Below are 454040 nucleotides of genomic sequence, written 5' to 3'. Positions count from 1 at the left end.
TGGCCAGCTTCTTTTTGTTCCCCCAACGCCAAGCCTGCCTGGTAATTCAAATCGCTTCTCTTCGATCCGGTAAGCCCGAGACCCTTGAAACGTAGTTGCCCCATCGGACTTCGCCTGAATGCTAAAAGCTGATAGCCAGCGTTCCGTCAACTAACTGTGGTCCCCAAAGCATTGACGGCGAGGTGGAAACCTACATGAGAGGGCCTAGGTCAGTGGACTTCAGAACATGTTCTGAGTAATGTTGAACCATGAGCACATTAGCCAGTTCCCGAACGACGTTCCAGTCTTCAGAGCTGAGTCGAGCCTCCGCTGATGTTTTTGCTGCTGCTGCAGATCACCCTGTCCTGGTCACCCGGCGGGACGGCGAATCTTTGGTACTGATGTCAGAGAGCGCGGATCGGGCCCGGGCGTCATTGCTTGAACTCGCCGCACAGCTTGTTGCTGTCACCACCAGTACCGATGGAACCCTTGCAGGGCGCATGAGCGATCGCTTTCCGTGGATGCTCGCCTTGAGCCTAGCTGATCGCGAAGTGTGTGCCAACGAAATCGTGGCAGCTGCACGGGCATCATTCGCCACTAACCAGCCCCATCTGGCCATCGCAGAACTCAACGCCTGGCGTGAGACTGCAACTGCCATCGCCGCTGGCCTCGGCAAGGAAGCCGTGGAGTGGCTTGATGATGCTGAGACCGTCGAGCGCCCCTAGGGTATGGCGAAAAGCGAAAAGGTCGAGCGGCCAACAAAAAAGAGCGAATACGAACTCCGTTTTGCATCTGTCCAGGCGAAGCGCGGTTGGACTGATCTGAAAGCTACGATCAGGAATTCGTTGGCAGATTCGTGGGATTTTCTGACTAGGACTCCTCAGCTCACGACACCAACCAACTACCGGCTGCGTGGGGATCTAGGTCTTGTGTCACGTGATGGTGCTACCCACGACAGATGGCAGCACAAGCCAACCCTCAAAGGTGATGCACGAATCTGGTTCTACGTCGTGGAGCAAGTCGTCTACCTGGAGCAGGTTCACACAAGCCATCCAAATGAGACGAAGTCGTAGCCCCCACGCAAATTGGTACTCCACATGGATGACTCCGGAGGGGTTTTGCTTGCGCCTGGCCTGCACCCGGGAAGGAGCACTTCGTCGAAGCATCTCGGATGAGGACCTGCCCGGACGCCGATAATTTGACCTTCCATCAGCTGTGGCCGCGTAAACATGGCCAACGACGGCCTCGGCAGGGGAGCGATTCATTCCAGCTTTGCGTGGCGCAGGTACTGGTATACCGTTTCGCGGCTGATTCCGTAGTCACGGGCAAGGAGGGCTTTCGGGACACCGTTGCCGACGCGTTGGACCAGTTCGGCGGCCCGTTCGGGTGTGAGGGTCTTTTTGCGTCCTTTGTAGGCGCCGCGCTGTTTGGCCAGGGCGATGCCTTCCTTTTGGCGTTCTCTGATGAGGGAGCGTTCGAATTCGGCGAAGGCGCCCATGACGGAGAGCATGAGGTTGGCCATGGGGGAGTCCTCGCCGGTGAAGACCAGGCTCTCTTTGACGAACTCCACGCGTACACCCTTGCGCGTCAGGCCTTGGACGAGGGCGCGTAGATCGTCGAGATTGCGGGCGAGCCGGTCCATGCTGTGCACCACGACGGTGTCGCCATCGCGGGCGAACCGCAGCAGTTCCGTGAGCTGTGGCCTGGCGGTGTCCCTGCCGGATGCCTTATCCGTGAAGACCCGGTCCAAGATCTGGCCTTCGAGCTGGCGTTTCTCGTTCTGGTCCAACGTGCTGAAGCGTACGTACCCGATCCTCTGTCCGGCCACCGGTGCCTCCAACCCTCGTGCTGTCAGGTTGAGTTCGAAGCATGTCCCCGAAGAAAGTCAAGATTTACCGCTCAGTTTCGTCAGGTTGGGGTGTAGCCAATCTGAATGGGGAGGCTTGTCCAGGGTGAGCCGGCACGGCACCACGAATGAATCGTGCAAGCTATCGGACGGCAACAAAGCCGGGGCCATCGGCCAACAATCATCTCTGTCAAGCCAAAGAACAGGTGACAGCTGCGGTTGACCACCGGGAGGGACACTAGCTCCTAGCGGCGTTTCCTGCCTGGGCTTCGAACTGGCCCGGTGTCTCAGGGATGTCTCGTCGACTGCATCCGTTCCCTCGCCCTGCGGTTGCCAACGGTGTTTTAGGTGAAGCTCATTTCGGTTTCTTCGAGGAGCTTGAGCAGTCGTGCGCGACTACGGAGAACCTCGGGGAACGGGTTGTAGTGCTCGGGCTCGTGCTCAATGCTGATCGGCCTGTCGTAGCCGATCTCATTTAGTGCCCGGACGCAATCCTCGATCGGGACGATGCCATCGCCGTAGGCGCATGTGTCATGGGCGCCTACGGCGCGCACGTCCTTGAGGTGTACGTAGAAGACGTTGCTGCCGAGTTCGCGGAGCGCCTGAGCGGCATCGAAGCCTTGGGTTCCGAACCAGCCCGTATCCACAGTCGCGCCGATCACGCCGTCGTGGTCGTTGCCGATCTCGTCGAGGAGCTCCGCTGCGGTCTTCTGGGGGTGGTTCTCGAGGCCGAGCACGTTGCCAAACTCCTTCAGGATTCCGATGACAGAAGTGCGGTCTGAGAAAAGAAGCGGCGTCTGGCCGCCGAGAATGTTCGTGCCGAGGGCTTTCGCGATCTCGTTTGCGCGCCGGAACTTCTTGACGGTGTCACCGTAGCTGCTGCCGTAGCTCGCGACGGTTACGCCGTGCTTCTGGAGCACGCGCTGGGCCCCGGTGATGTGCTCGTCCGTTGCCCACTCGTAGTTGAGCTGAGGGTGCCAGACGTCCACGGTGTCGAAGCCGGCGTGGACCGCGCTTTGCACGAACGCGTCAAAGCGTTCCTCGAAGGTCGAGATCGGGCGGTACCAGTCGTTGGCAGCGCTGTCGCCCTGGTTCCAGCCCTCGGTCATGTTCCAGTCGAGTTGCTGTGCTACGAGGTTGGCTCCCATGAACGAGATGTTGTTGTTCACTGTTCTCTCCATTGATTTTTTCGGTCGGTGCGGGAATGGAATGGAACCCCTTGCCGGCAGCTCGCCCGCAAAGAGCAGCCCACATGGGACTGCCTTTTGCTGATGGGGCGCGCCAGGTCAATTAGCAGCCGTGGCGTGTTGGCGCACTTCGTCTCCCTCGCCTCATTGCTCAAGGTGGCGCATCTGGCTGTTTGATAGCCCAGTCAAGTGCTGGCCATCAGGATTCCCTCGGTAAAAGTATATGCTCGATTACCTTTCGTTTGGCAAGAGATGTGGGGCGGCCAAATTTATTCTTATCCGCCCACGCTCAAATCGCCGATTGGGGGCAGCCTCCCGGCAGGCGAAAGGGATAAGAATTTTCGCAACGAAACCATTGCGCGAAAAGTGCACGTCTATATACTTTTAGTGCCGAGGAGATCTCGGCCGGGATCGCGGCAAGGAGGCAGCGGTTCCCGGAGCGGCTCCCGACTCGGAGCTCCCGGCAGTCCTGCAGTACATAGGCAAATTCCAGATAGGTGACAACGTGGTTACAACAACATCAGCCGGGCGCAGGCGGCTCCTTGCGGCTTTGGCGGTTCTGGCGGGATCGACAATGACCCTCGCCGGCTGCGGTCTGAACAACGGCAGCGGAGGCGCTGCCAGCAGCAGCAAGGCGCTCACGGTGTGGCACCAGTTCTCCGGCGAGGGAGGCACGGCGATGGACACCATTCTTAAGGGGTACAACAAGGCGAACCCGGATGGGCAGTTCGAGGGCCGCGCCATCGCGAATGACGAGGCCAACACGGTCATCCGCACAGGCCTTTCCGGTAACAACCCACCAACTGTGCTCCAGTATGAGGGGTACCAGCAGACGGCTGACTACGCGAAAGCCGGCCAGCTGATGGATATCACCGACTGGTATAACGAGCACAAGGACAACTTCACATACGGTGAAAGCCAGGCAGTGATGGACGCCTGCGGGTACGAAGGGAAGGTCTACTGCATCCCATGGAACGTGGACACCAGCGAGCAGATCTTCGTCAACCCGGACATCATGGACCAGCACGGCCTCAAGGCGCCGTCGACGATCGAGGAATTGAAAGCAGCTGCCGGTAAGCTCAACGGCGCCGGCGTCAGCCCGGTCTCGCTCTATGCGGGTGACGGCTGGCCGGCGGCGCACTGGTGGTATCTGCTCACCATTCAGCGCTGCTCGGTGGACACGATCCTGAAGGCGGCAAAGCAGGACGGAGCAAAGTGGGACGATCCTTGCTTCGAGCAGTCCGCGCAGGATTTGTACGACCTCGGTAAGGCGGGCGTGTTTCCGCAGGGTGTCGAGGGCCAGGACTACAACGCCATGCTCCAGCTCTTTCTCTCGGGCAAGGCCGCAATGATGAACACGGGAACCTGGTTCAACTCGACCCTTGCGGACACCCCGCCGGAATTCGAAACCGAAGCTGTCGCGTTCCCGCAGGTTGATCCATCCAAGCCCTCACACCAGATCCTCGGCGGCTTTACAAATGTCTTTGGCGTCACCGCCAACAGTGGTAACACCGATGCCGGTTTGAAGTTCCTGGACTACATTTCCGATCCCGGCAGCGGTGCGGGTGCAGAGTTTGCCAAGAGCGGTCTCGTTAACGTCGTCGTAGGCGCTGATAAAGAGATGAGCCCCCGGGTGAAGGCGTCCTACGACGCCATTTCCGAGGCGCTGTCCTTGCCGGGCAACAATGTGATCGCCTACTTCGAAAACCTTGTGCCGCCTAGCGTGGGCGAGGACTCGATGTATAACGGAGCTGCTGCTCTGACCTCCGGTGCCATGCAGCCCAAGGATTTCGTGTCCAAGCTGCAGCAGGCTGCGCAGGCCGCCGCCGCCGAATAGGGCCCTCCGGTCCGATTCACAGGTTGGGCGCGGCGCTTGTATGGCCCGCGCCCAACCCCATCTCAATGAGGAGAAGGCAATGTCTGCAGTTTCTGTTCCACCCATCGAGCATCAGCGGGAGATGCTGACCGACGCGATTGAACCCAAGGAAAGCCGGAAACGGCGCGGGACCCACATTTCCGGGCGGTCGAAGCTTGGGGCAACCGGCTTCATCCTTCCGGCTTATTTCTTCTACGCTGGCTTCCTGCTGATCCCGCTCCTGCTCACGATCCTGCTGAGCTTCACGAGCTGGAACGGTGTCGGCTACAACTCAATCCAGCCCAACGGGGTCAAGAACTATATCAAGCTCGCGAACGATCCGGTGTTCCTGCAGGCGCTCCTGCACAACGGGATCTTCCTCGCCACGACCGTCATACTGAAGGTCATCCTGGCTTTCATGCTGGCACTCGCCCTGCGGCGGGTCTTCCCCGGGGCCGCGTTCTTCCGGGCGGTATTCGTGATCCCGAGCATCCTGTCGCTCATCGTGGTCAGCCTGCTGCTCAAGTTCCTAGTCGATCCCAACAACGGGCTCATCAACCCGCTCCTGCGGTCCATCGGCTTGGGAAATCTGGCAGGCTCCTGGCTGGGCGACCCGAACCGGGCCCTGCCGCTGCTGATCGGCCTGGACGTCTGGCTCGGTTTCGGGCTCTTTCTCTTTGTCTTCCTCGCAGGGATGTCGGCCTTGCCGGGGGAAGTGACGGAGGCCGCGAAGGTAGACGGCGCGAACTCCTGGCAAGAGACCTGGTACGTGACCACCCCACTGCTCGCACCCACCTTCCGGCTGGTGGTCCTGCTCGGCGCCATCGAGAGCCTGAAGGTGTTCGCCACCGTCTACGTCGCCACCTCTGGCGGTCCGAATCATGGCACGGAGGTGCTCGCGTCCTGGGCATTCTTCCAGGCCTTCACCGGCAACCAGGTGGGCTACGGCAGCGCGATCATGAGTGTCCTGCTCGTGGCCACGCTGATCCTCGCCGTTTTTTACGTCCGTGCCAATCAGAAAGGAAACGTCCAGTGACCGTCCTCGAGAACCCCGACATCAGGCTGGTACTCAAGGAGGACCAACAGACCAGAGTGCCTCGCTTCTGGCGAATCATCCGGCGCACCACGCCTCTATGCGGTGCTCAGCCTGCTCGCCGTCACGATTCTCTACCCAGTACTGTGGATGTTCTCCACATCGCTCCGGGACAACGGCAGCGTCCTCATGCACCCCTTCGACTTCAGTGGCACCTGGGGCTTCGACAACTACACCAAACTTTTCTGGGAGGGCGATATCCTCACGTGGCTGGGCAGCAGCATATTCGTGAACATCACGAGCGTCGCGCTCATCGCGGTGCTGTCAGTTCTCGCAGGATACGGTTTTTCGGCCTACACCTTCCCCGGTAAGAACATCCTGTTCGTGCTCCTTATCATCGGGCTTACCATCCCGCCCCAGGCGCTCGTCGTGGCGGGTTTCAGGTGGATCACTCTGTGGGGCGTCGAGAACACCTACTGGAGCCTCATCTTCACCTACGGTGGCTGGACCTCCTTCGGCATCCTCATGATGCGCAACTTCTTCGACTCCGTTCCGAAGGAACTTCGGGAGGCAGCCATCATGGACGGCGCTTCGCAGTTCCGGATCTTCCGCCAGGTCTACCTCCCGCTTGCGGCCTCGCCGATGACCACGGTACTCATCTTCACTGCGGTCTGGGTATGGAATGACTTCATCTACCCGATTGTGTACCTGCAGTCAGAAGAGATGTACACCATCCCTATCGGCGTGCTGCAGTTCACCGGCCGCACCACCGTGCAGCTCGCCACGCAGATGGCAGTGCTGACCTTTGCGACCGCGCTGCCGCTGGCCATGTATCTGATCTTCCGGAAGCAGTTCATGCGCGGCCTTCTCGAAGGCGCCGTCAAGGGCTAGCGAACCGGTCCAATATGCCGCCGCCAGCCGGAGCCGGCGGGAATGAACCATCACAAGAAGAGAAAAGAGTCGAAAGTGAGATCAGCGGAGATCACGGGCAAGGGAAAAGTCGAGGTCTCCGACAGGAGTACCCCGAAGGCCAGCGGAGACCTCGTCGTCGTCAAGATCCTGGTCGCGCCGATGTGTACCGAGTTCAAGAAGCGCCAAAACGGGATCGAGGACCACTCCCTGGGACACGAAGCGGTGGGAGTGATCACCGATGCCGGGAACTCGCGGCGTTTCCAGGTGGGGGACCGGGTCGCGGTCATGCCGCATTACGGCTGTGGCCTGTGCTACCTCTGCAGCTCCGGCGACTATATGCACTGCCCCGATCAGCGTGACGTGCTGGCAGAGACAGGTCAGGACTACGGGACGGCAACGTACTCCCAGTACCTGCTCAAGCCGGACTGGCTCGTCGTCAGGATTCCGGACGACATCCCACTGGTGCACGCCGCCATGGCGTGCTGCGGCTTCGGGCCGACGTTCGGGGCCCTCGAAAGGATGCGCGTCGACGCCCTCGACGTCCTCCTCGTCTCGGGCTGCGGCCCCGTGGGCCTGGGCGCCGTGGTGCAGGGCGTGACCCGCGGAGCGCGTGTGTTCGCCGTCGAGACCCATCCCTACCGGGCGGAGCTGGCCCTTAAGCTGGGCGCAGAGCGCGTCTTCAACCCCATGGAAGAAGACGTACCCTCGATCGTCAAAGCGAATACGGGGCGCGGCGCCGACGCTGGCATCGAGACCAGCGGCGCCCCGGTGGCAGCGAAGAACCTCGCACTGTCCATCCGGCCGCGCGGACGACTCAGCGTCGTGGCCTGGACTGGTGACGTCACCTTCCCGCCCCTCGTCCCGCAGGGCATCGACATCTTCGGTGTGTGGCACTGGAACAGCCTCAAACTGGCTGAGGAAATGTGGCGGACGGTCCGCAAGGCGGGCCACCTCATCGACCTCATGATCACCCATAGGATGCCGCTCGAGGATGTCTCCGGTGCCATGGATATCCAAGACACTGGCGCATGCGGCAAAATCTTGCTGTTCCCGCACGGCGAGTTCGATGAGGAGGAGTTGGGAAGAATGTGAGCCGCCCCGGGTGGAAGGAACTGTAGCAGGCCCGTCCTCCACCCGGCAGCCGATGGCGAGGAAAAAACCATTCACAAGCATTGGGCGGATGCGTCTCAATATCAGGCACCCCTTGCGCCCGGATTAGCCCACCGCACGTACGTATATTGGAGGCATAAATTCGGCTCCTTTCCGTCCAGGAAACGAGCCGAATATGGGCATTCACCTTTCGTGCAATAGTCTCTTTCTAGAACGGCACAGGAGGCGTGAAAGATGACAGTGCAGACTCCAAGGGCTCGTCGGGGACCTTACCGGAAGGGGATCGAGCAGCGGCAGAAGATGGTTGAAGTCGCAGTCGAGGTCTTCGGCCAGAACGGTTTCAAGGGAGGTACTTTGCAGCAAGTGGCGGACCGGGTGGGCCTGACACCCGGGGCTATCATGAAGCTGTTCGGAAGCAAGGAAGGCCTGCTCATAGCCGTACTCGAGCACTGGGGGAAGGCCACCGCCGACGTTGTTGGACCAGATCTCCGCGGGTACGCGCTGCTGGAGGGGTTCCGGCGCCTGATGTCCTACCACGTCCGCCACCCAGGCCTCCTGGCGCTCTACACGACCATGGCAGCTGAAGCCACATCCCCGGAGCACCCCGCACACGATTTCATGACAGCCCGCTACCGCACAAGCCTGGGGGACATGCGTGAACTTTTCGCCGAGGCAGCCGCAAGCGGGCACTTTCGACCGCTCGGCGTACAGGAGATCGCGCACGAGGCAGAATTCCTCCTGGCCACCATGGACGGGCTGGAGATACAGTTTCTGCTAAACCGCTCGTTCGACCTCGAGTCTTCCTTCGGTGCCTATATCGATTGCCTGAACGAGCGCCTCGCGCCGGCTTGAAAATCTTCCTCTGTTCCGGTCCCCGGTTTCATCACGAGGCCTCGGTGAGGTCAAGGAGTGTTTTGATGGAATTGTGGCCGCCCTCTCCGGCGAAGAGGGCGGGCAGGTCTTCGAGCCGGACAAGGGAATCGACCAGGTCGGATGGTGAGAGGATCTTGTGGGCGCTGAGACGTTGTGCCCGGTCCATCCACCGCATCACGTCCTCGGGGTTGCGGTGATGGAGGCTGAGTACGCGTAGGGCCCGGTAGTTCCAGCTCTCCATGTCCACGGTGCGTTTGCCGCCGTTGGACTGGTGGTAGCCCATGATTCCTAATGTGCCGCCGATCTGCACCAGGCTCGCTGCAAGATCAAGCCCGGCGGCCGCGCCGGTGGCCTCAATGACGAATGAATTGTTCTGCATCATGGCGTCGGTGACCTCGTCCGGGCTGAAGGTCCGGTCCGCCCCCCATTTGTTAGCCAGCTCCCTGGCGGTGTCGCGGGGTTCGATGACGGTGACCCGGTGCCCTTGGGCGACGAGCAGGCGAAGGGCCATCAAACCCATGAAACCGGCACCGACCAGGATCACTTCGGAGGCCTGCGCCAGTTCGAGCATTTCGAGGCCGCCGATGACGCAGGCGAGCGGTTCGGCCAACGCGGCGTCCCGAAGGCTGCAGCCGGGGTGGAGCGGGATGATCCTATCGTTGGGGACGATGATCTCCGTTGCATATCCGTCGGTGACATAGGCAGCGACCGGCATGCCCGCGTGGAGAGCCGGATCAGTACTCTCAGTAATCGTGCCCGAGACTTCGTGGCCAAGCCGCGAGGGAAAGGGGCCTTGGCCTTCCCGGACCATGGCAGTATCTGAATGGCATACTCCGACGTAGGCCACCCGAACCCTCACGTGGCCGCCGGGCAGCATCTCCGGCTGCCCTTGGTCGATGGTCACTTTTCCCGGCCCGGTGGCAGTAAGCCAGCTGGCCAGTTTCGTCTCGGCTTTCTGATCCAAGGTGCTGATCAGCGGCTTGCCCATAGCAGGCCCCTTTCGATGATGGTGCGGATGTTGGTGTTTTGGAGGATTTCGATGCGGTGGCCGGGGGTGGTGACGAAGATGCGGCCTTTGCCCCATTGGCGGGTCCAGATGGCGGGGGAGGTGACTTCGCGGTTCCAGGGGTCCCATTCCCGGGCTTTTTGGGTGGTGGTGGCCAGGACGTCGATGTAGTCGTCGGAGAGGACCCAGTATTGTTCGGTGACCAGGTCGAAGTCCTTGAGGCCTTTGGTGATGGGGTGTTCGGCGGCTGCGGGGAGCATGTTGATGGTGTAGGGCATGTAGTTGTCTGACTGTTCGCCGGTGCATTGGTCGGGGTGCTTGCCGGGGTGGCAGGCGAACTGGCCGCCGATCAGGTGGAGGTAGTCGGAGTTGTTGCGGTAGGAATCGGCGATCCCGCCGTGCCAGCCGGCCAGGCCGGTGCCGTTTTCGACGGCGGTGCGGAGCCCGGCGAATTCGTCTTTTTCGATGGTGGTCATGGTCATGCATTGCATGATCAGGTCCACGCCTGCCATGTAGTGGGCGTCGGCGTAGACCTTGGGTGATTCTTCGACGCGGACGTCGTAGCCGTTGTCTTTGAGGTAGGGGATGAAGAGTTCGGTGGCTTCGTAGGGCTGGTGGCCGTCCCAGCCTCCGCGGACCACCAGGGCGGTCTTATTCTCGGTCATGAAGTGGTTCCTTAATTGTGGGATGGTGGCGTTTTAGTGGCTGGTGAAGGCGGCGTCGAAGGCGGCTGTGGGCGGGGTTATTCGGGCGAGTTCCTGGACCATGGCCAGTGCTTGCGGGGCGCCGGTGAGGCGGTCCATGCCGGCGTCTTCCCATTCGATGCTGGTGGGGCCGTTGTAGCCGATGGCGTTCAGGGTTCGGAAGATCCGGTTCCATTGCACGTCCCCGTGGCCTGCGGTGACGAAGTCCCAGCCGCGGCGGGGATCTGCCCAGGCCAGGTGGGAGCCGAGGCGTCCGTTGCGGCCGTCGAGCTGGCGGATGGATTCTTTTACGTGGACGTGGAGGATGTGTTCGGCGAAGTCCTGCAGGAACATTACCGGGTCCAGGTCCTGCCAGATGAAGTGGGACGGGTCGAAGTTCAGCCCGAAGCTCTTGCGGTGCCCGATGGCTTCGAGGGTGCGTTTGGCGGTCCAGTAGTCGTAGGCGATTTCGGAGGGGTGGACTTCCAAGGCGAACCGGACGCCTTGTTCTTCGAAGACGTCCAGGATGGGGTTCCAGCGGTCCGCGAAGTCCTGGTAGCCGGCGTCGATCATGGCTTCGGAGGCGGGCGGGAACATGGCGACGGCTTTCCAGATGGAGGAGCCGGTGAACCCGGTGACGGTCTTGACGCCCAGGCGCGCGGCTGCCCGGGCGGTGTCTTTCATGGATTCGGCGGCCCGGCGGCGTACTCCTTCGGGTTCGCCGTTGCCCCAGATTTCGGTGGAGAGGATGCCTTGGTGGCGTTCGTCGATGGGGTCATCGCAGACGGCCTGGCCGGTGAGGTGGTTGGCGATGGCGAAGACCTGCAGGTTGTTTTTTTCCAGGATGTCCAGCCGGCCCTGGAGGTAGTTGTCGTCCTCCGCCGCGCGGCGGGGGTCCAGGTGGTCGCCCCAGCAGGCAATTTCGAGCCCGTCGAAGCCCCACTCGCCGGCGAGCCGGGCCACCTCCTCAAAGGGCAGGTCGGCCCACTGGCCGGTAAAAAGCGTGATTGGCCGTGTCATCGCTGTTACCGGCTTCCGGCCGAAACTGTGGCAGTGGATCCTACGTCGGTCCACCGGCAGTTGTCGTTGGCGCTGGCTTCAACAGTTGCCAGCACTTTTTGCACCTGCAGGGCATCCGTGAATGAGGGTTCCGGTTGACGGCCTTCACCGATCGCGGTGACAAGGTCCACCACCTGGTGGGTGAAGCCGTGCTCGTACCCCAGTCCGTGGCCGGTGGGCCACCAGTTCCCGACGTACGGATGCTCCGGCTCGGTAACCATGATGCGCCGGAATCCGGCGTCGGGCTCTTCGGCACGGTCATAGACGGAGAGGTAGTTCATGTCTTCGAAGTCGAAGGCCAGGGATCCTTCTGATCCGTTGACTTCGATGCGCATGGCGTTGCGGCGCCCAAGGGCTGCCCGGGATGCTTCAAAGACGCCGATCGGGCCGCCGTCGAACTTTGCACTGAAGACGACTGCGTCATCGACCGTTACCGGGCCTTTTTGCGCGGCTTGGCCTGTGGTGCCGTGGCCGCCCAGGCCGACGAAGTCTCCGCCTATCGGGCGTTCTTTGACGAACGTTTCCATCAGTGCTGAGACGCCGGTGATTTTTTGGCCGGTGATCCATTGGGTGGCGTCGATGATGTGGGCACCGATGTCTCCCAGGGACCCCGAACCGGACTTGCTCTTGTCCATCCGCCAGGTCAGCGGTGCGTTTTCGTCACTGAGCCAGTCCTGCAGGTACTGGGCCCTGACCTGGCGAATGTGGCCGAGCCTGCCCTGTTCGACGAAGCGTTTGGCCAGTGCCAGCGCTGGGGTGCGCCTGTAGGAGTACCCGCACATGGCGTAAACGCCGTTTCGGGCGGCGTCGTCGGCCGCCGCGCTCATCCGCTCTGCCTCCTCGACGGAGTTGGCCAGGGGTTTCTCGCACAGCACATGCTTGCCGGCCTCAAGGGCCGCGATCGCTATCTCGGCGTGGGTGTCGCCGGGGGTGCAGATGTCGATCAGGTCGATGTCGTCGCGCTCGATGAGGCGGCGCCAGTCCGTCTCAACCGACTCCCAACCAAGCTTGTCCGCCGCGGCCCGCACGCCGTCGGCGTTCCTTCCGGCCACGGCAGTGAGCTGAGGCTGCAGCGGCAGGTCAAAGAACCGGGGCGCGGTACGCCAGGCATGGGAGTGGGCTGCACCCATGAAGGCGTAGCCCACCATGCCGATGCGGAGCGGTTGCGGGAGGTCGGTGGTGGGGAACATTGGAAAACCTTTCGGGAGAGGAAGTGCAGGTGTTGCCTTTTATTGGCCGGCGAGGGAGCCGCCGATGCCCCCGACGCTGAAGTAACGGTTGAGGCAGCCGAAGACGATGATCGGAGGCAGGACCATGATGACGGCGACAGCCATGACGGGGCCCCAGTCCGTGGCGTTCTGCTGAAAGAAAGTCTGCAGGCCCACCGGCAGGGTGAAGTGGTTGTTGGAGCGCAGGAAGATCACGGCGATGAGGTAATCATTCCAGCAGACGAGGAAGCTGAAGATAGCGGTGGAAAGGACTCCTGGAAGGGAGTTACGAAGCACGACACGAAGGAAGCTGCCGAAGACTGAGCAGCCGTCCATCCAGGCAGCTTCTTCGAGACTGATCGGGATCGAGTCGAAGTAGGCGGCCATCATCCAGGTGGCTACGGAGAGGGTGCCACCGACGTAGATGATGGTGACCCCGGTGAGGGAGTCCGCGAGTCCCAGGTTGGCGAAAAGGATGAACAAGGGAATGACGGAAACGATGACGGGCAGGCTCTGGACAACGAACAGCAAGAGGGAGTAGCCCGCGACGAGCCTATTGCGCCCTCGGGATACCACGTATCCTGCTGGCGCCGCGACGACGACGGCGGCGATGACGGTGATGAGGGTAACCCAAAGGCTGTTGCCCAGCCATTGCAGGGCGGCGGTCTGGGTGAGCACGTAGGTGAAGGAGTCAAAGCCGATGCTGCCGCCGGTGGCGACGGGAGGCTGCAGGGCAAGGATGAACACTGCTGCCACGGGGACCAGGACGATCGCGGTGATGACGGAGAGGAGGGCGAATCGGAGCCATTGGCCGTGCCTGGCGTTCGTGTCGCTGGTAAGTTCCCGCGGGCGGCCGGCGGCCGGGGCCGGCACTGGCCGGGTGGTTGCTGGTGCGGACATGGTGGGCCTTTCTTTGGGTGCCGGTCCGGGTCAGTGGATGACTGATTTGCGGATCTGGCGGTACAGCACCACGGAGACGAAGACGAGGACGAAGGTCATCAGGAAGGCGATGGCTACCCCGTAGCCGGTCTGGAAGTTCTGGAAAACGACCCGGTAGGCGAGTACGACCAGTGAGGTGGTCGCATCAACGGGGCCGCCGCCGGTGAGCAAGTAGATGGTGGGGAAGTCGTTGACGCAGAAGATGGTCATCAGGATCCAGCTGATGTAGGTGGATCGGGCGATCAGCGGCAAGGTGATTCCTGTGAACATCTGGGTCTTTGTTGCCCCGTCGACACGGGCCGCCTCGTAGACGGTCGGTTCGACACTGGATAGGGCGGCGCTGGTCATGAGCATCATGAACGGGAAGCTGATCCAGACCTTGAACACGCAGACCGTCAGAGCGGCCAGAGTGGGGTTCGCCAGGAACAGCACGTCCCCGAAGCCCAGGGCCTTGGCCAGGATAGGGATAGGGCTGGTCGACGTGGCGACCAGCCAGTTCCATGAGGTGGCGGAAACAACGACGGGCACCACCCAGGGCAGCAGCAGGAGGACCTTGAACACTCCTGTCCCGGGAATCCTGGTCCGGATCAGCAGCGCCAGGGCCAGGCCGATGGCCCAGCTGCCGAAAACACCGGCGAGGGTGAAGACGAGTGTGAACTGGGCCGCTTTCCAAAAGGCCGCGTCCCCGAAGGCCTTGGTGAAGTTATCCAATCCCACGAAGGGGCCGTCGCCGATGAGGGATCCGTTGTGCAGAGCCTGGACGGCGGCGTTGAACAACGGGTAGGCGTTGAGCAGTACCAGCAGGATGATGGACGGGGCGACCAGAGCGGCCATGGTCAGGCCGCCGCGGGTGACGCGCCGGGGCCGCCGCCCGGCGGGGCCTTGCCCCGCCGGGCCGGTTCCGCGAAGCGTGCGCGTTACGGAACGGACTGTCGTTGATGTCATGACGTTTCTTTCCTCGGAGCCGGATTTCTCACATCACCGATTCGATGCCCTTTTGCAGCGTGGCCAGCGCTGTCTTGGGGTCGGTCTCACCTTGCACAACCTGCTGGGCGAAGGCAGTGAAGGCTTGCCCGCCGTCAACGGCATTCAGGGATGAGACGATCTTGGTGGACTTCGCCGCGAAGGTCTTCGCGACCGGCTGCCATTCCTTCACGGCCTTGACCATGTTGGCGTCCTTCTGGAACTCGGGCAGATCCACGATGCTCTTGCGCACGGGAAGCGCCTGCAGGAGGCCCTTCTGCCAGTAGGACTTCATCTGATCCAGATACCAGGTCATGAACGCCTCAGATGCCTGCTGGGAGGGGGGTGTTCGAGTACATCATGAGGTTGTTGACGTAGTACAGGGTGCCCTTATCGCCGTGAGGACCCGTCAGCGGGCTGGCGACCTGGATGTCATCGTCTGTCTCGCCCAGGGAGGCCCGCAGGGAGGGGACGCTGAAACCCATGCCCACTTTTTTCGCCTTCCAGTCACTGTTCAGGTTGGCGCTGGTGTAGCTGACTGCGGCAGGGTCAATGATCCCTTCGCGGGAGAGCTGCTGATAGAACTGCAGGGTCTCGATGTTGCGGTCGGTGACACAGTCGGGTTTACCGTCTTCAGCGAAGAGTCCTCCGCCGTTGTTGATCATCATGGCCAGGATGGACTGTTCACCGAGCAGGGCGCCGGCACCTGTGGCGGTGCCGTAACCGATGACGCCGATCTTCTTCAGTGCCTTGCCGGCAGTGATGAAGCTGTCCCAGTCGGTGGGAGCCTCGACCCCGGCCTTTTCCAAGAGCGACCTGCGGTAGGAGAGCACCCGCATGTCCAGCTGCCACGGGACGGCCACGTAGCCCTTGTCGGTCTTGAGGGAGTCGAAAGTCCCGGGCAGGAAGTCGTCATAGGCGCCGCTCTTTTTCAGCGAGCCGACCAGGTCATCGGCATAGGCAATCGCGCCCTGGTCGGCGAACTGGAATGCCTGGAAGCCTCCGCCGGAGCTGACCGCCGGTCCGGTCTTCGAGGCCACCGCCGAGGCGAAGGTCTGGTAGTAGTTGGCCCACTGGGTGCTCTGGTAGGTTGCTTTGGTGCCGTCCGGCCCCGAGTATCCGTCGACGAGGGTCTGGGCAGCTTTGGTGTATTCAGGCGGACCCCAAGGCATATCCCAGACCTTGAGTGTGGTGCCTCCGCCACCGGAGGCGCTGCCGCCGGAACCGCCACAGGCGGCGAGAAGAGGCAGGGAAGCCGCTGCGGCAGCGAACCCCAGGAAGCCACGGCGGGAAACGGCGGAACCGCTGCCGGTGGAAGCATTCATCATTGAACTCCTTGAAACTGTGTAGCCGGGGGATCCGGTCTACCGGTCGTAATGGAGGTTCCTTTCATCTCTGAACGGAACCGGGGGGAGCTGCGACGCCGACTGTCAGCCCGCAGCGTCCTGGCCTCGAAGTGAGGCCTAGTGTCATTCAGCTGTGCGTAGGGTGAAGACGTCGCGTGCGAAGCCTGCCAGGTCGGTGCCGCTGGCGCCGTCCTGGACCAGGCGGTGCAGGTGGCGCCAGGCAGAACGGTGCGCCGTCTCCCACTGGGTCTCCAGCAGGGTCGCCCCTTCGGGTCCGGAGACAGTGACCTTGCCCGGCACGGCAGCGGACGGTCCCGGAAGGACGGTTTCCACGGCGGTCTCCGGCTTGATGATCCGCAGATAGGCCGACGTCGGGACGGAGTCGGAAGCGATGGCGGACAAAGAAGCCCGGGCTCCGCTGGAAAGGAGTGCCTGTGCTTCATACCCGTGCATGTCTTTGAAGACAAAGCGCAGGTCGGTCACTTCATCGACCGCACTCCTGATGAGTGAAAGGTGGCCCAGCAGCACCCGTTCAAGGTCCGACCCCACCGGGACATTGATTCTGGTTTCGAGGAGGCTGTCTGCATCATTCCGTGCGGTGAATGCATCCTTGCCGGCAGTGACCGCAGGGTTATAGGCCCAGGTGGAGTCGACGAGGACCGGGACGTCCGCCCCTTCTGCGGTGTCCCTCAGAGAGGTGACATCTTCAGGGCAGGGATTGATGACGAGGAGGCCCTTGGCGCCATTTCGGATGGCCTCTTCCGCTGCCTGCGTCCAGCCCTTACTTCCGTCGATGGCCACAAGGTCTGACTTGGCGGCACCGGCGGGGTGAAGTGACACGGGCAGGGATGCGATAACTTCCGGCACAGCGCCGGAGGCCTCTGCAGCCGGGGCGGCAGTGACGGTGAGTTGGGTTGTCATACTGTTACCTCTTCCTTGTTTGCTCCGAGTTCGCCCCGGGTCGCTTCCCGCACGGCGGCGGACGCTTTGTCAGCTACTTCCAGGGCGAACGTCAGGTCATGGATCAGGCCGTTGACATCGAGTGGGTGTGCCTTGCCCCGTGCCAGCTCTGCCAGGAACCGCCATTCTCCTTCGTATCCGTTGTAGGGGTACGGGCCGTACACCCGGGTTTCGGTACCCCGGCGTATGTGCGCGGTCGCCGAGCCTGCCTGCACGTAGGAGGGCGTGAAATCTATCCGTAGGGACGCGTCGTCCCCGATGGCCTCGAAATACCACTCCGGTTCCCAGCTCTGGGTGTTTACGCCGTACAACTGCACGCGGCGGTCTCCCACCCGAAGGTTGACCAGGTAACCCGAGGGGTGGGGGACGACGCAGGAGAGAACTTCGACGTCCGTGAAATCGGGACAGAAGGCCCTGACAAGGGGAAGATCATGGATGGCCAAACCCATGATGCCGCCCCGGACCATTCCTGCAGCCACTTCCGGGTCGGTGCGGTCCTGTTTGGGCCAGGTCGGCCGGGTGATAACCTCGGTGGCGAAATCTTCAAAACGCGCGTTCGGAGGCAGAACGATCGAGTAACGGATCGTGTGAGCGGCCTGGACCAGGTCACCCCAGTTCGCCTGCGCGGCCAGCCAGCCCGGATCGAAGGTATGCATGGCGCCGACGATGATCGGCACCCCGGTCTCCTTCGATACAGCAGCGATTTCCTCGGCCTCCTGCTGACTCATCGCAAAGGGCTTCTCGCACAGCACTGCCTGCTTGCCGGCGCGGCACGCTGCTATTACCTGCTCGGCGTGGAACTGGTGCGGGCTGCAGATCACCACTATCTGAACGTTCTCGTCGGCCAGGAGCTCGTCCATGCTCGTGGTCCAGTCGGCGCCGACGCGCCCCGCAACGGACTCAGCAACGGCAGGGTCAACGTCCATGATGCGCGCAACGTGAAACACGTCCCGAAGCCTCGCCAGGGTCGGGAGGTGGATGGCTTGGGTGACCGGTCCGGCCCCCAGGATTCCAACTCCCAAAGTTGAAGTACTCAAAATAGTTTCTCCATTCACGGGTCCCCGAATCGGCGCACGACAGACGGTGACCGGTTCATGCCGGTACGCGTCAAAGTGGCGGCTCAATGCCGTTGACATGGAGGAGCCCATCTGCGGGCTGTCCTGCTCAACTGACTCGGGGGCGGGATTCATGTGTGGCTTGTGATGCTCACCGGCAGGGGCCGTGTCCGACTCCGTTGGTTTCGCGGTGTCGCAGAATCTGTGATCCAGGCGACATCTAAAAGGTATACCAGCATTTACCTTTGGTGCAATACTTGGATTCAAAGCATCCCCGACCAAAGGCAGGCCCCGACCCCATGACAGTGCAGCGCACCCCGCGGGGCCCGTACAAAAAGGGAATCGAACGCCGTCAGGAAATAGTGAAAGTCGCGGTGGAAATCTTCGGCCAGTACGGATTCAAAGGGGGAACACTCCAACAGGTAGGTGACAAGGTCGGACTCACGCCCGCAGCCATCATCAAACTGTTCGGAAGCAAAGAGAAACTCCTCATAGCCGTCCTTGAACACTGGGGTGTAGTCACAGGCGGCATCGTCGGGCCGGAAGCAAAGGGATGCCAGCGTCTGGACGGCTTCAAACGTCTCATGGCCTATCACGTCGAGCACCCCGGATTACTTGAGCTGTACACCACCATGGCCGCCGAGGCGACATCCGTGGAACATCCAGCACATGGGTTCATGACTGCCCGGTATCACGCCTCGCGGGAAGATATGAGGCGCCTTTTCAGCGATGCTGTGAACGAAGGGCGGTTCCGGCGAATGAACCAGGAGGAGATCACGCACGAGGCGGAATTCCTGCTCGCCATCATGGACGGACTCGAAATCCAGTTCCTGCTCAATCCAGCATTCGACCTGCAGAAATCCTTCAGCGCCTTCCTGAACCGTCTCGATCAGAGGCTCAAACCTGACATGCCGCAGGGGGATCTGAAAGCCCAAATAGTCCAGAGCGAGAGGAAGTAGAGCCCGAGAAACTGCATACGGCCCCCAAGCAGCACCTGCTGTCACCGTCCTGCAAATTCAGAACCGCAAGGTGCAGAGCGAACAGGTATTGCCTGGAAAATCTTCAGCCCTGACGGGCCTTCACCCCCTATCATTTCTTATCCCGAGGAGACCTACTGTGCTTGCTCCCTATCCCGCAACCCATTTCCCCGAAAAAGCAACCGCGATCGTCACCGGGGCGGCCTCCCCGCGCGGCATTGGCCGCGCCACTGCACATAGACTCGCCCGAGACGGATGGGCCGTGGCCGTTTTTGATCTTGATCCCGGCGCCGCTGGCTCCGTCGCCCGGGAAATCCGTGAGGCTCACGGCGTCCAGGCGATTGGGCTGGGCTTGGACATAGCCGACGAAGAGCGGGTGCGGGCGGCGGTCCAGACCGTTCATGAACAGCTTCCGCAGCTTGTTGGGCTCGTCAATAACGCCGGAATCAGCTCCCCCGTACCGTTCCTGGAGGTCAGCAAGGCGGAGTGGAGCCGTGTGGTGGACGTCAACCTTAACGGGACCTTCCATGTGACGCGGGCGGCGGCGGAAATCATGGCCGCGAACAAGCTCGGGAGGATCGTGAATGTTGCCTCAGCCTCCGCCCAGCGCGGTGGCGGTGTTTACGGCCGGGCCGCCTACTCTGCCTCCAAAGCAGCTCTTCTCGGCATGGCCCGCACCCTGGCCCGGGAACTGGGTCCGCTGGGAATCACTGCCAATTCGGTTTCACCCGGTTCCATCGACACGGACATCATGGGTGGCAGGCTTACCGATGAGCGCAAATCGGTCCTACTCAAGGAACTCCCGGTCGGCAGGGTGGGAACGGTGGAGGACGTTGCCGGCGTAATCAATTTCCTCTTGGGCAGGGAGGCCGGCTACATCACGGGGGCCACCTATGACATCAACGGCGGCTCCCATATCGCCTGAACCCATGTCCCCTAACACCCGCGACTTGCGGGCGGCAGTAATCGGTCTTGGGCCGATGGGCGCACCCATCGCCAGGAACCTGCTCAAGGCCGGCTACCAGACCACCGTCTGGAACCGGTCAGAGGAGCCGCTGGAGGAATTCCGCGGAACCAAGGCCGTGATAGCCGGTGACCCCGCTGACATCCACGCGGAAGTCCTGCTTTCGGTCCTTCCCGATGTCGACCAGCTTCGTCAGGTCTTGTCACAAGGACCGAGACCGCTGGGACGTGCTCTGAACCCGGGAACCTATCTGCTGGTGATGAGCACGTCCTCGCCCTCTAAAGTCCGCCTACTCGCGGAGGACCTTTGTACCCAAGGAGTCGTGGTCATGGACGCCCCCATGAGCGGCGGCGACTCCGGTGCACGCGAAGGGAGCCTCAGCATCATGGTCGGAGGCTCTGAAGCCGACTTTGAATACGTCCGGCCTCTGTTGCTCGCCATCGGTTCAACAGTGCTGCACATGGGGCCGCTGGGATCAGGGAGCACAGCCAAATTGTGCAACCAGATCGTAGTGGCAGGGACCTTGGCCGCTCTTGCTGAAAGCTACGGTCTGGCCGCAAGGGCCGGGCTGGACCCTGCAGACTTAACAAAAGTGCTGCAAGGCGGGCTGGCGGACAGCGCCGTCCTCCGTCTGAAAAAGTCCAATATCCTGGGACGCGCTTATGTACCAGGAGGCAACGCCACCAACCAGCTGAAGGACCTTCGCTATGCTGCCGAATCGGCCGAGCAAGTAGGGACCACGCTACCGATAGCATCCGCAGCAACTGCCCTTTTCGCAGAAGTCGTCCAGCGGGGTGGCGGCCGTCTTGACCACTCAGTTATCTGCGAGCTGTTTCGCTCGCATGGTGTTCTCGATGAACAGGCGAGCTGAGGAACGGGACAGGCTCGACCAGCCGACGGGCTGACACAGGGCAGCGGTGGCTGTGTCAGGCCTCCGGCGGCGGAGCGCAACTGCCGCCAAGGACAAGGTTGCTGCGGAAAACCGCCGTTTGCGGTGGGCGTGAAGGGTCAGCGACCATCTCCAGGAGCACGCGCGCAGCTGTTGCTCCCATCTCAGGGATCGGTTGGCGCATCGCGGTAAGGGGCGGCCTCGTGAAACGTGCGGATTGTGTTCCGTCAAAGCTGACGATTGAGAGGTCTTGTGGGACGCGCAGGCCGAGCTCATCGCAGGCGTGCAGTACCCCGTGCGCCTGCGCGTCGGAGGTGACGAAGACGGCGGTAGGGCGGCCCCCTGGCTCGGTGGCTGCCCTCCCGCCACGCGCCAGCAGGGTATGCGCCGCTTCGGCTCCGCCCCGCGTAGAGAATTCGGCATGAGCCACCAAATGCGCGCCATTAGGAAACCCCATGCGGGCCTGCTGCTCGCTCCAACCGCGCATTCGCTCAGCACTTACGGGTATCGGCCGGGGGCCTGTGATGCATGCAATGACGCTGTGGCCCCAGCTCTGAAGATGCTCGACAGCATATGCCGAATCGAGGACGTTCTCGGAATGGACGCTCGAGACGCGCCTGCTCGTCTCAAGGCGGTCAATAACGACAACAGGCGGAACGTCGTCCTGCGCTTCACTTAGGCTGCGGAGCGCCCTGGACGAAGTGAGAATGATGCCGTCCACCCGGCGGTCGATGAGGGACCGCAGGTGGATGCGCTCGCGCGCCGCGTCGTCGTCAATGATGCCGATCGACAGGAGGTTGCCGGCCTCGAACAGTTTCCGCTCGATCGCGTCTGCCAGCTCCGCGAAGTAAGGATTTACCGGGCTGGGCATGAGCAGGCCGATAGATTTTGTGGATCCTCCACGGAGCGCGGAAGCGATCGCGTTAGGACGATAATCAAGGGCCTCAATGGCCGCCGCTACCCGCGCTCCTGCTTCCCGGGAAACCGGACGGGGACCCTTGTTGATCACGTAGCTGACCACCGAAGGGGAAACTCCCGCCATTCGGGCCACATCTGCCCTTGTAGCCATTTATCCTCCTGCTACCCGTCGCGTTCCTGTCCGGGGGTTCCGCATCAGCTCCGCTGGCTGTACTTAGCGCTCACGGTATCATCACCGCACTCTCTGCCCCGTCTCCGTGGACGCCAAAATGCCCAGTTCTGAACGTGTCGGGTACGAAGATTGGGCACCAAATCTGCCGACGGCAAAACTGCCGGCACGCACCCCGGTCTCAGTCGCCTGCCGAAGAGACAGTCCAGCTGAGAGCTCCGCCGCCAGTGCTCCGACGAAAGCATCTCCGGCGCCAGTTGTATCCATGACCGCTTCCACCTCCGGGGCCGGAACGTGACCGCTGCCAGACGTATCCGCCCAGCAGGCACCGGCCCCTCCCAAGGTGATAACAGCGGAACGAACAGTAGCCAGAAGGATGGTCAACGCCTGTTGTGCTGCGGCAGCTTCCGGAATCTGGAAACCCACCATCGCCTCCGCTTCGGATTGGTTTACGACAAGCGGGTCGCACAGGGACAAACTCTCTTTCGCCACCGCACGGTAGGGGGCGAGGTTAAGGACAACTCTTGCCCCCACAGCTTCCGCTGCCTGCGCGGCCGCGTCGATAATTTCGCTCTTGACCTCACCTTGGAGTACCACTGCACCGGTGCCATTGGCGCCTCCACCCGCAATGGCACGCTTTACCCGGCCCGGATGGAGTGAAAAGTTCGCCCCGGGAACCACTGTGATGGAATTTTCTCCACTGTCGAACACCGAGACCAGGGCCAAGCCCGTCCGTGCGTGCGAAACGATTTCCACCGCGGTGGTGTCGACTCCTTCGGCGCGGAGCTCTCTTAAGAGGAGGGCGCCGTCATTGTCATCCCCGACGCATCCTACGAATCGGACTTCAGCCCCCATCTTCGCGGCAGCAACTGCCTGGTTGGCACCCTTGCCTCCGGGGTGCTTGATCATGTTTTTGGCCAGTACGGTCTCACCCGGTGCCGGCGGCGCCGCAACCTGAACAATGTAGTCCAGGTTGGCTGAACCGATAACAAGCACCTCTGCGCCTTCTTGCATGACTTACTTCTCCCCGCTGGTCGTTGAGAGACCCCCAAAGAACCGCTGTAGCGTGAACATCAATAAAGCAGGAACCAACGACAGCAGTACGGCACCGGCAAAGTTCTGGCCGAAGTCGGAGGTGTGCTCAGAGAACGTCTTTGCCAGTGCCACTGGCGCGACCTGGAGCCGGGAATCACTGACCACCAAGAGCGGCCAAAGATAGGCGGTCCACTGTCCCAAGAAGATCAACAGCGCGCTATTAGTCAGGGCCGCACCGCTGTTGGGCAAAAAGACCGACCAGAGAATGCGCGGTTCCGATGCCCCGTCCAGCTTCGCGGCCTCGCGCAAGGACTCCGGGATGCCAAGGAAGAACTGCCGAAGATTAAAGATTGCCAGCCCGTTGCCGATACCGGGCAGGATCAGTCCGGCCATGGTGTTGGCAAGGTTCCATTCCGTGAACTGTTGTGAAAGCGGAATCGCGATCGCTTCGAACGGGACCATGAAACTGATCACGACGAATGCGAAGGTGAACGATCTCCCGGGAAAACGCAGGACGGCCAGAGCGTAGGAGGCAAGAACGCTTACTCCGACACCAAGCACAACCGTTCCGAGGCAGACAGCAGCGGAATTGAGCAGGGCCTGGCCGAATTCACCTCTCAGGAGCTCCACGTAATTGTTAAGCGAGACTTGGCTCGGCACCAGGATCCGCCAGGAAAGCGGGTAGAGCGAGCCGAAGATTTCCTCACTCGGACGCAGGGAACCGATCAGGATCCAAACGGCAGGCAGGATGAAAATCATGCCGAGTATGACGGCGACGGCAGTCATCCAGGGGTTCTTCCGCTCACTCCGGGTTTTTCGGAGGCCGACAAAGGGACGCCTAGGGGACTGCGCCGTCAGAACCGGAGCCGCTTCCACAGCGTTTGAGTTCATTTCGAGCTCCTAGAGGATGCCTCTTCGCGCAGGAGCCGGAACTGGAGGGCCACGAAGAACAGCATGATGAGTGTAAGGACAATGATTTCGGCGGCCCCGAGGTTGCGGCTGCCGTAGCCATAGCTAGTGCGGTACGCGTCGAACATGAGCAGCGTAGTGCTGCTCTGGGGACCGCCGCTGGTGAGCAGCTGAACGGGAACAAAGAGTACGAAGTTCGCCGCAGTGTTGGCGACAAGCACGAACAGCAGCGGCCGTTTGAGCAAGGGAAGGGTAATCGAGAAGAACGTGCGTATTGGTCCTGCCCTGTCGATGCGCGCCGCTTCATAGTATTGACCCGGCACGGCTTCAAGGCCAGCAATGAGGAAGATCATCCAGTAGCCGATACCGATCCAGGAGGCGACCAGAATGATTGATGCCAGCGCCTGGTCGGGAGAGGTGAAAAAGGGCTGCGGGTTGCCTCCCAAGGCCGAAATAATGGCGTTGATGGGTCCTTCAGGTCTCAGCGCGACGCCCCAGGCGATGCTTGAACCCACGATGGGAATGGTGGCCGGGATAAAGATAAGCGTGCGCCAGAGTCCGCGGAAGGCAATCCGCTGGGTCATCACCACGGCGATGAGCAGTGCGAGTCCCAGTTGCAGCGGATTGATGATGACGTTGAACACCATTGTCCGCACGAAAGTGTCGATAAAAGCCGGATTCGTGAAGAGATCCTGGTAGTTGTCCAAACCGCTGAAGCGCGGCTTTTGCACGCCTCCCGGCAACCCCTTGTAGAGGCTGGAAACAAACGCCCCCACACTGGGGGCCACCCGCATAGCAAAGATGGCGATAAGAGCGGGGGCGAGGAAGATCAGTGCCCACATGACCTCTGCGCGCTGCCCGTGAAGCCAGCGTCCCCTCGTCCGCATTCCGGGACGGGCGCGGTCCAGCGGCTTCGCGGCGGGACCGCGCCCTGGCTGAGGGCCTATGCTCTGTCCAGTGACCGCGGAGCGGTCCGACATTTTGACCCGGTTCATGGTCGACTTCTCCTATTTGTAGGGTGCCCAGACTTTGTTGAGCTGGCCCGCCGCCGTTTCCAGCGCCGCCTTCGGATCGGAGCCATTCCGGATGTCAGAGAACGCCCGCCCCATGACTTCTTCGAATTCCACGTAGCCGACTGTGGAGAGGCGAGTAATACCGGTGTTCGCGGTTTCGTAGTCAATGATCTTCGCGGCCTTCTTGCCCTCTTCTGAAGCGAAAACGCTACGGGCAAAGTACTCGTCCTTGCCTTCCACGTTGGCCGGCAATTCCGGAGTGGGAGCGTTGATGGCGTACCCGCCGCCATTGTCCACAGACATCCACTTCATGAAGATCGCCGCGGCTTCCTTTTTCTGGCTGAAAGGGTTCATCGAAAGCGCCCAGGAGCCCGAAGCCGTTACCGGCTTGCCGTCCTCAAAATATGGGTGCAGGGCTACACCCCAGTTGACCTTGGATTTCTGCAAAGCAGGCAGCAGCCAAGGGCCCTGGACCTGGAATGCCGTTTTACCCGCCAAAAAGTCAGGATCACTTTGCTCGGCGCCAACACCCCTGGGGGAGAGCCCGTCCTTGAAGATCGAGCCGTACCATCCCATGGACTTAACCCAGGCTTCAGAGGTGATGTCGGGTGGAGTGAGGTTGCCGCCGCCCGTTGCGCCAGGGGATCCGCCCAAGGACACAGGGAGGGCTTCGAGCTGGTAATACCGGTCCACCTGTCCCAGGACCAGACCGTTCGGAGCACCTGCGTCCACAGCCTTCTTGGCATCGCTGCTCAGCTTCTCCCAAGTAACCCGCTTCTCGGCATCATCCGAGGGGTATGCCACCCCGGCCTTGTCCAGAAGATCCTTGTTGTAAAAGAGCAACTGTGTTGAGTTGGCAATGGGTACTCCCTCCAGCTTGCCTTCGACGGAGCTTCCTTCGATGGAAGCCTTGTCCCAAGAGTCCGTGTATGGCTCAAATTGCTTCGTCAGATCAGTGGTGTAACCACGCGCTGTCAAAGCTGCAAGGCGGGGCATGTCAGCCCAGTAGACATCAGGGTTACCGTCTTTGGCGGAAACCCTGGCTTCGAGAACTGAGTTGAGCTGGTCAAAGGGAACACTTTCGAATTCGACCTTGATGCTGGGGTGTTCCTTGTTGAAAGCGTCCAGCACACCCTGCATCCCATTTTTTTCGAGCTGGAGGTGGCTCAGGACTTTGATCGTGGCCGTGGGGTCCTTTTCCGGGATGCTCCACTCCTGGTCAGCCTGGTTCTCGCCTTGGGTGGTGCCGGCAGGTGAACTGCATCCGGCGGTGGCGAGGAGGATGCCCACGCCAAGCAGGGAGCTGGCGAGGCGAATGCGTCGTTGCATGAATAACTCCGTTCGTGACTTCATGTTGTGGATCCGGTATTCGTGCCGGATCAACACTGGAAATTGGGATTAGACAGAGGACAAACGGTCAAGGAAGTGGGAGATGAACGCATCCGCGTCCACATCCACTGCGATCTTGACGTTGGGCTGAGGAGGGTTATCAGTGGTGAGAAAATCTGCCACGGCCACTCCCCGGGCAATGCTCGGCCCGGTGACGACTTCCACGTGGGCGTCCTTCCACGTGAGGAGTTCCGGCCTCGACACCGCGGCCACAGCCAACGGATCATGCATAGCGCAGGACTTTCCGGCGTTTGGATCCCCCGGGTTCTTGACGGCCAGATAGTCAATCCATCCCATGGTGTAGTCGCCGGCGAAAGAACCAAAACGGCTCGCACCCGCCCGCATTTTCTCGGCGTGCTCCCGCGTGAGCTGGACCTTCAGGGTCACATCCAGTCCCACGAGACGGATGGCAGCCCCGGAACGCAACACAGCTTCCGCCGCCTCAGGGTCCATCCAGAAGTTGAACTCGCCCGGCATCCCGGAGACATTGGTGTGCTCGAGGAACACGCCGCCCATGATGACGATCTCTTTGACATTGCGGGCGAAGGCAGGATCAAGATTGATCGCCGCCGCCACGTTCGTCAAAGGACCGATCGCCACCACCGTCAGCTCCCCGGGCGCTTCCGCTGCCTGCTTGGCGAGCTCGGAGGCTGCATACCCCCGGCGCGGCCTGCGGTGGCCAAACTCGGCCCGGACCTTCTCAGGAGCACACCGAAACTTGTCAGGGTACTGAATAGGGGCTGCAGCCCCCTGCACGACCGGAACATGCGGTGCACCCAAACGGTCCAACAGCTCGCCGGTCAGGTACGAGGCGCTCTCCACATCGGCATTTCCATTCACCGTGGTCACCATTTCGACGGTGATATCCGGCTCAGTAAGGGCAAGGGCGAGGGCGAATCCATCGTCGATGTCCGAACCGGGCACCCCCATTGCCATGTCCGTATCAAGAATTATGCGCGTTGACGCTGTTGGGGAAGCGATCACAGTAAAGAACTCCTTCGTTCAACTCGTGTTGACTTGTCATATTCAACACGAGTTGAACGGCTAATACAAGGGGGTTGCAGGCTGGCAGGGCGTGCTTCATCCCGGACTCAGCGTGGCGCAGGTACTGCTAGGCAGTCTCCCCACTGATTCCGCAGTCGCGGGCAAACTTCGAAGTTTAAAAAGGGGCGCCGTCCAGATCTCCCTTGGACCCAGACGGCGCCTGCCTTACTTACGGGTGTATCAGTTGGCGGTGACCCGGTCTTGCGGGATGCCCGCGTTTTTCTCGTCCAGTTCCTGGGCGGCGGTGATGCGCCGGTCCAGTTTTGCCAGCGTTTCCGGTGCGAGGATGGTCGCGACAACGGTGATGACCCCGATGATGCTGAAGTACAGGATCACCCAGCCCGGCTTGCCGCCGCCGGCAGTGAGCAGGGCCACGGCGACCAGCGGTGCGATGCCGCCTGCCAGGACCGAGCCGAATTGGTAGCCCATGGATGCGCCGCTGTAGCGCAGCTTGGTGGAGAACAGCTCCGCGAAGAAGGCGGCCTGGGGGCCGTACATCGAGTTGTGGAAGACGGCCAGCCCGATAATGATGGCGAGCGTTGCCAGCAGCGCGCTGCCGGTATCCGTCATGACGAAGTAGAGCGGGAAGAACAGGAGTCCGCCGATGGACCCGAACAGGTACAGCGGCTTGCGCCCGATCTTGTCCGAGAGGATGGCCCACAGCGGCACGGCAAAGACGCCGATGGCTGAGGCAATCAGAACGGACATGGTGCCCTGGTTGGCCCGTTCAGCACCGAACGTCTTCATGATGTAGACCACGGAGAAGGTCGTGTACAGGTAGAACGCGGAGTTTTCTGCCAGGCGCATGCCCACCACAAGCCAGATGCCCTTGGTTTCCTTCTTCATGGCCTCGCCGAGGGGCTTCTTCGCGGTCTGGTTCGCCGCCACAAGTTCCTTGAAGTCCTTGGAGTCTTCAAGCTTGTTCCGGACCACCATGCCGGTGACGATCAGGATAACGCTGAGCAGGAACGGAAGGCGCCAGGCCCAGGCGTCGAACTCTGCTGCCGGTACGGCTGCTTTGACGGCAAGGACGCTGGAGTTGGCCAGCAGCATGCCCGCGGGCACGCCCATCTGGGTGAAGCTTCCAAAGAATCCGCTGCGTCCGGCAGGGGCGTGTTCGATGGAAATGACTGCAGCACCAGCCCACTCGGCTCCGGCGCCGAAGCCCTGCAGCAGGCGCAGAACCGTCAGCAGGATCGGAGCCCAGACTCCGATCTGGGCGTAGGTGGGAAGCATTCCCATGGCAAGGGTGGCGAAGCCCATGATGAGCAGGGAGAGCACCAGCATCGGCTTGCGGCCGATCTTGTCGCCGAAGTGGCCTGCGAACATGCCGCCGAACGGGCGGGCAACGAAGCCCACCGCGTAGGTAACAAACGCCATCAACAGGCCGGTGGCCGGATCCTGTTCCGGGAAGTACAGGCGGCTGAAGACTCCGGTCGCGGCGAGCAGACCGAAGATGTAGTAGTCGTACCACTCGATGGTGGTGCCGATGAAGCTGGCAGCCGGAACACGCCAGGGCGCCTTCTTCTTGGCTTGGGTGTTGGAGATCGTCATTAATCTTCTCTTTCGGATGGAAGGCAAGGGGAGCGGCAGGGGCTACCAGTCGAGGGCGATGTATTTCGTTTCGGTGAAGTCCAGCAGGCCCTGGTGCGCGCCTTCGCGGCCGAGGCCGCTCTGCTTGACGCCGCCGAAAGGTGCTGCGGGGTCAGACACGAGTCCCCGGTTGAGGGCTACCATGCCGCTTTCGATGCGTTCGGAAACCCGGAGGCCGCGGCGAAGGTCCTCGGTGAAGACGTACGCTGCGAGGCCGTACTCGGAGTCGTTGGCGGCGGCGATGACTTCGTCTTCGGTGTCGAAGGGGATGACCGAGGCCACCGGTCCGAAGATTTCCTCGCTGATCATGCGGGCCTGCAGCGGGACGTTGGTGACGACAGTGGGCGGGTAGTAGTACCCGGCGCCGTCGATGGCCTTGCCGCCGGCGAGGAGCCGGGCGCCCTGGCTGACCGCGTCGCGGACCAGGGAGTCGACCTTGCGGACGCTGGGCTCATCCACGAGCGGACCGACCTCAGTGCTGGGATCGGTGCCCGGGCCTACGCGCATGGCGCCCATCCGTTCAGCGAGCCGGCGGGCGAACTCGTCGTGAATGCCGCGCTGGACGTAGATCCGGTTCGCCGCGGTGCAGGCCTGGCCGCCATTGCGCATCTTGGCGACCATGGCGCCGTCGAGCGCCAGCTCGAGGTCCGCGTCGTCGAAGACCAGGAACGGGGCGTTGCCGCCGAGTTCCATGGAGCACTTGAGCACGTTGTCCGCTGCCTGCCGGAGGAGGTGGCGTCCAACGCTGGTGGAGCCGGTGAAGGACAGTTTGCGCACCCGGGGGTCAGCGAGGATGGGCGTCATGACCTCGCTGGTTTTGCTCGTGGTGATGATGTTGACCACACCGGCCGGGACACCGGCGTCGATCATCAGCTGGGCGATCGCCAGGGTGGTCAGCGGCGTGAGCGTGGCGGGTTTGAGGACGGCTGTGCAGCCGGCGGCCAGTGCCGGCGCGAGCTTCCGGGTGGCCATGGCTGCCGGGAAGTTCCAGGGGGTGATCAGCACGCAGACGCCGATCGGCATGTGCTGCACCAGGATCCGGTTGGCGCCCGACGGCGAGACGGACACATCGCCGATGATCCGGACCGCTTCCTCGGCGTACCAGCGGAAGAATTCGGCGGCGTAGGCCACCTCTCCGCGGGCGTCGGCCAGGGCTTTGCCGTTTTCGAGTGAGATGAGGTGGGCGAGTTCCTCGCTGCGCTCGGTCATCAGGTCGAAGCAGCGGCGGAGGATTTCGGCGCGGCGCCGGGGCGGGGTCGCGGCCCACTCCGGGAGGGCTACCGCCGCGGCGTCGACGGCGGCGAGGCCGTCCTCGACGTCGGCGTCTGCGATGTCGGTGATGACGGAAGCGTCGGAGGGATTGATCACTTCGACGGTGCCAGCGTTGCTGGCGTCCTGCCAGTTCCCGGCAACCAGCAGCTGGCGGGGCACCGTCAGGCCGTCGATGTCGAGCGGTTCAGAGGTTGAAAGAAGGGTCATCATTGGTCCTTGTTGCTGATCAGCGGATGGTGCGGTCGCCGGCGTAGGCGGCGTTGACGATGGAGGCTACGGCGTCCAGATCCAGCGGCACCGGGTTGTTGTCGATGAGCCGCTTGGAGTTGAGCGACAGCTTGGCGATCTGGGCGAGGTCGCTTTCCTGCACGCCAAGGTCCTTCAGCGTCGAGGGCAGCTCGATGGCGGCGATGACCTCGTCGATTGCCTCGACGCCTGCGACGGCGGCGGCGCGCTCGTCCAGCCCGCGGATGTCGCGCCCCAGGGCTTCAGCGATCTGTGCCAGCTGCGGCTGGATTGCCTGGAAGTTGTGGCGGACGACGTAGGGGAGCAGGAGGCCGACGCCCACACCGTGCGGGGTGTGCGTGAGGGCGCCTACCGGGTACTGAATGGCGTGCGCTGCCGCGGTTCCCGCATTGCTGAGGACCATCCCGCCGTACAGCGCCGCGAGCATCATCCCGCCACGGGCCTCGGTGTTCTCCGGGTCCTTGTAGGCGGTAACCAGGCTGCTGCCCACCAGCCCGATGCCGTTCAAGGCAATCGAGTCCGTCAGGATGTTCTTGCCCACGAAGACCCGTTCCGAGGCCAGGGTGGACGTGGGCTCCCGGGTGATGGCAGTGAAGGACTCCACCAGGTGCACGAACGTATCCGCACCGGTTGCGGCCGTCAAGGATGGTGGGCAGGAATAGGTGAGTTCGGGATCACACACCGCAGCGAACGGGATGATGTGCGGGCTCGAGATGCCCATCTTCATGCCTAGATCAGGATCTGAGACGACGGCGATTGCGGTCGCTTCGGAGCCTGTGCCCGCCGTGGTGGGCAACGCGATGACCGGCTTGGTGGGGCCTGGAACGGCGAATTCGCCGTAGTAGTCGCTGGGCTTGCCGCCGTGCGTGAGCAGCACCGAGACGACCTTCGCCATGTCCATGCAGCTGCCGCCGCCGAACCCGATGATGACGTCGACCTCCTGGCCCTTGAGCTCCTCGACGCAGGCCAGGATGCCCGGCGTCGGAAGCTCGGCCTGGGTGTCCCCGTAAACCCGTACGGTCAGATTCCGGTCCTCAAGGCTGCGGACAAGGGCGGAAAGTTCCTCTGAGACGGCCAGCCGCGGATCGGTGCAGACGAGGACGTTGGTCCCGAATTCTGCTGCGATATTCGCGACGGCGAAGCGCTGCTGGGCGCCGACGACGACGCTCCGGGGCAGGCGGAGGACGCCGAAAGTTGCGGGACGGATGCCCGCTGCGTGCGCACACGACATTGTGAATAACTCCTAGGGATGGGATGGGCGGCTGCTCGAAAGGTGCCGCAGATCTCAGCATTCCAGAGTCGAGTGATACTCACCATGTGGTTTCAAGCCATAGAAAATCCCTTTGAATGTGGGCCGGTGCCACGTGCTTTGGCGGCTGTGCGCCTGGCAGGTCTGTTGGTCAGGAACCGGCGGAGCCAACGCCGGCTGCTTTCATCCGCCATAAGCGCAGCGCCACTTGCACGTCGAGGGACCGGCTACCCCGGCGCCAGGAGGCGCCGACCAGGGCGTCGATACGGTCCAGCCGTTGCCGCAGGGTGTTGGTGTGGATATGGAGAGCGTCAGCCGTTTCCTGGGTGGCGCCGCCATTTTCGTGGAACATCCATGCGGTGAGGACCAGCTGTGTTCCGCGCCGCTCGTCGTAGTTCAGGAGTGGTCCCAGCTGCGCAGTGAGCAGTTGTCCGGCGAAGGGGCTCTCCATCGCTCCGAGCAACATTCCCGCTGTACCGAGGGCGGCGCGGTCCGCTGCCTCGCCGTTGCGCGAGAGAGCCTGCAGTGCGCGGAGGACGGCGTGGGCTTCGGTGTGGGCCGTTGAGAGCCGGGTAAAACCTGTCACCGGTTCTGATGACCCGACGGTGGCAGTGATGCGGCGTCGTTTCAGCTCATCAACGATCGACTGGCCGGCGCGGCCCGTGTCTCCGGCGTCATCGCGGCCACTGTCGTGTCGTTCCACGGGTTCAATAATGCACAGGTGTGATTCATGCAGGGCGATGATCCCCGGGACCGTCTCGCGTTGATGCCTGAGGACGGAGAGTGCCCGTTGGCGCTGGTCGTCAGTGACTCCCACGACACGCACCACGAGCTGAAGGTGATTTGCCAAGCCGAACTGCGCTGCCCTGCGGGTCATCGCCGCAGCGTGTTCAGAATGGGGACTGAGCAGGTCATCAATGAGTTCGAGCTGGAGCCGGTATTGGGCGTCCTGGTAAGTGCGTTCAAACAGCAGCGACACACTGAGCACCAGCGCGCTGCGTTCCAAGACCGCAAGCCGGGCCGCGCTGAGCTTCTCGGCGACGATGAGGGACGCGAGGTGCTGCTCGCCGGCTACGGCGGACATCACGGTGTACTTCTTGTTCTTGACCTCGAACTGTATGGCCGAGCTCTTCACGGCAGACTCTTCGGCCGCGCTCAGGGCCGCAAGGCTTCCGAAGTCGGGGTTGGCTGCCATGCCTGCCATTGGCTCACCCATGGGTGAAACCAAAAAAACAGGGGCGCTCAGGGACTCGGTCAACAGGGCGAGCAGGTGTGGCAGGCTGCCGGCTGAGGCCAGGGTCTCCATGAGCCGCCGGTCCAGGGTTGAGAGCTCTTCCAGGGCCCGTACATGGGACAGGTTCTGCCGCTGGGCCTGGTCCAGCCGCGTCAGCGCATCGGCCATCTCTGTGAAGTAGCGGGCGTTTTCCAGCGCGACGGCCGCGTGTGTACCAATGGATTCCATGAGCGCCACGTCGTCGCTGCTGAAATCGTGCGCATGCCTGTCGGCGACCAGCAGCGCGCCAATGACTTTTCCTTCTGCGCGAAGGGGGACGCCCATGATTGCCCGGACGCCCTCGGCTGCCACAGCAGTGTCGCTCGATTCCAGATGGGACTTGGACTCGTCCAAAAGGTAGTCGGCGCTCTGGGCAGGTGCTTCACCGGTCGCCACGGCGCCGAGCACGCCCTCGCCCAGGGGCATGCGGATGTTGCGGAACAAAGCGGTGGTTGCACCGTCGGTCACCCTGACATAGGACTCGCCCGTGTCATAGTCGTTCAGGCTCAAGTAGGCGACGTCGCTGCCGATCAAAGACCGGGTGCGTCGGACGATGGCCTTAAGCACCGCCTCGACATCACGTATGCCCGTCAAGTCGGTGGCCGTATCGTAGAGGACGCGAAGCAGGCCCTCCCGGCGGCTCGCCTCCCATAACCGGGCGTTGAGGCGGCGTGCGGCCGCCGCGCTGGTCTGGTCGATGACTCCGGCGTCCAGCCAGTCGGAGAGCCTTGTCTCCAATTCAGCCGCGGAAATACCGCTATCGAGCATGGCCATAAGCTGGCCGGCAGCCTTCGTATTGCCTGACGGGCCCACCCCGGTGTGCAGGGCAGAACTTTCATTGGCGGCCATGAACCTAATGCTAATCCGGGCGAGGCTGCGTGTGCCCTCGCTTAACGCGGTCCCGGCACTGGCCCCCCGCGAGGGAACGTGCCCCGCCGGTTACCCCTCCGAGTGCGTCCGCACGTCAGGGCTGACCTCGGCAAGGTGGCCCAGGTTCCTGGACACCGCACGCGCCGTCGCCCGGACCGCCGGGGCCAGCACGTTGGGCGGGGTGGAGCCGTCCGGCACAACGATGGACAACGCAGCCACCACCGAACCTTGCGCGTCAAAGATGGGCGACGCGACGGAGACCGTGCGCGAGGGGGCGGAGCGGCGGATCATCGCGATTCCCGTGCGCCGGACGTCGGACAGGGTCCGCCGCAACTGGCCCTCCGGCATGTTCTCCACCCCGGGCTCGTTTTCCGGCGGCTTGCGGAGCGTGGCCTCCTGGAACTGCTGGTCCGCCCCCGCCAGCAGCACCAGCCCGACGGCGGTGGACCGCAGCGGCGCGCGGCCGCCCACCCGGTATGCCACTTCCGTCGCCTCCTTGGAGGACAGCCGCTCGATCAGCACCGCCTCCTCGTTGTCCCGGACGGCCAGCAGGACGTGGTGCCGGGTCACCTCAAACAGGTCTTCAAGATAGGGCAGCGCAATCTCCCTCACCCCGTGGCCGCGCGGCGAAAGGGACGCGACCTCCCACAGGCGGACCCCCACAACGTACCTGCCGTCGTCGAGCCGCTCCAAGGCACCCCACGCGACCAGCCGGGCGATCAGGCGCAGCGCGGTAGGGGCAGGCATGCCGGCATGGCGGGCCAGCTCCGAGAGGGTCAGGGCCCGACGGCGGTCGGAAAAGACCGCGAGCAGGCTCAGCGCCCGATCGATCACCGGTTCGCCCTGCTTGGGCCGCTTCCCGCGGGTGGGGTTCGTGTCAGTGTCCGGGGGGACAGTCATGGCCGGAGGTTCCTTGCGCCGATGGAAAGTTCAGACCGCAGTCCGTGAGCTACCCCACAATACTATTCCAACCAATGAAAGAAGGCTGTGGGTGGTTGCCTGCGGGAAACGAAGCTGGAACCCCAGCTGTCCCACGTTCAGGAGCCTCCTGCATGACCTCCACCAGTCTCGACGCCGGCGTCGGGGAAGCCCTCCTTGCCCCGGGCGCGCCCACTTGGCTTCGCGTGGAGCACCTCCGCGAGGCGATGGGCATCACCAACACGAGACCGCGCTTCAGCTGGGCGTTGCCGACGGGAACCGGACCCGCCGCGACAACAGCCCAGACCGCCTACCAGATCACGGCGAGCAATGGCTGGGACACCGGCCGGCTAGCCTCCAGCCAGCACAACCTGGTCCTGTACTCAGGCCCCGCCCTTGAATCGCGCAGCCGGTTTGAGTGGCGAGTGCGGACGTGGACCACGGACCGCACCGGCGCTGAAGCGGAAAGCCCCTGGTCCGAGCCGATGCCAGTCGAGCTCGGACTGCTGCACGCATGGGACTGGATGGCGCAATGGATCGGCCCGGAGGAACCCGTTGTCGCTGCTCCCGGAGGGCGCCCTGGCTTTGCCCTCCGCAAGACTTTCGCGCTGGACACCACGCCCGGATTCGCCCGCGCGTACGCCACCGCCCACGGCATCTACGAGCTGTTCCTCAACGGCGAGCGGGTCGGCGACCAGCAACTCACGCCCGGCTCCACCAGCTACAACACCACCCTGCAGGTGCAGGCCTACGACGTCACCGCGCTGCTGCACCCCGGCACCAACACCATCCGCGCCATCCTTACGGACGGCTGGTACCGCGGAACCTTCGGATTCACGCGGGACGCCGACATGTACGGTACGCACACCGCTTTCCTTGCGCAGCTGGAGATGCTGTCCGGGGGCCGCACGAGGATGATCGGCACGGACGGCTCGTGGCTGGCGTCAGAAACGGAGATCCTCAGCGCCGACCTGATGGCCGGACAGCGGGTGGACTTCAGGATTCCGGAGGATTCAGTCAGGGGAGAGGTGGCAACCGCGGCGCGGGCCGCCGTCACGCAGGGCTACGAAACCCTCACCGGCCCGGTGGCACCGCCCACCAGGATCGTGGAGGAACTTGCACCAGTAGCCGTAACCCGCCTCGCGAGTGGTCACCAGGTGGTGGACTTCGGCCAGAACATCCACGGCTGGGTCCGCCTCACCAGGCTTGGGGCGCCGGGGGAGACTGTCACGCTCGTGCATGGCGAGGCGCTGGACGGCAACGGCGACGTGACCCAGGATCACCTGCGCCCGCTCGACTTCCGCAACCCCGGGCAGTTCCTGGCCGCCGGGCAAGTCGATGAGGTGACGGGATCGGGCGCCCCGGGAGAAGTATTCGAACCGCGGCATACCACCCACGGCTTCCAGTACCTGTCCGTTCGGGGCCTTACCGCGGACCTGGCCCCGGAGGACATTACCGCCTGCCTGGTTCAGACGGATCTTGAGCCCCTCGGCAGCTTCACCTGCAGCGATGAGCGCCTGAACAAGCTCCACGAGATAGTGGAGTGGAGCTTCCGGGACAACGCCTGCGAGGTACCCACGGACTGCCCGCAGCGGGAAAAAGCCGGCTGGACGGGGGATTGGCAGCTGTTTATTCCTACGGCGGCATATCTTTACGACGTCGCCGGCTTCTCGCGGAAGTGGCTGAACGACGTCCGCGCCGACCAGTGGGAGAACGGCGTCATTGCCAACATCTCGCCCTCGCCCGGTCCTGACACCACTTCTGCCGACTTTATGGCCTTCGTCAACGGCTCGGCCGGCTGGGGCGACGCCATCGTGATGGTGCCGTGGGAGCTGTACCTGGCCACGGGCGACGCCGGAATCCTCGCGGAGAACTGGGAGGCGATGAAGCGGTGGGCGGGCTTTGTCCGGACCGCCGCCGAATCCAACCGGCACGCGGACCGCGCGGCGGCCAGCCCAACACCGGCACCCCACGAACAGTACCTCTGGGACACCGGCTTCCACTGGGGCGAATGGATGGAACCTGACGGCCCGGAACCGGACTTGTTCGCCGCCCGCTCCGCCGATCACGGCATCGTGGCCACCGCCTACTACCGGAACTCCACCGCCCTGCTGGCTAAGGTCGCGCAGGTCATTGGCCGCGCGGAGGAAGCCGTCGCGCTCGCCGAACTTTCCGAAAACATCCGCCGGGCCTGGGAGAAGGAATACCTGGACTCCTCCGGGCACGTCACCCAACCCAGCCAGGCCAATTGCCTCCCGCGCGCTCGCCTTTGATCTTGTCAGCCCGGAGCGGCGCGGCACTGTCACGGCCCAGCTGGTCTCGCTGATCAGGGCCGCCGGCACGCACGTGGGGACCGGCTTCCTGGCCACGCCCTACCTGCTGCCGGTCCTTGCCGACAACGGTGAACTGGGCCTCGCCTACGAGCTGCTGATGCAGGACTCGGAGCCCTCCTGGCTGGCGATGGTGGACCGCGGCGCCACCACCATGTGGGAGCTGTGGAACGGCATCGACGCTGACGGCAACCCGCACCAGTCCCTGAACCACTACAGCAAGGGCGCCGTGGTGTCCTTCCTCCACCGCTACACCGCAGGCCTGCGGCAGGCTCCCGGCAGCGCCGGCTACGAACGGATCATCATCGAGCCGCGCCCCGGCGCCGGCCTGACCTCAGCGGCCACCTCACATCAAGGCCCGCAGGGCCTGATTGAGGTCGAATGGATGACGGCCGACGGCGGGCTGCAGCTGCGTGCCGCCGTCCCCGCCGGGACCACAGCCGAAGTCCACCTGCCCGGCCAGCCGGCCGCCGTCGTCGGACCCGGACAGCATCACTTCACCGCCCCCGCCGCCGGCGGGACAACCAAAAACCCCAGCTTGTAAGGAGCGCGCCATGAGTGTCAACGAAGCCACCGAGGTCTACGAAACCGGACCCTTTGATACGGCCCGGCCCGGCGGTGTGGACGTTCCCCCGTTCCCCGTCTTTGACGCCCCGGGCATCCCCGAAAACATCTCGGACGTTTCTGCAGTGCACCGCGAAGTCACCTACGCGCGCGCCATCGGGTTCCGGCCGCTCAAGATGGACATCTGGCTGCCGCGCCAGGCCACTGCACCCGTGCCACTGGTGGTGTGGGTCCACGGCGGAGCTTTCCAGCTGGGCGACCGCCGCGAGCTGCCGCCCACCTTCGCGCCGGATTCGGTGTTCCGCCTGCTCAACGAGGCCGGGATTGCCTGCGCCACTGTTGATTACCGGCATTGCCTGGAGGCGCCGTTCCCGGCGCAGCTGCACGACCTGAAGGCGGCAGTCCGCTACCTGCGGGAATTCGCGGAAGACCTTGGCGTCGACCCGGAGCGGTTCGGGGCGTGGGGTGAATCCGCGGGTGGCCACCTGGTGGCACTGCTGGGATTGACCGGCGGCCGGGAGGACCTGCACGGCGGGCTGGGTGCGCAGGGGCACTCCAGCGGCATCAGCGCCGTCGTTGACTTCTACGGGGTCTCCTCACTGGTGGACATCCCGCCCATGAATACTCCGGACGGGCTTCTCCCGCCAGCATTGACCGCCGCCGTTCCGGCCGGGATGCCGTTGCAGCCCGAGTACATGCTGGTGGGCGGCTCCGACGACCCCGCGCTACTGGCCGCCGCCAGCCCGGTCAGCTACGTCACCGCCGACGCAGCGCCCTTCCTGCTGATCCATGGCGACAGTGACGGCCTGGTGCCGCACTCCCAGACCGACCTGCTGGCCGCGTCGCTCGCCACAGCAGGCGTGGAACATGAAGTGGTCACCATCAAAGGCGGGGACCACTGCTTCTTTGGTGCGGAGGACCAGCTGGATGCCATCCTTGCCGCCGCCGTCGGCTTCTTCTCCGAGAAGCTGGGCCGGCCGTGACAGCGCCGCAGCAGGAGGCCTCTGCTCCTGCCGACGACGGGTCGCTCGCTCCCGACGCCGGTTTCGCCCAGTACCTGGCGGCGCCGGAAGGCCCGGAAACCCTGCCGGGCCAGGCCGGCCCCGATGTTCCCATCCGCACCGTCACCGCGGATGGCCGGCGCGGCCCGGTGACGATCCGTATCTACGGGGAAACACCGCGGACAGCCGGAGCCGGGCTGGTGTGGCTGCACGGCGGAGGCTTCGTCAGCGGCGGGCTGGACATGCCTGAATCCGACTACCTGGGCCGGGTGCTGGCCTCGTCCGGAGCGCCGGTACTGTCCGTGGATTACCGTCTGGCGCGCGACGGCGTGCACTTCCCCGTGCCCCACGAGGACGCTTTGGCCGCCTGGTTCTGGATCCGCAGGAACGCAGCCGGGCTTGGGCTGGATCCGGAACTGCTGTGCCTGGGCGGAGCGGGCGCCGGCGGAAACCTCGCGGTGGGCGCCGCGCTGTACCTGACGGACGCCGGAAAGCCGCTCCCCGCGAAGCTCCTCCTGGCCTATCCTTTCCTTCACGCCGAGTTGCCGCCACCTGCGGGTGGGCTGGACGAGGACGTGATGGCGACTCTCCCGAGGCACCTTCGCTTCACCCTTGAGGACTGTGTGCGGAATGCGGAGAACTACGTGGGCGGGCCGGTGAGCATGGCGTCCTCGTATGCGATGCCCGGCTACGCCGATCCTTCCGGACTGCCGCCGACGGCAATCGTCGCGTGCGAGTACGACGACGTCCGCGGCTCCTCCGAGCTCTTCGCCGCCAACCTTCAACGTGCCGGTGTTCCGGTCTCCTTCTTCCTGGCGCGCGGCGCCGTCCACGGCCACCTCAACCATGCGGCGGGCAGCCCCGAGGCGCAGCCCGTCCTGGACTTCCTGGCGCAGGAACTGGCGTCGGCAAAGGCGGTGTGAGCACCAGGTCTTTCGCGCTTAAACATGTGCCTGGCAGGCCTGGTTTGATTCAGTGGTTTGCCTGCCCAGTGGCCTGCGGAGCGCTGTCCGAGTGATGGTGGATGGACCAAATCTGGCCCATCTCCTCCGTGGACTGTTCCACGATTCTGCTCATCGCGGCATGCGCAGCGCCGGACTCCCCGCGCTGGATGGCGCTCGCCACGTCCACATGCAGCTGCAGGGCCTCATGATGCGGCAGATGCGGCATCAGGCCGTGCTCTGTCCTTCCGGTGAGGACCTCGGCCACCAGGTTCTGGAGTTGGGAAAACATGGCATTGCCGGAGGCTTTGAGCACAGCTGCATGGAACTCCACGTCGAGCTGGAGGAACTCATCCTGATCGCCCCGCTGGCCGGCTGCCCATAACCGTGCTGCGAGGGAGACGAGTTCGCTGCCGGCATCCCAGGATGCCCGTTCGGCGGCAAGGCGGGCAGCTTGCGGTTCTATCGCGCCCCGCAGTTCATTGAGCGACTGCAGTTGCTCCAGCCGGCGCGAAGACGCCAGCCGCCAGCGGATCACCTCCGGGTCGTAGAGGTTCCAGAATTCTTCAGGTTGCACCACTGTGCCGAAGCGCCGGCGGGATGCGAGCATTCCTTTGGACGAGAGCACGCGCGCGGCCTCCCGGACCACCGAACGGGATACGCCGTGCTGCTCCTCCAGCTCATCCAGCCTCAAAAGTGAGTGCGCGGCCAGCTGCCCGTCGGCGATCGCGAGCCCGAGACGCTGCACCAGTGCCGCATGCAGGTCAATCGGAGACTCCGCCTTTGGGGTTTTCATGGCTAAATCATACGGGTAGGCGCTGGGGGGTTGTCTAAATCTGCCTTATTTATCTATGCTGGCTCTCAAAGCAGATGTAACGATGCATCTGTAGGAGGCTGGACAGTGACGTCAGCCCTCACAAGCAAGGGAGTCGTAATGAAGCGACGTGCAGTAATGAAGTACGCGGCAGTTGCCGCCGCACTTTCGCTCGGGCTGACCGCCTGCAGCGGCGGTGGTGGCAGCAATGACGCCAAGGAATCCGGAACCGTCCGGGTTACCTTGGCCAACCACGTCTGGACTGAAGGCATCAAGGCAGCCATTCCGGAATTCGAGAAGTCCAGCGGGCTCAAGGTTGAACTGACCCAGCTGGGCGAAGACCAGCTCTCAGACCAGTACAACGTCAAGCTCAACGCCGGCAGCGACGAGATCGACGTCATGATGTACCGCCCGCTGCAGGAAGGCAAGGCGTTCGCCAAGAACGGCTACCTCGCCGACCTCACGTCCAAGGTTTCGGCGGACTCCGCCTGGGACTGGAAGGACTACCAGGAGGGCCCCGTTAAGGCCACCACCGCTGACGGCAAGGTGGTCGGTGTCCCGATCATCACCGAACGCGAAGTCCTCTACTACCGCAAGGACCTGCTGCAGGCAGCCGGTCTTCAGGTCCCCAAGACCATGGAAGAGCTTGAAGCTGCCGCGAAGGCCATCAAAGCCTCCAACCCGGACATCGCCGGCTTCGTGGCCCGCACCGGCAAGTCCACGGCCGTCACCCAGTTCTCCAGCTTCCTGTACAGCTTCGGCGGGGACTTCACCGATTCCAGCGGCAAGTCGGCCGTCAACACTGCCGAAGCCAAGAAGGCCTATGCCTACTACGGCGGCCTGATTAAAAACTACGGCCCCGCCAATGTCAGCACAGACATGAGCTGGCCCGAGGCCATGGCCATCTTCACCCAGGGCAAGGCCGCCTTCTACACGGAGGCAGACTCGCTGTACAAAAACGCCACCGATCCCGCCAAGTCCAAGGTGGCGGACACCGTTGGATTTGCACCCCTGCCCGCCGGCCCCGCAGGTTCCAAGCCCTACAACATCCCCTCCTGGGGCCTGGCCGTGAACGAGGCCTCCAGCAACCAGGACAACGCCTGGAAGTTCATCCAGTGGGCCACGAGCAAGGAACGTACGCTGGCTGCACAGAAGGCCGGTGTCCCCGGACCCCGCTCATCTGTCTGGTCCAACGCCGAGGGAACTTCCACGTACCCCAAGGACCTCGCAGATGCCATCGCCGTCAGTGCAAAGAACGGCATCGGCCATGACCGTCCCCAGGTTGTCACCGTAGGCAAGGCCCGGGAAATTGTAGGCGAGCCGATCGTTGCAAGCATCACCGGCGCCGACGCCTCCGCGGCGGCCGACTCGGCCCACGATGCATTCCAGAAATTCCTGGACAGCGAAAAGAAGTAACGCCCCCGGCGCTTGCGCGCCATGTGCACCACAGCCCGGCGGGACGGCAGCCCCTTTTGCCGTCCCGCCGCGGACCGCTCCCCCAACTCCTTAGGTGAACCATGTCCGTAACGAACGCTCCCCGCAGCGCTCCCGCCCGCAGTGCCGGCCGCCCTCCCAGCCTTGCGGGAAACGTCTCCGCCTGGTCCAACCGGCACCGTAAATGGCTTTTTGCGGCGCCCGCGATGATCTTCGTCGGCGTCCTGATTGTTTTCCCGCTGGTGTGGACCCTGTACTTGAGCCTCACCGATTCGCAGGGTTCCGTCCGGGCCGCCACAGAGTTCATCGGCTTCCAGAACTACATGACTGTTCTGGCTGACACCCAGCGCTTCTGGCCGGCGGTGGGACGTACGCTGACGTTCACCGGTGTTGCGCTGGCCTGCGAGGTGGTGCTCGGCATGGGCATCGCACTGCTCCTTTGGCGTCCTTTCCGCGGTGAAAAGTGGGTCCGTGTGGCGATCCTGCTTCCGCTGGTGGCCACTCCGGTTGCCGTGGGCATGATGTGGCGCCTGATCTTCGATCCGAACATCGGCTTCGCCAACCAGTTGCTGGGCATGGTGGGCATCCCGCCGCAGCCTTGGCTTTCAGGCCAGGACACTGCGCTCGGAACCACCATCTTTATGGACGTCTGGCAGTGGACCCCCATGGTGGTACTGATCCTTCTGGCCGGCCTGACATCCCTCTCCGATGAGCCTGACGAAGCTGCCCGGGTGGACGGCGCCAACGCCTTCCAGCGCTTCTTCTACATCACGCTGCCCCTGATGATGCCCACCGTGATTGTCGCCATCCTGCTCCGCGGCATCGACGCCCTGAAGACCTTCGACATCCTGTACGCCACCAAGGGCAAAGGCGGCGGATCCTTCAACGAAGTGGAAACCCTGAACGTCTATGCCTACGGCCTGAGTTTCGATTACAACCAGTACGGGCTGTCGTCCGCCGTTTTGATCCTGTTCTTCATGATCATCATCGGCTCAATGTGGCTTCTGACCATGCGCAAGAAAGCGGTAAGCAAATGACCGTCCTGACCCCAAGCAACACGTCCGACGGAAAGCTCCAGGTGCTGCGCCGCCGTCGGAAGCCGTTGTCCACAAGGCTCTACAAGGCTTTCCGCGTGGTGGCCCTCATTGCCGTGGTGCTGTTCCTCATCGCCCCGTTGTTCTGGATGTTCCTTGCCTCCCTCAAGACCAACGTGGATATCTACGACACCGGCAAGGCACTGTTCTTCACGCCCACCGGTGAGAACTACGCCAACGTGCTCCAGCGGAACAACTACTTTGTCTTCATCTTCAACAGCTTCTGGGTGGCCTTCGTCTCCACTGCGCTGTCGATCGTGCTTGGAGTTCCCGCCGCCTACGCGATGAGCCGCTTCACCATGCACCGCTCCGCCCTCGTGGTCCTGATGGCCCGCGTGATCCCTGGCGTGTCCTTGCTGGTGCCGTGGTACTACGTGTTCTCCAACCTGCGGATGGTGGGACGTTTCGAGGTGCTGATCCTCAGCCACATGTTCGTTGCGCTGCCGCTGATCGTCTACATCATGATGAGCTACTTCGATTCCCTGCCGCTGGAACTGGAGGAATCAGCCCAGGTGGACGGGCTCACCCCGATCGGCGCTTTCCGCCTCATCACGCTGCCGCTCGCCGTGTCCGGAATCGCCACCGCCGGCATCCTGTCCTTCATCTTTTCGTGGAACAACTTCATGTTTGCCCTGGTGCTTTCCGGCTCCAGCACCAAGACCCTGCCTGTTGCCATCTTCGACTTTGTCTCCTACGCCAGCATCGACTGGGGCGGCTTGATGGCGGCGGCCACTGTGGTCACCATCCCGATCATGATCATCGCGCTCTTCACGCAGAAGTACATCGTGTCCGGCCTCACCGCCGGCGCCACCAAGGGCTAGGCAACCAGATGACACTCATCAGCAGGATTGAAACCTTCCTGGTCGCCCCGCGCTGGCTGTTCGTCCGGGTCGAGACGGACAGCGGGATTGTCGGCTGGGGTGAAGCAACGTGCGAGGGCCGCAGCGAAACCGTCCGCACCGCCGTCGAGCAACTGTCCGAGCTGCTGATCGGCAACGACGCGCTCCGGATCGAAGACCACTGGCAGGTGATGACCAAGGGCTCGTTCTACCGGGGCGGCCCCATCCTGGCCAGTGCGGTATCGGGCCTCGACCAGGCCCTCTGGGACATCGCCGGCAAGCACTTCAATGCGCCCGTGCACCAACTGCTGGGCGGCCACGTCCGGGACCGGATCCGGATGTACGGCTGGGTGGGCGGGGATGAACCCAACGAGGTGGCTGACCAGATCAGCGCACAGTTGGAGGTTGGCCTCACCGCGGTGAAGATGAATGCCAGCGGCAGGATGAGCCCGATCGCCTCGGTGGCCGAAATCGACGGCGTCGTCCGCCGCGTCGCTGCCGCCCGCGAAGTCCTCGGCGAACACCGCGACGTGGCGGTGGACTTCCACGGCCGCTTCAGCCTTGCCAACGCCCGCCGCGTTGCGCCGTTGCTGGAACCTTACCGGCCTTTCTTCCTCGAAGAACCGGTGGTCCCGGAAAACACGCACCTCCTGCGCGAGTTCACCTCGTCCACGACGACGCCGGTCTCCACCGGTGAGCGGCTTTACAACCGGCAGGAATTCCTGCCCGCGCTGCAGGCCGGCATTGCCGTGGCACAGCCCGATCTCTCCCACGCGGGCGGCATCACAGAGGTCCGCAAGATCGCCTCACTGGCGGAGGTTTACGAGGTGCAGCTGGCACCGCACTGCCCGCTGGGTCCGCTGGCACTCGCCGCGTGCCTTCAGGTGGGCTTCGCGACGCCCAACTTCCTGATCCAGGAACAAAGCATCGGTATCCACTACAACCGGGGTGCCGAGGTCCTGGACTATGTGGTGGACAAAACCCCGCTGAAGTTTGTGGAGGGGCACATCGAACGGCTCACCGGCCCGGGCCTGGGCATCGAGATCGACGAGGCCGTAGTCCGTGCCGCAGACAAACGCGGGCATGCGTGGCGCGGCCCCGTCTGGCGCCAGCCCGACGGCGCCTTCGCCGAGTGGTGACAGCCAGGACCGTGGGCGCCGGGATGGAGGCCCCTCTAAAGGAGAAACCCAGTATGGAGAACACCCTGACCCCCGAGGCCCTGCTCGACGGGGTACGCCGGACCAAGCTGGTGGCAATCGTGCGCGGCACTGACGGCCCGGCTGCCGGGAGGGCGGCCCTCGCCGCCATGGAGGAGGGCTTCCAATACGTTGAAATCGCCCTCACGACACCGGGAGCGCTGGAAGCCATCAGCGAGGTGCGCGCAGCGGCTCCCGCAGGATGTTTCGTCGGCGCCGGGACAGTGCTGACGAAGCAGGACGTGGACAACGTTGAGGCGGCCGGCGGCCAGTTTGTGGTGACGCCGTCACTCGCGCCCTCCATCGAGGAAGCCGCCAGCCGTGGCATCCCCGTCCTGGCCGGGGCCCTGACCCCGAGCGAGGCGTTAGAGGCCATGAACCGGGGAGCCGCTGCGGTCAAGCTCTTCCCCGCCTCCATCGGCGGACCCGGTTACCTCAAGGCGCTGCGGGATCCGTTCCCGGACATCCCGTTCATTGCGGTGGGCGGCGTCGGACTCGAGGAAGCGGCGGGGTACTGGGGAGCCGGTGCCATCGCGGTTGGGCTCGGCGGCCCGCTGTTCGGGAAGGTCGGATCCGGCGGCGACCTGGCTCCCATGCGTGAGCGTGCGCGCCGCTTCGTTGCCCTTGCCGCCGACTACCACCAGTCCGCGGCCGGCGGCCTCCGGTGACTGCCGCCGTCGGGCGCCCATCCGTGGACCTCCTGACCTTTGGCGAGTCCATGGTCTCGCTGCGCGCTGCCGGCCCGTTGTCGGCCGGCGGCGCCCTGACGATGCACGTTGCCGGCGCCGAGTCGAATGTGGCCGTCGGGGTTGCACGGCTGGGACACCGCGTCAGCTGGGCCGGCGTGACGGGTGCCGATCCGCATGGCGAGTTCATCCTCCGCCAACTCCGCGCTGAGGGAGTGCAGCTGCAGCACCGGGAGGACGCTACCCGCCGGACCGGAGTGATGTTCCTAGAACAGCGCACGGCCGATGTCACCCGCGCCTTCTACTACCGCTCCGGATCAGCAGGGTCAACGCTGTGCCCGGAGGACGTGGACCGTTCGCTCCAGGCAGGGGCCAGGATTCTCCACCTGACCGGCATCACCGCCGCCCTCAGCCCCGAGTCCCGGAAGGCGGTGGAATACGCCGCCGAGCAAGCCGCCCTTGCCGGGGCAGTGGTGTCCCTCGACGTCAACTACCGCAGCAAGCTCTGGTCCCGCGAAGAGGCGCGGAGAGTCCTGACACCACTCGTGCGGCATGCCGGCATAGTGGTCGCTTCCGACGACGAACTCGACCTGGTGGCCACGGCGCCGGCGGACGCGCAGGACCAGGAAACGAGGGAATCAGCGATGGTTGCCGAGCTCCTGGGTCTGGGAGTCAGCGAAGTTGTGATCAAGCGCGGCGCCTCCGGCGCCAGTGTCCACACCCTTGACGGCCGTTGGGACGCCCCCGCCGTGCCGGTCACCAGTATCGATACGGTGGGAGCAGGCGACGCCTTCACCGCCGGCTACCTGTCCGCCCTGCTCGACGGCGAGGACGTGCCCGGCCGCCTGCAGCGCGGCGCCCTCACCGGAGCCTTCGCTGTCAGCACTGCAGGGGACTGGGAAGGCCTGCCCGTCCGTGCGGAGCTGGACCTGCTCGGGACTACGCCCGGCGGAACGACGCAACGCTGATTTTTCCCAGGCCGATCACCGGCCTGTCCCTATCCCATCACTAAGAAAGCCGAACCTGCTGTGAAAATTATTGCCGCCGACGTTTTTGTCACCAGTCCCTCCCGGAATTTTGTGACGCTCCGGATCACTACCGAGGACGGTGTGACCGGTATTGGTGATGCCACCTTGAACGGGCGGGAGCTGGCTGTGGCCGCGTATTTGAAGGAGCACGTGGCGCAGTTGCTGATCGGCAAGGACCCGCACCGGATTGAGGACACGTGGCAGTTCCTGTACCGGTCCTCGTATTGGCGGCGTGGCCCGGTGACGATGGCGGCGATCGCCGCGGTGGACATGGCGTTGTGGGATATCAAGGGCAAGATGGCGGGCATGCCGGTGTACCAGCTGTTGGGCGGGGCGTCCCGGAACGGGTTGCGCGCGTACGGGCATGCTTCGGGTGCGGACCTGCCGTCGTTGTTTGATTCGGTCCGGGAGCACCTGGAGCTCGGGTACAAGTCCATCCGGATTCAGACCGCCGTCCCCGGGATCAAGGCCGTGTACGGGGTGGCCGCGCAGGCCCAGGCGTCGGGGGAGCGGTATGACTACGAGCCCGCCGGGCGGGGCGCGTTCCCGGTGGAGGAGGACTGGGACACCCGCGCGTACCTGCGTCACTTGCCGACGGTGTTTGAGGCGGTCCGGAACGAGTTCGGCCCGGAGATCCCGCTGCTGCACGACGGGCACCACCGGATGACGCCCATCCAGGCTGCGAAGCTGGGCAAGGCGCTGGAACCGTATGACCTGTTCTGGCTGGAGGATTGCACCCCGGCGGAAAACCAGGAGGGCCTGCGCCTGGTCCGCCAGCACACCACCACCCCGCTGGCCATCGGGGAGATCTTCAACACCGTGTACGACTACCAGACCCTGATCAAGGAACAGCTGATCGACTACGTCCGGGCAGCGTCCACGCACTTCGGCGGAATCAGTCCGTTGAAGAAGGTCATGGACTTCGCGGCGCAGTACCAGATCAAGTCCGGCTTCCACGGCCCCACCGACATCTCGCCCGTGGGCTTCGCCGCGCAGCTGCATGTGGGCCTGGCGATCCACAACTACGGCATCCAGGAATACATGCAGCACTCGGACAAGACCAACGAGGTCTTCCACCAGTCCATGACCTTCGTGGACGGCTACCTGCACCCGGGCAACGAACCGGGCATCGGCGTCGAGTTCAACGAAGAAGCCGCAGCGGCCTACCCGTACCAGCAGGCCTACCTGCCCTACAACCGCCTCATCGACGGAACGGTCCACGACTGGTGAGCTCCCGCTTCCGCGGCCGCTTATTACCGTCAGCAGTCACGAACTGGCACCAAGCTACCGGGTAGTGCCAGCATGATTGGATGCTTGAGGCAACCAAACCCCAGAACACCCAGGGCGAAGCGCCCGTCAATCCCGCACTGGCCGCGGAAAGCAGGATCGCGCGCGTCGCCGTAACAGTGTTTCCGCTCCTGGTGGTGGCCGCCGGCATCGTGGGCTACCTGGCACCCGGCGCTTTCAAGCCCATGGCACCCGGCGTGCCGTACCTGCTCGGGATCATCATGTTCTGCATGGGCCTCACGCTGACCCCGCCGGACTTCGCCGCCGTGGCCAAGCGCCCGTGGGCCGTCGCCCTGGGAATCGTGGCGCACTACGTGATCATGCCCGGGGCGGGCTGGCTGATCGCCGTCGCCCTGAACCTGGAACCGGAGCTGGCTGTGGGCCTGATCCTGGTGGGTTGCGCGCCGTCCGGGACCGCGTCCAACGTGATGGCCTTCCTGGCCAAGGGTGACGTGGCGCTTTCCGTGGCCGTCGCTTCCGTCTCGACGCTCATCGCCCCCATTGTCACCCCCTTGCTGGTCCTGTTCCTGGCCGGGTCCTACCTCCAGATCGACGCCGCCGGCATGGTCCTGGACATCGCCAAGACAGTCCTCCTTCCGGTGGTCGCCGGACTGCTGGCCCGGCTGTTCCTCAAGAAGCTCGTCGCGAAGGTCCTGCCGGCACTTCCCTGGGCCTCCGCCGTCGTGATTTCCCTGATTGTGGCCATTGTGGTGGCCGGCAGTGCCAGCAAGATCGTGGCGGCCGGCGGCATTGTGTTCCTGGCCGTGGTGCTGCACAACGGATTCGGGCTGGGGCTGGGCTACCTTGCCGGAAAGATCGGGCGGCTGGACAGCAAGGCACGCCGTGCCCTGGCCTTCGAGGTGGGGATGCAGAATTCGGGCCTGGCAGCGACGCTGGCCACCACCCACTTCAGTCCCCTGGCCGCCCTGCCGTCGGCCGTGTTCTCGCTGTGGCACAACATCTCCGGCGCCATCGTCGCCGCATGGCTGGCCCGCCGCCCGCTGGGTGACGCCAAGGGCTGACCAGCCTCAGGGCGGTGCGAGAGCGGAATCATAGTGCCCCGATTCCCAAAATGAAAACCGGCATGGGATGATGGGAAGGATGACTTCCCCCACTTCTTCTTCCGAGACTCCCGTTCGCGCCCGTGCAGAGGGCGGCGGGGCCGCCGAGAGTACCCGCCCGCAGGTCCGCCCCGCTGCCGAGGGCTGGGAGCAGGCGCGCACGGTCGAGGGCCGTCCGCTGCTCCAGTTCGCCTCCCCGCGGGTGAAGCAGCCGCCGACGCACCTGGCTGACCTGGCCCTGGCCGAGCGCGCCGCGAAGCTGAAGGAGCTTGGGCTCCCCGCCTTCCGGGCGAAGCAGCTCTCCACCCACTACTTCCAGCACTGGACCACGGACCCGGAAGCCATGAGCGACCTGCCCAAAGCCGGCCGTGAAGAGCTCGTCGCCCAGATGTTCCCGCCGCTGCTCACCGAGGTCCGCCGCCTCCGCACCGACAACGGTGACACCATCAAGTTCCTCTGGCGGCTGTTCGACGGGGCGCTGGTGGAGTCCGTGCTGATGCGCTACCCCGGCCGCATCACCCTGTGCGTCTCCTCGCAGGCCGGCTGCGGGATGAACTGCCCCTTCTGCGCCACCGGCCAGGCCGGGCTGACCCGCAACATGTCCACCGCGGAAATCGTCGACCAGGTGGTTGCTGCCAACCGCGCGATCGCTGCCGGCGAGCTGGGCCCCCAGGAGCACGACGGCGAACGCGTCACCAACATCGTGTTCATGGGCATGGGCGAGCCGCTGGCCAACTACAAGCGCGTGATGGGTGCCCTCCACCGCTTCGTGGATCCCTCACCCGAGGGCCTGGGCATGTCTGCCCGGAACATCACCGTCTCCACGGTGGGCCTCGTCCCGGCCATCCGCAAGCTTGCGGATGAGGACCTCCCGGTCACCTTCGCGCTGTCCCTCCACGCTCCCGACGACGAGCTCCGCGACGAGCTGATCCCGGTCAACAACCGCTGGAAAGTGGACGAGGCGCTCGACGCTGCCTACGACTACTACCGGAAGACCGGGCGCCGGGTCAGCATTGAGTACGCGCTGATCAAGGACATGAACGACCACCCGTGGCGTGCAGACCTGCTGGCGAAGAAGCTCAACCAGCGCGGCCGTGGCTGGGTGCACGTGAACCCCATCCCGCTTAACCCCACCCCGGGCTCCATCTGGACTGCCTCGGACAAGCCGGTGGCGCAGGAGTTCATCGCGCGGTTGCGCGCCGCCGGTGTGCCCTGCACCCTGCGCGACACCCGCGGCAAGGAGATCGACGGCGCCTGCGGCCAGCTCGCCGCCGCCGACTAGGAACTGGCTGGAGCTGCTGCGCGGATGAGGCGACGGCGGCCGGCGCCTTTCCGGGCGGGCTGGTTTCCGACCGTCAGGCAGCGAAGAAACTGCGAAGTTCGGTTGCCATTGCTGCGGCTGATACTTCATGCGTTTGGCCGTCGATTGTGCGGTGTACCGCCTGGGGGATCGCTTGGGCAGTGTGTGTCTGGGCCGCTGTGATGGCGGGGACAGCTTTTCCTCCCGCCATGACCAGCGTCGGAACACTGATTTCAGCGAGCCGTTCTATGGGCGCGGTGAAGCTATTGAGGACAGCGATCTCGTAGGGGAGCGTATTGGCGGCCGCTTTCTGGTTCTTCCACACCTTCGGCATCAGGCGGAGCATGATCGGGACGAACGCCGGCACGCCGATGACCTTGACGAGGAAGTAGGAGACCATGGCCCCGCGTTTGTTGCCGGCGAGGAGCGCGTTCAGGTGGCCTGCATGGTCAACGGGCACACCCACGGTGTCAGCGGCCTCCGTGTAGGGGACTTCGTAGGTGGCAAGTTTTCGCATGGGAACACATGCGGCGGCCGCTTCGAGAGCCAGCGCGCCTCCCGAGGAAATGCCGTACACAAACGCATTGCCGCCCACGTGGTTTATGACGGCGTCGAGATCTTCTATTTCGCGTTGCACCGAGTGGGGCCGCGTATCACCGCTGTCTCCCCGGCCCCGACGGTCGTAGAAAGACACGCTGTAGGAGTCAGCGAGCTCCTTTGCCAGGGCACGGGCCGGGCCGAAGGAGCGGCCGCAGAAGGCTCCGTCTACCAGGACAATGGCAGGCCCGGAACCGATGCTCTCGACGAAGATGGTTGTTCCGTCAGCGGACGAGACCTGGTCGATGACGGGTTCCTGCAGTGTGCTCTTCATGCGGTGCGCCTTTCAAGGATCATCTACCGGTGCCAAGCCGCCGGGGTCAGCTGCCGACCTCCTCACCCTAGACCTACAGCTCTTCTCCGCAGCAGGTGCGGGCCGAAAAGTTCCACTGCAAAAAAGCACGCGCATGCCGCGGGGACCGGTGGACGGCGGCCCCTCCCGAACCCTTTTCCATTCAGTGAAACCCACCGCGCATCCCCCCTTCCCGATGCACCAAAGTTGAGTCAAGACGTGGTCCGGAACACAGGGCCGGGCATGACAGGAACGGTGCGGTACACACATGGAGTCGACGACGACGGCAGGGCAGATCCTCAAGGGGATCGAGTTCGCCCGACCTGAGGGTGCCACCCCGCTGCTGCTGGACCTTTATCTCCCCGCGGAGGCGCCCGCAGGCGCCGGCTTCCCCGCAGTGGTCCACTTCCACGGCGGCGGCTGGCGCACTGGCAAACGGTCCTCGCTGGGGCCCGCCGTGGACGGACTCGGCCTCAGCCCCATCGAACAACTGGTCAACGCTGGCTTCATCGTCGCCTCTGCCGACTACCGCCTCAGCACCGCGGCCACATTCCCGGTCCAGCTGCTGGATGCAAAGGCAGCGGTCCGCTGGCTCAGGGCGCACGCGGCCGAATACAACGTGGACCCGGAGCGGATCTACGCCTGGGGCGATTCGGCGGGCGGCCATCTCGCCAGCCTGGTGGGACTTACCGCCGGAGCGGAGGAGTTCCAGGCTGAGGCCGCCGGCCATGGTCCTGACGACGCCGTCGCCGCCGTGGCTGCCTGGTACCCGCCAACCGACCTGAACCGGATGGGCGGACAGGCCCGGCCTGACGCCGTCGCCCGCGCTGACGATCCCGGCTCACGCGAGGCTCTGCTTATCGGTGCCCAACCGGCGGACGCACCCGACGAGGCGGCGGCAGCCAGCCCCATCACTTACGCGCACGCGGCGGCGCCGCCCTTCTTCCTGGTGCACGGAACGGCCGACCGTTTCGTCCCCGCGGCCCAGTCGGTCACCTTTGCCGCGGCGCTGGAAGGTGCGGGCGCCGCCGTCGAACTCCTCCTGATTGAGGACGCGGACCACATGTGGGCGCTTGAAGGCAAAAGCCCGGCCGCCGCTGAGCAGGCCACCACCGCCACCATCGATTTCTTCCGCCGCCAGGCGCAAGCACACTGACCCAGAACCGTCCCGGCGCCCTTGTGCCCGGGCAGATTTGAAAGGCCTCCACATGCAGTTCATCGGCATCAACCACCACGGCGAACCCTGGGCAGCGGCCCTGCTGGAAACACGGGTGTTCCCGCTGGCCCCCGTCACCGACTTCTGGGCGGACCCGGAGGGCTGGCAAGACAAGTCTGTCTCGCTGGTAGAGGGCGCATCAGCGTCCGGCGCCGGCGCCCCGCTGGAGCGCGGCAGCGTCACCGAAGTGCCGATCGTCCCCGCCTCGGCCCGGGTCATCTGCGTGGGCCTGAATTACAAGGCCCACGCAGCCGAGGGCAGCTACAAGGACCAGAAACTCCCGCCGTACCCCACCCTCTTCGGCCGCTGGACGGCTTCCCTCTCGGTGGGCAACGTCCCCGTTCCCGTCCCTGCCGGCGAAGCAGGGCTGGACTGGGAAGGCGAAGTGGCGGCCTACATTGGCCAGCGGGTGGAATCCGCGGATGAGGCAGAAGCTGAAGGCTCAGTCTTCGGCTACTCCACCTTCAACGACATCACCTCCCGCACGGCCCAAAAGCTCACCTCCCAGTGGACGCTGGGCAAGAACGGCGACTTCAGCGGCCCTCTCGGCCCCCTGGTGAGCCGGGATGAAGTGGGCGATCTCCGCGACGGCCTGCAGGTCCGCACCCGCGTGAACGGCATCGAGGCCCAGAACGGCAACACCCGGGACATGATCTTCTCCGTTCCGGCCATCATTTCGCTGATCAGCCAGACGTTCACCCTGCACCCGGGCGACGTGATCGCCACCGGCACTCCGGAGGGCGTCGGCTATGCCCGTACCCCGCAGTGGTTGCTCCAGCCCGGCGACACCGTCGAGGTGGAGATCGACAAGCTCGGCACCCTGACCACCCCCGTGGGCGACGTGTCCCTCCGGAGCCGTGCCTGATGGTCACCCTCCATTTGCCACCGGCGCACGGCATCCCCGGGGAGGTGCAGGTGCTGATCGCCGGTGGCGGCCCCAGCGGGTTGTTCCTGGCGCTGGACCTGGCCGCCCGCGGCATCCCCAGCACTGTCATCGAGCCCCGTGACGCCGTGGACCACACCCGTCCGCGGGCCAAGACCACCAACGCACGCACCATGGCGCACCTGCGCCGGCTGGGACTGGCCGATGCACTGCGTGCCGCCTCCCCGCTCCCGGTGGACTACGCGCAGGATGTCATTTTCTGCACCGGCCTCACCGGACCCGCCGCGCATGAGCTGCGCCGGTTCCGGAACGCCTTCCAGCTGGTCCCGGGCCGCTACGGACTCCAGCCTGAATGCGGCCAGCAGGTCCCGCAGCCGGTACTGGAGGAAGTCCTCCGTGCCGCCGCGGCAGACAGTCCGCTGGTCAATTTCATCACCGGCTGGAGTGTGCAGACGGTCCAACCGGGAAGCGAAACCTCCGGAACGCCGCACGTCGTCGTACTGTCCGGCCCTGCGGGGGACCACCTCACCATCACCGCTGACTACGTGATCGGCGCCGACGGCGGGTCCTCCGCCGTGCGCCGCAGCCTGGATATCCGCCTGGAAGGCGGTTCCGCAGCGCTGTCCAACATCAGCATCCTCTTCCGTTCCAAGGCTGTTGCCTCAGCGGTGGCCCTTGACCCTGCCGTCCAGTACTGGGTTGTGGGCTCGGAGGCGGCGGGCATGGTGGGGCCGATGGACCTGGAAGACACCTGGTGGGCCATCGTCCAGGGCGTGGACCCGGACATCACGGTCAGTGCTGAGGACGCAGGTGCCATGGTCCGCTCGCTGGTGGGATCGGCTGTGGACGTTGACGTGCTGGCCACGGACCCGTGGACCGCGCGCATGCTGCTCGCTCCCTCTTACAGCCGCGGCAGCATCTTCCTGGTGGGCGACGCCGCCCACCTCAACCCGCCATGGGGCGGCCACGGCTTCAACACCTGCATCGGCGACGCCGCCAATCTCGCCTGGAAGCTTGCCGCCGCGATCACGGGGTGGGCCGGCCCGGCGCTTCTGGCCAGCTATGAGGAGGAGCGCCGCCCGATAGCTGCCAGGACCATCCGCGACGCAGCGGCCAACGGCAAGGCCCTGGCCTACCACTTCGCAGACCCTGACCTTGCCGCCGCCGGCCCCGCCGGGGAAGCAGCGCGGCAGGCGGCACACGAGGCCCTGGCCGTGAAGCGGAGCGAGTTCGATTCCGTGGGACTGGTGCTCGGATATGCCTACGGGGATTCGCCGGTGGTGGTGCCGGACGGCGCACCCGTCCCGGCAGAGGACCCCATCCACTATGTTCCTTCCGCCAGCCCCGGTTCCCTGTTGCCGCATGCGTGGCTGGAGGATGCCACCTCCCTGTACAGCCGGCTGGGCCAGGGCTTCACCCTGCTGGCCGACGCCGGTGCGCTGGCGGGGGTGCCGGCCGACGCAGCTTTCGCGCCGGTGCTGGCAGCAGGAGCCCGGCAGGGCATCGCGGTGACCCTTGCCGCCGTCGGGCCTTCCGACGACGGGACGCCGCTTTCCGAACTGGTGGGAGCGGACGCCGTGCTGGTCCGCCCGGACCAGCACGTGGCGTGGCGGGGCAGTTCCGCCGATGCTGCTGCCGCCGCATTGTCCGTCGCCGCCGGCTGGGTGCCATCGTCCCCTGCCGAAGCCGAACCAAGGAGTTCCTGTGTCAACGCCTTCATTCCGTGAATTTCTTTTTGCCCCGGACCACCCGCGCGTAGCGGAAATCCGCGGCCTGGACGCGCGCGAGTATGCGGAGGCGGCCACCAGGGATTCCTTCGCCGGGCCCATGATCGAGGGCTGGAAGACGCTGTATCCGCAACCGTTCAAGGGCATCACGAACGACGGCGTCCTCCGGCCCGGGCTGTATCCGCTGGCCCCCGCGCGGGCGGGGGAGGAGGCGCCCACCCCGGAGATGGTGGCCGCCGCCCGCAAGCTGCTGGACGCCCTGACCCTCGACCAGGCGTCCCGGCTCAGTTACGCCGTGGATGCACCCGAGTGGCAAAGCTGGGCGAACCCTGAGTTTATGCAGCACGACACCGGGCTCCGCCTCGACGAGCTGGACGAGACGGCGCGCGATGCAGTGTTCGCCGTCGTTGAAGCCTCGCTGAGCCCGGCGGGCTTTGAGCTGGTCCGCAACCTCATGCGGATCAACGGCTTCCTGGGTGACCTGGTGGAGCTGCCGCTGCTGATGAACGAGTTCAGCTACAACTTCGCCTTGTACGGGGAACCGTCCGAGACCGCGCCGTGGGGGTGGCAGATTTTTGGCCACCATGCCGCGCTGAACTGCCTGGTGGCCGGAACCCAGCTGGTGATCTCGCCGGTGTTTATGGGTGCCGAGCCGGATGTCATCGACGTCGGGCCGTATCAAGGCGTGGTGGTGTTCAAGGAGCGCATCGCCCTGGCCCGTGAACTGATGGCTGCGCTGCCTGCCGGGCTGCGGGCCGAAGCCACGGTGTATGAATCCATGGTGGACCCGGCAATGCCGGAAGGCCGCCTTCACGCCGGGGATGAGCGGCACCTTGGCGGGTGCTTCCGGGACAACCGGGTGATCCCTTACGAGGGCATTTCTGTTGCCGCCATGCCGGCGGAAGCCCGCACCATCCTTGACGCTTTAGTGGAGGACTTTATCGCCTACCTCCCGGACGGGCCTCGTTCCGCCCGGCGCCGCGAGATCCAGGAGCACTATGGCGAGACCTTCTTCAGCTGGATCGGCGGCTGGGAGGGGCAGGAGGCCTTCTACTTCCGCCTGCAAAGCCCGGTGGTGGTCCTGGAACTGGACCACCACACAGGGGTTTTCCTCAGCAACGACGAGCCGGCACCGTTCCACATGCACACCGTGGTCCGCACCCCCAACGGCAACGACTACGGCCGCGAACTCGTGAAGCAGCACCCATCGATTGCTCCGTGACCGCAAAAGGGCATCTACGGAGTAGCCGATGATCCAGGGAACCAAGAATGGCCCGGACTTCCTTTCAGAAGTCCGGGCCATTTGGTTTGTGAACGCTAGGAGATTTCCAGCGCGGTCCGGCGCTGCGGCGGTGGGCCCACCACGGTCAGGTCCAACTCGGCCTGCGCGCGGCCGAAGCCTTCCATGTCCATGTAGGGCTCGCCGCCTTCGGTGTACATGTAGTCCTCGGTGGGCTTGTTGAAGTACTCGAAGAAACCGTTGAACACTGACGGCGTGAGGAAGCCCAGCATCTGGGTGTTGTGGGAGTCCAGGGCGAAGGAGTGGACGGTGCCGGCGGGGGCGTGGACGAAGTCACCCTTGGTCAGCAGCATTTCCCGGCCGTTGGCATACAGCCACATGCGGCCTTCGGTCACGAGGAAGTTCTCGGTGTGCTCCGAGTGGAAGTGCAGCGGGATGTAGGGCGTCCTGGCACCCTTGGTGTGCACCGCGAAGTAGTTCGAGCCGGTGTTGGCCGGCCGGGACAGGTAGGTGAACATGGTCTGGTAGCTCACCAGGCGCTCGCCCTCGTGTGCGCTCAGGAAGTAGGGGCTCAGCGTGGGCGGCAGGCCGGCGTCGTGCTTGAACGTAGGCTCCACGCGCTCAACGTCCGGGAAAGTGATGCCGAACTCGGCGCCAACTTCTGCCTGTTCCTGGAGGCTGGCACTGTGGCTGGCGCGGACGGGCGGGACGTGGGAGTCGATGGGGGTACCGACGCGCTCATAGTAGGCCTCGGCTCCGCCGGGCGTCATCCAGTTGAGGAAGCGCGTGTAGTGGCTGGCCATGCGGTAGGCGTGGGGAGTGTTCGGCGGGATGACCACGGAGTCGCCGGGGGTGAGGATCCGGCTTTCGCCGGGGAGCCAGACGTGAAGGATGCCGTCGAAAACGTAAAGGGTTTTGTGCTCCACTTTGTGGCTGATGAACGGCGATTCCGCGCCCATGCCGCCGGAGATGTAGGCGGCGCTGAAGATTCCGCCCGTGTCCGCCGCGCGGGCGATGACGGTGACCAGCTGGCCGTTGATCTCGTAGCGGGCGCCTTCGCCTGACGCCATGTAGTAGGGGACAGCTTCGCCGGGCAGGGTGTTGGCCACCGGCAGCTGCTGGTTCATTTCCTCCACGCTGAGGGACATGGTTCCTTCTTTCCAGTCGTCCGGCTGCGCCGGGATGTGGCCTCCATCATCGCCTGTGCTGATTCTGCGCTGGGAGTGGAATTCCAATGGGTGAAAGCCGAGTGCGCTGCGCCAGCCATTGCTGGGATGCTGGCAGTCATACCTACGCCACCAGGAGCACGATCCGGAATGATCCTCGCCACCAGCGCTGCCACCGCCACCACCGCCGAAGGAATCGTCCGTGGCACCACCTCCCAGGCTGACGGCGGCAATGTGAGTTGCTTCCTGGGGATCCCTTACGCAGGGTCTCCGGCCGGGAAGCGCCGCTTCCTTCCGCCGGTCCCCGCTGCCGGGTGGGCCGGCATGCGCGACTGTACGGTGGGTGGTCCGGCTGCGCCGCAGAACCCTGAGGTTCCCGCTCCTCCCGCATGCAAGCCGCGGACGTGGAGCGAAAGTGAGTGCCTCAACCTGAACGTCTGGACGCCGGACGTGGCCGGTTCGGGGCTGCCCGTGATGGTGTGGGTCCACGGAGGCGCGTATCTCTCGGGCTCGGGCAGTGACGGAATGTACGACGGCGGCAATTTAGCGGGTGCCAGCGGCACCATAGTGGTGACCATCAACTACCGGCTGGGTGCCCTGGGCTTTCTGCACCTGGCGGAGCTGCTGGGTGACGAGTACGTGGACTCTTCCAACGTGGCGCTGCTGGATGTGCTCGAGGCGCTGCGCTGGGTTCAGCGGAATATTGCGTCCTTCGGCGGGGACCCCGCCAACGTGACAGTCTTTGGCGAGTCTGCCGGGGCTGCCGCCGTGGGCACGCTTCTGGGAATGCCTGCCTCCCGTGGGCTTTTCCAGCGGGCGATCATGCAGAGCGGAACGGCTGAAAGGTACCGGCATTCGGAGGATTCTGCTCGAATCACCCTTGAGCTCCTGTCGCTGTGCGGGCTGGACTCCAGGCGCGCCCGCGACTTGTTGACACTTCCCGTGGAGCGGCTGCTTGAGGCCCAGGAGAAGCTGGTGCAGCGTTTCGGGGCGCGCACTTACGCGGTGCCGTTGCCTTTCCAGCCCACGGTGGGAACGCCGTCGCTTCCGGTACCTCCGCTCGACTCGGTACGGACTGGCCTTAATTCCGAGGTTGACCTGCTCATCGGGACGAACCTGAACGAAGGGTCATTCGCGGTGGAAATGCGGCCGAAGAACCCTTCAGACCCGCCCTTTGAGCAGCGCACTGCCGCCGTGCTGGCGGATGGCAGGGCTGGCCCGGGACGGGCGGGGGAGTACGCGTCGGCTCTCGGTTCCATTTTGGGAGCCAAGCCTGATGGCAAACAGTTGCTGGAAGCGGCCATTTCGGACGCCGTGTACCGGCAGCCCAGCAACCGCCTGCTGGATGCCCGGCACGGGTCCTTGGGAAAGACCTTTTCCTACCTCTTCACCTGGCGCAGCCCTGCCATGGGCGGGAAGCTGGGAGCGTGCCATGCCCTGGACATCCCGTTCGTGTTCCGGCAGCTGCGCTCGCCGGAGGCGGAGTTCCTTACACGGGGAACAGCGCCGCAGGGCCTGAGCGAGATGATGAGCACCGCCTGGGCCGCGTTCGCGCACAGCGGCCAGCCGGCCGCCGTCGGGTTGCCTGACTGGCCGCTTTACGGTCCGGGCCGCAGGACGATGGTCCTCGACGAACCGCCACGGGTGGAGGACGATCCGCGCCGGGAACTCCGCGAGTTCTGGGCGGCGGCGCCGGAAGGCTAAGGGTGCCGGGGCGGTTCGCCTTGATTAGGCTTCTCGATATCCTCCGGCCTGCCGTAGCGCAGGGCCAGGTTATGGACCTAGATCCTTGCGGCGTCGTCAAGTTCCAGGGCGTACGGTGCATCCAGGTCTGTTGACATGGGCTTCCCAGAATCTGGAAGTCTGCCCCGCCGGGCAGCACCCTGTCTTGCAGGCCTGGCCCGTGATGGTTCCGCGCAGGAAGGGCACGACCCTCCTGTGCCCTTCGGCGTGCGGCTGATATCCACCGGCTCGCCGACGTCCACCAGGATCTTTGCAGGAATGACAGCGTCGGCAAATGCTGGTGATGTCGCGTTCTCGGCAACCTTGCAGAGCCGGACCACGAAGTCCGTGTCCACGGCGCTGGAGGAGGCGAAGAACGTTGCCCTGACCTCGCCGAAGAGTGTGAGCTTCTCTTCGACGGGTGCGGAGGTGAACACCAGGACGTCGTCGCGGGCCTCCACCGCCGCCTGGGTTGCCGGTCCGGCGGGGAAAGCGCCGTGGATCATGGTGGCGCCGCCGACGGTGGGGACCGGGTTGAGCGGGTCGTAGAGGTAGTCAGCTGCTCCGGTGGTTCCCGGCTCATCATCCAGGGAGCCGCCGGCGCCGAGGTACCAGCTGCGCTGTGCCGAGGGCTCGGGCAGTGCGTCGAAGCCGTGCCAGGTGTTTTCGCCCATGAAGTAGAGCAGTACGGGTGGTATCGCGTCGAGCCGTTGGGGATCATCCTTGAGGGCAGCGTCGAACCACGCCGTGTGGATCGAGGACAAGTCCCCGATCCCGTTGACCACTCCGGCCGACGCGCCAATGCCGAAAGTACCTCGGATTCGGAACTATATTCGGGACTTCACAGGGTTTGTAGGGGCTTGAATGCAGTTCGAGTCCCACCTTGGGCACACTGTTTCTTCAGGTTGAAGAGGTTTTTAGGTCCTTTGGGTAGCGGCAAACCGGGCTTCGAGCCGGCCTGCTTTAATGGCTCGCTTGTAGCGCCCGAGCCTGGAAGATCAGTGACGACGCGTAGCCGGTGAACAGGACAATCTCGGGTAACGTGGGAGTACACCTTGCCGGTGGACATCATTCCGTAATGCCGCGCGAACACACCCCATTTCAAGGAGCGCTGTGGAGCCAGCCCAGAAGCCGGCAGACGACCTGCATCCTGCCGCGCGGCCGGCTACCAAAGACCTTACCTACGTTGTTTTCCGCTTCCACCGAGCCCTCTCTCGTGCGGTGGAAACGATCGCACTCCGCAACGGCCTCACCATGCCCGAAATGGTCACCTGTCTGGTCCTGGCCGAGGGGCGTTCACTCTCCAACGCCCAACTGGCCCGGCGCACCTTCGTCACGTCACAGGCATGCCACGAGGTTGTCGGGTCCCTCTTGGCACGCGGGCTCGTCGACCGCGAGAACCACCAGACGAACAAACGGATCCGTCTGGTGTTCCTCTCGGAGTCGGGCTGGTCCGTGATGCAGGCCTGCCGCGCTGAACTGGACGACATCGAGCAGCGGGTCCTCGCAAGGCACTCCCCGGAAGAGCGCGAAGCGCTGTTACCCTCATTGCTGCTCGCCGCCGAGACGCTGGCCGGCGGCTATTTCGGTGACGATGCCGCCGAATCGGAGGCGCTTGAACTGCGCGGCCAGTTCAAGGGCACGTCCTAGCCTTCCGCGGTCCCGCTACATCCGAGCCGCCGCACGATGATCAGCACGGCAGCCGAACTGACCAGGCAAGCCAGCGACCCCACCAGGAACGGCAGGCGAGCGCTGGCGACGTCGATCAGGGCGCCTGAGACGAGGGCACCGAGGGGGATCGACCCGAACGTACCCATCGTCACCAGTGACATCATCCTCCCGATTGCAGCCGGTGGAACCAGACTCTGCGCTGAAGCGGTCAGGGTGCCTTGGAACAGTCCGATCCCCAGTCCCAAAACGGGTGCCAGGGTCATGAACCAAACCAAGTCGGGCGCCAAGGCATTGGCGGCCAGCGCCACCGCGAAAATGAGACAGACCGGAGTCAGGGTCGCGAAAGAGAGTGATCGCAGCCTCGCCAAAAAGAGGCCACCCGCCACGGCCCCGACGGCGTTCAGCGCGTGGGCCAGCCCCAAGTGTTCTGCCCCGCCGCCGTGGGTCTCCGTCACCAGCGCGGTGATCACCACGTTCATATTCATGCCAGAAACCATGACCACGACGTTGACCAGCAGCAGGGACGCCAGCAGCGGGAAAACGGGCAACCGCCGCAGCCGGATCTTCTCCCCTCCACCGCGCGAGACCTGCCGCTGATGGAGATCGGCCGGGCGGATGAGCAGCACCGCGATCACCACGGCAGCGTAGGACACTGCGTTTATACCCAGGCAGGGCACCGGCCCGAAGGCTGCAAATGCGAGTCCGGCGAGCCCCGGACCGATTGAACGGGCGGCTGAGACGTACATGCTTGTCATCACGGCGCCGGCCTTGAGCAAGTCCGGCCCAACCATCTCGTAGACGAACGCCTGGGCGGCGATGCGCTCGACACCTTGGAAGGACCCGGCAAGCACAAGCCATCCCAGCAACCACGGCACGCTTATCTCCGGACGGCCCAGCACCTCGATCAACCCAACCGCCACCGCCACGCTCCCTCCGGAAGTGACCATCAGGATCCGCCGAATCGGAACGGTGTCCGCCAGCCAGCCGGCCAGTGGGGCAAAGAGGAATACTGGGGCGAACTGGGCTATCGTGACCAGGGCCAGTGCGGTTGCGCTTCCTGTTTCCTGCAACACCACAAGGGAGATCGCGAGGTTCTGGAACCAGGAGCCGGTGTTTGAGACGAGCTGGCCCGTGAAGTACAAGCGAAACGAACGGCTCGAGAAGGGCCCGGCTGCCGCCCCCTGCGCCGGACGTCTCACCCGCGGGTGGTAGTGCCGAAGGCCGCCCAACGCCCAGTGATCCCACCACGCAAGGCCTCGGCTTCGGCCTCCAGCAGGAAGCCGTCCGCGACGCTGGCCTCTACCGCTGCGGTGAACCTGAGGGCATACTCTTCGTCGCTTGCATACAGGCCTGCAACGGTGGCCGCTGGCAGCGGAACCATGTGCCCCACAAGCGCGGCCACCCGGGCCGGATCGCCGAGCGGCGTCCACGCGGGTGCAAGGCAGTATCCCGGCGCCGGGGTGCTGTGGGGCACGTAGCTTTGAAGGGGTGCATCAGTCCACGGCGTGCGCACCCCGCCAACCACGTTACCGAAGGCATCGCGTTCCAGTTCCACTGTGCGACCCGCCACGGCTCCAGCCGGCGTGAAGTGGCGCCCGGCCGGCGGCGCGACGCCGTCGCCCGCCCAGCGGTCCAGATGCTCATACAGGGCCCGAATGTAGGAGTCCATGCAGGCATCCGAGGGTGCCTCGAGAATGCGGCGTTCCGGCACGTCGAGCCCCACGGCCTGGAATTGCGGAAAATTAGTGAGGACGCCGGTGGCATCGAGGTTGGCATGGGAAGTGCCGGCGATGGCGTACAAACGGTAGCGGTCGGCCGTTGCATCCGAATCCCGCCGCAAGACGGGAAAATGCGTTTCCGACTCGAATTCGCTGAGGACCTCGAACACCGGAACCGGTGCTCCGGAGACCGTACGCCGAGGATGCTCCAGCGGAAGCGGGTCCGATCCGGCCGACAGTAGCGGGTAGCCGGCGGTGCCTGCGGCTCCTGAGGAGATCCCGATCAGGACGCTGGAGATGCTCGGGGTGCCGTCGGTGAGTGTGTAGTCGTTGATGAACCCTTCCTGGACATAGAGGCGGCTGATGCTTCCCGTCGCGGACCAACCCGAAAGCGTGATGCGGTCCGCGATGACGTCGAACGCGCCTTCGCGCAGCGCCACCGACACCTGCCCCAGCAGGTCGTAGACGAGACCGGCCACCGGAACCGAAAGACGGTTGTAGCGCTCGGGAAAATGCCGGGAAATCAATTCCGCGCAGGTGGTGTCCTGGGTGACACCGACCCAGGCGTGGCCGTTGCGCAGGATCCAGCCATGGATCGAACGCCACGTGTTGGCGCGGTCCAGGTTCGGATGCAGGGGTTCGAGCTGCACCAGGCCGCTGGCAGCCTTCGGATCGGCGGGGCGGCGGACCAGGACCCGGGTCATGTAGGGGTGGGAGGCCAGCGGCACACGATTGAATTCCACGTCATAGACCCACTCGCTGGCAGTGCCGCTGACCAGGAACTCCTCCTCGACGTAACCAGCGGCGGCCAAGTCCACTCCGACGCCCGCGTGGCCGGAGAACGCCGTTCCCAAGGGCTCACCGGCGCCGGTAAGCCGCTCCACTGCCAACTGGATGTCGATCACGATTGTCTCCTTCAATTATTGAAAAAACCTTGCATTAGTATCAAGCTACTTGATAACTTGATCTGTGTCACCCGTCACACGGATGTCCGTTCCGGTGACCGACACTGACCCCCATCGCTACCCACGGCAGTCCCAGGAGCATCAATGAAGAAGTCCCGGACCGGTTTGAAAGCCTCCCTTTTGGCCCTCTCGTGCAGTCTTGCCCTCTCCCTTTCCGCATGCGGCGGTGGGGGCAGTGCGGGCGGCGGAACGGCAGAATTGGCAGAATCGGGCCGCGGCGCCGAACTGCGCATGCAGTTCACCGGCCCTCCGGTCAGCCTGGATCCCGCGCTGGCCGGTACCGGAGGCTCGACCGCGTTCGTTTCATTGGCATACGACCCGCTGATTTTCATGGACTCGAAGGGCGGATTCGTACCGGCCCTTGCTACCTCCTGGCGCTATGCCGATGACACAAACACCACTTTCGAGCTGACTATCCGTGAGGGCGTGAAATTCGCCGACGGCGAAGCACTCACGCCGGAAGCAGTCAAGGCCTCGATGGAGTACTTCCTCAAGAATGCCGGGCCCAAGGCCCTCAAGGTGGGCCCCATCGCGAGCATTGAGGCGGCGAAAAACACCGTAACCGTGAAGTATTCCAGCCCCTTCCCGGAGGCGGAGTCGACGTTCACGCAGGAATGGATGTTCGGAAACATCATCAGTCCCGCAGGGCTGGCGAACCCCAAGTCGCTGCTCGTCGAGACCCAGGGGACGGGCCAGTACCAGCTCTCCGGCGGCGAGACCGTGGCCGACTCGAAGTACGTCTACGACCGCAACGAAAACTACTGGCTGCCCGAAGCCCAGCAGTTTGAGCAGGTTTCCATCTCCGTCATCGGGGACCCCAATGCCGTGATCTCCGCTGTGACCACCGGCCAGGTGGACTACGCTTCAGGATCTGCCTCCACCCTTGACGCGGCGAAGGCCGCGAACCTGGAGGTCGGCACCACGCCCTTCTTCAACTGGTCCCTCTACCTGGCCGACAAGAAGGGAACCCTCAACCCCGCCCTGGCAGACGCGCGCGTCCGGAAGGCGATAGGACTGGCGATCAACCGTGAGGCCATCGCCAATGCGGTCGGTTCCGAGGTCTCGGAGGCCAACGGCCAGATCATGAACAAGGGCGCTCGAGGATACGTGGAAGGCCTGGGCTTCGGCTACGACCCGGAGGAGGCCAAGCGCCTGCTCGCCGCGGCCGGCTACCCGAACGGATTCCCGCTGACGATCCTCACCCAGAATACGATCGACAACCAGACCATCCGGTCTCAGGCGATCGCCGACAACCTCAAGCAGATCGGCATCAACGTCCACCTTGAGGTCATCACCACGGGTATCGCGAACTTCACCACCGAGGCGTTGTCGAAGAAGTACGAGGCGGTCATCTTCCCGCTCACGGGCACCTCCACTGGGGCGGCACACAAGGACATGCTGCAGTCCGGCAGCCGTAACCCCTTCGGGATCGTTGAGCCCGAGATCGACGCACTCTACAAGAAGTCGCTGCTCGCCGGGTCCGCCGACGAGCGCACCAGGATTTACGAGGAGATGAGCCGCGAGTACTACAAGCAGGCGTACGTCATCCCGGTATTCACGGCCAAGAACCTGAAGTACGTCGGTCCCACCCTGACGAACGTGAATTCCTCTGCGCTGAACCCCACGGACGTTCCCACCGGTCCCGGCGCGGAATACTCCTGGCAGCCGAAGAAGTAGCGGGACCAGCACATGTTCGGCTTTGTCCTGAAGAGATTCGCCATCTCGCTTCCGATGATTGTCATCGTCTCGATGGTCATGTTCGTACTGTCATCGATCGTGCCCGGCGACCAGGCGGCCACGATTCTGGGTGAGGATGCCACCCCGGAGGCCGCGGCGAAGCTCCGCGAGCAATTGGGCCTGAACCTGCCGCTATACCAGCAGTACGCAAACTGGGCCGGCAAGGCGCTGCAGGGGGACTTGGGCCACTCGATCTACAGCGGCCAGCCGGTGGTGGAGATACTCGGGGACCGCCTGCCCGTCACCGTGTCGCTAATGGTGCTCTCCACTGTTGTCATCGCGATCGTCGGTGCTGGCCTCGGCCTGCTCTCCGCGATCAAGGGCGGCTGGCTCGGGCGTTCTCTGGATGCGCTGAGCCTCGTGGGGCTCGCCGTTCCAAGCTTCGCCGTCGCGGTGCTATTCGTTTCCGTCTTCGCGGTAGGACTGCGCATCTTCCCGGCCACCGGGTACGCCCCGTTGGAACGCGGGGCGGGCCTATGGCTGATGGCTATGGTGCTTCCGGTGGCCGCGATGAGCCTTTCGGGCACCACCCTGGTGGCCAAACAGATGCGGGATTCTGCCCTGGATGTCCTGGCCCGTGACTCGATCAGGGTCCTGCGCGCCAACGGCGTCAGCGAGACTTCGATCCTCTACCGCCATGTGCTCAAAAATGCCGCAATTCCGGCCACCACCATCGTGGGGATCGGTGCCATCGGTGCACTGACCGGGGCCGTGTTCGTCGAGAACGTCTTTGTCCTGCCGGGCATGGGCTCCCTGGCCACCGCCTCCACGCTGAACCATGACCTGCCCGTGCTGCTCGGCCTCTCGGTCTACTTCACGCTGGTGGTCCTTTGCATCAACCTGCTCGTGGACGTCGTCTACGGCTTCCTTAACCCGAAGGTTCGAGTCTCATGAGTGAAACCACCACAAGGCGAGCCGACGCCGCGGAGGCTGTCGTGGTCGTCGACCTCCCGGCTCCTCCGCCGTCCACGCGGGCCCGCGTCCTCCGGGACTTTATGCGCAAGCCACTGGGCGTTGCCTCGGCACTCTTTGTCGTGGCGATGGTCCTGGCCTCGATTCTGGCCCCGTGGATCGCCCCAGCCGATCCGTTCCAGCAGAATCTGATGTCGGTCAAGCAGGGGCCCTCGGCCGCATTCCCGCTGGGTACCGACTCGCTGGGACGCGATGTGCTCAGCCGGCTGCTGTATGGCGGCGCTGAATCAATTTTCGGAGTCCTCCAGGCTGTCTTGACCGCGCTCGTCGTCGGCATCCCGCTCGGCGTGGCCACTGGCTTCCTCGGCGGGCGGTTCGACAAGATCGTCATGCGCGCCATCGACATCAAGATGGCGATTCCCGGCATCATCGTGACGCTTTCGGTGCTTGCGATCTTCAACAACTCGATGGCCGCGGCCATGGTCACCTTCGGGGTGCTGGCCTCCGGCAACATCATCCGCGTCATCCGCTCCACTGTGCTGGGGGTGCGGGAGGAACTGTACGTTGACGCGGCGCGTGTGATCGGCCTGGGCTCAGCGGCGATCATCTTCCGCCACATCCTGCCGCGGACCATCGGCGTGATCATCGTGCAGACGGCCATGCTCGCCTCGATCGCCCTTGGCGTGCAGACTGGCCTGGCCTTCCTCGGCTTCGGGCCGCCGCCGCCCGCCCCCACGTGGGGCGGCATGGTGTCCGAGGCCTCCGGGCTGCTTCGCCAGCAGCCGTGGATGATGGTTCCCACCGCGGGCCTGATCACGGCCGCCACACTGGCGCTGGGGCTGCTTGGGGACGCCGCCCGGGACGTCAACTCAGAGCGGCTGGGCCGCGCGAAGGGTGCCCGACGCCGTCGGCCGGCCGTGGTCACGGCACCGGCGGGCAAGCCGGAACCCTCAGCGCTCCTCTCCGTGCGGGGACTGACTGTGGCCTTCGACGACGGTGAGAAGGAGATCGTGGTGGTGCAGGGTGCCAGCTTCGATATCCATCCAGGCGAAACCGTAGGGCTGGTGGGTGAATCCGGTTCGGGAAAGAGCGTCACCGCCCTGGCCCTGCTCGGCCTGCTCGGAGAGAACGGCCGCATCACCGCAGGATCCATCCACTACCGGGGCACGGACATTACCTCCCATACACAGGCCCAATACCGTGCGCTGCGTGGCCGCGAAATGGCCATGATCTCCCAGGAGCCGATGGTGGCCTTGGACCCGGCGTTCCGGGTGGGCTGGCAGATCGCCGAGGTCGTGATGACCCACCGCCGCTGCACACGCAAGGAAGCACGGGACCATGTGCTGGCGCTCCTGACCGCCGTCAAGCTCCCTGACCCCGAGAAGGTCGCCCGCCTCTATCCCCACCAGATCTCCGGCGGCATGGCCCAGCGCATTGTCATCGCCATGGCGCTCGCCGGGGAACCGAAGCTGCTCATCGCAGACGAACCCACAACAGCGCTGGACGTGACGGTACAGGCCGAGATCCTGGACCTGTTGCACGGCCTGCAACGCGAGCGTGACCTGGCAGTCCTGTTTGTGACTCACGACTGGGCTGTGGTGGCGGACATCTGCTCCCGCGCGGTGGTGATGTACGCCGGGGAGGTTGTGGAGAAGGCGACCGTTCAGCAAATGTTTGACCGTCCGATGCATCCCTATACACAGGGACTGCTGGATTCCAGCCCGCACCTGGCCGTCAAGGGCCAACCCTTGCCCACTATTGGCGGCATCGTCCCGCCTCCACTCCGGTGGCCAACCGGATGCCACTTCAGCACCCGGTGCCCGCTGGCCACGGATGCCTGCCGGGCGGGTGCGATTGTCGAAATTGAACTCGACGAGGGACGCACCAGCCGCTGCCTGCGCGTCGACGAACTACTGGAGGCACGCTCATGAGCACCAACCCAAGCACGAACGTGTCCCCGCTGCTGGAAGTCACCGATCTGGCGGTCGATTACCGCAACGGCCGGCGGAGCTTCCGGGCCGTGAAAGGAGTGTCCTTCACCCTGGAGTGCGGCCGCACGCTGGGACTGGTCGGGGAATCGGGCTCCGGCAAATCGACGATCGGGCGGGCCATCCTCGGCCTTGCGCCAGTCTCATCAGGCTCGGTGCGTTTCCGCGGAGAGGAACTGGCGACTATGAAACGTGCCCGGCGCCGCGAACTGAGCAACCAGATCCAGGTAATCTTCCAGGATCCCTACAGTTCCCTGGACATCACCAAAACGATCGGATACACCCTCGCCGAACCGCTAAACCACCATGAGCGGTTAACCAGGGAGCAGACCCTCAAGCGCATCCGCGAGATGGTGCGCCGCGTCGGGCTCCCCGAGGAGAGCATCCACCGGTATCCGGCCCAGTTCTCCGGGGGACAGCGCCAGCGCATCGCGATCGCTCGGGCACTCATCGGCAACCCGAAGTTCGTCGTGTGCGACGAACCGGTATCGGCGCTGGACCTTTCAATCCAAGCCGAAGTCATGAACTTGCTCGCCGAACTTCAGAAGAGCATGGGCCTGGCCCTGCTGTTCATCTCCCACGATCTGTCCGTGGTGCGCCATATCTCCGATGACCTGGTGGTGCTTAAAAACGGCCTGGCCGTCGAGCACGGGCGCGCCGACGACATCTACGCAAACGCCGAACACCCCTACACCCGGTCCCTGTTGGCCGCGTCACCGGTACCTGATCCGCAGGCACAGGCCGAACGCCGCAGAGCCCGGCAGGCAGCCGCAATCGGCAGCCACGCCCGGACCCCCTCCCTTGAAAGGATCTAGCCATGCCCCTGATCACCTTGAACGGCGCTGAAGTCTACTACGAGGAGTACGGTGAGGGCGACGAGATTATCATCTCCTCGGCCAACGGCTTCCATCCCACCTACCCGGCGTCGCTGGCGCAGGCTCCCACGAACTACAAGGTCTACACGTTGCAGACGCTCGGTTTTGGCCGGTCCGCCCGGCTGGATGCCGCGCCCCCGCAGGGGTACCTGAACCGCTGGGCGGAGGACGTCATTGCCCTAGCCGACCACCTTGGAGTGGAGAAGTTCACTTACACCGGCATCTCGCACGGTGGCGGCATTGGTTGGGTCATCGCTCACCGCTTCCCGGAACGGCTCAAGGCCCTGCTCTCCGTGGTGGGCACCCCCCACCTTCGCCAGGGCGTGACGGACTCCTCCGAAGGCCGGCGCAAGATTGTGGACAACCCGGGCAACCCCGACGTCATCCGTGAGGCCATGCTGGAGATCGCCGGCCCCACCCCAGAGGGGCGCGAGGAACTTCGCGAAGCCGTCCTGCGGTCGGGTGTGGCCTCGAAGCTGGACCAGGATCCCAGGGAGGCCCGCATCAACCAGGGCATGCCGTTTCCTGAGGCCAAAGACAACGACGCCCTGCGGGCAGTGCTCTCCACTATTGATCTCCCCGTGCTGATCCTCGGCGGCATGCGCGACGGCGTCATCCCGCCCGGATCCTCAGTGCTCGCCGGATCCGCGGTGCGCCGGTCCAAGACTGTGCTCTTCGAGGACGAGGGACACTGGATCGCCAAGGAGAGCCCGGAGCGGCTGGTCCGCGAGATCAAGCTCTTCATGGATGAGCTGGACGGAAGGGCGCTGCCCGCCCGGGACGAGACCCTCAGCCTCGTCGGCGGCGAGGTAGGAACGGTGTGAGCACCGCAACCCACACCATCCTTGCTGTCGGCGACCTGGTACTTGATGAGGAGGAAGTTGGCCACTACTTCGACTTCACCCGCGAGATTATCCAGGCCGCGGACCTTGCGATCGCACAGATCGAGGTTCCGCACACCACCTCAACAGAGTGCGCCAGCGTTGACGTGCCCGCCCCACCGGCCCCGGTACAGGGCGTCGCGGAGATCGCGCGTGCCGGTTTCACCGTTGCCACCCTGGCGGGCAACCATATCTACGACTGCGGCCCGCAGGGTATCGCCGACACCATTGGCCTCGCCGCCGCGGCGGGAATCCGTACCACCGGTGCAGGCGAGCACCTGGAAGCGGCCAAACGCCCGGTCATCAGCCAGCTCGGCGCCTTCCGGGTTGGGCTGCTGAACTACAACTGCGTTGGGCCGCGGGAGTCGTGGGCCACCTCGAAGAAGGCCGGCTCGGCGTTCGTCAAGGTCCTGACCCACTATGAGCTGGACAGCGCGAACCCGGGTGGCCCTCCCTCGGTCTACTCGTTCCCCGAGCCTGCCAGCCTTGAGGCGTTCACCGCCGATATCCGGGCGCTGGCCGCCGAGGTCGACGTCGTCATTGTCGCCCTGCACAAAGGCATCGTCCACTTGCCGGCGGACATCGCGGCCTACGAGACGCAACTGGCCCATGCCGCCATCGACAACGGCGCGCATGCGGTGATCGGCCACCACGCCCACATCATGCGGGGGATCGAGTTCTACCGGGGTGCCCCGGTCTTCCACGGTTTGGGCAACTTCGTCACGGTGACCAAGGCCCTCAACGTCTCCAGTGACAACTCCCCGGAGCGCCTCGCCTGGGCTAAGCGCCGCAAGAAGCTTTTCGGCTTCGAATCAGACCCGAGCATGCCGAACTATGCCTTCCACCCTGAAAGCCGCAACACGGCCATGGCGTTGCTGGAGCTGGATGAAAACGGTGCGATATCGGCGTCGTTCATTCCGTGCTGGATTGACCATTCGGCTGCGCCGCGGCCGCTGACCGACGAGGCTGCTGCCGCCCCTGTTCTGGCCTACGTCGAGTCGATCAGCCGGGAGGCCGGCTTCGACACGCAATTCGTCTGGGACAAGGACCGGGTCAGGGCTTCCCCGCCCGCCCGGCCCGCCCAGTGACCCCGCATCCTCACGAAAAACGAACGGAACCAGATGAACGCCAAGCCACTGGACGGAACCATCGTCCTGGACCTGACCACAGCCCTCTCCGGCCCCTACGCCACGATGCTTCTGGCATCCCTCGGAGCCCGGGTCATCAAGATCGAGAACCCGCAGACTGGCGGGGATTCATCGCGCAACAACGCGCCCTACGTGACACCGGACGGCATTTCGCTACAGCGCTCGAGTTCTGCGGACATGTCACTTTCCATGATGCTGAGGGGCCGCAACAAGGAGAGCGTGCTGCTGGACCTCAAGTCTGAGACCGGCCGCGAGGTGTTCCTTGAGCTGGCTGCCCAGGCAGATGTCGTCGTCGAGAATTTCAGCCCCGGGGTGACCAGGCGGCTGGGGATTGACTACGCCGCCGTGAGCCGGGCCAATCCGCGCATCATCTACACGTCGATCACCGGATTCGGAACCTCAGGCGGCGCCGACGGGCTGAAGGCGATGGATGCGATCATCCAGGCGATGAGCGGGGTGATGTTCACCGCTGGCGAGGAGGGGCAGGACCCCGTCCGGTTCGGACTGCCCATGGGGGACCTGATCGCGCCGCTCTACGCGGTCATCGGAACCCTGGTTGCACAGCGGCACCGCGACCTGACCGGCGAAGGCCAGTTCGTGGATGTGTCAATGCTCGGCTCATTGACCTCCCTGGTGGCCATCGAACCCTTCGAGACCCTCGAGTCCCTGGGGATTCCCCAGCGCACCGGTGCCCACGTTCCACGGCTGGCGCCGTTCGGCACTTTCGCGACCCGCAACGGCTTCTTCGCGCTCAGCGCCCCGACTGATCCGATGGCCCGCTGCGTGTTCGCCGGGATGGGAATGCCGGAACTGGGGGAGGATCCCCGGTTCTCCACCCGCGATGGACGCGTATCCCATTCCTCCCAGCTGCATGGAATTATCCAGGACTGGGCGGCCGGGCTGGACAATAACGACGCCGTGGCACGCCTGGCCGCCGCCGGCGCCCCGGTGGCGCCCGTCAGGCAACCGGCCGAGGCGATCCGCGATGCCCAGGTTCTGGCCCGCGGTGAGGTGGTGCCACTGATCGGCGAATCCGGCGCCGAGGGGACCATCTACGGTTCGGGCGTGCCGATCAGAATGTCCCGCGTCACTGCGTCCCTCGACGGTCCGGCGCCCGCACTGGGGGCCGACACGGAGTCGGTCCTCGGCGGCCTGCTTGGCTACACACCCGAGCGGATTGCCGCCCTCACGGGCAGGGTGCTGGCGCTCTAGGAGCGCGAGCCCAAAACGGAAGCGGGCGACGGTGGGACCTCCCGCCGTCGCCCCGCTTTTGCGTGCGTCGAAATCAGCGATGGCCCGCTGATGCCCGTGGCGGGTGCTGCTGTTAGGTCGTCCTCCGGCTGGAGGTGCCGGAGGCGGGGTCGTCGACCATGTCCTGGCCGATCTCGTAGATTCGCGTGCTCAGCTTCTTGACCGTGTCATGATCGAGGACCTGGATCCCGTCCGCATACGTTCCGCTGGCCTTTTTGATCTCGCTGCCCAGCTCTACCGACAGGTTGAAGAAGTCGGCGAAGACGTGGGCGGGCAACCTCTGTGCGACTCGAGGGCGACACCGAATTTCCCTTGCCGGATCAACGGCCCCAGTTATTCCCTGGAAGCTCGGCGCACCTTGGGCTCCATGGCCCGGACCTAGGGCGGGGTGAAGAATTTGTTGATTACCCGGCGGTAAGCCATCTGCTCAGGCGGGTCCAGGGTAACCGCGCCAATCGGACCGTGTCATGTCCGGGCTCCGCTGTAGGACTGTCAGTGCCGCGCATTGGAGCGCTGTGACTCCACTTGGGCGGAGCACTTCAGTTGGGCGTGCACTTCGTCCAAAGCGGGTGCCGGGGCGCCTCCCGTCAGGCGCGAATCCTCGTGGTCAGGAACTCTTCAATTGCACCGCTAAGGGCTGCCGCATTGGTTGAGCGTGGATCCGCATTGCTGGCACGAATTTCCAGGACGGGAATGCCGGCTTCTTCGAGGGCTTCGGTGGTGAAGTGGGCGCCGGGAACGTCATCAGCGACGAGGTGCACCACGCCGTCTACCCCATGGGTGAGTGCTTCCTTGACGTACCATTCGTCGGCCCAGCCGGGCATGTAGAGCTGATCTGTAAAGCCGGCAAACCGTGCGGCAAGGGCCCTCATAGGGTCATCGCCGTAACGCGGGTATCCGTCCGCAGCGATAGCGAGGTACATGGACCAGACGAAGACAGCACCGTATTCTTCCTCGAACCGGGAGTACAGGTCCATGTCGAACCACAGGCCGCGGCCGATCCACATCAGCCGCGTCTTTTCGCCGGGGCAGACGGCCTCACCCCTGTCCACGGCCACCTGCACCTCCTCGTAGAGGCTCTTGGCCGCGTCCCGTGCCCAGACCGTTCCGCGGTGCCACTGCGGAATCATAACGCTGTTGATGATGTCATGGACGCCGATGGGTGCCGGCCGGGTTGCCGCCAGAAGGTCCCGGGTCCGCCGGTTCCACTCGGCCTGTTCGTTAACGAGGTCCATCACTTCCGACAGCCTGGCCAAGTCAAACGTGCGCCCGGTGCCCTGCTCCAGGAACTCCACGAGCTGCCAGTTTTCATCGGTCATCAGGTCCAGGCGGTCAGCGCCGAACGCTTCTTCCCACTTCCGCGGCACTAGCTCCCACCACTGCCCGGGGGCCCGCACCCCTGAAGAACGTTCGAACGGGAAGAACGTGGTCTTTCCGGACTCAGCCCACAGGTCAAAGACCTTCCGGGCGGAGTCACTGCTGTTCTCCGCGATCACGAAGTCCGGAATGGGCAGCCCGCCCCAGGGTGCCTCCTCGGGACGAAGGTGTGACGCGCCGAACGACACAGCGTCGTACTGCCGGGAGTAATCCGGAAAGCCCCTGCCCCGGAGTGCATCAAGGCTGCGGTCGGCCAGCCGTTTGGCGGAAACCACCGAGGCCCACCACTGGTTGACCACATACGGAATGTCCATGGCCCGAAGGATCTCTTGGGGCGCATCGGCGTTCACTAGCGCCAGAGGCGCCCCCAAGGCTACCGTTTCCTGCAGGCTGGCGAACCAGGCCTTCTGGTAGGCGGATGCTCGGCTGGCGGAGTCCAGTCTTTTGATGCTCATCAGCGCCTCCCCGGCGATACGGTGTTCAATAGCGGCCGCAGCGACTCCCGCAGGACGTCGGAGGCAGGTAGCCCCGGCTGGCGGCTCAGCAGGACCGAGGGCACGCCCTCGTCCTGGAGGTACTCGGCCAACTTCGGGTAATCCCAGGCCGGAGCGTCGTCGAAATTGCGTGTCAGGCAAAACACGGCTTGGGCGCCGCTGGCACGCGCCTGGCCGGCGGTCCAGCGGGCATGGACAGCCAGCGCTGCAGTAGCTGCCGAGGGGCTGCGGTAATGGTACGACCGGGCCAGATGGCCAAGCAGTGCCTCATGACTTGCTGTAGCCGGGGCGGTAACCGGGGAAGGGGAGGCAAGCAGTCCCCAATCGTGGTCCTCGCCGACAATCCGGACTCCCAGACTTTCGATTGCGCGGTAAACCGCGTCCTGGTCCTGTGCACTGCCACAGAAAAACAGGCGCAGGCCGGGATCGGGCACCGGTCCAGGGTCCGCCGCGCTCAGAACCAGGCGCCCCAGCCAATCGGCGGCTTCGGCAGGTGGCAGGGACTCTGCCGCCGCTGCCACATGGAGACCGGCCGTTCCGGAGAGCTGCCCACCTTGGCGGAGTGCCTGGACAGCTTTCAGCTGCGCGCGGAGCTCCTGGTAGGCGGCAATCGAGGCTGCCAGGGCTGCCTGATCGGGCCCCTTGCCGGTCCACAGGGACAGCGTTTGCGCGCACACGGCAACTTGGCGCCTGTTGTAGAGGGCGGTTGATTCTCGCGGGAGGTGAAGGACATCGACAAGGTGGACGGGCGGCATTCCTGGTCGGCGCCTGGCGAGCTGGCGCAGCACGTAGAACAGCTGCAACGAGGCCTCGCAATCCCTGGAGACCACGATCCCGGTAAGGAAGTCCAGCTCATGCGCCAGTATCTGGCTGAGGATCGAATGTGCCGTCTGGTCGGTTGCCTCACCGAGGAGCTGCACCGCTTCCTCCGAAGGCGGACCGCTCCGGCTGTGGAGCCGGAGCGGCAACGCCCCGGTCGAGGCGATTAGCTCGCGCGGGACATCGGCTCCTACAAATCCGATGACAGCGGTTCCTTGCGCTGCCCGCTCGCGTGCGCGGATGACCCGGTTGGGGTAATGCTCCGCCAAGCCGTCCAGGATGTCTTGTTGCCGGCTGCCGTTCACAGGATGCCGCTGCGCTTGAGCTCGTCGATTTTGCTGTCCGGATACCCGAGGAACTGGCTCAGGATGTCCTGGGTGTGTTGGCCAAGGCGCGGGGCAGGCTTGTCCAATGTGGTTTCCGAACCGGACATCAGGAAGGGCATTCCTGGCCCGACAAGCTCGCTTTCCGAATCCGATTCGGGGTGGCGCAGGCGTACTACCTCGCCCCGGTCAAGGACCCGCTGGTCCTTCACTGCTGCGGCCGGCGACCGCACTTCGGCGGCAGGGGCCCCCTCGGCTTCCAGCCGTGACAGAACCTCGTCCAGCGGGAGATGCCTGGACCATTCGCCAATCATCATGTGGAGTTCAGCGGCATTTTGGACGCGGCCATCGCGTTTGGCAAACTTTGGATCCGCTGCCAACTCGGGGCGCCCGATAGCTGCCAGCACACCGTGGGCAAACTTGTCTGTGGGTGCGCAGAGTGCGAACCAGCCGTCCTGGGAAGGAAAGGTGCCGAAGGGGGCGAGGCGGGGGACCATTTCACCGGTCCGGGTGGGCAGGCCGAGCTTTTCGAAAGCATCGAAGGGCTCTGCCGCCAGCAAGGACGTGAGGGAACCCAGCATTGAGACGTCGATGTACTGTCCCTGGCCGGTGGACTGCCGCTGCACTACCGCGCCAAGGGTGCCGATGACGGCGAAGAGGGGGGCCACCAGGTCACCGACCGGAAGCCCGAAGCGGACGGGATTGCCGCCGGGCTCGCCGGCCGTCATCATCACACCGCTGAGTGCCTGGATGATGGTGTCCATCGCCTTACCGGTGCCGCCGCTCTGGTCGGACCCAAAACCGCTGATGGAGGTGTAGATCAAAGCGGGGTTGATTTTGCGCAGGTCCTCATAGGCGATGCCCAGCCGCTTCGTTACGCCTGCGCTGAAATTTTCGACCACGATGTCCGCCGATGCTGCCAGATCGAGCAGGATCTCGCGGCCCCGCGGATCCTTCAGGTCGATGGTGATGCTCTCTTTGTTCCGTGCCCGGGACAGGATGGAAATAGACATGTCGTCTTCCGAGTGACGCTGGACATTCAGGCCGTCACGTCCCAGATAGGGGGAGTTGTTGCGCGCGGCGTCCCCGCCCGTGCCGGGATTTTCCACCTTCAGGACGCGGGCGCCCAGGCCCGCCAGGAGCAGAGTGGCATAGGGGCCGGCAAGGGCGGTGGTGAGGTCAATGACGGTCAGGCCGTCAAGGGGCCGGCTAGACATGGTGGTTCTCCTGATCGGGATGGGCTTGCACAAGCACTTGCTCGCCGTCCCAGGTAAAAGTGGTTGAGAAGCCCGCGTGCCGGCTGATCTCGGTGATGTACTCCAGGACGCGCTCTCCGGTTTCTGTCCGGCCGTGGGGGACCGGGCGGGCGTCGTCGTCAATCCAGCACGGCACAAACCCCGCTGAGACAAGGCGGCGTCCTTCGAAGGTGCAGGTGGCTATCGCCGTATTGCGGCTTTCCGGGTGGAATGGGTAGGTGGGCATGGCCGGGTCCGGCGCAAAGCCAAACATCTTCACCCTGCGGGCTGCCCATTCGGCACGTTCGGCGGATTCTCCACCAGCGTTCAAGGCCTGCGTGACCGTGGCAAAGTTGCCCAGTCCGTGGAAGATCGGCACGCCCCGGTACATTTCGATGCCCCGCATGATGTGGGCGTGGTGGCCGATCACAACATCCGCACCAGCGTCCACCGCAGCATGGGACAGCGGAATTTCGTAGTCTGCCAGGACCGCCGGCGTGTGGCCGATGCCCTTGTGGAGGGAAACCACCACGAGGTCGGTTTCCCCCTTCAACTTCCGGATATCGTCCTGCATCGCGCGGAGGCTGTCGGGCGCTGTGAACGTGTAGATGGTGGGCGGTCCGCCTGGGGTCGCGGAATCAAGTTCGTAGTGGGTCAGCACTTTTACGTAGGCTGCACCCGCTTTCTGCGAAGCGGCCCACGAATCGCGTGGACCAACGCAGTTGAAGCTCAGGATCCCCACCCTGGTGCCATCCCTGTCAATGATGGCGGGCTTCCGGGCTTCCGCCAGGTTGGCGCCTGCCCCCGCAGTGAGGAGCCCGGCGTCGTGGCTGAACGCGATGGTGTCCAGGAGCCCTTCGGGCCCGGCGTCGTAAATGTGGTTGCCCGCGAGGGTGACGACGTCGAAACCGGCGGCGGCGACATCCTTCAGGGCCGCTGGATCAGCGGCCGGCGCCGGCACGTCAGTGCTGGCCTGGACAGTTGTATGGGAGTGAGGCACTTCGATGTGCCCGATCGCGATGTCCGCTTTGCTGATGACGGGCATGGAGGGCGTGAGGAAGAACGCCGGATCCGGCTCGTCCAGGACCAGGTCCCCGACGGCTGCGATTGAGATAGTCATGACGTGATTCCTTCTGCAGGAGCTTCCGGGGAGTTGGGGCTGGCCTTGGATGTCCGGGCGTTGAAGCGTGACAGGAAGGCGCGCAGCCGGTCCGTCTTGGGACGGCCGAACAGTTCCTCCGGGGTACCCTGCTCAACGATCTTGCCGTTGTCCATGAAAACCACGCGGTCCGCCATCTGCCGGGCGAACTCCATTTCATGGGTCACCACCACCATCGTCATGCCCAGCGAGGTGAGATCCCGGAGAACAGACAGGACTTCGTCGACCAGCTCAGGGTCCAGCGCGCTCGTCGGCTCGTCAAAGAGCATTACGCGGGGACGCGGCGCCAGCGCCCGGCAGATCGCGACCCTTTGCTGCTGCCCGCCGGACAGCTCCCTCGGGTGGGCGTCGGCTTTCGCGGCCAGGCCCACCTTGTCCAGCAGATAGCGGGCGCGCTCCTCGGCCTCCGCGGAGGACTTGCCGTGAACGATCCTGCTGGCGCCGGTGATGTTTTCCAGCACAGTCCAGTGCGGAAATAGGTTGAACTGCTGGAAAACCATGCCGATCCGTCGCCGTTGGCCGGCAATGCTCTTTTCGCTGAGGGGACGCGGACGTCCGCTGTGGAGCTCGTACCCCAGGAGCTCTCCGTCCAGGTACATGGCACCGCCGTCGATGCTCTGAAGCTGGTGGATGCAGCGCACCAGGGTGGATTTGCCCGACCCCGAAGGCCCGATAATCACGACGACTTCGCCGTCCTGGACTTCGAAATCGATCCCGTCCAGTGCCTTGTGATGGCCGAAGGACTTGCGCAGGTTCTGTACGCGCAGGACCGGGCTCTGGTCAGTGGTTGTGTCAGTCATCAGATTCCGCCTCCGAGGCCCAGAAATTTCAGTTTGCCCGCCGGTGTCTTCAGGGCGTCGTAGCCGCGGCCATACCGGCGCTCCAGCTTCTTCTGGAAGAACGTCAGGACGGAAACCGCCACGAGGTACCAGATGCAGGCAACCAGCAGCATGGGGATGACCTGGTAGGTGCGGTCGGCGATGGTTTGGACTGAGAACAGGAGATCGGTCATGGCAATGACACTCACCAGCGACGTGCCTTTCAGTGTGGCGATGAACTGGTTGCCAAAGGGCGGAAGGATAACCCGCATGGCCTGCGGCATGATGATGCGTGAAAACGTCTGCCAGGGAGTGAAGCCTGCTGCTTTCGCAGCATCCCGTTGGCCCTGGTCCACGGAGGCGATGCCGGAACGGATGATTTCGGACATGTAGGCGCCTTCATGCAGGCTCAGCCCGATGATGGCAGCCGACAGCGGGGTGATCACGGAATTGGTGGGCCAGGAGACGAGCTCGGGTCCAAACGGGATCCCGATGCCGATATTGGGAAGCAGGAACCCAAGGTTGAACCAGAAAATCAGCTGGACCAGTGGGGGGACGGCGCGGAAGATCCCGATGTAGAGGCGGCTGGCCCAGCGGGCAGGTCCAAAGTCGCTGAGCTGGGCGGTGGCCAGGACGACGCCCAGCAGCGTGCCCGCCACCATGGCGATCACCGCCAGGAGAACGGACATGCCCAGGCCGTTCAGGACTGTGGGGAAGAAGAGGTATTCCCAAACGACATCCCAGCCGAAGTTGGGATTGGTTACCAGGAAGAGGGCCACCTGGATCACGACGACCAGCAGGACGGCTGAAAGCACCCAGCGCCACGGCCGGAACCTTGGGATGCTGTCCGCTACGTCGATGGATGGCTTTCCTGTGGGCTGGATGACCGGACTCGTTGATCGGCTCATGGTCATGTCTGACTTCCTAGGACGCGCCGGGGTTCAGCACTGGAGCTTCGACGGCGACATCATCAAGGCCCCAGCGGTCCACGATTTCCTTGTACTTGCCGTTGTCAAATATCTCGACGAAGGCCTTCTGGAGGACCGGTCCAAGGCCGCTTGACTTCGGGGCCAGGAGGACGAGCTGGTCCACACCGGCACCCTGCTCGTCAGTCTGGCTGACGTAGCGCCATTTGTCCTTTTCCTGCGCCATCAGATCGATGGCGCCGGTCTGGGTGGTGGCTGCACTCTGCGCCCGCTGCGACTTCACAGCGAGGATGGTGGCGTTCGTGTCGGCAAGGCCGAGGAAAGTCACCGGCTGCTTGCCCTGCTCGCCGCACCATGTGCTCAGCTTCGCCGTCTGTTCCTCCGTGATGGATCCCTTCACGCCTGCGGTGGTTGTGCCACACAGCCCGTCCGTGCCCTTGGCATCAATACCGTTGGTGGTCGGAATTACGTAGGAGGTCCGGCTGCTTAGCCAGCTGACGCCGTCGAACTCCTTAAGCCGGTCCGGTGTCGCCTTGACCGGGCCGTTGAAGGCGTCATACCGGCCGCTCTTCATGCCCGTCAGCATCTGGGGGAGACCCTCGGTGATTTCGATCCTGGCGGGAACGCCGAGTGACTCGGTCAGGGCCTTCTGGAGGTCCGGATCAATACCGGTGACGGTCTTGCCGTCGGCACCGACGGAACGGTATGGCGGGTGGGAATCACCGGCGAAGACGATTTCCCCTTTGTCCTTGATGGACTGCGGAAGGGAATCGTAGAACTTGGCGGACTTATTGACCCCTCCCGCGGCTGCCGGGCTTGGGGTGCTTTGCTGTGAGGGCCCGGCGCATGCGGTGAGTGCAAGAACGGCGCCGGCTGCAACGGCGGCGACCCTGTAAGGAGCGGAAATTTTCATGGGAGACCTTACTGGAATGAGTTCGGCCGGTGCCTGCCCTCTTTGGCAAGCGGCCGCTTGAATACCTTCAACGGTATTCTCATCCGTGACGTCCGTCAACGATTATGAATCATAATCTGAGATTTTTGTGTGCTGGATCATGAGAGCCTGGGGCTGCAGAACCGGCAGGGCATGCTGAAGCGCATGGAGCTTGTGCCCTGTTGCCTTAGCGGCCGCGCATGCTCCGGGTTACTAGACGCCGGCCGCGATCTTAGGGACCGGGCCAGCCGGATCGCCAGTGAGGTGGTACTGCACCTGGTCCACGTATTCGGGCGCATGCGCAGCCACAACGGTTTTTACTCGGGCAAGCGCCGGTTGGGCGAGGCCGCCGTAGAGCAGCTGGAAAACTTCCCGTGCCCTTGTTCGAGGCCAGTCCGGGGGCAGCAGGTCCAGGGGGAGGTCGGGGTCCACGTTGGGAAAGGCGCGCCACACGTTGATCAGTTCGGTCCTGAAGATCAAGGCCTCGACGGGGGAGACTGAGCCGAGACTGGGGGCGCTGGCGAGGGGTTCGGTTTCATTGAGGAAATTTCGGTATAGGCCGGCCATTTGCTCAAGGTTCCAGGCGTCGGTTGGCTCGCCGTAGTCCCGGCCCTCGCCGGTCAGTGAGCCTTGGAACACGGTGGCAGCCAGGACCCCCAGTTTGGCGAGCAACTTCCGGGCCTCTTCAACCATGGGGCGCGGCGTGATCCAGAAACCGTCGTAGAGAGGTGCGAAACCAAGCCATGCGAGGCCGGCCCTGAGTTTGTGCCGATCGCCCCGGTTCTCCTCCGGGACGGAGAAGGCGACGCAGGTCCATTGCCCAGCGAAGGGAACGTCCGCCCGGCCGAATTGATTCATCGTCTCCAGCCGGAATACCAGCCGCTGCCTCAGCCAGGGGGACAGGCTGTAAAAAGTCCGTCGTCCGATCTTTGTCAGCTGGATACGCTCGTCCCTGCACAGACGCCCGAGCAGGGTCCGGGCTCCGGACGCGGGGATGTCAAAGTCTGCAAGCAGTTCGACAAGGGCGCCCGATGGCGCCTGGGCGTCAGGAGACAGCCAATAGTCAGCGAGGAGCGTCAGCAGGACCTGACGCGGACGCGGCCCTTCTGTTACTGCCGCGCGCACGTCCTCGAGGAAACGTTGCGCAGCCTCCGGGCCGGGCTGAAGGGCCGCTCCTAATTCTCTTCTCATCAAAGACGATCGTACTCGCATTGAATATGGTTTGGAATGGCGCAATCGGTCTTTCCGGCTTCAAGCGGCGTATGCGGTCCTCAGCCGTTTAATGACCTTGTCATGGCTCCTTACTGGTTTCGTCTCCAAGCCACTGGAGTTCAATTATCGTCGTTCCGTAGCGGTGCGCGGTGGAGGCTCGTTGGTAAGGACCGGACGTATCTGGCTTTGCTGGTGTTTTGGGATTGGATTCCCAGCGGTTGTACGCTGCCGGTACCGATGACGTTTGTCCAACGCCCGGGGCTGGCCGGGGTCACGTACCGGGTTGCTTCCTTCGTCGCTTTACGCCGAACTATCGGCCCTGCATGGTGGTCTCTAGTGGACCTGGAAGATGGTGATGCCCACTTGGTTGGGTAGGCGTTCACCCGTGCCGAGGAAGACTGTGTGGTTCATCCAGGACCACGTGCTTGATTCCGTGGTGAGACGGGGCGTGCAGCGGAAGTAGATTCTTGACGCGTCCACGGGCTGGCCCTGGTTGAGCTTGTCGATATCTTCCGCACGGCCGTGCCGCACGGCGACGTTGTGCACGTAGATCCGCGAGCCGTCCTCGATTTCCAGGGCGTACCGGGCGTCGAGGTCGGTGGACTCTGGGCTCCGCAGTATCTGGAAGTCCGCCCCGCCAGGCAGCACCGTGCCTTGCAACCCGGGCCCGGTAATGGTTCCGCCGAGGATGGGCACGATCCTCCTGTGCCCCTCGGGCGTGCGGCCGATATCCACGGGCTCGGCGACGTCCACCAGGATCCTGGCGAGGAATGACAGCGACGGCGGCACAGGCTGGCCGTTCGCGGGAGGGGTCGTCACAGGATGCCCGCGGTCAATCTGCTCGGATAACCGGTTCCAAAGCGGATCGACTGGCTGGCAACCACCGTCTCGGCGGATTCGTAGGCGAGCTTGCCGGTGTTGAGGTTGCGGTCCCAGCGCGGGTGGCAGCTGGAGGTGATCTGCACGCGGAGCCTCTCTCCTGGAGCGAAGGTGAATGCCGTGTCCCACAGACTGACAGTGTATTCATAGACTTCCCCCGGCTGGATGGGCGAGGGGGCTGTGCCGGGGGAGTACGAACCGGTCTCCGCGTAGCTTTCCCGCCAGGAGGCCCGGACGATGCCGTCGGCAATGCTGGTGGATGTTCCGTTTTCGGCAACCCTGCAGAGCCGGACCACGAAGTCCGTGTCCACGGCGCTGGAGGAGGCGAAGAACGTTGCGGTGACGTCCCCGAAGAGGGTGAGTTTTTCTTCGACGGGTGCGGAGGTGAACACCAGGACGTCGTCGCGGGCTTCGACGGCGGCCTGGGTTGCCGGTCCGGCGGGGAAAGCGCCGTGGATCATGGTGGCGCCGCCGACGGTGGGGACCGGGTTGAGCGGGTCGTAGAGGTAGTCAGCTGCTCCGGTTGTTCCCGGCTCATCATCCAGCGAACCGTCGGCGCCGAGGTACCAGCTGGCCTGCGCCGAGGGCTCGGGCAGCGCGTCAAAACCATGCCAGGTGTTTTCGCCCATGAAGTAGAGCAGCACGGGTGGTATCGCGTCGAGCCGCTGGGGATCATCCTTGAGGGCTGCATCGAACCATGCCGTATGGATCGAGGACAAGTCCCCGATCCCGTTGACCAGTCCCGCGGACGCGGCCATGCCGAAACTCACCTCCGGGAACGCGCCGCTGAGGTTGGTGTGCGTCCACGGGCCCACGATCAGCCGCGGAGTGGTTCCGGGCACGGCATGGCTTTGTTCAAGCTGCCGCCGGTACTGGGCCAGCGTGTTGGGTGCGAAGATATCGAACCAGCCGCCGATGTGGAGCGTGGGCAGCGGCGCCGGTTGCTCGGACGCAGCATCCCAAAGCAGGGTGAACGGGCTCCCAGGGCCTTCACCCGCTGAGGGAAGAACGTGGGAGTTCATGAAGGTGCCCAACCGGGGTTCCAGCTGGCGCAGGGGGAGGGTACCGAAAATACTCGAATCGGCGAATGTTTCATCCAGTTCCAGCCAGGCCTGCAGCTCTTTTCCCTTGCGTTCCGGATCGTCCGCGAACTCCCGGAACAGTTGGTTCAGTGAAGCGGATGCATGCCCCCAGCTCAGGCGGCTTCCGTACTCGTGGGCACCGCCGCGATACAGGGCACCGTTGTTGGCGCTGCCGCCGGCCGAGACGCCGAGCGCCAGGGCCCGCAGCGGCGCCGGCGCTTCCTGGGCGGCCCGCCACTGTGTTTCAGCAAAATAGGAGCGGCCCCACATCCCCACCTTGCCATTGGAGTACGGAAGCCGGGCCGCCCACTCAACTGTTTCGGCGCCGTCGGACGCTTCATTCACAGAGGGGTTGAATTCTCCGTCTGACCCGAACCGGCCCCGGCAGTCCTGCATGATGACCACGTACCCGGCAGCAGCAACGGTGGTCGGGTTGAAGTAGGCGGAGTTCACGGCCAGGTCCCGCCCGTACGGTGTGCGGGTCAGGAGCACCGGGAAGGATTCGGTGTCATCTGCCGGCCGGTACACGGTGGAACGGAGGACGGTTCCATCTCCCATGGCTGTTTCAGCATTTTCGACGAGGACGGGGTACGGCACTGGATCTGCTTTCTGCTAAGACGGGTTCAAGGGGCGAAACTGCGGCGGGTCCGGCCCGGGGGCCGGCCCCGCCGCAGCCGCCTAGACCGTGCCCTGGGATTTCAGGCCGAGGTCCTCGGTGCGCACCTGGTACGTTTCCTTGACCCAGAGGGCCGTCACGCCGGCGGAAACAAGGCAGCATGCCGCGGTGAACGAGGCGACGGGGATCCAGCCGAACTGGCCGGGCTGCACGATGGCTGCGGCGATTGCGGGGGCAAAGCCGGTCACCACCAGGCCCAACTGGGATGCCGTGGCCGCGCCGGTGTAGCGGATCCGGGTTTCGAACATTTCCGCGGTCATCGCCGGACCCAGGGGGTTGACCATGCCGTAGCCGACTGTCATGAAGAGGATGGCGGTGGCGAAGATGAGCGGAATCGACCCCGCACTGACGGCCCAGAAGAAGGCGAAGGCCGCGATGGCGCAGATGATGTTTCCGGTGATGAAGACCGGCTTGCGGCCGATCCTGTCGGCGAGGATGCCGGCGTAGGGCTGCGCTGCGACGCCCAGCGCCGCCGTCACGATAGTGACCGTCAGCATGACGGGGGCGGGGATGCCGAACTTTCCGGTTGCGTAGGCCAGGCCAAAGGCGGCAAAGATGGACGAAACCACACTCCAGAGCCCGAAGACGATGACCTTCAGAACCGTGGCCCAGTGGTCACGCAGGACCACCTTGATGGGCAGCTCCTGTTCGGTTTCAGATTCCTTGGCTGCTTCGAAGACCTCGGACTCCGGCAGGCGCAGCCGGATCCACAGCCCGACGCCTACCACCAGGATGCTGGCCAGGAACGGCAGGCGCCAACCCCACGCAAGCAGGTCTTCCTGGGGCAGCATGGACACGGCCAGGAAGGCCAGCGAAGCGAGCATGATGCCGGCCACCGCGCCGGTGTTGACCCAGCTGGCGTAGAAGGCACGCTTGTGGCTCGGAGCGTGCTCGAGCGTCATGGTGACCGCTCCCACGGACTCGCCTGCGGCGGACGCGCCCTGGATCGCCCGGAGCAGCACCAACAGGATCGGGGCCGCAGCTCCGATGACGGCGGTGGGCGGGATGCAACCGATCAGGAAGGTCGCCACACCCATCAGGACCAGGGTGAAGACCAGCATTTGGCGCCGCCCGATGCGGTCACCGAAATGCCCGATGACCCCCGCAGCGAGCGGACGGACCACGTATCCGATGCCGATGGTGGCCATGGACAGGACGAGACCGAGGGAAGGGTCGATGCCCGGGAAGAAGATCTTGTTAAAGATCAGGGCAGAGGCGGAGCCGTAGATGAAGAAGTCGTAGTACTCAAGGGTGCTGCCAATGAAGCTTGCGGCGGCAGCGCGCCGGGCATTTTTGTGGCGGCCGGCAGAGATGGTGTCAATGTCCGCGGACGGCGTCGTCGGCGGATCAATGGGACCAGCGGTCATTGCGGATCTCCTGGGTGGGCGGGACTGAGAAAAGGGGAGTCTGGCATCAGCCGATGGGCTGGAAACGAGGCGGCCTGCGTGTGGTCCGCATCACGTGAGAAGATAGTATGCGTAATATCCAACGTCCGTCAAGAAAGCTGCAACGCTAAGCAGCGGCGACGGCGGCGACTGGGATGATGGACAAGTGAACTCCTATGACCTACCTGCCGCCGGGAGCGTGCCGCCAGGCTCCATGATCAGCTTTCCCCGGCCCTCCAAGGGCGGCGCCACCCAGCACCTCGTGCTGACGATGCTCGGCGACTACTGGCAGCAGGAGGCCTCCTGGCTTCCGTCCCGGCTGATCATTGCCCTGGGGGCGCACCTGGGAATTACCGCATCCGCCGCCTCCACTGCCTTGAGCCGGCTGGCGGGCCGGGGCGTGTTGGAGCAGTCCAGCGCCGGAAGGTCTTCGCGGTATCGGCTGACGGAGGCTGCGCGCGTCCGCCTTCAGATTGGATTCCGGCAGGTCAGCGAGTTTGGCTCGGAGTCCCGGCAATGGGACGGAATGTGGACGGTGGTGGGCTTCTCCATTCCGGAATCGGCCCGGGAAACCAGGGAACTGTTGCGTTCCCGGCTGAAATGGCTGGGTTTTTCACCGCTGTATGGCGCGCTCTGGGTCTGCCCTTGGGACCGGACTGAAGCGGTGGACGAAGCCTGCGCGGCGTACGGCGTAGCAAACTACGTGGTTTTTCGCTCACGCACCTCAAGCCTGCAGGGCAGGGAACCCATCGAAGCGTGGGCCCTGGACGAGATGCGGGAGCAGTATCACCCGTTCATCGAAACCTACAGCCGCTCCATCCCCGGGAGCCCGGACCGGGCCCTGAGCCCGGCAGAGGCCTTCCGGCTGCGCACGGAAATCATGGACAGCTGGCGGGCGTTTCCCTGGAATGACCCTGGCCTGCCGAGGGAGCTGTTGCCGGCGGATTTCCCGCTCCTGACGGCACGGAAGCTGTTCGTGTCCGCGTACAATTCCCTTGCGGATCCGGCTCTGGAGCACGTCCGGGAGGTCATCCGGTCCGAGGCGCCGGAGGCGGCCGGGTCACCATCAGCCCTGCGGGTCAGCGAAGGCGCGTAAAGAGGCGTAAGGGGCCCGGGGTGGACGCCTATCCCCAGAGTGCCTTGCTGAGCAGCGCCCGGAGTTGGGCATTCTCGTCCTGGCTCAATGACGCCAATTGCTCCTGCTCGCACACCGCCAGGGCCGCACGGGCCTTCGTGTGGATGCGCCGGCCTTCAGCCGTGGACACGATGATCTTGGCGCGCCTGTCCTGCTTCCCCTGAGCCCGTTCAACAAGGCCGCGGCGCTCCAGGTCGTCCACCAGGCTGACCACCTGGCTGGGATCGAGGCTGAGGAAATCGGCGAGTTCGCGCTGGGTGGGTTCGAGCCCGCTGCAGGCCAGCGTCAGCACGGAGAAGGACCGTTCCCGGAGGCCAAAATCACCCAGGGCCCGGTTGTTCAGGACCGAGCCCGCGGCATGCAGTTTGGCCAGCAGCAGGCCCACATCGCGGCCGATTTGGGCGGCCGCGAGGCGCGGGGTCTGGACGTCGGTGCTCTGCGGGGTCATGAGTTACTCCAATGACAAAAACAATCGTTGACTTTTTCAATGATCCGTATTTTCATTGATCATGACAAGGATCTCACGGCCACGTGGGATCAGCCCTACCGGTTCCGGCCGGGGACTGCATGCGAAGGAGCACGCGATGAGCTTGAACGGCAAAGTAGCAATCGTCACTGGGAGCGGCCAGGGCCTTGGCCTGGCCTATGCGAGGGAACTCGCCCGCCAGGGTGCCGCGGTCGTCATCAATGACGTCAACGCCGGGACTGCCGCCGAGGCCGTTGCGCAGATTGAGGCCGACGGCGGCCGGGCCACCGCCGTTGTGGTTCCAGTGGGCACCACCGACGCCGCCAAGGCCCTCGTTGCAGGTGCCGTAGAGACGTTCGGCCGACTGGACATCCTGGTCACCAACGCCGGCATCCTGCGGGACAAGAGCCTCCTGAAGATGACCGATGAGGACTTCGACCTGGTCATCAACGTGCACCTGAAGGGCACCTTCACCTGTGTCCGCGAGGCCTTCGCGTACTTCAAGGAAAACAATGTTCCGGGCCGCATCATCACCATCGGCTCACCCACCGGCCAGCGCGGCAACTTCGGCCAGACCAACTACGCCGCCGCCAAGGCTGGCATCGTCGGCATGGTCCGCACCTGGGCCCTGGAAATGAAGAAGGCCGGAGTCACCGTCAACACCGTCATCCCTGTGGCTGCCACCGCCATGACCAAGACGGTCCCCTACTTCCAGAAGGCCGTCGAAGCCGATGAGCGCGGCGAGGCCATGCCCGCCTTCTTCCGCCACGACCTCGGCTTCGGAACGGCCGACGACGTTGCCGGACTCATTGCCTACCTCGCCTCGGATGAGGCTGCCGGCATCACCGGCCAGGCCATCGGCGCCGGCGGGGACCGCCTGCAGGTCTGGACCCACCCGACGGCTGCCACCACCGAATACCGCGACGGCGGCTGGACCTTCGAGGCCCTGCAGGAAAATGCCGCCACCCTCTTCAGCGAAGAGACGCTGCAGACCTACGGCGAGGAATTCCTCCCGCTGCCCGCCGAACTGCAGCCCGAACCAGCCCCGGCCCGCTAGAGCTCCGCGAAGGAATCCGAAACATGCGCTATGAACCGGGCATTGACGCCGCGAAGCTCGACGCGATCGACATGCACGTCCACCTCGAAGTGGACAGCTGCGGGCACGGCTCCCTCCCGGACGCCCTCACCGAGGCCTCGGCAAAGTACTTCAAGGCCGAGGACCGCACCCCGTCCCTGGACCGGATCGCCGAGGTGTACCGCGAACTGAACATGGCCGCCGTCGTCTTCACGGTGGATGCACGCACCCAGCTCAAGCACGAACCCAACAGCATTCCCGAGCTGATCGCCGGGGCCGCCAGGAACAATGATGTGCTCATCCCGTTCGGCAGCGTGGACCCCCGCACGGGCGAGGACGCGATTGCCGGAGCCAAGCACCAGGCCGTTGAACTGGGAGCCCGCGGCTTCAAGTTCCACCCGTCCCTGCAGGGCTTCGACCCGTCCAGCGAACGGTTCTACCCGCTGTGGGAAACCCTGCAGGAACTCGGGCTGCCCGCCATCTTCCACACCGGCCAGAACGGCATGGGCGCAGGACTGCCCGGCGGGTTCGGCATCAAGCTGGCGTACTCCAACCCGCTGCTGCTGGACGCCGTCGCGGCTGACTTCCCGGGCCTGCAGATCATCATGGCCCACCCATCGGTGCCGTGGCAGGACGAGGCCAACTCCATCGCCACCCACAAGGCGAACGTGTTCATCGACCTCTCCGGCTGGTCACCCAAATACTTCCCGGAGTCCCTCGTGAAGGCCTCCAACTCCTACCTGCAGGACAAGGTTCTGTTCGGCACGGACTTCCCGCTGATCACACCGCAAAAGTGGCTGGGCGCGTTCGCGGACCTCCCGCTGAAGGACGAGGTGCGTCCGAAAATCCTCAAGGCCAACGCGGTCCGGCTGCTTGGTTTGGGTGCCTGAAATGAAGACGACGACGGCGGAGCCCGCCGCGGGTGCCTTCCCTTCCGCTGAGGGGCAGGAACGCCTTTATTCAGCAGCAGACTGGTACGACGCCGAATCCCTCCTTACCGCCGGCGAACGGCGGGTCCTGGCCCGGCTCCGGGAATTCCTCGACCAGCAGGCGAAGCCGTTGCTGGCTGAGTACTGGGAACGGGGCGAGTTTCCGGAACAGCTGGCGCAGCCCCTGATCGACCTTGACCTCATGGAACCCGCTGACCTGGCCGGACACGGCATGGAAAATGGTCCGGCCCGGGAGATCTACCAGGGCTTTCGGATTTTCGAGCTCGCCCGCACCGACGCCTCGCTGGCCACCTGGTATACAGCCCAGGCCGGGTTGTTCCGCACGGCCATCCGCGTTGGTGCTTCCGAGGAGCAGCAGCTCGAGTGGATGCCGAAGGTCATCGATTTCTCCCTCAAGGGCGTCTTCTCGCTGACGGAGCCGGAATCCGGTTCGGACATCGCCGGCGGGCTGTCCACTACCGCGCGCTTTGAGGCAGATGCCGGCGGCGGTGCCTGGGTCCTGGACGGTGCCAAGCGCTGGATCGGTGGTGCCTCCACCGCGGATGTACTGGCAGTGTTCGCGAGGGATGTTGCCGACGGGCAGGTCAAGGCCTTCCTCGTGGACCGGCTGGCGGAGGGTGTCAGCCTGGAGAAGATCCACGGCAAAACCTCCCTGCGGATGATGCAGAATGCCCACATCACGCTCGAGGGGGTCCGGGTTCCGGAGGCAATGCGCCTGCACAATGTGAACTCCTTCCGGGACGTCGCGGCGATGCTCCGGGCCATGCGCTCGGACGTCGCGTGGATCGCCACCGGCATCCAGGCAGGTGCGTTCGAGGCGGCCCTCAGGTACGTCAACGAACGCCGGCAGTTCGGCCGCAGCCTGGGCTCCTTCCAGCTGGTCCAGGAGAAACTCGCCCGCATGCTCGGGAACATCACGGCCAGCCTGTCCCTGGTGGTCCGGCTGACCGAACAGCAGGCCAGGGGCATCTACCGGGACCAGGACTCGGCCCTCGCCAAGATGCAGACGTCCCTGTTCATGCGCGAAACTGTCGCCCTGGCCCGGGAAGTGGTGGGCGGCAACGGCATCACGCTCGCCGCCGACGTTGCCCGCTTCCACGCAGACGCCGAAGCCGTCTACTCCTACGAGGGCACCCACGAGATCAACGCCCTCATCATCGGCCGCGCCCTCACGGGCGAAAGCGCCTTTGCCCGCTGAGCTGTACCAACCCAGACCCGGCGCCCGCCGTCGGGACTTTTACCCAATATCCATCACCAACAGGAGGCAACGATGCCCAATCTCGTCGTCGATTTCGACAAACTGCTCACCATGACCGGTACCGACCTTGGCACCACCGACTACCGCCAGATCACCCAGGAACAGATCAACCTGTTCGCCGACGCCACTGATGACCAGCAGTGGATCCATGTGGATCCGGAACGTGCCAAGGACGGCCCGTTCGGCGCCCCGATCGCCCACGGCTTCCTCACCCTCTCGCTGATCATCCCGTTCTGGGGCGAGCTGTTCGACGTGGACGGTGTCACCACCAAGGTGAATTACGGCCTCGACAAGGTCCGCTTCACCTCCCCGGTCAAGGTCGGTTCCAAGGTGCGCATGCAGGCCACCATCGCCGAGGTCACCGAGGTTAAGGGCGGCGCCCAGATCAAGGTCAACGCCACCATCGAGATCGAAGGCCAGGAACGCCCCGCCGTCGTCGCCGAATTCCTCGCCCGCTTTTACAAGTAAGCCGCTTCTATAAGTAAGCCGCACAAGTAAGCGCCGCTCCTGCAAGCAGGCCCGGCGCCCCGCAGTAACCGCGATTGGCGGCGGAGGCGGTCCCACCCGGGGACCGCTCTGCCGCCGACCCCAAAAACACTTTTTCCTCCTTCCAAAGGAACAGCCATGTCAGGACACACCACACTCGCATCAGCGGGTACGGCCGCGAAGCGCAAGGAAGCGCGCACGGTCATCCTGTCCAGCTATCTGGGCAGCACCATCGAGTTCTACGACTTCCTGCTGTATGCCACCGCCGCTGCCGTGGCCTTTCCCAAAGTCTTCTTCGCCGGCACCGACGAGTGGGTGGGCGTGGTCGCCGCCTACGCCACGTTCGCGGCAGGGTATGTGGCAAGGCCGCTTGGCGGAGTGATCTTCGGCCATTTCGGTGACCGGATCGGCCGCAAAGGAATGCTCATCGTCTCCATGGCGATGATGGGCATTGCCTCCACCCTTATTGGCCTGATCCCCGGCGCAAGCGTGATCGGCCCCTGGGGCGCGGTCCTCCTGGTGGTTTTGCGGGTCTGCCAGGGAATCGCCGTCGGCGGTGAATGGGGCGGGGCCGCACTGATGGCCCTGGAACACTCCGATCCCAAGCGCCGCGGCTTCGCTGCCTCCTTCGTCAACGCCGGCGCTCCGACAGGTGCTGTGCTCGGCACCGTGGTGATGGGCATCTTCTCGGCCCTGCCTCAGGACGCCTTCCTCGCCTGGGGATGGCGCGTGCCGTTCCTGCTGTCCTTCGTCCTGTTGATTGTGGGCATGTTCGTCCGGCTGCGCGTTTCGGAAAGCCCGATCTTTGCGGAGGCCGTGGCCAAGGAGGGCGCCCAGGGCGCCAAGCGCAAGATCCCGCTGGTGGAGGTACTCCGCCGTCCCAAGGCATTGATCATGATCATGTTCGCGGGTGCCGCCGGATTCGGCCTCCAGGTAGTACTGCCCACGTTCTCGGTGACCTATGCCGTCTCCAAGGGCGCACCGCAGCAGGGCGTGCTTTACGCTTTCGCCGGAGCCTCAGCCATCTCCATCCTGTTCGTCCTCCTCGGCGGCAGGCTCTCCGACCGCTTCGGGCGCCGGCCGGTCATGGTGGCCGGCCTGGCATTGTTCATCGCCTACCTGTTCCCGATGTTCGGGATGCTCGGCTCCGGCAACGTGGGCCTGGTCTTCCTGGCCTTCACCGTGGCGCTTATCCTGCATTCCTCCCTCTACGGCCCCCTGGCGGCGTTTGTCTCGGAGCAGTTCGGCACCACGAACCGCTACACCGGTGCGGCCGTCGGATACCAGCTGGCCACCCTGATCGGTGCCGGCTTCACACCCGGCATTCTTGCCGGCCTGTACAAGGATTCCGGCCAGAGCATCGTGCCCGTGGTGGTGTTCCTGTCCGTCATGGCCCTTGTCTCCATTGTCTTCATCCTGCTGACGCGGGAGTCTAAGAACAACGACCTCACCATGGTCAGTTAGGAGTACCGCAAACATGGACAACAACGGAGTTGGCTCCTGGCTGCAGCGGCGCCGCGCCAAGTCGGGAACGAAGGCGGCACTCGTCACCGGGATGGGCAGCATGACCTACAAGGAGCTCGCCGACCGGACGGACCGGCTGGCCAACGCCCTTCGGGACAGGGGAGTGGCCAAGGGGGACCGGGTGGCCTACCTCGGCGAGAACCACCCTTCCTTCGTGGAGACCTTCTTCGCCTGCGGCCTGCTCGGCGCCATCTTCGTCCCGCTGAACACCCGGCTGGCCGCCCCCGAGCTGCAGTTCCAGCTGCAGGACTCCGGGGCCGAGCTCCTCATCAACGCCGCCCCCCTGGAAACCGTGGCCGCCGCGTCCTCGGAAGAAACCGTGGTGTCCCATCGCCTGTTGGTGGCGCCCGACGGCGGCACGGAAGGTTCCGCTGTCAGCCCGCCATCCGGCGTCGAACACTATGACGAGGTGCTTCAGGCGGCGGCCGCAACGCCGCTCGACCAGGCGGTGACGCTGGACGACGGCGCCATGATCCTCTACACCTCGGGCACCACGGGCAGGCCCAAAGGCGCGCTCCTGACGCACGGCAACATCACGTGGAACTGCTTCAACACGGTGGTGGACATGGACCTGAACCGGAACGACGTGGCGCTGATGATTTCGCCGCTGTTCCATGTGGCGTCCCTGGACATGGGCCTGCTGCCCATGCTGCTCAAGGGCGCCACCGTGGTGCTGGAATCCAAGTTCGATGCCGGGCGGGTGCTGGAGCTGATCCGGCAGCACAAGGTCACCACCCTCAACGGTGTCCCCACAACCTTTCAGATGCTCTGCGACCACCCGGACTGGCAGACGGCGGACCTGACCTCCCTGGATAAGCTCACCTGCGGCGGTTCGGCCATTCCGCGCCGCGTCCTGGACGCGTACGAGGCACGCGACATCGGTTTCACCAGCTGCTACGGCATGACCGAAACCGCGCCCGGCGTCACCATGCTGCCGGTGGCCCGGTCCAGGGACAAGGCCGGGTCAGCCGGGCTGCCGCACTTCTTCACCGACGTCCGTATCGCCGATCCCATGGGCGGCCTCTCGCCTGGTGGACAGGTGGGCGAGATCCAGATTTCCGGCCCCAACGTCATCAAGAAGTACTGGAACCGGCCGGACGCCACCGCGGAAAGCTACGCGGATGGCAGCTGGTTCCGTTCCGGCGATATGGGCTACCGGGACGAAGAAGGGTTCCTGTTCGTCTCGGACCGCATCAAGGACATGATCATCTCCGGCGGCGAGAACATCTATCCCGCTGAGGTCGAGGCTGCGATCGCCGAGCTTTCCGCCGTGGCAAGCGTCGCGGTGATCGGCGTTGAGGATTCCAAGTGGGGTGAGGTTCCCCGCGCGATCGTCACGCTCCGCGAGGGTGCCTCGCTCACTGAGGAGCAGCTGCGCTCGCACCTCGACGGACGGCTGGCCCGGTACAAGATCCCCAAGTCCGTGGTGTTCGTGGATGAGATGCCTCGCACGGCCAGCGGGAAAATCCGCAAGGTGGAGCTGCGGAACCAGTTCGCGCACTGACGTCCCCGACGTGAAGGCGCTCTACTGCCAAAAGCGGTAGACCGCCTAACCCTTCGCCAGCCGGTACCGCTCGATCTGTTTGAGGCGCCGCAGGAGGCTGTCGCGCCGGGGGTGCGGGACGGCGTCGGCCGCTTCGGCGGTGAGGTCGATGTGTTTGGTGCCGTACTGCCACAGCAGCAGGTCATCGAGCAGCCGGTCCGGGCCGGGGGAGTAGCGGTGGTCCAGGGCCTTGCGGACCTCGGTGATGCGGTTGGCGCTGAGCAGCCCGGCCAGCTGCATGGTCTGGTTGAGGCCGTGGGCGGCGAGGAGTTCGGCGGCCCAGCCCCAGTCGTCGTCCACCTTCCGGTCCACGTGCGGGAGCAGGGTGCGCCAAACATCGCGGATTCGGTTGGGTGTCAGCGGCGCTGCGCCCTCGCCCTCGGTATCCCAGAAGCTGCGCACTTCCTCATAGCGTTCGTGCAGGTCTGCGAAGGCTGTTTCCACCGTTTCCAGCATCGCAGCGGTAGCCGTGAACTGCCGGTCGAAATGCGGGGTCCAGGCGCGCGGGTCCTCGGCCTTGAACCGGATATCGTGCTCAATCTCGCTCCACGCGTGCGCGAAAATGGTGCGGATCTGGCACTCGAAAAAGTAGCTCCCGTTGGGCTGCGCCTCCGGGTTGAAAACCTGCTGGTACTCCTTGACGGCCTCGTTCTGGATGGTCCGGAGGATCAGGTGCCGGCTGGAATAGCCGTAGGTGCCGGATTCGATGGAGCCAATGTCCTTCTCCCGGTCCCCGCGGCAGTCAAGCAGCTGCCGCTGCCGCTTGATGATGTTGGCCACCGCGGCGTTCTCGGCTGGCAGCTTGGTGATGACGCGGATGCCCACCATGTCGTTCAAGGTCCGGAACGGGTCCGGGAACTTCAGCACCGGCGGCGCGCCGGGCTCCAGCGGCTCCTCGATCCGGGAGATCTTCTCCTTGAACGACTCCACCGTTTTGGTGCGCCCGGTGACGAACAGCGGCGTGACCTCGCTGTTCTTCAGCATGTCCCGCATCAGCAGCAGGACATCCCGCGTGACCAGCTTCAGGGCAGGCCGGACGCGCTCGTAGATCTCCACGTTCCGCTGCACGGACTCCCGCAGGTCCGCGTCCAGGCTCTCCCAGTTACTTGGCATAATCCCAGCTTACGGCCGGGCACTGACAGAACGGCGGCGGCCGGAACCTTCAGCGTTCCGCGGCAGCAGTGGAGCCGCGCACCACCAGTGAGCTCTCCAGTGTGACCTCGTTCTGCTCCAATGGCTTCCCCTCCATCAGGCGGCGCAGCTGCTCCCCGGCCTTCAGGCCAAGGGGCGTGGCGGGCAGATGGACGCTGGTGAGGCCGGGATTGCTCGTGGCCGAATACGGCAGGTCATCAAACCCGGCCACCGCCAGCTCCTCCGGAATCCGCACCCCCGCCACGCGCGCCTCCTGCAGCACCCCGTAGGCGTGCGTATCAGTACCGCAGACGACGGCGGTCACCCCCTCGCGCTGCCATCCCACCCAGGCGGAGGCGAAGGCGGAAGCCGCCGTGCCGACGTCGATTGTGGTGCTGATGATGCGGTCCTCACCCACGTTGATGCCGCGGGCAGCCGCCTCGTCCAGGAAGGCCTGACGGCGGAGGGCGAACGTTTCCGTACCGGTGACGCTGTCAACATAAGCGACCTCGCGGTGCCCGGCTTCGGCCAGGTGGGCTGCCAGCTCCCGGGCACCGCTGGCCACATCCAGGTTCACCGACGGCGCGTACGCGGCCAGGCCCGGGGCGTCCAGCAGCACAAGGGGCGACGGCGACGCGAGGTCCTCGAGGAAGCCGGCGTTGGGTGCGTCCACCAGGAGCCCGGCCGGACGCAGCGACATCAGCCGCCGGACGTCGTCGGCCTGGGGGAACTCGCCCGCCTCCGTGACGGAGAGCAGCAGCTGGTACGCCGGGCCGAGGGACTCGCGCACTCCCGCGATCACCTTGGCAAAGAACGGGTTGGAAATGTCCGGCGCCACCAGGATCACGATGGAGCTCACGCCCTTGGCCAGCGAACTGCCGATGCCGTCCACCACGTAGCCAAGCTCGGCGATGGCTTCGCGGACCCGGGAAATGTTGTCCTCGGACACGCGTCCCGCCGTCTTGCCGTTGGCCACCAGCGAGACGGTGGCGGTGGAGACACCGGCCCGCGCGGCAACCATCGCCGCCGTGACCCGCCGCGAACGCGCGGGCTGCTGCAGCTGTTCCGCGGAGTCCATACCTCGATCGTAATAGTGGAAGTGCGCGGCTCAGCCCACGAAGTCGAGGTCGGCGGGGCTGGCCGGATGCTCCTTGGCCGGCTGGCGCCTGCCACCGCGCTGGGCGGCGGCACCGGCGAGGACCACCAGCAGGATCCCAACCACCTGGATGGCAGAGGGCTGCTGGTGGAGGATGAGCAGCCCGAGGAGGACGCCGACGGCGGGTTCGAGGGCCATCAGCGTTCCAAACGCGGTGGGCGTCATCCTCCGCAGGGCCAGCATTTCCAGCGCGAACGGCAGCACAGGCAGCAGGATGGCCAGCCCCGCTGCGGCGGCCAGGACGTCAAGGCTGAGGTGGCCGGCGGCCTGGGGAATTCCGACGACGGCGGCCGCCACCGCGGCGATGGGCACCGTGAGCGTGAGCCCGCCGATGCCGCTGAACCTGTCGCCGATCCGCTGGGTAAGCAGGATATAGACACCCCAGCCGAGGGCCGCCAGCGCCGCCCAGGCCACGCCGGCAAGGTTGAAGTCGCCTTGCCAGGGCTGGGTCAGCAGGACCACGCCACCAAGTGCCAAAGCGGGCCAGGCGAGTGCCTTGCGGTTGTGGCTGCGAAGGGCAGCCACCGTCAACGGACCGAGGAATTCGATCGCCACGGCGGTGCCGAGATGGATGTGCTCCACTGCCGCGAGGAACCCGACGGTCATCACACCGGTGGTGACCCCAAGGCCGAGCAGCGGCAGCACATCCGGACGGCGGATGGAGCGCAGTGGCGGGCGGCCAATGGCCAGGAGGATGACGGCTCCCATGCTGAGCCGCAGCCATGCGGTTCCGGCCGGACCCACGGTTTCGATCATGTTCACGGACAGGGCCGAGCCCAGTTGGACAGACAGGATCGCCGTGACGGCCAGCCCCCATGGCGGGACAGGGACGTTTCGCTTGAGCATCTCAGTTTCCTTCGCTGTCTTTGGGGGCTTCGGAGTTTGTTTCCGGCCGGTGTCCCGAGCCCACTCCCGGCTCGAAGACCGCCAGGGAGAACCGCGCCGGGTCACTGCAAGGATTGGCGTACGAGTGCTGGGTGTCGCCCGGGAAGGAGACAGCGTCGCCGGCGTTGAGGACAAAGGATTCGTCGCCAACCACAACCGTGATGGACCCTTCGCGGACCTGAAGCAGTTCCTTCGTGCCGGGCGCGTGGGCCTCGCTTTCGTGCTGGTCTCCGGGCTCCAGCGTCCAATCCCAGAGTTCAACCACATCCGGGGTCCCGGTCCCGGCCACCAGTACGCCGCGGCCCCCGGCGGGGGAGCTCCACAGTGCCGCGCCGTCGCCACTCCGGGTGACCGTCACCGGCTTGGGCCGTGGCGAATCGACCAGCGCCGGCAGGCCGATGCCCAGCGCGTCGCTGATCCTCAACAAGGTCCCCACGCTGGGATTCGCGGCGCCCTGCTCAACGTTGACCACCATGCGGCGGCTCACCCCAGTGGCTTCCGCGAGCTGATCCAGGGTCCAGCCCCGCGCCTGCCGTTCCTGCCGAATACGGCCGCCGATCGCCGCTGCCAATGCAGACGTGCTTTTATCCATTAGTGCATCATACTGCACTTGAAGTGCATTGCTCGACGCTGAAAGTATGGCCGCTGAAAAGGAATGGTGCAGGCCTTCCCGATCGGCGCTCCCGGTGGGACGATGCCCTTATGAGCGATTTAAGCGGAGGAAGTCCGCACGACCTTGGTCCTCACCAGCACGCCCACGCTGCACCCACCACCCAGCAGATGCGGACCGTCGGCCAGCGCCGGCGGGACGCCGAGGAGAAACTGGAGCACCACCTCCAGGAGGCCCGCCACAAAGGCGAACACCACGAAAGTGGGAGCGGGACGGAGGTTGGGCAGGCCCTCGACATCTAGCCCTGAGTCGCCCGTCGACTTATTCAACGGCGTTGCGACTGTGCACACGTCCATGCGAAGGCGCGAGCGTCAAGCGCTTGACCTGCGCTAACGTCAAGCGTTTGACGTGACCTTGCTAACGGTGCCATGATCACTCCTGAACCCTTCAGCTCCCCGCGCTCGCGCGGGCCCCAAAGACGTGGAGAACATCGTGGAACCCGGCCCCCGTGCGCCAAAAAGGCAATCCCCCGAGCGCAAGAAAATCATTCTTGACTGCGACCCCGGGCATGACGACGCTGTGGCGCTGCTGCTTGCGCACGGCAACCCGGACATCGAACTGCTGGCCGTCACCACCGTGGTGGGAAATCAGACGCTCGAAAAAGTCACCCGCAACGCCCTGGCCGTCGGCACCATCGCCGGCATCACCGGCGTCCCCTTCGCCGCCGGCTGCGGCCGCCCCCTGGTCCGCAGCATCGAAACCGCCCCGGACATCCATGGCGACAGCGGGATGGACGGCCCGGAACTTCCGCCGTCGGCCATTGACCTGGACCCGCGGCACGCGGTGGACCTCATTATCGACACTGTCATGGCCCAAGAGCCCGGCACCGTAACGCTGGTGCCCACCGCCGGCCTGACCAATATCGCCATGGCCGCCCGCAAGGAACCGCGCATCGTGGAACGCGTGAAGGAAGTCGTCCTCATGGGCGGCGGCTACCACGTGGGCAACTGGAGCGCCGTGGCGGAGTTCAACATCATCATCGATCCCGAGGCCGCGCACATCGTCTTCAACGAAAAGTGGCCCGTGGTGATGGTGGGCCTGGACCTGACGCACCAGGCGCTCGCCACCCCGGACGTGGTGGAGAGGATCGCCGCGATCGGCACCAGGCCGGCGAAGTTCGTCACCGAGTTGATGGACTTCTTCGCCCACACCTACAAGGACGCGCAAGGCTTCGACTCCCCGCCCGTCCACGATCCCTGCGCCGTTGCCTATGTCATCGACCCCAGTATCGTCAGTACCCGCAAGGTGCCGGTGAACGTCGAACTGCAGGGCACCTTGACCCTCGGCATGACGGTGGCCGATTTCCGCGCCCCGGCGCCGGCAGACTGCCACACCAGCGTCGCCGTCGACCTCGATCACGGGAAATTCTGGAACCTCGTCACGGACGCGCTTATTAACATCGGCGAACCGTACGACGCCGAACGCCGGGAACATGCCCACCTCACCACGGGAGGGGCCAAGTAAATGACTGCCACCCTCACTGAAACCAGGACCAGCCGGGGCAACGTCACCGCCCTGATGGTCGCCCTGCTGGCCGCCTGCGTGGCCTTCCAGCTGAACGCCTCGATGCTCAGCCCTGCCCTGGTGACCATGGGCGAGGAGCTCAACACGGACCAGGCCGTGATCGGCCTGTCTCAGACGTGGTTCTTCACCGCGGCGGCGCTGTTCTCCCTGTTCCTGCCCCGCCTCAGCGACATCGTGGGCCGCAAGAAGGTCCTGGTGGGCATGATGCTGCTGATGGCTTTGGGTTCGATCATTGCAGCCCTTGCCCCGGATATCACCTGGCTCTTTGTGGGCCGCATCATCCAGGGCATCAGCGGACCCACCGTGCCGCTGTGCCTGATCATGCTGCGCTCCGCCGTCACCAACCCGCGCAAGTACGGCATGCTCATGGGCCTCATCACGGCCGTCAACGGCGGCGTGGCCGGCGTCGACTCTTTCGTGGGCGGCTACTTCGCTGAGCACTTCGGGTTCCGCAGCATCTTCTGGTTCATGGTGGTGCTGGCTCTCGTTGCCACCGCACTGATCGCCTTCCTGGCGGGCGAAAGCAAGCCGGCCGCCGGCACCCGGATGGACTGGCTGGGTGTGTTCTTCATCGTGGTGGCCGTGGGCGCGCTGCTCACCGCCCTGAACGAAGGAGCCAAGCTGGTGGGCGCCTTCTCGTCCGGCACCCTGATGCTGAGCCTCGCGCTGGTACTGGTATCCGCCGCCGCGTTCTATGCCTTCTGGACCGTGGAGAAGCGCGCCAACCAGCCAATGGTGGAGACGGTCCACCTGCGCCAGCGCTCCACCTGGGCGCCGCTGCTCACCACCACCCTGACGATGACCGGCATCTTCGCTGTCATCAACGGAATCGTGCCCGCCTTTGTCCAGGCCGCCGGGCCCGGCTTCGGCCTTGGGCCCACCGAGATGTCGCTCCTCATCCTGACCCCGTACGCGCTTTTGGGCTGGATCGTGGGACCGCTCAGCGGGAAGCTCGCTCCCGTGCTGGGCTACACGAAGGTGCTGCGCATCGGCCTCCTGGGCAGCATCGCCGCGCTGGCCATCATCGCGTTCTTCGGCCTGAGCAGCCTGCCCCTGATGATCGCTGGCACGGTCATTGCTGGGCATCATGTACGCCGGTACGGTCAACATCATGCTCAACGGACTCGGCGTGGTCCTCTCGCCCGCAGGTAACCCCGGCTTCCTGCCCGGCATGAACGCAGGCGCCTTCAACCTCGGCGCAGGCCTCAGCTTCCTGGTGCTGCCCGCCGTCCTGGTGGCGACGTCGGCCCTGGGGGATGTGAAGGCGTCCTACCTGACCGTGGTGGTCGTCGGACTGGCCCTCACCGTGGCGGCGTTCGCCGCCTCGCTGCTGATCCCCAAGCCGGTCGAAGCTGAGGTGGCCGAATGAGCGCGGCTGCTTCCCCGAGCGTTGGTCGGGGCGACGTGCGGCACTCAGGCCGGATCGTCGTCGTCGGTTCCCTGAATGCCGATCTCACTATCTACTGTGACCGCCTCCCGCTCCCCGGCGAGACGGTGCATGGCAATGGATTCGCTGTGAACCCGGGCGGCAAGAGTGCCAACCAGGCCGTGGCCGCCAGCCTGCTCGGCGGGAACGTCAGCCTGGTGGGCGCGGTGGGGGAGGACCCCAACGGCGACATGCTGCTCTCCTCGGCGGCGGGTGCCGGGGTGGACGTGGGGCATGTGCGGAGCTCGTACGAGCCCACGGGCGTCGCCGTGATCGCCGTGGATGCCAACGGCGAGAACAACATCATCATCTCCGCCGGTGCCAACGGCACCCTGTCCCCGGCGGACGTGGCGGAAGCGTCGGACGTGCTGGCGGAAGCCGCCGTCGTGTGCCTTTGCCTGGAGGTTGGCATGGAAACGGTGCTGGCCGCCGCCAAGGCAGGGCGCGACGCCGGCGCAACAGTCATGCTGAACCTCTCGCCTCACGCGCACATCCCGGCAGCCCTGGCCGAGTTGACGGATGTCCTGCTGGTGAACGCCCATGAAGCCGCGCTGTTCCTCGGCCCAGGGGCATCTGTCCCGGGCGCTGAGGCCCGTGCCGCGCAGTGGGACGCCGTGCGGGAAAGGTTTGCCGGGCGCGGGATCCAGCAGGTCCTGGTAACGCTGGGTTCCCACGGCTCCGTGGTGCTGGACTCGCTGGCCTCACCGGACCGCCTTGTCACTTTTGTGGCGCCCACCAATGTCGCCGCCGTGGACACCACCGGCGCCGGCGACGCCTTTACCGGTGCCGTGGCAGTCCGGCTCGCCGCAGGTGATGCGCTCGCCGGCGCTGCGGCTTTTGCTTCCGTGGCCGCTGCTTTGGCCACTACCCGGAAGGGGACGCAGGCTGCGTACCCGGAGGCGGCCGATGTGCAGCGGTTGCTGGGGCCTTAGCCTTCCCCGAAGATCCGCTTCCGGGTGGGGCTTCTGAAGATGCCCCACCCGTGCGAATCAACTTCCGGCCAGATCCCTAACCAACCGGGGCTTCGGTGCGGGCAGTCGTAACGGCATGGGGGACCGCCAGCAGGGCCGCCACGGCTAAGGCACCGGCTGCGGCGAAGAGGTAGAAACCCCAGGGGTAAGCGATGCCGGCGGCCACCAGTCCGCCTGTCACGGCCGGTCCTGCAATGGCACCGACTCGGCCGACGCCGGCAGCGAACCCCAGCGCGGTGGCGCGCAGCCGGGCCGGGAACAACTGGCTGACCCAGGCGTAAACGAGGACCTGGGAGCTGAAGACAAACACTCCCGTGACGAAGACGAGCGCGTTCAGCAGAAGCGCGTTATCGACCTTGACGCTCAAGAGGGCGAGGCACGCGGCCGAAAGTCCAAACCACAGCAAGACGATGGGCTTGGTCCCGTGCCTGTCCGCCAGGATGCCGGCGATAATCAGTCCGGCAACGGCACCGAGATTCAAGACCAGGAGCAGGGAAAGCCCCGCGCTGACAGGATATCCAGCGGAAGCCATCAGCTGCGGAAGCCAGGTATTCAGTCCATAGACAAGCAGCAGCCCCATGAATGACGCTGCGCCGATTGCCGCGGCAATCAGGGGATAGGGCTTCTTGGCCAGGCTCCGGAACCCGGTCTTTTCCTCTGTCCCGGCAGCCCGGGCTGCCGGCAAGGTCTCCGGGAGCTTGAACCAGAGGAACGGGGCGAGGATCAAGCCGGAAATGCCTCCCACCACGAACATGATGCGCCAGTCCGGGATGACGATCATTGCCAGGAAGGCCGTGGCCACCGCCCCAACGTGGTAGCCGGTCATTGTGCGGGTGGTTGACTTGCCGGCGGAACTTGCCGGGGCGTAATCGTTCATGTAGGCGAGGGCGGCCGGCAGGCAGGCCCCGAGCCCGGCTCCGGCCAGAAGCCGAAGAGCACCAAATACAGCAACATTCGGGGCCCACACCACCGCGAGCGTTAGAAGCGAGAACCAGAGCACGCACGCGACCAGCAGGTTCCGGCGGCCGAAGCGGTCCGAGAGAGGAGCGATAAAGAGCGCGCCCAAACCCACGCCAACGAGGGATATTGTGGCGACGAAAGTAGCCCCGACAGCATCAAAGCCAAGCTCGCCGGTTTTGATCAAAGTGGGAATGACGGTGCCGAGCACCACCAGGTCGAAGCCGTCCAGGGCCATGGCCAGCCAGCAGAGCCACACCGGCCAGCGCGACGGGAGGGCGGAGGGGGAAGTTGTCATGGAATCCTCATTGATTTGGAAAAGGGAGGGAAGTGCTGCCAATCGAGAGCGCGGCCACAACCACACGTGACCCACGGCATGCTTTCTTCCGTCAACAAGGGTACAGGGAGGGTTCACTTAGTGCACAAAAGTTCGCTGCTCGAACGAAACGCGACTGACCCAGCCTAGACATTCCGGTAATCCCGGCACGTACCTGGTTGTCGTCGTCGTACGCTGAGGAGCGGACGTGCCCCGGCGCGCCCGCCCGGCTGCCCGAGCACGGGCAAAACGAAGCAGCCACCCACTGAACGAAGCCATGGAGGGCTCCATCAATAAAGCAAAGGTAAAACGGCACCGTTACTACTACGGTGATGACGCCAGCCAGTGGGGTGAACTGTTCCTTCCGGAACTGACCGACGGCGGAATTCACGGCGGCGTTGTGGTGGTGATTCACGGCGGCTACTGGCGCTCGCAGTACGGGGCGGAACTGGGGGAACCGCTCGCAGCCGACCTTGCCGGGCACGGGATGGCGGCGTGGAACCTGGAGTACCGCCGCGCGGGAAACGGCGGCGGCTGGCCCCATACGTTCCAGGACGTTCTGGCGGGCATCGACAAACTGCTTGAGCTCGCCGCACCGCATTCCCTGGACGTGGCCAAAGTGGTGGCGCTCGGCCACTCGGCTGGCGGGCACCTGGCGGTGTGGGCGGCAGGCCGGGACCGGCTGGGGCAGTTGGGGCTGGAGCTAGAGCACCGCGAGGTCGGATCTAAAGACGATGGCGTCCGTCTCACGGGAGTGGTCAGCCAGTCAGGTGTTTTGAACCTTACCGAGGCTGAGAGGCTCAATCTCAGCAACGGTGCGGTGGTAAACCTGCTGGGCGGGCCGTCGTCGGAATTTCCCGGGCGGCACCGGTACGCGGACCCGATGGCTGCGCTCCCGCTCGACGTTCCTGTCTACGCCGTGCACACGGCTGAGGACGATGACGTGCCAGTAGCGATGTCCACCAGCTATGTGGAGGCGAGCCTGCCCGGGCCGGTACCGGCGGAACTGGTCATGGTGCCCGGCGACCACTTCGCACTGATCAACCCCGGGGCGCCTGCGTATGCAAAGTGCCGGAAGCTGGTCCAGGAGCTGCTGGGCTGAAATGAACTGCTGCCCCTGCCACTTCTCTGGCAGAGTATGAGCATGCTCACAGTTATTGGCGAAGGCCTCGTCGACGTTGTCCAGCGCGCTTCCGGAATCGAAGCCCACGTAGGCGGAAGCCCGCTCAATGTGGCGGTGGGACTGGCCCGACTGGACCACCCGGTGCAGTTCATCGGCCGCTACGGCCGGGACGCGTACGGCGATTCCGTCGCGGCGCACCTCCGCTCCAGTTCCGTGATGCTTCCGCTGGGCCCGGATGAGCTGCCGACAAGCGTGGCCACCGCCCTGATTGACGACGACGGCGCGGCCACCTACACGTTCGACCTCACCTGGGAGCTTCCCGGCATCGCCGACCGGCTTGCTTTCATGCTGCAGGGCACCACCCTGCTGCACACCGGCTCGATCGCGACCATGCTGGCGCCGGGTGCAACGGACGTGCTCGCCGCCGTCGAATACGCCCACCCGCGCGCCACCATCAGCTTTGACCCCAACTGCCGGCCGAGCATCATCACCGATGTGGACTATGCCCGCCGCCATGTGGAGAAGTTTGTGTCCCTGGCGGACGTGGTCAAGGCCTCGGACGAGGACCTTGCCTGGCTGTATCCGGGCGAGGATGTGCTGGAATCGGCGCGGCGGTGGATGACGCTGGGCCGGACTGAAAGGCCGGCCATGGTGGTGGTCACGCGCGGGGCAGCCGGACCGTGGGGCATCACGGCGTCAGGTGAAGCAGAGTGCCCGGCGCCGAAGGTGAACGTTGCTGACACAGTGGGTGCCGGTGATTCCTTCATGGCCGCCCTGCTCTCCGGCCTGGTGGACCGCGGCCTGGACGGCGCCCAGAACCGCAAGGACCTCCGTGAACTTCCCGCGGAGGGGCTCGCTGAACTCCTGGCCCACGCGGCCAAGGCGGCAGCGGTGACTGTGTCGCGGCCCGGTGCCAACCCGCCCACCCGCGCTGAGCTGAATGGAAGCTCGGGGGAGTAGGGCCGGATTTCCCTTCGTTATCCCTCGTGGTTGTAGTAGGGCCATGGCAGGAAGCGACGCTCACCGCGCCGGTCGGGTCCTTCCAGAGTGACTTTGCCCTTCGCAGCCCATTCCACGCCGCGGGGGAACATCCGGATGAACTCGATCCGCCGGAACGTGTCGAGGTCGTGCCCGATCGTAATCGTGAAGCTGCGGCCTTCGCCGTAGTTGTTGATCCAGGCAAGGGGCTGCAACGTGTTGATGCCGGGAAGACCCTCGATTCCCTCCGCAGGGATGGCCACCGGATAGTGGGACAAGGGCCACATGGGCGCTTTCTTGTACGAGTCCAAGTCGTCAAACGTTGAGAGAAGCACCTCTGCGCCGTCGTACAGCTGCACGCCCGTCAGGATGTCGTCACCCGTCACTGTCCAGGTGTCGCTGATGCCCTCCGTGATGGGGTGGCGTGGCTGGGCGGTCTGCAGCAGAGCCTCACCCCATGGACGCGGGCGCAGCCCCGTTGGAACGCTGAGCTTCGCGCCCCGCATGATGTTGTACTCCTCGGGGTAGCCCCAGTCGTCCTCCTGCACGGCCGAGCCATGGAACCAGACGATGCCTTTCCCGTCGTCGTGGACAAACTTCAGCAGGGCCGCGTCGGTTTCGGCGCCGAACCCGACCGCCTTTTCGTGGTATCCGTCGCGGCCCTCGAACACGATGATGACGACGTCGTATTTGTCGATAACGTTTGCCCCGAGCCCCCGCGGGTCCTCAATGACGCGGACGCGGAACCGGCCTGTGTCCTCAAGAACGGTAGTGAGCCAGTGGTTGTGGGACCGGAAGCTGCGGAACTCGTTGTCGTGCTCGCGGGTCATATGCCCGGAGAGGATGAGTGCGTTTATCACGTCGGCCATGTGGTCTGGGCTCCTTGGTGTTCCGGCAGGTTGGGTTATGGAGAAAGTTTACATACTTTAGTATGAAACAGACATAACAATGCTACGATCGGTTTGCACCTAGAGAGAGTGAGCAATGATGCTTCTCGAAAGAGACCTCATCCAGTCCGTCGGCTTCCGCAACGTCACTGAAGGCGGGCGTGTGACCGGCTTCCAGTTCCGGGTCCGGATGCCTTCCTACCGCGGCATGGCCGCGTCTCTCATCAACGGCATTGCAGTCCGCGTGGGCAACATCGTTGACGTTCCCGCCGATGTCGCGCTGTGGACCTTCGGCGGAACCACCTACAGCCTCCAGGAACTGTGGAACAGCGACGGCGTCCGCTGGCCCCTGGAGGACGCAGCCATCGTCACGGTGCCGTTCGACGGCGGGCTGCCGCAGGGTGTGCATGAAATTGCCATCGAGCTGCGCCTGCGCATGTCCTACATTCCGCTCGAGCACCAGCCGTCCGTGTACCGAGTCAGTCGGGCGGTTGCCCTGGCTTCGGAGGGGCAGGGTGGGCCCTTCCAGTACGGTGTGTCCCTCTATAGCTACATGGGCGACTACGGCACGGTCCTGGACCTGGAAACCGCGCTCGCCGCCGTGGCCGAAACCGGTGCCACCGGGGTCGAGATTCTCGGCGAGGGCCACGTGCACAACTATCCTGCTCCGTCCGCGGCCTGGGTCGACCAGTGGTTTGCGCTCCTGGACAAGTACTCGTTGGAACCCACCAACTACGGTTCATGGATCGACACCCGCCTGCACCCCGGCCGCGCTATGACCGCTGTCGAAGGCGCCGCCGCCCTCCAGCGCGACCTGAAGCTCGCCGGCACGTTGGGCTTCAAGTACGTCCGCCCCAAGATCGGAGTAACGTCCAGCGACCTTATCCCGGACCCCATCTGGACCGAGTCCGTGGAGCGCTCACTGGACCTCGCCCATGAACTGGGCATCGTCATCTGCCCCGAAATCCACTCGCCGACACCCATCAAGCACCCCGTGGTGGACGACTACATCGGCCTGATCGAACGGACCGGGACCAAGAACTTCGGACTCCTCATCGATACCGGCATCTTCCAGGACCGGCCCATCCCGCTGCGCGAGGGGGAGACCCGCGAGACCCGGCCCGCCTTCTTGGACGGCATCGGCGTGGACCCGGCCGACCTGGCTGGCATCGCCGAGTATGTGGTGTTCGTCCAGGCCAAGTTCCATGACATCAACGACCAGCTCGAAGACCAGCAGATCCCCTGGCGGCCCGTCCTCCAATCGCTGAAGGACGCCGGCTACACCGGTTATCTGTCCAGCGAATACGAAGGGGAACGGACCCCCTGGCGTTCCATCGAGCAGGTCCGCCGCCAGCACGCACTGATCCGCGGCATCGCCGCCCAGCTCGACTAGCACCCACCCCACACGATTGAAGAGTGACATCATGCCTAACGGACTTATCGACGACTCAAGCCTGCGCGCCCACCCTGACGGCCTTGCCCTGGCCCTGACCCTGCCGTGGTACCGGAGCCTCTGGCTCTCCTCGGTCTCCAGCCTGAAGCTCACGGTGGACGGCCAGGACGTGCCCGAGCAGGACCTGAGCCTGGAACTCGGCGGCACGCGGTACGCGCTGGCCGACCTGCCTGCCAAGAGCGAAACCCTCTGGTACCTCCAGGAGCACCCCCTGCTGATCGCCAAGCGGGATACCCCGGTGGTCCTGGGCGGGCAGCACACGGTCCAGCTCATCGGAGAACTGCGCCTGCCTTACATGCAGATCGCCCCGGGCCAGGACGGCGGCCCCGGGATGTATGTCCCCAACTTCGTGAACCAGACACTCGAGCTGAGCGTCACGGACAGGGCCGCTACGGCTCCTGTATTGACGATGGCGCTCACCCCGCCTCCGCCGAAGGCTGAGGACGATCCGTTCTCGCTCGGGCTCACCCTGTATTCGGCCAGCGCCGAGTTCCGGGCAGGCTGGTACGACTTCGACGGTCTGCTGAACCGCGTGGCCGAGCTGGGCATCGGCCCGGGCATCGAGATCGTGGCCTCCCAAGTCCTGCCAACGTATCCGCACGTCTCGGATGACTTCGCCTGTTCCTGGCAGGAGGCCTTCGACAAGCACGGCTTCACCGCCAGCTCCTTCGGCGCCAACCTGGACATGGGCCGGCGCCGCGACCGCGACATGACACCCGACGAGGAATACCAGTTCACCGAGACGCTCTTCCACGGCGCAAAGAGACTCGGCTTCCCGCTGGTCCGCATCCAGAGCGCCAAGCCGGACCTGCTGCGGCGGCTCCTGCCGCTCGCCGAGGACCTGGAGCTCAAGCTTGCCTACGAGATCCATGCACCGCTGGGACCCAACTCCCCGGAGATCATGAAGGTCCGCGACGTGTACGCGGAACTCGATTCACCGCTGCTGGGCTTCGTGGCCGATTTCTCCTCCACCATGCACAGCATGTCCCCCACGCTCCTGCGTGCGGTCCGCCGTGCCGGGCTCGACGACGAAGCCGTCCAAAAGCTGCAGGCCATCTGGGCCACCGATGCGCCCATGCGCGCGCGGCAGGAGGAGTTCATCGGCTACCTTCGGGCACGGGACTTCGATCCTGCCCGACTTGGTTCCTTCGCGCATCTGGCCTTCAACATGCACGGTCATGTCAGCCCGACGGAGTGGGCGGACATCATGCCGCAGATCATGCACGTCCATGCCAAGTTCTACGACATTGATGAACAGGGCAACGAGCCTGCCATCGACTACCCGGAACTCGTCCGCGTGTTCGTGGAGGGCGGCTACCGCGGCTACTGGTCCAGCGAATGGGAGGGCCACGCCTTCGCCGAGCTTGGCGAGGTGGATCCGCTGCTGCTGGTCCGTAAGCAGCATGACCTCATCCGCAAGAGCATGCGGTCGTCGCTCGCATCAGCCTGACCCCTTAGCGTTGTGCATCCTTGGTGCCCGTCCGCTCCAGCGGCCGGGCACTCAGGCGCTTAAGGGCACAGAGCCATCTAAGCGCACCAGGCGTTTACGGGGTTTCCTTTGCCGCGGCCGCGGCGACGATCTCGCCAGCCTCCTGGAAAAGGCCCCGCATCCACTCGTGCTCCGAATCGCGGTTGTGCACCGGATGCCACCAGAGGGCGTTGACCAGCGGCGTGGCATCGAACGGCAGCGGCAGGACCCGTACCCCGCCCACACGGAGCGCGAACGGTATCAGCGCCGCCTGGATGAGCGCGATCCGGTTGGTTCCCACCACAAAATGCGGCAAGGACTGGAAGCTCTCCACCACCACGTCCACTCGCGGCTCCACACCGAGCTGCATGATCTGGCGTTCCGCCGAGGTTGACGCCGACCGGGTCTGGTACGTCATCGCCCACGGAAGTTCGGCGATGTTCTCCATGGTGATTTTCTCGCCGACGGCCTTGTTGGAGGCTGAGACCACCGCCACCCAGCCGTCCCGCCACAGGTCCAGGTAGGGGAGCCCGGAGAGGAATCCGTGCGGAATCACCATGCCATCCACGGAGCGGAGCCGGTTGGCTGCGTCTTCCACCACCATCGGGTTGTGCAGCATGAACCGGAACCGGACGCCCGGCGCGCGCTCGGCCGCAAGCTCGGAAACAACCCGGCCAACAGTGGTAAATCCGTAATCGGAGCCGTAGATGGAGAACTCGCGCTCCGATTCGGCGGGCTCCCACGTGGCCTGGCTCTCGAAGACGCGCCGGGCCGCCTCCAGCGCTGTGGTGGTGTGCTCAGCCAAACGCAGGGCGAAGGGCGTGAGTTCATAGGCATTGCCGCGGCGGGCCAGGATGGGATCCCCAAAGTGGGACCGGAGCCGCGCCAGCGAAGCGCTCAGCGCCGGCTGGCTGAGATGGAGCCGCTCGGCCGCCCTCGTCACGCTCCGCTCCGTGATGAGGGCATCCAGCGAGATCAGCAGGTTGAGGTCGAGCCGGGAAAGCAGGACATTATTCGTCACGGCACGGCGATCTTTCAACGGTGAACTTTCGTCCCGCCAGTGTATCAGTCCCATCAATAGGGGCGGCATGGTGCATCAGATTGTCCGATGCAGGGAGGGCTTCCGCAGACCCCCGTGAAACTTATGTCTGGCATCTGCAATACTTATGTGCTTTTTCTGCACATCTCCTGCATACTGGTGAGTGACCGGGGTCACGGCTCCCGGATTTTTTCGACAACGAAGTCAGAAAGGCTGGACATGACACAGCACCGTCGCTATTCAGGCCTAAAGGCCGGCGCCCTCGCCGTCCCCACCATCGCGGCCCTCCTCCTTACCGGCTGCTCGGCCTCCACCGGCAGCAACGCCTCCTCCGGAAGCTCGAAGGAATTTTCGCTGTCCTTCGCCACCTCCAACACGATCGAAAGCCCCTTCCAGGTGCTCGCCGAGAAGTACATCGAGGCGAACCCGGACGTGAAGATCACGTTCAACCCGCAGCCCAATGACTCCTACGACCAGACCCTGCGCACCCAGCTCCAGGCAGGCAACGCCTCAGACGTCGTGGTGACCTCGCCCGGCGCCGGCACCGGACGCAGCATCCTGCCGCTCGCCGAAGCCGGCTTCCTTGAGCCGCTCGACGATGCCGCCAAGGAACTGCTCCCCGAGGGAAGCGCCAGCACCTTCGGAACCGACGGCAAAGTGTACGGCCAGGCCACGGAAATCACCGTCGCCGCCTTGGTGTCGAACGAGACGGCCGCACAGGCAGCCGGTGGCTTCCCTGCCGACTTTTCCTCCCTCCAGGAGCAGTGCAAGACTCTGGAGTCGTCCGGCAAATCCCTCTTTGCCCTCGCCGGGTCTGCCCCTCCCAACACCGGGCTGATGGCAATGTCGCTGGCGGCCTCGCGCGTTTACGCGGAAGACCCGAAGTGGAACGATAAGCGCGCCGCCAAGGAGACCACGTTCGCAGGCTCGGACGGCTGGAAGTCAGCCCTCGAAGCAGTCAATACCCTGAAGGACGCCGGGTGCTTCCAGAAGGGTGCTGCCGGCGGCGGGTTCGACGCGATCACCAAGGGCCTGGCCGGCGGAACGTCCGTGAGCGGCTTCATTCCGGCCCCCAGCTGGAAGCAGCTGGAGTCTGCCGCCGGCGGCGCCAAATTCGCCGTCCGGGCATTCCCGGCGGAAAGCTCAAGCAAGAGCTACGTCTTCGCCAGCGCCAACTACGCCTTCTCCATCAATGCGGCCTCCAAGAACAAGGACGCCGCCAAGGCTTTCCTTGACTGGGCTGCAGAGCCGGAGCAGACCAAAGCGTTCGCCGAGATCGACGGCGCACTGCCGGTTACGGGACTCGACAAGTACGACTTCGAGGGCGGCGCCTACAAGAACGTCGGCGATCTGATCAAGGACGGCAAGTACGGCCCGCTCCCGAACATCCAGTGGCCGAATTCCGCCGTCTATGACGCCCTGGCCACCGGGGTCCAGGGCATCATCACCGGTCAGAAGAGCCCTGACCAGGTCCTGCAGGCCATGGATGCCGCCTGGGGACAGTAGCCTTTTTCACCATCAACGTTCCGACCACTCAAAGGGACAAGCAAGGAATACCATGACTGCGACGATGCAACCGAAAAGCGAAGCAGCAGAAGCACCCCGGCGAGGCAGGCGCACTCCGGGGGCGGGCCGGAACGCCCGCTCCCGGGGCCGCGGCCTGGAGTTCGGACACTGGTGGTGGGCCCTGCCCGGGATCGCCCTGGTGTTTGCCATCCACTATGTGGCAACCGGAATTGGCGGATTCTTCGCCTTTACCAACTGGACGGGCATCGGCTCGTTCAAGATCACGGGCTGGGCCAACTTTGAGGCCATCTTCAAGGACCCCACGAAAGTCGGAGCCCTCTCCAACACCCTCTTCCTGGCCTTTGGCTCGGTTCTCCTGGGCAACATCGCCGGACTGGTCATTGCGCTGGGCCTGAACCGCGTCCTCAAGACGCGCTACATCCTCCGGACCCTGTTCTTTATGCCGGTGGTGCTCAGCCCGCTTGCCACGGCCTACATCTGGAAATACATCTTCGACTTCGACGGTCCGCTCAATGCCTTCCTCACGGCAATAGGCGCAGGCGACCAGGCCAAGCCGTGGCTGGCCGACCCCCAGTGGGCCATCTGGACCGTCCTGGTGGTGCTGGTCTGGTCTTCCACCGGTTTTGCCATGGTGATTTTTATGGCCGGCCTGGCCGGCGTCCCCGCGGAAGTAGAGGAAGCAGCGGCCATTGACGGCGCCAACCTGTGGCAGCGGTTCCGGAACGTGACCCTGCCCGCCATCCGTCCCGCCGTTGCCATCGCCACCACACTGGGAATCGTCCAGGGACTGCGCGTCTTCGATCCCATCATGGCGCTCACCGGCGGCGGACCCGCTGGGGCAACCGAAACGCTGGCCACCCAGGTCTACAAGCAGGCGTTTGCACTCGGAAACTTCGGGGGCGGTGCCGCCCTGGCCCTGGTGCTCGCCGCCATCATCCTGATCTTCGCCGTAATCCAGCAGCGGCTGACGCGTTCGAACCCTGAGGACTAAGCAATGTTCCGCTACACCAAACTCACCCTGCTCCGCGAAATCGGCCTGTGGGCCCTCGCCCTGCTTTTCCTCACGCCGTTCTACTTCCTGGTAACAACTGCCCTGAAGCCGGACACCGAGTTGTTCACCACCTCAGCCCTGGCTCCGCCAAAAAGTCCGGACTTCAGCAACTTCATCGACGTCCTCACCGCCACCGGCAACTCCAACGTGGTGCTGGGCCTGATCAACAGCGTCATCATCACCGCGGGAAGCATCGTGGGGCTCATCGCACTGGGTTCCATCACTGGGTACGTCATCTCCCGCAGCACCCGCCGCTGGAGCAAGGGCGCGTATTACCTCTTCCTGGTGGCCATCATCCTTCCAGGCCAACTCGGTGCCGTCCCGCTGTACATGGGGGCACGGGCTCTGGGACTCACCGGATCAGCGTGGGGCCTGATTGTCCTGTACACCGGCATGCTCCTGCCGCTCTCGATCTTCCTCTACGAAAACTTTTTCCGCGGCCTTGGCACGGACTATGAAGAGGCGGCCACCATCGACGGCGCCAGCAAGTCCCAGATCTTCTCCAAGGTGGTGTTCCCCATGATGGCTCCCGCCACGGGAACGGTCACCATCTTCGCCGGCCTCATCGTGTGGAACGACTTCTTCACGTCGCTGATCTTCCTGGGCGGCTCCGCCAACCAGACACTGCCGGTGGCCATGTACTACTACATCGGCTCCCTGGTTTCCCAGTGGAACTCGATCTTCGCCATTGTCATTGTGTCCATGGTCCCCATCCTTGCCCTGTTCCTGTTCGCACAGAAGCGCTTCATCCAGGGCTTCTCCGGCGGCCTGAAAGGCTGATCCGATATGACTGACAACCGCGCGGCGTTCGAACGCTTCGTGGAGATCTTCTACACCCAAAAACGGGTGCGGGAAGCCTTCGAATTCCTCGTCGCGGACGATTACCGCCAACACAATCCCACGATCGGCGACGGCCCCGAAGAGGCTATCCGGATGCTGACGCCCAAGTTCGAGGGTTCCCCCGACTCGCTCTTCGAGGTCCAGCGGATCCTGGTTGACGGGGACCTGGCCATGGTCCATGTACGTGCTTCGGGCCCGGGCCGCCCGGATGCGGCCGTCGCCGACATCTACCGCTTCGAAGGCGGCCGGATCGTGGAGCACTGGGACGTGCTCCAGCCGGTCCCGGACCGGCCTGTCCACGACCACCCCATGTTTTAGAACATTGCAACTTTCCAAGGAGTAAACCATGTACCAGCTCGCACCCAATATCGACCTGCTCTTCACCGAGGCCGGGGACGCCCCCGACCGCGTCCGGGCCGCAGCCGCCGCCGGCTTCAATGCCGTAGAGATGTGGGGGCCCACAGGGAAGGACATTCCCGCCCTCAAGGAAGCACTGGAGGAAACCGGCGTCCAGCTCACCGCCCAGCTGGCAGAGCCGCGGATGCAGTTCATGATCCCGCCCAAGGACCATGCGCCGTTCTACACCGGACTGGATGCCGGCGTCGAGGTCGCCCAGCAGCTCGGCTGCTCCCGCATCGTGGTAGGCAGCGGCACCGGCTTCGGTGGCCGCAAGCGGCAGGACCAGCTGGACGAGCTGATCGAGATCTTCACCAGGGGCGTGGCCCACATTGAGGGTTCCGGCATCACCCTGGTCCTCGAACCGGTAAACATCAGGGTAGATCACCCCGGGGCGCTCCTGGACCGCACTTCGGAAGCTGTCTACGTTGCCAAGGGCGTCAACTCGCCCAACTTCGGCATCCTCTACGACCTCTACCACTCCACCGTTGAAGGCGAGGATGTGGCCGCCGAGCTCGCCAACGCAGGGGACCTCGTCAAGTACGTGCAGGTGGCCGATGCACCGGGCCGCGGCGAACCCGGCTCCGGCTCCATCGACTGGCCCGCCCGGTTCGCGGACCTGCGGAACAGCGGCTACACAGGCCCCATCGGGCTCGAGTATTACCCCACCATTGACTCGGCAAAGTCGGTGCGCCGCATCCAGGAACTGGTGGCGGGACGATGAGCAGCAGCCGGTATCCCGCTGCGGTCGACGTCGCCATCGTCGGCAGCGGCCCAACGGCATCGGCCTACGCACGGATCCTCAGCGAAGAAGCCCCCGGCGCCAATATTGCCATGTTCGAAGTGGGCCCCACCGTCAGCAATCCGGCCGGGGCGCACGTCAAGAATATCGAGGATCCTGATCGCCGCAGCCTGGCCCAGCGGGCCTCGGAAGGCCCCGGTGCAGGTGCCGCCACGGTGAACTCACCCGGTGCCGTCAAGAGCGGTGAGCGCCGTGCCCGGCCGGGAACCTACCTGCTGCAGGACGGGTACGCCTTCCCGGGCGAGGACGGCATGCCAGTCGCGGCCATGTCCAGCAACGTGGGCGGCATGGCTGCCCACTGGACCGCCGCCTGCCCCCGCCCGGGCGGCAAGGAGCGCATCCCGTTCCTGCCCGACCTTGAAGAGCTCCTGGACGAGGCTGACCGCCTCCTGGGCGTCACCACCCATGCGTTCGATGGCGCCCCTTTCTCGGACCTCGTCCGCGAACGACTCTCCACAGTGGTGGATCAGGGCCGAAAGCCTGCCTGCCGCGTCCAGCCCATGCCGCTTGCTGTCCACCGGCGGCAGGATGGCGCCCTTGTTTGGTCAGGCTCCGACGTCGTGATGGATAACGTAACCCGGGAAAACCCGCAGTTTGAACTCTTTGATGAATCGCTGGTGACGCGTGTCCTGGTGGAGGACGGGATTGCTTCCGGGATCGAGGTCCAGGACCGCCGCAGCGGCGAAACCCACCGGGTGGCCGCCCGGTACGTGGTGGTGGGCGGGGATGCCCTGCGCACGCCGCAGCTGCTGTGGGCATCCGGGATCCGGCCCGACGCACTGGGCCGCTACCTCAACGACCAGGCGCAGGTGGTGTTCGCGAGCAGGTTGCGCGACGTCGCGGCTCCACAGGGCCCGGCAGCAGCCAGCGGAGCACTCAGTGAGCAGAGTGGAGTTGCCTGGGTTCCCTACACTGACGAGGCGCCGTTCCATGGCCAGATCATGCAGCTGGATGCGTCCCCGGTCCCCTTGGCTGCCGATGATCCCGTTGTCCCCGGCTCAATAGTGGGGCTGGGCCTGTTCTGCGCAAAGGACCTGCAGCGCGAGGACCGGGTGGCGTTCGACGACGATACCCGTGACTCCTACGGGATGCCCGCCATGCGCATCCACTACCGCCTCACCGAGCGGGACCATGAAGTCCTGGACCGCGCCAGGCAGCAGATTATCCGGCTGGGCAAGGCTGTGGGCGAACCTCTTGACGAACAGCCCTTCGTTTTGCCCCCCGGAGCGTCGCTGCACTACCAGGGCACCACGCGTATGGGCGAGACGGACGACGGCGAGAGCGTCTGTTCGCCGGACAGCCAGGTGTGGCAGGTCCCCGGCCTTTACGTGGCCGGCAATGGCGTTATCCCCACCGCCACAGCATGCAACCCCACGCTGACGTCGGTAGCGCTCGCCATACGTGGAGCACGGAACATCGCTCAAGAAATCGACAGCTCTTTACTTATGTCTGATTCAGACAATAAACTGACTAAATAAAGAATAAGTGCCGCTGGACGGTCACTTCATTCCCATCCAGGCATTTTCAATCACAGGCAAGGCATGCCGCAGACAAGGAGGTCTCGATGATCGCCGACCGCATAATCGAGCAGGGGACACTTACCACCCAGGACGGCCGTACCGCCGTCGAAGTACGGATCCCCTGGTACCGCGCCCTTCCGGGCTCGTGCATCGCCGGCGCAGCACTCACGGTTGACGGCGTTGCCGCTCCGCAGGACACGCTTCGGTGGACCATGAACAACCGCACGTTCAGCTTTGAAGAGCTCGTGGATGAGACCGGCGAGTGGTGGTTTCCACTCGACTCGGCCGTCCTTTCCGGCGATCTTCCCGTCCGGGATGGCCAGACGGAGCACGAGGTCCGGGTGGACCTGAAGCTCTACATTCCCTACATCATCACCGACCACGGCGTGCTGCACATCGAAGAGCACGACACCAAGACCATGAAGGTGGCACAGCGATGACCAGCCTTGGCACGCCGATCCAGGGCGTCACACTTTACAGCTTCACCCGCGCCTCCCATGCGCGGCAGTACGACCTCGACGGCCTCCTCCGCAAGGTTGCGGCCGAGGGCTTCGGCCCGGGCCTGGAGCTTATCGGATTCTCGAGCCTCCGCGGCTTCCCGGACCGCATCGATGACGCTTTCGTGGGGCAGTTCCGCGACCTGGTGGCCGAGGTGGACCTGGTTCCCACCTCCCTGGCCGTCAACGTTGACACCGGCATCCGACGCGACCGGCTGATGAACCACGACGAGCTGGTCGAATACATGCGCAAGCAGATCGAGGTAGCAGCCAGGCTCGGGTTCCCCATCGCCCGCGTGCAGATCTCGCTGACGCCCGACGCCATGGAAAGCCTCCTGCCCGTCGCCGAGAAGTATGGCGTCACCCTGGCGCTCGAAGTCCACGCCGACCAGCACGGCGCCCACGAACGCGTCCTCGCACTGCGCGACCGCTACGAAAAGCTCGATTCCCCGCTGCTCGGCTTCACCGCCGACTGGGGTGCCACCGTCACAGGTTTTGCGCCCTCCCTGCTGGAGGCCTACCGCCGCCGTGGTGCATCGGAGGACCTGCTCCGGCAGGTGGTGGAACTGTGGAACGGCTTCTACGCCGAAGGCCCGCCCAACACCCAGAAGGTCCACGGCGAACGCTTCGGTGCCTTCATCGGCCTCGCCGCCCGGAACGGACGGCCGGACCTTGGCATCGACTTCGCCATCAACGGAACGGGACTGTTCGGTCCTGCACCGCTGGACACCTGGCTGGAAATCATGCCCTGGGTCCGCCACGTGCACGGCAAGTTCTTCGGCATTGACGAAAACGGCGAAGAGCCCTCAGTGCCGGTGCGCGGCCTGGTCCGGCAACTCGTGGAAAACGGCTACTCCGGTGCCATCTCCAGTGAATATGAAGGCTGGCACTGGAACAACTGGCAGGACCCGTTCGAGATCATCCGCGGCGAGCAGGCAGTTCAGCGCTCAGCAGCGGCCAACGCCGGTTCCGCCATGATCACCGACGCTTCCGAAGCCCGCCGTATCCTCAGCAACCACCTCGCCCAGCCCGTCCGCGGCTGAATCAAAAGGAATCAAAGACATGTCAGAAGGCATCGCAGGCTCGGGCATCGAGCTCGGCATTACCCTCTATTCACTGACCTCCGAATTCGCCGCCGGGCTCTACACCCCGGAGACACTGATCAAAGCCGTCGCCGATGAAGGCCTCGGTCCGGGCGTCGAGTTCAACATCGCCCAGATGCTGCGCACCTACCCCGACGTGGACGACGACTTCGTCAAACTTTGGCGCGACAGCATGGACCGCTACGGCCTGACCCCGAGTGCCGTTGGCACGAACCTGGACATGGGCCGCCGTAAAGACCGGGACATGACGCCCGACGAGGAGTTCGACTTCTTCGCCAGGCAGCTCCAGACCGCCAACACGCTTGGCTTCAACAAGATCGTCATCCGATCCGCAGGCAAGGAACTGCTCCGCCGGCTGCTTCCGCTGGCCGAGAAGTACGACCAGAAGCTCGGCTACGAGATCCACGCGCCCCAGGGCCCGAACGATCCCAAGATCCTGCAGATCCGCGAGATGTACGAGGAGCTCGGCAGCGACCGGCTGGGCTTCACTGCGGACTTCAGCTCCACCATGCACAGCCTGTCCCCGACGCTGTTCCGCACGCTCCGGCAGATGGGCCTGCCCGAGGAGCACTTCGCTGTCATGCAGGACATCTGGCGCAAGCCCCTGCCCATGCAGGAGCGGAACCAGGAGTTCGAGGACTACCTCCGCGAAAACAACTTCGATCCCGCCCGGCTGGGTCCGTTCACCCGGCTGGCGTTCAACATGCACGGGCTGGTCCCGGCCGGAGGAATGGCTGGACATCATGCCCCAGATCTTCCACGTGCACGCCAAGTTCTACGACATCGACGAAAACGGCAACGAGCCGGCCATGGACATCCCGCGGATCGTCCGGCAGTTCGTCAAGGGCGGCTACACTGGCTTCCTCTCCAGCGAGTGGGAAGGCCACGCCTTCGCCGACCTGGGCGAATCCGACCCCATCGATCTGGTCAAGAAGCAGCACTCGCTCATGCGCCGTGCCATCGAAGAAGCTGTTGTTCCGGCTTAGGGGAGGTGCAATGTCTGTCATCGATACCGACCTCGCAACCGAGGTGGAGCGCCTGCGCGGCGAACTCGCTGAAGTCCTGAAACTGGCCCGCCGGGCCAACGACCGGGGTGACATTGAGAACCTGTTCAACCGCTATATGTACCTGCACAATGCCTTTGAGGATGAACAGATCATCCCGTTGTGGGTGAAGCCGGGTACTCCCGGCATCCGGGCGAGGTACACCAACGCGGGCCAGTACACGGATTACGACAGCGTCATCCGCTACCACCAGGGCCGCCCGCGGCCCGAGGGCAAGCTCATCCTGCATTACACCACCACGCCGGTCATCGAAGTGGCGGCCGACGGCAACACGGCCAAGGGCGTCTGGATCATGACCGGCAACGAGTCCGGCCTGACCGACCCGGAAGTGGCCAAGGACAGCCCGGACTACATGTACTCGCCCGGTGAGGTGCAGGGCAAGAGGGTCTGGGCCCACTGGGTCTGGTGCAAGTACGCTGTGGACTTCCTGCGCCAGGACGGGGAATGGAAGATCTGGAAGTTCCGCTGCTACGAGCTCCTGAGGGCCCCGTTCGAGGAGAACTGGATCAGCTTCGCCGAGAAGAACCAGCATGCCTTCGCCCTGGACCTGATGTACTTCGGCGACGACGGCAAGCCGGTGTTTATGCCGCCGGCGGACGAACCGGTGCCCCAGGAATCCCACCCGTACAGCCCGTCCACCCGGCAGACGCTGGATCCCCTCCCGCCTGCACCCCACGACACCTTCGTCGACACGTTCAAGTAAGGAAAAGCCATGGCAACTCACAACTCCCTGTTCCAGGACGCCGACGTCCGCAGGCACCCCGAGGGCATTTCGGTGTCCGTGCAACTGCCCTGGTACCGCAGCCTCTGGCTGTCCGCCGTGGACGATGTTGCGGCCACAGTCAATGGCGTGGCGATCCCCAAGGAGTCCCTCCGCTTCGAACTGCAGGGCAAGTCATACTCCATCGCGGAGCTGCCGGAGCAATGGGAAACCCTGTGGTTTGTGGCAGATAAGCCGGATGTCATCATCCCGCTGGACCGCATCCCCGACGCGGGCGAGGAGATCGACGTCGAAGTCATCCTTACCCTCCGCCTGCTCTACATGCAGATCGCTCCCATGCGCTACGTCGGAAACCGGGTGGCGGTTGAGCGCAAGGTAGTGCTGGCATGACAACCCTGCGGGTGGCGATGATCGGTTATGGGTTCATGGGCGCTGCCCACTCCCAGGGCTGGCGGACCGCGCCGCGAGTGTTTGACCTGCCGGCCAAACCGGAAATGGCCGTCGTGGTGGGCCGCAACTCCCAAGCGGTGGCGGACGCGGCCCTAAAGTGGGGCTGGGCTGAGTCTGCCACCGACTGGCGCGAAGTGATCGCCCGGGACGATATCGACGTCGTCGACATCGTGACCCCTGGCGACTCCCACGCCGAGATCGCGATCGCAGCCCTTGAAGCGGGGAAGCACGTCCTGTGCGAGAAGCCGCTGGCCAATACGGTGGCCGAGGCAGAAGCGATGGCTGAGGCTGCAGGGCGGGCCGCAGCCCGGGGAGTCCGTGCGATGGTGGGGTTCACCTACCGCCGGGTTCCCGCGGTCACGTTCCTGCGGAACCTGATCGCCGAGGGCGCCGTAGGGACCATCAACCAGGTGCGTGCCTCATACCGGCAGGACTGGCTGGTGGATCCGGAGATGCCGCTGGCCTGGCGCCTGCAGAAGGAACATGCCGGCTCCGGGGCGCTGGGTGACATCGGCGCCCACGCCATCGACCTTGCCCAGTTCGTAACCGGGCTCAACCTCGAAAAGGTCTCAGGCACCATCGACACGATCGTGAAAGAGCGGCCGCTGCTGGATTCAGGTTCCGGCCTATCCGGGACCGCCGGTACCGGCTACGGCCAGGTGACGGTGGACGACATCGCCATCTTCACCGGCCGGTTCGAATCCGGTGCGCTGGGATCATTCGAGGCCTCACGCTTTGCCACCGGCCGGAAGAACGCGCTGCAGATCGAAGTCTCGGGGGACAAGGGCGCACTGGCCTTCGACCTCGAGGACCTGAACAGCGTGCAGTTCTACGACCGGACGGCACCCGCGGACCGCCAGGGCTTCCGGGAAATCCTGGTCACGGAAGCGGAGCATCCCTATGTTTCGGCGTGGTGGCCGGCAGGGCACATGCTCGGCTACGAGCACGGGTTCTCCCACCAGGTCAAGGACCTCGTGGAAGGTATCGTGGGCGGCACCGACCCGCATCCCACGTTCGCTGACGGGCTGCGGGTACAGCGGGTGCTCGACGCCGTCGAGCGCAGTTCCGAGAATGATTCGGCCTGGACGCGCGTTGCCGCTGACGTCCCGGCCCAGGTTTCGTAGGAGGGGAAGTACATGGCACGACCGATTACCTTGTTCACTGGCCAGTGGGCCGACCTGCCGTTTGAGGAGGTGGCCCGCCTCGCCGGCGAGTGGGGCTACGACGGGCTGGAAATCGCGTGCTGGGGTGACCACCTGGACCCCTGGCGCTGGGACGACGACGCCTATGTCCAGGGAAAGCTCGACATCCTGGAACGGCACGGCCTTAAGGTGTGGACCATTTCCAACCACCTTAAGGGCCAGGCCGTGTGCGATGACCCCATCGACGAACGGCACCGCGGCATCCTGCCCGACGTGGTGTGGGGCGACGGCGATCCCGAGGGGGTGCGCCGCCGCGCCGCCGAGGAAATGAAGAACACCGCCCGGCTCGCTGCCAAGCTCGGCGTGAAGACGGTGACGGGGTTTACGGGCTCGTCCATCTGGAAGTACGTGGCAATGTTCCCGCCCGCCTCCGAGAAGATGGTGGACGCCGGCTACCAGGACTTCGCCGACCGGTGGAACCCCATTCTCGACGTCTTTGACGAGGTGGGCGTCCGGTTTGCCCACGAGGTGCATCCCTCCGAGATCGCCTACGACTACTGGACCACCCAGCGCGCGCTGGAGGCGATTGGACACCGCGAAGCCTTTGGGTTGAATTGGGATCCGAGCCACATGGTGTGGCAGGACATCGACCCCGTGGGGTTCCTGTGGGACTTCCAGGACCGCATCTACCACGTGCACTGCAAGGACACGAAGAAGCGGCTGGCCAACGGGCGCAACGGCCGGCTCTCATCCCACCTGCCCTGGGCTGACCCGCGGCGCGGCTGGGACTTCATCTCCACCGGCCACGGCGATGTCCCCTGGGAAGATGCGTTCCGGATGCTGAATTCCATCAACTACCGCGGCCCCCTGTCCGTGGAGTGGGAGGACGCCGGTATGGACAGGCTGGACGGCGCCCCCGAGGCACTGGCGTTCGTGCGCCGGCTCTCCAGCTACGAGCCTTCCGCGGCGGCTTTCGACGCCGCTTTCAGCACCAAGTAATTCCACACAAGAAGGCCGGCCCCGCGGGGCCGGCCTTCTTGTGTTTCTTCAGCCGGTGATTGAGCCTGTCGAAATCAGGGGTTGCCAGGACAAAACAGGTGTAAATCCCGGGTAATGAGCGTTCCGGCCATTGCGTGCGGATCCACACCGGGGACGCTCCATCACCTCCTGCAGCAAATCAGGCAACCCTCCATCACCTTCAAGATCTCAGGCCTTGCCGTCACGCTGCCGCTGCAGCACGGCCGTCGGACTTCAACAGGAACTGATGGAGTGATGCGCCAAAAGCCGCAGGAGCTGATGGAGGCTTGCAAGGGAAGCTGCAAAACCTGATGGCGCCTTCGGGTGCAGGGCCCGCAAGGATTCCAAAGCTACGGCTCCGCAAGCACCCCTGTCACCCTCGGCTTGGAAGGCTTATCGAAATCGCGGGGGTGGGACAGGCTCAACCACCAACAGGGGTTTCGGCGGGCTCAATCAACGCTGCCTCCGCCATGGCCAGGTGCCTTCGCGTCATCTCCGTGGGGTCGTCCTGGAGCCACTCGTGGCCGCCCCACTCGCTGGTGAGCGTGCCGCTGAAGCCGTTCCGGCCCAGGAGGCCGCCCAGGTCACGCAGCGGCTCCGTGACCCGCCCGCCGTCGTCGTCCAGGTCCCAGAACTTCAGGTGGAAGGCCCCCACCATGGGGAGGATGCCCTGCAGGTCCGCCGCATCGCTGCGGCCAAAGCGGATGAGCAGGTTCATATAGAGGGTGCGGATCGGCGGGGGCACGTTTCCTGAGCGGAGCAGGGCGGTGACGGCGTCGATGGTGGCGGGATCGCGCCAGTCATTTTCGAGCCGCCTCATGAAGTCCTGGGGCATGCCGCCCTGGCGAAGTTTCTCCAGGTAGGTGACGGGAAGGGCGGGCATCAGCATGCTGATGTCCACGAGCACCCGCACCTGGTCATCTCCGAGCGCGTCTATCGCTTCGAGGGCAGGTTCGACGGCGGGGCTGCCGGGGGCCTGCTGCCCCTGGATTTCCTCAAACAGCACCAGGTCGAGCTCATGCAGCAGCGGCTGGACCAGCGTGAGCAATTCGGTGCCGGCCTGGCCGATCGGGAGCCGGATCCCATGCGCTCCTACCCGGTGCGCGGCATGGATCTGGGGTACCAGGAAATCCAGGCGCTGCTGCAGGGGGCGGCGTTCCGTCGGCGTGAAGTCGTCCAGGCTGGCACCCACGATACTGACAGATCCGCCCTTCGCTGCCAGGGCATCCCGCAGCTCATCGACTTCGGCGTCGTGGGGAGCGGGAAAAGACCGCCACACCAGCCCAGGTTCGAGTTCAACGGTCTTCACCGTCGAGTCCGCGATACCGGTGACGATGTCATGGGCTGACTGGCGTGCGGTGATGATGTCCGGGGTCCAGTTGAAGGAGCTGGCGCAGAGGGTCCAGCTGCCAGGAATTTCGGGAGCCATAGGCGTCTTCCCCTTTATGCTTGTTAATGACAAACTTATGTCAGTTTCAGGATAAAGGATGGAAGCCATGTTGGAAACCGCTTTGCGCGAAGATGCGCTGACTGCCACTCCGGGAGGCTTTGAGCTCCGGCTGGGCCTGCCGTGGATCCGCTCCATGCCACTCTCCAGCATTGCCGGCCTGGGAGTGGAGGTGGACGGCGTTCCGGTGGCGCCGCGGGAGCTGGCGGTGGTGCTGGGACCACGGCATGTGCGGCTTGATGCGCTGGAGGCGGAGTCCGGCTGGTGGTTCGTGCAGGACAGGCTTGTCCTGGCGGGCCGATGGGCGCTGTCCCGCGGCAAGCACGCCGTCGCCGTCGACTTCCAGCTGATGGTGCCGTACCTGCAGGCGCGGCCCGGCTCGCCCCTGGTCCTGCCGTTCCATCTGGAGGCCCGGCTGGAACTGGACGGAAAGCCGGTACCCAGTGTCTCCCGCGACGTCGCCTGACCGGGCGCGCCCGGAGCTGTGGAATCTTAGGCGGGAACTGCGACGCGTTCCGGCGTCGGCCGGCCATCCGCGAACCAGCGGGGGAAAGTGGCATCAAAAAGCTGCTCGCGGGCCAGTTCGGCTCCACCACGCAGCGGCTCCCGCTCATCATTCACCGAGAGGGTGATGGTGAGGTCGCGGGTGGCAAGGGGAAGCGATAATTCGTAGACCCGCTGCCGCACCTCCGCCAGGAAAACTTCACCGGCCGAACCCATGGCCCCGCCGATGACAATCACTCCGGGGTTGAACATGTTCACGAGGGCTGAAATGGTTTCACCTGCTACGCGGGCCGACTTTTGCACCAGGGAGATGGCCAGGGAGTCGCCGGCCTGGGCTGCGAGGGTGATCTCCTCAAGCGATAGGTGACCCTTCCTGGCCGCCGCGGCAAGGGAGGTGTTGGCGCCGTCCTTGATGGCCTCTTCTGCGTCCCGGACCAGCGCCCAGCCGCCGGCAACCGCTTCCAGGCAGCCAGTCTTGCCGCAACGGCATTGGACGTCGGAGTCGGAGACGCGGACGTGGCCGATGTCGCCAGCCGCGCCGTTGGCTCCGCGGTGGATCCTGCCCTTCGACAGCAGGCCGGCTCCGATGCCCGAGCCGATTTTGCAGTAGATGAGGTCCGCGAGCGAGTCGCGCCGGCGGGCGCGTTCGCCAAGGGCCAGCAGGTTGGAATCGTTGTCCACCCACACCGGCGCGTTGAAGCGCTCCTCAAACGGCGTCCGCACATCGAAGCCGTTCCACCCTGGCATGATTGGCGGCGCCACCGGTTGTCCCGTGGTGAAGTCGACCGGGCCGGGAAGCCCCACCACGACGCCCCACGCGGGCACTTTGGGATGTTTCTTGAGCACGTCGTCGACGAGGGCCATCACGGCGTCGATAGTCTTCCCGGGCCCCTGGCCAATGTCCCAGGTGCGGTGCGCATGATCCACGATGTCGCCGTCGAGCGCGGCTATGCCCACACGGATATGGGCCGCTCCAAGGGCGCAGATGATGATACGCCCCTGTTCAGCGCGGAAACGGAGCGTCCGTGGCGCGCGGCCGCCGGAGGATGCCCCGAATTCTCCCTCGCCGAGGAAACCGATCGAGATCGCCTGGTCCACGCGCTGGCTGACGACACCCCTGCCCAGTCCGGTGACCTTGCCGATTTCGGGGCGGGTGGTTGCCTCGCCGGTTCGCACCAGGTTGACGATCCGCAGCAGGCTCGTCACTTCATCCGTCTGTGCTCCAAAGCGGAGGGTCGAGTCTGTCGTCATGGCAACAATTCTCACATACGGGAACCAACTAAGGCGCGGTTTTGGGCGACTATAGCTAAAACCTTCCTGACTTATGAATAATAAGGACATAAGAAAGGGCGGCGACGATGCCTTTGGGTGTAGGAATTATTGGGGCCGGGCCCGGGGTGGCGGCCCTTCACGTGCCAGTGCTGGGGCGGGTTCCGGACCTGTTCAACGTGGTTCACATTGCTGATGCGGGAAGCGGGCGGGCGCGGGGCCTGGCCGAAAGGTGCGGTGCCCGCTGGTCGGAGGGGGAAGCGGGTTTGCTCGCGGACCCGGCCGTGGAGGTGGTGGCCATCTGCAGCCCGCCCGCTGAGCACGGGGGGCAGATCCTGGCGGCGCTCACCGCGGGCAAGCGTGCCATCTTCTGTGAGAAGCCGCTGGCTGCCAGCAGGCAGGAAGCGGAGGACGTCGTCTCGGCCTGCCGGGCGGCCGGAGCCGTTCTTCTAGTGGGCACGAACCACCTGTTTGATGCCGCCTGGGGGCGGGCAAAGCACCATCTTGTTGCCCTCGAGGGCAAGGTGCAGGCCGTTTCCGTGACCCTGGCGCTTCCGCCGAATGACCGATACCACCGGCTGGTGGCCGAGGGCGGTCCCTTCCAGGCTGCCCGGCGGGGACGTCCTGACCTCAAGGATCCTGCTGTGGCAGCGGGCGTCCTGAGGCAGTTGCTGACCGGTCTTGCGATTCATGATCTTCCCGCTGTGAGGGACATCGCGCCGGGGATCGATGAAGTTGTTTATGCACGGATCGTTTCGCCAATCGGCTACCTGGTGGGGTATCGGGCCGGCGGAGTCCTTATCCAGCTGGCACTCACCATGCTCCCGGAGGGGCCGGATGCCCTGTGGCGGATGAGTATCGCCACCTCCCATGACCGCATCGAGGTGAACTTCCCGCCTGCCTTTGTCCATGCCGGAAGCGCTGCCACCCGGGTGCGAAGCGTCGACGGACAGTGGACCGAGTACCCGCGCGATGAAGAAGGCGGCTACGTGTCCGAGTGGCGCCTGCTTGCTTCGCTCCTTGAGGGGGAGGCCCCTGTCGAGTATGACGAACTGCTTGCTGACGCCCATTACGCAACCGACCTGGCCGATGCTGTCGCAGCGAAAGTCCTTGCAGGGGTGCCGCAATGAGTCGGGATCGCACGGTTCCTGTCTTCACGGAACTGCCGGCTTATTCAGCCGCTGTTGCCGAGCTTCCCCTGAGCACGGCAATCACGGACGACAGGCGGGGTGCTGTGGTTGTGGTAGCCGGATCCGGCGATTGGCGGATCGCCATCCAGGATGCCATGGCCGCCGGAGCCGCGGCAGTGGTGCTTGCCGATCCTGCAGTGCTTCGGCGGGAAGCTGTTGAAGCGGTTCCGTGGCCCGGGGACATTCCGGTGATTGTCGATCGTCCCCGCCTGCGTCCGGATGTTGTTGCTGACGCTCAGCGGGCACGGCGCGGCAGCCCGCCACGCCTGATCACTGTCGAATGTGCTGCCCCCGCAGCAGCCCTGGACGGCGTCATTCTCGATGGCTTTGGCTGGGCGAGGTCCCTGGCAGGAGAGCCACTCGCACTGCACGCATCCATTGCCACCGTACAGGGCAGGATCGCGCTCCTGGAGTCGAGGGACTCCGGCGACGGTTCGGTCCCGGCCACTGTGATGGCAACTCCCGTGGGGGGCGTTCACCCGGGAGGACTGCTCCAGGTGCTGGCCCTTGGCGAGGTGCGGACTGAAGTCACCCTGGACCAGCCGGCCCGGTTGGCGCGGGTGGAGACCTTCAGGGACGAGGGGGCGTTACGCGCTCCCGAACGCTTTGAATCATCAGCGAGGCTGGCACTCCGCCGGGCTATCGACGCCTGCTTGTCGGATGGACCGACAGCTGACCTGGAGGAGCTGCTGCAGGACATGGCCCTGGCCCGGTCTCTGCTCGGCGCGCAGGCAGGCGGTTATTCCCATGTCTAATCGGAGCATTCTTATGTTGTTTTTAGACCAAAGTAAGGTAATATGGGTACCGGCGCCGGGGTTCCCTGCGGACCCGTTCTCCGTCGTGATGGTGCGTCGGGGGCACAACACGTCGCGTCGACGGCCCGATCGTTCGGGTAGATCACTATGCCACTTTCTCCTTTGAGACTCCGTTTCCTTGTTATCTCCCTGCTCTCGGTCTCCTTCCTCGGGGCCCTGGACCACACCGTGGTGTCCACTTCCCTGGCCACCATTGCCGGTGAACTGGGCGCACTGCAGCTGATGAGCTGGGTTGTGGTGGGTTACACGCTCGCCAGTACCGTGCTGCTGCCGGTGCTCGGCAAACTGGGCGATGTGCTGGGCGCGCGCCGCATCTTCCTCAGCTCTCTCGTGATGTTCCTCGCCGCCTCCTTGGCCTGCGGCTTCGCTACGGACATGTCCTGGCTTATTACCGCCCGGGTCCTGCAGGGGATGAGCTCCGCGGGGCTGCAGCTGATGTCCCAGACGATTATTTCCCGCGTCACCACCCAGCGTGAACGGCCCAGCTACATGGCCATCATTGGAGCAGCTTTCCCCATCGCCATCCTGGTGGGCCCGGTCCTCGGCGGCGCCATCACCGATTACTGGGGCTGGCAGTGGGTCTTTTGGATCAACATCCCGGTGGGTGCAGCGGCCCTGGGCCTCGCGCTTGTCGCCGTTCCGCACCTGGAGCCGGGCCCGATGCCCCGCCGCTTCGACGTTGCCGGGGCCGCTGTCTTCACCACAGCCCTGGTGGCGCTGGTACTTGCCGTCACATGGGCCGCCGAACGCAGCGCAGGTCTTGCCACCGCAGCCGCGCTCACGGTGAGCATCGCCGGTTTCGTTGCCTTCTTTTTTATCGAGCGGCGTGCCGCCGAGCCGATCGTTCCGCTCCGCTTCTTTACCAACAGGACCATTGCGGCGGGCACGGCACTTTCGGCGATTATCGGCGTCGGACTCTTCTCCATCACCGCCTACCTGCCCACCTACTTCCAGATGGCGTACCAGACCAGCGCCACGGTGTCCGGGCTGGTGCCGATCGCCACCGTGTTCGGCATGCTGATCAGCAACCTGCTCACCGGCTGGCTGGCCAGCCGGACAGGGCAGTACCGGATTTTCCCGATCGCGGGAACCATGATGGGGGCCGCCGGGCTTCTGGTGATGGCGGTGCTGCCGGCCGGTCTTCCGCTGTGGGTTCCCATGATCGTGATGGCTGTGGTGGGAATGGGCACCGGGGCATTTATGAGCCTGATTGTCGCCGTGGTCCAGGGAGCTGTGCCGGCCAGCCAGACCGGCACCATCACTGCCACCATCAACCTGGTGCGGCAGGTGGGGTCAACGGTGGCGACGGCGGTCATCGGGGGAGTGATCGGCTTCGGGGTCGCGGCTCTTCTGCCGGCAGGCCTTGACGCTTCCACGCTGACGCCGCAATTGGTCCACGGGGCGGCGCCGGACATCCAGGCCAGCATCGCGCAGATCTACAGCTCAGTGTTCACGCCCATCTTCGTCGCCCTGGCGGCCACCTACGCCGTGGGAATTGTCGCAGCGGTCCTGCTTCCGCACGGCCGCCTCTCCGACGAACATGTTCCCGCTCCCAACACCACTTCCGAATCCCTCTCGGCCTGATCTCAAAGGAGACATCATGTCCAACCCCACTATCGCCATCGTCGGCAGCGGACCCATTGGTTCCACGTACGCGCGGGTGCTCCTGGAGCAGGTCCCGAATGCGCGGGTGGTGATGTTCGAAGCCGGACCGCAGCTAACCGATGTTCCCGGCGAGAGCGTCCGGAACATCCTCGATCCCGCGGAGAAGGCGCGCGCCCGGGAAATGTCCCAGGGTCCGCAGGCCGGCGCCTTCCGAGAGTCACTCGGCATCCCGGCAGCCACCGTCACCGAGGGCATGTTCACCGCCCGCCAAGGCACCCACCTCCTGGACTTCGGCGGCGCAGGCTCCGCCCACGCCTCCTCCTTCCCGGCCGCGGCTGCGGCCACCAACGTGGGAGGCCAGGGTGCGCACTGGACCTGCGCGACGCCGTCGCCCGCCTTCAGCGAGAAGATCCCCTTCATCGCGGATGATGAATGGGATGCGCTGATTGAGGACGCCAAGCGGTTGCTGCACGTCCACAGTGCCGCGTTCGCCGACTCGAAAGTGGGGGAAGCCATTCGCACCCTCCTCGACGAAGAGTTCGGCGCGGAACTGCCGGATGGCTACGGGGTGGGCACCCTTCCGGTGGCCGGGGACCCGCAGCCGGACGGGTCCGTGCGCTGGGCTGGTGCCGACGTCGTCCTCGGCCCCCTGACCGACAAGGACAGCCCGCTCTCGCAGCAGTTCGAACTGCGTGACCTCACCCTGGTCCGCCGGGTGGAGCTCGACGGAAACCGCGTCAGCGGGGTCACGGTGCAGGACCTGCGCACAGGAGAGACCTCCTTTGTGGCAGCTGACATCGTTGTGGTGGCCGCCGATGCCTTCCGCTCCCCGCAACTCCTTTGGGCCTCGGGCATCCGGCCGGCCGCGCTTGGCCACTACCTGACCGAACATCCCGTGGTGATCTCCACAGTGGCACTCGACGCCGAAAAGATGCAGCGGTACGCCAGTGAAGAGGACCTCAAAGCCGAGCTGGCGCGGCGCGCACTGAACCCCGCGGACCCTGTGGCGGCGGTGAACCGCATTCCGTTCTCGGAGCCGGAGCACCCCTTCTCCGTCCAGGTGATGTACACCGAGACCACGCCGTTCCCCATGGAGCCGGGCACTCCCTACTCCGAAAACCGCTGGGGCTACGTCAACATGGGCTACGGGATGCGCAAACACCCGCGCTACGAGGACGCCGTCACCTTTGACGACAACGAGGCGGACTACCGCGGCTTCCCGAACATGACCATCGACTACGCGCTCACCGAGCGGGAGGAAACGGAGATAGCCCAGGCTACGGAACGGCTGCGCCGTGCCGGCAAGGCCCTGGGTGTCTTCGTCGCCGAGCCCCGGCTCATGCCGAACGGCTCCAGCCTGCACTACCAGGGCACCATGCGCCTTGGCGCTGCCGACGACGGCACCTCCGTAGCCGATCCGTGGTCCCGCGTGTGGGGCTACGAGAACCTGGTAGTGGGCGGTAACGCACTGATTCCGACGGCGACGGCGATGAACCCCACGCTGATGAGTGTTGCCCTCGCGGTGCGCGGGGCCCGGAAGGCTGCCGGGGAGCTGGGGTCAAAGGGCGCCTGACCTGGGCGGGTTGTAGAAGGTGGCCGGTGGCAGGGCAGGACCGGGGGCATGGATAACCTGTGGGTATGAAGAACCTGGACCTGAACCTGCTGCCCCACCTGCAGGTCCTGCTGGAACTGCGGAACATCTCCCGGGCGGCGGAGCATCTCCAGCTCAGCCAGCCGGCCACCAGCGCGGCGATGGCGCGGCTCCGGCGCCATTTCGACGACGAACTCCTGGTCCGGAACGGCCGCACCTATGACCTCACGCCCTTTGCGCAGTCCCTGGTCCCGCTGGTAGATGAAGCGATGCTGCACATCCAGCGGGCCACGCGCATTAGGTCCGGATTCGACCCGGCCACCAGCGAGCGGGAGTTCATCATCGCCGCGTCGGACTACGTTGCGGCGCTGATCGTGGGCCCGCTGCGCGGAATCCTGCGGGAAGAAGCACCGGGTGTGTCCGTGGACTTCGTGCCCACCGCCGGCTCCGGGATCCAGGGCCAGATGGCGGATTACTCCAAGATCGACCTGCTGGTGGGCCCCACGGGATATCAGATGCAGGGAGCCAGCAAGCAGCTCTTCCGCGACAGCTTCGTGGCCGTGGCCGACGCCGGGAACCCCCTGCTCCAGCAGCCCCGCCTGACCCTCGAAGACCTGACCGCCGTGCCCCACGCCGTCGGCTATTTCGGCGAGGGCATCAGCACCCCGGCGGACAAGCTGTTCGAGTCCCGGGGCATCCAGCGCCGGGTGGCGGCCGTGGTGGCCGGCTTCCTGTCCCTGCCGCTCCTGGTCGAAGGTACCGACCTTGTGGCACTCGTCCCGCGGATGCTGGCCGGCAGGGCACAGCGCGGCGCGGACATCGTGGTGCTGGAGTTCTCCGGCGGGATCGAGGCATCCCTGGTGGAGGCCATGTACTGGCACCCGTCCCAGGCGGAAGACCCGGCAAGCGTGTGGCTGCGGTCAGTGGTCCAGCGCTCCTGCTCCCGGCTCCACGAGCTCTTCCCCGTCAACGCCCATCCGGTGGCTATCCATGCGGCGGATACCCCGTAGGCCCACGGCTGGTACCGGCTGCCGGAGGGGGTATCCTGCCTAATTCTTCCCGGTGACGGGGCGGTTGCTCAGTCGTAGACTCGGTGCTGAAACGAGCCGTGCATCGACTCAAAAAACCCCAGGAGGACTGTTATGACCAATGTAACCACCAGCCCTGAGGCGGCGGCCGCCGCGCAGACCCTGTTTCGGGTGGCTCTGGGAGGAGTGCTCGTCGCCCACGGATCCCAAAAACTCTTCGGCTGGTTCGGCGGGGGCGGCGTCGAAGGCACCAGCCAGGGCATGCACGCCATGGGGTTCCGCCCCGCTAAAACAAGCGCGGTCCTTGCGGGCGTAGGTGAAGCAGGAGCCGGCCTGGCCTTGGCCCTGGGGCTCGCCACCCCTGCCGCCGGCGCCGCTGCCGCAACCACCATGGGCGTCGCAGCCAGCGTCCACGCCCCGAACGGCTTCTTCGCCCAAGAGGGCGGCCTCGAATACCCGGCCGTGCTCGGCCTGGCAGCCGCCGCGTTCACGATCGGGGGCTCCGGCCTCTACTCGCTGGATGCGCTCACCGGCCATGTCCTGGACCGGCCCTGGATGCGGATCACCGCTTTGGCCGCGATCCCCACCGCCATCGCAATCCAGGTTTCCCGCCGGCGCAAGGCCCTGGCCGCAGACGCTGCGGCGCCGGCCGCCGGGACTGCTGCGGAAGACGGCTGAGCCCGTCCCCGCAACTATCCGCGCGGCGGATACCACCTAGACCCAAGACGCCGTTCCCCTTCCGGCCCGTCCCTGCGAAAGTCGAGGAAACACGCTCTCGGAAGGATCTCCCATGCCCGCTTCCAGCCCGCGACTGGCCGGCAAAACGGCCGTTATCACCGGAACGGCCAGCGGCCAGGGCAGGGCGGCGGCGCTCGCCTTCGCTTCGGAAGGGGCCTTCGTGGTGGGCTGCGACATGGACGACGACGGCGCCGCGGCCACGGTTGCGGCGGTCACCGACGCCGGGGGCCGGATGAACAGCAGCCGGGTCGATCTCACGGACGAGGCAGCCGTGGCGGCCTGGGCTGCGGATGTGGCCGCGGAGCATGGCCAGGTCCACATCCTGTACGCCAACGCCGCAGTCACCCGCTTCGCCCCGTTGGGGGAGCTCACCTTCGATGACTGGAAATGGAACATTGAACACGAGATGGACGTGGTGTTCCTGCCGGTCAGGTATTTCTGGCCCCAACTGATCCAGGCTGCCAACAGTGCGATTGTCCTGGTGGGCTCCACAGCGGGGGTCACCGGCTCTATGACCAACGGCCGGCTGGCCCACACCGCCACGAAGGGGGCCGTGGTGGCGATGACCAAACAGCTCGCGGCCGAAGGGGCTCCCCATGGGCTGCGCGTTAACGCCGTCAGTCCCGGGATGATCCGTACCGCGGCAACTGAGGGCAACCTCCTTGCGCCGGACCACCCTATGCGGACCATCGCCGGCAGCATCCCGCTGGGCCGCATCGGCGCGCCCGAAGAAGTGGCAAAGTGCGCCCTGTTCCTCGCCTCCGACGAGGCCTCGTACGTCACCGGCGCCAATTTGATGGTCGACGGCGGCTGGTCCGCGGTGCTCCCGGGCTGATCCCCGTCGCTCCCCCAACTAGGTAGCGCTAAGTGTCGTTTTGAAGCTCCAAAACGACACTTAGCGCTACTCAGTTGGGATGTATCGGGCGGTTAGCGCAGGGCGTCGGAGACTGACTTGGCGCCGCCGTGGGATGTCTGACCGCCGTCGACCGGAATTTCCGCGCCGGTCACGAAAGAGGACACCGGACTGAGGAGGAAGAGTACGACGGCGGCCACCTCCTCCGCACTTCCGGTGCGGCCCAGCGGAGTTTCGGCCAGGGTGGCGTGCCGGAATTCCGGCTTGGCGCCCGCCGTCATGGGTGTTTTCGATGAAGCCCGGGTGGATCGTGTTGACCCTTATCCCGCGCGGTCCAAGCTCCATGGCAGCCACTTGGGACAGCCCCCGCAGCGCCCACTTGCTGGCCGTATATGCCACGGGATAATGCGCGGTCAGGCCGGCAACAGAGCCGACATTAACAATCGAGGCCCCGCTGACCATCAACGGCGCGAGTGCCTGGATCCCCAGCAGGCTTCCGGCCACGTTGACCTCATAGACCTTCTGCAGGTCCGCCACCGAGGCATCGAGCAGCCGGCTTCGCTGGGTGATGCCGGCATTGTTGACCAACCCGTCCACCTGCCATCCCTCGGATTGAATCCATTGAGCGAGTTCGGACCAGCCGGAGGCATCGCTCACGTCCAGTTGCCGGTACAACAAGGACCCGGCAGAAGACGACGGCAAACCCGCCAACCCCGCAGGCATATCCGCCGCAAGGTCGGTGGCAATGACACTCGCCCCGGCCTCCACCAGCAGGCGCGCCTCGGCAGCGCCCTGGCCCTGGCCTGCGCCGGTGACCACCACCGTCCGGCCCTTGAGCTGAAGCGAAACCACCCTAGATTCCGGAAGGAGCCGCAGTGGCAACCCGGTTGCGCGGACGCGTCCGGGCAGGTACGCGGGTCACGGCTTCGCGCCGGGCGCCAACGGTGTTCTCGATGGTGCCGATGCCTTCCACCGTCATGCGCACCACGTCGCCGGTTTTCAGCGGCGGGGGAGTCTTCGCGCCGTTCCGGCCCCAGAGTTCTGCGAGGCAGCCGCTGCCACACGTGCCGGAGCCCAGCACGTCACCCGGCCGCACTACGGAATCCTGTGAGGCGTAGGCCACGAGCTCCGCGAAGGGCCAGCCCATGTTGGACAGCAGGTCCTGGCCGATGGCCTCCCCGTTGACCTCAACGGCCATCGAGATCGGCAGGAACCCCTCGGCGTCGTGCAGGTCCTCGAACTCGTCCGCAGTGACAATCCAGGGTCCCAGCGTGTTGGCAAAGTCCTTGCCCTTGCACGGCCCAAGGCTGACCTTCATCTCCCGGCGCTGCAGGTCCCGCGCCGACCAGTCGTTGAGCACCGTGTACCCGAAGATATGCCGGTGGGCCTCCTCGGCGCTCAGGTTGCGTCCGTCGCTGCCCGGAACGCGGCCGACGACTGCGGCCACTTCCGTCTCAAAGTCCAGGTCCGTACAGCCCGCCGGTATACCGATGACCTCGCCGGTGCCGGTCACCGTATGCGGGTTGGTGAAGTAGAAGGTGGGTGCCTCGTACCACTCCGGCACCACGCCCGCCACACCGTCGATGCTCTTGCGTACGCCTTCGACGTGTTCCTCGAACGCCACGAAGTCCCGGATGGTGGCGGGCGCGAGCGGGGCGAGCAGGTGCACATCCGCCAGCGGAACCGCACCGGCGGAACCAATGACCTCACGTGCGAGTGCCAGCGTCTCCCCGAGCCCGGCGTCCAGGAGCGCCTGGACGGACTGGCCTGCTGGCAGGGCAAAGCAGTTTCCGCCGTCCACAAAGCCGGACTGCGTCCCGCCGTCGTGATTCCAACGGGCAATCTTGACCATGTGCGTGTTCCTTAAGCGTTGCGTCGGGCGGTCAGGGCGGCCGCCGCGGTGATGCCCAGTGTGCGTGCGTTGCCGCCCAAAACCTGGGTTTCGTCGTCGGCAGGGAGTCCGGCGGCCTGTACCTCGTCCATAGGGAGGTCCGATCCCATGTCGAACGGGTAGTCCGAGCCGAGCAGCACCTGCTCCGGACCGGCGGCGGCCACGAGAGCCCGCAGTTCCGCGGGGCTGTGGACGAGCGAGTCGAAGTACAGCTTCTTCAGGTAGGACGACGGCGGCTGGGCGCAGCCGTGTGCTTCCGGCCGGACCTTCCACGCGTGGTCGGAGCGGCCCAGGGTGGTGGGAAGGTAGCCGCCGCCGTGCGCTGCCACAACCTTGAGCTCCGGGTGCCGGTCCAGGACGCCGCTGAAGATCAGGTGGGAGAGGGCGACCGCATTCTCGGCGGGCTGGGAGACGGTGTTGGCGAGGTAGAAGCGGTCCAGCCGTTCATCCAGCGAGCAGCCGAAGGGGTGCAGGAACACCAGGGCGCCCAGCTCCTCCGCCCGGCTCCAGAACGGCTCCAGCCGGGGATCGGACAGCTCTACGGTGCTGTGTTCCGGGTCGTTCGGAGTGGCCGCGAAGGAGCCAACTTCCACCCCGAGCAGCCCGCACTCAAGCACAGCGTGCTCCAGGGCCTCCACCATCAGGGCAGGGTGCTGGAGCGGGACCAGGCCCAGGCCGTTGAGCCGCTCCGGGGCACGGTCCACAAATTCCCGCACCGCCTGGTTGGCGGCCTTCGCCAGTTTGAGGGCCAGCTCCTCACCTGCGAAGTAGTAGAAGTGCGACGGCGACGGCGAGACCAGCTGCACGTCCACGCCTTGGGCATCCATGTCAGCGAGCCGGCGGTCCAGGTCCGTCAGCCGTGGCCAGCGCTCCTTGATCATCCTGCCGGATGCAGCCATGGATTCCGGGCCGTTGCGCCGCACCTCCAGGGCCTGCTGGGCACCGAAGCCTTCGGGATCCGCCTCGGCCACGAGCTGCTGCAGGGCCGGAAGCAGGATGTGGGCGTGGACGTCCACAGTGGGCGCTTGAACAGAATCGGTGCTCATGCGGGTTCCTTCAGCATGGTGGACAGCGAGTTCATCAGCCCGGGCACGTTGGCATCGCGGACGCCGTCGAGCATCCACTGGCCCAGCTGGACGGAAGCGTTGACTACCGCCTTGGCCCGGTCCAGCCGGCGGTCGGTGAATTCCTTCCACAGGGTTTCGGTGAGGTCGTCAGCCTGGATGAGCAGCTCAACCAGCACAGCCGCATCCTCCAGTGCCATGGCTGCACCCTGCGCCACCGTGGGCGGGCAGCTGTGGGCGGCGTCGCCGATGATCACGGTGCGGCCGCGGTTCCACGGACCGTCCACCAGGTGGGTGGTGAACCACGTGTAATTGATGCGCGCGCTCTGGTCCAGGTTGGCGCGGATTTCCTTCCACGGCCCGCCGTAGGCGGCGGCGAGTTCGGCCATGATGCGGGGCCCGTCCTCGTGCTTGCGCTCCTGGGCCTTCTCCACCAAATAGGCGTAGATGGTATCCGGGCCGGTGGGGCAGTAGCCGGCGATAAAGCACGGCCCGCCGTAGGTCAGGTCGGTGCGCACCACCTCGTCGGGCCGCTCCACGAAGGCACGCCAGATGCCCATGCCGGTGGGCTGGGGTTCCACGTCGATGCCGATGGCCTTGCGCACAGCTGAGTGCAGGCCGTCGGCGCCGATTAGGAGGTCGTAGGTGGCGCTGCCGCCGTCGGCCGTGCTCACGGTGACGGAGCCGCCGTCGTCAATTATTCCGGTGACGGTCCTGCCGTAGCTGATCAGCGCACCGGCCTGCTCGGCCCGTTCGCGAAGGATGGCGGTGAGGTCCGGGCGGTACATGCCCATGGTGGCAGGGAGGTCGTCACCGCCGGTGCGGATGTCCTCAAGGACCGCGATGACGGTGCCGGCGGGGTCCGGGGCGCGCAGGCCCAGGGTGCTGAACCCGTAACCCTTCGCCTCCACCTGGTCCCAGACGCCCAGCTGGCGGAGCACCCGCAGGGCGTTGCCCTGCAGGGTGATGCCGGACCCGAGGGTCTGCGGGGCGTCTGCCTTTTCGAGGATTTCCACCTGGATTCCGGCGTCGGCCAGGAGGATGGCTGCGGCCAGCCCAGCGGCTCCCGCCCCAACGATTCCGACGTTCTGTACTGCTGCCATCGCTGACTCCTTTGTATTGACGGCGATACTGCTGGTGGTTGTTGCTGTTTTAACTGAAGCTACCGGACGGCGATCGGGTTGACCGGTGATCCCACTGCCCCGGTAATGGGGAGCGGGGCTGCGGTGAGCAGGAAGTCGTACCTGCCGTCCGCGGCGCAGGCTTCCGCCAGCGCGTCCGGGTCCCACATTTCGCCCAGGAACAGCCCGAGGTTGGGGATCGCGATCTGGTGCAGGGGCTGGAAGGCGGCGTCGAACTCGTTCGGACGGACCTCGAAACCCCAGGTGTCCGTGGCGATTCCGGCGATTTCGCTGCGGTGCAGCCAGGGCGCGGTGGTGAAGGACAGTCCCGGGGCCGACCCGCCGGCGTACTCGCCCCAGCCGTCGCGGCGGACCCGCGTGTACTGCCCGGTGCGGATCACCACGATGTCGCCCCGGCCCACGGTTGAGCTGGGGCCTTGGAGTTCGATGGTCCGCTGCAGGTGTTCGGGGGTGATGGCGAATCCGTCCGGCAGCTCGCCGTCGTTCCTTCCCAGCTCCGGTCCGAGCGCGCGGCCGACATCCAGCAGCACGCCGCGGGTGACGATCTTCGCCGCGGCGGTTTCGATCCCGGTGACGAGGTCGCCCTCGGAGGTGACCACGTCCCCTGCGGCGCGGCCGTTCCAGGCCTTGCCCTGGTCGAAGATGTGGCCCAGTCCGTCCCACTGTGTGGAGCATTGCAGTGGCATGGCGATCACGTCGTCGGCCCCGCCGAAGCCGTGCGGGAAGCCCTGGTTGCCGCGTTCTGCGTCCACCCCGGTGTCCGTCATGGTGTGCACCGGGTTGGTGCGGCGGCGCCAGCCCTTTTGCGGGCCGTTGGTGTCGAACGGCTGGGACAGCGAGAACGCCTCGCCGGTCTTGACCAATGCTGCGGCTTGTACGCGCTTGCCGGAGTGGATGAAGTTCAGGGTCCCCAGGACATCGTCCTGGCCCCAGCGACCCCAGTTGTTGTGGGCCGCGGCCATGGCGCGGATACTGCCCAGCGGGTCCTCACGCCGGATCACATGGGAATCAGTTGATTCCCCGGTGCCGGTTGGTGCTGTGTCCTGGGTAGTCACTGGACACCTTTGCTTGTGGGTTCGTCCTTGCAGTGGATGAGCTGGGTGCCCAGCCCGGTGATGGTGCCCTCCATGACGTCCCCGTCCTGGAGCAGCCGGCCCCAGTGCTGGCCGTTGCCCGCGGGGCTGCCGGTGAGGACAAGATCGCCCGGGCGAAGCGGCATGATCTGCGATGCTTCGCTGACCAGCTTGGCCACACCGAAGATCATGTCCTGCGTGGACTCGTCCTGCATGGCTTTGCCGTTGAGCTTCAGGGTGACCTGGACGTCCTGCGGGTCGCCGAAGAACTTGGCCGGGACCAGCAGCGGCCCGGTGGGCAGGAAGCCCGGGGCGTTTTTGGCGCGGTACCAGTCCGAACCGATGGCGGGCATGTCCTTGCGGAAGACGTACTCGCGGGTGGTGATGTCGTTGACCATGGTGTAGCCGAAGACGTAGTCCAAGGCCTCCTCGGGGGTGACCCGGAACGCCGTCTTCCCGATCACGGCCGCCAGTTCCAGTTCCCAGTCGTGGGACTTGGAGTAGGACGGGAGGGTGAGGTCGTCCGTTGCGGACGCGATCGCCGTCGGGAGCCCGATGAAGAAGTACGGCGTGCCCTGGCCTGCCCGCTTGTCCATCATGGCGGCAGTCTTGGCGCGCACTTCGTTCTCGTCCTGGCCGGGTTCGCGGTGGGCGGCGGCGAGGTCGATGACGTGCTTGCGGTAGTTTGCGCCGGTCTGCAGGACTTGGGCGGGCTCCACCGGGGCGAGGATTTCGACGTCGGCCAGCGCCAGTCCGGTGTCCTCGCCTGCGGAGGCGGCCAGGGCGTCCAACTGGGGTTCGGTGGTGTCCCAGTGCTCGATCAGGGAGTTGATGTCCCCGTCCAGCGGCAGGACCCTGCTGCCGACCAGGAGGCCGGCTCGGGCCTTGCTGTCACCGGTTTCCTGGAACCGGATGATGGAATAGGTTGCTTCAGCCATGGTGTCTTAGCCCCGGCCCTGCTTGGCGTACGGGTTCAGGAGCGCTTCCTTCATCTCGGGGGAAGCGCCTTCCTCCGTGGCGGTGAAGCCTTCCGCGGGCGGGAAGGATTCCGTCATGGAGTGCGGCATGGCGCCGTTCTTGTAGAAGTTGTTGGAACCGAGCGAAGGCTTCCAGGTGTTGGCTTCCCAGTCCGGGACGTAGTTCCGGTAGCCGCCTGAGTTGAGCTCCACGCGCAGGCCTGAGGGGTCGCGGAAGTAGAGAAAGTTCTGCTCGCCCACACCGTGGATGGAGGGGCCGTATTCCATCGGGGTCCCGTTTTCCATCATGACGTCGGCTGTGCGGAGCAGGTCCTCGGTAGCGTCCACCCAGAAGGCGATGTGGTTGACGCGGCCGGCGCGGCTGGAGGTGTCCAGGACGACGCCGAGGTCGTGAGACTTTTCGTTGGTGGTCAGCACGGAGAACACGGTGATGGGTGCTTCATCCAGGTCCACGAACGCCATGACGCGGAAACCCAGGGCCTCGTTGTACCACTTGGCGAAACCGCGGACATCGGAGGAAGCCACCGTGACGTGGTCCAGGAAGCGGGGCGCGGCGGCGTGGCTGCTGCGGCGCTCCGGACGGTCCGGGTAGGTGGACTCGAAGCCGGGCTCGGCCACGAACTTTTCCACCTCGTAGAAGAGGCGCATGTGGTGGCCGTAGGGGCCGGTGAATTCGTAGGCCTTGCCGTAGCCGTGTCCGCCGGGAGTCCAGGTGCCCTGCACGCCGGTCGCTTCGATGCGCTGGGCTGCTGCTTCAAGGGCTGCTTGCGAGTTGGTGCGCCAGGCCATCCGGCCCAATGCTGCTTCCGGGCCTTCGGTGATGACCAGGCTGTAGCGGTAGTAGTCGCCCCAGCAGCGCAGGTAGACGTTGCCGTCCACGCGGTCGATGATGCGCATACCGAACTTTTCCTCATAGAACCGGGCCGAGGCTTCGACGTCCGGGGCGGTGATCTCGAGGTGGGCAAGATGGGAGAGCGGAGTTTCCACGTTGAAGTCCTTCTGGTTACTGGCTGCTGTCGGTTTGGTGCAGGTCCTGTAACTACTGTGAGGCACTTCATATATTCGGGGAAGGCGAGTTTTTCGATATCAAGTATCCGTCTTGCTGATACTTGGCGGGGGTGGTCAAAGCTGCGGGACGCATGGCCCGTTTCCAAGGATGGCAAGTCGGCGCGGTCGCCATCCGAGAAGTCCAGGAGGCCCATGTTCTCAGCATGCATCAGCTGTGTCGGATCGCTGACGTGATCCAGCCCCAGGACGTGCCCAAGCTCGTGCATGATGATGGCGCGGACGTAGTCAACCCCGTTGGGTCGACCAGCCTGGATGTCAGCAAGGTCCGGGGCGTCCAGGCGCACTTGTCCGGCGACGAGGACCAGAGGTTGTCCTGTGACGTGGGCGTAGTTGCTGCCGCCGTCACCGGCGATGTTTCCTGACAGCCCGGGCGTTTCTTCGGGTGTTGACCAGGCAATGAGCACTGGTGCCCACCTCTTGCCGTACCGGTCGGGCTGGAAGGCTTCGCGCTCCTCCGAGGGGGCCTCTTCGGTGGTGCCGTCGTAGATGAACTGCAAACCGGAAGCCTTGGACACTGCAGATACTGCCTGCTGGATCAAGATGTCTCCGCCCTGCACTTCGTTCTCCGGACGGATCACGAAATGGATGGGCCGGCATGGGTCGTAAGCCACGAACGCTTGACCCGGTTCCGGCGACTCCTGCAGAACAAACGCTGTGGAACCCGTAGTCACCGGCGGTGCTCCCAACGGGGCCTCCGCTGCTTCATAACCGGGCGGCGGGACCGGCGAACCGGGCAGGTACGGCAGGACGGTTGGAAGGATGAAGCGGTCAAACAGCGAGGGCGAAAAGTACAGGCCCACCACCAGGGCCAGGCCGAGCCCCGTCTTCAACCGCACTGACCGTCCAGGGGAGCGCGGCGGCCTGATGGACCGAACTCCGAATGTCTTTCGTCGAAGAGGCGTGGGTTCGGGGCCCCGCCACGAAGTGGGCGCTTGCGGCTTGCCGAAGGCCTCGTCGATGGCCCATTGCGGGATCCGTCCACTGGGGGAACGACGAATATTCGGGTACGGAATGTCCCCGTCGCTGCCCGGCAGCGAACCGCCGTTCTTGTCGGAACCGCGCACCGACATCCCCCTTTAGCCGTGCCCCTGCCGCTGATGAACTCCCTTAGCCTAGGGGAGGGCTGAACCGCCGCGACGCTGGGAATCCGCAGGATTTCCACAAGAAAGAACCCGCCTGGCAAGGGACTTTAGTCCCCGCCAAGCGGGTGCCTTCGCAAGTGTGGGCGGTGGCTACTCTTTGCCGAGCCCCGCAGCTGAGGTCTTCTCGCCGGAGACGCTGTTGAGCGCGCGCAGATCGAAGATGCCGTTGATGTCGGCCTGCTTGGTGGTGCCGGCAGTCACGCCGTCGGCCAGGAGCTTCTGGTAGGTTCCGGCGAGCGGGTCAACGGTGAACACGATGTTCTTCAGCGACCGGTCGATCACGTCGGCCTTCAGCTCGGCGCCGGCAGCTTCCTTGAGGGCGGCGTTGATGACGCTGGCCTTTTCGCCGGCGGCAGCCTTGTTCAGCCACTCAACGGACTTCACATGGCCCTTCAGCAGTGCCTTGACGGTGTCCGGGTGGTCCGCCGCGAACTTCTGGTTGACGATCAGGATGGTGGTGGGGAACTCGCCCGGCTTGCCGGACAGCGAGCCGTCCCACAGGTCCTTTTCGTCCACGAGGACCTTGGCGCCGGCGGTTAGCACCAGGCGGGAGGCCCAGGGCTCGGGCAGCCACGCGCCGTCGAGCTTTCCGTCCTGGAACAGCTTGAGGGTCTGGGCGTTCTCGGTGGGGTTGATGGCGACGTCGCCGCTGCCGTCCACGTTGGTTTTGTAGCCCTGCGCGGTGAGCCAGGCGCGAAGGGCGACGTCCTGCGTGCCGCCGAGCTGCGGGGAGGCGAGGGTCTTGCCCTTGAGGTCGGCCGCGGAGTTGATCTCCGGCTTGACCACCAGTTGGGCGCCGCCGGCCGCAGCACCGGCGATGATGTTGATCGACTCACCGCCGCTCTTGACGAACGAGTTGATGGCGGGGTTCGGGCCGATGTAGGTGGCGTCGATCGCGCCGGCATTCAGCGCCTCGATCGCGGCGGGCCCGGCGTTGAACACCTGGGTGGTCAGCTTGGTGTCGCCGAGTTCGTCCGCGATGTAGCCCTGGCTGACGCCCACCAGGGCGGGGGCGTGGGTGACGTTTCCGAAGTAGCCCAGCTTGAGCTCGGCTGCCGGGTTTCCGGCGGGTGCGGTTTCCTCGGCGGCAGCGGGAGTGCTGCCGCCGCTGTTCACGGTGGCGGCGATGGCGGTGCCGCCTCCCACCAGGGCGAGGAGGACGGCGGCGATGCCGATCTTCTGGCCCAGGGGACGCTTGGGGCGGGCGGACTGGCCGGCCACGATGCGGGTGGAGCCTTCCTGGTTCTCGGAGCTCTTGTTCGAGGGGTCTGACATGGGGGATTCCTTTGCTGGGGCGGGGTGCTGAGTTGAGATTACGGAGCACCCGGCACCGCCACAATCGTTCCCGTCGCGGGCGTTCACGGGACGTCTCGAACGCTCAACAGGACGTAGCGCAGCGTCAAGGAACGTCGTGGAAAGACACAAAACGGCAGGGCGTACGACGGCGGATCCTGGCTTGGCTGGGCTGCGGAAGGTCCCCGCACCAAGGGTTCTTAAACGCCAGTGGAGTGGTACTGCCCCCGCCAAGGGTGCAGTACCACTCCACTGTTGCTGATCGCCGGGGCTGTTCTTTGTAGCGTCGCCCCGGCGGCTCAGGTGGCGGCGGCGGGCCTGGATTCAAGTACCCCCGCCGGCGTGAACTTTGCTCCCGTGTCCGGGAAGGCCGGCACCTCGATCCGCGCGTGGGTATGAACTTCCTGGACCGTGTCCCGGGTGTGTTGGGCGATCTCTTCCATCGTGGCCACCCACATGCCGTCCATCCCCTTGACCCGTTCGATGAGCCGTTCCAGCGCCACGGCTTTGGAGGGCCGGCCGGAGATGAAGGGGTGGTTCGTGAGGACGAAGCAACTACCCTGGGCGTGGTGTGCCTCCGCCTCGAGCGTCCACATTTCGAGGACCTTGGCCGGGCTCTCGATGACGCCGCTTCCGGTCACCCCGGGGTAGAAGGCATACTGTTCCCAGTCGTCCAGCGCCCAGTCGACCGGGATCTCCACGATGTCACGGGAGTCACCGGGGGCGACGCTGAAGCGGTAGGGGGCATCGCCGTCGAGCAGGCTCGAATCGTAGAGGAAGCCACGGTCCGCCAGGAGCCCGGTGGAGTGCCAGTTCAGCTCCCACCAGGGTGCCCGGTAGCCCACGGGCTCCACGCCGGCTGCTTTGGCGAGCGCCTCCAGCCCGCGGTCAATGTACCGGGCCTCGGTTTCCGCGTCGATGCCCTGCATGGGCTCGTGGAGGTAGCCGTGGTGCGCCACCTCGTGCCCCGCGTCGACGATCCGGCGGACGGTGTCCGGGTAGCACTCGGCCGTGAAGCCGGGAACAAAGAACGTGGCGCGGATGTCCTGCCTCTGAAGGATCTGCAGCAACCGGGGAACAGCGACCCTGGGCCCGTAGGACTGGTGGGTCATCAGCGACATCCGGCGGGTGCTCTTGGGATCGTGGGCGATGGTGCAGGATTCGGCGTCGACGTCGAACGTGAAGGATGCTGCCGCGCGCTTGCCCTCGGGCCAGGTGATGGGATGGGCGGAATCGGGAAATGCATCGGGAGTCATGGTTGTCCTAGCGTTGCGGCTCGGGGAGCGCGGGAATCGGGAGGCGGCGTCAGAGTGCTGCCGGCGTGCCGGGAGCGGAAGCTCCGGTCAGCTCGGTGGGCAGCTGGTCTGCAGGGGCAGGGGTGGACTCAATGAATTTGCGGTGCATCTTCGGGCCCAGGATCGCGTAGCTGGCGGCACTGGCGAGGCCGCCGGCGAGCCAGGACAGATCCCAGCCTCCCAGGGCCACGGCGATGGGGCCCTGCATGGCGGGGACGAGCCCGTACATAAACAGCCAGGTGGCGAAGATGCCCACCAGGAGGGAGGTGATGCCCGCCCAGTTGACGCCGGGGAGCCGCCTGGTGCCGACGTCGTCGAACAGCCTTTCGGGATTGCCGGGCCAGCGCTTGTCGACCCAGAAGTAGTGGACGAGCATTACGCCGCCCCAGGCAGCCACCCAGGCGACGAGGCCGATGAGCCAGGCGTCGAGGACTGCTGCGAAGTCCTCCTGGAAGATGAAGAAGACGACGGCGGCGAGAGAGAAGACGCCGACGAACAGGTTGAGTTTGCGGCGGCTGATGGTGATGTCCAGTGCCTGCGTGGCCACTGAGAAGGTGTAGATGTTCAGGATGTTGGTGGCGATGGGGCCGTGGAGCACCATCAGCAGCACTGGCAGCGCCATCACGCCGAAGTTCTGGACGATGAGTTTTCCGGGGTCGATTTCACCGCTGTTGGTGGCCAGGCTGGCGCCGAGGACACCGAGCCAGACCACCGGGATGAACTGGCCCAGTACGGACGCCAGGTAGACCTTTTTCTTGGGGACTTCGGTGCTGACGAACCGGGAGTAGTCGGCGGCGTAGGTGAACCAGGTGATACCCCAGCCGATGCCGATGGCCGTCATCACGGCGCTCATGGCGGCAATCCGCTCGGATCCTTCAAGGATGTTGCCTGCCGGTCCGGCATAGCCCCAGTCGATCTTCATGCCGAACCACGCCACTGCCGACATGACCGCGAGAATGATGATGGTGGGCGGGACGGTCCACTTTTCGAAGGCGGCAATTGCCTTGTAGCCGAACCAGGCAATGGCTACCTGGGCGGCCATGATGGTGGTGGCCACCCCGATCTTCCAGCCGTAGTTGTGGGCGGTGGGATCCACCCAGCCGAGTGTGCCGAACAGCGCCATGACCAGGTCCAGGATGATCCATGTGTTGACGGCACACCAGCCGATCACCAGGAGCGCCTGGATGGCTGCCGGGAGGTAGTTGCCGCGGCGGCCGAAGGCGGCCCGGGCGAGCACCATGCCGGTGGCACCGGTCTTCTGGCCCAGCAGGACGAAGCAGCCGAAGAGCAGCATGCCGATCAGGTTGCCCAGTACGAGCACTGTAACGGTGTCCGCGAAACCCAACCCCAGGTGGATTCCGAGGGCGCCCAGCACCCAGTTGATCGGTGCGAGGTTGGCGCCGGCCCAGATCCAGAACTGGCCTGAAACCTTGTGGGTGCGCTGGGACTCGGGAATGGGCTGGAGCCAGGCTTCGACGTCTTCCGCATGGGCGGACTGCTCGATTCCTGGGCTTGTGGGTTGTTGTTGCATCGAGGCCTCTTCGTTGAGGGGGATGGGGATTCCTCAAGATTATGTGTCAGGGGCCACATCCACCATCTACAATGTGTCTTGAACTTTCCCCTTCTACACGACGGAGTGTCATGCCGGTTCGATTGGAAGATGTTCTTCGGCATTCGACGGTGGCGGCCGCCGATCCGGTGGTGCGTGCGGCCGCTGGTGTTGTTCCGCAGACCCAGCTCCGGTGGATCCATTCGAGCGAGGTCCTGGATATCGCGTCGCTGCTGGGTGGCGGTGAACTCCTGCTGACCGGCGGGCAGGCTCTTGCGTCCGCGTCCGATGAGCGCCGGACGGACTATATCCGGGACCTGGCCGAGCGCGGAGTGGCGGCGCTCGCGATAGAGACCGGCACAATGCTGCCTTCGATTCCCTCCTCGATGGTGGCCGCGGCTGAAGCTGCCGGGCTTCCCCTGATCGAGCTCCGCAAGGTGGTCCCGTTCGTTGGGGTCATGGAGGCCATCAACTCACAGCTCGTCAGCGAGTCGGCGGCGCATCTGCAGCAGGCGGACCAGGCCAGCCACGCCATGGCCGTGGAGCTTGCCCACGGAAGCGGCCTGGACCGGATCCTTGCGGTCCTGGCAGTGGCGACGGGCGCGGAGGTGGTGCTTACTTCCACCGCCGGGGTGACCCTCGCCAGTGCTGAGCCGAACGGGCAGGATGGAAAGGCTGAACTTGTCCCGCCTGCCGGTAAGCCCGCCGATCCTGCGCAAATCATTCAGGCCGAGGTTTCGGTACGCGGGATTCCGTCCGCACGGCTGATGCTCAATGTCCGCGGCGAAGCTGATGTGAACCTGGCGAGGATTGCGGCGAACCGGTCGGTGGACATTCTGGCCTTGGCCCTGTTGCAACGCATGCCTCCCGGGTTAAAGGAAATGGCGGGTGCTGCCCTGATCCGGGCCATTGATTCCGGCAAGCAGAATTGGCGGCTCCAGGAACTGGCTCCCGCCGCTGGAATTCCGGTGACCGCACAGGTGGTGGCGGTGGTGGTCCGTTCCCCTGCCTCGAAGCAGCTCCGGAAGGATGTGCAGCATCTGCTCGATCCGGGCGGGCAGCACGGCGCCAGTTATGCGGACAACGCGGAGCTCCTGGCGCTGGGCGTCCTACGTTCCGGCAACGTCCAGGACGAACGGCAGAAGATTGTGGACGGCCTGCAGCCGCTGGAAGTGCCGGAGGGAACGGTGAGCGCGGTCGGGCCTGTGGCCTCCGGCATATCATCCGCCCCTTGGTCCCTCGCGGAGGCGAGGCTCACGCTGGAGCTGGCTGCCGACGTCGGCCGTTCCAGCTCAGCGGCAACCGCACCCGGGCAGGTGCTTGATGCCCAGGCGTACGCCGTGGAACGGCTCGCCGTTCAGGCGATGGAAGAGGCTCCGCGGCGCGACTTCGTCAACCAGCAGCTGGCGGCCGTCCTTGAGCACGACGCCCTGCGGCATTCCCAGCTGCTGGAGACGCTCCGGGTCTGGCTGGACTCCGGGTGCAATACAGCTCAGGCCGCGCGGGAGCTGCACGTGGAGCGGCAATCCATGCATCAACGGCTGCAGCGGATCTTCTCCCTGTGCGGCGGAGATCCCCGCGGCACCGGCAGGCTGGCGGCCCTGCACCTGGCCACCCGCCTGGCCGCGCTGCAGCCCAAATAACCCCGGACGCTCTCTCACTTAACGCGGCCTTTCTGGGCAACCCTCTCTCACTTAAGGTGGGATTTCCGGCAACCCTCTCTCACTAAATGTGGGCTTTTGAGGTGATGCCCTCTCACCCACCGCCGCCCAACGGCAGGCCTGTGGAAAACTTCTGCAGCGTCCTGCCAGGCCAAGGCACAATGCCAGCATGCGAAAGCAGAATTTCCTGCCCCCGCCGTTGGCAGAGGCTCCTTTCACCTTCCGCTCGGCCAGGGCTTCCGGCGTCACCCTGGACAGACTTCGGCGCAAGGATGTAGTCAACGTGGGCCGCGGTCTTTACCGCCCGGCGGATTGGGACTTCGATCTGGAAGGTGCCGCCAGGGCGTTGTCCGCTGCCTCGCCCGGTGCCTGGATCTCCCATGTGACCGCGGCCCGGCTCCGGTGCCAACTGCTGCCGCCGTGGCTGGCTGATTCCACCGAACTGCATCTCAGCAAACCGCGTGCGCTGCCGTCGGTCCGCCGGAAGGGCATATTCGGGCATACCGTCCTGGCCCTTGAAGATGAGATTGAACTGGTCGACGGTATCCGGCTGAGTACTCGCTCTCGAACCTGGCTGGATATGGCGCGCGTCCTGCCGCTCCATGACCTGGTGTGCCTGGGTGATGAACTGATCCGTAACCCCCGCGTGGCTTTCGAGGGACGGACGGAGCCCTATGACACCTTGGCCGGGCTGCGTACCCTGGTGGGCCGCCACTCAAATCTCCAGGGCATCGTCAGGGCCCGCGAAGCGCTGGATCTGATGCGGGTGGGTGCGGACTCCGCGCCGGAATCGCTGCTCCGCCTGGCTATCGTCAGCTCGGGCCTACCCGAACCTGAACTTCAGGTGCCACTGCGCGCCGGAGATGCGCGGTCGCCGTCGGCCGATCTCGGCTATCGTCATCGCCGCCTTGCCATCCAGTACGACGGCGGCCATCACCTTGGCGGGACGCAGATCCTCAGTGACAGGAGACGGGACAAGGCCTTCGAGTCAGCCGGTTGGACGGTTCTGGTTCTTGACAAAGACGACTTTGCTGACGGTTTCGAAGGTGCAGTGCAACGCGTCAAACGGGAACTTCGGCGAGGCTGGCTTGACCATCCACAGGCGTCGGGGTTTGCTAGCGGCGACTGAGCGGCGGCCGGTATGTGCCTTTATGCCCAAGATGACTCTTAACGCCGTGACACTCCCTCACCAAAGGTGAGAGAGCGTCACGTGAAAGCCCACATCAAGTGAGAGAGCGTCCGGATAAGACCCACATCAAGTGAGAGAGCGTCCGGATAAGACCCACATCAAGTGAGAGAGCGTCCGGATAAGACCCACATCAAGTGAGAGAGGATCGTTTGGGAAGCCGCGTTAAGTGAGAGAGCGTCCCAGGGGAGGGGGTTAGCGGAGCACCACTGTCCGGTTGCCCTGCAGGATCACCCGGCCCTCGCAGTGCCAGCGGACGGCGTTGGACAGGGCCTTGCATTCGGTGTCGCGGCCGGCGGCCACCAGGTCCTCGGGCCCGTAGGTGTGGTCCACTTCAACGGTCTGCTGCGAGATGATCGGTCCCTCATCCAGCTCGCTGTTGACGTAGTGCGCGGTGGCGCCCACGGTCTTCACGCCGCGCGCGTAGGCCTGGTGGTACGGCTTGGCGCCCTTGAAGCTGGGCAGGAACGAGTGGTGGATGTTGATCGCCTTCCCGTCCAGCTTCCGTGTCAGGTTGTCGCTGAGGACCTGCATGTACCGGGCCAGCACCACAAGCTCCACATCGAACTCGTCCACCAGCTCCAGCAGCCGCGCCTCTGCGGAAGGCTTCGTGGCAGCGGTGACCGGCACGTGGAAGAAGGGAATTCCGTGCCATTCCACCAGTGCCTGGTGGTCCGTGTGGTTCGAGACTACGGCCACCACGTCCACCGGCAGCTCGCCGATGCGTGCGCGGAACAGCAGGTCGTTGAGGCAATGCCCGAACTTGGACACCATGATCAACACCCGCCGCTTCGAACCCTGCCGCTCCAGCCGCCAGCGCATCCCGAACTTCTCGGCAACGGGACCAAAAGCGGCCCGCAGCGTGTCCGCGGTGGAGGCATCGCCGTCGGACGCAAAATGCACCCGCATAAAGAAGTGCCCTTCGGAGCGCTCGCCGAACTGCTGGTTGTCGATGATGTCGCAGCCGTGCTCGAGCAGGAAGCCGGACACGGCGTGGACGATGCCCGGCGACTCGCTGCAGTCCAGCGTCAGGACGTGCTCCACGGTGGTGGGCGGCTGGGAAACGGGGGTTTCAGTCTGGATGGCAGTCATGGCTCAGCACTCGATTACGTTGACGGCAAGGCCTCCGCGGGAGGTTTCCTTGTACTTGGTTTTCATGTCGGCTCCTGTTTCGCGCATCGTTTTGATGGCTTTGTCGAGGGATACCTTGTGGCTGCCGTCGCCGTGCAGGGCAAGGCGCGCAGCGTTGATGGCCTTGACGCTGGCGATGGCGTTGCGTTCGATGCAGGGGATCTGCACCAGCCCGCCTACCGGATCACACGTCAGGCCCAGGTTGTGTTCAATCCCCACCTCGGCGGCGTTTTCCACCTGGGCGGGCGTTCCGCCCAGCACCTCGCAGAGCCCGGCGGCTGCCATGGAGCAGGCGGAGCCCACTTCACCCTGGCAGCCCACCTCGGCACCGGAGATGGAGGCGTTGATCTTGAACAGGATTCCGACGGCGGCCGCAGCCAGCAGGAAGCGGACCACCCCGTCGTCGTTGGCGCCGGGCACGAACTTCACGTAGTAATGCAGCACCGCCGGGACGATGCCCGCTGCGCCGTTGGTGGGCGCGGTGACGATCCGCCCGCCGGCGGCGTTCTCCTCGTTCACGGCCAGCGCGAACAGGTTCACCCATTCCATGGCCCGCAGCGGGTCGGTCACCCCGGTGTCCGCGGTCAGGGTCTGGAATAACGACGGCGCGCGGCGGCGGACGTTGAGCCCGCCCGGAAGGATTCCTTCCGCGGCACAGCCGTTGTCCACGCATTCGCGCATCACGGCCCACAGCTTCAGCAGTTCTTCCCGCAGCTCCGCTTCGGTCCGCCACACCAGCTCGTTGGCGAGCATGACGTCCGAGATGGACATGCCCTCACGGTGGCAGATGTCCAACAGTTCGTCGGCGGTGCTGAAGGGGTAGGGGAGGACGGTGGAGTCTTCCACAATCCGGTCGCCGGCGTCTGCATCGCCGTCCACCACGAAGCCGCCCCCAATGGAATAGAAGCTCCGTTCGCTGAGCACGGCGCCGGAGTGGTCCAGGGCCCGGAAGGTCATGCCGTTCGGGTGGGCCGGAAGGGATTTGCGGCGGTGCAGCACCACGTCCTCGTCCCAGTTGAAGTCCACCCGGTGGTCGCCGCCGATCCACAGTTCGGCGTCGAGCGCGGCGGCCGCCACCTGGTCATCGGCGGTGGTGGTGTCCACGGTTTCGGGATCGAGGCCCTTGAAACCCAGGACCACTGCTTTGTCCGAGCCGTGGCCCCGCCCGGTGGCACCCAGCGAGCCGAACAGTTCGGCCTGCACACGCTTTGTGGAACTCAGGTGTCCGTCCCCCTTGAGTCCGTCCGCGAACAGTTTCGCTGCCCGCATCGGGCCCACCGTGTGTGACGACGACGGCCCGATGCCAACGGAGAACAGGTCCAGGACGCTGAGCGCCAATTTAGGGGACCTCGGGGGAGGCATACTCCCGCATGGCGTCGAGGAGCCAGCGGCCCAGGAAATCGGCGAACGAAGCCCGCGGGAAGAGCCGGAAGCTTTCCTCGCCGGTCTTCCACAGGACCACAGGGATGTTGCCGATCTCGGTGGACAGCGCCGTGCCAGCCAACAGGGCGCGGGGGTGCAGGTCCAGTGAGCAGCCCTTTTCGAGGACTGCCCGGGACCGGGGCCCGGTGAGTTCGAAGGTAGTGCGGTTGGCGGAGAGATCCACCACCTGGCCTTCGCCGTCCGCCAAAGCTTCGCGCAGTGCCTGGATCAGGTCGCCACCGAGGGACTCGTGGGCTTCCGTCGGTGCCACCACCAGGAACTCTTCGGGTCCGAGCCACAGTACGGACGTGTCCCCGGTGCCGGTGACGCCGCCGGAGGCTGCGGGCAGGCCGCCGGTGACGGAGGCTACCCGCTGACCGGCGTCGCTGTTCCGGTCAACCCGGAGGCCCACCATGGTGAGGAACGCGATTTCGCCCAGTTCCACGGCTCCGCGGACGGAGCCGGTTTCAAACGCTGCCCTGAGCTGGGCAGCGGGGCTGACGCGGTGCGAGAGGTTGTTCTCGAACGAGGTTGCGGGTGCTGCTGTTTCAGCCATCTTTGCGGGTCCCTTCGGGGTCAAAAAGTACGGTTTCTGCGACAACAACGTCCACCAGCTGGTCACCGGCGGCTGCAATGAGGGTCTCGCCGATCCGGTTGCGGCCGTTCTTGATCAGGGCCAGGCCGAACGACCGGCCCAGCGCTGCGCTGTGGTAGCTGGAGGTGACAAAGCCTTCCATCGGAACCGGCCCGTAGGCGGGGTTGGTGGAGCGGCCCTTTTCCACGAGCTGGGTGCCTTCGGGGAGCCTGATTCCGCCGTCCACCGGCAGGACGCTCACCAGGTGCTTGCGGTCCTCGCGCTGTCCGTCCACCCGGGCGTAGGAGCGCTTGCCGATGAAGTCCTTGGCCTTGGAGACGATCCATTCCATTCCCGCGTCCTGCGGGGTGACGGTGCCGTCGGTGTCCTGGCCAACGATCGGGTAGCCCTTTTCGGCGCGGAGCACGTGCATGGTCTCGGTGCCATAGGGGGTGATGTTGAATTCGGCCCCGGCGGCTGCCACGGCTTCCCAGGTGTTGAGGCCGTACCAGGACGGCACGTTGATCTCGTAGGCCAGTTCACCGGAGAAGGAGATCCGGCAGACCCGGGCGCGGACGCCGGAGGCGAGGGTGGTCTCGCGGAAGGTCATGAAGGGGAAGGCTTCGGCCTCCAGCCCGCCGTTGGCGGCCAGTTCCGGAGCCACCTTGGCCAGGACCTCACGGGACTTGGGCCCGACGACGGCGATGGTGCTCCACTGTTCGGTCACCGAGGTGCAGTGCACGTCCAGTTCCGGCCATTCGGTCTGCAGCCATTCCTCCAGCCAGTCCAGCACCTTGGCGGCGCCGCCGGTGGTGGTGGTCATGAAGTAGGTCTCCTCGTCCAGGCGCAGGGTCACGCCGTCGTCGAAGATCATGCCGTCAGGGGTGCACATCACGCCGTAGCGGGCGGAGCCGGGGGCGAGCTTCTTGAATGCGTTGGTGTAGATCCGGTTCAGGAACTCGCCGGCGTCCTTGCCCCGGATTTCGATCTTGCCCAGGGTGGTGGCGTCCATAAAGCCCACCGAGTCGCGGACGGCGGCGCACTCGCGCAGCACGGCCGTGTCCATGTCCTCGCCGGCCTGCGGGTAGTACCAGGGCCGCTTCCACTGCCCCACGTCCTCGAACAGGGCGCCCTTGGCGACGTGCCACGGGTGGATGGAGGTGACGCGGGCGGGGTCGAACAGCTCGCCGCGCTGGCGTCCGGCCAGTGCCGCGAACGCCACCGGGGTGAAGGGTGCGCGGTAGGTGGTGGTGCCGATGTCGCCGATGCCGCGGGAGGCTTCGCCGGCGGTCCTGAGCGCGGCGGCGATCACGCCGATCGCGTTGACGCCGGAGGTCTTGCCCTGGTCGTTGGCGGTGCTGATGGAGGTGTACCGCTTGATGTGCTCCACGGACCGCATGCCGGCCCCGGTGGAGCGCAGCACGTCAGCCACGGACTGGTCACGCTGGAAGTCCACGAAGTGGTTGTGCCAGTCGTCCGGGGTGCCCTGTTCCCCGGGAACCAGCCACAGCTGGCGGGTGGGGGCGGAGGCCTTCGGCGCGGCGAGCGGTGCGGGCTTGGTGCCAGTGCTGAAGCCGGCGGCGATGGCTGCCGAGGCTCCCGCGGAAACACCCTCTTCGAGGCAGTCCTGAAGTTCGAAGCTGCCGCGGCCCGAGCCGATGGTCTGCTGGTTCGGTACTACGGTGCTTGGCACGAAGGCGGCCAGGTCCTCGTCCCAGCGCAGCTTGCCCTGCCGCTGGGAGTGCAGGTGGACCAGCGGGCTCCAGCCGCCGGACACTGCCAGGAGGTCGCAGGCGATCTTCTCGATGCCCGAGGTGAGTTCGCCGTCGTCGTTAATGCTGCGGACGGTCACGCCAGCCAGGCGGCCGTCACTGCCGGCGGCGGTATTAGCGACGGCACTGCCGATCAGCACCCGGGTGCCGGCTTCGACGGCGGCAGCAGCCACAGCCGTGAGCTGCGGACGGGCGTCCACGACAGCGGCCACCTTGACGCCGGCGGCGCGCAGGTCAGCAACCAGGGCGTAGGCGCTGTCGTTGGTGGTGCTGACCACCACGCGCTGCCCAGCTGCCACTGCGAACCGATTCAGGTAGCTGCGGACTGCCGAGGCGAGCATGATGCCCGGCCGGTCGTTGTTCTCGAACACCAGCGGGCGTTCGTGGGCGCCGGGAGCCAGCACCACCTGGTGGGCACGGATGTGCCAAATACGCTGGCGGGAAACACCTGAGGCGGCGGGGGAGGACAGGTGGTCGGTCCGGTTCTGGACAGCAATCACGTAGTTGGCGTCGTAGGCGCCGAAGGCCGTGGTGCGGTTCAGGACGGTGGATTCGGCGCCCGAAACCAGCTCGGCTTCGACATCCGCCACCCATTCCAGGGCCGGCTTGCCTTCGATCGTCTCCGCCAGGCCCGGTGCCGTGGATCCGGAGAGCAGTGATCCGCCCAGCTCGGGCTGGTCATCCAGCAACATCACGCGGGCGCCGCTGCGGACGGCTTCGCGGGCTGCGGCCAGGCCGGCGGGGCCGCCGCCGATCACCAGGACATCCGTGTGGACGTATTTCTTGTCGTACTCGGCACGGTCATCCGCCGGGTCCAGCTTGCCCAGGCCGTTCAGGTACTCCGCCTTCAGGCCGTCCACCAGGGTGACGGTGGTGGCGGGGAGCATGGACTCGGCCACGTGGCCCGGGAACCGGGGAGCCACCTTGACCAGGGCGTTGGACTCCTCCACCCCGGCGGACATGATGCCGCGGCGGCGGTCCTCGTAGAGGGAGTTGCCGGCGGCGACGCGGCCGTTGGCCAGCAGGGCGGACGCGAGGGTATCGCCCGGATGGCCGGTGAACTCTTCGCCATCCACGGTGAAGCGCCAGGAGATGGTGCGGTCGATGCGTCCGCCGGCGGCGAGGCGGGCGTTCTGGGAAGTCGCGGGATTCTGGGAAGTCACTTGGTTGCTCCTTCCGGGGCGGTGGTGCTGGAGATGCTGGTGGTGGACGTGCCGGGAGCCGCGCTTCCGGTGGTGGTGCTGTCCGGGGCGAGGCTGGCGGTGCCGGTTTCGGCGGTCACCTTGCCTGCTGCATCCGGCCGGGGCGAACCCATGGGGTAGACGGCCTGGATCTCGTAGGTAACGGTGTCGCGGAGCATGTTGAACCACTGGCGGCAGCCGGTGCTGTGCAGCCAGCGCTCGGCGAAGGCGCCCTTGGTGTTGTCCCGGTAGAACAGGTACTCGGCCCATTCGCGGTCGTTCAGCCCGCTCGGGTTCTCCGGGTAGGGCACGTGGGCCTGGCCGCCGTAGTGGAATTCGGTCTCGTCGCGCGAGCCGCAGTTGGGGCAGGAGATGAGCAGCATGTGCGTCTTCTTTCTAAGTGCAGTGTTCGCTGGCGGCTAGTGGGCGACGGCGGCTGCGCCGTGCTCGTCGATCAGAGCGCCGGTCTCGAAGCGCTCCAGGGCGAAGGGCTTGTTCAGCCGGTGCGGGGAGCCAGTGGCGATGTTGTGGGCGAAGGTCATGCCCGCGGCGGGGGTGGCCTTGAAGCCGCCGGTGCCCCAGCCGCAGTTCACGAACATGTTCTCCACCGGGGTGTTGCCCACGATCGGCGAGGCGTCCAGCGTGGTGTCCACGATGCCGCCCCAGGTCCGGAGGACGTGCGCCCGGGCGAAGATGGGGAAGAGCTCGACGGCGGCGGCCATCTGGTGCTCGATCACGTGGAAGGACCCGCGCTGGCCATAGCCGTTGTAGGAGTCCACGCCGGCGCCCATCACCAGTTCGCCCTTGTGGGCCTGGGAGACGTACACGTGCACGTGGTTGGACATCACCACCGTGGGGTGGACGGGTTCGTGGAGTTCGGAGACCAGCGCCTGCAGCGGGTGGGACTGGATGGGGAGCCGGAAGCCGGCCATTTCGGCCAGGACGGAGCTGTGGCCGGCGGCGGCGAGGCCCACCTTTTCGGTGTTGATGGTGCCGCGGTTGGTCTTGACGCCCACCACGCGGTTGCCGTCCTTGACGAAGCCGGTGACTTCGCAGTTCTGGATGATGTCCACGCCCAGCTCGTCGCACTTGCGGGCGAAGGCCCAGGCCACGTGGTCGTGCTTGGCGATGCCGGCGCGGGGCTGGTACGTGGCGCCCATGACGGGGTAGCGGATATTGTCGCTGATGTTCAGGATGGGGCAGAGTTCCTTGACCTGCTTGGGGTCAAGCCATTCAGCGTCTACGCCGTTGAGCTTGTTGGCTCCCACGCGGCGCATGCTCTCGCGGACGTCCCCCAGCGTGTGGGCGAGGTTCATCACGCCGCGCTGGCTGAAGAGGAAGTCGTACTCGAGCTCCTCCGGCAGGATCTCCCAGAGCTTGAGGGCGTGCTCGTAGATGGCCGCGCTCTCGTCCCAGAGGTAGTTGGAACGGATGATGGTGGTGTTCCGGGCCATGTTGCCGCCGGCCAGCCAGCCCTTTTCCAGCACGGCGATGTTGGTCATGCCGTGGTTCTTCGCCAGGAAGTAGGCCGTGGCCAGGCCGTGCCCGCCACCGCCCACGATCACGGCGTCGTAGGAGGACTTGGGCTCCGGGTTGCGCCAGAGGAAGTCCGGGTGCTCGGGGAGGAGGTCTGCACTCACTGGGCTGCTCCGATCAGGTCTGCTTCGAGGGCGGCAGCTTCGGTGCCGTCGTTCAGGTGGGGGTAAAGGGGAAACTGCCCGGCCAGGGCAGTGACGCGGCCGCGGAGTTCGACGGCGGTGCTGTCATCCAAGGTGCCGGTGCCGTTGGTGCCGGTGCCGGCAGCGGCGATGAGCGCCGTCGCGATGATGTCCGCAACCTCAGCGAATTCCGTGGCGCCGAAGCCGCGGGTGGCGAGGGCGGGGGTGCCGATCCGGAGGCCGGAGGAGACCATCGGCGGGCGGGGGTCGAAGGGGACGGCGTTGCGGTTCACGGTGATGCCGATCCGGTGCAGGGCGTCTTCGGCCTGCTGCCCGTCCAGCTCAGAGTTGCGGAGGTCCACGAGGACCAGGTGGACGTCGGTACCGCCGTTGACCACGGAGATTCCTGCCGCGGCTACGTCGTCGCGGAGGAGCCGTTCGGCGAGGAGCTTGGATCCCTGCAGGACGCGTTCCTGGCGTTCCTTGAATTCGGGGCTGCCGGCGAGCTTGAAGGCTACGGCCTTGGCGGCGATGACGTGCTCCAGCGGGCCGCCCTGCTGGCCGGGGAAGACTGCGCTGTTGATCTTCTTGCCGTACTGCTCCTTGGCAAGGATGACGCCGCCGCGCGGTCCGCCAAGGGTTTTGTGCGTGGTGGTGGTGACAACGTCCGCGTAGGGAACCGGGTTGGGGTGCAGCCCTGCGGCCACGAGTCCGGCAAAGTGCGCCATGTCCACCATCAGGTAGGCGCCCACCAGGTCCGCGATGCGGCGGAACTCGGCGAAGTCCAGCTGGCGGGAGTACGCGGACCAGCCGGCCACGATCAACTTCGGACGGTGTTCGAGGGCCAGTGCTTCCACCTCGGCCATATCGATCCGCAGGTCCGATTCGCTCACGTGGTAGGGGACCACGTTGTAGAGCTTGCCGGAAAAGTTGATCTTCATGCCGTGCGTCAGGTGTCCGCCGTGGGCCAGGCTCAGGCCCATGATGGTGTCGCCCGGGTTCAGCAGGGCGAACATGGCGGCGGCGTTGGCCTGGGCGCCGGAGTGCGGCTGGACGTTGGCGAACTCCGCGCCGAACAATGCCTTCACGCGGTCGATGGCCAGTTGCTCCACCACGTCAACGTGCTCGCAGCCGCCGTAGTAGCGCTTGCCCGGGTAGCCCTCGGCGTACTTGTTGGTGAGGACCGAACCCTGCGCCTCCATAACGGCGGACGGAGCGAAATTCTCAGAGGCGATCATTTCCAGGGTGGACTGCTGGCGCACCAGTTCATGGGCGATTGCCTGCTGGACCTCGGGATCGACTACGGAAAGTCGCTCGTTCAACTGCTCAACCACGGGTGCTCCTTTGAAATACCACTTGTTCGTTGACTGATATATCAGTGTGAGGTCAATGGTATGATTGCGATCACAGCAGAGTCAATAGCTGGACCGAAAGCGGCGTAAAGCTACCGTTTCGAATCCAGCGGGTATCGAAGAACGGAGCGTTGCCTTGAATGCACTTCTTGCCCTGACCCCTGCGGAGGAGGAAGCGCCGTCGCAGGCAGAGGCCGCCTACCGGCAGTTGCGCGACAAGCTGATCATGCTGGAAATCCGCCCGGGGGAGCCTATCAACGACGGCCAGCTGGCGGCCGAGCTCGGATTTGGCCGTACTCCCGTACGTGAAGCGATCAAGCGGCTTGAGGTGGACCACCTGGTGGTTTCGTATCCCCGCCGCGGGACTTTTGCCACGACGGTGGACTTTACGGAGCTGGCCGATGTTTCCGAGATCCGGGAGCTATTGGAGCCCCTCGCAGCACGGCGCGCGGCGGACAGGGCAAGCGAAAGCATGCGCCGGGAACTGCTGCAGGTGGCTGATGCCATCGCCGGGATTGATCCCGGGGCAGGGGATTCGCGGGACCTGATGCGCTATGACCTGATGGTGCACCGGCTCATTTACAAGGCGGCAGCCAATCCGCACCTGGAAGACACTCTGATCCGCTACGACAACCTTGCCACCCGGATCTGGTGCGTGGTGCTGGACAAGGTCCCCTCGGTGACAGGCCACATCACCGAGCATGTGGACCTGCTCAAAGCGGTGGCCGCCGGCGACGCGGACAAGGCAGGGGAACTGGCCTTGCACCACGTCACAAGCTTCGAGGACACCATCCGGAAGATTCTGTAGCTTCCCCGGGACGCTCTCGCACTCTCAAAGGATGGAATAACGCACGATGCCCGCTGCCACCCGGAGCTCACAAGACCGCACTGTCAGATTTGGCTTGGCCTTTATCGGCCTTCTGCTCATAGCGGTCAACCTTCGGGTGTCCTTTGTCAGCGTTGGACCGGTACTCACGAACATCAGCGCCGACCTTGGCCTGTCCAGTGCTGCGGCAGGATTCCTGACAGGCCTTCCACTCATTGCTTTCGCAGTATTCTCACCCCTGGCGCCCGGCTTCGCCTCCCGTCTGGGCCTCGACCGCGCGCTGTGGATGTCCCTGCTGATCCTGGCCTCGGGCATCGTGATCCGCTCCTTGCCTGCGCCCGGGCTCATCTGGGCGGGCACGGCCCTGATCGGCTTGGCTATCGCGTTCCTCAATGTCCTGGTCCCGTCCCTCGTCAAGAGGGACTTTCCGATGAGGGTCAGTCAGGTCACCGGAACCTACACCGCCACGCAGGCCGCTTTCGCCGCCATGGGGGCCGCCGTCGTCGTACCTGTCGCGCAAACATCGCCCGCTGGATGGCGGCTTGCGCTCGGTATCTGGGTGGGACTGGCCCTCATCGCCATGGCGGTGCTCCTGCCGTGGCTGCGCCGGCACGCCTCAGGTGCGGTGCACGCCGCCAAGCCGGAGGTCTCCTACCGGTCGCCTTGGGCTTCAGCCTTGGGCTGGCAGGTGACCATCTTCATGGGACTGCAGTCGATCGCCTTCTATGTCCTGATGGCCTGGCTGCCCACCATCGAACAAAGCCGGGGTGTCCCGGCCACCACTGCCGGCATCCATTTGTCCGTTTTCCTGCTGATCAGCGTCTTCGCCAGCCTTGCCGCGGGGGGAATCCTTCACAGGGGTTCGGACCAGCGGCTCGTGTCCTTCGCGAGCGGCGCCGTCATGGTGGTGACCTTTCTCGGGCTTGCACTTGCGCCGGACCTCATATTGGTGTGGGTCCTTCTTGGGGCAACCGGGTGCGGCGGCCTGATTGTGATCGCGCTGTCGCTGTTCAGCCTACGGACCGTGAACTACCCGCAAGCGGCGTCACTGTCCGGTATGGCGCAGTCAGTCGGCTACGGCCTGGCTGCTGTGGGACCGGTGGCGTTTGGTGGGCTTCGCGATCTAAGCGGAGGCTGGACAGTTCCGCTCCTGGCGACCGCGGGCGTCATGGCGGGTCTCGCCGTGACGGGCTTGCTGGCAGGGAGGGACCGGGTGATTGCTGACTCAGCCTGACATAGCGCCGTCCATCCCGCTGCGCTTCATTCCATCATGAGCACGCCAAAACGGTGGTGCAGAGGCAGCAATCCGGTCAGGCCCGTGCCTTCGTCCTGATCCGGACGGTGGAAGGCCACCCGCGTGGTCAGCCCGGTCTTGCTCAGCAGCAGTTCGCCCATGGCCCGACGGCGGTCCGGCAACTTTCTCAGGCATTACCATCCGTTCGTTCGAGTAGGGGCCAACACGCAAACGGCGGCCCCCACCGGAAGGTGGGGACCGTCGTCATGATGCCGACAGGCTTAGATTTCGACAGGCTCAATCACCGGAAGGGACAGGTTCAACCACCGGGCGGCTCCGCTACTAGATGATCGCGGCCTTCAGTTCCTTGGCAGCGACGGCGGGGTCGTCGGCGCTGTAGATGGAACCGCCGACGACGGCCACGTCAGCACCTGCCCGCTGCACGGCTTCGATGGTGGAAAGGTTCACGCCGCCGGCCACGGAGAACGGCACCCGGGCCTCTTCGCCGGCGGCCAGCAGCACGTCCAGGTTGTAGCCGGGCTTGGCCTGCTCGTCCAGGCCCGCGTGGAACTCGATGAACTTGGCCCCCAGCGCGCGGGCTTCTTTGGCGCGGGTCACCTTGTCCGCCACGCCAATCAGGTCCACCACGATGCCCTTGTTGTGGGCCTTGGCCGCCTTCACGGCCCCGGCGATGGTGGAGTCGTCGGCGCTGCCCAGGACGGAGACCAGGTCCGCGCCGGCGGCGAAGGCGATCTCGGCTTCCAGCTCACCGGCGTCCATGGTCTTCATGTCGGCAAACACGATCTTGTCCGGGTGGGCGGTTTTGACGGCCGTGACGGCGGACAGCCCGGCGTTCTTCACCAGGGGCGTGCCGAGTTCGATGATGTCCACATACTCGGCGACTTTGCCGGCCAGCTCAAGTGCAGCTTCGACGGTGAGGACATCCATGGCGACTTGCAGTTTCATGTTCTATCTCTTTCGGGTTGACGAGTTGTTGAGGAGGCTTGTTGGGGGAGGGGGAAACCTATTCGAGGTTCGCGTGGCGCTGCCAGAGGTCCTCGGCCGCGGCCGCGTCCTCGTCCCACAGGCTTTGGAATACGGCCTCGGTGGTGGCGAAGAGCACCTGTTCGAAGAGGCTCCCCGAGTACTGTCGGGTCACCGCCGAACCGTGGTCCGTCTTCTGGGCAGCAGGGATCAGCACGACGGCGGCAGCCGCCTCCGCGAGCGGGGATCCTTTGGCGGTGGTGTAGGCGGCAACGCGGGCGCCTCGGGCGACGGCGGTTTCCGCCGCCTTGACCACGCCCGCCGTGGTGCCGGAGCCGGACGCTGCGAGCAGCAGGTCGCCGGCCCGGATGGCAGGTGATGTGGTCTCGCCGACCACATGCACGGTCAGTCCAAGGTGCATCAGCCGCATCGCCGCCATCTTCAGGACCAGGCCGCTGCGACCGGCGCCGGTAACAAAGATCCTGCCGGCGAGCCTCAGCTCGGTCACCAGGGCAGCCACCTCTGCCGGGTCGACGCGCTGGAAGACCTCCCCGATTTCGTCCAGGACCAGGACCCGGTTGCGGTCGAAGGCCCGGGATGTGCCGGTCAACGGTGAACCGGTCAGGGCGGCCGGGTTTGTTGTTGCTATGGTGCTCATGCGTACCTCCTCGGACGTGGTGACCCTTCAATACTCGGCTGCCCATCCGGCGGGTCCAACGCTATGATCGGGCGGTCTTTGCTACCCAAAGGGGTAGGTGTTCCCTGCCGGGCCCCTACACTGGGCAGGTGGAACACATCAATACAGCCTTGCTTGAAGCCGTCGCCGCCCTGGCCACTGCTCCCTTGATGGACATCGCCCACCGGCTGCGGGAGGCCATAAGTCCATACTGGGAGTCGACTGCCCTGGTAATTTTCACCGAGGACTGCACCGGCCGCCCGCAGAAGAAGGCGGGTGCTGAGGCCATCATCAGCCGGGTGTCCATCGCGGAACTGGATGCCATCCGGGCCTCGCTTATCGCCGAGGGGGACGGCGGGACCCGGCGCGGCCAAGCGGCGTTTGGAGGCGGCATGCGCCCCGTCCTCGCTGTGACTTCGGCCAGCAATGCGCTGCTGGTCCTCTCAGACCCGGCACCCGCTCCAGGCTCCGCCGCCGGCGCGGATGCCCGGGAAGATCCGCAGTGGCTCCTCCACTACCTCTGGGCGCTGGCAGCCGAGCGGATCCGCGAAAAGGTGGCTGATGCGCCGCCGTCGTACCTGATTGAATCCCGCGCCGCCTCGGCGGAACGCCTGCGCGTCACCGCCGAACTCGTGGACCAGCACTCCACCACCCTCGAAACCCTGCTCGCGGCGCTCAGGTCGCCGGCACTGGCCGATTCTGCCGCCCGCACAGCCGCAACCGACGTCGCTGCCAAAGCCCTGGTGGGCCTTCGAACCCTCAGCGACCGCACCACCGACCTCGTCGAGGAGCCTGTTGCCTCCGCCTTCCAGCGCCTCCGCGAGGACCTGCGCCCACTGATGAACTTCAGCGGGATTGATGTTCAGTTCATCGAGCCGCCGGTCAACGGCCGCGCGCTTCCCGGCGAGGTGGCGCACGCCGCAAGGGCCATCGTGCGCGGGCTGGTGCTGGCGATGGTGGACCAGCAGGGCGTCCGCCGGGTCCGGACGCAGTGGGATTGCGACGGCGTCAACCTCCTCATCAACGTGCGCGACGACGGGCCGGGTGAACTTTCCGCGCAGGCGCCGGCGGTGGAACGTCTCGTGCAGCGAGTCGAAGCCCTCAACGGAAGCATGGGTGTGGACGTGATGCCCGGCTGGGGTGCCGATGTCGCCGTCGTTATTCCGCTCGATCCCCCGGCCCGGCCGCTTGCCGGTGCGGCGGACTGGAACCTGGGGGAGCGGGAACTGGAAGTGTTGCAACTGCTGGCCGCGGGGCAACGGAACCGGGGCATCGCCGCGAAACTCCACATCAGCGAGAACACCGTGAAGTTCCACCTCCGCAACCTCTACCGGAAGATCGGCGCCTCCTCCCGCACGGAAGCCATGGCGCTGGCGCACAGCAACGGCCTGCGTTAACGCGCTTAACGCGCAATGTCAGCTCGGTCACACTTCCCGGTCTAGGATCGACACTGTGGAAGTAACCGGGAGGGCGCTGTAGGCGCCCTCGTTGCGGGAGCGTGAGCCGCAACCTACTGAGAGTATGGATCATGGCTTCGAACACTGACCGCGAACCCGACGCAGACGCGGAGGCGGGCCAGCACGGCGGCGTGCAGTCCGTGGACCGGGCCCTTGCGGTCCTGGAGATCCTGGCGCGGGACGGTCACGCAGGTGTCAGTGATATCGCCGAGGAGATGGGCATCCACAAATCCACGGTCTCCCGGCTGCTCGGTTCATTGGTGGGCAGGGAGATGGTGCACCAGAACAGCGAGCGCGGAAAGTACCAGCTGGGCTTTGGCATCCTGCGGCTGGCCAGCTCCATCCCCGGCCGGCTCAGCCTGGTCCGGGAGGCCCGGCCCGTGCTCGAGACACTCTCGGAGGAATTCAAGGAAACGGTGAACCTTGCCGTCCTCCGCTCCAACTACGCCGTCAACGTGGACCAGGCGATGGGGCCCTCCACCCTGGCCACCTATGACTGGGTGGGCAATCTGACGCCACTGCACGCCACCTCAAGCGGGAAGGTCCTGCTTGCAGCGCTGTCCGTCGAGGAGCGTGAGCGCATCCTGAAGGAGACCGGCCTGCCGCCGCGGACTCCGCGGACCATCACCGACCGGAAGGAACTCGAAAACCAGCTGCTCGACGTCGCCCGCGACGGTTACGGCGTGGTGCGGGAGGAGTTCGAGATCGGGCTGACTGCCGTCGCTGTTCCGGTCTACAACCACCTGGGCGCAGTGATCGGGTCAATCAGTATTTCCGGCCCTGCCTTCCGCTTTGATCCTGAGACCGCGCCGGGACTCATCGAAGGCCTCAAGCAGGCGGGACTGCAGGTCAGCGCAAAGATGGGCTACACCCGGCGCTAGTTACCGGTTGAGGCTGACGATGCGCCGGCCGGATACCCGGCCATCAATGCGGCCGAAACCACCCAGATGACGCCTATCCCTGCCACGGCCAGGCCTCCGCCGAAGCCGGTTGCGGAGGCGGCGAGCCCTGCTCCGGCAGCGGACGCCGTTGCCCGGAATCCCGCACCCACCGTGAAGATCTGGGACCGGAGGTGCGGCGGGCTCAGGTGGCTGCGGAGGAAGAGCATGGCCGCAGACGTGGGGGCGGTGAACAACCCGGAGAGCCCGATGGCTGCCATTGTCCATGCTGTACCGAAATTGAACGCGGCGCCGATAGTCAGCAGCCCGGTGGCCATGAATCCCAGCATCATGACCGCGTGCGGGCGGGCGCGGGTGGGCCGGATGGTCTCATACAGGGCGCCAATGAGGCTGCCGACGGCGAAGGCGGTCACCAGGAGTGCCCCTTCGCCGGGCGTCCCGATCCGTTCGATGGAGAGCGCGACGGCGGCGACCGCGAGCCCGCCCTGGCCGAGCTGGCTCAGGGTGGATGCTCCCGTCACCACGGCGAGGGGCCTGTGGCTGAGGATGCGGTGCAGGCCGGACTTGACGGTTTGCCAGACCGAGCCGCTGATGCGGCCGCGGGCTTTCAGGCCCGTGGCGGCCGCGCTGATGGCGCCGGCGAGCGCGGCGGCGGACAGCACCCACAGTGCGGCGCCGCCGGGCAGGAAGGTGGCCATAACAGCGACGAGCGCCGGCCCCGCAACGGCGGAGATGTTGTAGGAGAGTGCGTCGTACGCGAAGGCGCGCCGCTGGTCCGGGATCTCGTCCGCCACGAAGCTGGAGAGCCCGCCCATGTAAAAGGGCGAGAGTGCTCCGGCAACCGCCAGGAACGCAAAAACCAGGGGGAGCGGGACCTGGCCGAGGAAGGACGCCGTTGCGAGGGCGGCCGCGGTCAGGAAGCCCGCCACCGCCACGAGGACCCCGGGCCGGCGGGAGCGGTCCAGGGCCGCACCCACGATGGGCGCGGCAACAACGCTGGGTCCAAGTGAGACGGCCACCAGGGCACCGCCGATGCCGACGTCGTTCAGTTCCTGGACGGCGAGGATGGGGATGGCAACCGAAGAACCGGCCATCGCCAGCCGCGGCGGCACGGAAGCCGCAAGGTATCCAAGGACGCTCATCCCTCCATACCTTGCCGTTGATGAAAGGTCATGGGCTCACCCTGCATCGGCACCGTGCACATCACTGAGGTTGTCCTCCGAGCGGTCCAGATACGCCAGCAGCAGGGTGGCAGCCTGGTCCAGTTCCCCGGACTCCAGGGCCGCGCAGATCGCCTCGTTATCCGGCAGGTAGTGGCGGTAAAAATCCGCATCCATAGTCGCCTTATGAAAGAACAGGCGCATTTCCGCCAGCACCTGGCTCATGATGCTGTTCAGCCGCGGACTCCTGGCCATCGCGACGATGGCGCCGTGGAAATGTTGGTTTGCGGTGCCCAGTGCCTCGTCGTCACCGGCCGCAGCGGCGCGCTTGCCTTCCTCCACGGCTTCCCGGACCGCAGCTATGTCCCCGGTGCTCCCTCCGCCGCGGATAGCGCTGACCTCGATGGCGCGGCGGACCGTATAGACGTCGTGGATGTCCCCTGCGTCGAGGTTGGCCACAAAGACGCCGCGGTTGGGGAGGCGGACCACCAGCCGCTCGCTGGCAAGTTCGGCGAAGGCTTCACGGACGGTGTTGCGGGAAACCCCCAGGTCCTCAGCGATGGTGGACTCGGTAAGCCGTGTCCCCGGCAGCAGTGACCCCTCCGCGAGCTGCCGCCGCAATTCATCTGCCACCCGCTCGGCCACGGAAGGTACTGCCACCCGGAGGCGGCCTGGAGCGGGCCGGACAGCGGGGCTCGAAGAGGTCATACTTCAAAATTTACCTGATCGCCACATCGTTGAATCGAAGGATCGTTGAACAATTCGCACTTTTAGTGCATCCTAGTAGGAAGCCATCAATGAGACGGGAATCACAAATGACAACCATCGACCTCAACAGCGACGTGGGCGAATCCTTCGGGCGCTGGACCCTTGGCGATGACGAGGCGATGTTCGGTTCGGTTTCGAGCGCGAACGTGGCGTGTGGATTCCACGCCGGGGATCCCACCGTCATCCGCAGGACCTGCCGGAACGCGGCGGCCGCCGGCGTCGTCATCGGCGCCCATGTGGGCTACCGGGACCTGGCAGGTTTTGGCCGCCGCTTCCTGGATGTCAGCCCTTTGGAACTGGCCGACGACGTCGTCTACCAGATCGGTGCACTGCAGGCCCTCGCATCCGCGGAGGGAGCCCGGGTCCAGTACGTCAAGCCGCACGGGGGCCTCTACAACGCGATCGTCACCCACACTGCCCAGGCGCAGGCCGTGGTCGACGCTGTGAAATCGGTTGATCCGGGGTTGCCCATCCTGGGCCTGCCCGGGTCCGAGGTCCTGCGGCTTACGGAGGAAGCGGGCCTGCGCGCGGTCAGCGAAGCTTTTGCGGACCGGGCGTACAACCCTGATGGAACACTCGTCTCCCGTTCACAGCCCACAGCGGTCCTTCACGACCCCGCCGAAGTGGCGGAACATGTATTAAGGATGGCCACGGAAGGCTCCGTTCGGGCCATTGACGGATCCATCCTGAAGATCCGCGCAGAAAGCATCTGCGTGCATGGTGACTCACCGGGGGCCGTAGCCATGGCCACCGCAGTGAAGTCCGCTCTCGAGGGCGCCGGTGTCAGCATCGGTTCGTTCCTCTGAACCCAGTCCCGGCCGCATCCAGGCCCCCGCACCACTCCCATCCCGGCCGCACGCAGGCCCCCCGCACCACCCCTCATCCCCCCGGAGGAAACATGACCGGCACCAACAAGGCAGCCAGGACCACGGCAAGGAAGCCGCCGGCCGGCGCGCTGAAGGCCTACATCGCCAGCCTCACCGGCACATCGCTCGAATACTACGACTTCGCCATCTACTCCGTGGCCTCGGCGCTGGTGTTCCCCAAGATCTTCTTCCCCTCGAATGACGAATTCGTGGGGCTGCTGCTCTCCTTCTCCGCCTTCGCGGTGGGATACCTTGCCCGCCCCATCGGCGGCGTGGTCTTCGGCCGCCTCGGCGACAAAGTGGGCCGCAAGTACGTCCTCGTGTTCACCCTGGTGCTGATTGGACTCGCCACCGTCCTCATCGGTGCGCTGCCCGACTACTCGGTGATCGGCGTCGCGGCCCCGGTCATCCTGGTGCTGCTGCGCCTGGCCCAAGGCATCGGCGTCGGCGGCGAATGGGGCGGTGCGGTGCTGCTGTCCAGCGAATTCGGCGACCCCAACAAGCGCGGCTTCTGGTCCTCCGCGGCGCAGATCGGCCCGCCGGCCGGCAACCTGATGGCCAACGGCGTCCTGGCCATCCTGGCCGCCTCACTCAGCTCCGAGGCGTTCCTTTCCTGGGGCTGGCGGGTGGCCTTCCTCGCCTCCGCCCTGCTGGTGGTCTTCGGCCTGATTATCCGCCTCAAGCTCGAGGAAACCCCGGTCTTCAAAGCCATCCAGGCCCACGGCGACCGTCCCAAGGCACCCATCAAGGAAGTCTTCACCACCGAGCCCAGGGCCCTGGTTTCCGCTGCCCTCTCCCGCCTCTGCCCCGACGTCCTGTACGCGCTGTTCACCGTGTTCGTCGCCGTCTATGCCACCAAGGAATTGGGAATGACCACGGGTAATGTGCTGGCGGCAATCCTGATCGGATCCGCCTTCCAGCTCTTCCTGATCCCGGCCGCCGGCGCCCTTACCGACCGCTTCAACCGCCGCTGGGTGTACGGCATTACTGCCGCCGCCACCGCCCTCTACATTCCGCTGTTCTTCCTGATGATCGCGGGCAAGTCCGTAGTGATGCTGACCGTCGGCGTGGTGATCGGACTGGCCCTGCACGCCTTTATGTACGGCCCGCAGGCAGCCTTCATCACCGAACAGTTCCCGGCGCGGCTACGCTACGCCGGCAGTTCCCTGGCCTACACCCTTGCCGGGGTGGTGGGCGGCGCTGTGGCTCCGCTGATCTTCACCGCCCTCTACGGCGCGGCATCCGGCGGCTGGTACCTGATCGCCGGCTACATCGCGCTGACCGCTGTGGTGACCATTGTGGGCATGCGCCTGGGCCGCGACCCGCAGCCGGAAGAAGACGTCCGACTGCTCCAGGACGGCAGCGCCCGGGAGAGCCACGCCTGAGCGGCGCGGCCAGATCCCCATGGAAACAGTCAGCAACCCCACAGCCGCCCGCGTGCTCGCCGTCCGCCCCGTAGGCACCATGGCGGTGCTCGCGGAACTCGCGGGGCTCCACGACGTGCTGGCCCTGCAGGCCCTCCTCCTGGAGCACCCGTTCCCCGGCCAGGTGGATGTCCTGGCAGCCGCGGAAACAGTGCTGGTCAAGGCTGATTCGCCCCAGTCCGCGCGGCGCATCGCAGCCCGGTTGCCTGAACTCGATTTGGCTGTCCAGGCGCAGGCGGAAGGCAAACTGGTGCAGATCGACACGGTGTACGACGGCGAGGACCTCGCTGAAGTGGGCCGGCTGACGGGGCTGGGGGTTGAGGGTGTTGTGGCAGCTCACACCGGGCAGGTCTGGACCGTAGCCTTCGGCGGCTTCGCGCCTGGCTTTGGCTACATGGTGGGGGAGAACGAGTCGTTGGAAGTCCCGCGCCGGAGTTCACCGCGGACCGCCGTCCCCGCAGGATCGGTGGCGCTTGCCGGCAACTACTCAGCCGTGTATCCGCGGCAGTCGCCGGGCGGCTGGCAGCTGATTGGGCGCACCGCCGCACGGATGTGGGACCTCGGGCGCGAACAGCCGGCCTTGGCAGCCCCGGGGGACAGGGTGCAGTTCCGGGCAGTGCGGGAGCTGGTGGAGGTTACGGACCCCGCTTCCCCGGCTGAAAACGTTACAAATGCCGGCGTTCAGTCGGGCCTGCGGATACTGTCGCCCGGACTCCAGAGCCTGATCCAGGACCTGGGCCGTCACGGCCACGGCGGGCTGGGAGTGTCTGTGGCGGGGGCGCTGGACCGTTCCTCCCTGCGCCGCGCGAACCGGATTGTGGGCAACCAGCCATCGGCCGCCGTCGTGGAAACCGTGGCCGGCGGGCTGCGCGTGCAGGCGGTGGGGGACCAGGTGCTGACCGTGACAGGCGCCCCGGTGGCACTGACCATTGCTCCGCCGTCGGAGGTTCACGGCACCGCCACTGCCCAGGACAACACTGCCGAGGGCAACACGGCCGGGGACCGCGGCGACTGGTCCTGGCAAGAGCGCCACGCGCAGATGGCCACGGCGTTTGCCCTGCTCGACGGCGAGGTCCTGATGCTCGGGGCGCCCGAACGTGGATTCCGCACCTACCTTGCCGTCCGCGGCGGAGTGGACACGGAACCCGTCCTGGGAAGCCGTTCCACCGACACCATGTCCGGTATCGGCCCCGCACCCCTGGCGGCGGGCGGGTTCATCCGCGCAGGCAAGGCCACCTCCTCGAATGTGGTCGGCAACCCTGAGGTGCAGCCGGACTTTCCGGACAACGGTGTGACCGTCCTGGACATTGTGCCGGGACCGCGGGACGACTGGTTCGACGCTGCCGCGTTGGAATCGCTCTGCAGCCAGGACTGGACGGTGACTCCACGATCCAACCGGGTGGGGATGCGGCTTGACGGGAAGGGCCTGAAAAGGAGCCGCAACGGAGAGCTGGCCAGCGAGGGGACCGTGGCCGGAGCCCTTCAGATCCCGCCCGAGGGGCAGCCGGTCCTGTTCCTTGCGGACCACCCCATTACCGGCGGCTACCCTGTTGCGGCCGTGGTGGTTGACCACCAGCTGGACCTCGCCGCGCAGGTCCCCATCGGCGGACGTATCAGGTTCCGCTGGGCTCCCGGTTACACACTGCCCGCCAATTCCTCCCAGACTTCCCCCGACGCTACCCAGACAAAGTGAGCAGCATATGCGCAAGGTCCTGATTGCCAACCGCGGAGAAATTGCCGTCCGCATCGCCCGTGCCTGCGAGGACGCGGGCCTGGAGTCCGTGGCGGTGTACGCGGACGTGGACGCCGATGCCCTGCACGTCGGCGCGGCTTCCGAGGCCTACAGCCTGGATGGCAACGCCCCGTCAGAAACCTATCTGGACATCCCCAGGCTGCTGCGCGTTGCCGCGGAGTCCGGAGCGGACGCGGTGCACCCGGGATACGGGTTCCTGTCCGAGAACGCCGACTTTGCCCAGGCTGTCCTGGATGCCGGCCTGACGTGGATCGGGCCTTCACCCGAAGCCATCCGGCTGCTGGGCAACAAGATCACGGCGCGGGAGATAGCTGTCCGGGCGGGCGCCCCGCTGGTTGCGGGCAGCGACGGGCCGGTGGCCTCGGCCGCCGAAGCACGGCTCTTCGCCGAAGAGCACGGCCTGCCGGTTGCCATCAAGGCGGCCTTCGGCGGCGGCGGGCGCGGGCTGAAAGTGGTCCGTGAAATGGACCAGATTGAGGAAGCCTTCGACTCGGCGGTCCGGGAGGCGGTGGTGGCCTTCGGCCGCGGCGAATGCTTCGTGGAACGGTACCTGGACCGGCCCCGGCACGTGGAGGCACAAGTCCTGGCGGACCTTCACGGCAACGTGGTGGTGGTGGGAACGCGCGATTGCTCCCTGCAGCGCCGGCACCAGAAACTGGTGGAAGAGGCACCCGCACCCTTCCTGACCGACGAGCAGACGCGGCAAATCTACGATGCAGCCAAGGCCGTGTGCCGGGAAGCGGCCTACTCCGGTGCCGGGACGGTGGAGTTCCTGGTGGCCGCGGACGGGACGGTCGCGTTCCTTGAGGTGAACACACGCCTGCAGGTGGAGCACCCCATCACGGAGGAGACTACCGGCGTGGACCTGGTCCAGGAACAGCTCCGGATTGCCGCCGGCGAGCCCCTGCGCTTCGCCTCTGATCCTGAGCCTCGCGGACACTCCTTTGAGTTCCGGCTCAATGCCGAGGACGTGGGCCGGGGTTTCCTGCCCTCGCCCGGAACCATCGCCACCTTCAGCGGCCCCACCGGTCCGGGAGTGAGGCTGGATTCGGGGGTGCGCGCCGGTTCCATTGTGGCGCCGCAGTTCGATTCCCTGCTGGCCAAACTGATCGTCACCGGCGCCGACCGGCAGCAGGCGCTGCGGAGGGCCCGCCGCGCCCTGGCGGAAATGGAGATCACCGGCGTGGCCACTGTCCTGCCGTTCCACCGAGCCGTGGTCCAAGCCCCGGACTTCACGTCAGAGACAGCGCTCGCCATCCACACCCGGTGGATCGAGACAGACTTCGCCGATGCCATCGCGGCGGATCCCGGTTTTGCCACCTCCGCGCCGGACGGTGCGCGGCGCACCATCACCGTTGACGTTGATGGCCGGCGCCTCGCCGTCGGCCTTCCTGCCGCCCTGCTGGATGGCTGGGCGCGCTCAGGCGGAAGCTTTCCTCAAGGCGCTTCTGTGGAGGAAGGGCCCGACGACGGCGCTGCCGCCCGCGCTGTTGACCCCGCCGAGCTGCGCGCCGACATGGCGGGGACCGTGGTGAAGTGGCTGGTGGAACCGGGCGCCAAAGTGGCGGCGGGGGACCCCGTCGTCGTCCTTGAAGCCATGAAGATGGAAACCCAGGTAGCAGCCCATCGGGACGGGACCGTCACGGATATCCGGGCGGAAGCCGGCGGCGTGGTGAATGCCGGCGCCGTACTGGCGACCATCAGGACTTAGATACCAGCGCTCAGAGATCCTCTTCGAGCCGGCTGGTGAGGATCCGGTTGGCGTTGGCCTGAAGGATCCCGAGCGACTCCTGGATCAGCGGTGAGGCGATGCTGCCCCTGCGGACCGCGGCGACAATGCGGCGCGTGGGTTTCGCCTTACCGGTGATGCGTAGCCGAACCACGTTTTCGGCACCATGCAAAGGCGCCAGCCGGGGCAGCAGCCCGACGCCCAGCCCCGCACCCACGAACGCGATGTGGGTTTCCCACTCAACGGCTTCATGGGCAATCCGCGGTGTCACCCCGACTGCCGTGAACGCCGCAGTGAAGAGGGAATGGTAGGTGGAACCTGCGGACTCCGTGATCCAGGGTTCCGATGCCAGTTCTTCAAGCGTCGCTGTTTCCCGTGATGCCAGCGGATGGTCACCGGGAATGATGACGTCCAGCGGATCGTCGAGCAGGACTCTCTGCTCGAAGCGCGGATCGTCCTCACCATAACTGTCGGACTGCATGGCGACAATGACTGCAAGGTCGATTCGTTCCGCAATCAACAAGTCGAAGCAGCGGGCCGGATCAGCCTCAAGAACCTGCACCTCCAGCAGGGGGCGTGTTGAGCGCAGGGTGGCCGCCAGCGGCGCAAGCAAGTGGGCGGCTGCAGAGGAGAATCCGCCGAGGCCAAAGTGGGGCTGCACCTGGTCGCCGGCCTCCATGGCCGCGGCGCGAAGGCTCTCCCACTGGGCAATGAGGGGATCCGAGCCCGCCACGAGAAAGCGGCCCGTGGCGGTCAGCCGCACACCCCGGCCGTCCTTCGTCAGCAGCTGCATTCCAAGCACACGCTGGAGCTCCCGCAATTGCGCGGAGACGGCGGAGGGAGAATAACCGGTGAGCTCCGCGGTTGCGCCAATAGTGCCGCACCGGGCAAACACCCGAAGTGTTATGAGCCGTGGATCGATCATGCATCTATTGTGCATGGTTATCTTCAAAATCTTGCGCTTTTGTTGCAGCTCCTGTGACCCTAATCTCATCATTACAAGTACTTCGACCATGCCGTTAGCACCCGCGCGCAGCCATGGCCACCGCAACACCCACTACCCATGCCTCCCGGGAGGAAACCCATGACTGCTTCAGTGAACGTGCCCCTCAATTCACGCGGAAAACTCGCTGCATCCTTGCCTGCCGAGCAGCTGGCAGAAATTGCCGCGTTGTTTGAGTTCCGTCGCGCCGGCTACTCCCTCGATGCCCCCTTCTACACGGATCGCTCCATCTTCAACATCGACATGGAGGCCATTTTCGGCCAGCACTGGATCTTTGCCGCCAGCACGGCCGAACTGCCGGAGCCGGGCGACTACGTCACCGTCGACTACGGGCCCTACTCCCTGATTGTGCTGCGCAACGACGACGGTGCCGTGAACGTCCTGCACAACGTATGCCGCCACCGCGGCGCCCGCGTTCTCACCGAAGCTGCCGGCTCAACCGGAAACCTGGTCTGCGGCTACCACTCCTGGACCTACTCCCCGGAGGGCAATTTGATCCATGCCTCCGCGCCGGGGGAAACGAAGTTCGACAAGAGCTGCTTCGGCCTCAAGCGCGCCCATGGCCGCGAGGTCGCCGGACTCATCTTCGTCTGCATTGCCGATGATGCGCCGACGGACTTCGACGAAACGGCAAAGATCTTTGAGCCCTACCTGGCGCCCCACGAGCTCTCGAAGACAAAAATTGCCTACCAGCAGAACATCATCGAAGAGGGCAACTGGAAGCTCGTCATGGAGAACAACCGTGAGTGCTACCACTGCGACGGCCACCCCGAGCTCGCCTGCTCCCTCTTCCCCACTTGGGGCCTGACGGAGGGCCTGATCCCGCCCCATCTTCAGGAAGTGTGGGACCGGAACAAGGAGGCCCAGTCCTCCCTCGAGGAGCGTTGCCGCCGCTACGGCCTTCCCTACGAGGTGGTCGAGCAGCTTGACACGCGCATCGCGGGAATCCGTATCTCACGGGAATCACTCGATGGAGACGGAGAATCGTTCTCCGCGGACGGCCGGAGGCTTTCCAAGAAGCTGCTGGGTGATTTGCCCGACTTCCGCCTTGGCCGCTGCTCGATGCACCTGCAGCCCAACAGCTGGTTCCATTTCCTCGGCGACCACGTCATCACGTTCGGTGTCTTCCCCATCAACGAACACCAGAGCCTCGTACGCACCACTTGGCTGGTGGCTGACGACGCCGTGGAAGGCGTCGACTACGACCTGGAGAAGCTCACCTACACCTGGAAGCAAACGAACCTGCAGGACAAGGCGTTCGTGGAGCTGTGCCAGCAGGGTGCCGGCAGCCCGGCCTACGAGCCCGGTCCCTACATGAAGAGCGAATACCAGGTCGAAGCATTCATCAACTGGTACGTGCAGCGCGTGCAGGAGCACTTGGCATGATTGAACTCCTCACTGAAACGGCAATCCAGGAACCACAGCGTATTCGCGGTCTTGAGATGCCGTGGAACAGGGTGATGGGAAGCCCCGAGACACCCGCCCGGGCAGCGCGTGCATTGGGCCCCTGGCATCCGCAGGAGTTCATGGCCGAATGCGTCGAGACCGTTCCCGAGGCCGGCGCCATGATGACCTTCGTGTTCCGCCGGTGCGACGGTGCGCCCCTGGCATTCCGAGCCGGCCAGTACGTGAACGTCGCATTTCCCGTGAATGGCGAGGACCAGGAACCCGTGGACCGAAGCTACTCGCTGTCCAGTTCGCCCACCGAGCCGTGGACCTTCAGCATTACCGTCAAGTGCGATCCCACGGGACTGGTCTCGCCCTGGGTGCACGAGAACGTCAAACCCGGCACGGTTCTTGAGATGCTGGGACCGGTGGGAGCATTCCACCTGCCCGATGCCGACCGGCGGGCACGGTATCTCCTGCTTGCTGCCGGCGCAGGCATCACTCCCATCATGTCCATGGTGCGGACCATCCACTCCCTGCCCGGACACGCCGATGTTGTGGTGCTCTACCACGGCTCGGATGCCGGGGGCTTTGCCTTCCACCGGGAACTGGCCTACATCGCCTCCGTGGACTCGCGCGTCAAGGTCTACTACTCCCTGGGCGACCGCAGCGTACCGGAGGGGTGGGAAGGGCTCAGCGGAAGGCTGACGGCGGCCATGCTCGAGGAGGTGGCCCCCGATGCCAACGGCCGCCAGGTGTACGCGTGTGGTCCCGAGGGTTACCTGAATACCGCCACCGAGCTCCTCCAAAAGGTCGGCGTTGATGACACTTCCATATACATGGAGTTCTTCTCGGGAGACCGCCAGACGCTCCTTGAATACCAGGCGGAGGTGGCGTTTGCAGCCGACGTCGCGGAGGAGATCGCCGAGGAGATCGCCGACTCTGCCGAGGACTATTTTGAAAGCCAGCCCGCCGCGTTCGGGCTCTACGAGCCTGGCTACGACGCCGACGGGACTCTGCAGGCCTCGGGGCTGCCGCTGGAAATCAGCGACCCGGAGGCACCCCGCTCCGACCCCGCCGTCGACAGCCCGGGCATGGAGCCGGAAGCCGGTTCCCCTGACGCCTCGAGCTTCGGCACGGTGGGGACAGGCAGCCTCACCATGTCCTTCATGCGTACCGGCATCAATGTGCGGATCGACCCCACGGAGCGCATCCTCGAGGTGGCCCAGCGTGCGGGCGTCAGGATTGGCGCGAACTGCAAGGAAGGCATGTGCGGCTCCTGCAAGGTCGTCAAGCTTTCAGGGGAGATCGAGATGAACCACCAGGGCGGGATCCGGGCGCGGGAAATCTCTGCGGGCAAGTTCCTGCCCTGCTGCTCCACGGCGCAGACGGACCTGGTTATCGATGCCTAGCCCCTGTTCCCGCCCAATGTCAAGGCGCAGCCGGAATCCCTGAAATAGGGCTGAAGACTTCAGAAAACCTTGACACGGAAGTGTGGTCCGGGCCACTCTGTTGCTTATTGCGAGATGTGTTGATCGTTACGGAACAAACGCCACGATGGAAGCAAAGCTGATTTTGATTATTGAATGCCAGGAAGCCCCGATCTTCCGCCCGGCTTGGGGACGCCGGAGTACAGCGTCAGCGCATGAATTCAAACCAAAGGACACTTGACATGGCTTTGAACAGCGACATCCGCACGGATGCCCAAACCCCCCTTGAGCTGGAGGAACTCCTTCCTGCACCGGAGAACTCTCCTTCCTCCCACGACTCACACGACGCGGAGGACACCGAACAAATCATGCAGGAACTCCGCCAGACCAAGGCCGAACAGGCTGTGGCACAACGGCGGAACCGCAAGCTCACCCTCGACAAGGCCACCTTCGGCATCACCGGTGTCCTCGCCCTGGCCTTTGTGGCCTGGGGCTTCCTTGGCCGGGACAGCCTGGCCGCCAGCTCAACAGCCGCCCTCGACTGGGTGATGGAATACACCGGCTGGCTCTTTATGGTCCTGGCCTCCTTGTTCGTTGTCTTTGTCCTCTGGCTGGCCCTGGGCAAATGGGGCAACATTCCCCTCGGCAAGGACGGTGAAAAGCCCGAGTTCCGGACCATTTCATGGATCGCCATGATGTTTGCGGCCGGCATGGGCATCGGCCTGATGTTCTACGGTGTGGCCGAGCCGCTCTACCACTACATCTCTCCGCCACCCGGAACGGTGGACGGGCGGACACCCGCGGCCATCCAGACCGCCATGGCAACCTCCATCTTCCACTGGACCCTGCACCCCTGGGCGATGTACGCCGTCGTCGGAATTGCCATGGCCTACGGCACCTACCGGCTGGGCCGCCGCCAGTTGATCTCCGCAGCGTTCACGTCGCTGTTCGGCATCAGGACGGTGGAAGGGCCGGTAGGCAAGTTCATCAACATCCTGGCGATCTTCGCCACCCTTTTCGGTACCGCCGCTTCATTGGGCCTGGGCGCACTTCAGATCGGCAGCGGCCTGACGTCCAACGGGTGGATCGGTGAAGTCGGCACCCCCATCCTGGTGGCCATCGTTGCCGTCCTGACGGCCTGCTTCGTGGCCTCGGCCGTCTCCGGCATCAGCCGCGGCATCCAGTGGCTGTCCAACATCAACATGGTCCTGGCCGTGGTCCTGGCGCTCATCGTCTTCATCGCCGGGCCCACCCTGTTCATCCTCAACCTCATTCCCGCCGCAGTAGGCGACTACGTCAGGGACCTGGCCGAGATGTCCTCGCGGACCGAAGCGGTGGGGGACGAGGCGCTGCGCACTTGGATGTCCGGTTGGACCATCTTCTACTGGGCCTGGTGGGTTTCCTGGACGCCGTTCGTGGGCATGTTCATCGCCCGCATCAGCCGCGGCCGCACCATCCGCCAGTTCGTGACCGGCGTCCTGCTGGTCCCCAGCATCGTCAGCGTCATCTGGTTCGGCATCTTCGGCGGCACGGCGTTCCACGTCCAGCAGGAAGCGGACAAGGCGGGTACTCCCGGCCTCGTGTCCATGGCCAGCGGGTCGCCGTCCATCGACTTCGACGGCGCACTGTTTGACCTGGTCCGCAACATGTCCATGCCTGCCTGGCTCACCGCAGCCGTTGTGGTCCTGGCCATGGTGCTGGTGGCCATCTTCTTCATCACCGGAGCCGACTCCGCCTCGATCATCATGGCGTCCCTGAGCTCCAACGGGTCCTCCGACCCGAAGCGCGGCCTGGTCATCTTCTGGGGCCTGCTCACCGGCGCAGTAGCCGCCGTGATGATGCTGGCCGGTGGCGATGAACCGTCGGAGGCGCTTTCCGGCCTGCAGCGGATCACCATCGTGGCGGCCCTGCCGTTCGTGCTGGTCATGCTGCTGCTGTGCTTCGCCCTGGTCAAGGACCTGCGCCGTGACCCGCTGTCCCTCCGGCGCCGGCTCGCGGACTCCGTAGTGGAGCGCGCTATTCGAAGCGGCGTGGACCAGCACGGCGGCGTCCAGTTCGATCTCGTTACCAAGCATCAATGTGATCAGCGCTGTCCGGACGACGGCCGCTGCCCGGCTTCCCCCGCTGACACCCAAGCCCTCGTAAAGAACCAGGAGTAGACCATGACCGCAGTCCTCGAAGGCCGCCCCACCGGTAACGTGACGGTGGAGGCCGGCGACGTTGCCGGCGTCCGCGGTACCGACACCGCACAGTACGTCCTTACGCTTGCGTGCCCGGAGCGCCCCGGAATCGTCCGGGCCATCACCGCATTCCTCGCTGACCGCGGCTTCGACATTGTTGAACACCAGCAGTTCGATGACCACATCAGCGGCAAGCTCTACCTGCGCACGGCCTTCACTCCGGGAGACAAGGAAGTTTCCGCGGAAGGCCTCAGCGCGGAGTTCGCCGCCGTCGCCGATGAGTTCGGCATGGAATTCGCCATCCACGACGGCCGCCCCCAGCGCCTGCTGGTGATGGTTTCAAAGTTCGGCCACTGCCTCAACGACCTCATTTTCCGCTGGCGCGCCGGCAGCCTGGGTGCGGAGATCGCCGTCGTGGTGTCCAACCACGAGGACCTTCGCCCCATGGCGGAGGCCGCGGGGCTGCCCTTCATCCACGTCCCGGTAACGGCCGCTACCAAGCCCGAAGCTGAAGCGCGCCTGCTGGAACTGGTGGAGGAGTACAACGCCGACCTCGTGGTCCTGGCCCGCTACATGCAGGTCCTGTCCAATGACCTATGCGCCAGCCTCCGCGGCCGGGCCATCAACATCCACCATTCGTTCCTGCCAGGCTTCAAGGGTGCCAAGCCGTACCACCAGGCCTATGACCGCGGCGTGAAGCTCATCGGAGCCACGGCGCACTACGTCACCGCAGACCTGGACGAAGGCCCGATCATCGAGCAGGAAGTGTTCCGGGTGGACCACAGCCTGGACCCGAACGCACTGGTCACGGTAGGCAGGGACGCCGAATCCCAGGCGCTGTCCCGGGCAGTCAAGTGGCACTCCCAGCACCGGGTGCTGCTCAACAACACCCGCACCGTCGTCTTCCGCTAACGCCAACGCCCGCCACGCAAAACAGGAGAAACAACACCCATGAGTGCATCACCACGCGTTGTCATTATCGGCGCCGGCATTGTCGGAACGAACCTTGCCGACGAACTCGCCACCCGCGGCTGGACCAACATCACGGTGGTGGAACAGGGCCCGCTGGAACTTGCCGGCGGCTCCACGTCGCACGCGCCGGGCCTGGTGTTCCAGAACAACCCGTCACGGACCATGACCGAATTCGCCACCTACACGATTAACAAGCTGCTGGCACTGAGCAAGGACGGCCAGTCCTGCTTCAACCAGGTGGGCGGCCTGGAACTGGCAACCACCCCCGAGCGCCTGGCCGACCTCACGCGCAAGATGGGCGTGATGACCTCCTGGGGCGTCGAAAGCCGGATCGTCGATGCCGACGAATGCGAAAAGATCTACCCCCTCCTGAACACCGGCAAGCTCACCGGCGGCCGCGAAGTCCTGGGCGGCCTGCTCATCCCCACCGACGGCCTGGCCCTGGCCGCCCGCGCCGTGCAGCTGCTGATCGAGCGCTCCAGCGAGCGTGGCGTAACCTTCCTCGGCTCTACTACGGTGACCGGCATCGCCCAGGAGGACGGCAAGGTGACCGGTGTCGAAACCGATAACGGGCTGATCCCGGCGGACATCGTGGTGTCATGCGCAGGTTTCTGGGGCCGTGAACTCGGCAAGATGGTGGGCCTGGAAGTCCCGCTGCTGCCGCTGGGCCACCAGTACGCCGTCAGCACCCCGCTGCCCGAACTTGAGGGCGTCAACGAGCTTCCCAAGGGTGCGAGCAAGCCCATCCTGCGCTACCAGGACAAGGACCTGTACTACCGCGAATGGGGAGACCGCATCGGTATCGGAAGCTACGCCCACCGTCCCATGCCGGTGGATATGTCCGCCCTGCCAAAGGTTTCCGCAGAGGAAATGTCGGACCACCGCATGCCCTCCCGCCTGGATTTCACCCTGGAAGACTTCCTGCCCGCTTGGGAGGACAGCCAGGACCTGCTGCCGGCGCTGCGCAACTCCGCGATCGAGGACGGGTTCAACGGCATTTTCTCCTTCACCCCCGACGGCGGCCCGCTCATGGGCGAGGCGCCCGACCTCGAAGGCCTGTTCGTGGCCGAAGCCGTCTGGGTCACGCACTCAGCCGGCGTGGCCAAGGCAATGGCGGAGCTGCTGGTGGAAGGCCGGTCCCGCACGGACCTGCACGGCTGCGAGCTGACCCGCTTCGAGAAGGTACAGACGTCCGACGCGTACGTCAGCGAGACGTCCCAGCAGAACTTCGTGGAAATTTACGACGTCATGCACCCGCTGCAGCCCAGGGAATCCCCGCGGGACCTGCGCGTCAGCCCGTTCAACGTCCGGCAGAAGGAGCTGGGGGCGTTCTTCCTGGAGTCAGCCGGCTGGGAGCGGCCGCACTGGTTCGAGGCCAACCGCGGCCTGCTCGAGCAGCTGCCGGAGGAATGGCAAACGCCGGAGCGTGACGAGTGGTCAGCCATGTTCTCGTCCCCCATCTCGGCGGCCGAGGCGTGGAAGACGCGTACCGCCGTCGGACTTTTCGACATGACGCCACTGAAGAGGCTCTCCGTGGTGGGCCCGGGCGCGCAGGCGCTACTGCACCGGCTCAGCACGGGCAACATTGCCAAGAAGCCGGGTGCCGTGACGTACTGCCTGCTGCTGGAGCACGACGGCGGCATTCGCAGTGATGTGACTGTCGCACGGCTGGCGGAGGAAGACTTCCAGCTGGGCGTCAACAGCAACGTGGACTTCGATTACCTGCGGGTGGAGGCGCGGAAGCAGTCCGCCGCCGATCCCTCTCAGTGGGTGCATGTTTCGGACATCACCGGCAGCACTTGCTGCATCGGGCTGTGGGGGCCGCTGGCCCGCGAGGTGATCGGCAAGGTCAGCTCCGACGACCTGACCAACGACGGCCTGAAGTACTTCCGGACCAAGGAAATCTCCGTGGGCGGCATCCCGGTCACGGCCATGCGGCTCTCCTACGTGGGCGAGCTCGGCTGGGAGCTCTACACCACCGCCGAGTACGGCCTGAAGCTGTGGGACCTATTGTTCGAGGCCGGCCGGGAGCACGGCATCATCGCCGCCGGCCGTGGCGCGTTCAACAGCATGCGCCTTGAGAAGGGCTACCGGCTGTGGGGCACAGACATGACGTCGGAGCACCACCCGTACGAGTCCGGCCTGGGCTTCTCCGTGGCCAAGGACAAGACGGGCTTCGTGGGTGCTGAGGCCCTGGCGGCCCGCAAGGAGCAGCCGGCCACGCGTGCGCTGCGGTGCCTGACGGTCGACGACGGCACGTCCCTCGTGCTGGGCAAGGAACCGGTGTACGTGAACGGCTCAGCCGCCGGGTACGTTACGAGCGCTGCCTACGGCTACTCGGTGCGCAAGCCGATCGCCTACGCCTGGCTGCCGGCTTCGGTGACCGAGGGCGACTCGGTTGAGGTGGAGTACTTCGGGAAGCGCATCGCCGCCACCGTCACGCCTGAACCCCTCTTCGACCCGGGCATGGAGCGCCTCCGCGGCTAACCTAACCCGGTGGCTGAGCCCGCCCCGAACCGGTGGTCGAGCTTCTCGAAACCCCGGTGGTTGAGCCTGTCGAAACCCCGGTGGTTGAGCCCGTCCCGAACCGGTGGTTGAGCTTGTCGAAACCCGGTGGTTGAGGCTGGGGAGCGAAACCTCTTGTCGAAAACCGGGGTCCCCGAACAGGGGACCTCGGTTTTCACATGTGCCCCCGGAATGTCGTACCCCCTTGTCATGATGGGTTCATGGGGAAAGCGGCGGTGGCTAAGGCGTTTGAGGACATCAAGGCCGCTCTTGCTGTGCTCAATGCCGAGGTGGATGAGTGTGGTTCGGAGCCGTTCTCGGATGCTGATCCGCTGGCCGGACTGGCTGATGGGTCCCTGGACATTCTTGCCGGGGCGCGGGTGGTGGAGGCGGGGTTCGCGGGCCTGAAGGCCCGGGCTGCGGTGACGTATGCGGACACTGCCCAAGCTGTTGCGGGGCCGGATGTCCCGGTGCAGGCGCAGGAAATGGCCGTCGCCGCGGAGATCGGCGCCCTCCTGGCCCTCGGTTCTCGGGCAGCGGGTGCGTTCCTGGCCGCATCGCACGCCCTGTGCAAGGAGTTGCCGCCCACCCTTTCGGCGTTGCAGTCCGGGACGATTACCTGGCAGCACGCCCTGGCCATGGTTGATGAAACGGCCACCCTTGACCCCGCCGGCGCGGCGGCCCTGGAAGCGTATTTCCTGGATCCGGATGTGAACAGGCCGCCCGCGGCTGCGCCGATCGGGGAGATGCCGGCGTACCGGTTCAAAGCCAAGGCCAGGAACTGGCGGGAACGGCACCATGCCGAGTCCATCGAAAAGCGCCATGCCAAGGGCATCGCCGACCGGCGGGTCGAGTACCGGCCGGACCAGGACGGCATGGCCTGGCTCTCGGCCTACCTGCCTGCCCACCATGCCTTGGCGGGCTGGAACCGGCTCACGGCCATCGCCCGGGGGATGCAGGGACCGGACGAGCCCCGTACCCTCACTCACTTGAAGGCCGACAACTTCGCCGAGGCGATTCTTGGCACCGGCAACCACTCCGGGTGTGCCGGTGCAGGTGGCAGCGACGGAACCCTAACTCTGCCCGGCAACGGCATCGATGCGGAAACCGGCCCCGATGCGGCGGCTGGCCCATTATCGGGGATCCGGGCGCAGGTGCTGGTCACCGTGCCGGTATTCTCCCTCCTGGGATTAACGGACGAGCCAGCAATGCTGGACGGGTATGGTCCGATCCCGCCGTCGATGGCGCGCAAACTCGTAGAAGGCGGCGCCTCCTCGTTCTACCGGGTGCTCGTTGATCCGAGGGACGGGGCGCCACTGGAGATCGGCCGGACAAAGTACCGGATCAGTCAAGCCATGCGGAACTGGCTTAGGTTGCGGGATGGCAAATGCCCCTTTCCGGGATGCAGCAACAATTCGCTCGACAACGAAGCCGACCACATCCTCGCCTGGCATCAAGGTGGCACCACCGGGATATCGAATCTGGGACAGCCCTGCCCCAGACATCACCGGCTACGGCATACCAGCGGCTGGAAACCCACCCCGGCCACCAAAACCGCACCACCCGGCTGGACCTCACCCACCGGCAGGCACTACAAAAGCGAACACCAAGACTGGGAACCACCACACTGGCCAGGGCGACGACAGTCAGCGATCGGTGATCCGCCGGACTTTGTCTACATCGGGATCTCCCCAGGCGAAGAAAGCCTGGAGCGGTTCCTGCACGCCCCACCCGCCTGACTCACGGGGTTTCGACAGGCTCAACCACCGGGTGCTGCTCTACTATCCAGCCGCGGCCGGCTCCAGCTCCTCCGCAGCCACCGCATCAGCGGTTTCCGCCACGTGTGGCGTGAACCTGACGAACATGGCCTTGAAGCCCGGGGTGTTGGACTCCCGCGCCACGTTTTCCTTGTGGACCAGGGCGTTGGCTTCGGGGAAGTATGCGGCGGCGCAGCCCTTCGCGGTGGGGTAGGCCACCAGGCGGAACTTGTCCGCTCTCCGGTCGTGCCCACGGAAGGTACTGACCACGTCCACGAGATCGCGGTCTTCGAATCCGAGCTCGGCCAGGTCTTCAGGGTGGATGAGGATCACCCGGCGGCCGCCGGAGATGCCCCGGTACCGGTCGTCCAGGCCGTAGTAGGTGGTGTTGTACTGGTCGTGGCTGCGGATGGTCTGGAGCACCAGGTGCCCGTCCGGCGGCGTCAGATACTCAAGGGGGCTGACTGTGAAGCGGCCGCGGCCAATATCCGTTTTGAATGACCGGGTGTCGCGCGGCGGGTTGGGCAGCACGAACCCGTTTTTGGTACGGACGCGGGTGTTGAAGTCTTCGAAGCCGGGCAGGACACGGGCGATGTGGTCGCGGATCACGTCGTAGTCCTCGGCCATGCCCTTCCAGTCCACTGAGTGGTCCGGTCCGAACGTCGCCTCAGCCATCCGCGCCACGATCACGGGCTCCGCGAGCAGGTGCTCGGAGACCGGCGTGAGCCTGCCCTGCGTGGAGTGCACCACGGACATGGAGTCCTCTACGGACAGGAACTGGGCGCCCTTGGGGTGCTTGTCGTCTTTGTCCGTCCGGCCCAGGGTGGGCAGGATCAGCGAGGTGCGGCCGTGGACGATGTGGGAGCGGTTGGGCTTGGTGGAGATGTGCACGGTCAGGCCGATCCGCTGCATCCCGGCTTCCAGGGTTTCGGTGTCCGAGCACGCGAGGGAGAAGTTGCCGCCCATGGACACAAAAACGTCCACTTCGTCGCGTTCGAACGCTTCCATGGCTTCGACGGCGTCGTGGCCGTGGTGCCGCGGGGACTGGATCCCAAACTCCCTGTCCAGCGCTTCGAGCAGCCATTCCTTGGGTTTCTCCCAGATGCCCATGGTCCGGTCGCCCTGGACGTTCGAGTGCCCGCGGACCGGGCACGCGCCGGCGCCGGGCTTGCCGAAGTTGCCCTGCAGCAGCAGGACGTTGACCATTTCCTTGATGGTGTCCACCGAGTGCGGCTGCTGCGTCACGCCCAAGGCCCAACAGAAGATGGACGCCTTTGACTTGATCAGCATCCCGGCAACAGTCTCGATCTGGGCCCGGGTGAGGCCGGTAGCCTTTTCCGTCTCGGCCCAGTCCAGCCTGGCGCGCGCCGCGCGGTAGGCCTCGAACCCGTCCGTCTGCGCCTCCACAAAGGAACGGTCGACGACGGTCCCCGGGTTCTGTTCCTCGGCTTCCAGAAGCAGGTGGCCCAGCGCCTGGAACAGGGCCAGGTCCCCGCCCACCTTGATCTGCAGGTATTCGTCAGCCAGCGGGGTGCCGCCGCCTACGACACCCGAAACGGTCTGCGGGTCTTTGAAGTTGAACAGCCCGGCCTCGGGCAGCGGATTCACCGCCACCACCTTGCCGCCCTTGTCCTTGCATTCCTTCAGGGCGGACAGCATGCGGGGATGGTTGGTGCCGGGGTTCTGCCCCACCACAAAGATCAGTTCGGCGTCGTGGATGTCATCCAGCGAGACGGTGCCCTTGCCGATGCCGATGGTGGGGTTCAGTGCTGAACCTGAGGACTCGTGGCACATGTTCGAGCAGTCCGGCAAATTGTTGGTGCCCAGGGCCCGGGCGAACAGCTGGTACATAAACGCTGTCTCGTTCGCGGTCCGGCCTGAAGTGTAGAAAACGCACCGGTCAGCCGTTGTTGCCCGCACATGTTCGCCGATCAGTTCGAAAGCCTCGGCCCAGGAGATCGGCGAATAGTGGGTTTCACCCGCCCGGATCACCACCGGTTCGCTGAGCCGGCCCTGGTTGCCCAGCCAGTACTCGGTCTTGGTGGAGAGCTCGGCGATGGAGTGCTGCGCCCAGAACTCAGCGCCAACGGTGCGGAGGGTGTTCTCCTCCGCCACAGCCTTGGCACCGTTCTCGCAGAACTCGGCCGCCTTCCGCTTCTTGTCCGACTCCGGCCAGGCGCAGCCCGGGCAGTCGAACCCGCCCCGCTGGTTCAGCCGCAGCAGCGACTGGGCCGTCCGGGTCACCCCGGCCTGCGCCACCGCGCGTTCCAGCGCCACCATCACAGCCTTAACACCGGCCGCCTCGGTTTTGGGCTTGTGGACGGAGAGCTCGTCCTCGTTGATGTCCGCGACAGGTGCGGGCTGCTTACCGAACTTCATCGTTCCAACTTCCTTACCGGCAACTACGTGTTGCTTTTTGAATCCAACGCCAGCGAAGGCGCGCCAGGCTTTCCTGTCGCGCCCCGCCGGCACTGTTGTTTGAATTCGTGACTACTGCGGAACCTTCGCCAGGGTTTCCTGCTCTGCGGCGATGGTGGTGTCGTCGCCGTGGCCGGTGCGGACCACCGTTTCGGCCGGGAGCGCGAGCAGCCGTCCGCGGATAGAGGTGAGGATGGTGGGGTAGTCGCTGTAGGAACGCCCCGTCGCACCCGGCCCGCCGTTGAAGAGCGTGTCCCCGGTGAACACCGTTCCTTCGCTCTCGAGGTAGAAGCACGTGGAGCCGGGGGAGTGGCCCGGTGTATGGATGGCCTTGAGTGTCGCCCCGGCCACCTCAAAGACGTCGCCGTCGTGCAGTTCATGGTCCGGCTTTGCATCCGGGTAGACCTGCTCCCAGAGGACAAGGTCTTCCGGGTTCAGGTAGATCGGTGCGCCGACGGCGTTCGAGACCTCGCGTGCGGCGCCGATGTGGTCGTTGTGCGCGTGGGTCAGCAGGATGGCGAGGACCTTCCGGCTACCGACCTGCCGGATGATCGCGGTGGCGTCATGCGGGGAGTCGATGATCACGCACTCCTCGTCATTGCCCACGATCCAGACGTTGTTGTCCACGTCCCAGGTGCCGCCGTCGAGCGAAAACGTCCCCGAGGTGACCAGGTTTTCGATCCGGACACTCATGCGGTAGCTCCCGCTGCGTGCAGTTCAACAACCGAGCGGAGGACCTTGCCCTCGTGCATCTTCTCGAAAGCTTCCTCCACCTGCTCGATGCTGATGCGCTCCGAGACAAAGGCGTCCAGGTCCAGGTTGCCCTGCTTGTAGTGCTGGACAAGCATGGGGAAGTCGCGGGACGGCAGGCAGTCGCCGTACCAGGAGGACTTCAGCGACCCGCCGCGGCCGAAGACGTCCAGCAGGGGCAGTTCCAGCGTCATGTCCGGCGTCGGGACGCCTACCAGGACCACGCGGCCGGCGAGGTCGCGGGCGTAGAAGGCCTGCTTGTAGGTTTCGGGACGTCCGACGGCGTCAATCACCACATCCGCCCCGTTGCCTCCGGTGAGGGCGCGGATTGCCTCGACAGCGTCTTCCTGCCGGGAGTTCACGCCATGGGTGGCGCCCAGCGACTTTGCCATCTCGATCTTGTTCTCGTCGATGTCCACGGCGATGATCGTCGTCGCGCCGGCAAGCTTCGCACCGGCGATCGCGGCGATGCCCACACCGCCGCAGCCGATCACGGCCACCGACTCGCCACGCTTGACCTCACCGGTGTTGATGGCGGCACCGATGCCGGCCATTATGCCGCAACCCAGCAGCCCGACGGCGGCTGCGTCCACTTCGGGGTCGACCTTGGTGCACTGTCCTGCGGCCACCAGGGTCTTTTCGGCGAAGGCGCCGATGCCCAGGGCAGGCGAGAGCTCAGTGCCGTCCTCCAGGGTCATCTTCTGGGTGGCGTTGGCGGTGTTGAAACAGTATTGCGGCTGGCCCTTCGCGCACGCCCGGCACTGCCCGCACACGGCACGCCAGTTCAGGATCACCCGGTCACCCGGGGCTACTTCCGTGACGCCGGGGCCCACGGCGCTGACCACTCCGGTGGCCTCGTGGCCAAGCAGGTACGGGAAGTCATCGCCGATGCCGCCCTGCTTGTAGTGCAGATCGGTGTGGCAAACGCCGCAGGTCAGGATATCCACCAGCGCCTCACCGGGGCCGGGATCCGGCACCAGGATGGTCTCCAACGACACCGGGGCATTCTTCTCCCTGGCAATGACTGCTTGAACTTTATGCACCATTCGCTGGTGTTCCTTTCATCGGTCCCGGGACTTTGGGCGGCGCTCCTTAGCGGTCCACAGCCAACCCGTGTTCTACGTTCTCATACCGCAGATCCAAGCACAGGCAGCGGATACTTCGTTCGCCCTCTATTGCGTATTACACAACGGAACTCACATGACGCGTACTCGAAATATGTCAGCCGTCACACGGGGTGTCAATAGAAATGCCAAGTGCTACGTCCGGCCAGTGGAGCCTCCTGCACCGGTTGAGTTTGCTGAATGCAACCTGAGTTCTTCTACTGCAACGCCAGCCGCAATTCCCGAGCAATCCAAGGCGCACGCCTCGGGCTGACCCGCATGGTCAGATTCGGACCGATCCTCATCAGCAGTAACCATTGACTGTGGTCCCCATCACGCTTAGTCTATTGCAACAGCGTTGCGCTGAATGCAACCACAACAACTTTGGTGGATACATGAGTAACGAAACTTCCTCCGCGGCCCGCGCCCAAGGCCATCGTTCGGAGCTGCAAGGCCTGAATTCCGCTGACACTGCCGTCAGCAAGGAAACGCGCCGCCGGGTTATCGCGGCCAGCTTCATTGGAAACTTTGTCGAATGGTTCGACTACGCCGTTTACGGCTACCTGGCCGTCACCATCGCGGCAGTCTTTTTCCCTGAGTCAGATCCGCAGGCCGGGCTCCTACTGACCTTTGCCCTGTTTGCAGTCTCGTTCCTGGTGCGCCCGCTCGGTGGCTTTGTGTGGGGGCACATCGGAGACCGGGTAGGCAGGCGGACCGCCCTCTCACTGTCCATCCTGATCATGTCCGGGGCCACGTTCTGCATTGCCCTCATCCCCGGATATGCCACGATCGGACTCTGGGCTCCCGTCCTGCTCCTGATCGTCAGGGTGGTCCAGGGCTTCTCCGCCTCCGGTGAATATGCGGGTGCGTCTGCCTTCCTGGTGGAGTACGCACCGGCCAACCGGCGCGGCCTGTATGCCGCCGTCGTTCCCGCCAGCACGGCGGCCGGACTGCTCCTCGGTTCGCTGCTCGCCGGCCTTCTGACTACCCTGCTCAGTTCCGAAGCGATGCACGGCTGGGGCTGGCGGCTGCCTTTCCTGCTGGCCGCCCCGATGGGCCTGATCGGCCGGTATATCCGGACGAAGCTCGAAGACACGCCGGTGTTCCGGGAATTGGAGGCCGACGACCACGCTGTCAAGGCGCCTGTCTCCAACCTCTTCCGGAACCACTGGCGGCAGCTGCTCCAGGCCGTCGGGGCCGTGCTGCTCAACGCCGTCGGCTTCTACGTGATCCTCAGCTACATGCCCACCTACTTGTCCTCCGAGCTTGGCCTGGGTGCCACCGAATCATTCCTTGCCACCACTGTGGCCCTGGTCACTTACATCGGCTTCATCTTCCTGACCGGCATGCTCTCGGACCGGTACGGCCGCAAGAAGGTACTGCTCGCCGCTTCCATCAGCTTCATTCTGCTGACCGTGCCGGCGTTCGCCCTGCTCGGAACGGGCAACTTCCTGGTGATCGTCCTGGTCCAGATCCTGCTCGGAGCCATGCTCACCCTCAATGACGGCACCCTGCCCAGTTTCCTGGCGGAGATGTTCCCCACCAGGGTCCGCTACAGCGGCTTCGCGGTCAGCTTCAACCTCTCCAACGCCCTGTTCGGGGGAACTGCCCCGTTTATGGCAACCCTCCTGATAGCAGCCACAGCCAGCGACCTGGCGCCGGCCTGGTACCTCGTCGCTGCCGCCGTGGTTTCCCTGGTTGCCGTCGCTCTGTCCAGGGAAACCTGCAAAGAGCCCCTGCGCCACGAATAGCTTCCCTCCCAAACCACCCGTACAAAAAGAAAGGCATCACCACGATGACCATCACCACCGAGAACGCAACGTCCGTCGCCGAACTGGAGCGCCTGAAGGTCCTCAAGAACGGTGAAAAGGTCAGCCTCACCTTCTCTGATGCCGAGTTCGAGCGCCGCCTCGCCGGTCTCCGCCGCATCATGGTTGAGAAGGACCTGGACGCCGTTGTCCTCACCAGCTACCACTCGATCAAGTACTACTCCGACTTCCTCTTCACCTACTTCGGCCGGTCCTACGCCATGGTGGTCACCAAGGATGACACCGTGACCGTCACCGCCAACATCGACGCCGGAATGCCATGGCGCCGAAGCTTCGGCGACAACATCGTCTACACCGACTGGCGCCGGGATAACTACATCTTCGCGATTCAGGAAGTCCTGCGCACCCGGGGCGTCAACGTTCGCCGGCTCGGCGTCGAAGACGACTCCCTGCCGCTGGACAACCGCAACAAGATCCAGGCAGCATTCCCGTCCGCAGCCCTCGTGGACGTCGCGCAGGCCGCGATGCGCCAGCGCATGATCAAGTCCGCCGAGGAAATCGAAGTGATCAAGCACGGTGCACGCATTGGCGACCTGGGTGGCGAGGCCATCCGCAGCGCCATCACCGCGGGCATCACCGAATACGAGGTGGCCCTGATCGGCACCGAGGCCATGGTTCATGAGATTGCCCGGACCTTCCCCAACTCCGAGATCCGCGACACCTGGGTTTGGTTCCAGTCCGGCCTCAACACCGACGGGGCGCACAACTGGGCCACCACCCGCAGGATCCAGGAGCACGACATCCTGTCCCTGAACTGCTTCCCCATGACCTCCGGCTACTACACCGCCCTCGAACGCACCCTGTTCTACGGCGAACCCGACGCCCGCTCCCTGCAGTTGTGGAACATCAACGTCGAGGTGCACAAGCGCGGCCTGGAACTGATCAAGCCCGGCGCCGTCTGCAAGGACATCGCCGCCGAACTGAACGAGATCTACGTCAGCCACGGTCTGCTGGCCAACCGCACCTTCGGTTACGGGCACTCCTTCGGCGTCCTGAGCCACTACTACGGCCGCGAGGCCGGGCTTGAACTCCGAGAGGATATCGACACCGTGCTGGAACCCGGCATGGTGGTCTCCATGGAGCCGATGATCACCGTCCTCGATGGCCAGCCGGGCGCCGGTGGCTACCGCGAGCACGACATCCTGGTGGTCGGTGAAGACGGCGCCGAGAACATCACCAAGTTCCCGTTCGGCCCCGAGTACAACATCATCGGCGCCTGACCGCGGCAGTACCCATAGCCGAAGCGGCGCCGGCGCCGCGCCGGCGCCGCTTTCGGCCTCACTAGGGAATGATGGTCTACATCATGAGCACAACAGAATCCGAGACCACAGGCACCGGCGACACCAAAGGCGCTTCCGTCATCGTCAACGCGGTGGCCGTCCTGCGGACCTTCACGGCCAATGAACCCCTCCTCGGGGTCACCGAGATCGCCAACCGCGTAGGGCTGCACAAAAGCACCGTCTCCAGGATCCTGGCCACCTTCGAACAGGAACACCTGGTGGAACGCGACGCCGAAACCCGCCGGTTCCGGCTGGGACTCGGGCTGATTGCCGTGGCAGGACCCCTGCTGGCAGAGCTGGAGGAGCGCCGTGTTGCCTACCCTGTTCTCCGCGAGCTGTCCGAACAGACCGGCGAAACCAGTGCCCTGATGGTGTGGAGCGGCGACGAATCAATTTGCGTGGAGCAGATCGCCAGCCACCACCAGATCAAGCACACCACACCGCTGGGCGCCCGTTACAGCGACGCCTTCAGTGCTTCAGTCCAGGTCTTCCTCGCCCAGGAACCCGAACTCCGCGCCCGTTCCCTCCTCAGCAGCGGCGCCATCACGTACCCCGGCCTGGATGAACCTAGCATGGACGCCTACCTTGTCAGGCTGAAGGACGACGCCCGGCGCGGCTGGGCCATCAACTACGGCGAAACCTCCATCGACGAAGTGGGGCTGGCGGCACCTGTCTATGACCATCGCGGGGAGGTGGTGGCCGCCGTGCTGATCCCGGCACCGCGGTTCCGGGTGTCGCAGGACCGCCTGCAGGCGCTCGGCGAATCCTGCGCCGCCGCGGCAGCGAAGGTAACCGCCCGCCTGGGCGGTACCGGCAAGAAATAGAAAGCGCCTGCCCAGGTTTTACACACACGCGGAGTTCTGCAGTCAATTTCACCCAAAGGCTTGAAGCTTCAAGTGATCAGGCGTAAGCTTGGTTGAAGATTCAATCAACCTTGAGGGAATCAACATGACCGCTACTCTTGACCACCATGTCTCCAGCCTTGCCGACGCCGACCGCCATTGGAACCAGGTAACGGCACAGAGCAAGGTAACAGCGCAGAACAAGGTAATGGCACAGAGCAGCGTGACAGTCCGGAGCCAGGTCACGGTGCCGCTTCGCTTCGACGACGGCTTCACTGTCGCTGCCGACGTCCTTACCTTCCAGGGACTGGCGGATGGCAAAGAACACCTGCTGCTCGCGCTGGGTGAATGGGAACAGGCGCTGCTGCAGCAGGGTTCCGGGAGCCCGGCACCCCTGGTCCGCCTTCACAGCGAATGCCTGACGGGCGATGTCTTTGGCAGTGAACGCTGTGACTGCGGTCCCCAGCTGCGGGAAGGTGTCGAAGCGGTTGCAGCCACCGGCGGGTTCCTTCTCTACCTCCGCCAGGAGGGCCGGGGAATCGGCCTGTACGCCAAACTGGATGCCTACGCGCTCCAGGACACCGGCATGGATACCTACTAAGCCAACGTTGCCTTGGGGCATGGCGGAGGATGAACGGGACTACACAGCTGCTGCCCAGATGCTCTCCGCCCTGGGCGCGAACTCCATCCGCCTGCTGAGCAACAACCCGGACAAGGCCGCGCAACTCACCGCCCACGGCATCAGCGTCAGCGAGCAGGTCCCCACCGGAGTGCACCTCTCGGCCGCAAACCACCGGTACCTGGCGGCCAAGCGGGACCATACCTCCCACACGTTGAACCTGCCAGCCTGAACCGCTGCCTCAAAGTCCCGGACAGGACACGAAATGACAATCTTTCTTGACGACGTCGCAGTGGATGCAGCGCCCGCCATTGACGCCGGCCTCCGCGCCCTTAGCGAGGCATACGCCACCTCAACCCAGGTGCTCGTGGAGGCAGTGCCGCCGTCGCACATCCCAACTCACGACGAAATGCTCGCCCGCGTGGATGCCCTCATTCCCCGGCTGCGGGAGCGGGCGGATGAGACGGAACGCCTTCGGCGCATCCCCGGCAGCACCATGGCTGAGCTGAAGGAAGCGGGCATGTTCAAGATCCTTGCGCCCAAGGGTGTGGGCGGATACAGCATGGGCCTGGAAACCTACGTCGAGGTGGTGCGCCGGCTCGCGCTGGGCTGCCCCTCCACTGCCTGGAACGTGGGCCACCTGATCGAGCATGTCTGGATGCTCGCACGCTGGCCCCAGGCGGCCCAGGATGAAGTCTTCGCCGCGGGCCCCGCCCCTCTGGCCGCTGCCACCGGCGCGCCGCCCGGTGCCGCCGAAAAGGTGCCCGGCGGCTTCCGCATCACCGGCCGTTGGAGCTTCGCCTCAGGCGTACTGCACTCACAATGGGCACTGCTGGCGGTAGAACATAACGGGCCCGGCCACAACAAAGTACGCCTGCAGTGCCTTGTTCCCATCGGGGACGTCGAGGTGCTGGACACCTGGCACACGGCCGGCCTCAGGGGGACCGGGAGCAATGACATCCACGCCGACGGCCTGTTTGTGCCCGCCTACAGAGCCCTGGAATGGCCGCTGCTGGCAGCCCCGGACAATCCCGGAAGCCGAATCCACCCGGACCCGCTTATCCATACGCCCATGGCCACCCTTCTGAACATCGTTGCGCCATCCACCGCCCTGGGGGCCGCCGAACATGCCCTGGAACTTTTCCGTGAACAGATGCTGAAGCGCAAGGTCAAAAACACGGCGGAGAACCGGCAGGCTGATTCGCCCCTGGCCCAGGCGCGGTTTGCGCAGGCCTACGGCCTGGTCACTACCGCGCGGCTGCATTGGGCAGAAGCGGTGCGGCTCGTGGCGGAGTCCCACCGGCGCCGGCATGGGGCCGCGTCAGTCAAAGGAATGGCAGAGGAGGAAAGGGCCCAATACCGGTTGTCCTTTGCCCTGAGCGGCGAGGCATCCGCGCAGGCCGTCTCCATGATCATGGCGGGCTCCGGCGGCAGCGCACACCGGCTTTCGCATCCCCTTCAACGGATCCAGCGCGATGTGGGCGTCCTGCTCAACCATCCAACGCTGGCCACCGACCCCATCCTTGAGCAGGCGGGCCGCGGCCTCCTCGGCCTGGGCCTGACCGTCCCCAGCTTCTAGCCGGGGGCAGCCCACGTAGACTTGCATGATGCGGTTGGTAGCGAGCGATATTGACGGAACGATCCTTGGACACGATGGAAAAATCAGTGACCGCACCGTCCGCGCCTTCCACGCCTGCCGGGACGCCGGCGTCGAACTCGTTTTTGTCACCGGCCGGCCGCCGCGCTGGCTGCACCCCCTGCAGGACCAGCTGGGCCACACCGGCACGGTCATCTGCTCCAACGGCGCCGTGGTCTGGAACCTCGAAACCGAACAGCTGGTGTCCGCCCGTACCCTGGCCATCAAATCCGTGCTGGAAATCCGCCGGATCATCAAGGAGCTCCGCCCGGCTGCCCTGTTCGCCGCAGAAACACTGACCGGCTTCCACCTTGAACCCGGCTTCATCGAGAACGAATCCAGCGAACTGCTCAGCGAGTTCACCCCGGCGCCGCTCGCCGAAACCCTGGCCATGGATGATTCGGTGGTGAAGTTCCTGGCCATCATCCGGGAGGGCACTCCTGACGACTTCCTCGCGGAGGTGCGGCCCGCCGTCGGGCATCTTGCGGCCGTCACACACTCGTCACCGGGAGTGGCCATGCTGGAGCTGTGCCTCCCGGGCGTCAACAAGGCGGTCACCCTGGCCGAATACGCGTCCTCGCTCGGTATCGACGCCGAGGATGTTGTGGCCTTCGGCGACATGCCGAACGATATCGAGATGCTCCGCTGGGCCGGCCACGGCTACGCGATGGCCAGCGGTCACCCGGAAGCCATCCTCGCGGCAGGCCAGCAGGCGCCGCACTTTGACGACGACGGCGTGGCCCAGGTCCTTGAGGCCAGGCTGGCGTCGCTGGGTGTCCAGCTTCCCTGAGCCATGTTCACAGCCTGCGCTCACCTGGCGTTCATCTTTGCTCCCTAGCGTGGAGGCAGGGGGCAACACCCCCTTCATGGCTCAAGGGGTAACGATGACACGGAACGTAAAACGCGGCGCTGTTGATCTGCCGCTGCGCAGGGCGACGCCTGCTCCACACTGGAAGCAGCTGAGGCAGGGCGACCGCGTCCGAGTGGTCCTCACGCCTGGTTTTGAGACCGGCGGACTGGTGGACGCGATCACCAGAGACCATGCTGCCGTATGGGTGAACCTCGACGGCGGCCGCGGGCGTACCCTGCTGCACTGCAGCGACGCTGTGGAGATCTTTCCGGAAGAGGACTAGCCGCTGCTTCATGGCATCGCGCCGCGGCCCGGCCGCTCGGGTACGCTCGCAGGGTGAGCCTGCCGTTCTTCACCCACCCCGACGTTCCTGGGTCCCTACCGCCGGTGGCCATGGCCCACCGCGGATTTTCACGGGACGGGCTGGAGAACTCCATGGCCGCGTTCCGCGCCGCCGTCGAACTCGGCTACCAGTACCTGGAAACTGATGTCCACACCACGGCGGACGGTGTGGTGCTCGTTTTCCACGACAGCACACTGGACAGGGTGACGGACGGGGCCGGCCTGATCGCGGACATGACAGCCGCCGAGGTGGCGCGGGCGCAGATCGGCGGGCGCGAGCCCGTTCCCACCTTTGATGACCTGGTCACCGGGCTGCCCGGCGTCCGCCTCAACGTGGACGTCAAGGACTGGAACTCCGTCCAAAGCCTCGCCGCCGCGATCGAACGGAACCAGGCACACCACCGGGTGCTGGTAACCAGCTTTTCCGACCGGCGGCGGCGGGCGGTGCTGAAGCTGCTGAGCCAGCAGGTCGCGTCGTCGGCCGGGGTGGTGCCCGTGGCCTTGTTTGTTGTGCTGGGGCGGGTGTTGCCGGGGCCGATTTTCCGCTGGGCCATGCGCAGGATCCTGCATGACGTCCAGGCCCTTCAGGTACCTGCGCGCCGGAGCGGCGTCCAAGTGGTCACGCCAGGATTTGTCCGGCGGGCCCACACGCTGGGGCTGGTGGTCCACGTCTGGACGATCAACGAGCCCGCGGAAATGCGCCGCCTGCTCGACCTTGGCGTGGACGGTATCGTCACCGACCGCGCGGACCTGCTCCGGGACGTGCTGCTTGAACGCGGTGAGTGGCCAGGGGGCCACCCGCCTGATTACTAGCTTGCTTCTTCCTCAGCCCCGGCCCGTGCTGGTGGACGGGTCCTGGTCGCCTTCGGTTGGATCGGCCCGGAGTTCGTCGGGGTTGCTGTCAGGCAATCCTCCTGAAACGCCCGAAACATCCCCTGTTGGGCCGGACCCTTCTGACCCTCCTGCGCTGTCCGGAGCGGAAGCGCTGCCCGCCAACCTGCCGTCGTCGTTCGCTTGGTCATTGCCAGTCTCGTCAACGTCCCCGCCAAGGGGAGATTGCGATACCGGTCCCGGAGCCGGCCCCGGCTTCAGGCCCGGAGCTTTTTGCTTCTCCGCTTCCAGGGCGTTCGATCCCTCGCTGAGGGAGGAGTGGACCTCCACGTCGCTGTTGGGATCCGAGGGCTCAGGAACATCCCGTTTCTCGACGGGATCGCTGGTCCCCGCGAGATCCTCCATGGCGTTTTCTGCTGCCTTGCCGATGCTGTCGCCGATACCCATGTGACTGCTCCTTCTGACATCGCATCCCGGCGCCCCCAGTGGACTACCGAAAGATTACCCTTCCAGAATTATCAGCATGCTTACAATTAGTCCAGAGCTGAGGTAACGGCCCCGGCCAGGCAGGAGAGGACAATTACTGTGAGCAGCTACCATCCGGAAAACGACCCCGCGAATCCTGACCAGCCGGGCAAAAGCCACTCAGACCCAGGCCAATCAGGCGTGGGCCGGCAGGGCGCTGATCAACAGGTGTTCGGACAGCAGGGAAGCGAGGACTCTGCGGACTCACCGAACCCGGACCCGGCGGACGGCAACATCACCGGGCTGGAGCCCGGAGGGGGAGTGCCTCCCGGCGAGACGCCGCCGGCGGAGGACCAGATGAGCGCCGATCAGGGCCACGAAGAATAACCCGTCCCCGGCCCGGCAGCTATCCGATCCAGCAGACTGTCCGCTCCAGTTGGCTGTCCCTGCCATGACGACGGCGGGGCTCGCGTCAGTGGCCCGATGGCTGATGCCGGTACGTGTTTCGTACCAGTGCCGTCAGCGGGCGTCGGTGGCCGCTAGTGGTCGTCCTTGGGCGGTGTAACGTGGCTGCCCTGTTCCGGGCTAACGAGCTGGCGTTTCAGGCCGTCCGTATCCAGGGCGGTGTTCCAGCTGGCCCAGTCCTGGGGACGGACGGAGGGCCGGCCCAGAAGGTAGCCCTGGCCGGCGCTGATGCCCAGCTCGGTCAGGACCTTGAGTTCGCCCACCGTCTCGATGCCTTCGGCAATCAGGGTGGTGCCGATCTGCTCGGCGAAGTCCACCAGGCAGCCGGCAAGGGCGCGCTGGATGCCGTCGTTGTCGACGTCTCCAATGACGTTCCGGCCCACCTTGAGGAAGTCCGGCCGCAGGTGCACCATCCGGCTCAGCGCGCCCGCGCCGGGGTGGGTGTCGTCGACGGCGATGCGCAGGCCACGGTCGCGCAAGGGATTGATGGCGGCAATGAACTGCGGGTACTCCTCGTCGTTCACGGATTCCGTCAGTTCGAGCACCACCCGGTTGATCGGAAGGTCGATGTGTTCGAACAGTTCCGGCAGTCGCGGGTCCAGGCATGACGTGGGCGAGATGTTCAGGGATACATACAGGTTTCCGGGAAGATCCCTGGCTGCCGCGGCGGCGGACCCGAGCGCTGAGAATTCCAGGTTCGCACCCAGGCCTACGGCTGCTGCTTCCGCGAACCACAGTTCGGCGGCGGCGCCGTCGTCGCTGACAAAGCGCGACAATGCCTCCACGCCCACCACAGTTTCTTTGGCCAGGCCGTAAATGGGCTGGAAGGCCGTCATCAGCATGTTGCTTTCAAGCAGTGCACTGATGCGGGACGTGCTGCGGATCGCGTCGATTTGTTCTGCGAACTGCGGCGGAATGGCGCTGGGTTCCAGGCGCATTTTCCTGGCGCTGTCCAGCGTTTCAACGGTGTTTGCATCGCTGCGGCGGGTTTCCAGGAGATACTCCAGCAAGGCCCTTTCGGGCACGCCGGGATTTTCATCGAGGCTCTTGCTGAGGCGTTGCCGGACTGCGGCGCCGGACGGATCCGGATCCGCCAAAACAGCGGCGATGATTCCCCACGCCTGTACACGAACCGACATTAGCAACGCCCCCAGTTGACGAAGTAATGACCCAGTGGCCCTTTGTTGTTCAATTTATAACCGCTTCTAAAGTCCAATGTTGCTGGCAAGTCCGCAAATCACTGCGATGAAAATACAGACCCAGCACGATGATCGTATATCGGGGTGGACAAAAGCGCAGTAGTTTTCGCCTTACGGGTTGGCGCTTTCCGGCTGGGCCGCCAACAGATCGGGAACCTGCTCCGGCGGAACGGGCCTGCTGAAGTAATAGCCTTGCGCGCTGAGGCAGCCCAGGCTGCGGAGGATCTCTGCCTGCTCCGCCGTTTCAACGCCTTCCCAGACGGCCTCCAGGCCGCATGCCCGGACGAGTTGCAGGACCGCCGCCACGAGGGCCGGCTGGCTGGGGTCGGTGCCCAGCCCATGGATCAGTGAACGGTCCACCTTGACCCGGTCCACCGGCAGCCGGCGGAGGTAGCTGATAGACGAATAGCCGGTGCCGAAATCGTCAATTTCGATGCCGACGCCCAGCCCGCGGAGCCCGCCCAGCGAATAGCGGTCCAGTTCGTTGCCCTTGACGATGGCTACTTCGGTCAGTTCCAGGACCACTTGTTCGGGCGCCACACCGGTTTCCTTCAGGACACTCCGGACATCCTCGATGAACTGAAGGCTTTGCAGGTCCGTGGCGGAGATGTTGATCCGGACGGAGAAACGCCCGTCCACCAACTGCCCGTCAATCCATTTCCGCAGCTGGTGCACCGCCGTGCGCAGCACCCACAGCCCCAGTTCGGAGATCAGCCCGGCTTCCTCGGCCAGCGGAATGAATTCGTCCGGCATGATCAGCCCGCGGGTGGGGTGGTTCCAGCGGACCAGGGCCTCCACGCCTTCGATCCGCCCGGAGCCGAGTTCCACCACGGGCTGATAGTGCAACGTCAGTCCGTCGGTCTTGATGGCATTCCGGAGGTCCTCCACCAGCTGGCTGCGGAGCCTCCGGACCAGCAGGAGGCCAGGTTCGAACCGGTGCAGCCTGTTCTGCCCCTCGGCCTTTGAGGCGTACATGGCGACGTCGGCCTCCATCAGCATGTCCTCCGGGGTCTGGCCTGCTCCGCCGACGCTTAGCCCGATGCTGGCTCCGCAGCGCACGCTCCGGCCCGGCAGTTCTATGGGTTCATTCAGCGACGCCAGGATGCGGTGCCCCACGATGGCCGCCTGGTCCGCGGAGACCGCCGGCATCACGATCGCAAACTCGTCCCCGCCCAGCCGGGCGACGACATCCGTGCCGCGCACGGCGCCCTGGATCCGTTCACCCACCGTGATCAGCACCTTGTCACCGGCGGTGTGGCCCAGGCTGTCGTTAATGGATTTGAAGGCGTCAAGGTCCATCAGCAGGATCACGGGCCCCTCATCCGCGCTGTCGTCCTCGATGGTGGCCCTCAGGGCGTCGATGAGTGCAGAGCGGTTGGCCAGGCCCGTCAGGGGGTCCTGCATGGCCATTTTCTGCATTTCCAGGTGCGCTTCGTGCAGGAGCTGGGTGCGGACCTGCACCCGCTGTTCGAGCTCCTCGTAGATGATCTGCAGGTCCTCCGCCAGGAGGTTGGTGCCCATGATGATCGCATCAAGCTCGTCGCGGGCTTCCGATACGTCTATCCGCGAGTTGAGGTCTCCCGATGCCAGCCGGACAATGCCTTCCAGCAGTTGCGAAAGCCGGGGGTCGTCGTCGGCAAACATCGGTTCCTCCTCCCGTGCTCAGTTGGCCCGGCTGCGGTCAGCATCCAGGGGAAGGCTCACAGTGACGGTTGTGCCGGCGCCCAACGTGGATGCCACGTCAATATGGCCGCCGTGGCGCGCCACGATGTCCTGGGTGATCGCCAGGCCGAGCCCGGTTCCCGGGATGGCTCCGGACATGGCATTGGACGCGCGGTAGAACCGGGTAAAGACGTGGTCGATTTCCTCGCTGGAGATGCCGATGCCGTTGTCAGCCACGCTGATGGTTGCCCACCGGGTGCCGTCCGGCGCCGCGTGCGACTCGCTGCCCACCTCGATCCGGCCGCCGCTTGGCGTGAACTTGATGGCGTTGGACACCAGGTTGGTGAACACCTGCTGCAGCTGCACCTCATCGGCCAGGATCTCCGGGTCCTCTGGGGCAGGATCTACCTCAATGGTGACGTTCTGCAGCTGGGCCAGGGGCCGCAGTGCCCCGGCCACCAGGTCCAGCGTCTGCCCGAGGTGCACCGGGGTGAGGTGCATCAGGTTGTCCTCAAGTCCGTTGCGGGACACGCTCAGCATGTCCTCGATCAACATCCGGAGCCGTTCGGTGTTGCGGACCACGATGTCCAGCATCTGGTGGACCTCGGGTGAGACGGGCTGCTCGGTGCTTTCCTGGATCATGTCCAGGTACGCCATGATGGACGTCAGCGGGGTCCTCAGCTCGTGGTTGACGGTGGCGAGGAAATCCGTTTTCGCCTTGTCGAGCTGCTGAAGCTGCTTGACCACCTGCTGCTGGCTGCTGATCAGGTGGCTCTGGATCAGCCCGTGCGCGGCGTTGCCGGCCACGTGTTGGATCAGGCCGAGCTCGGCGCGGGACCATTGTCGCGGCTGGTCCAACATCACCACCCAGATGATGCCCAGCGAGGAACTGCCCTCACCCATCGGCACCGCCAGCAGCGATGCCGCAGGCCCAAGTCGCCTGGTGCCGGCGGGGTCGCCCGTGCGGGCGTCCTCCTCGGACCCCTCGGAGGAGAGCGTTTCAGCCACGGCCCACAACATGTCTGCCGTCTGCCGCGCGGATTCTTCATCCGGGAGCGCTTGGTCTCCCAGCGGTTCAAGGCCCGGCCTGGTCCACGTCGCGGTAATGGGGGGAACCCGCTCGTCCTCAAACGTGGTGAGGCGGACATGGTCAGCTTTGAACGTCCGCCCAAAACCAGCCACCACATGGTTGGCGATCTCCTGCGGATCGTTGGTTCCGCGCACGGCGGCGGATACCAGCCGGAGCTGTTCACGGAGTGCCTCCGCCTCCTGCCGGAGGGTATTGCGCCGGGATACCTGGTTGATGAGGGAGGTTGCCCGGTGAACCAGTTCTTTGGGCGGCGGGGGTTTCGCAATGCAGTCATGGACGCCGGGAGGCTGCATGGCGGCCAGCTCCGCGGGGCTGTCCAGGTCCACCATCACCAGGACAGGGGCTTCTGCTTCAACGGCAGACAGGGACGTGTCAACCACGATGACTGACGGTTCGCCTGCACGCAGCAAGCGGGCCAGGCCTTCCTTATCGCCTGCAGTGTGCACCTCGTAGCCGGCACCGCGCAAGGCCTGCGCATTGAGTGCCAGCCGCCCGTCGTCGGGGTCCGCCACAAAAGCGGTGCGCGGCACAGACGGGTCCCACGGCAAATCAGCCGTCACAATGCCCCCTTCGCTCCCAGTTGAGTACATTGTAGGGCGGCGCGTCCCGGATGATCCCCTGCAGGCCGTACATCACGCCAGCGTGACGGATCAGGGCGGCCCCGTTGAGTGCGGGCGGCGCACCGCCTGGGGCCCGCCAACTGCTGGCCCCCGGCTTCGCGACATATATTTGACCTGTGTCCTCCCCAACAAAATCGGTGCGCTCCTCCTGGCAGAAGTACCTGATGATCCCCAAGCTCGCCCGGCTGTCCCGTTCTGCCCCCAAGGACAGGCCCCTGGCCTGGGATAAGTATTGGGCGGGCATCAAAGCGACCGGTCCGGGCGGTGAGGTTTTGTGGGATTCCGGCCGGGACCACGAGTTCCTCGGCTACCGGGACGTGCTGCTGCGCCACCTGGATCCCGAGCTGCCGGTAGTTGATGTGGGCTGCGGTCACGGCAGTTTCACCCGCGCCTTGGCCCGTACGTTCCGTGAAGTCGTTGGTGTTGATGTATCCGCCCATGCGGTGGCGCGGGCGGGTGCCGAGTCGGAAGGTCAGGAAGACCTGGCTGGCCGCGTCCGCTACGAGGCCCGGGACATGACAGCGCCCGGGGCCGGCCGGGGGCTGGCCGACGAACGCGGGGCCAACGTCTTCATCCGCGGCGTGCTTCACGTGCTCAGTCCTGGTGATCAGGAAGCGCTGGTGGAGAACCTTCGGGTGCTGGCCGGCAGCCGCGGCACGGTCTTCCTTGCCGAGACCAACTTCCAGGGCAATCCGCTGGACTATGTCTCACATCTGGGCGCCACCACCAGGGGCATCCCGGCCCCTCTTGAACGGGCCATCCGCGAATTGCCGATGCCCGGCCATTTCGGTCCTGCCGAACGCGCCCGGGTCCTGCCTGCGGAGAGCTGGGAACTGCTTGAGGACGGCGCGGTGGCTATCGAAACCAACCCGATGACGGACGTGGCGGCCCAGAGCCTGATCCCCGGCTACTACGCCGTGCTGCGGCCCGGGCCCTAGCTGTTCCTCTCCCTGGTTGTCCCGCGGCCTCAGAGGGTCTGCACCCTGGCTGTTTTGGGCAGTCAGCGGGCGCTGCGGCGACCGACTGGCCCCTTGACATGGAGGCTGGTCGGGAGGCTCCATAGTAAGTAGACTTACTAGTTACCTCCAGGGGAAAGGACGGCCACCATGGCACAGGATAAAGGCAATAAGACGCGCGACGCTGATGCGGACCGGGACGAAGAAGATCTGGGCGCGGGACCTGACGGCGGGAAAGTGCGTACCGGCCCGGAGTCATCGAAATCCTTGAAGTATTCGCAGGAGGTCACCTCGCCGGAGGACGAACCGGAACGCGAGGGACGCAGCCTGGTCACCACGCACCACGAAGTCATCAGGCAGTGGGCGGAGGAGCGCGACGGCGTTCCGGCCACTGTTGAAGGCACCGAGCACGGTGACCATCTTGGTGTGCTGCGGATCGACTTCGGCGGCGAAAACGACAAGCTTCGCCACATCAGCTGGGAGGAATGGTTTGAAACCTTCGACTCCCGCGGGCTGAATTTCATTTACCAGGAACAGCGCAGCGACGGCCAGCAATCGAATTTCTTCCGGCTGGAAAATCCCGGCCGGGAAGACGCCTAAGCCGCACCCGTCCTGCCGTACCGCCGCAAGACAGCACCGGACCACCTCCGGCGCCGTCCCGTCGTCGGCAGGCGCATAATCTACAGGAACTACTATGCGCGAACTTATCCCTTCCGGTTCCCTCCGCGGGATGCTGCTGCCTCCCACCTACGGCCGGCACGTCACGGATTCCACAGCCTTCACTGTGCTGAGCGTGGAAATCTGGACCACCGGTTTGGTGGTCAATATCCAGTTGGCGTCCGATCGCGAGCCGGAACCCGCCATCATCCTCCAGGACCATTTCGGCACCGAATATACGCTGCGCAGGTCCGCTAATCTGGGGTCCCGGAACCTGCAGGTTTTCACCCCGTCCGTGCCGCCGGGAACCAGGAGCCTGACCGTCAGGTCGGCGGACGAATCCCACCCCCGGCCGGTGGTGACCTTCGCCGTGCCGCTGAGGGCAGTGCGGGACAACTTTCCCGAAGCGGGTGAGGGCGATTATCCCCCGTCGTCCGAACTCCGCCGCCCCGCCTGAGTACCAAGCCCCGCCTGATTGCCAAGCCCGCCTTATTAGCGAAGAGGAGCCACCATGCAGGACACCACAGGTTTCAGCCCCACCACCGCCATCGTCACCGCATCAGACTCCGGCATCGGCAAAGCCACAGCCGTTGCGCTGGCCAGGGCGGGCATGGATGTGGGCGTCACCTGGCATTCGGACAAGGAGGGCGCAGAGGCGACCGCGGAAGAAATCCGCGGCCTGGGGCGCAAGGCGGTGGTGCGCCAGCTGGACACTACCGACCTCCAGGGCGCCGGCGCCGTCATTGACGAACTGGCGGAAGAGCTCGGCGGTGTGGACGTTTTTGTCAACAATGCGGGGACCGGTGACGGGACCAAGTTCCTGGACCTGGATGTCGAGACCTGGATGCAGACACTCGACACGAATCTCAATGGCGCCTTCGTCTGCCTGCAGGCCGCCGCCCGTCGCATGGTCCAGGCCGGCAGGGGAGGACGGCTGGTGGCAGTTACCAGCGTCCACGAATTCCAGCCGCGGGTGGGATCCTCCGCCTACGATGCCTCCAAGCACGGGCTGGGCGGGCTCATGAAAACCCTCGCCCTGGAGCTCGCCGAGCATGGCATCACTGCCAACAGCGTGGCCCCCGGCGAAATTGCCACGCCCATGACGGGGCAGGAGGATGAAGATCCCACCACGAAGGACAGGCCAGGTGTTCCACTGGGCCGGCCGGGCGACGCCAGGGAAATCGCCGCAGTGATCGCCTTCCTTGCTTCCCCGGCCTCAAGCTACGTCACTGGAGCCTCATGGGCCGTGGACGGCGGCATGCTGCAGATGGGGCCGCAGGCAGGCTCGCACATCACCAGCCACGAATGGCGGCAGGGGTAGCGGCAGCCGGCGAGGGCTTCATGGGCTGAACCTGGGCGGCGGAACCTCCCAAGGGAAGGCCAGTGTCCGCATTACGGATTTGGCAAGGGCTTTCCCGTTTTGGGCTGGCATGATGGAGCCCATGCGCATTCTTATTGCTCCGGACAAGTTCAAGGGTTCCCTTACGGCCGCTGAAGCAGCCGCCGCCATCGCCGAGGGCGCCCTGCGCGTCTACCCGGACGCCGTCGCCACGCAGTTTCCCATTGCCGACGGCGGCGAAGGCACCCTTGAAGCTGCCGTGGCAGCGGGTTACGAAGAGCGCATCAACGCCGTAGTGGGTCCCATCCTTGCCCCGGTTGGCGCGGCGTGGGCCATCCGGAAGGCCGACGGTGCCAAGGTCACTGCCGTGATTGAAACTGCCCAAGCCTCCGGACTTGCCGATATGGAGCCCACCCCCGCCAACGCGCTGCGCGCCCACAGCTACGGCTGCGGCCAGCTGATCGCTGCCGCCTTGGACGCGGGTGCCACGGAAATCGTCCTGGGACTCGGCGGATCGGCAATGACCGACGGCGGCAGCGGCGCCCTGCGCGCGCTGGGCCTGAAGCCGCTGGACGCCGCTGGCAATGTGGTGCCGCTCGGGGGCGGTTCCCTCGCGGACATCGTGGTCCTGGACGCCTCCGCGCTCGATCCCCGGCTTGCCGCCGCCACGTTCCGCATCGCCGTCGACGTCCGGAACCCGCTGTACGGCCCGCTGGGAGCGGCCCACGTCTTTTCCCCGCAGAAGGGCGCCGACCCGGAGTCCGTGGAACTGCTCGACGCCGGCCTGCGCAACTGGGCATCCCTCCTGCGGGAGGCGACGGGCCGGGACGTCAACGTCGAGGGAGCGGGCGCCGCCGGCGGCTTCCCGGCGTCGTTCCTTGCCTTCACTGATGCCGCGCTTGAAGGTGGCTTTGCGCTGGTGGCGGGACTGACCGGCCTTGCCGATCAGCTCTCCGCGGCCGACCTCGTGATCACCGGAGAAGGGTCCATGGACGGCCAGTCGCTGACCGGGAAAGCCCCGATCGCGCTCGCGGATGCGGCACGCGAACGGGGTATCCCGGTGATCGTGGTGGCCGGGCGGATCCTCGTGACTCCCGAAGACCTTGCCGGGCACGGCGTGGTGGCCGCAGCCCAGTTGCTTGACGTGGCAACGGGTCCGGAAGATGCGGTGGCCAACGCCGCCAAGTACCTGGCCTGGGCAACAAGCCAGGTACTTGAGGGCGCCTGACTAGACGATGGTGGTGTTGCGGCGGCGGCGCCAGATCAGGATCACGATCAGGGTCAGCAGGACCACACCGCCGATAACCCATGGGGTGTAATCAAGCCGCGTGGACTCGTTTTCCGCTGATTCGCCGGTTCCGGGATTAGCCGGGCCGGTGGAGGCGGTATCCCCGGGAGACGGTGTGGGAGACGCGGCTGACTGCGCCCATGCCCCTTCGGAGGATGCTGTGATTCCGTGTACATACGTTGCTGGCGCGGCCTGCGCGGCTCCGGCCGACAGCGCCGGTGCGACCAGCAGCAGCAGGGCCACGAAGGCAATCCTGAGGAATTTCCGCATGAAGTTCTCCTGTCATTGGTTGAGGATCAATGGCCTTGTAAATCCGGGGATCGCAGCGCGGTTAGGCTCGCAGCCACGGCTAGCGTCCGGCCGTGGCCCGCCTGTTCAAGTGCAGCGGGACGTAGACCAGCAGGACCACCAGCACGGCCAGGAGCACACCCCCGGCTGTCAGCCCGGCTGACCGGCCGGCGGTCACATCAAAGACCAGCGCGGCAGTTCCTGCACTCAACAGCCCTATGCCGCCCAGGGCGATTTTGGTGATGACGTCAGCGCTGGAAACCAGCGTTTCCTTGAGCCGCTTTCGGAAGAGCCTCCGGTGCACGCTGACCGGAAGAAGGATGAAGGCGGTGGTCAGGGCGGCGACCACCACGTTGACCAGGTAAAGGCCAACCTGGAAGTCATCGAGCTTCTCGAAGCGCGACTGGAAGGGGAGGGTCAGGAGGAAGCCGGCAAGAATCTGCACGCCAGTCTGCAATACGCGCAGTTCTTGGAGCAGTTCCGCCCAGTTGCGGTCCATCTGTTCCTCGCGGGTTTCGTTCCTGCCCGTCCTGCCCGTGTAGTCCTCTACATCAGACACCGCTTCTCCCTCCTGCAACAACCACTCCCTGCACCAACCACTTCCGGGTAGCTTTCTACTCCTTAGCTACCCAAAACAAGGGCAACGTTGCGCAGCGGCCACCATTTGATAAGTTTACTGATTATTCGGACCGGGCGGTGGACTTTGCTTCTCCGGCCGGGATAGCGTCGAAGGGCCGGTGCACGCGCCTTTCGAAACCGACACAGTGAAACCGACACAGTGAAACCGACACAGTGAGCAGGCGGACTATGAGCGAGACGGACAAGCAGACAGACCAGCCAAAGGATCCCCGGGGCGGCTACCACTCAGGCCCCTTTCCGGAGCAGGAACAGAAGCAGCCCGGCCTGACGGCACCCATGGAGCCCAAGCCGGACCACGGGGAACTCAGCTATGAGGGGCACGGAAAACTGCAGGGCAAGGCCGCCCTCATCACCGGTGGGGATTCGGGGATCGGCAAGGCGGCGGCCATCGCGTTCGCCCGTGAAGGGGCCGACGTCGCCATCTCCTACCTCCCGGAAGAAGAGGAGGATGCGCAGGACACCGCGGACTGGATCCGAAAGGCGGGCCAGCGGGTCCTCCTGTTTGCCGGTGATGGCCGGGAGGAAGAATTCAGTACCCGGATTGCCGACGAAACGGCGGCGGAGTTCGGCCGGCTCGACGTTGTGGTTCTGAACGCGGCGTACCAGAAGAACCGCGAAAGCTTCGAGTCGCTGCCCACGGAGGAATTCGACCGGGTCTTCAAGACCAACCTCTACTCGCTGCTGTGGACGGCCCGGGCAGCCGTGCCGCATCTGAAGCCGGGCGCCTCGATCATCACCACGGCATCAGTCCAGGCCTTCAACCCGTCACCGGGCCTGATCGATTACGCCATGACCAAGGCCGCGCAGGTGGCTTTCACCAAGGCCTTGGCGCAGGAACTTGGCCCCAAGGGAATCAGGGTAAACGCTGTGGCACCGGGACCCATCTGGACTCCCTTAATACCGGCCACCGAGTGGCCGGAGAAGCTTCCGAAGTTCGGGCAGGACACGCCGCTGGAACGGGCGGGCCAGCCCGCCGAGCTTGCCGCGGCCTATGTCCTGCTGGCCTCGGAGGACGGGTCCTACATTTCCGGGGCTGTACTGCCGGTGACCGGTGGAAAGGGGCTCTGAGCAGCCGAGTTTTCATCCGAGGTCCAACCTCATCCCAGATCCAATGCACTATCCATCCAACGCACAGCAGGAGGAACCATGACAGAGGAAAGCCAGCACGCGCAGCCGGAGACCGATCCGGGCGGATACGGCACTCCCACTGCAGAGCAGGAACTGGGTGGAAGCCAGGGCTCGGCAAACGGCTCGGCGACTACCGGTGACGGTGGGGCGGGCGGCGCGGACACCAATGAGCCCCAGTCCGGCACTGGCAGTGATCCAGTGCCCCGCGACGTGGACCTTCCCTCAGGCGAAGCCGAACTCGACGCGAACAACGACGACTCCAAGGGGTCCGCTCCCGTCTCCTCGGAGCCAGGGCAGGAAGCAACAGGAATTCCGGACGGCAGCGGCAATGACCTGCCCCGGGAGGAATCGCCGAACGACGACGGCGGCGAAAGCTTCGACGCCGGCTGACCGGTCCGCCGCGGCTGCTTGAGCCCGCCGCGCCTACGGTTGCAGGCCTTCGCCTGCTGTCACATGTGGCAGCGGGCGGGGGCCTTCGCCGTGTCCGGCATACATCCCGGTGATGTGGGTACAGGACACGAGGATACCCATTCACTATCGATGCCGATGCAGGCGCCTGGAGGTGGGCTGTGAGCAGGAGATCATCAGAACAGTGGGCACGCAGTGGCGGGGTGCCGGAACCGGTGGCGGTGGACGTGCTGGTCCCCACGTGCAACCGGCCTGCGGAGCTGGCAGTGACATTGGCTGGTCTGGCCGGGCAGGCGGATCCTTCCTTCCATGTGGTGGTCAGCGATCAGTCCACCGATGCGCCCGGCTGGGAGCATCCTGCGGCCGCTGCAATGGTGCGGGTCCTCGAGGCCCAGGGCCGCCCGGTGACGCTGCTGCGCCATCTGCCGCGGCGCGGGCTGGCTGAGCACCGCCAGTTCCTGCTCGACCAGGCAAGCGCGGAGAAGTGCCTCTTCCTTGACGACGATGTGTGGCTGGAGCCCGGTGCTCTGGAGCGGCTCAACGCGGCACTTGAGGCGCTGGGTTGCGGCTTTGTGGGCATGGCTCCGCAGGGACTGTCCTACCTCGATGACAGGCGGCCGGAGCAAACGGCGGGTTTTGAAGCGTGGGACGGGCCGGTAACGCCGGAACGCATCCGTCCGGGCACGCCCGGATTTGAGCGCTGGCCGCTTCACAACGCCGCCAACCTCAGCCACGTCAGCGCGGATCTTTCCCTGGAGCCGGGGGAGTGGCTGCCCTACCGCGTGGCCTGGCTCGGCGGGTGCGTCCTGTACCGGCGCGAAGCCCTGACCGATGCCGGCGGCTTCACCTTCTGGCCGAGCCTTCCAGTGGAGCACGCCGGGGAGGACGTCGTGGCCCAGTGGCAGGTCATGGAGAGGTACGGCGCCGCCGGCATCCTGCCGTCGGGGGCAGTGCACCTGGAGTCACCCACCACGGTGACGGACCGGCGGGTGGAGGCCTATGACGTCGTCCTCAGTGAAAGCGCCACTGCGTTCGCAGGCAACAGCCCCGCCGTCGACTGAACAGGGAACAGCGCCGCCCCCTCCCGCCAACCGGGGCATTCGACGTATTCTGTAGAAACAAGGTTTTGCAGTGGGCCGGAGCGCTTCAAACAAGGCGTGGATAATGGCCGCTGAACCCACGGGGCAGGTTGGCTGGGGACCGCTTCCGATTCCGCCAGAGCCAGTCTTCGACAGCAAGGACGTTGAAGACTACCTCTGGGATGTCACCCATGAGTTCATGAAGGACATCGAAGGTGAAATCCGCGGCATCGGCTGGGCTGCAACCCTCTTCCGCCTGGGGAAGGCACGCACCCTCGCGGCCAGCAGCGAACAGGCCCGCGACGCGGACCGGGAACAATGCTCCTTTGCTGACGGGCCAGTCCTCGAAGCCCTGCGCAGCGGCGAATTCGTGCTCCTGTCCGATGTCCGCCGGGACCGCCGCTGGCCCGGGTATGCCAGCGCCGCCGCCAGCCACGGGGTGCAGTCCCTCCTGTCCATGCCCATTGTTTCCGAGGGCATGACGAGCGCGGCCATGAACCTCTACGCTCCCTCGCCGCATGTTTTCGGCAGCGACGATCTTCTCCGCAGCCAGAGCTACGTCAGGCAGGTGGCCCGCGCACTGCGGGTGGTGGTTCGCGTGGCGGAGCGCGCGGAGGCCGCCGCGGGCATTGCCGTAGCCCAAAGCTCCCTGGTCCTGGTGGACCTTGCGGTCCGCAGCCTCATGGATGAGTACGGCCTCAGCAGGGAGGGTGCCCTGCGCTTCCTGCAGCGGGAGGCGTCGCACCATGAGTTCGGCCTGCGGGACGCTGCCTTGAACGTGGTTGCCCCGGTCACGCAGGTCCCCGGTCGGGACCCTTCCAGGGACCGGCGGGAAATGGCCGACGACGTTGAGGACTTCCGCCTGCTGGCTCCGGCAGAGCTGGGCCAGCCGCCCGAGGCTGGGGCGCCGGATGCGCATCCTTCTACCGCGAAAGGACGGCCGGCATGACCATCGGACAGCAGGAAGCCTGGCAGGAACGTCCCCCGGCCGAGCGGCACCCCTGGCACCGCTTCGTAGCCCTTGGCGATTCGTACACTGAAGGAATCGGCGATCCCGAACGGCACAGCATCGGCGGTTTCCGCGGCTGGGCTGACCGGGCGGCAGAGGAACTCGCCAGGGGGCAGCACGACTTCGCCTACGCCAACCTCGCCCTGCGGGGGATGCTGCTGCAGGAGATTATCGACGGGCAGCTCGCGCCGGCTCTCGCACTTAAGCCGGACCTGGTGGCAATGTCCGGGGGCGGCAATGACGTTGTGTTCCGCCGCGGCGACCCGGACAAACTCGCCGAGAAGATGGACCAGGCTGTCGGCGTGCTGGCTGAAACCGGGGCCACCATCATGTTGTTCGCCGGGCCCGACTGGGGCGGTACGCCGGTGCTGGGGCAAATCCGCGGGAGGCTTGCTATCTACAATGAGCACCTCCACACGATCGGCATGCGCCACCACGCGGTGATGATTGACCTGTGGTGCCTCCCGGCGCTCCATGACGCCCGGATGTGGGACAAGGACCGCCTGCACCTGTCGCCCCTGGGGCATCACGTGGTTGCCGTTGCCGCCCTCGACGCGCTCGCGGTGCCGCATTCGCTCAAGGCCCTGCAGCCGCGGCCGGTCCCGTCACATGGCTGGACCCAGGCCAGGGCCGAAGACCTGATCTGGGCAAGGCAGTACTTGTTCCCCTGGGTCCTGCGGAGGCTGCGGCCCCCGGCCGGGGCGCCCTTGGAGCCTAAGCGGCCGCTGCCAGGCCCGGTCTTTGGCCTCGGTAGCGATGGCGACGGCGTGGACTCACATGACGTCGCTTAGCCTGTACTAGCGCTTCTTGGGCGCCCGTTTCGCGGCCGCATTCATGGCCGCTTTGGCGGCAGGAGGAAGTCCGGCCTGCTCCGTTTCGGGTTCCGCCACGGTGCCCCTGGCCTTCGCGATCGCCTTCATGCCGTGGTAGATCACCAGCGCTGCGGCGGAACCCAGGGCGATGCCCGTGAACTTGAGCTCGCCGATGGTCCAGGTGTAGTCCGCGATGCCGATGATCAGGGCGACGGCGGCGGTGGTCAGGTTCACGGGGTTGGAGAAGTTCACTTTGTTCTGCACCCAGATCTTCACGCCCAGGATGCCGATCATGCCGTAGAGCATGGTGGCTGCGCCGCCCAGCACACCCGGCGGCACAGTGGCGATCAGCTCGCCGAATTTGGGGGAGAAGCTCAGCAGGATGGCGAACATTCCGGCCACCCAATAGGCCGCCGTGGAGTACACCTTGGTGGCGGCCATGACGCCGATATTCTCTGCGTAGGTGGTGGTGCCGGAGCCGCCGCCGAAGCCGGCCAGGACGGTGGCGGCGCCGTCGGCCATCAGCGCGCGGCCGGAGACGCCGTCGAGGTTCTGTCCGGTCATGGCAGCCACTGACTTCACGTGGCCGATGTTCTCGGCCACCAGCACCAGCACCACGGGCACGAACAGGCCCAGGACGCCGAGGTGGAATTCGGGGGCCTGGAACTGCGGCAGGCCCACCCAGGCGGCCGCGTCCATCTTGTCGTAGCTCACCTCGCCCCGAAGCATGGCCACGAGGTAGCCCACCACCACGCCCACCAGGATGCTGAGGCGGCCCAGGATCCCGCGGAACAGGACGCTGACGAGGATGATGGTGGCCAGCGTGATCACGGCGGTGACGGGGGCGGCGTCGAAATTGTTTTTCGCCGCAGGGGCCAGGTTAAGGCCGATGAGAGCCACGATCGCGCCGGTGACGATGGGCGGCATCAGCCGGTTGATCCAGCCCGCGCCGAACTTCTGCACAATGGCGCCCACCAGGGCCAGTGCGGCGCCGGCCAGCACCACGCCGCCCAGCGCTCCGGGGACCCCGAACGCCTGCTGGGACGCCATGATGGGCGCGATGAACGCGAAGCTTGAGCCCAGGTAGCTGGGCACGCGGCCTTTGGTGATAACCAGGAACAGCAGTGTGCCGATGCCTGAGAAGAACAGGGTGGTGGCAGGCGGCATGCCGGTGATGATGGGTACCAGGAAGGTGGCGCCGAACATGGCCACGACGTGCTGCATGCCCACCCCAATGGTCAGCGGCCAGGCAAGCCGTTCATCGGGGGCCACCACGTGGCCCGGCTTGATGGACTTGCCGTTGCCGTGCAGCTTCCATTTGATTCCGAGCATGCTCATGGGCGGAGGCCTTTCAATGGGGTGGCCGCGGAGGGCGAAGATCAACTGGCTCCAGAATACCGCCAAGCTTTTCGCCCCGTACCGCCAGGTTGCTCGCGGATGCCGCTGTGGCTGAAGTCACGAGCCGTCACGGGAAGAGGAAAGGAGTGGTTGAAGTTGCAACTATGGAAAGCGAACACGCCACCCCGGCACGCGGGGCGGCGCAGCGAAAGGTACGCCAATGACTATTGCCCACGAAGAAGCGGTTATCGATTCGGCCGCCGTCGACGCCATCTTCGCCCAGGCCCGCACCGCCAACTCCTTCACCGGACAGGTGACCGAAGAGCAGGCACAGGCCATCTACGAGCTCACCAAGTTTGGCCCCACCGCCTTCAACTCGCAGCCGCTGCGCGTGACCTACGTCCGCTCCGCTGAAGCCCGCGCCACGCTCGTTGACGCACTCGCCAACGGGAACAAAGCCAAGACCGCCTCCGCCCCGCTCGTGGCCATCCTCAGCTATGACACCGACTGGGCCGGGCAGTGGGACAACTTCCTCCCCGGCTACAACGCCCCGAAGGCCATGTACGACACCAACCCGGAACTGGCCGCCGCCACCGGCAACAACAACGCCCACCTGCAGGCCGGCTACTTCATCCTGGCTGTCCGGTCGCTCGGCTTCGCGGCCGGCCCCATGACGGGTGCGGATTTCGCCGCGATCGACGCCGCCTTCTTCCCCAAGGGTGACCAGAAGAGCTTCCTGGTGGTCAACATCGGCCAGCCCGCCGAGGACGCCTGGGGCACAGCCAAGCCCAAGTTCTCCTACGAGGACGTCGTCCGCACCGTCTAACCTCGACGCCCCATCACTTCCTGCGTCTTTTTCATCAACGCCCCATCACCGAGTGATGGGGCGTTGATGTTTTAAACGCGTTAAGTGATGGAGCGCTTGGGATTTAGGTGCGGAATCTGATGGGGCGTTGGAGGGCGGTGGGAGACTGGGCAGATGCGGAATCTGATCTTTGTGGCGTTCGTCGAGCCCGTGCCCGAAGGGCTGGTGTTCCCGCGGTCGGCATGGCCGCTGCATATCACGCTGGTGAGGTTCGACGTCGAGAGTCCGGCAGGTGCCGACGTCACCGTCAGCGTCGCCGAACTGGCAGACCCCTATGCAACGGCAGCCTTGGGCGCCAGCCTCACGGTGGGCCAAGACGCCGGGTTCGGCCGCAACGGCTCGGTGCCCGTGAGCCTTATCCAACCGCAGCCGGACCTGCACACCCTGCACGAGCAGCTCGTCGGCACAGTCACGCGCCTGGACGGCAAGGTGCTCACGCCAGCCCACACCCTCTCCGGCTATCGGCCGCACGTCTCACACCACGGTGACAAACGGCTGAATCCGGGCGACGCCGTCGTGCTTGACCGGATTGCCCTGGTGGACATGGCGCCGGACGGTGACCGTACCGTCCGGCGCGTGCTCCGGCTCTGGAGCCTGGACTAAAGAGCCGCGACTAAACAGCGGGGGGCTGAATAGCCGGGACCAAGCAGCCTCCTAGGCGATGACGCCGTCCACCAGTGCCTTGGCTTCCGCCTGCACCTGCTTCAGGTGGTCCTCGCCCTTGAAGGATTCGGCGTAGATCTTGTAGACGTCCTCGGTCCCGGACGGGCGGGCCGCGAACCAGGCGTTCTCGGTAACCACCTTGAGGCCGCCAATCGACGCGCCGTTGCCGGGTGCTTCCGTAAGCTTGGCGAGGATTGGCTCGCCCGCCAGTTCAGTAGCCGTGACGTCCGACGGCGACAGCTTGCCCAGTGCCGACTTCTGCTCCCGCGTGGCGGCGGCATCAATGCGGGCGTAGACCGGGGCGCCGAACTGGTCCGTGAGGCCCTTGTAGAGCTGGGACGGGGACTTGCCCGTGACCGCGGTGATCTCCGAGGCGAGCAGGGCCAGCAGGATGCCGTCCTTGTCCGTGGTCCAGACGCTGCCGTCTTTTTTGTTGAAGGAGGCACCGGCCGACTCCTCGCCGCCGAACGCGCCCTCGCCGGAGAGCAGGCCCGGAACAAACCACTTGAAGCCCACCGGGACCTCCACAAGCTTGCGGCCCAGGCTTTCGGCCACGCGGTCGATGATGGAGGAGGACACCAGCGTCTTGCCCACCACGGAGCCCGGGTTCCAGCCGCTGCGGTTGCGGTACAGGTAGTCGATGGCGACGGCGAGGTAGTGGTTCGGGTTCATCAGCCCGCCATCGGGGGTGACGATGCCGTGCCGGTCCGCGTCCGCGTCGTTGCCAGTGGCGACATCGAACGAGGCACCCGCCCCGGCGCCGCCGTCGGCCATGCGCTGGATCAGTGAGGCCATGGCCGCGGGCGAGGAGCAGTCCATCCGGATCTTCTCGTCCCAGTCCAGGGTCATGAAGGCCCACTGCGGATCCACGGTTGGGTTGACCACGGTGAGGTTCAGCTGGTGGCGCTCGGCGATCTCGCCCCAGTAGTCCACGGACGCCCCGCCCATGGGGTCAGCCCCGATCCGCACCCCGGCTTCGCGGATGGCGTCCAGGTCCAGGACGGAGGGGAGGTCGTCCACATAGCTGCTCAGGAAGTCGAATTTGCCGGTGGTGTCCGCGGCCAGCGCGTCAGCCACCGGGATGCGCTTGACGCCACGAAGGCCGTTTTCGAGCAGTTCGTTGGCTCGGTTGGCGATCCAGCCGGTGGCGTCCGAATCGGCCGGGCCGCCGTGCGGAGGGTTGTACTTGAAGCCGCCATCGCCCGGCGGGTTGTGGCTGGGGGTGACCACGATGCCGTCAGCCTGGGGCGCACCCGCACCGGCATTCCGGTTGTAGGTGAGGATGGCGTGGCTCAGAGCCGGGGTGGGGGTGTAGCCGTGGCGGGCGTCGATGAGGACCTGCACGCCGTTGGCCGCAAGCACCTCAAGGGCTGAGTTCTGCGCCGGCTCGCTCAGCGCGTGGGTATCCTTGGCCAGGAACAGCGGACCCGTGACGCCCTCCGCCGCCCGGTACTCCACAATCGCCTGGGTAATGGCGACAATGTGCTTCTCGTTGAACGACGCTTTGAGGCTGGAACCGCGGTGCCCGGAGGTGCCGAACACTACGCGCTGGCCTGGATCACCCAGATCCGGCGTGATGTCGTAGTACGCGTCAAGAAGCGCTGTGATGTCAACAAGGTCCTGGGGTTGGGCAACTGTACCCGCGCGGCTAGCCATGGGACCAGCATGCCAGACGGGAGCCACAGTCAAAACGACCCGTCCAAAATCCGGGCCCTGTGTCCGGTCCTGTGACGGCACAGCGTCATCAAACAAGTAGCCAACCTGAGTACTGGCCCGGCAAAGTACTTATATACCGCCGCCTGCGCGCCCTGTTACTTTCGAAAAATCGGGCGGAATGCCCGCAGGCAAAGGACGACGGCGGCCTTCCGCCAATCGTTCTCCGGCAGGGGAAGCAGGGACGGCCATGGGGGCAGGCGACGGGGCAGCGGAGCAGTCCAAGCTGGCAGCGGAACGGGTTGCGAGGCTGAAGCGCCAGCTCGACCAGGCCGAACATACCACCAAGGCTTGGGACGCAGGCGCGGTTGGTGAGCGCGTGGTGGCGGAAAAGCTGAGCGAACTGGTCCCGCGCGGCTGGTACGTGCTGCACGATGTCCACTGGCCCGGCCGGCCCAAGGCAAACCTCGACCATGTCCTGGTGGGCCCCGGGGGAGTAGTGGTGGTGGACGCCAAGAACTGGACCGGCGAGGTAAAAGTTTCCTCAGGGGTGCTGTGGCAGGGCCGCTACGCACGCACCCAGGCGGTGGAGGGGGCGCTCGCCCAATGCGCCGCCGTCGCGTCCGTCCTGGCGCCGCCGCACCGCCGGATGGTGCGGCCGTTGATTTGTATGGCTGCCCAGCCGGACCTTTTTGGCGTGACCAACTCGGATGTTGCCGTGGTGGGAGCTCAGCGTGTGGTGGGGGCCATCGAAGCGTTGCCTGCCGTGCTGGACCAGCAGTCGGTGGTGGGGCTCTATGCGCACCTCGGACAGCAGCTCACGCACGAACAGGAGCCGGGCATCACAGCCTTCCGGAGCGTGCGGCCCGGGACAGTGGTGAAACCGGCCGACCCACGCCCCGCGTCTCCAAGTGCAGACGGCCAGCCGGATCCGGCACCACCGCGTCCCGTGCCGGCCCGCTCGGTATCCTCACGCCAGGCACCATCCCGTGCTGGTTCACCGCGCACTGCCTCATCCCGCACTGCCTCATCCCGCACTGGCTCGTCCCGGAATGGCGCACGCCGTGCCGGGGCAACACGTGCTGGGGCACCCGCTGCCGGTGCAATCCGTCCGGCAGGAATTCTCTCGAAGGCGGCCGCCGGCGCGCGGAACCCAAAGGGCCGCCAGCGCCGCGCCACAGGCGGCGGAGGCCTTGCCCTGCTCGCTGCGTTCGTCATCTTTGCCGTGTACGTGCTGCCCTACCTGGGACGCTGACCTGCCGGCGGCGGTAGGCTGAAAGCAAAACTTCCAGGGGGAAAATCTTGACTGACCAGCCCACCCACCGGCCTGAATCGCAGTACCCCGACGGCAGCAGCACGCCGTCGGGCTTTGAACCGCCGCGCTTTGCCCCTCCCTATGGCTCAGACGCCGCGCCCCAGCCGCAGTATGGGCAGGGCAGCTACGGCCAGGGCGATTACGGCCGGGGCAAAGACGACCAGGCTGGCTACGGACAGGGCAGCTACGGGCAGTCCCAGCACGGCCCGGCTGGCTACGGGCAAGGCCATTTCGGCCAGGGCAGTTACGGCCAGAACCCGTACGAAGGCCAGGGCCAGTACGGCGCTTATAACCAGCCGCCGAGCCCGTACAACCAGCAGCCCGGCTACTACGGCATGCCGACCGAACCGAAGACGCTCAGCATCGCCAGCATGGTGTGCGGCATCGCGTCGGTGATCATGGGCTGGATCCTCCTGCCGCAGATCGCCGCCATCATCACCGGCCATCTGGCGCTCAAGCGCGAGCCGACGGGGAAGGGCATGTCCATCACCGGCCTTGTGCTGGGCTACCTGTGCCTGCTCGGCTACGGCGCCTTCTGGCTGCTGGCCATCATTGGCCTGGCAATCGCCAGTTCTTCCAGCAGCTCTTCCTACACTTTCTGAACTGCGGCCATTTTCTGACCGCCATTTTCTGACCGCCAGTTTCTGGGTCGCCAGGGTCTGAGCGGCCACTTTCTAAGCCGCCACTTTCTGAACTGCCCTTTCTAAACTGCGCTCCTCAAGCTTCGGGACGCGCAGCCGACGGCGGCCCGAGGCACACCGCCCCGGACCGCCCTCGCGCCTTCAGCCTTTGCCTTCAGCCTTTGGTCGCGGAAGGGACAGGAAGGCTTTCCGCCGCGCTGTCCGGATGGATAGTGCCAGGATAGATCGATTCGGCAGGGGCACGGTTGGTGGCCTTGGCCCACGGGTAGTAGACGGCGAGCGTGACGGCGATCCCCACCAGCCATGAGATGTCCGCGCCGCCCAGCCACTTGGTCACGGGTCCGGTATACAGGGCCTGCGCGAGGAACGGGATCTGGACGACGACGCCGACTCCGTAGGACACCAGCGCGGCCGTGTTCCAGCGGCCATAGCGGCCGTCCGGATTGTAGAGGGCCGGGATGTCCAGCCGGTCGCGGGAGATCTTGTAATAGTCCACAAGGTTGATCACGGACCACGGCGTGAACACCATCAGCAGCAGCAGGACGAAGTTCTTGAAGAGGTTTAGGAAGTCCTTGCTCGCGAAAAGCGCGATGAGGACGCTCGCCCCGATGACGGCGATGATGAAGACGATCCGCAATGTCCTGGATACCGTGTCCTTGCGGTTTACGGCGGTGCTGATGGTTACGCTGCACATAAACGCGCCGTAGGCGTTGAGGCAGTTTACGGTCAGCTTGCCGGTGACGATCACCAGGTAGATAAAGACGGCGATCAGCCCGCCGCCGGCGAGGTCGCCCATGTAACCCACCTGGTTCTTCAGGAAGTCGCCGCCCAGTTTTGCGGCGGAGAGTCCGCCGCAGACTGCGCCGAGGGTCATGGCCCACTGCGCGCCGCCCACGGATCCGGCGAACGTGTACCAGAAGGTCTTGCGCTCGGAAGTGGCGGCCGGAAGGTAGCGGGAGTAGTCGGCCACGTACGGCCCGAAGGTCAGCTGCCAGCCCGCGCCGAGGGCGATGGCGGTCAGGAATGTGGGCCATTCGAAGCCTTTGACCATCATGACCTGGGTGACGTCGAACTTGGTGACGACGGCGATGGTCAGGTACAGGAAACCGGCCAGCCCCGTTACCGTGGCGATCCGGCCGAGGGCGTGGATGTATTTGTAGCCCAGGATCGCCAGCAGGGCGGTGGCGGCGCCGAAGATGAGGATGCCCACGGCGGGGGCTTCCACGCCGAGCATCAGGTTGATGGCCTGGCCGGAGAGCACGGTTCCGGTGGAGGCGAACCCGACGTACATCAGGATTACCAGGGCCAGGGGGATCACCGCCCCGTAGACACCGAACTGCGCCCGGCTGGAAATCATCTGCGGCAGTCCCAGCTTCGGCCCCTGGGCCGAGTGCAGGGCCATCACGGCGCCGCCCATAATGTTGCCCACCAGCAGCCCCACGATGGCCCAGAAGGCATCGGCGCCAAAAACCACGGCGAGGGCGCCGTCAACGATGGCGGTGATCTGGGCGTTGGCGCCGAACCACAGCGTGAACTGCCCCCGCGGGTGGCCGTGGCGCTCGCCGGGCGGAATCATGTCAATCGATCGTGCCTCTACGGCACTGCTTGCTGCGGCCATGGCCAACTCCTCGTGATAAACGTAAGTTCAATCACACCGGGTCGGGGTGGCAAAGAGAACCGGAAATTCCGGGGCACTGTCTGGAATGGGCGACAGGCGTGTGCGGCTTGGGCGTGTCGCTATCAGGCAGTGGTCAACGGAGCAGTTCCACGTCCGAGACGAGCTCGATATGGGCCTGCATTGCTTCCGCCGCCGCTTCCGGATCCTGTGCGCGGATGGCCTCCGCGATCTTTCGATGCGAGGCGAGGGACTGTTCGGGCCGGCCGGGCTGGCCCAGCGATTCCATCCTTGTCTCCAGGATCATCTCGGCGATGAATGCCATGAGCTGGGCCAGCACACCGGAATGGGCGGCAGCGGTGATGGCCTGGTGGAAGAGTTCGTCGCCATGGGTGCCGCGGTCGCCGTCGTTGATCTCCTTGGACATGGCTTCCAGGGCGTAATCGATCGCCGAGAGGTCCTCATCGGTGCGGCGGGCAGCGGCGAGTGCGGCGAGTTTGACCTCGAGGGTGCTGCGCGCCTCCACGATCTCCGGCAGCCGGCTGCGGTGTTCGCGCAGTCCCTTGATGACTGAGGCAACGCTTGGCCGCCTCGCCAGCACGGCACCGGTTCCGTGCTGGACGTCGATGACTCCCAGTACCTCGAGGGCCACCAGGGCCTGGGCAAGGGTGGCCCGGGAAACGCCCAGGCGCTCCGCCAGGTCCCGCTCCGCGGGCAGGAGGTCGCCCGGCCGCAACTGGGCGGACTCGATGTACGCGAGGATCTGTTCCACCAGCTGTTCGTACAGCCGGGGGCGGGTCACCCGCTCCAGTCCAAGCCGTGCTGTCTTCTCCACAAAGCCCTCGCTACGTCGTAGGTCCCTCCAGACTACATGGCCCCTGCTATTGACAGATAGACTCACTGTCTAAGAGGCTAGTCCAGTGAGCCAGTTACTCACATCACACTTTTCGTTCCCCAACGGAGGACCAACGATGTCCGCTCCTGTCTTGTCGATCATCATCCTGGCGGCGATGTTCCTGCTTGCCACCGTCCTGCCCCTGAATATGGGCGCCCTCGCGTTCGTTGGTGCGTTCCTGCTCGGCACCGTGGTGCTGGGCATGTCCACCAACGAGATCCTGGCCAACTTCCCCGGCGGCCTCTTCCTTACCATCGTCGGCGTCACCTACCTGTTCGCCATCGCCCAGAACAACGGCACAATTGACCTCCTGGTCCGGGGCGCCGTCCGGCTCGTGGGAAGCCGGGTGGCCCTCATCCCCTGGGTGATGTTCGCCATCACCGCAGTCATCACGGCCGTGGGCGCACTGTCTCCCGCCGCCGTCGCCATCATTGCCCCCATCGCACTCACCTTTGCCGGCAAGTACAAGATCAGCCCGCTGCTGATGGGCATGATGGTGATCCATGGAGCCCAGGCCGGCGGTTTCTCGCCCATCGCCGTCTACGGCGTCACGGTCAACGGCATCCTCGCCAAGACCGACCTGGCCTTCAGCCCCACCGCGCTGTTCCTGTCCAGCCTCGTCTTCAACACCCTCATCGCGCTGGTCCTCTTTGTTATCCTGGGTGGCCGCGGACTGCTGTCCTCCCGCGTCGGCCACTTCGTGGAGCAGGCAGCTGAGGCCCGGATGGCCGTCAGCGTCGGCGCCAAGGGCGGCTCCGACGTGCCGTTCAAGGGCTTCGGTTCCGGGATGTACGGCCCGCGGGATCCCGCAGGCGACGGCGTCGGAGCCACCAAGGAGCGCTCCGAGCGGATCCCGCAGCTGGTCACCATCGCCGGCCTGATCGCACTGGCCGTCATCGCCCTCGGCTTCAAGGTGGATGTCGGGTTTGTGTCCATCACCATCGCCCTCGTGCTGGCGCTCGTCTCGCCGGCAGCCCAGAAGGGCGCCATCAACAAGATCAGCTGGTCCACGGTGCTGCTGATCTGCGGCATGCTGACTTTCGTCGGCGTGCTGGAGGAGGCCGGAACCATCGAATTCGTCTCCAATGGCGTGGCCGGCATGGGCATGCCGCTGCTGGCGGCCCTGCTCATCTGCTTCATCGGCGCCGTAGTTTCCGCCTTCGCTTCGTCCACCGCCATCCTTGCCGCACTCATCCCGCTCGCCGTGCCGTTCCTCTCCACCGGTGAGATCGGGGCCGTCGGTGTCATCTGCGCCCTCGCCGTCTCCGCCACCATCGTGGACGTTTCCCCCTTCTCCACCAACGGCGCGCTGGTGCTCGCCAACGCTCCCGAAGGCGTGGACAAAGACCGGTTCTACAAAAAGATCCTGGGCTACAGCGGGATTGTGATCGTGGCCGGGCCCGTCCTGGCGTGGCTGGCGCTGGTCGTGCCCGGATGGCTGTAGCGGACCGGTCATCACCTTCGAACTTCCAAGCCTGATCAAGAAAAGGAACCAGCCCATGAGCAGAACTGATACCGCAGGGGGTCCCCTGTCCGGCCACCTTGTTGTTGACCTGAGCCGGGCCCTGGCCGGTCCGCACGCCGGAATGATGCTGGCAGACCTGGGCGCCCGGGTCATCAAAGTGGAAAACCCCGGAACCGGGGACGATACCCGCGGTTGGGGCCCGCCCTTTGTTGGCCCCGCCGACGACCTTCAGTCCACCTACTTCATGTCCTGCAACCGCAACAAGGAATCGATCAGCCTGGACCTGAAAAGCGGTGACGGGCAGGAGGTGCTGCGGGGCCTGCTGGAGCGTGCCGATGTAGTGATCGAAAACTTCCGCCCCGGCGTGATGGACCGATTGGGCTTCTCGCCCGCGGCAATGCACGAGCTGAACCCGCGGCTGGTGATCCTGTCCATCACGGGCTTCGGCCACGACGGGCCCGAGTCGCAGCGGAGCGGTTACGACCAGATCCTCCAGGGTGAGGCCGGGCTGATGTCCCTCACCGGCTCCGGGCCCAACGATCCCCAGCGGGTGGGCGTTCCCATCGCGGATCTGCTGGCGGGCATGAACGGTGCGTTTGGTGTCCTGGCGGCGCTGGTTGAGCGGGAGCAGACCGGTCACGGGCAGGTGGTGCGCACATCCCTGCTGGCCTCCCTGATCGGGGTCCACGCCTTCCAGGGCACCCGCACCACGGTGGCGGGGGAAGTTCCCGAGGCCCAGGGAAACCACCATCCCTCCATCGCCCCCTATGGCCTGTTCAACTGCAAGGACGGGAGCGTGCAGATCAGCGTCGGCAGCGAAAAGCTGTGGTCCGCGTTTGCCGCTGCCTTCAGCCTCGACCCGGCGGCGCCCGGCTTTGCCAGCAACGCCGAAAGGGTGCGGAACCGCGCCGCGGTGATTGCCGCCGTCGAACGTGTCTTCGCGGACTATGGAGCTGCGGAGCTGCTGCAGAAACTGAACGACGCCGGGATCCCGGCAGGCAAGGTGCGCTCGCTTGACGAGGTGTACGCGTGGGAGCAGGTGGCGTCCCAGGGCCTCGTGGTGGATGTGGACCATCCGGTGCTCGGCAAGGTCAGCCTGCCCGGCCCGCCGCTGAGGTTCTTTGCCCCCGGTGACACTGCGGAAACCACCGTCACCGAACACGACGCGCCGCCGCTGCTGGATGAGGACGGGCCGGCCATCCGTGAATGGCTGGGCTTGGCAGCCGTTTCCGCGGGGGTTTCGTAGAGTGCCGACCGTCGAAAAGGTGCGGCACCTGAATGCTGCCGAACTGCTGGAAGCCGTGGTGGACGAGGGCTCCTTTGTCTCCTGGGACTCGCCGGCGCAGGAGCCCCCGCTGTCCGAGGAGTACTTTCGCGACCTGGCCAGGGCGCGGGAACGCAGCGGGACCGACGAATCCGTCATCACAGGCGCCGGGCTCATCCGCGGACGCCGGGTGGCGTTGATCGTCAGCGAATTTTCCTTCCTGGCCGGTTCCATCGGGCACGCTGCGGCCCAGCGGATCGTCGCCGCCGTCGAACGGGCCACGGCTGAGGGACTGCCGCTGCTGGCCGGTCCTGCGTCCGGTGGTACGCGGATGCAGGAGGGGACGCTGGCTTTCCTGTCCATGGTGAAGATCACCGGGGCGGTGCGGGCCCACCGCCAGGCCGGTCTTCCGTACCTGGTCTACCTGCGCCATCCAACCACCGGCGGCGTGATGGCCTCCTGGGGATCCCTGGGCCACATCAACGTGGCGGAGCCCGGATCGCTCCTGGGCTTCCTGGGCCCGCGGGTGTACGAGGCGCTGCACGGCGAAGCGTTTCCCGACAACGTGCAGGTGGCGGAAAACCTGTTCAACAAGGGCCTGATCGACGGCGTGGTGGAGCCGGCCGACCTTGCCGACCTCGTGGGCAGGGCCCTTGACATCCTCTGCGCCCGGCGCGGCACACTGCCGGAGGCGCCGGCCACGCTCGCTGTGCGGCCCGCTCCGGTTGACGCGTGGACTTCCATCGGCATTTCCCGGCGTCCCCGCCGGCCGGACCTGCGGCAGTTGCTCAAATACGGTGCCACCGACGCCCTCCCGCTGAACGGAACGGGGCAGGGGGAGAAGGACCCCGGACTCCTGCTGGCCCTGGCCCGCTTCGGCGGACAGTCCTGTATTGTCCTGGGGCATGCCCGCCCGCTGCGCAGGGAGGCAGCCGGGATGGGCCCCGGCTCCCTGCGGGAGGCACGGCGGGGCATGAAGCTGGCCGAGGAGCTGCGGTTGCCGCTGCTCACCGTCATCGACACTGCGGGCGCGGCCCTCTCGCAGGAGGCGGAAGAGGGCGGTCTGGCGGGCGAAATCGCGCGCTCGCTGCACGAACTTATCGGGCTGGAAGCACCGTCCGTCTCGGTGCTGCTGGGCCAGGGAGCCGGGGGAGGAGCCCTGGCGTTACTGCCGGCCGACAGGACCATTGCGGCGCAGCACAGCTGGCTGTCACCGCTGCCGCCGGAGGGTGCCAGCGCCATCGTCCACCGGACCACCGCACATGCTCCGGCCATGGCGCAGGCGCAGGGGGTGAATGTCGCTTCGCTCTACGCCAACGGCCTGGTGGACCATATCGTGGATGAACGGGACGATGCCTCGCTGGAACCCCAGGAGTTCTGCCGGCGGATGGCGCTCGCTATTGAGTACGAGCTGGGATCCGTGGCCGGCATTGCCGTGCCAGAGCTGGTGGCGGCCAGGTCTGCAAAATACCGGAGCCTGGGCGCCGGCTGAGCTGCCCAGGCTGCCTACCCGCAGTGGCACCTTCGCTGCGCGCCCTGGCTACTTCCGCTGGCTGGAGCGTGCTCGGTGGGCGTTTCTGCGAAGTTGCAGGATCCGGGCGCCGCCGGCCACGGCAACCAGGACGCCGCCGGCCACGCTGGCGATAAACAAGGCCATGCCCAGCGGGACGAATCCTTCAAGCGCGAAATAGCGGACAGCCACCTGCTCCTGGTTTTGCAGGATAAAGATGATCAGCAGGATCAGGAGTACCAGGGCGGCCACGACGGCGGCCCACACCACTCCGGTGCGGGTCACGGGTGCCTGGTTGGCGGCAGGCCGGGCGGCGGTTGAGGGCGTTGAGTCCGGTAGTGGCATGGAATCCGGTGACTGCGCTCCGGGTGCCGTTCCCTGCGCCTCCGGGGCCGGACCGGGGGTAGTTGTTGCATCCACGCGGGCGGGTGTTCCGGCAGCAGGCGGGTTGCTCCCGGCGTAATTTCCGGCGGGCTCCGGCTGTCCGGCTGGCGGGTAGTTTCCGGTGCTCATGCTGGTTCCCTTCCCAATACTCCTATAAACGCAATACTAAGCATGCTTATGGTCCCACCCTAGTAGGTGTCCTCGGAACAACACAACGGGAGGGACGCGCAACAGGAATGCAGATGCAGGCCCCCGCGCAGAACTAAGCAGCGGTTCATTGGCCGCAATGCCGGGTCAGATTCCGGATGGGCGCCGCTACGTTCCGGAGATTCGTTCGGCGTGCTCCCGCTCTTGCTCGCTCAGTTCCGCCCGGCCGCTCGCGAGGAGCGTCCAGCGGGAGACGGTGTTGTGGGGCGTGTCAAAGGCGCCCCATGCCAGGGCTCCGTCAATGAGCCCCCGCACGTCGCCTTCAGAAGCGGGCTGCGTGGCGAAGATGATCCGCAGCGAAACCACGTCCCCGTCCCGGGATAAGCCGGTGTAGTGTGCGGCAAGCGGGCATGGCGGCGGATGTTTCGAACTCCCGCACAAGGCAGTAGTGATGGCGGCGCCAGGTGCGGCAGGATCGGCAGCGGCGCCAGTCATCAGCAGGGTGGCGGCGTGCACATAAAGTCCGTTCATTCCACTGATCCTTTCGCCCCGGTCTTGCCGCTTGCCGTTCCCTGGTTGCCGCTTCGTTACTCCTGCTACCCGCCGCTCCTGCAACCTGCCGCCCCTGCAACCCGCCGCTCTTCCTCAAACGCAGCGGAAGGGCCTCCGGTGGAGTCCCTTCCGTTGTTTGCACCGTCAAGGCGTCAGACCCTCTCTTTGCTCTTTTCAGCCGAGGGGGTGCGGGGCGCTGGCGTCCTGCGCCAGTTGGGGAATGCCCAGAACGTGAAGTCCTGCGCCTTGACCGGCTTCTCCGGAGTTTCCGCCGGGGTTTCCTGCTTCGCCTCGGGCTGGCGGTCAGCTTCCTTCCTGATGCCCCACCCGAAGTCCTTGCTGGATGAATAGCACATCACAGGCCTCCTCATAGTGACTGCCCCTTAATCGTCCTCCTGATCGCCCGCGGAGTCGAGGCTATGGCGGTAAGAGCCGCGGCAGCGTCAGAAGCCCAGTTGCCGGGCCACCTGCAGCAGGAGCGCCTCCGACCCCATCCGCCCCACCAGCTGGATCCCCATCGGCAGCCCTTGGCCGGCCGCGCCGCCCGTCCAGTGGACAGGGATGGTGATGGCCGGGAGGCCGCACACGTTGACCATGGAGGACCACGGTGCGAATTCGCACTGTTTCCGGTAGTCGCCGTCGGCATCCCCTGCCCACTGCGCCGCCGGCCAGGGGGCACTGCCGTGTGCTGCTCCGGTGAACCAGCCCACCGGGCGCGGCGTCTGCGCGAGCGCCGGCATCAGCAGCAGGTCCCACTGCGCGTACTGGGTCACCGTGTCCCGCTCAAACTGCCGCAGGAACGCCAGTGCTTCGTTCAGCTTGGCGGCGCTGCGCTGTTGGGCCCGGCGGCGGAACGTCCGGGTCAGCGGTGCCAGCAGCGCTTCGCGGTGGGGGCTGATCCGCGCCGCGCCCACTGCCGCCGTCCACGCCGTGGTGAACGCATCCGGGTACCTGTTGTCGTAGCGGACGCCGGCGTCACTGAGCGAATGACCGGCACCCTCAAGGAGTTTTTCGCCCGCCCGGAGTGCGTCCAGGGCCTCCTGGTCCGGGGTGAACGGGAAGGTGCCGGACCAGGGACTGTCCAGCGTGACGCCGATCCGCAGCCGCGGCGGCTCCTGTTCCACCGCCTTGAGGTAGCTGCTTTCCGGAGACTCCGCCGGAACGAGTGCATCCATCATCAGGGCGGCGTCGGCGGCGCTCCGGGCCAGGGGACCGGCCGCTACCAGCCGGGCGGGGTCGCCCAGGCTTTCCCCGGCGGGCACCAGGCCCCGGCCCGGCTTCAGGCCCACCAGGCCGCACGCCGCGGCAGGGATGCGGATGGAGCCGCCACCGTCCGTTCCGGGCGCAAACGGAAGAAGTCCGGCGGCCACCGCTGCGGCGCTGCCGCCCGAGGAACCGCCTGAGCTCCTGCTCAGGGCATGGGGATTGCGCGACGGCGGCGCCACGCGGTTTTCGCTGTAGGCCGTCAGTCCGAATTCAGGCACCTGCGTCTTGCCCAGGGAGATCACGCCGGCTTCCTTCAGGAGCGAGACCAAGGGGCCATCGCTGACCGCGGGTTTGTGGTCCAGGGCGGCGCTGCCGTGGGTAGTCACCACACCGGCCACGTCGGTGAGGTCCTTGAAGGCCAGGGGCATTCCGTGCAGGAGGGGAAGCTCTTCCTGGGGAGTGCGGGCCCGGAGCGAGTCGGCGGCGCCCGCACTGCTCATCGCCTGCTCGGCCGTGACCGTGACAAACGCGCCCAGCAGGGGATTCTGCTCTTCGATCCGGGCCAGGAAGTGGGCCGTGACTTCCGTAGAGGAGACCTCGCCCTTGCGGAGGCTGTCCCGGAGTGCGACAGTGGATAATCCGTGAAGATCAGCCAAGGTACCGCGGCTCCATGGACTCCCGGGCCGCGCCGCTGGACATGGTGCCGGGCTGGTCTGCAGGCAACGTTCCTCCCAGGGTTCTTGCTACAACATGGTTCCCAAAGCCTAACGCGCAGTCCCTCGGGCAGGCAGGGGCGCGGGGATCAGGCTCAAGCGCGGGACCGGTCCCATGCAGCACTGGTGTCAGGGCCCGGGGCTGGTCTTAGGACCGGGCACTGGACCCAGAGCCGTACTAGGCTTAAAGCTGACCACGATCTGCCAGACAGGACTTTCCCATGAGCGATTTCGATACCGTCCGCGTCAACGACATTCCTGAAGACGCCGCGATCCTGGATGTCCGGGAGGACTATGAATGGGTGGCCGGCCATGCCGACGGCGCCGTCCACATCCCGCTGGACCAACTGCCCACCCGGCTGGACGAGCTCGATCCGGACCAGGACCTCTACGTCATCTGCCGGACCGGCGGCAGGTCCTTCCGCGCCGCGCAGTGGCTGACGGGCCAGGGCTACACCGCGATCAATGTCTCGGGCGGCATGGACCAGTGGCTGGAAGCCGGAAAGCCCCTGGTATCCGACAACGGCCTGAAGCCGCTGGTGCTCTGACCCGCCCCAAAGCGCCCCTTCGCCCGCAGCGCACACCTTTTCACTTTCACCGCGCCCCTTCAAAGGAGCCTTCATGCCCGCGTCCCGCCTCACCTATGCCTTCCTCGGGCCCGAAGGCACCTTCACGGAGGCCGCGCTGCTGCAGGTGCCGGGCGCTGCGCACGCCAGCCGCGTCCCGGCGTCGAACGTTAATGCCGCCTTGGACAAAGTGCGCGATGGTTCCGCCGACGCCGCCATGGTGCCCATCGAAAATTCTGTGGAGGGCGGCGTCACCGCCACCCTTGACGCCATCGCCACCGGACAGGAACTGCGGATCCTCCGCGAAGTCCTGGTGCCCATCAGCTTTGTCCTGGTGGCCCGGCCCGGCGTAGGGCTGCAGGACATCCGGCGGGTCTCCACCCACGGCCATGCCTGGGCGCAGTGCCGGCTCTGGATGGACGCCCATCTTCCGGACGCGGAATACGTGCCCGGGTCATCCACCGCTGCCGCTGCCCTGGGGTTGTTGGAGGAGGACTGCCATTACGACGCCGCGATCTGCGCACCGCTGGTGGCCGAGGAACAGCCCGGGCTCTCCGCGCTCGCCGGGAACATCGGCGACAATCCGGATGCCGTCACACGCTTCATCCTGGTCAGCCGCCCCGGCACCCTGCCGGAACGCACCGGAGCGGACAAAACCAGTGTGGTTGTTCCGCTGCCCGAAGACCGGCCCGGCGCCCTGATGGAGATCCTGGACCAGTTCGCCAGCCGTGGCGTGAACCTCAGCCGGATCGAGTCCCGGCCCACCGGGCAGTACCTGGGCCATTACTTCTTCAGCATCGACGCCGACGGCCATCTCGGTGACGCACGGGTGGCTGATGCCCTGGCGGGACTTCACCGCATCAGCCCTGCCACCCGTTTCCTGGGTTCGTACCCTCGGGCGGACCACCAGGAGACGGTGGTGAAAGCCCACACTTCGGACGGGGCGTTCCAGGCAGCGCAGGCCTGGGTGGCAGGGCTGCAACCCGGTCCTGCCCGCAGGGAAAGCGGTTCCGCCGCTTCGCCGACAGCGTAGGCAATTCCCTCTTTTACCACTTCCGCAGGCTGTGGACAATGCGTATGCTTACTTGATCCACATGGGGGATGGCCCCTAACGAAGGGAGCGGGTCATGACTACCAGCAGCACCGACAATGATGGCCAGGGAATGATCGTCAATCCCCGTCCCACCGCGGACAACCAGGATTGGGACGGCGACGACGCTGACCGTGCCGACCGCCTGCGCTTCGAAGAGGAACAGGCCATGATCCGCGAGCAGTCCGAGGCCCGTGCCGCAGCGAAAGCCGCCGCCGAGGCGAAAAAGGAAGCCAACGCCTGACAGTCCGGTTCGGCTGAATGCCGTTTAGCCCCGGGACGCCCCGCCCTTGACCCTGATCAATAACGAACGCGGTTCCACCTGGACAGTGACCTTGGTGGCCTCGCCTGCCGTGTCCCCGTCGAGCTGGGTGGGCATTGGTTCCGGGCACTTGATGACGATCCTGCCGGACCGGTAAATAGTCATGATGGGCAGCTTCCCGCTGTGCTTGAACATGATTTTGACGTACATCAGCAGCCAGCCGATGGCACTGCGCGGACTCATTACAACCACGTCCAGCATGCCGTCGTCGATCATGGCCTGCGGGATGAAGTCGATACCGCCGGGGACCAGGCCACAGTTCGCGAAGAGGACGCTGCGGATGTTGCGGACCTGGTCCGGGCTGCCGTCGAAGGAGATGGAGATCTTCTTCCGCCGGCCGGGCAGGTGGCGCATCCCTGCCTCCGTATAGGCCAGCCAGCCGAACGTCCTTTTCAGCCCGGCATTGGTGTCCGCCAGCACTTCTGCGTCCATGCCGATTCCTGCGATCACCAGGAATACGTGCTCGGATGAATGCCCGGTCCGTGAGTTCTCGATGCCCATCCGGGCGGTGTCGATGTGGCGCTGGTGGCCGAAGAGGGCCGTCTGCACGTTGCCGTGAAGGTCGTTGACGTCCAGGTCCACGTTGCGGGCCAGGAGGTTCCCGGTGCCCAGCGGGATAAGGCCCATGGCAACCCCGGTGCGGGTAAGTGACTCGGCCACGACGCGGACCGTACCGTCGCCGCCGCCCACCAGGACGACGTCGGGCTTGTGGGCCAAAGCCGCCTGCACCTGAGAGAAGCCGGGGTCCTCCGCCGTCGTCTCGTAGAAGACAGGTTCCTCCCAGCCGGCCGTCAGGCAGGCCCGCTGGATGGTGGCTTTTGTTTCGTCGGCGCGGGCTTTGATGGGGTTCAGTATCACGGCCACGCGTTGCTGGCTAAGGCCGGACTCGTACGCGTCCCCACCTACCGCACTGCGCACATGCAGGGCCTTGAGCCTGCGGACTCCCCACCAGCTGGAAATGGCGAAGGCAAGCGCCACCGCAATCAGCACGTAGAGAATCAGGTCGCTCATAGTGCCTCAACAGTATCCCGGCGGCACCTGCGCGTTCCGGCCCAGCGGCCCGCCGCCGTCGTACTCCTTCGGATTGGATACCCTTATGTGGTGATCGACGTAAAAGACCTCAGCGAAAACCCGGAGAAGTTCCGAGCCAGCCAGCGCGCCCGCGGCGCGGACGAATCAGTGGTGGACGCGATCATTTCCGCCGACTCCGCCCGCCGCGCGGCGCTGATCCGCTTCGAAAACCTGCGCGCCGAGCAGAACGCCTTCGGCAAGAAGGTGGCCCAGGCCAAGGGCGACGAGAAGAAGGCCCTGCTGGCCGAGGTCAAGGAGCTGGCCAATTCGGTGAAGGCAGCCTCCGCTGAAGCGGACGCCGCGCAGACCAAGCAGGAAGAACTACTGCGCACCATCCCGAACCTCATCGAGGACGGTGTGCCTGAGGGCGGCGAGGACGACTACGTAGTGGTCAAAACCGTTGGCACGCCCCGCGAATTCCCCGACTTTGAGCCCAGGGACCACCTGGAAATCGGCGAACTGATCGGTGCCATCGACATGGAGCGCGGCGCCAAGGTGTCCGGCGCGCGCTTCTACTTCCTCCGCGGCGTGGGTGCCCGGCTGGAGATGGCGCTGCTGCAGATGGCCATGGAACAGGCCATCCAGGCCGGCTTCGTCCCGATGATCACGCCAACCCTGGTGCGCCCCGAGACGATGCAGGGCACGGGCTTTGATGTAAAGCACGACGCCGAGATCTACCGTCTCGCCGAAGACGACCTTTACCTGGTGGGCACCTCCGAGGTGGCGCTGGCCGGGTACCACGCGGACGAGATCCTGGACTTTTCTGCCGGTCCCATCCGCTACGCCGGCCAGAGCTCCTGCTACCGCCGGGAAGCAGGTTCCCACGGCAAGGACACCCGCGGCATCATCCGCGTGCACCAGTTCAACAAGGTGGAGATGTTCATCTACACCACTGTTGAGGAGGCTGCGGCGGAGCACCAGCGGCTGCTGGCGTGGGAAGAGGAGATGCTGGCCAAGTGCGAGCTGCCGTACCGGGTTATCGACACCGCGGCCGGCGATCTCGGAACGTCAGCGGCCCGCAAGTACGACTGCGAAGCCTGGGTTCCCACCCAGGGCGCGTACCGCGAGCTGACCTCGACGTCCAACTGCACCACCTTCCAGGCCCGCCGCCTGAACATCCGCGAACGCGCCGTGAACCCGGAGGGGGTGGCCAAGGGCACCCGGGCCGTGGCCACCCTGAACGGAACGCTGGCCACCACCCGCTGGATCGTGGCGCTGCTGGAGCACCACCAGAACGCGGACGGCTCGGTGAACGTGCCCAAGGCGCTGCAGAAGTACCTGGGCGGGCTTGAGGTCCTCCCGGTTCTGTAGTTTCGGCTGGTCCTAAGCTTGTTCGCGGATCGGAATCTTGAAGGTTCGGATCCGCGAACAAGCTTCTGAACCCTGCCGTGCGCGGGGCTCCCCGTCCGCTGGCTTGTCCACATAGGCCGGCCTGTGCACTGACTGCGGGGCTTCTTCCCGTCAGCCTTGTGGCATGGAGATTCGGCCTGGGCTTATCGATTCCGCCGCTGTCCTGCGCACGCAGGGGACCACTGACGCCATCCACCGGGAGTTTCGGGCGGGACGGCTGGTCCGGATCCGCCGCGGTTTCTATGTCCGGACGGCGGACTGGCTGAGTGCAAGGCCTTCAGAGCGCTTTGCCTGGACGACGGCGGCCGTGGCCAGGTCAGTGAAGGGCGCGGTGTTGTGCGGGGAAACGGCAGCACTGGCCAACGGATTGCCTACGCTACGCACCCCGGGATGCGTGGAACTGGCCACGACACTGCCCGGGCGAAGCGGAGTCCGCCGATCGCCCCTGATGGTCCTGGGCGACGACCCAGCTGCCCGGCAGGCCCGGGAAAAGCGTTCGTATCCCCTCCGCTACTGCCTGAAGCCCCCAGTTGAAACTGTGGCCCGTGGGGAGTTCAGGTGCACCAGCCCGGTTCAGACAGCCCTGGACATGATGGTTGGCGGCAAGTTTGCTGAGGCCCTGGTGGTCGCCGACGGATTGGCGCGGATGTTGCATCGCCAGGGCATGCTTCAGGCGGACGCAAACCTGCTGGCCTTACCCCAAATCGTGGCCGGCATTTCGTCCCATCAGCACTCCTCGGCACGCCGCCGGGCCGAACGGGTGGCGGCCCTGGCGAGTCCGCTGGCCGAGTCCGTGGGTGAGTCCTACAGCCGTGCAGCCTTTGAGTTTCTTGGATTCGAGCAACCTGTGCTCCAGCACGCCTTCCGGGACGCCGACGGTTTCATCGGCAGGGCAGACTGCTGGTGGCCGCGGAACCGGGTTGTTGGGGAGTTCGATGGAAAGGCCAAATACGTAGAGGCCGCCGTGCGTGGTGCGGCCACTGCAGAGGAAGCCCTTTACCGGGAAAAGCTCCGCGAGGACCGCATCCGTGCGCTCGGCCTCGGCTTCGTGCGCTGGGGTTGGGCGGACGTGGAAGATCCGGAGCGGCTGAGGCGGAAGCTCCTGGCAGCGGGGCTGCGCCCACGAACCAGGGACCAGTTCGCGGATCCGGATCTTGAAGGTTCGGTTTCGCGAACAAGCCTGGGAGCGTAGGACCTGCGGGAGGTTAGCACCCACAACGGGGAAAACCTGTGGGTATTCACCAACTGTTCGATAATTCTGTGGCGTGCGTCCTAGCGGGTTTTTGGGGGTTTCTGCTCTACTTGATGGATGACAACGCTGACTGAAACCTCAGTCGCCGGCAACGATGACCGGCGAGACAACAACGAAAACAACAACGTAGACCAGAAGCTAATGATCGCCCTGGACGTGGACGGCACCCTGGTGGACCACGACGGCCACATGTCCCCGGCCGTTCGTGAAGCGGCGCAGGCAGTAGTAGCCGCTGGCCACGAGGTCATGATCGCCACCGGCCGGTCGCTCAACGCCATGCTGCCCATCATTGAAAATATCGGTATTGATCGCGGTTACGCGGTGTGCTGCAACGGCGGTGTGACGCTGCGGCTGCATCCGGAACTGGACAACGGCTACGAGGTCATCCACAAGGCCACGTTCGATCCGGCTCCCGCCCTCCGTGCCCTCCGCGAGCGGCTTCCGTCCGCCAAGTACGCGCTGGAGGACGAGGACGGCAACTTCCTGTCCACGGAACGCTTCCAGGACCCGAGCTTCGGTGTGGAGGCTGTGGGCGTCGACTTCCACACCATGCTCGAAGCCACCGCCGTCCGCGTGGTGGTGTTCAGTACCGAAAACACGCCGGAGGAATTTAACGAGGCCATCGAGCACGTGGGCCTTGCCGGTGTCACATACTCGGTGGGCTGGACGGCGTGGCTGGACATCGCGGCCGCGGGCGTCACCAAGGCGAGCGCGCTGGAGAAGCTGCGAGGCCGGCTCGGCATCGAACCGCACCTTACCGTGGCAGTAGGCGACGGGCGCAACGATATCGAGATGCTCAGCTGGGCCGGCCGGGGAGTGGCCATGGGCCAGGCTCCGGAGGAAGTGATCGCCGCCGCGGATGAGGTTACACACTCCGTGTACGACGACGGCGCTGCACACGTGCTTCGCAGCCTCCTTTAGTTGCCGGGGGACTGGCGGTGTCCTTGGTTCAGCTTGCGGCCGTGGCCGCCTGCGGCGTTTTAGCCGGCCTTGCCATCTTCCAGGCCGCCCTGATCAGCGGCGCTCCGCTCGGACGGTTGGCGTGGGGAGGACAGCACAAAGTCCTGCCCGCGGGCTTGCGGGTGGGAAGTGCGGTGTCGATAGTCCTGTACGCGGCTTTCGGGTACGCGGCACTCGCCAAGGCAGCCTTGGTGCCATCCCTGGGCAGTGAGGCTGTCACGGCGGTGGTCACCTGGGTGTTGGCAGCATATTTCACCCTCGGAGTGCTGATGAACGCAATATCGCGGAGCAAATCCGAGCGCGCCGTGATGACGCCGGTGGCCCTGGCGCTCGCCGTCTTCTACCTGGTCCTTGCCCTTAGCTGACTACCAGCCAGCCGCCTCACGCAAGCCTCGTTGTTCCGGCTGGTGCCAGCCTTCGGGCAGAATGGAAAGCATGACCCTGACGACGTTCGCCCTCATCCGCCATGGCCAGACTGACTGGAATGCCGAGCGCCGGCTGCAGGGAGCCACGGACATCCCGTTGAACGACGTCGGCCGTGCCCAGGCGCGTGACGCCGTCGCCGTTTTGTCCGCTTACGAATGGGACGCCATTGTGTCGTCGCCGCTGAGCCGCGCCGCCGAAACAGCCGACGTGATCGCGGCCGGGCTGGGGCTCAGCGAGGTCCGCCGCATGCCGGAACTTATCGAGCGGAGCTTCGGACCGGCGGAGGGGATGCAGGCGGGCCCGGAACTGGATGCCCTGCGCATCCCCGGGGGTTTCCGCGGCGCCGAAAGCGAGGAGGAGGCAGCTGACCGGGGACTGGCGGCACTGGAGGCACTGGCGGAGGAGTACCGCGGGCGGCGACTTCTCGTCGTCGCGCACGGGACGCTCCTGCGCGTGAGCCTCAGCCGCGCCGTGGGCAGCACGCTGAACAGCATCGACAATGCCGTCCTCAACCTGGCCCACCATCACGCGATTGACGGCTGGCAGCTCGAATACTTCAATGGCGAGCCTGTGATGGCCGCCAGCCAGGGCTGACGGCCGGCAACGCGGTACGGCCAAGCCACCAGCAGCTCAGCTAAAAGGCGACTCAGCCACACACCGCTCAATCACACACCGCTCAGCGACACAGCATCTCAGCCGAACAGTAGCGCGGCTCCGAGCAGCAGCGGGACGGACAGGACTGTGGTGATCACGGCGGTCGACTGCGCCAGCGCCTGCCCCACACCGTAGCGGATGGAGTAGAGGACCACGTTTTGTCCCGTGGGAAGGATGGCGCAGGCCGTGACCACGAACGTGCTGAACGCGTCGAGGTGAAAGACGAACGCCGCCAACGCCCAGGCAAGCGCGGGCTGGACCGCTGATTTGAGCACCACGGCGACAGTGGTGGGAGCGGCCTCGCCGGTGCCTCCGCGAAGGGTGAGGCCGTGCAGGGACATCCCGAAAATGATCAGCATCAGCGGCACCGTCATCTGCGCCGCCAGGGAAACCGGGGCGAGCACGAGCTCCGGTACTTCGATCTCTAAGGCGCTGAGCAGGATGCCCAGCATGGCCGCGACGGTCACGGGGTTCCGGAAGGGCGTGCCAAGGACCTTCCCTACCGAGGGCTTGGGCCCCTTCGGATCTGCCAGGTCCATGATGGTGAGCGCGACCGGTGTCAGCAGGGCCAGCTGGAACAGCATGATCGGTGTGACATACGTGGCGCTGCCCAGGACATAGACGGACAGCGGCACACCCAGGTTGGTGGAGTTCACAATTCCGGTGGACAGGGCGCCGATGACGGTCCGCCGGGTTCCCCAACGCCGCACCGCCCCGACTGTGGCAAAGATTGTCATGCAGGCGATGGCCGTGACAACGGAAATCAGGCCGGTGGCGCTCAGGACCTCGGTGATGTGCCGCGTGGCAATCATGGAAAACATCAGGCTGGGCAGCCCCACGGTGAACGACAACGCGGAAAGCACTTTCGTGCCCTGCTTCCCCAGCACGTTGTACCGGGCCAGGAGGTAGCCAGCCAGCAGCACCATACCCACAACAAAAAAGCCCTTCAGCACCCCTTCCAAAAGGCAGGCCTCAATTCTGTTCGGGGGAAAGTTTGCACTTGTAAACCTACCCGGCCGTGAGGACGTCAATGGCGCGGCGGCCCAGGCTGCCCTCAACGTGCCTTCGCATGCTCTGGCGCGCGAGTTCCGCATCGCCGGCAATGACAGCCCCGGCGATGCGGCTGTGTTCCTCCTGGACCCGCAGCAGGTCCTCGCGGGAAGCCTCCTGGCTTCGCAGCCCGATCTGGCGGTACCGGTCGGATTTGTCCCACAAGCCTTCGAGGATGCCGATGAGGAGTGGGTTGTGGGAAGCCAGATAAAGGGCGCGGTGGAAATCGCGGTGGGCCGTCAGGGCCCTGATGTCACCGGCGTCCTGCAGGGGCTGAAGTCCCTCAAGGGCGCCCTCAATTCTTGTAACGTCCGACGGCGTCCGGCTCTCCGCTGCAAGGGCGGCTGCCAGTGGGTCGAGGTTCTCGCGGATGACATACAAGTTGCGCGCTTCGTCGGCTGTCAGTGCGGCAACCCGGGCGTCACTGTGCGACTTGAGCTCCACCATCCCCTCGGCCGCCAGACGGCGGAGCGCCTCGCGCAACGGGGTAGTGCTGACGCCGATCTCCTGGGCGAGCCTGGACTGGCTCAGCACGGACCCCTGCTCCATCTCGCCCGTCAAAATGCGGCGGCGGAGTTCCTCGTAGGCGTACGCGTTCTTGGTGAGAACTGGGGGTTGAGCCACGGCCCCTCCTTCGTTATAGGCTATAACCTGCACTGTAGTAGATCGTACTGACTCTCCCGACCCAGGAAAGGGCGCCTGTGACCGTTGTCCCTGCCGGGCCGGAAACCCCAGCTACGCAGCTGTCCGTGAATGGCCAAGTGCTGCGCATGGTCGATGTGGAGACCTCCTTCGGCCCCGGCTATTCCAGGCTTCCCATTGTCCTCAGGCTGCTGGCGGAAAACGTGCTGCGCAACATGAAGGGACAGGAACGGAACCAGGCCGTGGAGGCCCTGCACGCTTGGTTGGAGAGCGGAACCAGCACTGCCGAGATCGAGTTCCTGCCGACCCGGGTGCTGATGCACGACACCACCAGCACGCCGGCCCTGGTGGACGTCGCCGCCATGCGCGACACCCTGGCCGAACACGGAGCGGATCCGATGGCGTTGAACCCGCTGCTGCGGGTGGACGTTTCGATCGACCACTCGGTGGCCGTTGAGGAATACGGCCGGGCCGATGCCGCTGCACTGAACATCAGCCACGAGATTCGCCGGAACCGGGAACGCTACCAGTTTTTGAAGTGGGCGTCGAAGGCCATGAATGATGTGCACATCCACCCTCCCGGCACCGGGATCATGCACACCATCAACCTCGAACAGCTGGCCAGCGTCGTCACCACCATCGACCAGGCCGGCGTCCGCTGGGCGGTCCCCGACATGATGCTGGGAACCGACAGCCACACCCCGATGGTTAACGGCCTCGGTGTCCTGGGCTGGGGAGTGGGCGGCCTGGAAGCACAGACGGTGATGTTTGGGATGCCCGCGACCTTGCGCATCCCCGACGTCGTCGGTGTCCGGCTCATCGGTGAGCTGGGGACCGGGACTCTGGCCACAGACCTGGCCCTGACCATCACCCACCGGCTTCGCGAGGTGGGCGTCACGGGCGAGTTTGTGGAATTCTTTGGCCCCGGCGTCTCCACCCTGGCAGTGGGGGAGCGCGCCGTCGTCGCGAACATGGCGCCCGAATACGGCGCCACCACCGGATACTTCCCGATCGACGCTATGGTGCTGGACTATCTCGCCGGTACGGGACGCACGGCGGAGCAGACCCGCCTCGTCGAGGCCTATGCCAGGCGGGCAGGATTCTGGTTCGACCCGGAAGCCACTCCCGTCTACACCAGGGTCATCGAGGTAGACCTGTCCGCCATCGCCATGCACGCCGCAGGTCCCCGCCGGCCCCAGGACCTGGTGCCCTACGGCGGCATCCGCAAAGTTTTGGAACAGGAGGCTGGACCGGATCTTCCCGGCACAGGAACGCTCCCCGACTTCCCGGTGGCCCTGGCCGCGATCACGAGCTGCACCAACACTACGGACCCGAAACTGCTGATCGCGGCCGGACTCCTCGCCCGGAACGCCCGCATGCGCGGCCTGCAGGTTCCCGCTTGGGTGAAAACCTCCCTCGCCCCGGGCTCTCCGGCCGCGGCAAGCTACCTCAACCGTGCCGGCCTCACTGATGACCTCGCTTCCGTGGGATTCGACATCGTAGGGTTCGGCTGCACCACGTGCATCGGCAACCCCGGGCCCCTGACGCCGGCTGTTGCCGCGGCGCAGAACGACGGCGCGAGCGAACCGGTGGCAATCCTCTCCGGCAACCGCAACTTCCCCGGCCGGGTACACCCCGACGTCGAACTCAGCTTCATCATGTCCCCACCGCTCGTCGTCGCCTTCGCCCTGGCAGGTGATGCGAAGCGCGACCTCAGCGCTGAACCCCTCCAGTACCTGGCGGACGGCATCCCCGTCTACCTCGAGGACCTGTGGCCCGCCCGCGAAGAGATTGATGCGCTGGTGCTAAAGGCCAACGACCCCACCGACTTCCGCCGCGACTTCCTCATCGCGGCCAGGGATCCGCAGTGGCGGCGCGTCGAAGCTCCCGACGGCGCGCAGTACCCTTGGGATCCGGCATCGACCATCCTGCGCAGGCCGCCGTTCGCGGCGATGACTGAGGTCAGCCTGCTGGGCCGCTTCACAGCCCATCCGCTGCTGGTACTCGGTGACGACATCACCACGGACCATATCTCCCCCGCCAGCGCCATTCCGGCGAACAGCGACGTGGCGGACTTCCTGGTGGAACGGGGCGAGGACCGGGCTGACCTGAATGTCTTCGCGTCCCGCCGCGGGAACTGGGAGGTGATGGTCCGCGGCGCTTTCCACAATAAATCCGTCAAAAATTGGCTGCATCCCGAAGGGCCCACAGCGCAAACCGTCCACGCGCCGTCGGGCGAAACCATGCCCATCTGGGACGCCGCCGAGCGGTACCGCGACGAGGGCGAACCCGTGGTTATCGTGGCGGGGGAACGCTATGGCATGGGTTCCTCCCGCGACTGGGCTGCCAAAGCCCAGCGGCTGCTCGGCGTCAGGGCCGTGATCGCCGCCAGCTTTGAACGGATCCACCGCTCCAACCTCATCGGCATGGGTATCCTCCCGCTCGTGATGCCAGCGGATATGAGGGACAAGCTCCTGCGCCTTGAGCCCGGGGACCGGATCAGGCTTGAGGCCGGGGAAGAGCACATCCGCCCCCGCACCGGCATCGCGGCCGCGGTTGTCCGCAGCGACGGAACTGAGGAGTCTTTCACAGTCACGGCCGCGGTGGAAACCGGGCTCGAATGCGAACTCCTGGCGGTGGGCGGAGTCATCCCGCTGATCCTTCGCCGGACCCTGGAAGCCAGCGCAAGGAGGCCTTAGCGGGCCTCGAGGATCAGGGCCAGCAACCGGGCTGCGGCCGGCCGGGCAGCATGTTCCTCATTCCACTGCGCCCGCGCCACCGCCTTGCTGACCGCCTGGGTAGTGATTCCCAGTTCCTGGGCCACCGCCTTCTGCTGGCCGCGCACTCCCGGGGTCAGCAGGTCAAGGACGCGCCACTCGGCGCCGGAACGGTCGCGGACGATGTGCCCCAGCAGCCGCAGCACCGCCTCGGCGTCATGGGCCACGTCAGCCAAGGGCCCCTCAACGGCAACCGGGACGCGGTCCTTGCTGTTCCGCAACCGGTCCACCGCACGCCGGGCGTACACCAGCCCATGGCCGGAGGCGTCCTTGATCTGGTTGGGCAGCGGCTCATTAACAGGCCCGACGCCGATCCCCACATACCAGGAACCGGCCCGCAGCGCGATCAGCGCCACCTCCACCGCCTGGTGCGGACATTCAACGATGCCCTGCACTTCGTCCTCCACTGACCGGTCAAAGTCCAGGCGCGCAGGAACGTGCCGCAGGTCCTTGAGCAGCTGCGGCACCCGGTCACCATCGCGCCGGCTATCGGTCTGGTTGATTGTCAGCGTGAACATCTGAAAGCACAGCCTACCCGCAGGTAGCCTTGCCCGGGCAAGCAGGGTTGCCTCACCCGGGCCCATCTGGTGCGATGGAGCAACGGCCGCCTTCGGGCGGCGACCGCGACGTGAGGATGGCTATGACCAGCAGCATGGGGCAGGACGAACTCGAACTTGTGGACCGCTGGTGGCGCGCCGCCAACTACCTTTCGGTAGGCCAGATCTACCTCCGCTCCAACCCGCTGCTGCGCGAACCGCTGAACGCCGGGCACACCAAGTCCCGTCTGCTGGGGCACTGGGGCACCACGCCCGGGCTGAACTTCATCTACGCCCACCTGAACCGCGTTATCCGCCGCGACTCCGCTGAGATGCTCTTCGTGGCTGGTCCCGGCCATGGCGGTCCCGCCGTCGTCGCCAATGCCTGGCTGGAAGGGACGTACTCCGAAATCTATGGCCATGTGGGCAACGACGGGGAGGGCCTGGCTGAGCTCTTCCGCCAGTTTTCCTACCCGGGCGGCATCCCCAGCCACGCCGCCCCGGAGAGCCCGGGCTCCATCAATGAGGGCGGCGAACTCGGGTACTCCCTCGCCCATGCCTACGGCTCGGTCCTCGACAATCCCCAGCTGGTGGCCGCCGTCGTGATTGGCGACGGCGAAGCCGAGACGGGGCCGCTGGCCGCCAGCTGGCACTCCCACAACTTCCTGGACCCGGCCGCGGACGGCGCGGTGCTGCCCATCCTGCACCTGAACGGCTACAAAATCGCCAACCCGACCATCCTGGCGCGCATGCCCGAAGCGCAGCTGGAACAGCTCCTGCGCGGTTACGGCCACGAGCCCTACTTCGTCACGGTGAAGGATCCGGACAACACGGAGCAGGCCCACCGGGACTTCGCGGAGGCGCTCGAAAGCTGCATGACCGACATCCGCGCCATCCAGGACTCGCGCCGGCTGCCGGAAAGGGGCGTCGGGCAGGCAGGCAACGAAGAGGCTGTGGAAGCGCCGCATTGGCCCATGATTGTCCTGCGCTCGCCGAAGGGCTGGACCGGTCCGCGGAAGGTGGACGGGCTGCAGGTTGAGGGGACATGGCGGAGCCACCAGGTGCCGCTCTCCGAAGTCCGCACCAACGGCGAGCACCTGCGGCTCCTGGACGAGTGGCTGCAGTCCTACCGCCCGGAGGAACTGTTCGACGGCGACGGGCGGCTCCGTCCCGACGTCGCCGAGGGTGCGCCCACCGGTGACTTCCGGATGAGCGCCACGCCCCACGCCAACGGCGGCCTCCTTCGGCGGGCGCTGAAGCTGCCCGCCTACCTGGACCACGCCGTCGAAGTAGCCCAGGCCGGGACTGAACGCGTCAGCCCGATGATCACCCTGGGCTCGTGGATGCGGGACGTGGTGGCCCAGAACATGGAAACGTTCCGGCTGTTCGGCCCGGACGAGACCGCGTCCAACCGGCTCCAGAACGTCTACGAAGTCACCGACAAGGTGTGGCAGTACCGGATTGACGACGTCGACGAGCACCTTGCGCGCTCCGGCAGGGTGATGGAGGTACTGAGCGAGCACCTGTGCCAGGGCTGGCTGGAGGGCTACCTCCTGACCGGCCGCCACGGCGTCTTCAACTGCTATGAGGCCTTCATCCACATCGTCGACTCCATGTTCAACCAGCACGCCAAATGGCTGAAGGTGCACCGGAAGCTGCCGTGGCGCCAGCCCATCGCGTCGCTGAATTATCTGCTGTCCTCGCATGTATGGCAGCAGGACCACAACGGTTTTTCGCACCAGGACCCGGGGTTTATCGACCACGCCGTGAACAAAAAGGCCGAGGTCATCCGGGTGTACCTGCCGCCGGACGCGAACACCCTGCTGTCCGTGATGGAGCACTGCCTGGCGTCCACGGACTACGTGAATATTGTGGTCAGCGGAAAGCAGCCCTCACCCACCTGGCTGGGACCGGCCGACGCCGCCACCCACTGCCAGCGCGGGCTGGGCATCTGGGAGTTCGCCGGATCCGAGGTGCCGGGGGAGGAGCCCGACGTCGTCCTTGCCTGCGCGGGTGACGTTCCCACGGTGGAGACGGTGGCGGCGGCGGAGCTGCTCAAGGCAGGTGCGCCGGGGCTGAAGATCCGCGTGGTCAACGTGGTTGACCTGATGCGGCTGCAGGACGAGAGCGAACATCCGCACGGGCTTCCGGCCCGGGACTACGACGGGATCTTCACCACGGACAAGCCTGTCATCTTTGCCTATCACGGCTACCCCGCGCTGATCCACCGGCTGGCCTACCGCCGCACGAACCAGGAGGGACTGCACGTACGCGGCTACAAGGAGGAGGGGACTACCACCACGCCGTTCGACATGGCCATGCTGAACGGCATCGACCGGTTCCAGCTGGCTATCGACGCCATCGACCGGGTGCCGGGCCTGGCCGAGAAGCATTCGATGCTGCGGCAACAGCTGCAGGACAGCAGGATCCGTGCCCGCGAGCACACCCGCACGCACGGTGAGGACCCGGAGGAGATCCGGAACTGGAAACTCGGCTGACCGCTTTCCTAGCCGGGCAGCCCGTCGAGGCCGCCGGCGGGCATGTGGATCCAGCCTTCCTTGCGGGCGGCCGCAGCGTGGGCGTCATCGGGCAGGGCGGTCAGTCCGACGGCGACTGCACGGGCGGTGAGGGAAGCGACGACGGCGTCGAACAGGTCGTCCGAGCCGGCCAGCCTGTCCTCGTGCCCGGCAAGGTCCAGCCACGGCGCCTGCTGCCGAAGGCTTCCGAGCAGCACCGAAAGGCGCTCGGCTTCGGAGGCGCCGCGTCCTTTGTAGCCGCGGGCGCCCAGGCCCCAGAGCTTCAGTGAGGCAGCCGGGTAGACCTCCGCCAGTTTGCCGGATCCGTCCCTCGGCTGGGGTCCGTGGAGTGCTGCGATCTTCGCCTGGATGACCGCACACCGCATGGCCGGGTGCGCGAGCCGGTCTGCCGAGACGCTCAGCGGAATCAGGCCGGTGTTCGCGGTGACGAAGCGGTCCGTGTCCCGGTACGCGAGCAGGCGCCGGCCCTCGATGCCGTCATAGGCCAGGACGGGGCCGGCGTCGAAGTCCAGGTGCCCCGTGAGGAACGGGATCAGCGCCTGCGGCCAGCCCACCGGGCAATCAATGCCCGTCATATCCGTGGCGGCGAAGAGGTCCACGATGTCCTGGTCAGAAACGTCGAGTGCGAGGTGAACCAGCCGCGCCGGGGCCTGGTCCCATTCGATGACCGCCACGGCTGTCTTTTTGGTGGCCGCGGCGAGGTCCACTCCGAGCGTTCTCACGTGACCAGACTCTACCCCTGGCTGCCGCGGGCCTGTTCAGGCCCGTTCTGGACACCGGATGACTCCGGCCCCTGGGTCTGGAAGTCTGGTGCAAGGCCGGCCAGCCCGGCAGTCCAGCGCCCGAAAGGACCACCGATGCCCTGGCTCGATGTGCTCGGCAACGATATTCACTACACGGACTCCGGCCGGGGCCAGCCGATAGTGCTGCTGCATGGCCACGCCTCAGCGGCAGCCTGCTGGGAGCCGATTACCGCCGAACTGGAGCAGGACTTCCGGGTGCTGGCGTACGACACCTACGATCACGGCTGGTCATCGAACTCGCCCCGGCAGGGGCCACTGGTTGACCGGGTTGCGGAACTGGATCAGTTCATCAGCTCCTTGGCCTTGGAGAATCCGGTCATTGTGGGGCAATGCATGGGCGGCATGACAGCCCTGCGCTGGGCGGTCCGGAATCCCGGCGGTGCGGCAGCACTGGTGGTTTGCGGGATGGGCTGGCCGCTGGTGGTGCCGCGCCGGGGCAGGCCGGCCAGCCGGAGAAATTCGAGGTGTTCAGCTCGCTCGACGCCGACGAAAGGATCTGGCTCGGGGTAGGGAACTCCTTCACGGACCGGTGGATCGCAGAGAACCCGAAGGACTATGCCCGCTATATCCGGGTCCGCTCCACCGCCGCCGCCATCGAGGCAGCCCGCTACCCGCGCAGCCTTGAACAAAGCCAGGGGGAGTTCCTCAGCGCCGACCCGTCGGACGTGGACTGGTTCCAGCAGGGACTGGAATCCATAACCAGCCCGCTGCTGGTGTTGATCGGGAACCAGGAAAGGCCGCGCATCCGCCGCGGGGCCGAACACGTGGCCGCCACCGTGCCTGGCGCCAACCTCCTGGTGGTGGAGGACGCCGGCCACAACGCCTACTTCCAGCGCCAGGACATCCTGGTGGAAGCCATCCGGAACACTGTCGCCGGCGCCCGCACAATCTGACGGATGCCTGCCCCCTTTTGCTCTGCCCTGTACCTGAGCGCGCCCGGGATCCCGCCCCTCTCGCCGAGGGAGTCTCCCCGGGCGAAAGCCGCCCATAAGCTGCGCACTTGCCGCCCGACGTCGTCCACGTCCTCCCAGCCGGCGCCGGCGATCAGTCCGACGCCGTCCCACGTGTTCCGGTTGCCGAAGAGGAGCGGGAGGTCGATGGTGTGGGCGGCACCAAAAATGTTCCCCGACGCATGCCAGCTCAACACGTACCTGTGCGCTTTTCCGCCTGCGCCGGCATGGCGCCGGGCGAACCTTCGGGCCGCCCGGCCATAGACAGTCTCTGTGACTACCCAGTCGATGGCCCTGACCGCGGCGGCTCCTGCGACCGGGACCCGGGCCAGCCGGCTCAGGTAAGGGCTCCGCGGCAGGAACAGCCGCGCCTCCTCGGACGTGTGCCCGATCAGTACCTCAATCCCGGGGGCGGACCGGTTCCAGGCCGCCTCGATCTCTGATTCCTCCGGCAGGGGCGCGTGCCCGTATTGGGTGCCGAAGGGCATGGCGGCCAGCATCCCGAACTTCCGGGCCCCCTGTGCCACGTGATCCTCCCGTTCCACCACGTCCATTGCGGGAGTCTCCTCGGTGACTGTTTCGGCCGCGATGCCCATCGCATGGTTCATCTTTGCCCTGCCGCGGGAAATGCCCAGCGGGGCGCTTTGGACGATGGCCCGCTGGAACAGTTGCGGCGCTTCCGGAGTGGCCATGAGGTGGGCGATGGCGTCGCCGCCGGCGGACTGTCCGAAGGCGGTCACACGGCCCGGATCACCGCCGAACGCGGCAACATTCCGCTGCACCCAGCGGAACGCCTCAAGCTGGTCCAGCAGGCCCAGGTTGCCCGGGCGGCCCGAATGCGTGGCCAGGAAGCCGAACAGCCCCAGCCGGTAGGTCACCGAAACCACCACCACCCGGTTTTCGGCTACCAGCGCCGCCGGGTCGAAGATGGCAAGGTCGCCGGAACCGGTGGTGTAGGAACCGCCGTGGATCCACACCATCACCGGCAGCAGCTCGCCCGGGGCAAGATCGGCGGGCATGGTGATGGAGAGGTTCTGGCAGTCCTCGCTGCCCGGGAGTTCCCCGTAGCGGGTGCCCAGGACGTCGTCGAGGAACGGCACGGGCCCCTGCGGACAGGCGGGTGCGGGGGACGTTGCCGCAAACGGTTTGGTCCAGTCCGCAACAGGTACGGGAGGCTGGAAACGGGCCGCCCTGGCGTAAGGAATTCCGGTGGCCCGGACGACGTCCCCGTCGCGCCAGCCGGTGACAGGACCGCAGGGCGGGTTGAAAGTAGGCTCCGAACTCACGAACCAAGCGTTGCACATCCCGCTGGTGCTTCCCTGACAAACGACGACGGCGGGTGCCCGGCTCTCGCGAACCAGGCACCCGCCGTCGGACAGCTTGCGAATCAGTGGCCGGTGGGCACGTAACGCTTGATGGAGGCTTCCAGTTCGGCTTCGGCGGCGGCGCGGTCGCCCCAGCCCTCGGCCTTGACCCACTTGCCCGGCTCCAGGTCCTTGTAGCGGGTGAAGAAGTGCTCGATCTCCTTGATCAGGAACTCGTTGACGTCGCTGACTTCCTGGATGTGGTCAAAGCGGGCATCCACGGGGACGCAGAGGACCTTGGCGTCTCCGCCGCCGTCGTCGGTCATGTTGAAAACGCCGATGGGGCGGGACTCAACGATGACGCCGGGGTGCAGGTCGAAGTCCTGCAGGAGCACGAGTGCGTCCAACGGGTCGCCGTCCTCGCCGAGGGTGTTCTCGAAGTATCCGTAGTGCGTGGGGTACTGCATGGAGGTGAAGAGGACGCGGTCCAGGCGGACGCGGCCAGTCTCGTGGTCAACTTCGTACTTGACGCGTGATCCCTTGGGGATCTCGATGGTCACGTCATGCTTCATGGAATGCTCCTCGGCAATTGCAGGGGGTTCGCGGCACACTTGACGGCCCATTAAAGGGAGTGTCCGTGCCGCCGACTATTATTGAGGATATAGCGAGAGGCCCTGGAATCAGGAACTTGTGGGGAAATTTCAGGACTTGAGGACCAGCACCAGCATGACCAAACCAACTGCCGCGGAACCATGGCTCGACCGTGTCCGCCACAGTCTCCGGGGCGCCGTCCCGGCCCTGAAACGGTCCTGGCCTTCCGTTGTGCCGGCGGTACTCCTGGTGGTCCTCATCGTCCCCGGGGCCCTGCTGGTTGCCCCGGGTTTCCTGGGGCCGGAGGCGCCTGCACCCGCTCCGCCGGCGCCGGAATGGCAGCAGCCTCCCGCCACATTGTCACCAGCGCGGGGACTTGCTCCGCTGGATGATTCGGCGGACGTCCCGCTCGCGTCCAGCGTCACTGCCCAGGTGGAGCCCCTGTTGAAGGCCGACGGCGGCGGGAGCTTTACGGGGCTGGTGCAGGATGCGCTGACCGGGCAGGTCCTTTTTGACCGCGGCGGTTCCGAGAGCCGGGTCCCGGCATCCAACCTGAAGCTGCTGACCGCGGTGGCGGCGCTCCGCTCCCTCGGCCCGGAGCGCCGGTTCACCACCTCCGTGGTGCAAGGTCCGGAAGCCGGGCAGGTGGTGCTGGTGGGCGGCGGCGACGTCCTGCTCGGTGCGGGGGAGTCGAACGGGGACCTGGTGATGGGCCACGCCGGCCTGGCGACGCTGGCTGCCCGGACGGTGGAAGCGCTGAAAGCAGCCGGCACCAACGGGGAGCTCAGAGTGCTGGTGGACGATTCCCTCTTCACCGGCCCTGCCCTGAACCCGGCCTGGGAGAGCGGGGATGTGGCTGCGGGGGAAGTGGCGCCCGTGTACCCCTTGGCCATGAACTCGGCCCGCTACGATCCCGCCGTCACCACCGGCCCGCGCCCGCAGGACTCTGCGATGACGGTGGCGGAGGAATTTGCGGCCCGGCTGCGGACGGCAGGCGCGGCCGCGGGACTGGCCGTGGCAGCCGCCGTCGAACATTCCCCCCTTGCTGTCCAGTCAGGCGGCGGGGAGCCGGCGGTCCTGGCGGAAGCGGAGTCGGCCACGGTGGCCGAGCAGGTGGACCTGATGCTGCAGGCCTCGGACAACTACCTGGCGGAAGTGTTGGGACGGATGGCCTCGGTAGCGGCGGGCGGACCGGGCAGCAACGACGGCGCCACGACCGCTGTCCGCGCGCAGCTCGCAGACGCCGGAATTTCCGTCGAAGGCATCAAACTGGTGGACGTGTGCGGGCTGGCCATGGGCAACCAGGTCTCAGCCCGCCATTTCTCCGAAGTGGTGCGAACCATTGCAGCCGGCGCGGACAGCCGGCTCCGCGCCGCGCTGAACGGTTTCCCGGTGGCCGGCCTCACCGGCACCCTGGACACCCGTTACGGCGAAGATTCAACGGCCCGGGGTGCAGGCCTGGTCCGGGCCAAGACCGGAACTTTGAACACGGTGTTGGCGCTCAGCGGTTACGTGGTGGACGCTGACGGCCGCCTCCTGGTCTTCTCCTTCATCGGCAACGGGCTCACGCCGGGCGCCGCCGGCAACAAGGTGGCTTTGGACCGGGCCGCAACGGCGCTCGCGGCCTGCGGCTGCCGGTAGCGGTGCTGCTTGCAAAACCCGCCGCTAGGACTCCCGGCGTGCCGGCTCAGTCGCCTGCAGCTTGGATGCGGCGGTACTAACGGATTGAACGCCTGACGGCTGCGTTGCAGGTTCGGCCGCAACAGCGGCGGTAGCAGTGGTGCCCAACAGGGCAGCCATCACGACGGCGGCCAGCACCGACTTCCAGCCCTTCCGGGGACCGACGGTGAGGGGAGCAACGGGACGGTACGGGATCATGGAGTTCTCCTTCGGTGGTTGGGCTCTTGGTTACTACCGTGCCGGACCGACTTAGCGATCGGCTTTCGCGATCCTGTGAGCCGGCTGTGCAACAGGTCAGGCCCGGGGCAGCAGGGGCGGCTGGTTCGCCGGTCAGCGAACTTAAGGACTATCCACAGCCTGCTGTGTTCTGATGGGACCTATGGAGTCCACTGCAGGTGAGTCGTCAGCACAAACGTTGTCCAGCCAGGCCTCGTCCCTGATCAACTGGGACCTTGCCGCCTCCACGGCGGCGCGGCTGGCTCCGGCGGGCCCGGTCTTGAACCCGGCCGCAATCGGCGACGCCGTGGAGAGCCTGCGCAGGCTCGCCGACGCCTCGGTGGAGCACGTCCATGAGATCACGGGGCTGGAAGCGGCCCGGAATCTACGGGATTCGACCGTGCTGGTAGTGGACCGCGCCTCGTGGGCCAAAGCCAACACCCAAAGCTTCGCCGTGATGCTGAAGCCCGCCATGGAAAAGATGCTCGAAAGCCGGCGCGGTTCATTGAGTCCGGCCGCGGCCAGTGTCAGCGGCGCCATCACCGGCAGCCAGTTGGGCGCTGTCCTGGCCTTCCTGTCCAGCAAGGTCCTTGGCCAGTACGATCCGTTCGCGGCGCTCGCCGAAGGTTCCACGGCGCCGTCGGGCGGACGCCTGCTCCTGGTTGCCCCCAACATTGTCGCTGTCGAACAGGAACTGAACGTCACTCCTGAGGATTTCCGGCTCTGGGTCTGCCTGCACGAGCAGACCCACCGGGTCCAGTTTGCCGCGGCGCCCTGGCTGCGGCACCACATGCTGGAGCAGATTGACGAACTCAGCGGGCACCTGTTGGGCAATGTCGATTCGCTGATGGAGCGTGCCACGGCCGCCGCCCGTTCGCTGAAGGACCGCTCGGCCAATGGCAACACGCCCGGCCGCGGAGCCATCCTCGACCTGCTGCAGGATCCCGAGGAGAAAGCCGCCATCTCGCACCTCACCGCCGTGATGAGCCTCCTCGAAGGCCATGCGAACGTGGTGATGGACGCCGTGGACGCCAGCATCGTGCCGTCGGTGAAGACCATCCGGCAGCGCTTCAACGACCGCGGCAAGGACCGCGGCGTCATCGAGAAGTTCATCCGCAGCCTCCTGGGCCTGGACGCCAAGATGCGCCAGTACTCCGACGGCGCGCGCTTCGTCCGTGCCGTGGTGGACGTGGCGGGAATGGAAGGCTTCAACCGGGTGTGGGAGTCGGCGGACCACCTGCCCACGGAGCCAGAAATCCACGATGCCAAGCTGTGGATTGAGCGGATGGGACTCTGATTAACACCGTTCCCCAGCGCAGCGAGCCGGTCCAACCCAGCAAGCCGGCCCAGCGCATCCAGCCAGCCCAGCGCAGCGGACGACGACGGCCCGGCCGGCTGGCGCCCGTCGTTGGCACTGCCCGCAAGATGCTCCAGGACGTGCTGGCCCAGGCCGGCTACCCCCGGCACCTCCTGATCGCCTGCAGCGGGGGGCCGGACTCCCTCGCCCTGGCAGCAGTGGCCGCCTACTTCGCCCGCCGCGGCCACGTCGACGGCCACCCGGTGACGGTGGGCGCCGTGGTGGTGGACCACCAACTGCAGGAAGGGTCCGCCCAGGTTGCGGCCACGACAGCCCGGGTACTGCAGGAACTGGGCCTTGCCCCCGTGGAAATCCGGACGGTGACAGTGGCCACTGCCGGCACAGGCCCCGAAGCCGCGGCCCGGGAAGCCCGGCATGCAGCCCTTGTAGCAGCCGCCGAAAACCAGGGCGCCGACGCCATCCTGCTGGGCCACACCCTGGACGACCAGGCTGAGCAGGTGCTCCTGGGCCTGGCTCGGGGGTCGGGAACCCGGTCGCTCGCCGGGATGAGGCCTGCCCGCGGCAAGCTGCTGCGGCCCTTCCTCGGACTCCGCCGGGCGGACACGGAGGAGATCTGCGACGTCGAGGAGCTGGACCCGTGGCACGATCCCAGCAACGCGGATCCGGCCTTCGCCCGTTCGCGCACCCGCGTGGAAGTCCTGCCGCACCTTGAGGAAAAGCTGGGGCCCGGCGTCGCGGAATCCCTCGCCCGGACAGCCTCCATCCTGCAGCTCGACGCCGACTACCTGGAGGAAGTGGCGGAAACCACCTTTACATCGCTCGTGGAGCGGAATGGCCGCGAACTGGCCCTTCCCGAGGACGCGTTGCGCGGCTTGGCCCCCGCCATCAGGTTCCGCGTGATCGCGAAGGCAGCGGCCGACGTCGGCGGGCAGCAGCCTGGCTACCAGCGCCTTTTGGCGGCGGAAGCGCTGCTGCGGCGGCAGGGTTCCGCCGGCCCGGTGGAACTGCCTGGAGGCGTGAGCGTCTACAGGTTGTCCCTCGCGCAGCTGGAAGGCCTTCCAGCGGTGAACAGTGCGCAGGGACCTGCTCAGCCCGCACCCGTTCACCGCGGAGGCGCACGCTGTGGGAAGCTAGTATTCCGGCCTCAAAAACCGCCCGCAAAATAGTCGCACCCCCGCATCTACACAGGAGCCATTGGTGGATTCAAACGACGTCCAGGCAGACCTCAAGCACGTTCTCTACAGCAGGGAGCAGATCCAGCAGCGCATCACCGAGCTCGCTGCTCAGATCGACAAGGACTACGAGGGCCGCGAGATCCTCATTGTGGGCGTCCTCAAGGGTGCCGTGATGGTGATGGCTGACCTGGCCCGCGCCCTGCACAGCCACATCTCCATGGACTGGATGGCAGTTTCCTCCTACGGCTCCGGCACCCAGTCCTCGGGAGTAGTCCGCATCCTGAAGGACCTGGACACGGACCTGATGGGCAAGGACGTGCTGATCGTGGAGGACATCATCGATTCCGGCCTCACCCTCTCCTGGCTGAAGACCAACCTGGAATCCCGGGGCACAGCCTCCGTGGAGATCTGCACCGCCTTCCGCAAGCCGACGGCCGCCAAGGTGGAGATCGACGTCAAGTACGTGGGTTACGACATCCCCAACGAATTCGTAGTGGGCTACGGCCTGGACTACGCCGAGAAGTACCGCAACCTGGACTTCGTCGGCACCCTCGCGCCGCACGTCTACGAGTAGGCCGCGCCGCTCGAACTTGGGTAACAACATTGGCATCAAGGACGTGGCCCTGGCCGCTGGAGTGTCCGTCACCACGGCCTCCCATGTCCTGAACGATGCTGCCTACGCGCGCGTCAGCGCAGAAACGCGGAACAAGGTCCGGTCTGCGGCGGAGCCACGGCCGCGTCGGCTTCATCAACAACATCGCGGACGCGCCTTCCACCCTTGAGCGGCTGCGCGGCTTCCACGAAACACTCGCCGGCGCAGGGCTCGACGGCGACCGTGCGCCTGTGCAGGCAGCCTCCTCCGACGCGCAGGGCGGCTACGAGGCCGCGCGCCGCATCCTGGAAGGCGACAACCCGCCGTCGGCCCTGTTCTGCTAGAACGACCGCATGGATGGGCGCCTACCGCGCAGCCGCTGAGCTGGGCCTGTCCATCCCGGCGGACCTGTCCGTGGTGGGCTTCGATGACCAGGAACTGATCGCCGCCAACCTGCACCCCGGGCTTTCCACCGTTGCCCTGCCGCACTATGAAATGGGCGCCTGTGCCGCGGAACGCCTGATTGACACGGTGGAGGGAACGCCGCTGCCCGGTGCTTCTGCCCCGGAACCGGTACTCCTTAACTGCCCGCTGGTTGCCCGTGCCTCCGTGGCCGGGCCCCGGGTTTAGCTGTTATTGCGGCGCCGGCACGGGTGGCGGCGGCCACTACGCCCAGAGGGAACTTTTGCCCCACACCATGCGTGATCTACTCCGGACGGTGTATAGCTAGAAGCTGACGCAGCACCATCACGCGCGCAGACTACTCGCCGTGAAGCACTACCAGGAGGGACGGGGCCAGCCCCGAACAGATGAAAGCTAAGAACTTCTTCAAGGGCCCGGGCATCTGGATCGTCGTTGTGATCGTGATGCTCCTCGTGGCCTTTGCAACGCTCGCTCCCGGCGGTGCAGCCCGGATCGACACTGATAAGGGCCTTGAACTGCTCGCCGGCAACAAGGTGGAGCAGGCAAAGATCTTCGACGGCGAAAACCGCGTGGACCTGGTGCTGAAGGACAATCTCCAGGTGGACGGGCAGGACAAGGGGAAGAGTGTCCAGTTCTTCTTTGTGGACGCCCGCGCCCAGGACGTGGTCAAGGCAGTCACCGACTCCAAGCCGGCCGAGGGCTACACGGACCAGCCGATCGAAAGCAACTGGTTCTCCGGCCTGCTCTCGCTGCTGATTCCGGTCATCCTGCTCGGTGCCCTGTTCTGGTTCCTGATGACCCGGATGCAGGGCGGCGGTTCCAAGATCATGCAGTTCGGCAAGTCCAAGGCCAAGATGGTCAGCAAGGACATGCCGCAGGTGACGTTCGCTGACGTGGCAGGCTCTGATGAGGCCGTGGAGGAACTGCAGGAAATCAAGGAATTCCTGCAGGAACCGGCCAAGTTCCAGGCTGTCGGGGCCAAGATTCCCAAGGGCGTGCTGCTCTACGGCCCTCCGGGTACCGGTAAGACCCTCCTGGCCCGCGCTGTTGCGGGCGAGGCCGGCGTCCCCTTCTTCTCCATTTCCGGCTCGGACTTCGTGGAAATGTTCGTCGGTGTGGGCGCCTCCCGCGTCCGCGACCTCTTCGAACAGGCCAAGACCAACTCTCCCGCCATCATCTTCGTGGACGAGATCGACGCCGTCGGACGCCACCGCGGTGCGGGCATCGGCGGCGGCAACGACGAACGCGAGCAGACCCTTAACCAGCTGCTGGTGGAAATGGACGGCTTCGACGTCAAGACCAACGTCATCCTCATCGCCGCCACCAACCGGCCGGACGTGCTGGACCCCGCGCTGCTGCGCCCCGGCCGCTTCGACCGCCAGATCGGTGTGGAAGCGCCGGACATGATCGGCCGCGACCAGATCCTGCAGGTACACGCAAAGGGCAAGCCCATGGCACCTTCCGTGGACCTCAAGGCCGTTGCCAAGAAGACGCCCGGCTACACCGGTGCAGACCTGGCCAACGTCCTGAACGAGGCGGCACTGCTCACCGCCCGCTCCAACGCCAACCTGATTGATGACCGCGCACTGGACGAGGCCATCGACCGCGTCATGGCCGGCCCGCAGAAGCGCAGTCGCGTCATGAAGGAGCACGAGCGCAAGATCACCGCCTACCACGAAGGCGGCCACGCACTGGTGGCGGCCGCGCTGCGGAACTCCGCACCGGTCACCAAGATCACCATCCTTCCCCGAGGACGCGCCCTCGGATACACCATGGTGGTTCCGGACAACGACAAGTACTCCGTGACCCGCAACGAGCTCCTGGACCAGATGGCCTACGCCATGGGCGGCCGCGTGGCGGAGGAAATCGTCTTCCACGATCCCTCTACCGGCGCCTCCAATGACATCGAGAAGGCCACAGGCACCGCCCGCAAGATGGTCACCGAGTACGGCATGAGCGAACGCGTCGGCGCCGTCCGGCTCGGCCAGGGCGGCGGTGAGCCCTTCCTGGGCCGCGATGCCGGGCACGAGCGCAACTACTCGGACCAGATCGCCTACGTGGTGGACGAGGAAGTGCGCCGGCTGATCGACCAGGCCCATGACGAGGCGTACGCCATCCTCGTCGAGAACCGGGACGTCCTGGACCGGCTGGCCCTCGAACTGCTGGAACGTGAAACGCTGAACCAGGCCGAGATCGCTGACATCTTCCGTGACATCCGCAAGCGCGATTTCCGTGAGGTGTGGCTGTCCAAGGAGACCCGCCCGGTGCAGAAGGCCGGGCCGGTGGAATCCCGCCGGGAGCAGGCTGAGCGTGAAGCCCAGGAAGAGGCCAAGAAAGCGCGCCTGGACGAGCCGCTGGACGCCCAGCCGCCGCATCCGCAGGGTGTTCCGGAAGACGCTCAGTTCCAGGGAGGCATCCCCGACTCGGGGCCTGACGCCCTTCGCGGCTAAGCTTTCTTACGTGAACCACTTCGACGACGACGACGTTCCCGCCTCCGCCGGATATCCGGCGGAGGGCGGCGCCCACCATTCAAAGCACCATAAAGTGGACCGGCCCCGGATCGAGGCAGCCGTCCGCGAGATTCTCCTGGCCATTGGAGAAGACCCGGACCGCGGCGGCCTCGTGGACACCCCCAAGCGGGTGGCCAAGGCCTACGCCGAGGTGTTTGCCGGGCTGCACCACGACCCCGCCGACGTCCTGTCCACCACCTTCGACCTCGACCATGAGGAACTGGTCCTGGTCAAGGACATCCCCTTCTACTCCACCTGCGAACACCACCTGGTGCCGTTCCACGGGGTGGCCCACGTGGGCTACATTCCCTCGCACGACGGAAAGGTGACCGGGCTGAGCAAGCTGGCCCGGCTCGTGGATATCTACGCCCGGCGTCCGCAGGTGCAGGAGCGCCTCACCACGGAGATCGTCGAAGCGATGGTCCGCCACCTCAAGCCCCGCGGCGCCATCGTCGTTGTTGAATGCGAACACATGTGCATGTCCATGCGCGGTATCCGCAAGCCCGGAGCGAAGACCGTCACCAGTGCGGTCCGCGGGCAGCTTCATGACCCGGCCACCCGTGCCGAAGCCATGAGCCTCATCCTCGGAAGGTAATCGACACACCATGGATTCACTCGCTGCAGCGCCGGGAACCGGCCCCGCAACCTCGCCACTGCCCGTCCTGCGCAAACCGCGCCCGGCAGCCCGCTTCGAAGACCTGCCCACCGACCGCACACTGGTCATGGGAATCGTCAACGTCACGCCCGATTCCTTCAGCGACGGCGGCCAGCACGCCACAGCGGACTCAGCCATCGCCGCCGGGCTGCGCATGTTCTACGCGGGAGCGGACATCATCGACGTCGGAGGCGAATCCACCCGCCCCGGCGCAGAAGACGTCAGCCCGGAAGAGGAACAGCGGCGCGTGATCCCCGTGATCGAAGCATTGGTGAAGGCCGGCGCCCTGGTCAGCATCGACACCATCCACACCGCCACCGCCGCCGCCGCGCTGAACGCCGGCGCGGCCATCATCAACGACGTCTCCGGGCTCACCATGGAACCGGAAATGGCCGAGCTGGCAGCGTCTTCCAAGGCCCCGTACATCCTCACCCACCGCCGCGGCGATGCGCGCACCATGAACTCCCTCGCGGAGTACAAGGACGTTGCCGGCGAAGTGGTTGCCGAGTTGGCCGGAGTGCGGGACAAGCTTTACGCCGCCGGCGTCAGCCCGGAGCGGATCATCATCGACCCGGGCCTGGGGTTCGCCAAGAACGACGCCCAGAACTGGGAGCTCCTGCAGAACCTGGACCAGCTGGACAGCCTGGGCCACAAGGTCCTGGTGGGCGCCTCCCGCAAGAGATTCCTCGGCACCCTCCTGACCGTTGCCGGGAAGACAGCCGCCCCCCAGGAACGCGATGACGCCACCGCGGCCATCACCGCCATCAGCGCCTACCGGGGCGCCTGGGCAGTCCGCGTGCACGACGTCGGCCCCAGCCTGGACGCCGTGAAGGTTGCCGCGCGCATGGCCGCCCCCAGAACCAGCCAGTAGGCCCAGCCATGGACAGGATTACGCTGACAGGTGTCACCGCCGTCGGCCATCACGGCGTCTTTGATTTTGAACGCCGCGAAGGCCAGCCCTTTGTTGTGGACGCGGTGCTGTACCTCGACTTTGCCCGGGCGGCGGAATCGGACGACGTCCGGGACACCGCGCACTACGGCGAGGTTGCACAGCGTATTACTGAATGGATTTCCGGTGAACCGCTGAACCTGATCGAGGCGCTGGCTGTACGGATCGCGGACTGCCTGCTCAGCGAATTCCGGCTCCAGGCCGTGGACGTCACCGTGCACAAGCCGCAGGCCCCCATCGAGGTGCCTTTCGGCGACGTGGCGGTCACTGTGCACCGGGCCAGGAATGACGGGCACAGGGCCAACGGGGATCAGGCCAACGGGGAGAGACCAGCGCAGGGGGAAGCCGCATGAACTCCGGGTATTCCAAGGCGGTGCTGGCCCTGGGCAGCAACCTTGGCGAGCGCAACGAGACCCTGACCGAGGCCGTTGCGGACCTCGTGGATCCGCCCGAGATCCGCCTGCTCGCCGTTTCGCCCGTTGTGCAGACCAAAGCTGTGGGTGGTCCGCCCGGCCAGCCGGACTTCCTGAACATGGTGATCACCATCGAAACCAGCCTCAGCCCGCAGGAACTGCTGGAACACTGCCAGTCGGTGGAAAACAAGCACCACCGCGTGCGGGAGGTGCGCTGGGGGCCGCGGACGCTCGACGTCGACATCATCACTTATGGCGACCTGCGCAGCGATGACCCTGTCCTCACCCTGCCGCATCCCCGTGCGGCCACCCGCGCCTTCGTCCTGTACCCCTGGTCGTTGATCGAGCCCGCTGCCACGCTGAACGGCGAACGCATCAGTACCCTTGCCACCCGCGCAGATGACTTCGGCGACCTTGCCCTCTTCGACGGCTTCGGCGACTTCGACGGCCTGCCCACGGCAGGAGCTGTGGAGGAGCGATGAGACCCCTCAACCCGTTGCGCCTGATGCTGATCGGCGTCATCCTGGCCGTAGCGGGCTGGTCCGCGACGGTGGTGACTGGCCGCTACGGCATGGGAACCCCCGTCCTGCCGGCCACCGCGCTGGCCACCATGGGCGTGATTGTGGCCATCACCCTGATCCTTGGCATCAGGATCCTGCGGTGGCGCAACAGCAACAAACCCAACAGCAACAAGAAAAAAACCCTGCTCGATCCGCTCCTCGCGGCCCGGACGCTGGTGCTCGCGCAGGCTTGCGCCTACGCGGGAACAGTCCTGCTGGGCTGGCATGTGGGGATTTTCCTGGACCAGCTGCGGATCTGGAGCCTGCGCAGCAACCAGGGCATTACCTGGCTGGCGCTGGCGATGGCCGGCGGCGGACTGGTGATGATCGTGGTGGGCCTGCTCGTGGAGCGGTTTTGCCGGATCCCGCCGGAGGACGGCGACGCGGACAGTGCAGACGGGAAGCCGGGCCGCCAGGTACGCGGCGAAGCCGCGGGGGAAGGCGAATATGCATACCGAGGCGATTGACCCGCCGGGAATCGCCTGGCACCGGGTGTCACCCAAATATGTCACAGTCCGGCTGGTGGAGTGGGCGCTGGCGAACCTGGTCACGGTGCTCCTGTTGTCCCTGCCCCTGGTGCTTGTCCTCCTGGATGCGTGGGCCTGGCCGCCGCTGTGGCTTGCAGTCACGGTGCCGTCTGCCGGGCTGGTGCTGGCCCTGTGGCGGCTGGTGCTGATTCCGCGGCAGGTCCGTGCCATCGGGTACGCCGAACGGGACGAGGACCTGCTGATCAGGACGGGCATCTTTTTCCAACGCACCATGGCCGTCCCTTACGGCCGCATGCAGTACGTGGATATCGGCGTGGGCCCGGTGGAGCGCGGACTGGGCCTCTGCACCCTGAAACTCCACACCGCCTCACCGGGCACGCGCGCGCACATCCCCGGGCTGCCCGCGGCGGAAGGCGCACGCCTTCGTGAGCAGCTTGCGGCCCGCGGCGAAGCCAGGCTGGCTGGACTGTGACAGCAGAGGGACCGCTCCCGGAGCCTGGCGCTCCGCGCACTGCCCCTGCCCCCGAAAGCGCCGCTCCCGCCGGTGTTCCAAGCAGTGTCCCCGCTGGTGTTCCGGGCACTGCGGCCGACGGCGCTCCAGGCGTCCCCGCTCGTGTTCCGGGCCCTGCTAGCGTTGCGGGCACTGCGGCTGGCGGCGAACCAGCTTCCGCAGCCGACGGCGAATGGCTGCGGGTGCATCCGGCGTCGCCTTTTGTGCGTGGCTGGGTGGCCCTGGCAGCGATCGGCTTCTTCTTTGGCCGGGACGTTTTCGAGCGCGCCCTGCAGGGTCGGCCCCTCACGGGCGACGAGTTCGCCGGCCGGGCACCATGGCTGCTGGCGGCGGGCGGCATCATGCTGATCATCGCGGTGCTTGGTTTTATCCTCACCTGGTACTTCACCAAGTACCAGGTGTCCGGAGGCTACGTCCGGGTCAACACCGGCTTCATTTTCCGCCAGCAGCGCCAGGCGCGGCTGGACCGGGTTCAGGCCATCGACATTGTGCAGCCCCTGCTGGCCCGGATCTTCGGCCTGGCTGAACTCAAGTTTGAGGTGGCAGACGCGGGGGAGTCCGCTGTACGCCTGGCCTACCTCACCATGGACGAAGCACGCCAGCTCCGCGCCACCATCCTGGCCCGCGCGGCCGGTGTGGCCGTGGACCCGTCTTGCCCCGACGGGCCGGCACCCGAGGCGCCGGAATATCCGGTACTGGCGGTGCCGCCGTCGCGCCTTATCGGGTCCCTGCTGCTCAGCGAGCAAAGCGTTGTTGTGGTGCTCGGTGGTGCCGCATCCGTGGTTCTTTCCGCGGTCACCGAAAACCGGAGTTTCTACTTCTACCTGATTCCGGCTGCCCTGGGTCTGGCGGCCAGCTACTGGAACCTGTTCAACAAGGGCTACAACTTCACCGCAGCCATCTCTCCGGACGGCATCCGGCTGCGCTACGGGCTGCTGGACACCCAGGCGCAGACGCTTCCGCCGGGCCGGATCCAGGCCTTGAAAGTGGCCCAGCCTCCGTTATGGCGGGCGCTGGGCTGGTACCGCATCCAGGTCAATGTGGCCGGTTACGGCGGTATCGAGAACGCGGCGGAGGGTTCCGCGCGGACCACGCTCTTGCCCGTAGGCCGGCTGGAGGACGTGATGGCGATCCTCGCACTGGTGCTTCCGGATCCAGGCACGCCTGATCCTGCGGTCGTCTTCGGCGCCGGGCTCCATGGCCTGGATTCCGACGGTGGCTTCATCACCACACCACGCAGCGCCCGCCTGCTGGCGCCGCTGGGATGGCGCCGGAACGGATTTGCCGCAACGGACACAGCTCTGCTGATCCGCTCCGGCCGCTGGTGGCGCGAGCTGATGATGGTGCCGCACCAGCGGACCCAGTCCATGGCACTGCACCAGGGCCCGCTGGCACGCCGCTTCGGAGTGGCTGACCTGGTGCTGCACACCACCGTGGGGCCTGTCTCCCCGCGGCTGCGGCAGGCCGGCGTCGAGCAGGCCCAGGCGCTTTTTGATGCCCAGTCAGCCCGTGCAAGGGTTGCGCGGAAGCGGCAGACCACCGAACAATGGCTGGCGCAGGTGGCCCCAGACGAGCCGGTGGTTGAGCCTGAGCAGGTGGTTTGGCCGGAGCCTGTCGAAGGACCCCAGCCGGTCAGGGAACATCAGCCGCCGTTTGAGTCCGAATCGGCGGTTGAGCCGGCCGAAACCCCAGTTCCCACGCAGAAAGGCCACCACCATGGCTAAGCCCGGACGCCTCGGCGTCGGAATCATCGGAGCGGGCAAGGTGGGCGCCGTGCTCGGCGCAGCGCTGCGTGCAGCTGAGCACGCCGTCGTCGGGGTTTCGGCTGTTTCCGATGCCAGCCGTGAACGTGCCGAGACGCTGCTGCCGGGCGTGCCGGTCCTGGAAGTCCAGGAAATCGTGGAACGCGCGGAGCTGGTGCTGCTGGCGGTGCCCGACGACGCTCTGCCCGGCCTGGTGGACGGACTGGCGAAGCTGGGTGCGTGGCAGCCGGGTCAGCTGGTTGCCCACACATCGGGCCGCTTCGGGGTGGGGGTGCTGCGTCCCGTTCGTGCGGCCGGCGCTGTCCCGCTGGCACTGCATCCCGCGATGACTTTCACCGGAATGAGCGTCGACCTGCCCCGCCTGCTGGACTGCACGTTCGGCGTCACCGCGGATGCCGCAATGCTGCCGATAGCGCAGGCGCTGGTGGTTGAAATGGGTGCGGAGCCGGTGGTCGTTGCCGAGGCGGACCGGACGCTCTATCACGCAGCCCTGGCGCACGGTTCAAACCATTTGGTAACCCTGGTGGCGCAGGCTTCCGAGCTGCTGCGCGATGTGGGAGTGGAGGCGCCCGAGCGGATGCTGGGTCCGCTGCTGCGTGCAACCCTTGAGAACGCGCTGGCGTCAGGGGAGTCCGCCCTCACCGGGCCGGTGGCCCGCGGCGACGTGGGAACCGTGAAAGCCCACGTGGAGGCATTGCGGGAGTTCGACGGCGGCAGGCAGGGCGACATACTGGCGGCTTACCTTGCGATGGCGCGCGCCACAGCCCTCCGTGGCGAGGGGCGCGGGCTGCTGAAACCCGACCAGCTGGGGGAATTGCGCACGGCCCTGGAACCGGAGGAAGACTGAAGATGCCCATCAAACTCGCCACAACCGTTGCCGACCTGCATGCCGAGAGCGCCCGGCTGCTCACATTGAAGCGCGGAACCTCCCAAGGCCTGGTGCCCACTATGGGGGCACTGCATGAGGGGCATGCGGCACTGGCCCGGACCGCCGTTGAGCAGAACGACGTGGTGGTGGCCACCATCTTCGTCAACCCGTTGCAGTTCGGCGACGCCACGGACCTGGACCGTTATCCGCGCACTCTGGACGCCGACCTCGCCTTGCTGGAAGTGCAGGGCGTGGACCTGGCCTTTGCACCGTCCGTGGAGGAGGTGTATCCCGGCGGCGCACCGCTGGTGCGCATCACGTCGGGAATGCTGGGGGAGAAGTGGGAGGGGGCGTCCCGGCCAGGCCATTTTGACGGCGCCCTGACAGTGGTGGCCAAGCTGCTGCACTACGGAATCCCCGGCGCCGGGCTGACCGCTGGTGAGGGGGCGCAGGGCGGACTGCCGTCATACCGGGCCTACTTCGGCCAGAAGGACGCCCAGCAATTGGCGCTGGTCCGGCGGATGGTGGCCGACCTGAACTTCCCGGTGGAAATTGTGGGAGTGCCCACGGTCCGGTCAGCCGACGGGCTGGCGCTCTCCAGCCGCAACCGTTTCCTGTCCGACGACGAGCGCGAGGCCGCGCTGGTGCTGTCGCGGGCGTTGAGGCTGATTGAGGAGCGGGCAAACGCGCGGGAACCGCTGGACCTTGAGTCTGCACAGGCACTGGTCGAGTCCCAACCGCTGGTGTCCTTGGACTACTTCGATGTGGTGGATCCAGCCACCTTGGAGCCACTGGCCGAGAACTGCCGGGAGACCCCGTTCCGGGGCGAGGCTTTGGCACTCATCGCGGCCAAGGTGGGGCCCGTGCGGCTGATCGACAACGCGCCGCTGAGCTCCTAGCTGCTTGCTCCGGCTCCTGTCCGTTCCTGTCGGTCGCGGGAGCCCTTCGCATCGCGGGGCCAGCTCGGCCGGAATTTGGGTGCTTGGGCTAGATGCCGGGCCTGCCCCGGCTGGTCATCAACTGTTCCAGGAGCGCGCGTTCGGGCATGCCCGGGTTCCTGGCAACGCAGCGGCGGAGCCTGGCCCTGGCAAGCTCTTCGCCCGGTTCGTTACTGCAGAGCACCTCGTCGATGATCTCTTGGGCCTGCCACCGCAGTGACTCGATGGCGAACTCCCTGATCTCAGCCGGAGTATCGCCCGTCATCCACGGATCGGGATCCGACGGCAAGCTCTGGAATATCCGCTCTGCTGACATAGGGGCCTCCTTGCACTGATCCGACTACGGCGTCGTAAGAACTGCGCGTAGGAAAAACACTACAGCGGGGCAGACCGGTCTGTCTTCCCCTGCGGCGGTAAACTGGGGTTGTAATGATTCCAGAAGCGGAGTATCCAGCGGCCAGTGCGCGTGTCCACGCACCGTCAGCAGAGCCTTCGGCGGCAGCTCCCGTGCCTATTGTCACCGAAGCGCCCGTGCCGGAGAGTGCTGCCGCCAAATCGGTCGGCAGGATAATGGCCGTAGCCTATGAACTTTTCTCGCGACGCGGCGTTCGGGATGTTGGCGTCAACGAACTGATTGAGCGGTCCGGGGTAGCAAAAGCCACCTTCTATCGTCATTTCCCCTCCAAGGATTCCCTTGTCCTGGCTTTCCTCGAGCAGCGGGACAAGCAGTGGACTGTGGATGCAATCGTCTCCGAAGCCCGGCGCCGGGGAAACACTCCCGACGAGCAGCTGTTGGCCATTTTCGACGTCTTCGGGGACTGGTTCCTGCGCGAGGACTTCGAGGCCTGCTCCTTCATCAACGTCCTGCTGGAAATGGGCCCGGCCCATCCGCTCGGCCAGGCCAGCATCGACTACCTCGCGAAAATCCGGGGACACGTCCAGGCTCTGGCTGAAGAGGCCGGGCTCCAGCGGCCCGACGAGTTCGCCCGGTCATGGCACATCCTGATGAAGGGTTCCATCATCTCCGCCACCGAAGGCGACATGCAGGCCGCCAAACGCGCCCAAGAGATGGCCGGCTGGCTGATCGAGCACCACCGCTGAAGTCCCGCCTCGTGGTTGAGCCTGCCGCAACCTGGCCGTGGGACAAGCCTCCTCTGGTGATTGAGCTTGTCGAAACCTTGGCTACGGGACGAAGTGCCTCTGGTGGTTGAGCCTGTCGAAACCCGGCCGTGGGACAGGCCCCCTCAGCCGGTTAACAACTCCATAAGGGCGTGTTCGAACGGGCTTTTATCGGCAGGCTGGTAATTGGATATTTCGGCGTGCAGGAGTCCGGGTGGCCATTGTGGTGGTTCCGGGTCGGGTTGTTCGGGTTTGTAGTGTCGGCCGGTGGGTGAGGTCCAGCCGGGTGGTTCGTTGTGGGTTGCTGGGGTGGGTTCCCAAGGGCTGTTGTGTTTGAGGCGGTGGTGTTTCGGGCAGAGCTGTGCCAGGTTGCTGATCCCCGTATGTCCGCCGTGTTGCCACGCTTGAAGGTGGTCGGTGTCGTTGTCCAAGGTCCGGTTGTTGCAGCCGGGGAAGGTGCATTTGCCGTCTCTGAGCTGCAGTGCTTTTTTCATGGCTTTGGTGAGGCGGTAGCTGGTGCGGCCGATTTCCAGTGGTGCCCCGTCCCGGGGGTCGACGAGCACCCGGTAGAAGGAGCCGGCACCGTTGGCGACAAGCTTGCGGGCCATGGAGGCAGGGATGGGACCGTAGCCGTCCAGGGTTGCGGGTTCGTCGGTGAGGCCGAGCAGCGCGAACACGGGGACGGTGATGAGGACGTCCACCTTTGGCATGGGGACGTTGCCGAGATCCGCGTAGCCGTTGCCGCCGGCGTTCTCGTACTCGGCGGTGGCCGGAGCCTGGTGGTCGGTGGTGGCGGTAGCGGCCGCGGTAATCGAGTCATCGAGGTCAGACGGGGTCAGCGAGGCCAGCCCGATCGTGTCCTGGTCGTCGTCGTGGGTTCTTACCGCGTTACCTTGACCCGGGTTGCCTTGACCCGGGTTGCGTTGACTCGTGTTTCCTTGGCCTGTGGTGTTTTGTCCTGTGCTGATTCCGGCGGTGCTGGTTCCGGCGGTGCGGGTGAGGGCTGGGCCGGCGCTGAGAAGCAGGCCGGCGGCGATGTCGGGCCGGAGTTGTGTCATTGACCGGGGCTCATCCGGGCCTTGCAGGCCGCGGGCGAGGGCGGTGGTGCGGTTCCAGATGGCTGAGGCCTGGTGTGCGGGGATGTAGAGGGAGAGCCAGGCCATGCCGTCGCGGTCCGGGGTGCATTCCATCCGCCGGTCGGCGGCGCTTTTGGTGTGGCGTTTTTCGAGGGATTCGGGGTGGTGGCGTTCGCGCCAGTTACGGACTCTGGTCCGGAACCGTGACGGTACGAGTTCGCCGGCGGCGGCTCCGCGGGTGGGGTTGGGGTCCAGGACGTGGGCTACGAGGGCGGCCGCGCCGGCAGGGCCGAGGCCTTCGGTTTCGTCGGCGATGATTTTGGCGTGCTGCCAGGAGATGGCCCCGGCGAAGAGGGCGTCCATGGCGGGTGGCAGGGAGGTGAGGTGGCGGGATTGGGTGACGAGTGCTCCGGCGGCGGGGGAGCTGATGGTCAGGACGCCGGCGATTTCCTCAACTGCGGACATCTCCGCGTAGGTCCGTTCCTGTACGGACGCTTCGGGCGGGGTCCTCGCGTGCTGGATTTCGATGGCCTCGGCGGCATCCCGCGCCTTCACGGCGGCGAGCTGGGCTTCGACCTGCTTCACGCCCGCCATCCGCTCCAGCCGGATCTCATACTGCCGCTGCAGGACATCCATCTCAGCCCCGGTACTGGCGCCGGTAGTCAGGGCGGCATCCTCAACGAACAGCGCATCAAGGCCAGCGATGGAGGCATGAATGCCGTCCATCGCTGCCACTGTGCCCGCGCCGTTTCCCATAGAAGCATCATCTATCGAGGCACTGACATTTTTTGAGGTTGCGACTGATGGACGAACCGGCGCAGCAGGAAACAGCGATGCCGCACTTACAGCCCCGCCTGCCGGATCCATTTCCATACGAAAATCATCCATCGAGGCACTGACATTCTTCGTTCCAGCCAAACAAAGCCAGCCATGGGTGGGGAGGCAAAAGTGCCTTGCCGCCGTCGTAACGGTCCTCCCTTCCCGGCCCTAAAAGAGGATGCACGCAAAAGATAGTCAGCTTGCTTATCACTTTCGGTTTTCCTACGCTGGAAGCTGTCAGGCAAACAACTCTCGAAGCAGTATTCTGCGCCCTCAATAACGCGCGGAACGCTGCCTCATATGAGGAGGAAAAATGGCAGAAAACAGCATTGCAGGCAAGAAGGTCGCATTCCTGCTGACGGACGGCGTGGAGCAGATTGAACTGACCAGCCCATGGCAGGCAGTGAAAGAGGCCGGCGGCCAGCCCACCCTGGTGGCACCCAAGAGCGGAAAGCTGCAGGGTTTCGAGGGTACAGAAAAGGGCGACACGTTCGACGTCGACCTCACCGTGGCCGAGGCGAATGCCGGCGACTTTGACGCCCTGGTGCTGCCTGGCGGCGTCGTTAACGCCGACCACCTCCGGGTGGACAAGGACGCCCAGGCCTTCACCAGAAGCTTCTTTGAACAGCACAAGCCGGTCGCCTCCATCTGCCACGGACCGTGGCTGCTCATCGAGGCCGGCGTGGTGCGCGGGCGGAACGTCACTTCCTATCACACGCTGCAGACGGACCTGAAGAATGCGGGCGCCAACTGGACCGACGAGGAAGTAGTGGTGGACCAGGGCCTCGTCACCAGCCGCAACCCGGATGATCTTCCGGCCTTTAACAGCAAGCTGGTCGAGGAAATCTCGGAGGGCCAGCACGCCGGCCAGACAGCCTAAACCCCCTTTGTTCCCTCAGGGTTAAGGAAAAAATACGGTGCGGAGGAATTACTCCAGCCGGTAGAGTGTTGGAGTCTGCAGCGACGCCGATCGCGCACCTTTCAAACAACTCCCTGAGGGAACACCCATGTCTACCGAAGTCTCTCCGAACCCCAGCGGCAAGCCCGTCCAAACCGAAGGGACCAAGCCCGCCGCGACGGAGAAGATGTCCCGCGAATCGGTGACAGTCATCAGCACGCTGCTGGTGGCGACCTTTGTGGTGATCCTCAATGAGACCATCATGAACGTCGCCCTGCAGCGGCTCATGGTGGACCTCCAGGTGGACGCACCCACCGTCCAGTGGCTCTCCACCGGATTTATGCTCACCATGGCCGTGGTCATTCCCACCACCGGCTTCATCCTGCAGACCCTGTCCACCCGCGCAGTATTTATGCTCGCCATGGGTCTTTTCGCAGGCGGCACCGCACTTGCCGCAGTGGCTCCGGGCTTCGAGGTCCTGCTGCTGGCACGCATTGTCCAGGCCGGCGGGACCGCCATCATGCTGCCCCTGCTGATGACCACCATCCTCACGCTGGTTCCGCTGGCCAAGCGCGGCGCCGTGATGGGCAACGTCAGCATCGCGATTTCCGTGGCACCCGCCATGGGCCCCACGGTTTCCGGGCTGATCCTTGAGCACTTCACCTGGCGGTTCATGTTTGTGTTCGTCCTCCCGGTCGCCCTCGCGGCCCTTGCCATCGGTGCCAAGTACCTGACCAACGTGGGCGAGACGGAGAAGGCCAAGCTTGACGCCCTTTCCGTGATCCTCACAGTCCCGGCTTTCGGCGGCCTGGTCTACGGACTGAGCCAGATCGGCGGAGGCCACGGCGGCCAGGCCGGTCCGAGTGTTCCCGCGATCGCCGCACTGGTGATCGGCGTCGCCAGCCTCACCGTCTTTGTCCTTCGGCAGGTCCGCCTGCAGAAGGCCGACGCTCCGCTGCTGGACCTCCGCGCCTTCAATATCCGAATGTTCACCGTCTCGGTCCTGCTGATGGTGGTGGCCATGATGGCCCTGTTCGGCGGCGTCATCCTGCTGCCCTTGTACCTGCAGGAAGTGCGCGGCCTGGGCTCCTTGGAGACAGGTCTCGCGCTGCTGCCCGGCGGCCTGGCGATGGGCCTGCTGGGCCCCGTGATCGGCCGGTTGTTCGACAAGGTTGGACCGCTGCCACTCACCGTCACCGGTTCAGTCCTGATGGTGGTGACCCTCTGGCAGTTTTCAATGCTCGACGCCGGCACGTCCGTCGCGTGGATCATCACACTTCACGTGGGGCTGAGTTTCGGCCTGGCCCTGCTGTTCACCCCGGCGTTCACCACCGGCCTGAACCCGCTTCCGCCCCACCTTTACTCGCACGGCTCCGCGATCATGAGCACCACCCAGCAGGTCGCCGGGGCTGCGGGCACGGCGCTGCTGGTGTCCATCTTCGCAGTGGTCTCTGCGGCCTCCGGCCTCGTTGCGGGGATGAGCGCGGCCTTCCTGACAGCGACTGTCATAGCCTTCGCCGCCGTCGTACTCTCCGCCATGATGCGCAAAACCGAAGGTGCCGGGCCGGGTCACGGGGGCCACTAGGCTTTGGGTGATCGAGCCTGTCGAGGCCCTTGGGTTTCGACGGGCTCAACCACCGGGTCGACGGGCTCAACCAGAGAATTAGACAGGCTCAAGCACCGGGGGACGGGTCAGCCGGCGTAGAAGTCCGCGAGTTCCTTGATCAGCTTGTCCGGAGCCTTGATGACGCCGTCGTGGCCGAAGCCGGGCAGGATGGTGTAGCTGGAGCCGGAGAGGACGTCGTGGATCTGGCCGCATGCCACCCCGAAGTACGCCGGGCTCTTTTCGCCCACCACGATCAGTGTTTCCAGCGGCAGTTCCAGGAACGGCTCTGCCGGCATGTCCGCGGCGATGATCGCCTTGATCTCACGAACACCGGTGCGCATCAGTTCGCGCTGCTGCTTGCCCTCTGACGTGCCGGCGGTGAGCTTGTTGGCCAGGGTCAGCATGGCGAGCGGCATCCTGGACGAGAAGGCGCCGCCGGCTTCGAGTCCGCGCTGCAGGACGGCGAGGGCGCGGTCGTCGTCCCCGGCCGCAATGGCGCGCTCGTATTCGGTAGTCCAGTCCGCCTTAACGCTGTGGTTTACGGAAACCGCGGGATCGTAGACGGCGAGCCGTTCCACCGGCAGGGTCCGTGCCGCGTGGAGCGCAACGGCCCCGCCGAAGCTGTGCCCGAAGACATCCGTGCTTGAGGTGTGCTTCATGACGGTGTCGAGGTCGCGGATGTCCACGTCCAGGGTGTAATCCTCCGGCTGCGGGGATGACGAGCCACGGCCGCGGCGGTTGAACGTGTGCACCGGGCGGCCCAGGGCGGCGCTGAGCTTCTGCGCGAACTTGGTGTAATCCGCGGCCGTCACCAGGGACGGCGGGACAACCACTACGCCTGAACCGGCGGAAGCCAGTTCCGTACCGGTGGAAAAGAGCTCCAGAGTGCCGCCGTCGGGGGTCCTGATGTTCTCGCGCGTCATGTTCCGAGCCTAGCCGAGCAACCTGAACGCGGGCACCATGGACACTACGGGCTGCCCGGGCAGTAGCGAGCAGGGACAGTGAGTGTGCCCGTCAGCCGAGGCGTTGGATGAGCGCCGCGCTCTGCTCCCGGATCGCCGGCAGCTCAGTACCCAGCCCGCAAAGAATGAGCCCGGCATCCGCGGCCTGCAGCGGAGAGGCCGAGGTGGCCAAGCCGTCTGCCCGCAGATTGATCAGGGATTCGACCAGGCGGAAAGCCAGGTCCCCCGGGTTGGCTCCAATAGCGGCCGCAGTGCCCGCAGGGGACAGGGCCCGGCCGAGCTCCCCGTACACATTGCGCAGCTCCTGCCGGTCGGCCAGGAACCGTTCGAAGCGCCCGCTGCGCGCCTCGGGCAGGTGGTACAGGACGCCGAGGTTCCAACGGGCACTGCACAATTGCGTTCCGTCATAAAGGGCGACGGCGTGAAGGCGGCTCCCAGCCGGAACTTCCCTTACGGGCAGGGCAGCCACTGCCCGGGCGAACGCCAGCCCGCCGGACACGGTGCCCTCAAGGAGGTCCTCGAGGATGTCGTCCTTGGTCTTGAAGTGGTGGTACAGCGAGGACTGCCTGATCCCCACGGAATCGGCGATGGAGCGGGTTGAGGTGTTGGCGAACCCTTGGGTGGTGAAGAGTTCAGCAGCCGCATCCAGGATCTCCTCCCGGGCGGTGGCCCCTGGCCTGGAGGGTTGTTGGCTGCGAGGGCGTCCCGGTCCGGCTGAAGTCACCGCTTCATTCTTGCACCATCGTTAGAGCGCATTTGAGCGCCGCGGGAACGGTGAGGGGACGGAAATGCACCGGAAACAAGATGTCTATGCGCCTTTTACAGGGGTGAAACTGTTTGGGGACATCGCGCTGGAAAACTATCAATTGACCGGTATTCCGCAGCCATCGGCCGAGGGCTGCATTACCGCCGGCCCCCTCGCCGTTCCAGCCCCCGGAGAATCCGATGACCTCAACCGTTCTTCCCACCGTCCACACGGACGATGCAGATTTGACGTCCCTTGGCTACGAGCCCACCCTCCACCGGAAACTGGGCCGCTACGCTTCCTTTGCCGCCGGCTTTTCCTTCGTCTCCATCCTCACCACCATCTTCCAGCTGTTCGCCTTCGGCTACTCCTTCGCGGGACCGGCCTTCTTCTGGACCTGGCCGGTAGTGCTGGTGGGCCAGCTCCTCGTGGCCCTGAACTTCGCCGAACTCGCTGCCCGCTATCCGTTGTCCGGAGCCGTGTACCAGTGGGCGCGGCGGGTTGGCGGCGAGGGCGTGGGCTGGTTTGCCGGCTGGTTCATGGCGATCGCCCAGGTGGTCACGGCCGCGGCCGCCGCCATCGCCCTGCAGGTGGTGCTGCCCCAGCTGTGGGACGGCTTCCAGCTCGTGGGCGGAGACCCCGCGCTCAACACGGTGACGGGAGCTGCCAACGCGGTGATCCTGGGTGCCGTCCTCCTGGTGGCCACCACCATCATCAACTCATTAGGCGTCAAGCTCATGGCCCACGTGAACTCGGTGGGCGTCACCTGTGAAATCGTCGGAGTCGCAGCCGTCATCCTGGCCCTCATCAGCGCCGCCCAGCGCGGACCGGACGTTGTTGCGGACACCACCGTGCTCCAGAATTCCGAGCTCGGCTCCGTGGGAGCATTCCTGGTCTCCGGGCTGATGGCCGCTTACGTCATGGTGGGCTTCAACTCCGCCGGTGAACTCTCCGAAGAAACCAAGGACCCGCGCCGGACCGCTCCCCGCACCATCCTCTCCGCCCTGCTCATCTCCGGAATCGGCGGCGCGCTGATGATCATCACCGCCCTGATGGCCGCACCCAGCCTCGACGACGGCCGGCTCGCCACCGAAGGTCTGCCCTACGTCCTCACCGCCGTCCTGGGCACCTTCTGGGGCAAGGTCCTGCTGGTGGATGTAGCCATCGCCATCTTCGTGTGCACCCTGGCCATCCAGACCGCCGGTTCACGTCTGGTCTTCTCCATGGCCCGCGACGGCAAACTCCCCGCCTCGGCACTGCTGTCCTCCGTCCACCCCACCCGCGGAACGCCCATGTGGCCCTCGATTGTCATCGGCGCCCTTGCCGTTGGGGTACTCGCCATCAACGTGGGCAACGCGGCCCTGTTCACCACCCTCTGCAGCGTCTGCATCGTGATGGTCTACCTCGCCTACCTCCTGGTGACCGTGCCCCAGCTCCTCAACCGCCTCCGCGGCGACTGGAACCAGGTGGGGCAGACCCTTCCGGCGGGACTCTTTTCCCTCGGACGCTGGGGCCTGCCCGTCAACATCCTGGCCGTCCTCTACGGAGCCGTGATGGTGGTCAACCTCGCTTGGCCGCGGCCCGAGGTTTACGACCCCAGCGGCGAAAACCCCGTCCTGCTCTACTCCGCACCGCTCATGGTGGCAGTGGTCCTGCTCCTCGGAGTCTGGGTCCGGCGCCGGAACCTGGCAACCAAGGCCTGAGCCATCGCATAACAGCCTTCAGTAACGCACGCCTTAAACGACTACAGGATTGACATGACACAAGTAACCGATCGCCCAGCAGGTACAGCGACTACCGCAGGCGCCCGTGCCCACGCCAGGGAGCAGCACGGCAGGACCGTCGACACCATGCGGTACGTGCCGGCCGCCTCCGCCCCGGCACACCTGACCGCCGGCCTCAGCGACGGCGCCATGGGCAAGCTCACTTGGGCCGAATCCCTGGCCTTCGGCCGCTACACCACGCTGGCCCTGGCCCGCGGCACCCGGATCAGGCTCACCGACGCGTCCGGCGATGCCTGCGTGCACGCCCTCCTCTACCGCGCCGGAGCGCTCCACGAGCGCCTCAACGTGGCTGACACCGTCAAGGTCCCCTGGCAGGCCTACCCCACCACCGGCCACCCATTGCTTTCCGACGCCGGCCGCCTGATGGCCACGATCGCCGCCGATACGTCCTCCCGCCACGACGCCCTGACCGGCGCCACCTCCCTTGAGGGCAACACGGCAAAGTATGGTGCCGGAACCGCCCACAGTGCGTCTCCCGCCGCCCGCGAACTGCTCAGCCTCGGAGCGCTCAAGAACGGCCTGGGCCCGCGTGATGTCGCCCCGTCCCTCTCCCTCTTCAAGGGCATCACCGTGGACCCTGCCGGAAGCATCACCTTCACGGGGAGCGCCGGGCCGGGTGCCGCCGTCGAACTTCTCCTCCAGATGGATGCCGTGCTGGTCCTTGCCAACACCTCACACCCGCTGGACCCACGCCCGGATTTCACCGGCACCGCAGTGGACATCGTTGCCTGGCACGCCCCGCAGGACCTGGCAGCGCTCGAAGCCGGCAGCCTCACCGGCCCACTGTCGCCCGAACACCAGCAGGCACTGCGCAACACCGACCACGACCTGACCGCGAGGAACGTCCGATGAACACCGCCATCCACACTGAAACCATCGCGGCAGCCCGCGACATCGCCCTCGCACCCGGCGACGTGGTGCTTGACGAGTTCGTCGAGGCCCGCGGCCCCTGGTCCGCCGTCGTGGCCGCCGGCGATGTGCTGACCATCGTGGACCTCGAAGGCAACCAGGCCGTGGACTGCCTGCTGTACGCCGCGGGGGACACCGCCGTGCGCTACTCCGCCGCCGTCACCCTCGCGCGGCAGCAGTCAATCGTCCTCACGACGGGCTCCGTGCTGAGGGCGGACACCGGGGTGCCCCTGATGACCGTCATCGCGGACGAGGTAGGGGTCCACGACACCATCGGTGGCGCCTGCTCGCAGGAATCCAACACCCTCCGCTACGGCCAGCACACCCGGGAACAGCACGCCTGCGTGGAGAACTTCCTGATCGAGGGCTCGCGCTGGGGCCTGGGCAAGCGGGACCTGGTGTCCAACATCAACTGGTTCATGAACGTTCCCGTTGATCCGGACGGTGCCCTGGGAATCGTGGACGGCCTGTCCGCTCCCGGCAAGCGGGTGGCCCTGCGGGCCGAGGTGGACACCCTGGTGCTGGTCTCCAACTGCCCCCAGATCAACAACCCCTGCAACGGCTTCAACCCCACCCCCGTCCGCATGATCGTCACCCGGCCGGAGGCTGCACTGTGAACAACAAGAACCTGAACACCTTCGACACCCTCCTGATCGCCAACCGCGGCGAGATCGCCTGCCGCATCATCGAATCCGCCCGGAAGCTGGGACTCCGCACGGTTGCCGTGTTCTCGGAAGCGGACAGGGGCGCCAAGCACGTCCGGCTGGCAGATGAAGCGGTGCTCCTGGGACCCGCGCCGGCCAAGGAGTCCTACCTTCGCGTGGATGCGCTGCTCGAGGCTGCCAAGTCCACCGGATCCGGCGCCATCCACCCCGGCTACGGCTTCCTGTCCGAGGACGCCGCCTTTGCCGAGGCCGTGGAAGCGGCCGGGCTCGTCTTTGTGGGACCCACCGCCGAGCAGCTGCGCATCTTCGGCACCAAGCACACAGCGCGCGACGCCGCCCGGGCAGCCGGCGTGCCGATGATCGCCGGTTCCGGGCTGCTTGAGGACGTGGACGACGCCGTTGCGGCCAGCACCGCGATCGGGTTCCCGCTGATGCTCAAGGCCACCGGCGGTGGCGGCGGTATTGGCATGACGGTATGCCGCAGCGAGGCCGAACTCGTGGACAGCTTTCCCCGCGTGGCCCGCCTGGCCGGAGCCAGCTTCGGCACCGCCGGTGTCTTCGCCGAACGGTACGTCGAGAACGCCCGCCACGTTGAGGTCCAGATCTTCGGCGACGGCGAAGGCCGGGTGGTCAGCCTCGGCGACCGGGACTGCTCGCTGCAGCGCCGCCACCAGAAAGTCCTCGAAGAGGCACCCGCCCCGGACCTGCCGGACGAACTGCGCGAAGAACTCCACCGCAGCTCCCGCGCCCTCTGCGCCTCCCTCAACTACCGCTCCGCCGGCACCGTCGAATTCGTCTACGACTCCACCCGCCGCGAGGCTTCCTTCCTGGAGGTCAACGCCCGGCTCCAGGTGGAGCACCCCGTCACCGAAGCCGTCACCGGCGTGGACCTGGTGGAGTGGATGCTGCGCCTGGCCCAGGGCGGAAGCGAAGCTGCATCAGTCCTCGACGGAGTGCCGGACAGCCTGCCAGTCTCGGGGCACGCCGTGGAAGCCCGCGTCTACGCCGAGGACCCCGCCCGCGGCTTCCAGCCCAGCGCCGGCACCGTGACCAACGCCGTTTACCCGTCCACCGAAGATGTCCGCGTGGACGCCTGGGCCGAAACCGGAACCGAAGTCTCCACCAACTACGATCCCCTCCTGGGCAAGATCATCACCTCCGGCGCGAACCGCACCGAAGCCCTCGACCGGCTGGCCGCCGCGCTCGCCGGCACCCGGATCGACGGGATCGAAACCAACCTTGGGATGCTCCGCGCCGCCACCGGCCTCGGCGTGGTCCGCAGCGTCCAGCACTCCACCAGCACGCTGGACAACGTGGGCGACCCGGAGCCGCGCATCACCGTGGGGCGCCCCGGCCTGCAGACCAGCGTCCAGGACTGGCCCGGCCGCACAGGACTGTGGCAGATCGGTGTACCCCCGAGTGGGCCCATGGACGATCTTTCCTTCCGCCTCGGCAACACTGCCCTCGGCAACCCGGAAGGTGCTCCCGGCCTGGAATTCACCATGACCGGCCCCAGCCTGACCTTCACCCACACCACCACCGTCTGCGTCACCGGCGCGGAAGTCACGGTGACGGTTGACGGGACGGAGGTGCCCACCTGGGCTCCCGTCACGCTCCCCGCGGGAGGAACGCTCGACGTCGGCACGGCCGGCAGCAAGGGCCTCCGCGGCTACATCCTCTTCGAGGGCGGCCTGGACATACCGCAGTACCTGGGCAGCGCCTCCACCTTCGCCCTGGGCCAGTTCGGCGGCCATGCCGGGCGGGTCCTGCGTGCCGGTGACGTGCTGCGGGCAGTGGCCCCGGCCACCCGGGCTGCCGGCAAGGCGTTGAGCGCAGCGGTCCCGCTGGACAGCCGCCCGGCCCTGACCTCGGCCTGGGAACTTTCCGTGGCGGAAGGCCCGCACGGCGCCCCGGAGTTCTTCCAGCGCGAAGACATCGAAGAGCTGTACGCCACGGAGTACGAAGTCCACTTCAACTCCGCCCGCACCGGTGTCCGGCTGATTGGCCCCAAGCCGCGCTGGGCCCGGACGGACGGTGGCGAGGCCGGCCTGCACCCATCCAACATCCACGACACTGCCTACTCCGTGGGAGCGCTGGACTTTACCGGTGATACTCCCATCCTGCTTGGACCAGACGGCCCCAGCCTGGGCGGGTTTGTCTGCCCGGTCACCGTGGTGACTGCCGACCGCTGGAAGCTCGGCCAGCTCCGGCCGGGGGACAAGGTCCGGTTCGTTCCCATCCGGGTCAGCCAGGCGCCGTCGGCGAAGGACCTTGGCCCCGGCCGGCAGCTTGTCCTGCCCGGCGACGCCGCGTGGTCCGGTGGCATCTCAGCCGTGACCTCCGCTGTGACCTCCGCGTCCGGCCTCGGTACGGCCCGGGGCGATGGCGACGACGGCGTGCTGGGCCGGGTGCCGGAAGGTCCCGGGCGGCCGGCAGTCACCTACCGCCGCTCCGGTGACGACAACCTGCTGGTGGAATACGGCGAGATGGTGCTGGACCTCGGGCTCCGCGCCCGGGTGCACGCCCTGCACCAGCACATCGAACAGCTCCGCGTGCCCGGGGTCGTTGACCTCACCCCGGGGATCCGCTCGCTGCAGATCAAGGTGGACCCGTCGGTGTTGACCACCAAGCGCCTGCTGGGCCTCGTCCAGGAAATCGAAGCTGCACTGCCGGCGAGCTCTGAGCTGGTGGTTCCCAGCCGCACCGTCCGGCTGCCGCTGTCCTGGGACGATCCCGCCACCCGTGAAGCGATCGAACGCTACATGGCCGGTGTCCGCGACGACGCCCCGTGGTGCCCCTGGAACATCGAATTCATCCGCCGGATCAACGGCCTGGACTCCGTGAACGACGTGTTCGACACTGTCTTTGACGCCGAATACCTGGTCCTGGGCCTGGGCGACGTTTACCTTGGCGCCCCGGTGGCAACCCCGCTGGACCCCCGCCACCGCCTGGTCACCACCAAGTACAATCCGGCCCGTACCTGGACGCCGGAGAACGCGGTAGGCATCGGCGGAGCCTATATGTGCATCTACGGCATGGAAGGACCCGGCGGCTACCAGTTCGTCGGCCGCACAACCCAGGTGTGGTCGCGCTACGCCGACTCGGCGCCGTTCGAGCCCGGCTCGCCCTGGCTGCTCCGCTTCTTCGACCGGATCTCCTGGTATCCCGTCAGCCCCGAGGAACTCCTGGACCTGCGGGCCGACATGGCGGCCGGAAGGGGCCGCGGGGTGGACATCGAGGACGGCACCTTCTCGCTGGCCGAGCACGAAGTGTTCCTTGAGGAAAACCGCGAGTCCATCGCGGCGTTCCGGGAAAAGCAGGGCGCAGCGTTCGCCGTTGAACGGCAGGCATGGGCCGACGCCGGCGAGTTTGACCGTGCCGACGCGCTGGCCGCCGTCGTGTCACCGGTGGTGGACGAGGTGGACGTTCCGGAGGGTGGGTCGCTCGTGGCCGCGCCCTTCGCGGCGAGCGTCTGGAAGGTCGATGTGGCGGAAGGCGACCGGGTGGTCAAGGGCCAGCCGCTGGTGTCCCTGGAAGCAATGAAGATGGAAACTGTCCTGGAAGCGCCCTGTGACGGCGTGGTGCTGCGGGTCCTGCCGGTTGCCGGCTCCCAGGTGGTTGCCGGCGAGGCAGTGGTAGTCCTTGGCAGCAATGATCTGGAGCCCGCGGAAGTGGATGCCCCGGAACTGGAAGAGGCAGCAGTATGAACAACGTAATTACCGGGGCTGCCACAAAGCGCGTTCACGCGGCCCTCGCCGCCCTGGAAACCATCGACCGCCCGGAAATCTGGATCACCCTTCGCGGGGAGGATGAATTGCTGGCCGAAGCCGCCGCCATCGATACGGCAGTGGCTGCCGGCGCCGGCAAGCCGCTCGCCGGACTCCTGCTCGCCGTCAAAAACAACGTTGACGTGGCAGGAATACCGACGACGGCGGCGTGCCCCGGCTTCGCCTACCTGCCGGAAAAGGATGCAGAAGCGGTGGCCCGGCTCCGGACCGCCGGAGCCCTGGTCCTGGGTGCCACCAACCTGGACCAGTTCGCCACCGGGCTGGTGGGCACGCGCAGCCCGCACGGCGCGGTCCGTGATGCCCGCCGCCCGGACTTCATCTCCGGCGGCTCCAGCTCCGGATCTGCGGTTGCCGTTGCCCTTGGCCTCGTGGACATCGCCATCGGGACGGACACGGCTGGTTCAGGCCGCGTCCCGGCCGGGCTGCAGGGCATCGTGGGGATCAAACCGACGCTGGATGTTGTGTCCACAGCCGGCGTGGTCCCGGCCTGCCGGTCCTGGGACGCCGTCACGATTTTCGCCCGCCACCTCTCCACCGCCGAGCTGGCCATGGGCGTGATGGCGGGAGGAGCGCGGGAATGGCCCGCGGACATCCGGCTGGCAGCGCCGGAAAAGCCGCGGGTGGCCTACCCGGCAGCCCTGCCGGCACTTCCGGAGGCGTGGGCCGCCGAATTCCACCGCAACGTTGACCGGCTCAAGGCATTGGGCGTGGACCTCCAGGCCATCGAATTCGATGCCTTCCTCGATGCTGCCCGGCTGCTGTACGACGGCGCTCTGGTGGCGGAGCGTTACGCCGCCGTCGGGGATTTCCTGGAGAGGTACGACGGCGGCGTGGACAGCCAGGCGGGCATCGACCCCACGGTGGCGCGCATCATCCGGGCGGCGGGCATAGTGCCCGCCCACCGGTACGTCGCCGATACGGCCCGGCTCGAGGCGCTCAAGGAGCAGGCGATGGCCGAACTGGAGGGCTTCGACGCCCTGCTGATCCCCACGGCCCCGTTCCACCCCACCCTTGCCGAAGTGGCCGCGGATCCGGTGGGCGTGAACTCCCTGATGGGCACCTACACGAACTTCTGCAACCTGTTCGACCTGTGCGCTGTGGCGGTGCCGGCCGGCGAAGTGGATGGTGCCCAGTTCGGGCTGACAGTGGTGGCCCGCACTTTCGAAGACGCCGTCGCCGCTGACATCGCCCGCCTCCTGGAGGCAACCCCGGACGCGCCGGCGCTTTTCGCCGAGGGGGCGGCACGGCTGGCCGCGCTTGCCGCTGCCGGGCCGTCGTCGTCCGCTCCGTGGCCCCTGGCAGCAGGCGCAACCGCTGTACCGCTGGTGGTGGTGGGCGCCCACCGCAAAGGGCAGCCGCTGGCTCCGCAGCTCGAGGAACTGGGTGCGGCCTGGGAGGGCCCCGTCCGGACCGCGGCCCGCTACCGCATGGTCTCCCTCGACACCGTGCCGCCCAAGCCGGGGGTCTACCGTTCGGACGACGACGGCGCGGAGCTGGCGGGTGAACGGTGGCTTGTGTCCGAGGCAGGGCTGGGGCGGTTCCTGGCTGCCCTCCCCGAGCCCATGCTGCTCGGCTCCATCGAACTTGCCGACGGTTCCAGGGCGGTGGGGTTCGCCTGCGATGCCGTGGCTGCTGCGGAGGGGGAGGACATCACCCGCTACGGCGATTGGCTGGCAGCCAAGGACTACCTGGGTCAGCCGAAGAGCCTGTGGCAGAACCTGGGGAATGCTGCCTTGGCCGGGTTCAACCGGGGAAACTAGCCCTTGAAGTAGTCGGAGATGTCGGTGACCAGTTCGCCTACGGCCGCCGGGATGGAACCGTGGAAGCATTTGGGGGAGAGCTCATAGGTGCTGCCGGGGACTGCGGCGTGCAGCCGCTCAGCCGTTGCCTTGTAATAGCTGGGACTCTTGCCGCCCGCCATGAAGTGCGTGTTGGCAGGGAGAACGCTGAAGTCCCTGGCATGGTCCGCCTCGTTGTAGGCGGCCCGGAGTTCGCCCACACCGCTGGGCATCACCTCCTGGAACATCCTGTTCACCTTGGTGCGGGACAGCACGGCCATCAGCCCGGCGAGGACCGGCTCCGGAATCTTTGCCATGGCGGATCCCGGTTTTGTGGCCTTCTTCATGTGGGCCAGGGCGTGCCCCACCTTGCCCTTGTTCACGGCGTCCTCAAAGCCGTCCAGCCATCCAGTGTCGATGCTGCCGTCGATGTTCACGGCGGCGTCGTACACTGCGAGCTTGCCCGGGACGTAGGGGGTTCCGGTGAACTCCTGCACGGCATTGAGTGCCATCGATCCGCCCAGGCTGTGGCCCAGGATGTTTCTCGCCCCGGTGGCGTCCAGGACGGTGCGGACGTCTTCGATCTCGGTGGCCATCGAGTAATCTGCCGGTTGTTTGGAGGAGCTGCCGCGGCCGCGCCGGTCGTAAACGTCCACGGCCCAGCCCTCACCCAGTCCCTTTGCCAGCGCAGTCGAAAACGGCCGGTAGATCAGGGCGGTGAGGAACGCTCCGCCGATCAGCACCACCCGGCGTTCTCCCGGCGCATTCCGGGTACCGTAGCTGTACAAAGCCAGCCGGCCGCCGTCGTGCGTTGAAAGTACCTGTTCTTTCACCACCCCATCCTAGGCAGGGCAAGCTGGGAGGCTGCGCAGCCAGTGCGGCCCGATGCCCGGTAAACTTGATGATTGTGACTTCCCAAAACACCCCCTCGCCCAAGAACGCCCCGGAGCCGCTGGATGCCAGCGAACAGATGCGGATCCGCATGGAGAAGCGCGCCAAACTGATCGAGCGCGGCATTGAGGCGTACCCGGTGGGTGTGGAGCGCACGCACTCCCTCGCGGAGATCCGCGAAAAGTACGCCCACCTCCAGGCGGACGACACCACGGGCGACGTCGTGGGCGTCACTGGCCGCGTTGTGTTCGTCCGCAACACCGGAAAGCTGTGCTTCGCCACGCTCCAGGAGGGCGGCACGGACGGCAAGGGCACCCGCCTGCAGGCCATGCTCAGCCTTGCCAACATCGGCGAGGAAGCCCTCGCCGACTGGAAAGCCCTGGTTGACCTTGGCGACCACGTGTTCATCCGGGGCGAAGTCATTTCCTCCCGCCGCGGCGAATTGTCCATCATGGCCGACTCCTGGTCCATGGCCTCCAAGGCCCTCCGCCCGCTGCCGGTGCTGCATGCGGAACTGAATGAGGAGACCCGCGTCCGCCAGCGCTACGTGGACCTGATGGTCCGCGACGAAGCCCGCGAAATGGTCTACACCCGCGCGGCCATCACACGCTCCATCCGCGAGACGCTCTTCCGGCACAACTACGTTGAGGTGGAGACCCCCATCCTGCAGCTGGTCCACGGCGGCGCGCTGGCGCGGCCGTTCGAGACCCACATGAACGCCTTCGACCAGAAGATGACCCTGCGCATCGCTACGGAGCTTTACCTCAAGCGTGCCGTGGTGGGCGGCATTGACCGCGTCTACGACATGGGCCGGGTGTTCCGCAATGAAGGCGTGGACTCCACCCACAGCCCGGAGTTCACCACGCTCGAGAGCTACGAAGCGTGGGCGGACCAGTTTGTAATGGCCGAGCGCATCAAGGAGATCATTCTCGACGCCGCCGATGCCGTGGGCGCCGGCCGCGTCCTGCAGACCGAAGCAGGGGAGATCAACCTCGACGGCGACTGGGCCTGGGTGTCCGTATACCCCGGACTGTCCGACGCCGTTGGGCAGGAGATCACGCCGGACACCTCGGTGGAGGTGCTGCGCGGAATTGCGGACAAGCACGAAGTCAAGGTTGACCCCAAGTGGGACGCCGAGAAGCTGGTGGTGGAGCTCTTCGGCGAAATTGTCGAGCCCACGCTGCTGAACCCCACTTTCGTCTATGACTACCCGCCCTCCGCCCAGCCGCTGGCCCGCCCGCACCGCGAGGACGGCAGGCTGATCGAGGCCTGGGACCTCATTATCGGCGGCATGGAGCGCGGCACCGCATTCTCCGAACTGATCGACCCCGTTATTCAGCGCGAGCGGCTCACCGAGCAGTCCCGCCACGCCGCAGCGGGCGATGATGAAGCGATGCAGCTGGACGAGGACTTCCTGCGCGCCCTTGAATACGGTGCCCCTCCCATGGGTGGCATTGGCCTCGGGATCGACCGGCTGGTAATGCTGTTCACCGGCGCGGGCATCCGCGAAACAATCCTCTTCCCGCTGCTCAAGCCTGAGGGGCACTGACCATGGAATACGTAGCCGTCCTCCTTCCCTCGCTGGTGGTGGGTTTGCTCTTCTGGTTCGCCATGAAGGCAATCTTTAATGCGGACAAGTCAGAACGCCAGGCAGAGGCGCGGGCACAGGAAGAAGCCGAGGCGCGGGCCGCGTCACCGGCGGAGCGGCCGCAACCGGAATCGAATTGATAAACCCCGGACTTTCTGCCTTTATCCCCAGGAACCATTTGGCGCTTTGACGCGTTGCCATAAAAAGAGTCATACTTTTTAGGAAACATCCTGCTTTTCTGAAAATCGAACCCTTTCCAAGAGGAAGACTTTAAATGGCACAGAAAGTAAACATCATCCTCGTTGATGATCTGGATGGGGGATCCGCAGACGAGAATGTTAAGTTCGGCCTCGACGGGGCCAGTTATGAGATTGATCTTTCGGCGGCCAATGCCGCTGAACTCCGTTCCTCATTGGAACGGTTTATCGGCGCAGCGCGGAAGGCTTCCGGCGGCAGCGGCCGGACTGCCCGAACCAAACCGTCGGGCGGCGGCCGCAGCCACGATTCGGCCCAGATTCGCCAATGGGCGCGTGAAAACGGCTATACGGTTAACAGCCGTGGCCGAATTCAGGCCGAAATCCAGGAAGCCTACCAAAAGGCAAATTCCTAGTTCCGGCAAGAACCCGGTAATAAGCCCTGCTTCCCGCTTCGGGAGGCAGGGCTTTTTTGTGCCCTGCTCCCCGCTCGCCTGGTCCTCCGCGCTGCAACCGGAATTGCGGCGGACCACCGCAATTAGTCCTTGGCCGCTGCAGGGACGCCTGAGCCCCGGGCCGGAACGCGCCGCAGGAGGCCCGCCGCAGCGAGCTGTTCAGAGAGGTGGAAAAGGAACGGCGGGATGTTGCCGGACGAGGCTGTCCATGGTCCCTTTCCAAGCCGACAGGACGTCCCGGCAGCGGTGCTTTGCGGCCGTTGTCACTATTTCCGGCCGGGCCGGGTTTCCCCCGTGGCGAACACGCTCCACAAGTTCCGGCCGGCCACGTAGCATCAAAGTACGTCGTAGCTAGGAGTGTGGCGAAATGTTTGAGCGATTTACGGACCGTGCCCGTCGCGTAGTTGTGCTTGCCCAAGAAGAGGCACGCATGCTGAACCACAATTACATCGGTACCGAACACATCCTCTTGGGTCTGATCCATGAGGGTGAGGGCGTTGCCGCCAAAGCTCTTGAGTCCTTGAGCATTTCGCTCGACGGCGTTCGCGAGCAGGTGCAGGAGATCATCGGGCAGGGCCAGCAGGCGCCGTCCGGCCACATCCCCTTCACCCCCCGTGCCAAGAAGGTGCTGGAGCTCTCGCTGCGCGAAGCCCTCCAGCTGGGCCACAACTACATCGGCACGGAGCACATCCTGCTGGGCCTCATCCGCGAGGGTGAGGGTGTTGCTGCCCAGGTGCTGGTCAAGCTCGGCGCCGACCTCAACCGGGTCCGCCAGCAGGTCATCCAGCTCCTGTCCGGCTACCAGGGCAAGGAAACCACCGGCGCAGGCGTCGGCTCGGGCCAGCCCGAAGGTGCTCCGGCCGGTTCCGTGGTGCTGGACCAGTTTGGCCGCAACCTGACCCAGGCTGCCCGCGAAAACAAGCTGGATCCGGTCATCGGCCGCGAGCAGGAGATGGAACGCGTTATGCAGGTCCTCTCCCGCCGCACCAAGAACAACCCGGTGCTGATCGGTGAGCCCGGCGTCGGCAAGACGGCCGTCGTCGAAGGCCTTGCCCAGGCGATTGTCCGCGGCGACGTCCCGGAGACCATCCGCGACAAGCAGCTCTACACCCTGGACCTCGGGTCCCTGGTGGCCGGCTCCCGCTACCGCGGTGACTTCGAAGAGCGCCTGAAGAAGGTCCTCAAGGAAATCCGCACCCGCGGCGACATCATCCTCTTCATCGACGAAATCCACACTCTTGTTGGTGCCGGTGCCGCCGAAGGTGCCATCGATGCTGCGTCCATCCTGAAGCCCATGCTGGCCCGCGGTGAACTGCAGACCATCGGTGCCACCACGCTGGACGAGTACCGCAAGCACATCGAAAAGGACGCCGCCCTGGAGCGCCGCTTCCAGCCGATCCAGGTCAAGGAACCCTCCGTGGCGCACGCCATCGAGATCCTCAAGGGCCTGCGTGACCGCTACGAAGCACACCACCGCGTCACCATCACCGACGGCGCCCTTGCCTCCGCTGCCAGCCTCGCCGAGCGCTACATCTCGGACCGCTTCCTGCCGGACAAGGCGATCGACCTGATTGACGAGGCGGGCGCCCGGCTCCGTATCCGCCGCATGACCGCTCCGCCCGAGCTCAAGGCCATGGACGAGCGCATCGCCAAGCTGAAGATGGAAAAGGAGTCCGCGATTGACGCGCAGGACTTCGAAGGTGCAGCTTCGCTCCGCGACAAAGAGCAGAAGATGATCACCGAGCGCTCGGAGAAGGAGCGCCACTGGAAGTCCGGCGGCATGGACGACATCTCCGAGGTGGATGAGGATCTCATCGCCGAGGTGCTGGCCAACTCCACCGGCATCCCCGTCTTCAAGCTGACGGAGGAAGAGTCCTCGCGCCTGCTGAAGATGGAAGACGAACTGCACAAGCGTGTGGTGGGCCAGGACGAGGCCATCAAGGCGCTGTCCCAGGCAATCCGCCGGACCCGTGCAGGGCTCAAGGACCCCAAGCGTCCCGGCGGCTCGTTCATCTTCGCCGGCCCCACCGGCGTCGGCAAGACCGAGCTGGCAAAGGCACTCGCGGAGTTCCTGTTCGGTGAAGAGGACGCCCTCATCACGCTGGACATGTCCGAGTACTCCGAGAAGCACACCGTCTCGCGGCTCTTCGGTGCCCCTCCGGGCTACGTGGGCTACGAGGAAGGCGGCCAGCTGACCGAGAAGGTGCGCCGCCGTCCGTTCTCCGTGGTGCTGTTCGACGAAGTGGAAAAGGCCCACGCGGACCTCTTCAACTCACTGCTGCAGATCTTGGAAGACGGCCGCCTGACCGACTCCCAGGGCCGCGTGGTGGACTTCAAGAACACCGTGATCATCATGACCACCAACCTGGGCACCCGGGACATCTCCAAGAGTGTTGCCACCGGCTTCCAGTCCGGCACCGACACGCAGACCGGCTACAACCGCATGCGTGCCCGCGTGACGGAGGAGCTCAAGCAGCACTTCCGCCCCGAGTTCCTGAACCGTGTGGATGACGTTGTGGTGTTCCCGCAGCTCACCCAGGACGAGATCATCGAGATCGTGGACATGTTCGTTGGACGCCTGGAGAAGCGCCTCAAGGACAAGGACATGGGCATCGAGCTCACGCCCAAGGCCAAGGTGCTCCTCGCTACCCGCGGCTACGATCCCGCTATGGGTGCCCGGCCGCTGCGCCGCACCATCCAGCGCGAGATCGAGGATCAGCTCTCCGAGAAGATCCTGTTCGGCGAGATCCACGCCGGCGACATCGTCGTAGTGGACGTGGAAGGCGACGGCGACGACGCCAAGTTCACGTTTGCCGGCAACGCCAAGCCGCGCATCCCGGAAATCGCCCCGAGCGTCTAAGTACCACAGCCAAAGCCCCGCCACTCTGCAATGAGCGGCGGGGCTTTCGCTCGTTAAGGCCCCGCGGCTGGGTCCGCTCCGGCGCCGGAGCCATTTGCCGCTTGCTGCTCCTTCGTCGCTTTGACGCAAGCTACACAAATGACCCCAGCACCCTCGCTAGCGGCCTCATGCACAGGAAGTGCCGCGACAGGTTCGGACTTGCGCGGCCCTGCCCTGGACCCATCCGGTACTCCTTCCGCACGAGGTGCCGGGTATCAGGGATTTATGTAGGCGCCGTCAAAGCGAAGAAGGAGCAGGCGCCGGGAAATCTCTGATGGCCGGCAACGGACGCAGCCATGGCAACGCACTCAAGACAAGGCCGGGGCCGGAGCGTACCAGCCACGGAAACGCACCCAGGTGTCGGTCGCCTTCCGGTTTGTGATATGGGGCACAGTCGGGGTTGAATCGGGGCATGGCTAACTTGGAACCGGTGATCCCGGATGAGCGACCTTTGACTCCTTTTCATGACCTTGACCATTACCTCTCCATCCCACGGGTGAGTGGGCTTGCTTTGAGCCCGGACGGCACCAGGCTGGTCACTACCGTGGCTACCCTCAACGGCAAGGGAACCGAATTCGGCACGGCGCTGTGGGAACTGGATCCTGCCGGGCAGAAGCAGGCGCGCCGGATTACCCGCAGCGCCAAGGGTGAGGCCGGGGCGGCGTTTGCGGCCAACGGCGACGTCTACTTCACCTCGGCGCGGCCCGATCCTGAAACCCCGGAGGGTGATCCCGTCAACGCGCTGTGGCTGCTGCCGGCCGACGGCGGTGAGGCCCGGGTGGTGCTCAACCGGCCGGGCGGTGTGGGCTCGGTGCTGACCGCCAGGAACGCTGACGCCACCTTCGCCGTGGCGGAGATCCTGGCCGGCTCGGCGGATGAGGATGACGACGCCGAACGCCGCAAGTCGCGCAAGGACAACAAAGTCTCGGCCATCCTGCACAGCGAATACCCGGTGCGGTACTGGGACGCCGACCTCGGGCCCGGCCAGCCGCGGATTTTCGCCGTCGAGCCTGGAAACGGTGAGGAGCCCGGGAAGCCCGCCACCGTGGACGCCGCCGCCCCGTTGGTGCTGCGGAACCTTACGCCGGATGCAGGGCCCCGGCTGCGCGAAGCGGAAACCGCAGTCAGTCCCGATGGCCGCACCATTTACGCGAGCTACACCAAGCCGCTGGCCAAGGCGGACAGCCGCTCCATCCTGGTGGCTGTTGACGTGGCTTCCGGGACCACGCGCGTGCTCCTGGACCAAGAGGGCATGAGCTACTTCCCGGGCCCCGTCAGCCCGGACGGAAACACCCTGGCGGTGGTCAGCGAGAGCGACAGCACCCCGCACCAGGCTCCCCAGATCAAGCTGCACCTAATGGATGTATCCGTAGCGGCCGTATCCGAAGGGGTCGAGCCCGGGACTGGCAGGCTGGGACCCCTCGCACACGACTGGGACCGCTGGGCCAAGCCCGCAGCCTGGCTGCCCGACGGCTCCGGCCTCCTGGTCACCGCGGACGACGACGGCGCGTCGCCCGTTTTCCGGGTCAGCGTTCCGGCGGCCGCCGCTGAGGTGGGCGTGACGCGGCTAACGCAGGACGCCGCGGCATACACCGACGTCGTGATTTCTCCTGAGGGGCGCCACGCCTATGCCCTGCGCAGTTCCTATGAGTTTCCGCCCGAGGCGGTCCGCATCGACCTTCAGACCGGGGAAACGACCCGTTTGCCGTCGCCTGCCGAACGGCCTTCCCGCTCCGGGAGGCTTGAACGGATCGCGGCCAGCGCGGCTGATGGTTCGCGGGTGGCGGCCTACCTGGCGCTGCCCGAGGGCGCGTCCGTTGAGTCACCGGCTCCGATGCTGCTGTGGATCCACGGCGGGCCGCTGGGATCCTGGAATGCCTGGGCCTGGCGCTGGAACCCCTGGCTCCTCACTGCCAAGGGGTACGCGGTGCTCCTGCCGGATCCAGCGCTCTCCACGGGTTATGGCCAGAACTTCATCCAGCGGGGCTGGGGTGCCTGGGGCAAAACGCCGTTCACGGATCTTATGGCGGCCACTGATGCTGCCATCGCGCGGCCTGATATTGACGCGGAGCGCACTGCCGCCATGGGTGGCTCCTTCGGCGGCTACATGGCCAACTGGGTTGCAGGCCAGACGGACAGGTTCAAGGCTGTCGTGACCCACGCCAGCCTTTGGGCGCTGGACCAGTTCGGTCCCACCACCGATGCCTCCCAATACTGGCTCAAGGAAATGACCGAAGAGATGGCACGGGAGAACTCGCCGCATCTTCACGTCGAGAAAATCAACACCCCCATGCTGGTGATCCACGGTGACAAGGACTACCGCGTCCCGATCGGGGAGGGGCTTCGGCTTTGGTACGAGCTGCTGTCCAAGTCGCAGCTTGCCGCGGACCAGGAAGGCCGGACCCCGCACCGGTTCCTGTACTTCCCGGACGAGAACCACTGGGTCCTTCAGCCACAGCACGCGAAGGTTTGGTACGGGGTCGTAGAGCACTTCCTGGCCCGGAACGTCCTGGACCAGGATCTGCCCGTGCCTGCCGAGCTGGGACTCTAATTTTCCTTGTTGGCACCGGCTCCTAGCTGGGCTCTGTGGCCTCCGGCTTGGAGGCTGGGACATTTCCCGCGTGCTGCTCGTTCCTCGCTTTGACGCACGCTACATAAATGTCCCAGCCTCCTTCACCTCGTGCCTCGGGTCGTCTCGCACGCAGGCTCGATGTCCCAACCCTTCGCGCCTCTTGCCGGCCGTCGCCTTGAGGCGAAGGCTAGGGTCCCAGCCTTTGCCTCTTGCCGGGAGTCGCCTGACCGCACAAACCAAGCACGGCCTTTCCACCTATTGCATTGCCGTGGTCGCTGCCTTCGGACGCTAAGCAGCCCGGCCTTGCTTTCTTGGCAGCGGCCCTACTTTCTTTGGGGCTAGGGTGCGTCGACCTTTTGGGCTTCTGTTTCCTTCTCGTTGGTCAGGACCTTCTTCCCTCGGCCGTGTTTGAAGTGGAAGTAGGCGTAGCAGGCTGCCACGAAGGGGACTCCGAAGTAGAGGGCTGTTGCCTGGGTGGGGTCGAAGGCTATGCCGATCAGGGAAATGGCGCACAGCACGAACGCGGCAATGGGCAAGATCGGGAACAGCGGGGCACTGTACGGGAGCGACGCGGTGTCGCCGCCCGAGCGCAGGAAGTTCCGGCGGTGGAAGAAGTGCGCCGCGGTGATGGACATCCAGACGCCCACCGTGGCAAATCCGGCAACGGATACGAGGACCAGGTAAACGGTTGTTGGTGCCACCACACTGCTGATCAGCGAAGCCAGGCCGCCCAGCATGCTGACGCAGAGGGCAAGCAGTGGGATGCCGCGCCTTGTGAGTTTTTGCAGGGCTTTTGGGGCGTGGCCTTCATCCGCAAGGGAGAAAAGCATCCGGGCGCAGGAAAACAGGCCGCAGTTTCCGGCAGACAAAAGTGCGGTGATGATAACGAAATTCATGATGTCGGCGGCGTAGGGAATGCCCAGCTGCGAGAAGACGGTGACAAAGGGGCTTTGTTCGAGCGACGTTTCCTCGTAGGGCACCGTACCGGCGATAACGGCGATGGCGCCAACAAAGAAAATCATCAGGCGGATAACGGTGGTCCGCATCGCCTTAGGAATATTGGCTGCGGGGTTGGCAGTTTCTCCTGCCGCCACGCCAATGAGTTCAGACCCCGAGAATGCATAGAAGACAGCAAGGGTGGTGATCAGCACTCCGGTAATTCCGTTGGGAAACAGGCCCTGCGGCGTATTGAGGTTTTCACCCAGGAACGGATAGCCGTTTTCGGCCAGCGGATGAAAGCCGAGCAGGGCTGCGCCGCCCAGGACAATCAGCCCGATGACGGCGGCAACCTTTATGAGCGCGAACCAGAACTCCGATTCACCAAAGACCCGGGAAGAGATGGCGTTTAGCGTGAAAAGCACGGCAGCAAAAACGAGGCACCAGATCCAGACGTCCACCTGCGGGAACCAGCGCTGCATCAAAAGGCCGGCAGCGGTGAACTCCGAGCCCAGGGCAACCGCCCAGCAGAGCCAGTAAAGCCAGGCGGTGGCAAAGCCGGTGGCGGGACCTATCGACCTCGCTGCATAAATGTGGAAAGCACCTGACACCGGGTACGCAACTGCCAGTTCACCCAGGCAGGCCATCACCATGTAAACCACCACGGCGCCGAGGAGGTAGGCGATGATTGCTCCCAGCGGCCCTGCCTGGGCAATGGTGTAACCCGAACTGAGGAACAGTCCGGACCCTATGACACCTCCCATGGCAATCATCACCAAGTGACGGGCCTCCATGGACCGTCGAAGGCCCTGCTTCTCATCTTGCGCCAACGGTTCATCGGTCAGCGTGGGGGAGCCTATGGCCATTTTTCCTCCGGGTCGGGCGGCTGCACCTTTTGGGGTGACGTGGATAACATCCGCAACACTGGTTGGTTCCGGCCCGCGTCCGCAAACGCTGCCGGATGTGAACTCCTAACTCTTCGCCATCCGGCTCGCTTCTCACAGTCGAGGGCAAGCAAAACTTCACCTCAGCAGCTCTATGAAGAAATCAGGCTGGCGCAGCACCAGCCGCCGAACCCCAGCAGCGAACCATGCCAGCACTCGAACTAGGATTGCCCTGTGACTGACTCCTTCCATATCCGGCCTGCCCGCACCAGTGACGTGTCCGCGATCAAGAAGCTTGTAGCCCCGCTCGCGGAGCAGCGGATCTTGATGGCCAAGGAGACTGTGGCGTACTACGAAAGCCTCCAGGAGTTCCGCATCGCAGAGTCCGACGGCGGCGACATCATCGGCTGCGGGGCGCTCCACGTCATGTGGGAAGACCTGGCCGAGGTCAGGACACTGGCCGCTTCCGAGGAATGGCGCGGACAGGGCGTGGGCCATGTGCTGGTGGAGAGCCTGATTGAGGAAGCCCGCGCCCTGGGTGTGGCCCGCGTCTTTTGCCTTACCTTCGAGGTGGACTTCTTCAAGCGCCACGGCTTCGAAGTCATGGCAGACCAGTCCGCCGTGGACCCAGTGGTCTACTCCGAGCTGCTCCGCTCCCATGACGAAGGCGTTGCCGAGTTTCTCGACCTCGCGCGGGTGAAACCGAACACCCTTGGCAACACCCGCATGATCAAGTTCCTCTGACTAAACTCCCCATTCCGGGCTTGCGAAAAACTGATGCCGTAACCCGCTGACCTGCAGTTCCTTTTACTCGAGTTGATGGATAAACTAAGCTCGGCCGGGTTTGGGGGCCCAGGGAAAGGGACGGTCATTGGGGGCTGTCCCTTTTCTGTACCCGGGCAGATCCCGACCCTATCGCCTCGCCACCCGCCGGTAGTAGGGTCGGGAATGTCATCCTCCAGGAAGCAGACCCAGGAGCACCGCCATGAAGAAACTCATCAACGATCCAAAGTCGGTAGTTGAAGAATCAGTGCAGGGTTTTGGCCAGGCACATGCAGACCTAGTCAACGTCAGTTCAGACCCCACTTTCATCACGCGCAAAGATGCGCCGGTCAGTGGGAAAGTAGGCCTCGTCTCTGGCGGCGGCAGCGGCCACGAACCCCTCCATGCCGGGTTCGTGGGCCGCGGCATGCTCGACGCCGCCGTGCCGGGGGCGGTGTTCACCTCGCCCACGCCGGACCAGATCCTTCCGGCGACGCTCGCCGTGAACTCAGGTGCCGGCGTCGTGCACATCGTAAAGAACTACACCGGTGACGTCCTGAACTTCGAAACCGCAGCGGAACTCTCGGAGGCGGAGGGCGTGAACGTCCGCACCGTCCTGGTCAACGACGACGTAGCCGTGGAGGACTCGCTGTACACGGCTGGGCGCCGCGGGGTGGGCGGAACGGTGTTGGTGGAGAAGATTGCCGGTGCCGCAGCCGAACGGGGCGACGACCTGGACGCCGTTGCAGCCATCGGCGAACGGGTCAACAGAAACGTCCGCACCATGGGCGTGGCATTGTCGGCCTGCACTGTTCCCCACGCGGGCTCGCCAAGCTTCGACCTGGCCGAGGATGAAATCGAGATCGGCATCGGGATCCACGGTGAGCCCGGCAGGCACCGCATCCCCATGGAGAACGCGGACGGCATCACGGACCGGCTGCTGGAGCCCGTGCTGTCCGACCTGAGGATCACCTCCGGAGACAAGGTGCTCCTGTTCGTCAACGGCATGGGCGGCACTCCACTGAGCGAGTTGTACATTGTGTACCGGCGGGCCGCGCAGGTGCTCGCTGAGAGGGGCGCCGCCGTCGAGCGTTCCCTGGTGGGCAATTACATCACCGCACTGGAAATGCAGGGCTGCTCCATCTCCGTGCTGAGGCTCGACGACGAGCTCACGGAACTGTGGGACGCGCCGGTGCACACGGCAGCACTGCGTTGGGGCGTGTAGCGGTGGCCCTGGATGTGAACTGGACGGTCAAGTGGCTCACGCTCTGTGCCCAGGCCATGGCGGAGCACCGGGTGGAGCTGATCGAGCTGGACCGGGCCATCGGGGATTCGGACCATGGCGAGAACATGGACCGTGGATTCCAGGCCGTCCTGAACAAACTCGCCGAGTCGCCGCCGGAAACCCCGGGGGCCGCGTTGAAGCTCACGGCCATGACACTGATGTCCAAAGTGGGCGGTGCGGCGGGCCCGCTGTACGGGACGGCATTCCTGCGGGCGGCCACGTCCCTGGGTGATGCTCCCGAAATTGATCCTGCCGCCTGGGCTGGTGCCCTCACCGCGGCGCGGGACGGCATTGTGGCCCGCGGGAAAGCTGAGCTGGGGGACAAGACCATGGTGGACGCCTGGACGCCCGCGGCTGAAGCGGCTGGCAAGGCGGCCGCAAATGGCAGCAATGAGCCGTTGACCGTCCTGGTTGCTGCGGCCGAGGCTGCGGAGGCGGGGGCAGTGGCCACCGACCCGCTGGTGGCACGGAAAGGGCGGGCCAGTTACCTGGGCGAGCGGAGCGCCGGCCACCGCGATCCCGGCGCGGCGTCCAGCGCCCTCATCCTGCGTGCTGCGGCAAAGGCGGCTGCGTGACCGTCAGCATCGTGGTGGTTTCCCATAGCGAAAAGATTGCCGACGGCGCCGCGGAACTTGCCGCGCAAATGGCGCCTGACGTCGTCATCCTGCCGGCGGGCGGCACCACCGACGGCAGGATCGGCACCAGCCTGGAGAAGGTCATGGCCGCACTGGACCAGGTGCCCAACGGCGGCGGCACGGTGATCCTCACCGATCTGGGCTCGGCCGTGATGACAGCGGAATCAGCGCTGGAGTTTGTGGACAATCCTGCCGACGTGGTGCTGGCGGATGCACCGCTGGTGGAAGGACTCGTGGCCGCCGCGGTGGCTGCGCAGGGTGGCGGCGACGTGCAGGCGGTCAAGCAGGCAGCGGAAGCAGTGCGAGGTCCTGCCAGGCAGCCCGGTGCCCCTGGGCTGCAGGAGGTGGAGGAAGGTTCCGTCACCGGTTCCGGGCCAGACTTCACCGGCGACTTTGAGCTCATCAACCAGGCCGGCATGCACGCACGGCCGGCTGCCAAGATAGCCGGCGGCCTCTCGTCCCTGGATGCCGAAGTCCACGTGAACGGCGTGGACGCCACGTCCATGACAGGGCTGATGACCCTGGCAGCCGGGAAGGGATCGGTGCTTCACGTTGAAGCCTGGGGCGTGGACGCCGAACGCGCCGTGAACTACGTGGGCGGGCTGGTGCAGGCCGGCTTCGGCGAGCCGTAGGGCGCCCGTTCCTGACGCCTGGACAACCGGAATGATGCCCCGGCGGTGTGTTCGCACCGCCCCGGCAGGCTCCTGCGAATATGCTCGATGCCATGGAACGGCTCGACCTCGAAGACAACGCCCCGGATATCGCCGTGCTGGAGGGGCAGACGTCCGTTGAGGAACTCCTCGCTGACCTGGGCTTCGAGTGGTTGCCGGAAACTGCCGCAGGAGCTGGTGTTTCCGGGGCTTCCGCGGGGGAGAACTTCAGCCAGCCCGCGTTGTTCTAGGACCCGCGTTTGTTACAGGACCGCGATTGTTTTAGGACCGGCGCTGTTCCAGGATCAGGTTCTTTCCCGCAGGCCCTGGGCGTCCAGCAGCACGGACGCAGAAATGAACCTGCCGCACTGCTCGCCGAAGGGGTAGTTGCCCCGCGGGCGGAAATCCAGGGTCCGCACGGGCAGGACTGATCCATCCGGCGCAGTTGCGGAAGCCGTCACCGCCATGGAGGATTCCGTCAGGTTTTCCAGGAACAGCGTGGCGATCTTCGTCCCGTCAGGGGAAGCCGTCGCGGAGCAGGCGCCCTCCGGGGTGCAGCCCTGGTCGATCGACGCGCTGCCCGCGCGCAGCTCCACATCTTCTTCCTTGCACTGCCCGTCCTGGCAGGCCTTGACGTGCAGCTTCTCCACCTGCGGTGCGTAGTCCGCTGCAACGGTAACCGCAACAGCCGTGGCTTGGGCGATGGCAGGGCAGGGGACCGCCCCGGGGCCGGGCCCGCACGCAGTGGCGAGTCCCGCCGTCGTCAACAACGCCAAAAGCAGCCCGCCCTTGCCCATACTTCAGCGTAAGGCCGGGGGCGCTGCCTGCCTGCGCTCTATGTTGAAGTGATGCAAACATCGTTATGGTGCCCCTCAGCTGTGGCTGGATCAGCCCAGCGGGAAGACGCCGATGAACCAGAACAAGGCAAGCGCGAACACGGCGAAGAAGGGGATAAGGCACCCCATCGCTGTCCGGGGTCCTGACGAAACCTGCATCGACTCGTTGGGGTTTCCCGGGTTGTAGGCTACCTCGATCAGCGAACCCGGGACGGGCTTACCGGCCGAGGAAACATCGGATTCGCCCGCGGACAGTGTTCCGTGCGGGTCCGTGAATTGGTACATGGGGAAAAAGCGCCGGCTCCGGCTGGATCCGCCGCCGCCGTTGGTCCACCCCGCGATGCTGCCGGTGACGGTAGCCTGCGCCCGCGGCCTGCCCGCAATCTGCTGCTCCCGGTGCCGCGTTTTGCGCACTGCATGGACACAGGCCAAGGCGGCGGCCACAACGAACAGCGCCCACACAATGTACAGAATGGTTCTCACGGTTTTCCCCCTGTTCCAGTCTCCAAGAAGTATGCCATCCCACGTATTTGTTCACGCGGGCCTCCTCCGACACGCTTAGGCGGGAAGCCGGTATCCGCCGTCATTCACCTCGGCAAGGCCGTCGGCAAGCAGTCCCGACAGCGCCCGGTCCAGTTGCTCGGCGGCGGAGTTGAGCCTGTGCAGGGCGGCCAATGGCACGGCGATCCCCTCCGGTGCGAACCCCAGGTCCGCCGGCTCCCGCTGGAACATCTCCGCAGGCACCGGCGCCTCCGCTACGCGCAGTACCGCCATCACGGCTCCACGCACCTGGCGGTCGGTGCCATGCCAGGCCTGTCCCTTGGGGACGTACGACGGCGGTGGCTCACCTGCAGCCCGCCAGGCACACGAGTCGCGGACGGGGCAGTCGCCGCACTTGGGCGCGCGGGCCGTGCAGACCAACGCCCCCAGCTCCATCACCGCAGCGTTCCATCGTGCTGATGTGCCGTCGTCGGCCGGCAGAAGCCGGGCGGCCAGCCGCATCTCGGCGGCCGTCAGGGCAGGGGCGGGAAGCGCCGTGCCGGAGATCAGCCTGGCGTGGACCCGCCGGATGTTGGTATCCACCACGGTTTCGCGCCGCCCGAAGGCGAAGGCCGCAACAGCTGCTGCCGTGTAACTGCCCACTCCAGGCAACGTCAGCAACTCGGTGTAGCTGTCCGGAACCTTGCCGCCATGGTCCTGCACAATTGCGACTGCTGCCGCGTGCAGCCGCAGCGCACGGCGCGGATAACCCAGCCTGCCCCAGGCACGCACTGCCTCTCCGGCGGGCTCCCCCGCAAGGCCAGCCGGGGTGGGCCAGCGCTTCAGCCATTCGTGCCAGACGGGCAGCACCCTGACCACGGGGGTTTGCTGCAGCATGATCTCACTGACCAGCACAGCCCAGGCCGAACAGGCCGGCTCGCGCCAGGGCAGGTCGCGGGCGATGCCGGCGAACCAGGTGTTGATCCGGGTGTGCAGCGCCTGCAGTTCCGGCCCCGAAGGAAAACGGGCAGGCGCGGCGGGAGTTAAGGCTTCAGTATCGATCCCAACACTGTAATGGATCCCTTCCGGGAGCCTGAAAAGGGAGGTGGGCCGGCCACTGGGTGGATGTGACCAGAGCGATGGGCCTTACGGCGGCGTGGTGGCACGGCAGATCCGCGGCGGTTCTCTAGCCTAGGAGGATGGGCGGGCAAGGCAATTCAACATCACGCGGCAGGACAACGGCATCCGGATCCAGCATGGTCCGCAAGCCGAGCCCTGCCGTGTACCGGCGGCGCCGGCTGTTCCTTGGTGCGGCGCTGCTGCTGGTGATCGCACTGGTGGTCGGCGGCTTCTCACTTGCCGGCGCCTTCAGCGGCAGCTCCGAACAGGCATCATCCACCGATCCTGCCGCCGGGGCAACCGCGTCCGCTGACCCATCCAGCCAGGCATCGCCGTCGTCCTCTGCTCCGGCGCCCACCCCGACGCCGTCACCTACCCCCACCTGCAACCAGAACCTGGTGACCGTTTCGGCGTCGACGGACAAGGCCGCGTATGGCCCGGAGGAAAACCCGATGCTGACCCTCAAGGTGACCAACGGCGGCACCATTCCGTGCGAGGTCAACATCGGAACCTCGCAGATGGAATTCCTGGTGACCAGCGGAGCGGACCGGATTTTCTCGTCCAAGGATTGTCAGGCGAAGAGCGAGGACCTGGTCAAAATCATTGCGCCGGGGGCAAGCGAAACCGCCAACTTCCCGTGGTCGCGCAACCGTTCTATTGACGGCTGCCAGGCAGTTGAGGCCAAGCCGGGAGGCGGCGGCGCGTACTACATCTTCACCGCGAAGCTCGGCTCCAAAGCCAGCCCGAAGGCTGTGTTCCAGCTGAACTGACGGGCTCTGCGGCGGGCACGCGCTGGCAGGGTTGTCTGTCCGGGATTGCTGGGCGAGGGCGCCAGTTGGGACCTAGAGGAAACGGTCCAGCAGGCTTGCTTCTGCCATCCGGCTGAGGCCTTCGCGCACTGTCCGGGCCCGCTGGTCGCCGATGCCGTCCACGGTCATGAGGTCGTCGATGGTGGCTGCCATCAGGAACTGGAGGCCGCCGAAGTGGTCCACCAGCCGGTCCGCAACCGCCTTCGGAACTGCTTTCAGGCCCGAGAGCAGGCGGTAACCCCGGGGCTGCACCACGGCATCCAGGTTCGCTTCGCCGCCGGCAAACCCCACGATGCTGGAGATTTTGCCCAAATCAATCAGCTCTGTGGGGCCAAGGTTCACCAGTTCGTTAACTGCTTTTTCGATGTCCTCGGCGGAGGCGGTGGGGCTGGCGTAATCACGGATGATCACATCGCTTCCGGGGCCGCGGCCAACTGTGAGCTCATCGAGCTGGAGCGACAGGAGCCGGCCGTCCTCGCCCAGTTCCAGGACGTACTGGGAGATTTCTTCAGAGATGCGGCGGACCATTTCCTGCCGCTGGAGGGTGACAGCGACATCCCTTACCGTCACCATGGCTTCGATTTCCAGGGCGGAAAGCGAACTGGTCACCTGGTCCAGGCGGGACCGGTAGCGCTCCAGGGTTGCGAGGGCCTGGTTGGCGCGGGCCAGAACTTTTTCGGATCCCTCCAGGACGTGGCGCAGGCCGTTTACATACAGGGCGATGATCTGCATGGACTGGCTGACCGAGATAACGGGTACGCCAGTCTGGATAGCCACGCGTTCCGCGGTGCGGTGGCGGGTGCCGGATTCCTGGGTTTCGATGCTGGAATCGGGGACCAGCTGGACGGCGGCGCGGAGGATGTTGCCGGCGTCCTTGTCGCAGATGATGGCACCGTCCATTTTGGCGAGCTCGCGGAGCCGGGTGGGGGAGAAATCAATGCCGATATCGAAACCACCCGAGCAGATGGAGTCGATGGTCCGGTCCGAGCCCAGGACGATCAGCGCACCGGTCCGTCCCCGGAGGATCCGCTCCAGCCCGTCCCGGAGCGGAGTCCCGGGTGCCACTCTGGCCAGGGTTGCCCTGAGAGATTCTTCGGGGCTCCGCGCCATTAAGTGTTTCCCTTCAAAGGTGCGGGCCGGACGCCCGCAGGAATGCCGGTTTTATGCTTCGCCGGCAGGATTCAAAAATGCTCATTTTCCCGCAAGCTCAATGATAGGGGCAAGCGAGCCCAACTTCCGCACAGGCAAGCCCTAAAGTGCCCCGTTAGGGGATGCCTCCAACCGGACCAAAATGCATTCGACGGCGGGCAGCCGGGTGGACATTTTGTGGCGCCGGCCATCACGTTTGCGGCCGCTGCCCGGGCAATCCTTTTATCAGCCCCAGTGTGACGCGCTTGCCAAATCAGGGCCGCGAAGGTCGGATGCAATCAGGCAGGCGCCCCTGAGGTCCACCTCGCACAAGCGGCGGGCCCCAGATCCTTGCCAACCAGATCCGCGCCGGGCTTCAGTTCCGGGTCCAGCTGGTCGGTCTCTGTGGCGAAGTAGGATGCGCGGACTTCTTCACTGACAGCCCACAGGAGCGCCCTTACTTCGGCATGGAGCTCCTGGACGGCCAGTGACAGCAGCCCGGCCGGTTCACCGCCGAGGGCTTTTTCGCTGGTGCCGCGAAGCTGCACCGCACGCGGGGAAGCATCAGGATCGAAGGTCCGCACCTGCGCCTCCGGCAGGTACCAGAGCAGCTCGTGCAGCTGCCTGGCAGCCTCGAAGGCTGCGAAGATTTGTTCGTTGGTGGCGGGCTGCTCGAGCCGGCTCACTCCGCCGAAGAGATCCTGGGACACCATCTGTCCGGCACCAAAAGAGCCAAACAGCGTGCAGCCATTGAATCCCCTGGCCTTCAGGCTGTGATGGATGGTGCAGGAAAGTGTCACCGGCATCTGAATACCGCGTCGGGCGTTAGCGCATCCGTTCCCGCACCATTCGGTCCAGGTCCCTGCTCACCTTCACCAGCGATGCGGCCCGGCGTGCCTTCTGCTCGGCGGCCGTCTGCGTTGCGCGCCGCCGGGCGGGGGTCGCGGCACCGTCGGATTCGTTGCCTCGGACCTGGGAAGTTGGGGCCGACGTCACCAGCCCTGTGGCAAGGGGATCAAAAAAGAGGTTGCCTGGGAAAGAGACACTGTGCACGCCGGATCAGTTCCTTTCCCGGCGGGACATGGAGGTGCGGCGGGACATGGAACCGCATAACACGTTGCTGATCGTTATCATGCGGTCACGGTAGCCCGCACTCATTTCGCGGCTTTGAACTACTGGTTTCCGCGGCGTTAAGCGGAACCCTGGTGATTTGCCGGGCTGCGATAAACTGGAACTTGGCTTTCCGCCAGTCCGTTTCCCGGCCCGGGCCGCAGCGCCCCCGCGCAGTGCCTTCAACGGCGCCCGGGCAGTCCCACCCGCAGCGAAAGTAGCACCGTGTCCCAAGATGTCCTCACCCCCGCCCGGATCTCGGAGATTCACAAAGAGGCAGGCCGACGCAGGACCTTTGCTGTCATTTCCCACCCCGACGCAGGCAAGTCGACGCTGACCGAAGCGCTCGCCCTGCACGCGAGGGTGATCGGCACAGCGGGCGCCTCAAGCGGCAAGGCCAACCGCAAGGAAACCGTCTCGGACTGGATGCAGATGGAGAAGGACCGCGGCATCTCCATCAGCTCCGCGGCGCTGCAGTTCTCCTACCGGGACACCGTCATCAACCTCCTGGACACCCCCGGCCACGCCGACTTCTCGGAGGACACCTACCGGGTGCTGGCCGCCGTCGACTGCGCAGTGATGCTGGTGGACGCGGCCAAGGGCCTGGAAACCCAGACCATGAAGCTGTTCGAAGTCTGCAAGCAGCGCAACCTGCCCATCATCACCGTCATCAACAAATGGGACCGCCCAGGCCTGGACGCGCTGGCCCTGATGGACGAAATCACCGAGCGCACCGGCCTGCAACCCATGCCCCTGACCTGGGCCGTGGGCATCTCCGGCGACTTCCGCGGCGTCTGGGACCTCCGCAACGACCGCTTCGCCCGGTTCCAGCGCAACAACGCCGGCGCGCAGATCGCCATCACCGAGTACTTCACGCCCGAAGAAGCAGCCGAAAGCCAGGGCAACAACTGGTCCGACGCCGTGGATGAGGCCGGCCTGGTCATCGAATCGAACCTTGAGTTCGACGTCGAGGCGTTCCATGCCGGCAAGGCCACCCCCATCCTGTTCAGCTCCGCTGCGCTCAACTTCGGCGTCAAGGAGTTGCTGGACGCGCTGGTGGACTTCGCTCCGCCGGCAGCCCCGCGCCCGGACATCGAGGGCAGGCACCGCCCGGTTGAATCCCCGTTTTCCGGCTTCGTCTTCAAGGTCCAGGCCGGCATGAACAAGGCCCACCGCGACCATGTGGCCTTCATCCGCGTCTGCTCCGGCGTGTTCGAGCGCGGCATGGTGGTCACGCAGACCCGCACCGGCAAGTCCTTCGCCACCAAATATGCGCAACAGGTGTTCGGCCGCGAACGCGAAGTCATTGACGAGGCCTACCCCGGGGACGTAGTGGGCCTGGTCAACGCCTCATCCCTGCGCGTCGGCGACAGCCTCTTCCTTGAAGAACCCGTGGAATACCCCGCCATCCCGCTGTTCGCCCCCGAGCACTTCCAAGTGGCGCGCTCCAAGGACCCCAGCAAGTTCAAGCAGTTCCGCCGCGGCATCGAGCAGCTTGAGCACGAGGGCGTCATCCAGGTGCTCCGTTCGGACGTCCGCGGTGACCAGGCTCCGGTGCTTGCCGCCGTCGGCCCTATGCAGTTCGAGGTGGTGGAGGACCGCATGGCGCACGACTTCAGCGCCCCCATGCGGCTGGAGCGACTGCCCTACTCCCTGGCCAGGATTTCGACGGCGGATGCCATGCCTGCGCTGGCAAATGTCATCGGCGCCGAGGTGCTTTTGCGGTCCGACGGCGAGTACCTCGCCTTGTTCAACGACGTTTGGGCGCTGCGCCGCATCGAAAAGAACCATCCTGACCTGACCCTCGTGCCTATCGGCACGCACAACCCCGCAAAGTAGCCAAAGATGACTGCAGTTAAACCCCGCGCGCTGGTCACCGGCGTCGGCACCATCAACCCGCTCGGCTCATCCGTGGCCGAAACCTGGTCCGCCTTGGTGGCCGGAAAGTCCGGCATTGCACCGCTCGAGGCCGAGTGGGCGGAACAGCTGCCGGTGAAGATGGCAGGGCAGGTCACCGCGGATCTCTCAGGGCACCTCAGCACCCGCGAGATGAAACGCATGGACCGCTGCGGGCAGCTGGCGCTGATCGCGGCACGTGAGGCCTGGAAGCAGGCCGGCGCCCCCGAGGTTGATCCGGAGCGCTTCGCTGTGGTGATCGGCTCGGCCTACGGCGGGCTGGGTTCCACGCTGGAACAGGACAGGACCCTGGCAGCGTCGGGCCCGCGCAAGGTCTCGCCGCACACCCTCACCCGCCTGATGGTCAACGGCCCCGCCGCCTGGGTGTCCATCGATCTCGGTGCCCGCGGCGGCGCCCGGACGCCGGTCAGTGCATGCGCCTCCGGAGCTGAGGCGATTGTCCAGGCAGCCGAGATGATCCGCTCCGGTGCGGCCGACGTCGTCATTGCCGGTGGTGTGGACGCCTCGGTCAACGACCTGGTGATCACCGGCTTCTCCCAGATCCGTGCATTGTCCACGCGCAATGATGACCCGCAGCGGGCATCGCGGCCGTTCGACGGCGGCCGGGACGGCTTTGTGCTCGCAGAGGGCGCCGGCGTCGTGGTGCTTGAGAGCGAAGAGCACGCACGGGCCCGGGGAGCTGCGGTGGTGGGGGCAGTGGCCGGGGGAGCGGTAACCTCCGACGCGAACGACATCGTGGCCGCCGATCCTGCCATGCAGCGCCGGGTGATGCAGAAGGCCCTTGAATCCGCTGGCGTGAATGCGGACGATATCGGTTTTGTGCACGCCCACGCCACGTCCACTCCTGTGGGAGACAAGCTTGAGGGCCAGGCCATCAACGCGATCTTCGGCTCCGGCATTCCGGTGACGTCCACCAAGGGGCATACCGGCCACCTGCTGGGCGGCGCGGGGGCGCTGGCCGCCGTCGTGGTGGTGGAAGCCTTGCGGACCGGGACGCTCCCCGGGACCCTCAACGTTGAAAACCTGGACCCCGAGGTGGAACTTAACGTTGTTACCGAAGACGTCCGCCATCTTCAGCCCGGTACTCCCTCGGCCGGGCTGGTGAACGCCTTCGGTTTCGGCGGGCACAGCGTTGCCCTGGTGATCACGGGCCCATAGTCCCTCGACCGGGACGGTTTGCGCCCGGTCGGTTTCCCGGAGCCGGGACGCTGGAACGGTGCGGTGACGCCCGAACGCTACAGCGTCCCGGCACCGTTCCGGCGATTGCGGCGCAATCGCTTCATCAGCTAGGCCCGGCTCGGAACCGGCATCTCCACGCCGGGATTCCCGGCCTCGGCGGCTGGCTCCATGCCCGTGTGGCGTTCCTTCAGGAAGTACACCAGGCCGGCGGCGATGGTGGACGCGGCGGCCAGTGCGAAGAGGCCCGGGATGACACTGCCGGTCTGCTCCTTGATGATGCCGAAGCCGAACGGAGCCACGAATCCGCCCAGGTTACCCAGCGAGTTGATGATGGCGATGGCCGGAGCCAGCACCAGCGGGTGCAGCCCGGACTGCGGGATGGTCCAGAACAGCGGGGAAGCGCTCTTGAAGCCCATGGCGGCGATGGCCAGGAACACCAGGGCCATAACGGGCGATGCGACGGCGGCTGCGAACGTGCCCACGGCGGCGACCAGGAGCGCGGCCACCAGCAGTGGCTTCTTGGACCTGGCTTTGTCCTGCAGTTTGGCCGCGAAGTACATGGCGAACACCGCGCAGATCCACGGAATCGAAGAGAGGAAGCCGACAGTGAGGTCGGTGGTGCCGGGGATCTGCTTGATGATGCTGGGCAGCCAGAATGTGTTCGCGTAGATGGACAGCTGAACCGAGAAGTAGATGCCGCAGAGCAGCAGGATCTGCGGGTTCAGGAGCATCTTCCAGCGGTTGATTGTGCCGCCGTCGGCTGTGGCGTGCTGGGCATCCTCGGCGCTGATGGCCTGGGACAGGGCCTCCTTTTCAGATGCCGTGAGCCATTTGGCGTCCTTGATTTTGGCGTCCAGGAGGAAGAACACGGTGATGCCCACAAGGATGGACAGAATGCCCTCGAACCCGAAGAGCCACTGCCAGCCGCGCAGGCCAAAGGCGCCCTGGAGGCTGAGCAGAACCCCGGCGATGGGTCCGGAAATGGCTGCGGCGATGGAGGAGCCGGCGATGAAGACTGCGGTGGCTTTGCCGCGCTGCCCGGCGGGTACCCACCGGGCGAAGTAGAAGATGACGGCGGGGAAGAAGCCGGCTTCCGCGGCACCCAGCAGGAAGCGCAGGACGTAGAACATGGTCTCGTTCTGCACGAACGCCATCAGGAAGGAAACGGCGCCCCAGCTGACCATGATCCTGGTCAGCCAGGCCTTGGCGCCGTACTTCTCCATCATCACGTTGCTGGGAAGTTCAAAAATTGCGTAGGCGATAAAGAACAGCCCGGCACCGAATCCGTACGCGGCGGCTCCAATGCCGACGTCAGCCTGGAGGTGGTCCTGCGCGTAGCCGATGTTTGACCGGTTCAGCTGGTTGCACACAAGCATGACCAGCATGATGGGCAGCACGCGCTTGAAGAATTTCTTCGTGGCCGAGGCCACGTCCGCGACAGCATTGTCCACAGACATCATTGAATGTTTCCTTTGGGGTAGATAACGCAGGCCGGCTGCGGGGCGCAGGTAAAGTAGTGGGGCCCGTCACAGCGACCCCACTACTTTACCGGAAGCTGCTTGGGGAGAGCAGCCTCGGATTCTGCCAGCGAAGGCCGGCAATCGAACGGCTCTTATCGAACGAGGCAGGGCCGCTTGGGGTCGAAGGACCAGCCGTCGATGTAGTACTGCATGCCGATGCTGTCGTCACGGGCGTCGAGGCCGTGCGCAAGGTACAGCTGGTGCGCCTTGTCCAGGGCTTCGCGGTCCAGTTCGATGCCGAGGCCGGGGGCGTCCGGAACCTCGATGGCGCCGCCCCTGATCTGCAGCGGTTCCTTGGTGAGGCCCTGCCCGTCCTGCCAGATCCAGTGCGTGTCCAGGGCCGTGATCTCGCCCGGAGCCGCAGCACCCGTGTGGGTGAACATGGCCAGTGAGATGTCGAAGTGGTTGTTCGAGTGGGAACCCCAGGTGAGGCCGAACTCGTGGCACATCTGGGCCACCCGCACCGAGCCGTGCATGGTCCAGAAGTGCGGATCGGCCAGCGGAATGTCGACGGCGTTGCTGCGGATGGCGTGCGACATTTCCCGCCAGTCGGTGGCGATCATGTTCGTGGCAGTCTTCAGCCCGGTGGCCCGGCGGAACTCCGCCATGACCTCCCGGCCGGAGAAGCGCCCTTCAGCGCCACAGGGATCCTCGGCGTAGGCTACAACGCCCTGCATCCGCTTGCCCAGCCGGATGGCTTCATCCAGGAGCCAGCCGCCATTGGGGTCCAGGGTTACCCGGGCCTCGGGGAAGCGCTTGGCCAGCGCCGTGACAACGTCCACCTCGTCGTCGCCGGACAGCACGCCGCCCTTGAGCTTGAAGTCGCTGAAGCCGTACCGTTCCTGTGCTGCTTCGGCCAGCGCGACGACGGCGTCCGGCGTCATGGCCTCCTGGCGCCGGAGCTTTTCCCACCGGTCAGCCGGGGCTTCCTCCACGAGGTACGGCAGGTCCGTGCGCGCGTGGTCGCCGATGAAGAACAAGTAACCCAGCATGGGTACAGAGCTGCGCTGTTGCCCGTCGCCCAGCAGTTCAGCAACAGGCAAGCCCAGGTACTGGCCGTGAAGGTCCAGCAGGGCTGACTCGACGGCGGTCACGGCGTGCACCGTCGTGCGCAGGTCGAAGGTCTGCAGGCCGCGGCCGCCGGCGTCGCGGTGGGCGAACTCGGCCGCGACCTCGCGCAGCAGGGAGCGGTAGCGGGCCACCGGCTGGCCGCTGATGAGTGCGCCGGCTTCCTCGATGGTGGTGCGGATTTTCTCGCCGCCGGGGACTTCGCCCAGGCCGGTGCGGCCATCCGAGTCGGTGATGATGACGATGTTGCGGGTGAAGAAGGGGCCGTGCGCGCCGCTGAGGTTCATCAGCATGCTGTCATGGCCCGCCACCGGCACTACTTCGATGCGGGAGATGGTGGGTTGGTTGCTCATGCTCCTACCTCGGCCTTCTCTGCTGCAGGGACAACTTCACCGTCGATCCTTCGGTTCAGGTGCCAGGGGTTGGCGTCCTGAAGCGGGACCGGCAGCAGTTCCTGGGGCAGGTTCTGGTAGGCGACGGGGCGGAGGAAGCGGTTGATGGCGAGCGTCCCCACGGAGGTGGTGCGGGAGTCGGAGGTCGCGGGGAAGGGGCCGCCGTGGACCATGGCGTGCCCCACTTCGACGCCGGTGGGCCAGCCGTTGACGATGATGCGTCCCACTTTCTGCTCGAGGGCCGGGATCAGGGGCGCCGCCGTCCGGTAGTCCTCTTCGGTGAGCTGCAGGGACGCGGTGAGCTGTCCTTCGAGCCGGTTGACGGCCGCGATGAGTTCTTCCACGGAGCCGTAGCGGATGACGAGGCTTGCGGCGCCGAAGATCTCCTCGTGGAGGACGTGGTTGGACACGAAGTCTTTGACCTGGGTGCCGAAGATGGTGGGCGCCGGGGCGTTTTTGGTCGCCCCTGCAAGACCCTGGCCGATGAGGTCCACGCCTGCTGCGCTGCCCAGTGCTTCCGTGCCCGCATTCCATGAGCCGGCGATTCCTTCGGTGAGCATCGTCTGGCCTGCGCAGGCGGAAACAGCACGGCCGACGGCGGCAGCGAGTTTGTCGCCCAGCTCACCTTCGGGGGCGAACAGCAGTCCGGGGGAGGTGCACAGCTGGCCCGAGCTGCCGGTGACGGCGGTAACATACTGCTGCGCCAGCGCGTCGATTTTTTCGGGCGAGCCCTTCAGGGCGCCCGGGAACACGAACACCGGGTTCAGCGATGACATTTCCGCGTATACCGGGATGGGCTCGGGGCGGGCGGCCGCGGTGCGCATCAGTGCGATGCCGGCACTTTGTGAGCCGGTGAAGCCCACGGCCTTGATGGCCGGGTCTGCCACGAGGGCCTGGCCGATGCTGCTGCCCGGGCCATAGACCAGGGAAAAGACTCCGGGATGGAGGCCGCAGTCCTTGACGGCTTTGGCGACGGCCTGGCCAACGAGTTCGCCGGTGCCGGGGTGGGCGTTGTGGGCCTTGAAGACTACGGGGCAGCCTGCAGCGAGGGCCGAAGCGGTGTCTCCGCCCGCCGTCGAGAAGGCCAGCGGGAAGTTGCTGGCGCCGAAGACGGCAACGGGGCCGAGCGGGATCTGACGCTGGCGGATGTCCGCCCGGGGCAGGGGAGTGCGTTCGGGCAGGGCCGGATCCACGCGGACGCCACGGAAATCACCCTGGCGGACGACGGCCGCGAAGAGCCGCAGCTGGCCGGTGGTGCGTGCCCGTTCGCCGGTCAGCCGGGCCGCGGGCAGCCCTGTTTCCTGGCCGGCGCGGATGATGAGTTCGTCGCCGATGGCGTCAATGTTGTCCGCGATGGCCTCCAGTAAACCGGCGTGGGTCTCCGGGTCCAGCGTCGAGAAGGACGGGTAGGCGGCGGCAGCGGCGGCGGTGGCCTTTCCGAGCTGGTCCTGGGTAATCAGGGAATAGGCGGGATCGAGCTGTTCGTTCGTGGCGGGATTGAAGCCGAAGGTTGTTTTTCCTTCGCCGACTACGGGCTGTCCGGCGATCAGGGAGTGTCCGGTGAGGGTCACGATGGTTTCCTCCTAGTGGGGATGGATCAGGAGACGGTGGCAATGAGGGCTTTGAGGTCCGCGAAATCCTGCTCCGCAAGGTTCTGCAGCGGCGGGCGGACAGGGCCTGCGGAGCGGCCGATGGCATCGAGCCCCGCCTTGACGATAGACACCGAGTAGCCTTTCACGCGGTCGCGGATGTCCAGGTACGGGATCACGAAGTCGTTGAGCTTCTTGTTGACGGCCACGCGGTCGTTGTTGCGCACGTCCTGGTAGAAGTCCAGGGCGAACTGCGGAACGAAGTTGTACATGGCGCTGGAGTAGGTGCTCATGCCGAGCTGCAGCAGGGGAAGCGCGAAGGTTTCGGCCGTGGGCAGGCCGCCGAGGTAGAAGAGCCGGTCGCCGAGCTTGGCGTAGACGCGGGCGTCATGCTCAAGGTCTCCCACGCCGTCCTTGAAACCGATGAGGTTTTCGTGCCGGTCGGCCAGCGTCGCCACGGTGGTGTCCTTGTAAATGGCGTTGGCCCGGTTGTAGATGATGACACCCAGGGACGTGGCGCGGCACACCGCGCTGACGTGCTCAACCAGGCCTGCCTGGTCCGCTTCGGTCAGGTACGGGGGCAGCAGGAGGATGCCTTCCGCACCGGCTGCTTCGGCAGCCTTCGCGTTCTCGATGGCCTGGGCAGTGGACCCGCCCGCGGAGGCGAGCACAGGAACGCGGCCGCCCACTTCCTCCACGGCGGTGCGGACCACGTGGGCGGACTCCGCCGGCGTCAGCGAAAAGCCTTCGCCTGTGCCGCCGGCCGCGAAGAGGCCGGCGACCGGGAAGCTAGCCTGCCACGCCAGGTGCTCGCGGTAGTTTTCCTCATCGAACTGCAGCGCCGCGTCGAATGAGGTCACGGGGAAGGACAGGAGGCCTTCCTTGAGAATGTCCGCCAGTTCCTGGGGTGAGTGCTTTGCCACGGTGTGGTCCTCCGGTAAGTGCGCCTTTCGGCGGCGCGCTGATGATTCCTTTCCAGACTAGGAGCGGTGCTGATGCCTGTCTAAGTGCATTTTTATATCTATTGATACCTTGGGAGCATGATGTCACGTTGAGGCGGGAAACTACTCCATCGAGAACTCCAGGTCCCGCAGGAGGCGTGACAGTGCAGGGTTGGTGATCCTGCGGTTCCAGAGCGCGTGCAGTTCCACCTGCTCACCTTCGCCCGCTGCAAGCGGCAGGAACTCCACACCCTTGATGCCCAGCAGGGTGGCTGAATGGGGCACGAAGGCCACTCCCCGGTTGGCCGAAACCAGCGACACCATGGTGAGGATCTGGCTGACGGTATGCACAACATTGGCGTGCCGGATCGGCAGCATCCGCACCACGAGGTCGTAGAAGTAGCGGGCCTGGGTGGGTGAATGCATGATCAGGGGTTCGTCTTTGAAGTCCTCCGGAGTGATGTCCCGGCCCAGCAGCGTCAACGGATGCCCGGTGGGCGCGGCCATGACCAGGGATTCCCGGTACAGCAGATGCGAATCGAAGGTCTCGCTGTCGAAGGGTGGACGGGCCAGGCCAAGGTCGAGCTCGCCGGTCAGCAGGCCGCTGAGCTGGTCCCCCGTCACCAGCTCCTGGAGATCGATGTCCACTTCCGGGATGATTCCCGCGAGCTCTTCCAGCAGTGGTCCCAAAATGCTGAAGCCACTGGCCGCGGTGAAGCCGATGCGCAGGATGCCGGAGCGCCCTGAAGCGATCCGGCGGGCGGTCACCGGCGCCCGTTCGGCTAGCGCCATAAGGCGCCGGGCTTCATCCAGGAACGTCTGCCCGGCGGACGTCAACTGGACTTTCCTGTTGTCGCGCTCCAGCAGTTCCGCCCCGATGATCTTTTCAAGTTTTTGGATCTGCCGGCTCAGCGGCGGCTGGGTCATATTCAGTCGCTCGGCGGCCCGGCCGAAATGCAGCTCCTCGGCTACGGCGATGAATCCGGCCAGCTGGTCGAAAGTAAACATGATGCCTTCCGGGTATCAAATGATGCTGATTTGGGCTTAGACAAGCATCATAACGGCTCCCTACACTCGTTCGAGCAAGCCGAAGTGATTCGGTTCACAGCACCGTCCGGGAGCATCCCGGAGTTTTCATGAGGAGTTCCAATGAAGCACTTCCCCACACGCCGTTCGGTCCTCGGCGCGGCTTCGGCCATTACGCTGCTGGCCATGACCGCTTGCGGCAACGTCGCCGGCGGCCAGGCCAAAACCGCCGATTATCCCTCCGGGCCCATCAACCTCACGGTGGGCCAGGCAGCAGGCGGCAGCACGGACCTCATTGCCCGCGCGCTGGCCGAAGGCGCCTCCAAGACCTTGGGCAAGCCCGTGCCCGTAGTCAACAAGCCCGGCGCCAACGGTGCCCTCGCCACCAAGGAAGTTGCCGGCAAGCCCGCCGATGGGCAGGAACTGGTCCTGCTGACCGCTTCGCTGATCACCATCACGCCGCTGGCTGTCTCGCCTGACGAAGCGGTCAACATCGACGACCTGGACATCATCGCCGGACTGTCCCAGGACGACTACGTCCTGGTGGCCAGCCCCGGCTCCGGCTTTAAGTCCTTCAAGGACGTGACCGACGCCGGCCGCAGCGTTACCTTCGGCACCACCGGCGTTGGCACCGGCAGCCAGCTGGCCCAGACCGTGCTCTTCAAGCAGGCCAACGTCACCGGCACCGACATCCCCTTCGACAGCGGCAAGCCGGCGCTGACGGCGGCCCTGGGCAACCAGGTAGAGCTCGCCACCATCCAGCTCGGTGAGGCCATGCCGCAGATCCAGGCCGGCAAGGTGTCTCCGCTGCTGGTCTTCTCCGAAGAGCGCAACAGCTTCCTTCCGGATACCCCCACCGCCAAGGAAGCAGGATATGACGTTCCGGTGGCGCAGTACCGTGCGGTCGCCGCTCCCAAGGGCACGCCCCAGGAGGTCAAGGACAAGCTGTACGGGGCATTCCAGGAAACCTTCAAGTCGGACGCCTACAAGGAATTCAACAAGAAGAACATGCTGACCCCCAAGGAAATCCCCGGCGCGGAAGTTGTGACCGAGTGGAAGGAATACGCAGCGAAGTACAAGGAACTGGTGGAGAAGTACGGCATCAGCCTGAGCGGAAATAAGTGATCCCTGTGACAGGAACACCCGCAGTACCCGCCGGAGGCAGCAGCGCGGCTGCCGCCTCCGGCGGGGACGCCCCCCACAGCCTTCCCGGTGACGTCCTGGACGACCTCACACCCGAGCAGCTTGCGGCACAGTGGGAGGAAGAAAAGCCGCCCGCGGCCGGTCCCCTCGCAAACGCAGCCTCCTCACTGGTGGTCATCGGTGTGGGCATTGGCGCCGTGGTCCTCTCCATTGCCATGGGGCTGGGCACTCCGGAGAAGCCGCAGCCAGGCCTCTGGCCGTTCATCATCAGCGCTGTCATGGTGGCCCTCGGGCTGTTCCAGCTGATAGCCGGCCGGCGCAACCGCGATGCCGAGAAATTCACGCGGATGTCCGCCGCGCCGCTGACCGGCCTGGTAACCCTCGCCGCCATGGTGGCCCTGATGCCGCTAATCGGTTTCGAGCTGCCGGCCCTGGTCCTGTGCATCATCTGGATGCGCTTCCTGGGCGGGGAAACCTGGCGCTCCACCCTCGTGGTCAGCGCGGCCGTCGTCATTGCCTTCTACGGCATTTTCGTCCTTGCACTCAACACCTCCATTCCCCACCTCTTCTAGGAGACCTACGTGGATTTTCTGAATCCCGTTATCAACGGATTTACGGTTGTCCTGGAGCCGACCAACCTCCTTTACTGCCTGATCGGCGTCGTCATCGGCATGCTGATCGGCGTGCTGCCCGGACTGGGGCCCGCGGCAACCATCGCCATCCTTCTTCCGCTCACGTACAACGTGGAGCCCGTCACGGCCATCATCATGCTGGCCGGCATCTTCTACGGTGCACAGTACGGAGGCACCATCACCTCGGTGCTCCTGCGGCTCCCCGGGGAGGCCTCCTCGGTAGTGACGGTCTTTGACGGCTACCAGATGGCCAAGCAGGGCCGGGCCGGCACCGCCCTCGGCCTGGCATCCATCGGCTCCTTCATTGGTGGCACCGCCTCCATCATCGGACTGACATTCCTCGCCCCGCTGGTGGCCAGTTTCGCGCTGGACTTTGGTCCGCCCGAGTACACAGCCCTGGCATTGCTGGGCATCCTGCTGGTAGCCACCATCAGCAATGGCGCCAAAGCCAAGGCCCTCATCGCCGCGGCCCTGGGCCTCCTGCTCGCTACGATTGGCCGGGACATCTTCACCGGCGAAAGCCGGTTCACCTTCGGCAACCTGCAACTCGCCGACGGCATCGACTTCGTGCCCATTGCGATGGGCATCTTCGGCCTCGGCGAGATCCTCTACAACCTGGAGGAACGGCACCGCGCGGCCAAGGCGCCGTCGAAGGTCACCAACGTCTGGCCCTCTCGGAACGACCTCAAGCAGGCCTCCGGAGCCATCGGCCGCGGATCCGTGCTGGGCTTCTTCCTCGGCATCCTTCCCGGCGGTGGCGCGACTATCGCTTCGATGGCCTCCTATGCGATGGAAAAGAAGCGCGCCAAGCAGCCGGAACGGTTCGGCAAGGGCGCGCCGGAAGGTGTGGCAGGGCCGGAAACCGCCAACAACGCGGCAGCGACGTCGTCGTTCATTCCGCTGCTGACGCTCGGGATACCGGCCAACGCCACCATGGCGCTGATGTTCGGTGCGCTGCTGATCCAGGGCGTTACGCCCGGTCCGCAGCTCGTTGAGCAGAACCCGGAGCTCTTCTGGGGCGTGGTGAACTCCATGTACATCGGCAATATCCTGCTCCTCATCATGAGCCTGCCGCTGGTGGGAATCTTCGTGAAGATCCTCCGCGTCCGGGCCGCCATCCTGGCGCCCGTCACCGCCCTCATCACGCTGCTGGGTGCGTACACGATCAACAACAGCATGTTCGACGTCACGCTCGTGGTCGTTTTCGGCATCGTCGGCTACCTCATGAAAAAGTTTGGCTTCGAACCAGGCCCCCTGGTGCTGGCCTTCGTGCTCGGCGAACTGCTTGAAAGCTCGATGCGCCGCTCCCTGCTGGTCTTTGGCGGTAACCCGTCGGGCTTCTTCGGGCGCCCCATCTCCGCCACGCTGCTGGTGGTGTTCGTCCTGGTGGCCGTCCTGCCCGCCATCCGCACCGCCATCGCCAAACGCAAAGGCACGACGGCGTCCGCCAGCGCAGCCGCCGAGGGCGCCGCCCACACGATCAAGGAGAAGGTATGAGCATCATCGTCGGATTCGTCCCCACCCCGGCAGGCGAGGCCGCCCTCGCGGCCGGCATCGCCGAAGCGAAGCTCCGCCAGCAGGACCTGTTCATTGTGAACTCCGCCCGCCAGGGCGCCCTGGTGGATAAATCAGTGGCCACCGAGGACGTCCTGGCCCAGGCAGCCAAGCGGGCCGCCGACGTGGGAGTGACGGCAACTGTCATCCAGCCGCCCTACCAGCACGATCTGGCGGACGAGTTCCTGGACGTCGCAAGGGAAGTGGATGCCTCGCTGATTGTCATCGGCCTGCGGCACCGCACCCAGGTGGGAAAGTTCATCCTGGGCAGCCACGCACAGCAGATCCTGATGCAGGCTGACCGCCCGGTCCTGGCCGTCAAGGCCGACGGCGGGCACTTCTAGGATTGCCCCTTGGCGTGCTCCACCAGCGCGTCAAGGACCGGCAGTTGGCCCTTGACCAGTTTGAGCCGGGCCTCCGGTTCCGGAAACCAGCGGGCGTCATCGATTTCCGGGTACTGCTGGATCCGGCCTGAGCCCTTGGGCCACTCCAGCGGAAAGGTATTGCTGACGATCTTCTCGGGCTGGAAGTCCTGCTCCGCAGCGTAGACGGTGATGATCTTGCGGGAGGGCTGCCGGAACTCTCCGAGGTGCGCGTAATCGGCGGCAGGTGGGGGAGTTCCCATCTCCTCGGCGAACTCCCGGAGGGCGGCCGCCAGCGGATCCTCGTCCTCCGTGTACTCGCCTTTCGGAATGGACCAGGCATGGGCATCCTTGCGCGCCCAGAAGGGCCCGCCCATGTGGGCTATCCACACCTCCACAGTGCCTGGGTCCGTGCGCCTGTACAGAAGGAGTCCTGCACTCCGAACCGGCATCATGCCTCCGTCCTGGACGTGAATTCCATAAGATTCCTAACCGCCGTCAGGCGTTAACGTGCAGTTCACAGCCCTGCTTTAGGTTATTCCTTCAGGCACTCTGCTCGAAGGGACCCGTCATGGCCAATATCGCTGAGGTTTTGGGGCGGCTTACGCCGGAAGAACTTGATGAGCTTCGCAATCTTGGCCCGCAGGGCCACCTGCCGCGGCATCTGGTGGCTGCCTTGGACCGCGCGGCCGGCGGCGCCGGAAACGGCCGCGGTTACTACGTGCCCACCGGAAACGTCAGCGCTACCGGCGGCCCCCTCCTGGTGCTGCGCAGCGATGTTTCGGGCTGGCTTTTCGGCTCCCACCGGGACGATCCGGACTCGTTGCCGCAGCACGGCTAGCACCGGGCCCGTAATCTGCGGCTAGCCAATCAGAAGGCTAAGCGCCTCCGTCAGGTGCTCCACTTCGCGCACCGAGAAGCCTGCCGGGATGGGCCCCGGTCCGGCGTGGCTCGCGGGTACCACGGCGTGGGTGAATCCGAGCCGGTGTGCCTCCTGGATGCGCTGGTTGATGCCCGGGACCGGGCGGACCTCGCCTGCCAGTCCCACCTCGCCGAAGGCGATCAGCCGGATGGGCAGGGGCTTGCGTGCCTTGGCCGAAGCCACGGCGAGGGCAACGGCGAGGTCCGTGGCGGGTTCGCTAAGCTTCACCCCGCCCACGGTGGCCACGTAGGAATCGTCCTTGTGCAGCAGGGTTCCCGCGCGCTGCTGCAGCACCGCCAGCAGCATGGACACCCTTGAACTGTCCAGGCCGCTGGTGGCCCGGCGCGGCTGCGAGTTGGGGCTCTCGGCCAGCAGCGACTGCACCTCGGCCAGCAGGGGTCGCCTGCCCTCCATGGTCACTGTGATGCATGTGCCCGAGACGGGGTCCTTGGTGCGGCTGACAAACAAGCCGCTGGGATCGGCGAGCCCTTCGATGCCGTTTTCGTTCAGGTCAAAGCAGCCCACGTCATCGGTGGGCCCGTACCGGTTCTTGACGGCGCGCAGCATCCGCAGCCGGGAATGGCGTTCGCCCTCGAACTGGCACACCACGTCCACGAGGTGCTCCAGCAGACGCGGCCCGGCGATGGAGCCGTCCTTGGTCACGTGGCCCACCAGCAGGGTGGTCATGTTCCGCCGCTTGGCCGCGGCAATGATGGACGCCGCCACTTCCCGAACCTGCGAGACGCCGCCGGCACTGCCGTCAACGTCGGCGCTGCTGAGGGTCTGCACCGAGTCCACGATCAGGAGCCGGGGCTCGATCTTTTCCACCTGCCCCAGCGCCTGGCCCAGATCGGTTTCCGCGGAAAGGTAAAGCGATTCGGCGACGGCGTCGATCCTCTCCGCGCGCAGCTTCACCTGCGCTGCTGACTCCTCGCCTGTGACGTAGAGGACGTCCTGGGCGGTCCGGGCGAACTTCGCTGCCACGTCCAGCAGCAGGGTGGACTTGCCAACGCCGGGTTCCCCGGCCAGCAGGATCACGGCGCCCGGCACCAGGCCGCCGCCCAGCACCCGGTCCAGTTCGTCCACTCCCGTAGGCAGGAACGCCGCGGTAGTGGCATCCACTTCGGCAATTCGGCGGGCCGGCTCGATGACTGTAGTGGCCGCCGTCGTACGTGCCACTGTGGTGCCCGTTTCCTCCACGGTGCCCCACGCCTGGCACTCGCCGCAGCGCCCCACCCATTTGACGGTGGTCCAGCCGCATTCGGCGCACTTGTAGGCGGGCGCCTTGGACGCCCGGGAAGTCTTTGTTGCCATGGTTTCCACCCTAGTGGCGGGCACCGACAATCCCCGCCCGCACCCTAACCTCGCACGCTCGGCCAGGGAACCCTGCGGGCGTGGGCCCAACCCGCACCCTAACCTCGCACGCTCGGCCAGGGAACCCTGCGGGCGTGGGCCCAGCCCAACCCTAACCTCGCACGCTCGGCCAGGGAACCCTGCGGGCGTGGGCCCAGCCCAACCCTAACCTCGCAAGCTCGGCCAGGGAACCCTGCGGGCGTGGGCCCAAGCTCGACCACCGAAGGCCCGCCCGACCCTAAAGCGCCGGCAGCACGTCCCGGGCTTCGCGCGCATCCATCCCCGTGGCCTCGAGCAGGTCCACCATCAGGGGCCGGTAGAGCATCACCACCGTTTCACCTTCCAGCCGCTGCACTTCCAGCAGCTTCGGGTGCAGCCGCAGGGCAATCTCGCTCAGGTCCCGGCGGGCCGTGCGCAGGTGGGCGCGGCGGACGCCGTCGTGCGATTCCGCCAGCCCCAGCGAGAGCTCGTCAATGGCGGCAGCGGTCTCCTGCAGCACCTCCGCAATGTTCTCCGTCGCCTCGTCCGACAGGGCCGCGTTATTGATGGCGCTGGTGAGCCGGCGCGCGAACACCCGGCTGTTCCGCAACGCCAGGTCGATGAAGTCGAGCGACTGTTTCAGCTGCTCCAGCTCGTCCCGGTGCCGCCGGTAAGCGGGCGCCAGGCGGGCCACCTCTCCGGATGAGCGGAGGGACTGGCGCATTGCATCCACCAGTGGCTGGCAGTTCCGGCCCCGGATAAGGGCGTGCCAGGCCTGGCTTGAATCACTGTTGGCCATCGCCCCGGCGCACTCCCGCAGCACCTCGGCCAGTTCATGCAGCAGCTTCTGGACATCCTTGCGCGGCTCCCGCCGGGGATCCTTCGGGATCAAAATCGTCACGAGCAGTGCGCAGACCCCACCCACTACCGCGTCGATGCTCCTTGTGAACGGGCCACCGGCCGGCGCGGGCAGCAGCACCACCAGAACGGACTGCAGCGCCAGTTGGGTGGTGAAGATGGTGCCGCTGTCCAGGAAGCGCGCCAGCAGGATAGAGAAAAGAAGGACGACGGCGGCCTGCCAGATTCCGCTGCCCAGCCAGTGCAGGAGCAGGTCACCCACGGCAATGCCGATGGTGCAGCCCACTCCCACCTCCACCACCCGCCGCAACCGCGGTTCCCGCGAGAAACCCAGTGCGATCAGGGACGAGGTGGCAGCGAAGAGGGGCCCGGAGTGGCCCAGCACGTACTCGGCGAAGGCATAGGCGCCTACAGCGCACAGGGTCATCTGAATGGCGGGAACAAGGGAATTCCGGCTGCGGATCAGGCCCGTGCGGAAACGGCCGTGCAGGAAACGCCTGCTTGCTGAAAGTCCTGCTGCCTGGGCCATGACGTCCAGTCTATTTGCTGGCTGTCCGTTTGCCGGCGGCGCACTACGGCCGGCCATGTGATCTGCGCAATGGGGACCCGGCACTTGTCAGCGAATATCCCGCCGTCGTTAATGTTCCGTTCACTTTGGTCAGCCCATCCCGTTACCTGCGCCCCATAACTTCATTGAAGGTACAGAACGTACGCATCGCGCTGCAGGGCCTCTCCGTCCTTGCTCCGCACCTGAGAAAACCCTGGAAGGGGTACATCTAGTGAAGGCACTCCGCTTCGGCCGCCACGCGGCTATCGCTGTTATCGCAGCCGGCGCACTCGCGCTCACGGCCTGCGGTTCAGACAACGCCACGGGCACCGCTCCCACAGGCGGCCAAACGCCTGCCGGCCCCAAGGTCACCGGCACCCTCACCGGAATCGGCGCATCCTCCACCGGGGCAGCCATGGACGCCTGGAAGGCCGGCTTCGCCAGCGCCAACCAGGGCGCCACCGTGCAGTACTCCCCGGACGGCTCCGGCGCGGGACGCAAGGCAATCGTTGACGGCTCGGCACAGTTCGCCGGCTCTGACGCTTACCTGAAGGACGAAGAGCTCGCGAGCTCCAAGACAGTCTGCGGTCCCGACGGCGCCATCAACGTTCCCGTCTACATCTCGCCGATCGCCGTGGCCTTCAACGTTCCAGGCGTGACCGAGTTGAAGCTGGACGCAGCCACCGTGGCCAAGATCTTCCGCGGCCAGGTCGCCAAATGGAACGATCCCGCCATTGCAGCCCTCAACGAAGGCGTCACCCTGCCGGACCTCAAGGTCACCCCGGTGAACCGCTCGGACGACTCCGGCACCACCACCAACTTCACCGACTACCTGGCTTCGGCGGCACCTGAGGTCTGGACGGACAAGTCCGCCGGCATCTGGCCCGCAAGCCTGCAGGGCGAGAACGCCAAGGGCACCTCAGGCGTGGTCAAGACCGTGACCGACACCCCCGGCGCCGTAACCTACGCCGACGACTCCGCCGTGGGCGGCAAGCTCGGCACCGCTTCCATCAAGGTGGGCGGGGAATTCGTCAAGATCTCCGCTGATGCCGCCTCCAAGGCAGTGGAAGCCGGCAAGCCCGTCGAAGGCCGTTCCGCCAACGACGTCGCCATCAAGCTGGACCGCAAGACCACCGCTTCCGGCGCCTACCCGGTGGTGCTCGTCTCCTACCACGTTGTCTGCAGCGCCTACGACAAGCAGGAGACCGTTGACCTGGTCAAAGCGTTCGAGAACTACGTAGTTTCCGAGGAGGGCCAGAAGGCCGCCGCGGATTCAGCGAAGTCCGCACCGCTTACCCCGGCCCTGGCCAAGAAGGCCGCAACGGCCATCGAGTCCATCAAGGTCAAGTCCTAATTACCGCACCGAATCCGGGTTCCCCGCCTGCCGTGAGGCAGTGCGGGGAACTTGGCTTTGGACGCCACGCTTTCCAGTCTTTAAATAACCTCCACGATCGAAGGGCCGTCGAATGACCGCCACCCCCCTGACCAGCACCCAGGGCGCCGGCCGCGCCGGGGACAAAATCTTTTCGGGTGCCGCGCTGGCCGCCGGCTGCCTCATTCTCGCCGTCCTGTTCGGCGTCGCGCTCTTCCTGGTGGTCCAGGCCATCCCGGCGCTGACCGCACCGGCCGCCGGGATCCAGGGCGGCGAAGGTTTCTTCGCCTACATCTGGCCCATCGTGATCGGCACGCTCATCGCCGCGGTGATCGCACTGGTGATCGCCACGCCTGTTGCCATCGGCGTTGCACTGTTCATCTCGCACTTCGCGCCGCGCGGCCTTGCCGCCGGCCTGGGCTACGTGGTGGACCTGCTCGCCGCCATCCCCTCCGTGGTCTACGGCGCCTGGGGTGCTGCGTTCCTGGCCAAGGAAATCTCCCCGGCCTACAACTGGCTGGCCCAGAACATGGGCTGGCTGCCCATATTCCAGGGACCTGCCTCGGCCACCGGCAAAACCATCCTCACCGCAGGCATCGTCCTCGCGGTGATGGTGCTGCCCATCATCGCCTCGCTGTCCCGCGAAATCTTCCTCCAGACCCCCAAGCTGCATGAGGAAGCCGCGCTCGCCTTGGGCGCCACCCGCTGGGAAATGATCAAGATGTCGGTCCTGCCCTTCGCGCGGCCGGGCATCATCAGCGCGGTGATGCTCGGCCTGGGCCGCGCCCTCGGCGAAACCATGGCCGTGGCCCTGGTCCTCTCCTCCGGAGCCCTGACCGCCAGCCTGATCCAGTCCGGCAACCAGACCATCGCAGCAGAGATCGCCCTGAACTTCCCCGAGGCCAGCGGGCTCAAGGTCAGCACCCTCATCGCTGCCGGCCTGGTCCTGTTCATTATCACCCTGGCCGTGAACATGATCGCGCGCTGGATCATCACAAGGCACAAAGAATTCTCGGGAGCCAACTAAATGACCTCCACGCTCACGCCCGTCCGCAGCAAGCGCTCCACGCTCACCAAGGGCCAGCTGCCCAAGTATGCCCCCTACCTGGTTCTGGCCGCCGCCCTCATTGTGGGCGCCGCGATCCTCGCCCTGGCAGGGTTCAACGCCTTCGGCTGGGGAATCGTCTCGGCTGTCCTGTTCGCCATCGGGCTGGTGTCCTGGAGCGCCGCGGTGGAGGGTTCCCGCAAGGCGAAGGACAAACTGGCCACCTGCCTGGTGGTGGGGTCCTTCCTGGTGGCACTGCTCCCGCTCGTCTCGGTGATCTGGACCGTGCTGGTTAACGGCGTGCCCGGGCTGCTCACGCCGGGTTTCCTCGGCACCTCCATGAACGGCGTGACCGGTGTTTTCGACAACAAGGCGGTGGAAGAAGGCGCAGCCGTCAGGGGCGGCATCTACCACGCCCTCCTCGGCACCCTGCAAATCACCCTGCTGGCCACTGTCATTTCGGTGCCGGTCGGCCTGCTCACCGCCATCTACCTTGTGGAGTACGGCCATGACGGCCGGCTGGCCCGCGCCATCACGTTCTTCGTTGACGTGATGACCGGCATCCCCTCCATCGTGGCCGGCCTCTTCGCCGCCGCATTCTTCTTCGCTGTTGCCGGCCCCGGCACCAAGACAGGCGCCGTCGCCGCCGTCGCCCTTTCCGTCCTCATGATTCCCGTGGTGGTGCGGTCCAGCGAGGAGATGCTCAAGATCGTGCCCAACGAACTTCGGGAAGCAGCCTACGCGCTGGGCGTGCGCAAGTGGCGGACCATCATCAAGGTGGTGATTCCGACGGCGATCTCCGGCATCGCTTCGGGCGTCACCCTGGCCATCGCCCGGGTGATCGGCGAGACGGCGCCCATCCTGGTCACCGCCGGCTTCGCCACCAGCATCAACTCCAACGTGTTCAGCGGCTGGATGGCCTCGCTGCCCACGTTCATCTACACCCAGATCCTGAACCCCACATCGCCGGCGAACCCGGACCCGTCCTCCCAGCGGGCCTGGGGCGCCGCCCTGGTGCTGATCATCCTGGTGATGATCCTCAACCTGGGCGCCCGGCTGATCGCCAGGGTCTTCGCCCCCAGGACAGGCCGCTGACGCCTGCTCCCTGCTTTATGCCGGCACTCCCATTCCGCTCCTTCGGGCCGGAACCTAGACTTCAATCCACCCCCAGTTAGTGAAGGAACACCATGTCTAAGCGCATCGACGTCAAGGACCTGAACGTGTACTACGGCGATTTCCTCGCAGTGGAAGACGTCAGCATCAACATCGAGGCCAAGTCCGTCACCGCGTTCATCGGCCCCTCCGGCTGCGGCAAGTCCACCTTCCTGCGGACCCTGAACCGCATGCACGAGGTACTTCCGGGCGCGCGGGTTGAGGGTGAGGTGCTCCTCGACGGCGACAACCTGTACGGACCCGGAGTCGACCCCGTCACCGTCCGCTCGCAAATCGGCATGGTGTTCCAGCGGCCCAACCCGTTCCCCACCATGTCCATCCGGGACAACGTGCTGGCGGGCGTGAAGCTGAACAACAAAAAGATCTCCAAGGGCGAGGCCGACGTCCTGGTGGAGCGTTCGCTGAAGGGCGCCAACCTCTGGAACGAGGTCAAGGACCGCCTGGACAAGCCTGGTTCCGGCCTTTCCGGTGGCCAGCAGCAGCGCCTCTGCATCGCCCGGGCCATCGCCGTGGAGCCGCAGGTGATCCTGATGGACGAGCCCTGCTCCGCCCTGGACCCCATCTCCACCCTGGCCATCGAAGACCTCATCAACGAGCTCAAAGACCAGTACACCGTGGTGATCGTGACGCACAACATGCAGCAGGCAGCCCGCGTCTCGGACCGCACCGCCTTCTTCAACATTGCCGGCACCGGCAAGCCCGGCAAGCTCATCGAAATCGGCGACACCCACACCATCTTCAGCAACCCCACCCAGAAGGCCACGGAAGACTACGTCTCCGGCCGCTTCGGATAAGCCCCGGTGTGCCGACGGGATCTTATGCAAACGCCGGCAGGAAGCTGCTGCGAACCGCCGCTTTTCCTATCTGGCGGGGGCCGTCGTCGTGCGCCTACTCAGGGACTTCAAGCTGGAACCCGCACCGGCAGCGCAGCACCCTGGTAGGCAGTGACACGGTGTTGAGCCCGTTGGCGCCCTCGCTCTGATAGCACAGGCGTTCTATCTCGAATTCGGCTTCCTCCATGGGGAATCCGCAGTGGATGTAGTCGTCACCGAACATCACCACCTTCGCCATCCAGCGCACCTGGCCCAGAGCCGCAGCCACGTCGGCCGCATAGGCGAGGTGTTCGTGGAACCGCTGGCACTCGTTGCAGGTATAGGAGACAGTCACCAGGTCGCCATGGGCCGCTTCGATCGCCATGATCGCATGGATGGTCAACTGCTGTTCCGTCCCGCAAAGCTCGCAGCGCATCTGCCGCGGCTGTGGCGCGTTGTTCGGGGGAGTCAAGTGCGACATGACGCCTGGTCTTTTCCACGTTTGTGCAGCCAGGCCGCCGATATGCTGCAGCGGAATTATCCGCGGCCCTGCACCCGGCGGCGGATGTCAGACCCGGCAAGCAGCCCTGGGGGTCTGTTGTTGAATCTACGGCACAGGCTTCCGGCTGTATAGATCACCCGCCGTATAGATCTCGGGCTGTACAGGCCTGGGGCAGTACGGATCACCGGCTGTCGAAGGGCGCAGGGGGCGGCGGTCCCTGTCATAGACAGGCGGACCGGCATGGGCGCGTCATCCCGGCAGTGGCGAAAGTGCCAGCGCCAGCACGAAGGCAAGCACGGCCGTGGCCACCGGGGTCAGGACCCAGAGCCCCACGATGCGGATCACCAGCTTCCGGTTGGTCACCGAAAAGTGCTGGTTCTCTCCGGCGCCCAACACTGCCGAGGTGACTGTGTGTGTGGTGGAGAGCGGCCAGTGCAGGCCGATGGCGCCCACAAAAAGCATCACGGCGCTGAAGATCTGTGCCACCGAGCCCCGCAGCGGATCGATCCTGGTGATTTTGTAGCCGATGGTGTGCGAGATCCGCCAGCCGCCGCACATTGCGCCGGCGGTGATCATCACCGCGGAAAGCAGGGCCACCCAGACGGGGATGGTGCCGCCGCCGGAATAGCCGCCCGCCAGCAGGGCCAGGAGGAGGACGGCACTGACCCGCTGCCCGTCCTGCAGGCCGTGGCCGAATGCCACCGCTCCGGCGGCGATGGACTGGCTCCTGCGGAACCGCTGGTTCACCACATTCGGCTGGGTGTGGCGGGCGGCCCAGGTGGTGGGGTAGACGAGCAAAAACGCGCCGCTATAGGCGACCAGCGGCGACAGTACCAGTGGCAGGATGACCTGGACCAGTAAGGAGCGGTCCGCCCCTCCAACGCCCAGCCCGCCCAGGGCGAGGCTGGCGAGCCCGGCCCCGGCGAGGCCGCCCACCAGGGCATGGGTGGAGGAAGCGGGGATGCCCCGCCACCACAAAAGGATGCCCCAGGCGATGGCGCTGGCCAGGCCGGCGAGGAGGATGCTGAGTCCGTCCGTCCCGGCGGGAAGGCTGATCCAGGTCTGGCTGACGGCGACCGCCAGTCCCGCGCTGACCAGCGCGCCGATGAAGTTGAAGAAGGCGGCGAGCAACACTGCGACGGTGGGGGTGAGTGCCCTGGTGCGCACGGCAACGGCCACGGAGGTGGAGACGTCGCGGAACCCGTTGAGGAAGGCGAACACGGCGGCCAGGAGCACCACGGCGCCGAAGATAACTTCGGCCACCTCACGATTCCTTGACGATGATGCTGCCTACCTGGGTGGCGATGCGCCGCATGTCCTTGGTGACGTCCACCAGCTGGTTGGCAATATCGCGGTTGCGGGAGTACTGCGCCCACTTCATGTCGCTGATCATGTCCGCCACCCACACCCGGTGCGTCCGTTCGGCGCGCTTGGCCAGCCGGAGGATTTCGATCCAGTAGTCCTCCAGGTCGTCCAGGTCGTCGAGCCGGCGCATGGCGTCCACCGTGAGCTCGGCTTGCCGGCTGATGATTTCCAGCTGGTCCGCGGCCCGTTTGGGCAGCCGCTCCAGCCGGTACAGCGCCACCAGTTCTGCGGCGGCATCCAGCTTCTCGATGGCCTCATTGAGGTAGCGGGAGAGGGCGTACATGTCCTCGCGGGGCAGCGGATTCACGAAACTGGTGCGCATGTGGGTGAGCAGGGCGAAATGCAGTTCGGCGGACCGTGCCTCGTGGTTGTGCATGTCCTCCACGAGCTTGCCGTGCTCGTCGGCGGGGACACCAAGGATTTCGGCGAGCGTGGCGCTGCCCAACACGATTTGTTGCGCCATTTGCGATAAGAGGTTCAGCCCGGCGGGCTCCTGGGGAAAAAGGCGCAGTTTCACGTAGTTACCGGTCTCCGGAAAAAGTACAGGGCGGGAGTTGCCTGCCGTGTGACCTGACCCCGGCGCAACCAACGCTAACTCTACCGGTCCGCAAAAGGCCCCTGAAATGGGCTAACAGGAAGAGGCGGGCCAAGACCGGACTGACAGGCGGCGGGCATAAAAATGGTGCCGAACCGGATACGCCTCTCGGCGGTAGGCCGCTCTAGGCGGCTAAATGTTGAAGCCCGGGGGTTTCGCGGCTCGGCACCAGTTTCAGTGTTCTACGTTGGTTGGCCCAAGTCAACATTGACAGATCCCCGGTCTTGGGCCACTGGAATTGGGCGCTGCCCGCCTGCGCGCCCGCTGTGTTAGTCCAGCTCGCCCAGCCGCCAGGCGTTGGCGGCGTGCTCGAGGTCTTCGGCGGTTTTCACCAGCTGGTGGGAGTTGCGGGTGAGTTTGCTCGCGTGGGCCTCGTTGCCGTAGTCGGCACCATCGGCAAGCGTCGCCTGGCCGAGCGCCACCACACGGCAGAAGGCGGCGGAACGTTCCAGCGCAACGTCGAACTCGCCGTCGAACGCGCCGGACAGGATGGCGTCCGCCATCGTCTTCATCTCGTCCGCTCCGGGAGGCTCGGCGGCACCTGCCACCACATTGGAAACCTGGGCCGTGTCCTTGCCGGCCCGGAAGTACACGGAAATGCGCTCCGGGTCCTGCACCGTAGCCGCCCGCAAGGCGTAGAGGCGCCAGAGTGCGCCGGGAAGCGACCTGGCCGGGCTCTCCGCCCACATCTCGGCAATGGCGTCCAGTCCCTGCTCGTCGGCAAGCCGGACGAGCCGCTCGGTCACCGCCGGATCATCGCTGTCGCGGCCGTGCCGGACCAGCGCCTGCGCGGCGAGGTGGGCGGCTTCGGACACCCGCGCGGGATCTGCGCCGCCGGCAAAAGGCTCGAAGTCCACGGGGGCGAAAGGCTTCGGCTTATGGTGCCGGTTGGCGCCGCCGTACGGACTGGGACCTGGTTGCTCGCTCATGCCACCCACGCTACTCCTGTGCCCTGCCGGAAATCGAGCATCAGGACCCCTGTCAACGAGCCCGACGACGGGTCCCCCTTGCGTTCAATCGGGCCGGGACCATGGGTTAGAGTATTAAATGTCCAGAAATGGACTGGGCCGGGCAGGCTGGCGCAGCGTGCCGCTACAGCCCGGCAGGGGCCTTTAGCTCAGTTGGTAGAGCATCGGACTTTTAATCCGTGGGTCGTGGGTTCGAGCCCCACAGGGCCCACTCTTTACGAAGAGCGGGAATCCCCCGGCAGCCTCCCAAGGCCGCCGGGGGATTTTTCGTTGGGGCCACGGGCATCAAGCTGGGGTTAGGGGTTGGCGGCCAACAACTGACAGAAACAGGACAGGGACCAGCCAGCCAACGGGTACCGGCAGCAAGCGGGCACAATGGGGACATGACAAAAAGCAGCACCGGGCGGCTGCCGCGGCTCGAGGACGTGGCAGAACTTGCTGGTGTTTCGCACCAGACCGTTTCCCGGGTAGTCAACGGCCACCCCAACGTCAGCAAGGCAACGCGTGAAAAGGTCGAGGCCGCCATCGCGCAGTTGGGCTACCGGCGGAACACCGCGGCACGGAGCCTGGTGACCCGGCGCTCGCAGACCATCGGCGTACTGGGCAGCGAGCTTTCACAGTACGGCCCGGCCAACACGATGCTGGGGGTGGAGCGCGCGGCGCGGGACGCCGGCTACTTCGTCAGCATCGCCGCGCTGCGTTCCGTCGGCAGGGACGCCATCTTCGATGCGCTGCGGCACTTCACTGACCAGTCCGTGGACGGGATCGCGGTCCTGGTGCCGCACACCGAAACCCTGCGGATCCTGGAAGAGTTCAACCCCGGAGTGCCGGTGGTGGCCGTCGGGTCGCCGGGCAATGATGCCGTCAGCGGCGCGATGGTGGACCAGGAACGCGGCGCCCGGATCGCCGTCGGCCATCTCATCGAACTCGGGCACCGCAGGATCGGCCACGTTGCCGGGCCGGCGGACTGGATCGACGGCGCGCTCCGCACCGACGGGTGGCGCGCGGCCCTGAAGCAGGCAGGTCTGGACGATGACCTGCTGCTGGAAGGTGACTGGAGCGCGGAAAGCGGCTACGCGATCGGGCGGCGCCTGGCGGCGGAGCGGACGGCAACCGCCCTGTTTGTCGGCAACGACCAAATGGCCCTCGGCGTGCTGCGGGCGTTCAACGAGGCAGGCGTGCGGGTGCCCGACGACGTCTCCGTAGTGGGATTCGACGATCAGCCCGAATCGGGCTACTTCACCCCGCCCCTCACCACGGTGCGCCAGGACTTCGAAGAGCTGGGCAGGCGCTGCATGGATGCCATGCTGAAGGAAATTGAAGCCGGGGCCCCGGTGACTTCCACAGTAGTCACCCCGGAGCTGGTGCCGCGGGAGAGCACCGCAGCACCGCACCCCTAGCACCGCCTTCGCTGTAGCCTGAGGTGATGCCCCAGCCTGACGTGATGCCCCGCAGCAACGCCCTGTCCCGACTGCTCGACGCCGGAGAGAACCTGGTTCTGGACGGTGCGCTGGCCACGGAGCTTGAAGCGCATGGCTGCGACCTCGAGGACCCGCTGTGGTCCGCTAAAGTCCTGCTGGAGCAGCCGGAACTCGTCAGGCGGGTCCACCTCGACTACTTCAAAGCCGGGGCGCGCGTCGCCATCACCGCCAGCTACCAGGCCACGCCGTTTGGGTTTGCGCGCCGGGGAATTCCTGAAGCCGAAGCCTTGGAACGCGTTGCCATGAGCGTCCGCCTGGCTGACGAAGCCCGCCGTGAGTACCTGGCCGGGAACCCGGAGTCCGGTCCGCTGCTGGTGGCCGGATCTGTTGGACCTTACGGGGCCTACCTTGCCGACGGGTCCGAATACCGCGGCGACTACACGCTCACCAGGAACGAATTTATGGAATTCCACCGGCCGCGGGTCGCGGCGCTCGTGGCAGCGGGAGCCGATGTCCTTGCCTGCGAAACGTTGCCCTCACTGCCTGAAGCTGAGGCGCTGTTGGAACTGATTGCGGAGTTCGACGTCGGATCCTGGCTGACGTTCACGCTGCGGGACGGAGCGCACATCAGTGACGGCACGCCGCTCGAACGGGTAGCGGAACTCTGCGATGCTGAGCCGCTGGTCGCCGCCATTGGTGTGAACTGCGTTCCGCTGGAGTTGGTCACCCCGGCATTGGACGCTTTGGGCCGGGCCAGCCGCAAACCGCTGATCGCCTACCCCAACTCCGGGGAAACCTACGACGCCACCACCAAGACCTGGGGACCGGCCGTGTCCGCCCGCGGAGGGGCAGGAACCGAACGGCCGCCGGCCAGCCTCGTGGAAGGAATCCCGGCGTGGCAGGAACGTGGCGTGCGCATGGTGGGTGGCTGCTGCCGGACCACACCAAACGACATTGCCGCTTTGGCACGGCTCTGGCGGCAGCCCTAATTTCGCCGCGTGACCTGAGATCACATCCGGCGACTCCCTAGGCAGCGGGGGACTTCTGCCGGGCTGCCTGGACGCGACGGGGCCAGCGGGCAAAACTGGGCCAGTAGTTCATGACGGCGTAGGCTGCCAGCGCCGCCGCCATGTGCACGTGGAGCATCAGCTGGAGCGAGTATCCCGCGGGCGAGGCCGCCCCGCCGGCCGGGGGAGGACCTTGGGCGGGGTCAACGTTCAGCACGCTGCCGCCGTGCCCATGGCCGGACAGCCCCTCACCGGAACCGCCGGAAAACGCTGCAAACCCCAGATGGAGCAGTTGCTGGGCGAGTCCGCACGCGAGCAGCACGGTCCAGCCGGGCAAGCTGAACCGGCCCACCATCGCTGCCGCCATGCCCATCAGCGCAGCCAGGGCCGCGAGGATCATCAGTGAGGGCACCGGTCCGCCGGCTGCCACATGCGCCACCAATCCAAGCCCGGTGGAGAGCGGGCCGGCCAACCATACGCGGGATGCAGTGCGCTCTTTGGGTTGCACGGTTTCCACGGAGCCCCTTCTTGTCGCCTGGCGTTTGTTCCGGCGGGTTCATCCTGTCCCTACCCCTTTTGGGCAGCCTCGCACAGTTTTTCCGAGCGTCGGGTGCAGTACGCATGGAGCTGGACGTGCAGCCGCATGCCGGGTTTCGAAACTCCTGGCATTGACTTCATTGTTGTTAGCGCTCACAATTAAGAGCGCCGCGAAGCTGCGGCAGCTACTGGAGGAAAGTTTTATGGACGTCAGAGTGGACACGGACAATTACGTCATCGGCGTGGACTACGGAACGCTGTCAGGACGGGCCGTGGTGGTGCGGGTGCGGGACGGCGAGGAGCTCGGCAGCGGCGTGTACGAGTACCCGCATGCAGTGGTTACGGATGTACTTCCGGAGGACCTGGCGGGCCACGGCGCTGACGGAAAGAGCGTCAGGCTTCCGGGGGAATGGGCACTTCAGGTGCCGAACGACTACCGGGACGTCCTGCGGAACGCTGTTCCCGCCGCCATCGCTGACGCCGGGATTGACCCGGCCGCCGTCGTCGGAATCGCCACGGACTTCACCGCCTGCACCATGGTGCCGGTGAAGGCGGACGGCACCCCGCTGAACGAGCTCCCGGGGTTCGAAAACCGCCCCCACGCCTACGTGAAGCTCTGGCGCCACCACGCCGCCCAGCCGCAGGCGGACAGGATCAACCAGCTCGCCGCCGAACGCGGCGAGGACTGGCTGCCGCGCTACGGCGGCCTGATCTCCTCGGAGTGGGAGTTCGCCAAAGGCCTGCAGCTGCTGGAAGAGGACCCCGACGCCTATTCCGAAATGGACCACTGGGTGGAGGCCGCGGACTGGATCGTCTGGCAGCTGTGCGGCCAGTACGTCCGGAATGCGTGCACCGCCGGCTACAAGGGCATTTACCAGGACGGGCGGTACCCGTCGGAGGACTTCCTGGCGGCACTGAACCCCCAGTTCAAGGATTTCGTCAGCGCCAAGCTGGAACACACCATTGGCCGCCTGGGCGACGCCGCGGGCTACCTCACCGCGGAGGCTGCTGAATGGACCGGCCTTCCCGAGGGCATCGCCGTCGCTGTGGGCAACGTGGACGCCCACGTCACCGCTCCGGCCGCGCGCGCAGTGGATCCGGGCCAGCTGGTGGCCATCATGGGCACCTCCACCTGCCATGTCATGAACGGCACCGAGCTCCGCGAAGTGCCCGGGATGTGCGGCGTGGTTGACGGCGGCATCGTGGACGGACTCTGGGGCTACGAAGCCGGCCAGTCCGGCGTGGGCGACATCTTTGGCTGGTTTACCAAGTACGCGGTGCCGCCGGAATACCATCAGGCCGCCGACGCTGCGGGGCTGGGCATCCACGAATACCTCACCGACCTCGCCTCCCGGCAGGCCATCGGTGAACACGGCCTCATCGCGCTGGACTGGCACTCGGGCAACCGCTCAGTGCTGGTGGACCATGAGCTGTCCGGCATCGTGGTGGGCCAGACCCTCGCCACCCGGCCCGAGGACACCTACCGCGCGCTGCTGGAAGCCACCGCCTTCGGCACCCGGACCATCGTGGACGCCTTCCGTGACTCCGGTGTCCCGGTCAAGGAGTTCATCGTGGCCGGCGGGCTGCTCAAGAATCCGCTCCTGATGCAGATCTATGCGGATGCCACTGGACTGCAGCTATCCACCATCGGTTCAGCCCAGGGCCCGGCCCTGGGCTCGGCCATCCACGCCGCTGTCGCCGCCGGTAAGTATGCCAACATCCGCGAAGCTGCCGCCGCCATGGGTTCGGAACCGGGCGAGGTGTACACCCCGATTCCTGAAAACGTGGCCGCCTACGAGGAACTGTTCCAGGAATACAAGACACTGCACGACTACTTCGGCCGCGGCACCAACAACGCAATGCACCGGCTCAAGGCCATCCAGCGCAGGGCTGCCGGTTCCTTGGGGGGAACTGCGGGTTCCCCGGTGGGGGCTGCCGCTGCTGAGGCTGCCGTGGAGGTGTCCGCATGAGCGCCGGAACGGGAATCCTCGAAACCATCGCCCGGGTCCGGGTTGAAGTCTGCGCCCTGCACGCCGAGCTGACGCGGTATGAACTGGTGGTATGGACGGCGGGCAACGTCTCGGCCCGCGTCCCCGGCCACGAGCTGATGGTCATCAAGCCCTCCGGGGTTTCGTACCAGGACCTGACGCCGGACCAGATGGTGGTCACGGACCTGTATGGCGTGCCTGTTCCGGGAGATGCAACGGGTGAGTGGGGCAACCCGGCGCTGTCGCCGTCGTCGGACACCGCGGCACATGCCTACGTTTACCGGCACATGCCCGAGGTGGGCGGGGTGGTGCACACGCATTCCACGTACGCCACCGCCTGGGCCGCCCGCGGGGAAGCCATCCCGTGCGTGCCCACCATGATGAGCGACGAATTCGGCGGATCCATCCCGGTAGGCCCGTTCGCCCTGATCGGCGATGACTCGATCGGCCACGGCATCGTGGAGACGCTCAAGAACTCCCATTCCCCGGCCGTGCTGATGCAAAACCACGGCCCGTTCACCATCGGCAAGGACGCCAAATCGGCGGTGAAAGCGGCCGTGATGTGTGAGGAAGTGGCCCGGACGGTCCACATCTCCCGGCAGCTCGGTGAACCCGTCCCCATCGACCAGGGTCATATCGACTCCCTCTACGCCCGCTACCAGAACGTCTACGGCCAATAACGGCCCGGACAGCAACAGCCCGGCCAATAACGGCCGCCCGAGTTTTACTCCCAAGGAGAACCCATGAGCACCGCAGCAAACACTTCCCTTGACGGTTACGAGGTCTGGTTCCTCACCGGCAGCCAGCACCTTTACGGCGAGGACGTCCTCAAACAGGTGGCCGCCCAGTCCCAGGAGATCGCCAACCGGCTCAACGCCTCCTCGTCGGTGCCGGTCCGAATCGTGTGGAAGCCGGTCCTGACCGATTCCGATGCGATCCGCCGCACCGCCCTTGAGGCCAACTCGGACGATTCCGTCATCGGCGTCACCGCCTGGATGCACACGTTCAGCCCGGCCAAGATGTGGATCCAAGGCCTTGACCTGCTCCGCAAGCCGCTGCTGCACCTGCACACCCAGGTCAACCGGGACCTGCCCTGGGCGGACATCGACTTCGACTTCATGAACCTGAACCAGGCCGCCCACGGCGACCGGGAATTCGGCTACATCCAGTCCCGCCTGGGCATCGCCCGCAAAACCGTCGTGGGGCACGTCTCCAACCCGGAGGTGGCGCGCCAGGTGGGTTCCTGGCAGCGCGCGGCCGCCGGCTGGGCCGCCGTCCGCACCCTGAAGCTGACCCGCTTCGGCGACAACATGCGCAACGTGGCCGTCACCGAAGGCGACAAGACGGAGGCCGAGCTGCGCTTCGGCGTCGCGGTTAACACGTGGTCCGTCAACGAGCTCGCCGATGCCGTGCACGGGGCCGCAGAGGCCGACGTCGACTCAATCGTTGCCGAGTACGAGGACCTTTACGACGTGGTGCCGGAGCTCCGCGCAGGCGCCGCCCGGCATGAATCGCTGCGCTACGGCGCCCGGATCGAACTGGGCCTGCGCAGCTTCCTGGAAGCCAACGGATCGGCCGCGTTCACCACGTCATTCGAGGACCTGGGTGCGCTCCGTCAGCTTCCGGGCCTGGCCGTGCAGCGGCTCATGGCGGCCGGGTACGGCTTCGGCGCCGAGGGCGACTGGAAGACCGCCATCCTGGTCCGCGCCGCGAAGGTGATGGGCGCCGGGCTGCCCGGCGGCGCGTCCCTGATGGAGGACTACACCTACCACCTGGAACCAGGCTCCGAGAAGATCCTCGGTGCGCACATGCTGGAGGTCTGCCCGTCGCTGACTGCCGGTAAGCCGCGCCTGGAGATCCACCCGCTGGGCATCGGCGGCAAGGAAGACCCTGTCCGGCTGGTGTTCGACGCCGATGCCTCACCGGGCGTGGTGGTGGCTCTGTCCGACATGCGGGACAGGTTCCGCCTGGTGGCCAACGCCGTCGACGTCGTTCCCCTGGACCAGCCGCTGCCCAACCTGCCGGTGGCCCGCGCCCTCTGGCAGCCTCAGCCGGACTTCGCCACCTCCGCCGCCGCCTGGCTCACCGCCGGCGCCGCACACCACACCGTGCTCTCCACCCAGGTGGGCATGGACGTGTTCGAGGACTTCGCCGAGATCGCCAAAACGGAGCTGCTGACCATCGACGAGGGAACCACCATCCGGCAGTTCAAGAAGGACCTCAACTGGAACGCCGCCTACTACAAGCTGGCCGGCGGAATCTAGGGCTAGTGGCCGAAGTGCGCCCGCGGAGGGCCCTCGGGCAGCCGCTCGAGGATGTCCTCCGCGACCAGGCGTACCTTGATATTCCGGTGGCTGGAGGCCCGGGCGAGGATTGAAAACGCCTCATGGTAGGAACACCTGTTTTGGGCCATGATCACGCCGCAGGCAACGTTGATGGACGTACGGCTGTCCAGGGCGAGCCGCAGATCCGATGCAGTGGACCTGGCGTTATGGAGGTCCAAAGCCATCTGAAGGCTTTTCGCGGCGAGGCCGGCGAAGGAGCGTGCCTCCGAGATCACCTGCAGTGGAAACGCCTTGGCGTCCTGGGCAAAGAACGCCAGGGCGGCCGTGGTCTCGCGGACGGGGACGGCACCGTCAGCAGGTTCCTCGTTGTCCGGCTCCAGGCGGAGCCGTGTGCCCAGGACGCTGCCAAGGTTCGCCTTCTGTAGCTCCTGGCAATACCGGGGCCAGCGGAAATCGCCGCTCCTCTGCAGCACGGCTACGGGATGTCCGCCGGCCAGGACGTCATTGACGGGACCTTCGCCCTTTTCCTGTTCCCATTCCAGCAAGCGGATGACTTCTCCGGAAGTACCGGTAATGACCGGGCTCCTCTTCGGCTGCCGCACCACCACGCCGCACTCGATTACGGGGCCGGCCGTGCCCACAACAGCCCGCGCTGATGCGGCTGCCAGCAGTTCAAGGGAGTGGCGCAGCGTTTCGGCGCCGGTTACGAGGTCCAGCAGGATTGCGCTCGGCGTCCCGTTGGGGGAGCCGGATGCCGCGGGCGGCCTTGCCTTCCCGGATCCGGCCATTCGCGGTGCGCCGTTTCCAGGTGCAGTGCTGCCAGGTGCGCCCTTTCCAGGTGCAGTGCTTCCAGGTCCAGTGCTGGCAGGTGCGGTGCTGCCGTGGGGAACGCGCGCGACTGCCGGGCTTCCGTGTGTGGCAGGTCCGCGAGGATGGTGAACGGGGCCTTGCTGGGAAACCAGAGGGCCGGCGACGGCTGGGGGAGAGGCCTTGGTCTCAAAGGCCTCCTCGTCGCCGGCCCCGCTCAATACCCGGGTGCGCCGGCCCGGGAAATCGGAGTTTGCGTGTTGTTGGTGCATTGCCAGTCTCACTTCCCCCTCGTGAGCCAAGTACTGCGGGCCGGAACCCGTCTTGTCTCTGAGGAAAAACCTAGTGGCGCGGCCGTTCGCGGTGAATGCGTAACCGGTACTTGTTTTTGAGATTAGGTACTACTTGGGTTTGCCTCCCACTGGCTTCTTTTTGGTGTTGCCGCAGGTGGGCGGCGTGTGCCCGGCGGAGACCGCATGCCGCCTTGCCCGGAACGATCAATGGCAGGGCGCTTGACTCAATCCGCGGAACCCCCAACAATATTTCTATAACGTTGTAAAAGAACGAGGAACGAGGACGTTTTCGTGGCATCAACAGAATCCACCGCCCCTGGCCGGTCCACCGGACCCGCCGGATCCGATTCGCCGGCAGCAGGACCTGCAGCACCTGGCCCAGCAGCGGCAAAAATCACCATGGACCCTGCCTTCATGGTGGGGCCGGTCCGCCGCCGCACCTTCGGTGCCTTCGTGGAGCACCTCGGCCGCTGTGTTTACACCGGCATCTTCGAGCCGGAACACCCCACGGCGGACGGGGACGGCTTCCGCGGCGACGTACTGGAGCTGACGCGCGAACTCGGCGTCTCAACGGTGCGTTATCCGGGCGGCAACTTCGTGTCCGGCTACCGCTGGGAGGACGGCGTGGGCCCCGCGGACAAGCGCCCCGTCCGGCTCGACCTCGCCTGGCACTCCACAGACCCCAACCTCGTGGGTGTGGACGAGTTCGCCAAGTGGTCAGCCAAGGCCGGTGTGGAAACCATGATGGCAGTGAACCTCGGAACCCGCGGCACGCAGGAAGCGCTGGACCTCCTGGAGTACTGCAATATCGACGGCGGCACGGCCTTTTCGGACCAGCGCAGGGCCAACGGGGCGGAAAACGGCTACGGCATCAAGATGTGGTGCCTGGGCAACGAGATGGACGGGCCATGGCAGATCGGCCACAAGAACGCCCTTGAGTACGGACGGCTCGCTGCGGACACCGCCCGCGGCATGCGCATGATCGACCCCGACCTCGAGCTTGTGGCATGCGGCAGCTCCGGGCCCACGTTGAGCACCTTCGGCGAATGGGAGCGGGTGGTTCTCTCCGAGACCTACGAGCTGGTGGACCTGATTTCGGCGCACCAGTACTTCGAGGACTTCGGCGACCTGCAGGAACACCTCTCCGCCGGCCACCGGATGGAAACTTTCATCCACCACATCGTGAGCCACATCGACCACGTGAAGTCGGTGAAGAAATCCACCAGGCAGGTCAATATCTCCTTTGACGAATGGAACGTCTGGCACATGAGCCGGGACGAATCGCGTGCGCCAACCGGCAAGGACTGGCCCGTTGCCCCAGTCCTGCTCGAGGATACTTACACCGTTGCGGACGCCGTCGTCGTCGGGGACCTCCTGGTGACCCTGCTCAAGAACACTGACCGCGTCCACTCAGCCAGCCTGGCGCAGCTGGTTAACGTGATCGCCCCCATCATGACCGAGCCCGGCGGCCGCGCCTGGAAGCAAACCACATTCCACCCGTTCGCGCTCACCTCCCGCCACGCCTCCGGAACCGTGCTGCAGCTCGCCGTGGAATCCCCGCTCGTCAGCGGCGGCAAGACCGCCGGCTTTGCCGCCGTGTCCGCCGTCGCTACGTATGACGCAGACAAAGGCGAGGCCGTAGTGTTCGCCGTCAACCGCTCAGCCACTGACTCGCTCGGCCTGGACGCCATGGTGTCCGGCCTGGGCAACGTGCGGGTGCTGGAAGCTCTCACCTACGCGAACAAGGACCCCTACTGGCAAGCGACGGCGGATGATTCGACCTCGGTCCTGCCGGCCGAGAACGTCTCGGCCAAGGCCGACGGCGGCCGCCTCACCGCCGAGCTGCCGGCAGTATCCTGGTCCATGATCCGGCTCGCCGTCGGCCAGTAGCCTGCCCGCCGCCGGCGAGTAACCGGAGCGGGAACACAGCCTCAGCGGGGCGCCGGAAGTGAATTCCGGTGTCCCGCTGACGCACCTGCCAACCTCTGGGAGGATGGACGGCATGGAACTGCACATCACGGGGGATCCCGCCGCGGACAAGTTGTTGAGTGAAGACGCCTTTGCGCTGCTGACGGGCATGCTGCTGGACCAGCAGGTGACCATGGAATCAGCCTTCGCGGGCCCGGAGAAAATCCGGACCAGGATCGGGTCCATCGCCCCGGAAGCAATCGCATCCCAGGAGCCGCAGGCCTTCGTGGAGATGTTTAAGGAACGCCCTGCTGTCCACCGCTTCCCGGGCTCAATGGCGGCCAGGGTCCAGGCGCTCGCGGAAGCAGTCCAGAACGAATGGGACGGTGACGCGGCCGCGATCTGGACCAAGGGCAACCCGGACGGCGCCGAAGTCCTGCGCCGGCTCAAAGCCCTTCCCGGCTTCGGGGAGCAGAAGGCCAAAATCTTCCTCGCCCTGCTGGGCAAGCAGCGCGGCCTCCAGGCGCCGGGCTGGCGGGAGGCCGCCGGGCACTACGGCGAGGAAGGTTCGTACCTCTCGGTCGCGGACATCGTTGATCCCGGGTCCCTGGTGAAAGTCCGCGCCAGCAAGCAGGCGGCCAAAGCCGCAGCGAAGGCGGCGAAGGCAAAGGACTGACCAGCTGCTTCTGCCCCGTTCCGACGGCGGGTTCCCGCCACAGCCGCATCTTCTGCAACGATGTATGGCAGGAACAGGCGGAACCACAAGAAGGAGCCATCATGGCGGTCACCATGAACGACGTTGCACGGGCAGCGGGGGTGTCGCTGAAAACGGTCTCCAACGTCCTCAACGACTACGAGTTCATCCGTCCTGCCACCAAGCAGCGGGTCCAGGATGCCATCGCCGAGCTGGGCTACGAGGCCAACCTGACAGCACGTAGCCTCCGCTCCGGCAAGACCCGCATGCTGGGCCTGGTCCTGTCCGACCTCTCTGCCCCTTATTACGCCGAGCTGGCTTCGAGGCTGATGAAGGCCGCATCGCAGCGCGGTTACCGGGTCCTGGTGGAGCAGTCCGATGCCGTGGCGGATGCGGAACTGAACGCCCTGCAGGGGCCGTTCCGCCAGCACACCGACGGCCTGTTGTTCACCCCGTTGGCCATGGACGCCGACGCGATTGCCGGCCGCCTGGGCAACAAACCGCTGGTGATGCTGGGCGAACATATCCTTGATCCACGGTTCGATCTGGTCACCATGAAAAACGAGGAAGCCGCGGCAGCATTGACAGCGCACCTGGTGGCGGGTGGCCGCCGTCGGATCGCAGTCCTTGGCGCCCACGCGGACGAGTCCGGCGGAAGCGCCGGGCTCCGGCTCAACGGCTACCGGCGCGTACTGGACAAGGCAGGGTTCCCCTTCGACCCCGCCCTGATCGCGCCCTGTGAATGGCGCCGCGACGGGGGTGCAGCGGCCGTGGCCGGGCTCCTGGACAGGGGTGTCGAATTCGACGCGGTGTTCGGGCTGAACGATGCCATGGCCCTCGGAGCCCTGCACGAGCTGCAGATCCGCGGCGTCAAGGTGCCGGAGCAGGTGGCTGTGGCCGGTTTTGATGACATCGACGAGGCCCGGTTCGCCTCGCCCTCCCTGACCACGGTTTCACCCGGCATGGCCGAAATCGCCGAGCGTTCCATCGCCCTGCTCATCGACAGGATCGAAGCGCATGAGATGGCGGAGCAGGGCGTGCACGTGGAAGCCGGGTTCCAGCTGCAGATCCGCGAATCCGCACCCTAGGTTTCGGCCGGCCGGCCGCAGGGTACGTTTCCGGCACGAGCAAACCGTGGAAAGGTTCTTGGATGATTGCCCTTCTTGTCATCGACATGCAGAACGCGTACTTCGAGGCGCCGGAACTGGCAGCCCGGCAGGAGGACCTGGTGGCGTCCTGCAACAGGTTGCTCGAGGCTTTCAAGGCCAGCGGGCACAAGGCTTTGCTGGTGGGCACCGAGCACGAACGCGACAAATCCACATGGACGCTGAACATGCTCGACGACGACCAGGGCTTTATCTTCCGCGGCAGCAGGCAGGCCGAAGCTGTGCCCGGGCTGGCCATCGACGGCCTGCCCCAGCTGAACAAAACGAGGGACAGCGCCTTTGTGGGCACGAACCTGCTGTCCCGCCTCCGCAACTGGGGTGCGGAGGAGGTGGTGCTCGCCGGCGTCTCCACCCACAACTGCATCGCCCAGACCGGCGCCGACGCCTTCGCCCACAACCTCCGGGTCACCTACGCGGAGGAAGCCATGGCCTCCGAGGACAGCCAGGACGCGGCGGACATGCTGCGCATCCTGTCCAGCACCTACCGCCAGCCCGTCCAGTCCACTGAGGAGATCCTCGCGCGGCTGGCACCCTAGGGTTCCCTCTGGCGGGGAGCCTTCCCACTGAGTGCACCCCCCTTAATCTCCCCACCTTTAAGGACGGACGACGGCGTGTCCCGGCGAAACGCCGTCGTCCTCCCTGTGGGCGGAATGAAACCTGGGGAAACCCCGCGCTGCGCGTTGCACGCTCCGGAAGTGGAGAGCCCCGCATAATGAGCCTGAAACGTGGCTGAAACGTCCGCAACCTATTGTGGGCAGCAGCCGTCCGCTGGCCGTTGAAGGGACCTTTATGCATCTCATGCCCCGTGAGCAGGAAAAGCTTCTGATCGTGGTGGCCGCCGATCTGGCCCGTCGCCGCCAGGCCCGCGGACTCAAGCTCAACTATCCCGAGGCCGTTGCCGTCATCAGTTACGAATTGATCGAGGGGGCCCGGGACGGCCGCACCGTCGCCGAGTTGATGAGCTACGGCACCACCTTGCTGGGCCGGGATGACGTGATGGAAGGCGTGCCGGAAATGATCCACGACGTGCAGATCGAGGCAACTTTCCCGGACGGCACCAAGCTCGTCACCGTCCACGACCCCATCCGCTGAAGGGCAGGTCATGATTCCAGGAGAGTACATCCTTCGCCCCGAACCGGTGACGGCGAACGCCGGGCGGGAGGCGATCGACGTCGTCGTCACCAACACCGGCGACAGGCCTGTCCAGGTGGGCTCGCACTTCCACTTTGCCGAAGCCAACGCCGCTCTGGCCTTTGACCGCGAAGCAGCCTATGGCCGCCGGCTGGACATACCGGCAGGGACCGCCGCCAGGTTCGAACCGGGGGACTCCCGGAACGTCCGGCTGATCGAACTCGCCGGCAGCCGCGAGGTGTACGGGCTCAGCAATGCGGTCAACGGCAAACTGGCTCAGCCCGGCCATGAAGAGAAGGACGCCCAGTGAGCTTTGAAATTCCCCGCCGGCAATACGCCGATCTTTACGGCCCCACCACGGGCGACGCCATCCGCCTGGCAGACACGGACCTGTTCCTCGAGATTGAGAAGGACCTCACGGTCTACGGCGAGGAGGTGGTGTTCGGCGGCGGCAAGGTTATCCGGGACGGGATGGGCCAGAACGGCCAGGCCACCCGGGACGAGGACATCCCCGACACCGTCATCACCAATGCGGTGATCCTGGACTACACCGGCATTTACAAGGCGGACGTCGCCCTCAAAGACGGGCACATCTTCCGGATCGGCAAGGCCGGCAACCCGCAGATCACTGATGGCGTGGACATCGTGATCGGCGCCAGCACCGAGATCATCGCGGGGGAACGCAAGATCCTTACCGCCGGGGGCGTGGACACGCACATCCACTTCATCTCCCCGGACCAGATCCCCACGGCACTGACCAGCGGCGTGACGACGATGATCGGCGGCGGCACCGGCCCCGCCGAAGGCACCAAGGCCACCACCGTGACCCCCGGAAAGTGGCACATCCAGCGGATGCTGCAGGCGGCTGAGGGATTCCCCGTGAACATCGGCCTGTTCGGCAAGGGCCACGCATCCGCCGTCGAACCCCTGGCCGAGCAGATCCGCGCCGGGGCCATCGGCTTGAAAGTCCACGAGGACTGGGGGTCCACTACCTCCTCGATCGACATGTCCCTGACTGTGGCCGACGAATACGACGTCCAGGTGGCCATCCACACCGACACGTTGAACGAGTGCGGGTTCGTGGAGGACACCATCCGTGCCATCAACGGCCGCGTCATCCACACTTTCCACACCGAAGGCGCCGGCGGCGGGCACGCCCCGGACATCATCAAGATCGCCGGGATGCCCAACGTCCTGCCGGCATCCACCAACCCCACGCTGCCGTATACGCGCAATACCATCGAAGAGCACCTGGACATGCTGATGGTCTGCCACCACCTCAACCCGGATATCCCTGAGGACGTCGCCTTCGCCGATTCCCGGATCCGGGCCGAGACCATCGCCGCCGAGGACGTGCTGCAGGACCTCGGCATCTTCTCCATCACCTCCTCGGACTCGCAGGCCATGGGCCGTGTGGGTGAAGTCATCACCCGCACGTGGCAGGTGGCGGACAAGATGAAGAAGCAGCGCGGCGTCCTGGAAGACCCCCGCGGGGACAAAGCAGCCGGCGCTCACGGCAGTGCGGGCAGCGACAACTTCCGGCTCAAGCGCTACGTGGCCAAGTACACCATCAACCCGGCCATAGCCCAGGGCATCGCGGACTCGGTGGGCTCCGTGGAAGTGGGTAAGTTTGCGGACCTGGTGCTGTGGGATCCGGCCTTCTTCGGCGTGAAACCGGAGCTGGTGCTCAAAGGCGGCCAGATTGCCTACGCACTCATGGGCGACGCCAATGCCTCCATTCCCACCCCGCAGCCCCGCACCATGCGTCCGATGTTCGGCTCGTTCGGCAAGGCAGTCCAGCAGTGCTCCATCACGTTCCTTTCGCAGGCTGCCATCGACGCCGGCGTGCCCCACGAGCTGGGGCTGGAGAAGGTCATCCGGCCCGTCTCGGGAATCCGCACCCTCACCAAGGCCGACCTCAAGTACAACGACGCGACCCCGGATATCCAGGTGGACCCGGAAACCTACCAGGTGACGGTGGACGGCGAGGACGTCACCTGCGAGCCCGCCGACGTCCTGCCCATGGCCCAGCGCTACTTCCTGTTCTAGAACTCATCCAACGTCGGAGAACCACGTGATCATCGAAAAAGTCCTCGGCAACCTGCACGAACTGCCGGACCCGCACGCTTATGCCAACCTGCACCAGGAAAAAGTGGTCCTGCCCAGCGCCCAGCTGGTCAAACGCATCCAGCGCGCCACTACCGACCACGGCAAGGAGATCGGCATCCGGCTGCCCTCCGGCTCCGGCGACCTGCGCGACGGCGACATCCTGCACGTGGAAAAATCCAACATGATCGTGGTGTCAGTGCTGCCCACCGACGTGCTGGTGATCGCGCCCCGTTCGATACACGAGATGGGCGTCGTGGCCCACTCCCTCGGCAACCGGCACCTCCAGGCCCAGTTCTTCGACTCGGCGTCCGAGTACGGGGCCGACGTCATGGTGTGCGCCTACGACCACACCGTCGAGGACTACCTTCGCCACGTCGGAGTGCCCTACACCCGCCAGGAACGCGTCATGCCTGTGCCTTTCCGCCATGCTGAGCATTCGCATTAACTCGGCTCCTTCGACCGGGTGCGCCTTGGGGGCTTTGACGGGAGATAGGGGCCGTGCCCGTCCCCTGGCGCTCCCAACCCTCGCAAGCTCGGGTCGGGGCCCTCGCGCCAGTGGGCCCCCCACGAGGCCCACCACGCCGCGGCCCCTATCTCCCGTCTCCGCCGATCCAAAAGCCCACCTTTTGTCGAGGTGCTTGTCATGAATTACCAGCTTGCCTTGCAGCAATTGGTTGATTCCGCTTTGCCTACTGGGGCCTTTGCGCACTCCTTCGGTTTTGAGAGCTATGTCGACGCCGGGGTGGTCGCTGATGAGGCTTCTTTTGGTGGGTGGTTGGCCGCTTTTATTGGGCAGCAGTTGACCTATTCCGATGGCCTTGCCGTTCGGTTTTTTTATGAGGGCTGGGATGTTGGGGAGCTGGATTCTTTGCTCTCTGCTTCGCTTTTGCCTCGGCAGGTTCGGGAGGCCTCTGTCAAGATGGGCTTGCGGCTGCTGGAGATTGGCAGTGAGGTGTTTCCGTCGACTGAGCTGGGGGTGTATCGGGACTTGGTGACCAACGGCTGCGCCGCGGGGCATCAGCCGCTGGCGTTCGCCGTCGTCGCCCGTTCGCTCGGTGTGCCGCTGCGGGAAGCGCTCGCCGCCTACCTTTTCGCCACCGTCACGTCCCTGACCCAGAACGCCGTCCGCGCCATCCCGCTGGGGCAGAACGCCGGCCAGCGGCTGCTGCGGCAAGCGGCCGACGACGTCGCTGCCGCCGTCGAACGGATCCCACACCTGACGCCGGACGACTTCGGTGCCGTCAGCCCCGGACTCGAAATTTCACAAATGCGGCACGAACGGCAACGTGCCCGGATGTTCATGAGCTAACTGTGCTTTTGAATTCAAGGAGGAAACAATGAGCGAACCCATCAAAATCGGCATTGGCGGACCCGTCGGAGCAGGCAAAACCCAGCTCGTGGAGCGCCTCACCCGGCACATGAGCGGCGAAATCTCCATGGCCGCCATCACCAACGACATCTACACCATCGAGGACGCCAAAATCCTCGCCGCCAACGGCATCCTCCCCGTAGACCGGATCATCGGCGTCGAAACCGGCGGCTGCCCGCACACCGCCATCCGCGAAGACACCTCCATGAACACCGCCGCCATCGAGGAACTCAAAGCCCGGCACCCCGACCTGCAGGTCATCTTCGTCGAATCCGGCGGCGACAACCTCTCCGCCACCTTCAGCCCCGAACTCGTCGATTTCTCCATCTACATCATCGACGTGGCCCAAGGCGAGAAAATTCCGCGCAAAGCCGGCCAGGGCATGATCAAATCCGACCTCTTCATCATCAACAAAACCGACCTCGCCCCGCACGTCGGGGCGGATTTGAATCTAATGGAGAAAGATTCGAAGGACTTTAGAGGGGATAGGCCTTTTTGTTTCACTAACCTGAAAACTGACGAGGGCCTGGACAAGGTCATTGACTGGATTCGGCGCGACGTCCTGATGCTCGACCTGGCGCAATAGACATGGCTGTGGACCTGCGCAAAGGTGACGTACTCGCTGAGGCGGCGAGGCCGGATTTGGGGGCCGCGGCGTGGTGGGCACCGCGAAGCGGGCACGGCCCCAAATCCGGCGAAGCCGGCGGACCCAACCACGGACGAGCACTCATGGGGGAGCTTGAGCTTCGGGTCGCCTTGCGCGGTCAGCGTTCAGTTGCGGCGCATCAGTACCATCGGGGTGCTTTGAGGGTACTTCGCCCGCACTATCTGGATGACTCCGGGCAGGTTTGTTATGTCGTGGTGAATCCTGGTGGCGCTTACCTGGGGGCGGATCTCTTTGTCCTCGATGTTGAAGTCGGGGACGGTGCTGACCTTTTGCTCACCACCCAGTCCGCCACGAAGGTTTATCGGACTCCTGGTTCGTTTGCTGAGCAGCGGATGAGCCTGCGGCTGGGGGAGGGGGCCCGGCTGGAGCTGGTGCCCGACCAGCTCATTGCCTACCGGGAGGCCAGCTACCGGCAACGGACCTCCGTGACGGTCCGGCCGTCGTCGAGCCTGGTGATGGCTGAAGTGGTGACTCCGGGGTGGTCTCCGGACGGAGCCGCTTTCCGGTACGAGGAAGTGCGGCTGCGGAACGCGATCCACGTTGAAACGGACGAAGGCAGCCTGCTCCTGGCGCTCGACAACCTGCTGATCCGGCCACCGATGGGGGATGTCACCGGGCTGGGGTTCATGGAGGGGTTCAGCCACCTGGGATCGCTGATTGTTGTCGACGCCCGCGTAGGCCAGGCGCTCGCGGATGAGCTTCACCACCTGACGTCGGGACGCGATGCCTTGACCGGTATTTCACTGACCCGCACCGTCGAGGGAACCACCGGCCTGGTCCTTCGCTCTCTCTCCAACAGCACCGGAGAACTGAACCTCCTTCTCGGCGCCTGCACGGCCCTCCTCCGCAAGCAGTGGTACGGGCAGGAACCACTGGACCTGAGGAAGCACTGATGACAGCCATCGCGAACATGGCCGCCCGGTACCGGGAGCGGGAAGCGCTGCCGCTGCGGACGCGCCTGCTGTGCATGTTCGGTGCGGTAGCCGCCTTGCACGCAGCCGCCGTCGTACTTTTGCTCGCCGGCAGCACAGGCGGCACGGGCAGCGCTGGCGGGAGCGGAGCGCAGGCGCTCACCTGGGGCCTGGTCCTGACCGCCTATCTCGCCGGCGTGAAGCACAGCTACGACTGGGACCACCTCGCGGCCATCGACAACTCCACCCGCAAGTTTGCGGCAGACCGGCAGGACCCGGTGAGTGTCGGGTTCGCCTTTAGCCTGGGCCACAGCTCCGTGGTGACGCTCGCCGGTGTCCTGGTGATCGCAGGCGCCGCGGTGGTGGGGGAGGTGATGCAGGACGGCTCCGCCGGCAACCTGGTGCTCGGCCTGATCGGCAGCGGCGTTTCCGGGCTGTTCCTGCTGGCGATGGGCTTGTTCAATGGCTCGGCGTTCGCCCGCTCGGCCCGCGCCTACCGCCGGGCACGGGCCGGAGCTGCCGTCGATCCGCTGGACCTCCAGCCGCAGGGACTGGTGGCCCGGCTTCTCGCCCGGCCGCTGTCCCGGGTGCGGCGGCCGCGCAACATCTACGTGATCGGCTTCCTGTTCGGTCTGGGCTTTGACACCGCCACCACCATCGGTTTGCTGATGATGACGACGGCGGCGTCCCTGGCCGGGGTGCCGCCCTTCGCCTTGCTGGCACTGCCGCTCGCGTTCACCGCCGCCATGACCCTCTGCGATTCCCTGAACGGCATGGCCATGATGCGGATGTATCGGTCAGCCATCGCTGACCCGCTAAGGAAACTGGGCTTCAACGCCCTGGTGACAGGCATCTCCGCTGTGTCCGCCTTGTTCATCGCCGTGATCACGCTGGGCGGCTTCACCAACGCGGCATTCGCCCTGGAGGACCCGGTCACCGGATGGCTCGGGTCCATCGACCTGGGCGATGCAGGCCTGTTGCTCGTGGCGCTGCTGCTGGCGGTGTGGGCCGCTGCGGCATTGAAGGTGCGGCTGACGGGCAGCTCGAGGCCGTAGGAAACGGGCGAAACAGGGGAAGCGGGCGGCCCTCAGGCTGGCCGGTCAGGAGCCGCCTGCCCTGCCGGCAGGATCAGGCCGCCATCCGGCCTTTGCTCTTCCGGTGCGGCCGGTTCTTCGCCTGGTCACCGACGCGTACGTGCGGACCCATGGGGACGTGCCCGCCGTCAGGAACTGTGGTGTCGGTGTGCAGGTGCGCCCCGTGCTCAATCAGGACGCCGGAGCCAATCCGCGAATGGCTTCCGATATGCACCCGGCTGCCCACCACTGTGCCGCGGCCGATCCGCACGCCGTCACCGATCACCGCGCGGTCGCCAATGGTCGCATCGCGGTCAATCCAGCTGCCATGGCCAATCCGGCAGCCCGAGCCGATCCGCGCGCCGTGCTCCACATACGTCATCGGCCCGATGCGTGCGGTGTCGGCGACGATGGCACCGGGACCGATAAGCCCGCCGCCGTTGGCATGGCGGACATAGCGGGTGACCTTCCCGGCGTCGTCTTCAACTGATACAAACTTCGCGTTCATTCAATCCCTCGCTAAAACGCGCGGCGTCTTCTGTACATTCAGTTAACGGCCCGCAACTCAAAGGGATTCCCGCGTAGTGCGAAGGGCGGTAGCTCAGGCCACCAGGTTGGCCGCGGCAGTGTCCATGTGCTCCCGGATGGTCTTGCGGGCCAGGGACGCGTCACCGGTTTCGATCGCCGCCACAATATCGTGGTGGCGGTCCACGCTCATGTTTTTGACGCCCTTCTCCAGCCCCGCAAACATGATGGACATGCGGATGGAGCCTTCCAGCGATTCCCACGTGTGCAGCAGGGTCTCGTTCTCCGTGAGCCGGCACAGGGTGCGGTGAAATTCCAGGTCCGATTCAACGCGCTCCTGCAGGCCTGCCTTCTCCGCCGCCTTCATCGCATCGATGGCTGAGCGCAGTGAGCCAATGACGTGCTGCCGGTCCGGCAGTTCGCACAAGGTCCGCGCGGCCAGGGACTCCAAGGCGGCGCGGACGGAGTAGATGTCGCGGATTTCCTTTTCATCCAAGTGGCGGACCGAAAGCCGGCCGCGGGGCCCGGCGGACAACAGGCCTTCCTGCTCCAGTTGCCGGAGTGCCTCACGCAACGTGCCGCGGCTGATCTGGAGCATGTCCGAGAGTTCGGTTTCCACCAGGTGGCGGCCGGGTTCCAGCTCACCGCTGGTGATGGCGGTCCTCAGCGCCGAAAGCGCCTGCTCGCGCAGGCTTTTCTTCTGCAGCCCGAGCAGTGGTGCTGTCATTCCGGCCATGTCGTCTGTCCTCAATGTCATAAGTCAAGTGTTTACAGTCGTTGTTTCGATAGTACGGCAGAAAGCACGGCACCGAACGGGACTGGTGCCGTGCTTTCTGCTCCTGAGGATCGCTCCTCCTGAACCCCGTCCAGCGCGGGCCGGCTAGCCGAGTTCGGCGAGCACCTTTGCCACGATGCGGTCTACCGCGAGGCCGTAGCGGTCGTGGAGGGTGGGAAGGGCGCCGGCGTCGAGGAACTGGTCCGGCAGTGCCACGGGAACCACGCGCTTGCCAATCCCTGCGGTGACCACGGCGGAGGCTACTGTCTCGAAGAGACCGCCCACCACGGAGTGGTTTTCCAGCGTCACAGCGAGACGGTCGGTGTTGATTTCGGCGAGGACCGTTTCGGCGTCGAAGGGTTTGATGGTGGGGGTGTGGACGACGGCGACGTCCACGTTGTGTGCCGCCAGGGCCTTGGCCGCCTGCAGGGCGCGCATGGTCATCAGGCCGCTCGATATAAAGACAACGTCGTTGCCTCCGCGCAGGACCTTGGCCTTGCCGAGCTCGAACGTGTAGCCGTACTCGTCCAGCACGGTGGGCACGTTGCCGCGCAGCAGGCGCAGGTAGGTGGGACCTTCGCTGGCTGCCAGCTGCGGGACTGCCTGCTCGATGTCGATCGAGTCGCAGGGGTCCACGATGGTCAGGTTGGGCATGCCGCGGAAGATCGCCATGTCCTCCGTGGCCTGGTGGCTGGGGCCGTACCCGGTGGTCAGGCCGGGAAGGCCGCCCACGATGTTCACGTTCAGGTTCGGTTCGGCCGCGTCGAGGCACAGGAAGTCGTAGGCGCGGCGGGCGGCGAACACCGAGTACGTCGACGCGAACGGCACCAGCCCGGTTTCGGCCAGGCCGGCCGCGGCGCCGAAGAGCAGCTGCTCGGCCATGCCCATCTGGAAGAACCGCTCGGGGAAGGCCTTGGCGAAGATGTGCATGTCGGTGTACTTGCCGAGGTCCGCGGTGAGGCCCACGATCTTGTCGTTCTCCTGCGCGGCCTTGACCAGTGCGTGCCCGAACGGTGCGGAGCTGGTTTTCTGGCCGGGGTCGGCAAAGGAGGCGATCATGGCCGAGGTCTTGAGCTTCGGCTTCGCGGCTGTTGTCGTGGCTGCAGGTGCCGAAACGGCCGTGGTGGTGGTGCTCATGCTGAAGCCTTTCCTTCGTATCCGGCGGTGAGCTGCTCGCGGCAGGTCTGCCATTCGTGTTCTTCGATGCGCATGAAGTGCGCCTTTTCGCGGTCCTCGAGCAGGGGTACGCCGCGGCCCACCTTGGTGTCGCACAGGATCACTGAAGGGCGTCCGACGGCGGCGGCCTGGGCGGCTGCGTTGTCGAACGCTGCGAGCAGCGCGCCGACGTCGTTTCCGTCCACGCGCTGGGTGTACCAGCCGAATGATTCCCACTTCTCGGTCACCGGCTCGGTGCGCAGCACCGTGTCTGTCTTGCCGTCGGCCTGCAGGGCATTGATGTCCACCATGGCGGTGAGGTTGCCCAGCTGGTGGTGATGGGCGCCCATGGCGGCCTCCCAGGTGGAGCCTTCGTCCAGTTCGCCGTCGGAGAGGAAGTTGAACACCCTTGCGCTCGAGCCCTGGTACCGCAGGCCCAGGGCCATACCCACAGCGATGGTCAGGCCGTGCCCCAGGGAACCGCCGGAGATTTCCATGCCGGGCGTGTAAGTGGACATCCCGGACATCGGCAGCCGGGAATCGTCCGAGCCATACGTTTCCAGCTCCTCGACCGGGACGATCCCGGCTTCGGCCAGCGCTGCGTAGTGGCCGATCGCGTAGTGGCCGGTGGAGAGCAGGAACCTGTCCCGTGCTTCCCAGTGCGGATCCTCGGCGCGGAAGTTCAGCTGGTCGCCGTAGACGGTGGCGAGCATGTCCGCGGCGCCCAGGGCCTGGCCCACATAGCCCTGGCCCTGCACCTCACCCATGTTCAGGGCGTGGTGCCTGATCCGGTACGCCGCGGCGCTGATCTTTGCGAGGCGGTCCTGCCCTGTCCCGGCGCCGGCCAGGAGGCCCTGCACAGCGCCGTCGTCGTTCACCCTGGCCTGTGCTGCCAGGTCCTGGACGGTATTGGTTGGCATTGCTTGCTCCGTGTTCGTTTCGTGCGTGAGGCTCATTAGACGCTTACCGTGTTGGGGGTGCTTTTGGTGGCTTCGTCAGCCAGCTCGCGTTCGCGCTTGCCCCAGGTTTCCCGGGTGGCGACGGCGGCCCAGAGTCCTATCAGGGCGTACGTGCCGAAGAGGAGTGCCGGGCCCATCCAGCCGAAGCTGACGAACAGCAGGGTGGTGATGAACGGGGTGAAACCGGAGACCATGGCGGAGATCTGGTAGGCCAGGCTGGCGCCGGAAGCGCGGGTCTTGGCCTGGAAAAGCTCCGGGAACCAGGACCCCTGGGCACCTGCCAGCGAGTTCTGGCAGACCGCATACGAGATCACCAGGGTGGCGATGACGAAGAAGAACATCCCGGTGTTGACGAGCAGGAACATCGGTACTGCGAACAGGACGGCGAAGGCGCATGACCAGATGTAGAGCGGACGGCGGCCGATCCGGTCCGTCAGCCGTGCCCAGGCCTGGGTGGCGAAGATGCCGATGGCGGACGCAATGCAGAGGGCCACGAGGGTCTGGGTCTTGTCGGCCAGGTGCTGGCTGTTGAGGTAGGAAATCATGTAGGTGATGGATACGGCGTAGCCGGCGGTCTCGGCAACGCGGAGGCCGATGCCCTTGACGATGTTGCGCCAGTCCGTCTTGATGACCTCAACGATGGGGGACTTGACGATGTCGCCGCTGTCTTTGACCTCATCAAAGACCGGGGACTCGGGGACCTTGGAACGAATGATCAGGCCGACCACCACCAGCACGATGCTGGCCAGGAAAGGAATGCGCCAGGCGAGTTCTCCGCCCAGGTTCACGCTGACCAGGAAGGTCAGGTTGGCGAGCAGCAGGCCAACGGGGAAACCGGCCTGAACGATGCCGGTGTACTTGCCCTTGGACTTCCACGGCGCGTGCTCGTAGCTCATCAGGATCGCCCCGCCCCATTCAGCGCCGAAAGCAAGGCCTTGGACGATGCGGACGAACACCAGCAATGCGGGGGCCAGCAGGCCCACTTGGCTGTACGTGGGGAGCAGGCCGATGAGGAACGTGGCCACGCCCATGAGAATCAGCGAGGCGACCAGCACCGGCTTGCGGCCCAGCTTGTCACCGAGGTGGCCGCCGATGATGCCGCCAAGGGGACGGGCAGCGAAACCGACCCCCAGGGTGGCGAAGGCCGCCAAGGTACCGGTGACGGGGTCACCGGTGGGGAAGAAGGCAGTTCCGAAGTACAGCGCAGCAGCGGTGCCGAAGCCAATGAAGTCATAGGTCTCAATGACGGCCCCCACGCCGGAGCCAACGGCAACGCGCCTGGCGTCCTTGGTTCCGTGGACCGGACCGCGCATGGTCAGAGCATCTTTGCTCATGGTGGTTCCCTTTCGAAAAGCGGCTGAAGGAGTCCGCCGCTGTCGACTGTTAACAAATGATATCCCCAGTGTGACTTCCATCATGCTCACTGTCAACAGTCGATGTTTAGAGTTGACTGTCAACAGACGACAGCGCTACTGTGGTGGGCATCACTACTGCACGGCACTGACCAGAGGATCAACGATGTTCCATTCCCGACTTGGGTGCTCATCCATCAGCTTCCGCCACCAGGAGCTGCCCACGGCCCTGCGCACCATCGGGGAACTGGGCTTCGAGGAAATCGACCTGGGTGCGCTTCCGGGGGTCTGTGACCACGTCCCCTACGAACTCACCGCCACAGTCGTCAGCACGGTCTCCGCCGAAGTTATGGCGTCGGGCCTCCGGGTGCGCTCCGTGAATGGGGACATCGGCGACCTGAATGCGCTGCTCGACGCCGATGGCACGGCAGCACGGCAACGTCACCTTGACGCCCTGCTTGCCCTCGCCGCCGCCACGGGTGCCAACGCACTCGTCCTCCCATGCGGCGCCCTGGACCACAACCCGGTCCGGAGCGTGGAGGAGGACCTGGACCTCATCGCCGCCCAGCTGATCGGCGCCCGTGAGCGGGCAGCGGAGTTCGGCGTCGAACTCTGGACCGAATCCCTGCACTTCCTGCGGTTCTGCTGGAACCTTGAACGCGCAGGACTGCTCGCGGACCGCCTTGCCGGTTCCGGCGTCGGAATTGTTATGGACTTCAGCCATATCGTGGCGGCCGGCGAGCAACCGCTCGATTACCTGGACCGGCACCGGGGCCGCATCACGCACGTCCACCTTCGCGATGCCGTGCCAGGGAATATCAACCTCAGCATCGGCAATGGCAGCGCGGATTTCTCCGGCGGACTTAAGCAGCTCGCTGCCCAGGGCTACACCGGGCACTTCTCGCTCGAGCTGGAAACCCGGGATGTCACGCACCATGAGCGCCCGGCAGCGGCAGCCAAAGCCGCAAGCTTCATCACCGACCTGATTTGACCATCGATTCCAACCCACCACACTGAACAAAAACCCAAGGAGCAACCATGACCACCATTCAGCGCACCGCCGTCCTCACCGGGGCCACCTCGGACCGGGGCATCGGCCTCACCACCGCCCGCCGCTACGCCAGCCAGGGCTGGGCAGTAGTCATCCTGGACCTCGACGGCGAGAAGTCCGCCAAGGTGGCTGCCGAGGTCGGCAACGAGTTCAACGTCCCCGCTTTCGGCCACGAAATCGACGTCGCGAATGAAGCTTCCGTCACGGCCGCCCAGGTCGCAGTCGCCGCCGAGGTGGCCGCGGGCAACCTGCCTCCCGTCGGTGCCCTGGCCAACATCGCCGGCATCACCTCGCCGGTGCCGTTCCTCGAGACCACCCTTGAGCTGTGGCACAAGGTGATGGACGTCAACGCCACGGGCACCTACCTGGTGACCAAGGCCTTCCTGCCGGACATGATCGAGAACGGCTGGGGCCGGATCGTGAACATGTCCTCGGTGTCCGCCCAGCGCGGCGGCGGCGTCTTCGGCAAGGTCCCCTACTCCGCAGCCAAGGCCGCCATCCTCGGCTTCACCAAGGCCCTCGCCCGGGAACTCGGCGCCACCGGCGTCACCGTCAACGCCATCACGCCCGGCGCTGTTGACACCAACATCCGCGTGGGCAGCACCGAGGAGCAGGAAGCCGCCATCAACGCTGGCATCCCGCTGGGCCGCAACGCCACCACCGAGGAAGTGGCAGCCGTGATCACCTTCCTGTCCTCCGAGGACTCGGCCTACCTTACGGGCACCACGGTGGACATCAACGGCGGAAGCCACATGCACTAACGGTCCCCCTGAAAACCGCGGATGCCAGAGAGCCCACCATGACAAAGATCTTCAATGACCCTTCAGATTTCGCCGAGGAAGCCCTGGCCGGCTTCTGTGACATCCACTCGGACCTGGTTCGCCAGGTCGCGGGCGGCGCCGTCCGGCGCCACCGGCCTGCGCAGCCCAAGGTGGCCGTACTGGCCGGTGGCGGCTCGGGGCACTACCCGGCCTTCGCCGGCCTGATCGGCCAGGGATTTGCTGACGGCGCCGTGGTGGGCAACATCTTCACCTCGCCCTCCGCGCAGCAGGCGTACGCCGTGGCCAAAGCCGCGGAGTCCGGTGCCGGCGTCGTTTTCACCTACGGCAACTACGCCGGCGACGTGATGAACTTCGGCATGGCCTCCGAACGGCTGGCCGCCGAAGGCATCGCCGTGGAGAACGTCCTGGTCACGGACGACATCGCCAGCGCACCGCCGTCGGAAGCAGACAAGCGCCGCGGCATCGCCGGCGACTTCACCGTCTTCAAGATCATGGGCGCCGCCGCCGAAGCGGGCGCGGACCTGGCCGAGGTGGTGCGTCTGGGCCGCAAAGCCAACGACCGGACAAGGACCATTGGCAGCGCCTTCTCCGGCTGCACCTTTCCGGGTGCGTCCGCCCCGCTGTTCTCGCTCCCGGACGGGCAGATGGGGCTGGGGCTCGGGATCCACGGCGAGCCGGGCCTCTTCGACACCGATCTCCCGTCCGCGAAGGACCTCGGCCAGGAGCTGGTGACCCGGTTGCTGGCGGAGACGCCGGAGGGCACGGGGACGCGCATTGCCGCGATCCTCAACGGGCTGGGTTCCACCAAACATGAAGAGCTCTTCGTCCTGTGGGGAACGGTGGCGCCGCTGCTTCGCGCAGCCGGCTACACCCTGGTGATGCCTGAGGTGGGCGAACTGGTCACCAGCCTGGACATGGCCGGCGTCTCGCTCACGGTCACCTGGCTGGACGAGGAGCTGGAGCCGCTCTGGGTTGCTCCTGCAGAGACCCCCGCCTACCGCCGCGGAAACGCGTCCCGGGAGGCAGGTGTGTTGGCTGTTGAAGGAACGCCCGACGGCGGCGCAGACGTTGCCGCGTTCGTTGCCACTGCAGGCTCCCGGGACTATGCAGGCGCCTGCGTTGCGGCACTGGAAGCAGCCAGGTCCTCGATCCACGAAGCTGAGGAGCAACTTGGCAGGCTGGACGCGATCGCAGGTGACGGCGACCACGGCCGGGGGATGGTCCGTGGCATTGATGCCGCGGCCGCTGCAGGGTCCATCGCCCTGGGGCAAGGAGGCGGCGCCGGTGACGTGCTCATTGCAGCCGGCGACGCTTGGGCCGACAAGGCAGGCGGGACCTCCGGTGTCCTTTGGGGCGCCGCGCTGCGGGCCTTCGGCGAATGCGTGGGGAATTCAGCGGCCCCGGACGCAGTGGAACTGGCCGCAGCGGTAACCGCGTTCGCGGACCGGATCGTCCAGCTGGGCAAAGCGGAAACCGGCGACAAAACCATGGTGGATGCCCTGCTGCCTTTTGCAGCCGAATTCAGCCGCCTGGCTGCGGAGGGCCAGCCGTCCGGCAAGGCGTGGGAGGAGGCGGCCGTGCTCGCCACCTCAGCGGCAGCGGCCACCGCAGGCCTGCTGCCGTTGAAGGGACGGGCCCGCCCGCTGGCCGAGAAGAGCCTCGGAACGCCGGACCCCGGCGCCACGTCCCTGGCTATGGCGTTCACCGTTATGGGCCCCCACTTCACGGCCGCTCCCGCCCGGGAACCGGCCGGTGCGCAAGCATAAACCCGCGCAAGCATAATCCCGCGCAGTCATGAGACCGGCGCAAGCATAAACCGGAGCGCAAGCATTAGCGCGCGCACGAGCATAAAACGGAAGGACAAGCCATGGGACTGCGGCTGATTGTGGGCGCGGACGAAGCGGGAGTGGACTACAAGGACAAGGTCCTTGAGGACCTCCGGCAGGATCCGCGTGTCAGCGAAGTTATCGACATCGGCGTCAACCGGGCGGATGCCCGGGACGACTTCACCCGGCCCTACCCGTATGTGGGGATCGCCGCCGGGGAAATGATCCGGGACGGCGCCGCCGACCGTGCCATTCTCTTTTGCGGCACCGGAATCGGGGTGGCCATCGCAGCCAACAAAGTCGAAGGAATCAGGGCCACCGCCGCCCACGACTCGTTCTCCGTGGAGCGTTCCATCCTTTCCAACGACTGCCAGGTCCTCACCATGGGCCAGCGCGTGGTGGGCATCGAACTTGCCCGCCGCCTGGCCAGGGAGTGGATCGGCTACACCTTCGACACGGCGTCCGCTTCAGCGGGCAAGGTCAAGGTCCTGACGGACTTCGAAGCCTGCTGACCGGCCTCACCGGTGGAGCAAGGACATGGTGGGGACGCTGTGGTCACAATGGGAAATGGCCGGCACAGGACCGTGAAGCCGTACCGCTATCATGACTGGCGCCGGCTCATTGGAACGCCGGTCGAGGTCCGAAAGAACTTCGAGATTGTCCGCACCGGCGTGGTGGACGACGCCATGGAAGACTCCTCTGCCGTGTGGATCGCGGCAGACGCCGGCGGTGGCAGGACGCTGTTTGCCGCCGCGGAGGGCTTTGAACTGTGGATCAGGCCGCAGGAGTTGGGCGGAAAGCTGTGCTTCAAGATGGCGGCCGCCCAACTCCCCTCGCCCCGCCGCTGATGGGGAGCTGCCAAGACAGGGAGCCTTGAGGACCGGGCCGCGTCGGGGGTAGGTTTCCGACGGCGCGATTCCTACACTGGGGTGATGATCACAGTCACCGGAAGTGTGGAAACAAAACTGCCCGCCAGCCAGGCCTTCGCCTACATGCGGGAGTTCGAGAACACCAGCGAGTGGGATCCCAGCACCCCGGTGATGAATAAACTGACGCCGGGCCCGGTGGCTGTAGGGCACCGGTACCATGCCGAGTCCGAATTCCGGGGAAAGCGGCAGTCCCTCGAGTATGAGGTCATCGAACTGACGGAGAACCACATCAAGCTCCGCGGCGAAAATAAGACCGTCACCGCTTTCGACTCCATCGACGTCAGTCCTGCCGGCGATGGCTCGGTGGTCACATACACCGCCGAGTTCAGCATCAAGGGTCCCGCGAAGATAATCCTGCCGCTCCTGAAACCGGCGTTTATGTCGTTGCGCGACCCGGCACTGAACGGAATCAGGGACACCCTCAACTCGCGCGCCCGGGCCTGAAACGCTTAGCAGGGGCCCGGGGGATCCTTCCGCGCATTGGTGAGCGGAGAATCACTGTAGGGGGCCATCGCCAACAGTTCACGAGGGCGTCCTGCAGCATCCGAACGCTCGTTGACCGCCTGGGACAGGATGTCGCGCTCTTTCGAGGGAAGGCTGATGAGTCCCGCGCTGTAGCCCTTGATGTCCTGTTGCGTGGCGCTGCCGCCCAGCGCGGCGTAGTCGAGCCACAGCTGGGCCAGGTCAAGATCGTGCTCCTGGATCACACCCCCGGTCAGTGCCTGTTGGTCCTTTTCGTCCATCGCTCCGTCCGCTCTTATGGGAGTTCTTCTCCCTGCGGTTCGGCGCCATCGCCGCGGCGGATGGGTTGGGGATTCAAGAAAGTTCTGCGAGGCGGCTGCAGGCCTCCCACAAACGCCGGCGGGCTTCAGGATCCGAGCCCATCCCGGGCGTGGGCAGCTCCTTCCGGCTTGCCCACAGTTTCCCTGACACCCCGGCGGTTTCGGGTGAGCCGGCAAGCCAGATTACGGTGTCGGCAGCCTTTTCGGCCGGGGCGCCGATAGTGTTGGTGATCCAGCGGAACGGGCCGCCGACGTCCGCCAGCAACGCGGTGTTTTTGACCAGACCGGGATGCACGGCGTTTGCCACCACCCCCGTTCCCCGAAGCCGTTCGGCAAACTCCTGGGTGAGGAGGACGCGGGCCAGCATGGTGGGCGGCGGTGGAGCGAAGGTAGCTGTACTTACCCTTCGCCGTCTGGAGGTCGTCGAAATCCAGGCTGGTTTTGCCGTATCTCGAAGCCACATTCACGATGCGGGCATCACCACCACTGCCAGCGGCCGCCCCGCGCTTCAGTGCGTCCATCAGCAGGTTGGTCAGCAGGAAATAGGCCATCACGTTTGTAGCGAAAGTCAGCTCGAGCCCGTCCGGAGTCACGTGGCGTTCCTTCCGGAACACGCCCGCAGCGTTGACCAGTACGTCCAGCCGTTCGTGCCGGGACAGGAAGTCTGTCGCCGCCGAGCGGATGGAGGACTGGACCGACAGGTCACATGCCAGCGGCTCGAGCGTGGCGCCGGGCACCTGGGCGCGGATGCCCTCCATTGCTTCCTCGGCGCGGGCGATGGAACGTCCGACGACGACAATTGCGGCCCCTTCGCGGGCGAGCCCTGCGGCCACCGCCTTTGCCAGCCCGCCGGTCGCACCGGTCACGAGCGCCAGACGTCCATCGATTGAACCCACAGCCGCCTCCTCAGCGCTGAAACGCCTTCAGGTTACGCCTCATCAGGGTTTCCATCACTACAACTTTGGGAAAGGCTCGCTTCAGCGGCGCTGCGGTAGGTAGACTGGTCTACCTACCATTACGAAGAGGAGCCCAATGTCTGCGGCTGACGTATCCCTGCCAACGAAAAAGCGCGCCCGGGAGCTCCTGCTTGAGGCCGCCGCAAGGCTCTTTTATGCCCGGGGCGTCGGCGCCACGGGCATCGACGCGATTACGGCCGAGGCTGGAGTGGCCAAAAAGAGCCTGTACAACAACTTCGCTTCCAAGTCGGACCTGGTGGCCGCTTACCTTGAAGCCCGGCATGAGGAATGGCTCGGCCTGTATCAGGCGCGGGTGGACGGCGCTGCCGGACCCAGGGAAGGGGTGCTGGCCGTTTTTGATGCCTATGTTGATCACGCGCGGTTCGCCTATGAGCATGGATTCCGGGGCTGCGGGCTACTCAACGCGGCGGCAGAACTGCCCGCCGGCAGCCCGGGGCGGTTAGCGGTCCGGCGCCACAAGGAAGAAGTTGAAGCGCTCCTGGCCGGGCACCTGGGGGAGCTGCTCCAAGGGCAGGACGAACGCCGCGCCCGGCTTGGCGCCCATTTGGCCTTCGTCCTGGAGGGCGCCATGGTCCGGGCGGGACTCGAAGGCGGGGATGCCCGCCTTCTGGAGGGCCGAACAATTGCCGCGCAGATGCTGGCCGGGCTGTGACGGCTTCCACCCGGCGCGTCTCCGGGCGGTTCCGGCGGCTCCAGCGAAAAGACCGGAGGTCCGGGACCGGCCATCTGACCGGGCCGGGCTGGGGTGCTGTTTTTGTGCTGGCGGCATCGGTCCTGTGGGGTACCACCGGAACGGCTGCCACGCTGGCGCCGGCAGTCAGCCCGCTTGCCATCGGTGCTGTGGCGATGGGAGTGGGCGGCCTGCTGCAGGCCCTGTACGCGGCAGGGCCCATCCGCAGGCAATGGCGGCGGCTTTTGGAGCAATGGCCGCTGGTGTCATTGGGGGCATTGGCCGTCGCGGTTTATCCCTTGGCCTTTTACACCTCGATGCACCTTGCCGGGGTCGCCGTGGGAACAGTGGTTTCCATTGGCTCAGCCCCTGTGGCCGCAGCGGTCATTGAGCGCTGCGCCGACCGGAAGCCGCTCACCCGCCGCTGGCTGGCAGGGGCGCTGCTCGGCGTCGGCGGCGCCGTGCTGCTGTCCGTTGCCGGGCAACGGCCCGATGCCGGTGATGCCGGCAGTCCCGCTATCGATGGCGCCGGCAGCGCCGCCGGGCTGGGCCTGACCCTGGGGTCATGGGCTGCGCCAGCGGGGATACTGCTGGGGCTGGTTGCGGGCACCACGTATGCCCTCTACTCCTGGGCTGCCCACCGCCTGATTGGGAGCGGTGTGTCCTCCCGCGCCACCATGGGGGCAGTTTTCGGGGCGGGCGGAGTGCTGCTGATGCCCGTTCTCTTCCTTACCGGCCGGCCGCTCGCCGAATCCTGGACAAATTTCGGCGTCGGGGCCTACATGGCCCTCGTCCCAATGTTTGCCGGATACGTCTTGTTCGGGTGGGGCCTGGCCCGGATCCGCGCGAGCACCGCCACCGGCCTTTCCCTGGTGGAAACAGTGGTGGCGGCGGTGCTGGCGGTCCTGGTGGTGGGGGAGCGCCTTCCGGCAGCGGGCTGGATCGGAGCGGCAGCCGTCCTGGCCGGGCTGGTTTTCCTGCTTCCACGTGCTTCAGGGCAGGGGGAGCCGGCAGGTGGCGAAGGACTACCCCGTCTGTCCTTGCCCGCCACGTCGATTGAGCGTGCGCTTGCCCAGCACGAGGCAGGTGCCGAGGGCCATCAGCAGGAACCCGGTAATGCCGGCCCCGATGATGTGGCTGCTGACGCCGGTAATGAAGACTACGAGGCCCAGCAGGCCCGCGGCTGAACCGTAGTAGACACCGGACCTGAACCGGCGTGTTGGGTGACCGGACAGCAGTTCCATCGCCAGGTGCGGATCGTCGGCGATCAGCCCGAGCTCCAGCTCCTTGAGGAGCCTCCGCTCCTCTTCGGACATTGGCATTGGACGCCCTTGAAATCTTGATTCGGGACTCTCGATATCGACCGTAGGAGCCTTGCCCTGTCCAGTCAAGGGCGGGGCCGGCAGGCCAGGTGGCGGTCCTTCCGTAAACGTCGCAGCGGAGGGAACTTCGGCAGTGCTGTCCTCCACCTTTAGGCCGGCCGACGGCGGGACGGGACTACCGTCGTCGTAATTCTGCGAACTCGAGGGAGGGAACGATGGCGCCCGCGTCCCGCTCCACAAAGTTCGTGCCCGGCGGCACCACGTCGTCAATCGCATCCAGCACCGACTCACCGAGCTGGACGTCCGCCGCCTTCAGGTAGGCTGCCAGGTGCTCCTCGCTGCGCGGCCCGATGATCACACTGCTGATGGCCGGGTGCGTGAGGGCGAAGCCGATGGCGAGGTCCACCAGCGGGAGCTCCAGCTTGTCGGCCAGCCGGGCCAGGGCGTCCGCCGCGTGCAGCTTCCGCTCGCTGGCCGGACCGGAGATGTCGTAGCGGCCGGGCAGTGAATGGACCCGGGTGGGCGTCTTTCCTGAATCCAGGATGAAATCGCCTGACAGCCAGCCGCCGGCCAGCGGACCATAAGCCAGCACACCGAGCCCGTATTGCTGGGCGATGGGGAATACGTCGCGTTCGTTGGCGCGTACCAGCATGGAGTATGGCACCTGGTTCCCGAGGGGCGGAATCAGGTGGTTGGTGGTGGCGACCCATTGGGCCTCCACCAGCTGCGCGGGCGTGAACACCGACGTGCCGTAGTAGAGGATCTTTCCCTGCTTGATCAGGTCGTTGAGGGTGGTAATCGTCTCCAGGACATCGGTGTTGTAGTCCGGCCGGTGCGCCTGGTACAGGTCGATCCGGTCAGTCTGCAGGCGGCGGAGGCTGCCTTCCACGGCCTGGGTGATCCAGCGCCCGGGAGTTGCCGGAATGGGCAGGATTGGGACTCATCTGGCCATGGAACTTGGTGGCCAGGAAGACGTCGTCCCGGCGGCCGCGCAGTGCACGCCCAACAACCTGCTCCGACTCGCCCTGCGAGTAGACGTCGGCAGTGTCGATGGAGGTGATGCCGGCGTCCAGCGCGGAGTGGATGATCCGGATGCTCTCCTCGGCTCCGGTGGGGGCGCCGGGCGGCCCGCCGGTTCCCTCGCCGAAGTTCATGGTGCCCAAGGTCAGCGGGCTGATCGGCGTGCCTGACCGCCCGAACAACCGCAGTTCGCTGAGGCTCATCTTTTCCGGTCTCCTCACAATTTTTCCGGCACAATGCTTCTGGCACATGCCCTTGATCGTCACGAGGCTACACAGATCGGCGGTGCACCGGCAGAATTGCGCCTTAGTGCTTCTCTTTTCGACTTTTGGAGTAATGCGCAGGGCTGGTGTGACGTTTTATGGAGCGCCGGAGGGGTGCCATGTCGCATATATTGAGGCATGGACACTCCCAGCAGCGACGAACAGTTCGTCAAGCTGCACGACATGATTATCGGCAGCGCCAACGTGAGCGGATTCCTTGGCGAACTCTCCATCCTCGCTGCCTCCACGCTGGGGGAGACAGCCCTTTCCCACGTCGAGTGCGGCGTTACCCTGCGGCAGCGCAAGCGCAATGCCACCGTGGCCGGAAGCAGCCCGCGCGCAACCCGGCTGGACAGGCTCGAGCAGGATCTGGGGCAGGGACCCTGCCTCACAGCCCTGGAGATAATGAAGCCCGTGCTCCTCGCTGACGTGGCAAGAGACTCCCGCTGGCCGGAATACCAGAAGCTTCTGAAGGAAAACGGCTGCGGCAGCGTGCTGGGCGTTCCTCTCGCCCTCGACAATAACCACGCAGCCGCACTCAACTTCTTCGCTTCCGAACCGGGGGTCTTCACCGACGCCGTGGTCCAGCGGGCCGAGAGTTTTGCCGAGCTGGCGGGACGGGCAGTGCGGCTCGCGCTGAGGATCGCTGATGCCCAGAACCTGGCGGAGGACCTCAGCGCCGCCCTGGAACACCGGACTGTCATCAATTTGGCGTGCGGTGTGGTGATGGCCCAAAACAGGTGTACACAGGATGAAGCGATGGCTGTCCTGACCAGGGCTTCCAGCCACCGGAACCGGAAACTGCGCGATCTGGCCGGGGACATCCTGAGCCAGGTCAGCTCGGGCGCTGTCACCACCCATTTCGAGCCCTGAATTGCGACTCAAACCGGCCTGGGTTTCACCTGTGCGCCGGCCTGCAATAATCTGAACCAACGGTTGTGCGCGGGGTGCAAACGCCCGGCGCAACAGGCAGCACTGTAAGTTCGGGCCACATCACACCAGACGAGGCGGACACGAATGACGGCTTCAGACCAGCAGCACTTCCCACCACCGGCGGCGCCCACGGATCCGCCGGCCTTTCCACCCGCTGCCCGTGAACCCGCTGCCCGTGAACCCGCTACCCGTGAACCCGCTCCTGCCGGGGAGCCCGTGGATCCGCACCTCCTCCAGCAGTTGGCGGATGCGCATGGGGTGGGAACCTCCTTCCAGGGCTGGGATGGGCTGCCGCACGCTGTTGCCGAGGACACCTTGATCAAGGTCCTCGCCTCCCTCGGGGTGCAGGCGCACACCAACCAGCTCATCGAAGAGGCCCTGGCGGAAGCGGAACTGGCGCCCTGGCGGCGCATGCTGCCACCCGCCGTCGTGATCCAGCAGGGTGAACCGGCGCAGGTTCCGGTGCACGTGCGTGATGGCGCCACAGCCCGATTAAGCATCACGCTTGAAGGCGGTGCCGGGTCCAGGGACGCGGCCCAGCAGGACTTTTGGATGCAGCCACGTGATGTCGACGGCGTTGCGACCGGACGTGCCACCTTCGCCCTCCCGCAGGACTTGCCGCTGGGATGGCACACCCTGCACGCCGAATCCGAAGGTGCCACCGCGTCCGCCACCCTGGTGGTGGTGCCCGCCCGGCTGTCCACCGCAGCGCCACTGGAGGAGCGCCGGGGCTGGGGACTGGCCACCCAGCTCTATTCCGTACGCTCCAAGCGGTCCTGGGGCATCGGCGACTTCTCTGATTTGGCTGACCTGGCGGCCCTCAGCGGCACCCGCGGGGCGGACTACGTCCTGGTTAACCCGCTGCATGCTGCGGAGCCGGTTCCGCCCGTGCAGCCGTCACCGTATTCGCCGTCCACCCGGCGGTTCTTCAACCCGCTGTACATCCGCATCGAGGCGATCCCTGAAGTGGCGTACCTCAAGCCGCGTAAACGAGCCGTGGTGGAGAAGCTCCACGACGAGGTGGCAGGGCTGAACAGGGAGGCCAACCGGCTGGACCGCGACGCCGTCTACGCGGCCAAGCTGCAGGCACTTGAGCTGCTCTACCATGCCCGCCGCCCGCTGGCCCGGCAGGCTGCCTTCGACGAGTTCTGCCGCATCTCCGGCCAGGGACTGGACGACTTTGCCCTGTGGTCCGCCATCCGGGAGGACCTGCCGGCCGGGGACCCGTTCTGGTCCGATCCCGACTGCGCACTCGGCAGTCCCCAGACTGAGGCGCTCCGGGAAAGGCTCGCGGACCGGATCGGGTTCCACCGCTGGCTGCAGTGGATCTGTGACGAACAGCTCGAAAGCGCCCAGCAGGCCGCGCTCCGGTCCGGCATGCGGCTTGGCGTGGTGCACGACCTCGCCGTGGGCGTGGACCACAGCAGCGCCGACGCCTGGACACTCCACAACGTGTTGGCATCGGGCACCAGCGTGGGTGCCCCGCCGGACATGTACAACCAGCAGGGCCAGGACTGGGGCCAACCCCCTTGGCATCCCGCCCGGCTGGCGGAGGCGGGCTACATCCCTTTCCGGAACATGCTGGCCACCGTGCTGCGCCATGCCGGCGGCGTCCGGGTGGACCACATCCTGGGTCTCTTCCGGCTGTGGTGGATTCCGGCGGGCAATGCTCCGGGCGATGGTGCGTACGTGAAATACGACCACGAGGCACTGATTGGCATCCTCGCCCTCGAAGCGCAGCGTGCCGGAGCCGTGGTGATCGGGGAGGACCTGGGCACCTTCGAGCCGTGGGTCCGGGACTACCTTGCCGCCCGCGGCATCCTGGGCACCTCCATCCTCTGGTTTGAGTACGACGGCGATTCGCCCCTCGCGCCGGAACGCTACCGCACGCAGGCACTCGCCAGCGTCAACACCCACGACCTTCCGCCCACCGCCGGCTACCTCGCCGGGGACCACGTGGCCCTGCGCAGCGGGCTGGGCCTGCTGGAGCGCTCGGAAGCGGAGGAGCGGGCCGAGCACAACGCCTCGCTGGAGAAGATGTTTGCCCTCCTGCGGGAACGCGGGTACCTGCCCGAAGACGCGTCCGGCGGAGCGGCCGGCAATGAAGAGAGGACCATCGAGGCGCTGCACCTGCTGCTGGCCCAGGCGCCGTCGGTGCTCCTTGGTGTTGCCCTGGTGGACGCTGTGGGCGAGCGGCGGGTCCAGAACCAGCCCGGAACCACCGAGGCCCTCTACCCGAACTGGCAGGTTCCGCTGGCCGGTCCGGACGGCCGGTCCGTCCTCCTGGATGATCTTCCCGCAAACCCGCGGTTCAACTCGCTGCTGGCTGCGGTGGAGAGAGCCCTGCACGGCTAAGGCAGGCGGGCCGGGCCAGGCGGCCAGGTTAACAGTCAGGAGAGGGCGATGGGCGAGGGACCAGTACTGGTAGTAGGCGGCACTGGCATGGTCGGCGGCCAGGTGGTCACCGAGTTGTTGAACCGGGGGAAGCAGGTGCGTGCCCTGGTGCGCGAGGGCTCGGATGCGTCGACGTTGGAGGCTGCGGGCGTGGAGATCGCCCGCGGGGACATGATGGATCCGGACTCGCTGCTTCGGGCCATGGCTGACGCGGATGCCGTGGTTACCACCGCCGCCGGCTACACCAGGCACCGGAAAGGCGACAGCGCTGTGATCGACACAGTGGGCAACTCGAACCTCGCTGATGCTGCGAAACGTGCCGGCGTCCGCAGGTTTGTCTTCACCAGCATCCTGACCTGCGACCAGACGCCCAACGTCCCGCACTTCTGGCACAAACGGCTGATGGAGGACCGGCTGCAGGCCCTCGGCGTCCCGTTTGTGGCATTACGTCCCGGCGCTTTCCTGGACCAGGTGACCCGGTTTGGCGGCGACCCCATCACCAAGCACAGGGTCAGATGGTTTGGTTCGGCAGGAATCCCGCTGACGTTTGTCCTCACGCCGGATCTGGCTGGATACCTGGCGGCCGCCGTGGATGTACCGGGCGTGGAGGGCCAGCGGATCGATATCGGCTGGGACCGGCCCATCTCCATGCAGGAGTTTGCCGACATTGCGGAGCGGCTGACCGGTGAGGAGATCCGGGTGCAGTCCGTTCCCGTGAAAGGTGTGCAGGCGGCGGGTGCGCTGCTCGGGCCGTTCAATTCGATGGTACAAAGTACGGCCGCCATGATGGGCTGGTTCCTAAACCGGCAAGTACGTTGCCGACACAACGCAACAGGCCGAGGTTTTTGGCGCTCCCCCCACCGCAGAGGATGCCGTGCGCCGGCTCATCGTCAGCCTGGGGCACGCCTTAAGAAGCTAGGCGCCACTCCAACGCCCGCAGGGAACCCTGCGGGCGTAGGAGCGTGCTGCTAGCCCGCCGTCAGCAGGTGCGTGAAGTGGTCGTACCGGAAGGTGACTGCGCCGCCGTCGTGCTCAAACGGAATATTGCCGCCGTTCGGCATGCCGTTGGCGCCGTAGTTCACGTTCCAGGACCGGTCCAGCGCCGCCTTGAACTCGTACATGCCTGCCGGCAGGTCCGGAACGGTCAGCTTCCACACCAGGTCGGCAGGATCCAGTGCGAGCTGGGCCTGGTTGCACTCGGGCAGCCAATCGCCGGTGCAGCCCAGCTCAGACCCCAGGCTGCCGGCGACCGAAACGGCCTGCGGCTGCTGCGACGTGTAGACGGTGCTCAGCAGGTGGGTGCTGTTGTCGTAGCGGAACGTGACGGGCCCGACCGGGTGGTCCAGCACGATATTTGATCCGTTCAAGGCACCGTCGGCTCCGTAGTTCACATCCCAATTGCCGTTAAGGGCGGCCTTGTACTCGTACTTGCCGGCGGGAAGATCAACGGTCAGGCGCCAGATCTTGTCCGCGGGATCCAGGACCATCTTGGCCCGGGTGCACGCGGGGTCCCACTGCGCAGGGCAGCCCATGACCTGGTTCAGGGAACCGGCTATCGTGACCGAATCCGGCTGCGGCGCTTCGCCTATGGTGACGGTCCGGACGCCGCTGACGACGTTGAAACCGATGCCAGCCATGCTGGCGCGGTACCGCAGCTGGGTTCCGTCCGCGAGGCCCGACACGTCGTCCTTCACCGAGTACACCGGTGAGGAGTCGTCCGAGCCAACTGCGGTCCAGTCCCCGCCGGCGACGCTGCGTTCGAAGGCCACCACGTGGCTGGCCTTTTCCGGGTCTGCCGTGGCACTGAGCTCCAGCGAGCCCTTGACGCTGCTGCCCTCAACCGGCTTCTGGAGCGTGAGGACTGGTTCAGGAACTGCGGCGCTGCGGGACTCGGAAGCGGCGGTGTGGCCGCCGTTGTCCAGGACAGTGGCGCGGTACTCCACGGGAGTGCCGGCATCCAAGGCCGCCACGTCATGGAACACCTGGTAGGGCGCCGTGTCGTCCGTGCCGATGGGCTCCCACCCGCCGTCTGCCGTCCTGGCCTCGAAGGTGACCTCGTAGAACGAAGAACCGTCGACGTCGGCCGCCACCTTAAGCCGCCCGTTGTCACCTTGTGCCGGGGCCGGCTCCTGGAGGACGACGGCGGGCGCCGCTTTGGATTGCGGAATCCGGCCGGAGGACTGGTAAACCACGGCGGAAAGCGGGGGAACCGTGACCGTCAGCTTGCCCTCTGCGGTCGTTTTGACCTCGTCCGCGCCTTCGCCGTAGATCCTGGTGTAGGTGCGCTTGTCGATGTAGGTGGGCACTTCCGCGGTCTGCGGCTGCTCACTGTTGTTCAGCGCCACCACGTACTCGCGCTGGTCCCCGGCGTTCGTTCGGGAGAAAGCATAGATGCCGGGACCGATCGAGGCGCAGCGGTGCTGGTGGGCGCCGTCGCGCAATGCCGGGTGTTCCTTCGCCAGTCCTGCGAGCTGGCTGATCTTGCCGTAAAGCGGGTGCCCGGTGTTGAAGTTGTCCGTGGCATGGGTTGCATCGGTGCCCAGCAGGTCGTCGTCGAGGTACTCCGGAACCTGGCTGGCAAAGAGCGTCTGCCGGGCATCCTGGTCCCCGCCGGGGCCGGTGAAGCCCTGCTCGTCGCCGTAGTAGACCACTGGGTTGCCGCGGGAGAAGTACATCAGCTCGTGGGCCAGCTGGTCCCGGGCCACCTGCTCCGCATCAGTTGATCCGGGATTGTCCGCCGCGATGAAGCTGCCAATGCGGCCCATGTCGTGGTTGCCCAGGAAGGTGGGAAGCTCGTAGACGTTTGAATCCGCGTCCGTATACCAGTCGTCGCCTGCGAAGAACGTTTCCAGCGCGGTTGCGTCCTGGCCCTTGGAGGCGAAGTTGCGGGCTGCGTCCTGGAAGGGGAAGTCCAGCACTGCCTGCATGTTGTTCCGGGTGGTGAACTGCGAGGTGAAGCTCTTGGTGGTGTCGAAGACCTCGCCGAACATAAAGAACTCGTCCTTGCCGTGCTCCTTGGCGTAGCTGAGGACGTCGGGGCCGAATTCCTGCCAGAACTCGTTGTTGACGTGCTTCATAGTGTCGATCCGGAAGCCGTCCACGCCGAAGTCGCGGATCCAGGTCTGGTAGATGTCCTTCATCCCGTCCACCACTTTGGGGTGCTCGGTGAAGAGGTCATCCAGGCCGAAGAAGTCACCGTAGAACGAGTCCTCGCCCACAAAAGTGGTGTCGCCGCGGTTGTGGTAGAGCGTGGGATCGTTCAGCCAGGCGGGAACCTTCAGGTTTTCTTCGCCCGGATCCAGCACGGGTTCGTAGGGGAACGATGTGGCCGGGTCGAGTTTGGGGAAGCTCCCCGTGCCCGCGTAGTCCCGGTCATCGAATGCGGTGCCTTCCGCCGTCTTGTAGGGCATTGCGTCCTTGGAGACATAGCCCTCCCGGGGGTGGTCGCCGTAGCCGATGACGTCAGCGGTGTGGTTGGTGATGATGTCGAAGTACACCTTCATGCCGCGGCTGTGGGCTACGTCGATGAGTGCCTTGAGTTCGTCATTGGTGCCAAGGTGGGGATCGATCTGGGTGAAATCCGTGACCCAGTAGCCGTGGTAGCCAGCGGACTTGTCCTCGGGCTGCACCGCCTTGTTCTTGAAGCTGGGGGTCAGCCAGATCGAGGTGGTGCCCAGGCCCTGGATGTAGTCGATCTTCTCCAGCAGGCCGGCCAGGTCGCCGCCGTTGTAGAACCCCTTTTTGGTGGGATCAAAGCCGGACACCATAGGGTCGGTGCCCAGGCCGCCATCGTCGTTTGCGGTGCTGCCATTGCTGAAGCGGTCAGCCATGACGAAGTAGAAGTTCTCGTCCGTGACGGGCCCTCGAAGGCTGTGCAGGGCCGACGTCGAGCCCGGGTTTTTGTTGTTTTGTCCATTAGCGTCTGGGTCTTTGGTGCTGGGGGCGGCCTGAGCGGGAAGAACGGAGGCGGAAAGGGCAACTGTCGCGGCCACGAGCGCAGCTGCCGCGCGCGTTGTGGTCCTGGCGGCGGTTCGAGCCCCGGAGGCGAGTTCACTTCGGCTGAGCTTTGGATGAGGTGTGATGGCTGATCTTGTGTTTGTTCTGGTGCTCGTTTTAGCGCGTGGGAATGCGCTGGGGAGGGTGCGGAATTTCAAGGAAGAGACCTTTCCTGGGAGCTGCGCTGCTATACAGGCTTGCCGGGGCAAGGGGTGTGGCACGAGGGTGCTTTGGCCGATAAGGGCCCGGCTCCTGTGAACCACGTCACAACTGTAAGCGCTTGCACTGAATAACTCCAGCGTTTAGGGAAAGCCTCTACGCCGCAGTGTTGGTGCAGCATGACTGCGTGGAGGGAGCCGTACGCGTTGCGGGACTTGCCGTCACGGAGCCTGCACCACGGCCGTCGGCCACGGCGTTTCTGGACTTGCCGTCACGGGGCCGGCACCAGGGCCGTCGGCGACGGCGTTTCTGGACTTGCCGTCACGGGGCCGGCACCAGGGCCGTTGGCGACGGCGTCTGCAGGTCGTGGACCAAAGGGCCCGGTATCCCGCTGGCAGGGTCCAACTCGAAAGTGGCGATGTTGTCCGAGCGTTCGTGGGCAACGTGAAGCCAGTTTCCCCTGACGATGTGGTGGCGCGGCCAGTTTCCTCCGCTGGGAAGGTCCTGGACGGGTAGCAGTTCCGTCCCTTCGGCAGCGACGTCCAGCACGCTCAGAAGGTTCGAACCGCGCACACCCACGTACGCGTGCCTGCCCTCCTGGTCCAGGCAGATTTCGGCTGCGGAGTCATCCGGCATGCTGCCGCCGGAGGTTGCCGGACCCCGGAAAACGAGCTCAAAGGTGCCCGCCTCGGGCCGGACTACGAAAACCTCGATGGAGTATTCCGAAACGACGAAGACGTTACCGCTGGAATGCTGCACCAGGTGGCGGGGCCCGCAGCCGAAGGGGAGTGCCACCTCGTGGTCCGCTACCAGTCCTGATCCCGGCACATAGTTCCAGATGCGGAGGGTGTCATGCCCCAGGTCTGTTGTCATGATACGGCCGTCCTGCAGCATGAGGCTGGCATGGGCGCGGCTCTGCCGGGGCTCACCCGGGGTCCGGAGAGAGTGTGGATCCACTGAACCGGGCGCGGGGAAGCGTGCTGTGATGGCGCCGTCGGCATCCAGTTCGTAGAGCAGTACTTGGCCGTCCCCCCAGCAGGCGGCGGTGAGGAAGCGCCCCTGGGGGTCTACCGCCACATGGCAGGTTGCTTCCCCGGCTGGCTGGGGCTCGCCAAGCGGCTCAAGCCCGAAATCGCCCGTGCGCCGGAAGGCCCGCACCATCTTGCGCTGCTCGGCCACTGCGTACACCACGGGCAGGGTGGGATGGACGGCAACGAACGACGGCGAATCGGCCTTGGCTGCCGCACCCAGCCATTCCAACCTCCCATCCGGGTGGGCGGACAAGGCTCCAATCCCTTCTGCCCGGCCGCCGCCGTCGGAGGTGTAGGTGCCGGTCCAGATGATGGGGTGCTGAGCAGGGGAAGTCATAGGTCAATCCTGCCAACAAAGTCCCCGCATTCGGGGCAATGACGGATTAGCATTGGATTCCAGCCATGGCAAAGGGAGGTGAGTCCTATTCCTGCTTCATCAGTTTTGGGTACTCCCTTCCACTGCCGCCCGGGCCGCCAGGGCTAGTTCGGAGAAGCTGCTGGAAGACGTGCGAGTGCCCGCCGGCCCACCGAAAGGCGCTCCCATGCCGCGTCCCGAATCACCGGCCCGTCCCGTTTTTGGCGAAATTGTCACCCTCCTAAGGGCCGCCGGCTGCGTCTTCGCCGAAGATGAAGCGCAGTTGCTGTTGTCCGAAGCGTCCGGCCCTGCGAAGCTCACCGAATGGATCAGGCGCCGTGTTTCCGGTGAGCCACTTGAATACATTGTTGGCTGGGCCGGGTTTTGTGGTCTTCGCATTGCCGTTGATCCAGGTGTCTTTGTGCCGCGCCTGCGCACGGAACTCGTTGTTTCTGAGGCCGTTACGCTGCTGCGGAAAAACCGCACGGCAGGCGCTGAGCCGGGGGCCGTTGTTGATCTTTGCTGCGGATCGGGGGCCGTGGGTGTGGCGGTTGCTTCCCAAATGCCGGTGAAGGAACTTCACGCAGCGGACATCGATTCCGCGGCCGTGGAGTGCGCACGCCGGAACCTCGCGACCATAGGCGGGCAGGTCCATCAAGGTGATCTCTATGCCGGGCTTCCCTTCCGGCTCCGCGCGCAGGTGAAGCTCATTGTGGTGAATGCTCCGTACGTACCCACGGACGTGCTGCCCACCATGCCGCCCGAAGCCAGGATCTATGAGCCGCGGATCTCGCTCGACGGCGGCCCGGACGGCTTGAGCCTCCACCGCCGAATCATCGGCGACGCTCCGGAGTGGTTGGATCCGGATGGTCATCTTGTCATCGAAACCAGTGAGCGTCAGGCAGCTGGAACGGCCGGCATCATGGCTGCAGCCGGACTGGCCGCACGAACTGTTCACTCGGAGGAGCTGGACGGAACGGTAGTGGTTGGCACCCGGCGCCTCGTGTAGTGACAGAAGCGCAGAGCTTTTCGGCGTCCCTTTTTGTTGCCAGTTCCAGGAACGCGGCTTCCCGAGGCATCGGAACGGTGATGCTCAAGCCCCCGGGTGAACCTGCTTTTCTTACCAGCGGCATCGATGCCTGAGGTCCTCGAACCGGTCCCACGGCCAATGCGCCCGTCGTCCGATCCAAGACATTTTTCCCGTCGGCAGACGTCCGTTTTGCATACATACCCGTCACCTTGGTGCTGGGGGCGCCGCTGAGGTTCTGTGTTTTCTTTGCGCAGGTTATTCGCGGGGCGCCGGGGGTGGGGGTGGTTTGAAGTAGGTGTTTTGTTGGGGTTTTTGGTGGGGGTCGAGGTGTTTTGGGGGTGTGAACCAGGGCGCGCCGTTGGTGGTGGTGATGGTCCATTGTTCTTTGTGGATGAGGTGGTGGTGGCCGCTGCAGAGGAGGACGCCGTTGTTGGTGTTGGTTTGTCCGTCTTGTGACCAGTAGGTGATGTGGTGGGCTTCGCACCAGGGTGGGGGGATGGTGCAGTTGGGGAAGGCGCAGCCTTGGTCGCGGGCGGTGAGGGCGGTGCGTTGGGCTGGGGTGAAGAGCCGGGTTTTGCGGCCGAGGTCGAGGATTTCGCCGTGGGTGCCGAGGAGTGCGGGGATGATATCGGCGTCGCAGGCGATTTTGCGCAGGGTGGCGGCGGCGACGGGTCCGGTGAAGACGAAGTTCCCCGTGCCCGTGCCCGTGTTCGCGGCGGGACTTGTCGGCGTGGGGGTGCTGCCGGTGCCGCTGCTGCCGCGGCCGGGGTCTGGGTCGTTCCAGGCTCCTGTGTCTGCCCCGGTGGTGGCGCCGTGGTGGTGGGGGAGGAGGTCTTGGTAGTTGATGGTGGCGATGATTTGGGGGCGGTTGCCGCCGGTCGTGGGCAGGGCGTTGGTGGCCAGGGCTACTTTGGCGGCGCCGACGAGGCCGTCGAGTTGTTTTTGTGGCCGGGTGCGCCGGTCCAGGTCCGGGCCGGTGTTGTTCTCGTTCCAGAGCCCGTCCTGGGTGGTGCGGTCCTCTTCTCCGGTGCCGCCTTCGTTTTCTCCGGTGCCGCCTTCGTTGGTGCTGCCGTTGGTACTCGTGGCTGCTGCGGGGGTGGTGCCGGTGGCGGTCTGGTCTGCGGTGCCGGTGGTGCGGGGGTTGGTGGCGGTGTTCATGACGGTCAGGAGGTGTTCGTATTGGTCGGTGGTGGCGAAGATTTCGAGGTGGTGCAGGCCGTGGCGGGGTTTGCGGATGAACGCGCCTTGGGTGTGGCGGAGGGCTTCTTCGCTGGGTTCGGTGCCGTCGGCGTCGATGGTGTCGGCCCAGCGGCGGGCGACGCGGGCGAGGAAGTCGGGATCAGCGGTCGCAGCGGTGGTGGTGAGGTTTTCCTCGATGAGGGCGAGTTTCCCGGGGGTGGTGAGGTGCTGGAGCCGGTTCAGGGTCAGGCTGATGATGGTCCCGGCCCGGGACGAAACCGCGGGGATATTGGCGGGCGGGTTCTCGGTATGGTCCTCGGAGCCGGGGCTGGCTTCGGTGCCCGTGGTGTCTTCTGTGTCGGTGCCGGTGGTGTCTTCGGTGTTTGTAGCGTCTGTGCCTGTGCTGGCGGGTGTGGGGGTGAGGGCCGCGGCGAGGTGTTCGCGGGGCGCGGGGATGGTCTCGCCGGTGAGTGTGGTGGTGGGCAGGATGTCTGCTGCGAGGGCCAGACGGCGGTTGGCTTCGCTTTTGCCGATCCGGAGCCGGAGCCGGAGGAACTCGGCGGTGTTCGCGCAGCCGTCATCGGCCGGTGAGGTGATGACCCGGCCATGGCCGCCCGTCCCGGTGCCGGTCTCGTTCCCGGTGCCGGGCCCCGTCCCGGTGTCACAGGCTGTCGGTTCGCCGGGCCAGTTGGTGTCGGTTTCGTTCAGGGTTTCGACCCCGTTGTCCCAGCCCGTGACCCAGGTCTTGCCGGTACGGGAGCGGCTGGCCCGGGCGGCGTCCGCAGCGGCAACGGCTTGGGTCCGGGTGCGGTCCACGGTCCCGGCAGAGAGGACCTGCAGGTACTCCACCCCGCGGGAGAGATCCTCCACCTCGCCGGCATAGTTGGCGGCTTCAACATAATCGGCTCCCGCAAGCATCCCGGGTGCGGCGGCAGCGGCCTCGGCCAGGAGCCTGCCGATCTCCGCCAGGCTCAGAGGCTCCCCGGAACGCGCGACCGTACCAGCCGGGAGTGATACCGAATCAAAGGGCCCAGCAACTGCCGTCGGAGCTTCATCGGGCGCCGATGCTTGGACCGGCACGGACCCTTCCGGCACGGAATCTACTAGTCCGGATTCTGTTGGTGCAGCGGCTGCTGGCCCGGATTCTATTTGTGCGGAATCTACTAGTCCGGATTCTGCTGGCCCTAACGCTGCTGGCCCCAACACTGCTGGCCCCAACACTGCTGGTTCGAACGCTGCTGGTCCGAACGCTGCTGGTGCCGACTCAGCCGGCACCGCCCCGGCCGGTACGGCGCGAAGGGGCCATCCGGGACTAAGCCGGGTGCCGTCGTCGGCCTCGGAGGCGGCAGGCGAGCCCGGGATGCCGGATCCCGAATCAGTGAAGCCTGAATCAGTGAAGCCCTCCGCCGGCGGCCGGGCTGCAACACCAGCCCGCCCAAGCACCACGACGTTACCGCCGTATTCCGCAGGCCGTTCCCCAATGGCTTCCATAGGTCTACTCTGCCAAAGGGCACCGACAAAAGTGGCTGCTGCAGTAGCTATGTGGAAAACTCCCGGGCGCCTGACAGTTCCAGCACATGTCAGTCCAAGTTGCTCCCCCGTGAAGGGGCCGGGCCAGTTAGAACGCGGGTTGGTTTAAACGCCGCCGGCCGCCGCGTCCCCCAAGGATCGCGACGGCCAGCAAAACCATCTAGTTGTAGCACATCAGCACTGCCGCTCCTTGTCACACGGGGAACGGCGCGTAATGAGCCAACGAGTTAGCTACGCCTTGGACTCCGTTTCGCCGCTGGAGGTATCCAGGTTGAGCGTCTCGGGATGCGTGCTGTGCGCCGGGATGTGGCTGTCGTCAAGGCCCGCGGCCGAGGAAGGAGTGCCTGCCGCAGAAGCCGTGCCAGCGGTGCCGGCGCTACCCGACGTGCCAGGCCCGCTTGAAGTGCCAGCGGAGGCAGCTGCTGTAGTTCCACCGTCGGACGTTGAGGACTTGCCCTCACCGGACGAGCCTTCCCGGTGCATTGCGGAGCCGATCACGGTGCCTGCGCGGCGGGCCGCCTCAGTCAGCTGATCCGCAACTTCGGGGGCTTTTTCCTTGATGGCCTCGGTGGCTACGGTCACTTTGTCCTGGACAGGCTTGCTGTCCCAGATTCCAGCGGCCCGCGCCTTGAGCTTGTCGTAGGCTGCGCGGCCTGACCGCGACCCGAGAATGTACCCCGCGGCGATTCCGACACCCAAAAGAAGTTTGTTTTTCATGGTGAACTCCTGCTCCGTGAGAAGGTTTTCAATTCCGGACCGGGACAAAGCCGGAGGCCGGGAAAGGGAAAACCGGCCCGGGGATGATGTCCCCAGGCCGGTTTCCTGGCTGGTGTGCCAGTTAGCGGCGCGCGCCGCGGTTGGTGACCAGGCCGTACACCAGCAGCACGATAAGCGCGCCGCCGATGGCCAGCAGCCACGTCTGCAGGGAGAAGAACTCCTGCAGTCCGCTGCCGAAGATCATTCCGCCGATCCAGCCGCCGAGGAGTGCCCCGACGACGCCCAGCACGAGGGTGACGAGCCAGCCGCCGCCCTGCCTGCCGGGAAGGATCGCCTTAGCGATCGCACCAGCAATAAGTCCGAGAATCAAGAATGCAATAAATCCCATTTTTCGTTCCTCTTCCTAAGTAAAGGAGGCCCCCGGATCCCGGAAGCACTTCATCCTTCTGCCCCAATAGTAATCATGCTTACTATCTATTTGCCAACCCGGTGTTAAGAAAAAGCCCATTTCAGGACGTTTGTCAGTGCCCTGTGACGTCCGAATCGTTGCCTGCGTTTGGGCCCTCGTCGAGGATGGCCAATTCTGCGAGATCCTGCGGATCCAGGGCGAAATCGAAGATGTCCAGGTTCTCCCGCATACGCTCCGGATTTGCCGTTTTGGGAACCGCAACAATTTCATTCTGGATATGCCACCGCAGCACCAGTTGGCCGGGGGTTTTCCCATGCTTTTCCGCCAGTTGGGCCAGGACGGGAGCGCTCAGCAGGGGAGCGCCATTCCCGCCCAAGGGGCTGTAGGACTGTGTGACGATGCCGTGCCGGTCATGGAATTCCCGTTCCGCCGTCCGGGTAATGGCCGGACTGAGCTGGATCTGGTTCACCGCCGGCACCACCCCGGTGTCGGCCATCAGCCGCTCGAGGTGGGCCGGCTTGAAGTTGGAAACGCCGATGGAACGGACCTTGCCCTCCGCCTGCAACCGCTCAAAGGTCTTCCAGGTGGACACGTATTCATCGCGCTGGGGAAGGGGCCAGTGGATCAGGAGCAAGTCCACGTAATCGAGCCCCAGCCGCTCCAGCGCCCCGTCCAGCCCCTCAATGGCGCGGTCGTTGCCCTGGTACTGCCCGTCCAGCTTGGTGGTGATAAACAGCTCCTCACGGTCCACTCCGCTGGCCCGGACGCCGTTCCCCACGCCACGCTCGTTGCCGTATTTCACGGCGGTATCGATGTGCCTGTATCCGGCTTCCAGGGCCTGTACGACGGCGGTGGCCGCCTGGTCGTCGTCCAGCGGCCAGGTGCCGAGGCCCAGTTGGGGGATGGAATGGCCGTCATTGAGTTTGGTCAGCGGTGCAAGTGTCATTCCAACAGTCTCTCCCTTATGTGCCTGTCCTAGGCCCCGAAAGCGCGCAGAATATTTTCGACGTTGTACGTCAGGGACACGCGGGCGGTGTCGGACACCTTGTCCGGGCCCTTCTGCTGGCCGAGGAAGTCCGCGAAGCGCTGCAGGGCCTGTGCTGCCTTGCCGGCGTCGCCGTCTTCCACGGCTTTCGCCGCCTGCTGTACGTTCGCCGCCAACTGGCTGCCTACCGGCCCGGCCACGTCTCCGGACTCCACCAGGTCTTCCACAACGTGCTGCAGCGCCTTCACGCTGCCGGGCAGCCACGCCGCCCGCAGGGGGACGTCCGCGAAGTCCATATCGGAGGCGAAGTAGAAGTCCGTGTAGGCAGGCTGGTTGTAGGCAGTGCTCTGCCGGGCAACCTCTGCACGGTACTGCGGATCGTGCATCAGAGTGTAGAGCTTGTGGCTGGTCACTTCGGTGCTGAGGTACATCCGCAGCGCGGAGCTGTCCGCGGTCCTGACCAGCAATTCCTCGCGCCAGTCACCCACGACGTCCGCCACCAGGCTGGGGTTGCCCTTGGTGCCGTTATTGGTACGCGTGCCCGTGGCGGTGAGGAGCCGGCCGCGCTTCCAGTCGTCGATGGTGGGCGTCTGGTCCCCTGAGCCGTTAACGATCTGCGTGGTCATGTCTGCGGACCACTTGATGCTCATGTTGGTGCCGGGAGCAGACGAGGAGAGCTTGCGGCCATCAGCGGACTGCATGCCGATGGCCCAGTTTTCGATGCCGGGAACCGTGGGATCAACGTCACCGATCATGCCGCGGCCGGTGTCCTTGCCCGAGTAGGCGCCGAAGAGGACCTCACCGGTGGCCGCGTCCCGCATGGCGTAGCCGTAGGGCGCGTAGGTGGCTCCTTCATGGACTGTGAAGATTTCCTTGCCCGGACGGGCCGGATCAATGTCCGTGACGTGCATGGCGTCGCCGTGGCCAAGCCGTGCCTCTTCGCCGGGGACGGCGCTGCCGGGTGGCAGGGTGTCGAATGAGCTGTACAGCAGCGACCCGTCGTCGTCGATCGTGGCAGAGCCGTAGACGATCTCCTGCTTGCCGTCGCCGTCCACATCCGAAGCGCTGAGCGAGTGGACGCCCTGCGTGGTGAGCTTGCCGAACTCCGGATCCGTGCCGTCCCGGCCGTGCGGGCTGTCGTTGAAGGGGTTGGTCATGGGCGTCCAGCCGGAGTCCACGTTCCACACGGGGGAGAGGTTGGACCCGTCCCAGGTGTAGGCCGCGAGGGTGCTGCGGGTGTAATAGCCGCGCGCGAAGACTGCTGCGGGCTTCTTGCCATCCAGGTAGGCAACCCCGGCAAGGAACCGGTCCACCCGGTTGCCCGGCTCGATGCGGGCCATGGCGTAATCGCCCCACATCAAGCCGTCGTCGGTCCTGCCAGGCTCATAGGCGACCGTCTTCAGCTCCTTGCCGGTGGCGCCTTCGAACACGGTGAGGTACTCGGGGCCGGAGACGATGAACCCCTCAAAGGCGCGCAGGTTGTTCCGGGCGCTGCGGGACGGGGCGTAGACGTCCACGAAGTAGTCGGTCAGGGCCTCGGCATCGGCCTGGGACAGCGGATACTTGTACTTCGGCGCGATGCCGAACGCTTCCTCCAGGGTGGCTGGCCAGTGGCCGGCCTTCACCTCCGGGTGCTCAGTCCAGCCCTGGAAGGTCTTCACCATGTGCTGGTAGTAGTCGGCAGCGCTCATGCGGTAGTCGTCGGAGTTGGAGTAGCCGGCGTTGACGTCCGACTGCAGGAGGGAAATGAAGTTCTCGGAGGCGGCGCTTCCGTCGGCGTTGAAGCTGGTGCTCTTGGTCCCCGGGGCGGTCTTCATCATCATCTCGGCGCGCCCGTCGCCGTCGAAATCATTGACCAGGAGCTGGGTGTAGTGGGCGCCGGAGCGGATGTTCACGCCCAGGTCGATCCGGTGGAGCAGTGTGCCGTCCGCCTTGTAGGTGTCCACGTAGGTATTGCCCGTGTAGCCCACCTGGGAGACGTCCTTGGAGTTGTTCGGGTCCCATTTGACGACGAATTCGTACTGGCCGTCGCCGTCCACGTCGCCGATGGATGCGTCGTTGGCAGCGTACGTGTAGGCCTGGCCGGCGGGGGTAACGCCGTCGGCCGGCTTCTTCAGCGGGATGTCCTTGAAGTTGCCGCCCCAGGAGGTGGCGGTTGCGCTGCTGTCCAGTTCAACGCCGCCGACGACGGCACGCACCTGATATGCCGAGGTTGCGGTTCCGGCGGGGTCCAGGAAGTTGGTGCTGTCCGTGACGGTTACCAGCTTCTGGCCGTCCCGGTAGACGTTGAAGTCGGTGCCGGTGAGGCCTTTGGCAGAGGACCCGGTGGCTTCGTGGCCGAGCAGGCGCCAGCTGAGGAACACTCCTTCCGACGTCTTGGCAGCCACCAGGCCGCGGTCCAGATGGTCCAGCTGGACGTCGGGCGTACCTGGCTTGTAAGAGGAGTCGACGGCGGAGGCTGGGGCTGCGAGGCAGCCGAAAGTGAGGGCCACGCCAACGGCGGCGACGGACAGGAGGCGCGCGGGGATACGGCTCGGATTCATCAGTGAATCCTTTCAATTCTTGAACGGGAAAACGCTTCCCCAGTAACCTAGTGGCGACGGGCGGACAACACAAGCCCTTGTGGCACGCGTGGAAAGCGGGTATTTAGAACGTTGTAGGTTATGCCGTCGGAGCGGCTCAGGCCCCGCGCCGGGCCCAGCCGGTCAACCTGTCACTCAGGTCCATGAACCCCTGGTCCACCACCTGAAGATCGGGGTTGGCGTCGTACCAGTCGACAATTTCGCGGGCGCCATCAGCAAAGGGGATGGTGGCGACGTAATCGGGCACCAGGGACTTGATTTTGGTGTTGTCGAAGACCACCGAATGGGAGCGGTCACCCAACAGGTTTGCGCCGAGCTCCTCGCTGTGCGCGGCGATGGTTTCTGATGCGACGTGAACCAACTCCGGCTCGCGGACCCCGGCTGCCCGGGCGAACAACTGGTAAATCTGGTTCCACGGCAGGTACTCATCGGACGTGATGGTATAGCTCTCACCCACCGCTTGGGGCCGGCCCAGGAGCCCGACGAAGGCCTTGGCGAAGTCCTGGCTGTGGGTCAAGGTCCAGAGCGATGTTCCGTCGCCGTGCACCATGACCGGGAGCCCGGCGCGCATCCGGTGGATATCTGTCCAGCCGCCCACCATGGCGATCTTGGTCCGGTCATAGGTGTGCGACGGGCGCACCACAGTTACCGGGAAATCCTGCTCGCGGTAGGCCTCGTAGAACAGTTCCTCGCAGGCAATCTTGTCCCGGGAATACTGCCAGAACGGATTTTTCAGCGGTGTGGATTCCCGGATCGGCAGCCGGGTTGGCGGCTTCTGGTAGGCGGACGCGGAACTGATGAAAACGTACTGGCCGCTCCGGCCGGCGAACAGGTCCAGGCTGGCCTTGGCCTGGTCCGGTGTGTAGGTGATGAAGTCCGCAACGGCGTCGAACTCCCTTCCGCCCAGCGCTTCCCGGACGGCCGAGGCGTCCCGGACGTCCGCGGACAGGGTTTCCACCCCTCCCGGGACCGGCCTGGTGGACCGGCCCCGGTTGAGGATTGTCAGCCGGTGGCCCAGCGCGACGGCGCGCTGTGCCGCCGCCGCGCTGATGACCCCTGTGCCGCCGACGAAAAGGATGCGTTTCGGCGCCACCGTATCGGCCCCGCGAACGAGTGGGTTCACCACGCGTAGTCTTCCGGAGCAGTCTTGTGCCCCGGGAAAATGTCATCGAGCCGCTTGAGGGCATCGGCGTCGAGCGTGACGTCCAGGGCCCGTACTGCGGCGTCGAGCTGTTCCTGGGTCCGCGGCCCCACGATAGGCGCCGTGACGGCGGGCTGGTGCAGCAGCCAGGCGAGGGCCACATCGCCCGGTTCCTGTCCCAGCTCATCGGCAAAGTCCTCATACTGCTGGATCTGGTCCTGGTGCTTCTTAAGCGTTTCCGCGGCGCGTCCCTCGGTCCGCCGGACGCCCTGCTGCTCCTTTTTCAGCACGCCGCCCAGGAGGCCGCCCTGGAGCGGCGACCAGGGGATGAGCCCCAGCCCGTACTGCTGGGCCGCCGGGATGACCTCCAGCTCCACCTGGCGCATGAACAGGTTATAGATGGATTGTTCGCTGACCAGACCGGTGTAGTTCCGCCGCCGCGCCGCTTCCTGCGCCTGGGCAATGTGCCACCCGGCGAAGTTGCTGCTCCCTGAGTACAGGATCTTGCCCTGCTGGACGGCGACCTCGATGGCCTGCCAGATCTCGTCCCAGGGCGTGTCCCGGTCGATGTGGTGGAACTGGTAGACGTCGATATAGTCCGTTTGCAGGCGCTTCAGGCTCGCATCCAGGGCACGCCGGATGTTCAGCGCGGACAGCTTCGATTCGTTGGGCCGGTCCGTCATGGTGCCGTACAACTTGGTAGCCAGCACCGTGTGCTCGCGGCGCTCGCCGCCCTTGGCGAACCAGCGGCCGATGATTTCTTCGGTCCAGCCTCGGTGCCCGGTGCCGCCGTACACGTTGGCGGTATCAAAGAAGTTGATGCCGTTTTCATGCGCGGAGTCCATGATGCTGTGGGCATCGGCCTCCTCGGTCTGCGGGCCGAAGTTCATGGTCCCCAGGCAGAGCCGGGAGACTTTCAGGCCTGAGCGGCCAAGGTGTGTGTACTGCATTGTTCAAATCCTTTCGGTGGTACAGCTTGCCGGGCCGGTGGTTGAGCCTGTCGGAACCGGTGGTTGAGCCTGTCGGAACCGGTGGTTGAGCCTGTCGGAACCGGCTACAGCTGGGTGAAAGCGGCGACGGCGGGATCGGAGCCAAGCCGCGCTCCCGACTCCAAAGCTGTAATGGCGGCGAACTCCTCGCTGGAAAGCGTGAAGGTGGAGGCGGCGAAGTTTTCCCGGATTCGTGAAGCCTGGCTGGACTTGGGGATGACGATGTTCCCGGCGGCCAGGTGCCAGGCGAGGACCACCTGGGCGGTGGTGGCATTGTGAGCATTGGCGATGGTGGTCACTGCATTGCCGTTCAGGTCCGCGCCGCGGCCCAGCGGGCTGTAGGCTTCCACGGCAATGCCAAGGCTTCGGCACTTGTCTGCCAGCTCCGCCTGCTGGTAGCTGGGGTGCAGTTCGATCTGGTTAACGGCAGGAACAATTTCCGAGGATTCCAGCAGGTTGTCCAGATGATCGGCGAGGAAGTTGGAGACGCCGATGGCGCGGATCTCGTTGTTCTCGTAGAGCCGCTCCAGCTCCTTCCAGGCCTGCACGTACAAGCCCTGGGACGGGACCGGCCAGTGGATGAGGTACAGGTCCACGTAGTCCAGTCCGAGCGCCTTACGGCTGTCCTGGAATGCGGCCTGGGCCCGGTCCTGATCGCCGTTCCGGAGCTTGGTGGTCACAAAGATGTCTTCGCGCGGAATGCCGGCAGCCGCGATCGCTGCGCCCACGCCCTCCTCGTTGCGGTAGGCCGCAGCCGTGTCGATGTGGCGGTATCCCGCTTCGAAGGCGTCCTCGACGGCCCGCTGGGTGTCCTCCGGCGGCACCTGGAAAACACCAAAACCAAGCTGGGGGATGGTGACGCCGTTGTTCAGTGTCAGCTCTGACATGGGGGCTCCTTTGGAAAGTACTGGGGGTGGATGCCGTTAAGTGGATGCCGTCAACTCGACCGCGAGAAAGCGGTTTCCGCTTTGGCTCGCTACTGAGCCTATGCAGTTTTGCCGGCGATGTCAGTAAGTATGGCTGATCTTGTTTTTCCTAGGACTGCCAGTCCTACCTTCGTTGTAGAAATCAGGTGCCGTTGTAGAACCCGGTAGGCAGCGCGGGTCACAATAGTTTGCATGGGTCAAAGCGCGGAGTTCGGAAAATTCCTCAAAGCCATGCGGTCCCGGCTGAGCCCGGAGGACGTCGGCGCCGGGCCAACACCCGGTGCCCGCAGGGTGCCCGGACTTCGGCGCGAGGAGGTGGCTCGGCTGGCCGGAGTCAGCACGGACTACTACGTCCGGCTGGAACAGGGCCGGAACATCCACCCTTCCCGCACAGTCCTGGATGCCGTGTCCCGGGCGCTCCGGCTCAGCACCAGCGAGCATGCACACATGATGGACCTGCTGGAGAACTGCGCCGGGACGCCCCGCTCCACAGGGCAACCGGCGCAGGGCGTCCGCCCCGCACTGCGCCATCTGCTGGAAGCCGTGGGCGACGTTCCGGCCTTGGTCCTGGGCCGCCGCAGTGATGTTCTGGCCGGCAACGGGCTCGCCTTCCTGCTCTTCACCGACTTCCCTGCGCTGCCGCCGGCGGAAAGGAACCTGACCCGTTGGCTCATTCTCGACCCGGCCGCTCGCGAGCTGTTCCGCGACTGGAAGACGGTGGCCGCGGAAGCAGCAGGAGCTCTCCGCCTCGACGTCGGCCGGCACCCCAACGATGCACTGGCGAACCAACTGGTGGGGGAACTGGCAGTCAACAGCGAACACTTCCGGCAATGGTGGGCGGGCCACCGGGTGGCGAGTCGGTCTGCAGGCACGGTCCGCCTGCACCACCCCTCCGTCGGAGACCTTGAACTGAACTTTGAAAACCTTGTCCTCCCGGACGATCCCGACCAGACGCTCAGGGTTTATTCCGCCCGGCCTGGCTCGCCGTCGTCGGACGCCCTTGCCTTGCTGGGCAGCCTTTGCGCCGCCGCCGGGCAGCCGCGCGTGATCCAAGCGGACGCACCGGCAGCCGTCCTGGAAAGCGGGGAGTAGCTGCGCCCGCGGGAGCGCTGTACATTTGGCCAGTCCCGCGCGCTGATTCTGGCCACGAGCCCATTGGGAAGCTGCCGCCGCCTTCCTAGGCTGGAAGCACGAACTGCTTACCCAAGGATGGTCTCAACGATGAAACGCATCGCACTGCTCAAGGAACGCCAGGCTTCGCCCGCCGGCACTCCCTCCACCGCCACCGGCTCGCACTGCCCGGTGTCCGGCCTCTGGAGTCCTGACCACGACCCGCACACAGTGCTGTCCTTCTTCGAAGGCCACGTGTTTCCCGCTTTCGACGGCGTCCCTACCGTGTGGCGGCGACGCTCAGCGGGTACCGTCTCGGCCAACTAGCCTGCCGTTAAACCCAAAACTGGCCCGCAGATAACGTCCCCTCAACGGGTTTTCACGACGTTGCCTGCGGGCCGGTTGGACTTGGTCTAGGACTCTTCCAGCCGGAAACCGAGCTTGATGGTCACCTGCCAGTCGGCGATCTTGCCCTCTTCCAGGTGCCCCCGGATTTCCTTGACTTCGAACCAGTCAAGGTTGCGCAGTGTCTGGGAGGCCTTGGCGATACCGTTGCGGACGGCGTCGTCCACTCCCTGATCCGACGTGCCGACAATTTCAGAAATGCTGTACGTGTGGTTGGACAACTTCGCTCCTCGTGATTGCCTTGGGGCTCCCGGTTGCGGGCCGTTCTTGAAGACTAGTGGCACTTCAAGAGGCTTGACCAGCCCCTTTACACCCGTCCCTACTTTGGATGTATCGCTAAGACGTCCATCCCGCATCGGACGAAGATAGCCAACTATTAGTGCAGGTGGCCGGCACCTGCTCCTCTTTCAACCCGTTCCTGTGCTGCTGGAGCAGGCTCCATGGGCAGGTGGGGGCCGGCCGTGCCGGAGACTTCCGGTGCCAGGGCCTGGTCCGGATAGGCCGAGTTGTACGCGTCCAATACGTTGGTGGGTCGTCCGTTGACCCAGCTGCCTTCTTCGTCAATTCCAGTGCCGCCAAAGTTTCGGATGATTTGAGCGGGGGAGACTCCGGCAGCCAGCTCGAAGGTGTTGTTCCTTGCGATGATGCTGGACTCAACGCCAGCGCCCCAGGAGTACTGGTAGTGTTCCGGGTTGGTCACCCGGTACAGGTTGTTGTAGACGTGCGCCTGCCCGAACCGGACGCGGGGGGCCCGTTTGCTCAAGATCAACCAATTCATTGTGGTGGAGTGTGACGCGCAGCCGCCCGCGGTCCGCTGTGACGCCGTCGCCGTTGCCCCACAGCAGCGATTTGTCATGCCCGATCATCCTGTTCCAAGAGATGGTCACCAGGTCTGCTTGGCGAACGACGTCCAGGAGGCCATCGTGCCGCAGGAAGTACTCACCGAAATACTTGGGCTGTTCGGCGTCGACTGTCGCACCGTCATCAAGTGTCAGGTGGTCCAGCCACACATGGGTTGCGCCGGATACTACAAGGTTGTCCCACTCGGTCTTCCACGTGTCACCGTTCCAGCCGGGGAAGCAGTCGTAGGCGTCGGACAGTTGGAGATTCCGGATAATCACGTTGTCTACCCGGTCGACATTCAGCGTAAAGCCCGTGAGTTGGACATCACCCATGCCAACAATGGTGGTGTTGGCACCGACGTTAATCCTGATTTGCTTCCCCTGGTTTGCGCTTGATGCCTTGCGGGCCACTTCAAGGGGGCCCGATGCCGGTCCCGTCCAATGGGCTGGATCAAAAGCTGCGAGGTAAGCGTCCAGGGAATAGCCGTCCGCTGCATAGTCTTCGCAGGTGATCGGTGAGCCGTCAGAGGTTGTGTTTGCGTTGATGTCCTGTTTTATGTACACGATCTTGGGGGCGTTTCCGGCCACTGCGGCGGCTAGTTCATCCCGCGTTGAAACCTCGTGTACGTCTTCGGGAGCTGCGTTGGCGCCGCCGGTTGTGCCGCCATCAGCGGATGCCCATCCGTCATTATCGGCAAGGACCTGCCGACCCAGTTCGCTGGCTATGGGAGCGCCGTTTGCATTATCCGATGCCGGCAGGGGAACGGAGGAAGTGAGGGCAACAGCTGTGGCCATCACGATGGACAGGGGCAGGGATATCATCTTTGATTCTCCTTAAGAAAGGGGTTTGCAGCCGTCAGTGGAACAGTGCTGTTCGTGGCGTGGCCCGGAGCCCAAGCGGGCGGGTGGTCTGTATCAGCCGCGGGCTGCAGGCTTCCAGTCGCCGAGGAAGTTCTCGATGGTGAAGCGGGCGGCGTCCTCGTCGGACAGTTGCGGGTGGAATTCGTTGATGTAGGCGCCGGGGCCGGTGTTCCTGTATTCAGCGAACCTGCCCTCGGACCAGTGGTGGCCGCTCATGTCGGCCCAGCCCTGGACCGCGATGTGGTTGCCCAGGACTGAGTCCCGGATGACTGCCATCGGGTGGGCGTCCGGATCGCTGCTGGCAAACCAGGGGCGGCCCAGGCTGACGGTGCCGGGGGCGGCGTTGGAGGTGAGGGTGCTGTTGGTGATCAGGAAGCCGTAAGGGTTGGAGTTCTTGGTGCTCGGGGCCACGACGAAGCCGTTGTTGGTGTCACTGCCCCGGTCCAGCGAATGGATGGTGCAGCCGTCAAAGACCGCTGTTCCCCGGCCATAGAGAAAGTCCACGTCGCCTTCGATGTAGCAGTTCTTGAGGTAGGTGCGGGCCGTGGCGTCACGTCCTGCGGTGTCTGCGAGGTAGGTGTCCTGGTTTCCGAGGAAGCGGGTGCCGTCGAACGTCACGCGGTCTGCAACGCTGCGGACGGCAAGTGCCTGGCTTCCGCCGTTGGCGGCTTCGTCGTAGGCGTTTTCCACGGTGAGGTTCCGGACGATGGTTCCCTCGGCAAGGACGTTGAGGGTGGCGCTGCCGCCTGCGCCCCAGGTGCCGCCGAAGAACTTTGCGCCGTTCGCCGGGGTGTCATAGGTGATGACGACGTCGGCCGGGTTGGCTGTGGCGCCCTGGATGGTGAGGTTGGGGCGGTCGGCCCAGATGTTCACCGATTCCCGGTAGGTGCCGGGTTTGACGGTGATGGTGCGGGGGAGTGTGCTGCCGGCGGGGATGGAGCCGATCGCTGCCTGCAGGCTGCCGAAGTCGCCGGTTCCGTCGAGGGCGACGGCGATGTTGGTGGCGTTGTTCGGGGCGTTGTTCTCCCGGGGGCCGGCACCGGCGGCAACAATCTCCGGAACGCGGGCCGCGTCGTCTTTTTGGTAGGCGTAGTTTTGCGCCGGGTCAAAGGCGGTACCGACGTTGTCCTTCCGGCCGCGGATGCCGTTGAAGTTGTTGTCCCGGTTGAGCACCTCGGTGGCGGGGTCCTTGGCAACGATGGGGTCCTGGACGGTGCTGAAGTTGTTGGCTTCAACAACCAGCTTGGCGGCGTTGCGGCCCATCATTCCGTACTGGCCGATGTCCTGGAGGTAGTTGTTGTAGACGTGGGCGGCGGCGGTGTTGTCGAGGCTGAAGTTGCGCTGGGTGGTGTTGCGGATCCAGTTGTGGTGGATGGTCATCCTGGTCACCGCGTTGGCGGTCCAGCCCACGCCCAGGGCCTTGTTGTTGTCCGCGAAGACGTTCCAGGAGTAGGTGATGAGGTCGGAGTCCTTGCGGGTGTCGATCAGGCCATCGCCCATGCGCTGGATCTTCATGTGGTCCACCCAGACGTGGTGGGTGGTGTCCAGCTGGATGCCGTCGCGGTCGTTCTGCGGGGTCTTGCCGTCCCAGTCGCCCGGGATGTAGGCATCGCGGATGGTGAAGTTCCGGAAGATGACGTTGGAGGTGTTGATGAGCTTGAAGCCGGCGTTCACCACCTCGGCTCCTGCACCGGTGCCAATGAAGCTCTTGTTGGAGGTGACGGGAATCTTGATGTAGTCCGTGGCTTTCAGGCTGCCGTTGATGAAAATGACCAGCGGTTCGGCGGCCCCCGCGTAATTCTTCAGTTCCTGGATGGTGGACGCAGTGACAATGCTGCCAGCCTGGCCGCCCGTGGTGCCGGGCAGCCCGTAGCCGGGCAGTGCCGCGAAGCCGTCCGGGGCCTGCTTCCACAGCGCTTCCGGGGTGTTTTCAGCGGACGGGGCGAGGATGGCGGGCAGGGAACCTGTTTGCAGGTCAGCGGCAGGGGAAGCAGTGGCGGCCGGAATTGCCGTCAGGCTTCCCAAGAAGGCGGCGGCGGTTGCCGCGCCTAGTAGGCGTCGCAAACTCATACGAAAACTCCTTTGTTTTTGTGCCGGGGCAGCCTCCAGCCCGGGCACATGCAATGAGGGATGGTTGAGTTGGTGATGCGAGGGAGAGGATTTGGGGCTTACTGCGGGACTGCTTTACTCCACGGGTCCTACTTCAAGGGCATGCTTACTTCAGACCCGTGGTGGCGATGCCGTTGATAAGGTATTTCTGGCCGGCGATGAAGAAGCCGATGATGGGGGCAATGGATACCACTGACATGGCGAACATGGGCCCCCACATGCTCTGGCCTTCGGAGTCCATAAAGGCCCGCAGCGCCAGCGGCACCGTGTAAAGGTCCTGGTTCTGAATGTAAAGCAGGGGACCAAAGAACTCGTTCCAGGTGGAGATGAACGTGAAGATCGCGGTGGTGGCCATTGCCGGCACGCAGAGGGGCAGGATGACGCGCAGGAAGGTCCGGAAGGGGCCGCAGCCGTCGATCTGGGCTGCGTCGTCGAGTTCCTTGGGGAGTGCCTTCATGAACTGGACCATCAGGAAGATGAAAAAGGCGTTGGTGGCCATGAAGTTGGGAACGATCAGCGGGAGGTAGGTGTCCAGCCAGCCGAGCTGCGAAAAGATGATGTACTGCGGTACCAGGAGCACATGACCTGGGAGCATGAGGGTTCCCAGCATCAGGGCGAAAAACAGCTTCCGGCCGGTGAACTCCATGCGGGCGAACGCGTAGGCGGCCAGGGAGCAGGAGAAGATGTTTCCCGCGATGGAGAAGACCACCACGATGAGAGAGTTGATCAGGTAGACGTGGAACGGCTGGTCCAGTGCTGTCCAGCCTTGGGCGTAGTTGCTGAAATCCCAGTTTTCGGGCCACAGCCCGAGTTGCTTGAAGATGTCGTTGCTGGGCTTGAACGAGCTGGAGATGAGCCACAGCAGCGGGTAGAGCATGACCAGGCCGACCAGGCAGAGGATCAGGTGCCGTGAGAAGCGGGTGCCGGTGGTGCCGGTCAGGGCGTCCTCTGCGGGCGTTTCCTTCTTTTGTTTTTTCTTCAGGGGTAGTTCGAGGAGAGCCATAGCGGTGCCTTAATTGTCGTAGAAGACCCAGAACTTGGATGCGATGAAGTTGATGGCGGTGAAAATCGCGATGATCATCAACAGCAGCCACGCCATGGCGGATGCATAGCCCATCTCGAACTCCGTGAAGCCCTTCTGGTACAGGTAGAGGTTGTAGAACAGAGTGGAATCAGCCGGTCCGCCGGTGCCGCCGCTCATCACGTAGCCCTGGGTGAAGGTCTGGAAGGATCCGATCAGCTGCATGATGAGGTTGAAGAAGATGATGGGGCTGATCAGCGGCAGGGTGATGCTGCGGAACTGCCGCCACCGGGACGCCCCGTCGATGGATGCCGCCTCGTAGTACATGGCGGGCACCTGCCGCAGTCCCGCCAGGAAAATCACCATGGGCGAGCCGAAGGTCCACACATTCAGGACGATCAGGGTGCCCAACGCAAATTCCGGGTCTGTGACCCACGCCGGGCCCTGGATGCCGAACCAGCCCAGGAATCCGTTGACGATGCCTTCGTTGCCGAAGATGTAGCGCCAGAGCATCACAATCGCCACGCTCCCGCCCAGCAGGGACGGCAGGTAGTAAACGGAGCGGTAGATCGACAGGCCCTGGAGGCCCCTGTTGAGCACCAGGGCGATAAGCAGGGCAGCGGCCAGCGAGATCGGCACGGACACAAATGTGTAGATGAACGTGACCTTCAGGGACTGAAGGAGGCGCGGGTCCTCAAACAAGGCCTGGAAATTGGCCAGGCCAACAAAGTTCGGCTCCGTGAAGAGGTTGTAGTCCGTAAACGCCAAATAAAGGGAGGCGAAGAACGGGATGATCGTGAACAGCATGCCGAGAAACCACGGCAGCAGGAAGAGGTAGCCCGAACGCTGGTTCTTGCGCTTGAGGCGTGCCCGGCCGGGTTTACCGCCCCGGCCAGCCAAGGTGACGGCCGAGCCGGGGGCTTGCTTGGTCAGCACTGACATGGCGCCAGGCTCCTATCGTCGGAATTGCCGGTGTTGGATACAGCTTCGAATTTTGAGAAGAGGCCGGCGCGCTTACTTGTTGATGGCCGCATTGCTCTTCTCGATGAACGTCTTGGCTGCATCGGCAGGGGTGACACGGCCGAACTCCACCTCGGTGGCCAACTGCTTGAGGGTGTCCGCCACGACGCTGGCGCCCTTGGGGTAGACGTAGGCCGGGGCGAGCTCGTCCTTCTGGATCTCGGCCATCAGGTCAACGAACTTCTTGTCGTCTTCGCTGAGTTTGGACGTGATGGACTGGGCAACTTCCGGATTGACCGGCACACCGCGCTGGGTCAGGGTGTGCGCAGCGCCGTCGGCATCGTTGGTCAGGAAGTTCAGGAGCTTGGCAGCCTCCTTAGGGTGCTTGGATTTGGCCGCGATAGACCAGAGCATGGTGGGGTCGGCCGAGTAGCCGCGCCGCTCGCCCGAGGTCTCCCCGGGGATGCGCAGCAGGACCACGTTGCCGCCAGCAGCCTCGTTATAGGCCTTGTAGTTGTTGATCGGAATGATCTGCGAGGCAACAGTGCCCTTGGCAAGGTAGGACTGTGCTGCCGAACCGCCGATCTGCTCGAAGAATCCGGCCGGCGGGAAGCCCCCGGCGTTGCGGAGGTCCACGCTGTACTGGAACCAGTCGCGGATGGTTTCCTCGCTGACTCCCAGCTTGTAGTCCTTGGTGTAGAAATCCTCGCCGCGCTGCCTGGCAAGCATGATGGGTCCGGTTTCGGTGGATACGTCATAACCGGCCCCGTAGACCTTGCCGCCGGTCTTCTGCGTCACCTCCGTGGCGAACTTCGCGTAGTCTTCCCAGCTCCAGGTCTTGTCGTCGGGAATGGTGACGCCGGCCTGGTCCGTGATGGTCTTGTTGACCACCATGCCGATGGTGGTGACGCCGGTGGCAAGGCCATAGAGCTTGCCGTCCACGTCGCCGCGGCTGAGCACGGTGTCCGGGACGTTGCCGAGGTCCAGTTCCTTAAGGCTCTTCAAGTCCGCCAAGGTGCCGCGCTGGGCGTATTCCAGGAGGCTGCGGTTCGCCATGGCCAGCACGTCGGGCGGGTTTCCGCCGGCGAAGCGGGTAGCCAGCTTGTCCGCGTAGGGCCCACTGTCCTGGTATTCGGTTTTCACCTTGATGCCGGGATTCTTCTCCTCGAAGATCCGGAGTGCCTCCTCCGTCACCTTGGCACGGTTGGCGTCTCCCCAAAACACGAAGTTCAGTTCCACATCACCCCCGGCAGCAGGGGTCGAACCTCCTCCGCAGCCGCTCAAGGCCAAGCCGGCGGCAGTAATGGCAGCGCCGAGGACCAGCCTGCGGGAGATGGGAGTACTGACTGTCTTCATCATCGAATGACGCCTCTCTAAGGGTTTTCACCAGCTACGAGCTGGTGAACTGCTGTGCTAATCGTTCGGAAAGTTTCTGCGTGTAGTGGAGCAGTGTTTGGGGTGGAAGGGCAGATCGTCTAGATATCACCACCCAGGGATAGAAACTAAGTAAACGATTTCTAGCAAGAAAATGCTGTGACTGTCAACACATGTTGTGGAAGCAGTTCAAGCTCAACACGTACAGAAAGTTTCTGTACGTGTTGCCGATTGATTTCTGATCTGCTTATGCTGGGCCCACGTCTTGGAACTGCCCCTTACCGGAGGTCCGCTTGGCCATTCCTATCAATACCCCTGCTGCCGCTCGCGGCCTTCTCGGGCAGGAGCATTCTCATGCCACACACAACAGAGCGCTGCAGCAGCCGGCGCACCTTTCGCCCCGGCCATATCTCCACCCGCTGCGGTCAAAGGCGGGTGTGGTTGTCACAGATGCTGAACCGGCAGACCACCCGCACCACCTGGGGCTGTCCATCGCGTTCTCGGACATCAATGGCTCCAATTTCTGGGGCGGGTCCACTTATACGGCCAGCGGCCCGATGCTCCTGCCCAATCACGGAACCCAAGTGCCGCACGGCTGGCAGTCATCGCCGCAGGGGGACCTCGAGGAAGAGGCAGGCCACGTCTCCTGGTTGTCGAAGGACGGCCGGGAACTCGCCGTCGAACAGCGCCGCCTCGAGTATTTTCGCCAGGCAGGACCCGCGGGCTGGGGCCTTTCGTTGTCCTCGGCGATGGTCCCGGCGCCGGACGTACCGCGGCTGGAGGTGTCGTCGTCGGCCGTTAAGGGCCGGAAGGGCGCCGGTTATGGCGGCGTTTTCTGGCGCTTCCCGGATCCCACCGGGGAGCCGCTGGTCCTTTCCGAGGCAGGAAGCGGCGCTGGTGCCGCCCACGGTTCCCTCTCCCGCTGGCTGTCTGTCAGCCTGGAGGTCAACGGCGCACCGGTGACCGTGCTCCTCGCCCAGGAACCCGACCGCATCCTCCCGTGGTTCATCCGGGCTGAAGGCTACCTTGGCGCCGGGCCCGCAGTGGCATGGGCCGAGCCCGCCGTCGTGGACCACCACAACCCCCTGAAGCTCGCCCTGCACGCCGTCATCCATGACGGTCACGTGCCCACGGCCGCCCACGCCCTTGAACTTCTGAACCAGCACCCCCTCATCAACCCCGGCTCTCCCGACAGGACACCATGACCACCCGGATCCCCGCCCCGATATACCGCAACCCCATCCTCAACGCCGATTGGCCTGATCCTGATGCCGTGCAGGTGAACGGCGTCTACTACTTGATTGCGTCCAGTTTCAACCGGGTGCCCGGGCTCCCCGTCCTGCGGTCCCGGAACCTCGTGGACTGGGAGCACGTTGGCCATGCGCTGGCCCAACTGCCCCAGGCCAGCCACTACTCACTGGTGCGGCACGGCAGCGGCGTTTGGGCCCCGGCGCTGCGCCATCACAATGGGCGCTTCTGGATTTTCTACCCGGACCCGGACCACGGCATCTTCGTCCTGAGCGCGGAAAAAGCGGAGGGTCCGTGGACTGAGCCGCACCTCCTCTATCCGGGCCGCGGCCTCATTGATCCCTGCCCTTTGTGGGACGACGACGGACAGGCGTACCTGGTGCACGGCTGGGCCCAGAGCCGGATCGGCGTCAAGAACCGGCTCACGGTCCACCGCATGAGCCCTGATGCGAGCAGGCTCCTGGACCACGGAACCCACGTGATCAATGGGGCCGACCTGCCCGGTTACACCACCTTGGAGGGACCAAAATTCTACAAGCGCGACGGCTGGTACTGGATCTTTGCCCCGGCCGGCGGCGTGGCAACGGGCTGGCAGTCCGTGTTCCGCTCCAGGTCCCCGTTCGGGCCCTATGAGGAGCGGCGTGTCCTGGAACAGGGGAACAGCGAAGTCAACGGGCCGCACCAGGGCGCGTGGGTCACCACCCCCCGCGGCGAGGACTGGTTCCTCCACTTCCAGGACCGCGGACCCTACGGCCGCGTAGTGCATTTGCAGCCCATGGGATGGACCGCGGACGGATGGCCCTGGATGGGGGAGCGGGATCACGACGGCGGACCCGGCACTCCGGTGGCTGCCCACGCCTATCCGTCGGGTACTTCCACCCACGACGTGGCTCCTCCAGCCAGTGACGATTTCTCCTCGCCTGAGCTGGGGCGGCAGTGGCACTGGCAAGCGAACCCGCGCGATGACTGGGCGCACCAGTGCGGGGGAGGGCACCTGGTCCTGAAACCGAAGGCCAACGATCCGGTGAACCTGCGCGAGCTGCCCAATGTACTGGGGCAAATCCTGCCGGGCACACCGTCCACCTTCACCACGTCACTGGAGCTGCAGGACGTTCCGGTGGGAACCCGGGCCGGCGTGGTGGTCCTTGGCTTGAAGTACGCCTGGCTAGGCATCATCAGGACCGCCGAGGGCTATGTCCTGGGTGATGGCACCGGGGGAGAAGGCCCGCAGGAGCAGGGGCTGGGGCGGAGGATTGTCTTGCCGGGCCCCCGGATAGAGCTGCAGATCCGCACCGACGGAACACCCCGGTCCACCTTCGCCTGGCGTTCCGGCCCGGGGGAACCGTGGGAGGTCCAGGGCTGGAACTTCGAGGTGGTCAAGGGCCAGTGGATTGGCGCCGAACTGGGCCTCTTCGCCACGTCTCCAGTCGGTTCGGAGGAAAGCGGCAATGTTATCGTGGGACCCGTGCGCGTGGACGTTTCGCCCGCGCGGCGCACCGCTGCTCCGCAACTCGCCGCCGCAACCACATGACCTCGAGGACTGCAACCGTGACCGCCATCCCGCGTCCCAAGATTGCTGACGTCGCGGCCGCGGCCGGCGTATCCGTGCCCACCGTCTCCAAGGTGCTCAACGGCCGGACCCACGTCTCAGACGCCACCCGGGCCAGGGTGCAGCAGGCCCTGGCGGAGCTCGACTACTCCAAACGCGCGGCGGCTGCCAAGCAGCCGGGCGTCCTGCAGTTGGTGGTCAACAACTTCGATTCGCCCTGGGTCCTGGAAACCATGGCGGGGGTGGAAGCGGCGGCGGACCGGCTGGGGTACGCGGTCGCCTACGCCCGCGCAGAGCATGCGACGCCGGAGCGCTGGCGCAAGCTGCGCGAACCTTCAGTGAACCGGCTCGACGGCGTGCTGCTGCTGGCTCCGCGGAAGGGCTCGCGCTTGGTTACTACCCTGCGGACGCTGAAGATTCCGGCCGTCGCCATCGACCCTGAGGGAACCGAAGGCCTGGCGATCCCCAGCGTCAGCCCGGCGTCGTTCTCCGGCGCCCTCGCGGCTGTCAGCCACCTGCTGGGGCAGGGCCACCGGAGGATTGGCATCATCACCGGCCGCGGGCACAGCCCCGGCCATGGCCGTGCCCGCTATGCCGCTTACGCTGCGGCGCTGCATGAGGTCGGGCTGCCGGTGCTGCCTGAACTGGTACAGGACGGCGATTTCAGTACTGAGTCGGGAATGCGGCTCGGCGGGGAACTGCTTGACCTGCCGCAGCCGCCCACCGCGATCTTCACGGGCAGCGACCTGCAGGCGATGGGTGTCATGAACGCGGCGGGCCAGCGCTCGCTCCATGTTCCGCGGGACATCAGCATCGTGGGTTTCGACGATATTGCCCAGGCTGCGTTGACCTCGCCGCCGCTGACCACGGTCCGCCAGCCGCTGGCGCAGTTGGCCGCCATGGCGGTGGGCATGTTGACGGAGCAGCAGGACCAGCCTGCCTCCGGAGCTCCGACGGCACTGGAAGTGGCCACGGAACTGGTGGTGCGCGGAACCACAGCCCCGCCCGCGGGCTAAACCGGCTGCGGCTTCTCCTCGAGAACCAGGTTCTTGAGGTCGTCCAGGGTCTGCTGCATGTGCGCATCCATAGCTTCGCGGGACCGTGCAGCGTCCCGGGATTCCAGCGCTTCGGCAATGTTCTGGTGATGCCCGATGGCGTGTTCCTGGATCTGGGGCACCGCGGAGGTCTCCGTGCGCCTCTTTTCCAGCACGCGGTGGAGCGGCTCGAAGAGCACGGCCACAAAAACATTTTCCGAGGCATGCAGGATCAGGTCATGGAAAGCCAGATCCGCTTCCACGAAGGCGGCAACGTCATTCACCTCGTGCGCGGCACGCATGGCGGCCACGTGCCCGAAGAGTGTTTGGACGCCGGCGTCGGTGATCCGTCCCGCAGCCAGTTCGCACGCACCAGTTTCCAGCATGCGCCGGAGTTCGATGAGCTGGACAGAGGCTTCAGCTTCATTCTTGCCCTCGGAAGCTGCGCGCAGCACGGCTTCCAATGATGCCCACCGGTTGAGCGGGTTGACGAACGTGCCCCGGCCACGTTCCACGCTGAGGATCTGCTGCGCCTGCAGGGTTTTCATGGCTTCACGGACGGTCATCCGGCTTACTTCATGCCGGGCACTGAGCTCGTGCTCACCGGGAACGATGGCGCCAGGCAGAAATTCTCCGGCAATGATGCGGTCCAGGAGCTCATCGGCCACCTGGCCTACCAGCGACTTCCTTGCCATGCTGCTGCCCCCATCACTGCTTTGTGGATATGTCAGACAAGTCTACTTGCGCGTCTTTATGTCCTGTGCCACACTAACATTCAAATGTAAGATGTCAGACATCTTACAGTTTCCTAACATCAGGATCCGATGCCCGGATCCATACACAACGGAGTGCACCGTGAAGCTTGAAGCAGATGTTCTGGCCGCCTACCCGGCCGAGGTCCGGATTCCCGCCGAACTGGTGGCCCGCACCCTGGCCGCCTCGAACGCGGAGACCCCGCGCGTGCTGGTAGTTCTCGATGACGACCCCACCGGAACGCAGTCCGTGGCAGACCTGCCCGTGCTCACGCGCTGGGACGTCGAGGACTTCATCTGGGCCTTTGGCCAGTCCAAGCCGGCCGTGTACGTCCTGACCAACACCCGCAGCCTGGACCCCGCAGAAGCAGCCGCCCGCAATGAAGAAGTCGTCCGCAACGCCCTCGCCGCCGCCGGCTCGCCTGACGTGCTGCGGCTCGGCTTCGTGAGCCGCAGCGATTCGACCCTGCGCGGGCACTACCCGCTGGAGCCGGACGTCATTGCCGCCACCGTCGCGCACGTCAGTGGAGAAAAGACCGACGGCGTGGTGCTGGTTCCGGCCTTCCCCGACGCCGGGCGGGTCACCATCGGCGGCGTCCACTACATGCGAGGCACCGGCGAGGCGGCCGGCACCCTCACCCCGGTTTCCGACACCGAGTTCGCCAAGGATGCCACCTTCGGGTTCGCCACCTCCGTGATGGCCGACTACGTCGAAGAGAAGTCCCGGGGACGCTTCGCCGCTGACTCGGTCATCGTCCTGGACCTGAACACCATCCGTGCCGGCGCCTCAGCGGAAAACCCCGCCGACGGTGCACAGATCAGCGCCAACGCCATCGCCGACGCCATCCAAGCCGCCACGGACTCCACCCCCATCGTGGCCGACATCGTCACCGAAAATGACCTCCGCGCCCTGTCCCTAGGCTTGGAAGAAGCCGAACGCCGGGGAAAGAAGCTCCTCTACCGCGTGGGACCGCCGTTCGGACGCGCCCGGATCGGCCAGGAAATCCGCACCGAACTCAGCGGCGCTGAAGCCTACGCCGGCAACACCCCGTCCGAGGCCGGCGGCCTCATTGTCGTCGGGTCCCACGTTGGCGTCACCACCCGCCAGCTCAAGGCCCTGACCGAACAGCACAGCGCCGCCCGCATTGTCGAGATCGACGTCGAGAAACTCCTCGGCGCCGACGCTGACGCCCACCTGGACAAGACCGTGGACACCGTCGTCGAGGCCCTCCACAGCGGCGACGTCATCGTCCACACCAGCCGCCTGCTCATCAAGACCGACGACCCCGCCGAAAGCCTGCGGATCGCCCGCACCGTCTCCGCCGCGGTCGTCGCCGTAGTGAACCGGACGCTCAAGACCTTCCCGCCCCGCTTCGTCATCGCCAAGGGCGGCATCACCTCCTCCGACGTTGCCGCGCACGGCCTGGAAATCCGCCACGCGATCGTCCGCGGCCCCATGCTTCCCGGCATCGTCTCCCTCTGGGAACCGGTGGACGGCCCCGCCAAAGGCATCCCCTACATCGTCTTCGCCGGCAACGTAGGCGACGACCAGTCCCTCGCCGACGTCACCCGCAAACTCAGCAACACCTTCTAGTCCCACCCTCCACTAATCGTAATTCCCCGCCAAAATTCAATGGAGAACACCATGACCAGCAATTACACCGTCACCGTCCTGGGCCTTGGCGCCATGGGCCTGCCCATGGCCACCCGCCTCGCGTCCCAGCTGACGGTCCACGGCTTCGACATCGCCGAGCCCCGCCTCAAGCTCGCCGAAGAAGCCGGCATCGCCACCTTCACTACCGCCCGGGAAGCCGCGAAGGGCGCCGACGCCGTGCTGCTGGCAGTCCGCAACGGCGAGCAGCTTAACGACGTCCTCTTCGGCGAGAACGGTGTGGCCTCGGTGCTTGAGCGCGGCGCCGTCGTTATCCTCGGCAGCACGGTGGGCACCGAGGCCATCCCGGCCACCGTGGCCAAGCTCGCCGAATACGGCGTGGAGCTCGTTGATCGCCCCACTGTCCGGCGGCCCCAAGCGCGCCGGCGAAGGCGACCTGCTGATCGTCGTCGGTGCTTCCCCCGAGGCCCGCGAAAAGGCAGCTCCCGCCCTGGAACTCCTGGCCTCCACCCTGACCGTTGTGGGCGATAAGCCCGGCGACGGCCAGGCCCTCAAGACCGTCAACCAGCTCCTCTGCGGCGTCCACATCGCTGCCGCTGCCGAAGCCTTGGCCCTCGCCGACGCACTCGGGCTGGACCAGGCCAAGACCCTGGCCGCCCTCGAAGCCGGCGCCGCCGGATCGTTTATGCTCTCCAACCGCGGCCCGCGCATCCTCGAGGCCTACAACGAGGAAGGCGCCGAGGTGCTGTCCCGCCTGGACATCTTCGTCAAGGACATGGGCATCGTGGGCAAGGCCACCCGCGCCGCCGGCCTGGCAGCCCCGGTTGCCGCCGCCGCCGAGCAGCTCTACCTCCTTGGCCAGGCCCAGGGCCTTGCCGCCGCCGATGACTCCGCGGTCATCAAGGTGGTCGCCCCCACCAAGCGCAACAACTAGCAATCCGACTCCCCTTAAAAGAAGTACGACGACGGCGGTCCCCCCTCCGCCGTCGCCGTACCTCCCAGCAGTTCCCCAGCAGTCCCCAGCGTTCCCCCAAACAAATAACCAGCGCCTGATCGCCCGTCTTCCCGAAAGACTGGCTCGTCAAAGGAGACACCTGTTATGAACCACCTTATGAGCCCGCTCATAGTGCGGGCGGCTGATGCCCCAGCCATCAAACCCGCAGTGGAGCTCGGCACCCCGCTGCTGCTGACCATCGCAGCCGTCGGCATCGCCGTCCTTCTGGTGATGATCATCCGCTTCAAAATCCAGGCTTTCGTTGCCCTGCTCACAGTCAGCATTTTGGTTGCTGTCGCCGCGCAGATCCCGCTCAAGGACGTCTTCACCGTTGTGGCCAACGGCGTGGGCAGCACCATGGGCAAGGTGGCGCTGCTGATCGCACTCGGTGCCGTCCTGGGCCGCATGATCGAAGTATCCGGCGGCGTCCAGTCGCTCGCCGCCCACTTCACCGAGAAGCTCGGTGCCAGGCGCGTGGCCGTGGCCCTCACCGCCGTCGGCTTCCTGGTGGCCATCCCCGTATTTTTCGAGGTGGGCGTCATCGTCCTGGTGCCCATCGTCTACGCCTTCGCCAAGATCGCCAGGGTCCACCCGGTCAAGTTCGGCCTGCCCATGGCCGGCATCATGCTCTCCATCCACGTGGCAGTTCCGCCGCACCCGGGCATCGTAGCCGGCGCCAGCGTCTTCGGCGCGGACATCGGGCTCATCACGCTCATCTCCCTGGCCATCTGCGTTCCCCTCGGTTTCCTGTCCTACTGGGTGGCCAGCATCATGAACCGTAAGGACTACGAGCTCCTCCCCGGCGTGAAGGCCCAGGTTGAAGAATTCGGCTCCGACTCGCTGGTGAAGGTGGGCCACGACGGCCCCGGCGCCGCCGCCATCGCCCCGCCGCGTCCCGGCCTGATCATCTTCCTCATCGCCGCCCCCATCGTGCAGATCCTGCTCGGCACCCTGGGCACGCTCACCCTCACCAAGGACAACCCCTGGTACGGCCTGGCCGCGTTCGTCGGCAACCCGTTCTTCGCACTGCTGGTCGCCGTCGCGCTGTCCTTCTTCCTGCTGGCCGTGCGCCGGAACTGGTCGCTGAAGGAAACCGGTGAAATCTTCGAAGGCGCACTGCCTCCCATCGCCTCCATCCTGATGGTGGTTGCCGCCGGCGGCGTGTTCGGCGAAGTGCTCCGCACCTCAGGCATCGGGGCCGCCCTGTCCCAGACCCTGGACCACCTGGGCCTGCCTATCATCGCCCTGGGCTTCGTGATCTCCCTGGCCCTGCGTGCGGCGCAGGGTTCGGCCACCGTTGCCATCGTCACCACCACCGGCCTGCTCACCTCCGCCGTCGCCGAAGGCGGCTACACCCCCGCCCAGATCGCAGTGATCGTCATCGCGATCGGCTTCGGTGCGCTCGGCCTGTCCCACGTCACCGACGCCGGGTTCTGGACCGTGATCCGCTACTACGGCCTCACCGTTTCGGACGGCCTGAAGACCTGGACGGTCCTCACCACCATCCTCGGACTGGCCGGCTTCGCCCTGACCTTCGTGGCCTGGATCCTGGTGGGAGGCCTGGGCGTCTGATGCGCACCCGACTCGACCACCTGGTCACTTCCGCCCTCCAGCACGGCTCCGCCGTCCCGGCCTTCACCTGCTACGACTTCACCACGGCGCTGGCCGTGGTGGCCGCTGCAGAGGAAGCCGGCCGGGGCGTCATCCTGCTGGTCGCGCCCAAGACGGCGGCCACGTCCAACGGCCTGCGCCTCATCGGAGCCCTCCGGGGCCTCGCCGACGCCGCAGCCGTGCCGGTCGCGGTGCAGCTTGACCACGCAACTGACCTGAAAGTGATGGCCGACGCCGTCACAGCGGGGGCGGATTCCGTCCTCGCCGACGGTTCGTCCCTTCCGTACGAGGACAACATTGCCTTGGTCCAGGCGGCCCGTGCGCTGCTGGGACCGGACGTGGTGCTGGAAGCCGAGCTGGGCGGCCTGGCCGGAGACGAGGACCGGGCATTCGGCGCGGACCAGTCCGGCGTGTCAGTGGCCGGCCTGACGGATTCGGCGCAGGTGGAGGACTTCGTGTCCCGGACCGGCGCGGAACTGCTGGCGGTCGCCGTCGGAAATGTCCACGGCAAGTACAAGGGGGAGCCGCAGCTGCGCTGGGACGTCCTGCAGGACATCGCCGTGCGGACCCACCTTCCGCTGGTGCTCCACGGCGCCTCCGGCATTCCCGCCGAAGAGCTGGTGAAGGCGGCGTCCATGAACGTCGGCAAGGTCAACTTCAACACGGAGCTCCGCACCGGCGTCCTGGCCACCCTGCAGGAGCAGCTGCCGGCCCACCGGTCCGACGGCGAAAACCTCCAGGGGCTCCTGGGCCACTGGAACCAGGCCGCAGGCAGCTTCGCAAGCACCACCCTGGCGACGCTCACCCGCTGACGCTCACTCCCGAAGGGGGAGGCTAGGATCAAGCAATGATCCTGGCCTCCCTCTTTTTTGCCTTCCTGGCAGCCGCGCTGCACGTCTACATCTTCACCATGGAGTCAGTCACCTGGACCAGGCCGGCAACCTGGAAGCGTTTCGGTGTGGGTTCCCAGGCCGACGCCGAAACCACCAGGCCGCTCGCGTACAACCAGGGCTTCTACAATCTGTTCCTGGCTATCGGGGCCCTCATCGGCGTTGGCTGCGTGGCACTGGGACGTGACGGATCAGCCCCGTTTGTGGCGGGCTGGACCCTTGTCTTCAGCTGCTGTGGATCCATGCTGCTGGCCGCCGCAGTCCTGGCCGTAACCGGCAGGAAGTACCTCCGTGCTGCCGCCACCCAAGGCACCACGCCGCTGCTCGCCGTCGTACTGGGCATTTTGGCCCTCCTCATGTCCTGACGCCGCACAGCCCCCTCCTTAATCCCGAACCACCGCAGGAGGGGGTGCCGGGGCATTGCCAGCAGGGTGAAGTAGTGCCAGTGTCGAACCATGACCGAGAACATGATGTCCACCGAGGATAAGTTCACCGCCGACGTCACGCTGAGGCGCAATGACGCGCAGCACCGGTACGAGCTGCTGGTGGGCGGCAAACTGGCCGTCCAGTCCTTCTACCGGGACCTGCCCGGCCATATCGACTTCAGCCACACCGAAACGTCGCCGGATTTTGAAGGCCAGGGCCTGGGCAAGGTCCTCGCCCACTTTGCGCTGGATGATGTGGTGGCAGCAGGAAAACGGATCATCCCGCACTGCCCGTTCATCTCAGCCTACCTGCGCAAGCACGAGGGCTATGAGCAGTGCGTCGACTGGCCGGAGAGGCCGGCCAGCACCGGTTTAGGAGCTTGATCCGGCGCCGGTAGCTGATTCCTTCTTGCCTGCATTCCTGCCCTGACCCGGGTTGCGCGTTAGGGTGCGGCCGCGCCGGGTAATTCCTTCTCAGCGCGGTCTTGCAGAAGGCGCGGGCATCGTGAATGCGCAGGCTTCCTGGAGTGCTGCGCAGACACCGGGAAGGAATCCGGATGAACCAAATGGAGCAACTGTTCGACGTTGCTGTTATCGGCGGCGGCCCCGCAGGGCTGAGTGCGGGGGTTGCCCTGGCCAGGGCATTGCGCCCGGTCCTGCTGGTTGACGCAGGCGGGCAGCGGAACCTCCGGGCGGAGGGGGTGCATGGTTTCCTGACGCGGGAGGGAATGAGTCCCAAGGAGTTCCTTGCCGCGGGACGCGAAGAATTGGAGCGCTATGGCGGGACGGCGGCGGCCGGCCGTGTGGCGTCCGCCCGCCGTGACGGGGGGAACTTTGTCCTCTCGCTCGAGGATGGCTCGACGTGTTCTGCCCGCCGGCTGCTGATCACGTCGGGGACCGAGGACGAGCTTCCGGACCTGCCCGGCCTGCGCGAGCGATGGGGCCGGGACGTCCTTTATTGCCCCTACTGCCACGGATGGGAGATCCGGAACCGAAAAGTGGGGATACTGGCTTCGGATTCCCACGCCGTGCTCCAGGCCCTGACCTTCCGGCAGTGGAGCCACGATGTGACCCTCCTGCTCAACAGTGAACTGACGCTCAGCCCGGGTCAAAGAGAACAGTTGGACGCCCGGTCCGTGAAGGTGGCCGATGGCACGGTGTGCGGGCTGGTGGTTCAGGAAGACACGCTCCAGGCGGTCACGCTCGACGACGGTTCTGCTGTACCGCTGGAAGTGCTGGTAGTGAGCCCCGCCACTGTGAGCAGGGCGAACATGCTAGAGACCCTCGGGCTGGAACCGGACGGCCTTGAGGAGGGGCCGGGCACCCGCCTGGAAACTGACGAATCGGGGTTAACCGCTTGCCCTGGAGTGTGGGCCGCGGGGAATGCCACGGATGTTTCAGCCCAGGTGGTGACGGCGGCGGCCGCCGGGCTGAAAGCCGCCGAAGCCATCAATGCGGACCTGGTGCTGGAAGATACCCGGCTGGCGGTGGAGGCTGCCAGGGTTCCCGCACGTTAGCCGGGCCGGCCAGCCCGTGTATGGGGGGCTGGCCGCCTTGGCTGGCCACACGGACATACCGGCCAGGGGTGGGTCAGCTGGCCAGGGCGTGTGCCGTTGCCACAGGCACATCGATGGTGAAGCCGCAGGCGCAGCGGTAGGTTTCCACGCTGTCGGCTGACGGGCTGGTGCGTGAGGGACCGGCGGCGTGTGAGGAGCCGGCTCCGACGGGAATCACCATGGCGCCGTCCACCCGCACCGGCTGGAAGAGCGGGGTCTCGTCCGGATCCACGCGCTTCATCGGGGTCCGGCAATGCACTTTTGAACTCAGCGTTTCCAGCAATGCCATGTCTGCAGGACGGATCGAGCTCACGGGAGCTCCTGCTGCTGCCGTTCCCATGGGAGCCGGGAGCTGGTCTTCTCTAACGGTGGTCATGATGTTCGTCCTTGGGCTTCTTACGGTCCTGCCGGCGTTGGCAGGCCCGCCGCGACTGCTTGCGGAGGTTCACTTACCCCATAAGCAAAGCATGCTTACTATCTCCAAACAAATCCGCGTGTTTCGCAGGTCACACCGACAGGGCCTGGATGAGGCCTAAAGAGCCCGGGCGCGCATCCGCTGCCACTGGCGTGCGTGCCAGAACAGCAGCCCAATAATCCCGATGACCCCGCTCAATGCCGCATGCGGGGCTGACTGCCCGTACCCCCAGCCCTAGCCCTCGCTGCGCCGCCCCCCTTTTGGCCCTCATGAGCCCGTAGCGGCGGAGTATTTTGCACGAGAAGGGCGTGGGCCGCCAGTCAATGACGCCGGCAGGAGGCGTAATCTAGCGAAATTCCGAGGCACTGGATAAATACATCACGAAAGTTTGATTAAAAGGCTGACCTAAGTAAGGCTTACCTTTGCAAATTCCCTGAAACGCCGACCGAAGGACAACCAGTGCCGCTGATGCCCCGCCTTGATGAGTTAGAAGTGGATGAACCGCGAGGGGGCCAGGATGCCCTCGGCCAGGATTTCGGCTCCCGGGTGGAGCTCGCGCTCGCGGCCAGCAACCACCTGCTCAACGCGCGCAATTCGCCCCGCTACGTAGCGCAGGTGCTGCAGGGCGTCACGGCCGTGGCCACCAAACTGGAGCGGACCACCCGGCCCTTCACCGGCGTCGGGCCTTCGGAGCTGAAGGCCCGGGTGGCAGCGGTGGACCTGGAAACGCCCCTGCCGGACACGGCAGCAGCGCTGCAGGAACTCGAAGATGTCTACCTGCGCGACGCCGTCTACTTCCACGATGCCAAGTACGCCGGCCACCTGAACTGCCCCGTGGTGATTCCGGCGCTGGTGGGTGAGGCCGTCCTGTCCGCGGTGAACTCCTCACTGGACACCTGGGACCAGAGCGCCGGGGCCACCATGATCGAGCGGCGCCTCATCGACTGGGCCGCCGCCCGGCTGAACCTGGGCGACGCCGCCGACGGCATCTTCACCTCCGGCGCGCAGCCAGTCCAATCTCCAGGCCCTGCTGATCGCCCGCAACCACGCCGTGACCGGCCTCCGCCAGGAACCGGCGCGCTCGGGACTTCGGTTGCCGGCCCTGCTGGATACGCTGCGGATCTTCACCTCCGAAGACAGCCACTTCAGCATCCAAAAATCGGCATCAATGCTCGGGCTGGGATTCGACGCCGTTGTCACCGTCCACTGCATGGATGACCACCGGATGGATCCGGCCGCCCTCGCCGAAGCCATGGCGGAAGCGCGTGGCGCCGGGCTGACCCCCATGGCAGTGGTGGCCACCGCAGGCACCACCGACTTCGGCGCGGTGGACCCGCTCGCAGAGCTCGCCGCATTGTCCAGCGCCTATGGCGCCTGGTTCCACATCGATGCCGCGTACGGTGGCGGCCTGATGGTCTCGGGCCGCTACCGGCACCTCCTGGACGGAACCAGGCTCGCGGACTCGGTCACCGTGGACTTCCACAAGACGTTCTTCCAGCCGGTGAGCTCCAGCGCCCTGCTGGTCCGGGACAAGGCCATGTTGCGCCACATCACCTACTACGCCGATTACCTCAACCCGGAAAGCGCAGCACTGGCCGAAATTCCCAACCAGGTGGACAAGAGTATCCAGACCACCCGCCGGTTCGACGCATTGAAGTTGTGGCTCACCCTGCGGATCATGGGCGCGGACGCCATCGGTGCCTTGTTCGACGAGGCGATCGACCTCGCTGCCCGTGTGGGCACGCTCCTCGCTGCCGACGAAGACTTCGAACTGGCCGCACCGCCGCAGCTGTCCACCCTGGTATTCCGGTACCGGCCCCGGCTGGAGGATGGCGGACGCCTCTCCGAGGACGCGGCAGACGTCCTCAACCCTGCCCTCCGCGCCGCAGTCTTCGCTTCCGGAGAAGCAGTGGTTGCCGGCACGAAGGTGAGAGGCCGCCACTACCTGAAGTTCACCCTCCTCAACGCCGAAGCCACCCTCGAGGACATCTCCGGGATCATCACCCTCCTTCGCCGCAGGGGCGCCGGACTGCTCGAAAGCAAGGTATCCGCATGAGCATCCCCACCTCCGGCAGGACCTACGACTTCGCAGCCATCGGTGTCGGGCCCTTCAACCTGGGCCTGGCCGCACTCGCCGAGCCGGTGGACGGCCTGGACGGCGTCTTCCTGGAACAGCGCGCATCCTTCGACTGGCACCCCGGCATGATGCTGGAACCGGCCCACCTGCAGGTGCCCTTCATGGCGGACCTCGTCACCCTGGCCGACCCCACCTCGCCATACTCCTTCCTGAACTTCCTTAAGCAGACCGGCAGGCTGTACCGCTTCTATATCCGCGAGAACTTCTACCCTTTGCGGGCCGAGTACAACCAGTACTGCCAGTGGGTGGCGGGGCAGTTGCCCGCCGTCCGTTTTGGCACAGCTGTGCTGGAGATAACGCACGACGACGGCGTGTACCGGCTGTCCGTCTCGGGTCCGGAAGGGCCCGAGGTACTGCTGGCGCGGCGGCTGGTGCTGGGCACCGGCACCTCCCCGTACGTGCCGGAGGCCGCAGCAGGAATTATGGCGGACGCAGCTGGAGGCCGCGGGGGACTGGTCCTCCACAATGCCGGCTACCTGGCACGGAAGGCGGAACTCCAGCAGCAGCGCAGCATCACCATCCTGGGCAGCGGCCAGAGCGCCGCGGAGATCTACTACGAGCTGCTGCAGGAATCGGACGCCCACGGCTACCAGCTGAACTGGGTGACCCGCTCCGGCCGGTTCTTCCCGCTGGAATACACCAAGCTGACCCTTGAGATGACCTCGCCCGAGTACGTGGACTACTTCCACGGACTCCCGCAGCACCAGCGCGACTCGCTGAACAAGACCCAGAAAAACCTCTACAAGGGCATCAACTCGGACCTGATCGACGCCATCTACGATCTGCTCTACACCAGGAGCATCTCCGGCATGGTGGACACGCAGCTGCTGACCCACTCCACCCTGACCGCCGCCCGGTGGGACCCCGACGCCGGCACCCATACCCTGCACTTTGAGCACGGGGAGCAGGGGAGGTCTTACACCCTGGTGAGCGAAGCCGTGGTACTGGCCACCGGCTACGGCTACCGGCAACCTGAATTCCTGGCCGGCATCCAGGACCGGATCGCCCGGGACAGCGCCGGCAGGTTCGCCGTGGACCGGAACTACAGCACCGGCGTGGAACCTGGCGACATCTTCGTCCAGAATGCCGAGCTGCATACCCACGGCTTCGTCACCCCGGACCTGGGCATGGGAGCGTACCGCAACTCCTGCATCCTCCGGGAAATCACCGGCCGCGAGGTGTACCCCGTGGAGCGAAGCATCGCGTTCCAGCAGTTCGGGGCGCCGCCGGACATCGATGCAGCGGGCATCACCGCGCCGGCGGACTTCAGTACAGCGGCGGACATCGGCGCATCGGCAGACTCCGCGGCAGGGGTGCCGGCATGAGCTTCACCTTCCGCTGCCTTGACCCACGGTCCGATGCGCCGCTCCTCCACAGCTGGGTGACCCGGCCCTACGCCGCGTTCTGGGGCATGCTGTCCGCCAGCGTTGAGGACGTGGTGGAGGAGTACGCGAAAATCCAGGCCACCGGCCACCACCATGCGTTGCTGGGGCTCGACGACGGCGTCCCCGCCTTCCTGATGGAGGAGTACCTTCCTGCGTCCTCGCCGCTCGCTGCGGTGTACCCGGTCCTCCCCGGGGACCTGGGGATGCACCTGCTGGTAGCGCCGCCGTCGAACGCTCCGGTGCCCGGCTACACCACGGCTGTGATGGACGCGGTCCTGGACCGGCTGTTCGCCAAGCCGGGGGTGGAGCGGATTGTGGTGGAGCCGGACGCCAGGAACACCAGCATCCACGCACTGAATGAACGGCTGGGATTCCAGCCTGCCGGGATGGTCAAGCTCCCGGACAAGGACGCGCTGCTGAGCTTCTGCAGCCACTCCGACTACCTGGCCGCCCGCGCGGCACTCGACACGCTTTCCACACCAAACACGCTTTCCACACCCAACACGCTTTCCACACCCAACACACAGGGAGCCTCACTGTGACAGTCCACCTCGATTCCGCCGTACCTGCCCGCAGTGCCACCGCAGCCACCGCGAATGCCGCACCCCACCTCGACGGCGACCGGTGGGACAACGCGAACCGGCACCTGCTCCGCAAGGCGCTCGCCGAGTTCTCCCACGAACGGATCATCACGCCGGAGACCATGTCCCGCACGGGTGCAGGTGCCGCCGCCTACCGGGTGCGCAGCGACGATGGCACGCACGAGTACTGCTTCGACGCCAGGGTCCTGGAACTTGAGCACTGGTCCATCGACGCCGGTTCCATCCGCTGCTTCCAGGACGGCACCGAAGCGGCGCTGGACGTGCTGGAGTTCATCACGGCGTTCCACGGCACCCTGGGCATCAACCTCCAGATGCTCCCGGTCTACCTCGAAGAGGTCAGCAGCACCCTGGCAAGCCACGCTTACAAGCAGTGGGCCGGCCAGCCCTCGGCCGCGGAACTGGCGGCCGGAGTCACCGGCGGCCGGAACCCGGCCGTGGACTTCCAGGCGATAGAGCGCAGCATGACCGAAGGCCACCCCTGTTTTGTGGCCAACAACGGGCGCCTCGGCTTCGGTATCACCGACTACCACGCCTTCGCGCCGGAGACCGGCGCCCCGGTGCAGCTGGAGTGGATCGCCGTACACCGGAGCCGCGCTGTCTTCACCGCAACTGAAGGGCTCGATTACCGGGCCCACCTGGACTCTGAGCTGGGTCCGCTGCTGGGCGGTTTCGACGCTGAGTTGCGGCTGCAGGGCCTCGACCCGGACCAGTACTACCTGATGCCTGTTCATCCGTGGCAGTGGGAGAACAAGCTGACCGTGACGTTTGCGGCGGAGATCGCACGGCAGCGGATTGTGTACCTGGGTACCGGGAGGGACAGTTACCAGGCGCAGCAGTCCATCCGGACCTTCTTCAACACCAGTGACCCGGCCCGGCACTACGTTAAGACCGCCATGTCCGTGTTGAACATGGGCTTTATGCGGGGGCTGTCGCCGCAGTACATGAAGGCCACACCGGCCATCAACGACTGGCTGCGGGACCTGATCGAATCAGACGACGCACTTCAAGGCCGCGGGTTCACCATGATCGGCGAGCTCGCCGCGATCGGCTACCACAACGGGTACTACGAGGCCGCCTCTCCCAGCGGTTCACCGTACCGGAAGATGCTTTCCGCCCTCTGGCGCGAAAGTCCCCTTCCGCTGCTGCAGGACGGACAGCAACTGTCCACCATGGCCTCGCTCCTGCACGTGGATGCCGGGGGAAAACCCATGGTCTCTGCACTGATCGAGCGCTCCGGGCTGGCCACGGAGGACTGGCTGCGCCGGTATTTCGAGGCCTACCTGGTGCCGCTGGTGCACTGCCTGTACAAGTACGAGCTGGCCTTTATGCCGCACGGCGAGAACGTGATCCTCGTCCTCGAGGACGGCGCGCCGGTGCGGGCCATCATGAAGGATATCGCCGAGGAAATTGTGGTGATGGGGGACAGGCTGGACCTTCCGGAAGGGGTGTCCCGGATCAAGGCGGCCATCCCGGACGGGGAGAAGGTACTGGCCATCTTCACGGACGTTTTCGACTGCATCTTCCGCTTCCTCGCCGCGCTGCTGGAGGAGGACGGCAAGCTTAGCCAGGAGGAGTTCTGGCGCACCGCGGCCGCCAGCATCAGCGACTACCAGGGGCAGCACCGGGAGCTTGCCGCCCAGTTCTCCCGCCACAACCTGTTCGCCCCCGACTTTGAACTGTCCTGCCTTAACCGCCTCCAGCTGCGCAACAACCAGCAGATGCTGGACCTCACCGATCCATCGGGCGGCCTGCAGACGGCCGGGCGGCTCGCGAACCCTCTTGCAAGGTTCGCGGGGCAAGGCAACGGGCAGGAAGAAACCCGGGAAAAGGCGAAGGGACGTGGCTAGGCTGGCACCATGACGTCAGATATCTCCGGAACCACAGCCCTGGTCACTGGGGCCAGTGCAGGCCTTGGCGCAGAGTTCGCCCGCCAGCTCGCTGCGCAAGGCTGCAACCTGGTGCTGGTGGCGCGGAACCGGGCCCGTCTCGAGGAAACCGCGGCGGGCCTGGAGCGGCGCTACGGGATCACGGCGGAGGTGCTGCCCGCGGACCTGACGTCCGACGACGGAGTAGCCGCCGTCGTCGGACGCCTGTCCGATCCGGAACGGCCGGTAGGGATCCTGGTCAACAACGCCGGCATCGGGCTCCTGCACAACTTCGAGGACAACCCCATCGCCGAGGAGCAACTGCACCTGAAGCTGCATGTGGAAACGTCCATGGTGCTGGCCCACGCCGCTCTGAAGGGCATGCTGGACCGTGGCGAGGGACGGATCATCAACGTGGCCAGCATTGCCGCGTTCCTGCCCAGGGGCACGTATTCCGCAGCGAAGGCGTGGATGGTGAGCTTCAGCCGGTGGGCCAACCTGGCCTACGGTGCGCGGGGGCGTGAAAGTTACGGCGGTCTGCCCTGGCTTTGTCCATACGGAATTCCATGACCGCATGGGCATGGACAAGTCCGTGGCTCCATCATGGACCTGGTTGCGTCCGGGGCGCGTTGTCCGGGAAGGGCTGGCGGACAATGACAGGGGCAAAGCCGTTTCCATCCCCACTAAACGCTACAAACTGGTGGCTGCGATGGCGCGGATAGCCCCGGCGAAACTAGTGGCGGGCCCTCCGCGAACGCCCAAGGAGGGCAGCAACGGTCCGTGAACCTGACCGCCGCACCCCCACCACCACTGCGATACCCATGAGTGCGCCCACCAGGGTCTCCACGCCGCGTTCCAGGATCAGGACCGCGGGGTCGATCGGGGCGGCAAGCTGGGTCATCAGCAGGATCACCGGCGTAAAGGAAACCATCGCGAAGCCATAGTGGCGGGCCATAAACAGCTCTGTGGTGAACTGGAACAGGATGACGAGCAGTGCCAGGACCAGCGCCTGCTGCCCGGGAAGCAGTCCCGCCAGGGTCCAGGGCCCGGGAATAAGTACGACGCCGGTGACCGCCAACCCCACGAACGTTCCGACGATGCGGTGGATGCCCCGCCGGACGCTGCTCGGCAGGTCGGCGCCGGCAAGCGGAACGGCTGCGGCGGCCATGGCCCAATGCGGGTGGCCGCTGCCGCTGAGGACCCCCACCGTACCGGCAGCCCCGACCGCGAGCACGTAACGGGCTGCGTGCACCAGCAGTTCTTTGCGGCCGGCGGCCTGCAGGGCGGGCCTGCTCCTGGCGGCGCCCCGCTGCCAGGACCTGCGGCGGACCCAGCCGGCGAAACCCACCAGAATGGAAAAGGCGGCGGACCCCGCCGCAATGAGCAGAGCCACCTGCAAGGGAACCACAACGGGTACCGAGGCGCAGGCCCCCAGCGCCAGGATGCCAAAGAACGGCCCGTTTGGCTTGAGCCGCACCCGGTCGGCGAAAACCGATCCCACACCGGCCAGAACCGCTTCGACGGCGACGAGCCACCAGGACTGGAGGTGGTTGACGGACAGCAAGAGGCCTGCAGTCACTCCGCCCAACAGCACCACAGCGGCCTGGCACTGGTGCAGGAAGCGGAGCTGGTGCGGTTCCGAGCGCCCGTACATCCCGGTCAGGGCGCCGAACACGGCATACATGATGAGGTCGGTCCTGCCGGCGGCCAGGAGGAGGAGTGACGGGACGGCGACGCTGATGGCCACGCGCAGGGCGGCGAGGTGGTCGCGGTTTGCCGGTTCCAGCCGGTGAAGGGCGCGCACCTGCTCCATCAGAAGCTTCATGCCGCACCATCCCTGCCTGTATCCCGGATCCCCATAAGGTCCCTTTGGAAGGTATCACCGGGCCCGGCCTGAAAGCATTTCCTGACGTGACATGGGGAAACAAAACGACCTCGGCGCGGCAAAGGCCCGCCCGGCGCTTTTCGTGGAAGCTGCGCAGGACGGGCCTTGGGAGCGTGGGCTGCTGGGTCTGCCCGGTCCGGATTCTGCCGGCCAGGAACATCTAAACCTGGGCGGGCACCTTTTCGGCACTTGAATCGGTGATGTCCTGGGTCTCGAACGGGAGCTCGTCCAGGTCGATCAGCGGGTTCTCGTCCTGGGTGGCTACCAGTTCGCGCGCCTCCGCCTGGGTGTCCACGCTGGGCATGGAGCCGGGCAGCGGCCGCTGGGCTGATTCCTTCAGGAAGTAGATGGCCACGGCACCCACCAGCGAGGTGGCCATGAGGTAGTAGGCAGGCATCATGTCGTTGCCGGTGGCGCTGATCAGGGCTGCCACGATGAAGGGGGTGGTGCCCCCGAAAATCGCCACTGAGAAGTTGTAGGCAATGCCCATGGCACCGTAGCGGCTGGACGTGGGGAACTGGGCCGGCAGGGCGGAGGCCAGGTTAGCCACGTAGAACGTCACCGGGAACGCGATCAGTGCAAGGCCGGCCAGCGTGGACCAGATCTCGCCGACGCCGATCAGCATAAACGCCGGGGCTGCCAGGACTACCGTGCTCAGCGCACCGATCCACAGGACAGGCCTGCGGCCGATGCGGTCAGACAGCTTGCCCGTCAGCGGAATGCAGAGGCTCATCACCACCAGGACGGGGATGGTCAGCAGGGTGCCGTGCACCTCGTCGTAGCCCTTGGACTCGGTGAGGTAGGTGGGCATATAGGAGGTCAGGGCGTAGCCGGCGGTATTGGCAGCGGCCACCAGGACCATGGCTACGATGAGCGAGCGCCAGTAGGCCTTCACGATTCCTACTGGGCCCTTGGCCGTTGCCTCATCGGAAGAGGCGGCATGCTTGGCGAGGTCCTCCTGCGCATCCAGGGTGGCCTGGAATTGGGGGGACTCTTCGATCTTGCTCCGGAAGTAGATGGCGATCAGGCCCAGCGGACCGGCCACCAGGAACGGGATGCGCCAGCCCCATTCCTCCATAACGCCCTGGCCCAGGGTCAACTGAAGCGCGGACACCAGCGCGGCGCCGAGGGCGAAGCCGAGGTAGCTGCCCATGTCCAGGAAGCTTGCGAAGAATCCGCGGCGCTTGTCCGGGGCGTACTCGCTGACGAAGGTGGTGGCGCCTGCATATTCACCGCCGGTGGAGAAGCCTTGGATGACCTTCAGGAGCACCAGCAGGCCGGCGGCCCACAGCCCGATCTGCGCGTAGCCGGGCAGGAGCCCGATGGCGAACGTGCTCGCCGCCATGATCATCAGCGTGGTGGCCAAAATCTTTTGGCGGCCCATCTTGTCGCCAAGCCAGCCGAAGATGACGCCGCCGAGGGGACGGGCGATGAAGGTGGCGGCGAAAGTTCCGAGCAGGAACAGCGTTTGCGTGGTGGGATCCGATTCCGGCAGGAAGACCGGTCCCATGGTGGTGATGAGGTAGCCGAACACGCCTACGTCGTACCACTCCATGGTGTTGCCAACGATGGTTCCGCCCAGTGCCTTCTTGAGCATGGGCTGGTTCACCACGTTGACGTCCGACTCCTTGAGCCGGCGGCGCCCCAGTTTTTTGGGTTTCCGTGGTGCTGTGGCAGCCGCGGATGGGGTGCCGGGGGGTGTAGCCGGGTTGGTTCCGGAGGCGCTGTACATGCCTGCGGAAGAGTCGGTGATGCTTCGGTCTGTGGGCATTTGGGCAACTCCTGTGGAGGGTCATTTGCTTGCGACTTGTAGCTGCCCCGCTCCGGGCAGGCCTTCAATTTTACGCGAATCCCATAGCGCCCGCCGGTTTTATGCCGTAGGATCAACCCTTTTCGGCACCTTTCATCCCGGTTTCGCGGATTTCTTTTCCCTGTTTTTCCCGCGCCAGCACAGGGAACGGGAAGTTGGCGCAATCGTTACCGAATTTTTTCGCGATTGTGCCCCCTGCAACCGCTTTCGCCGCGCCCGCAGCCGCAAATAGTGACGCCGCTCACGGCTTTCGGGCGCTCTTCCGAAGGCGTCCCGCCCGGGCGGACAGGGCCCCCTCGTTCGTTGCATTGGTGATTTCTTTGCACCGCGGTTGTGGGGGTTCACAGGTGCCCGCTGCTTCCCTATGGTTGTGCCATGGGAACACTCACTTTCGGGTAGGCGGGCGCCTGCGGCCAGGCCATTCCCGGCCACCCAACAGTCGCGAAAAGGCCTTGAAGGGTCTTTCTTTGGTAGCACTTCGTTTCATCGTGGAAAGGAAGAACAAAATGGCTGACGAAATCAGTGGAAAGAAACTGGCGCCTGAGGTCGCGGCGCATCTGGCGGAGGCAATGAAAGCACCGGATATGCCAGGGGTTGCAGCTCCTGCCTCCTCCATGGGTGCGGGCGGATCGGGCACCTGGCCGGATGGCAGCGCGAAGCGGCGGCATCCCAAGGAACGCGGCCCGGGCCAGGGCCGCATGGGGCAGGCGGCAGCCGTGACGGCCGTGCACCGAACCAGCCGGCCACAGATGCCGCACTCGTCATAGGCTTCGCTGGAACAGAACCTCCATCTGAAATCCCTGGGGACTCCGGAATTGCGGGGTCCCCAGGGATTTTTGTCCCGCGCGATTTCCGGGCGGAGCTGCCTTCGGCGTGCCCGGCGTACGGCGGCAGATCCGCTCAGCCTTCCAGGACCACGTCCGCCGGTTCCTTGTCCAGCCGCCAGCCGCGCCACCGGGGGTGCCGGAGCCGCCCGGTGCCGGTCCACTCGCTGTACGTCACCTCGCCCACCAATTGAGGGCTCACCCAGTGGGCATCTGCCGCGTCCTCCCGCGGGACGTCCTGGAACGGCGATGTTTTCCGGGCGAGACGGTCCACGGTCTGCCGCAGTTCCGTCAGTTCGCGGAAGCTAAAGCCGCTGCCCACCCTGCCCACATACCTCAGGTCCGGACCGTCCGGGATGCCGACCAGCAGCGATCCCACTGACCCTTTACGCGCGCCCTTGCCAGGCCGCCAGCCGCCCACCACCACCTCCTGGGTCTGGTCGAGCTTGAGCTTGATCCAGGTCCGGGTCCGCTGCCCGCTGACGTACCGGCTCTCCGTGCGCTTCGCCATCACGCCTTCGAGGCCCAGTTCCTGCGCGCTCTCGAGGATGTGTTCCACCGGTTCCTCGAGGACCATGGACAGGTCCACCGGACAATCCGACGGAGTGAAAAATTCTTCCAGTCGCCTGCGCCGCTTTGCGAGGGGCAGGGCGCGGAGGTCCGTGCCGGCGTCGTAGATCAGGTCGAAAAGCATCAGCCGGACCGGGATGGCCTTGCGGGCTTTGGCGACGTCGCCGGGCCGGGTGAGTTTCATCCTCCCTTGGAGGAGCCCGAAGTCAGGCCGGCCTGAAGGCCCGACGGCAATGATCTCGCCGTCGGCAACGAACGGCTGGGGCGGCCAGCAGGCCCTGTCCGTGAACTCCGGGTACGTCCTGCTGACGTCGTTCCCGTTGCGGCTGAAGATCCGGATACTGCCCTGGTCGGCGACGAGCATGGCGCGGACCCCATCCCATTTGAGCTCAAACTGCCAGTTGCTGCCCTGCAGGTCCGCGGTTGTCCCGGACGTGGCCATCATCGGGCCAAAATCATCGGGTGTTACGGAAGCGGCCGGTTGCGGAACAGGGGACGGCCCGCGTGTCTGATCCTCAGGCTTATCCGCATCAGCTTCCTGCACCTCGGGCTCGTCAGCGGCGTTGTCCGGCGCAACAGAGTCCCCTTCCTCAGGCGCCTGGTCCCCTGTCCCACCGTCGTCGGGCACTGAAACGGCCGCGGGCCGGTGCCGCCTGCTGGGGTGGTCTGTGTCCATCAGATGGATCAGCCATTGGCCTTCGGCGTCCTTGCCCTGTCCGCGTCCGGTATGGATCAGCGCGATCTTTTTGGTGCCGCCCAGTCCGCCGCCTTCGGAACCGTGCAGGGTGGCGATGACTTCCTTGCCGTTGATCCACTTGTGCAGTTCGTAGGTACCCGTGTCCCAAATGGTCATCTCACCGGCCCCGTACTGCCCCTTGGGAATGGTCCCGTGAAAGGTGAGGTAGTCCATGGGATGGTCCTCGGTGTGGACAGCCAAATGGTTGTTGCCGCCGGATTCGGGGACACCCTTGGGCAGGGCCCAGGATGCCAGGACGCCCTCATGCTCCAGCCGGAGATCGTAGTGCAGACGGCTGGCGTGGTGCTCCTGGATGACAAAGCTGTTGCCACCGGCGGGAATGCCTGCGAAGGGCTCCGGGGTTTCCTTGGGATCACGCATGGAGCGGTACTTGCCCAGGCGCGGGTCGCCGTCGTCATGCTTGTCCGGTACGTCCAGGCTTTGGTTCGAGGCGCGGACGACGGCGGCGAACGGGTCCGTGCCTTCCTGCACCCGCCGCAGCACAGCCTGGTAGTCCAGGTGCTTCAGTCCCGGCGAACTGATTTCCGCCCAGGTACGCGGAGCGGCCACCATCGGGGTGGGACGGCCGCGCAAGGAATAGGGCACGATGGTGGTCTTTGCCGCGTTGTTCTGGCTCCAGTCCACCAGTACCTTGCCTTGGCGCAGGGTCTTTTTCATGTCGCTGACGGCCAGGTCGGGATGGTCGGCTTCCAGGGCGCGGGCCAGTTCACGGGCAAACGCGGAGATCTGGTCGGAGGTTTGGCTCCGGTCCAGGGCTGCATACAAATGGATGCCCTTGCTGCCGCTGGTCACCGGGACCGGGTCCAGTCCCACATCCTCGAGGATGCCGCGTGCCAGCAACGCCACCTCCACGCATTCCTCAAGGCCGGCGCCCGAACCGGGATCGAGGTCCAGGACCAGCCGGTCCGGGTTCAGCTGGTTGCCGTGCGAATCCACCTGCCACTGGGGGACGTGGACTTCCAGGGAGTTGATCTGGCCGAACCAGGTGAGCGTCGCTGCATCGTTGACCATCGGATAGTGGATGGTCCGCTCCTTGTGGGTGATGGCAGCGCGCGGAAGCCAGCCGGGGGCGGAATCCTCAAGGTTCTTCTGGAAGAAGACCTCGCCCGGCTTCTCTGCGGTTCCCACGCCGTTGACCCACCTTTTCCGGGTGGCCGGCCTGTTGGCTGCGGCGGGAATCAGGACGTGAGCCACGGCGGCGTAGTACGCCAGGACGTCCGCCTTGGTGGTGCCCGTTTCCGGATAGATGACTTTGCCCAGGTTGGTAAGCGTTAATTCCCGGCCCGCCACCCGGACACGTTCCTTAGCGGCGGCCACAGGTCTTCACCTCCAGCGCTGCGTGCTGTTGACTTAGGGAATGAGAGCCATCTGGAAAGGTGCCATCGCGTTTGGCCTGGTCAACGTGCCCGTGAAGGTCTACAGCGCAACCGAAGATCATGACATCAGTCTGCACCAGGTCCACAATGCCGACGGCGGCCGGATCCGGTACCAGCGCAGGTGCGAGGTGTGCAGCCAGGTGATCGACTACTCGGACATCGAGAAGGCCTACGAGGAGGACGGCAAGACGGTGGTCCTCTCCAAGGATGAGCTCAAGGCCATTCCCGCCGAGAACAGCCACGAGATCGAAGTGGTGCAGTTCGTCCCGTCCGAGCAGCTTGAACCCATGATGTTCGAGAAGAGCTACTACCTGGAACCCGACTCCAAGTCGCCCAAAGCCTACGTGCTGCTCCGCCGTGCGCTGGAGGACACGGACAGGGTGGCAATTGTCCAGTTCGCGCTGCGCGAGAAGACGCGGCTGGGCGCGCTCCGGATCAAGGACGACGTCCTGGTGCTCCAGTCCCTGCTCTGGCCGGATGAGGTGCGCGAGGCGAACTTCCCGTCCCTGGACGTGTCCATCAAGATCTCCCCGCAGGAACGCGACATGTCCGCGGCCCTGGTGGAGTCCATGGCGGCCGATTTCGATCCCGACCATTTCACGGATGACTACCAGGTGCAGCTGCGCCACCTGATTGAGGCCAAACTCGAGCAGGGCGACGCGCTGGACACTGACGAAACCTTTGGTGTGGAAGCCGGGGAGGGCGGCAAGGGCGAGGTCATCGACCTGATGGAAGCGCTGAAGCGGAGCCTGGACCGGAAACGCGGGGGTGCCTCCGGAGCTGCTGCCGGCGGCTCCGGGGCCGGGGCCGCGGAGTCCGGCGACGAGGAAGAGACTGCCAAGCCGGCGCGCAAGAGGGCCACGGCCGGCAAGGCGACGGCCAGCAAGTCCGCTGACGCCAAGACCACAACCAAATCCACCGCAACCAAGTCCACTGCCGCGAAAGCGACCGGCACCAAGACCAGTGCTGCCAAGACCAGTACCGCCAAATCGACGGCCGCCAAATCCACCGCCAAGTCCACGGCGGACAAGGCGTCGTCCAAGCCTGCTGCGAAAACCGCCGCCGGCAAGGCCACGGGCACCAGGGCGCGCAAGCCGGCGTGATGGTCGCGCCCCTGCCGGGAGCGCAGCGTGGATGAGTGCCATGTCTATGAAACTACTAAGCTTGCTTGCTTTTCGGTAGTCGATGCAAAACGGCTCTCTTTACAGCGAGGGCAGGCGCGTCCACAATGAGTCGCATCGCAGCCTCCGCCATGCCGGCAGCGTGCTGTTAGCTCACTGGGAACCATCGCAGTAGGAGGCACAGTCATGAATGACCAGGCTGATGTTCTGGAGGCGGACCGGGCCCTCAAGCAAAAGCACCGGGCCATGTGGGCATCCGGGGACTACCCTGCGCTCGCAAGTGAACTGCTCCCCGAGCTGGGCGCAATCCTCGTTGAAGCCTGCCGCGTCAACTCGCGGCAGCGGGTCCTGGACGTCGCCGCGGGCGCCGGGAACGCGGCCATCCCCGCCGCCATGATGGGGGCGAAAGTCGTCGCCAGCGACCTCACTCCTGAGCTGTTCGACGCCGGCCGCCATCAGGCAGCGGACCGCGGCGTTGAGCTGGAATGGAAGGAGGGGGACGCGGAGGCCCTGCCGTTCGGCGACGACGAGTTCGATACCGTGATCTCCTGCCTCGGTGTGATGTTCGCGCCCCACCACCAGGCCGCAGCGGACCAGCTCCTGCGCGTTTGCAAACCGGGAGGCACCATTGGGCTGCTCAGCTGGACGCCCGAAGGGTTCATCGGCCAGATGTTCGCCGCCCTGAAACCGTTTGCCCCGCCACCGCCACCGGGTGCGCAGCCCGCCCCGCTGTGGGGGAGCGAGGACCATGTACGGGAACTGCTCGGCGAGCGGGTCACGGACGTCCACGCCCGCAAACAGTCCCTGGCTGTCCGGAGTTTCCACCAGCCCGAAGACTTCGTGCGCTACTTCAAGTCCCACTACGGGCCCACCATCTCGGTGTACAAATTCATTGCCGACGACGGGGACAAGGTCAAGGCGCTGGACAATGCGTTGACGGAGCTGGCTGAATCCTTTGGCGATGCCCACGGCGATTCCCCGTTCCAGATGGAATGGGAGTACTTGCTCCTCACGGCAAGGAAGGCCAAGGGCAATGCCGGGTGACTTCGTGGCGGCGTCGTCCGTCACCATCGAGGCCCCGCCCGGCCGGGTGTGGGAGGTCATCACGGACCCTGCGGCCACGAAGGAGTTCATGTTTGGCACGGAGCTCACCACGGACTGGAGCGTGGGCGGGACCCATCAGCTGGCGCGGGAGCTGGGAAGGCAAGGAGTACGAAGACAAGGGAGTGGTCCTCGAAGTGGAACCCGGCCAGCGGCTGGTGTACAGCCACTTCAGCCCGCTCGGGGGCCAGGAGGACAAACCGGAAAACTACCACACCCTGACCTGGACGCTGCAGGACCAGGGTGGCCGGACGCTGCTGACACTGGCCCAGGACAACAACCCCACAGCGGAGGCGGCCGAGCACTCACAGGGAATGTGGGACCGGCTGGTGGCAGACGTCAAGAAGCTGGCTGAACGCGGCTGACACACCTGGTTCGGCCGGACACCTAACGCAAGCGGCCGCCGTCGGACACCTCCCGGGGAAGGGAAGGTCCGACGGCGGCCGTGCGGCTCTGCTGTTGCTGCTACTCGGCGTCGTGGTCCGTTTCCAGGATCTGGACCAGGTGCTCCAGGGCCGTGTCAGCGCCGTCGCCCTCGGCCCGGAGGACCACCACATCCCCGTGTGAGGCGCCCAGGCTCATGAGGGACAGGATGCTGGCGGCATCCATGGCCTCGTCCGCCGGCTCGCCTTCGCGGGCGATGGTGATGTCCAGGTCGTACTCTCCTGCTGCCTCGGCAAAGATGGCGGCGGGGCGGGCGTGCAGGCCCACGCGGCTGGCGACGGTTGCTGTGCGTTCTGGCATTTTTGCTCCTTTGTCTTCCGGCGGGCTTGGTGAATGCCGGGTAGAGGTAGTGGGTGAGGCAGGGTCAGACGGTTGCTGGAACGGTCTCCACCGTAGCAGCGGTCTTGCGGGCTGCCCAGCGCTTGAGAGCCACCACAGCAAGCGCGCTGACGATGGTTCCGGCGATGATCGCGACCACGAACATCAGCAGGTTGCCGATGGCGAAGAACACGAAGATACCGCCGTGAGGCGCCTGCGACGTAACTCCGAAAGCCATGCAAAGTGCACCGGTGAGGGCGCCGCCCACCATACTGGCGGGGATGACGCGCAGCGGGTCGGCTGCGGCGAACGGGATAGCCCCTTCGGAGATGAAGGAGGCACCCAGCAGCCAGGCCGCCTTGCCGTTTTCGCGTTCGGCCAGGCTGAAAAGCTTCTTGTCCAGGACAGTGGCCAGGGCCATCGCCAGCGGCGGCACCATGCCGGCTGCCATCACGGTGGCCATGATCTGCCACGGTGCCTGGTTAGTGGCACTGCCGGCACCGAGCCCGGCGACAGCGAAGGCGTAAGCGACCTTGTTGACGGGTCCGCCGAGGTCGAAGCACATCATGAGTCCGAGGATGATGCCGAGGACGACGGCGGAGGCGCCTGACATGCCCGAGAGCCAGCCGTTGAGGGCCTTGGTGAGGCCGGCGATTGGGCCGCCCAGCACGAGGAACATCAGGCCGGAAGCCACGATCGAGGCGAGCAACGGGATGATGACAACAGGCATCAGGCCGCGCAGCCAGCGGGGCACCTGCCAGGAACCGATCAGGTGGGCAATGTAGCCGGCCAGCAGGCCGCCCACGATGCCGCCGAGGAATCCGGCACCCATGAAGCCGGACACGGCACCGGCAACAAAACCGGGGGCGATGCCGGGGCGGTCAGCGATGGCATAGGCAATGTAGCCTGCCAGTGCGGGAACCAGGAAGCCCATGGACAGGGCGCCGATCTTGAAGAAGACGGTGCCAAGGTAGAGGGCGAGGTTGCCGTTGGGCAGGTTGAACAGGGTGTTGTTGGCCAGGATGTCGTTGGCCTTGGTGCCGAGCGCGATGTCGAAACCCGCGAGCAGGAAGCCCAGGGCGATCAGCAGGCCGCCGCCGGCAACGAACGGGATCATGTAGCTGACACCGGTGAGCAGTGCGCGCTTCAGCTTCTGGCCGATGTGCTCGCCCTTTTCGTCCGCCTCATGCTCGGCCTGCTCTTCCGCCCCGAAGTGCGGGACACGGCGGGCGTGGGGGTTGTCCGCTGCCGCGAGGGCCTCCTGGACCATCTTCGCGGGCTCGTCGATGCCGCGCTTGACCGGCGCGTTGATGACGGGCTTGCCGGCAAAGCGTTCCTTGCCGCGTACGTCCACGTCCACGGCGAAGATGACGGCGTCGGCGGCAGCGATGACGGCGGGGTCCAGCGGTTTAGCGCCGGAGGAACCCTGCGTCTCAACCTGCAGGTCCACACCGGCTTCCTGTGCGGCGAGAACCAGTGAGTCAGCCGCCATGTAGGTGTGGGCGATGCCGGTGGGGCATGCGGTCACGGCTACGAGGCGCTTGGGGCCCCGGCTGGCGGAACCAGCGGCACCGGTTGCCGTGCTGCCGGCAGGTGAGGAGGAGCCGGCACCGACAGCTGCGCCAACCGGGACGGCGTCAGCAGCGGGCGCGGCGTGGGCGGCCGGCTTGTCAGCCAGTGCGCCGTCCACCAGGTCCACGATCTCCTCGCGCGAGGAGGCGTTGCGCAGGGCTGCGGTGAAGTCTTTCTTGATCAGGGACCTGGCGAGCTTGGACAGCAGCTTGAGGTGCTGCTGGTCAGCGCCGTCCGGGGCTGCGATGAAGAAGATCAGGTCCGCCGGGCCGTCCTTGGCGCCGAAGTCCACCTTGGGATCCAGGCGGGCCATGGCCAGGGTGGGTTCGTTGACGGCCGCGGAACGGCAGTGCGGGATGGCGATGCCTCCGGGGATACCCGTGGCAGTTTTCTGCTCGCGGGCGAAGGCGTCCGCGAAGAGGCCTTCAACTTCTGAAGCGCGTCCGGTGGCAGCTACTTTGCTTGCCAAGTGCCGGATCACCGTCTCGGGGGAATTGCCCAGGTTCTGGTCGAGCTCGACCAGTTCCGTGGTGATGAGCTGGGTCACTGTCAATCCTTTCGAAGGGCCGTGATGGTTACGGCATCCGGGGTGGTTTGGTGGACTGCCGGGACAGTGGACCCCGGCAGGGAGGCGGCTGCGGCACCGTGGGCCACCGCCTGACGAAGGCAATCGGCCGGGGCGGCGCCCTGGCCTTGGGCGAGCAGGTAGCCGGCCAGGGCTGAATCGCCCGCGCCGACCGTACTGACCGCGGCGACCGGCGGGTGCGTGGCCAGCCACGCGCCGTCGGCCGTTACCAGGACAGCTCCCTTGGATCCGAGAGTTGCCAGCACAGCACCCACACCGGAACGTACGACGGCGGCGGCTGCTGCTGCGGCTGCAGCCGGGTCCGCTTCCAGTTCGTCTGCGGTGGCCGGAGAGGCGAAACCGGCTGCGGCAGCCAGCTCCGCCAATTCTTCGGCATTGGGTTTGAGGAGGTCCGGTTTTCCCGAACCATTGGCTGCCCCGCTGCCGGACAACCCGCCGGCCAACCCTTCGCTGGATAGGCCGTCGCTGGAGACGGCGGCGGCAAGGGGGGCACCGGAGGAGTCCACGGCGATCTGCGGGGCGGTGCCGTCTGCGGCGGAGCGCACCCGGCGGGCCACCGTGGCGTAGAAGTCGGCGGGGAATCCCGGGGGCAGCGAACCGGCCAGGACCACCCAGCTGGCACCGCGGGAGCTCTCAACCAGCAGCTTCATCAGGGATTCCTGCTGGTCCGCATCGAGCAGCGGGCCGGGTTCGTTGATCTTGGTGGTCACGCCGCCGGGCTCGGTGAGCGCGACGTTTGTCCGCAGCGGCTCACCGATAGGCAGGGAAACGAAGGGCACGCCGCTTTCGCGCAGGCCGGCCAGGACCGGATCGCTGTCCGCGCCCGGGAGGACGGCCAGGGATTCCAGGCCGGACGCCACCAGGGCGCGGGAGACGTTGACGCCCTTGCCGCCGGACTCCTGGCTGACGGAGACGGCCCGCTGCACTTCGCCCCGTGCAAGCGGGCCGGGGAGGGCCACGGTCCGGTCAAGGCTCGGGTTGGCGGTGAAGGTGACGATCATGCGATCACCACGTCTACGCCGGCGTCCTCAAGGGCGGCTGCAAGTTCCGGGCCGGGTTCGCTGTCTGTAATCAAGGTGTCCAGATCTTTCAGGGAGGCGAACTGGACCAGGGTTTCCGTGTCCAGCTTGGAGGAATCGGCCAGCACCACGATCCGGCGGGCCGATCGGACGAAAGCTGCCTTGACGGCGGCTTCCTCGGGGTCAGGAGTGCTCAGGCCGAACGATGCGTGGATGCCGTTGGTGCCGATGAATGCGATGTCCGGCCGCAGCCTGCTGGCCGCCTCCACCGTGGCCTGGCCTACGGCAACCTGGGTGATTCCGCGGACTCTTCCGCCGAGGACATCGAGCGCAATTCCAGGAATGTTGGAAAGCTTGCCGGCGATGGGGAGGGCGTGGGTGATGGCAACCAGCTCGGCCCGGGCTTCTGTTCCGTCGGAAGGTTCGACGGCGGTGCGCCGGGAGAGCAGGTCTGCCAGCACTTCGGTGGTGGTGCCGCCGTCAATCAGGACGCTGCCCGGGGACGTGCGGGGGATGAGGGCCAGTGCCGCCTCTGCGATGCGGACCTTCTGGTCCGGACGCTGGATGGCCCGCTCGGTGATGCTTTCTTCTGTGGTGCTGAACCTGTCCGTGGCGACTGCGCCGCCGTGCACCCGCCGGACGGTTCCAGCGACCTCGAGCGTGGCAAGGTCCCGGCGGACGGTTTCGGTAGTGATGCGGAAGCGCTCGGCCAGGTGGGTCACGGTGACCCGGCCGGTGCCGGCTACAAGCTCGGCAATCTTCTGCTGGCGCTCCTCGGCGAACACATACCCTCCGTTGCGTAAGGCTTGCTGTTAGTGACTGGCATCACATGATGTTGAGTTACTTGACTTTATCTTTGCTTCTGTTGGTTTGTCAATGGAAACCCACACGAAACAAAATTGACGAGGTTTGCGGTCCCGGTCCGGGCGCTGCTTCTGGGAGCCTTCGGACGCCGATAAAGCCCCGCAAAACTTTGGGGGCAGCGAAAAGCCGGGCCGGACCATGGCGGTCCGGCCCGGCTTTCCTCGGGTTCACGACAGGTTTTCTATCCTCGGGTTCCTCCGGCCCTGGCTACAGCCCGCCGTCCCTGCTTTCGTTCCTGGTGATGCGCTCGCCGGTGTTCGGATCCACGACTGACCGGGTTTCACTGATCCGCCGGCTGCGGCCCGGCGAGGCGAGGATCAGCGAGGCGATAAGGCCGATCACGCCCACGGCCATCAGGATGTAGCCGATCAGCACCTGGTCAACGAAAGGGATCAGGCCCGGAGCAACCGCCCAGGCGAGGATGGCGCCGAGTGCGATGAGGAAGATGGAAGAACCGATTCTCATGTGCTGCTCCTTGATGGTCACGGAAAGGGCCTTGTCTCGGCCCGCGACGGAATAATAAGTATGCTGTCCGTCATGCGCCACGCTACAGCCCCGAGGTGCCCTGTTCAATGGTTTTGGCCCGTCCCCGGACGTCTCAAATGGGTAACACCCTTGCGGCCAGAGGCTGGGGTTTCTGGCCCTTGGCCTGGCTTAGTGGCGCACCTTAACGGCGTGGCTTCAGCGGCACGGCTCAGGTGCCGGGGCGGCCTGGCTCGCTAGGCTGATCCGATGAAAACAGTTGTGTGGTCAAAGCCCGACGAAGAGCGGGCGGGCACTCCGTTGCTGGTGATGATGCACGGCTACGGCACCGACGAGTCCCGGATGGTCCGCCTCTTTGAGAACTTGCCGGCGGAATTCACCTGCGTGGCGCTGCGCGCACCCATGGCGATCGGGGACCACTACGGCTGGTTCCTGCTGGACTACTTTTTGGCCAACGACTTCGCTGACGTGATCAAAGCTTCCAACGCCGTCCAGACCTGGATCAACAGCGTTAAGGGCCAGCACACCAGCGTCAGCCTGCTCGGCTATTCCCAGGGCATGGCGATGGCCAGCACCCTGCTGCGCCTGCATCCCAAGGACTACGCAGCGGTTGTGGGGCTTTCCGGCTTCGTGCTCGAAAATGAACTCCTGTCCCTCACTGAGTCCTTCGATGCGCCGCCGCCATTTTTCTGGGGACGGGACAAGGCTGACCTGGTCATCAACGAAGACGCGGTGGCTTACACGGAGGAGTGGCTGCAGGACAACACGCTCCTCACCGCCAGGACCTACCCCGGCATGGGCCACGCCATGTCCAAGACGGAAATGGTGGATGTCAGCGCCTTTCTCCGCCACTACGTGCTTCGCGCCAACCGGACCGCGGGCGCCTAGCACCTTCCGGGCGCAGGCAGCGAGACGTGCGTCACAAACAGCGCTGGCGAAAAAACAGTTGCCAGCCAAATTTGTAAGCGCTTACACTCGACTTCGGCCTCAAATGGGGCCTTGATCTGCGTGGACAAGGAGGGCGGTGTGGTGCGGATGGTTTCCGGCAACAGTTTATGGCGTGCCGTTGCTTGCTCCCGCCGCAGTGCCGGACGCCCGGTCAGCTTGTCCGCCAACCCGGAACAGGCCCATGATGGTAGGGATAAAAGGATCAGCAAGGCCCCCGGCGGGACAGCAACCGGGACCACGCCGCTGCGCATGTAACGCCGGCCGGCCCGCCGGCTCTGCAGATGATCCGGGCACCGAAGCCACCACACCCCAGAAGCAACGCCTTCGAGGCTGCCCGCCGTCTGAAAGGACACCGCACCACGCATGAGTGAAAATACCGCAACGGACCAAACAGTCAACAGCCTCACCGCCTGGACGGGCGCCTCGGCCGTCCTCTTTGATCTCGACGGCGTACTGACGCCCACCGCAACGGTGCATGAGCAGGCGTGGCAGGAGTTGTTCGAAGGCTACCTCTCATCCCGGCCGGATATTACGGGCTACAGCGAGAGCGATTACTTCGACCACATCGACGGCAAGCCGCGCTTTGACGGCGTCCGCGATTTTCTGGCCTCGCGCGGGATCGTCCTTCCGGAAGGTCCCACCGACGACGACCCCGCCAACACCACCGTCCAAGGTCTGGGCAACCGCAAGAACAGAATTTTCAACAACATTGTCAGCACGGGCGTGGAACCGTTCGAAGGCTCTGTCCGCTTCCTGGCAGCCGTCCTGGACTGCGGCCTGAAGGTCGCCGTCGTCTCCTCCTCACGCAACGCACCCGCCGTCCTGGAAGCAGCGGGACTCAGCCGCCACTTCCGTGTGGTGGTGGACGGTGTGGTGGCAGCCAGGGAAGGCCTGCCGGGCAAACCCAGCCCCGCCACCTACCAGTACGCAGCCCGGCTGCTGGACCTTCCCAGCGAGGAGTGCGTGGTGGTGGAGGACGCAGTCTCCGGTGTCCAGGCCGGACAGGCAGGTTCGTTCCACTCGGTGATCGGAGTGGACCGGGGCGCCGGACGGCAAACGCTGCTGGAAGCCGGAGCAACCGTGGTGGTCAACGACCTCGACGAACTCCTCTAGCCGGCCGGGCATACAGCCGGATTCCCCATCCCGGCGCCCGCACCCAACGAATTACTTCAGCAGACAGCAAGCAGCACCCAAGCTGCCGCGCCCGCAGGGGCCAATGACAGCTGCCCCAGCACACGCCTAAGGACCCCAACACCATGGCTCTCATCACCGCAGACCGCGAGCGGTTCCCCAACACCCCCTGGCAACTCGTCGAAACACGCCACGAGCCGGGCGCGGAAGGCGCCCTGGAAACCCTTTTTGCCCTCGGCAACGGGCACCTGGGAATCCGCGGCGCCCACTGGGCGGCGGCCGACTCCGACCTGCCGGGCAGCTTCATCAACGGATTCCACGAGATCTGGGACATCAAGCACGCCGAAAACGCGTTCGGCTTTGCACGCACCGGTCAGCGAATCCTGTACATCCCGGACGTCAACAACTTCACCGTGGTCATCGACGGGGAGTCCCTCAGCCTGGCCGAATCCGAGATCCTGGATTACCGCCGCTCCGTTGACTTCGGCACCGGCGTCTACGAATGCCGCATCACCTGGCAGTGCCGCTCCGGCGCCGTCGTCACCACCACTGAGCGCCGCGCCGTCGGGTTCGCCTCCCGCGGATCCCTCGGCATTTCGCTGGACGTGGCCACGGACCGGGAGATCTCCCTGGACGTCACGTCGTCGGTGATCAACCGCCAGGACCAGCCGGTGGAGGACCACTCGGTCCATGATCCGCGCAGGGCGGGCCGCCACGCTGGACGCGTGCTGCTGCCCCTGCGCCTCGACGGCGGTGGCGGCTCGCTGCGCCTGGCCTGGGAAGCCGCGGAATCAAAGCAGCGCGTGGGCGTTGCCGTGGACCACTGGACCTCGGCAGGCCACCAGCCGTTCGATACGCTCGTGGACCAGGACGACAGCAGCGTCCGCTACGTGCTGGCAGTGAGCGCGGATGAGCCCTTCCGCCTGGAAAAGACCGTCAGCTATGCCGCTGGCCGCGCAATCCAGGACGCCTCCATTGACGCAGCTGCCGTCGCGGAAGAAGGCCTGCGGCCGGTAGCCGACATCTTCGCTGAAAGTGAAGCGCACTACCGCGAGCACTGGGCCACCGCCGATATTGTGGTGGCCGGCGGCGGGCCCGAACTCCAGCAGGCCATCCGCTGGAACCTGTTCCAGCTTGCCCAGGCAACGGCCCGCGCGGACGTGGCCGGGATCCCCGCGAAGGGCGTTACAGGCTCGGGGTACGAGGGCCACTATTTCTGGGACCAGGAGGTTTACCTCCTCCCGTACTTGACCTACACCAACCCTGTGGGCGCCCGCCAGGTCCTGGAGTTCCGCCACGCCATGCTCCCGGAAGCAAAGATCCGCGCCAAGGAACTGAGCGTGGAAGGCGCTTTGTTCCCGTGGCGGACCATTAACGGGCTCGAGGCCAGCGCCTACTACGCCGCCGGCACCGCCCAGTTCCACATCGCCGCCGCCATCGCCTTCGCCACCAACCGGTTCGTCTGGGCCACGGGCGACGTCGAGTTCCGTGACGGCATTGGGGCCGAGCTGCTGATTGAAACGGCCCGGATGTGGATTTCCCTGGGCTTCTTCGGCAAAGACGGCATGTTCCACATCCACGGGGTCACCGGCCCGGACGAATACACCGCAGTGGTCAACGACAACCTCTACACCAACGTTATGGCCCGGTTTAACCTGCGTGCCGCCGCCGCCCTGGAACACGCCGGCGTCGCCCAGGAGGAGCGGCAGTTGTGGCAGGCCGCCGCGAACCGTATGCACCTGCCGTTCGACAAGCGCATGCAGGTGTACTCGCAGGACAACGACTTCATGACCCTGGAGTCATGGGACTGGACCACGCCACGGTCCAAGTACCCGCTGCTGCTGCACTTCCACCCGCTGGTCATCTACCGCCACCAGGTCCTGAAGCAGGCGGACACCGTCCTGGCGATGTTCCTCCAGTGGCAGGATTTCACCGCCGAAGAAAAGCATCGGGCCTTCGACTTCTACGACCCGCTGACCACGGGAGACTCAACGCTTTCCGCCTGCGTGCAGGGCATCATGGCCGCCGAGGTGGGATACCAGCGGGAAGCGCTGGAGCACTTCACCAACGCAGTGTTCATCGACCTGGACGATACGCACGGCAACACCATCGACGGCGTGCACATCGCCTCCACCGGCGGGGTATGGAGTTCCCTGGTCTGCGGCTTCGCGGGCCTGCGGGACCAGGGTCCTGTTCCGTTCTTCGATCCCCGGCTTCCCGGCGGCTGGGAGGGACTCACCTTCCATCTCAAGATCCGTGGACGCCTGCTGCTGGTCCAGCTCGGCGCCGGCGCGATCACGCTGGCCATCCAGGACGGCGAATCGCTCGAGGTGGATGTCCGCGGCCAGCTGTTCGCGGTTGGTGCCGAACCTGTCCAGGTGCCTCTCGCACCCGTCCCGGAGCCGGAGTCCACGGTGTTCCCGAGCGGACATCCGACGGCGAGCATTCCCGTGGTGCGTGCCACTAACGACGTGCCGCGCCCGGCTGCCTAGTCTCCGCCCGCCGTCGTCCGCTCCGCCTCAGGTGAGCGGTCCAGCGGGTGGGCCAGTTCGTCCTCGGACATCCGTGCCGCCATCATGGCGATGACCGCCATGATGGGGCACACGCCCCCGGCCACCACGAAGATCAGCCAGATGGGCAGGACTTCGGCGGCGGGCCCGGCCAAGGCCATGGATACCGGCATCAGCGCGAGTGAAACAAAGAAATCCAGGCTGGACACCCGGCCCAGGAGGTGCGGCGGAACGCGCCGCTGGAGCAGCGTGCCCCAGATGACCATGCCCACGCTGCCGGTGGCGCCGAAAATGAACAGTGCCGCCGCGATGGTCCAGAAGTTATCCATGATCCCGACGGCGGCGAGCGGCAGGCTGCCGGCGCCCCAGCTCACCATCATCACGGTGAGGTAGCGCCGCGGCAGCCGCAGGGAGGCAGTGAGCAGCGAGCCCAATGCGGCGCCCACGCCCATCACGGCCAGCAGGAAGCCAAACACGCTGGAGTCGCCGCCGAGCTGGTCGCGGACCACAAACGGGAGCAGCACCTCGATGGGGCCGATCAGGAACAGCACCGAGATGCACGCCCAGATCAAGGTCCAGAGCAGCCACGGGGTCCGCAGTGTATAGCTGACACCTTCGCGGAGGTCCTGGAAAAAGGATTTCGTGCCGCGCGCTGCGACGCCGCCGTCGTCCGCGCCGTTCACCGGCGCGGCCAGTCCGTGCTGGCCCAGGAAGTTCAGGATGATGAAGGCCGAAAGGTGGCACAGGGCCACCGCCGTCACGGCGTGCGACGGCGACAGGGCAGCCACCACAACGCCCGCCACAGCAGGCCCGGCGGCCTGCTGGAGCACCGGCCGCATGGACCCCTCCATGCCGTTGGCGGCGAGAAGGTCCTCCGCCGGGAGGATCCGCGGCAGGATGGCCGAATAGGCAGGGAAGAAGAAGGCAGCGCCCACGCCGAGCACAAAGGCGCCCGCAGCAACATGCCAAAGCTGCAGCCAGCCTGCGAGGGCCAGCCCGCTGATGCCAGCGATCACCGCCAGGTTGGCTCCCTCCACGGCGATGATCAGGCGGCGCTGCGGAATCCGGTCAGCGGCGATGCCCCCGGCCAGGACAAAGGCCACCAGGCCCACGCTCCCGGCAGCGGCCACCAGGGACAGTTCCAGCGGTCCGCCGCCGAGATGGATCACCTGGTAGACCATGGCCACGGCCCACATGCCGGAGCCGAAAATGGAGATGGCCAGCGCGGAAATCAGTACCCGGTACTCACGGTGGACAAAGGGCCGCAAGGCTTTGGGAGCGGGCATAGGGTAAGTCTAGGCTTCACCCGCCGTGCCCTGGCATGGTGTTCAGCAACCTTAGTATTGAGGAAAGGCCGCAAACCACGGCCTGCGAGACCAACAGAGGTGACCATGGCCAAGCGCAGCAATCCCGCAGTACGAATCGCACACGAAACCGCCCACAACGCAGTGTTCGACGCAGACGGCAAACCCAAGCCCGGCGTCCACACTGTGCTCCTCCGCGCGGTGGAGATCCAGCGCCCGCTGGTCCTGGCGTACATCCGCCGGCTCCAGAAAAAGCACCCGGGCGCCACCGCCGCCCGGCTGGCAGACATCCTGGAACGCGATTATCTCCGTGCGGTTACCGGCGGCGGCGCCGTCGTCGGGGCAACGGCCGTGGTGCCCGGCGTCGGCACCGTGGCATCCCTGGGACTCTCAGCCGCAGCGACGGTCGGGTTCCTCGAAGCAACCGCCCTCTACGCCACCTCCCTTGCAGAGCTGCACGGCATCCGCCTCACCAACCCGGAAAAGGCCAGCACCATGGTGATGGCCCTCATGCTGGGCGAGGAGGGAACAGCCCTGCTCGGAACACTCAGCGGCCAGGCCGCCGGCAACGGCATGAACGCCACCAGGGCCTGGGGCAACGTTTTGTCCAAATCCACCGTGCCCGGCTTCGGCTCGATCCGGAACCGCATCCAGAAAGCCTTCCTCAAAAACCTCCTCAAACGGCAGGGGACTGCCCTGTTCGGCCGGGCGCTGCCGTTCGGCATCGGCGCGGTGGTGGGCGGAGCCGGTAACCTCATCATGGGGCGGGCAGTGGTGTCGAACGCCAAGGAAGCGTTTGGTCCCATGCCGGACACCATCCCCGGCGAGCTCAACGCCGCCGCACCGGAGCACCTGACGCTGGAAGGCAACAATTTTGGATCTCAACGCTGACCTCGGCGAATCATTCGGCTCGTGGACCATGGGGGACGACGCCGCCATGTTCCAGCTGGTCACGAGCGCCAACGTGGCCTGCGGGTTCCATGCCGGCGACCCCGTCACCATGCTGGACAGCTGCCGCGCTGCGTACGAGCTGGATGTAACTGTTGGGGCACACGTGGGCTACCGCGACCTCGCCGGTTTCGGCCGCCGTTCCCTGGACATGTCCTTCGACGAGTTGTTTGGCGATGTGTTGTACCAGTTGGGCGCGCTCGACGGCGTGGCGCACGCCGTGGGTGCCTCCGTGGACTACGTGAAACCGCACGGGGCGCTGTACAACCGGCTGGTCCACGACGCCGATCAGGCCTCCGCAGTGGTGGCAGCCGTGAACTCCTACGATCCCGGCCTGCCCATCCTGGGCCTGCCCGGGTCCGAGCTGCTGAAGCAGGCGAAGGAAGCGGGGCACCCGGTCTTCATCGAAGCCTTTGTGGACCGCGCGTACCAGGCCGACGGGACATTGGTGCCGCGCTCGCAGGAAGGTGCCGTCCTGCACGACGTCGACGCGATCGTTGAGCGGGCCGTGCGCCTTGCCACCAGGGGTGAAGTCGTGGCCCTGGACGGGACATTGGTCCAGGTGCAGCCGGACTCACTGTGCATCCACGGCGACACCCCGGGCGCAGTCGGGATGGCAGCGGCGGTCAGGGCAGGGCTTGAAGCCGCCGGCGTGGAGCTGGAAGCGTTCGCGTAGCAGCACTCACCCGAAGATCAGGTGCGCCACCGTAAAGATTGCCAGGCCGGCCAGTGAGCCCACCACGGTTCCGTTGATCCGGATGAACTGCAGGTCCTTGCCCACCTGGAGCTCGATCTTCTGCGAGGTCTCCTCGGCATCCCACCGGGCCACCGTATCCGTGATGACCGCGGCGATGTCGGAGCGGTAGGTTCGTACCAGGTAGGCGGCGGCGTCGCCGATCCAGGCGTTCACCTTCCCCGCCAGTTCGGGGTCGTTGACCAGCCGGGAGCCGAAGTCGCGGACGGCTCCCTTGAACTTGATGGTCAGGTCGCTGTCCGGATCGTCAATGGCGCCCAGCAGTGCATTCTTCACCGTGCCCCAGGTGCGGGAGGCGAGTTCACGCACTTCGGGGTCCCCCAGGACCTGTGCCTTGATGTCCTCGGCACGGGCGATCATGGCCGGATCGTGCTGCAGGTCCTGGGCGAGGTCGTTCAGGTACTTGTCGATCTGCTGCCGGACCTGGTGGTTCTGGTCGGCCTGCACAGCGCGGACAAACTTCAGGATCTCCACGTAGACCTTGTCGCCCACCAGGCCGTCTACAAATTGCGGGACCCAGGTGGGGGAGCGGTCGGACACCAGATGGGTCACGGTCTCGTGGTTATCATCCACCCAGTCCGCAGCCCGGTCCACCAGCAGGTCCACCAGCTTGTGGTGGTGGCCATCGTGGAAAATCCGCTCGGCCATCCTGCCCACGGGAGGTCCCCACGGCGGAGCCAGCAGGTGCTTACGCACCATTCCCTCGATCACTGCCTGGACGTCGTCGTCGTTCAGGACCTTGAAAGCGCCGCGGATGACGGCGGCACCCTCCTTGGCCACGCGCTCCGCGCCCCCGGGCGCGGCAAGCCACTCGCCCGCGCGGCGGGCGATGTTGACGCTGGCCAGCTTGTCCTGGACCACCTCTTCTGACAGGAAATTGGTTTCCACGAACTCGCCCAGCGAGGCACCGATCTGGTCCTTGCGGCGCGGAATGATGGCGGTGTGCGGGATCTTGATGCCCATGGGGTACTTGAACAGCGCGGTGACGGCGAACCAGTCGGCCAGCGCACCCACCATGCCGCCCTCGGCGGCAGCCCGCACGTACTGGAGCCACGGATACTCCCGCTGCAGCGCGAACGCAAAGACAAAAACAACGGCCATAGCAATGAGCAGCGCCAGCGCCACGAGCTTCATCTTCCGCAGCGCTGCCGCCTTTTCGGCGTCACCGGCAGTGAGTTGCTGGCGGACGACGGCGGCACGCGCCTTTGTGCGGTCCCTTCCGGGAGGTGGCCCGGACGTTGCCGGCCTGGCGGGTGCTTCCCGGGTAGTTGGCTCAGAGTTCACCTGCATGTGCCAAGCCTAGTCCCGCAGTCCGGGCCGGGTCCGCTACCGTGTCTGCATGACTACTGACGAGTCACTGCCGCAGCGGCCGCTGGTCTTCGCCCACCGCGGTTCGAGCGCCGCGTTCGCCGAACACACCCGCGCCGCCTACCTGCAGGCGCTGGCGGACGGAGCCGATGGTGTGGAGTGCGATGTCCACCTGTCCCGCGACCAGCACGTCATCCTCCTGCACGACGCCAACCTGGACCGTACTTCCGATGGAACCGGGCCGGCGGCGGAGCGGACACTGCGCGAACTCCGCCGCCTGGACTTTTCCTCCTGGAAGGGTGTTCGCATCCCTGAAATGTACGGGGCGCGCTCCGAGCAGTTTCTGACCCTTCCCGAGCTGCTGGGGATCCTCCGCCATGCCGGCCGGCCCGTGAGGCTTGCTATTGAGCTGAAGCATCCCAGCCCGTACCAGCTCAAGCTGGAGGACCGCGTGCTTGAGGTCCTCCGGACCGAGGGCTGGGAGGCGGCGGACTCTTCGGTGGATAACGTCTCGGTGACCTTTATGAGCTTCAGCCCGGAGTCCGTCCGCCGGCTCCTCCGGTCCGTTCCGCCGCAGTACGTCTGCCAGTTGGTGGACGACGTGGACGTGCGGGAACTCCGCGGGGAACTGGGCCTGGGCCTGATCACCGGGGGCGCGATCGCGAACGTGATGAAAGCTGCCCAGCTGGAAGGGGAGCGGATCCTGGATGCCGGCGAAGCCGGACTGGCCGGCCCCGGTGTGGACTATGTCCGCCGGCATCCTTCCACCATCCTTCGATGGCTGGAGCGGGGCCGGCGGTTCCGGGTGTGGACCGTGGACACTGAACAGGACGTGTCGCTGTGCCAGGGACTGGGCATCCACGAGATCACCACCAACGTGCCCGCCCGCGTGTTGGGGCAGCTGCACGTGGCGTCGCCGCAAGGAAGGTAGGGGGGCAGATGGCCGGGGAAGCTGCCGGCGCCGTTCCTCCGCTGTACCGCTGCCTGGAGCCGGTATTCACGGACGCCGGGCTGGTGATGGGTGACGCGGCCGCTTCCTGGTCCGGTCCCCGGCGGTGGTGGCGCGGCGCGCTGGACGTGGAAGGCCTGGCACTCGGTTCCGTGGGGGCTGCGGCCGCAGCTTTGAACCTCCTGACAGGAAGGCCCGGCCGGTTCGGCACCACTGCGGCCCTGGCCGCGGCCGCCTTCGACTCCTACGGCCACCTGCGCATTGACGGGCGTAAGATCCAGGGCTTCGCCCCGCTGTCCGGCTTCCGGCCTACCCGTGACGGTTGGATCCGGCTCCATGCCAACTACCCGCACCATATGCAGCGGCTGATGCAGGCGCTGGACGCCACTACGGCAGACGGGGTGGCTGCAGCCCTCGCCGCCATGTCCTCGCTCGAAGCAGAAGCCGCGATCCAGGCCCGGGGAGGAATCGCCGCCGCCGTTCGAAGCCGGCAGGAGTGGCTCAACTCAGGCATGGGCAGCGCTGCCCGTACGGGGCCTTGGATCGACCTGCGCCTTGCCGGCAGTGGAAGTGCCGGGCCAAAGCCCAGGCACTTGCCCGGGGACGACCCATTCCGCCCCCTGGCCGGAGTGCGGGTGCTGGACTTGACCCGCGTCATTGCCGGACCCGTATCCACCCGGTTGCTGGGGTCGCTTGGCGCCGACGTCCTGCGGCTTGATCCGCCGGGCCTTCCCGAAATTACCGATCAGTTCGTGGACACAGGGTTTGGCAAGAGAAGCGCAGAGGCGGACCTGGCAACGCCCGGGAACCGGCACCTGCTGGAACAGTTGCTGGCCACCGCCGATGTTGTCATCACGGGGTACCGCCGCGGCTCCCTGAACCGCTTCGGGCTGGAACCGGAAATGCTGCTGGCAGTCCGGCCGGAGTTGGTGGTGGTCACGCTGGACAGCTGGGGAAGCGCGGGGCCCTGGAGTGGCCTGCGCGGCTTCGACAGCATTGTCCAGGCGGCAACCGGAATCGCCGAACTTTACGGGGCAGGGAACCACGACGGCGAGTGGCAGCCGGGTGCGCTGCCTGTCCAGGCCCTGGACCATGCCACCGGGTATGGCGTGGCAGCGGCAGCGATCGCCCTGCTCGCCAGGCGCCGGCACAAGGGGCTTGGCGGATCGGCACGGCTGTCCTTGGCCCGCACCGCCGAGGAGCTTTTCGCATTGCCCGAACCCGGGCTGCCCCGACCCGAGCTACCCGCACCCGAACTGTGCACCATGGCCAGCACCTACGGGGAACTGCGCTACGCGGGGCCGCCCCTCCTGGTGGACGGACAGCCGCTGGACTACCCCGGCCCGCCAGCAGCCTATGGAAGTTCCGCGCTCGCCTGGGCCTGACCGGTTTTAGGGCCCTGCCGCGCTTGTGATTGAGTGGAGGCATGCTTTTTCCCCGGTCCGGCCAGGCCCCCCAGAGCCTTTCCGCTGCGGCCATGAGTGCCCTCCTGCTGGCCAGCGCCATGAAACACTTCCGCGAGCCCCGGTTCTACCGCCAGGTGGTGCCGGACTACCTCTGCCTGGAGGACAGGGAAAGCGGTACGGAACCGCACCGTCATGGGCCGCTCGCCGTGATGACACGGGAGGAATGGATTGCCGTGAGTGGACTGCTGGAACTGGCGGCCGCCGTCGGAATCCTTGTCCCGCCGGCGCGCAAGGCAACGGCCACCGCCCTCACCGCCATGTTCGCCGTCTTCCTGGCCGGGCACGTCGACGCCCTCCGGCGGGCCTACAGCCCCGAAGGTACTCCCGCCGAGCGCACGGTGCACACGCTGCGGCTTCCGCTTCAGGCGCCGCTCATCCTGTGGGCCTGGAGCCTTCGAAAGCCTGCGCTGCGTCCCGGCCAGCCTGCGCCGGGAGCCTGGACGTGAAGCTCCTGCAGTCGCCTGCCGTTCGCGTGGGGCTTTCCATCAGTGTTGCCACCGGGCTGTATGGAGTCTCCTTCGGTGCCTTGTCCGTCACGTCCGGACTGGACTTTTGGCAGACCATGGCACTGAGCCTGCTGCTGTTCAGCGGCGGGTCGCAGTTTGCGTTCATCGGCGTGGTGGGTGGAGGCGGCTCAGGCATCGCAGCCATGAGTGCGGCCACGCTGCTGGGCATGCGCAACGGAATCTACGGCATGCAGCTCAACGCGCTCCTGCACCCCACCGGATGGCGCAAATACGTTGCTGCGCAGGTGACCATCGACGAGTCCACCGCCACCAGCACGGGGCAGACCGATCCCGCTGAACAGCACCGCGGCTTTTGGGCAGCGGGCCTTGGCATCTACGTGCTCTGGAATCTGTTCACTGCGGTGGGGGCGCTTGCCGGCAGCGGGCTGGGCGACCCGAAGCAATGGGGGCTTGACGGTGCGGCAGTGGCTGCTTTCCTGGCACTGCTCTGGCCCCGGCTCAAGGGCCGCGAACCGATCGCCATCGCGGTGGTTTGCGCGGTAGCCACGGTGGTGGTTGTGCCGTTCGTTCCGGCCGGCGTGCCGATCCTGGTGGCAGCCGTGGTGGCGGCGGTGATCGGCTGGTACAGCCACGGGCGCAGCGACGAGGGCCTGGAGCCGGATGTGGAGCCTTACCGGGAGCACCACCACCGCGGCGCGGATCACCGGCAAGCTGAAGGCCGGCAAGCGGAAGGCCGGGAGCGCGGCCAGGGCCAATCCGGAGTGGACACATGAGCCTCTGGATCTGGCTGCTCATTGCGTGCGCCTTGGCCTATGCCTGGAAGCTGATGGGGTACTTTGTCCCGGCCAAGCTTCTCGAGAACCCGCGGATGTCGAGGGTGGCAGGAACCATGACCATCGGGTTGCTGGCTTCCCTCACCTTGGTGAACGCCGTGGCGTCCGGGCAGTCACTTGCTGCGGACGCCCGCCTCGGCGCGCTCGCGGCGGCAGCGATCGCACTCGCGGTGCGGGCGCCGTTTCTGCTGGTGGTGGTGGTGGGTGCGGGAACTGCTGCCGTGCTCCGGATGCTCGGCTGGAACTGAGCCGGTACCGGGAACGTGACATCAGTCACTACCGTTGGGAGCGGCCAGTTGTAGGATAAAAGCGGCTATGCAGTTGGCCGCGAATGATTCCTATGAATGGCGACGATGGACAATCAACTGCATGCGGCCGGGGAAAGAGCCGGGCGGCCCCACTTCCACAAGAATGGCCGTCGCCGCGCAGGGCTTCCAGCCAAACGATTTTTTAAGCGTTTTGCGGGCTTGTCCGATGTTCCTGCCGAAGATCTTGAGGCGCTGTCAGAAAGCCTGCAAAGGGCAATGGACCTTGATCCTGCATCCCCGGTTCTGGCGCTGCGGGCCTTGGTGCGTGAAGAGCTCCGGGCCAGGGGCGCGGGCAGCAGCTAAGCCGGCCAGTCACGCTACTCCGTGCGCAGCGCCTTCGCTCGAATTTGAACCGACCGGATCGGATCGGCGCGCGCTTTCTTCAACGGCCATCTCATACCAGGCCTGCGCGCCGTATTCCGGTTCGGGAGTATCCAGGTTCTGGAAAAGGGCATCCAGCAGTTTTGCCAGTTCCTCCGCCGGCAGGGCGGGAAGAACCTCCTCTGGACCGCGCGGATCGGTGATGTAGTGCAGAAGCCTGGAACTGTTCATCACGATGCGGCCATCGGCCGGAGGTGCACGAACTGGGGCATGGATGGCTCCTTCTCGAACGAACAGAGAGGCTGGCTGCGTAACCCACTTGAAGTGTATTGCACCCACCCGGCGCCCACAATGGGGGAATCTGCCGCCCAAATCACGCTGCCCGGGCTCGTTTGAGCTGCCTGTCCGGAGTTATTTCTCAGGTGCAGGCCTGTCAGGGGAGCGGCGGCAGGGGAGCAGCAGGCACCGGCACATGGGCAGGGAGCGGGCGGCTGGGCCTGACAGTCCTGATGGCGTCCTCCACGAGGGCCAGGGGCCTGCGCCACGCATCGGATCCCGGTTCCATGGTGTCCACAACTCCAATGAGCATCGCCAGCAGCCGGAACATGTCCGTCATGGAGATGTCCTCGCGCAGGCTTCCCTGGCCTTGCCCGCGCACCAGCAGCACGCTGATCGATTCCATCAGTGAGCCCGTAATGCCGGTCAGCAGTTCCCTGCGGCCGGCAACGGCCCCGAGGAGGTTTGCGTCGTCGCTGGCGGCAGCCATCAGGGCTTCCAGGACCCGCAGCAGCCCCGCGGCGGCGTCGATATCTGCCAGGGCGCCGTCCACCACAGGATCAACGCTGAGCCGGAGCTGCCGGTTGAGGGCTGCAAGGACCAGCTCCTCCTTGTCCGAAAAGTTCCGGAACAGCGTGGCGGGCCCCACCCCTGCCGTTGCTGCGATCGTCTGGAGGGGAACATCCGGGCCGAACTCGCGGAAGCATTGGCGCGCCGCCGTGATGATCTTGTCCACGTTCCGCGCTGCGTCGGCGCGGAGGGGCTTGCGGGCGACTGCGAGGCTCATGCCAAAAGGTTAGCAACGGAGGTCCTGCCGTTCACCGTTACTGGAGGGTAGGGGGTTTTGTGACGGCGGCAGCGGTACGTTCCGCCTGCGTCCGCTCCTCCGCCATGGGACACTGGCCCTATGCTGCTTGCCTTTTCCGTTGCCCCCTCCGGTACCCCCGCTGAAGGTTCCCGGCCCGTGGACGCGTCCGTTCACGACGCCGTCGCCGCCGCGGTGAAAATCGTCAGGGATTCAGGCCTGCCCAACACAACAGACTCAATGTTCACCACCATTGAGGGTGAATGGGATGAAGTTTTCGACGTCGTGAAGCGGGCAACGGAGGCGGTGGGCCGCTACGGCAGCCGCGTATCCCTGGTCATCAAGGCCGACATCAGGCCCGGGTATTCAGGTGAGTTGACGGCCAAGGTGGACCGGCTGGAAGAAGCACTCGCCCAGGACGCTTCTTAAGGCTCGTGCCCGTTGGCACCGGCTCCGCGCTGTGTAAATCTCTGGACCCGCGGGGAGCCCCGTGCCAGACTGTGCCCATGTTCGAGCACAAGCCCCGGCCGGAGTGGATCGCCACCGAAAAGTTCCTGTCCGACGTCGTGGTCCATCCTGATCCGGCCCTGCTCCGGGCGGTGCAGTCCGCCGCTGAGGCCGGCATGCCGCCCATCGAGGTGGCGCCCAACGCAGGCAAACTCCTGAAGCTCCTGGTGCAGCTGTGCGGCGCCCGCAGGGTTTTGGAGATAGGCACGCTGGCGGGCTTCAGTACCATCTGGATGGGGCAGGGACTGCCCGACGACGGCACGCTGGTGACGTGCGAATTCCTCCCCAAGCACGCTGAAGTAGCGTGGGCAAATATTGACTTCGCCGGGCTGGGACAGAAGGTGGAGATCCGGCTGGGACCTGCCCTGGACACGCTCGCCGCGCTGGCCGAGGAGGACCGGGACCCCTTCGACTTCATCTTCATTGACGCCGACAAGGAGAACAACAGCCACTACCTGGACTGGGCGGTGCGGCTCGGCCGGCCGGGCGCCACGGTCGTGCTGGACAACACCATCTGGGAGGGCGCGGTCCTGGACCCCGGAATGGATCCCGTCAACGCACCGGGGATCCTCGATGCCCTTAAGCTGCTGGGCGGGCACCCCCGTCTCGACGCTACCGTTATTCAGACCGTGGGCTCCAAAGGCTGGGACGGATTCGCGCTGGCGCGGATAAAGTAGGACGCTCCCCGGCATCCAAATGTCCGGGCCTCCATCAAACTGCTAAGTATGCTTATAGTAATTGTCCGGTTGATCGGCAGCCGGATACGCAGCTTAGTGGAGGAAAATGATGAAAGCGTCGCCCACCCTTGCCAGTAACCTGCAAATGGTGCTCACTGACCTCATTGAGTTGCACCTGCAGGGAAAGCAGGCCCACTGGAACCTGGTGGGCACCAACTTCCGTGATCTTCACCTGCAGCTGGACGAAATTATTGCCGCTGCCCGGCTGTTTGCCGATCAGGCAGCCGAACGAATGAGGGCCCTTCACGCCCTGCCGGACGGCCGTAGCAGCACTGTCTCTTCCGGCAGCCGCCTGGAGGAATTCCCACAGGGGCTGACCAGCACGAAGGACACCGTCAAGCTGATCACCGGGCGGCTGGAGCGGACTGTCCAGACCATGAGGGATGTCCACGACGAAGTGGATGAGGAAGATCCCACCAGCGCTGACCTGCTGCATGCTGCCATCGAGCGCCTGGAACAGCTGGCCTGGATGGTCAATGCCGAAACCATTTCTGCCACGGCTTCGGTTACCGAACCCGCCTAGCGGATTTTCGCTTAAGCGGGCGGGGAATTGAAGCCGGCCGTTCACTCGAAGCCGGCAGCGGACTGGAGCGGTGAGGACAAAAAGGGGGCTGCTGCGGAATTCGCAGCAGCCCCTTTTCCAAAGCCGGATTATCGGGGACCTAATCCTTCTTGAAAGCGTCCTTGACTTTTTCGCCGGCCTGCTTCAAATCGGCCTTGGACTGGTCCATTTGACCTTCAGCGCGCAGGCTTTCGTCGCCCTTGGCCGCACCTGCAGTTTCTTTGGCTTTGCCGCCCATCTTTTCCGCGGCATTATCGATCTTGTCATCCAAACCCATGGTGATTCTCCCTTCGGCTGGTGGCCGGCGGACGATAATGCGCCGGTCATGCCTTTATGCTAACCAGCCAAAGGCGCCTTCAACAGGGTATGGAAAAGAACTCAGACCAGATCGGGCGCGCTGGCCACGATGTAGTCGGCGGCGGCGGGACCCGTCATGGACAGGTTGTTGCTGTCCGGATTGATCCCCTGGGCCTGCAGTGCCTCCCACAAGGCTTCCGGGGCCCGCAGTTGCTCTTTCCCGAGCAGGCACCAACTGGTGTAAAGCCCATAGAGCTCGTCACGGCGGAGGCCCAGCCCGGGCTCCCTGTCCGCGACGACGGCTTCAGCAATAAATTGTTCAAAATGGGTGGCAGGCATGTTCGCTCATTCGGGGTCGACCGTGTTGCCGCCGTATCTGCTTCAGCGGCCCTGCGCGGCTCCCGGGGGTGCCGAGCAGAGTACACCTGAAACTATGGCAGGGGGCTCACTTTGTCCAGTCGCGCGTCTATTCCCGGAATCGAGGGGGCCGACGGCGACTGGGGGGACTGGCCTCGGTCTCAGAAGAGGCCATCTCACCGCCGGCCCCGCCTTGTCCCCGGACCACCTTGTTGGTCCGGGAAACTTCAACAGAACCTCTACAACAATTTTCCCCCATCTTGAAGGTCCTGCCTAGCCCCCGGGAACGACGCCCCGCGCCCGCCGTCCGTCGCTTGCCCGAGGGTCGGCTGCCGCCTATTCCCTGCCGGTGCTGCGCCCACGGAGCTTGTCCCGGACCCTGTCCCGGTGCCGCTCTGCGGACTGGCCGGAACGCTGGCTTCTGTCTGCACTCTCGCTGGCGTCTTCGTTCCGGCCGTTCTCTGCGCCGTTCTCTGCGCTGTACTTTTCGCGCAGTTCGCGCCCGTGCCGGATGTCCTCCTCCTCCTGCTTCTGAAGCTTCTCGCTCTTCTTGGTGTCCCGCGGCGGCAGCTGGATGGTTTCCTCTGCCTCGATGCCTGCCTGAAGCTGGCGGCCACGCTCCATTTCGGCGTCAAACTCGGCACCGAAGAGCAGGGACATGTTCAGGATCCACAGCCACAGCAGCATCACGATCACGCCGCCCAGGGCGCCGTAGGTCTTGTTGTAGTTTCCGAAGTTGCCTACGTAGAAACCAAAGGCAAGTGACGCGATCAGGAAGGCGAACAGCGCGATGCCCGAACCTATGCTCATCCACTTGAATTTGGGCTGCTTGACGTTGGGCGTGGCGTAGTAGAGCACGGCAATGATCACGATGATAAGCACCACCATCACAGGCCATTTGGCGATGTCCCAGATGCTGAGGAAAACACCGCTCAGTCCGATCAGGCCGCCTACCGCCTCGGCCACCGGGCCGCTGAGGACCAGCATGCCGGCGAGGATGGCGACGACGACAACGGCAAAGAGGGTAACCACCAGCATGGTGCCGCGCAGCTTGATAAACGGACGTCCCTCGTCCACTTCGTAGACACGGTTCATGGCCCGGCCGAAGGCCCCGACATAGCCGGAGGCGGACCAGAGGGCAGTGGCGAGACCGAGCACCAGCGTGAGCCCCGCAGCGGGTGCGTTGGCGAGATCCGAGACAACGCCGCCAACGGTATCGATGGTCTCAGCCGGGACAAATCCTTGCACAATCTGCAGCAGGGCATCCGTCGTTTTCTGCGGGTCCCCGAAGAGTCCGATCAGTGAAACCAGCGCCAATATGGCCGGGAACAGGGACAACACCCCATAGTAGGTGAGGGCCGCCGCGAGGTCCGGGCACTGATCCTTGCTGAACTCGCGCAGGGTCTTCTTGAGGATGTATATCCAGGACGGTTTGTCCACGTCCCTGGGGCCGTCCGGTTTCCGGCTGTCGTTCGGGTCCGGCGCCTGGCCTGCTTTGGCGGTGCTGGTTTCGGAAGAATCCTGAGTGGCCATGGGTTGTCCTCTCGCTAAGGGTGCAAAAACTGAGAGGCCGGCTCCGCGGGATGGCGGGGCCGGCCTGTCAGGGTGATGCTCATGCCTTGGGGTGCCGCGGTGGATGCTTACGTGTTTTGGACGTGGTCTTTGGCGTCGGTGGCGCGGTCTTTGACGTCGGTGGCGGCGTGCTGGCCTTCGGCTTTGACGTTCTGGACGCCGTCGGTAGCGGTGGCTTTGACGTTTTCCATGGCTTCCTGGGCTGGTTCCTTGAGGTCCTGGACCATGTCCTTGGCGGCGTCGGTGACCTGGGTGGCCAGGGGTTCGGCGGCGGTCTTGAGCTGCTGGGCTGCCTCGCGTTCCTTCTGGCTTGGCGGGATCAGGGACGAGACGAGCATCCCGGCGCCGAACGCGATCAGGCCGGCGGCCAGGGGGTTGCCCTGGGTTTTGGTTTTGACCTGGTCCGGGGTGTGCGAGATCGCGGTGCCCGCGTCAGAGAGTTTGGCGCCGACGTTGTCCTTGGCGTCGTGCAGGGTGTCTCCGGTGGAATGCAGGGCGCCGCTGGTGTGCCCGGCACCGGAATGGACCTTGTCCTGGACCCGGGTGGTGGTGCTGTCTGCTGCTCCCATGATCCTCTCCTTCACGCCGCTGACGGCGTCTTTGACTTTGTCGGTCTGGCGGTGGACGACGTTGGACGGGGTGACCTTGTCGGCGACCGCGTCCACGTCGGTGCCCAGGCGGGCACGGGTGGCTTCTATGTCGGCACGGATTGCGTCCGGGTTATCGCTCATCGGTTTACCTCACCTGGTTTTAGGGTTGGGGGAATTTCGGAGAGTGTTTCTCCCGTTTGGGGCATGCCCTGGATCTGTTTGAGTTCCTTGCGCCCCATCGAGGCCAGGATGGCGGCGATGATCGCCCAGATGACGGCGACGATCACGGCGGCCCAGCCCAGCGGCATCAGGGCGCCCAGGGCGAACATCAGGGCCAGGGACAGGAAGAGCAGGACGAAGTGCCCGGCCACGCCGGCTCCGGCGAGCATCCCGCCGCCTTTGCCGGCCTTGGTGGCGGACTGTTTCAGTTCGGCCTTGGCCAGTTCCACTTCCTGGCGCATCAGGGTGGACAAATCCCGGGTCACATCACCCAGCAGTTCACCCAGCGATGCGTTGTCCGCCTTCACATGCGCCGCACCCGGGGCAGGCTCCGGAACAGAACTACTCATCAGAGCCCGCCTGACTGCCCGCCGGCCCGGCGGTCCCGGGCGAGGGGATCGTCATCCAGCGGATCAGCGGCAAGCCGGGGGTCACCAAGGGGGTCCTCGGCCGCACGGTTACCGGACCACGGTTCTTCTTCCACGAGGTCAGGACTGCCCAGGGGGCTGGCGGTGGCTGAAGGGTACAGGGTGCCGGAAGCCCCGTCGTCATAACCAGCCGTAGTGGTGCCAGGGGCGGGAAGCTGGACCGGCGGGGGCGGAACCGTCCCGCCGGCCGGAGCATAGCCCTCGCTGTACTGGTCGCCGTAGGGGCTGGAGTACTGGCCTGAGAGCCCCCTGCTGCCGGTGCCGGCCTGGCTTTCGGTTGCGCCGGCGGTGAGCCCGCGGGTGAGGCGGCCCGCCAGGACGCCCGCGCCCGCTGCGAGCAGGAGGAAAGTGCCCGGGCGGTTCCGGGCGAACCTCTGGACTTCGCCGAGCAGATCTCCGGGCTGCCTGTTCTCCAGCCAGGAAGCAACGGCCTCGCTGCGCTGGGCAGCCTGCCGGATCAGGTCACTGGCCATGCCCTGCTGATCGGGGGCATCAGCCATGCTCTGCAACTGGCTGGACATGGTACGGATGCCTTCGGCTGCCTTCTGCTGCTGCGTGCCGGCCTGGCTGGTCAGTCCCGACTTTGCCTGTGCCAGCAGATCCTGCGCGCTGTACTTCGCCTCTGCGGCGACGTTGGCAACTTCTTCCTTAGCCGTTTGGGCCACGTTTTGCGCGGAGCCTGCGGCAGTCCGCGCCACATCTGCTGCTTCTTCCTTCGCTGCTTCCTTGCGGGACGTCCCGGAGGTGTCACCGGCGGGTGCCTCGCCGTATTGGGGAGTGGCAGCGGACGGGAAGGTGGCCGCGCTTCGCTCGTCCGGAATTCCTGTGGAGGCCGGCGGAGCCGTGTAAGCGGGATCCTCGGGCCATTGGTTCTCTGTCATCTTCGCTCTCTCTTTCCAAGAAGGCCGGTTGTTGATCAAGAACCAGCGATACTGGCCCTAAAATAATAAGCATGATTACTAATAAAAGGTAAGTACGCTTGCTAAGCGAGTTACGAACGGTTCCAAAAAAGTCAGCCGGAACGGCTTCGGCCGGCCGGTCAAATCGAAATGGAAGTGGTGGGTAATTTGGAAATAGCTCCGTGGGTTTGGGTGTTGGTTGCCGTAGTCGTGGTGGTGCTGGTTGTGCTGCTGCTGCTCACAACAGGACGGCGCCGGAAGGCAATCCAGCAAAAGCGGGACGATGCACACCGCGAGGAGGCCGCGAAGATTCGCCGGGAGGCCGAAAACCGCGACCTTGACGCCCGTGAACGCGAGGCCAAGGCGGCGCGCGCCCGGGCAGACGCCGAGCAGGCGCAGGTTGAGTCGGCGCGGCTGCGCCAGCAGGCGGACCAGCAGGCATCAGAGGCCAAGTCACTCCGAGATGACATCAACGAACGGACGCGGAAAGCGGACGAGCTCGACCCTGACGTCCCAACGGACCGCCGGGACCGGAACAACCGCGACGGCGACCATCACGACGGCACCCACCATGACGGCGCCCACCATGACGGTGCTGCCGGGAGGGTGGCTGACGCGGCCCGTGGCACCGCTGCTGCCCACGACGGCGCTCACGACGGCGTCCGTGATGATGGTGTCCGTGGTGATGGCGTCCGGAATGACGGCTACAAGGATTCGGCCAGCCCGGCCGGGGGCAGCCATATCGACCGCGGCACCCATGGTGAAGGGGAAAAGCCCCGCTCAGGTATCTAGTCCAAAGCCCAACAGCGGGGTGGATTGCCGGTGGTGTGGATTACCGCGGCTTCAGGGCGGGGGAAGGGGCTACTCCTTCCCCCGTCCCCATGCCCTCCAGCAAATCAAAAACCGCCTCCACTGATGATTTCTTCGCTTCCCAGCCCAAAATCCGGCGCGCACGCCCGGTGTCCATGACCGGGACGCCAGCCGCCATCTCAACCCACCCGGAGTCCATGGGCAGCAGGCGGAGCTGCCAGGCGACGCCCACGAGTTTGTGGAGCAGTCCCATGGGGATGGGAAGGATTCTCCGCGCCCGAACGATCCGGGCAAGTTCCTGCGGCGTGAGCACCGGCTCCGCTGCGATATTAAAGGCGCCGGACGCCCGCTGGTCGATGACCCGCCAATAGGCTTCAGCGACGTCCTCGGCATGGACGGCCTGGAAAATGAGGTTGTCCGGGGCGGGCAGCAGGGGAATCCATGGCCTTTTGGGCAAGAGGCGGGGAATGAGCGGTCCGAGGAAGTACCGCCCGATCTCGCTCCCGGCGGCGCGCTGGAAAATGAGTCCCGGCCGGAGCCTTGCCACCGCGATACCTGGCTCGGCTGCGGCGAACTCGTCCAGCAGCTTTTCCTGTGCCGCCTTGTGCCGGCTGTAATGCGAGCCGGCCATGCCCTGCGCAGGCCAGGATTCATCCGCACGCCGGTCCTTGGTGGCCTTGCTGTAGGCGCCGATGGCTGACGCGCAGACAACCTGTTTGACGCCGGCCAGGCGCGCGGCTTCCAGGACATTCGCTGTTCCAGTGACATTCGTCCGGTACAGCTGGTCCAGGTCCCTGTTCGGCTGGATCTGCCACGCCAGGTGCACCACGCAGTCAACCCCCGCCAGCGCCGATGCCAGCAGGGGCCGGTCACTGTCCAGGCCAATATCGAGCGTATGCCAGTCCACGCCGGCGTAGGGGGCGCGGGAAGTATCCGGCAACCGCCTGCTGATCCCCGTCAGCTGCACGCTCCCCGGCTTCCTGGTGAGCTGGCCCTGCAGGTTTCGCAGCAGGGCTGTCCCCGCATTTCCGCTGGCTCCGGTGATGGCGATGCGCATGACAAAAACTCCTTGGCAGGGGGTGCGGTTTCGTCTTACATGCCGAGCCTAATGCCGCGAAGGATTGTTTTATAAGCAGCCTTATGATTTCCTACTGCTAAGTCTTGCCGCAGGCTTTCGGAACCAGACCGAGGGAACCAACGACAATGCCCGAATCTTTCGCCGCGCTTGCCGTGGATACTACGCCCGTCCAGGAGCCATGCCTGGAACCTCCGAGGGAACACCGGCCTGCCAGCAAACAGGGGCGGCTTCGGGAGACCTTCGAAAATGACCTGGTCCTGGGCTACCTGGACCTCGCCGAGGCCCTCGCTGCCCGGTTTGAAGCGCGGGGCCGGGAACGTGCTGACCTGAACCAGGTGGCCTACCTTGGCTTGGTTAAGGCCGCCCGCGGCTTCGACCAGTCCAAAGGGGAGAGCTTTCCGGCTTATGCCGCGCCAACCATCGCCGGAGAGTTGAAGAGATACCTGCGTGACCGCACATGGGTGGTCCGGCCGCCCCGGCACATCCAGGACCTCCGTACCAGGATGTTCCGGGTGGAACCGGAGCTGGTGCAGGCGCTGGGCAGGAATCCCAGTGTGGACGAGCTGGCCTCCGAGCTGGGGGCCGACGCCGCCGAAGTCCAGGAGGCCATCTCGGCGTCGAGCAGCATGCACCCGGACTCCCTGGACGCAGCCAACCCGCACAGCGATGCCCCGTCCATCGGCGACCTGCTCGCCTGCCCGGAGACGCCCCTGGAGCGGCTCGAGGACCTGGCATGCCTGCGTGAGGCCATGCAGGACCTGGATGCCGCGGACCGGGAACTCCTGTACCGCCGCTATTTCTGCGAGGAAACCCAGGTCCAGTTGGGGAAGCGGCTGGGGATGTCGCAAATGCAGGTTTCGCGCCGGCTGGCCCGGGTGCTGGTGGAACTCCAGCGCCGTCTCTTGAACAACGGGCAGGTGGACAGCGCCCAGCCGGAACCGGACCGTGCGGCCGGCTCTTTCCCGTCCGCGCGGGGCACGGCCGGTCCGGCAGTTTCCGGCAAAAATCCGTCCCGCCGAACCACTTCCAGGGCCCGGAGCAGATAGCCCGCCAGGCCTGCCAGCGGCAGCGACGGCACCGGCCAGGAGCCCAGTGCACTCCTATCTTGCCTGTTCAAAGCCTCCTCCTGTTATCGATCGAAAGGTGAGAAAAGCAGCAGCCTCTGTTTAGGAGCAGCAGCAGTGGGGAACGGAGGGGGTATGGGAAGCTCCGTAACCTCCAAGTTCCGCGCTGTCCTGTTCGACCGGGACGGGACCCTGGTAATCGATGTGCCCTACAACGGGGACCCTGGACGGGTCACGCCGATGCCGGGCGCCAAGGCAGTCCTGGACGCGCTTCGGGCGGACGGGATAGCCACCGGAGTCATCAGCAACCAGTCCGGAATCGCGCGGGGCCTGATTACCGCCCAGGATGTGGCCGGCGTCAATGCCCGGGTGGAGGAATTGCTGGGGCCCTTCGACGTGTGGGAGGTGTGCCCGCATTCAGAGCAGGACGGTTGCTCCTGCCGCAAGCCCGCTCCGGGAATGGTGCACAGCGCCTGCCGCAAGCTCGGCATCCAGGAATCAGAAGCGGCGCTGATCGGCGATATCGGCGCTGACGTCCGCGCCGCCGAAGCCGCCGGAGCAACCGGCGTCCTTGTTCCAACTCCCGTGACCCTGGCCGAAGAGGTGGCCGAGGCCCAGCTGGTGGCCGGGAACCTGGCCGAGGCCGTCTCTCTGCTGGCGGAGCACCCCTGATGGGCCGCGTCCTGGTGGCACGCCTGGACAGCATGGGCGACGTCCTCCTGGCCGGGCCGGCAGTACGGGCCGTTGCCAACGGGCGGTTCGCCGACGGCAGCCGGCCAAACCAGGTGGTGATGCTCTGCGGACGGCAGGGCGAGGCGGCAGCAGGAATGCTGCCCGGCGCAGCAGAGGTCTACAGCTGGGACAGCCCATGGATCATGAACCCCGCGCCCCGGATGACCGGCCCGCACGCCGACAGGCTCATCGAGTACGTCCGGAACTCCAGGATCACCGAAGCCGTCATCCTCACCTCCTTCCACCAGTCGCCCCTGCCGCTGGCTCTGCTGCTCCGCCTGGCCGGCGTGGAACGGATCACCGGGGCATCCACCGATTACGCCGGCTCCCTGCTGGATGTCCGCCTCAAGCCCGGTGAAGACTTTCCGGAAGACCAGCCCGAAGCCGAACGCGCATTGGGCATCGCCGAGGCGGGCGGATTCCGGCTCCCTGCCGGAGACGACGGAAAACTCCGCCTCACCTCCGTGCCCGACGTCAGGAACCTCGTGGGGGACGATCCCTACGTGGTGGTGCACCCCGGAGCAGCAGTCCCCGCCAGGGCGTGGCCGCCGCTGCACCATGCTGCCGCCGTCGAACTCCTGCAGGGCGCAGGGCGCCGCGTGGTGGTGACCGGCGGCCCCGGCGAGACATCGCTCACTGCCACGGTCGCTGGACCATCCGCCCTCGACCTTGGCGGCCGCACGGACCTGCATACCCTCGCCGGAGTGATGGCCGGGGCTGACGCGGTAGTCACGGGCAACACCGGGCCCGCGCACCTCGCCGCGGCCGTGGGCACTCCAGTGGCCTGCCTTTTTTCGCCGGTGGTGCCGGCCATCCGCTGGGCGCCGTACGGCGTCTCACTTGAACTGCTCGGCGACCAGAACGCCGCCTGCCGGATGTCCCGGGCGCGGGTTTGTCCCGTTCCGGGCCACCCCTGCCTTGACTCCGTATCACCCGAGGAAGTGGTGGCGGCCGTGGAACGGCTGATCGGCGGAGTGAGCTCCTTCAGCACCCACGTCAGCACCCGTAGAAAGGCCCGTAACAGATGAGAATCCTGCTCTGGCATGTCCACGGTTCCTGGACGGACGCGTTTGTCCGCGGCCGTCATGAGTACCTCCTTCCGGTCCTGCCGGGGGGTGGTGCCTGGGGACTGGGCCGTGCCGGCAGGGACTGGCCCGCGTCAGTGCGGGAGGTGGACCTTGGCTCGCTGGACGCGGAGGCTGTTGACGCCGTCGTCCTGCAGCGTCCCGAGGAAATCGATGAAGTTGCCCGGCTGCTGGGCCGGAGGCCGGGCGTTGACCTGCCCGCGGTGTACGTGGAGCACAACACCCCCAAGGGCGACTTTCCGTTCACCGGGCACCCGCTCGCAGACCAGCGGACCATCCCTCTGGTGCACGTCACCCACTTCAACAGGCTGGCCTGGGACAACGGATCCGCCCGCAGCCTGGTGATCGAACACGGGATCCCGGACCCCGGGCACCTGTACACGGGGGAGCTGCCCGAGCTGGGGGTGGTGGTTAACGAACCCATCCGCCGCGGCCGTGTCACCGGCACGGACCTGTTACCCGCTTTCGCTTCCGTTGCCCCGCTCCAGGTCTTCGGCATGAAGACCGATGGCCTGGCGGCCGCTGGGGGAATTGAAGAGTCCCGGCTCACAGTCCGGGGTGACCTTAAAACCAGGGAACTTCACCGGGAACTGGCCCGCTGCCGCGTCTACGTACACCCGATGCGCTGGACTTCCCTGGGGTTGTCCCTGCTGGAAGCCATGCACCTGGGAATGCCGGTGGTTGCCCTGGCCACCACTGAAGCGCCGCGGGCGGTGCCGCCGGAGGCCGGCGCAGTGTCCGCCGATATCGATGAGCTGCTCCGCTGCGCGCAGCGGCTGGTCGCCAATCCGGATGAAGCCCGACGGCGGGGCGTTGCCGCCCGGGAGGCGGCACTGGAACGCTACAGCCTGGGCAGGTTCCAGGACCGCTGGGATGAGCTCCTCGCGGACCTGGACGGCCGGCTCCGGCACTCCGACAACGGACGCCTGGAAGAGAAGATCCTTGTTCCGGCGCGAGAGAGGAAAACGCCATGAAGATCTCCATGATTTCCGAGCACGCCAGCCCGCTGGCGGCGTTGGGCGGAGTGGATGCCGGCGGCCAGAACGTGCACGTTGCCGCGCTGTCCGAAGCACTTGCCAAGCGGGGCCACCACGTCACTGTCTACACCCGCCGGGATGCAAGGGAGCTGCCGGAGCGGGTCCGTGTGGGGCGCCGGCTGGAGGTGGTCCACGTGGACGCGGGACCCGCCCGGCACGTCCCCAAGGACGAGTTGCTGCCCTACATGGGCGAGCTTGCCGACGGTGTGGCCAGGGACTGGAGCAGGCGGCCGCCTGATGTGGTGCACGGGCATTTCTGGATGTCCGGCCTGGCAGCCCTGGACGCTGCCCGGCGGCCGGAGCAGGGCTACCGCGTTCCCGTTATCCAGACCTTTCACGCCCTTGGCACCGTCAAGCGGCGGCACCAGGGCGCGGAGGACACCAGCCCGGCTGAACGCCGCTGGCTGGAGCCCGGAGTCGGGCGTTCCGTGGACCGCATCGTGGCCACCTGCTCAGACGAAGTTTTCGAACTCAAAGCCATGGGCATCAACACGGGCAAGATTTCCATTGCCCCCTGCGGGGTGGACCTCAGCTTCTTTTCCGCCGACGGTCCGGCGGCGGCCAGGCAGCGCAAGCACCGGATCCTCTCCGTGGGCCGCCTGGTGCCGCGCAAGGGGGTGGACCTGGTGATCCGGGCCCTGCCCTACCTCCAGGACGCGGGTTTCGAGGACGTCGAACTCCTGATTGTGGGCGGCGGCGCGGACTCGGGTGTGCTCCACGCCGACCCGGAGGTCCGCCGCCTGCTGCAGCTTGCCGGGGAACTGGGGGTTTCAGACCAGGTGAACCTGCAGGGCCAGGTGTCACGCGGCGAGATGCCCGGGATTTTCCGCAGCGCCGACGCCGTGGTGTGCGCACCCTGGTACGAGCCGTTCGGCATTGTCCCGCTGGAGGCCATGGCCTGCGGCGTCCCTGTGGTTGCCGCCGCAGTAGGCGGCCTCCGGGACACGGTGGTTGACCACGGCACCGGGCTGCACGTGCCGCCACGGGACCCGGAGGCCATTGCCTCCGCCCTGGCCCTGCTGCTGGAGAACCCGGCCCTGCGGACGGAGCTTGGCACTGCAGGCAAGCGGCGCGCACGGACCAGGTACTCCTGGGACCGGGTGGCCGCCGAAACCGAAAAGGCCTATCAGCTGGCGGTGGCTGGCGCTGCCGCCGGCGTTGTCCCGATGGAAGGAGCAGCACTGTGACTGCGGAATGGTCCCTTCGTGAAGCCGACCTGCCGGTCCTGGCACGGCCGGCCCCCCTGCCCGCGGTGCTGCCCGGCGCCACCTTTGCGGATCCGGACAGCGCGGAGGCCGTGCGCAGGCACCTGGACAACGTGGTGCCCGCCCTCGATTCCCTGCGGAGCCAGTCCGGCCGCCTGGCGGCCTGGGGCGTTGAACTGGCACAGCGCCTGCTCCGCGGCCAGCGGCTCCTCGCCGCCGGAAACGGCGGTTCAGCTGCGGAGGCCCAGCACCTTACAGCGGAACTGGTGGGCAGGTTCGACGGCGAGCGCGTTCCGTTCTCGGCCATCTCGCTGCATGCGGAATCCTCGGCAATGACCGCCATCGCCAATGATTACGGCTACGACGACGTCTTCGCCCGGCAGGTGCGCGCCCACGGCAGGTCCGGCGACGTCCTGATGCTCCTGTCCACCAGTGGCAAGAGTCCCAACCTGCTGCGGGCTGCCGAAGCCGCATCCCGCCTGAACGTCACCACCTGGGCGCTCACGGGGGCCGGTCCCAATCCCTTGTCCGACGCCTGCGACGAGGCGGTGATGGTTGACGCGCTCAACGCCAACGCCCAGGAGGGGCACCTCATCGCCCTGCACGCCGTCTGCCGCGCCTTTGACCTGGAAGTGGGCCGGCGCGGCTCCGCTGATCCGCTGGCCCTGACAAACCTTGGCGTGCAAAACCAGGGCCTGCAGAATCGTGGTGGTGTGGCATGAGGATCGTGGTGGTGGGCGATGCGATGCTGGACGTGGACCTGTCCGGTGAAGCCACGCGGCTGAGCCCGGACGCGCCCGTACCCGTGGTGGACGTGTCGGGCGTCAAGCGCCGTGCCGGGGGAGCCGGCCTGGTAGCCCGGATGCTTGCCGAGGACAACTGGCCCGTCACGCTGGTGACGGTCCTGGGTGATGACGACGCCGGCCGGCAGCTGGCAGCACATCTGGCCGGAGTGCGGCTCGTCTCTGGTCCCAGTGGTTATCCCTCGCCGGTCAAGACCCGGGTCAGGGCAGGCTCCCATCCCGTGGTCCGTTTTGACCAGGGGTGCGAAAAGACGCCCGTTCCGGAGGTCAGTCCGGCCATGCTCCGTGCAGTGGAGAAGGCCGGCGTGATCATTGTGGCCGACTACGGCCGCGGCCTGGCGGCCAATCCGCAGTTGCGGGAGCTCCTGGCCCGGCTGGCGGACCAGGTGCCCATTGTGTGGGACCCCCACCCCGCCGGGCCGGATCCGGTGCCGGGCGTCGCCGTCGTCACGCCCAACCTGGCTGAGGCGCGAAGGGCCGTGCAGTCGCGCGGCCGGAAGGAAACCGGGCCAACCTCGGATCCTGCCGCCGCGGCCGGCGGGATCCTGCTGGAGGAATGGGGCAGCCGGGCTGTCCTGGTGACGAAGGGCGAACAGGGTGCTGTCCTGTGCCGGCCCGGCCGCAGTCCGGAACCTGTTCCCGCTCCGCGGGTGGAGGCCGGTGATCCCTGCGGGGCCGGAGACAGGCTCTCCGCCAGCCTTGCCGTGCACCTGCTCGCCGGCCGGGAGCTCGACGAAGCCGCGGTGCTTGCTGTCCACGACGCCGCGGATTTCCTGGCCAACGGCGGGGTATCTGCCCTCCCCGATGCCGGGGAGCCTGCGCCGGTCCAGCGCCGCATCAGCGACCCCCTGCTGCTGGCCCGCGCCGTGCGCGAACGCGGCGGAAAGGTGGTGGCCACGGGCGGCTGCTTCGACCTGCTGCATGCCGGGCACGTCCGGTCCCTGGCAGCAGCCCGCGAACTGGGGGATTGCCTGATCGTATGCCTGAACTCGGACGATTCCGTGCGCCGGCTGAAAGGCCCGGAACGGCCCATCATCGGCCAGCATGACCGCGCCGAGCTGCTCCTCGCCATGGAATGCGTGGACGCTGTGATGGTTTTCGACGAAGACACCCCCGAGGCTGCCCTGGAACGCCTTCGCCCGGACCTCTGGGTCAAGGGCGGCGACTACAAGGGCGCCAGCCTGCCGGAGGCTGCCCTGGTGGAGAGCTGGGGCGGACGCTGCGTTACCGTCCCCTACCACCCGGCACGTTCCACCACCGGCCTGGCCGACGCGCTCGCCAAGGTGAGCTGACAGCCGAGATGAGTTCACGGCAAAGGTGAGCCCAGTGCAAAGGTGAGCCACCGGCCCAACCAGAAGTTTGTTTTCCCGATTGAAAGGAACACCATGACTGCAGATTCGAAATCACCCGGACGCGTGCTCGTGACCGGAGGTGCCTCCGGACTGGGGGCCGCCGTCGTCGACGCCGTCCTGAAGGCAGGCGGCACCCCTGTGGTGCTGGACCGGGACATCAGCAATGTGTCCGCCGTGAAGGCTTTCGAAGTGGACGTCTCGGACCGGCTGGCCGTGGAGGCCGCTGTCAAGGAGGCCGCGGAATCGCTCGGCGGGCTTGAGGCTGTGGTGACGGCGGCAGGCATCGACCGTTGCGGCAAGCTGGCCGACGTCGAGGCCACGGAATGGGAAAAGGTCATCGGGGTAAACCTGATGGGCACCGTCTCCGTGGTGCGGGCGGCCCTGCCTTACCTCAAGTCCTCCCACGGCAGGGTGGTGACTATCGCCTCCACCCTGGGCAAGCGTGCCGTGGCCGACGCCACCGCCTACTGCGCATCCAAGTTCGGAGTGGTGGGCTTCAGCCATGCACTGGCTGCGGAAACCGGCGGAGACATCGGGGTGACCACCATGATCCCCGGCGGCATGAAGACGCGCTTTTTCGACGACCGCACCGAGCAATACAAGCCGCAGGATGATTCACGGCTCAACGACCCCGCCAACGTGGCCCAGGCAATCCTTTTTGCGTTGTCCCAGCCCGCCGGGTGTGAGGTCCGCGAAATGCTCATCTGCCATGAGGAAGAGGGCTCCTGGCCCTAAACAGAACGGACCCATGACGGAACCGACGGGAGGAACATCATGCCCAGCATTGCCACGGATACCACCGCACAAGATTCCACTGCACAAGATTTCACTGCACGGCCGGAAGGCATCACCATCCGCAACCCACGGACGGGTGAGGTCCTGTGGACTGTCCCGGAAGCGGAACCGGCTGCGGTGGCCCATGCCGTAGAGGTGGCGCGCAGCGCTGCCGCCGAATGGGCCTCCACTGCGCCGGCAGAGCGGGCAGCCGCCCTCCGGAAAGCGGCCAAGGCACTTGAGGCAGCCGCGCGGGAACTGGCCGAGTTGAACTTCAGCGAAACGGGCCGGCCGGTGGAGGAGTCCCTCGCCGGCATCGGCGCGGGAATTTCCACCCTGGAACAGTATGCCGAGCTGGGTCCTGTCCACCGCGGGCACAGCCTGCGGGGCAACCGGCTCGCCGCCGACTACACCGTGGCCGAGCCCCGCGGGGTAGCCATCCTCCTGACCCCCTGGAACGATCCGGTGGCGGTGGCGTGCGGCCTGATCGGGGCCGCGCTGGTCAGCGGCAACACCGCTGTGCACAAGCCGAGCGAACGCTGCCCCCGGCTGGGTGAAGCACTGGGTGAAGTCCTTGCGCCTGCCTTTCCGCCAGGGGTGTTCCAGACGGTGTCCGGCGGCGCGGAAGTGGGTGCCCTTCTTGCCCAGTCCGAGGTGGACGTGATCGCGCATGTCGGCTCGAGTGCGGGCGGTGCGCGGATCGCGAGGGCCGGCGCGCTCACGGGAGCCCACGTCATCCGGGAGAACGGCGGCAACGATCCGCTGCTGGTGGACCGCGACGTTGACCCCGGGTGGGCAGCCGGGCAGGCCGCGCTTGGTGCCTTCAGCAACAGCGGCCAGATCTGCGTGGCAGTGGAGCGGATCTACGTCCATGAGGACATCGCCGCCGAGTTCTGCGCGGCCCTGGAAGCCGAAGCGGCGCTTCGCAACACCAACGGGACCGTGGCGCCGCTGGTGGATCTCCGGATGCGGGACGAGGTCCATGCCCAGGTGGCGGACGCGCTCCGGCAGGGGGCGCGGGCGGTGGAGGGTGGCGCCCTTCCGGACGGCCCGGGCTCCTTCTACCCGGCCACGGTCCTGCTCAACTGCACCGACCGGATGCAGGTCATGACCGAGGAAACCTTCGGGCCCATCGCGCCGGTGCAGGTGGTGAAATCGTTCGACGACGGCCTGCGGCTCGCGTGCAGCGGCAGGTACGGCCTGGCCGCCACAGTCCTGAGCGGCAACATCGTCCACATCCAGCAGGCTGTGGCGGCCCTCCCGGTGGGCACCGTCAAGATCAACGAAGTGTTCGGCGGTGCCCCGGGCGGCGCGGCCCAGCCGCGGGGCGAAAGCGGCGCCGGCTTCGGCTATGGTCCGGAGCTCCTGGACGAGTTCAGCCGCGTGAAAGTGGTGCACATCGCGGCGCCGCCGGCAGTTTCCGATAGTGCGGCCGCGGCTGGCCGGGAGTCCGCTGGTGCCGGCGAATCCGCGGCTGACGAGCGGGACCAGTCATGAGCCTGGACCCGGCAGACCTGCCCGTTCACCCCGACAACCTGCCGCTGGACCCCGCCCTGGTGGACCTGAGCAGCCAGCGGGCATTATCCGACTGGCTGCCGGGGCGCCTCGCGGCCGAAGAACCCGCCATCCTGGTGATCGGCGACCTCATGCTGGACGGCTGGTGGAGCGGCAGCATCGAACGGCTGTGCCGGGAAGCGCCGGCTCCGGTGGTGGATATCCACGTCCGTGAATCCGTTCCCGGCGGGGCAGCCAACACCGCCATGAACCTGGCTGCCCTCGGGGCCCGGGTGTCCGTGGCCGGCATCATCGGAACGGATGACGCCGGCGAGGACCTTCGCAGCCAGCTCGTAGCCGCAGGCATCGACGTGGCCCACCTGCACAGCCACCCGGACATGGTGACCACCACCAAGATCAGGATCAGCAGCGGGGGCCAGGTAATGCTCCGCCTCGACGACTCCGCCAAGACGGTGCCGGGCGAGGCGCTGGCCGCACTCGCCGCTTCGGTGCGCGCCGCCGTCGAACACCAGGGCGCGGTGCTGGTGTGCGATTACGGCAACGGCGTGCTGGCCGATCCCGTCCGCAAGGGGCTGATCGAAGCCCTCGGGAAGGCCCCGGCTCCCGGTGGGAACCGTCCGCTGCTGGTGGTCGACTCCCACGATCCCCGGCCCTGGGCGCCGCTCCACCCGGACCTGGTGACGCCCAACGCGCAGGAAACGGCGCGGATGCTGGACCTCCGGCTTCCGGACGGCCAGGACAGGGCGGAAGCGGTCAGCCAGCACGCGCAGGAGTTGCTGGACGCCACGGGTGCGCGTGCCGTGGTGGTCACCCTGGACCGGGACGGCACCGTGCTGTTAAGGCCCGACGGCGTCACCCACCGTACGTGGGCCCGCCCGGCAGCCGAAAAACAGGCTTCCGGTGCCGGCGACACCTTCGTGGCGGCGCTGACGCTGGCGCGTTCGGCCGGGCTGCCGCTGACGGCGAGCCTTGACCTTGCCCAGTCGGCCGCGGACGTGGTGGTGCACCAGCCGGGTACGTCCGTCTGCAGCACAGGCCAGCTGAGCCGCTACCTGAAGGCCTTCGCCGACACCGCACTTGGTGCCGACGAACTGGAACGGCAGCTGGAGCTGCACCGGTCGCAGGGCCAGCGCATTGTCCTCACCAACGGGTGCTTCGACGTGCTGCACAGCGGCCATACCCGCTACCTCAACCAGGCAAAGCAGCTGGGTGACGTCCTGGTGGTGGCGCTCAACAGCGACGAATCCGTCCGGAAACTCAAGGGCGCGGGTCGGCCCATCAACGCGATGGCGGACCGGGCCGCCGTGGTGGCGGCCCTGAGCTGCGTGGACTACGTGACGGTGTTTGACACCCCCACGGCGGCGCCGCTGATCCGGCAGCTGCGGCCCGAGGTCTATGCCAAAGGCGGGGACTACACCCCGGAAATGCTGGCGGAGACGCCCGCCGTGGAGGAATACGGCGGCCGGGTGGCCATCCTGGACTATGTGGCCGAGCGGTCCACCACCGCAGTGGTGAAGCGGATCCGCGAGGGCGAGGGAGCCGTGCCCGGCAACTAAGGTTGAACCATGATTGAAGCGTGGCACGGGTAATGGCAAAAGGCGGAAGGTCGGGTGGCCGGAACAGCAGCCGCGCGGTTGCCGGCGTGGTGGATTTGCCCGCGGGTTCCCGCCCGAGCGGACCCGTTGAAGGCGTGTACTACATCGACACCGGGGACTGCGAGCTGATCGCGGACCAGGACAACTCCACCGGCTGGCTCCTGAAGATCAACGGCGTGATGAGCTCGCACATCGACCTCGCGGATCCGCTGTTCCTGGACTTCGAGTACATGCGGTGGATGGCCGCCCTCATCGAGTCGCGCTGGCCGCCGTCGGCTGTTTCGGGGACCAGGCCCAAACTCCGCGGCCTGCACCTGGGCGGCGGTGCCTGCTCGCTTGCCCGCTACTTCCACGCTGTCTATCCGGAAGCCCGGCAGGTGGTGGTGGAGCTGGACGGCAAGCTCGCGGAGTATGTGCGTGGCTGGTTCGACCTGCCCAAGGCGCCGCTGCTGCGCCTGCGGGTGGGGGAGGCCCGCGAGGTCACCGAAACGCTGACCCCGGAAACCCGCGATTTCATCATCCGGGACGTTTTCGCCGGCGCCCTCACCCCGCGTGCACTGACCACCGCAGAGTTCAACCAGCACGTCAAACGCGTCCTGGCACCCGGCGGAGTCTACGTGGTGAACTCGGGCGACGCCCCGGATCTTAAGAATGCCCGCGAGGACGCGGCCACCATCGCGGCCGCCTTTAAGCACACCGTGATCATCGCGGACCCCGCCATGCTCAAGGGCCGCCGCTACGGGAACATGGTGATGGCCGGCAGCGACGTCCCCTTTGGAGATGACCCGAAGCTGCCCCGCCGCCTCCTGGGCGGGGCCGTTCCGGCCCACCTCTGGGACGACGCCCAGGTCCGGGCCTTCGCCGCCGGCTCACCGGTCCGCCACGACCCGCCGGCGGCCTAGTTTCAACTACCGGCCGGCTTCCCCCGGCCCAGCAGCCAGTCCCGGTGCTCCGCCATCTGCTCCCGCAGCGCCTGGACCACGGCAGCGACCGCCGGGCGCCGCATCGAATCGGGCCGCAGCACCATCCAGTAGGGCAGCAGTTCGGCGATCTCGGCGGGCAAAAGGCGCACCAGGTCCTCGTGCAGATCACCCATGAAGCAGGGCAGGAAACCGATCCCGGCTCCTGCCCGGGTTGCCTCCACATGGACAAAGACGTTGGTGGATGTCAGGCCGTCGCGCATGGCGGGCACCAGGCGCCGGGGCGCGTCGAGATCGTCCACCTGCAGCATCGAGTCCACGAAATAGACCAGCGGGTGTTCATTGAGCCCGGCCACGGTAGCCGGCGTACCGTGCTCTGCCAGATAGGCCCGCGACGCGTACATCCCCAGCATGTAGTCACCCAGCCGCACGGCCTCGGCCCGGTGCACCTGCGGTTCGCCCACCACCACTTCGATGTCCAGCCCGGAGCGCTGCTGCAGCGCCCGCCGGGTCATGGTCACCACCTCCACGCTCAGGCCGGGGTGTTCGCGCCGCAGCCGGGCCACCGCCGGCGCGGCGATGTACGCGCTGAACCCGTCCGTCGCCGTCATGCGCACGACGCCGGTGATCGGATCGGGTGCCTGCCCGGCGGCTCCCAGCGTGCCCACCACAGCCTCCACCTGTTCGGCCACCTGCACGGCCCGGGCGCCAAGGTCGGTCAGCTCCCAGCCTCCGGTGGCTCGAGCCAGGACCCGGCCGCCAAGCGCCTTCTCCAGTGCGGCTATCCGCCGTGAGACGGTGGTGTGGTTGAGACCCAAGGCCTGCGCCGCCGTCGTAAATTTTGCGGACCGCGACACCGCGAGAAGTACCAGCAAGTCATCGGGGTTGGCTTTCATATCTGCAATTCTGCACACACTTCGTGCTTGATTGGTTATTGAAGCTCGATGTCTGTGCAGTAATACTCAGTGAAGCCATTAGTGCTGGAGATCACAGCACGTGTCATCGTGGACACTAAGGAGAGACCCCATGAGCGTTGAACAACGCCCGGCGGATAATACTGCCGGACCTGCATCCAAAGGATCCGGACTAAAAAAGATCGTGGCCGCCTCAATGGTGGGCACGGTGGTGGAGTGGTACGAGTTCTTCCTCTATGCCACCGCCGCCACGCTGGTGTTCGGCAAGTACTTCTTCCCGGCCACCGGGAACGAACTGGACGGCATCATCCAGGCCTTCCTCACCTACGCCGTCGGCTTCGTGGCACGTCCCTTGGGCGGCATCGTCTTTGGCCAGATCGGCGACAAGCTGGGCCGCAAGCCCACGCTGCAGCTCACCATTGTCATCGTGGGTGTGGCCACCTTCCTCATGGGCTGCCTGCCCGGCTTCGCCGACATCGGCTACCTGGCACCGGCCCTGCTGGTGGCACTGCGCTTCATCCAGGGCTTTGCGCTGGGCGGCGAATGGGGCGGAGCCGTCCTGCTGGTTGCCGAGCACAGCCCCAACAAGTCGCGCGGCTTCTGGTCCAGCTGGCCCCAGGCCGCCGTGCCGGTAGGCAACCTGCTCGCCACGCTGGTGCTGTTCATCATGTCCACCACACTGAGCAGCGAGGCATTCCTCGGCTGGGGCTGGCGTGTGGCATTCTGGCTCTCCGCCGTGATCGTCTTCGTCGGCTATTACATCCGCACCCACGTCACCGAAGCCCCGATCTTCCTCGAGGCCAAGGCCCTGGTGGAGAAGGAGCAGGCGGTCAGCTACGGCGTCTTCGAAGTTGTCCGCAAATACCCGAAGGGCATCTTCCAGGCCATGGGCCTGCGGTTCGCGGAAAACATCATGTACTACCTGGTGGTCAGCTTCGCGATTGTCTACCTCAAGACTGTCCACAAGTACGACACCTCCTCGCTCCTGCTGGCGCTGCTGATCGCCCACGTCATCCACTTCCTGGTCATCCCGCAGGTGGGACGCCTCGCCGACAAGTTCGGCCGCAAGCCCGTGTACCTCTTCGGTGCCATCTCCGGTGCGGCCTGGCCGTTCTTTGCCTTCCCGATGTTCGATACCCGCAGCCCGGTGGTCATCGTGGCAGCTGTGACCATCGGACTGTGCCTCCACGCGTTTATGTACGCCGGCCAGCCCGCCATCATGGCAGAACTGTTCCCCACCCGCATGCGCTACTCCGGCGTCTCGCTCGGCTCCCAGGTGACCTCCATTTTCGCCGGTTCACTGGCGCCGCTGCTGGCCACCCAGTGGCTGAAGGACACCGGTTCGTGGGTGCCCACCGCTATCTACCTGGTGGTGGCCTGCGCCATCACCTCGGTGGCCGTGCTGAGCCTGCGGGAGACCAAGGGCATCGCCTTGGAGGACGTGGACAAGGCCGACGCCGCCCGTGAAGGCCTGCTCCCCGCCAGGACCCGCTGAGCTGCTTGAGCAGCCGGACTGTCTGTTGGACGAGCGCAAGGGAACTGCAATGGAAAACACTTTGAACGGCCGCAAGGCACTGGTCACCGGGGGAGCGAGCGGAATCGGCGCCGCGTGCGTCAGGGAGCTGGCGGCGCGGGGAGCGAAGGTGGTGGTGGCCGACGTCGACTCCGCCGGTGCCGCCGCGCTCGCCGACGAGGTGGGTGGCACGTCCTGGGCAGTTGACCTGCTGGACGTGGACTCGCTCGCCACCCTGAGCCTGGACTGTGACATCCTGGTGAACAACGCCGGGATCCAGCGCATCAGCCCCATCGAGGAGTTTGATCCGGTGCAGTTCCGCCGGATCCTCGCCCTGATGCTGGAGGCACCGTTCCTGCTGATCAGGGCCGCGCTGCCGCACATGTACACCAACGGGTTTGGCCGCATCATCAACCTGTCCTCCGTGCACGGGATCCGGGCTTCGCCGTTCAAAAGCGCGTACGTTTCCGCCAAGCACGGCCTGGAAGGGCTGAGCAAGGTGACGGCACTCGAAGGCGGCGACCATGGCGTCACGTCCAACTGCATCAACCCTGGCTACGTCCGGACGGCACTGGTGGAGAAGCAGATCGCGGACCAGGCCCAGGTGCACGGCATCCCCGAATCCGAGGTGCTGGCCAAGGTGATGCTTACCGAGTCCGCCATCAAGCGCCTGGTGGAGCCTGAGGAGGTTGCCTCCCTGGTGGCTTGGCTGGCCTCCGACCATGCCGGCATGGTCACCGGTGCCAGTTACACGATGGACGGCGGCTGGTCGGCCAGGTAACTCAGTCCAGCTGCCGCAGTTGCCGGTGGTCATAGAACACAACTCCGTGGGCGGTTTTTACGCCCACGGAGTTTCTCTGTTGCACCACCACTATTCCCTCGCAACGGCCACTGAACGGATCGTCGCCCACTACTGCGTCCCCGATTTTGT

419 protein-coding genes, 1 tRNA gene and 10 pseudogenes (1 of these 430 only partly in view) are annotated in these 454040 nt (G+C 65.6%); 254 read left to right on the top strand and 176 right to left on the bottom strand.

All coding sequences use genetic code 11. The annotated features are described in order from the left end of the window. Positions 1-248 precede the first annotated feature (248 nt). Positions 249-704: a prevent-host-death protein gene (locus tag QF047_RS20310; protein ID WP_307280846.1), complete on the top strand. Its 456-nt coding sequence runs from the start codon at positions 249-251 to the stop codon at positions 702-704. A gap of 3 nt (positions 705-707) precedes the next feature. Continuing rightward, a complete protein-coding gene (locus QF047_RS22390) occupies positions 708-1052 on the top strand; it encodes a hypothetical protein (protein ID WP_373427782.1) in 345 nt (114 codons plus the stop codon). A 188-nt stretch (positions 1053-1240) separates the two neighbouring features. Here the strand turns inward: QF047_RS22390 and QF047_RS20305 are convergent, their stop codons facing one another. Further along, entirely contained in the window at positions 1241-1807 is a 567-nt protein-coding gene (locus tag QF047_RS20305) for a recombinase family protein (RefSeq protein WP_307280844.1), read from the bottom strand. A gap of 362 nt (positions 1808-2169) precedes the next feature. After that, the gene (locus tag QF047_RS20300; protein ID WP_307280841.1) at positions 2170-3006 is read right to left on the bottom strand and encodes a sugar phosphate isomerase/epimerase; all 837 of its coding nucleotides are present in this window, start codon (positions 3004-3006) and stop codon (positions 2170-2172) included. Positions 3007-3517: 511 nt separating this feature from the next. Between QF047_RS20300 and QF047_RS20295 the strand changes: the two genes are divergently transcribed. The 5 genes from QF047_RS20295 to QF047_RS20275 all read left to right on the top strand — a co-directional run bounded on the left by QF047_RS20295 (position 3518) and on the right by QF047_RS20275 (position 8774). After that, positions 3518-4849: an ABC transporter substrate-binding protein gene (locus QF047_RS20295; protein WP_307280838.1), complete on the top strand. Its 1332-nt coding sequence runs from the start codon at positions 3518-3520 to the stop codon at positions 4847-4849. A 79-nt stretch (positions 4850-4928) separates the two neighbouring features. Further along, entirely contained in the window at positions 4929-5903 is a 975-nt protein-coding gene (locus QF047_RS20290; protein ID WP_307280836.1) for a carbohydrate ABC transporter permease, read from the top strand. A gap of 102 nt (positions 5904-6005) precedes the next feature. Then, complete coding sequence (locus QF047_RS20285) at positions 6006-6791, top strand: carbohydrate ABC transporter permease (RefSeq protein ID WP_307280834.1); 786 nt, start codon at positions 6006-6008, stop codon at positions 6789-6791. Positions 6792-6866: 75 nt separating this feature from the next. Continuing rightward, entirely contained in the window at positions 6867-7904 is a 1038-nt protein-coding gene (locus tag QF047_RS20280) for a zinc-binding dehydrogenase (RefSeq protein ID WP_307280831.1), read from the top strand. A gap of 318 nt (positions 7905-8222) precedes the next feature. Then, positions 8223-8774 carry a TetR/AcrR family transcriptional regulator gene (locus QF047_RS20275; RefSeq protein WP_306637236.1) on the top strand — a complete coding sequence of 184 codons (552 nt, stop codon included), beginning with the start codon at positions 8223-8225 and terminating at the stop codon, positions 8772-8774. Between the two features lie 31 nt (positions 8775-8805). On the opposite strand, the gene QF047_RS20270 is transcribed toward QF047_RS20275, so the two are convergent. The 10 genes from QF047_RS20270 to QF047_RS20225 all read right to left on the bottom strand — a co-directional run bounded on the left by QF047_RS20270 (position 8806) and on the right by QF047_RS20225 (position 17996). Continuing rightward, positions 8806-9783, bottom strand: coding sequence for a zinc-binding dehydrogenase (locus QF047_RS20270; protein WP_307280827.1), 978 nt, complete (start codon positions 9781-9783; stop codon positions 8806-8808). After that, positions 9768-10466 (bottom strand): ThuA domain-containing protein, encoded by a 699-nt coding sequence (locus tag QF047_RS20265; protein ID WP_307280824.1) that lies wholly within the window; start codon positions 10464-10466, stop codon positions 9768-9770. The genes QF047_RS20270 and QF047_RS20265 overlap by 16 nt, the downstream gene beginning before the upstream one ends. A gap of 33 nt (positions 10467-10499) precedes the next feature. After that, positions 10500-11504, bottom strand: a complete 1005-nt coding sequence (locus QF047_RS20260) for a sugar phosphate isomerase/epimerase (RefSeq protein WP_307280821.1) — start codon at positions 11502-11504, stop codon at positions 10500-10502. A gap of 5 nt (positions 11505-11509) precedes the next feature. Then, complete coding sequence (locus QF047_RS20255) at positions 11510-12733, bottom strand: Gfo/Idh/MocA family protein (RefSeq protein ID WP_307280819.1); 1224 nt, start codon at positions 12731-12733, stop codon at positions 11510-11512. Positions 12734-12772: 39 nt separating this feature from the next. Beyond that, positions 12773-13651, bottom strand: a complete 879-nt coding sequence (locus QF047_RS20250) for a carbohydrate ABC transporter permease (RefSeq protein ID WP_307280817.1) — start codon at positions 13649-13651, stop codon at positions 12773-12775. Positions 13652-13681: 30 nt separating this feature from the next. Then, positions 13682-14635 (bottom strand): carbohydrate ABC transporter permease, encoded by a 954-nt coding sequence (locus QF047_RS20245; protein ID WP_306637257.1) that lies wholly within the window; start codon positions 14633-14635, stop codon positions 13682-13684. A gap of 28 nt (positions 14636-14663) precedes the next feature. Next, complete coding sequence (locus tag QF047_RS20240) at positions 14664-14969, bottom strand: hypothetical protein (RefSeq protein ID WP_307280815.1); 306 nt, start codon at positions 14967-14969, stop codon at positions 14664-14666. Positions 14970-14976: 7 nt separating this feature from the next. Beyond that, positions 14977-15981 (bottom strand): extracellular solute-binding protein, encoded by a 1005-nt coding sequence (locus QF047_RS20235; RefSeq protein WP_307280813.1) that lies wholly within the window; start codon positions 15979-15981, stop codon positions 14977-14979. A 141-nt stretch (positions 15982-16122) separates the two neighbouring features. Continuing rightward, entirely contained in the window at positions 16123-16920 is a 798-nt protein-coding gene (locus tag QF047_RS20230; RefSeq protein WP_307280811.1) for a hypothetical protein, read from the bottom strand. After that, a complete protein-coding gene (locus QF047_RS20225) occupies positions 16917-17996 on the bottom strand; it encodes a Gfo/Idh/MocA family protein (RefSeq protein WP_307280809.1) in 1080 nt (359 codons plus the stop codon). Before QF047_RS20225 ends, QF047_RS20230 begins: the two co-directional genes overlap by 4 nt. 317 nt (positions 17997-18313) lie before the next feature. Between QF047_RS20225 and QF047_RS20220 the strand changes: the two genes are divergently transcribed. The 3 genes from QF047_RS20220 to QF047_RS20210 all read left to right on the top strand — a co-directional run bounded on the left by QF047_RS20220 (position 18314) and on the right by QF047_RS20210 (position 20826). Then, positions 18314-18973 (top strand): TetR/AcrR family transcriptional regulator, encoded by a 660-nt coding sequence (locus QF047_RS20220; protein WP_307280806.1) that lies wholly within the window; start codon positions 18314-18316, stop codon positions 18971-18973. A 157-nt stretch (positions 18974-19130) separates the two neighbouring features. Then, positions 19131-19916, top strand: a complete 786-nt coding sequence (locus tag QF047_RS20215; RefSeq protein ID WP_307280804.1) for an SDR family NAD(P)-dependent oxidoreductase — start codon at positions 19131-19133, stop codon at positions 19914-19916. A gap of 4 nt (positions 19917-19920) precedes the next feature. Then, a complete protein-coding gene (locus QF047_RS20210) occupies positions 19921-20826 on the top strand; it encodes an NAD(P)-dependent oxidoreductase (RefSeq protein WP_306637273.1) in 906 nt (301 codons plus the stop codon). Between the two features lie 55 nt (positions 20827-20881). Here the strand turns inward: QF047_RS20210 and QF047_RS20205 are convergent, their stop codons facing one another. The 11 genes from QF047_RS20205 to QF047_RS20155 form a co-directional block, all read right to left on the bottom strand. Then, positions 20882-21913: a LacI family DNA-binding transcriptional regulator gene (locus QF047_RS20205; RefSeq protein WP_306637275.1), complete on the bottom strand. Its 1032-nt coding sequence runs from the start codon at positions 21911-21913 to the stop codon at positions 20882-20884. A gap of 81 nt (positions 21914-21994) precedes the next feature. Next, a complete protein-coding gene (locus tag QF047_RS20200; protein ID WP_307280799.1) occupies positions 21995-22945 on the bottom strand; it encodes a ribokinase in 951 nt (316 codons plus the stop codon). A 3-nt stretch (positions 22946-22948) separates the two neighbouring features. Continuing rightward, on the bottom strand, positions 22949-23752 hold the full coding sequence (locus QF047_RS20195; RefSeq protein WP_307280796.1) for a carbohydrate ABC transporter permease: 804 nt from the start codon (positions 23750-23752) through the stop codon (positions 22949-22951). 101 nt (positions 23753-23853) lie between these two features. Further along, on the bottom strand, positions 23854-24717 hold the full coding sequence (locus QF047_RS20190; protein WP_307280794.1) for a carbohydrate ABC transporter permease: 864 nt from the start codon (positions 24715-24717) through the stop codon (positions 23854-23856). A gap of 165 nt (positions 24718-24882) precedes the next feature. Beyond that, the gene (locus tag QF047_RS20185) at positions 24883-26217 is read right to left on the bottom strand and encodes a sugar ABC transporter substrate-binding protein (protein WP_307280791.1); all 1335 of its coding nucleotides are present in this window, start codon (positions 26215-26217) and stop codon (positions 24883-24885) included. 69 nt (positions 26218-26286) lie between these two features. After that, the gene (locus QF047_RS20180) at positions 26287-27261 is read right to left on the bottom strand and encodes a nucleoside hydrolase (protein WP_307280789.1); all 975 of its coding nucleotides are present in this window, start codon (positions 27259-27261) and stop codon (positions 26287-26289) included. Positions 27262-27501: 240 nt separating this feature from the next. Beyond that, entirely contained in the window at positions 27502-28875 is a 1374-nt protein-coding gene (locus QF047_RS20175; RefSeq protein ID WP_306637291.1) for an MFS transporter, read from the bottom strand. A gap of 42 nt (positions 28876-28917) precedes the next feature. After that, positions 28918-30393 carry an NAD-dependent succinate-semialdehyde dehydrogenase gene (locus tag QF047_RS20170; RefSeq protein WP_307280785.1) on the bottom strand — a complete coding sequence of 492 codons (1476 nt, stop codon included), beginning with the start codon at positions 30391-30393 and terminating at the stop codon, positions 28918-28920. A 19-nt stretch (positions 30394-30412) separates the two neighbouring features. Then, entirely contained in the window at positions 30413-31663 is a 1251-nt protein-coding gene (locus tag QF047_RS20165; RefSeq protein ID WP_307280782.1) for an iron-containing alcohol dehydrogenase, read from the bottom strand. Positions 31664-31832: 169 nt separating this feature from the next. Then, positions 31833-33803 carry a GAF domain-containing protein gene (locus QF047_RS20160; RefSeq protein WP_307280779.1) on the bottom strand — a complete coding sequence of 657 codons (1971 nt, stop codon included), beginning with the start codon at positions 33801-33803 and terminating at the stop codon, positions 31833-31835. A gap of 90 nt (positions 33804-33893) precedes the next feature. Continuing rightward, positions 33894-34724 (bottom strand): IclR family transcriptional regulator, encoded by an 831-nt coding sequence (locus QF047_RS20155; protein ID WP_307280777.1) that lies wholly within the window; start codon positions 34722-34724, stop codon positions 33894-33896. A gap of 152 nt (positions 34725-34876) precedes the next feature. Here QF047_RS20155 and QF047_RS20150 point away from each other — a divergent pair, with 152 nt between their 5' ends. From QF047_RS20150 to QF047_RS20135, 4 genes are read left to right on the top strand one after another with little or no spacing between them, the layout of a single operon-like run. Continuing rightward, entirely contained in the window at positions 34877-37015 is a 2139-nt protein-coding gene (locus tag QF047_RS20150; protein ID WP_307280775.1) for a family 78 glycoside hydrolase catalytic domain, read from the top strand. Next, positions 36990-37616, top strand: coding sequence for an alpha-L-rhamnosidase C-terminal domain-containing protein (locus tag QF047_RS20145; RefSeq protein ID WP_307282101.1), 627 nt, complete (start codon positions 36990-36992; stop codon positions 37614-37616). The genes QF047_RS20150 and QF047_RS20145 overlap by 26 nt, the downstream gene beginning before the upstream one ends. A 10-nt stretch (positions 37617-37626) precedes the next feature. Then, complete coding sequence (locus tag QF047_RS20140; RefSeq protein ID WP_307280772.1) at positions 37627-38619, top strand: alpha/beta hydrolase; 993 nt, start codon at positions 37627-37629, stop codon at positions 38617-38619. Then, positions 38616-39560 (top strand): alpha/beta hydrolase, encoded by a 945-nt coding sequence (locus QF047_RS20135; protein WP_307280769.1) that lies wholly within the window; start codon positions 38616-38618, stop codon positions 39558-39560. The genes QF047_RS20140 and QF047_RS20135 overlap by 4 nt, the downstream gene beginning before the upstream one ends. Before the next feature lie 49 nt (positions 39561-39609). On the opposite strand, the gene QF047_RS20130 is transcribed toward QF047_RS20135, so the two are convergent. Next, the gene (locus QF047_RS20130; protein ID WP_307280767.1) at positions 39610-40374 is read right to left on the bottom strand and encodes a FadR/GntR family transcriptional regulator; all 765 of its coding nucleotides are present in this window, start codon (positions 40372-40374) and stop codon (positions 39610-39612) included. Positions 40375-40512: 138 nt separating this feature from the next. On the opposite strand from QF047_RS20130, the gene QF047_RS20125 reads away from it, so the two are divergent. The 9 genes from QF047_RS20125 to rlmN all read left to right on the top strand — a co-directional run bounded on the left by QF047_RS20125 (position 40513) and on the right by rlmN (position 50299). Further along, positions 40513-41808, top strand: a complete 1296-nt coding sequence (locus QF047_RS20125; protein WP_306637314.1) for an ABC transporter substrate-binding protein — start codon at positions 40513-40515, stop codon at positions 41806-41808. 101 nt (positions 41809-41909) lie between these two features. Beyond that, positions 41910-42863, top strand: coding sequence for a carbohydrate ABC transporter permease (locus QF047_RS20120; RefSeq protein WP_307280764.1), 954 nt, complete (start codon positions 41910-41912; stop codon positions 42861-42863). Beyond that, positions 42860-43741: a carbohydrate ABC transporter permease gene (locus QF047_RS20115; RefSeq protein WP_307280760.1), complete on the top strand. Its 882-nt coding sequence runs from the start codon at positions 42860-42862 to the stop codon at positions 43739-43741. Before QF047_RS20120 ends, QF047_RS20115 begins: the two co-directional genes overlap by 4 nt. 8 nt (positions 43742-43749) lie before the next feature. Beyond that, positions 43750-44898, top strand: coding sequence for a galactonate dehydratase (gene dgoD, locus QF047_RS20110; protein ID WP_306637320.1), 1149 nt, complete (start codon positions 43750-43752; stop codon positions 44896-44898). Between the two features lie 53 nt (positions 44899-44951). Next, positions 44952-45623 carry a bifunctional 4-hydroxy-2-oxoglutarate aldolase/2-dehydro-3-deoxy-phosphogluconate aldolase gene (locus tag QF047_RS20105; RefSeq protein ID WP_307280755.1) on the top strand — a complete coding sequence of 224 codons (672 nt, stop codon included), beginning with the start codon at positions 44952-44954 and terminating at the stop codon, positions 45621-45623. Continuing rightward, positions 45620-46609 carry a sugar kinase gene (locus QF047_RS20100; RefSeq protein WP_307280752.1) on the top strand — a complete coding sequence of 330 codons (990 nt, stop codon included), beginning with the start codon at positions 45620-45622 and terminating at the stop codon, positions 46607-46609. The genes QF047_RS20105 and QF047_RS20100 overlap by 4 nt, the downstream gene beginning before the upstream one ends. 60 nt (positions 46610-46669) lie before the next feature. Next, positions 46670-47899, top strand: coding sequence for a D-mannonate dehydratase ManD (gene manD, locus QF047_RS20095; protein WP_307280749.1), 1230 nt, complete (start codon positions 46670-46672; stop codon positions 47897-47899). Between the two features lie 80 nt (positions 47900-47979). Beyond that, complete coding sequence (locus tag QF047_RS20090) at positions 47980-48978, top strand: bile acid:sodium symporter family protein (protein ID WP_307280746.1); 999 nt, start codon at positions 47980-47982, stop codon at positions 48976-48978. A 79-nt stretch (positions 48979-49057) separates the two neighbouring features. Further along, the gene (rlmN, locus tag QF047_RS20085; RefSeq protein WP_307280742.1) at positions 49058-50299 is read left to right on the top strand and encodes a 23S rRNA (adenine(2503)-C(2))-methyltransferase RlmN; all 1242 of its coding nucleotides are present in this window, start codon (positions 49058-49060) and stop codon (positions 50297-50299) included. Between the two features lie 73 nt (positions 50300-50372). Here the strand turns inward: rlmN and QF047_RS20080 are convergent, their stop codons facing one another. After that, complete coding sequence (locus QF047_RS20080; protein WP_307280738.1) at positions 50373-51188, bottom strand: alpha/beta fold hydrolase; 816 nt, start codon at positions 51186-51188, stop codon at positions 50373-50375. A 286-nt stretch (positions 51189-51474) separates the two neighbouring features. On the opposite strand from QF047_RS20080, the gene QF047_RS20075 reads away from it, so the two are divergent. The 4 genes from QF047_RS20075 to QF047_RS20060 are packed head-to-tail and all read left to right on the top strand — an operon-like array spanning position 51475 to position 56254. Further along, the gene (locus QF047_RS20075) at positions 51475-52362 is read left to right on the top strand and encodes an alpha/beta hydrolase (protein ID WP_306637370.1); all 888 of its coding nucleotides are present in this window, start codon (positions 51475-51477) and stop codon (positions 52360-52362) included. A 52-nt stretch (positions 52363-52414) separates the two neighbouring features. Then, entirely contained in the window at positions 52415-53287 is an 873-nt protein-coding gene (locus QF047_RS20070; RefSeq protein ID WP_307280734.1) for a fumarylacetoacetate hydrolase family protein, read from the top strand. Beyond that, on the top strand, positions 53287-55032 hold the full coding sequence (locus QF047_RS20065) for an FAD-dependent monooxygenase (protein ID WP_307280731.1): 1746 nt from the start codon (positions 53287-53289) through the stop codon (positions 55030-55032). The genes QF047_RS20070 and QF047_RS20065 overlap by 1 nt, the downstream gene beginning before the upstream one ends. Further along, positions 55010-56254, top strand: a complete 1245-nt coding sequence (locus QF047_RS20060) for a DUF3500 domain-containing protein (RefSeq protein WP_307280728.1) — start codon at positions 55010-55012, stop codon at positions 56252-56254. Before QF047_RS20065 ends, QF047_RS20060 begins: the two co-directional genes overlap by 23 nt. Positions 56255-56349: 95 nt before the next feature. Here QF047_RS20060 and QF047_RS20055 read toward each other — a convergent pair whose 3' ends face one another. Next, a complete protein-coding gene (locus tag QF047_RS20055) occupies positions 56350-57420 on the bottom strand; it encodes a quercetin 2,3-dioxygenase (RefSeq protein ID WP_307280725.1) in 1071 nt (356 codons plus the stop codon). 168 nt (positions 57421-57588) lie between these two features. On the opposite strand from QF047_RS20055, the gene QF047_RS20050 reads away from it, so the two are divergent. Beyond that, entirely contained in the window at positions 57589-59142 is a 1554-nt protein-coding gene (locus tag QF047_RS20050; protein WP_307280722.1) for a carboxylesterase/lipase family protein, read from the top strand. A 77-nt stretch (positions 59143-59219) separates the two neighbouring features. Here the strand turns inward: QF047_RS20050 and QF047_RS20045 are convergent, their stop codons facing one another. After that, complete coding sequence (locus tag QF047_RS20045; protein WP_307280720.1) at positions 59220-59945, bottom strand: CocE/NonD family hydrolase; 726 nt, start codon at positions 59943-59945, stop codon at positions 59220-59222. A 328-nt stretch (positions 59946-60273) separates the two neighbouring features. On the opposite strand from QF047_RS20045, the gene QF047_RS20040 reads away from it, so the two are divergent. Beyond that, positions 60274-60810, top strand: a complete 537-nt coding sequence (locus QF047_RS20040; protein ID WP_307280717.1) for a MarR family winged helix-turn-helix transcriptional regulator — start codon at positions 60274-60276, stop codon at positions 60808-60810. Here the strand turns inward: QF047_RS20040 and QF047_RS20035 are convergent. Next, the gene (locus QF047_RS20035) at positions 60807-62030 is read right to left on the bottom strand and encodes an MFS transporter (protein ID WP_307280714.1); all 1224 of its coding nucleotides are present in this window, start codon (positions 62028-62030) and stop codon (positions 60807-60809) included. The genes QF047_RS20040 and QF047_RS20035 overlap by 4 nt on opposite strands. Next, a complete protein-coding gene (locus QF047_RS20030) occupies positions 62027-63454 on the bottom strand; it encodes an alpha/beta hydrolase domain-containing protein (protein ID WP_307280713.1) in 1428 nt (475 codons plus the stop codon). The genes QF047_RS20035 and QF047_RS20030 overlap by 4 nt, the downstream gene beginning before the upstream one ends. Positions 63455-63598: 144 nt before the next feature. Between QF047_RS20030 and QF047_RS20025 the strand changes: the two genes are divergently transcribed. The 7 genes from QF047_RS20025 to QF047_RS19995 are packed head-to-tail and all read left to right on the top strand — an operon-like array spanning position 63599 to position 72267. Then, positions 63599-65191 carry an ABC transporter substrate-binding protein gene (locus QF047_RS20025; protein ID WP_307280710.1) on the top strand — a complete coding sequence of 531 codons (1593 nt, stop codon included), beginning with the start codon at positions 63599-63601 and terminating at the stop codon, positions 65189-65191. Between the two features lie 12 nt (positions 65192-65203). Continuing rightward, positions 65204-66145: an ABC transporter permease gene (locus QF047_RS20020; RefSeq protein ID WP_307280708.1), complete on the top strand. Its 942-nt coding sequence runs from the start codon at positions 65204-65206 to the stop codon at positions 66143-66145. Next, on the top strand, positions 66142-68094 hold the full coding sequence (locus QF047_RS20015) for a dipeptide/oligopeptide/nickel ABC transporter permease/ATP-binding protein (RefSeq protein ID WP_307280706.1): 1953 nt from the start codon (positions 66142-66144) through the stop codon (positions 68092-68094). Before QF047_RS20020 ends, QF047_RS20015 begins: the two co-directional genes overlap by 4 nt. Continuing rightward, entirely contained in the window at positions 68091-68966 is an 876-nt protein-coding gene (locus QF047_RS20010) for an ATP-binding cassette domain-containing protein (protein WP_307280703.1), read from the top strand. Before QF047_RS20015 ends, QF047_RS20010 begins: the two co-directional genes overlap by 4 nt. Positions 68967-68968: 2 nt before the next feature. Beyond that, positions 68969-69850 (top strand): alpha/beta fold hydrolase, encoded by an 882-nt coding sequence (locus QF047_RS20005; protein ID WP_307280701.1) that lies wholly within the window; start codon positions 68969-68971, stop codon positions 69848-69850. Further along, positions 69847-70995, top strand: a complete 1149-nt coding sequence (locus tag QF047_RS20000) for a CapA family protein (RefSeq protein WP_307280697.1) — start codon at positions 69847-69849, stop codon at positions 70993-70995. The genes QF047_RS20005 and QF047_RS20000 overlap by 4 nt, the downstream gene beginning before the upstream one ends. 33 nt (positions 70996-71028) lie before the next feature. After that, entirely contained in the window at positions 71029-72267 is a 1239-nt protein-coding gene (locus QF047_RS19995) for a CaiB/BaiF CoA-transferase family protein (protein ID WP_307280695.1), read from the top strand. 112 nt (positions 72268-72379) lie between these two features. Here the strand turns inward: QF047_RS19995 and QF047_RS19990 are convergent, their stop codons facing one another. The 12 genes from QF047_RS19990 to QF047_RS19935 all read right to left on the bottom strand — a co-directional run bounded on the left by QF047_RS19990 (position 72380) and on the right by QF047_RS19935 (position 85604). After that, positions 72380-72583: a hypothetical protein gene (locus QF047_RS19990; protein WP_307280692.1), complete on the bottom strand. Its 204-nt coding sequence runs from the start codon at positions 72581-72583 to the stop codon at positions 72380-72382. Between the two features lie 310 nt (positions 72584-72893). Beyond that, positions 72894-74138 carry a 2-hydroxyacyl-CoA dehydratase family protein gene (locus tag QF047_RS19985; RefSeq protein ID WP_307280690.1) on the bottom strand — a complete coding sequence of 415 codons (1245 nt, stop codon included), beginning with the start codon at positions 74136-74138 and terminating at the stop codon, positions 72894-72896. After that, positions 74138-75301 (bottom strand): 2-hydroxyacyl-CoA dehydratase family protein, encoded by a 1164-nt coding sequence (locus QF047_RS19980; protein ID WP_307280688.1) that lies wholly within the window; start codon positions 75299-75301, stop codon positions 74138-74140. The genes QF047_RS19985 and QF047_RS19980 overlap by 1 nt, the downstream gene beginning before the upstream one ends. Further along, positions 75298-76536 (bottom strand): CaiB/BaiF CoA-transferase family protein, encoded by a 1239-nt coding sequence (locus tag QF047_RS19975; RefSeq protein WP_307280686.1) that lies wholly within the window; start codon positions 76534-76536, stop codon positions 75298-75300. Before QF047_RS19975 ends, QF047_RS19980 begins: the two co-directional genes overlap by 4 nt. Continuing rightward, positions 76529-77674 carry a CapA family protein gene (locus tag QF047_RS19970; protein ID WP_307280683.1) on the bottom strand — a complete coding sequence of 382 codons (1146 nt, stop codon included), beginning with the start codon at positions 77672-77674 and terminating at the stop codon, positions 76529-76531. Before QF047_RS19970 ends, QF047_RS19975 begins: the two co-directional genes overlap by 8 nt. After that, a complete protein-coding gene (locus QF047_RS19965; RefSeq protein ID WP_307280679.1) occupies positions 77671-78513 on the bottom strand; it encodes an amino acid ABC transporter ATP-binding protein in 843 nt (280 codons plus the stop codon). The genes QF047_RS19970 and QF047_RS19965 overlap by 4 nt, the downstream gene beginning before the upstream one ends. Continuing rightward, the gene (locus QF047_RS19960) at positions 78513-79445 is read right to left on the bottom strand and encodes an amino acid ABC transporter permease (RefSeq protein WP_307280676.1); all 933 of its coding nucleotides are present in this window, start codon (positions 79443-79445) and stop codon (positions 78513-78515) included. The genes QF047_RS19965 and QF047_RS19960 overlap by 1 nt, the downstream gene beginning before the upstream one ends. 10 nt (positions 79446-79455) lie before the next feature. Next, the gene (locus QF047_RS19955) at positions 79456-80370 is read right to left on the bottom strand and encodes a transporter substrate-binding domain-containing protein (protein ID WP_307280673.1); all 915 of its coding nucleotides are present in this window, start codon (positions 80368-80370) and stop codon (positions 79456-79458) included. A gap of 231 nt (positions 80371-80601) precedes the next feature. Further along, entirely contained in the window at positions 80602-81579 is a 978-nt protein-coding gene (locus QF047_RS19950; protein ID WP_307280671.1) for a PaaX family transcriptional regulator C-terminal domain-containing protein, read from the bottom strand. A 354-nt stretch (positions 81580-81933) separates the two neighbouring features. Beyond that, positions 81934-82419, bottom strand: a complete 486-nt coding sequence (locus QF047_RS19945) for a DUF3237 domain-containing protein (RefSeq protein WP_307280669.1) — start codon at positions 82417-82419, stop codon at positions 81934-81936. Beyond that, positions 82416-84158: a CocE/NonD family hydrolase gene (locus QF047_RS19940; protein ID WP_307280667.1), complete on the bottom strand. Its 1743-nt coding sequence runs from the start codon at positions 84156-84158 to the stop codon at positions 82416-82418. The genes QF047_RS19945 and QF047_RS19940 overlap by 4 nt, the downstream gene beginning before the upstream one ends. Positions 84159-84239: 81 nt before the next feature. Then, positions 84240-85604, bottom strand: a complete 1365-nt coding sequence (locus QF047_RS19935) for an MFS transporter (RefSeq protein ID WP_307280664.1) — start codon at positions 85602-85604, stop codon at positions 84240-84242. Positions 85605-85788: 184 nt separating this feature from the next. Between QF047_RS19935 and QF047_RS19930 the strand changes: the two genes are divergently transcribed. After that, positions 85789-86718: a PaaX family transcriptional regulator C-terminal domain-containing protein gene (locus QF047_RS19930; protein ID WP_307280662.1), complete on the top strand. Its 930-nt coding sequence runs from the start codon at positions 85789-85791 to the stop codon at positions 86716-86718. Positions 86719-86746: 28 nt separating this feature from the next. On the opposite strand, the gene QF047_RS19925 is transcribed toward QF047_RS19930, so the two are convergent. After that, the gene (locus tag QF047_RS19925) at positions 86747-87205 is read right to left on the bottom strand and encodes a MarR family winged helix-turn-helix transcriptional regulator (protein WP_307280660.1); all 459 of its coding nucleotides are present in this window, start codon (positions 87203-87205) and stop codon (positions 86747-86749) included. Between the two features lie 136 nt (positions 87206-87341). On the opposite strand from QF047_RS19925, the gene QF047_RS19920 reads away from it, so the two are divergent. The 6 genes from QF047_RS19920 (at position 87342) to menE (ending at position 94020) form a co-directional block, all read left to right on the top strand. Continuing rightward, complete coding sequence (locus QF047_RS19920) at positions 87342-88280, top strand: SDR family NAD(P)-dependent oxidoreductase (RefSeq protein WP_307280658.1); 939 nt, start codon at positions 87342-87344, stop codon at positions 88278-88280. A 23-nt stretch (positions 88281-88303) separates the two neighbouring features. Beyond that, entirely contained in the window at positions 88304-89188 is an 885-nt protein-coding gene (locus QF047_RS19915) for an amidohydrolase family protein (protein ID WP_307280656.1), read from the top strand. A 1-nt stretch (position 89189) separates the two neighbouring features. Then, positions 89190-90446 carry an acyl-CoA dehydrogenase family protein gene (locus tag QF047_RS19910; protein ID WP_307280653.1) on the top strand — a complete coding sequence of 419 codons (1257 nt, stop codon included), beginning with the start codon at positions 89190-89192 and terminating at the stop codon, positions 90444-90446. Positions 90447-90518: 72 nt separating this feature from the next. Beyond that, positions 90519-90974 carry a MaoC family dehydratase gene (locus tag QF047_RS19905; protein ID WP_306637407.1) on the top strand — a complete coding sequence of 152 codons (456 nt, stop codon included), beginning with the start codon at positions 90519-90521 and terminating at the stop codon, positions 90972-90974. 156 nt (positions 90975-91130) lie between these two features. After that, a complete protein-coding gene (locus QF047_RS19900; protein WP_307280650.1) occupies positions 91131-92456 on the top strand; it encodes an MFS transporter in 1326 nt (441 codons plus the stop codon). 13 nt (positions 92457-92469) lie between these two features. After that, entirely contained in the window at positions 92470-94020 is a 1551-nt protein-coding gene (menE, locus tag QF047_RS19895) for an o-succinylbenzoate--CoA ligase (protein WP_307280648.1), read from the top strand. 45 nt (positions 94021-94065) lie between these two features. Here the strand turns inward: menE and QF047_RS19890 are convergent, their stop codons facing one another. The 4 genes from QF047_RS19890 to QF047_RS19875 form a co-directional block, all read right to left on the bottom strand. After that, entirely contained in the window at positions 94066-95172 is a 1107-nt protein-coding gene (locus QF047_RS19890) for a GTP pyrophosphokinase family protein (RefSeq protein ID WP_307280646.1), read from the bottom strand. Positions 95173-95221: 49 nt separating this feature from the next. After that, entirely contained in the window at positions 95222-96211 is a 990-nt protein-coding gene (locus QF047_RS19885; RefSeq protein ID WP_373427824.1) for a LacI family DNA-binding transcriptional regulator, read from the bottom strand. 87 nt (positions 96212-96298) lie between these two features. Beyond that, positions 96299-97192 (bottom strand): DMT family transporter, encoded by an 894-nt coding sequence (locus tag QF047_RS19880; protein WP_307280641.1) that lies wholly within the window; start codon positions 97190-97192, stop codon positions 96299-96301. Between the two features lies 1 nt (position 97193). Next, on the bottom strand, positions 97194-97823 hold the full coding sequence (locus QF047_RS19875) for a helix-turn-helix domain-containing protein (RefSeq protein WP_307280640.1): 630 nt from the start codon (positions 97821-97823) through the stop codon (positions 97194-97196). Positions 97824-97933: 110 nt separating this feature from the next. Between QF047_RS19875 and QF047_RS19870 the strand changes: the two genes are divergently transcribed. The 4 genes and pseudogenes from QF047_RS19870 to QF047_RS19855 all read left to right on the top strand — a co-directional run bounded on the left by QF047_RS19870 (position 97934) and on the right by QF047_RS19855 (position 101783). Then, positions 97934-98143, top strand: a complete 210-nt coding sequence (locus QF047_RS19870) for a hypothetical protein (protein ID WP_306637421.1) — start codon at positions 97934-97936, stop codon at positions 98141-98143. A 190-nt stretch (positions 98144-98333) separates the two neighbouring features. After that, entirely contained in the window at positions 98334-99365 is a 1032-nt protein-coding gene (locus tag QF047_RS19865; protein ID WP_307280639.1) for a nucleoside hydrolase, read from the top strand. Continuing rightward, positions 99366-100794, top strand: a pseudogene (locus tag QF047_RS19860) (MFS transporter). After that, complete coding sequence (locus QF047_RS19855; protein ID WP_307280636.1) at positions 100791-101783, top strand: ribokinase; 993 nt, start codon at positions 100791-100793, stop codon at positions 101781-101783. The pseudogene QF047_RS19860 and the gene QF047_RS19855 overlap by 4 nt, the downstream one beginning before the upstream one ends. 76 nt (positions 101784-101859) lie before the next feature. Here the strand turns inward: QF047_RS19855 and QF047_RS19850 are convergent, their stop codons facing one another. Then, positions 101860-103077: an aromatic acid/H+ symport family MFS transporter gene (locus QF047_RS19850; RefSeq protein WP_307280634.1), complete on the bottom strand. Its 1218-nt coding sequence runs from the start codon at positions 103075-103077 to the stop codon at positions 101860-101862. A 295-nt stretch (positions 103078-103372) separates the two neighbouring features. Between QF047_RS19850 and QF047_RS19845 the strand changes: the two genes are divergently transcribed. After that, entirely contained in the window at positions 103373-104197 is an 825-nt protein-coding gene (locus QF047_RS19845; RefSeq protein WP_307282098.1) for an alpha/beta hydrolase, read from the top strand. A 42-nt stretch (positions 104198-104239) separates the two neighbouring features. Beyond that, complete coding sequence (locus tag QF047_RS19840) at positions 104240-105178, top strand: carbohydrate kinase (RefSeq protein WP_307280631.1); 939 nt, start codon at positions 104240-104242, stop codon at positions 105176-105178. Between the two features lie 17 nt (positions 105179-105195). On the opposite strand, the gene QF047_RS19835 is transcribed toward QF047_RS19840, so the two are convergent. Further along, on the bottom strand, positions 105196-106065 hold the full coding sequence (locus tag QF047_RS19835; RefSeq protein WP_306637432.1) for a ThuA domain-containing protein: 870 nt from the start codon (positions 106063-106065) through the stop codon (positions 105196-105198). A gap of 118 nt (positions 106066-106183) precedes the next feature. Between QF047_RS19835 and QF047_RS19830 the strand changes: the two genes are divergently transcribed. Together QF047_RS19830 and QF047_RS19825 are read left to right on the top strand one after the other, a co-directional pair. Further along, complete coding sequence (locus tag QF047_RS19830) at positions 106184-107476, top strand: DUF6379 domain-containing protein (protein WP_307282095.1); 1293 nt, start codon at positions 106184-106186, stop codon at positions 107474-107476. 31 nt (positions 107477-107507) lie between these two features. Next, complete coding sequence (locus QF047_RS19825; protein ID WP_307280627.1) at positions 107508-108986, top strand: DUF6379 domain-containing protein; 1479 nt, start codon at positions 107508-107510, stop codon at positions 108984-108986. Between the two features lie 94 nt (positions 108987-109080). On the opposite strand, the gene QF047_RS19820 is transcribed toward QF047_RS19825, so the two are convergent. Next, on the bottom strand, positions 109081-110025 hold the full coding sequence (locus tag QF047_RS19820; protein ID WP_306637435.1) for a LysR family transcriptional regulator: 945 nt from the start codon (positions 110023-110025) through the stop codon (positions 109081-109083). A gap of 237 nt (positions 110026-110262) precedes the next feature. On the opposite strand from QF047_RS19820, the gene QF047_RS19815 reads away from it, so the two are divergent. The 14 genes and pseudogenes from QF047_RS19815 (at position 110263) to QF047_RS19750 (ending at position 122155) form a co-directional block, all read left to right on the top strand. After that, a complete protein-coding gene (locus QF047_RS19815; RefSeq protein WP_307280623.1) occupies positions 110263-111549 on the top strand; it encodes an ABC transporter substrate-binding protein in 1287 nt (428 codons plus the stop codon). A gap of 52 nt (positions 111550-111601) precedes the next feature. Continuing rightward, the gene (locus QF047_RS19810; RefSeq protein ID WP_306637438.1) at positions 111602-112561 is read left to right on the top strand and encodes a carbohydrate ABC transporter permease; all 960 of its coding nucleotides are present in this window, start codon (positions 111602-111604) and stop codon (positions 112559-112561) included. 3 nt (positions 112562-112564) lie between these two features. Then, on the top strand, positions 112565-113401 hold the full coding sequence (locus QF047_RS19805; protein WP_307280618.1) for a carbohydrate ABC transporter permease: 837 nt from the start codon (positions 112565-112567) through the stop codon (positions 113399-113401). 6 nt (positions 113402-113407) lie between these two features. Beyond that, a complete protein-coding gene (locus QF047_RS19800) occupies positions 113408-113779 on the top strand; it encodes a nuclear transport factor 2 family protein (protein ID WP_307280614.1) in 372 nt (123 codons plus the stop codon). Positions 113780-113807: 28 nt separating this feature from the next. Continuing rightward, the gene (locus tag QF047_RS19795) at positions 113808-114581 is read left to right on the top strand and encodes a TIM barrel protein (protein WP_307280612.1); all 774 of its coding nucleotides are present in this window, start codon (positions 113808-113810) and stop codon (positions 114579-114581) included. After that, positions 114578-116137, top strand: a complete 1560-nt coding sequence (locus QF047_RS19790; RefSeq protein ID WP_307280610.1) for a GMC oxidoreductase — start codon at positions 114578-114580, stop codon at positions 116135-116137. Before QF047_RS19795 ends, QF047_RS19790 begins: the two co-directional genes overlap by 4 nt. 86 nt (positions 116138-116223) lie before the next feature. Further along, the gene (locus QF047_RS19785; protein WP_306637447.1) at positions 116224-116619 is read left to right on the top strand and encodes a DUF6379 domain-containing protein; all 396 of its coding nucleotides are present in this window, start codon (positions 116224-116226) and stop codon (positions 116617-116619) included. After that, entirely contained in the window at positions 116616-117719 is a 1104-nt protein-coding gene (locus tag QF047_RS19780; RefSeq protein ID WP_307280606.1) for a sugar phosphate isomerase/epimerase, read from the top strand. The genes QF047_RS19785 and QF047_RS19780 overlap by 4 nt, the downstream gene beginning before the upstream one ends. Before the next feature lie 19 nt (positions 117720-117738). Continuing rightward, a pseudogene (locus tag QF047_RS22385) lies at positions 117739-118233 on the top strand (sugar phosphate isomerase/epimerase family protein); the annotation flags it as partial. 289 nt (positions 118234-118522) lie between these two features. Further along, entirely contained in the window at positions 118523-118765 is a 243-nt protein-coding gene (locus QF047_RS19770; protein WP_307280599.1) for a hypothetical protein, read from the top strand. 10 nt (positions 118766-118775) lie between these two features. After that, the gene (locus tag QF047_RS19765) at positions 118776-119546 is read left to right on the top strand and encodes a nuclear transport factor 2 family protein (RefSeq protein WP_307280597.1); all 771 of its coding nucleotides are present in this window, start codon (positions 118776-118778) and stop codon (positions 119544-119546) included. A 9-nt stretch (positions 119547-119555) separates the two neighbouring features. Further along, entirely contained in the window at positions 119556-119954 is a 399-nt protein-coding gene (locus QF047_RS19760; RefSeq protein WP_091419160.1) for a DUF6379 domain-containing protein, read from the top strand. Continuing rightward, positions 119951-121138, top strand: a complete 1188-nt coding sequence (locus QF047_RS19755; RefSeq protein ID WP_307280593.1) for a Gfo/Idh/MocA family protein — start codon at positions 119951-119953, stop codon at positions 121136-121138. The genes QF047_RS19760 and QF047_RS19755 overlap by 4 nt, the downstream gene beginning before the upstream one ends. 12 nt (positions 121139-121150) lie before the next feature. Next, positions 121151-122155, top strand: a complete 1005-nt coding sequence (locus tag QF047_RS19750; protein ID WP_307280590.1) for a sugar phosphate isomerase/epimerase — start codon at positions 121151-121153, stop codon at positions 122153-122155. 439 nt (positions 122156-122594) lie between these two features. Here QF047_RS19750 and QF047_RS19745 read toward each other — a convergent pair whose 3' ends face one another. Further along, the gene (locus QF047_RS19745) at positions 122595-123602 is read right to left on the bottom strand and encodes a restriction endonuclease subunit R (protein ID WP_307280587.1); all 1008 of its coding nucleotides are present in this window, start codon (positions 123600-123602) and stop codon (positions 122595-122597) included. 67 nt (positions 123603-123669) lie between these two features. Between QF047_RS19745 and QF047_RS19740 the strand changes: the two genes are divergently transcribed. Continuing rightward, positions 123670-124086: a DUF6379 domain-containing protein gene (locus QF047_RS19740; protein WP_307280585.1), complete on the top strand. Its 417-nt coding sequence runs from the start codon at positions 123670-123672 to the stop codon at positions 124084-124086. A gap of 26 nt (positions 124087-124112) precedes the next feature. Here QF047_RS19740 and QF047_RS19735 read toward each other — a convergent pair whose 3' ends face one another. After that, positions 124113-125375 carry an ROK family protein gene (locus QF047_RS19735; protein ID WP_306637462.1) on the bottom strand — a complete coding sequence of 421 codons (1263 nt, stop codon included), beginning with the start codon at positions 125373-125375 and terminating at the stop codon, positions 124113-124115. 107 nt (positions 125376-125482) lie between these two features. On the opposite strand from QF047_RS19735, the gene QF047_RS19730 reads away from it, so the two are divergent. From QF047_RS19730 to QF047_RS19700, 7 genes are all read left to right on the top strand, one after another. Continuing rightward, a complete protein-coding gene (locus tag QF047_RS19730; protein ID WP_307280580.1) occupies positions 125483-126523 on the top strand; it encodes a Gfo/Idh/MocA family protein in 1041 nt (346 codons plus the stop codon). After that, positions 126520-127338 carry a hypothetical protein gene (locus QF047_RS19725; RefSeq protein WP_307280577.1) on the top strand — a complete coding sequence of 273 codons (819 nt, stop codon included), beginning with the start codon at positions 126520-126522 and terminating at the stop codon, positions 127336-127338. Before QF047_RS19730 ends, QF047_RS19725 begins: the two co-directional genes overlap by 4 nt. A 162-nt stretch (positions 127339-127500) precedes the next feature. Beyond that, a complete protein-coding gene (locus QF047_RS19720; protein ID WP_307280575.1) occupies positions 127501-128982 on the top strand; it encodes an MFS transporter in 1482 nt (493 codons plus the stop codon). A gap of 16 nt (positions 128983-128998) precedes the next feature. After that, on the top strand, positions 128999-130576 hold the full coding sequence (locus QF047_RS19715) for a GMC oxidoreductase (protein ID WP_307280572.1): 1578 nt from the start codon (positions 128999-129001) through the stop codon (positions 130574-130576). A 65-nt stretch (positions 130577-130641) separates the two neighbouring features. Then, complete coding sequence (locus QF047_RS19710) at positions 130642-131604, top strand: LysR family transcriptional regulator (protein WP_307280569.1); 963 nt, start codon at positions 130642-130644, stop codon at positions 131602-131604. A gap of 132 nt (positions 131605-131736) precedes the next feature. Continuing rightward, positions 131737-132300: a DoxX family protein gene (locus QF047_RS19705; protein WP_307280567.1), complete on the top strand. Its 564-nt coding sequence runs from the start codon at positions 131737-131739 to the stop codon at positions 132298-132300. A gap of 112 nt (positions 132301-132412) precedes the next feature. Then, entirely contained in the window at positions 132413-133195 is a 783-nt protein-coding gene (locus QF047_RS19700) for an SDR family NAD(P)-dependent oxidoreductase (RefSeq protein ID WP_307280564.1), read from the top strand. Between the two features lie 92 nt (positions 133196-133287). On the opposite strand, the gene QF047_RS19695 is transcribed toward QF047_RS19700, so the two are convergent. The 12 genes and pseudogenes from QF047_RS19695 to QF047_RS19640 form a co-directional block, all read right to left on the bottom strand. Next, on the bottom strand, positions 133288-133494 hold the full coding sequence (locus QF047_RS19695) for an SDR family oxidoreductase (protein ID WP_307282092.1): 207 nt from the start codon (positions 133492-133494) through the stop codon (positions 133288-133290). Between the two features lie 61 nt (positions 133495-133555). Further along, positions 133556-133981: pseudogene (locus tag QF047_RS19690) on the bottom strand (SDR family oxidoreductase); the annotation flags it as partial. Positions 133982-134066: 85 nt separating this feature from the next. Beyond that, the gene (locus QF047_RS19685) at positions 134067-135065 is read right to left on the bottom strand and encodes a fumarylacetoacetate hydrolase family protein (protein ID WP_307280561.1); all 999 of its coding nucleotides are present in this window, start codon (positions 135063-135065) and stop codon (positions 134067-134069) included. An 11-nt stretch (positions 135066-135076) separates the two neighbouring features. Then, entirely contained in the window at positions 135077-136150 is a 1074-nt protein-coding gene (locus tag QF047_RS19680; RefSeq protein WP_307280559.1) for an amidohydrolase family protein, read from the bottom strand. Further along, positions 136147-137271 (bottom strand): FAD-dependent monooxygenase, encoded by a 1125-nt coding sequence (locus QF047_RS19675; protein ID WP_307280556.1) that lies wholly within the window; start codon positions 137269-137271, stop codon positions 136147-136149. The genes QF047_RS19680 and QF047_RS19675 overlap by 4 nt, the downstream gene beginning before the upstream one ends. Before the next feature lie 59 nt (positions 137272-137330). Next, entirely contained in the window at positions 137331-138365 is a 1035-nt protein-coding gene (locus QF047_RS19670; RefSeq protein ID WP_307280554.1) for a cyclase family protein, read from the bottom strand. Beyond that, complete coding sequence (locus tag QF047_RS19665) at positions 138362-139321, bottom strand: fumarylacetoacetate hydrolase family protein (RefSeq protein WP_307280552.1); 960 nt, start codon at positions 139319-139321, stop codon at positions 138362-138364. Before QF047_RS19665 ends, QF047_RS19670 begins: the two co-directional genes overlap by 4 nt. A gap of 6 nt (positions 139322-139327) precedes the next feature. Beyond that, on the bottom strand, positions 139328-140347 hold the full coding sequence (locus tag QF047_RS19660) for a VOC family protein (protein WP_307280549.1): 1020 nt from the start codon (positions 140345-140347) through the stop codon (positions 139328-139330). A 281-nt stretch (positions 140348-140628) separates the two neighbouring features. Then, positions 140629-141498, bottom strand: a pseudogene (locus tag QF047_RS19655) (peptidase); the annotation flags it as partial. A 162-nt stretch (positions 141499-141660) separates the two neighbouring features. Beyond that, positions 141661-142845 (bottom strand): ABC transporter substrate-binding protein, encoded by a 1185-nt coding sequence (locus QF047_RS19650; protein WP_307280546.1) that lies wholly within the window; start codon positions 142843-142845, stop codon positions 141661-141663. A gap of 317 nt (positions 142846-143162) precedes the next feature. Next, positions 143163-144119, bottom strand: a complete 957-nt coding sequence (locus QF047_RS19645; protein WP_307280543.1) for a polysaccharide deacetylase — start codon at positions 144117-144119, stop codon at positions 143163-143165. Positions 144120-144168: 49 nt separating this feature from the next. After that, entirely contained in the window at positions 144169-145689 is a 1521-nt protein-coding gene (locus tag QF047_RS19640; RefSeq protein WP_307280540.1) for a cytosine permease, read from the bottom strand. Between the two features lie 110 nt (positions 145690-145799). On the opposite strand from QF047_RS19640, the gene QF047_RS19635 reads away from it, so the two are divergent. Next, positions 145800-147350: a PucR family transcriptional regulator gene (locus QF047_RS19635; RefSeq protein ID WP_307280538.1), complete on the top strand. Its 1551-nt coding sequence runs from the start codon at positions 145800-145802 to the stop codon at positions 147348-147350. A 187-nt stretch (positions 147351-147537) separates the two neighbouring features. Further along, a complete protein-coding gene (locus QF047_RS19630; RefSeq protein WP_307280535.1) occupies positions 147538-148497 on the top strand; it encodes a hypothetical protein in 960 nt (319 codons plus the stop codon). Between the two features lie 252 nt (positions 148498-148749). On the opposite strand, the gene purU (QF047_RS19625) is transcribed toward QF047_RS19630, so the two are convergent. The 7 genes from purU (QF047_RS19625) to glyA are packed head-to-tail and all read right to left on the bottom strand — an operon-like array spanning position 148750 to position 157626. After that, on the bottom strand, positions 148750-149646 hold the full coding sequence (gene purU / locus QF047_RS19625) for a formyltetrahydrofolate deformylase (protein ID WP_306637495.1): 897 nt from the start codon (positions 149644-149646) through the stop codon (positions 148750-148752). 3 nt (positions 149647-149649) lie between these two features. Continuing rightward, the gene (locus QF047_RS19620) at positions 149650-151023 is read right to left on the bottom strand and encodes an L-serine ammonia-lyase (protein WP_307280531.1); all 1374 of its coding nucleotides are present in this window, start codon (positions 151021-151023) and stop codon (positions 149650-149652) included. A gap of 1 nt (position 151024) precedes the next feature. Next, entirely contained in the window at positions 151025-151663 is a 639-nt protein-coding gene (locus QF047_RS19615) for a sarcosine oxidase subunit gamma (protein WP_307280529.1), read from the bottom strand. Beyond that, complete coding sequence (locus QF047_RS19610; RefSeq protein WP_307280525.1) at positions 151656-154616, bottom strand: sarcosine oxidase subunit alpha family protein; 2961 nt, start codon at positions 154614-154616, stop codon at positions 151656-151658. The genes QF047_RS19615 and QF047_RS19610 overlap by 8 nt, the downstream gene beginning before the upstream one ends. After that, positions 154613-155017: a sarcosine oxidase subunit delta gene (locus QF047_RS19605; protein WP_306637502.1), complete on the bottom strand. Its 405-nt coding sequence runs from the start codon at positions 155015-155017 to the stop codon at positions 154613-154615. The genes QF047_RS19610 and QF047_RS19605 overlap by 4 nt, the downstream gene beginning before the upstream one ends. 36 nt (positions 155018-155053) lie before the next feature. Further along, positions 155054-156274 (bottom strand): sarcosine oxidase subunit beta family protein, encoded by a 1221-nt coding sequence (locus QF047_RS19600; RefSeq protein WP_142042534.1) that lies wholly within the window; start codon positions 156272-156274, stop codon positions 155054-155056. After that, positions 156271-157626 (bottom strand): serine hydroxymethyltransferase, encoded by a 1356-nt coding sequence (gene glyA / locus QF047_RS19595; protein WP_307280521.1) that lies wholly within the window; start codon positions 157624-157626, stop codon positions 156271-156273. The genes QF047_RS19600 and glyA overlap by 4 nt, the downstream gene beginning before the upstream one ends. Before the next feature lie 154 nt (positions 157627-157780). On the opposite strand from glyA, the gene QF047_RS19590 reads away from it, so the two are divergent. Both QF047_RS19590 and QF047_RS19585 read left to right on the top strand, forming a co-directional pair. Continuing rightward, positions 157781-158452, top strand: a complete 672-nt coding sequence (locus QF047_RS19590; RefSeq protein WP_306637508.1) for a GntR family transcriptional regulator — start codon at positions 157781-157783, stop codon at positions 158450-158452. Positions 158453-158498: 46 nt separating this feature from the next. After that, a complete protein-coding gene (locus QF047_RS19585; protein WP_307280516.1) occupies positions 158499-159704 on the top strand; it encodes an MFS transporter in 1206 nt (401 codons plus the stop codon). Positions 159705-159730: 26 nt separating this feature from the next. Here QF047_RS19585 and QF047_RS19580 read toward each other — a convergent pair whose 3' ends face one another. The 3 genes from QF047_RS19580 to hxlB form a co-directional block, all read right to left on the bottom strand. Next, on the bottom strand, positions 159731-159865 hold the full coding sequence (locus QF047_RS19580) for a hypothetical protein (RefSeq protein WP_307280513.1): 135 nt from the start codon (positions 159863-159865) through the stop codon (positions 159731-159733). A gap of 181 nt (positions 159866-160046) precedes the next feature. Continuing rightward, a complete protein-coding gene (gene hxlA / locus QF047_RS19575) occupies positions 160047-160670 on the bottom strand; it encodes a 3-hexulose-6-phosphate synthase (RefSeq protein ID WP_307280510.1) in 624 nt (207 codons plus the stop codon). A 58-nt stretch (positions 160671-160728) separates the two neighbouring features. Next, positions 160729-161346, bottom strand: coding sequence for a 6-phospho-3-hexuloisomerase (gene hxlB / locus QF047_RS19570; protein WP_307280507.1), 618 nt, complete (start codon positions 161344-161346; stop codon positions 160729-160731). A 188-nt stretch (positions 161347-161534) separates the two neighbouring features. Between hxlB and QF047_RS19565 the strand changes: the two genes are divergently transcribed. Continuing rightward, a complete protein-coding gene (locus QF047_RS19565; protein WP_307282089.1) occupies positions 161535-162761 on the top strand; it encodes a response regulator transcription factor family protein in 1227 nt (408 codons plus the stop codon). A 131-nt stretch (positions 162762-162892) separates the two neighbouring features. Continuing rightward, positions 162893-163702: an IclR family transcriptional regulator gene (locus tag QF047_RS19560; protein WP_307280505.1), complete on the top strand. Its 810-nt coding sequence runs from the start codon at positions 162893-162895 to the stop codon at positions 163700-163702. Here QF047_RS19560 and QF047_RS19555 read toward each other — a convergent pair. Together QF047_RS19555 and QF047_RS19550 are read right to left on the bottom strand one after the other, a co-directional pair. After that, positions 163699-164862, bottom strand: coding sequence for an MFS transporter (locus QF047_RS19555; protein WP_307280502.1), 1164 nt, complete (start codon positions 164860-164862; stop codon positions 163699-163701). The genes QF047_RS19560 and QF047_RS19555 overlap by 4 nt on opposite strands. Positions 164863-164898: 36 nt before the next feature. Then, the gene (locus tag QF047_RS19550) at positions 164899-165588 is read right to left on the bottom strand and encodes a GntR family transcriptional regulator (protein ID WP_307280499.1); all 690 of its coding nucleotides are present in this window, start codon (positions 165586-165588) and stop codon (positions 164899-164901) included. A 107-nt stretch (positions 165589-165695) separates the two neighbouring features. On the opposite strand from QF047_RS19550, the gene QF047_RS19545 reads away from it, so the two are divergent. From QF047_RS19545 to QF047_RS19530, 4 genes are all read left to right on the top strand, one after another. Beyond that, a complete protein-coding gene (locus tag QF047_RS19545; RefSeq protein WP_307280498.1) occupies positions 165696-166454 on the top strand; it encodes a LamB/YcsF family protein in 759 nt (252 codons plus the stop codon). A gap of 92 nt (positions 166455-166546) precedes the next feature. Next, the gene (locus QF047_RS19540; protein WP_306637522.1) at positions 166547-167899 is read left to right on the top strand and encodes an MFS transporter; all 1353 of its coding nucleotides are present in this window, start codon (positions 166547-166549) and stop codon (positions 167897-167899) included. Positions 167900-167918: 19 nt separating this feature from the next. After that, positions 167919-169631: a carboxyltransferase domain-containing protein gene (locus QF047_RS19535; protein ID WP_307280493.1), complete on the top strand. Its 1713-nt coding sequence runs from the start codon at positions 167919-167921 to the stop codon at positions 169629-169631. Between the two features lie 7 nt (positions 169632-169638). Beyond that, a complete protein-coding gene (locus tag QF047_RS19530) occupies positions 169639-171402 on the top strand; it encodes a biotin carboxylase N-terminal domain-containing protein (protein WP_307280491.1) in 1764 nt (587 codons plus the stop codon). Between the two features lie 10 nt (positions 171403-171412). Here the strand turns inward: QF047_RS19530 and QF047_RS19525 are convergent, their stop codons facing one another. Further along, positions 171413-172345, bottom strand: coding sequence for a LysR family transcriptional regulator (locus tag QF047_RS19525; RefSeq protein WP_306637528.1), 933 nt, complete (start codon positions 172343-172345; stop codon positions 171413-171415). 159 nt (positions 172346-172504) lie between these two features. Here QF047_RS19525 and QF047_RS19520 point away from each other — a divergent pair, with 159 nt between their 5' ends. The 6 genes from QF047_RS19520 to QF047_RS19495 all read left to right on the top strand — a co-directional run bounded on the left by QF047_RS19520 (position 172505) and on the right by QF047_RS19495 (position 182635). Continuing rightward, positions 172505-173809, top strand: a complete 1305-nt coding sequence (locus QF047_RS19520) for an aromatic ring-hydroxylating dioxygenase subunit alpha (protein WP_307280486.1) — start codon at positions 172505-172507, stop codon at positions 173807-173809. Then, complete coding sequence (locus QF047_RS19515) at positions 173806-175221, top strand: ferredoxin reductase (RefSeq protein WP_307280484.1); 1416 nt, start codon at positions 173806-173808, stop codon at positions 175219-175221. Before QF047_RS19520 ends, QF047_RS19515 begins: the two co-directional genes overlap by 4 nt. A 260-nt stretch (positions 175222-175481) precedes the next feature. Beyond that, entirely contained in the window at positions 175482-177398 is a 1917-nt protein-coding gene (locus QF047_RS19510) for a BCCT family transporter (protein WP_307280479.1), read from the top strand. Positions 177399-177401: 3 nt separating this feature from the next. Continuing rightward, complete coding sequence (gene purU, locus QF047_RS19505; protein ID WP_307280476.1) at positions 177402-178331, top strand: formyltetrahydrofolate deformylase; 930 nt, start codon at positions 177402-177404, stop codon at positions 178329-178331. Between the two features lie 39 nt (positions 178332-178370). Then, the gene (locus QF047_RS19500; protein ID WP_307280473.1) at positions 178371-180878 is read left to right on the top strand and encodes an FAD-dependent oxidoreductase; all 2508 of its coding nucleotides are present in this window, start codon (positions 178371-178373) and stop codon (positions 180876-180878) included. 239 nt (positions 180879-181117) lie between these two features. Next, on the top strand, positions 181118-182635 hold the full coding sequence (locus QF047_RS19495; RefSeq protein ID WP_307280471.1) for an HNH endonuclease signature motif containing protein: 1518 nt from the start codon (positions 181118-181120) through the stop codon (positions 182633-182635). A 42-nt stretch (positions 182636-182677) separates the two neighbouring features. On the opposite strand, the gene QF047_RS19490 is transcribed toward QF047_RS19495, so the two are convergent. The 3 genes from QF047_RS19490 to QF047_RS19480 all read right to left on the bottom strand — a co-directional run bounded on the left by QF047_RS19490 (position 182678) and on the right by QF047_RS19480 (position 186867). Then, positions 182678-185032, bottom strand: a complete 2355-nt coding sequence (locus tag QF047_RS19490) for an FdhF/YdeP family oxidoreductase (protein WP_307280469.1) — start codon at positions 185030-185032, stop codon at positions 182678-182680. Between the two features lie 111 nt (positions 185033-185143). Beyond that, positions 185144-185764 (bottom strand): MBL fold metallo-hydrolase, encoded by a 621-nt coding sequence (locus tag QF047_RS19485; protein ID WP_307280466.1) that lies wholly within the window; start codon positions 185762-185764, stop codon positions 185144-185146. Beyond that, positions 185761-186867 (bottom strand): S-(hydroxymethyl)mycothiol dehydrogenase, encoded by a 1107-nt coding sequence (locus tag QF047_RS19480; protein WP_307280463.1) that lies wholly within the window; start codon positions 186865-186867, stop codon positions 185761-185763. Before QF047_RS19480 ends, QF047_RS19485 begins: the two co-directional genes overlap by 4 nt. 452 nt (positions 186868-187319) lie before the next feature. On the opposite strand from QF047_RS19480, the gene QF047_RS19475 reads away from it, so the two are divergent. The 9 genes from QF047_RS19475 to QF047_RS19435 all read left to right on the top strand — a co-directional run bounded on the left by QF047_RS19475 (position 187320) and on the right by QF047_RS19435 (position 195135). Beyond that, the gene (locus QF047_RS19475; RefSeq protein WP_307280461.1) at positions 187320-188675 is read left to right on the top strand and encodes an MFS transporter; all 1356 of its coding nucleotides are present in this window, start codon (positions 187320-187322) and stop codon (positions 188673-188675) included. Positions 188676-188719: 44 nt separating this feature from the next. Further along, positions 188720-189973 carry an aminopeptidase P family protein gene (locus tag QF047_RS19470; RefSeq protein ID WP_307280460.1) on the top strand — a complete coding sequence of 418 codons (1254 nt, stop codon included), beginning with the start codon at positions 188720-188722 and terminating at the stop codon, positions 189971-189973. 83 nt (positions 189974-190056) lie between these two features. Continuing rightward, the gene (locus QF047_RS19465) at positions 190057-190857 is read left to right on the top strand and encodes an IclR family transcriptional regulator (protein WP_307280457.1); all 801 of its coding nucleotides are present in this window, start codon (positions 190057-190059) and stop codon (positions 190855-190857) included. Between the two features lie 124 nt (positions 190858-190981). Continuing rightward, positions 190982-191476, top strand: coding sequence for a GTP cyclohydrolase II RibA (gene ribA / locus QF047_RS19460; RefSeq protein WP_307280455.1), 495 nt, complete (start codon positions 190982-190984; stop codon positions 191474-191476). A gap of 19 nt (positions 191477-191495) precedes the next feature. Then, positions 191496-191726 carry a hypothetical protein gene (locus QF047_RS19455; protein WP_307280452.1) on the top strand — a complete coding sequence of 77 codons (231 nt, stop codon included), beginning with the start codon at positions 191496-191498 and terminating at the stop codon, positions 191724-191726. 33 nt (positions 191727-191759) lie between these two features. Further along, the gene (locus QF047_RS19450) at positions 191760-193073 is read left to right on the top strand and encodes an acyl-CoA dehydrogenase family protein (RefSeq protein WP_307280450.1); all 1314 of its coding nucleotides are present in this window, start codon (positions 191760-191762) and stop codon (positions 193071-193073) included. Between the two features lie 28 nt (positions 193074-193101). Beyond that, the gene (locus QF047_RS19445) at positions 193102-193920 is read left to right on the top strand and encodes an HAD family hydrolase (protein WP_307280448.1); all 819 of its coding nucleotides are present in this window, start codon (positions 193102-193104) and stop codon (positions 193918-193920) included. A 94-nt stretch (positions 193921-194014) separates the two neighbouring features. Beyond that, a complete protein-coding gene (locus QF047_RS19440; protein ID WP_307280446.1) occupies positions 194015-194263 on the top strand; it encodes a hypothetical protein in 249 nt (82 codons plus the stop codon). A 53-nt stretch (positions 194264-194316) separates the two neighbouring features. Next, the gene (locus QF047_RS19435; RefSeq protein WP_307280444.1) at positions 194317-195135 is read left to right on the top strand and encodes a glycerophosphodiester phosphodiesterase; all 819 of its coding nucleotides are present in this window, start codon (positions 194317-194319) and stop codon (positions 195133-195135) included. A gap of 12 nt (positions 195136-195147) precedes the next feature. On the opposite strand, the gene QF047_RS19430 is transcribed toward QF047_RS19435, so the two are convergent. Continuing rightward, the gene (locus QF047_RS19430; RefSeq protein WP_307280441.1) at positions 195148-195600 is read right to left on the bottom strand and encodes a hypothetical protein; all 453 of its coding nucleotides are present in this window, start codon (positions 195598-195600) and stop codon (positions 195148-195150) included. A 138-nt stretch (positions 195601-195738) separates the two neighbouring features. On the opposite strand from QF047_RS19430, the gene QF047_RS19425 reads away from it, so the two are divergent. Next, positions 195739-196005 (top strand): DUF6480 family protein, encoded by a 267-nt coding sequence (locus tag QF047_RS19425; protein ID WP_306637557.1) that lies wholly within the window; start codon positions 195739-195741, stop codon positions 196003-196005. Between the two features lie 152 nt (positions 196006-196157). On the opposite strand, the gene QF047_RS19420 is transcribed toward QF047_RS19425, so the two are convergent. The 3 genes from QF047_RS19420 to QF047_RS19410 form a co-directional block, all read right to left on the bottom strand. Then, the gene (locus QF047_RS19420) at positions 196158-197222 is read right to left on the bottom strand and encodes an EAL domain-containing protein (protein WP_307280438.1); all 1065 of its coding nucleotides are present in this window, start codon (positions 197220-197222) and stop codon (positions 196158-196160) included. A gap of 171 nt (positions 197223-197393) precedes the next feature. After that, positions 197394-198926, bottom strand: coding sequence for a bifunctional diguanylate cyclase/phosphodiesterase (locus tag QF047_RS19415; RefSeq protein ID WP_306637563.1), 1533 nt, complete (start codon positions 198924-198926; stop codon positions 197394-197396). Between the two features lie 18 nt (positions 198927-198944). Next, entirely contained in the window at positions 198945-200594 is a 1650-nt protein-coding gene (locus QF047_RS19410; RefSeq protein ID WP_307280434.1) for an ATP-binding protein, read from the bottom strand. 224 nt (positions 200595-200818) lie between these two features. On the opposite strand from QF047_RS19410, the gene QF047_RS19405 reads away from it, so the two are divergent. The 5 genes from QF047_RS19405 to QF047_RS19385 all read left to right on the top strand — a co-directional run bounded on the left by QF047_RS19405 (position 200819) and on the right by QF047_RS19385 (position 204834). Beyond that, positions 200819-201592 carry a class I SAM-dependent methyltransferase gene (locus QF047_RS19405; RefSeq protein ID WP_307282087.1) on the top strand — a complete coding sequence of 258 codons (774 nt, stop codon included), beginning with the start codon at positions 200819-200821 and terminating at the stop codon, positions 201590-201592. A 168-nt stretch (positions 201593-201760) separates the two neighbouring features. Beyond that, positions 201761-202210, top strand: coding sequence for a hypothetical protein (locus QF047_RS19400; RefSeq protein ID WP_306637566.1), 450 nt, complete (start codon positions 201761-201763; stop codon positions 202208-202210). 94 nt (positions 202211-202304) lie between these two features. Continuing rightward, a complete protein-coding gene (locus tag QF047_RS19395; RefSeq protein WP_306637567.1) occupies positions 202305-202724 on the top strand; it encodes a hypothetical protein in 420 nt (139 codons plus the stop codon). 54 nt (positions 202725-202778) lie between these two features. Further along, on the top strand, positions 202779-203588 hold the full coding sequence (locus tag QF047_RS19390) for an SDR family oxidoreductase (RefSeq protein ID WP_307280430.1): 810 nt from the start codon (positions 202779-202781) through the stop codon (positions 203586-203588). A 121-nt stretch (positions 203589-203709) separates the two neighbouring features. Then, positions 203710-204834: a glycerate kinase gene (locus QF047_RS19385; protein WP_307280427.1), complete on the top strand. Its 1125-nt coding sequence runs from the start codon at positions 203710-203712 to the stop codon at positions 204832-204834. Here the strand turns inward: QF047_RS19385 and QF047_RS19380 are convergent, their stop codons facing one another. Beyond that, positions 204835-205164 (bottom strand): LuxR family transcriptional regulator, encoded by a 330-nt coding sequence (locus QF047_RS19380; protein ID WP_307280423.1) that lies wholly within the window; start codon positions 205162-205164, stop codon positions 204835-204837. A 79-nt stretch (positions 205165-205243) separates the two neighbouring features. After that, complete coding sequence (locus QF047_RS19375) at positions 205244-205741, bottom strand: DUF6328 family protein (RefSeq protein ID WP_307280421.1); 498 nt, start codon at positions 205739-205741, stop codon at positions 205244-205246. 248 nt (positions 205742-205989) lie between these two features. On the opposite strand from QF047_RS19375, the gene QF047_RS19370 reads away from it, so the two are divergent. The 5 genes from QF047_RS19370 to QF047_RS19350 all read left to right on the top strand — a co-directional run bounded on the left by QF047_RS19370 (position 205990) and on the right by QF047_RS19350 (position 210236). Then, entirely contained in the window at positions 205990-206889 is a 900-nt protein-coding gene (locus QF047_RS19370) for an SDR family oxidoreductase (protein WP_307280418.1), read from the top strand. A gap of 78 nt (positions 206890-206967) precedes the next feature. Continuing rightward, entirely contained in the window at positions 206968-207339 is a 372-nt protein-coding gene (locus QF047_RS19365; RefSeq protein ID WP_307280417.1) for a hypothetical protein, read from the top strand. Positions 207340-207518: 179 nt separating this feature from the next. Further along, complete coding sequence (locus QF047_RS19360) at positions 207519-208418, top strand: glycosyltransferase family A protein (protein WP_307280414.1); 900 nt, start codon at positions 207519-207521, stop codon at positions 208416-208418. Positions 208419-208521: 103 nt separating this feature from the next. Then, complete coding sequence (locus QF047_RS19355) at positions 208522-209385, top strand: GAF domain-containing protein (protein WP_307280412.1); 864 nt, start codon at positions 208522-208524, stop codon at positions 209383-209385. After that, positions 209382-210236 (top strand): SGNH/GDSL hydrolase family protein, encoded by an 855-nt coding sequence (locus QF047_RS19350; protein WP_307280410.1) that lies wholly within the window; start codon positions 209382-209384, stop codon positions 210234-210236. Before QF047_RS19355 ends, QF047_RS19350 begins: the two co-directional genes overlap by 4 nt. Positions 210237-210242: 6 nt before the next feature. On the opposite strand, the gene QF047_RS19345 is transcribed toward QF047_RS19350, so the two are convergent. Continuing rightward, a complete protein-coding gene (locus tag QF047_RS19345) occupies positions 210243-211595 on the bottom strand; it encodes a uracil-xanthine permease family protein (RefSeq protein WP_307280408.1) in 1353 nt (450 codons plus the stop codon). Between the two features lie 220 nt (positions 211596-211815). Here QF047_RS19345 and QF047_RS19340 point away from each other — a divergent pair, with 220 nt between their 5' ends. Both QF047_RS19340 and QF047_RS19335 read left to right on the top strand, forming a co-directional pair. Further along, complete coding sequence (locus tag QF047_RS19340; RefSeq protein WP_307280404.1) at positions 211816-212421, top strand: malonic semialdehyde reductase; 606 nt, start codon at positions 211816-211818, stop codon at positions 212419-212421. 153 nt (positions 212422-212574) lie between these two features. Further along, on the top strand, positions 212575-213063 hold the full coding sequence (locus QF047_RS19335; protein WP_307280401.1) for a 2'-5' RNA ligase family protein: 489 nt from the start codon (positions 212575-212577) through the stop codon (positions 213061-213063). 51 nt (positions 213064-213114) lie between these two features. On the opposite strand, the gene pgm is transcribed toward QF047_RS19335, so the two are convergent. Continuing rightward, positions 213115-214779: a phosphoglucomutase (alpha-D-glucose-1,6-bisphosphate-dependent) gene (gene pgm / locus QF047_RS19330; RefSeq protein WP_307280399.1), complete on the bottom strand. Its 1665-nt coding sequence runs from the start codon at positions 214777-214779 to the stop codon at positions 213115-213117. Positions 214780-215026: 247 nt separating this feature from the next. Between pgm and QF047_RS19325 the strand changes: the two genes are divergently transcribed. After that, entirely contained in the window at positions 215027-216031 is a 1005-nt protein-coding gene (locus QF047_RS19325; protein WP_307280397.1) for a nuclease-related domain-containing protein, read from the top strand. Positions 216032-216078: 47 nt separating this feature from the next. Further along, a complete protein-coding gene (locus tag QF047_RS19320) occupies positions 216079-216693 on the top strand; it encodes a DUF4190 domain-containing protein (protein WP_307280394.1) in 615 nt (204 codons plus the stop codon). A 193-nt stretch (positions 216694-216886) separates the two neighbouring features. Here QF047_RS19320 and QF047_RS19315 read toward each other — a convergent pair whose 3' ends face one another. Continuing rightward, positions 216887-218350 carry a cytosine permease gene (locus QF047_RS19315; protein ID WP_307280392.1) on the bottom strand — a complete coding sequence of 488 codons (1464 nt, stop codon included), beginning with the start codon at positions 218348-218350 and terminating at the stop codon, positions 216887-216889. Positions 218351-218483: 133 nt separating this feature from the next. Next, on the bottom strand, positions 218484-219182 hold the full coding sequence (locus tag QF047_RS19310) for a FadR/GntR family transcriptional regulator (protein WP_307280390.1): 699 nt from the start codon (positions 219180-219182) through the stop codon (positions 218484-218486). 136 nt (positions 219183-219318) lie between these two features. On the opposite strand from QF047_RS19310, the gene QF047_RS19305 reads away from it, so the two are divergent. From QF047_RS19305 to QF047_RS19295, 3 genes are read left to right on the top strand one after another with little or no spacing between them, the layout of a single operon-like run. After that, entirely contained in the window at positions 219319-220686 is a 1368-nt protein-coding gene (locus QF047_RS19305; protein ID WP_307280388.1) for an SLC13 family permease, read from the top strand. A 55-nt stretch (positions 220687-220741) separates the two neighbouring features. Next, the gene (locus QF047_RS19300) at positions 220742-221953 is read left to right on the top strand and encodes a CaiB/BaiF CoA-transferase family protein (protein WP_307280385.1); all 1212 of its coding nucleotides are present in this window, start codon (positions 220742-220744) and stop codon (positions 221951-221953) included. Between the two features lies 1 nt (position 221954). Then, positions 221955-223463, top strand: a complete 1509-nt coding sequence (locus QF047_RS19295) for a carboxyl transferase domain-containing protein (protein WP_307280383.1) — start codon at positions 221955-221957, stop codon at positions 223461-223463. 48 nt (positions 223464-223511) lie between these two features. Here QF047_RS19295 and QF047_RS19290 read toward each other — a convergent pair whose 3' ends face one another. The 4 genes from QF047_RS19290 to QF047_RS19275 all read right to left on the bottom strand — a co-directional run bounded on the left by QF047_RS19290 (position 223512) and on the right by QF047_RS19275 (position 226426). Next, positions 223512-223994, bottom strand: coding sequence for a lipopolysaccharide assembly LapA domain-containing protein (locus QF047_RS19290; protein WP_307280379.1), 483 nt, complete (start codon positions 223992-223994; stop codon positions 223512-223514). Between the two features lie 186 nt (positions 223995-224180). Next, on the bottom strand, positions 224181-224543 hold the full coding sequence (locus tag QF047_RS19285; protein WP_306637604.1) for a hypothetical protein: 363 nt from the start codon (positions 224541-224543) through the stop codon (positions 224181-224183). 173 nt (positions 224544-224716) lie between these two features. Then, positions 224717-224920, bottom strand: a complete 204-nt coding sequence (locus QF047_RS19280) for a hypothetical protein (RefSeq protein ID WP_306637605.1) — start codon at positions 224918-224920, stop codon at positions 224717-224719. A gap of 87 nt (positions 224921-225007) precedes the next feature. Then, entirely contained in the window at positions 225008-226426 is a 1419-nt protein-coding gene (locus tag QF047_RS19275; RefSeq protein WP_307280374.1) for an amidase, read from the bottom strand. Between the two features lie 278 nt (positions 226427-226704). On the opposite strand from QF047_RS19275, the gene QF047_RS19270 reads away from it, so the two are divergent. The 3 genes from QF047_RS19270 (at position 226705) to QF047_RS19260 (ending at position 228383) form a co-directional block, all read left to right on the top strand. Further along, positions 226705-227031, top strand: coding sequence for a rhodanese-like domain-containing protein (locus QF047_RS19270; protein WP_307280370.1), 327 nt, complete (start codon positions 226705-226707; stop codon positions 227029-227031). A gap of 73 nt (positions 227032-227104) precedes the next feature. Continuing rightward, entirely contained in the window at positions 227105-228082 is a 978-nt protein-coding gene (gene pheA, locus QF047_RS19265; protein WP_307280368.1) for a prephenate dehydratase, read from the top strand. Positions 228083-228176: 94 nt separating this feature from the next. Beyond that, positions 228177-228383 (top strand): hypothetical protein, encoded by a 207-nt coding sequence (locus tag QF047_RS19260; RefSeq protein ID WP_142042714.1) that lies wholly within the window; start codon positions 228177-228179, stop codon positions 228381-228383. Between the two features lie 24 nt (positions 228384-228407). On the opposite strand, the gene QF047_RS19255 is transcribed toward QF047_RS19260, so the two are convergent. Further along, entirely contained in the window at positions 228408-229472 is a 1065-nt protein-coding gene (locus QF047_RS19255) for a diacylglycerol kinase family protein (protein WP_306637609.1), read from the bottom strand. Positions 229473-229562: 90 nt separating this feature from the next. Here QF047_RS19255 and serS point away from each other — a divergent pair, with 90 nt between their 5' ends. From serS to QF047_RS19230, 5 genes are all read left to right on the top strand, one after another. Next, positions 229563-230843 (top strand): serine--tRNA ligase, encoded by a 1281-nt coding sequence (gene serS, locus QF047_RS19250; RefSeq protein WP_307280365.1) that lies wholly within the window; start codon positions 229563-229565, stop codon positions 230841-230843. A gap of 163 nt (positions 230844-231006) precedes the next feature. Then, the gene (locus tag QF047_RS19245; RefSeq protein WP_307280363.1) at positions 231007-232074 is read left to right on the top strand and encodes a hypothetical protein; all 1068 of its coding nucleotides are present in this window, start codon (positions 231007-231009) and stop codon (positions 232072-232074) included. 117 nt (positions 232075-232191) lie between these two features. Next, positions 232192-233055, top strand: coding sequence for an HAD family hydrolase (locus QF047_RS19240; RefSeq protein WP_307280360.1), 864 nt, complete (start codon positions 232192-232194; stop codon positions 233053-233055). 17 nt (positions 233056-233072) lie between these two features. After that, positions 233073-233459, top strand: coding sequence for a hypothetical protein (locus QF047_RS19235; RefSeq protein WP_307280358.1), 387 nt, complete (start codon positions 233073-233075; stop codon positions 233457-233459). Positions 233460-233529: 70 nt separating this feature from the next. Beyond that, positions 233530-234114: a histidine phosphatase family protein gene (locus tag QF047_RS19230; RefSeq protein ID WP_307280357.1), complete on the top strand. Its 585-nt coding sequence runs from the start codon at positions 233530-233532 to the stop codon at positions 234112-234114. Between the two features lie 98 nt (positions 234115-234212). Here the strand turns inward: QF047_RS19230 and QF047_RS19225 are convergent, their stop codons facing one another. After that, complete coding sequence (locus QF047_RS19225) at positions 234213-235100, bottom strand: AEC family transporter (protein WP_307280355.1); 888 nt, start codon at positions 235098-235100, stop codon at positions 234213-234215. A gap of 82 nt (positions 235101-235182) precedes the next feature. Continuing rightward, positions 235183-235848, bottom strand: coding sequence for a GntR family transcriptional regulator (locus QF047_RS19220; protein WP_307280353.1), 666 nt, complete (start codon positions 235846-235848; stop codon positions 235183-235185). A 77-nt stretch (positions 235849-235925) separates the two neighbouring features. Here QF047_RS19220 and acnA point away from each other — a divergent pair, with 77 nt between their 5' ends. Then, positions 235926-238565, top strand: coding sequence for an aconitate hydratase AcnA (acnA, locus tag QF047_RS19215; RefSeq protein ID WP_307280351.1), 2640 nt, complete (start codon positions 235926-235928; stop codon positions 238563-238565). Here the strand turns inward: acnA and QF047_RS19210 are convergent. Continuing rightward, the gene (locus QF047_RS19210) at positions 238562-239161 is read right to left on the bottom strand and encodes a hypothetical protein (RefSeq protein ID WP_307280349.1); all 600 of its coding nucleotides are present in this window, start codon (positions 239159-239161) and stop codon (positions 238562-238564) included. The genes acnA and QF047_RS19210 overlap by 4 nt on opposite strands. A gap of 122 nt (positions 239162-239283) precedes the next feature. Between QF047_RS19210 and QF047_RS19205 the strand changes: the two genes are divergently transcribed. Further along, positions 239284-241677 carry a phosphoketolase gene (locus QF047_RS19205; RefSeq protein WP_307280346.1) on the top strand — a complete coding sequence of 798 codons (2394 nt, stop codon included), beginning with the start codon at positions 239284-239286 and terminating at the stop codon, positions 241675-241677. 8 nt (positions 241678-241685) lie between these two features. Here QF047_RS19205 and QF047_RS19200 read toward each other — a convergent pair whose 3' ends face one another. Next, positions 241686-242438 carry a DUF429 domain-containing protein gene (locus QF047_RS19200; RefSeq protein ID WP_307280344.1) on the bottom strand — a complete coding sequence of 251 codons (753 nt, stop codon included), beginning with the start codon at positions 242436-242438 and terminating at the stop codon, positions 241686-241688. Positions 242439-242573: 135 nt separating this feature from the next. On the opposite strand from QF047_RS19200, the gene QF047_RS19195 reads away from it, so the two are divergent. Both QF047_RS19195 and QF047_RS19190 read left to right on the top strand, forming a co-directional pair. Then, positions 242574-243029, top strand: a complete 456-nt coding sequence (locus tag QF047_RS19195) for an alpha/beta fold hydrolase (protein WP_307280342.1) — start codon at positions 242574-242576, stop codon at positions 243027-243029. Then, positions 242984-243412 carry an alpha/beta fold hydrolase gene (locus QF047_RS19190; RefSeq protein WP_307280340.1) on the top strand — a complete coding sequence of 143 codons (429 nt, stop codon included), beginning with the start codon at positions 242984-242986 and terminating at the stop codon, positions 243410-243412. Before QF047_RS19195 ends, QF047_RS19190 begins: the two co-directional genes overlap by 46 nt. Here the strand turns inward: QF047_RS19190 and QF047_RS19185 are convergent. Next, the gene (locus QF047_RS19185; RefSeq protein ID WP_373427781.1) at positions 243343-244755 is read right to left on the bottom strand and encodes a carboxylesterase family protein; all 1413 of its coding nucleotides are present in this window, start codon (positions 244753-244755) and stop codon (positions 243343-243345) included. The genes QF047_RS19190 and QF047_RS19185 overlap by 70 nt on opposite strands. A 101-nt stretch (positions 244756-244856) precedes the next feature. Next, the gene (locus QF047_RS19180) at positions 244857-245345 is read right to left on the bottom strand and encodes an inorganic diphosphatase (protein ID WP_142042744.1); all 489 of its coding nucleotides are present in this window, start codon (positions 245343-245345) and stop codon (positions 244857-244859) included. 154 nt (positions 245346-245499) lie between these two features. Here QF047_RS19180 and dacB point away from each other — a divergent pair, with 154 nt between their 5' ends. Next, positions 245500-247005 (top strand): D-alanyl-D-alanine carboxypeptidase/D-alanyl-D-alanine-endopeptidase, encoded by a 1506-nt coding sequence (gene dacB, locus QF047_RS19175; protein ID WP_307280334.1) that lies wholly within the window; start codon positions 245500-245502, stop codon positions 247003-247005. Between the two features lie 24 nt (positions 247006-247029). Here the strand turns inward: dacB and QF047_RS19170 are convergent, their stop codons facing one another. Further along, positions 247030-247242, bottom strand: a complete 213-nt coding sequence (locus tag QF047_RS19170; protein WP_306637623.1) for a hypothetical protein — start codon at positions 247240-247242, stop codon at positions 247030-247032. Positions 247243-247423: 181 nt separating this feature from the next. Here QF047_RS19170 and QF047_RS19165 point away from each other — a divergent pair, with 181 nt between their 5' ends. From QF047_RS19165 to panC, 16 genes are all read left to right on the top strand, one after another. Continuing rightward, positions 247424-248557, top strand: a complete 1134-nt coding sequence (locus QF047_RS19165; protein ID WP_306637624.1) for a zinc-dependent metalloprotease — start codon at positions 247424-247426, stop codon at positions 248555-248557. A 128-nt stretch (positions 248558-248685) separates the two neighbouring features. After that, the gene (tilS, locus tag QF047_RS19160; RefSeq protein WP_307280329.1) at positions 248686-249744 is read left to right on the top strand and encodes a tRNA lysidine(34) synthetase TilS; all 1059 of its coding nucleotides are present in this window, start codon (positions 248686-248688) and stop codon (positions 249742-249744) included. A gap of 31 nt (positions 249745-249775) precedes the next feature. Continuing rightward, a complete protein-coding gene (gene hpt / locus QF047_RS19155) occupies positions 249776-250327 on the top strand; it encodes a hypoxanthine phosphoribosyltransferase (RefSeq protein ID WP_142042755.1) in 552 nt (183 codons plus the stop codon). A 43-nt stretch (positions 250328-250370) separates the two neighbouring features. Further along, positions 250371-250535, top strand: a complete 165-nt coding sequence (locus QF047_RS19150; protein ID WP_307282084.1) for a LacI family DNA-binding transcriptional regulator — start codon at positions 250371-250373, stop codon at positions 250533-250535. Next, on the top strand, positions 250471-250689 hold the full coding sequence (locus tag QF047_RS19145; protein WP_307282082.1) for a hypothetical protein: 219 nt from the start codon (positions 250471-250473) through the stop codon (positions 250687-250689). The genes QF047_RS19150 and QF047_RS19145 overlap by 65 nt, the downstream gene beginning before the upstream one ends. Before the next feature lie 13 nt (positions 250690-250702). Beyond that, complete coding sequence (locus QF047_RS19140) at positions 250703-250975, top strand: substrate-binding domain-containing protein (protein ID WP_373427780.1); 273 nt, start codon at positions 250703-250705, stop codon at positions 250973-250975. A gap of 179 nt (positions 250976-251154) precedes the next feature. After that, on the top strand, positions 251155-253218 hold the full coding sequence (gene ftsH, locus QF047_RS19135; RefSeq protein WP_306637626.1) for an ATP-dependent zinc metalloprotease FtsH: 2064 nt from the start codon (positions 251155-251157) through the stop codon (positions 253216-253218). A 10-nt stretch (positions 253219-253228) separates the two neighbouring features. Continuing rightward, positions 253229-253873 carry a GTP cyclohydrolase I FolE gene (folE, locus tag QF047_RS19130; protein ID WP_306637627.1) on the top strand — a complete coding sequence of 215 codons (645 nt, stop codon included), beginning with the start codon at positions 253229-253231 and terminating at the stop codon, positions 253871-253873. A gap of 10 nt (positions 253874-253883) precedes the next feature. Next, a complete protein-coding gene (gene folP, locus QF047_RS19125; protein WP_307280317.1) occupies positions 253884-254804 on the top strand; it encodes a dihydropteroate synthase in 921 nt (306 codons plus the stop codon). An 8-nt stretch (positions 254805-254812) separates the two neighbouring features. Beyond that, the gene (gene folB, locus QF047_RS19120; protein WP_307280316.1) at positions 254813-255235 is read left to right on the top strand and encodes a dihydroneopterin aldolase; all 423 of its coding nucleotides are present in this window, start codon (positions 254813-254815) and stop codon (positions 255233-255235) included. Then, the gene (gene folK / locus QF047_RS19115; protein WP_306637631.1) at positions 255232-255777 is read left to right on the top strand and encodes a 2-amino-4-hydroxy-6-hydroxymethyldihydropteridine diphosphokinase; all 546 of its coding nucleotides are present in this window, start codon (positions 255232-255234) and stop codon (positions 255775-255777) included. Before folB ends, folK begins: the two co-directional genes overlap by 4 nt. Beyond that, positions 255774-256322, top strand: coding sequence for a DUF3180 domain-containing protein (locus QF047_RS19110; protein WP_307280313.1), 549 nt, complete (start codon positions 255774-255776; stop codon positions 256320-256322). Before folK ends, QF047_RS19110 begins: the two co-directional genes overlap by 4 nt. Continuing rightward, on the top strand, positions 256303-256815 hold the full coding sequence (locus QF047_RS19105) for a PH domain-containing protein (protein ID WP_306637633.1): 513 nt from the start codon (positions 256303-256305) through the stop codon (positions 256813-256815). The genes QF047_RS19110 and QF047_RS19105 overlap by 20 nt, the downstream gene beginning before the upstream one ends. 215 nt (positions 256816-257030) lie before the next feature. Then, the gene (locus QF047_RS19100) at positions 257031-258578 is read left to right on the top strand and encodes a PH domain-containing protein (RefSeq protein WP_373427823.1); all 1548 of its coding nucleotides are present in this window, start codon (positions 257031-257033) and stop codon (positions 258576-258578) included. Then, positions 258571-259464, top strand: coding sequence for a Rossmann-like and DUF2520 domain-containing protein (locus QF047_RS19095; RefSeq protein WP_307280309.1), 894 nt, complete (start codon positions 258571-258573; stop codon positions 259462-259464). The genes QF047_RS19100 and QF047_RS19095 overlap by 8 nt, the downstream gene beginning before the upstream one ends. 2 nt (positions 259465-259466) lie before the next feature. Next, positions 259467-260384 (top strand): pantoate--beta-alanine ligase, encoded by a 918-nt coding sequence (panC, locus tag QF047_RS19090; RefSeq protein WP_307280303.1) that lies wholly within the window; start codon positions 259467-259469, stop codon positions 260382-260384. Between the two features lie 88 nt (positions 260385-260472). On the opposite strand, the gene QF047_RS19085 is transcribed toward panC, so the two are convergent. Beyond that, positions 260473-260739, bottom strand: coding sequence for a hypothetical protein (locus tag QF047_RS19085; RefSeq protein WP_307280301.1), 267 nt, complete (start codon positions 260737-260739; stop codon positions 260473-260475). A 113-nt stretch (positions 260740-260852) separates the two neighbouring features. Between QF047_RS19085 and QF047_RS19080 the strand changes: the two genes are divergently transcribed. Next, on the top strand, positions 260853-261524 hold the full coding sequence (locus QF047_RS19080) for a TetR/AcrR family transcriptional regulator (RefSeq protein ID WP_373427779.1): 672 nt from the start codon (positions 260853-260855) through the stop codon (positions 261522-261524). Positions 261525-261667: 143 nt separating this feature from the next. Here the strand turns inward: QF047_RS19080 and QF047_RS19075 are convergent, their stop codons facing one another. Next, positions 261668-263374 (bottom strand): HNH endonuclease signature motif containing protein, encoded by a 1707-nt coding sequence (locus tag QF047_RS19075; protein WP_307280297.1) that lies wholly within the window; start codon positions 263372-263374, stop codon positions 261668-261670. A gap of 376 nt (positions 263375-263750) precedes the next feature. On the opposite strand from QF047_RS19075, the gene QF047_RS19070 reads away from it, so the two are divergent. Next, entirely contained in the window at positions 263751-264317 is a 567-nt protein-coding gene (locus tag QF047_RS19070; RefSeq protein WP_306637639.1) for a type 1 glutamine amidotransferase domain-containing protein, read from the top strand. A 127-nt stretch (positions 264318-264444) separates the two neighbouring features. Continuing rightward, a complete protein-coding gene (locus QF047_RS19065; protein WP_307280292.1) occupies positions 264445-265920 on the top strand; it encodes a DHA2 family efflux MFS transporter permease subunit in 1476 nt (491 codons plus the stop codon). A gap of 107 nt (positions 265921-266027) precedes the next feature. On the opposite strand, the gene QF047_RS19060 is transcribed toward QF047_RS19065, so the two are convergent. Continuing rightward, positions 266028-266864, bottom strand: a complete 837-nt coding sequence (locus tag QF047_RS19060) for an alpha/beta fold hydrolase (RefSeq protein ID WP_306637641.1) — start codon at positions 266862-266864, stop codon at positions 266028-266030. Positions 266865-266955: 91 nt separating this feature from the next. Next, on the bottom strand, positions 266956-267627 hold the full coding sequence (locus tag QF047_RS19055) for a TetR/AcrR family transcriptional regulator (protein WP_306637642.1): 672 nt from the start codon (positions 267625-267627) through the stop codon (positions 266956-266958). Between the two features lie 221 nt (positions 267628-267848). Between QF047_RS19055 and QF047_RS19050 the strand changes: the two genes are divergently transcribed. From QF047_RS19050 to atzF, 5 genes are read left to right on the top strand one after another with little or no spacing between them, the layout of a single operon-like run. Beyond that, complete coding sequence (locus QF047_RS19050) at positions 267849-269351, top strand: amino acid permease (RefSeq protein ID WP_306637643.1); 1503 nt, start codon at positions 267849-267851, stop codon at positions 269349-269351. 54 nt (positions 269352-269405) lie between these two features. Further along, complete coding sequence (locus QF047_RS19045) at positions 269406-270284, top strand: urea amidolyase associated protein UAAP1 (protein ID WP_307280286.1); 879 nt, start codon at positions 269406-269408, stop codon at positions 270282-270284. Next, the gene (locus QF047_RS19040) at positions 270281-270958 is read left to right on the top strand and encodes an urea amidolyase associated protein UAAP2 (protein ID WP_307280283.1); all 678 of its coding nucleotides are present in this window, start codon (positions 270281-270283) and stop codon (positions 270956-270958) included. Before QF047_RS19045 ends, QF047_RS19040 begins: the two co-directional genes overlap by 4 nt. An 11-nt stretch (positions 270959-270969) precedes the next feature. Then, positions 270970-274713, top strand: a complete 3744-nt coding sequence (gene uca, locus QF047_RS19035) for an urea carboxylase (RefSeq protein WP_307282077.1) — start codon at positions 270970-270972, stop codon at positions 274711-274713. Further along, complete coding sequence (gene atzF, locus QF047_RS19030) at positions 274710-276554, top strand: allophanate hydrolase (protein WP_307280280.1); 1845 nt, start codon at positions 274710-274712, stop codon at positions 276552-276554. Before uca ends, atzF begins: the two co-directional genes overlap by 4 nt. Here atzF and QF047_RS19025 read toward each other — a convergent pair. Further along, positions 276551-277405, bottom strand: coding sequence for an alpha/beta fold hydrolase (locus QF047_RS19025; RefSeq protein ID WP_307280277.1), 855 nt, complete (start codon positions 277403-277405; stop codon positions 276551-276553). The two genes, atzF and QF047_RS19025, sit on opposite strands and share 4 nt — an antisense overlap. A 68-nt stretch (positions 277406-277473) precedes the next feature. Between QF047_RS19025 and lysS the strand changes: the two genes are divergently transcribed. The 5 genes from lysS to QF047_RS19000 all read left to right on the top strand — a co-directional run bounded on the left by lysS (position 277474) and on the right by QF047_RS19000 (position 285150). Next, complete coding sequence (gene lysS / locus QF047_RS19020) at positions 277474-279012, top strand: lysine--tRNA ligase (RefSeq protein ID WP_306637648.1); 1539 nt, start codon at positions 277474-277476, stop codon at positions 279010-279012. A gap of 2 nt (positions 279013-279014) precedes the next feature. Then, positions 279015-279191 carry a hypothetical protein gene (locus QF047_RS19015; protein ID WP_306637649.1) on the top strand — a complete coding sequence of 59 codons (177 nt, stop codon included), beginning with the start codon at positions 279015-279017 and terminating at the stop codon, positions 279189-279191. 134 nt (positions 279192-279325) lie between these two features. Next, positions 279326-279661, top strand: coding sequence for an Lsr2 family protein (locus QF047_RS19010; protein ID WP_307280272.1), 336 nt, complete (start codon positions 279326-279328; stop codon positions 279659-279661). A gap of 406 nt (positions 279662-280067) precedes the next feature. Then, positions 280068-282560, top strand: a complete 2493-nt coding sequence (locus QF047_RS19005) for an ATP-dependent Clp protease ATP-binding subunit (RefSeq protein WP_306637651.1) — start codon at positions 280068-280070, stop codon at positions 282558-282560. Positions 282561-283011: 451 nt separating this feature from the next. Next, entirely contained in the window at positions 283012-285150 is a 2139-nt protein-coding gene (locus QF047_RS19000; RefSeq protein ID WP_307280266.1) for an alpha/beta fold hydrolase, read from the top strand. A 359-nt stretch (positions 285151-285509) separates the two neighbouring features. Here the strand turns inward: QF047_RS19000 and QF047_RS18995 are convergent, their stop codons facing one another. Beyond that, positions 285510-286973, bottom strand: a complete 1464-nt coding sequence (locus tag QF047_RS18995; RefSeq protein WP_307280263.1) for an amino acid permease — start codon at positions 286971-286973, stop codon at positions 285510-285512. 252 nt (positions 286974-287225) lie between these two features. Here QF047_RS18995 and QF047_RS18990 point away from each other — a divergent pair, with 252 nt between their 5' ends. From QF047_RS18990 to QF047_RS18970, 5 genes are all read left to right on the top strand, one after another. Next, positions 287226-287735 carry an amino-acid N-acetyltransferase gene (locus QF047_RS18990; protein ID WP_307280260.1) on the top strand — a complete coding sequence of 170 codons (510 nt, stop codon included), beginning with the start codon at positions 287226-287228 and terminating at the stop codon, positions 287733-287735. 241 nt (positions 287736-287976) lie between these two features. After that, positions 287977-288978, top strand: a complete 1002-nt coding sequence (dhaK, locus tag QF047_RS18985) for a dihydroxyacetone kinase subunit DhaK (RefSeq protein ID WP_307280256.1) — start codon at positions 287977-287979, stop codon at positions 288976-288978. Positions 288979-288980: 2 nt separating this feature from the next. Next, positions 288981-289613, top strand: coding sequence for a dihydroxyacetone kinase subunit DhaL (gene dhaL / locus QF047_RS18980; RefSeq protein ID WP_306637656.1), 633 nt, complete (start codon positions 288981-288983; stop codon positions 289611-289613). Further along, positions 289610-290305, top strand: a complete 696-nt coding sequence (gene dhaM, locus QF047_RS18975) for a dihydroxyacetone kinase phosphoryl donor subunit DhaM (RefSeq protein ID WP_306637657.1) — start codon at positions 289610-289612, stop codon at positions 290303-290305. The genes dhaL and dhaM overlap by 4 nt, the downstream gene beginning before the upstream one ends. A gap of 92 nt (positions 290306-290397) precedes the next feature. Next, positions 290398-290574: a hypothetical protein gene (locus QF047_RS18970; protein WP_307280250.1), complete on the top strand. Its 177-nt coding sequence runs from the start codon at positions 290398-290400 to the stop codon at positions 290572-290574. Between the two features lie 54 nt (positions 290575-290628). Here the strand turns inward: QF047_RS18970 and QF047_RS18965 are convergent, their stop codons facing one another. From QF047_RS18965 to QF047_RS18955, 3 genes are all read right to left on the bottom strand, one after another. Further along, positions 290629-291120 carry a hypothetical protein gene (locus QF047_RS18965; protein ID WP_307280248.1) on the bottom strand — a complete coding sequence of 164 codons (492 nt, stop codon included), beginning with the start codon at positions 291118-291120 and terminating at the stop codon, positions 290629-290631. A gap of 90 nt (positions 291121-291210) precedes the next feature. Then, positions 291211-291642: a DUF3592 domain-containing protein gene (locus QF047_RS18960; RefSeq protein ID WP_307280245.1), complete on the bottom strand. Its 432-nt coding sequence runs from the start codon at positions 291640-291642 to the stop codon at positions 291211-291213. Positions 291643-291717: 75 nt separating this feature from the next. Then, complete coding sequence (locus QF047_RS18955) at positions 291718-292536, bottom strand: A/G-specific adenine glycosylase (RefSeq protein WP_307280243.1); 819 nt, start codon at positions 292534-292536, stop codon at positions 291718-291720. A 302-nt stretch (positions 292537-292838) separates the two neighbouring features. Between QF047_RS18955 and QF047_RS18950 the strand changes: the two genes are divergently transcribed. Continuing rightward, positions 292839-293528: a hypothetical protein gene (locus tag QF047_RS18950; protein ID WP_307280241.1), complete on the top strand. Its 690-nt coding sequence runs from the start codon at positions 292839-292841 to the stop codon at positions 293526-293528. Between the two features lie 72 nt (positions 293529-293600). On the opposite strand, the gene disA is transcribed toward QF047_RS18950, so the two are convergent. From disA to QF047_RS18935, 3 genes are all read right to left on the bottom strand, one after another. Further along, entirely contained in the window at positions 293601-294677 is a 1077-nt protein-coding gene (gene disA / locus QF047_RS18945; RefSeq protein WP_306637664.1) for a DNA integrity scanning diadenylate cyclase DisA, read from the bottom strand. Positions 294678-294994: 317 nt separating this feature from the next. After that, positions 294995-295495, bottom strand: a complete 501-nt coding sequence (locus QF047_RS18940) for a hypothetical protein (protein ID WP_307280237.1) — start codon at positions 295493-295495, stop codon at positions 294995-294997. Between the two features lie 25 nt (positions 295496-295520). Beyond that, on the bottom strand, positions 295521-295748 hold the full coding sequence (locus tag QF047_RS18935) for a hypothetical protein (protein WP_307280234.1): 228 nt from the start codon (positions 295746-295748) through the stop codon (positions 295521-295523). Between the two features lie 282 nt (positions 295749-296030). Between QF047_RS18935 and QF047_RS18930 the strand changes: the two genes are divergently transcribed. Beyond that, the gene (locus QF047_RS18930; RefSeq protein ID WP_307280232.1) at positions 296031-297644 is read left to right on the top strand and encodes a peptide chain release factor 3; all 1614 of its coding nucleotides are present in this window, start codon (positions 296031-296033) and stop codon (positions 297642-297644) included. A gap of 6 nt (positions 297645-297650) precedes the next feature. Continuing rightward, complete coding sequence (locus QF047_RS18925; protein ID WP_307280229.1) at positions 297651-298880, top strand: beta-ketoacyl synthase; 1230 nt, start codon at positions 297651-297653, stop codon at positions 298878-298880. Positions 298881-299008: 128 nt separating this feature from the next. Here QF047_RS18925 and QF047_RS18920 read toward each other — a convergent pair whose 3' ends face one another. The 5 genes from QF047_RS18920 to QF047_RS18900 form a co-directional block, all read right to left on the bottom strand. Next, positions 299009-300361 carry an MFS transporter gene (locus QF047_RS18920; protein WP_307280225.1) on the bottom strand — a complete coding sequence of 451 codons (1353 nt, stop codon included), beginning with the start codon at positions 300359-300361 and terminating at the stop codon, positions 299009-299011. Positions 300362-300513: 152 nt separating this feature from the next. Next, on the bottom strand, positions 300514-301842 hold the full coding sequence (locus tag QF047_RS18915) for an enolase C-terminal domain-like protein (protein ID WP_307280222.1): 1329 nt from the start codon (positions 301840-301842) through the stop codon (positions 300514-300516). After that, positions 301839-303452, bottom strand: a complete 1614-nt coding sequence (locus QF047_RS18910) for an aldehyde dehydrogenase (NADP(+)) (protein WP_307280219.1) — start codon at positions 303450-303452, stop codon at positions 301839-301841. The genes QF047_RS18915 and QF047_RS18910 overlap by 4 nt, the downstream gene beginning before the upstream one ends. A 26-nt stretch (positions 303453-303478) precedes the next feature. Next, complete coding sequence (gene kdgD / locus QF047_RS18905; RefSeq protein ID WP_307280216.1) at positions 303479-304393, bottom strand: 5-dehydro-4-deoxyglucarate dehydratase; 915 nt, start codon at positions 304391-304393, stop codon at positions 303479-303481. A 141-nt stretch (positions 304394-304534) separates the two neighbouring features. Beyond that, entirely contained in the window at positions 304535-305419 is an 885-nt protein-coding gene (locus QF047_RS18900; protein ID WP_307280213.1) for a LysR family transcriptional regulator, read from the bottom strand. Positions 305420-305560: 141 nt separating this feature from the next. Between QF047_RS18900 and QF047_RS18895 the strand changes: the two genes are divergently transcribed. The 4 genes from QF047_RS18895 to QF047_RS18880 are packed head-to-tail and all read left to right on the top strand — an operon-like array spanning position 305561 to position 309110. Then, entirely contained in the window at positions 305561-306562 is a 1002-nt protein-coding gene (locus QF047_RS18895; protein ID WP_307280211.1) for a tripartite tricarboxylate transporter substrate binding protein, read from the top strand. A gap of 5 nt (positions 306563-306567) precedes the next feature. Next, positions 306568-307152 carry a tripartite tricarboxylate transporter TctB family protein gene (locus tag QF047_RS18890; RefSeq protein ID WP_307280209.1) on the top strand — a complete coding sequence of 195 codons (585 nt, stop codon included), beginning with the start codon at positions 306568-306570 and terminating at the stop codon, positions 307150-307152. 9 nt (positions 307153-307161) lie between these two features. Further along, positions 307162-308709 carry a tripartite tricarboxylate transporter permease gene (locus tag QF047_RS18885; RefSeq protein ID WP_307280206.1) on the top strand — a complete coding sequence of 516 codons (1548 nt, stop codon included), beginning with the start codon at positions 307162-307164 and terminating at the stop codon, positions 308707-308709. Then, the gene (locus tag QF047_RS18880; protein ID WP_306637677.1) at positions 308706-309110 is read left to right on the top strand and encodes a universal stress protein; all 405 of its coding nucleotides are present in this window, start codon (positions 308706-308708) and stop codon (positions 309108-309110) included. The genes QF047_RS18885 and QF047_RS18880 overlap by 4 nt, the downstream gene beginning before the upstream one ends. Here QF047_RS18880 and QF047_RS18875 read toward each other — a convergent pair. Beyond that, positions 309107-309580: an NUDIX domain-containing protein gene (locus QF047_RS18875; RefSeq protein ID WP_307282073.1), complete on the bottom strand. Its 474-nt coding sequence runs from the start codon at positions 309578-309580 to the stop codon at positions 309107-309109. The genes QF047_RS18880 and QF047_RS18875 overlap by 4 nt on opposite strands. Positions 309581-309699: 119 nt before the next feature. On the opposite strand from QF047_RS18875, the gene QF047_RS18870 reads away from it, so the two are divergent. Next, positions 309700-309969, top strand: coding sequence for a hypothetical protein (locus tag QF047_RS18870; RefSeq protein WP_306637678.1), 270 nt, complete (start codon positions 309700-309702; stop codon positions 309967-309969). Positions 309970-309990: 21 nt separating this feature from the next. Here the strand turns inward: QF047_RS18870 and radA are convergent, their stop codons facing one another. Together radA and QF047_RS18860 are read right to left on the bottom strand one after the other, a co-directional pair. Further along, the gene (radA, locus tag QF047_RS18865) at positions 309991-311364 is read right to left on the bottom strand and encodes a DNA repair protein RadA (protein ID WP_307280199.1); all 1374 of its coding nucleotides are present in this window, start codon (positions 311362-311364) and stop codon (positions 309991-309993) included. 277 nt (positions 311365-311641) lie between these two features. Continuing rightward, a complete protein-coding gene (locus tag QF047_RS18860; RefSeq protein WP_307280198.1) occupies positions 311642-312769 on the bottom strand; it encodes an aromatic acid exporter family protein in 1128 nt (375 codons plus the stop codon). Between the two features lie 250 nt (positions 312770-313019). Between QF047_RS18860 and pstS the strand changes: the two genes are divergently transcribed. The 4 genes from pstS to pstB all read left to right on the top strand — a co-directional run bounded on the left by pstS (position 313020) and on the right by pstB (position 317171). Further along, entirely contained in the window at positions 313020-314141 is a 1122-nt protein-coding gene (gene pstS, locus QF047_RS18855) for a phosphate ABC transporter substrate-binding protein PstS (RefSeq protein WP_307280195.1), read from the top strand. 112 nt (positions 314142-314253) lie between these two features. Next, on the top strand, positions 314254-315186 hold the full coding sequence (gene pstC / locus QF047_RS18850) for a phosphate ABC transporter permease subunit PstC (RefSeq protein WP_307280192.1): 933 nt from the start codon (positions 314254-314256) through the stop codon (positions 315184-315186). Next, entirely contained in the window at positions 315187-316299 is a 1113-nt protein-coding gene (pstA, locus tag QF047_RS18845; protein ID WP_307280190.1) for a phosphate ABC transporter permease PstA, read from the top strand. A gap of 92 nt (positions 316300-316391) precedes the next feature. Next, positions 316392-317171 (top strand): phosphate ABC transporter ATP-binding protein PstB, encoded by a 780-nt coding sequence (gene pstB / locus QF047_RS18840; protein ID WP_307280186.1) that lies wholly within the window; start codon positions 316392-316394, stop codon positions 317169-317171. A 94-nt stretch (positions 317172-317265) separates the two neighbouring features. On the opposite strand, the gene QF047_RS18835 is transcribed toward pstB, so the two are convergent. From QF047_RS18835 to QF047_RS18820, 4 genes are all read right to left on the bottom strand, one after another. Further along, on the bottom strand, positions 317266-317670 hold the full coding sequence (locus QF047_RS18835) for a hypothetical protein (RefSeq protein WP_306637684.1): 405 nt from the start codon (positions 317668-317670) through the stop codon (positions 317266-317268). A gap of 270 nt (positions 317671-317940) precedes the next feature. Beyond that, complete coding sequence (locus QF047_RS18830) at positions 317941-318954, bottom strand: inorganic phosphate transporter (protein WP_306637685.1); 1014 nt, start codon at positions 318952-318954, stop codon at positions 317941-317943. A gap of 1 nt (position 318955) precedes the next feature. Next, entirely contained in the window at positions 318956-319573 is a 618-nt protein-coding gene (locus QF047_RS18825; protein WP_306637686.1) for a DUF47 domain-containing protein, read from the bottom strand. A gap of 347 nt (positions 319574-319920) precedes the next feature. Continuing rightward, positions 319921-320580 carry a hypothetical protein gene (locus QF047_RS18820; protein WP_306637687.1) on the bottom strand — a complete coding sequence of 220 codons (660 nt, stop codon included), beginning with the start codon at positions 320578-320580 and terminating at the stop codon, positions 319921-319923. A 177-nt stretch (positions 320581-320757) separates the two neighbouring features. On the opposite strand from QF047_RS18820, the gene QF047_RS18815 reads away from it, so the two are divergent. The 3 genes from QF047_RS18815 to mmuM all read left to right on the top strand — a co-directional run bounded on the left by QF047_RS18815 (position 320758) and on the right by mmuM (position 323029). Further along, positions 320758-320830 (top strand) — tRNA-Lys (locus tag QF047_RS18815). A gap of 172 nt (positions 320831-321002) precedes the next feature. Then, positions 321003-322019: a LacI family DNA-binding transcriptional regulator gene (locus QF047_RS18810; RefSeq protein ID WP_306637688.1), complete on the top strand. Its 1017-nt coding sequence runs from the start codon at positions 321003-321005 to the stop codon at positions 322017-322019. Positions 322020-322063: 44 nt separating this feature from the next. Next, complete coding sequence (gene mmuM, locus QF047_RS18805) at positions 322064-323029, top strand: homocysteine S-methyltransferase (protein ID WP_307282071.1); 966 nt, start codon at positions 322064-322066, stop codon at positions 323027-323029. A gap of 37 nt (positions 323030-323066) precedes the next feature. Here mmuM and QF047_RS18800 read toward each other — a convergent pair whose 3' ends face one another. Beyond that, a complete protein-coding gene (locus QF047_RS18800; RefSeq protein WP_307280179.1) occupies positions 323067-323564 on the bottom strand; it encodes a hypothetical protein in 498 nt (165 codons plus the stop codon). A gap of 223 nt (positions 323565-323787) precedes the next feature. Between QF047_RS18800 and araB the strand changes: the two genes are divergently transcribed. From araB to araA, 3 genes are all read left to right on the top strand, one after another. Continuing rightward, positions 323788-325554, top strand: coding sequence for a ribulokinase (gene araB / locus QF047_RS18795; RefSeq protein WP_307280176.1), 1767 nt, complete (start codon positions 323788-323790; stop codon positions 325552-325554). Beyond that, positions 325551-326252 (top strand): L-ribulose-5-phosphate 4-epimerase, encoded by a 702-nt coding sequence (locus tag QF047_RS18790; protein ID WP_307280173.1) that lies wholly within the window; start codon positions 325551-325553, stop codon positions 326250-326252. Before araB ends, QF047_RS18790 begins: the two co-directional genes overlap by 4 nt. Positions 326253-326315: 63 nt before the next feature. Beyond that, on the top strand, positions 326316-327836 hold the full coding sequence (araA, locus tag QF047_RS18785; RefSeq protein WP_307280172.1) for an L-arabinose isomerase: 1521 nt from the start codon (positions 326316-326318) through the stop codon (positions 327834-327836). 2 nt (positions 327837-327838) lie between these two features. On the opposite strand, the gene QF047_RS18780 is transcribed toward araA, so the two are convergent. Then, positions 327839-328645, bottom strand: a complete 807-nt coding sequence (locus QF047_RS18780) for an ANTAR domain-containing protein (protein ID WP_307280169.1) — start codon at positions 328643-328645, stop codon at positions 327839-327841. Positions 328646-329356: 711 nt separating this feature from the next. On the opposite strand from QF047_RS18780, the gene QF047_RS18775 reads away from it, so the two are divergent. The 12 genes from QF047_RS18775 (at position 329357) to QF047_RS18720 (ending at position 339967) form a co-directional block, all read left to right on the top strand. Continuing rightward, positions 329357-330847 (top strand): alpha-N-arabinofuranosidase, encoded by a 1491-nt coding sequence (locus QF047_RS18775; RefSeq protein WP_307282068.1) that lies wholly within the window; start codon positions 329357-329359, stop codon positions 330845-330847. A gap of 103 nt (positions 330848-330950) precedes the next feature. Beyond that, complete coding sequence (locus QF047_RS18770) at positions 330951-331541, top strand: HhH-GPD-type base excision DNA repair protein (protein ID WP_306637695.1); 591 nt, start codon at positions 330951-330953, stop codon at positions 331539-331541. Positions 331542-331642: 101 nt separating this feature from the next. Continuing rightward, the gene (locus QF047_RS18765) at positions 331643-332647 is read left to right on the top strand and encodes a LacI family DNA-binding transcriptional regulator (protein WP_307280164.1); all 1005 of its coding nucleotides are present in this window, start codon (positions 331643-331645) and stop codon (positions 332645-332647) included. A 62-nt stretch (positions 332648-332709) separates the two neighbouring features. Then, on the top strand, positions 332710-333261 hold the full coding sequence (locus tag QF047_RS18760; RefSeq protein WP_307280162.1) for a cysteine hydrolase family protein: 552 nt from the start codon (positions 332710-332712) through the stop codon (positions 333259-333261). Between the two features lie 253 nt (positions 333262-333514). Further along, entirely contained in the window at positions 333515-333817 is a 303-nt protein-coding gene (locus QF047_RS18755) for an urease subunit gamma (protein ID WP_307280159.1), read from the top strand. Between the two features lie 10 nt (positions 333818-333827). Beyond that, positions 333828-334166, top strand: a complete 339-nt coding sequence (locus tag QF047_RS18750) for an urease subunit beta (protein ID WP_306637699.1) — start codon at positions 333828-333830, stop codon at positions 334164-334166. Next, complete coding sequence (ureC, locus tag QF047_RS18745) at positions 334163-335905, top strand: urease subunit alpha (protein ID WP_307280156.1); 1743 nt, start codon at positions 334163-334165, stop codon at positions 335903-335905. Before QF047_RS18750 ends, ureC begins: the two co-directional genes overlap by 4 nt. Before the next feature lie 25 nt (positions 335906-335930). Further along, positions 335931-336410 carry an urease accessory protein UreE gene (ureE, locus tag QF047_RS18740; protein ID WP_307280153.1) on the top strand — a complete coding sequence of 160 codons (480 nt, stop codon included), beginning with the start codon at positions 335931-335933 and terminating at the stop codon, positions 336408-336410. 198 nt (positions 336411-336608) lie between these two features. After that, positions 336609-337274 carry an urease accessory protein UreF gene (locus tag QF047_RS18735; RefSeq protein WP_307280150.1) on the top strand — a complete coding sequence of 222 codons (666 nt, stop codon included), beginning with the start codon at positions 336609-336611 and terminating at the stop codon, positions 337272-337274. 28 nt (positions 337275-337302) lie between these two features. Continuing rightward, on the top strand, positions 337303-337920 hold the full coding sequence (ureG, locus tag QF047_RS18730; protein WP_307280148.1) for an urease accessory protein UreG: 618 nt from the start codon (positions 337303-337305) through the stop codon (positions 337918-337920). A gap of 143 nt (positions 337921-338063) precedes the next feature. Continuing rightward, entirely contained in the window at positions 338064-338894 is an 831-nt protein-coding gene (locus QF047_RS18725) for an urease accessory protein UreD (protein ID WP_307282065.1), read from the top strand. After that, positions 338894-339967, top strand: coding sequence for a HoxN/HupN/NixA family nickel/cobalt transporter (locus tag QF047_RS18720; protein WP_307280145.1), 1074 nt, complete (start codon positions 338894-338896; stop codon positions 339965-339967). Before QF047_RS18725 ends, QF047_RS18720 begins: the two co-directional genes overlap by 1 nt. 73 nt (positions 339968-340040) lie before the next feature. Here QF047_RS18720 and QF047_RS18715 read toward each other — a convergent pair whose 3' ends face one another. The 5 genes from QF047_RS18715 to QF047_RS18695 form a co-directional block, all read right to left on the bottom strand. Beyond that, positions 340041-340493, bottom strand: a complete 453-nt coding sequence (locus tag QF047_RS18715; protein WP_307280143.1) for a transferase — start codon at positions 340491-340493, stop codon at positions 340041-340043. Between the two features lie 93 nt (positions 340494-340586). Further along, the gene (locus QF047_RS18710; protein ID WP_306639234.1) at positions 340587-341246 is read right to left on the bottom strand and encodes a GntR family transcriptional regulator; all 660 of its coding nucleotides are present in this window, start codon (positions 341244-341246) and stop codon (positions 340587-340589) included. A gap of 144 nt (positions 341247-341390) precedes the next feature. Beyond that, the gene (locus QF047_RS18705) at positions 341391-342422 is read right to left on the bottom strand and encodes a transketolase family protein (protein WP_307280140.1); all 1032 of its coding nucleotides are present in this window, start codon (positions 342420-342422) and stop codon (positions 341391-341393) included. Next, positions 342419-343360 (bottom strand): transketolase, encoded by a 942-nt coding sequence (locus QF047_RS18700; protein ID WP_306637707.1) that lies wholly within the window; start codon positions 343358-343360, stop codon positions 342419-342421. Before QF047_RS18700 ends, QF047_RS18705 begins: the two co-directional genes overlap by 4 nt. 35 nt (positions 343361-343395) lie before the next feature. Then, positions 343396-344733 carry an MFS transporter gene (locus QF047_RS18695; RefSeq protein ID WP_306637708.1) on the bottom strand — a complete coding sequence of 446 codons (1338 nt, stop codon included), beginning with the start codon at positions 344731-344733 and terminating at the stop codon, positions 343396-343398. Positions 344734-344917: 184 nt separating this feature from the next. Here QF047_RS18695 and QF047_RS18690 point away from each other — a divergent pair, with 184 nt between their 5' ends. The 6 genes from QF047_RS18690 (at position 344918) to QF047_RS18665 (ending at position 349783) form a co-directional block, all read left to right on the top strand. Further along, complete coding sequence (locus tag QF047_RS18690) at positions 344918-345742, top strand: sugar phosphate isomerase/epimerase (RefSeq protein WP_307280128.1); 825 nt, start codon at positions 344918-344920, stop codon at positions 345740-345742. Between the two features lie 47 nt (positions 345743-345789). Beyond that, a complete protein-coding gene (locus tag QF047_RS18685) occupies positions 345790-346563 on the top strand; it encodes an SDR family NAD(P)-dependent oxidoreductase (protein WP_306637710.1) in 774 nt (257 codons plus the stop codon). 38 nt (positions 346564-346601) lie between these two features. Next, positions 346602-348350 carry a dihydroxyacetone kinase family protein gene (locus QF047_RS18680; protein WP_307280124.1) on the top strand — a complete coding sequence of 583 codons (1749 nt, stop codon included), beginning with the start codon at positions 346602-346604 and terminating at the stop codon, positions 348348-348350. A 101-nt stretch (positions 348351-348451) separates the two neighbouring features. Continuing rightward, positions 348452-348922: an RpiB/LacA/LacB family sugar-phosphate isomerase gene (locus QF047_RS18675; protein ID WP_307280121.1), complete on the top strand. Its 471-nt coding sequence runs from the start codon at positions 348452-348454 to the stop codon at positions 348920-348922. 48 nt (positions 348923-348970) lie between these two features. Continuing rightward, the gene (locus QF047_RS18670; RefSeq protein WP_307282060.1) at positions 348971-349258 is read left to right on the top strand and encodes a hypothetical protein; all 288 of its coding nucleotides are present in this window, start codon (positions 348971-348973) and stop codon (positions 349256-349258) included. Between the two features lie 84 nt (positions 349259-349342). Next, positions 349343-349783, top strand: a complete 441-nt coding sequence (locus tag QF047_RS18665; protein ID WP_307280118.1) for an SRPBCC family protein — start codon at positions 349343-349345, stop codon at positions 349781-349783. Positions 349784-349788: 5 nt separating this feature from the next. Here the strand turns inward: QF047_RS18665 and QF047_RS18660 are convergent, their stop codons facing one another. Both QF047_RS18660 and QF047_RS18655 read right to left on the bottom strand, forming a co-directional pair. Further along, positions 349789-350082, bottom strand: coding sequence for a hypothetical protein (locus QF047_RS18660; protein WP_306637714.1), 294 nt, complete (start codon positions 350080-350082; stop codon positions 349789-349791). A 125-nt stretch (positions 350083-350207) separates the two neighbouring features. Beyond that, on the bottom strand, positions 350208-351017 hold the full coding sequence (locus QF047_RS18655; protein ID WP_307280111.1) for an SDR family NAD(P)-dependent oxidoreductase: 810 nt from the start codon (positions 351015-351017) through the stop codon (positions 350208-350210). Positions 351018-351153: 136 nt separating this feature from the next. Between QF047_RS18655 and QF047_RS18650 the strand changes: the two genes are divergently transcribed. Together QF047_RS18650 and QF047_RS18645 are read left to right on the top strand one after the other, a co-directional pair. Continuing rightward, positions 351154-351750, top strand: a complete 597-nt coding sequence (locus QF047_RS18650; RefSeq protein WP_307280109.1) for a TetR/AcrR family transcriptional regulator — start codon at positions 351154-351156, stop codon at positions 351748-351750. 74 nt (positions 351751-351824) lie between these two features. Beyond that, the gene (locus tag QF047_RS18645; protein ID WP_307282057.1) at positions 351825-352955 is read left to right on the top strand and encodes a DMT family transporter; all 1131 of its coding nucleotides are present in this window, start codon (positions 351825-351827) and stop codon (positions 352953-352955) included. On the opposite strand, the pseudogene QF047_RS18640 reads toward QF047_RS18645, so the two are convergent. Together QF047_RS18640 and QF047_RS18635 are read right to left on the bottom strand one after the other, a co-directional pair. Continuing rightward, positions 352911-353084, bottom strand: a pseudogene (locus QF047_RS18640) (DUF3040 domain-containing protein); the annotation flags it as partial. The gene QF047_RS18645 and the pseudogene QF047_RS18640 sit on opposite strands and share 45 nt — an antisense overlap. A gap of 181 nt (positions 353085-353265) precedes the next feature. Next, a pseudogene (locus QF047_RS18635) lies at positions 353266-354313 on the bottom strand (aldo/keto reductase). 198 nt (positions 354314-354511) lie between these two features. On the opposite strand from QF047_RS18635, the gene QF047_RS18630 reads away from it, so the two are divergent. The 3 genes from QF047_RS18630 (at position 354512) to QF047_RS18620 (ending at position 358672) form a co-directional block, all read left to right on the top strand. After that, positions 354512-355246 carry a GAF and ANTAR domain-containing protein gene (locus QF047_RS18630; RefSeq protein WP_306637718.1) on the top strand — a complete coding sequence of 245 codons (735 nt, stop codon included), beginning with the start codon at positions 354512-354514 and terminating at the stop codon, positions 355244-355246. A gap of 144 nt (positions 355247-355390) precedes the next feature. Next, on the top strand, positions 355391-357661 hold the full coding sequence (gene malQ, locus QF047_RS18625) for a 4-alpha-glucanotransferase (RefSeq protein ID WP_307280105.1): 2271 nt from the start codon (positions 355391-355393) through the stop codon (positions 357659-357661). 48 nt (positions 357662-357709) lie between these two features. Further along, the gene (locus QF047_RS18620) at positions 357710-358672 is read left to right on the top strand and encodes an SDR family oxidoreductase (protein ID WP_307280102.1); all 963 of its coding nucleotides are present in this window, start codon (positions 357710-357712) and stop codon (positions 358670-358672) included. Here QF047_RS18620 and QF047_RS18615 read toward each other — a convergent pair. After that, positions 358669-361692, bottom strand: a complete 3024-nt coding sequence (locus tag QF047_RS18615; RefSeq protein ID WP_307280099.1) for an alpha-amylase family glycosyl hydrolase — start codon at positions 361690-361692, stop codon at positions 358669-358671. The genes QF047_RS18620 and QF047_RS18615 overlap by 4 nt on opposite strands. 484 nt (positions 361693-362176) lie before the next feature. Continuing rightward, on the bottom strand, positions 362177-363223 hold the full coding sequence (locus QF047_RS18610; protein WP_307280096.1) for a beta-propeller fold lactonase family protein: 1047 nt from the start codon (positions 363221-363223) through the stop codon (positions 362177-362179). A gap of 205 nt (positions 363224-363428) precedes the next feature. Between QF047_RS18610 and QF047_RS18605 the strand changes: the two genes are divergently transcribed. Then, the gene (locus QF047_RS18605; RefSeq protein WP_307280094.1) at positions 363429-364250 is read left to right on the top strand and encodes a putative protein N(5)-glutamine methyltransferase; all 822 of its coding nucleotides are present in this window, start codon (positions 363429-363431) and stop codon (positions 364248-364250) included. Positions 364251-364526: 276 nt separating this feature from the next. Here QF047_RS18605 and QF047_RS18600 read toward each other — a convergent pair whose 3' ends face one another. From QF047_RS18600 to QF047_RS18565, 8 genes are all read right to left on the bottom strand, one after another. Beyond that, positions 364527-366530 carry an HNH endonuclease signature motif containing protein gene (locus tag QF047_RS18600; RefSeq protein ID WP_307280091.1) on the bottom strand — a complete coding sequence of 668 codons (2004 nt, stop codon included), beginning with the start codon at positions 366528-366530 and terminating at the stop codon, positions 364527-364529. 681 nt (positions 366531-367211) lie between these two features. Beyond that, a complete protein-coding gene (locus QF047_RS18595) occupies positions 367212-367697 on the bottom strand; it encodes a hypothetical protein (protein WP_307280087.1) in 486 nt (161 codons plus the stop codon). A 121-nt stretch (positions 367698-367818) separates the two neighbouring features. Continuing rightward, on the bottom strand, positions 367819-368085 hold the full coding sequence (locus QF047_RS18590; RefSeq protein WP_091423653.1) for a GlsB/YeaQ/YmgE family stress response membrane protein: 267 nt from the start codon (positions 368083-368085) through the stop codon (positions 367819-367821). A 133-nt stretch (positions 368086-368218) separates the two neighbouring features. Continuing rightward, the gene (locus tag QF047_RS18585; protein ID WP_307280083.1) at positions 368219-369052 is read right to left on the bottom strand and encodes an aldo/keto reductase; all 834 of its coding nucleotides are present in this window, start codon (positions 369050-369052) and stop codon (positions 368219-368221) included. A 29-nt stretch (positions 369053-369081) separates the two neighbouring features. After that, positions 369082-371634, bottom strand: a complete 2553-nt coding sequence (locus QF047_RS18580; RefSeq protein WP_307280080.1) for a rhamnogalacturonan lyase — start codon at positions 371632-371634, stop codon at positions 369082-369084. Positions 371635-371770: 136 nt separating this feature from the next. Then, the gene (locus tag QF047_RS18575) at positions 371771-372799 is read right to left on the bottom strand and encodes an NAD-dependent epimerase/dehydratase family protein (RefSeq protein WP_307280078.1); all 1029 of its coding nucleotides are present in this window, start codon (positions 372797-372799) and stop codon (positions 371771-371773) included. Next, entirely contained in the window at positions 372793-373764 is a 972-nt protein-coding gene (locus QF047_RS18570; RefSeq protein WP_307280076.1) for an aldo/keto reductase, read from the bottom strand. Before QF047_RS18570 ends, QF047_RS18575 begins: the two co-directional genes overlap by 7 nt. 104 nt (positions 373765-373868) lie before the next feature. After that, a complete protein-coding gene (locus QF047_RS18565; protein WP_307280074.1) occupies positions 373869-374690 on the bottom strand; it encodes an aldo/keto reductase in 822 nt (273 codons plus the stop codon). 231 nt (positions 374691-374921) lie between these two features. Between QF047_RS18565 and QF047_RS18560 the strand changes: the two genes are divergently transcribed. Together QF047_RS18560 and QF047_RS18555 are read left to right on the top strand one after the other, a co-directional pair. Beyond that, positions 374922-375821 carry a helix-turn-helix domain-containing protein gene (locus QF047_RS18560; RefSeq protein WP_307280071.1) on the top strand — a complete coding sequence of 300 codons (900 nt, stop codon included), beginning with the start codon at positions 374922-374924 and terminating at the stop codon, positions 375819-375821. Positions 375822-375950: 129 nt separating this feature from the next. Then, positions 375951-376166 (top strand): hypothetical protein, encoded by a 216-nt coding sequence (locus QF047_RS18555; protein ID WP_306637734.1) that lies wholly within the window; start codon positions 375951-375953, stop codon positions 376164-376166. A gap of 86 nt (positions 376167-376252) precedes the next feature. On the opposite strand, the gene QF047_RS18550 is transcribed toward QF047_RS18555, so the two are convergent. From QF047_RS18550 to QF047_RS18520, 7 genes are all read right to left on the bottom strand, one after another. Then, positions 376253-376465, bottom strand: coding sequence for a dodecin (locus tag QF047_RS18550; RefSeq protein ID WP_306637735.1), 213 nt, complete (start codon positions 376463-376465; stop codon positions 376253-376255). A 155-nt stretch (positions 376466-376620) separates the two neighbouring features. Continuing rightward, complete coding sequence (locus tag QF047_RS18545) at positions 376621-376944, bottom strand: hypothetical protein (RefSeq protein ID WP_307280066.1); 324 nt, start codon at positions 376942-376944, stop codon at positions 376621-376623. Continuing rightward, positions 376898-377908, bottom strand: coding sequence for a polysaccharide lyase family 1 protein (locus QF047_RS18540; RefSeq protein ID WP_307280064.1), 1011 nt, complete (start codon positions 377906-377908; stop codon positions 376898-376900). Before QF047_RS18540 ends, QF047_RS18545 begins: the two co-directional genes overlap by 47 nt. 93 nt (positions 377909-378001) lie before the next feature. Further along, entirely contained in the window at positions 378002-380017 is a 2016-nt protein-coding gene (locus QF047_RS18535; protein WP_307280061.1) for a pectinesterase family protein, read from the bottom strand. 145 nt (positions 380018-380162) lie between these two features. Then, the gene (locus tag QF047_RS18530; RefSeq protein WP_307280059.1) at positions 380163-381059 is read right to left on the bottom strand and encodes a carbohydrate ABC transporter permease; all 897 of its coding nucleotides are present in this window, start codon (positions 381057-381059) and stop codon (positions 380163-380165) included. Positions 381060-381068: 9 nt separating this feature from the next. Then, positions 381069-382019 carry a carbohydrate ABC transporter permease gene (locus QF047_RS18525; protein WP_307280056.1) on the bottom strand — a complete coding sequence of 317 codons (951 nt, stop codon included), beginning with the start codon at positions 382017-382019 and terminating at the stop codon, positions 381069-381071. 72 nt (positions 382020-382091) lie between these two features. Continuing rightward, the gene (locus QF047_RS18520) at positions 382092-383396 is read right to left on the bottom strand and encodes an ABC transporter substrate-binding protein (RefSeq protein ID WP_307280053.1); all 1305 of its coding nucleotides are present in this window, start codon (positions 383394-383396) and stop codon (positions 382092-382094) included. Between the two features lie 320 nt (positions 383397-383716). Here QF047_RS18520 and QF047_RS18515 point away from each other — a divergent pair, with 320 nt between their 5' ends. The 3 genes from QF047_RS18515 to QF047_RS18505 are packed head-to-tail and all read left to right on the top strand — an operon-like array spanning position 383717 to position 387224. Beyond that, positions 383717-384616 carry a DUF6807 family protein gene (locus QF047_RS18515; protein ID WP_373427822.1) on the top strand — a complete coding sequence of 300 codons (900 nt, stop codon included), beginning with the start codon at positions 383717-383719 and terminating at the stop codon, positions 384614-384616. Continuing rightward, on the top strand, positions 384613-386190 hold the full coding sequence (locus tag QF047_RS18510) for a glycoside hydrolase 43 family protein (protein ID WP_307280048.1): 1578 nt from the start codon (positions 384613-384615) through the stop codon (positions 386188-386190). The genes QF047_RS18515 and QF047_RS18510 overlap by 4 nt, the downstream gene beginning before the upstream one ends. 17 nt (positions 386191-386207) lie before the next feature. Next, a complete protein-coding gene (locus tag QF047_RS18505; RefSeq protein ID WP_307280046.1) occupies positions 386208-387224 on the top strand; it encodes a LacI family DNA-binding transcriptional regulator in 1017 nt (338 codons plus the stop codon). On the opposite strand, the gene QF047_RS18500 is transcribed toward QF047_RS18505, so the two are convergent. Further along, complete coding sequence (locus QF047_RS18500; protein ID WP_307280045.1) at positions 387221-387937, bottom strand: FadR/GntR family transcriptional regulator; 717 nt, start codon at positions 387935-387937, stop codon at positions 387221-387223. The two genes, QF047_RS18505 and QF047_RS18500, sit on opposite strands and share 4 nt — an antisense overlap. Positions 387938-388097: 160 nt before the next feature. Here QF047_RS18500 and QF047_RS18495 point away from each other — a divergent pair, with 160 nt between their 5' ends. The 7 genes and pseudogenes from QF047_RS18495 to QF047_RS18465 all read left to right on the top strand — a co-directional run bounded on the left by QF047_RS18495 (position 388098) and on the right by QF047_RS18465 (position 395043). Then, positions 388098-389588: a four-carbon acid sugar kinase family protein gene (locus tag QF047_RS18495; RefSeq protein WP_307280043.1), complete on the top strand. Its 1491-nt coding sequence runs from the start codon at positions 388098-388100 to the stop codon at positions 389586-389588. A 51-nt stretch (positions 389589-389639) separates the two neighbouring features. Beyond that, positions 389640-390540: pseudogene (locus tag QF047_RS18490) on the top strand (NAD(P)-dependent oxidoreductase). Positions 390541-390705: 165 nt separating this feature from the next. After that, complete coding sequence (locus tag QF047_RS18485) at positions 390706-392172, top strand: GntP family transporter (protein WP_307280041.1); 1467 nt, start codon at positions 390706-390708, stop codon at positions 392170-392172. After that, positions 392172-393023 carry a class II fructose-bisphosphate aldolase gene (locus QF047_RS18480; RefSeq protein WP_307280040.1) on the top strand — a complete coding sequence of 284 codons (852 nt, stop codon included), beginning with the start codon at positions 392172-392174 and terminating at the stop codon, positions 393021-393023. Before QF047_RS18485 ends, QF047_RS18480 begins: the two co-directional genes overlap by 1 nt. A gap of 35 nt (positions 393024-393058) precedes the next feature. After that, positions 393059-393466 carry a DUF1304 domain-containing protein gene (locus QF047_RS18475; protein WP_307280038.1) on the top strand — a complete coding sequence of 136 codons (408 nt, stop codon included), beginning with the start codon at positions 393059-393061 and terminating at the stop codon, positions 393464-393466. A gap of 90 nt (positions 393467-393556) precedes the next feature. Further along, positions 393557-393910 (top strand): GNAT family N-acetyltransferase, encoded by a 354-nt coding sequence (locus QF047_RS18470; RefSeq protein ID WP_307280035.1) that lies wholly within the window; start codon positions 393557-393559, stop codon positions 393908-393910. 173 nt (positions 393911-394083) lie between these two features. After that, complete coding sequence (locus QF047_RS18465) at positions 394084-395043, top strand: NAD(P)/FAD-dependent oxidoreductase (RefSeq protein ID WP_307280032.1); 960 nt, start codon at positions 394084-394086, stop codon at positions 395041-395043. A gap of 73 nt (positions 395044-395116) precedes the next feature. Here QF047_RS18465 and QF047_RS18460 read toward each other — a convergent pair whose 3' ends face one another. Then, the gene (locus QF047_RS18460) at positions 395117-395458 is read right to left on the bottom strand and encodes a hypothetical protein (RefSeq protein ID WP_307280029.1); all 342 of its coding nucleotides are present in this window, start codon (positions 395456-395458) and stop codon (positions 395117-395119) included. A 498-nt stretch (positions 395459-395956) separates the two neighbouring features. Here QF047_RS18460 and QF047_RS18455 point away from each other — a divergent pair. The 5 genes and pseudogenes from QF047_RS18455 to QF047_RS18435 all read left to right on the top strand — a co-directional run bounded on the left by QF047_RS18455 (position 395957) and on the right by QF047_RS18435 (position 402270). Then, positions 395957-397553: pseudogene (locus QF047_RS18455) on the top strand (aspartate aminotransferase family protein). After that, complete coding sequence (locus QF047_RS18450) at positions 397550-398959, top strand: lysine N(6)-hydroxylase/L-ornithine N(5)-oxygenase family protein (protein WP_307280026.1); 1410 nt, start codon at positions 397550-397552, stop codon at positions 398957-398959. The pseudogene QF047_RS18455 and the gene QF047_RS18450 overlap by 4 nt, the downstream one beginning before the upstream one ends. Next, positions 398956-399561 carry a GNAT family N-acetyltransferase gene (locus tag QF047_RS18445; RefSeq protein WP_307280023.1) on the top strand — a complete coding sequence of 202 codons (606 nt, stop codon included), beginning with the start codon at positions 398956-398958 and terminating at the stop codon, positions 399559-399561. Before QF047_RS18450 ends, QF047_RS18445 begins: the two co-directional genes overlap by 4 nt. Then, a complete protein-coding gene (locus QF047_RS18440; RefSeq protein WP_307280020.1) occupies positions 399558-401468 on the top strand; it encodes an IucA/IucC family siderophore biosynthesis protein in 1911 nt (636 codons plus the stop codon). Before QF047_RS18445 ends, QF047_RS18440 begins: the two co-directional genes overlap by 4 nt. Before the next feature lie 9 nt (positions 401469-401477). Further along, positions 401478-402270 (top strand): annotated as a pseudogene (locus tag QF047_RS18435) (SDR family NAD(P)-dependent oxidoreductase). Here QF047_RS18435 and QF047_RS18430 read toward each other — a convergent pair. Together QF047_RS18430 and QF047_RS18425 are read right to left on the bottom strand one after the other, a co-directional pair. After that, positions 402220-403311 (bottom strand): FUSC family protein, encoded by a 1092-nt coding sequence (locus QF047_RS18430; RefSeq protein WP_307280017.1) that lies wholly within the window; start codon positions 403309-403311, stop codon positions 402220-402222. The pseudogene QF047_RS18435 and the gene QF047_RS18430 overlap by 51 nt on opposite strands. Positions 403312-403531: 220 nt before the next feature. Next, positions 403532-405142, bottom strand: a complete 1611-nt coding sequence (locus QF047_RS18425; RefSeq protein WP_306637756.1) for an MFS transporter — start codon at positions 405140-405142, stop codon at positions 403532-403534. 545 nt (positions 405143-405687) lie between these two features. On the opposite strand from QF047_RS18425, the gene QF047_RS18420 reads away from it, so the two are divergent. Further along, a complete protein-coding gene (locus QF047_RS18420) occupies positions 405688-405948 on the top strand; it encodes a hypothetical protein (RefSeq protein ID WP_306637757.1) in 261 nt (86 codons plus the stop codon). Between the two features lie 133 nt (positions 405949-406081). Here QF047_RS18420 and QF047_RS18415 read toward each other — a convergent pair whose 3' ends face one another. Then, positions 406082-408649, bottom strand: coding sequence for an ATP-dependent DNA ligase (locus QF047_RS18415; protein ID WP_307280009.1), 2568 nt, complete (start codon positions 408647-408649; stop codon positions 406082-406084). A gap of 40 nt (positions 408650-408689) precedes the next feature. On the opposite strand from QF047_RS18415, the gene QF047_RS18410 reads away from it, so the two are divergent. The 3 genes and pseudogenes from QF047_RS18410 (at position 408690) to QF047_RS18400 (ending at position 411295) form a co-directional block, all read left to right on the top strand. Next, complete coding sequence (locus QF047_RS18410) at positions 408690-409811, top strand: Ku protein (RefSeq protein WP_307280006.1); 1122 nt, start codon at positions 408690-408692, stop codon at positions 409809-409811. Between the two features lie 204 nt (positions 409812-410015). Continuing rightward, entirely contained in the window at positions 410016-410873 is an 858-nt protein-coding gene (locus tag QF047_RS18405; protein ID WP_307280004.1) for a class I SAM-dependent methyltransferase, read from the top strand. Further along, positions 410791-411295: pseudogene (locus tag QF047_RS18400) on the top strand (SRPBCC domain-containing protein). Before QF047_RS18405 ends, QF047_RS18400 begins: the two are co-directional and overlap by 83 nt. 100 nt (positions 411296-411395) lie before the next feature. On the opposite strand, the gene QF047_RS18395 reads toward QF047_RS18400, so the two are convergent. The 5 genes from QF047_RS18395 to QF047_RS18375 form a co-directional block, all read right to left on the bottom strand. Then, positions 411396-411674, bottom strand: coding sequence for an HPr family phosphocarrier protein (locus tag QF047_RS18395; RefSeq protein ID WP_307279999.1), 279 nt, complete (start codon positions 411672-411674; stop codon positions 411396-411398). 64 nt (positions 411675-411738) lie between these two features. Beyond that, complete coding sequence (locus tag QF047_RS18390) at positions 411739-413811, bottom strand: fructose-specific PTS transporter subunit EIIC (protein WP_306637764.1); 2073 nt, start codon at positions 413809-413811, stop codon at positions 411739-411741. 2 nt (positions 413812-413813) lie between these two features. Continuing rightward, positions 413814-414851, bottom strand: a complete 1038-nt coding sequence (locus QF047_RS18385; protein ID WP_306637765.1) for a 1-phosphofructokinase family hexose kinase — start codon at positions 414849-414851, stop codon at positions 413814-413816. Then, positions 414848-415654 (bottom strand): DeoR/GlpR family DNA-binding transcription regulator, encoded by an 807-nt coding sequence (locus QF047_RS18380; RefSeq protein WP_306637767.1) that lies wholly within the window; start codon positions 415652-415654, stop codon positions 414848-414850. The genes QF047_RS18385 and QF047_RS18380 overlap by 4 nt, the downstream gene beginning before the upstream one ends. Before the next feature lie 286 nt (positions 415655-415940). Continuing rightward, positions 415941-416198, bottom strand: coding sequence for a DUF6458 family protein (locus tag QF047_RS18375; RefSeq protein WP_157239533.1), 258 nt, complete (start codon positions 416196-416198; stop codon positions 415941-415943). A 267-nt stretch (positions 416199-416465) separates the two neighbouring features. Between QF047_RS18375 and QF047_RS18370 the strand changes: the two genes are divergently transcribed. The 3 genes from QF047_RS18370 (at position 416466) to QF047_RS18360 (ending at position 420787) form a co-directional block, all read left to right on the top strand. Continuing rightward, positions 416466-417104, top strand: a complete 639-nt coding sequence (locus tag QF047_RS18370; RefSeq protein WP_307279990.1) for an alpha/beta hydrolase — start codon at positions 416466-416468, stop codon at positions 417102-417104. A 423-nt stretch (positions 417105-417527) separates the two neighbouring features. After that, a complete protein-coding gene (locus tag QF047_RS18365; RefSeq protein WP_307279987.1) occupies positions 417528-418277 on the top strand; it encodes an HAD family phosphatase in 750 nt (249 codons plus the stop codon). 143 nt (positions 418278-418420) lie between these two features. Then, the gene (locus tag QF047_RS18360) at positions 418421-420787 is read left to right on the top strand and encodes a glycoside hydrolase family 65 protein (RefSeq protein WP_307279985.1); all 2367 of its coding nucleotides are present in this window, start codon (positions 418421-418423) and stop codon (positions 420785-420787) included. On the opposite strand, the gene QF047_RS18355 is transcribed toward QF047_RS18360, so the two are convergent. Beyond that, a complete protein-coding gene (locus QF047_RS18355; RefSeq protein WP_307279982.1) occupies positions 420784-422091 on the bottom strand; it encodes an MFS transporter in 1308 nt (435 codons plus the stop codon). The two genes, QF047_RS18360 and QF047_RS18355, sit on opposite strands and share 4 nt — an antisense overlap. Positions 422092-422196: 105 nt before the next feature. Here QF047_RS18355 and QF047_RS18350 point away from each other — a divergent pair, with 105 nt between their 5' ends. Together QF047_RS18350 and QF047_RS18345 are read left to right on the top strand one after the other, a co-directional pair. Continuing rightward, entirely contained in the window at positions 422197-423000 is an 804-nt protein-coding gene (locus tag QF047_RS18350; protein WP_307279979.1) for a hypothetical protein, read from the top strand. Beyond that, entirely contained in the window at positions 422984-423733 is a 750-nt protein-coding gene (locus tag QF047_RS18345; protein ID WP_307279977.1) for a LamB/YcsF family protein, read from the top strand. The genes QF047_RS18350 and QF047_RS18345 overlap by 17 nt, the downstream gene beginning before the upstream one ends. 6 nt (positions 423734-423739) lie before the next feature. Here QF047_RS18345 and QF047_RS18340 read toward each other — a convergent pair whose 3' ends face one another. Further along, positions 423740-425101 (bottom strand): DUF445 domain-containing protein, encoded by a 1362-nt coding sequence (locus QF047_RS18340; protein WP_307279975.1) that lies wholly within the window; start codon positions 425099-425101, stop codon positions 423740-423742. A gap of 49 nt (positions 425102-425150) precedes the next feature. Here QF047_RS18340 and QF047_RS18335 point away from each other — a divergent pair, with 49 nt between their 5' ends. The 6 genes from QF047_RS18335 to QF047_RS18310 all read left to right on the top strand — a co-directional run bounded on the left by QF047_RS18335 (position 425151) and on the right by QF047_RS18310 (position 429445). Next, on the top strand, positions 425151-426050 hold the full coding sequence (locus QF047_RS18335) for a glycerophosphodiester phosphodiesterase family protein (RefSeq protein ID WP_307279973.1): 900 nt from the start codon (positions 425151-425153) through the stop codon (positions 426048-426050). Positions 426051-426058: 8 nt separating this feature from the next. Next, the gene (locus QF047_RS18330) at positions 426059-427453 is read left to right on the top strand and encodes a CoA transferase (protein WP_307279970.1); all 1395 of its coding nucleotides are present in this window, start codon (positions 426059-426061) and stop codon (positions 427451-427453) included. A 41-nt stretch (positions 427454-427494) separates the two neighbouring features. After that, positions 427495-427980, top strand: a complete 486-nt coding sequence (locus tag QF047_RS18325) for a hypothetical protein (protein WP_307279967.1) — start codon at positions 427495-427497, stop codon at positions 427978-427980. Beyond that, positions 427977-428774 carry an AzlC family ABC transporter permease gene (locus QF047_RS18320; RefSeq protein ID WP_307279964.1) on the top strand — a complete coding sequence of 266 codons (798 nt, stop codon included), beginning with the start codon at positions 427977-427979 and terminating at the stop codon, positions 428772-428774. Before QF047_RS18325 ends, QF047_RS18320 begins: the two co-directional genes overlap by 4 nt. After that, entirely contained in the window at positions 428771-429082 is a 312-nt protein-coding gene (locus QF047_RS18315) for an AzlD domain-containing protein (protein WP_306637782.1), read from the top strand. Before QF047_RS18320 ends, QF047_RS18315 begins: the two co-directional genes overlap by 4 nt. Positions 429083-429178: 96 nt before the next feature. Then, positions 429179-429445, top strand: coding sequence for a hypothetical protein (locus tag QF047_RS18310; RefSeq protein ID WP_307279960.1), 267 nt, complete (start codon positions 429179-429181; stop codon positions 429443-429445). 9 nt (positions 429446-429454) lie between these two features. Here QF047_RS18310 and QF047_RS18305 read toward each other — a convergent pair whose 3' ends face one another. Then, positions 429455-429694 carry a hypothetical protein gene (locus QF047_RS18305; RefSeq protein WP_307282054.1) on the bottom strand — a complete coding sequence of 80 codons (240 nt, stop codon included), beginning with the start codon at positions 429692-429694 and terminating at the stop codon, positions 429455-429457. A 202-nt stretch (positions 429695-429896) separates the two neighbouring features. Next, entirely contained in the window at positions 429897-430526 is a 630-nt protein-coding gene (locus QF047_RS18300) for a TetR/AcrR family transcriptional regulator (RefSeq protein WP_306637786.1), read from the bottom strand. Positions 430527-430646: 120 nt separating this feature from the next. On the opposite strand from QF047_RS18300, the gene QF047_RS18295 reads away from it, so the two are divergent. From QF047_RS18295 to QF047_RS18285, 3 genes are all read left to right on the top strand, one after another. After that, the gene (locus QF047_RS18295; RefSeq protein ID WP_306637788.1) at positions 430647-430973 is read left to right on the top strand and encodes a thiamine-binding protein; all 327 of its coding nucleotides are present in this window, start codon (positions 430647-430649) and stop codon (positions 430971-430973) included. A 77-nt stretch (positions 430974-431050) separates the two neighbouring features. Next, complete coding sequence (locus QF047_RS18290) at positions 431051-431728, top strand: O-methyltransferase (RefSeq protein ID WP_307279955.1); 678 nt, start codon at positions 431051-431053, stop codon at positions 431726-431728. Positions 431729-431837: 109 nt separating this feature from the next. Further along, positions 431838-432311 carry a Dps family protein gene (locus QF047_RS18285; RefSeq protein ID WP_307282051.1) on the top strand — a complete coding sequence of 158 codons (474 nt, stop codon included), beginning with the start codon at positions 431838-431840 and terminating at the stop codon, positions 432309-432311. Between the two features lie 139 nt (positions 432312-432450). Here QF047_RS18285 and QF047_RS18280 read toward each other — a convergent pair whose 3' ends face one another. The 6 genes from QF047_RS18280 to QF047_RS18255 form a co-directional block, all read right to left on the bottom strand. Beyond that, positions 432451-432627, bottom strand: coding sequence for a CsbD family protein (locus QF047_RS18280; RefSeq protein WP_307279954.1), 177 nt, complete (start codon positions 432625-432627; stop codon positions 432451-432453). A gap of 101 nt (positions 432628-432728) precedes the next feature. Continuing rightward, entirely contained in the window at positions 432729-432986 is a 258-nt protein-coding gene (locus QF047_RS18275; RefSeq protein ID WP_307279951.1) for a hypothetical protein, read from the bottom strand. Positions 432987-433340: 354 nt separating this feature from the next. After that, positions 433341-434537 carry a YihY/virulence factor BrkB family protein gene (locus tag QF047_RS18270; protein ID WP_307279948.1) on the bottom strand — a complete coding sequence of 399 codons (1197 nt, stop codon included), beginning with the start codon at positions 434535-434537 and terminating at the stop codon, positions 433341-433343. 107 nt (positions 434538-434644) lie between these two features. Next, positions 434645-435307, bottom strand: a complete 663-nt coding sequence (locus QF047_RS18265) for a DUF3618 domain-containing protein (protein ID WP_307279945.1) — start codon at positions 435305-435307, stop codon at positions 434645-434647. Then, a complete protein-coding gene (locus QF047_RS18260) occupies positions 435304-435735 on the bottom strand; it encodes a phage holin family protein (RefSeq protein ID WP_307279942.1) in 432 nt (143 codons plus the stop codon). The genes QF047_RS18265 and QF047_RS18260 overlap by 4 nt, the downstream gene beginning before the upstream one ends. Continuing rightward, positions 435735-436694 (bottom strand): hypothetical protein, encoded by a 960-nt coding sequence (locus tag QF047_RS18255; RefSeq protein WP_306637795.1) that lies wholly within the window; start codon positions 436692-436694, stop codon positions 435735-435737. The genes QF047_RS18260 and QF047_RS18255 overlap by 1 nt, the downstream gene beginning before the upstream one ends. 213 nt (positions 436695-436907) lie before the next feature. Here QF047_RS18255 and QF047_RS18250 point away from each other — a divergent pair, with 213 nt between their 5' ends. Then, positions 436908-437504: a hypothetical protein gene (locus tag QF047_RS18250; protein WP_306637796.1), complete on the top strand. Its 597-nt coding sequence runs from the start codon at positions 436908-436910 to the stop codon at positions 437502-437504. A 40-nt stretch (positions 437505-437544) separates the two neighbouring features. On the opposite strand, the gene QF047_RS18245 is transcribed toward QF047_RS18250, so the two are convergent. After that, a complete protein-coding gene (locus tag QF047_RS18245; protein ID WP_307279938.1) occupies positions 437545-438579 on the bottom strand; it encodes an NAD-dependent epimerase/dehydratase family protein in 1035 nt (344 codons plus the stop codon). A 146-nt stretch (positions 438580-438725) separates the two neighbouring features. Between QF047_RS18245 and QF047_RS18240 the strand changes: the two genes are divergently transcribed. The 11 genes from QF047_RS18240 (at position 438726) to QF047_RS18190 (ending at position 450664) form a co-directional block, all read left to right on the top strand. Continuing rightward, positions 438726-439646 carry a sigma-70 family RNA polymerase sigma factor gene (locus QF047_RS18240; RefSeq protein WP_306637800.1) on the top strand — a complete coding sequence of 307 codons (921 nt, stop codon included), beginning with the start codon at positions 438726-438728 and terminating at the stop codon, positions 439644-439646. 153 nt (positions 439647-439799) lie between these two features. Further along, complete coding sequence (locus QF047_RS18235) at positions 439800-440336, top strand: HAD-IIIA family hydrolase (RefSeq protein WP_307279935.1); 537 nt, start codon at positions 439800-439802, stop codon at positions 440334-440336. Beyond that, on the top strand, positions 440336-441424 hold the full coding sequence (locus QF047_RS18230) for a glycosyltransferase family 9 protein (RefSeq protein WP_306637803.1): 1089 nt from the start codon (positions 440336-440338) through the stop codon (positions 441422-441424). The genes QF047_RS18235 and QF047_RS18230 overlap by 1 nt, the downstream gene beginning before the upstream one ends. Beyond that, positions 441421-442455, top strand: coding sequence for a glycosyltransferase (locus QF047_RS18225; RefSeq protein WP_307279931.1), 1035 nt, complete (start codon positions 441421-441423; stop codon positions 442453-442455). Before QF047_RS18230 ends, QF047_RS18225 begins: the two co-directional genes overlap by 4 nt. Then, a complete protein-coding gene (locus QF047_RS18220) occupies positions 442452-443705 on the top strand; it encodes a glycosyltransferase (protein ID WP_307279928.1) in 1254 nt (417 codons plus the stop codon). The genes QF047_RS18225 and QF047_RS18220 overlap by 4 nt, the downstream gene beginning before the upstream one ends. After that, positions 443702-444445 (top strand): SIS domain-containing protein, encoded by a 744-nt coding sequence (locus tag QF047_RS18215; RefSeq protein ID WP_306637806.1) that lies wholly within the window; start codon positions 443702-443704, stop codon positions 444443-444445. Before QF047_RS18220 ends, QF047_RS18215 begins: the two co-directional genes overlap by 4 nt. Further along, positions 444442-445818 (top strand): PfkB family carbohydrate kinase, encoded by a 1377-nt coding sequence (locus QF047_RS18210; RefSeq protein WP_307279925.1) that lies wholly within the window; start codon positions 444442-444444, stop codon positions 445816-445818. The genes QF047_RS18215 and QF047_RS18210 overlap by 4 nt, the downstream gene beginning before the upstream one ends. Positions 445819-445911: 93 nt before the next feature. Continuing rightward, positions 445912-446613 carry an SDR family oxidoreductase gene (locus tag QF047_RS18205; RefSeq protein ID WP_306637808.1) on the top strand — a complete coding sequence of 234 codons (702 nt, stop codon included), beginning with the start codon at positions 445912-445914 and terminating at the stop codon, positions 446611-446613. Between the two features lie 39 nt (positions 446614-446652). Next, positions 446653-448149: an aldehyde dehydrogenase gene (locus QF047_RS18200; protein ID WP_307279921.1), complete on the top strand. Its 1497-nt coding sequence runs from the start codon at positions 446653-446655 to the stop codon at positions 448147-448149. Then, positions 448146-449723: a D-glycero-beta-D-manno-heptose 1-phosphate adenylyltransferase gene (gene rfaE2 / locus QF047_RS18195; protein ID WP_307279919.1), complete on the top strand. Its 1578-nt coding sequence runs from the start codon at positions 448146-448148 to the stop codon at positions 449721-449723. Before QF047_RS18200 ends, rfaE2 begins: the two co-directional genes overlap by 4 nt. Before the next feature lie 32 nt (positions 449724-449755). Next, entirely contained in the window at positions 449756-450664 is a 909-nt protein-coding gene (locus tag QF047_RS18190) for a spermidine synthase (protein ID WP_306637812.1), read from the top strand. A 2-nt stretch (positions 450665-450666) separates the two neighbouring features. On the opposite strand, the gene QF047_RS18185 is transcribed toward QF047_RS18190, so the two are convergent. After that, positions 450667-451578, bottom strand: a complete 912-nt coding sequence (locus tag QF047_RS18185) for a LysR family transcriptional regulator (protein WP_306637813.1) — start codon at positions 451576-451578, stop codon at positions 450667-450669. Positions 451579-451708: 130 nt separating this feature from the next. Between QF047_RS18185 and QF047_RS18180 the strand changes: the two genes are divergently transcribed. Both QF047_RS18180 and QF047_RS18175 read left to right on the top strand, forming a co-directional pair. Beyond that, a complete protein-coding gene (locus tag QF047_RS18180) occupies positions 451709-453091 on the top strand; it encodes an MFS transporter (RefSeq protein ID WP_306637814.1) in 1383 nt (460 codons plus the stop codon). Between the two features lie 49 nt (positions 453092-453140). Further along, positions 453141-453890, top strand: a complete 750-nt coding sequence (locus QF047_RS18175; RefSeq protein ID WP_306637815.1) for a 3-hydroxybutyrate dehydrogenase — start codon at positions 453141-453143, stop codon at positions 453888-453890. Between the two features lies 1 nt (position 453891). On the opposite strand, the gene QF047_RS18170 is transcribed toward QF047_RS18175, so the two are convergent. Continuing rightward, positions 453892-454040, bottom strand: partial view of a hypothetical protein gene (locus QF047_RS18170; RefSeq protein ID WP_307279913.1) — the 3' portion only. It continues 115 nt past the right edge of the window; the window shows 149 of its 264 coding nt (coding positions 116-264); its start codon lies off the right edge, out of view — the gene reads right to left on this strand; it ends in the stop codon at positions 453892-453894.

This window comes from Arthrobacter sp. W4I7 (assembly GCF_030816215.1).
In the GTDB taxonomy this organism is placed as follows: Bacteria; Actinomycetota; Actinomycetes; order Actinomycetales; family Micrococcaceae; genus Arthrobacter; species Arthrobacter siccitolerans_A.
The sequence above is the reverse complement of the archived record's forward strand: the minus strand, read 5'-3'. Positions and strand labels throughout refer to the sequence as shown.

What these genes read in the sequence shown, in the direction of transcription:
- QF047_RS20310 (WP_307280846.1), top strand. Translation starts at nt 249, where the DNA reads ATGAGCACATTAGCCAGTTCCCGAACGACGTTCCAGTCTTCAGAGCTG.
- QF047_RS22390 (WP_373427782.1), top strand. Translation starts at nt 708, where the DNA reads ATGGCGAAAAGCGAAAAGGTCGAGCGGCCAACAAAAAAGAGCGAATAC.
- QF047_RS20300 (WP_307280841.1), bottom strand. Translation starts at nt 3,006, where the DNA reads ATGGAGAGAACAGTGAACAACAACATCTCGTTCATGGGAGCCAACCTC.
- QF047_RS20290 (WP_307280836.1), top strand. Translation starts at nt 4,929, where the DNA reads ATGTCTGCAGTTTCTGTTCCACCCATCGAGCATCAGCGGGAGATGCTG.
- QF047_RS20275 (WP_306637236.1), top strand. Translation starts at nt 8,223, where the DNA reads ATGGTTGAAGTCGCAGTCGAGGTCTTCGGCCAGAACGGTTTCAAGGGA.
- QF047_RS20270 (WP_307280827.1), bottom strand. Translation starts at nt 9,783, where the DNA reads ATGGGCAAGCCGCTGATCAGCACCTTGGATCAGAAAGCCGAGACGAAA.
- QF047_RS20265 (WP_307280824.1), bottom strand. Translation starts at nt 10,466, where the DNA reads ATGACCGAGAATAAGACCGCCCTGGTGGTCCGCGGAGGCTGGGACGGC.
- QF047_RS20260 (WP_307280821.1), bottom strand. Translation starts at nt 11,504, where the DNA reads ATGACACGGCCAATCACGCTTTTTACCGGCCAGTGGGCCGACCTGCCC.
- QF047_RS20255 (WP_307280819.1), bottom strand. Translation starts at nt 12,733, where the DNA reads ATGTTCCCCACCACCGACCTCCCGCAACCGCTCCGCATCGGCATGGTG.
- QF047_RS20250 (WP_307280817.1), bottom strand. Translation starts at nt 13,651, where the DNA reads ATGTCCGCACCAGCAACCACCCGGCCAGTGCCGGCCCCGGCCGCCGGC.
- QF047_RS20245 (WP_306637257.1), bottom strand. Translation starts at nt 14,635, where the DNA reads ATGACATCAACGACAGTCCGTTCCGTAACGCGCACGCTTCGCGGAACC.
- QF047_RS20240 (WP_307280815.1), bottom strand. Translation starts at nt 14,969, where the DNA reads ATGACCTGGTATCTGGATCAGATGAAGTCCTACTGGCAGAAGGGCCTC.
- QF047_RS20235 (WP_307280813.1), bottom strand. Translation starts at nt 15,981, where the DNA reads ATGATGAATGCTTCCACCGGCAGCGGTTCCGCCGTTTCCCGCCGTGGC.
- QF047_RS20230 (WP_307280811.1), bottom strand. Translation starts at nt 16,920, where the DNA reads ATGACAACCCAACTCACCGTCACTGCCGCCCCGGCTGCAGAGGCCTCC.
- QF047_RS20220 (WP_307280806.1), top strand. Translation starts at nt 18,314, where the DNA reads ATGACAGTGCAGCGCACCCCGCGGGGCCCGTACAAAAAGGGAATCGAA.
- QF047_RS20210 (WP_306637273.1), top strand. Translation starts at nt 19,921, where the DNA reads ATGTCCCCTAACACCCGCGACTTGCGGGCGGCAGTAATCGGTCTTGGG.
- QF047_RS20205 (WP_306637275.1), bottom strand. Translation starts at nt 21,913, where the DNA reads ATGGCTACAAGGGCAGATGTGGCCCGAATGGCGGGAGTTTCCCCTTCG.
- QF047_RS20200 (WP_307280799.1), bottom strand. Translation starts at nt 22,945, where the DNA reads ATGCAAGAAGGCGCAGAGGTGCTTGTTATCGGTTCAGCCAACCTGGAC.
- QF047_RS20195 (WP_307280796.1), bottom strand. Translation starts at nt 23,752, where the DNA reads ATGACTGCCGTCGCCGTCATACTCGGCATGATTTTCATCCTGCCTGCC.
- QF047_RS20190 (WP_307280794.1), bottom strand. Translation starts at nt 24,717, where the DNA reads ATGTGGGCACTGATCTTCCTCGCCCCCGCTCTTATCGCCATCTTTGCT.
- QF047_RS20185 (WP_307280791.1), bottom strand. Translation starts at nt 26,217, where the DNA reads ATGCAACGACGCATTCGCCTCGCCAGCTCCCTGCTTGGCGTGGGCATC.
- QF047_RS20175 (WP_306637291.1), bottom strand. Translation starts at nt 28,875, where the DNA reads ATGACGATCTCCAACACCCAAGCCAAGAAGAAGGCGCCCTGGCGTGTT.
- QF047_RS20170 (WP_307280785.1), bottom strand. Translation starts at nt 30,393, where the DNA reads ATGACCCTTCTTTCAACCTCTGAACCGCTCGACATCGACGGCCTGACG.
- QF047_RS20165 (WP_307280782.1), bottom strand. Translation starts at nt 31,663, where the DNA reads ATGTCGTGTGCGCACGCAGCGGGCATCCGTCCCGCAACTTTCGGCGTC.
- QF047_RS20160 (WP_307280779.1), bottom strand. Translation starts at nt 33,803, where the DNA reads ATGGCCGCCAATGAAAGTTCTGCCCTGCACACCGGGGTGGGCCCGTCA.
- QF047_RS20155 (WP_307280777.1), bottom strand. Translation starts at nt 34,724, where the DNA reads ATGACTGTCCCCCCGGACACTGACACGAACCCCACCCGCGGGAAGCGG.
- QF047_RS20150 (WP_307280775.1), top strand. Translation starts at nt 34,877, where the DNA reads ATGACCTCCACCAGTCTCGACGCCGGCGTCGGGGAAGCCCTCCTTGCC.
- QF047_RS20140 (WP_307280772.1), top strand. Translation starts at nt 37,627, where the DNA reads ATGAGTGTCAACGAAGCCACCGAGGTCTACGAAACCGGACCCTTTGAT.
- QF047_RS20130 (WP_307280767.1), bottom strand. Translation starts at nt 40,374, where the DNA reads ATGAAAACCCCAAAGGCGGAGTCTCCGATTGACCTGCATGCGGCACTG.
- QF047_RS20125 (WP_306637314.1), top strand. Translation starts at nt 40,513, where the DNA reads ATGAAGCGACGTGCAGTAATGAAGTACGCGGCAGTTGCCGCCGCACTT.
- QF047_RS20120 (WP_307280764.1), top strand. Translation starts at nt 41,910, where the DNA reads ATGTCCGTAACGAACGCTCCCCGCAGCGCTCCCGCCCGCAGTGCCGGC.
- QF047_RS20115 (WP_307280760.1), top strand. Translation starts at nt 42,860, where the DNA reads ATGACCGTCCTGACCCCAAGCAACACGTCCGACGGAAAGCTCCAGGTG.
- dgoD (WP_306637320.1), top strand. Translation starts at nt 43,750, where the DNA reads ATGACACTCATCAGCAGGATTGAAACCTTCCTGGTCGCCCCGCGCTGG.
- QF047_RS20105 (WP_307280755.1), top strand. Translation starts at nt 44,952, where the DNA reads ATGGAGAACACCCTGACCCCCGAGGCCCTGCTCGACGGGGTACGCCGG.
- QF047_RS20090 (WP_307280746.1), top strand. Translation starts at nt 47,980, where the DNA reads ATGCTTGAGGCAACCAAACCCCAGAACACCCAGGGCGAAGCGCCCGTC.
- rlmN (WP_307280742.1), top strand. Translation starts at nt 49,058, where the DNA reads ATGACTTCCCCCACTTCTTCTTCCGAGACTCCCGTTCGCGCCCGTGCA.
- QF047_RS20080 (WP_307280738.1), bottom strand. Translation starts at nt 51,188, where the DNA reads ATGAAGAGCACACTGCAGGAACCCGTCATCGACCAGGTCTCGTCCGCT.
- QF047_RS20075 (WP_306637370.1), top strand. Translation starts at nt 51,475, where the DNA reads ATGGAGTCGACGACGACGGCAGGGCAGATCCTCAAGGGGATCGAGTTC.
- QF047_RS20070 (WP_307280734.1), top strand. Translation starts at nt 52,415, where the DNA reads ATGCAGTTCATCGGCATCAACCACCACGGCGAACCCTGGGCAGCGGCC.
- QF047_RS20065 (WP_307280731.1), top strand. Translation starts at nt 53,287, where the DNA reads ATGGTCACCCTCCATTTGCCACCGGCGCACGGCATCCCCGGGGAGGTG.
- QF047_RS20055 (WP_307280725.1), bottom strand. Translation starts at nt 57,420, where the DNA reads ATGTCCCTCAGCGTGGAGGAAATGAACCAGCAGCTGCCGGTGGCCAAC.
- QF047_RS20050 (WP_307280722.1), top strand. Translation starts at nt 57,589, where the DNA reads ATGATCCTCGCCACCAGCGCTGCCACCGCCACCACCGCCGAAGGAATC.
- QF047_RS20025 (WP_307280710.1), top strand. Translation starts at nt 63,599, where the DNA reads ATGAAGAAGTCCCGGACCGGTTTGAAAGCCTCCCTTTTGGCCCTCTCG.
- QF047_RS20020 (WP_307280708.1), top strand. Translation starts at nt 65,204, where the DNA reads ATGTTCGGCTTTGTCCTGAAGAGATTCGCCATCTCGCTTCCGATGATT.
- QF047_RS20015 (WP_307280706.1), top strand. Translation starts at nt 66,142, where the DNA reads ATGAGTGAAACCACCACAAGGCGAGCCGACGCCGCGGAGGCTGTCGTG.
- QF047_RS20010 (WP_307280703.1), top strand. Translation starts at nt 68,091, where the DNA reads ATGAGCACCAACCCAAGCACGAACGTGTCCCCGCTGCTGGAAGTCACC.
- QF047_RS20005 (WP_307280701.1), top strand. Translation starts at nt 68,969, where the DNA reads ATGCCCCTGATCACCTTGAACGGCGCTGAAGTCTACTACGAGGAGTAC.
- QF047_RS19995 (WP_307280695.1), top strand. Translation starts at nt 71,029, where the DNA reads ATGAACGCCAAGCCACTGGACGGAACCATCGTCCTGGACCTGACCACA.
- QF047_RS19985 (WP_307280690.1), bottom strand. Translation starts at nt 74,138, where the DNA reads ATGAGCATCAAAAGACTGGACTCCGCCAGCCGAGCATCCGCCTACCAG.
- QF047_RS19975 (WP_307280686.1), bottom strand. Translation starts at nt 76,536, where the DNA reads ATGTCTAGCCGGCCCCTTGACGGCCTGACCGTCATTGACCTCACCACC.
- QF047_RS19970 (WP_307280683.1), bottom strand. Translation starts at nt 77,674, where the DNA reads ATGACTATCTCAATCGCAGCCGTCGGGGACCTGGTCCTGGACGAGCCG.
- QF047_RS19965 (WP_307280679.1), bottom strand. Translation starts at nt 78,513, where the DNA reads ATGACTGACACAACCACTGACCAGAGCCCGGTCCTGCGCGTACAGAAC.
- QF047_RS19960 (WP_307280676.1), bottom strand. Translation starts at nt 79,445, where the DNA reads ATGACCATGAGCCGATCAACGAGTCCGGTCATCCAGCCCACAGGAAAG.
- QF047_RS19955 (WP_307280673.1), bottom strand. Translation starts at nt 80,370, where the DNA reads ATGAAAATTTCCGCTCCTTACAGGGTCGCCGCCGTTGCAGCCGGCGCC.
- QF047_RS19950 (WP_307280671.1), bottom strand. Translation starts at nt 81,579, where the DNA reads ATGAGAAGAGAATTAGGAGCGGCCCTTCAGCCCGGCCCGGAGGCTGCG.
- QF047_RS19935 (WP_307280664.1), bottom strand. Translation starts at nt 85,604, where the DNA reads ATGACCGCTGGTCCCATTGATCCGCCGACGACGCCGTCCGCGGACATT.
- QF047_RS19925 (WP_307280660.1), bottom strand. Translation starts at nt 87,205, where the DNA reads ATGACCCCGCAGAGCACCGACGTCCAGACCCCGCGCCTCGCGGCCGCC.
- QF047_RS19920 (WP_307280658.1), top strand. Translation starts at nt 87,342, where the DNA reads ATGAGCTTGAACGGCAAAGTAGCAATCGTCACTGGGAGCGGCCAGGGC.
- QF047_RS19915 (WP_307280656.1), top strand. Translation starts at nt 88,304, where the DNA reads ATGCGCTATGAACCGGGCATTGACGCCGCGAAGCTCGACGCGATCGAC.
- QF047_RS19910 (WP_307280653.1), top strand. Translation starts at nt 89,190, where the DNA reads ATGAAGACGACGACGGCGGAGCCCGCCGCGGGTGCCTTCCCTTCCGCT.
- QF047_RS19905 (WP_306637407.1), top strand. Translation starts at nt 90,519, where the DNA reads ATGCCCAATCTCGTCGTCGATTTCGACAAACTGCTCACCATGACCGGT.
- QF047_RS19900 (WP_307280650.1), top strand. Translation starts at nt 91,131, where the DNA reads ATGTCAGGACACACCACACTCGCATCAGCGGGTACGGCCGCGAAGCGC.
- menE (WP_307280648.1), top strand. Translation starts at nt 92,470, where the DNA reads ATGGACAACAACGGAGTTGGCTCCTGGCTGCAGCGGCGCCGCGCCAAG.
- QF047_RS19890 (WP_307280646.1), bottom strand. Translation starts at nt 95,172, where the DNA reads ATGCCAAGTAACTGGGAGAGCCTGGACGCGGACCTGCGGGAGTCCGTG.
- QF047_RS19885 (WP_373427824.1), bottom strand. Translation starts at nt 96,211, where the DNA reads ATGGTTGCCGCGCGGGCCGGTGTCTCCACCGCCACCGTCTCGCTGGTG.
- QF047_RS19880 (WP_307280641.1), bottom strand. Translation starts at nt 97,192, where the DNA reads ATGCTCAAGCGAAACGTCCCTGTCCCGCCATGGGGGCTGGCCGTCACG.
- QF047_RS19875 (WP_307280640.1), bottom strand. Translation starts at nt 97,823, where the DNA reads ATGGATAAAAGCACGTCTGCATTGGCAGCGGCGATCGGCGGCCGTATT.
- QF047_RS19870 (WP_306637421.1), top strand. Translation starts at nt 97,934, where the DNA reads ATGAGCGATTTAAGCGGAGGAAGTCCGCACGACCTTGGTCCTCACCAG.
- QF047_RS19855 (WP_307280636.1), top strand. Translation starts at nt 100,791, where the DNA reads ATGAGCGCGGCTGCTTCCCCGAGCGTTGGTCGGGGCGACGTGCGGCAC.
- QF047_RS19850 (WP_307280634.1), bottom strand. Translation starts at nt 103,077, where the DNA reads ATGACAACTTCCCCCTCCGCCCTCCCGTCGCGCTGGCCGGTGTGGCTC.
- QF047_RS19845 (WP_307282098.1), top strand. Translation starts at nt 103,373, where the DNA reads ATGGAGGGCTCCATCAATAAAGCAAAGGTAAAACGGCACCGTTACTAC.
- QF047_RS19840 (WP_307280631.1), top strand. Translation starts at nt 104,240, where the DNA reads ATGCTCACAGTTATTGGCGAAGGCCTCGTCGACGTTGTCCAGCGCGCT.
- QF047_RS19835 (WP_306637432.1), bottom strand. Translation starts at nt 106,065, where the DNA reads ATGGCCGACGTGATAAACGCACTCATCCTCTCCGGGCATATGACCCGC.
- QF047_RS19830 (WP_307282095.1), top strand. Translation starts at nt 106,184, where the DNA reads ATGCTTCTCGAAAGAGACCTCATCCAGTCCGTCGGCTTCCGCAACGTC.
- QF047_RS19825 (WP_307280627.1), top strand. Translation starts at nt 107,508, where the DNA reads ATGCCTAACGGACTTATCGACGACTCAAGCCTGCGCGCCCACCCTGAC.
- QF047_RS19815 (WP_307280623.1), top strand. Translation starts at nt 110,263, where the DNA reads ATGACACAGCACCGTCGCTATTCAGGCCTAAAGGCCGGCGCCCTCGCC.
- QF047_RS19810 (WP_306637438.1), top strand. Translation starts at nt 111,602, where the DNA reads ATGACTGCGACGATGCAACCGAAAAGCGAAGCAGCAGAAGCACCCCGG.
- QF047_RS19805 (WP_307280618.1), top strand. Translation starts at nt 112,565, where the DNA reads ATGTTCCGCTACACCAAACTCACCCTGCTCCGCGAAATCGGCCTGTGG.
- QF047_RS19800 (WP_307280614.1), top strand. Translation starts at nt 113,408, where the DNA reads ATGACTGACAACCGCGCGGCGTTCGAACGCTTCGTGGAGATCTTCTAC.
- QF047_RS19795 (WP_307280612.1), top strand. Translation starts at nt 113,808, where the DNA reads ATGTACCAGCTCGCACCCAATATCGACCTGCTCTTCACCGAGGCCGGG.
- QF047_RS19790 (WP_307280610.1), top strand. Translation starts at nt 114,578, where the DNA reads ATGAGCAGCAGCCGGTATCCCGCTGCGGTCGACGTCGCCATCGTCGGC.
- QF047_RS19785 (WP_306637447.1), top strand. Translation starts at nt 116,224, where the DNA reads ATGATCGCCGACCGCATAATCGAGCAGGGGACACTTACCACCCAGGAC.
- QF047_RS19780 (WP_307280606.1), top strand. Translation starts at nt 116,616, where the DNA reads ATGACCAGCCTTGGCACGCCGATCCAGGGCGTCACACTTTACAGCTTC.
- QF047_RS19770 (WP_307280599.1), top strand. Translation starts at nt 118,523, where the DNA reads ATGCCCCAGATCTTCCACGTGCACGCCAAGTTCTACGACATCGACGAA.
- QF047_RS19765 (WP_307280597.1), top strand. Translation starts at nt 118,776, where the DNA reads ATGTCTGTCATCGATACCGACCTCGCAACCGAGGTGGAGCGCCTGCGC.
- QF047_RS19760 (WP_091419160.1), top strand. Translation starts at nt 119,556, where the DNA reads ATGGCAACTCACAACTCCCTGTTCCAGGACGCCGACGTCCGCAGGCAC.
- QF047_RS19755 (WP_307280593.1), top strand. Translation starts at nt 119,951, where the DNA reads ATGACAACCCTGCGGGTGGCGATGATCGGTTATGGGTTCATGGGCGCT.
- QF047_RS19750 (WP_307280590.1), top strand. Translation starts at nt 121,151, where the DNA reads ATGGCACGACCGATTACCTTGTTCACTGGCCAGTGGGCCGACCTGCCG.
- QF047_RS19745 (WP_307280587.1), bottom strand. Translation starts at nt 123,602, where the DNA reads ATGGCTCCCGAAATTCCTGGCAGCTGGACCCTCTGCGCCAGCTCCTTC.
- QF047_RS19740 (WP_307280585.1), top strand. Translation starts at nt 123,670, where the DNA reads ATGTTGGAAACCGCTTTGCGCGAAGATGCGCTGACTGCCACTCCGGGA.
- QF047_RS19735 (WP_306637462.1), bottom strand. Translation starts at nt 125,375, where the DNA reads ATGACGACAGACTCGACCCTCCGCTTTGGAGCACAGACGGATGAAGTG.
- QF047_RS19730 (WP_307280580.1), top strand. Translation starts at nt 125,483, where the DNA reads ATGCCTTTGGGTGTAGGAATTATTGGGGCCGGGCCCGGGGTGGCGGCC.
- QF047_RS19725 (WP_307280577.1), top strand. Translation starts at nt 126,520, where the DNA reads ATGAGTCGGGATCGCACGGTTCCTGTCTTCACGGAACTGCCGGCTTAT.
- QF047_RS19715 (WP_307280572.1), top strand. Translation starts at nt 128,999, where the DNA reads ATGTCCAACCCCACTATCGCCATCGTCGGCAGCGGACCCATTGGTTCC.
- QF047_RS19710 (WP_307280569.1), top strand. Translation starts at nt 130,642, where the DNA reads ATGAAGAACCTGGACCTGAACCTGCTGCCCCACCTGCAGGTCCTGCTG.
- QF047_RS19705 (WP_307280567.1), top strand. Translation starts at nt 131,737, where the DNA reads ATGACCAATGTAACCACCAGCCCTGAGGCGGCGGCCGCCGCGCAGACC.
- QF047_RS19700 (WP_307280564.1), top strand. Translation starts at nt 132,413, where the DNA reads ATGCCCGCTTCCAGCCCGCGACTGGCCGGCAAAACGGCCGTTATCACC.
- QF047_RS19695 (WP_307282092.1), bottom strand. Translation starts at nt 133,494, where the DNA reads ATGACGGCGGGCGCCAAGCCGGAATTCCGGCACGCCACCCTGGCCGAA.
- QF047_RS19685 (WP_307280561.1), bottom strand. Translation starts at nt 135,065, where the DNA reads ATGGTCAAGATTGCCCGTTGGAATCACGACGGCGGGACGCAGTCCGGC.
- QF047_RS19680 (WP_307280559.1), bottom strand. Translation starts at nt 136,150, where the DNA reads ATGAGCACCGATTCTGTTCAAGCGCCCACTGTGGACGTCCACGCCCAC.
- QF047_RS19675 (WP_307280556.1), bottom strand. Translation starts at nt 137,271, where the DNA reads ATGGCAGCAGTACAGAACGTCGGAATCGTTGGGGCGGGAGCCGCTGGG.
- QF047_RS19665 (WP_307280552.1), bottom strand. Translation starts at nt 139,321, where the DNA reads ATGGCTGAAGCAACCTATTCCATCATCCGGTTCCAGGAAACCGGTGAC.
- QF047_RS19650 (WP_307280546.1), bottom strand. Translation starts at nt 142,845, where the DNA reads ATGTCAGACCCCTCGAACAAGAGCTCCGAGAACCAGGAAGGCTCCACC.
- QF047_RS19645 (WP_307280543.1), bottom strand. Translation starts at nt 144,119, where the DNA reads ATGACTCCCGATGCATTTCCCGATTCCGCCCATCCCATCACCTGGCCC.
- QF047_RS19640 (WP_307280540.1), bottom strand. Translation starts at nt 145,689, where the DNA reads ATGCAACAACAACCCACAAGCCCAGGAATCGAGCAGTCCGCCCATGCG.
- QF047_RS19635 (WP_307280538.1), top strand. Translation starts at nt 145,800, where the DNA reads ATGCCGGTTCGATTGGAAGATGTTCTTCGGCATTCGACGGTGGCGGCC.
- QF047_RS19630 (WP_307280535.1), top strand. Translation starts at nt 147,538, where the DNA reads ATGCGAAAGCAGAATTTCCTGCCCCCGCCGTTGGCAGAGGCTCCTTTC.
- purU (WP_306637495.1), bottom strand. Translation starts at nt 149,646, where the DNA reads ATGACTGCCATCCAGACTGAAACCCCCGTTTCCCAGCCGCCCACCACC.
- QF047_RS19615 (WP_307280529.1), bottom strand. Translation starts at nt 151,663, where the DNA reads ATGGCTGAAACAGCAGCACCCGCAACCTCGTTCGAGAACAACCTCTCG.
- QF047_RS19605 (WP_306637502.1), bottom strand. Translation starts at nt 155,017, where the DNA reads ATGCTGCTCATCTCCTGCCCCAACTGCGGCTCGCGCGACGAGACCGAA.
- QF047_RS19585 (WP_307280516.1), top strand. Translation starts at nt 158,499, where the DNA reads ATGCCCGCTGCCACCCGGAGCTCACAAGACCGCACTGTCAGATTTGGC.
- QF047_RS19580 (WP_307280513.1), bottom strand. Translation starts at nt 159,865, where the DNA reads ATGGGCGAACTGCTGCTGAGCAAGACCGGGCTGACCACGCGGGTGGCC.
- hxlA (WP_307280510.1), bottom strand. Translation starts at nt 160,670, where the DNA reads ATGAAACTGCAAGTCGCCATGGATGTCCTCACCGTCGAAGCTGCACTT.
- hxlB (WP_307280507.1), bottom strand. Translation starts at nt 161,346, where the DNA reads ATGAGCACCATAGCAACAACAAACCCGGCCGCCCTGACCGGTTCACCG.
- QF047_RS19565 (WP_307282089.1), top strand. Translation starts at nt 161,535, where the DNA reads ATGGACATCGCCCACCGGCTGCGGGAGGCCATAAGTCCATACTGGGAG.
- QF047_RS19560 (WP_307280505.1), top strand. Translation starts at nt 162,893, where the DNA reads ATGGCTTCGAACACTGACCGCGAACCCGACGCAGACGCGGAGGCGGGC.
- QF047_RS19555 (WP_307280502.1), bottom strand. Translation starts at nt 164,862, where the DNA reads ATGAGCGTCCTTGGATACCTTGCGGCTTCCGTGCCGCCGCGGCTGGCG.
- QF047_RS19550 (WP_307280499.1), bottom strand. Translation starts at nt 165,588, where the DNA reads ATGACCTCTTCGAGCCCCGCTGTCCGGCCCGCTCCAGGCCGCCTCCGG.
- QF047_RS19545 (WP_307280498.1), top strand. Translation starts at nt 165,696, where the DNA reads ATGACAACCATCGACCTCAACAGCGACGTGGGCGAATCCTTCGGGCGC.
- QF047_RS19540 (WP_306637522.1), top strand. Translation starts at nt 166,547, where the DNA reads ATGACCGGCACCAACAAGGCAGCCAGGACCACGGCAAGGAAGCCGCCG.
- QF047_RS19535 (WP_307280493.1), top strand. Translation starts at nt 167,919, where the DNA reads ATGGAAACAGTCAGCAACCCCACAGCCGCCCGCGTGCTCGCCGTCCGC.
- QF047_RS19530 (WP_307280491.1), top strand. Translation starts at nt 169,639, where the DNA reads ATGCGCAAGGTCCTGATTGCCAACCGCGGAGAAATTGCCGTCCGCATC.
- QF047_RS19525 (WP_306637528.1), bottom strand. Translation starts at nt 172,345, where the DNA reads ATGATCGATCCACGGCTCATAACACTTCGGGTGTTTGCCCGGTGCGGC.
- QF047_RS19520 (WP_307280486.1), top strand. Translation starts at nt 172,505, where the DNA reads ATGACTGCTTCAGTGAACGTGCCCCTCAATTCACGCGGAAAACTCGCT.
- QF047_RS19515 (WP_307280484.1), top strand. Translation starts at nt 173,806, where the DNA reads ATGATTGAACTCCTCACTGAAACGGCAATCCAGGAACCACAGCGTATT.
- QF047_RS19510 (WP_307280479.1), top strand. Translation starts at nt 175,482, where the DNA reads ATGGCTTTGAACAGCGACATCCGCACGGATGCCCAAACCCCCCTTGAG.
- purU (WP_307280476.1), top strand. Translation starts at nt 177,402, where the DNA reads ATGACCGCAGTCCTCGAAGGCCGCCCCACCGGTAACGTGACGGTGGAG.
- QF047_RS19500 (WP_307280473.1), top strand. Translation starts at nt 178,371, where the DNA reads ATGAGTGCATCACCACGCGTTGTCATTATCGGCGCCGGCATTGTCGGA.
- QF047_RS19495 (WP_307280471.1), top strand. Translation starts at nt 181,118, where the DNA reads ATGGGGAAAGCGGCGGTGGCTAAGGCGTTTGAGGACATCAAGGCCGCT.
- QF047_RS19490 (WP_307280469.1), bottom strand. Translation starts at nt 185,032, where the DNA reads ATGAAGTTCGGTAAGCAGCCCGCACCTGTCGCGGACATCAACGAGGAC.
- QF047_RS19485 (WP_307280466.1), bottom strand. Translation starts at nt 185,764, where the DNA reads ATGAGTGTCCGGATCGAAAACCTGGTCACCTCGGGGACGTTTTCGCTC.
- QF047_RS19480 (WP_307280463.1), bottom strand. Translation starts at nt 186,867, where the DNA reads ATGGTGCATAAAGTTCAAGCAGTCATTGCCAGGGAGAAGAATGCCCCG.
- QF047_RS19475 (WP_307280461.1), top strand. Translation starts at nt 187,320, where the DNA reads ATGAGTAACGAAACTTCCTCCGCGGCCCGCGCCCAAGGCCATCGTTCG.
- QF047_RS19470 (WP_307280460.1), top strand. Translation starts at nt 188,720, where the DNA reads ATGACCATCACCACCGAGAACGCAACGTCCGTCGCCGAACTGGAGCGC.
- QF047_RS19465 (WP_307280457.1), top strand. Translation starts at nt 190,057, where the DNA reads ATGAGCACAACAGAATCCGAGACCACAGGCACCGGCGACACCAAAGGC.
- ribA (WP_307280455.1), top strand. Translation starts at nt 190,982, where the DNA reads ATGACCGCTACTCTTGACCACCATGTCTCCAGCCTTGCCGACGCCGAC.
- QF047_RS19455 (WP_307280452.1), top strand. Translation starts at nt 191,496, where the DNA reads ATGGCGGAGGATGAACGGGACTACACAGCTGCTGCCCAGATGCTCTCC.
- QF047_RS19450 (WP_307280450.1), top strand. Translation starts at nt 191,760, where the DNA reads ATGACAATCTTTCTTGACGACGTCGCAGTGGATGCAGCGCCCGCCATT.
- QF047_RS19445 (WP_307280448.1), top strand. Translation starts at nt 193,102, where the DNA reads ATGCGGTTGGTAGCGAGCGATATTGACGGAACGATCCTTGGACACGAT.
- QF047_RS19440 (WP_307280446.1), top strand. Translation starts at nt 194,015, where the DNA reads ATGACACGGAACGTAAAACGCGGCGCTGTTGATCTGCCGCTGCGCAGG.
- QF047_RS19430 (WP_307280441.1), bottom strand. Translation starts at nt 195,600, where the DNA reads ATGGGTATCGGCGACAGCATCGGCAAGGCAGCAGAAAACGCCATGGAG.
- QF047_RS19420 (WP_307280438.1), bottom strand. Translation starts at nt 197,222, where the DNA reads ATGTCGGTTCGTGTACAGGCGTGGGGAATCATCGCCGCTGTTTTGGCG.
- QF047_RS19415 (WP_306637563.1), bottom strand. Translation starts at nt 198,926, where the DNA reads ATGTTTGCCGACGACGACCCCCGGCTTTCGCAACTGCTGGAAGGCATT.
- QF047_RS19405 (WP_307282087.1), top strand. Translation starts at nt 200,819, where the DNA reads ATGATCCCCAAGCTCGCCCGGCTGTCCCGTTCTGCCCCCAAGGACAGG.
- QF047_RS19400 (WP_306637566.1), top strand. Translation starts at nt 201,761, where the DNA reads ATGGCACAGGATAAAGGCAATAAGACGCGCGACGCTGATGCGGACCGG.
- QF047_RS19395 (WP_306637567.1), top strand. Translation starts at nt 202,305, where the DNA reads ATGCGCGAACTTATCCCTTCCGGTTCCCTCCGCGGGATGCTGCTGCCT.
- QF047_RS19390 (WP_307280430.1), top strand. Translation starts at nt 202,779, where the DNA reads ATGCAGGACACCACAGGTTTCAGCCCCACCACCGCCATCGTCACCGCA.
- QF047_RS19385 (WP_307280427.1), top strand. Translation starts at nt 203,710, where the DNA reads ATGCGCATTCTTATTGCTCCGGACAAGTTCAAGGGTTCCCTTACGGCC.
- QF047_RS19380 (WP_307280423.1), bottom strand. Translation starts at nt 205,164, where the DNA reads ATGCGGAAATTCCTCAGGATTGCCTTCGTGGCCCTGCTGCTGCTGGTC.
- QF047_RS19370 (WP_307280418.1), top strand. Translation starts at nt 205,990, where the DNA reads ATGAGCGAGACGGACAAGCAGACAGACCAGCCAAAGGATCCCCGGGGC.
- QF047_RS19365 (WP_307280417.1), top strand. Translation starts at nt 206,968, where the DNA reads ATGACAGAGGAAAGCCAGCACGCGCAGCCGGAGACCGATCCGGGCGGA.
- QF047_RS19355 (WP_307280412.1), top strand. Translation starts at nt 208,522, where the DNA reads ATGGCCGCTGAACCCACGGGGCAGGTTGGCTGGGGACCGCTTCCGATT.
- QF047_RS19350 (WP_307280410.1), top strand. Translation starts at nt 209,382, where the DNA reads ATGACCATCGGACAGCAGGAAGCCTGGCAGGAACGTCCCCCGGCCGAG.
- QF047_RS19345 (WP_307280408.1), bottom strand. Translation starts at nt 211,595, where the DNA reads ATGAGCATGCTCGGAATCAAATGGAAGCTGCACGGCAACGGCAAGTCC.
- QF047_RS19340 (WP_307280404.1), top strand. Translation starts at nt 211,816, where the DNA reads ATGACTATTGCCCACGAAGAAGCGGTTATCGATTCGGCCGCCGTCGAC.
- QF047_RS19335 (WP_307280401.1), top strand. Translation starts at nt 212,575, where the DNA reads ATGCGGAATCTGATCTTTGTGGCGTTCGTCGAGCCCGTGCCCGAAGGG.
- pgm (WP_307280399.1), bottom strand. Translation starts at nt 214,779, where the DNA reads ATGGCTAGCCGCGCGGGTACAGTTGCCCAACCCCAGGACCTTGTTGAC.
- QF047_RS19325 (WP_307280397.1), top strand. Translation starts at nt 215,027, where the DNA reads ATGGGGGCAGGCGACGGGGCAGCGGAGCAGTCCAAGCTGGCAGCGGAA.
- QF047_RS19315 (WP_307280392.1), bottom strand. Translation starts at nt 218,350, where the DNA reads ATGGCCGCAGCAAGCAGTGCCGTAGAGGCACGATCGATTGACATGATT.
- QF047_RS19305 (WP_307280388.1), top strand. Translation starts at nt 219,319, where the DNA reads ATGTCCGCTCCTGTCTTGTCGATCATCATCCTGGCGGCGATGTTCCTG.
- QF047_RS19300 (WP_307280385.1), top strand. Translation starts at nt 220,742, where the DNA reads ATGAGCAGAACTGATACCGCAGGGGGTCCCCTGTCCGGCCACCTTGTT.
- QF047_RS19290 (WP_307280379.1), bottom strand. Translation starts at nt 223,994, where the DNA reads ATGAGCACCGGAAACTACCCGCCAGCCGGACAGCCGGAGCCCGCCGGA.
- QF047_RS19285 (WP_306637604.1), bottom strand. Translation starts at nt 224,543, where the DNA reads ATGAACGGACTTTATGTGCACGCCGCCACCCTGCTGATGACTGGCGCC.
- QF047_RS19280 (WP_306637605.1), bottom strand. Translation starts at nt 224,920, where the DNA reads ATGTGCTATTCATCCAGCAAGGACTTCGGGTGGGGCATCAGGAAGGAA.
- QF047_RS19270 (WP_307280370.1), top strand. Translation starts at nt 226,705, where the DNA reads ATGAGCGATTTCGATACCGTCCGCGTCAACGACATTCCTGAAGACGCC.
- pheA (WP_307280368.1), top strand. Translation starts at nt 227,105, where the DNA reads ATGCCCGCGTCCCGCCTCACCTATGCCTTCCTCGGGCCCGAAGGCACC.
- QF047_RS19260 (WP_142042714.1), top strand. Translation starts at nt 228,177, where the DNA reads ATGACTACCAGCAGCACCGACAATGATGGCCAGGGAATGATCGTCAAT.
- QF047_RS19255 (WP_306637609.1), bottom strand. Translation starts at nt 229,472, where the DNA reads ATGAGCGACCTGATTCTCTACGTGCTGATTGCGGTGGCGCTTGCCTTC.
- QF047_RS19245 (WP_307280363.1), top strand. Translation starts at nt 231,007, where the DNA reads ATGGAGATTCGGCCTGGGCTTATCGATTCCGCCGCTGTCCTGCGCACG.
- QF047_RS19240 (WP_307280360.1), top strand. Translation starts at nt 232,192, where the DNA reads ATGACAACGCTGACTGAAACCTCAGTCGCCGGCAACGATGACCGGCGA.
- QF047_RS19230 (WP_307280357.1), top strand. Translation starts at nt 233,530, where the DNA reads ATGACCCTGACGACGTTCGCCCTCATCCGCCATGGCCAGACTGACTGG.
- QF047_RS19225 (WP_307280355.1), bottom strand. Translation starts at nt 235,100, where the DNA reads ATGGTGCTGCTGGCTGGCTACCTCCTGGCCCGGTACAACGTGCTGGGG.
- QF047_RS19210 (WP_307280349.1), bottom strand. Translation starts at nt 239,161, where the DNA reads ATGTTCACGCTGACAATCAACCAGACCGATAGCCGGCGCGATGGTGAC.
- QF047_RS19205 (WP_307280346.1), top strand. Translation starts at nt 239,284, where the DNA reads ATGACCAGCAGCATGGGGCAGGACGAACTCGAACTTGTGGACCGCTGG.
- QF047_RS19195 (WP_307280342.1), top strand. Translation starts at nt 242,574, where the DNA reads ATGCCCTGGCTCGATGTGCTCGGCAACGATATTCACTACACGGACTCC.
- QF047_RS19180 (WP_142042744.1), bottom strand. Translation starts at nt 245,345, where the DNA reads ATGAAGCATGACGTGACCATCGAGATCCCCAAGGGATCACGCGTCAAG.
- dacB (WP_307280334.1), top strand. Translation starts at nt 245,500, where the DNA reads ATGACCAAACCAACTGCCGCGGAACCATGGCTCGACCGTGTCCGCCAC.
- QF047_RS19170 (WP_306637623.1), bottom strand. Translation starts at nt 247,242, where the DNA reads ATGATCCCGTACCGTCCCGTTGCTCCCCTCACCGTCGGTCCCCGGAAG.
- QF047_RS19165 (WP_306637624.1), top strand. Translation starts at nt 247,424, where the DNA reads ATGGAGTCCACTGCAGGTGAGTCGTCAGCACAAACGTTGTCCAGCCAG.
- tilS (WP_307280329.1), top strand. Translation starts at nt 248,686, where the DNA reads ATGCTCCAGGACGTGCTGGCCCAGGCCGGCTACCCCCGGCACCTCCTG.
- QF047_RS19140 (WP_373427780.1), top strand. Translation starts at nt 250,703, where the DNA reads ATGGGCGCCTACCGCGCAGCCGCTGAGCTGGGCCTGTCCATCCCGGCG.
- ftsH (WP_306637626.1), top strand. Translation starts at nt 251,155, where the DNA reads ATGAAAGCTAAGAACTTCTTCAAGGGCCCGGGCATCTGGATCGTCGTT.
- folP (WP_307280317.1), top strand. Translation starts at nt 253,884, where the DNA reads ATGGATTCACTCGCTGCAGCGCCGGGAACCGGCCCCGCAACCTCGCCA.
- folB (WP_307280316.1), top strand. Translation starts at nt 254,813, where the DNA reads ATGGACAGGATTACGCTGACAGGTGTCACCGCCGTCGGCCATCACGGC.
- folK (WP_306637631.1), top strand. Translation starts at nt 255,232, where the DNA reads ATGAACTCCGGGTATTCCAAGGCGGTGCTGGCCCTGGGCAGCAACCTT.
- QF047_RS19110 (WP_307280313.1), top strand. Translation starts at nt 255,774, where the DNA reads ATGAGACCCCTCAACCCGTTGCGCCTGATGCTGATCGGCGTCATCCTG.
- QF047_RS19105 (WP_306637633.1), top strand. Translation starts at nt 256,303, where the DNA reads ATGCATACCGAGGCGATTGACCCGCCGGGAATCGCCTGGCACCGGGTG.
- QF047_RS19095 (WP_307280309.1), top strand. Translation starts at nt 258,571, where the DNA reads ATGGCTAAGCCCGGACGCCTCGGCGTCGGAATCATCGGAGCGGGCAAG.
- panC (WP_307280303.1), top strand. Translation starts at nt 259,467, where the DNA reads ATGCCCATCAAACTCGCCACAACCGTTGCCGACCTGCATGCCGAGAGC.
- QF047_RS19085 (WP_307280301.1), bottom strand. Translation starts at nt 260,739, where the DNA reads ATGTCAGCAGAGCGGATATTCCAGAGCTTGCCGTCGGATCCCGATCCG.
- QF047_RS19080 (WP_373427779.1), top strand. Translation starts at nt 260,853, where the DNA reads ATGATTCCAGAAGCGGAGTATCCAGCGGCCAGTGCGCGTGTCCACGCA.
- QF047_RS19075 (WP_307280297.1), bottom strand. Translation starts at nt 263,374, where the DNA reads ATGGGAAACGGCGCGGGCACAGTGGCAGCGATGGACGGCATTCATGCC.
- QF047_RS19070 (WP_306637639.1), top strand. Translation starts at nt 263,751, where the DNA reads ATGGCAGAAAACAGCATTGCAGGCAAGAAGGTCGCATTCCTGCTGACG.
- QF047_RS19065 (WP_307280292.1), top strand. Translation starts at nt 264,445, where the DNA reads ATGTCTACCGAAGTCTCTCCGAACCCCAGCGGCAAGCCCGTCCAAACC.
- QF047_RS19060 (WP_306637641.1), bottom strand. Translation starts at nt 266,864, where the DNA reads ATGACGCGCGAGAACATCAGGACCCCCGACGGCGGCACTCTGGAGCTC.
- QF047_RS19050 (WP_306637643.1), top strand. Translation starts at nt 267,849, where the DNA reads ATGACCTCAACCGTTCTTCCCACCGTCCACACGGACGATGCAGATTTG.
- QF047_RS19045 (WP_307280286.1), top strand. Translation starts at nt 269,406, where the DNA reads ATGACACAAGTAACCGATCGCCCAGCAGGTACAGCGACTACCGCAGGC.
- QF047_RS19040 (WP_307280283.1), top strand. Translation starts at nt 270,281, where the DNA reads ATGAACACCGCCATCCACACTGAAACCATCGCGGCAGCCCGCGACATC.
- atzF (WP_307280280.1), top strand. Translation starts at nt 274,710, where the DNA reads ATGAACAACGTAATTACCGGGGCTGCCACAAAGCGCGTTCACGCGGCC.
- lysS (WP_306637648.1), top strand. Translation starts at nt 277,474, where the DNA reads ATGATTGTGACTTCCCAAAACACCCCCTCGCCCAAGAACGCCCCGGAG.
- QF047_RS19015 (WP_306637649.1), top strand. Translation starts at nt 279,015, where the DNA reads ATGGAATACGTAGCCGTCCTCCTTCCCTCGCTGGTGGTGGGTTTGCTC.
- QF047_RS19010 (WP_307280272.1), top strand. Translation starts at nt 279,326, where the DNA reads ATGGCACAGAAAGTAAACATCATCCTCGTTGATGATCTGGATGGGGGA.
- QF047_RS19005 (WP_306637651.1), top strand. Translation starts at nt 280,068, where the DNA reads ATGTTTGAGCGATTTACGGACCGTGCCCGTCGCGTAGTTGTGCTTGCC.
- QF047_RS19000 (WP_307280266.1), top strand. Translation starts at nt 283,012, where the DNA reads ATGGCTAACTTGGAACCGGTGATCCCGGATGAGCGACCTTTGACTCCT.
- QF047_RS18995 (WP_307280263.1), bottom strand. Translation starts at nt 286,973, where the DNA reads ATGGCCATAGGCTCCCCCACGCTGACCGATGAACCGTTGGCGCAAGAT.
- dhaK (WP_307280256.1), top strand. Translation starts at nt 287,977, where the DNA reads ATGAAGAAACTCATCAACGATCCAAAGTCGGTAGTTGAAGAATCAGTG.
- QF047_RS18970 (WP_307280250.1), top strand. Translation starts at nt 290,398, where the DNA reads ATGGAACGGCTCGACCTCGAAGACAACGCCCCGGATATCGCCGTGCTG.
- QF047_RS18965 (WP_307280248.1), bottom strand. Translation starts at nt 291,120, where the DNA reads ATGGGCAAGGGCGGGCTGCTTTTGGCGTTGTTGACGACGGCGGGACTC.
- QF047_RS18955 (WP_307280243.1), bottom strand. Translation starts at nt 292,536, where the DNA reads ATGCTGCAGCAAACCCCCGTGGTCAGGGTGCTGCCCGTCTGGCACGAA.
- QF047_RS18950 (WP_307280241.1), top strand. Translation starts at nt 292,839, where the DNA reads ATGGGCGGGCAAGGCAATTCAACATCACGCGGCAGGACAACGGCATCC.
- disA (WP_306637664.1), bottom strand. Translation starts at nt 294,677, where the DNA reads ATGGCGCGGAGCCCCGAAGAATCTCTCAGGGCAACCCTGGCCAGAGTG.
- QF047_RS18925 (WP_307280229.1), top strand. Translation starts at nt 297,651, where the DNA reads ATGACTGCAGTTAAACCCCGCGCGCTGGTCACCGGCGTCGGCACCATC.
- QF047_RS18920 (WP_307280225.1), bottom strand. Translation starts at nt 300,361, where the DNA reads ATGATGTCTGTGGACAATGCTGTCGCGGACGTGGCCTCGGCCACGAAG.
- QF047_RS18915 (WP_307280222.1), bottom strand. Translation starts at nt 301,842, where the DNA reads ATGAGCAACCAACCCACCATCTCCCGCATCGAAGTAGTGCCGGTGGCG.
- QF047_RS18900 (WP_307280213.1), bottom strand. Translation starts at nt 305,419, where the DNA reads ATGTTTACTTTCGACCAGCTGGCCGGATTCATCGCCGTAGCCGAGGAG.
- QF047_RS18895 (WP_307280211.1), top strand. Translation starts at nt 305,561, where the DNA reads ATGAAGCACTTCCCCACACGCCGTTCGGTCCTCGGCGCGGCTTCGGCC.
- QF047_RS18880 (WP_306637677.1), top strand. Translation starts at nt 308,706, where the DNA reads ATGAGCATCATCGTCGGATTCGTCCCCACCCCGGCAGGCGAGGCCGCC.
- QF047_RS18875 (WP_307282073.1), bottom strand. Translation starts at nt 309,580, where the DNA reads ATGCCGGTTCGGAGTGCAGGACTCCTTCTGTACAGGCGCACGGACCCA.
- QF047_RS18870 (WP_306637678.1), top strand. Translation starts at nt 309,700, where the DNA reads ATGGCCAATATCGCTGAGGTTTTGGGGCGGCTTACGCCGGAAGAACTT.
- radA (WP_307280199.1), bottom strand. Translation starts at nt 311,364, where the DNA reads ATGGCAACAAAGACTTCCCGGGCGTCCAAGGCGCCCGCCTACAAGTGC.
- QF047_RS18860 (WP_307280198.1), bottom strand. Translation starts at nt 312,769, where the DNA reads ATGGCCCAGGCAGCAGGACTTTCAGCAAGCAGGCGTTTCCTGCACGGC.
- pstC (WP_307280192.1), top strand. Translation starts at nt 314,254, where the DNA reads ATGACCGCCACCCCCCTGACCAGCACCCAGGGCGCCGGCCGCGCCGGG.
- pstA (WP_307280190.1), top strand. Translation starts at nt 315,187, where the DNA reads ATGACCTCCACGCTCACGCCCGTCCGCAGCAAGCGCTCCACGCTCACC.
- pstB (WP_307280186.1), top strand. Translation starts at nt 316,392, where the DNA reads ATGTCTAAGCGCATCGACGTCAAGGACCTGAACGTGTACTACGGCGAT.
- QF047_RS18835 (WP_306637684.1), bottom strand. Translation starts at nt 317,670, where the DNA reads ATGTCGCACTTGACTCCCCCGAACAACGCGCCACAGCCGCGGCAGATG.
- QF047_RS18820 (WP_306637687.1), bottom strand. Translation starts at nt 320,580, where the DNA reads ATGAGCGAGCAACCAGGTCCCAGTCCGTACGGCGGCGCCAACCGGCAC.
- QF047_RS18810 (WP_306637688.1), top strand. Translation starts at nt 321,003, where the DNA reads ATGACAAAAAGCAGCACCGGGCGGCTGCCGCGGCTCGAGGACGTGGCA.
- mmuM (WP_307282071.1), top strand. Translation starts at nt 322,064, where the DNA reads ATGCCCCGCAGCAACGCCCTGTCCCGACTGCTCGACGCCGGAGAGAAC.
- araB (WP_307280176.1), top strand. Translation starts at nt 323,788, where the DNA reads ATGGACGTCAGAGTGGACACGGACAATTACGTCATCGGCGTGGACTAC.
- QF047_RS18790 (WP_307280173.1), top strand. Translation starts at nt 325,551, where the DNA reads ATGAGCGCCGGAACGGGAATCCTCGAAACCATCGCCCGGGTCCGGGTT.
- araA (WP_307280172.1), top strand. Translation starts at nt 326,316, where the DNA reads ATGAGCACCGCAGCAAACACTTCCCTTGACGGTTACGAGGTCTGGTTC.
- QF047_RS18780 (WP_307280169.1), bottom strand. Translation starts at nt 328,645, where the DNA reads ATGGCCGGATCCGGGAAGGCAAGGCCGCCCGCGGCATCCGGCTCCCCC.
- QF047_RS18775 (WP_307282068.1), top strand. Translation starts at nt 329,357, where the DNA reads ATGGACCCTGCCTTCATGGTGGGGCCGGTCCGCCGCCGCACCTTCGGT.
- QF047_RS18770 (WP_306637695.1), top strand. Translation starts at nt 330,951, where the DNA reads ATGGACGGCATGGAACTGCACATCACGGGGGATCCCGCCGCGGACAAG.
- QF047_RS18765 (WP_307280164.1), top strand. Translation starts at nt 331,643, where the DNA reads ATGGCGGTCACCATGAACGACGTTGCACGGGCAGCGGGGGTGTCGCTG.
- QF047_RS18760 (WP_307280162.1), top strand. Translation starts at nt 332,710, where the DNA reads ATGATTGCCCTTCTTGTCATCGACATGCAGAACGCGTACTTCGAGGCG.
- QF047_RS18755 (WP_307280159.1), top strand. Translation starts at nt 333,515, where the DNA reads ATGCATCTCATGCCCCGTGAGCAGGAAAAGCTTCTGATCGTGGTGGCC.
- QF047_RS18750 (WP_306637699.1), top strand. Translation starts at nt 333,828, where the DNA reads ATGATTCCAGGAGAGTACATCCTTCGCCCCGAACCGGTGACGGCGAAC.
- QF047_RS18735 (WP_307280150.1), top strand. Translation starts at nt 336,609, where the DNA reads ATGAATTACCAGCTTGCCTTGCAGCAATTGGTTGATTCCGCTTTGCCT.
- ureG (WP_307280148.1), top strand. Translation starts at nt 337,303, where the DNA reads ATGAGCGAACCCATCAAAATCGGCATTGGCGGACCCGTCGGAGCAGGC.
- QF047_RS18725 (WP_307282065.1), top strand. Translation starts at nt 338,064, where the DNA reads ATGGGGGAGCTTGAGCTTCGGGTCGCCTTGCGCGGTCAGCGTTCAGTT.
- QF047_RS18720 (WP_307280145.1), top strand. Translation starts at nt 338,894, where the DNA reads ATGACAGCCATCGCGAACATGGCCGCCCGGTACCGGGAGCGGGAAGCG.
- QF047_RS18715 (WP_307280143.1), bottom strand. Translation starts at nt 340,493, where the DNA reads ATGAACGCGAAGTTTGTATCAGTTGAAGACGACGCCGGGAAGGTCACC.
- QF047_RS18710 (WP_306639234.1), bottom strand. Translation starts at nt 341,246, where the DNA reads ATGGCCGGAATGACAGCACCACTGCTCGGGCTGCAGAAGAAAAGCCTG.
- QF047_RS18705 (WP_307280140.1), bottom strand. Translation starts at nt 342,422, where the DNA reads ATGAGCACCACCACCACGGCCGTTTCGGCACCTGCAGCCACGACAACA.
- QF047_RS18700 (WP_306637707.1), bottom strand. Translation starts at nt 343,360, where the DNA reads ATGCCAACCAATACCGTCCAGGACCTGGCAGCACAGGCCAGGGTGAAC.
- QF047_RS18695 (WP_306637708.1), bottom strand. Translation starts at nt 344,733, where the DNA reads ATGAGCAAAGATGCTCTGACCATGCGCGGTCCGGTCCACGGAACCAAG.
- QF047_RS18690 (WP_307280128.1), top strand. Translation starts at nt 344,918, where the DNA reads ATGTTCCATTCCCGACTTGGGTGCTCATCCATCAGCTTCCGCCACCAG.
- QF047_RS18685 (WP_306637710.1), top strand. Translation starts at nt 345,790, where the DNA reads ATGACCACCATTCAGCGCACCGCCGTCCTCACCGGGGCCACCTCGGAC.
- QF047_RS18680 (WP_307280124.1), top strand. Translation starts at nt 346,602, where the DNA reads ATGACAAAGATCTTCAATGACCCTTCAGATTTCGCCGAGGAAGCCCTG.
- QF047_RS18675 (WP_307280121.1), top strand. Translation starts at nt 348,452, where the DNA reads ATGGGACTGCGGCTGATTGTGGGCGCGGACGAAGCGGGAGTGGACTAC.
- QF047_RS18670 (WP_307282060.1), top strand. Translation starts at nt 348,971, where the DNA reads ATGGGAAATGGCCGGCACAGGACCGTGAAGCCGTACCGCTATCATGAC.
- QF047_RS18665 (WP_307280118.1), top strand. Translation starts at nt 349,343, where the DNA reads ATGATCACAGTCACCGGAAGTGTGGAAACAAAACTGCCCGCCAGCCAG.
- QF047_RS18660 (WP_306637714.1), bottom strand. Translation starts at nt 350,082, where the DNA reads ATGGACGAAAAGGACCAACAGGCACTGACCGGGGGTGTGATCCAGGAG.
- QF047_RS18650 (WP_307280109.1), top strand. Translation starts at nt 351,154, where the DNA reads ATGTCTGCGGCTGACGTATCCCTGCCAACGAAAAAGCGCGCCCGGGAG.
- QF047_RS18630 (WP_306637718.1), top strand. Translation starts at nt 354,512, where the DNA reads ATGGACACTCCCAGCAGCGACGAACAGTTCGTCAAGCTGCACGACATG.
- malQ (WP_307280105.1), top strand. Translation starts at nt 355,391, where the DNA reads ATGACGGCTTCAGACCAGCAGCACTTCCCACCACCGGCGGCGCCCACG.
- QF047_RS18620 (WP_307280102.1), top strand. Translation starts at nt 357,710, where the DNA reads ATGGGCGAGGGACCAGTACTGGTAGTAGGCGGCACTGGCATGGTCGGC.
- QF047_RS18610 (WP_307280096.1), bottom strand. Translation starts at nt 363,223, where the DNA reads ATGACTTCCCCTGCTCAGCACCCCATCATCTGGACCGGCACCTACACC.
- QF047_RS18605 (WP_307280094.1), top strand. Translation starts at nt 363,429, where the DNA reads ATGCCGCGTCCCGAATCACCGGCCCGTCCCGTTTTTGGCGAAATTGTC.
- QF047_RS18595 (WP_307280087.1), bottom strand. Translation starts at nt 367,697, where the DNA reads ATGAAAAACAAACTTCTTTTGGGTGTCGGAATCGCCGCGGGGTACATT.
- QF047_RS18590 (WP_091423653.1), bottom strand. Translation starts at nt 368,085, where the DNA reads ATGGGATTTATTGCATTCTTGATTCTCGGACTTATTGCTGGTGCGATC.
- QF047_RS18585 (WP_307280083.1), bottom strand. Translation starts at nt 369,052, where the DNA reads ATGACACTTGCACCGCTGACCAAACTCAATGACGGCCATTCCATCCCC.
- QF047_RS18580 (WP_307280080.1), bottom strand. Translation starts at nt 371,634, where the DNA reads ATGAATCCGAGCCGTATCCCCGCGCGCCTCCTGTCCGTCGCCGCCGTT.
- QF047_RS18570 (WP_307280076.1), bottom strand. Translation starts at nt 373,764, where the DNA reads ATGCAGTACACACACCTTGGCCGCTCAGGCCTGAAAGTCTCCCGGCTC.
- QF047_RS18565 (WP_307280074.1), bottom strand. Translation starts at nt 374,690, where the DNA reads ATGTCAGAGCTGACACTGAACAACGGCGTCACCATCCCCCAGCTTGGT.
- QF047_RS18560 (WP_307280071.1), top strand. Translation starts at nt 374,922, where the DNA reads ATGGGTCAAAGCGCGGAGTTCGGAAAATTCCTCAAAGCCATGCGGTCC.
- QF047_RS18555 (WP_306637734.1), top strand. Translation starts at nt 375,951, where the DNA reads ATGAAACGCATCGCACTGCTCAAGGAACGCCAGGCTTCGCCCGCCGGC.
- QF047_RS18540 (WP_307280064.1), bottom strand. Translation starts at nt 377,908, where the DNA reads ATGATATCCCTGCCCCTGTCCATCGTGATGGCCACAGCTGTTGCCCTC.
- QF047_RS18535 (WP_307280061.1), bottom strand. Translation starts at nt 380,017, where the DNA reads ATGAGTTTGCGACGCCTACTAGGCGCGGCAACCGCCGCCGCCTTCTTG.
- QF047_RS18530 (WP_307280059.1), bottom strand. Translation starts at nt 381,059, where the DNA reads ATGGCTCTCCTCGAACTACCCCTGAAGAAAAAACAAAAGAAGGAAACG.
- QF047_RS18525 (WP_307280056.1), bottom strand. Translation starts at nt 382,019, where the DNA reads ATGTCAGTGCTGACCAAGCAAGCCCCCGGCTCGGCCGTCACCTTGGCT.
- QF047_RS18520 (WP_307280053.1), bottom strand. Translation starts at nt 383,396, where the DNA reads ATGATGAAGACAGTCAGTACTCCCATCTCCCGCAGGCTGGTCCTCGGC.
- QF047_RS18510 (WP_307280048.1), top strand. Translation starts at nt 384,613, where the DNA reads ATGACCACCCGGATCCCCGCCCCGATATACCGCAACCCCATCCTCAAC.
- QF047_RS18500 (WP_307280045.1), bottom strand. Translation starts at nt 387,937, where the DNA reads ATGGCAAGGAAGTCGCTGGTAGGCCAGGTGGCCGATGAGCTCCTGGAC.
- QF047_RS18485 (WP_307280041.1), top strand. Translation starts at nt 390,706, where the DNA reads ATGAACCACCTTATGAGCCCGCTCATAGTGCGGGCGGCTGATGCCCCA.
- QF047_RS18480 (WP_307280040.1), top strand. Translation starts at nt 392,172, where the DNA reads ATGCGCACCCGACTCGACCACCTGGTCACTTCCGCCCTCCAGCACGGC.
- QF047_RS18475 (WP_307280038.1), top strand. Translation starts at nt 393,059, where the DNA reads ATGATCCTGGCCTCCCTCTTTTTTGCCTTCCTGGCAGCCGCGCTGCAC.
- QF047_RS18470 (WP_307280035.1), top strand. Translation starts at nt 393,557, where the DNA reads ATGACCGAGAACATGATGTCCACCGAGGATAAGTTCACCGCCGACGTC.
- QF047_RS18465 (WP_307280032.1), top strand. Translation starts at nt 394,084, where the DNA reads ATGAACCAAATGGAGCAACTGTTCGACGTTGCTGTTATCGGCGGCGGC.
- QF047_RS18460 (WP_307280029.1), bottom strand. Translation starts at nt 395,458, where the DNA reads ATGACCACCGTTAGAGAAGACCAGCTCCCGGCTCCCATGGGAACGGCA.
- QF047_RS18450 (WP_307280026.1), top strand. Translation starts at nt 397,550, where the DNA reads ATGAGCATCCCCACCTCCGGCAGGACCTACGACTTCGCAGCCATCGGT.
- QF047_RS18445 (WP_307280023.1), top strand. Translation starts at nt 398,956, where the DNA reads ATGAGCTTCACCTTCCGCTGCCTTGACCCACGGTCCGATGCGCCGCTC.
- QF047_RS18430 (WP_307280017.1), bottom strand. Translation starts at nt 403,311, where the DNA reads ATGAAGCTTCTGATGGAGCAGGTGCGCGCCCTTCACCGGCTGGAACCG.
- QF047_RS18425 (WP_306637756.1), bottom strand. Translation starts at nt 405,142, where the DNA reads ATGCCCACAGACCGAAGCATCACCGACTCTTCCGCAGGCATGTACAGC.
- QF047_RS18420 (WP_306637757.1), top strand. Translation starts at nt 405,688, where the DNA reads ATGGCTGACGAAATCAGTGGAAAGAAACTGGCGCCTGAGGTCGCGGCG.
- QF047_RS18410 (WP_307280006.1), top strand. Translation starts at nt 408,690, where the DNA reads ATGAGAGCCATCTGGAAAGGTGCCATCGCGTTTGGCCTGGTCAACGTG.
- QF047_RS18405 (WP_307280004.1), top strand. Translation starts at nt 410,016, where the DNA reads ATGAATGACCAGGCTGATGTTCTGGAGGCGGACCGGGCCCTCAAGCAA.
- QF047_RS18395 (WP_307279999.1), bottom strand. Translation starts at nt 411,674, where the DNA reads ATGCCAGAACGCACAGCAACCGTCGCCAGCCGCGTGGGCCTGCACGCC.
- QF047_RS18385 (WP_306637765.1), bottom strand. Translation starts at nt 414,851, where the DNA reads ATGATCGTCACCTTCACCGCCAACCCGAGCCTTGACCGGACCGTGGCC.
- QF047_RS18375 (WP_157239533.1), bottom strand. Translation starts at nt 416,198, where the DNA reads ATGAGAATCGGTTCTTCCATCTTCCTCATCGCACTCGGCGCCATCCTC.
- QF047_RS18370 (WP_307279990.1), top strand. Translation starts at nt 416,466, where the DNA reads ATGAAAACAGTTGTGTGGTCAAAGCCCGACGAAGAGCGGGCGGGCACT.
- QF047_RS18365 (WP_307279987.1), top strand. Translation starts at nt 417,528, where the DNA reads ATGAGTGAAAATACCGCAACGGACCAAACAGTCAACAGCCTCACCGCC.
- QF047_RS18360 (WP_307279985.1), top strand. Translation starts at nt 418,421, where the DNA reads ATGGCTCTCATCACCGCAGACCGCGAGCGGTTCCCCAACACCCCCTGG.
- QF047_RS18355 (WP_307279982.1), bottom strand. Translation starts at nt 422,091, where the DNA reads ATGCCCGCTCCCAAAGCCTTGCGGCCCTTTGTCCACCGTGAGTACCGG.
- QF047_RS18350 (WP_307279979.1), top strand. Translation starts at nt 422,197, where the DNA reads ATGGCCAAGCGCAGCAATCCCGCAGTACGAATCGCACACGAAACCGCC.
- QF047_RS18340 (WP_307279975.1), bottom strand. Translation starts at nt 425,101, where the DNA reads ATGCAGGTGAACTCTGAGCCAACTACCCGGGAAGCACCCGCCAGGCCG.
- QF047_RS18335 (WP_307279973.1), top strand. Translation starts at nt 425,151, where the DNA reads ATGACTACTGACGAGTCACTGCCGCAGCGGCCGCTGGTCTTCGCCCAC.
- QF047_RS18330 (WP_307279970.1), top strand. Translation starts at nt 426,059, where the DNA reads ATGGCCGGGGAAGCTGCCGGCGCCGTTCCTCCGCTGTACCGCTGCCTG.
- QF047_RS18325 (WP_307279967.1), top strand. Translation starts at nt 427,495, where the DNA reads ATGCTTTTTCCCCGGTCCGGCCAGGCCCCCCAGAGCCTTTCCGCTGCG.
- QF047_RS18315 (WP_306637782.1), top strand. Translation starts at nt 428,771, where the DNA reads ATGAGCCTCTGGATCTGGCTGCTCATTGCGTGCGCCTTGGCCTATGCC.
- QF047_RS18310 (WP_307279960.1), top strand. Translation starts at nt 429,179, where the DNA reads ATGGCGACGATGGACAATCAACTGCATGCGGCCGGGGAAAGAGCCGGG.
- QF047_RS18305 (WP_307282054.1), bottom strand. Translation starts at nt 429,694, where the DNA reads ATGAACAGTTCCAGGCTTCTGCACTACATCACCGATCCGCGCGGTCCA.
- QF047_RS18300 (WP_306637786.1), bottom strand. Translation starts at nt 430,526, where the DNA reads ATGAGCCTCGCAGTCGCCCGCAAGCCCCTCCGCGCCGACGCAGCGCGG.
- QF047_RS18295 (WP_306637788.1), top strand. Translation starts at nt 430,647, where the DNA reads ATGCTGCTTGCCTTTTCCGTTGCCCCCTCCGGTACCCCCGCTGAAGGT.
- QF047_RS18290 (WP_307279955.1), top strand. Translation starts at nt 431,051, where the DNA reads ATGTTCGAGCACAAGCCCCGGCCGGAGTGGATCGCCACCGAAAAGTTC.
- QF047_RS18285 (WP_307282051.1), top strand. Translation starts at nt 431,838, where the DNA reads ATGAAAGCGTCGCCCACCCTTGCCAGTAACCTGCAAATGGTGCTCACT.
- QF047_RS18280 (WP_307279954.1), bottom strand. Translation starts at nt 432,627, where the DNA reads ATGGGTTTGGATGACAAGATCGATAATGCCGCGGAAAAGATGGGCGGC.
- QF047_RS18275 (WP_307279951.1), bottom strand. Translation starts at nt 432,986, where the DNA reads ATGCCTGCCACCCATTTTGAACAATTTATTGCTGAAGCCGTCGTCGCG.
- QF047_RS18270 (WP_307279948.1), bottom strand. Translation starts at nt 434,537, where the DNA reads ATGGCCACTCAGGATTCTTCCGAAACCAGCACCGCCAAAGCAGGCCAG.
- QF047_RS18265 (WP_307279945.1), bottom strand. Translation starts at nt 435,307, where the DNA reads ATGAGCGATAACCCGGACGCAATCCGTGCCGACATAGAAGCCACCCGT.
- QF047_RS18260 (WP_307279942.1), bottom strand. Translation starts at nt 435,735, where the DNA reads ATGAGTAGTTCTGTTCCGGAGCCTGCCCCGGGTGCGGCGCATGTGAAG.
- QF047_RS18255 (WP_306637795.1), bottom strand. Translation starts at nt 436,694, where the DNA reads ATGACAGAGAACCAATGGCCCGAGGATCCCGCTTACACGGCTCCGCCG.
- QF047_RS18245 (WP_307279938.1), bottom strand. Translation starts at nt 438,579, where the DNA reads ATGCGCATCGCCATCACCGGAGCCAGCGGAAATGCGGGGACAGCCCTG.
- QF047_RS18240 (WP_306637800.1), top strand. Translation starts at nt 438,726, where the DNA reads ATGCCCGAATCTTTCGCCGCGCTTGCCGTGGATACTACGCCCGTCCAG.
- QF047_RS18235 (WP_307279935.1), top strand. Translation starts at nt 439,800, where the DNA reads ATGGGAAGCTCCGTAACCTCCAAGTTCCGCGCTGTCCTGTTCGACCGG.
- QF047_RS18230 (WP_306637803.1), top strand. Translation starts at nt 440,336, where the DNA reads ATGGGCCGCGTCCTGGTGGCACGCCTGGACAGCATGGGCGACGTCCTC.
- QF047_RS18225 (WP_307279931.1), top strand. Translation starts at nt 441,421, where the DNA reads ATGAGAATCCTGCTCTGGCATGTCCACGGTTCCTGGACGGACGCGTTT.
- QF047_RS18220 (WP_307279928.1), top strand. Translation starts at nt 442,452, where the DNA reads ATGAAGATCTCCATGATTTCCGAGCACGCCAGCCCGCTGGCGGCGTTG.
- QF047_RS18210 (WP_307279925.1), top strand. Translation starts at nt 444,442, where the DNA reads ATGAGGATCGTGGTGGTGGGCGATGCGATGCTGGACGTGGACCTGTCC.
- QF047_RS18205 (WP_306637808.1), top strand. Translation starts at nt 445,912, where the DNA reads ATGACTGCAGATTCGAAATCACCCGGACGCGTGCTCGTGACCGGAGGT.
- QF047_RS18200 (WP_307279921.1), top strand. Translation starts at nt 446,653, where the DNA reads ATGCCCAGCATTGCCACGGATACCACCGCACAAGATTCCACTGCACAA.
- rfaE2 (WP_307279919.1), top strand. Translation starts at nt 448,146, where the DNA reads ATGAGCCTGGACCCGGCAGACCTGCCCGTTCACCCCGACAACCTGCCG.
- QF047_RS18190 (WP_306637812.1), top strand. Translation starts at nt 449,756, where the DNA reads ATGGCAAAAGGCGGAAGGTCGGGTGGCCGGAACAGCAGCCGCGCGGTT.
- QF047_RS18185 (WP_306637813.1), bottom strand. Translation starts at nt 451,578, where the DNA reads ATGAAAGCCAACCCCGATGACTTGCTGGTACTTCTCGCGGTGTCGCGG.
- QF047_RS18180 (WP_306637814.1), top strand. Translation starts at nt 451,709, where the DNA reads ATGAGCGTTGAACAACGCCCGGCGGATAATACTGCCGGACCTGCATCC.
- QF047_RS18175 (WP_306637815.1), top strand. Translation starts at nt 453,141, where the DNA reads ATGGAAAACACTTTGAACGGCCGCAAGGCACTGGTCACCGGGGGAGCG.